At 65.0% G+C, this 461,373-nt stretch carries 395 protein-coding genes, 1 tRNA gene and 1 pseudogene (2 of these 397 only partly in view); 178 read left to right on the forward strand and 219 right to left on the reverse strand.

Features of this window, described 5'->3' with window-relative positions:
• The 3 genes from ACSYG9_RS04290 to ACSYG9_RS04300 all read right to left on the reverse strand — a co-directional run.
• A protein-coding gene (locus ACSYG9_RS04290; protein WP_454841295.1) for a non-ribosomal peptide synthase/polyketide synthase crosses the window boundary here: on the reverse strand, positions 1 to 27,377 show its 5' portion. Its footprint begins 2,890 nt before the window's first position; 27,377 of the gene's 30,267 nt are visible here — the first part of the coding sequence; it begins with the start codon at positions 27,375 to 27,377; the stop codon falls past the left edge of the window.
• A gap of 53 nt (positions 27,378 to 27,430) precedes the next feature.
• Complete coding sequence (locus ACSYG9_RS04295) at positions 27,431 to 28,642, reverse strand: alkane 1-monooxygenase (protein ID WP_454842876.1); 1,212 nt, start codon at positions 28,640 to 28,642, stop codon at positions 27,431 to 27,433.
• 246 nt (positions 28,643 to 28,888) lie between these two features.
• Positions 28,889 to 29,092: a cold-shock protein gene (locus tag ACSYG9_RS04300; protein ID WP_054807297.1), complete on the reverse strand. Its 204-nt coding sequence runs from the start codon at positions 29,090 to 29,092 to the stop codon at positions 28,889 to 28,891.
• A 162-nt stretch (positions 29,093 to 29,254) separates the two neighbouring features.
• Here ACSYG9_RS04300 and ACSYG9_RS04305 point away from each other — a divergent pair, with 162 nt between their 5' ends.
• The 3 genes from ACSYG9_RS04305 (at position 29,255) to ACSYG9_RS04315 (ending at position 33,126) form a co-directional block, all read left to right on the forward strand.
• Complete coding sequence (locus tag ACSYG9_RS04305) at positions 29,255 to 30,520, forward strand: pyridoxal phosphate-dependent aminotransferase (RefSeq protein ID WP_169687089.1); 1,266 nt, start codon at positions 29,255 to 29,257, stop codon at positions 30,518 to 30,520.
• 307 nt (positions 30,521 to 30,827) lie between these two features.
• Positions 30,828 to 32,093, forward strand: coding sequence for a YibE/F family protein (locus ACSYG9_RS04310; RefSeq protein ID WP_454841296.1), 1,266 nt, complete (start codon positions 30,828 to 30,830; stop codon positions 32,091 to 32,093).
• Between the two features lie 460 nt (positions 32,094 to 32,553).
• Entirely contained in the window at positions 32,554 to 33,126 is a 573-nt protein-coding gene (locus ACSYG9_RS04315; protein ID WP_454841297.1) for a hypothetical protein, read from the forward strand.
• A 77-nt stretch (positions 33,127 to 33,203) separates the two neighbouring features.
• On the opposite strand, the gene ACSYG9_RS04320 is transcribed toward ACSYG9_RS04315, so the two are convergent.
• The 4 genes from ACSYG9_RS04320 to ACSYG9_RS04335 form a co-directional block, all read right to left on the reverse strand.
• On the reverse strand, positions 33,204 to 34,613 hold the full coding sequence (locus ACSYG9_RS04320) for an Hsp70 family protein (RefSeq protein WP_454841298.1): 1,410 nt from the start codon (positions 34,611 to 34,613) through the stop codon (positions 33,204 to 33,206).
• Between the two features lie 159 nt (positions 34,614 to 34,772).
• On the reverse strand, positions 34,773 to 36,092 hold the full coding sequence (locus ACSYG9_RS04325; protein WP_440125974.1) for a nucleotide sugar dehydrogenase: 1,320 nt from the start codon (positions 36,090 to 36,092) through the stop codon (positions 34,773 to 34,775).
• 89 nt (positions 36,093 to 36,181) lie between these two features.
• Positions 36,182 to 36,388 (reverse strand): three-helix bundle dimerization domain-containing protein, encoded by a 207-nt coding sequence (locus tag ACSYG9_RS04330; RefSeq protein WP_440125975.1) that lies wholly within the window; start codon positions 36,386 to 36,388, stop codon positions 36,182 to 36,184.
• A gap of 26 nt (positions 36,389 to 36,414) precedes the next feature.
• Complete coding sequence (locus ACSYG9_RS04335) at positions 36,415 to 37,089, reverse strand: hypothetical protein (RefSeq protein ID WP_454841299.1); 675 nt, start codon at positions 37,087 to 37,089, stop codon at positions 36,415 to 36,417.
• A gap of 247 nt (positions 37,090 to 37,336) precedes the next feature.
• On the opposite strand from ACSYG9_RS04335, the gene ACSYG9_RS04340 reads away from it, so the two are divergent.
• From ACSYG9_RS04340 to ACSYG9_RS04355, 4 genes are all read left to right on the forward strand, one after another.
• Positions 37,337 to 38,761 (forward strand): MFS transporter, encoded by a 1,425-nt coding sequence (locus tag ACSYG9_RS04340; RefSeq protein ID WP_454842878.1) that lies wholly within the window; start codon positions 37,337 to 37,339, stop codon positions 38,759 to 38,761.
• Positions 38,762 to 38,828: 67 nt separating this feature from the next.
• Complete coding sequence (locus ACSYG9_RS04345) at positions 38,829 to 39,212, forward strand: metalloregulator ArsR/SmtB family transcription factor (protein ID WP_440125978.1); 384 nt, start codon at positions 38,829 to 38,831, stop codon at positions 39,210 to 39,212.
• Complete coding sequence (arsB, locus tag ACSYG9_RS04350; protein WP_454841301.1) at positions 39,209 to 40,294, forward strand: ACR3 family arsenite efflux transporter; 1,086 nt, start codon at positions 39,209 to 39,211, stop codon at positions 40,292 to 40,294. Before ACSYG9_RS04345 ends, arsB begins: the two co-directional genes overlap by 4 nt.
• Positions 40,291 to 40,707 (forward strand): arsenate reductase ArsC, encoded by a 417-nt coding sequence (locus ACSYG9_RS04355; protein WP_454841302.1) that lies wholly within the window; start codon positions 40,291 to 40,293, stop codon positions 40,705 to 40,707. The genes arsB and ACSYG9_RS04355 overlap by 4 nt, the downstream gene beginning before the upstream one ends.
• A 25-nt stretch (positions 40,708 to 40,732) precedes the next feature.
• On the opposite strand, the gene ACSYG9_RS04360 is transcribed toward ACSYG9_RS04355, so the two are convergent.
• Both ACSYG9_RS04360 and ACSYG9_RS04365 read right to left on the reverse strand, forming a co-directional pair.
• Positions 40,733 to 42,139 (reverse strand): DUF2252 domain-containing protein, encoded by a 1,407-nt coding sequence (locus tag ACSYG9_RS04360; RefSeq protein WP_454841304.1) that lies wholly within the window; start codon positions 42,137 to 42,139, stop codon positions 40,733 to 40,735.
• 15 nt (positions 42,140 to 42,154) lie between these two features.
• Entirely contained in the window at positions 42,155 to 42,583 is a 429-nt protein-coding gene (locus tag ACSYG9_RS04365) for a DUF7144 family membrane protein (RefSeq protein ID WP_440125982.1), read from the reverse strand.
• Between the two features lie 140 nt (positions 42,584 to 42,723).
• On the opposite strand from ACSYG9_RS04365, the gene ACSYG9_RS04370 reads away from it, so the two are divergent.
• Entirely contained in the window at positions 42,724 to 44,073 is a 1,350-nt protein-coding gene (locus ACSYG9_RS04370; protein ID WP_454841305.1) for a diacylglycerol/lipid kinase family protein, read from the forward strand.
• 30 nt (positions 44,074 to 44,103) lie between these two features.
• On the opposite strand, the gene ACSYG9_RS04375 is transcribed toward ACSYG9_RS04370, so the two are convergent.
• From ACSYG9_RS04375 to ACSYG9_RS04390, 4 genes are read right to left on the reverse strand one after another with little or no spacing between them, the layout of a single operon-like run.
• Complete coding sequence (locus ACSYG9_RS04375; RefSeq protein WP_440125984.1) at positions 44,104 to 44,709, reverse strand: response regulator; 606 nt, start codon at positions 44,707 to 44,709, stop codon at positions 44,104 to 44,106.
• Positions 44,706 to 45,791 (reverse strand): histidine kinase, encoded by a 1,086-nt coding sequence (locus ACSYG9_RS04380; protein ID WP_440125985.1) that lies wholly within the window; start codon positions 45,789 to 45,791, stop codon positions 44,706 to 44,708. Before ACSYG9_RS04380 ends, ACSYG9_RS04375 begins: the two co-directional genes overlap by 4 nt.
• Entirely contained in the window at positions 45,788 to 46,549 is a 762-nt protein-coding gene (locus tag ACSYG9_RS04385; RefSeq protein ID WP_454841307.1) for an ABC transporter permease, read from the reverse strand. Before ACSYG9_RS04385 ends, ACSYG9_RS04380 begins: the two co-directional genes overlap by 4 nt.
• Complete coding sequence (locus tag ACSYG9_RS04390) at positions 46,546 to 47,463, reverse strand: ABC transporter ATP-binding protein (RefSeq protein WP_454842880.1); 918 nt, start codon at positions 47,461 to 47,463, stop codon at positions 46,546 to 46,548. Before ACSYG9_RS04390 ends, ACSYG9_RS04385 begins: the two co-directional genes overlap by 4 nt.
• A gap of 75 nt (positions 47,464 to 47,538) precedes the next feature.
• Between ACSYG9_RS04390 and ACSYG9_RS04395 the strand changes: the two genes are divergently transcribed.
• The 3 genes from ACSYG9_RS04395 to ACSYG9_RS04405 all read left to right on the forward strand — a co-directional run bounded on the left by ACSYG9_RS04395 (position 47,539) and on the right by ACSYG9_RS04405 (position 49,330).
• Positions 47,539 to 47,979: a DegT/DnrJ/EryC1/StrS family aminotransferase gene (locus ACSYG9_RS04395; RefSeq protein ID WP_454841309.1), complete on the forward strand. Its 441-nt coding sequence runs from the start codon at positions 47,539 to 47,541 to the stop codon at positions 47,977 to 47,979.
• Between the two features lie 219 nt (positions 47,980 to 48,198).
• Positions 48,199 to 48,696, forward strand: a complete 498-nt coding sequence (locus tag ACSYG9_RS04400; RefSeq protein WP_454841310.1) for a hypothetical protein — start codon at positions 48,199 to 48,201, stop codon at positions 48,694 to 48,696.
• Complete coding sequence (locus ACSYG9_RS04405; RefSeq protein ID WP_454841312.1) at positions 48,689 to 49,330, forward strand: RES family NAD+ phosphorylase; 642 nt, start codon at positions 48,689 to 48,691, stop codon at positions 49,328 to 49,330. Before ACSYG9_RS04400 ends, ACSYG9_RS04405 begins: the two co-directional genes overlap by 8 nt.
• A 205-nt stretch (positions 49,331 to 49,535) precedes the next feature.
• On the opposite strand, the gene ACSYG9_RS04410 is transcribed toward ACSYG9_RS04405, so the two are convergent.
• The 3 genes from ACSYG9_RS04410 to ACSYG9_RS04420 are packed head-to-tail and all read right to left on the reverse strand — an operon-like array spanning position 49,536 to position 53,795.
• On the reverse strand, positions 49,536 to 50,708 hold the full coding sequence (locus ACSYG9_RS04410; protein WP_454841314.1) for a CaiB/BaiF CoA transferase family protein: 1,173 nt from the start codon (positions 50,706 to 50,708) through the stop codon (positions 49,536 to 49,538).
• Entirely contained in the window at positions 50,708 to 52,411 is a 1,704-nt protein-coding gene (locus ACSYG9_RS04415) for an acyl-CoA dehydrogenase family protein (RefSeq protein WP_440125991.1), read from the reverse strand. The genes ACSYG9_RS04410 and ACSYG9_RS04415 overlap by 1 nt, the downstream gene beginning before the upstream one ends.
• Before the next feature lie 34 nt (positions 52,412 to 52,445).
• Positions 52,446 to 53,795 carry an MFS transporter gene (locus ACSYG9_RS04420; RefSeq protein ID WP_454841316.1) on the reverse strand — a complete coding sequence of 450 codons (1,350 nt, stop codon included), beginning with the start codon at positions 53,793 to 53,795 and terminating at the stop codon, positions 52,446 to 52,448.
• 135 nt (positions 53,796 to 53,930) lie between these two features.
• Between ACSYG9_RS04420 and ACSYG9_RS04425 the strand changes: the two genes are divergently transcribed.
• Positions 53,931 to 54,815 carry a LysR substrate-binding domain-containing protein gene (locus ACSYG9_RS04425; RefSeq protein ID WP_454841317.1) on the forward strand — a complete coding sequence of 295 codons (885 nt, stop codon included), beginning with the start codon at positions 53,931 to 53,933 and terminating at the stop codon, positions 54,813 to 54,815.
• Between the two features lie 65 nt (positions 54,816 to 54,880).
• Complete coding sequence (locus ACSYG9_RS04430; RefSeq protein ID WP_440125994.1) at positions 54,881 to 55,666, forward strand: enoyl-CoA hydratase; 786 nt, start codon at positions 54,881 to 54,883, stop codon at positions 55,664 to 55,666.
• Between the two features lie 30 nt (positions 55,667 to 55,696).
• On the opposite strand, the gene ACSYG9_RS04435 is transcribed toward ACSYG9_RS04430, so the two are convergent.
• From ACSYG9_RS04435 to ACSYG9_RS04445, 3 genes are all read right to left on the reverse strand, one after another.
• On the reverse strand, positions 55,697 to 56,260 hold the full coding sequence (locus ACSYG9_RS04435) for a TetR family transcriptional regulator (protein ID WP_440125995.1): 564 nt from the start codon (positions 56,258 to 56,260) through the stop codon (positions 55,697 to 55,699).
• Positions 56,247 to 57,770, reverse strand: coding sequence for an MFS transporter (locus ACSYG9_RS04440; protein ID WP_454841320.1), 1,524 nt, complete (start codon positions 57,768 to 57,770; stop codon positions 56,247 to 56,249). The genes ACSYG9_RS04435 and ACSYG9_RS04440 overlap by 14 nt, the downstream gene beginning before the upstream one ends.
• Before the next feature lie 78 nt (positions 57,771 to 57,848).
• A complete protein-coding gene (locus ACSYG9_RS04445) occupies positions 57,849 to 59,075 on the reverse strand; it encodes an amidohydrolase (RefSeq protein ID WP_454842882.1) in 1,227 nt (408 codons plus the stop codon).
• Here ACSYG9_RS04445 and ACSYG9_RS04450 point away from each other — a divergent pair.
• The gene (locus tag ACSYG9_RS04450) at positions 59,074 to 59,364 is read left to right on the forward strand and encodes a hypothetical protein (RefSeq protein ID WP_454841322.1); all 291 of its coding nucleotides are present in this window, start codon (positions 59,074 to 59,076) and stop codon (positions 59,362 to 59,364) included. The genes ACSYG9_RS04445 and ACSYG9_RS04450 overlap by 2 nt on opposite strands.
• 94 nt (positions 59,365 to 59,458) lie before the next feature.
• Here ACSYG9_RS04450 and pcaDC read toward each other — a convergent pair whose 3' ends face one another.
• From pcaDC to ACSYG9_RS04465, 3 genes are read right to left on the reverse strand one after another with little or no spacing between them, the layout of a single operon-like run.
• Positions 59,459 to 60,613 carry a bifunctional 3-oxoadipate enol-lactonase/4-carboxymuconolactone decarboxylase PcaDC gene (pcaDC, locus tag ACSYG9_RS04455; RefSeq protein ID WP_454841324.1) on the reverse strand — a complete coding sequence of 385 codons (1,155 nt, stop codon included), beginning with the start codon at positions 60,611 to 60,613 and terminating at the stop codon, positions 59,459 to 59,461.
• A complete protein-coding gene (locus tag ACSYG9_RS04460) occupies positions 60,610 to 61,935 on the reverse strand; it encodes a lyase family protein (RefSeq protein WP_454841327.1) in 1,326 nt (441 codons plus the stop codon). The genes pcaDC and ACSYG9_RS04460 overlap by 4 nt, the downstream gene beginning before the upstream one ends.
• A 56-nt stretch (positions 61,936 to 61,991) precedes the next feature.
• Positions 61,992 to 62,912: a LysR substrate-binding domain-containing protein gene (locus ACSYG9_RS04465; RefSeq protein WP_454841329.1), complete on the reverse strand. Its 921-nt coding sequence runs from the start codon at positions 62,910 to 62,912 to the stop codon at positions 61,992 to 61,994.
• A 99-nt stretch (positions 62,913 to 63,011) separates the two neighbouring features.
• Between ACSYG9_RS04465 and pcaH the strand changes: the two genes are divergently transcribed.
• Both pcaH and pcaG read left to right on the forward strand, forming a co-directional pair.
• Positions 63,012 to 63,743, forward strand: a complete 732-nt coding sequence (pcaH, locus tag ACSYG9_RS04470; protein ID WP_054719276.1) for a protocatechuate 3,4-dioxygenase subunit beta — start codon at positions 63,012 to 63,014, stop codon at positions 63,741 to 63,743.
• 9 nt (positions 63,744 to 63,752) lie between these two features.
• Positions 63,753 to 64,409: a protocatechuate 3,4-dioxygenase subunit alpha gene (gene pcaG, locus ACSYG9_RS04475; protein WP_454841331.1), complete on the forward strand. Its 657-nt coding sequence runs from the start codon at positions 63,753 to 63,755 to the stop codon at positions 64,407 to 64,409.
• 10 nt (positions 64,410 to 64,419) lie between these two features.
• Here the strand turns inward: pcaG and ACSYG9_RS04480 are convergent, their stop codons facing one another.
• A complete protein-coding gene (locus tag ACSYG9_RS04480; RefSeq protein ID WP_454841333.1) occupies positions 64,420 to 65,880 on the reverse strand; it encodes a DHA2 family efflux MFS transporter permease subunit in 1,461 nt (486 codons plus the stop codon).
• 149 nt (positions 65,881 to 66,029) lie between these two features.
• Between ACSYG9_RS04480 and ACSYG9_RS04485 the strand changes: the two genes are divergently transcribed.
• The 4 genes from ACSYG9_RS04485 to ACSYG9_RS04500 all read left to right on the forward strand — a co-directional run bounded on the left by ACSYG9_RS04485 (position 66,030) and on the right by ACSYG9_RS04500 (position 69,070).
• Entirely contained in the window at positions 66,030 to 66,659 is a 630-nt protein-coding gene (locus tag ACSYG9_RS04485; protein WP_440126003.1) for a TetR family transcriptional regulator, read from the forward strand.
• Between the two features lie 40 nt (positions 66,660 to 66,699).
• A complete protein-coding gene (locus ACSYG9_RS04490) occupies positions 66,700 to 67,785 on the forward strand; it encodes an NAD-binding protein (protein WP_440126004.1) in 1,086 nt (361 codons plus the stop codon).
• Between the two features lie 45 nt (positions 67,786 to 67,830).
• Positions 67,831 to 68,730 (forward strand): hypothetical protein, encoded by a 900-nt coding sequence (locus ACSYG9_RS04495; protein ID WP_440126005.1) that lies wholly within the window; start codon positions 67,831 to 67,833, stop codon positions 68,728 to 68,730.
• A gap of 61 nt (positions 68,731 to 68,791) precedes the next feature.
• Positions 68,792 to 69,070: a PASTA domain-containing protein gene (locus ACSYG9_RS04500; RefSeq protein WP_454841336.1), complete on the forward strand. Its 279-nt coding sequence runs from the start codon at positions 68,792 to 68,794 to the stop codon at positions 69,068 to 69,070.
• Positions 69,071 to 69,157: 87 nt separating this feature from the next.
• On the opposite strand, the gene ACSYG9_RS04505 is transcribed toward ACSYG9_RS04500, so the two are convergent.
• Both ACSYG9_RS04505 and ACSYG9_RS04510 read right to left on the reverse strand, forming a co-directional pair.
• Positions 69,158 to 70,045 carry a type IV toxin-antitoxin system AbiEi family antitoxin domain-containing protein gene (locus tag ACSYG9_RS04505; protein ID WP_454841338.1) on the reverse strand — a complete coding sequence of 296 codons (888 nt, stop codon included), beginning with the start codon at positions 70,043 to 70,045 and terminating at the stop codon, positions 69,158 to 69,160.
• Positions 70,046 to 70,127: 82 nt separating this feature from the next.
• Positions 70,128 to 71,045, reverse strand: a complete 918-nt coding sequence (locus ACSYG9_RS04510; protein ID WP_440126009.1) for a TIGR03564 family F420-dependent LLM class oxidoreductase — start codon at positions 71,043 to 71,045, stop codon at positions 70,128 to 70,130.
• 94 nt (positions 71,046 to 71,139) lie between these two features.
• On the opposite strand from ACSYG9_RS04510, the gene ACSYG9_RS04515 reads away from it, so the two are divergent.
• The 4 genes from ACSYG9_RS04515 (at position 71,140) to ACSYG9_RS04530 (ending at position 73,740) form a co-directional block, all read left to right on the forward strand.
• Entirely contained in the window at positions 71,140 to 71,973 is an 834-nt protein-coding gene (locus ACSYG9_RS04515; RefSeq protein ID WP_440126010.1) for a TauD/TfdA family dioxygenase, read from the forward strand.
• Positions 71,970 to 72,527 carry a nuclear transport factor 2 family protein gene (locus ACSYG9_RS04520; protein WP_454841341.1) on the forward strand — a complete coding sequence of 186 codons (558 nt, stop codon included), beginning with the start codon at positions 71,970 to 71,972 and terminating at the stop codon, positions 72,525 to 72,527. The genes ACSYG9_RS04515 and ACSYG9_RS04520 overlap by 4 nt, the downstream gene beginning before the upstream one ends.
• Before the next feature lie 94 nt (positions 72,528 to 72,621).
• Positions 72,622 to 73,302: a PaaI family thioesterase gene (locus ACSYG9_RS04525; RefSeq protein WP_454841343.1), complete on the forward strand. Its 681-nt coding sequence runs from the start codon at positions 72,622 to 72,624 to the stop codon at positions 73,300 to 73,302.
• Positions 73,303 to 73,389: 87 nt separating this feature from the next.
• Positions 73,390 to 73,740: a hypothetical protein gene (locus ACSYG9_RS04530; RefSeq protein WP_454841345.1), complete on the forward strand. Its 351-nt coding sequence runs from the start codon at positions 73,390 to 73,392 to the stop codon at positions 73,738 to 73,740.
• 169 nt (positions 73,741 to 73,909) lie between these two features.
• Here ACSYG9_RS04530 and ACSYG9_RS04535 read toward each other — a convergent pair whose 3' ends face one another.
• From ACSYG9_RS04535 to ACSYG9_RS04550, 4 genes are all read right to left on the reverse strand, one after another.
• Positions 73,910 to 75,106, reverse strand: a complete 1,197-nt coding sequence (locus ACSYG9_RS04535) for a MalY/PatB family protein (protein WP_454841347.1) — start codon at positions 75,104 to 75,106, stop codon at positions 73,910 to 73,912.
• A 78-nt stretch (positions 75,107 to 75,184) separates the two neighbouring features.
• On the reverse strand, positions 75,185 to 75,319 hold the full coding sequence (locus ACSYG9_RS04540) for a hypothetical protein (protein ID WP_277351980.1): 135 nt from the start codon (positions 75,317 to 75,319) through the stop codon (positions 75,185 to 75,187).
• Between the two features lie 169 nt (positions 75,320 to 75,488).
• Positions 75,489 to 76,139 carry a hypothetical protein gene (locus tag ACSYG9_RS04545; protein ID WP_440126015.1) on the reverse strand — a complete coding sequence of 217 codons (651 nt, stop codon included), beginning with the start codon at positions 76,137 to 76,139 and terminating at the stop codon, positions 75,489 to 75,491.
• A 175-nt stretch (positions 76,140 to 76,314) separates the two neighbouring features.
• Positions 76,315 to 76,476, reverse strand: coding sequence for a hypothetical protein (locus ACSYG9_RS04550; protein ID WP_169687123.1), 162 nt, complete (start codon positions 76,474 to 76,476; stop codon positions 76,315 to 76,317).
• A 208-nt stretch (positions 76,477 to 76,684) separates the two neighbouring features.
• On the opposite strand from ACSYG9_RS04550, the gene ACSYG9_RS04555 reads away from it, so the two are divergent.
• Entirely contained in the window at positions 76,685 to 77,203 is a 519-nt protein-coding gene (locus tag ACSYG9_RS04555; protein WP_440126016.1) for an arsenate reductase/protein-tyrosine-phosphatase family protein, read from the forward strand.
• On the opposite strand, the gene ACSYG9_RS04560 is transcribed toward ACSYG9_RS04555, so the two are convergent.
• A complete protein-coding gene (locus ACSYG9_RS04560; RefSeq protein ID WP_454841350.1) occupies positions 77,174 to 78,958 on the reverse strand; it encodes a polysaccharide biosynthesis tyrosine autokinase in 1,785 nt (594 codons plus the stop codon). The genes ACSYG9_RS04555 and ACSYG9_RS04560 overlap by 30 nt on opposite strands.
• A complete protein-coding gene (locus ACSYG9_RS04565; RefSeq protein WP_454841352.1) occupies positions 78,958 to 97,746 on the reverse strand; it encodes an amino acid adenylation domain-containing protein in 18,789 nt (6,262 codons plus the stop codon). Before ACSYG9_RS04565 ends, ACSYG9_RS04560 begins: the two co-directional genes overlap by 1 nt.
• Before the next feature lie 237 nt (positions 97,747 to 97,983).
• Between ACSYG9_RS04565 and ACSYG9_RS04570 the strand changes: the two genes are divergently transcribed.
• Positions 97,984 to 99,765, forward strand: coding sequence for a DUF4012 domain-containing protein (locus ACSYG9_RS04570; RefSeq protein ID WP_454842884.1), 1,782 nt, complete (start codon positions 97,984 to 97,986; stop codon positions 99,763 to 99,765).
• A gap of 73 nt (positions 99,766 to 99,838) precedes the next feature.
• Positions 99,839 to 100,486 carry an antibiotic acetyltransferase gene (locus ACSYG9_RS04575; protein ID WP_454841354.1) on the forward strand — a complete coding sequence of 216 codons (648 nt, stop codon included), beginning with the start codon at positions 99,839 to 99,841 and terminating at the stop codon, positions 100,484 to 100,486.
• Between the two features lie 23 nt (positions 100,487 to 100,509).
• On the opposite strand, the gene ACSYG9_RS04580 is transcribed toward ACSYG9_RS04575, so the two are convergent.
• The 10 genes from ACSYG9_RS04580 to rfbA form a co-directional block, all read right to left on the reverse strand.
• Positions 100,510 to 101,442: a glycosyltransferase family 2 protein gene (locus ACSYG9_RS04580; protein WP_454841356.1), complete on the reverse strand. Its 933-nt coding sequence runs from the start codon at positions 101,440 to 101,442 to the stop codon at positions 100,510 to 100,512.
• A gap of 45 nt (positions 101,443 to 101,487) precedes the next feature.
• Entirely contained in the window at positions 101,488 to 102,768 is a 1,281-nt protein-coding gene (locus ACSYG9_RS04585) for an oligosaccharide flippase family protein (protein WP_454841358.1), read from the reverse strand.
• A complete protein-coding gene (locus ACSYG9_RS04590; protein ID WP_454841360.1) occupies positions 102,737 to 103,729 on the reverse strand; it encodes a hypothetical protein in 993 nt (330 codons plus the stop codon). The genes ACSYG9_RS04585 and ACSYG9_RS04590 overlap by 32 nt, the downstream gene beginning before the upstream one ends.
• 48 nt (positions 103,730 to 103,777) lie before the next feature.
• The gene (locus tag ACSYG9_RS04595) at positions 103,778 to 104,743 is read right to left on the reverse strand and encodes a glycosyltransferase (RefSeq protein ID WP_454841362.1); all 966 of its coding nucleotides are present in this window, start codon (positions 104,741 to 104,743) and stop codon (positions 103,778 to 103,780) included.
• A 42-nt stretch (positions 104,744 to 104,785) separates the two neighbouring features.
• The gene (locus ACSYG9_RS04600; protein WP_454841364.1) at positions 104,786 to 106,015 is read right to left on the reverse strand and encodes a Coenzyme F420 hydrogenase/dehydrogenase, beta subunit C-terminal domain; all 1,230 of its coding nucleotides are present in this window, start codon (positions 106,013 to 106,015) and stop codon (positions 104,786 to 104,788) included.
• Entirely contained in the window at positions 106,000 to 107,046 is a 1,047-nt protein-coding gene (locus ACSYG9_RS04605; RefSeq protein ID WP_454841366.1) for a polysaccharide pyruvyl transferase family protein, read from the reverse strand. The genes ACSYG9_RS04600 and ACSYG9_RS04605 overlap by 16 nt, the downstream gene beginning before the upstream one ends.
• Positions 107,047 to 107,275: 229 nt before the next feature.
• On the reverse strand, positions 107,276 to 107,803 hold the full coding sequence (locus tag ACSYG9_RS04610; protein ID WP_454841368.1) for a DapH/DapD/GlmU-related protein: 528 nt from the start codon (positions 107,801 to 107,803) through the stop codon (positions 107,276 to 107,278).
• Positions 107,804 to 108,012: 209 nt separating this feature from the next.
• Entirely contained in the window at positions 108,013 to 109,509 is a 1,497-nt protein-coding gene (locus ACSYG9_RS04615) for an O-antigen ligase family protein (protein WP_454841370.1), read from the reverse strand.
• A 67-nt stretch (positions 109,510 to 109,576) separates the two neighbouring features.
• Entirely contained in the window at positions 109,577 to 110,161 is a 585-nt protein-coding gene (rfbC, locus tag ACSYG9_RS04620) for a dTDP-4-dehydrorhamnose 3,5-epimerase (protein WP_454841372.1), read from the reverse strand.
• 4 nt (positions 110,162 to 110,165) lie between these two features.
• Positions 110,166 to 111,041 (reverse strand): glucose-1-phosphate thymidylyltransferase RfbA, encoded by an 876-nt coding sequence (gene rfbA / locus ACSYG9_RS04625; RefSeq protein WP_454841374.1) that lies wholly within the window; start codon positions 111,039 to 111,041, stop codon positions 110,166 to 110,168.
• A 64-nt stretch (positions 111,042 to 111,105) separates the two neighbouring features.
• On the opposite strand from rfbA, the gene rfbB reads away from it, so the two are divergent.
• The gene (gene rfbB / locus ACSYG9_RS04630) at positions 111,106 to 112,110 is read left to right on the forward strand and encodes a dTDP-glucose 4,6-dehydratase (RefSeq protein WP_454841376.1); all 1,005 of its coding nucleotides are present in this window, start codon (positions 111,106 to 111,108) and stop codon (positions 112,108 to 112,110) included.
• A gap of 277 nt (positions 112,111 to 112,387) precedes the next feature.
• On the opposite strand, the gene ACSYG9_RS04635 is transcribed toward rfbB, so the two are convergent.
• Positions 112,388 to 113,722 (reverse strand): UDP-glucose dehydrogenase family protein, encoded by a 1,335-nt coding sequence (locus tag ACSYG9_RS04635; protein WP_454841378.1) that lies wholly within the window; start codon positions 113,720 to 113,722, stop codon positions 112,388 to 112,390.
• Positions 113,723 to 113,762: 40 nt separating this feature from the next.
• Positions 113,763 to 115,331: a sugar transferase gene (locus ACSYG9_RS04640; RefSeq protein WP_454841380.1), complete on the reverse strand. Its 1,569-nt coding sequence runs from the start codon at positions 115,329 to 115,331 to the stop codon at positions 113,763 to 113,765.
• A gap of 487 nt (positions 115,332 to 115,818) precedes the next feature.
• Between ACSYG9_RS04640 and ACSYG9_RS04645 the strand changes: the two genes are divergently transcribed.
• On the forward strand, positions 115,819 to 116,739 hold the full coding sequence (locus tag ACSYG9_RS04645) for a UTP--glucose-1-phosphate uridylyltransferase (RefSeq protein ID WP_454841382.1): 921 nt from the start codon (positions 115,819 to 115,821) through the stop codon (positions 116,737 to 116,739).
• A gap of 104 nt (positions 116,740 to 116,843) precedes the next feature.
• On the opposite strand, the gene manA is transcribed toward ACSYG9_RS04645, so the two are convergent.
• Complete coding sequence (gene manA, locus ACSYG9_RS04650; protein ID WP_440127538.1) at positions 116,844 to 118,091, reverse strand: mannose-6-phosphate isomerase, class I; 1,248 nt, start codon at positions 118,089 to 118,091, stop codon at positions 116,844 to 116,846.
• A gap of 474 nt (positions 118,092 to 118,565) precedes the next feature.
• Here manA and ACSYG9_RS04655 point away from each other — a divergent pair, with 474 nt between their 5' ends.
• Positions 118,566 to 119,336 (forward strand): helix-turn-helix domain-containing protein, encoded by a 771-nt coding sequence (locus ACSYG9_RS04655; RefSeq protein ID WP_454841384.1) that lies wholly within the window; start codon positions 118,566 to 118,568, stop codon positions 119,334 to 119,336.
• Between the two features lie 346 nt (positions 119,337 to 119,682).
• Here the strand turns inward: ACSYG9_RS04655 and ACSYG9_RS04660 are convergent, their stop codons facing one another.
• Positions 119,683 to 120,159 (reverse strand): MarR family winged helix-turn-helix transcriptional regulator, encoded by a 477-nt coding sequence (locus ACSYG9_RS04660; RefSeq protein ID WP_454841386.1) that lies wholly within the window; start codon positions 120,157 to 120,159, stop codon positions 119,683 to 119,685.
• A gap of 57 nt (positions 120,160 to 120,216) precedes the next feature.
• Here ACSYG9_RS04660 and ACSYG9_RS04665 point away from each other — a divergent pair, with 57 nt between their 5' ends.
• On the forward strand, positions 120,217 to 121,035 hold the full coding sequence (locus ACSYG9_RS04665; protein ID WP_454841388.1) for an alpha/beta fold hydrolase: 819 nt from the start codon (positions 120,217 to 120,219) through the stop codon (positions 121,033 to 121,035).
• A 36-nt stretch (positions 121,036 to 121,071) separates the two neighbouring features.
• Here the strand turns inward: ACSYG9_RS04665 and ACSYG9_RS04670 are convergent, their stop codons facing one another.
• The 4 genes from ACSYG9_RS04670 to ACSYG9_RS04685 form a co-directional block, all read right to left on the reverse strand.
• On the reverse strand, positions 121,072 to 121,551 hold the full coding sequence (locus tag ACSYG9_RS04670) for an ATP-binding protein (protein ID WP_454841390.1): 480 nt from the start codon (positions 121,549 to 121,551) through the stop codon (positions 121,072 to 121,074).
• Positions 121,552 to 121,687: 136 nt separating this feature from the next.
• Positions 121,688 to 122,119, reverse strand: a complete 432-nt coding sequence (locus ACSYG9_RS04675) for a hypothetical protein (RefSeq protein ID WP_454841392.1) — start codon at positions 122,117 to 122,119, stop codon at positions 121,688 to 121,690.
• 451 nt (positions 122,120 to 122,570) lie between these two features.
• Positions 122,571 to 123,176 carry a YdeI/OmpD-associated family protein gene (locus tag ACSYG9_RS04680; RefSeq protein ID WP_454841394.1) on the reverse strand — a complete coding sequence of 202 codons (606 nt, stop codon included), beginning with the start codon at positions 123,174 to 123,176 and terminating at the stop codon, positions 122,571 to 122,573.
• Between the two features lie 50 nt (positions 123,177 to 123,226).
• A complete protein-coding gene (locus tag ACSYG9_RS04685; RefSeq protein ID WP_454841396.1) occupies positions 123,227 to 124,177 on the reverse strand; it encodes a helix-turn-helix transcriptional regulator in 951 nt (316 codons plus the stop codon).
• 103 nt (positions 124,178 to 124,280) lie between these two features.
• Here ACSYG9_RS04685 and ACSYG9_RS04690 point away from each other — a divergent pair, with 103 nt between their 5' ends.
• Positions 124,281 to 124,748 (forward strand): VOC family protein, encoded by a 468-nt coding sequence (locus ACSYG9_RS04690; protein ID WP_454841398.1) that lies wholly within the window; start codon positions 124,281 to 124,283, stop codon positions 124,746 to 124,748.
• 51 nt (positions 124,749 to 124,799) lie between these two features.
• Here the strand turns inward: ACSYG9_RS04690 and ACSYG9_RS04695 are convergent, their stop codons facing one another.
• A complete protein-coding gene (locus tag ACSYG9_RS04695; protein ID WP_440126036.1) occupies positions 124,800 to 124,970 on the reverse strand; it encodes a hypothetical protein in 171 nt (56 codons plus the stop codon).
• Positions 124,971 to 126,120: 1,150 nt separating this feature from the next.
• On the opposite strand from ACSYG9_RS04695, the gene ACSYG9_RS04700 reads away from it, so the two are divergent.
• The gene (locus ACSYG9_RS04700; protein ID WP_440126037.1) at positions 126,121 to 126,888 is read left to right on the forward strand and encodes a hypothetical protein; all 768 of its coding nucleotides are present in this window, start codon (positions 126,121 to 126,123) and stop codon (positions 126,886 to 126,888) included.
• A 168-nt stretch (positions 126,889 to 127,056) separates the two neighbouring features.
• Here the strand turns inward: ACSYG9_RS04700 and ACSYG9_RS04705 are convergent, their stop codons facing one another.
• From ACSYG9_RS04705 to ACSYG9_RS04805, 21 genes are all read right to left on the reverse strand, one after another.
• On the reverse strand, positions 127,057 to 128,691 hold the full coding sequence (locus tag ACSYG9_RS04705; protein WP_440126038.1) for an FAD-dependent oxidoreductase: 1,635 nt from the start codon (positions 128,689 to 128,691) through the stop codon (positions 127,057 to 127,059).
• Entirely contained in the window at positions 128,691 to 130,169 is a 1,479-nt protein-coding gene (locus ACSYG9_RS04710; protein ID WP_454841399.1) for an FAD-dependent oxidoreductase, read from the reverse strand. The genes ACSYG9_RS04705 and ACSYG9_RS04710 overlap by 1 nt, the downstream gene beginning before the upstream one ends.
• A gap of 19 nt (positions 130,170 to 130,188) precedes the next feature.
• A complete protein-coding gene (locus tag ACSYG9_RS04715; protein ID WP_440126040.1) occupies positions 130,189 to 130,497 on the reverse strand; it encodes a hypothetical protein in 309 nt (102 codons plus the stop codon).
• 86 nt (positions 130,498 to 130,583) lie between these two features.
• A complete protein-coding gene (locus ACSYG9_RS04720) occupies positions 130,584 to 132,245 on the reverse strand; it encodes an FAD-dependent oxidoreductase (protein ID WP_440126041.1) in 1,662 nt (553 codons plus the stop codon).
• Positions 132,246 to 132,311: 66 nt separating this feature from the next.
• The gene (locus tag ACSYG9_RS04725) at positions 132,312 to 132,749 is read right to left on the reverse strand and encodes a nuclear transport factor 2 family protein (RefSeq protein WP_440126042.1); all 438 of its coding nucleotides are present in this window, start codon (positions 132,747 to 132,749) and stop codon (positions 132,312 to 132,314) included.
• Positions 132,750 to 132,807: 58 nt separating this feature from the next.
• Entirely contained in the window at positions 132,808 to 133,641 is an 834-nt protein-coding gene (locus ACSYG9_RS04730) for an SDR family oxidoreductase (protein ID WP_440126043.1), read from the reverse strand.
• A 5-nt stretch (positions 133,642 to 133,646) separates the two neighbouring features.
• Positions 133,647 to 134,390 carry an EthD domain-containing protein gene (locus ACSYG9_RS04735; RefSeq protein WP_440126044.1) on the reverse strand — a complete coding sequence of 248 codons (744 nt, stop codon included), beginning with the start codon at positions 134,388 to 134,390 and terminating at the stop codon, positions 133,647 to 133,649.
• Positions 134,378 to 135,286: a TIGR03619 family F420-dependent LLM class oxidoreductase gene (locus ACSYG9_RS04740; RefSeq protein WP_440126045.1), complete on the reverse strand. Its 909-nt coding sequence runs from the start codon at positions 135,284 to 135,286 to the stop codon at positions 134,378 to 134,380. Before ACSYG9_RS04740 ends, ACSYG9_RS04735 begins: the two co-directional genes overlap by 13 nt.
• Positions 135,287 to 135,291: 5 nt before the next feature.
• On the reverse strand, positions 135,292 to 136,170 hold the full coding sequence (locus ACSYG9_RS04745) for an alpha/beta fold hydrolase (RefSeq protein WP_440126046.1): 879 nt from the start codon (positions 136,168 to 136,170) through the stop codon (positions 135,292 to 135,294).
• A 29-nt stretch (positions 136,171 to 136,199) separates the two neighbouring features.
• The gene (locus ACSYG9_RS04750; RefSeq protein ID WP_454841401.1) at positions 136,200 to 137,927 is read right to left on the reverse strand and encodes a CocE/NonD family hydrolase; all 1,728 of its coding nucleotides are present in this window, start codon (positions 137,925 to 137,927) and stop codon (positions 136,200 to 136,202) included.
• A 107-nt stretch (positions 137,928 to 138,034) separates the two neighbouring features.
• Positions 138,035 to 138,718: an SDR family oxidoreductase gene (locus tag ACSYG9_RS04755; protein ID WP_440127539.1), complete on the reverse strand. Its 684-nt coding sequence runs from the start codon at positions 138,716 to 138,718 to the stop codon at positions 138,035 to 138,037.
• Positions 138,719 to 138,816: 98 nt separating this feature from the next.
• Complete coding sequence (locus ACSYG9_RS04760; RefSeq protein ID WP_440127540.1) at positions 138,817 to 139,863, reverse strand: phosphotransferase; 1,047 nt, start codon at positions 139,861 to 139,863, stop codon at positions 138,817 to 138,819.
• 35 nt (positions 139,864 to 139,898) lie between these two features.
• On the reverse strand, positions 139,899 to 141,452 hold the full coding sequence (locus ACSYG9_RS04765) for an FAD-dependent oxidoreductase (RefSeq protein WP_440126048.1): 1,554 nt from the start codon (positions 141,450 to 141,452) through the stop codon (positions 139,899 to 139,901).
• Positions 141,449 to 142,324, reverse strand: coding sequence for a VOC family protein (locus ACSYG9_RS04770; protein WP_440126049.1), 876 nt, complete (start codon positions 142,322 to 142,324; stop codon positions 141,449 to 141,451). The genes ACSYG9_RS04765 and ACSYG9_RS04770 overlap by 4 nt, the downstream gene beginning before the upstream one ends.
• 13 nt (positions 142,325 to 142,337) lie before the next feature.
• Positions 142,338 to 143,561: an amidohydrolase family protein gene (locus ACSYG9_RS04775; protein ID WP_440126050.1), complete on the reverse strand. Its 1,224-nt coding sequence runs from the start codon at positions 143,559 to 143,561 to the stop codon at positions 142,338 to 142,340.
• Between the two features lie 18 nt (positions 143,562 to 143,579).
• On the reverse strand, positions 143,580 to 144,791 hold the full coding sequence (gene hsaA / locus ACSYG9_RS04780) for a 3-hydroxy-9,10-secoandrosta-1,3,5(10)-triene-9,17-dione monooxygenase oxygenase subunit (protein ID WP_440126051.1): 1,212 nt from the start codon (positions 144,789 to 144,791) through the stop codon (positions 143,580 to 143,582).
• Positions 144,792 to 144,952: 161 nt separating this feature from the next.
• Positions 144,953 to 145,744 (reverse strand): FCD domain-containing protein, encoded by a 792-nt coding sequence (locus ACSYG9_RS04785; protein WP_440126052.1) that lies wholly within the window; start codon positions 145,742 to 145,744, stop codon positions 144,953 to 144,955.
• Positions 145,745 to 145,781: 37 nt separating this feature from the next.
• Positions 145,782 to 148,052 (reverse strand): CoA transferase, encoded by a 2,271-nt coding sequence (locus tag ACSYG9_RS04790; RefSeq protein ID WP_440126053.1) that lies wholly within the window; start codon positions 148,050 to 148,052, stop codon positions 145,782 to 145,784.
• Between the two features lie 15 nt (positions 148,053 to 148,067).
• Positions 148,068 to 149,234, reverse strand: coding sequence for an amidohydrolase family protein (locus ACSYG9_RS04795; RefSeq protein WP_440126054.1), 1,167 nt, complete (start codon positions 149,232 to 149,234; stop codon positions 148,068 to 148,070).
• A 35-nt stretch (positions 149,235 to 149,269) separates the two neighbouring features.
• The gene (locus tag ACSYG9_RS04800; protein WP_454841404.1) at positions 149,270 to 150,445 is read right to left on the reverse strand and encodes a CoA transferase; all 1,176 of its coding nucleotides are present in this window, start codon (positions 150,443 to 150,445) and stop codon (positions 149,270 to 149,272) included.
• A 283-nt stretch (positions 150,446 to 150,728) separates the two neighbouring features.
• Positions 150,729 to 152,429 (reverse strand): ABC transporter substrate-binding protein, encoded by a 1,701-nt coding sequence (locus ACSYG9_RS04805; protein WP_440126056.1) that lies wholly within the window; start codon positions 152,427 to 152,429, stop codon positions 150,729 to 150,731.
• A gap of 825 nt (positions 152,430 to 153,254) precedes the next feature.
• Here ACSYG9_RS04805 and ACSYG9_RS04810 point away from each other — a divergent pair.
• The 4 genes from ACSYG9_RS04810 to ACSYG9_RS04825 are packed head-to-tail and all read left to right on the forward strand — an operon-like array spanning position 153,255 to position 157,369.
• On the forward strand, positions 153,255 to 154,208 hold the full coding sequence (locus ACSYG9_RS04810) for an ABC transporter permease subunit (RefSeq protein WP_440126057.1): 954 nt from the start codon (positions 153,255 to 153,257) through the stop codon (positions 154,206 to 154,208).
• Complete coding sequence (locus ACSYG9_RS04815; protein WP_440126058.1) at positions 154,201 to 155,298, forward strand: ABC transporter permease subunit; 1,098 nt, start codon at positions 154,201 to 154,203, stop codon at positions 155,296 to 155,298. The genes ACSYG9_RS04810 and ACSYG9_RS04815 overlap by 8 nt, the downstream gene beginning before the upstream one ends.
• The gene (locus ACSYG9_RS04820; RefSeq protein WP_440126059.1) at positions 155,295 to 156,380 is read left to right on the forward strand and encodes an oligopeptide/dipeptide ABC transporter ATP-binding protein; all 1,086 of its coding nucleotides are present in this window, start codon (positions 155,295 to 155,297) and stop codon (positions 156,378 to 156,380) included. Before ACSYG9_RS04815 ends, ACSYG9_RS04820 begins: the two co-directional genes overlap by 4 nt.
• Positions 156,380 to 157,369, forward strand: a complete 990-nt coding sequence (locus ACSYG9_RS04825) for an oligopeptide/dipeptide ABC transporter ATP-binding protein (RefSeq protein WP_440126060.1) — start codon at positions 156,380 to 156,382, stop codon at positions 157,367 to 157,369. The genes ACSYG9_RS04820 and ACSYG9_RS04825 overlap by 1 nt, the downstream gene beginning before the upstream one ends.
• A 66-nt stretch (positions 157,370 to 157,435) precedes the next feature.
• Here ACSYG9_RS04825 and ACSYG9_RS04830 read toward each other — a convergent pair whose 3' ends face one another.
• From ACSYG9_RS04830 to ACSYG9_RS04855, 6 genes are all read right to left on the reverse strand, one after another.
• Positions 157,436 to 157,798, reverse strand: coding sequence for a hypothetical protein (locus ACSYG9_RS04830; protein ID WP_440126061.1), 363 nt, complete (start codon positions 157,796 to 157,798; stop codon positions 157,436 to 157,438).
• A 90-nt stretch (positions 157,799 to 157,888) separates the two neighbouring features.
• A complete protein-coding gene (locus ACSYG9_RS04835; RefSeq protein WP_440126062.1) occupies positions 157,889 to 158,749 on the reverse strand; it encodes an IclR family transcriptional regulator domain-containing protein in 861 nt (286 codons plus the stop codon).
• 181 nt (positions 158,750 to 158,930) lie between these two features.
• Positions 158,931 to 159,338, reverse strand: coding sequence for a MarR family transcriptional regulator (locus ACSYG9_RS04840; protein WP_440126063.1), 408 nt, complete (start codon positions 159,336 to 159,338; stop codon positions 158,931 to 158,933).
• A gap of 190 nt (positions 159,339 to 159,528) precedes the next feature.
• Positions 159,529 to 160,020 (reverse strand): flavin reductase, encoded by a 492-nt coding sequence (locus ACSYG9_RS04845; protein WP_440126064.1) that lies wholly within the window; start codon positions 160,018 to 160,020, stop codon positions 159,529 to 159,531.
• A gap of 72 nt (positions 160,021 to 160,092) precedes the next feature.
• The gene (locus ACSYG9_RS04850) at positions 160,093 to 160,896 is read right to left on the reverse strand and encodes an FCD domain-containing protein (RefSeq protein ID WP_440126065.1); all 804 of its coding nucleotides are present in this window, start codon (positions 160,894 to 160,896) and stop codon (positions 160,093 to 160,095) included.
• A 45-nt stretch (positions 160,897 to 160,941) separates the two neighbouring features.
• On the reverse strand, positions 160,942 to 162,267 hold the full coding sequence (locus ACSYG9_RS04855) for an acyl-CoA dehydrogenase family protein (protein WP_440126066.1): 1,326 nt from the start codon (positions 162,265 to 162,267) through the stop codon (positions 160,942 to 160,944).
• A 172-nt stretch (positions 162,268 to 162,439) separates the two neighbouring features.
• On the opposite strand from ACSYG9_RS04855, the gene ACSYG9_RS04860 reads away from it, so the two are divergent.
• The 5 genes from ACSYG9_RS04860 (at position 162,440) to ACSYG9_RS04880 (ending at position 169,038) form a co-directional block, all read left to right on the forward strand.
• Positions 162,440 to 163,942 (forward strand): AMP-binding protein, encoded by a 1,503-nt coding sequence (locus ACSYG9_RS04860; RefSeq protein WP_440126067.1) that lies wholly within the window; start codon positions 162,440 to 162,442, stop codon positions 163,940 to 163,942.
• Positions 163,943 to 164,043: 101 nt separating this feature from the next.
• Positions 164,044 to 165,201 (forward strand): ATP-binding cassette domain-containing protein, encoded by a 1,158-nt coding sequence (locus ACSYG9_RS04865; protein WP_440126068.1) that lies wholly within the window; start codon positions 164,044 to 164,046, stop codon positions 165,199 to 165,201.
• Complete coding sequence (locus ACSYG9_RS04870; protein WP_454841406.1) at positions 165,198 to 166,988, forward strand: ABC transporter permease subunit; 1,791 nt, start codon at positions 165,198 to 165,200, stop codon at positions 166,986 to 166,988. Before ACSYG9_RS04865 ends, ACSYG9_RS04870 begins: the two co-directional genes overlap by 4 nt.
• A 32-nt stretch (positions 166,989 to 167,020) precedes the next feature.
• Positions 167,021 to 168,064 (forward strand): ABC transporter substrate-binding protein, encoded by a 1,044-nt coding sequence (locus tag ACSYG9_RS04875; protein ID WP_440126070.1) that lies wholly within the window; start codon positions 167,021 to 167,023, stop codon positions 168,062 to 168,064.
• Positions 168,061 to 169,038 (forward strand): TIGR03619 family F420-dependent LLM class oxidoreductase, encoded by a 978-nt coding sequence (locus ACSYG9_RS04880; protein WP_440126071.1) that lies wholly within the window; start codon positions 168,061 to 168,063, stop codon positions 169,036 to 169,038. Before ACSYG9_RS04875 ends, ACSYG9_RS04880 begins: the two co-directional genes overlap by 4 nt.
• An 892-nt stretch (positions 169,039 to 169,930) precedes the next feature.
• On the opposite strand, the gene ACSYG9_RS04885 is transcribed toward ACSYG9_RS04880, so the two are convergent.
• Positions 169,931 to 171,394, reverse strand: a complete 1,464-nt coding sequence (locus ACSYG9_RS04885; protein ID WP_440126072.1) for an exopolysaccharide biosynthesis polyprenyl glycosylphosphotransferase — start codon at positions 171,392 to 171,394, stop codon at positions 169,931 to 169,933.
• A gap of 545 nt (positions 171,395 to 171,939) precedes the next feature.
• On the opposite strand from ACSYG9_RS04885, the gene ACSYG9_RS04890 reads away from it, so the two are divergent.
• Positions 171,940 to 172,212, forward strand: a complete 273-nt coding sequence (locus ACSYG9_RS04890) for a hypothetical protein (protein WP_440126073.1) — start codon at positions 171,940 to 171,942, stop codon at positions 172,210 to 172,212.
• 205 nt (positions 172,213 to 172,417) lie between these two features.
• Here the strand turns inward: ACSYG9_RS04890 and ACSYG9_RS04895 are convergent, their stop codons facing one another.
• The gene (locus ACSYG9_RS04895; RefSeq protein WP_440126074.1) at positions 172,418 to 173,407 is read right to left on the reverse strand and encodes a bile acid:sodium symporter; all 990 of its coding nucleotides are present in this window, start codon (positions 173,405 to 173,407) and stop codon (positions 172,418 to 172,420) included.
• Positions 173,408 to 173,490: 83 nt separating this feature from the next.
• Between ACSYG9_RS04895 and ACSYG9_RS04900 the strand changes: the two genes are divergently transcribed.
• Positions 173,491 to 174,348, forward strand: coding sequence for a LysR substrate-binding domain-containing protein (locus ACSYG9_RS04900; RefSeq protein ID WP_440126075.1), 858 nt, complete (start codon positions 173,491 to 173,493; stop codon positions 174,346 to 174,348).
• Positions 174,349 to 174,379: 31 nt separating this feature from the next.
• On the opposite strand, the gene ACSYG9_RS04905 is transcribed toward ACSYG9_RS04900, so the two are convergent.
• Positions 174,380 to 175,969, reverse strand: a complete 1,590-nt coding sequence (locus ACSYG9_RS04905) for a hypothetical protein (protein ID WP_440126076.1) — start codon at positions 175,967 to 175,969, stop codon at positions 174,380 to 174,382.
• Positions 175,970 to 176,328: 359 nt separating this feature from the next.
• Here ACSYG9_RS04905 and ACSYG9_RS04910 point away from each other — a divergent pair, with 359 nt between their 5' ends.
• Positions 176,329 to 177,744, forward strand: a complete 1,416-nt coding sequence (locus ACSYG9_RS04910) for an MFS transporter (RefSeq protein ID WP_440126077.1) — start codon at positions 176,329 to 176,331, stop codon at positions 177,742 to 177,744.
• Here the strand turns inward: ACSYG9_RS04910 and ACSYG9_RS04915 are convergent.
• Entirely contained in the window at positions 177,735 to 179,390 is a 1,656-nt protein-coding gene (locus ACSYG9_RS04915) for a helix-turn-helix domain-containing protein (protein WP_440126078.1), read from the reverse strand. The two genes, ACSYG9_RS04910 and ACSYG9_RS04915, sit on opposite strands and share 10 nt — an antisense overlap.
• 246 nt (positions 179,391 to 179,636) lie before the next feature.
• Here ACSYG9_RS04915 and ACSYG9_RS04920 point away from each other — a divergent pair, with 246 nt between their 5' ends.
• From ACSYG9_RS04920 to ACSYG9_RS04960, 9 genes are all read left to right on the forward strand, one after another.
• Positions 179,637 to 180,086, forward strand: a complete 450-nt coding sequence (locus tag ACSYG9_RS04920; protein ID WP_440126079.1) for a heme-binding protein — start codon at positions 179,637 to 179,639, stop codon at positions 180,084 to 180,086.
• A gap of 185 nt (positions 180,087 to 180,271) precedes the next feature.
• On the forward strand, positions 180,272 to 180,991 hold the full coding sequence (locus ACSYG9_RS04925; RefSeq protein ID WP_440126080.1) for a TenA family transcriptional regulator: 720 nt from the start codon (positions 180,272 to 180,274) through the stop codon (positions 180,989 to 180,991).
• A gap of 68 nt (positions 180,992 to 181,059) precedes the next feature.
• Positions 181,060 to 181,407, forward strand: coding sequence for a Rieske 2Fe-2S domain-containing protein (locus ACSYG9_RS04930; protein ID WP_440126081.1), 348 nt, complete (start codon positions 181,060 to 181,062; stop codon positions 181,405 to 181,407).
• Positions 181,404 to 182,630 (forward strand): FAD-dependent oxidoreductase, encoded by a 1,227-nt coding sequence (locus tag ACSYG9_RS04935; RefSeq protein ID WP_440126082.1) that lies wholly within the window; start codon positions 181,404 to 181,406, stop codon positions 182,628 to 182,630. The genes ACSYG9_RS04930 and ACSYG9_RS04935 overlap by 4 nt, the downstream gene beginning before the upstream one ends.
• Positions 182,627 to 184,063: an aldehyde dehydrogenase family protein gene (locus ACSYG9_RS04940; RefSeq protein ID WP_440126083.1), complete on the forward strand. Its 1,437-nt coding sequence runs from the start codon at positions 182,627 to 182,629 to the stop codon at positions 184,061 to 184,063. The genes ACSYG9_RS04935 and ACSYG9_RS04940 overlap by 4 nt, the downstream gene beginning before the upstream one ends.
• Before the next feature lie 39 nt (positions 184,064 to 184,102).
• The gene (locus ACSYG9_RS04945; protein ID WP_440126084.1) at positions 184,103 to 184,459 is read left to right on the forward strand and encodes a Rieske 2Fe-2S domain-containing protein; all 357 of its coding nucleotides are present in this window, start codon (positions 184,103 to 184,105) and stop codon (positions 184,457 to 184,459) included.
• Positions 184,456 to 186,048 carry a gamma-glutamyltransferase gene (locus ACSYG9_RS04950; RefSeq protein ID WP_440126085.1) on the forward strand — a complete coding sequence of 531 codons (1,593 nt, stop codon included), beginning with the start codon at positions 184,456 to 184,458 and terminating at the stop codon, positions 186,046 to 186,048. Before ACSYG9_RS04945 ends, ACSYG9_RS04950 begins: the two co-directional genes overlap by 4 nt.
• Positions 186,038 to 186,472 (forward strand): RidA family protein, encoded by a 435-nt coding sequence (locus ACSYG9_RS04955; RefSeq protein WP_440126086.1) that lies wholly within the window; start codon positions 186,038 to 186,040, stop codon positions 186,470 to 186,472. The genes ACSYG9_RS04950 and ACSYG9_RS04955 overlap by 11 nt, the downstream gene beginning before the upstream one ends.
• Before the next feature lie 326 nt (positions 186,473 to 186,798).
• Positions 186,799 to 187,656, forward strand: coding sequence for a helix-turn-helix domain-containing protein (locus tag ACSYG9_RS04960; RefSeq protein ID WP_440127541.1), 858 nt, complete (start codon positions 186,799 to 186,801; stop codon positions 187,654 to 187,656).
• A 65-nt stretch (positions 187,657 to 187,721) separates the two neighbouring features.
• Here ACSYG9_RS04960 and ACSYG9_RS04965 read toward each other — a convergent pair whose 3' ends face one another.
• The gene (locus ACSYG9_RS04965; RefSeq protein ID WP_454841408.1) at positions 187,722 to 189,005 is read right to left on the reverse strand and encodes an amidohydrolase family protein; all 1,284 of its coding nucleotides are present in this window, start codon (positions 189,003 to 189,005) and stop codon (positions 187,722 to 187,724) included.
• A 132-nt stretch (positions 189,006 to 189,137) separates the two neighbouring features.
• On the reverse strand, positions 189,138 to 190,793 hold the full coding sequence (locus ACSYG9_RS04970) for a bifunctional fumarylacetoacetate hydrolase/alpha/beta hydrolase family protein (RefSeq protein WP_454841410.1): 1,656 nt from the start codon (positions 190,791 to 190,793) through the stop codon (positions 189,138 to 189,140).
• 150 nt (positions 190,794 to 190,943) lie between these two features.
• Here ACSYG9_RS04970 and ACSYG9_RS04975 point away from each other — a divergent pair, with 150 nt between their 5' ends.
• The 6 genes from ACSYG9_RS04975 (at position 190,944) to ACSYG9_RS05000 (ending at position 197,414) form a co-directional block, all read left to right on the forward strand.
• Positions 190,944 to 191,654: an FCD domain-containing protein gene (locus ACSYG9_RS04975; RefSeq protein WP_440126089.1), complete on the forward strand. Its 711-nt coding sequence runs from the start codon at positions 190,944 to 190,946 to the stop codon at positions 191,652 to 191,654.
• A 311-nt stretch (positions 191,655 to 191,965) separates the two neighbouring features.
• Complete coding sequence (locus tag ACSYG9_RS04980; protein WP_454841412.1) at positions 191,966 to 193,510, forward strand: ABC transporter substrate-binding protein; 1,545 nt, start codon at positions 191,966 to 191,968, stop codon at positions 193,508 to 193,510.
• A gap of 76 nt (positions 193,511 to 193,586) precedes the next feature.
• Positions 193,587 to 194,534, forward strand: coding sequence for an ABC transporter permease subunit (locus ACSYG9_RS04985; protein ID WP_440126091.1), 948 nt, complete (start codon positions 193,587 to 193,589; stop codon positions 194,532 to 194,534).
• Positions 194,531 to 195,436 carry an ABC transporter permease gene (locus tag ACSYG9_RS04990; RefSeq protein ID WP_454841414.1) on the forward strand — a complete coding sequence of 302 codons (906 nt, stop codon included), beginning with the start codon at positions 194,531 to 194,533 and terminating at the stop codon, positions 195,434 to 195,436. The genes ACSYG9_RS04985 and ACSYG9_RS04990 overlap by 4 nt, the downstream gene beginning before the upstream one ends.
• Positions 195,433 to 196,419, forward strand: a complete 987-nt coding sequence (locus tag ACSYG9_RS04995; RefSeq protein WP_454841416.1) for an ABC transporter ATP-binding protein — start codon at positions 195,433 to 195,435, stop codon at positions 196,417 to 196,419. The genes ACSYG9_RS04990 and ACSYG9_RS04995 overlap by 4 nt, the downstream gene beginning before the upstream one ends.
• Positions 196,416 to 197,414 carry an oligopeptide/dipeptide ABC transporter ATP-binding protein gene (locus ACSYG9_RS05000; RefSeq protein WP_440126094.1) on the forward strand — a complete coding sequence of 333 codons (999 nt, stop codon included), beginning with the start codon at positions 196,416 to 196,418 and terminating at the stop codon, positions 197,412 to 197,414. Before ACSYG9_RS04995 ends, ACSYG9_RS05000 begins: the two co-directional genes overlap by 4 nt.
• Before the next feature lie 143 nt (positions 197,415 to 197,557).
• On the opposite strand, the gene ACSYG9_RS05005 is transcribed toward ACSYG9_RS05000, so the two are convergent.
• Positions 197,558 to 198,238: a TetR family transcriptional regulator gene (locus ACSYG9_RS05005; RefSeq protein WP_440126095.1), complete on the reverse strand. Its 681-nt coding sequence runs from the start codon at positions 198,236 to 198,238 to the stop codon at positions 197,558 to 197,560.
• Between the two features lie 144 nt (positions 198,239 to 198,382).
• On the opposite strand from ACSYG9_RS05005, the gene ACSYG9_RS05010 reads away from it, so the two are divergent.
• The 4 genes from ACSYG9_RS05010 (at position 198,383) to ACSYG9_RS05025 (ending at position 203,608) form a co-directional block, all read left to right on the forward strand.
• Positions 198,383 to 199,417 (forward strand): zinc-dependent alcohol dehydrogenase, encoded by a 1,035-nt coding sequence (locus ACSYG9_RS05010; RefSeq protein ID WP_454841418.1) that lies wholly within the window; start codon positions 198,383 to 198,385, stop codon positions 199,415 to 199,417.
• Positions 199,418 to 199,454: 37 nt separating this feature from the next.
• Positions 199,455 to 200,234: a carboxymuconolactone decarboxylase family protein gene (locus tag ACSYG9_RS05015; protein WP_454841419.1), complete on the forward strand. Its 780-nt coding sequence runs from the start codon at positions 199,455 to 199,457 to the stop codon at positions 200,232 to 200,234.
• Positions 200,235 to 200,416: 182 nt separating this feature from the next.
• Complete coding sequence (locus ACSYG9_RS05020; RefSeq protein WP_454841421.1) at positions 200,417 to 201,841, forward strand: ABC transporter substrate-binding protein; 1,425 nt, start codon at positions 200,417 to 200,419, stop codon at positions 201,839 to 201,841.
• Between the two features lie 96 nt (positions 201,842 to 201,937).
• Positions 201,938 to 203,608, forward strand: coding sequence for a hypothetical protein (locus ACSYG9_RS05025; protein WP_454841423.1), 1,671 nt, complete (start codon positions 201,938 to 201,940; stop codon positions 203,606 to 203,608).
• Positions 203,609 to 203,942: 334 nt separating this feature from the next.
• Here ACSYG9_RS05025 and ACSYG9_RS05030 read toward each other — a convergent pair whose 3' ends face one another.
• The 7 genes from ACSYG9_RS05030 to ACSYG9_RS05060 form a co-directional block, all read right to left on the reverse strand.
• The gene (locus tag ACSYG9_RS05030; protein ID WP_440127542.1) at positions 203,943 to 204,893 is read right to left on the reverse strand and encodes an ERCC4 domain-containing protein; all 951 of its coding nucleotides are present in this window, start codon (positions 204,891 to 204,893) and stop codon (positions 203,943 to 203,945) included.
• 338 nt (positions 204,894 to 205,231) lie between these two features.
• Complete coding sequence (locus tag ACSYG9_RS05035; protein WP_440127543.1) at positions 205,232 to 205,525, reverse strand: hypothetical protein; 294 nt, start codon at positions 205,523 to 205,525, stop codon at positions 205,232 to 205,234.
• Positions 205,526 to 205,720: 195 nt separating this feature from the next.
• The gene (locus tag ACSYG9_RS05040) at positions 205,721 to 206,335 is read right to left on the reverse strand and encodes a hypothetical protein (RefSeq protein ID WP_454841424.1); all 615 of its coding nucleotides are present in this window, start codon (positions 206,333 to 206,335) and stop codon (positions 205,721 to 205,723) included.
• A gap of 69 nt (positions 206,336 to 206,404) precedes the next feature.
• Positions 206,405 to 207,055 (reverse strand): hypothetical protein, encoded by a 651-nt coding sequence (locus tag ACSYG9_RS05045; RefSeq protein ID WP_454841426.1) that lies wholly within the window; start codon positions 207,053 to 207,055, stop codon positions 206,405 to 206,407.
• A 113-nt stretch (positions 207,056 to 207,168) separates the two neighbouring features.
• Positions 207,169 to 208,269, reverse strand: coding sequence for a saccharopine dehydrogenase NADP-binding domain-containing protein (locus ACSYG9_RS05050; protein WP_454841427.1), 1,101 nt, complete (start codon positions 208,267 to 208,269; stop codon positions 207,169 to 207,171).
• Positions 208,266 to 209,390 (reverse strand): condensation domain-containing protein, encoded by a 1,125-nt coding sequence (locus ACSYG9_RS05055; RefSeq protein WP_454841428.1) that lies wholly within the window; start codon positions 209,388 to 209,390, stop codon positions 208,266 to 208,268. The genes ACSYG9_RS05050 and ACSYG9_RS05055 overlap by 4 nt, the downstream gene beginning before the upstream one ends.
• Complete coding sequence (locus ACSYG9_RS05060) at positions 209,378 to 209,635, reverse strand: hypothetical protein (RefSeq protein WP_440127832.1); 258 nt, start codon at positions 209,633 to 209,635, stop codon at positions 209,378 to 209,380. The genes ACSYG9_RS05055 and ACSYG9_RS05060 overlap by 13 nt, the downstream gene beginning before the upstream one ends.
• On the opposite strand from ACSYG9_RS05060, the gene ACSYG9_RS05065 reads away from it, so the two are divergent.
• Together ACSYG9_RS05065 and ACSYG9_RS05070 are read left to right on the forward strand one after the other, a co-directional pair.
• Positions 209,516 to 209,779, forward strand: a complete 264-nt coding sequence (locus ACSYG9_RS05065; protein WP_440127544.1) for a hypothetical protein — start codon at positions 209,516 to 209,518, stop codon at positions 209,777 to 209,779. The genes ACSYG9_RS05060 and ACSYG9_RS05065 overlap by 120 nt on opposite strands.
• Positions 209,776 to 212,304 (forward strand): methyltransferase, encoded by a 2,529-nt coding sequence (locus ACSYG9_RS05070; protein ID WP_454841430.1) that lies wholly within the window; start codon positions 209,776 to 209,778, stop codon positions 212,302 to 212,304. Before ACSYG9_RS05065 ends, ACSYG9_RS05070 begins: the two co-directional genes overlap by 4 nt.
• 14 nt (positions 212,305 to 212,318) lie before the next feature.
• Here ACSYG9_RS05070 and ACSYG9_RS05075 read toward each other — a convergent pair whose 3' ends face one another.
• The gene (locus tag ACSYG9_RS05075; RefSeq protein WP_454841431.1) at positions 212,319 to 213,230 is read right to left on the reverse strand and encodes an NAD(P)/FAD-dependent oxidoreductase; all 912 of its coding nucleotides are present in this window, start codon (positions 213,228 to 213,230) and stop codon (positions 212,319 to 212,321) included.
• A 102-nt stretch (positions 213,231 to 213,332) separates the two neighbouring features.
• On the opposite strand from ACSYG9_RS05075, the gene ACSYG9_RS05080 reads away from it, so the two are divergent.
• The gene (locus ACSYG9_RS05080) at positions 213,333 to 214,082 is read left to right on the forward strand and encodes a class I SAM-dependent methyltransferase (RefSeq protein ID WP_454841432.1); all 750 of its coding nucleotides are present in this window, start codon (positions 213,333 to 213,335) and stop codon (positions 214,080 to 214,082) included.
• A 45-nt stretch (positions 214,083 to 214,127) separates the two neighbouring features.
• Here the strand turns inward: ACSYG9_RS05080 and ACSYG9_RS05085 are convergent, their stop codons facing one another.
• A complete protein-coding gene (locus ACSYG9_RS05085) occupies positions 214,128 to 214,484 on the reverse strand; it encodes a DUF2510 domain-containing protein (RefSeq protein WP_454841433.1) in 357 nt (118 codons plus the stop codon).
• Positions 214,485 to 215,130: 646 nt separating this feature from the next.
• Here ACSYG9_RS05085 and ACSYG9_RS05090 point away from each other — a divergent pair.
• Together ACSYG9_RS05090 and ACSYG9_RS05095 are read left to right on the forward strand one after the other, a co-directional pair.
• Complete coding sequence (locus tag ACSYG9_RS05090) at positions 215,131 to 217,716, forward strand: LuxR C-terminal-related transcriptional regulator (RefSeq protein WP_454841434.1); 2,586 nt, start codon at positions 215,131 to 215,133, stop codon at positions 217,714 to 217,716.
• A gap of 864 nt (positions 217,717 to 218,580) precedes the next feature.
• Positions 218,581 to 218,904, forward strand: coding sequence for an amphi-Trp domain-containing protein (locus tag ACSYG9_RS05095; RefSeq protein ID WP_454841435.1), 324 nt, complete (start codon positions 218,581 to 218,583; stop codon positions 218,902 to 218,904).
• Between the two features lie 102 nt (positions 218,905 to 219,006).
• On the opposite strand, the gene ACSYG9_RS05100 is transcribed toward ACSYG9_RS05095, so the two are convergent.
• Together ACSYG9_RS05100 and ACSYG9_RS05105 are read right to left on the reverse strand one after the other, a co-directional pair.
• On the reverse strand, positions 219,007 to 219,723 hold the full coding sequence (locus tag ACSYG9_RS05100; RefSeq protein WP_454841436.1) for an SOS response-associated peptidase: 717 nt from the start codon (positions 219,721 to 219,723) through the stop codon (positions 219,007 to 219,009).
• A gap of 157 nt (positions 219,724 to 219,880) precedes the next feature.
• On the reverse strand, positions 219,881 to 220,369 hold the full coding sequence (locus ACSYG9_RS05105; RefSeq protein WP_454841437.1) for a hypothetical protein: 489 nt from the start codon (positions 220,367 to 220,369) through the stop codon (positions 219,881 to 219,883).
• Positions 220,370 to 220,468: 99 nt separating this feature from the next.
• On the opposite strand from ACSYG9_RS05105, the gene ACSYG9_RS05110 reads away from it, so the two are divergent.
• Complete coding sequence (locus tag ACSYG9_RS05110; protein ID WP_440126112.1) at positions 220,469 to 221,020, forward strand: dihydrofolate reductase family protein; 552 nt, start codon at positions 220,469 to 220,471, stop codon at positions 221,018 to 221,020.
• A gap of 103 nt (positions 221,021 to 221,123) precedes the next feature.
• On the opposite strand, the gene ACSYG9_RS05115 is transcribed toward ACSYG9_RS05110, so the two are convergent.
• A complete protein-coding gene (locus ACSYG9_RS05115) occupies positions 221,124 to 221,906 on the reverse strand; it encodes an MHYT domain-containing protein (RefSeq protein ID WP_454841438.1) in 783 nt (260 codons plus the stop codon).
• Positions 221,907 to 222,283: 377 nt separating this feature from the next.
• Here ACSYG9_RS05115 and ACSYG9_RS05120 point away from each other — a divergent pair, with 377 nt between their 5' ends.
• From ACSYG9_RS05120 to ACSYG9_RS05135, 4 genes are all read left to right on the forward strand, one after another.
• Positions 222,284 to 222,631 (forward strand): DMT family transporter, encoded by a 348-nt coding sequence (locus ACSYG9_RS05120; RefSeq protein ID WP_454841439.1) that lies wholly within the window; start codon positions 222,284 to 222,286, stop codon positions 222,629 to 222,631.
• Positions 222,628 to 222,951 carry a DMT family transporter gene (locus ACSYG9_RS05125; RefSeq protein WP_454841441.1) on the forward strand — a complete coding sequence of 108 codons (324 nt, stop codon included), beginning with the start codon at positions 222,628 to 222,630 and terminating at the stop codon, positions 222,949 to 222,951. Before ACSYG9_RS05120 ends, ACSYG9_RS05125 begins: the two co-directional genes overlap by 4 nt.
• A gap of 171 nt (positions 222,952 to 223,122) precedes the next feature.
• Complete coding sequence (locus ACSYG9_RS05130) at positions 223,123 to 224,556, forward strand: Hsp70 family protein (protein ID WP_454841442.1); 1,434 nt, start codon at positions 223,123 to 223,125, stop codon at positions 224,554 to 224,556.
• A 234-nt stretch (positions 224,557 to 224,790) separates the two neighbouring features.
• Positions 224,791 to 225,537, forward strand: a complete 747-nt coding sequence (locus tag ACSYG9_RS05135) for an excalibur calcium-binding domain-containing protein (RefSeq protein WP_440127545.1) — start codon at positions 224,791 to 224,793, stop codon at positions 225,535 to 225,537.
• A gap of 121 nt (positions 225,538 to 225,658) precedes the next feature.
• On the opposite strand, the gene ACSYG9_RS05140 is transcribed toward ACSYG9_RS05135, so the two are convergent.
• Positions 225,659 to 226,174, reverse strand: a complete 516-nt coding sequence (locus ACSYG9_RS05140; protein ID WP_454841443.1) for a hypothetical protein — start codon at positions 226,172 to 226,174, stop codon at positions 225,659 to 225,661.
• Between the two features lie 654 nt (positions 226,175 to 226,828).
• The gene (locus tag ACSYG9_RS05145) at positions 226,829 to 227,788 is read right to left on the reverse strand and encodes an NAD-dependent epimerase/dehydratase family protein (protein WP_454841444.1); all 960 of its coding nucleotides are present in this window, start codon (positions 227,786 to 227,788) and stop codon (positions 226,829 to 226,831) included.
• 41 nt (positions 227,789 to 227,829) lie between these two features.
• On the opposite strand from ACSYG9_RS05145, the gene ACSYG9_RS05150 reads away from it, so the two are divergent.
• Complete coding sequence (locus tag ACSYG9_RS05150) at positions 227,830 to 228,486, forward strand: ScbR family autoregulator-binding transcription factor (RefSeq protein WP_440126119.1); 657 nt, start codon at positions 227,830 to 227,832, stop codon at positions 228,484 to 228,486.
• 7 nt (positions 228,487 to 228,493) lie between these two features.
• Here ACSYG9_RS05150 and ACSYG9_RS05155 read toward each other — a convergent pair whose 3' ends face one another.
• The 8 genes from ACSYG9_RS05155 to ACSYG9_RS05190 all read right to left on the reverse strand — a co-directional run bounded on the left by ACSYG9_RS05155 (position 228,494) and on the right by ACSYG9_RS05190 (position 236,417).
• The gene (locus ACSYG9_RS05155) at positions 228,494 to 229,450 is read right to left on the reverse strand and encodes a ScbA/BarX family gamma-butyrolactone biosynthesis protein (RefSeq protein WP_454841446.1); all 957 of its coding nucleotides are present in this window, start codon (positions 229,448 to 229,450) and stop codon (positions 228,494 to 228,496) included.
• A gap of 106 nt (positions 229,451 to 229,556) precedes the next feature.
• Positions 229,557 to 230,210 carry a response regulator gene (locus ACSYG9_RS05160; RefSeq protein ID WP_454841448.1) on the reverse strand — a complete coding sequence of 218 codons (654 nt, stop codon included), beginning with the start codon at positions 230,208 to 230,210 and terminating at the stop codon, positions 229,557 to 229,559.
• The gene (locus ACSYG9_RS05165) at positions 230,207 to 232,129 is read right to left on the reverse strand and encodes a histidine kinase (RefSeq protein ID WP_454841449.1); all 1,923 of its coding nucleotides are present in this window, start codon (positions 232,127 to 232,129) and stop codon (positions 230,207 to 230,209) included. The genes ACSYG9_RS05160 and ACSYG9_RS05165 overlap by 4 nt, the downstream gene beginning before the upstream one ends.
• 40 nt (positions 232,130 to 232,169) lie before the next feature.
• Entirely contained in the window at positions 232,170 to 232,880 is a 711-nt protein-coding gene (locus tag ACSYG9_RS05170; protein ID WP_454841450.1) for a hypothetical protein, read from the reverse strand.
• A gap of 108 nt (positions 232,881 to 232,988) precedes the next feature.
• Positions 232,989 to 234,002: a hypothetical protein gene (locus ACSYG9_RS05175; protein ID WP_454841452.1), complete on the reverse strand. Its 1,014-nt coding sequence runs from the start codon at positions 234,000 to 234,002 to the stop codon at positions 232,989 to 232,991.
• A gap of 36 nt (positions 234,003 to 234,038) precedes the next feature.
• Entirely contained in the window at positions 234,039 to 235,139 is a 1,101-nt protein-coding gene (locus tag ACSYG9_RS05180; protein ID WP_454841453.1) for a Gfo/Idh/MocA family protein, read from the reverse strand.
• A 60-nt stretch (positions 235,140 to 235,199) separates the two neighbouring features.
• Positions 235,200 to 235,601 carry a TIGR03668 family PPOX class F420-dependent oxidoreductase gene (locus tag ACSYG9_RS05185; protein WP_454841454.1) on the reverse strand — a complete coding sequence of 134 codons (402 nt, stop codon included), beginning with the start codon at positions 235,599 to 235,601 and terminating at the stop codon, positions 235,200 to 235,202.
• Positions 235,602 to 235,616: 15 nt separating this feature from the next.
• Positions 235,617 to 236,417, reverse strand: a complete 801-nt coding sequence (locus tag ACSYG9_RS05190; protein WP_454841455.1) for a HugZ family pyridoxamine 5'-phosphate oxidase — start codon at positions 236,415 to 236,417, stop codon at positions 235,617 to 235,619.
• 173 nt (positions 236,418 to 236,590) lie between these two features.
• Here ACSYG9_RS05190 and ACSYG9_RS05195 point away from each other — a divergent pair, with 173 nt between their 5' ends.
• The 5 genes from ACSYG9_RS05195 to ACSYG9_RS05215 all read left to right on the forward strand — a co-directional run bounded on the left by ACSYG9_RS05195 (position 236,591) and on the right by ACSYG9_RS05215 (position 239,515).
• The gene (locus ACSYG9_RS05195) at positions 236,591 to 237,547 is read left to right on the forward strand and encodes an intradiol ring-cleavage dioxygenase (protein ID WP_454841457.1); all 957 of its coding nucleotides are present in this window, start codon (positions 236,591 to 236,593) and stop codon (positions 237,545 to 237,547) included.
• A gap of 31 nt (positions 237,548 to 237,578) precedes the next feature.
• Entirely contained in the window at positions 237,579 to 237,776 is a 198-nt protein-coding gene (locus ACSYG9_RS05200) for a twin-arginine translocase TatA/TatE family subunit (RefSeq protein WP_440126129.1), read from the forward strand.
• Entirely contained in the window at positions 237,773 to 238,543 is a 771-nt protein-coding gene (tatC, locus tag ACSYG9_RS05205) for a twin-arginine translocase subunit TatC (protein ID WP_440126130.1), read from the forward strand. The genes ACSYG9_RS05200 and tatC overlap by 4 nt, the downstream gene beginning before the upstream one ends.
• On the forward strand, positions 238,531 to 238,956 hold the full coding sequence (locus ACSYG9_RS05210) for a preprotein translocase (protein ID WP_440126131.1): 426 nt from the start codon (positions 238,531 to 238,533) through the stop codon (positions 238,954 to 238,956). The genes tatC and ACSYG9_RS05210 overlap by 13 nt, the downstream gene beginning before the upstream one ends.
• A gap of 172 nt (positions 238,957 to 239,128) precedes the next feature.
• Entirely contained in the window at positions 239,129 to 239,515 is a 387-nt protein-coding gene (locus tag ACSYG9_RS05215; RefSeq protein WP_440126132.1) for a hypothetical protein, read from the forward strand.
• An 87-nt stretch (positions 239,516 to 239,602) separates the two neighbouring features.
• Here the strand turns inward: ACSYG9_RS05215 and ACSYG9_RS05220 are convergent, their stop codons facing one another.
• On the reverse strand, positions 239,603 to 241,210 hold the full coding sequence (locus ACSYG9_RS05220; RefSeq protein WP_440126133.1) for an AMP-binding protein: 1,608 nt from the start codon (positions 241,208 to 241,210) through the stop codon (positions 239,603 to 239,605).
• A gap of 444 nt (positions 241,211 to 241,654) precedes the next feature.
• Here ACSYG9_RS05220 and ACSYG9_RS05225 point away from each other — a divergent pair, with 444 nt between their 5' ends.
• Positions 241,655 to 242,464, forward strand: a complete 810-nt coding sequence (locus ACSYG9_RS05225) for a glucose 1-dehydrogenase (protein ID WP_440126134.1) — start codon at positions 241,655 to 241,657, stop codon at positions 242,462 to 242,464.
• A 29-nt stretch (positions 242,465 to 242,493) separates the two neighbouring features.
• On the opposite strand, the gene ACSYG9_RS05230 is transcribed toward ACSYG9_RS05225, so the two are convergent.
• The 5 genes from ACSYG9_RS05230 to ACSYG9_RS05250 all read right to left on the reverse strand — a co-directional run bounded on the left by ACSYG9_RS05230 (position 242,494) and on the right by ACSYG9_RS05250 (position 248,922).
• On the reverse strand, positions 242,494 to 243,732 hold the full coding sequence (locus ACSYG9_RS05230) for a cytochrome P450 (RefSeq protein WP_440126135.1): 1,239 nt from the start codon (positions 243,730 to 243,732) through the stop codon (positions 242,494 to 242,496).
• Positions 243,733 to 243,739: 7 nt separating this feature from the next.
• On the reverse strand, positions 243,740 to 243,934 hold the full coding sequence (locus ACSYG9_RS05235; RefSeq protein ID WP_440126136.1) for a 4Fe-4S domain-containing protein: 195 nt from the start codon (positions 243,932 to 243,934) through the stop codon (positions 243,740 to 243,742).
• A 39-nt stretch (positions 243,935 to 243,973) separates the two neighbouring features.
• Positions 243,974 to 245,800 carry a flavin-containing monooxygenase gene (locus ACSYG9_RS05240; RefSeq protein WP_454841459.1) on the reverse strand — a complete coding sequence of 609 codons (1,827 nt, stop codon included), beginning with the start codon at positions 245,798 to 245,800 and terminating at the stop codon, positions 243,974 to 243,976.
• A gap of 34 nt (positions 245,801 to 245,834) precedes the next feature.
• Positions 245,835 to 247,145: an NtaA/DmoA family FMN-dependent monooxygenase gene (locus ACSYG9_RS05245; protein WP_454841460.1), complete on the reverse strand. Its 1,311-nt coding sequence runs from the start codon at positions 247,143 to 247,145 to the stop codon at positions 245,835 to 245,837.
• A gap of 133 nt (positions 247,146 to 247,278) precedes the next feature.
• On the reverse strand, positions 247,279 to 248,922 hold the full coding sequence (locus ACSYG9_RS05250) for an FAD-dependent oxidoreductase (protein ID WP_454841461.1): 1,644 nt from the start codon (positions 248,920 to 248,922) through the stop codon (positions 247,279 to 247,281).
• 129 nt (positions 248,923 to 249,051) lie between these two features.
• Between ACSYG9_RS05250 and ACSYG9_RS05255 the strand changes: the two genes are divergently transcribed.
• Both ACSYG9_RS05255 and ACSYG9_RS05260 read left to right on the forward strand, forming a co-directional pair.
• Positions 249,052 to 250,677, forward strand: a complete 1,626-nt coding sequence (locus tag ACSYG9_RS05255; RefSeq protein ID WP_454841462.1) for an FAD-dependent oxidoreductase — start codon at positions 249,052 to 249,054, stop codon at positions 250,675 to 250,677.
• Positions 250,674 to 252,257 (forward strand): AMP-binding protein, encoded by a 1,584-nt coding sequence (locus ACSYG9_RS05260; protein WP_440126141.1) that lies wholly within the window; start codon positions 250,674 to 250,676, stop codon positions 252,255 to 252,257. Before ACSYG9_RS05255 ends, ACSYG9_RS05260 begins: the two co-directional genes overlap by 4 nt.
• Positions 252,258 to 252,316: 59 nt before the next feature.
• Here ACSYG9_RS05260 and ACSYG9_RS05265 read toward each other — a convergent pair whose 3' ends face one another.
• Complete coding sequence (locus ACSYG9_RS05265; RefSeq protein ID WP_454841463.1) at positions 252,317 to 254,113, reverse strand: NAD(P)-binding domain-containing protein; 1,797 nt, start codon at positions 254,111 to 254,113, stop codon at positions 252,317 to 252,319.
• 206 nt (positions 254,114 to 254,319) lie between these two features.
• Between ACSYG9_RS05265 and ACSYG9_RS05270 the strand changes: the two genes are divergently transcribed.
• Positions 254,320 to 255,726, forward strand: a complete 1,407-nt coding sequence (locus ACSYG9_RS05270; protein WP_454841464.1) for an alpha/beta hydrolase fold domain-containing protein — start codon at positions 254,320 to 254,322, stop codon at positions 255,724 to 255,726.
• A gap of 2 nt (positions 255,727 to 255,728) precedes the next feature.
• Here the strand turns inward: ACSYG9_RS05270 and ACSYG9_RS05275 are convergent, their stop codons facing one another.
• The 4 genes from ACSYG9_RS05275 to ACSYG9_RS05290 form a co-directional block, all read right to left on the reverse strand.
• Positions 255,729 to 256,307, reverse strand: coding sequence for a TetR family transcriptional regulator (locus ACSYG9_RS05275; RefSeq protein ID WP_440126144.1), 579 nt, complete (start codon positions 256,305 to 256,307; stop codon positions 255,729 to 255,731).
• Positions 256,308 to 256,341: 34 nt separating this feature from the next.
• On the reverse strand, positions 256,342 to 257,301 hold the full coding sequence (locus ACSYG9_RS05280) for an enoyl-CoA hydratase/isomerase family protein (protein ID WP_454841465.1): 960 nt from the start codon (positions 257,299 to 257,301) through the stop codon (positions 256,342 to 256,344).
• Between the two features lie 27 nt (positions 257,302 to 257,328).
• Complete coding sequence (locus tag ACSYG9_RS05285) at positions 257,329 to 259,737, reverse strand: CaiB/BaiF CoA transferase family protein (protein ID WP_454841466.1); 2,409 nt, start codon at positions 259,735 to 259,737, stop codon at positions 257,329 to 257,331.
• A gap of 137 nt (positions 259,738 to 259,874) precedes the next feature.
• On the reverse strand, positions 259,875 to 261,524 hold the full coding sequence (locus ACSYG9_RS05290) for a bifunctional 3-(3-hydroxy-phenyl)propionate/3-hydroxycinnamic acid hydroxylase (protein WP_440126147.1): 1,650 nt from the start codon (positions 261,522 to 261,524) through the stop codon (positions 259,875 to 259,877).
• Positions 261,525 to 261,686: 162 nt separating this feature from the next.
• On the opposite strand from ACSYG9_RS05290, the gene ACSYG9_RS05295 reads away from it, so the two are divergent.
• On the forward strand, positions 261,687 to 262,388 hold the full coding sequence (locus ACSYG9_RS05295; RefSeq protein WP_440126148.1) for an IclR family transcriptional regulator domain-containing protein: 702 nt from the start codon (positions 261,687 to 261,689) through the stop codon (positions 262,386 to 262,388).
• 7 nt (positions 262,389 to 262,395) lie between these two features.
• On the opposite strand, the gene ACSYG9_RS05300 is transcribed toward ACSYG9_RS05295, so the two are convergent.
• The 3 genes from ACSYG9_RS05300 to ACSYG9_RS05310 form a co-directional block, all read right to left on the reverse strand.
• Complete coding sequence (locus ACSYG9_RS05300; protein ID WP_440126149.1) at positions 262,396 to 263,244, reverse strand: alpha/beta fold hydrolase; 849 nt, start codon at positions 263,242 to 263,244, stop codon at positions 262,396 to 262,398.
• Positions 263,241 to 264,215 (reverse strand): 3-carboxyethylcatechol 2,3-dioxygenase, encoded by a 975-nt coding sequence (locus ACSYG9_RS05305; protein WP_454841469.1) that lies wholly within the window; start codon positions 264,213 to 264,215, stop codon positions 263,241 to 263,243. Before ACSYG9_RS05305 ends, ACSYG9_RS05300 begins: the two co-directional genes overlap by 4 nt.
• A gap of 145 nt (positions 264,216 to 264,360) precedes the next feature.
• A complete protein-coding gene (locus ACSYG9_RS05310; RefSeq protein ID WP_454841471.1) occupies positions 264,361 to 264,861 on the reverse strand; it encodes a hemerythrin domain-containing protein in 501 nt (166 codons plus the stop codon).
• A 227-nt stretch (positions 264,862 to 265,088) separates the two neighbouring features.
• Between ACSYG9_RS05310 and ACSYG9_RS05315 the strand changes: the two genes are divergently transcribed.
• A complete protein-coding gene (locus ACSYG9_RS05315) occupies positions 265,089 to 265,448 on the forward strand; it encodes a hypothetical protein (RefSeq protein WP_454841473.1) in 360 nt (119 codons plus the stop codon).
• Positions 265,449 to 265,592: 144 nt separating this feature from the next.
• Here the strand turns inward: ACSYG9_RS05315 and ACSYG9_RS05320 are convergent, their stop codons facing one another.
• Positions 265,593 to 266,684 (reverse strand): zinc-binding dehydrogenase, encoded by a 1,092-nt coding sequence (locus tag ACSYG9_RS05320; RefSeq protein ID WP_454841474.1) that lies wholly within the window; start codon positions 266,682 to 266,684, stop codon positions 265,593 to 265,595.
• Positions 266,685 to 266,802: 118 nt separating this feature from the next.
• The gene (locus ACSYG9_RS05325) at positions 266,803 to 268,281 is read right to left on the reverse strand and encodes a PAS domain S-box protein (RefSeq protein ID WP_454841476.1); all 1,479 of its coding nucleotides are present in this window, start codon (positions 268,279 to 268,281) and stop codon (positions 266,803 to 266,805) included.
• A gap of 161 nt (positions 268,282 to 268,442) precedes the next feature.
• On the opposite strand from ACSYG9_RS05325, the gene ACSYG9_RS05330 reads away from it, so the two are divergent.
• From ACSYG9_RS05330 to ACSYG9_RS05360, 7 genes are read left to right on the forward strand one after another with little or no spacing between them, the layout of a single operon-like run.
• Positions 268,443 to 269,615, forward strand: a complete 1,173-nt coding sequence (locus ACSYG9_RS05330) for an acyl-CoA dehydrogenase family protein (RefSeq protein WP_454841477.1) — start codon at positions 268,443 to 268,445, stop codon at positions 269,613 to 269,615.
• 32 nt (positions 269,616 to 269,647) lie between these two features.
• The gene (locus ACSYG9_RS05335; RefSeq protein ID WP_440126156.1) at positions 269,648 to 270,007 is read left to right on the forward strand and encodes a hypothetical protein; all 360 of its coding nucleotides are present in this window, start codon (positions 269,648 to 269,650) and stop codon (positions 270,005 to 270,007) included.
• A 4-nt stretch (positions 270,008 to 270,011) separates the two neighbouring features.
• On the forward strand, positions 270,012 to 270,509 hold the full coding sequence (locus ACSYG9_RS05340; RefSeq protein ID WP_454841478.1) for a nuclear transport factor 2 family protein: 498 nt from the start codon (positions 270,012 to 270,014) through the stop codon (positions 270,507 to 270,509).
• A 40-nt stretch (positions 270,510 to 270,549) separates the two neighbouring features.
• The gene (locus ACSYG9_RS05345; RefSeq protein ID WP_454841480.1) at positions 270,550 to 271,830 is read left to right on the forward strand and encodes an aromatic ring-hydroxylating oxygenase subunit alpha; all 1,281 of its coding nucleotides are present in this window, start codon (positions 270,550 to 270,552) and stop codon (positions 271,828 to 271,830) included.
• Positions 271,823 to 272,317: an aromatic-ring-hydroxylating dioxygenase subunit beta gene (locus ACSYG9_RS05350; protein ID WP_454841481.1), complete on the forward strand. Its 495-nt coding sequence runs from the start codon at positions 271,823 to 271,825 to the stop codon at positions 272,315 to 272,317. Before ACSYG9_RS05345 ends, ACSYG9_RS05350 begins: the two co-directional genes overlap by 8 nt.
• A 9-nt stretch (positions 272,318 to 272,326) precedes the next feature.
• Positions 272,327 to 273,076, forward strand: coding sequence for an SDR family oxidoreductase (locus tag ACSYG9_RS05355; RefSeq protein ID WP_440126160.1), 750 nt, complete (start codon positions 272,327 to 272,329; stop codon positions 273,074 to 273,076).
• Between the two features lie 26 nt (positions 273,077 to 273,102).
• On the forward strand, positions 273,103 to 274,053 hold the full coding sequence (locus tag ACSYG9_RS05360; protein WP_454841482.1) for a PDR/VanB family oxidoreductase: 951 nt from the start codon (positions 273,103 to 273,105) through the stop codon (positions 274,051 to 274,053).
• Positions 274,054 to 274,059: 6 nt separating this feature from the next.
• Here the strand turns inward: ACSYG9_RS05360 and ACSYG9_RS05365 are convergent, their stop codons facing one another.
• From ACSYG9_RS05365 to ACSYG9_RS05375, 3 genes are all read right to left on the reverse strand, one after another.
• Positions 274,060 to 274,716, reverse strand: a complete 657-nt coding sequence (locus ACSYG9_RS05365; RefSeq protein ID WP_454841483.1) for a response regulator transcription factor — start codon at positions 274,714 to 274,716, stop codon at positions 274,060 to 274,062.
• The gene (locus tag ACSYG9_RS05370) at positions 274,713 to 275,003 is read right to left on the reverse strand and encodes a hypothetical protein (RefSeq protein WP_454841484.1); all 291 of its coding nucleotides are present in this window, start codon (positions 275,001 to 275,003) and stop codon (positions 274,713 to 274,715) included. The genes ACSYG9_RS05365 and ACSYG9_RS05370 overlap by 4 nt, the downstream gene beginning before the upstream one ends.
• Before the next feature lie 89 nt (positions 275,004 to 275,092).
• Positions 275,093 to 276,385, reverse strand: a complete 1,293-nt coding sequence (locus ACSYG9_RS05375; RefSeq protein ID WP_454841486.1) for an amidase — start codon at positions 276,383 to 276,385, stop codon at positions 275,093 to 275,095.
• 177 nt (positions 276,386 to 276,562) lie between these two features.
• On the opposite strand from ACSYG9_RS05375, the gene ACSYG9_RS05380 reads away from it, so the two are divergent.
• The gene (locus ACSYG9_RS05380) at positions 276,563 to 277,978 is read left to right on the forward strand and encodes an MFS transporter (protein ID WP_454841488.1); all 1,416 of its coding nucleotides are present in this window, start codon (positions 276,563 to 276,565) and stop codon (positions 277,976 to 277,978) included.
• Positions 277,979 to 278,003: 25 nt separating this feature from the next.
• The gene (locus ACSYG9_RS05385) at positions 278,004 to 279,203 is read left to right on the forward strand and encodes a flavin reductase family protein (protein ID WP_454841490.1); all 1,200 of its coding nucleotides are present in this window, start codon (positions 278,004 to 278,006) and stop codon (positions 279,201 to 279,203) included.
• A gap of 11 nt (positions 279,204 to 279,214) precedes the next feature.
• Here the strand turns inward: ACSYG9_RS05385 and ACSYG9_RS05390 are convergent, their stop codons facing one another.
• Positions 279,215 to 279,658 (reverse strand): hypothetical protein, encoded by a 444-nt coding sequence (locus ACSYG9_RS05390; RefSeq protein WP_440126167.1) that lies wholly within the window; start codon positions 279,656 to 279,658, stop codon positions 279,215 to 279,217.
• A gap of 36 nt (positions 279,659 to 279,694) precedes the next feature.
• Positions 279,695 to 280,258, reverse strand: a complete 564-nt coding sequence (locus ACSYG9_RS05395) for a WHG domain-containing protein (protein ID WP_440126168.1) — start codon at positions 280,256 to 280,258, stop codon at positions 279,695 to 279,697.
• Positions 280,259 to 280,276: 18 nt separating this feature from the next.
• Between ACSYG9_RS05395 and ACSYG9_RS05400 the strand changes: the two genes are divergently transcribed.
• Together ACSYG9_RS05400 and nhaA are read left to right on the forward strand one after the other, a co-directional pair.
• Entirely contained in the window at positions 280,277 to 280,963 is a 687-nt protein-coding gene (locus ACSYG9_RS05400) for a lysophospholipid acyltransferase family protein (RefSeq protein WP_454841493.1), read from the forward strand.
• A gap of 80 nt (positions 280,964 to 281,043) precedes the next feature.
• Complete coding sequence (gene nhaA, locus ACSYG9_RS05405; RefSeq protein WP_454841494.1) at positions 281,044 to 282,897, forward strand: Na+/H+ antiporter NhaA; 1,854 nt, start codon at positions 281,044 to 281,046, stop codon at positions 282,895 to 282,897.
• A 56-nt stretch (positions 282,898 to 282,953) separates the two neighbouring features.
• On the opposite strand, the gene ACSYG9_RS05410 is transcribed toward nhaA, so the two are convergent.
• Together ACSYG9_RS05410 and ACSYG9_RS05415 are read right to left on the reverse strand one after the other, a co-directional pair.
• Positions 282,954 to 284,957, reverse strand: coding sequence for a TerD family protein (locus ACSYG9_RS05410; RefSeq protein WP_454841495.1), 2,004 nt, complete (start codon positions 284,955 to 284,957; stop codon positions 282,954 to 282,956).
• A 219-nt stretch (positions 284,958 to 285,176) separates the two neighbouring features.
• Positions 285,177 to 285,386: an HVA1 family protein gene (locus tag ACSYG9_RS05415; RefSeq protein WP_440126171.1), complete on the reverse strand. Its 210-nt coding sequence runs from the start codon at positions 285,384 to 285,386 to the stop codon at positions 285,177 to 285,179.
• Positions 285,387 to 285,672: 286 nt separating this feature from the next.
• Between ACSYG9_RS05415 and ACSYG9_RS05420 the strand changes: the two genes are divergently transcribed.
• Genes ACSYG9_RS05420 through ACSYG9_RS05445 form a run of 6 tightly spaced genes read left to right on the forward strand, consistent with a single transcriptional unit; the run spans position 285,673 to position 290,174 of the window.
• Positions 285,673 to 286,947, forward strand: a complete 1,275-nt coding sequence (locus ACSYG9_RS05420; protein WP_440126172.1) for a Rieske 2Fe-2S domain-containing protein — start codon at positions 285,673 to 285,675, stop codon at positions 286,945 to 286,947.
• A gap of 11 nt (positions 286,948 to 286,958) precedes the next feature.
• The gene (locus ACSYG9_RS05425) at positions 286,959 to 287,435 is read left to right on the forward strand and encodes an aromatic-ring-hydroxylating dioxygenase subunit beta (protein ID WP_440126173.1); all 477 of its coding nucleotides are present in this window, start codon (positions 286,959 to 286,961) and stop codon (positions 287,433 to 287,435) included.
• A gap of 49 nt (positions 287,436 to 287,484) precedes the next feature.
• Positions 287,485 to 287,727 (forward strand): hypothetical protein, encoded by a 243-nt coding sequence (locus ACSYG9_RS05430; protein ID WP_440126174.1) that lies wholly within the window; start codon positions 287,485 to 287,487, stop codon positions 287,725 to 287,727.
• Positions 287,714 to 288,802, forward strand: coding sequence for an alcohol dehydrogenase catalytic domain-containing protein (locus tag ACSYG9_RS05435; protein WP_440126175.1), 1,089 nt, complete (start codon positions 287,714 to 287,716; stop codon positions 288,800 to 288,802). The genes ACSYG9_RS05430 and ACSYG9_RS05435 overlap by 14 nt, the downstream gene beginning before the upstream one ends.
• Positions 288,803 to 288,814: 12 nt before the next feature.
• Complete coding sequence (locus ACSYG9_RS05440) at positions 288,815 to 289,018, forward strand: ferredoxin (protein ID WP_440126176.1); 204 nt, start codon at positions 288,815 to 288,817, stop codon at positions 289,016 to 289,018.
• Positions 289,011 to 290,174 (forward strand): FAD-dependent oxidoreductase, encoded by a 1,164-nt coding sequence (locus ACSYG9_RS05445; RefSeq protein ID WP_440126177.1) that lies wholly within the window; start codon positions 289,011 to 289,013, stop codon positions 290,172 to 290,174. The genes ACSYG9_RS05440 and ACSYG9_RS05445 overlap by 8 nt, the downstream gene beginning before the upstream one ends.
• 13 nt (positions 290,175 to 290,187) lie before the next feature.
• Here the strand turns inward: ACSYG9_RS05445 and ACSYG9_RS05450 are convergent, their stop codons facing one another.
• On the reverse strand, positions 290,188 to 291,192 hold the full coding sequence (locus ACSYG9_RS05450) for a LysR family transcriptional regulator (RefSeq protein WP_440126178.1): 1,005 nt from the start codon (positions 291,190 to 291,192) through the stop codon (positions 290,188 to 290,190).
• A gap of 88 nt (positions 291,193 to 291,280) precedes the next feature.
• On the opposite strand from ACSYG9_RS05450, the gene ACSYG9_RS05455 reads away from it, so the two are divergent.
• From ACSYG9_RS05455 to ACSYG9_RS05465, 3 genes are read left to right on the forward strand one after another with little or no spacing between them, the layout of a single operon-like run.
• Entirely contained in the window at positions 291,281 to 292,645 is a 1,365-nt protein-coding gene (locus ACSYG9_RS05455) for an MFS transporter (RefSeq protein ID WP_454841496.1), read from the forward strand.
• A gap of 56 nt (positions 292,646 to 292,701) precedes the next feature.
• On the forward strand, positions 292,702 to 293,568 hold the full coding sequence (locus ACSYG9_RS05460) for an alpha/beta fold hydrolase (protein ID WP_440126180.1): 867 nt from the start codon (positions 292,702 to 292,704) through the stop codon (positions 293,566 to 293,568).
• 10 nt (positions 293,569 to 293,578) lie between these two features.
• Positions 293,579 to 294,523 (forward strand): 3-carboxyethylcatechol 2,3-dioxygenase, encoded by a 945-nt coding sequence (locus ACSYG9_RS05465; protein ID WP_454841497.1) that lies wholly within the window; start codon positions 293,579 to 293,581, stop codon positions 294,521 to 294,523.
• Positions 294,524 to 294,616: 93 nt separating this feature from the next.
• Here the strand turns inward: ACSYG9_RS05465 and ACSYG9_RS05470 are convergent, their stop codons facing one another.
• The 3 genes from ACSYG9_RS05470 to ACSYG9_RS05480 all read right to left on the reverse strand — a co-directional run bounded on the left by ACSYG9_RS05470 (position 294,617) and on the right by ACSYG9_RS05480 (position 296,253).
• Positions 294,617 to 294,763, reverse strand: coding sequence for a hypothetical protein (locus ACSYG9_RS05470; protein WP_440126182.1), 147 nt, complete (start codon positions 294,761 to 294,763; stop codon positions 294,617 to 294,619).
• A 94-nt stretch (positions 294,764 to 294,857) separates the two neighbouring features.
• Positions 294,858 to 295,715: an alpha/beta fold hydrolase gene (locus tag ACSYG9_RS05475; RefSeq protein ID WP_454841498.1), complete on the reverse strand. Its 858-nt coding sequence runs from the start codon at positions 295,713 to 295,715 to the stop codon at positions 294,858 to 294,860.
• A gap of 52 nt (positions 295,716 to 295,767) precedes the next feature.
• Entirely contained in the window at positions 295,768 to 296,253 is a 486-nt protein-coding gene (locus tag ACSYG9_RS05480; RefSeq protein WP_169687199.1) for a nuclear transport factor 2 family protein, read from the reverse strand.
• Between the two features lie 208 nt (positions 296,254 to 296,461).
• On the opposite strand from ACSYG9_RS05480, the gene ACSYG9_RS05485 reads away from it, so the two are divergent.
• From ACSYG9_RS05485 to ACSYG9_RS05500, 4 genes are all read left to right on the forward strand, one after another.
• Positions 296,462 to 297,634, forward strand: coding sequence for an acyl-CoA dehydrogenase family protein (locus ACSYG9_RS05485; protein ID WP_440126185.1), 1,173 nt, complete (start codon positions 296,462 to 296,464; stop codon positions 297,632 to 297,634).
• Positions 297,635 to 297,663: 29 nt separating this feature from the next.
• A complete protein-coding gene (gene bphC / locus ACSYG9_RS05490) occupies positions 297,664 to 298,572 on the forward strand; it encodes a biphenyl-2,3-diol 1,2-dioxygenase (protein ID WP_454841500.1) in 909 nt (302 codons plus the stop codon).
• A gap of 178 nt (positions 298,573 to 298,750) precedes the next feature.
• Positions 298,751 to 299,383, forward strand: a complete 633-nt coding sequence (locus ACSYG9_RS05495) for a helix-turn-helix domain-containing protein (RefSeq protein WP_440126187.1) — start codon at positions 298,751 to 298,753, stop codon at positions 299,381 to 299,383.
• A gap of 86 nt (positions 299,384 to 299,469) precedes the next feature.
• On the forward strand, positions 299,470 to 300,210 hold the full coding sequence (locus ACSYG9_RS05500; protein ID WP_454841502.1) for an IclR family transcriptional regulator: 741 nt from the start codon (positions 299,470 to 299,472) through the stop codon (positions 300,208 to 300,210).
• On the opposite strand, the gene ACSYG9_RS05505 is transcribed toward ACSYG9_RS05500, so the two are convergent.
• Positions 300,192 to 300,962 carry an SDR family NAD(P)-dependent oxidoreductase gene (locus ACSYG9_RS05505; protein ID WP_454842885.1) on the reverse strand — a complete coding sequence of 257 codons (771 nt, stop codon included), beginning with the start codon at positions 300,960 to 300,962 and terminating at the stop codon, positions 300,192 to 300,194. The two genes, ACSYG9_RS05500 and ACSYG9_RS05505, sit on opposite strands and share 19 nt — an antisense overlap.
• Positions 300,963 to 301,071: 109 nt before the next feature.
• Between ACSYG9_RS05505 and ACSYG9_RS05510 the strand changes: the two genes are divergently transcribed.
• Positions 301,072 to 301,659 carry a TetR/AcrR family transcriptional regulator gene (locus ACSYG9_RS05510; protein ID WP_454841504.1) on the forward strand — a complete coding sequence of 196 codons (588 nt, stop codon included), beginning with the start codon at positions 301,072 to 301,074 and terminating at the stop codon, positions 301,657 to 301,659.
• Between the two features lie 39 nt (positions 301,660 to 301,698).
• Here ACSYG9_RS05510 and ACSYG9_RS05515 read toward each other — a convergent pair whose 3' ends face one another.
• On the reverse strand, positions 301,699 to 302,829 hold the full coding sequence (locus ACSYG9_RS05515; RefSeq protein WP_440126190.1) for a Rieske 2Fe-2S domain-containing protein: 1,131 nt from the start codon (positions 302,827 to 302,829) through the stop codon (positions 301,699 to 301,701).
• 36 nt (positions 302,830 to 302,865) lie between these two features.
• A complete protein-coding gene (locus tag ACSYG9_RS05520) occupies positions 302,866 to 303,162 on the reverse strand; it encodes a hypothetical protein (protein WP_440126191.1) in 297 nt (98 codons plus the stop codon).
• An 85-nt stretch (positions 303,163 to 303,247) separates the two neighbouring features.
• On the opposite strand from ACSYG9_RS05520, the gene ACSYG9_RS05525 reads away from it, so the two are divergent.
• Complete coding sequence (locus tag ACSYG9_RS05525) at positions 303,248 to 303,463, forward strand: hypothetical protein (protein ID WP_454841506.1); 216 nt, start codon at positions 303,248 to 303,250, stop codon at positions 303,461 to 303,463.
• Between the two features lie 98 nt (positions 303,464 to 303,561).
• Positions 303,562 to 304,380: an MHYT domain-containing protein gene (locus ACSYG9_RS05530; RefSeq protein ID WP_440126193.1), complete on the forward strand. Its 819-nt coding sequence runs from the start codon at positions 303,562 to 303,564 to the stop codon at positions 304,378 to 304,380.
• Here ACSYG9_RS05530 and ACSYG9_RS05535 read toward each other — a convergent pair.
• Entirely contained in the window at positions 304,312 to 305,349 is a 1,038-nt protein-coding gene (locus ACSYG9_RS05535; protein ID WP_454841507.1) for a beta-ketoacyl-ACP synthase III, read from the reverse strand. The genes ACSYG9_RS05530 and ACSYG9_RS05535 overlap by 69 nt on opposite strands.
• A 290-nt stretch (positions 305,350 to 305,639) precedes the next feature.
• On the opposite strand from ACSYG9_RS05535, the gene ACSYG9_RS05540 reads away from it, so the two are divergent.
• Positions 305,640 to 305,996, forward strand: a complete 357-nt coding sequence (locus tag ACSYG9_RS05540; protein ID WP_440126195.1) for a PLDc N-terminal domain-containing protein — start codon at positions 305,640 to 305,642, stop codon at positions 305,994 to 305,996.
• Positions 305,997 to 306,006: 10 nt separating this feature from the next.
• Here the strand turns inward: ACSYG9_RS05540 and ACSYG9_RS05545 are convergent, their stop codons facing one another.
• From ACSYG9_RS05545 to ACSYG9_RS05605, 13 genes are all read right to left on the reverse strand, one after another.
• Complete coding sequence (locus ACSYG9_RS05545; protein WP_454841509.1) at positions 306,007 to 306,561, reverse strand: sugar O-acetyltransferase; 555 nt, start codon at positions 306,559 to 306,561, stop codon at positions 306,007 to 306,009.
• Positions 306,562 to 306,587: 26 nt separating this feature from the next.
• Complete coding sequence (locus ACSYG9_RS05550) at positions 306,588 to 307,391, reverse strand: inositol monophosphatase family protein (protein WP_454841510.1); 804 nt, start codon at positions 307,389 to 307,391, stop codon at positions 306,588 to 306,590.
• Between the two features lie 91 nt (positions 307,392 to 307,482).
• Positions 307,483 to 307,866 (reverse strand): PhnE/PtxC family ABC transporter permease, encoded by a 384-nt coding sequence (locus ACSYG9_RS05555; RefSeq protein ID WP_454841511.1) that lies wholly within the window; start codon positions 307,864 to 307,866, stop codon positions 307,483 to 307,485.
• Positions 307,799 to 309,199: a phosphonate ABC transporter, permease protein PhnE gene (gene phnE / locus ACSYG9_RS05560; RefSeq protein ID WP_454841512.1), complete on the reverse strand. Its 1,401-nt coding sequence runs from the start codon at positions 309,197 to 309,199 to the stop codon at positions 307,799 to 307,801. Before phnE ends, ACSYG9_RS05555 begins: the two co-directional genes overlap by 68 nt.
• Positions 309,196 to 310,026, reverse strand: coding sequence for a phosphonate ABC transporter ATP-binding protein (gene phnC / locus ACSYG9_RS05565; RefSeq protein ID WP_440126199.1), 831 nt, complete (start codon positions 310,024 to 310,026; stop codon positions 309,196 to 309,198). The genes phnE and phnC overlap by 4 nt, the downstream gene beginning before the upstream one ends.
• Before the next feature lie 35 nt (positions 310,027 to 310,061).
• Positions 310,062 to 311,024, reverse strand: a complete 963-nt coding sequence (locus ACSYG9_RS05570) for a phosphate/phosphite/phosphonate ABC transporter substrate-binding protein (RefSeq protein ID WP_454841514.1) — start codon at positions 311,022 to 311,024, stop codon at positions 310,062 to 310,064.
• A gap of 210 nt (positions 311,025 to 311,234) precedes the next feature.
• Positions 311,235 to 312,464, reverse strand: a complete 1,230-nt coding sequence (locus ACSYG9_RS05575) for an alpha-D-ribose 1-methylphosphonate 5-triphosphate diphosphatase (RefSeq protein WP_454841515.1) — start codon at positions 312,462 to 312,464, stop codon at positions 311,235 to 311,237.
• Positions 312,461 to 313,228, reverse strand: a complete 768-nt coding sequence (locus ACSYG9_RS05580; protein ID WP_454841517.1) for a phosphonate C-P lyase system protein PhnL — start codon at positions 313,226 to 313,228, stop codon at positions 312,461 to 312,463. Before ACSYG9_RS05580 ends, ACSYG9_RS05575 begins: the two co-directional genes overlap by 4 nt.
• Positions 313,229 to 313,230: 2 nt before the next feature.
• The gene (locus tag ACSYG9_RS05585; RefSeq protein ID WP_440126203.1) at positions 313,231 to 315,096 is read right to left on the reverse strand and encodes an alpha-D-ribose 1-methylphosphonate 5-phosphate C-P-lyase PhnJ; all 1,866 of its coding nucleotides are present in this window, start codon (positions 315,094 to 315,096) and stop codon (positions 313,231 to 313,233) included.
• Positions 315,096 to 316,205: a carbon-phosphorus lyase complex subunit PhnI gene (locus ACSYG9_RS05590; RefSeq protein ID WP_454841519.1), complete on the reverse strand. Its 1,110-nt coding sequence runs from the start codon at positions 316,203 to 316,205 to the stop codon at positions 315,096 to 315,098. The genes ACSYG9_RS05585 and ACSYG9_RS05590 overlap by 1 nt, the downstream gene beginning before the upstream one ends.
• Before the next feature lies 1 nt (position 316,206).
• Complete coding sequence (phnH, locus tag ACSYG9_RS05595; protein WP_454841520.1) at positions 316,207 to 316,809, reverse strand: phosphonate C-P lyase system protein PhnH; 603 nt, start codon at positions 316,807 to 316,809, stop codon at positions 316,207 to 316,209.
• Positions 316,806 to 317,243: a phosphonate C-P lyase system protein PhnG gene (locus ACSYG9_RS05600; RefSeq protein ID WP_440126206.1), complete on the reverse strand. Its 438-nt coding sequence runs from the start codon at positions 317,241 to 317,243 to the stop codon at positions 316,806 to 316,808. Before ACSYG9_RS05600 ends, phnH begins: the two co-directional genes overlap by 4 nt.
• Positions 317,243 to 317,986, reverse strand: coding sequence for a UTRA domain-containing protein (locus ACSYG9_RS05605; protein WP_440126207.1), 744 nt, complete (start codon positions 317,984 to 317,986; stop codon positions 317,243 to 317,245). The genes ACSYG9_RS05600 and ACSYG9_RS05605 overlap by 1 nt, the downstream gene beginning before the upstream one ends.
• Before the next feature lie 1,113 nt (positions 317,987 to 319,099).
• On the opposite strand from ACSYG9_RS05605, the gene ACSYG9_RS05610 reads away from it, so the two are divergent.
• From ACSYG9_RS05610 to ACSYG9_RS05625, 4 genes are read left to right on the forward strand one after another with little or no spacing between them, the layout of a single operon-like run.
• On the forward strand, positions 319,100 to 321,106 hold the full coding sequence (locus tag ACSYG9_RS05610) for a hypothetical protein (RefSeq protein ID WP_454841521.1): 2,007 nt from the start codon (positions 319,100 to 319,102) through the stop codon (positions 321,104 to 321,106).
• Positions 321,106 to 322,584, forward strand: a complete 1,479-nt coding sequence (locus ACSYG9_RS05615) for an archaeosortase/exosortase family protein (protein ID WP_454842886.1) — start codon at positions 321,106 to 321,108, stop codon at positions 322,582 to 322,584. The genes ACSYG9_RS05610 and ACSYG9_RS05615 overlap by 1 nt, the downstream gene beginning before the upstream one ends.
• The gene (locus ACSYG9_RS05620; protein ID WP_440126209.1) at positions 322,569 to 324,038 is read left to right on the forward strand and encodes a glycosyltransferase; all 1,470 of its coding nucleotides are present in this window, start codon (positions 322,569 to 322,571) and stop codon (positions 324,036 to 324,038) included. Before ACSYG9_RS05615 ends, ACSYG9_RS05620 begins: the two co-directional genes overlap by 16 nt.
• Positions 324,035 to 325,666: an ArnT family glycosyltransferase gene (locus tag ACSYG9_RS05625; RefSeq protein ID WP_454841522.1), complete on the forward strand. Its 1,632-nt coding sequence runs from the start codon at positions 324,035 to 324,037 to the stop codon at positions 325,664 to 325,666. Before ACSYG9_RS05620 ends, ACSYG9_RS05625 begins: the two co-directional genes overlap by 4 nt.
• A gap of 10 nt (positions 325,667 to 325,676) precedes the next feature.
• Here ACSYG9_RS05625 and ACSYG9_RS05630 read toward each other — a convergent pair whose 3' ends face one another.
• Genes ACSYG9_RS05630 through ACSYG9_RS05640 form a run of 3 tightly spaced genes read right to left on the reverse strand, consistent with a single transcriptional unit; the run spans position 325,677 to position 328,023 of the window.
• Entirely contained in the window at positions 325,677 to 326,735 is a 1,059-nt protein-coding gene (locus ACSYG9_RS05630) for a beta-mannosidase (protein ID WP_454841523.1), read from the reverse strand.
• A 41-nt stretch (positions 326,736 to 326,776) separates the two neighbouring features.
• On the reverse strand, positions 326,777 to 327,367 hold the full coding sequence (dcd, locus tag ACSYG9_RS05635) for a dCTP deaminase (RefSeq protein ID WP_440126212.1): 591 nt from the start codon (positions 327,365 to 327,367) through the stop codon (positions 326,777 to 326,779).
• Positions 327,368 to 327,399: 32 nt separating this feature from the next.
• Positions 327,400 to 328,023: a TetR/AcrR family transcriptional regulator gene (locus tag ACSYG9_RS05640; protein ID WP_440126213.1), complete on the reverse strand. Its 624-nt coding sequence runs from the start codon at positions 328,021 to 328,023 to the stop codon at positions 327,400 to 327,402.
• Positions 328,024 to 328,112: 89 nt separating this feature from the next.
• On the opposite strand from ACSYG9_RS05640, the gene ACSYG9_RS05645 reads away from it, so the two are divergent.
• The 3 genes from ACSYG9_RS05645 to ACSYG9_RS05655 all read left to right on the forward strand — a co-directional run bounded on the left by ACSYG9_RS05645 (position 328,113) and on the right by ACSYG9_RS05655 (position 330,725).
• On the forward strand, positions 328,113 to 328,934 hold the full coding sequence (locus ACSYG9_RS05645) for an oxygenase MpaB family protein (protein ID WP_454841526.1): 822 nt from the start codon (positions 328,113 to 328,115) through the stop codon (positions 328,932 to 328,934).
• An 85-nt stretch (positions 328,935 to 329,019) separates the two neighbouring features.
• Positions 329,020 to 329,093, forward strand: a tRNA-Gly gene (locus ACSYG9_RS05650).
• 366 nt (positions 329,094 to 329,459) lie between these two features.
• Positions 329,460 to 330,725 (forward strand): Fic family protein, encoded by a 1,266-nt coding sequence (locus ACSYG9_RS05655; protein ID WP_454841528.1) that lies wholly within the window; start codon positions 329,460 to 329,462, stop codon positions 330,723 to 330,725.
• Positions 330,726 to 331,003: 278 nt separating this feature from the next.
• Here ACSYG9_RS05655 and ACSYG9_RS05660 read toward each other — a convergent pair whose 3' ends face one another.
• Together ACSYG9_RS05660 and ACSYG9_RS05665 are read right to left on the reverse strand one after the other, a co-directional pair.
• Entirely contained in the window at positions 331,004 to 332,155 is a 1,152-nt protein-coding gene (locus tag ACSYG9_RS05660; protein WP_440126216.1) for an ATP-binding protein, read from the reverse strand.
• The gene (locus tag ACSYG9_RS05665) at positions 332,152 to 332,841 is read right to left on the reverse strand and encodes a response regulator (RefSeq protein WP_454842887.1); all 690 of its coding nucleotides are present in this window, start codon (positions 332,839 to 332,841) and stop codon (positions 332,152 to 332,154) included. Before ACSYG9_RS05665 ends, ACSYG9_RS05660 begins: the two co-directional genes overlap by 4 nt.
• Positions 332,842 to 333,091: 250 nt before the next feature.
• On the opposite strand from ACSYG9_RS05665, the gene ACSYG9_RS05670 reads away from it, so the two are divergent.
• The 4 genes from ACSYG9_RS05670 (at position 333,092) to ACSYG9_RS05685 (ending at position 337,665) form a co-directional block, all read left to right on the forward strand.
• Complete coding sequence (locus ACSYG9_RS05670) at positions 333,092 to 333,727, forward strand: DUF305 domain-containing protein (protein ID WP_454841531.1); 636 nt, start codon at positions 333,092 to 333,094, stop codon at positions 333,725 to 333,727.
• A gap of 49 nt (positions 333,728 to 333,776) precedes the next feature.
• Entirely contained in the window at positions 333,777 to 335,924 is a 2,148-nt protein-coding gene (locus tag ACSYG9_RS05675; protein ID WP_454841533.1) for a copper-translocating P-type ATPase, read from the forward strand.
• Positions 335,925 to 336,048: 124 nt separating this feature from the next.
• Positions 336,049 to 337,086: an alpha/beta hydrolase gene (locus ACSYG9_RS05680; protein ID WP_454841535.1), complete on the forward strand. Its 1,038-nt coding sequence runs from the start codon at positions 336,049 to 336,051 to the stop codon at positions 337,084 to 337,086.
• A 153-nt stretch (positions 337,087 to 337,239) separates the two neighbouring features.
• On the forward strand, positions 337,240 to 337,665 hold the full coding sequence (locus ACSYG9_RS05685; protein ID WP_440126220.1) for a low affinity iron permease family protein: 426 nt from the start codon (positions 337,240 to 337,242) through the stop codon (positions 337,663 to 337,665).
• A 60-nt stretch (positions 337,666 to 337,725) separates the two neighbouring features.
• Here ACSYG9_RS05685 and ACSYG9_RS05690 read toward each other — a convergent pair whose 3' ends face one another.
• The 3 genes from ACSYG9_RS05690 to ACSYG9_RS05700 form a co-directional block, all read right to left on the reverse strand.
• Positions 337,726 to 339,141, reverse strand: coding sequence for an alpha,alpha-trehalose-phosphate synthase (UDP-forming) (locus ACSYG9_RS05690; RefSeq protein WP_454841537.1), 1,416 nt, complete (start codon positions 339,139 to 339,141; stop codon positions 337,726 to 337,728).
• Between the two features lie 61 nt (positions 339,142 to 339,202).
• Positions 339,203 to 339,358 carry a hypothetical protein gene (locus tag ACSYG9_RS05695; protein ID WP_454841539.1) on the reverse strand — a complete coding sequence of 52 codons (156 nt, stop codon included), beginning with the start codon at positions 339,356 to 339,358 and terminating at the stop codon, positions 339,203 to 339,205.
• Positions 339,359 to 339,703: 345 nt separating this feature from the next.
• The gene (locus ACSYG9_RS05700) at positions 339,704 to 340,258 is read right to left on the reverse strand and encodes a signal peptidase II (RefSeq protein ID WP_454841540.1); all 555 of its coding nucleotides are present in this window, start codon (positions 340,256 to 340,258) and stop codon (positions 339,704 to 339,706) included.
• 92 nt (positions 340,259 to 340,350) lie between these two features.
• Here ACSYG9_RS05700 and ACSYG9_RS05705 point away from each other — a divergent pair, with 92 nt between their 5' ends.
• A complete protein-coding gene (locus ACSYG9_RS05705; protein ID WP_454841543.1) occupies positions 340,351 to 340,518 on the forward strand; it encodes a hypothetical protein in 168 nt (55 codons plus the stop codon).
• A gap of 72 nt (positions 340,519 to 340,590) precedes the next feature.
• On the opposite strand, the gene ACSYG9_RS05710 is transcribed toward ACSYG9_RS05705, so the two are convergent.
• The 3 genes from ACSYG9_RS05710 to ACSYG9_RS05720 form a co-directional block, all read right to left on the reverse strand.
• The gene (locus ACSYG9_RS05710; RefSeq protein WP_454841544.1) at positions 340,591 to 341,805 is read right to left on the reverse strand and encodes a winged helix-turn-helix domain-containing protein; all 1,215 of its coding nucleotides are present in this window, start codon (positions 341,803 to 341,805) and stop codon (positions 340,591 to 340,593) included.
• A gap of 144 nt (positions 341,806 to 341,949) precedes the next feature.
• Positions 341,950 to 342,438, reverse strand: coding sequence for an SRPBCC family protein (locus ACSYG9_RS05715; protein ID WP_454841546.1), 489 nt, complete (start codon positions 342,436 to 342,438; stop codon positions 341,950 to 341,952).
• 3 nt (positions 342,439 to 342,441) lie between these two features.
• A complete protein-coding gene (locus tag ACSYG9_RS05720; RefSeq protein WP_440126226.1) occupies positions 342,442 to 342,783 on the reverse strand; it encodes a metalloregulator ArsR/SmtB family transcription factor in 342 nt (113 codons plus the stop codon).
• 142 nt (positions 342,784 to 342,925) lie between these two features.
• Between ACSYG9_RS05720 and ACSYG9_RS05725 the strand changes: the two genes are divergently transcribed.
• From ACSYG9_RS05725 to ACSYG9_RS05745, 5 genes are all read left to right on the forward strand, one after another.
• On the forward strand, positions 342,926 to 343,198 hold the full coding sequence (locus ACSYG9_RS05725) for a DUF2510 domain-containing protein (protein WP_440126227.1): 273 nt from the start codon (positions 342,926 to 342,928) through the stop codon (positions 343,196 to 343,198).
• A 40-nt stretch (positions 343,199 to 343,238) separates the two neighbouring features.
• The gene (locus ACSYG9_RS05730; RefSeq protein WP_454841548.1) at positions 343,239 to 343,847 is read left to right on the forward strand and encodes a glyoxalase; all 609 of its coding nucleotides are present in this window, start codon (positions 343,239 to 343,241) and stop codon (positions 343,845 to 343,847) included.
• Positions 343,848 to 344,023: 176 nt separating this feature from the next.
• Positions 344,024 to 344,431, forward strand: a complete 408-nt coding sequence (locus tag ACSYG9_RS05735; protein ID WP_440126229.1) for a hypothetical protein — start codon at positions 344,024 to 344,026, stop codon at positions 344,429 to 344,431.
• Between the two features lie 37 nt (positions 344,432 to 344,468).
• Positions 344,469 to 344,873, forward strand: a complete 405-nt coding sequence (locus tag ACSYG9_RS05740; protein WP_440126230.1) for a hypothetical protein — start codon at positions 344,469 to 344,471, stop codon at positions 344,871 to 344,873.
• A gap of 122 nt (positions 344,874 to 344,995) precedes the next feature.
• Positions 344,996 to 345,376, forward strand: a complete 381-nt coding sequence (locus ACSYG9_RS05745; RefSeq protein WP_440126231.1) for a hypothetical protein — start codon at positions 344,996 to 344,998, stop codon at positions 345,374 to 345,376.
• Positions 345,377 to 345,384: 8 nt separating this feature from the next.
• On the opposite strand, the gene ACSYG9_RS05750 is transcribed toward ACSYG9_RS05745, so the two are convergent.
• The 3 genes from ACSYG9_RS05750 to ACSYG9_RS05760 form a co-directional block, all read right to left on the reverse strand.
• Positions 345,385 to 346,689, reverse strand: coding sequence for a sigma-70 family RNA polymerase sigma factor (locus tag ACSYG9_RS05750; RefSeq protein ID WP_440127549.1), 1,305 nt, complete (start codon positions 346,687 to 346,689; stop codon positions 345,385 to 345,387).
• Between the two features lie 18 nt (positions 346,690 to 346,707).
• A complete protein-coding gene (locus tag ACSYG9_RS05755) occupies positions 346,708 to 347,139 on the reverse strand; it encodes a YciI family protein (RefSeq protein WP_440126232.1) in 432 nt (143 codons plus the stop codon).
• Positions 347,140 to 347,263: 124 nt separating this feature from the next.
• Positions 347,264 to 348,835: a hypothetical protein gene (locus ACSYG9_RS05760; protein WP_440126233.1), complete on the reverse strand. Its 1,572-nt coding sequence runs from the start codon at positions 348,833 to 348,835 to the stop codon at positions 347,264 to 347,266.
• A 97-nt stretch (positions 348,836 to 348,932) separates the two neighbouring features.
• On the opposite strand from ACSYG9_RS05760, the gene ACSYG9_RS05765 reads away from it, so the two are divergent.
• From ACSYG9_RS05765 to aroD, 4 genes are all read left to right on the forward strand, one after another.
• Entirely contained in the window at positions 348,933 to 349,256 is a 324-nt protein-coding gene (locus tag ACSYG9_RS05765; protein WP_440126234.1) for a hypothetical protein, read from the forward strand.
• A gap of 92 nt (positions 349,257 to 349,348) precedes the next feature.
• Positions 349,349 to 349,963 carry a TetR family transcriptional regulator gene (locus ACSYG9_RS05770; RefSeq protein WP_440126235.1) on the forward strand — a complete coding sequence of 205 codons (615 nt, stop codon included), beginning with the start codon at positions 349,349 to 349,351 and terminating at the stop codon, positions 349,961 to 349,963.
• Complete coding sequence (locus ACSYG9_RS05775) at positions 349,960 to 351,612, forward strand: MDR family MFS transporter (protein WP_454841551.1); 1,653 nt, start codon at positions 349,960 to 349,962, stop codon at positions 351,610 to 351,612. Before ACSYG9_RS05770 ends, ACSYG9_RS05775 begins: the two co-directional genes overlap by 4 nt.
• Before the next feature lie 59 nt (positions 351,613 to 351,671).
• Positions 351,672 to 352,445: a type I 3-dehydroquinate dehydratase gene (aroD, locus tag ACSYG9_RS05780; RefSeq protein WP_454841553.1), complete on the forward strand. Its 774-nt coding sequence runs from the start codon at positions 351,672 to 351,674 to the stop codon at positions 352,443 to 352,445.
• 18 nt (positions 352,446 to 352,463) lie between these two features.
• Here the strand turns inward: aroD and ACSYG9_RS05785 are convergent, their stop codons facing one another.
• Positions 352,464 to 353,372 carry an alpha/beta fold hydrolase gene (locus ACSYG9_RS05785; protein ID WP_240958968.1) on the reverse strand — a complete coding sequence of 303 codons (909 nt, stop codon included), beginning with the start codon at positions 353,370 to 353,372 and terminating at the stop codon, positions 352,464 to 352,466.
• Between the two features lie 161 nt (positions 353,373 to 353,533).
• Here ACSYG9_RS05785 and ACSYG9_RS05790 point away from each other — a divergent pair, with 161 nt between their 5' ends.
• Together ACSYG9_RS05790 and ACSYG9_RS05795 are read left to right on the forward strand one after the other, a co-directional pair.
• Complete coding sequence (locus ACSYG9_RS05790) at positions 353,534 to 354,880, forward strand: cytochrome P450 (RefSeq protein WP_440126238.1); 1,347 nt, start codon at positions 353,534 to 353,536, stop codon at positions 354,878 to 354,880.
• 21 nt (positions 354,881 to 354,901) lie between these two features.
• A complete protein-coding gene (locus tag ACSYG9_RS05795; protein WP_454841554.1) occupies positions 354,902 to 357,010 on the forward strand; it encodes a thiamine pyrophosphate-dependent enzyme in 2,109 nt (702 codons plus the stop codon).
• A 66-nt stretch (positions 357,011 to 357,076) separates the two neighbouring features.
• Here ACSYG9_RS05795 and ACSYG9_RS05800 read toward each other — a convergent pair whose 3' ends face one another.
• The 3 genes from ACSYG9_RS05800 to ACSYG9_RS05810 all read right to left on the reverse strand — a co-directional run bounded on the left by ACSYG9_RS05800 (position 357,077) and on the right by ACSYG9_RS05810 (position 361,225).
• Positions 357,077 to 359,314, reverse strand: a complete 2,238-nt coding sequence (locus ACSYG9_RS05800; protein WP_440126240.1) for an NADP-dependent isocitrate dehydrogenase — start codon at positions 359,312 to 359,314, stop codon at positions 357,077 to 357,079.
• Between the two features lie 159 nt (positions 359,315 to 359,473).
• Positions 359,474 to 360,199, reverse strand: a complete 726-nt coding sequence (locus ACSYG9_RS05805) for an HNH endonuclease family protein (protein WP_440126241.1) — start codon at positions 360,197 to 360,199, stop codon at positions 359,474 to 359,476.
• A gap of 3 nt (positions 360,200 to 360,202) precedes the next feature.
• Positions 360,203 to 361,225 (reverse strand): beta-ketoacyl-ACP synthase III, encoded by a 1,023-nt coding sequence (locus ACSYG9_RS05810; RefSeq protein ID WP_440126242.1) that lies wholly within the window; start codon positions 361,223 to 361,225, stop codon positions 360,203 to 360,205.
• Positions 361,226 to 361,377: 152 nt separating this feature from the next.
• On the opposite strand from ACSYG9_RS05810, the gene ACSYG9_RS05815 reads away from it, so the two are divergent.
• Together ACSYG9_RS05815 and ACSYG9_RS05820 are read left to right on the forward strand one after the other, a co-directional pair.
• Positions 361,378 to 361,986: a class I SAM-dependent methyltransferase gene (locus ACSYG9_RS05815; protein WP_454841556.1), complete on the forward strand. Its 609-nt coding sequence runs from the start codon at positions 361,378 to 361,380 to the stop codon at positions 361,984 to 361,986.
• 96 nt (positions 361,987 to 362,082) lie between these two features.
• Complete coding sequence (locus ACSYG9_RS05820; protein ID WP_440126244.1) at positions 362,083 to 363,918, forward strand: acyl-CoA dehydrogenase C-terminal domain-containing protein; 1,836 nt, start codon at positions 362,083 to 362,085, stop codon at positions 363,916 to 363,918.
• An 84-nt stretch (positions 363,919 to 364,002) separates the two neighbouring features.
• Here ACSYG9_RS05820 and ACSYG9_RS05825 read toward each other — a convergent pair whose 3' ends face one another.
• From ACSYG9_RS05825 to ACSYG9_RS05840, 4 genes are all read right to left on the reverse strand, one after another.
• A complete protein-coding gene (locus tag ACSYG9_RS05825) occupies positions 364,003 to 365,118 on the reverse strand; it encodes an NDMA-dependent alcohol dehydrogenase (RefSeq protein WP_440126245.1) in 1,116 nt (371 codons plus the stop codon).
• The gene (locus ACSYG9_RS05830; RefSeq protein ID WP_440126246.1) at positions 365,115 to 366,548 is read right to left on the reverse strand and encodes an aldehyde dehydrogenase family protein; all 1,434 of its coding nucleotides are present in this window, start codon (positions 366,546 to 366,548) and stop codon (positions 365,115 to 365,117) included. Before ACSYG9_RS05830 ends, ACSYG9_RS05825 begins: the two co-directional genes overlap by 4 nt.
• Positions 366,549 to 366,625: 77 nt before the next feature.
• Positions 366,626 to 369,133, reverse strand: coding sequence for a VanW family protein (locus ACSYG9_RS05835; protein WP_454841558.1), 2,508 nt, complete (start codon positions 369,131 to 369,133; stop codon positions 366,626 to 366,628).
• 232 nt (positions 369,134 to 369,365) lie between these two features.
• On the reverse strand, positions 369,366 to 370,721 hold the full coding sequence (locus ACSYG9_RS05840) for an acetyl-CoA C-acetyltransferase (protein WP_440126248.1): 1,356 nt from the start codon (positions 370,719 to 370,721) through the stop codon (positions 369,366 to 369,368).
• A gap of 94 nt (positions 370,722 to 370,815) precedes the next feature.
• Here ACSYG9_RS05840 and ACSYG9_RS05845 point away from each other — a divergent pair, with 94 nt between their 5' ends.
• Entirely contained in the window at positions 370,816 to 372,162 is a 1,347-nt protein-coding gene (locus tag ACSYG9_RS05845; protein ID WP_454841559.1) for a 3-oxoacyl-ACP reductase, read from the forward strand.
• Positions 372,162 to 373,025 (forward strand): MaoC/PaaZ C-terminal domain-containing protein, encoded by an 864-nt coding sequence (locus tag ACSYG9_RS05850; protein ID WP_454841560.1) that lies wholly within the window; start codon positions 372,162 to 372,164, stop codon positions 373,023 to 373,025. Before ACSYG9_RS05845 ends, ACSYG9_RS05850 begins: the two co-directional genes overlap by 1 nt.
• A 78-nt stretch (positions 373,026 to 373,103) precedes the next feature.
• Here the strand turns inward: ACSYG9_RS05850 and ACSYG9_RS05855 are convergent, their stop codons facing one another.
• Positions 373,104 to 373,712, reverse strand: coding sequence for a TetR/AcrR family transcriptional regulator (locus tag ACSYG9_RS05855; protein WP_169687263.1), 609 nt, complete (start codon positions 373,710 to 373,712; stop codon positions 373,104 to 373,106).
• A 78-nt stretch (positions 373,713 to 373,790) separates the two neighbouring features.
• A complete protein-coding gene (locus tag ACSYG9_RS05860; RefSeq protein WP_454841561.1) occupies positions 373,791 to 374,978 on the reverse strand; it encodes a glycoside hydrolase family 3 N-terminal domain-containing protein in 1,188 nt (395 codons plus the stop codon).
• Between the two features lie 119 nt (positions 374,979 to 375,097).
• Here ACSYG9_RS05860 and ACSYG9_RS05865 point away from each other — a divergent pair, with 119 nt between their 5' ends.
• The 4 genes from ACSYG9_RS05865 to ACSYG9_RS05880 all read left to right on the forward strand — a co-directional run bounded on the left by ACSYG9_RS05865 (position 375,098) and on the right by ACSYG9_RS05880 (position 381,317).
• Positions 375,098 to 375,565, forward strand: a complete 468-nt coding sequence (locus tag ACSYG9_RS05865) for a universal stress protein (protein ID WP_054718659.1) — start codon at positions 375,098 to 375,100, stop codon at positions 375,563 to 375,565.
• Between the two features lie 67 nt (positions 375,566 to 375,632).
• Positions 375,633 to 376,715: an isochorismate synthase gene (locus ACSYG9_RS05870; protein ID WP_454841562.1), complete on the forward strand. Its 1,083-nt coding sequence runs from the start codon at positions 375,633 to 375,635 to the stop codon at positions 376,713 to 376,715.
• A gap of 98 nt (positions 376,716 to 376,813) precedes the next feature.
• Entirely contained in the window at positions 376,814 to 376,987 is a 174-nt protein-coding gene (locus tag ACSYG9_RS05875) for a DUF2613 domain-containing protein (RefSeq protein WP_169687267.1), read from the forward strand.
• Positions 376,968 to 381,317 carry an alpha-(1->3)-arabinofuranosyltransferase domain-containing protein gene (locus tag ACSYG9_RS05880; RefSeq protein WP_454841564.1) on the forward strand — a complete coding sequence of 1,450 codons (4,350 nt, stop codon included), beginning with the start codon at positions 376,968 to 376,970 and terminating at the stop codon, positions 381,315 to 381,317. Before ACSYG9_RS05875 ends, ACSYG9_RS05880 begins: the two co-directional genes overlap by 20 nt.
• 68 nt (positions 381,318 to 381,385) lie before the next feature.
• On the opposite strand, the pseudogene ACSYG9_RS05885 reads toward ACSYG9_RS05880, so the two are convergent.
• Positions 381,386 to 382,378, reverse strand: a pseudogene (locus tag ACSYG9_RS05885) (acyltransferase family protein); the annotation flags it as partial.
• A gap of 191 nt (positions 382,379 to 382,569) precedes the next feature.
• Here ACSYG9_RS05885 and ACSYG9_RS05890 point away from each other — a divergent pair.
• Entirely contained in the window at positions 382,570 to 383,817 is a 1,248-nt protein-coding gene (locus ACSYG9_RS05890; RefSeq protein WP_440126254.1) for a DUF3068 domain-containing protein, read from the forward strand.
• Between the two features lie 22 nt (positions 383,818 to 383,839).
• Here the strand turns inward: ACSYG9_RS05890 and ACSYG9_RS05895 are convergent, their stop codons facing one another.
• The gene (locus ACSYG9_RS05895) at positions 383,840 to 385,111 is read right to left on the reverse strand and encodes a polysaccharide biosynthesis protein (protein ID WP_440126255.1); all 1,272 of its coding nucleotides are present in this window, start codon (positions 385,109 to 385,111) and stop codon (positions 383,840 to 383,842) included.
• A gap of 40 nt (positions 385,112 to 385,151) precedes the next feature.
• Here ACSYG9_RS05895 and ACSYG9_RS05900 point away from each other — a divergent pair, with 40 nt between their 5' ends.
• On the forward strand, positions 385,152 to 386,969 hold the full coding sequence (locus ACSYG9_RS05900; protein ID WP_440126256.1) for a hypothetical protein: 1,818 nt from the start codon (positions 385,152 to 385,154) through the stop codon (positions 386,967 to 386,969).
• On the opposite strand, the gene ACSYG9_RS05905 is transcribed toward ACSYG9_RS05900, so the two are convergent.
• Positions 386,895 to 388,109, reverse strand: coding sequence for a glycosyltransferase (locus ACSYG9_RS05905; protein WP_440126257.1), 1,215 nt, complete (start codon positions 388,107 to 388,109; stop codon positions 386,895 to 386,897). The genes ACSYG9_RS05900 and ACSYG9_RS05905 overlap by 75 nt on opposite strands.
• A gap of 159 nt (positions 388,110 to 388,268) precedes the next feature.
• Between ACSYG9_RS05905 and ACSYG9_RS05910 the strand changes: the two genes are divergently transcribed.
• The 3 genes from ACSYG9_RS05910 (at position 388,269) to ACSYG9_RS05920 (ending at position 390,456) form a co-directional block, all read left to right on the forward strand.
• Positions 388,269 to 389,045 (forward strand): methyltransferase domain-containing protein, encoded by a 777-nt coding sequence (locus ACSYG9_RS05910; protein ID WP_440127550.1) that lies wholly within the window; start codon positions 388,269 to 388,271, stop codon positions 389,043 to 389,045.
• On the forward strand, positions 389,042 to 389,929 hold the full coding sequence (locus ACSYG9_RS05915; RefSeq protein ID WP_440126258.1) for an ROK family protein: 888 nt from the start codon (positions 389,042 to 389,044) through the stop codon (positions 389,927 to 389,929). The genes ACSYG9_RS05910 and ACSYG9_RS05915 overlap by 4 nt, the downstream gene beginning before the upstream one ends.
• A 98-nt stretch (positions 389,930 to 390,027) precedes the next feature.
• The gene (locus tag ACSYG9_RS05920) at positions 390,028 to 390,456 is read left to right on the forward strand and encodes a CBS domain-containing protein (protein WP_440126259.1); all 429 of its coding nucleotides are present in this window, start codon (positions 390,028 to 390,030) and stop codon (positions 390,454 to 390,456) included.
• Between the two features lie 32 nt (positions 390,457 to 390,488).
• Here the strand turns inward: ACSYG9_RS05920 and ACSYG9_RS05925 are convergent, their stop codons facing one another.
• Positions 390,489 to 390,848 carry a hypothetical protein gene (locus ACSYG9_RS05925; RefSeq protein WP_440126260.1) on the reverse strand — a complete coding sequence of 120 codons (360 nt, stop codon included), beginning with the start codon at positions 390,846 to 390,848 and terminating at the stop codon, positions 390,489 to 390,491.
• A gap of 141 nt (positions 390,849 to 390,989) precedes the next feature.
• Here ACSYG9_RS05925 and ACSYG9_RS05930 point away from each other — a divergent pair, with 141 nt between their 5' ends.
• Entirely contained in the window at positions 390,990 to 392,438 is a 1,449-nt protein-coding gene (locus ACSYG9_RS05930; protein ID WP_454842888.1) for an aldehyde dehydrogenase, read from the forward strand.
• A 118-nt stretch (positions 392,439 to 392,556) separates the two neighbouring features.
• On the opposite strand, the gene epsC is transcribed toward ACSYG9_RS05930, so the two are convergent.
• Both epsC and cysK read right to left on the reverse strand, forming a co-directional pair.
• On the reverse strand, positions 392,557 to 393,135 hold the full coding sequence (epsC, locus tag ACSYG9_RS05935) for a serine O-acetyltransferase EpsC (RefSeq protein ID WP_440126261.1): 579 nt from the start codon (positions 393,133 to 393,135) through the stop codon (positions 392,557 to 392,559).
• An 8-nt stretch (positions 393,136 to 393,143) separates the two neighbouring features.
• Positions 393,144 to 394,079: a cysteine synthase A gene (gene cysK / locus ACSYG9_RS05940; RefSeq protein WP_440126262.1), complete on the reverse strand. Its 936-nt coding sequence runs from the start codon at positions 394,077 to 394,079 to the stop codon at positions 393,144 to 393,146.
• Positions 394,080 to 394,209: 130 nt separating this feature from the next.
• Between cysK and ACSYG9_RS05945 the strand changes: the two genes are divergently transcribed.
• Positions 394,210 to 394,686 (forward strand): VOC family protein, encoded by a 477-nt coding sequence (locus ACSYG9_RS05945; RefSeq protein ID WP_440126263.1) that lies wholly within the window; start codon positions 394,210 to 394,212, stop codon positions 394,684 to 394,686.
• Positions 394,687 to 394,773: 87 nt separating this feature from the next.
• On the opposite strand, the gene ACSYG9_RS05950 is transcribed toward ACSYG9_RS05945, so the two are convergent.
• From ACSYG9_RS05950 to ACSYG9_RS05965, 4 genes are all read right to left on the reverse strand, one after another.
• The gene (locus ACSYG9_RS05950; RefSeq protein ID WP_454841567.1) at positions 394,774 to 396,606 is read right to left on the reverse strand and encodes a phosphoenolpyruvate carboxykinase (GTP); all 1,833 of its coding nucleotides are present in this window, start codon (positions 396,604 to 396,606) and stop codon (positions 394,774 to 394,776) included.
• Between the two features lie 273 nt (positions 396,607 to 396,879).
• Positions 396,880 to 397,230, reverse strand: coding sequence for a DUF6802 family protein (locus tag ACSYG9_RS05955; RefSeq protein ID WP_454841568.1), 351 nt, complete (start codon positions 397,228 to 397,230; stop codon positions 396,880 to 396,882).
• 54 nt (positions 397,231 to 397,284) lie between these two features.
• Positions 397,285 to 398,661 (reverse strand): hypothetical protein, encoded by a 1,377-nt coding sequence (locus ACSYG9_RS05960; RefSeq protein WP_454841570.1) that lies wholly within the window; start codon positions 398,659 to 398,661, stop codon positions 397,285 to 397,287.
• Entirely contained in the window at positions 398,658 to 399,290 is a 633-nt protein-coding gene (locus ACSYG9_RS05965; protein WP_440126267.1) for a hypothetical protein, read from the reverse strand. Before ACSYG9_RS05965 ends, ACSYG9_RS05960 begins: the two co-directional genes overlap by 4 nt.
• A 112-nt stretch (positions 399,291 to 399,402) precedes the next feature.
• Between ACSYG9_RS05965 and trmB the strand changes: the two genes are divergently transcribed.
• The 3 genes from trmB to ACSYG9_RS05980 are packed head-to-tail and all read left to right on the forward strand — an operon-like array spanning position 399,403 to position 404,066.
• Positions 399,403 to 400,185, forward strand: a complete 783-nt coding sequence (gene trmB / locus ACSYG9_RS05970; RefSeq protein ID WP_454842889.1) for a tRNA (guanosine(46)-N7)-methyltransferase TrmB — start codon at positions 399,403 to 399,405, stop codon at positions 400,183 to 400,185.
• Positions 400,182 to 400,874, forward strand: coding sequence for an NYN domain-containing protein (locus ACSYG9_RS05975; protein ID WP_440126268.1), 693 nt, complete (start codon positions 400,182 to 400,184; stop codon positions 400,872 to 400,874). Before trmB ends, ACSYG9_RS05975 begins: the two co-directional genes overlap by 4 nt.
• A 9-nt stretch (positions 400,875 to 400,883) precedes the next feature.
• Positions 400,884 to 404,066 (forward strand): MMPL family transporter, encoded by a 3,183-nt coding sequence (locus ACSYG9_RS05980; protein ID WP_454841571.1) that lies wholly within the window; start codon positions 400,884 to 400,886, stop codon positions 404,064 to 404,066.
• A gap of 99 nt (positions 404,067 to 404,165) precedes the next feature.
• Here ACSYG9_RS05980 and ACSYG9_RS05985 read toward each other — a convergent pair whose 3' ends face one another.
• The 4 genes from ACSYG9_RS05985 to macS form a co-directional block, all read right to left on the reverse strand.
• Positions 404,166 to 405,305 carry an RNA-guided endonuclease InsQ/TnpB family protein gene (locus tag ACSYG9_RS05985; RefSeq protein ID WP_454841573.1) on the reverse strand — a complete coding sequence of 380 codons (1,140 nt, stop codon included), beginning with the start codon at positions 405,303 to 405,305 and terminating at the stop codon, positions 404,166 to 404,168.
• Positions 405,306 to 405,388: 83 nt separating this feature from the next.
• Positions 405,389 to 406,039: a DUF1707 SHOCT-like domain-containing protein gene (locus ACSYG9_RS05990; protein WP_440126270.1), complete on the reverse strand. Its 651-nt coding sequence runs from the start codon at positions 406,037 to 406,039 to the stop codon at positions 405,389 to 405,391.
• Between the two features lie 65 nt (positions 406,040 to 406,104).
• Positions 406,105 to 406,728, reverse strand: coding sequence for a response regulator (locus ACSYG9_RS05995; RefSeq protein ID WP_440127553.1), 624 nt, complete (start codon positions 406,726 to 406,728; stop codon positions 406,105 to 406,107).
• Between the two features lie 10 nt (positions 406,729 to 406,738).
• Positions 406,739 to 407,908 carry a MacS family sensor histidine kinase gene (macS, locus tag ACSYG9_RS06000; RefSeq protein WP_454841575.1) on the reverse strand — a complete coding sequence of 390 codons (1,170 nt, stop codon included), beginning with the start codon at positions 407,906 to 407,908 and terminating at the stop codon, positions 406,739 to 406,741.
• Between the two features lie 170 nt (positions 407,909 to 408,078).
• Between macS and ACSYG9_RS06005 the strand changes: the two genes are divergently transcribed.
• The 5 genes from ACSYG9_RS06005 to ACSYG9_RS06025 all read left to right on the forward strand — a co-directional run bounded on the left by ACSYG9_RS06005 (position 408,079) and on the right by ACSYG9_RS06025 (position 413,357).
• The gene (locus ACSYG9_RS06005; RefSeq protein ID WP_440127554.1) at positions 408,079 to 409,554 is read left to right on the forward strand and encodes an adenylate/guanylate cyclase domain-containing protein; all 1,476 of its coding nucleotides are present in this window, start codon (positions 408,079 to 408,081) and stop codon (positions 409,552 to 409,554) included.
• 114 nt (positions 409,555 to 409,668) lie between these two features.
• Entirely contained in the window at positions 409,669 to 410,673 is a 1,005-nt protein-coding gene (locus ACSYG9_RS06010) for a lysylphosphatidylglycerol synthase transmembrane domain-containing protein (RefSeq protein WP_454841576.1), read from the forward strand.
• A 105-nt stretch (positions 410,674 to 410,778) separates the two neighbouring features.
• On the forward strand, positions 410,779 to 411,333 hold the full coding sequence (locus ACSYG9_RS06015) for a YceI family protein (RefSeq protein WP_440126273.1): 555 nt from the start codon (positions 410,779 to 410,781) through the stop codon (positions 411,331 to 411,333).
• 43 nt (positions 411,334 to 411,376) lie between these two features.
• The gene (locus ACSYG9_RS06020) at positions 411,377 to 411,757 is read left to right on the forward strand and encodes a DUF3054 domain-containing protein (RefSeq protein ID WP_454841577.1); all 381 of its coding nucleotides are present in this window, start codon (positions 411,377 to 411,379) and stop codon (positions 411,755 to 411,757) included.
• A 133-nt stretch (positions 411,758 to 411,890) separates the two neighbouring features.
• Positions 411,891 to 413,357, forward strand: a complete 1,467-nt coding sequence (locus ACSYG9_RS06025) for a peptide MFS transporter (RefSeq protein ID WP_454841578.1) — start codon at positions 411,891 to 411,893, stop codon at positions 413,355 to 413,357.
• Positions 413,358 to 413,374: 17 nt separating this feature from the next.
• Here ACSYG9_RS06025 and ACSYG9_RS06030 read toward each other — a convergent pair whose 3' ends face one another.
• The 3 genes from ACSYG9_RS06030 to ACSYG9_RS06040 form a co-directional block, all read right to left on the reverse strand.
• Positions 413,375 to 414,112 (reverse strand): sulfite exporter TauE/SafE family protein, encoded by a 738-nt coding sequence (locus tag ACSYG9_RS06030; protein ID WP_454841579.1) that lies wholly within the window; start codon positions 414,110 to 414,112, stop codon positions 413,375 to 413,377.
• A gap of 61 nt (positions 414,113 to 414,173) precedes the next feature.
• Complete coding sequence (locus ACSYG9_RS06035) at positions 414,174 to 415,847, reverse strand: NTF2-like N-terminal transpeptidase domain-containing protein (protein ID WP_454841580.1); 1,674 nt, start codon at positions 415,845 to 415,847, stop codon at positions 414,174 to 414,176.
• Between the two features lie 84 nt (positions 415,848 to 415,931).
• On the reverse strand, positions 415,932 to 417,743 hold the full coding sequence (locus tag ACSYG9_RS06040; protein WP_454841581.1) for a penicillin-binding transpeptidase domain-containing protein: 1,812 nt from the start codon (positions 417,741 to 417,743) through the stop codon (positions 415,932 to 415,934).
• Positions 417,744 to 417,974: 231 nt separating this feature from the next.
• Here ACSYG9_RS06040 and ACSYG9_RS06045 point away from each other — a divergent pair, with 231 nt between their 5' ends.
• Entirely contained in the window at positions 417,975 to 419,561 is a 1,587-nt protein-coding gene (locus ACSYG9_RS06045; protein WP_454841583.1) for an ABC-F family ATP-binding cassette domain-containing protein, read from the forward strand.
• The gene (locus tag ACSYG9_RS06050) at positions 419,558 to 420,187 is read left to right on the forward strand and encodes an alpha/beta fold hydrolase (protein WP_454841584.1); all 630 of its coding nucleotides are present in this window, start codon (positions 419,558 to 419,560) and stop codon (positions 420,185 to 420,187) included. Before ACSYG9_RS06045 ends, ACSYG9_RS06050 begins: the two co-directional genes overlap by 4 nt.
• 32 nt (positions 420,188 to 420,219) lie before the next feature.
• Here the strand turns inward: ACSYG9_RS06050 and ACSYG9_RS06055 are convergent, their stop codons facing one another.
• Both ACSYG9_RS06055 and ACSYG9_RS06060 read right to left on the reverse strand, forming a co-directional pair.
• Positions 420,220 to 420,903 carry a TetR/AcrR family transcriptional regulator gene (locus ACSYG9_RS06055; RefSeq protein ID WP_454841586.1) on the reverse strand — a complete coding sequence of 228 codons (684 nt, stop codon included), beginning with the start codon at positions 420,901 to 420,903 and terminating at the stop codon, positions 420,220 to 420,222.
• Positions 420,904 to 421,101: 198 nt separating this feature from the next.
• Positions 421,102 to 422,328 carry an acyl-CoA dehydrogenase family protein gene (locus ACSYG9_RS06060; RefSeq protein WP_454841588.1) on the reverse strand — a complete coding sequence of 409 codons (1,227 nt, stop codon included), beginning with the start codon at positions 422,326 to 422,328 and terminating at the stop codon, positions 421,102 to 421,104.
• 126 nt (positions 422,329 to 422,454) lie between these two features.
• Here ACSYG9_RS06060 and ACSYG9_RS06065 point away from each other — a divergent pair, with 126 nt between their 5' ends.
• Positions 422,455 to 423,516, forward strand: coding sequence for an energy-coupling factor ABC transporter permease (locus tag ACSYG9_RS06065; protein ID WP_454841589.1), 1,062 nt, complete (start codon positions 422,455 to 422,457; stop codon positions 423,514 to 423,516).
• On the opposite strand, the gene ACSYG9_RS06070 is transcribed toward ACSYG9_RS06065, so the two are convergent.
• On the reverse strand, positions 423,470 to 424,069 hold the full coding sequence (locus ACSYG9_RS06070) for a TetR/AcrR family transcriptional regulator (RefSeq protein ID WP_454841590.1): 600 nt from the start codon (positions 424,067 to 424,069) through the stop codon (positions 423,470 to 423,472). The genes ACSYG9_RS06065 and ACSYG9_RS06070 overlap by 47 nt on opposite strands.
• Positions 424,070 to 424,166: 97 nt before the next feature.
• Between ACSYG9_RS06070 and ACSYG9_RS06075 the strand changes: the two genes are divergently transcribed.
• The 6 genes from ACSYG9_RS06075 to ACSYG9_RS06100 all read left to right on the forward strand — a co-directional run bounded on the left by ACSYG9_RS06075 (position 424,167) and on the right by ACSYG9_RS06100 (position 428,566).
• Positions 424,167 to 424,217 (forward strand): hypothetical protein, encoded by a 51-nt coding sequence (locus ACSYG9_RS06075; RefSeq protein WP_454842890.1) that lies wholly within the window; start codon positions 424,167 to 424,169, stop codon positions 424,215 to 424,217.
• A 97-nt stretch (positions 424,218 to 424,314) separates the two neighbouring features.
• Complete coding sequence (locus tag ACSYG9_RS06080) at positions 424,315 to 424,830, forward strand: DUF4242 domain-containing protein (protein ID WP_454841591.1); 516 nt, start codon at positions 424,315 to 424,317, stop codon at positions 424,828 to 424,830.
• Positions 424,831 to 424,837: 7 nt separating this feature from the next.
• Positions 424,838 to 425,884 (forward strand): acyl-CoA dehydrogenase family protein, encoded by a 1,047-nt coding sequence (locus tag ACSYG9_RS06085; protein ID WP_454841593.1) that lies wholly within the window; start codon positions 424,838 to 424,840, stop codon positions 425,882 to 425,884.
• A complete protein-coding gene (locus ACSYG9_RS06090) occupies positions 425,860 to 426,600 on the forward strand; it encodes an ABC transporter ATP-binding protein (RefSeq protein ID WP_454841595.1) in 741 nt (246 codons plus the stop codon). Before ACSYG9_RS06085 ends, ACSYG9_RS06090 begins: the two co-directional genes overlap by 25 nt.
• Positions 426,597 to 427,763 (forward strand): ABC transporter substrate-binding protein, encoded by a 1,167-nt coding sequence (locus ACSYG9_RS06095; protein WP_454841597.1) that lies wholly within the window; start codon positions 426,597 to 426,599, stop codon positions 427,761 to 427,763. The genes ACSYG9_RS06090 and ACSYG9_RS06095 overlap by 4 nt, the downstream gene beginning before the upstream one ends.
• Entirely contained in the window at positions 427,760 to 428,566 is an 807-nt protein-coding gene (locus ACSYG9_RS06100) for an ABC transporter permease (protein ID WP_454841598.1), read from the forward strand. The genes ACSYG9_RS06095 and ACSYG9_RS06100 overlap by 4 nt, the downstream gene beginning before the upstream one ends.
• Positions 428,567 to 428,570: 4 nt before the next feature.
• Here ACSYG9_RS06100 and ACSYG9_RS06105 read toward each other — a convergent pair whose 3' ends face one another.
• The 5 genes from ACSYG9_RS06105 to ACSYG9_RS06125 all read right to left on the reverse strand — a co-directional run bounded on the left by ACSYG9_RS06105 (position 428,571) and on the right by ACSYG9_RS06125 (position 433,100).
• Complete coding sequence (locus ACSYG9_RS06105; protein ID WP_454841600.1) at positions 428,571 to 429,038, reverse strand: nitroreductase family deazaflavin-dependent oxidoreductase; 468 nt, start codon at positions 429,036 to 429,038, stop codon at positions 428,571 to 428,573.
• A gap of 4 nt (positions 429,039 to 429,042) precedes the next feature.
• On the reverse strand, positions 429,043 to 429,918 hold the full coding sequence (locus tag ACSYG9_RS06110; RefSeq protein WP_454841601.1) for an alpha/beta fold hydrolase: 876 nt from the start codon (positions 429,916 to 429,918) through the stop codon (positions 429,043 to 429,045).
• On the reverse strand, positions 429,908 to 430,549 hold the full coding sequence (locus ACSYG9_RS06115; protein ID WP_454841602.1) for a TetR/AcrR family transcriptional regulator: 642 nt from the start codon (positions 430,547 to 430,549) through the stop codon (positions 429,908 to 429,910). Before ACSYG9_RS06115 ends, ACSYG9_RS06110 begins: the two co-directional genes overlap by 11 nt.
• Entirely contained in the window at positions 430,546 to 432,381 is a 1,836-nt protein-coding gene (locus tag ACSYG9_RS06120) for an N-acyl-D-amino-acid deacylase family protein (protein WP_454841603.1), read from the reverse strand. The genes ACSYG9_RS06115 and ACSYG9_RS06120 overlap by 4 nt, the downstream gene beginning before the upstream one ends.
• A gap of 140 nt (positions 432,382 to 432,521) precedes the next feature.
• Positions 432,522 to 433,100 (reverse strand): TetR/AcrR family transcriptional regulator, encoded by a 579-nt coding sequence (locus ACSYG9_RS06125; RefSeq protein WP_454841604.1) that lies wholly within the window; start codon positions 433,098 to 433,100, stop codon positions 432,522 to 432,524.
• A gap of 70 nt (positions 433,101 to 433,170) precedes the next feature.
• Here ACSYG9_RS06125 and ACSYG9_RS06130 point away from each other — a divergent pair, with 70 nt between their 5' ends.
• The 3 genes from ACSYG9_RS06130 to ACSYG9_RS06140 all read left to right on the forward strand — a co-directional run bounded on the left by ACSYG9_RS06130 (position 433,171) and on the right by ACSYG9_RS06140 (position 436,147).
• Complete coding sequence (locus ACSYG9_RS06130) at positions 433,171 to 433,734, forward strand: dihydrofolate reductase family protein (protein ID WP_454841606.1); 564 nt, start codon at positions 433,171 to 433,173, stop codon at positions 433,732 to 433,734.
• Between the two features lie 230 nt (positions 433,735 to 433,964).
• Positions 433,965 to 435,047, forward strand: coding sequence for an alanine racemase (locus ACSYG9_RS06135; RefSeq protein ID WP_454842891.1), 1,083 nt, complete (start codon positions 433,965 to 433,967; stop codon positions 435,045 to 435,047).
• Complete coding sequence (locus ACSYG9_RS06140; protein WP_454841607.1) at positions 435,035 to 436,147, forward strand: PQQ-dependent sugar dehydrogenase; 1,113 nt, start codon at positions 435,035 to 435,037, stop codon at positions 436,145 to 436,147. The genes ACSYG9_RS06135 and ACSYG9_RS06140 overlap by 13 nt, the downstream gene beginning before the upstream one ends.
• 30 nt (positions 436,148 to 436,177) lie before the next feature.
• On the opposite strand, the gene ACSYG9_RS06145 is transcribed toward ACSYG9_RS06140, so the two are convergent.
• Genes ACSYG9_RS06145 through ACSYG9_RS06155 form a run of 3 tightly spaced genes read right to left on the reverse strand, consistent with a single transcriptional unit; the run spans position 436,178 to position 438,602 of the window.
• Positions 436,178 to 436,630 (reverse strand): MaoC family dehydratase, encoded by a 453-nt coding sequence (locus tag ACSYG9_RS06145; RefSeq protein ID WP_454841609.1) that lies wholly within the window; start codon positions 436,628 to 436,630, stop codon positions 436,178 to 436,180.
• Positions 436,631 to 436,658: 28 nt separating this feature from the next.
• The gene (locus ACSYG9_RS06150; RefSeq protein ID WP_454841610.1) at positions 436,659 to 437,408 is read right to left on the reverse strand and encodes a GntR family transcriptional regulator; all 750 of its coding nucleotides are present in this window, start codon (positions 437,406 to 437,408) and stop codon (positions 436,659 to 436,661) included.
• A 42-nt stretch (positions 437,409 to 437,450) separates the two neighbouring features.
• The gene (locus ACSYG9_RS06155; protein ID WP_454841611.1) at positions 437,451 to 438,602 is read right to left on the reverse strand and encodes an acyl-CoA dehydrogenase family protein; all 1,152 of its coding nucleotides are present in this window, start codon (positions 438,600 to 438,602) and stop codon (positions 437,451 to 437,453) included.
• A gap of 217 nt (positions 438,603 to 438,819) precedes the next feature.
• Between ACSYG9_RS06155 and ACSYG9_RS06160 the strand changes: the two genes are divergently transcribed.
• Complete coding sequence (locus ACSYG9_RS06160; RefSeq protein ID WP_454841612.1) at positions 438,820 to 439,683, forward strand: HpcH/HpaI aldolase/citrate lyase family protein; 864 nt, start codon at positions 438,820 to 438,822, stop codon at positions 439,681 to 439,683.
• A gap of 2 nt (positions 439,684 to 439,685) precedes the next feature.
• Positions 439,686 to 440,687: a MaoC family dehydratase gene (locus tag ACSYG9_RS06165; protein WP_454841613.1), complete on the forward strand. Its 1,002-nt coding sequence runs from the start codon at positions 439,686 to 439,688 to the stop codon at positions 440,685 to 440,687.
• Positions 440,688 to 440,751: 64 nt separating this feature from the next.
• Here the strand turns inward: ACSYG9_RS06165 and ACSYG9_RS06170 are convergent, their stop codons facing one another.
• From ACSYG9_RS06170 to ACSYG9_RS06230, 13 genes are all read right to left on the reverse strand, one after another.
• On the reverse strand, positions 440,752 to 441,543 hold the full coding sequence (locus ACSYG9_RS06170; RefSeq protein ID WP_454841615.1) for an SDR family NAD(P)-dependent oxidoreductase: 792 nt from the start codon (positions 441,541 to 441,543) through the stop codon (positions 440,752 to 440,754).
• Between the two features lie 79 nt (positions 441,544 to 441,622).
• On the reverse strand, positions 441,623 to 442,393 hold the full coding sequence (locus tag ACSYG9_RS06175) for an SDR family NAD(P)-dependent oxidoreductase (RefSeq protein ID WP_454841616.1): 771 nt from the start codon (positions 442,391 to 442,393) through the stop codon (positions 441,623 to 441,625).
• Between the two features lie 13 nt (positions 442,394 to 442,406).
• Positions 442,407 to 443,246, reverse strand: a complete 840-nt coding sequence (locus tag ACSYG9_RS06180; RefSeq protein WP_454841617.1) for a mycofactocin-coupled SDR family oxidoreductase — start codon at positions 443,244 to 443,246, stop codon at positions 442,407 to 442,409.
• Between the two features lie 49 nt (positions 443,247 to 443,295).
• The gene (locus tag ACSYG9_RS06185) at positions 443,296 to 444,183 is read right to left on the reverse strand and encodes a DUF6282 family protein (RefSeq protein ID WP_454841619.1); all 888 of its coding nucleotides are present in this window, start codon (positions 444,181 to 444,183) and stop codon (positions 443,296 to 443,298) included.
• Positions 444,184 to 444,258: 75 nt separating this feature from the next.
• On the reverse strand, positions 444,259 to 445,548 hold the full coding sequence (locus ACSYG9_RS06190) for a C4-dicarboxylate ABC transporter substrate-binding protein (protein WP_454841621.1): 1,290 nt from the start codon (positions 445,546 to 445,548) through the stop codon (positions 444,259 to 444,261).
• Between the two features lie 130 nt (positions 445,549 to 445,678).
• A complete protein-coding gene (locus ACSYG9_RS06195; protein WP_454841622.1) occupies positions 445,679 to 446,479 on the reverse strand; it encodes an SDR family NAD(P)-dependent oxidoreductase in 801 nt (266 codons plus the stop codon).
• A 12-nt stretch (positions 446,480 to 446,491) separates the two neighbouring features.
• Positions 446,492 to 447,595 (reverse strand): acyl-CoA dehydrogenase family protein, encoded by a 1,104-nt coding sequence (locus tag ACSYG9_RS06200; RefSeq protein ID WP_454841623.1) that lies wholly within the window; start codon positions 447,593 to 447,595, stop codon positions 446,492 to 446,494.
• A gap of 40 nt (positions 447,596 to 447,635) precedes the next feature.
• Complete coding sequence (locus ACSYG9_RS06205) at positions 447,636 to 448,895, reverse strand: acyl-CoA dehydrogenase family protein (RefSeq protein ID WP_454841625.1); 1,260 nt, start codon at positions 448,893 to 448,895, stop codon at positions 447,636 to 447,638.
• A 2-nt stretch (positions 448,896 to 448,897) separates the two neighbouring features.
• Positions 448,898 to 451,282, reverse strand: a complete 2,385-nt coding sequence (locus tag ACSYG9_RS06210; protein WP_454841626.1) for a CaiB/BaiF CoA transferase family protein — start codon at positions 451,280 to 451,282, stop codon at positions 448,898 to 448,900.
• An 87-nt stretch (positions 451,283 to 451,369) separates the two neighbouring features.
• Complete coding sequence (locus ACSYG9_RS06215) at positions 451,370 to 451,510, reverse strand: hypothetical protein (protein ID WP_454841628.1); 141 nt, start codon at positions 451,508 to 451,510, stop codon at positions 451,370 to 451,372.
• A gap of 57 nt (positions 451,511 to 451,567) precedes the next feature.
• Entirely contained in the window at positions 451,568 to 451,738 is a 171-nt protein-coding gene (locus ACSYG9_RS06220; RefSeq protein WP_454841630.1) for a hypothetical protein, read from the reverse strand.
• Positions 451,739 to 451,944: 206 nt separating this feature from the next.
• Positions 451,945 to 453,453, reverse strand: coding sequence for a TRAP transporter large permease (locus ACSYG9_RS06225; protein WP_454841632.1), 1,509 nt, complete (start codon positions 453,451 to 453,453; stop codon positions 451,945 to 451,947).
• Positions 453,450 to 454,055, reverse strand: coding sequence for a TRAP transporter small permease (locus ACSYG9_RS06230; RefSeq protein ID WP_454841633.1), 606 nt, complete (start codon positions 454,053 to 454,055; stop codon positions 453,450 to 453,452). The genes ACSYG9_RS06225 and ACSYG9_RS06230 overlap by 4 nt, the downstream gene beginning before the upstream one ends.
• A 29-nt stretch (positions 454,056 to 454,084) precedes the next feature.
• Here ACSYG9_RS06230 and ACSYG9_RS06235 point away from each other — a divergent pair, with 29 nt between their 5' ends.
• The 3 genes from ACSYG9_RS06235 (at position 454,085) to ACSYG9_RS06245 (ending at position 456,053) form a co-directional block, all read left to right on the forward strand.
• A complete protein-coding gene (locus ACSYG9_RS06235; protein ID WP_454841635.1) occupies positions 454,085 to 454,243 on the forward strand; it encodes a hypothetical protein in 159 nt (52 codons plus the stop codon).
• Positions 454,244 to 454,422: 179 nt separating this feature from the next.
• A complete protein-coding gene (locus ACSYG9_RS06240; protein WP_454841636.1) occupies positions 454,423 to 454,863 on the forward strand; it encodes a Zn-ribbon domain-containing OB-fold protein in 441 nt (146 codons plus the stop codon).
• Positions 454,864 to 454,865: 2 nt separating this feature from the next.
• Positions 454,866 to 456,053: a thiolase C-terminal domain-containing protein gene (locus tag ACSYG9_RS06245; RefSeq protein ID WP_454841637.1), complete on the forward strand. Its 1,188-nt coding sequence runs from the start codon at positions 454,866 to 454,868 to the stop codon at positions 456,051 to 456,053.
• A gap of 49 nt (positions 456,054 to 456,102) precedes the next feature.
• Here ACSYG9_RS06245 and ACSYG9_RS06250 read toward each other — a convergent pair whose 3' ends face one another.
• The 4 genes from ACSYG9_RS06250 to ACSYG9_RS06265 are packed head-to-tail and all read right to left on the reverse strand — an operon-like array spanning position 456,103 to position 460,791.
• Positions 456,103 to 457,395: an acyl-CoA dehydrogenase family protein gene (locus ACSYG9_RS06250; protein ID WP_454841638.1), complete on the reverse strand. Its 1,293-nt coding sequence runs from the start codon at positions 457,393 to 457,395 to the stop codon at positions 456,103 to 456,105.
• A 37-nt stretch (positions 457,396 to 457,432) separates the two neighbouring features.
• On the reverse strand, positions 457,433 to 458,197 hold the full coding sequence (locus tag ACSYG9_RS06255; RefSeq protein WP_454841639.1) for an SDR family NAD(P)-dependent oxidoreductase: 765 nt from the start codon (positions 458,195 to 458,197) through the stop codon (positions 457,433 to 457,435).
• A 50-nt stretch (positions 458,198 to 458,247) separates the two neighbouring features.
• Positions 458,248 to 459,288: an NADP-dependent oxidoreductase gene (locus ACSYG9_RS06260; protein WP_454841641.1), complete on the reverse strand. Its 1,041-nt coding sequence runs from the start codon at positions 459,286 to 459,288 to the stop codon at positions 458,248 to 458,250.
• A gap of 12 nt (positions 459,289 to 459,300) precedes the next feature.
• On the reverse strand, positions 459,301 to 460,791 hold the full coding sequence (locus ACSYG9_RS06265; RefSeq protein WP_454842892.1) for a class I adenylate-forming enzyme family protein: 1,491 nt from the start codon (positions 460,789 to 460,791) through the stop codon (positions 459,301 to 459,303).
• A gap of 249 nt (positions 460,792 to 461,040) precedes the next feature.
• On the opposite strand from ACSYG9_RS06265, the gene ACSYG9_RS06270 reads away from it, so the two are divergent.
• Positions 461,041 to 461,373, forward strand: the 5' end (the start) of a protein-coding gene (locus tag ACSYG9_RS06270; protein WP_454841642.1) for a phosphotransferase family protein. It continues 729 nt past the right edge of the window; only the first 333 of its 1,062 coding nucleotides appear in the window; its start codon is at positions 461,041 to 461,043; the stop codon falls past the right edge of the window.

The following is a 461,373-nucleotide window of genomic DNA, read 5'->3' on the forward strand; positions in this document are numbered from 1 at the left end:
ACCAGACGCTCGAACGGGATATCCGCGTGCCCGAATGCGCCGAGGTCCACATCTCGCACCCGAGACAACAACTCGTCGAACGACTCCCCGCCCTCGACCTGCGTCCGCAACGTCAACGTGTTGACGAACATCCCGATCAGATCGTCGAGCGCACGCTCACCGCGACCCGCCACCGGGGTACCGATCACGATGTCGTCGGTCCCCGACAACCGCGCAAGCAGCACCGCAAGAGCAGAATGCACGACCATGAAGGGCGTGACACCGTGGGCACGCGCGACGACCTCGAGGCTCGAACTCAGCGATGCAGCCAACATGAAGTCATGCGATGCACCGCGATACGACGCAACAGCCGGACGCGGACGATCCGCAGGCAACTCGAGCACATCCGGTGCCCCCGCCAACTGCTCGGACCAGTACGCCAACTGCCGCGACAAGACCGATCCCTCATCGGCTTCGGACCCCAGGACCTGCCGCTGCCATATCGCGTAATCCGCGTACTGCACCTCGAGCGGCTCCCACAGCGGCACTTCGCCCATCGACCGCGACGCGTACGCCGTCATCACGTCCCGCGACAACGGGCCCATCGAGAAACCATCGGCCGCAATGTGATGCACGACCACTACCAGCACATGCTCGGCGTCCGCGACTCGGAGCAACTTCACGCGAACTGGCGGCGCCAGCGTCACATCGAAACCGGCACTCACCTCGCGAGCGACCGCGCTCAGCAGATCGGTCTCCGCTACAGCTTCCACCGCCAGACCGAGCTGCCGGTCAACCGTGGGAAGTACGACCTGGCTGCCGATTCCGTGGATCTCGGGATAGTAGGTACGCAGAATCTCGTGCCGCTCGACCACGTCATCGATTGCATGCGACAGCGCGTCGACATCGAGTGTTCCCGACAATCGGATCGCGGCAGGAATGTTGTTCACGGCAGATTCGGGGTCGAACCGGTTGAGGAACCACATCCGCTGCTGGGCAACGGACAGCGGAATCCGCTCCGGACGGTTCTGGGGCACCAGTGGCAGAGCACCGCCCGCTCCCGTCAGCCCTTCGACTGCCGCCGCGAATGCCCCCACCGTCGACGACTCGAAGAGCACACGCACCGGAACCTTCGCGTCCACCTCGGCACCCACCCGCGACACCACCTGGGTGGCGATCAGCGAGTTGCCACCGAGCGCGAAGAAGTCGTCGTCCAGCCCCACGCGTTCGAGGTCGAGGATCTCGGCGAACACCGCTGCCACGGCCTGTTCCGTCGCGCTTTCCGGGGATCGGAACTCACGAGTTTCGAACACCGGCTCCGGCAATGCTTTGCGATCCAGCTTCCCGGACGCATTGAGTGGCAGTGCGTCGAGGACGACGACTGCCTCCGGCATCATGTACGACGGCAGACGGGACGACGCCGCGCGCAGCACGGGTTCGGTGGCGGTGTTGTCGTCTAGGAGTACTACGTAGGCGACGATCCGGTCCCGCATCACGGCAACGGTGGACGACGACACTGCGGGGTCGTCACGCAGCACCGCTTCGATCTCACCGAGTTCGATTCGCAGACCACGCACTTTCACCTGGAAGTCACTGCGCCCTATGTACTCCAGTGCGCCGGAGCGGTTCCGCCGGACCACATCACCCGTCCGGTACATTCGAGCACCGACGACGAACGGGTCAGCCACGAACCGATCTGCAGTCAGATCAGCGCGACCCGCATATCCGCGCGCCACCTGACGACCCGACAGGTACAACTCGCCCGGCACCCTCTCGGGAACCGGCCGCAACCGGTGATCGAGCACATATGCACCGGAATTCCACACCGGCGAGCCGATCGGCACCACAGCGTTGGCGCCGTCGACCACGGTCTCGGTCGCATGCACGGTGAATTCGGTCGGACCGTACAGGTTGTGCACCGAAGTAGTCGGCAACGCCGTCTGCAATCCGGCGACTGTCGCCGGCGCCAATGCCTCACCCGCAACGAGTACGGCCCTAAGGGAACCGCACGCATCACCGCTCAACTGTCCGACGAACACGTCGAGCATCGACGGAACGAACGACACCAAACTGACCGCATGCTCGTCGATCGTCTCCGCCAGGTACTGCGGGTCCCGATGTCCGTCCGCGGAGGCCACCACGAGCCGTGCACCGCTCGACAGCGGTGCGAACAGTTCCCAGACCGACACATCGAACGTGAAGGGGGTCTTCAGCAGAACTGTGTCGTCGGCGCCGATCCCGAATCGATCCGCGATCCAGGCAATCTGATTCACCACAGCCGAATGGCTGACCGCGACTCCCTTCGGACGCCCGGTCGAGCCTGACGTGAAGATCACGTAGGCGGTGTTCTCCGGCCGCAACGGCGAAGAGCGGTCGGCATCGGTGACCGCGGTTCCGGAACGCGTGGACAGGTCCATGTCGTCGACACATACCGTCGGGATGCTGCCGGACAACGCGGCGCGTCCACCTACGGTGGTCAGGACGAGCACGGGTGCTGCAGCCTGCAACACGTACTCCGTCCGATCGACAGGATGCTCGGGGTCGAGTGGCACGTATGCACCACCGGCCACGAGGACGGCATAGACCGATATCAGCATGTCCACCGAGCGCGACATGTACACCGCGACATTCGATTCGGGTCCGACACCGCGGGTAATCAGTTCGCGTGCCAGACGATTCACCCGATCGCCGAACTCCGCATACGACAGCGCGACCGCTCCCGTGAGTACGGCGGTCGCGTTCGGAGTCCGGGTGAGCTGCGCCTCGAACGCTTCGAGGACCGAATCCGCGGAAATCGCATGTGTGACACCGGCCTGGACGGCGCGTACGTGCGCACGTTCGGAGTCGGTGAGAAGGTCGAGGTCGCCGACAGCAACCTGCGATCCGGCAGCCACCTCGTCGAGCAACCGCACGAACCGGTCGGCGAACCCGGCTATCGTCGCGGGGTCGAACAGGTCGGTTGCGTAGTGGAATCGCACGCCCAATCCGTCCGATTCAGCGGATTCCACGACTGTGATCTGCAGATCGAACTTGACCGGCATCTCCCCGACGTCCAGCGCGGAGACCGATAGTCCGTCCAGTTCGAAGGACGTCGCGCTCTCGTGTTCGAATGCGAGCATCACCTGGAAGAGCGGATTGCGCGCCTGCGACCGGGGCGGGTCGAGTATCTCGACCAGACGCTCGAACGGCACATCCGCATGCGCGAACCCCGCGAGGTCCGTGTCGCGAACCTGCTCGAGAATCTCCGAGAAGGTACTTCCGCCGTCGACGTCGGTGCGAAGCACCAGGGTGTTGACGAACATGCCGATGAGATCATCGAGTTCGGCATGCCCGCGTCCCGCGACGGGGGTGCCGATCACGATGTCGCTGGTGCCGCTCAGGCGGGCCAGCAGCACCGCAAGCGCAGCGTGGACGGCCATGAACATCGTGGCATTGTGCTGCTGCGCCAGTCGGTTCAGTGCGTCACGCGTCGATGCCTCGACGTTGAAGTCATAAGAAGCTCCGCGATGGGTCGCCACCATCGGTCGCGGCCGGTCGGCAGGCAGATCGATCCGGTCCGGAACCCCGTCCAGAGCGTTCGTCCAGTAGGCCACCTGCTGCGACACCACACTCGACGGATCGTCTTCGGTGCCGAGCATCGCCCGCTGCCAGAGCGTGTAGTCGGCGTACTGGACGGGAAGCGGTGTCCACCGCGGCGACTCGCCCTGCGCGCGCGCCGCGTAGGCAGTCATGACGTCCCGTGCCATCGCGCCCGTGGAGAACCCGTCACCCGCGATGTGGTGAACGACGAGAACGATCACGTAGTCGGCCTCGCCCACTTCGAACAGCCGAGCACGCAACGGAACCTCGGTCGTCACATCGAATCCGGCACCCACCACACCGGTCACCGCATCGACGACTTCGTCCGATCCGACCAGCTTCGGAGCCAGGTCGAGGCGAACCGCTGACACGTCGAGAATCTGCTGGACTCCGGCACCGTCGTTCTCGGGGTAGACGGTACGCAGCACCTCGTGTCGGGCGATGATGTCCGATACGGCCGCCTGCAACGCGGCCACGTCGAGAGGACCGGAAAGGCGAATGGCCATCGGGATGTTGTAGGCCGCCGACTGCGGATCGAATCTGTTGAGGAACCACATCCGGGTTTGGGCCAGCGACAACGGAATCTGCCCCACCCGTGGCTGGGGCTCGAGCGGAATGGCGCCGCCGGAGCCGGCCAGCTTGTCGACTGCGGAAGCGAGCGCAACCACGGTCGGCGACTCGAACAGCATTCGCACCGGCACCCGCGCATCCACTGCCACACCCACTCGCGATGCGACTTGCGTCGCGCTGAGGGAGTTGCCGCCGAGTTCGAAGAATCCGTCGTCGAGGCCGACACGTTCGACGCCCAGCACGGCACCGAAGACCGACGCCACGATCTCTTCGGTCGGCGTCACCGGTGCCCGGAATTCCCGCGTCTCGAATTCCGGCTCCGGAAGTGCCCTGCGGTCGAGTTTGCCGGAGGTGTTGAGCGGCATGGCCTCGAGCACGACGAGGGCATCCGGAATCATATACGACGGCAACTGATCTGCCGCTGCATCACGAACTGATTCGACGTTGACGTCCGAACCGGATGCGGGAACGACATAGCCGACGAGCCGATCCGACACCACCGCGACTGCCGCCGCCGCGACCATGTCCATCGCCTGCAGCACTGTTTCGATCTCGCCGATTTCGATGCGCAGGCCACGTAGTTTGATCTGATGGTCGCTGCGGCCCAGGTAGTCGAGTTCTCCCGCCGTCGTCCAGCGCACGACGTCGCCTGTGCGATACATCCGTGCGCCGCGTGCGCTGTAGGGGTCGGCGACGAAGCGCGACGCGGTCTGGCCGGTGGCGTTCTCGTAGCCGCGCGCCACCTGCGGCCCCGCGACGTAGAGTTCGCCGCGCACACCGACGGGAACCGGCTGCAGACGCGCATCGAGCACCAGCAATGTCGTGCCCGCGACCGCCGTGCCGATCGGTACGCTCTGTCCCGCACGGGATGTCCCTGCCCGGTGGGCGACCTGGATCGTGGTTTCCGTCGGGCCGTACAGGTTGTGGATTTGCGCGCCGAGCGCATTGCGGACTCGTTCGGCGGTAGCCGAGCGTAGTGTCTCACCACCCGAGAACACATGCTGCAGAGACGGTCCGGGATCCTCGTCGACGACAAGGTCGAGTACCGACGGCACGAACTGCGCGACCGTCACCTTCTCCGCGGCAATCACCGATGCGAGATACGCGGGATCGGCGTGGCCTTCGGGGTGTGCCATCACAAGGCGCGCGCCGATACGTGTGGGCAGCAGCAATTCCCACACGGAGGCGTCGAAGGTGACGGGTGTCTTCCACAGGATCACGTCGTCGCAGGTCAGCCCGAGCGTGTGCTGCATCCAGTCGAGCTGGGTGTTCAGCGCGCGATGTGTGACGGCGACGCCCTTGGGCATGCCCGTCGACCCTGAGGTGAACAGCACATACGCGAGGTGGTCGGGGCGCAGCGGTGCGAGCCGGTCGTCGTCGGTGATCGATGATGTGTCGTTGGATGCACCGACGGAATCGACCGCGAGCATCGGAATCGGAAGTCCGGCCGCGGAGGAGCGGACAAGCGCGAGAGCAGGTTTCGCGGCATCGAGGATGTGCGCGATACGCTCGGCCGGGTGGTCGGGATCGAGCGGGACGTACGCGCCACCGGCCTGCAGGATCGCGTGGATGCCGACGAGCAGGTCGATACTGCGCTCCATGTGCACCGCGACACGTGTCTCCGGGCCGACGCCACGCGCGATCAGAGCGCGGGCCAGCGCCGCGACACGCTCGTCGAATTCGCCACGGGACAAGGACACGCCCGCCGAAGTGACTGCGGTCGCCTCCGAATCGACGACTGCAACCTCCTCGCCTGCAGCGACGTCCGGACCGACTCCGAGCGCCAGCACTCGGGTCCGTTCGGCATCGTCGAGTAGCGGCAACGCCGCTACCTGCAGGTCCGGATCGGCGACGATCGCGGACAGGAGCCGTGTGAAACTTTCTGCGAACGTGACGACGGTCGTGTCGTCGAACAGGTCTGTCGCGTACGTCCAGGCCGCGTCGATGCCGGCGGGTGCGCCGTCGTCGTCGAACTGTTCGATCGCGGTGACCTGCAGGTCGACCTTGGCTTCGCCGAGGTCTGCGTCGATCGGTTCGATCCGGACGTCGCCGAGTTCGAAGTGGCGGCGCTCCATGTTCTGGAGGGTGAGCATCACCTGGAACAGCGGGTTCCGTGCCTGCGACCGGGGCGGGTCGAGAACCTCGACGAGGCGCTCGAACGGCACGTCTGCGTGTGCGAAGGCGCCGAGGGCGATGTCGCGGGAACGCGACAGCAATGTCGAGAACGGCTCGTCGGGATCGATCCGGGTGCGGAGCACGAGGGTGTTGACGAACATGCCGATGAGGTCGTCGAGCGCCTGGTCGCCGCGACCGGCGACGGGCGTTCCGACGGCAATGTCGGCGGTGCCGCTCAGCCATGCGAGTTCTGCGCTCAGGGCGCTGTGCAGCACCATGAACAGCGTCGCGTTCCGTGACCGGGCAAGGTCGAGCAGGTGCTGATGCGTCGAGGCATCGAGATGCACACGATGGGTTGCACCGCGGTACGACGCCACTGCCGGACGCGCACGGTCGGCGGGCAGTTCGAGAACGTCGGGGATGTCGTCGAGAGCGCCGGCCCAGTAATCGATCTGCCGTGAGATCACGCTTGTCGGGTCGTCCTCGGACCCGAGGGCGCCCAGTTGCCACAGGCTGTAGTCGGCGTACTGCACGTCGAGCGGTGTCCAGGCCGGAGTTTCCCCTGTGGACCTGGCTGCGTACGCGACCATCACGTCGCGCAGCATCGGCCCGATGGAGAAGCCGTCGGCGGCGATGTGGTGCACGACGACGACGAGAACGAACTCGCGCTCACCGATGCGAAGAAGGCGTGCCCGGACCGGGACGTCCGCGGTCACGTCGAAACCGGCCCGGATCGCACAGGTGACGACCCCGAGGGCCCTGTCCGGTTCGACGTCCTCCTCGCGCAGGTCGAGGGTGACCTCGGAGACCGGCCTGATCACCTGCATTCCGGCGCCGTCGACCTCGGGGTAGACGGTCCGCAGGATCTCGTGGCGTGCGAGGAGGTCTCGGACGGCACCGCGCAGCGCATCGACGTCGAGATTGCCCGTGAGCTTGATCGCCGCGGGGATGTTGTAGGTCGCCGACCGGGGATCGAATCGGTTCAGGAACCACATCCGCTGTTGCGCAAGCGACAACGGGATCCGCTCGGGGCGCTCTTGCGGTACGAGGGCCGGGTGGCCGGCGGGTCCGAACCGGAATGCCTCGGCGGCCAGGCCTGCCACGGTGGGTGCTTCGAAGATCGCACGGACCGGCACGGTGGTGTGCAGGGCGGCACCGATACGGGCGGCGATGCGGGTAGCGACAAGGGAGTTGCCGCCGATCGCGAAGAAGTCGTCGTCCAGCCCGACTCGCTCGACACCGAGGACATCGGCGAAGACCGACGCGATGGTCTGCTCGACGTGTGTGACCGGTGCACGGAACTCGCGTTCCTCGAACTCGGGATCGGGCAGCGCCTTACGGTCGACCTTGCCCGACGGGTTGAGGGGCATCCGGTCGAGCACCATTACGGACGTGGGCACCATGTAGGACGGAACTCGCTGCGCCACCGAGCTCTTCATCTCGTCGATGTCGAGGTCGGCCTCGTCGTGTGCGACGAGGTAGGCGATGAGGCTGTCGCCGATGTGGGGGTCTTTCCTCAGGACCACGACGACCTGACGCACCGCGGGGTGCGCGCTGAACGCGGCTTCCACTTCGCCGAGTTCGATGCGCAGCCCGCGCAGCTTGACCTGGAAGTCGGTGCGGCCCACGTACTCGAGTTCGCCCGCACTGTTCCGTCGCACGAGGTCACCCGTGCGGTACATGCGAGTGCCATCGGGTCCGTACGGGTCTGCGATGAACCGCTCCGCGGTCAGCTCCGGCTGCGACACGTAGCCTCGACCGAGTTGCTGCCCCGCGAGATACAACTCGCCCGCGGTGCCGAGGGGAACGGGCCGCAGCCTGCTGTCGAGGACGTACGCGCCTGCGTTGCCTTGGGGCGTACCGATGGGCAGCGATGGCACGCCCGTATCGGACGCAACGTGACGGGTGATCGAGAGCGTGAACTCGGTCGGGCCGTATTCGTTGGACACCTCGGCTCCGCTCGCCGCGTGCACGGCCTGCGCAAGCTGCGGGGTCAGCACCTCGCCGGAGCAGTACACCTGTCGAAGCGAGTTCAGTTGACCTTCGCGCGCGACGGCGACCACTTCGGTCAGCACCGACGGAACGAAGTACGACGAGGTCACGCCGTGTTGCTCGATGGCTGCGGCGAGGTAGTAGGGGTCGCGGTGTCCGTCGGGTGAGGCGAGGACGAGGCGCGCACCGGCGGTGAGCGGCCACCAGAATTCGCGCCCCGACGCGTCGAACGTGAATGCGGTCTTCTGGAGCACGGTGTCGTCGGCCCCGAGCCCGTACCGTTGCTGCCGCCAGTCGATCGCGACCGCGATCTGCCCGTGCGGCACCGACACGCCCTTGGGGCGGCCGGTGGAGCCCGACGTGAAGATCACCCACGCGGTGTTCTCGGGACGCAGCGGCATCGCGCGTTCCGCATCGGTCACCGGAACGTCCGATATATTCGCCAGCTCGACGGTATCGACACGCAGCACCGGGATATCGCTACGCGCGGTGACGGTTTCACCCGAGGTCGTGATGATCAGGACGGGCGCAGCGGTCTCGAGGACGTACTCGTTGCGCTCGTCGGGTAGATCCGGATCGATCGGCACATAGGCACCTCCGGCTTTGACGGTCGCGTACATCGCGACCAATTGGTGCAGCGACCGCGCCATCGCCAACGCGACGTGGGTCTCGGGCCCGACGCCCAGGGAGATCAAGTGACGCGCCAGCCGGTTCACGCGCGCATCGAACTCGCGGTAGGTGAGGATGACATCGTCGGCCACCACTGCGACCGCGTCGGGAGACCGCTGCACCTGCGCATCGAACAGGCTCACGAGGGTCTCCCGCGGCGCGGTGCCGTTCCAGGTGGTGAGCAGCTGCGCGCGTTCGCCGGGGGTGAGCACGTCGATGGTGGAGACGGTGCGATCCGGTTCGTCCGTCACGCTGCGCAGAACACGCTCGAAGCGCTCCGCGATGGTCTCGATCGTGGAAGCCTCGAACAATGCTGTCGCGTAGGTGAATTCAGCGACCATACCGGTGACGTCCCCGGCGTCGTCGTAGGTTTCACCCATCGTCAGCTGCAGGTCGAAACGTGCCTCGGCGAACTCGACATCGAGAGCGCTCATCCGCACGTCGTCGAGCTCGAGCGCGGTGTGCTGCATGTTCTGCAGAACGAGCATCACCTCGAACAGCGGGGTCCGCGATTGCGACCGGGTGGGGGCGAGCGCGTCGACGAGGCTTTCGAACGGGACATCTGCGTGCGCGAACGCGGCGAGGTCGGTGGTGCGGACGGAGTCGAGGAACTCGCTGAACGACCGGTCCGGATCGACGTCGGTGCGCAATACGAGCGTGTTGACGAACATGCCGATGAGGTCGTCGAGTGCGGCCTCGCCGCGGCCTGCGACGGGAGTACCGACGGTGAGGTCGCGGCTGCCGGACAACGCGGAGAGCAACACCGCGAATGCCGCGTGGATCACCATGAAGAGCGTCGAATGATGCTCTCGGGCGAGGTGTTCGAGTCCGGCGTGCAGGCCGCGATCGATTGTGATCCGGTGCAGCGCACCCTGCTGGGAGCGGACGGCGGGTCGCGGACGGTCGGTGGGCAGGTCGAGTTCGGCGGGTGCTCCGGCCAGGGTCTCGGTCCAGTAGGCGATCTGCCGCGATGCGAGGCTCTCGGGATCGTCCCCGGAACCGAGAAGTTCACGCTGCCAGAGCGCATAGTCGGCGTACTGCACGGCAAGTGGAGCCCACGCCGGGCGTTCACCGGCGACGCGAGCGGTGTACGCGACCATCACGTCGCGGATCAGCGGCGCCATCGAGAAACCGTCGCCCGCGATGTGGTGTACGACGAAGACCAGGACGTGCTCGCTGTCGCCGAGATGGAACAGCCGTGCCCGTACCGGCACGTCGCGGGTCACGTCGAACGCGCGCGTGATGAATTCGGTGGCCAGCGACACCACATCGTTGTCGGAGGCCTGCACCGGGGTGAGATCGAGGATCGCCTCGTGCGGCGGCAGGACACGCTGGTGGGCGGCGCCGTCGGCCTCGGGGTAGACGGTCCGCAGGATTTCGTGGCGCTCGATCAGGTCGGCGACCGACGCGTCGAGCGCATCGACGTCGAGAGCGCCGGACAGACGCACCGCAATCGGGATGTTGTAGGCAGCCGAATCCGGAACGAACCGGTTGAGGAACCACATCCGCTGCTGCGCGAACGACAGCGGCACGAGTTCCGGCCGTTCCTGCGCGACGAGCGGGTTCCGGGCACCGCTCGTCGTGAGACCCGATATCGCCGCCGCGAGGGCTTCGACGGTGGGGTGTTCGAAAAGGGTGCGCAGCGGCACGTCGATTCCGAGCGCCGCACCGATCCGCGACACCACACGCGTCGCGACGAGTGAGTTTCCGCCGAGCGCGAAGAAGTCGTCGTCCAGTCCTGCACGCTCGACGCCGAGGACCTCGGCGACCGCGTCTGCCACCGCACATTCGACGTCGCTGCGGGGTGCGCGGAATTCGCGAGCGGCCACCTCGGGTTCCGGCAGGGCACGTCGGTCGAGTTTGCCGGATGCGTTGAGCGGCAGTGCGTCGAGCACCATGATGACATCGGGAACCATGTACCGCGGCAACGCCCGGCCGACGGTTCCGCGGACCACGTCGGTGTCCACTACGGCGCCCGCGGTGGGGACGACGTAGGCGACAAGTTGTGGCCCGCGGTCGCTGTCGTGCACGACGACGACGGCACGTGCCACCTCACCGACAGCGACGATCGCGGATTCGATTTCCCCGAGCTCGATGCGCAGACCGCGGATCTTGACCTGGAAGTCGTTGCGGCCGAGGTAATCCAGGGTGCCGTCGGACATCAGCCGCACACGGTCGCCGGTGCGGTACAGACGCTCACCACCCGGAGCGGCAACGAATCGTTCGGCCGTGAGATCGGGCCGGGCGTGATAGCCACGTGCCAATTGGATTCCGCCGAGGTACAGCTCACCGGGGATACCCACCGGCGCCGGGTGCAGCCGCGTGTCGAGGACGTGGGCGGTGGTGTTCCGGATGGGACGGCCGATCGGCACCGTGTCGCGGTAGTGGCCGTCGCTGCGCAGCACCGTCGAGGTCACGGTGGCTTCGGTGGGGCCGTAGGTGTTGTCGAGGGCAGCATCGGAGCGCGCCGCGACATCGGCGGCGAGGTCAGCGGGTAGCGCTTCGCCACCGACCGACAGGTACCGCACCGAGTCGGGGAGTTCGAGTTCCGGGTCGGCGAGGAACACCGCAAGCATCGACGGTACGAATTCGAGGATGTTCACGCCCTCGTCACGCGACAGTTGCGCGAGGTAGACGGGGTCGCGGTGGCCGCCCGGGATGGCGAGGACGAGTCGCGCGCCCACCTGCAAGGGGTAGAACAGTTCCCATACCGACGCGTCGAACGTCATCGGTGTCTTGTGCATCGCAGCGTCGCCGGGGCCGAGGTCGTAGCGTTCGCGCATCCATGCGATCTGGTTGGCCACCGCACGGTGTTCGACAGCGACACCTTTGGGCCGTCCGGTGGATCCGGACGTGAAGATGATGTAGGCGATGTTGCCGCCTCGCAGCGGTGCGAGCCTGTCTGCGTCGGTGAGCGGCGCATCGGACACCTCGGGCAGTGCGCCGTCGACCTCGACGATCCGGTGCTCGCCCGGAAGCGTGGACCGTTCGGCCGAGGTGGTGAGCACGACCACGGGCTGCGCGGTGGCGAGCACGTACTCGGTGCGGTCTGCGGGATGCTCGGGGTCGAGCGGCACGTAGGCGCCGCCGGCCTGCAGCGTCGCGTAGATCGCGACCATCATCTCGACCGAGCGTGCGGCATAGATCCCGACGAGCGTATCGGGCCCGACGCCGGCTTCCACGAGGTGCCTGGCGAGCCGGTTCACGCGGGAAGCGAAGTGCCCGTACGTGACCGTGTCACCCTCGAGCACGAGTGCGGCCGCGTCCGGTGTGCGCGCTGCCTGCGTGGTGAATCGGGTGAGCAGTGTGTCGGTTTCCTCGCCGTTGCCGGGGTCACGTCCGGTCGCGGTGTTGTTGACCGCCTGCGCGAGTGCGCGCTCGTCGGGTCCGCGCAGGTCGATGTCGCCGACCGTGGCACGAGGGTCGCGGATCGCGGCGTCGAGCAGCGCAACGAGGTGTTCGGACAACCGGCCGACTGTGTGGCCGGTGAACAGGTCGGTCGCGTAGGTGATGGACCCGTCGATGCCGGTGCGCTGCCCGTCGGCATCCACGCGTTCCCCGAGGTGGATTTCGAGATCGAGTTTCGCGCCGACCGCGCCGGTGTCCACCGGTGCGACGGTCAACCCGGGCAGCGTCACCTCGGAGCGGGTGAAGTTGTGCACGACGAGCAACGTCTGGAACAGCGCGGAATAGGCGGTGGACCGTGCCGGGTCGAGGAGTTCGACGAGACGTTCGAGGGGGACGTCGGGGTGTGAGAACGCGGCGAGGTCGACGTCGCGGGCCTGTGTGAGGATGTCGTCGAACGTCGCCGCGGGATCGACCTGCAGGCGCAACACGAGTGTGTTGCCGAACATGCCGACAAGGTCGTCGAGCGCGGGTTCGCCCCGACCCGCGATCTGGGTGCCGACCGGAATGTCTGTGCTGTCGGACCACCGGGCGAGCAGCACGGAGACGGCGGCGTGCGCGAGCATGAACAGCGTGACTCCGCGCTCGCGGGTGAACTGCTCGATGCGGTCGGCGAGTTCGGCGTCGAGTGAGAACTCGACGGTGGCTCCACGCGACGACTGCACGGCCGGACGCGGATGATCGGTGGGCATCTCGACGAGGTCGGGCAGATCGACGAGGGCGGCGGTCCAGTAGGCGAGCTGCCGCGCGAGGAGGGACGACGGATCGGTCTCGCTCCCGAGCAGGTCCTTCTGCCACAGTGCGTAATCGGCGTACTGCACGGGCAGCGGCGCCCAGCCGGGGGCTGCGCCGCCCGAGCGTGCGAGGTATGCGGTGACGAGGTCGCGCGACATCGGGGCCTGCGATCCACCGTCGCTGGCAATGTGATGGGCGACGACGGCGAGCACGTGCTCGTCGGCGGAGATCCTGAACAGCCGCGCGCGAACAGGGGTTTCGGCACTGAGATCGAATCCGCGGGAGACGAACTCGACGAGGTACGAACCGATGTCCTCCGCGGAGACATCGACCGTCGCGAACTCGGTGACCTGCCGATCTGCCGGCACGATCTTCTGCGTCGGTCCGGTCTCGGTGTCGGGGTACACGGTACGGAGGGATTCGTGGCGTTCGAGAACGTCGGACAACGCCGCCCGCAGCGCCGGTTCGTCGAGAGTGCCGGTCAGCCGCAGCACGATCGGGATGTTGAACGCCGCCGATCCGGGATCGAACCGGTTGAAGAACCACATCCGCTGCTGCGCGAGCGACAGCGGGATGGTTTCGGGTCGGTCGTATTTCACCAGCGCGGGCCTCGATCCCTCCCCCGCGGTGTGTGCGACGGCGGCAGCGAGCGCGCTCACCGTCGGGTTTTCGAACACGGCACGCACAGGCACCGTGGTGTCGAGGGCCGCCCCGAGTCGTGCGACGAGCTGGGTGGCGGTGAGCGAGTTGCCGCCGAGTTCGAAGAAGTCGTCGTCGAGCCCGACGCGCGCGGTGCCGAGCAGGTCGGCGTAGACGGCGGCGACAGTCTGCTCGACGGGGCTCTCGGGCGCACGGAATGCGCGGGCTTCGATACCGGGAACGGGAAGGGTTTTCCGGTCGAGCTTGCCGTGCGCGGTGATCGGCAGAGCGTCGAGCACGAGGATCTGCGCGGGCACCATGTAGGCGGGCAGTTCGTCTGCGAGTCGGTCGCGGATCTGCTGCGGATCGACGGTGGCGCCGGTGGCGGGCACGACGTATCCGATGATCCGGTCGCCGGTGTGCGGGTCGGAATGCACGACGACGACTGCCTGTGCGACGTCGTCATCGCGGGTGAGGGCGGCTTCGATTTCGCCGAGTTCGATGCGCAGGCCACGGACCTGGACCTGCGCGTCGCTGCGGCCGATGAAATCGAGTTCGCCTGCGGGGGTGCGCCGCACGAGGTCGCCCGTGCGGTACATGAGGTTGCCGGTGAACGGATTCGCGACGAATCGGGACGCGGTCTGGGAAGGGCGCCGGTGGTAGCCGCGCGCGAGGCCTGCCCCGGACAGGTACAGCTCACCGATGACGCCGTCGGCGACGGGCTTCAGCCGGTGGTCGAGCACCACGGCGCCGGAACCTTCGATGGGTGTGCCGATGGTGATCTCGTCGCCCGGTGTCAGAGGCGCGGTGGCGGTGATGATGATCGTGGTTTCGGTGGGGCCGTAGCTGTTGATGAACCGGCAGGCCGGGCCGAACCGTTCGACGAGTTCGGGAGGGCACACGTCGCCGCCGACGACGACGGCTTCGAGTTCGGGCAGTTCGCCGGTGGTGAGGGTGCCGAGGGCGGCGGGCGCGGTGAGGATATGTGTGACGCGCTCGCGTCCGAGCAGGTCGGTGAGCTCGCCGCCTCCGACGATGTCCGGAGGCGCGACCACCATGGTGGCACCGGCGGAGAACGCGGCGATCTGTTCGAATACCGATGCGTCGAAGCTCGACGACGAGAACCGCAGCAGCCGCGATGCCGTGTCGAGGCCGAGTTCCGGTCGGTGCCCGGCTGTGAAGGCAGCCAGACCGCGATGGGTGACCACGACGCCCTTGGGGGTGCCGGTGGAGCCCGAGGTGTAGATCATGTATGCCGCGGACAGTGCCGTGATTGCCGGTGCGAGTGGAGTATCGGGCTGGTCTTCGGCGTCGACCGACAGCCATGGGATGCCGGACGGTCCGGTGCCGACCCCGATGTTCGCGTCCGAGTCGGACAGCAGGTATTCGATGCGTGCCGTGGGCAGCGCCGGATCGATGGGTACGAACATCGCTCCGGTCTTCACGACCGCCCACAACGCCACGATCGCGTCGATCGAGCGTGGGAACGACAGTGCCACTGCGGTTTCCGGTCCGGCGCCGTGGGCGGTCAGTTTGTGCGCCAGGCGGGTGGAGGCGCGGTCGAGTTCGGTGTAGGTGAGACGCCGGATGCCATCGGTGGCGGCGATTCCGTCGGGATCGGCTGCCACGCCGGCAGCGAAGATCTGCGGCAACGTCTGCGGGGGCAATGCGGCGGGCACCGCGTGAGCGAGTGCGCGGGAGATCTCTGCGTCGTCGAGTACCGGCAGGTCGCCCACTGCGAGGGTCGGCTCGGACGCGATCGCACCGAGCAGTCGTGTCCACCGCTCGGCGAGAGTCACGGCGGTGTGTTCGTCGAACAGGTCTGTGGCGTAGGTGAGCGATGCGGCAAGCGACTCGTCATCGCCGTCACGGACGGTGAATTCGAGATCGACCTTGGCGACGTCGATGCCGGGGTCGAGGGGCTCCACGGCGAGGCCGGGCAGCTCGAGGGTTCCGGTGCCCTGGTTCTGCACCGACAGCGACACCTGGAACAGCGGTGCATGCGCCTGCGAACGGACGGGGTCGACGGCGTCGACGACCTCCTCGAACGGCACGTCGGCATGGCCGAATGCGGCGAGGTCGGTGTCGCGGACCTGTTCGAGGAACTCAGCGAATCCGGTGCCCGGGTCGATGCGGGTGCGCAGCACGAGGGTGCCCACGAACATGCCGACCAGGTCGTCGAGTGCGGCGTCTCCGCGCCCGGCGATGGGCGTGCCGATGCTGATGTCCTCGGTGGATCCGAGCCTGCAGAGCAGCACGGCGAGCGCCGCGTGCAGCACCATGAAGCGGGTTGCGCCGTGGCTTCGGGCCAGGTTGTCGAGCGCGCGCACGGTGTCGGGGCCGATGCGGAATTCGGTGCGGGCACCGCGCTGTGAGGCGACGGCAGGGCGCGGGCGGTCGGCGGGCAGATCGAGCACCGCAGGCTTGTCGGCGAGCGTGTCGGTCCAGTACGCGAGCTGACGCGCCGCGATCGATGTGGGGTCCGAGTGGTTGCCGAGCAAGGCGCGTTGCCACAGCGCGTAATCGGCGTACTGCACGGCGAGGGGGGCCCACGCGGGTTCCGTTCCGGACAGTCGCGCCTGGTAGGCGACGAGTATGTCGCGGGCGAGCGGCATCGTCGAGGCGCCGTCGGCGGCGATGTGGTGCACCACGACGACGAGGATGTGCTCGTCGTCGGCGAGCCGGAGCAGCGCTGCGCGAGCGGGGGTCTCGTCGGTGACGTCGAACCCGTGACCTGCCACGGCGACGATCTCGTCGCGCACCGTGTCTACGGTGGCTGCGCGCGGGGTGAGATCGAGCGGTGCGACGTCGAGCACCACCTGATGCGGGTCGGTTGCGGTCGCAGGAAACACCGTGCGGAGGGTCTCGTGCCGTTGCACGACATCGTCGACCGCCGCCTGGAGCGCATCGATGTCGAGGTGGCCGGTCAGGCGCACCGCGACGGGAATGTTGTAGACCGGTGATGCGGGATCGAACCGGTTGATCAGCCACATCCGCTGTTGCGCAGGCGAGAGCGGGATGTGCTCGGGCCGAGTACCTGCGGTCAGTGGCGGGCGCTGATCCGCGGCGCCTTCACGGACGGCGAGCGCGAGCGCCGCGACCGTGGGGTTCTCGAAGAGCGCACGCACACCCAACGACGAGTCGAGCCGCGCGATCACCCGCGTCGCAGACAGCGAGTTGCCGCCGAGTGCGAAGAAGTCGTCGTGCGCACCGACCCGGTCGACGCCGAGGATCTCGGCGTACACCTCGGCGACGCGCACTTCGTCCGCGCTGCGAGGTTCGACGAACTCGGATGCGGCGAAGACAGGTTCGGGGAGCGCGCGGGTGTCGATCTTGCCTGCACCCGTGCGGGGGAAAGTGTCTACGACGGTGATCGACGACGGCACCATGTACGCGGGCAGCACCTGCGCGGCGTACACCGACAGCTCGGCCGGATCCGGCGCGCCGGTCTCCTTCGATGCCGTCACATAGGACACGAGGGTGCCGGTCGCTTCGTGCGACACGGTGACCGCCGCGTCGATTCCGTGGTGGCCGGCGAGCACCGCGTCGATTTCCGGCAGTTCGATGCGGTGACCACGCACCTTCACCTGGAAGTCGGTGCGCCCCAGGTAGTCGAGGTCGTCATCGACCCAGCGGACGAGGTCGCCGGTGCGGTACATGAGTCCGCCGTGCAGCGGGTTCGCGACGAATCGGGATGCGGTGAGCGCAGCCTGATCGTGGTAGCCGCGGGCGAGGCCGGCGCCGTACACGTAGAGCTCCCCCGGGACTCCTGCCGGGACAGGACGCAGCCGCGTGTCGAGCACCACTGCGCCGGTACCGAGCACGGGCCGGCCGATTCGCACGGGCTCGCCCGTCGTCATCGGTCCGAAATGGGTGGCCATGATGGTCGCCTCGGTCGGGCCGTAGGCGTTGAACATCTCGCGTCCCGGTGCCCACCGCTCGACGAGCGATGGCTCGCATGCTTCGCCGCCGACAACGACGACTCGAACATGTTCGAGGCGTGCAGGGTTCAGCGTCGCGAGGGCAGCGGGGGTGAGGAAGAGGTGAGTCACACCCGTGAGGTGCTTTTCGAGTTCGGTGCCGCCGTAGACGTCGGCGGGGATCAACTGGAGTGTTGCTCCCCCACCGATGGCCATGAAGATCTCGAGTAGCGACGCATCGAAACTCGGCGATGCGAACGCCGCGACCCGGTCACCGGGTTGCACCCGATAGTGGCGTTGCTGCTCGGCGACGAATGCGGCGAGTCCGCGGTGAGTGACGACGACGCCCTTGGGTACGCCCGTCGACCCTGAGGTGTAGATCAGGTAGGCCGCCTCGTCCGGGCGCGGCAGGCGACCGGTGATCGGCCGATCGTCACCGCCGGTGTGCGGCGCCACCCAGGTGAGGCCACCGGGCAGTGCGGTGTGCGCGACACCGAGACGCGCACCGGAGTCGGTGATCATGTGCTCGATACGCGCGGCGGGATAGCCGGGGTCGACGGGCAGGAACGTGGCGCCGGTCTTCGCGACGGCCCACAATGCGATCACCGAGTCCACCGACCGCGGCAGCGCGACCGCGACGACCGACCCGGGCACTGCCCCGGCCTCGATGAGGTTGCGGGCGAGGATGTTCGAGCGCAGATCCAGTTCGCGGTAGGTCACGGTCGCGGAACCGGAGACGAGGGCGAGAGCCTCGGGGTCGGCTGCGGCGTCGGCGAACAGAACGGGCAGGGGTCGGTAGGGGGCGGATTCCGGGGCCTGCATCAGAGTGAGGTGTTCGTCATCCGACAGCAGCTCGACGTCGCCCACTGCCGACTGCGGGTCGGCTGCGACACCGGAGAGCACGCGTACATACCGCTCGAGCATCATGGCGGCGGTGCGGTCGTCGAACAGGTCGTGTGCGAACGTCAAAGCGACGGTGGCGTGGTCGTCGTGCTCGGTGACCGCGAATTCCAGATCGAACTTGGCGATACCGAAATCGACGGGAAGAACGTCGATTTCGAGACCGGGCAGCGACACGGAGGCCGGGCGCGGCACCTCGAGTGCCAGGACGGTCTGGAACACCGGATGGTGTGAGGTGGCGCGTGACGTACCGAGGGCGTCGACGAGCCGCTCGAACGGCAGATCCGCATGTGCATAGGCAGCGAGGTCGACATCGCGTACCCGCGCGAGCACATCGGTGAACGATTCACCGGAGGCCACCGACACGCGCAGCGGAAGCGTGTTGACGAACATGCCGATGACATCGTCGAGGTTCGACTGTCCGCGCCCCGCGACCGGTGTGCCGATGGTGATGTCCCCGGTGCCGCTCAGCCGGGCCAGCAGCACCGCGAGTGCGGCGTGCAGCACCATGAACAGTGACGCACCGCGCACGCGCGCGAGTTCGTCGAGCTGAGAGTACAGCTGCGAGTCGAGTTCGGCCGACACGGTGCCGCCGCGGAACGACGGGACCGCGGGACGGCGGCGGTCGGTCGGCACATCGGATACCTCGGGCGCACCGGCGAGGGTGTCGCGCCAGAAGCCGAGTTGACGGGCGCCGAGCGAGCCGGGGTCATCGACGTCGCCGAGCAGGTCGTGCTGCCAGATCGCGAAGTCTGCGTACTGGACGGGCAAGGGCTCCCAGGTGGGGGCGTTACCGAGGACGCGGGTGCCGTAGGCCGCGACGAGATCGCGGGCAAGTGACTGCATGGACCACCCGTCGATGGCGATGTGGTGCACCACCAGCACGAGCACGTGGCTGTCGACGAGTGCGCCGTCGGCACTGCTCTCCCGCAGCACCGTCAACGCGACGGGCGGCGCGGCGGTGACGTCGAAGCCGCGTCCCACCACCGCGCGCAGTCTCTCGTCGAGCGGCCCGTCGAGTGGCTGGGCCGCCGGCACCCGTCCGGGCTCGGAAACGGGCAGGATCTGCTGGTATGGGCCGTCGCCGGAGTCGGGGTAGCGGGTGCGCAGCGTCTCGTGGCGCCCGGCGATGTCGATCACGGCGGCGCGCAGCGCCTCCTCGTCGAGTACACCGGTGAGCCGCAATGCGACCGCGACGTTGTAGGCGCCTGAGGTGGGGTCGAAACGGTTGACGAACCACATGCGCGTTTGCGCGGGCGACAGCGGGATCCGCTCAGGGCGTGGTCGCGCGGCCGGTTGCGTCCGCTGATCGTCGCGGCGGCCGTCGATGATCCGGGCCAGTCCTGCGACCGTGGGGTTGTCGAACAGGTCGCGTACCTGCAGGCGGGTGCCGAAGTGGTCGTCGAGCCGGGCGAGGAGCCGGGTCGCGGTGAGCGAGTTGCCACCGAGGTCGAAGAAGCTCGTCGTCGCTCCGACACGGTCGTGGCCGACGAGTTCGGCGATCACCCCGGCGACGATGTGTTCGGTACCCGACGCCGGTGCTACATGCTCGGCCGATCCGAATTCGGGTTCCGGCAGGGCCTTTCGGTCGAGTTTTCCGTTCGCGGTGACGGGCATCGCGTCGAGGGACACGGCGAGGGTCGGGATCATGTGTCGTGGGAGCCGCGACTCGGCGTGTGCGAGAGCCGCGTCACGGTCGCCCACCACGTACGCGACGAGATGTTCACCGGCGGCATCGTCGCGATGCAGCACGACGACGGCCTGGGTCACGGTGTCGGGCTCGAGCAGTACGGCTTCGATCTCGCCGAGTTCGATGCGCTGGCCTCGGAGCTTGACCTGGAAGTCGCTGCGGCCGAGGTACTCGAGCGCGCCGTCGGCGCGCCACCGGACCAGGTCGCCCGTACGGTACAGGCGTCCGTTGCCTGCGGGGTCGGCGACGAACCGTTCCGCCGTCAGCCCTGCGGCACCGTAGTAGCCGGTCGTGAGCTGTACGCCACCGAGATAGAGTTCGCCTTCGATTCCGATGGGCACAGGACGCAGTCGCCGGTCGAGCACCCGCACCGACGTATTCCATACGGGCGTACCGATGGGGACCGGGGTTTCGCCGGGCACCGTCTCGTGGGCGGTGACGTCGACGGCCGCTTCGGTCGGTCCGTACAGGTTGTGCACGGGAACGGCGAGCGCCTCGGCCACCCGCGACACGCTCGCCGCGGTCAGCGCCTCACCACTGGTGAAGATCTGCCGCAGGGCGACGCACCGCGACAGATCACCTTCCGCGAGGAAGACATCGAGCATCGATGGAACGAAATGCACTGTGGTGACATGATTTTCGGCGATCACTCGCGACAGGTAGCGGGGGTCGCGGTGCCCGTCCGGGGTTGCGAGCACCACGGCGGCACCGGTGAGCAGTGGCCAGAACAACTCCCAGACCGACACGTCGAAGGTCGCAGGGGTTTTCTGCAGGACGACGTCGTCGCCGGTCAGCGGGTAGCGGCCCTGCATCCATTGCAGCCGGTTGACGATGCTGCGGTGCGAGATCGCAACGCCCTTGGGCCGCCCGGTGGAACCGGAGGTGAACAACACATATGCGAGGTCGTCGGAGTGCAGGGGGCGACGGCGATCGGCGTCGGTGACCACGCTGTCGGAGAACGACAGTGCGTCGGGCAGCACGTCGAGCACACGAGCGGGGCGTGCCGTGTCGAGGACGTGCGCGGTGCGCTGCTCGGGCTGGTCGGGATCGATGGGCACGTAGGCCGCGCCTGCGGTGACGACGGCGTGTATCGCGATGAGCTGCTCGAACGACCGCGGCATCGCGACCGCCACGAGGTCGCCGGGGCCGATCCCGTCGGCGATCAACGACCGCGCGACCCGATTCACGCGTCCTGTGAACGATGCGTAGCTCAACGCGCCGCCGCCGTCGACGACGACCGCGGTGCCGTCGGGGGTGCGTTCCGACTGCTCGCGGAGCAGGTCGGGAAGTGTCTTGGCCGGAAGCGCGACGTTCTCGCCGCGCTCGAAGTTCGCGATCACGCCGAGTTCGCCCGGCACGAACACTTCGACGTCGCGGATGTGCGTGTCGGGATGGGCGACGAAGGTTTCGAGTACGCCGAGCAACCGCTGCACGAGCCGCTCGACGGTGGCGCGATCGAACAGGTCGGTGCGGAAACGCACGCTCAACCGCAGGGTGGGTTCGAGGATCGCCATCACGGTGATCGGGTAGTGCGTGGCGTCGCGGGCATCGATGTCCGTCACGTGCATCCCGGCGAGATCGGTGGTCTCGTCGAAACCTGCCCGGTCGACGGGGTACGACTCGAAGACGGTCAGCGTGTCGAAGAGAGTTCCGGCGCCGACGCGCTCCTGGATCTCGCCGAGTCCGATGTGGTGATGCTCGAGCATCGCGACCTGGTCGTCCTGCACGCGCCGGAGCAGGCCGACGACGGTGTCGGACTCGTCGAGCCGGACCCGCACCGGCAGGGTGTTGATGAACAGGCCGAGCATGGACTCGACACCGGGCAGTTCGGCCGGACGCCCCGATACGGTGGCGCCGAACACGACGTCGTCGCGGCCCAGCACGCGCCCGAGAACGAGCGCCCACGCCGTCTGCACCAGGGTGTTGACGGTGACATCGGTGTCGCGGCGGGCGACAAGTCCCGTGCGGAGCCACGCGGGCAGTTCGACGTCGATCTGCTCGGGATTGACGTCGAGCACTTCCCCGGCATGCGGGGCGACCAGCGTGGGGTCGGCGAGCCCCGACAGCGCATCACCCCACGCCTGCAGCGACCGGCCGTGGTCCTGGGCGTTCCACCACCGCAGGTAGTCGCGGTAGGGCACCGGCTCGGCGAGCGCATCGGGTGAGACATAGCAGGAGAGCACTTCTCGCACGAGCAGCGGCATCGACCAACCGTCGAGGACGAGGTGGTGGTTGGTCAGCACCAGCACGGCGTCCGCGCCGGTACGCACGAGCACGGCCCGCAACAGTGGCGGACGCGCACTGTCGAACGGCGATGTGCGTTCCGAATCGAGGACTGCGGCAAGAGCGTCCGCGTCCACTTCGACCTCACGCCACGGAACGTCGACCCGGTCGAGCACGAGCTGGGCGGGCACTCCGGTCTCGTCGTGGACGAACGCGGTGCGCAGGTTGGCGTGCCGGGCGACCACGGTCTCGATCGAAGTGCGCAGTCGTGCCGCGTCGATGCTGCCGGTGAGGTTCAGGGTGAGCTGAGCGACGTAGACGTCGAGCGACCCGGCGGCGAGCTGCGAGTGGAACAGCAGTCCCGACTGCAGCGGCGGCAGCGGCCAGATATCCTGCACACCTGGGTATTCGGCTTCCCACCGTTCGATCTGATGCTGCCGCACCGACACCAGCGGCACGTCGGACGGGGTCAGACCGCCCGCCCCGTGACCCTCCACATGCGCGGCAAGGGCTTCGAGAGCGGTGTGCCAGCGGGTCGCGAGGTCGGTGACGAACTCCGCCTGCACCACCCGCGGCACGTACGCGAAGGTCGCGGTCAGGTGAGGCCCGTCGGGGCCGTCGATCACCATGGCGTTGATATCGACGGCCGCGGACACCGCGAGCTGCGAGGTGCGTGTCGGGTCGAGATCGACGTCTGCCGGGACCCAGCCGATATCGCGGATCTCCTCCGGAATGTGCCCGGAGGTCAGGCGTCCGAGATAGTTGAACCCGATCTGCGGAACGCGCGATGCGGCGAGGACGGGGCGCGATTCGTCGTCGAGATGACGAAGAATGCCGTATCCCGCACCGTGATTCGGGACGGCAGCGAGCTCCTCCTTGATTGCCTTGAGCACCGCTCCCGCGGCGGGACCGCCCACGAATGCATCGTCGAGGTCGATCGACTCGGGCACGGCGGGACGCACCGGATAGACACTGGTGAACCAGCCGACGGTGCGCGCGAGGTCGGCACCCTCGTAATCGCGGCCGTGGCCTTCGAGCAGGATCGGCACTGCGCGGCCGTACCTCGACAGCGCCAGCGCAAGCGCGGCGATGAGCCCGTCGGCAGTGCCCGAACGGAACACCTCGGGCAATCGTGTGAGCACTGCGGCGGTGGTCGCGGGGTCGAGGTCCACCCGTATGCGTTCGGTGGTCGCGAGTGTGTCGATCCGCGGGTCGAGTTCACCGATTCCCGGAAGAGGCGTCACTGCATCGAGAGTGCGCTGCCAGAATCCGAGTTCGTCGGCGTGCACGCCGTCGCGGGCATCGGAGTGCAACGCGTGCGCCCACCGGCGGTAGGAGGTTCCGCCCTGGGCCGGCACAGGTTCGGTGTTCGCGACGATCTGCATCCACGCCTGCGCGAGATCCGGCAGCAGCACGCGCCACGAGACACCGTCGATGACGAGGTGGTGCGCCACGAGCAGCAGCCGGCCGTGCCCTTGCGCGGCGTCGAACCACACGCACTGCAGCATCACCCCGCTGGAGGGGTCGAGACGCTGTGCAGCCGAGTCGCATCGGGCGTCGACGAGGTCGCCGATCGACTCGGCATCCGGAACGGTGATCCGTTCGATCGCCACCGCACCCGCGGGAATTCCCTCCGGGACCAGCCACGTACCGGCGGTGAACATCGAGCGCAAGATGTCGTGGCGACCGAGGAGTGCGGTGACCGCGGCGGTGAGCTGGTCGTGGGTCAGATCGACCGGGGTGGTTACCAGCACTGCCTGAGCGAACGTCGAATAGTCTCCGCGGCCGAGCATTTCGTGGACGATCGGGGTGAGCGGTACCGGCCCCACGCCCCCACCGTCGAGTTCACGCAGGACCGAGTCGTCCGACACCACCGACGCAACCCTGGCCAGTGCCGCAATCGTCTTGTGTTCGAAGATCTGCCGCGCCGTGATGTACAGGCCCACATCCTTCGCGCGGGCCGCGAACTGCATCGCGACGATACTGTCGGCGCCGAGCGCGAACAGCGAATCGTCGGCACCGACGCGTTCGACATCGAGCAGACCCTGCGCCACTTCGGTCAGCAGGCGCTCGGTGCCGGTGAGGGGAGCGCGGAACTCGGCCGACGCGAACCTCGGCGCAGGCAATGCGGCACGGTCGAGCTTGCCTGCCAGAGTGACGGGCACTTCGTCGAGTTCGACGACGGACGCGGGCACCATGTGCGACGGCAAAGTGCGTTCCACGCCGCGGATGAGCGACTCGGCGTCGAACAGAGCCCCGGGCTCCATCAGCACGTACGAGACGGGGACTACGGAATGCCCCGCATCGTGGACGACGGTGACCGCGTACTCCACTCCGTCGAGCGCACGCAACGCCGCGTCGATCTCGCCGAGTTCGATACGGAAACCGCGGATCTTGACCTGGAAGTCGGATCGTCCCACGAAGTCGAGTTCGTGATCGGCGGTCCAGCGCACCTCGTCGCCCGTACGGTACAGACGCGTGCCGGGGTCGAACGGGTTCGCCACGAACCGATCTGCGGTCTGCCCCGGACGATTCAGGTAACCCCGCGCGAGGCCGGCGCCGCCGATGTAGAGCTCGCCGACGAAGCCGACCGGGACCGGCCGGAGCCTGCGGTCGAGGACGACGGCCGTGACACCGTCGATCGGGCGGCCGATCGTGATCGGTGCGCCCACGGTCAATGGTTCACCGGCGGTGACGATGATGGTGGTCTCGGTGGGCCCGTAGCTGTTGACGAAACGGCACGTGTCGCCGAAACGGGCGACGAGATCGGGGGTGCACACGTCGCCACCCACCACAACGGCCTCGAGATCGTCGAGTCCAGCGGGGTCGACGGTGGTGAGCACCGTCGGTGCCGACACGATGTGCGTGACGCGGTGACAGCGCAGCACCTCGGCGAGGTCGTCTCCGCCGAGCACGTCGGCGGGGGCCACGACCATTGCGGCGCCCGCGCTGAACGCCTGCAGCATCTCGAAGATCGACGCGTCGAAACTCGCCGACGAGAACCGCAGCATCCGCGACTGCGACGTCAGGCCCAGCTCCGGCCGCGCCTCGGCCGCGAACGTCGCGAGCCCGGTGTGACCGACGACGACGCCCTTCGGTGTTCCCGTCGAACCGGACGTGTAGATCATGTAGGCCGCGTGGTCGGGGTGCAGCGACGGCGGAACGAACGAGGCCGCGGACTCCTCGGCCGTGATCGGATCGTCGACTGCGATCCAGCGCGGTCCTTCCGGGAGCCCGTCGATCCGTGCACGCACGGTAAGACCCAGTCGCACACCGGAATCGCGCACCATGTAGGCGACGCGCTCGGCGGGCAGCGCCGGATCGATCGGCACGAACGCCGCCCCGGTCCTCGCCACCGCCCACATCGCGATGATGGCCTCCGCGCTGCGGTCCATGCTCAGCGCGACGAATTCCTCGGGCCCGGCGCCCGCGGCACTCAGCACCCCGGCCAGCAGGTCGGCGCGCCGATCGAGCTCGCGATACGTCAGGGTCCTGGCACCGTCGATGATCGCGGGACCATCGGGATTGCACGCGACACCGTCGGCGAGCAGATCGCGCAGGTGCCGCACCGGGCGGGTGGACGGCCCGTGCGCGGGAACGAGTGCGGCGCGCTCGTCGTCGTGCAACACATCGAGGGCTCCCACCGGACCGGCCGTCGAGACGAAACCGTCGAGGAACTCCACGAAACGTGCGTGATGCGAACGCAGTTCCGCTCGCGAATACAGATTCGGGTTGGCCTCGAGGTCGATGTGCGCGGGATCGTCGGCGTCGCTCGGATAGATGTTGAGCGAAAGATCCTCGACAGGGCCGGTGCTGAGCACGTGCAGCTTGCCGATCGCATCGCCGAGGCGGACATGCCCCTGGAACATCATGATGTTCACAGCAGGCCCGAAGAATCCGCGGTCGGCACTGCCGTACCCGGTGTCGCGGCGCATGTCCTCGTGCCGGTACCGCTGATGACGCAATGCCCCGGTCAGCTCGAGCTGCACGCGACGCATGAGATCTGCGGCGGTGTCGTCGGGTCCCACCGTCATCCGGATCGGGACGACATTGGAGACCATGCCGCCGGACCGGCGCAGTTTCGCGGTGGTGCGTGCGGAGACGGGCAGGCTCAGCACCACTTCACGTTCGCCGGTCACCCGCGACAGGAACGCTCCGAATGCCGCGACGACCACCGTCGCGAACGTGGTGCGTTCGTGTTCGACGAGCAACCGGTCGACGGCCTCGGCCACGCGGTCGGGTAGCGGAGCACTCCACCGCACCGGGTGCGAACCCACGGGGGCCGCGCGACCGGCGAGGCTGATGGGGTGCGGGAGGTTGCGGATACGCTCGGCCCAGTGGTTGCGGTCGGAGTCGAACCGGGTCGACGAGCGATAGCGGGCTTCGTCCTCCACGATGTCGGGTAGCGCGCTCACGCCGAACGGCTCGGGGTCGCGGCCTTCGACCACCGCGGTGTAGCGCTCGGCTGTGCGATTACTGAAGGTCATCGCGCCGAAGCCGTCGAGAGCGATGTGATGAATACGGGTGTAGATGAAATGTCGCTGCTCGGCGACACGGAGGACAGCGCACACGATGAGCCGGTCGCGGAGCATGTCGAGCGGTGCGACCCACTCGGCGCGGATCCATTCGATCGCGGCCGCCTCGGGGTCGTCCTCGCCGCGGAGATCGAGGATCGTGGCCCGGTCGTGGAGGGTGTCGTCGATGGCTTGGAGCGGCTCGCCGTCGATCTCGTAGAGCCGCAGCATGCCCGTACCGATCTCGCGAGCGGCTTCTGCGCCTGCGTCGGCGAAGATCTCGGGGTCGAATTCGCCGTGGACGTCGAGGTACTGGGCGATCGTCAGCGGCACATCGCCGAGTAGGTGCTGCGCGAACCAGATACCCCGTTGGGCGGTCGAGAGAGGAAAACCGTCGAGCGAGGCGTTGCCCCCGTGATGTCCATCAGGTCCCGAATCCGCTGACACTAGCCTCCCACCCGCGCTCTCCCCCGAGTCGCGATCCGATCGTTATCGCAAACTCATCTTCCTGTTACAGGATTACCGGGCTGTCCGTACCGCGCAAGCAGTGCATCCACTTTGCCCGGATCCATGTTGATACGACTCAGATCGTAGTCGTAGTGCTCGAGAAGTTTCGGATCGATGACGCGACGCCACAGCGGCGGGAACAACGACAAGATGATCAGGACGGCGTATCCCGCGGGAAGCTGCGGCGCATCCTCCATGGACCGCAATGTCTGGTAGCGACGCATCGGGTTGGCGTGGTGGTCACTGTGTCGCTGAAGGTTGTACAAGAACAGGTTGGAACACATGTGGTTGCTGTTCCAGCTGTGTTCAGGTGCCACCCGCACATACTTGCCGTCGTCCCGCTTGCGACGCAGCAGCCCGTAATGCTCCAGATAGTTGGCGCCCTCGAGGAACATGATCGCCATCACGGCCTGCACGACGAGCCACGGCGCGATCTGCCAGCCGAACACGGCAATGAGGGCGGCGTAGAGCACCGCGCTCAGCAGCCACGCGTTCAGGACGTTGTTGTGTTTCGGATTCCACGTCGACACACCGCGCCGGGCCAGTCGCGCGCGCTCGTATTTCCACGCCGACGTCAAGCTTCCCATCACGGACCGCGGAAGAAACTTCCAGTAGCTCTCACCGAAGCGTGCGGTCGCGGGATCTTCCGGGGTCGCGACACGGATGTGATGACCGAAATTGTGCTCGACGTAGAAATGGCCGTAGAACGACTGGGCGAGGGCAATTTTCGCGAGTCGTCGTTCGATCTTCGTTCGCTTGTGGCCCATCTCGTGCGCCGCGTTGATTCCGACGCCACCGACGATGCCGAGTGTCGCGGCCAAGGCGAACTGTTCGGCCCAGCCCATCGGTTGTGACACCCACAACCAGCAGCCGAAGACCAGTCCCGCGTACTGCAGTGGCAGATACACATAGGTGCAACGCCGGTAGTACCTGTCGTTCTCGAGGTCCTTCATGACCTCGTCCGGCGGATTACTGGTGTCAAGTCTCGTGTAACGGTCCACCAGCGGGCAGATGACGGCGATCATGATGGCGCCGGTCGCCCAGAAAACTCCGAGATGCAGATAGTGGACCAAGAGCCACGCGAGAAAAGGACTCAGCGGGATGGCCAGGCCGTACAGCCACAGATATCGCTTGGGGTCACGCCATTGCCGCTGGTTGCTGCGCCGCTGCTGGCTGTGCGCAGCAGAGCTTCCTCCCCTTGTCACTGACACGATCAACCCGCTCCAAGCCACCCGGGAGAATCCCCCGAGCACGATCCCTGCTTGCCCACAGAAATAAGCTGATCTCTGTGACCCCCCGACGCGGGTAGATGTTACCGAAACTCACCCCATCTGCAGCAATCCCCTGCAGGTTTGTGCCCCAACGCACAGGGGCCACCACCGACCACGACCTACACGACGACGGCGCCGCATCTCACGATGCAACGCCGCCGACAGAAACTGTGGGTCGAGTCAGATGACGCGGACGCCCTGAGCCTGCGGCCCCTTCTGCCCCTGTCCGATCTCGAACTCGACGCGTGCACCCTCGTCGAGGCTCTTGAAGCCCGAACCCGAGATCTCGGAGTAGTGCACGAAGACGTCAGCTCCGCCACCGTCCTGCTCGATGAAGCCGAACCCCTTCTCTGCGTTGAACCACTTGACTGTTCCCTGCGCCATTCCGAGTACTCCTAAATCGTCCCGCTTCATCTCCCCGACGAAGCAGATCTTGCATGGAGCCCCAATCATTGCACTGATACGGACAAACGTCGCCCCCGAGTTTCGACAAATTTCGCGTGTCGTGGAAAACCGGGTGAAAATCGTTTGCTGGGCAGTGGCACGATGGTCCCCGTGAACAACGAGGATCAGGGCCAACTTCATCATCGGATGACACGCACACTCGAACAGTCGTCCAAGCTCCAGAACGTGCTGTACGAGATCCGTGGGCCGGTACACGCCCATGCCTCGCGGCTCGAAGCCGAAGGTCACCGCATCCTCAAGCTGAACATCGGCAACCCCGCTCCGTTCGGATTCGAAGCCCCCGACACGATCGTGCAGGACATGATCGCGTCGCTCCCCCACGCGCAGGGCTACTCCGAATCACGCGGTATCGCCTCCGCGCGCCGCGCGATCGTCACCCGCTACGAGCTGGTGCCGGGCTTCCCCAAGTTCGACATCAACGACGTCTACCTGGGCAACGGCGTGTCCGAGCTCATCACCATGACGATGCAGGCGCTGCTCGACGACGGCGACGAAGTCCTCATCCCCGCGCCGGACTACCCGCTGTGGACGGCGATGACGTCGCTCGCAGGCGGCACTCCCGTCCACTACCTGTGCGATGAGACGAACGACTGGAACCCGGACATCGACGACATCGAGTCGAAGATCACCGAGAAGACCAAGGCTCTGCTCGTCATCAATCCGAACAACCCCACCGGCGCGGTGTACTCGGCGGAGGTCCTCACCCGGTTGGTCGCACTCGCCCGCAAACATCAGCTGCTGCTGCTCGCCGACGAGATCTACGACAAGATCCTCTACGACGACGCCAAGCACATCTCGCTGGCGACGCTGGCTCCCGATCTGCTGTGCTTGACGTTCAACGGCCTGTCGAAGGCCTACCGGGTAGCCGGGTACCGGTCGGGATGGATGGTCATCACCGGTCCAAAGGAGCACGCGTCCGGGTTCCTCGAAGGCATCGATCTGCTCGCCTCCACTCGCCTGTGCCCCAACGTCCCGGCACAGCACGCGATCCAGGTGGCGCTCGGTGGCTACCAGAGCATCGACGATCTGGTGCTTCCCGGTGGGCGTCTCCTCGAGCAGCGCGACGTCGCGTGGGAACGTCTCAACGCCATCCCCGGCGTCAGCTGCGTCAAGCCGCGCGGCGCGCTGTACGCGTTCCCGAGGCTCGATCCCGAGGTGTACGAGATCCACGATGACGAGAAACTCGTCCAGGATCTGCTGTTGCAGGAAAAGATCCTCATGGTGCAGGGCACGGGCTTCAACTGGCCGAACCACGATCACCTGCGCGTCGTGACGTTGCCGTGGGCACGTGATCTTGCGGTGGCGATCGAGCGATTCGGCAACTTCCTGTCCAGCTACAAGCAGTAGGAATCGTTGCCAAACGGATATCTGGGCAGTCCTGGCCCAGAAAGTACCAGGTCGCAGGAGGTTCACCCGAATCGACGCAGGCGAATTGCCCTAGGGTGACCAGACCCACACGGTAAACCGCTTCCCCGATTGGTGAAACTACAAGTAACTTGGTGATCGGCACCTCGAGTGCCGGGCTCCCTGGCTCACGCCATCCCCCCTGTGCGAAGCCAGGTGAAGGTGGCGGGGACACCCCCTGCTCCCCGCCACCACCAGCCCTTTCTCCCCCAACGCGGATCTTCTTCCCAGCTATGGCTAGCCTGTTGCGGTGAGTCATGGACACGGGCACGGGCACGGACACGGCCACTTCGAGGGACCCGCTCCACTCGCTCCCCTTGCCGCCAGGATCGTCGTCGGCCTCCTGGTCGCGATCGGCGCTGTGGTGCTCGTCGGCACAGCGATGCTCTGGCCGAGCGAGCAATCCGTCGACATTCCCGCGCCGTTCCAGACCTCCGACGGCGGCGCCGTCGTCACCGAGGCCGGAACGGTCGTCGAGCAGACCAGCGGGTGGTGCGGAAGCGCGTCGATGGGCCGGGTGTTCACGGGTGAGCCCACGCCGCCGCCGACCGAGTCGTTCGAATGCGAGCGCAGCGTCATCGACATCGAGTCGGGCCCCAACGCCGGTACCCGCACTCTGCTCGAAGTCATTCCGGGCCCCGGCCAACCCGAACTGCACAGCGGCGATTCGATCCGTCTGGTACGTCAGACCGATCCGACCGGCGCGACGGTGTACTCGTTCTACGACTTCGCCCGCGGACTGCCGCTCACGCTGATCGTCGCGGCGTTCGCGATCGTCGTCGTCGCGGTCGCCCGGTGGCGCGGTCTGCGCGCCCTGATCGGGCTCGGTGTCGCATTCGGCGTGCTCGTGATGTTCATGCTCCCGGCGTTGCTCGACGGGCAGCCTGCCGTCCCGGTCGCGCTGGTGGGTGGTTCGCTGATCCTCTACGCGGTGCTGTATCTCGCACACGGCGTCAACCTGCGGACGAGCTCCGCCCTCCTCGGCACCCTCGCGTCGATGGCCCTGGCTGCGGTGTTGTCGTATGTCGCGATCGAGATGACGCACCTGACGGGCCTGTCGGAGGAACAGAACACCGACGTACAGCTCTATATCGAGCAGGTGTCGATCACAGGGCTGCTGCTCGCCGGATTCATCATCGGTTCGCTCGGTGTGCTCAACGACGTGACGATCACCCAGGCGTCGTCGGCGTTCGAGCTTGCAGGCCTCGACCCGCGGGCCTCTCGTCGAGAGATCTTCGTGTCGGCGATGCGCGTGGGCCGCGATCACATCGCCAGCACCGTCTACACCCTCGTCCTGGCCTACGCAGGTGGTGCGCTGCCGCTCCTGCTCCTGTTCTCCGTCGCGGGCCGGTCGGTGTCGGATGTGCTCACCGGCGACGCCGTCGCCATCGAGGTGGTTCGCGCGTGTGTCGGTGGTATCGCGCTGACGCTGTCGGTGCCGCTCACCACCGGTATCGCCGCGGTGCTCGCTCGCACCGGCACCCCGGCCGCACCCGCCGGCCGTCACTCACGGTGACGAACCTTCCTCCGCTTGCTCGGGTTTCCTCGGGTCGTGAGGGAAAGGGAAGACGGGGTGGTGGGGGAAGAATTATCCACAGGCGCCGGAGTTATCCACAATGTCGCCTTTGCTCGGTTTTTGGGGCGCGTATTGGTGCAGGCTCACTGCATACCGGATCCCATACCGCTCACCCGCGCCCTCCTTCGTTCACGTGGCGTCTCCGACGACCGCATCACCCACGCGATTCGGAGCGGAACTCTCGCATCGATAGCGCGGACTGTATCTCCGCCGGGTCGACTACGACGCGCTCGATGCCATCGGCCACCATCGCGTCCGCGCCAGGCATGAAGGGTCCCGACTCCAGCCCGGTCACGCGCTCAGCCATGTCTCGGCGGCCCTCGTCCACGGCTTCGACGTGTGGGATGTCGACCTGCGCCGGATACACGTTTCGGGGAGCAAGGGGCGGATCACCGAAAGCATGTATCGGCACCAGACCCAATTCTCCGACGGGGACCTCGTCGACGTCGGTGTTCCTGTCACCTCGACCGAGCGGACCATCGTCGACCTCGCCCGGTCACTGCCTTTCGAGCAGGCAGTGGTTGCGGGAGACTCCGCGCTGAGGCTCGATCCCTCCGCCCGCGATCGGCTTCCCGGCGCCGTGGTCTCCGCATCGTGGGGCCATGGTGCGGCGGCTGCCCGCGCGGTGGTCTCGTTTCTCGACGGGCGCAGCGAGAGTGTCGGTGAGTCCCGGTCGCGGGTACGCATCGCCGAGTGCGGCCTACCCACGCCGATCCTGCAGCAAACCGTCCGGGCTCGCGATGGGCGCACCTACCGTCTCGACTTCTTCTGGAAGGACAGCGGAGTAGTCGGTGAGTTCGATGGTCTCGGCAAGTACGACGACCGTCGCGACCTGGTGGCGGAGAAGCGGCGCGAAGACGCTTTACGCGAGCTCGGATTCCAGGTCGTCCGCTGGACATGGCGCGACCTGGACCGATTCGACGCCGTCGCCGCCTGTATCTCACGCGCGGGCAAGAGCCGAAAGCATGCGTGAGGCAATTCTTCCCCCGCTACCCCGGCTTCCCGTTCCCTCACGACCCGAGGGACCCCGGGCAAACGGGGGAAGCTCGCTCAGAGCCCCGGAAGCTGGATCTGCGGGAGCGGAGGCAGCTCAATCGTCGGTAGCTGAATGACGGGAAGCTGGACTCCTGGGAGCAGCTGTGGTGGCTGGGGCGGCGTGGACTCCGGGGAAGGGGGAACCGGGCGCGGTTCATTCTGCGTCACCGTCGTGGTGACGGGAGGTGTGGTGGTGACAGTCGCGGGTGCGACGGCGGGCTGCGGGCGCGGGACGCTGCGCGACGTCGTGGGCGTCACGAACGTCTCGGTGGGGCTGGTTCCATCGTCGTCGGATGATCCGGAAAACAGGCCGTTGCCTGCACCGAGGCTCACGCCGATCACCGCGACCACGGCCAGCGCGGTTCCGGCGAGACCGGCGCCGGAGATCTGCTTGCCGCTCACCTCGGGTCCTCGATGGCTCAGCGCGCCGATCCACGACTTCTTCACAGTGGCGGCAGGTTCCGGCTGAGCGGACGGTTGCACCGGCGCGGTGACCACCGGGATCTGCTCGGTGACCGCCGACATGTCCGCCGAGGGGGGAACGATGCGGGTCAGGGAGCTCACCGGCTGCGAGGATGACGGTTTGCCAGCGAGAATCGCGCCGCCCTTGGCGAGCACGAGTTCGGGCTCGTGGGGCACGACCAGCGGAAGTCCGATCCACGAGCGCAGCACTTCTTGCACGAGCGGGATGTGAGCGCCCCCGCCCAGCAGGACGACGGCTTCGGGATTGCGGCCCGAACGGGCGATGACGTGATGCACGAACTGCGCCGACGACTCGACGCACTGGGCGATGAGAGGGTCGAACGTGTCGCGCGACATCAGCACGACACCGGCGGCACCGGGCACGGCGACGCTGTCGGTCGCCGACAACTTCTCCTTTGCCTCCCGGCATTGCGCCGACAGTTCGTCGTCGGTCGCCGGGTCGTCGGGTCGCCACACACCGTTGGTGTCGAGCTGGTGCTCGCGGATCACCTGATCGAAGATGCGGCCCCCGATGGTGTCGGTGCGTTCGGCAAGGACCTCACGGAGACCGAGATCGACGACGGTGACGGTGAGACCGGAATCGCCGAGGTCGTAGAACACGGCGGTGTCGCTGCCCAGCTCACCGGTCGCCTGCAGGTACGCGAGCGCTGCTTCCGGCTCGGAGACGAGCGTGAAATTGCTCAGGTGCTCGACGGCCAGCGCCGCGCGGATGCGCTCGGCCTGAGCCTCGTCACGGTAGACGATGCCCAGCGCATCGATCGGCTCCCCGGCGATACCGGTCTGGCTCAGCACCCCGAGTGTGCGGGCAGCGAGCCGAGTGGGCTCGTCCTTACCCGTCTCCACCACTTGGAATTGGAATCCCGCCGACGGTGCAGTCCGGTCGATCGGACGCACAATCCGGACGGCGCTTTCCCCCACGGTTACCCCGAGAACCGAACTCATCAGCCGCCTTCGACAGTCGTTTGTCGCGCCGGCTGTCAGCCACCCCCGGCACCTCGCACCCGGACGATGGTACCCAATGGGATTTTCCATATCATTCGGGTTGGCATCGCGCCGGGTTCGCCACGCCGAACCTCGCGTGACAGTTACGTGAAGTAACTATCAAACTGCGACGCCCAGCCTCGAATAGGTCCATCCGGCGCTTTCCCACGTTTCTCGCTCGAGGCACGCCCGACCGTCGAGCACTGCCTTGGTGTTGACGACCGACGCGATCACCGTCGCGTCGAGGTCACGGAATTCGGGCCATTCGGTGAGCACGAGCACCGCGTCTGCCCGAGCGCATGCCTCGATGGCGCTCGTCGCGTAGCCGAGGGTCGGGAACACCTGCCGGGCGTTGTCCATTGCCTGCGGATCGAACACTGTCACCGCAGCACCCTCGAGTTGCAGTTGACCGGCGACGTTGAGTGCCGGGGAGTCACGGACGTCGTCGGAGCCCGGTTTGAACGCCGCTCCGAGAACCGCGATTCGTGCGCCGAGGACCGAGCCGCCACACGCCCGTCTCGTCAGTTCCACCATCCGTGTCCGTCGACGCATGTTGATGCTGTCGACCTCGCGCAGGAAATGCAGCGCCTGATTGGCGCCCAGTTCACCCGCGCGGGCCATCAGGGCACGGATGTCCTTCGGCAGGCATCCGCCACCGAATCCCAGCCCGCTGCCCAAGAAGCGCCGGCCGATCCGTTCGTCGTGTCCGAGGATGTCGGCGAGTTCGACGGCGTCGGCCCCGGCGACCTCGCAGACCTCGGCGATTGCGTTGATGAACGAGATCTTCGTGGCGAGAAAAGCATTCGCCGACGATTTCGCGAGCTCCGCAGTCGCGAGGTCGGTGACGAGGAAGGGCACGCCGCGGTCGATCAGCGTCGCGTACACGTCGCGCAGGATCGCTTCGCCGCGTCCTGCTCCCTTTCGCTCCACCCCGCACACGAGACGATCCGGCGACAGGGTGTCCTGCACCGCGAATCCTTCGCGGAGGAACTCGGGATTCCACACGAGTTCGACGTCGGCGTGCGCCGCAGCGCGCACCCGTTCCACGAGGTCGACTGCCGTCCCGACCGGTACCGTCGATTTACCGACGATCAATGCGGGCTCGGTCAGGAGCGGGCTCAGTGCGTCGACGACTGCGTCGACGTGTGACAGATCCGCCGCGTATTCCCCCTGCTTCTGCGGAGTCCCGACACAGATGAAGTGGACTTCGGCAAACGCTGCCGCGTCCTCGTACGAGGTGGTGAAGGCAAGGCGACCGGCGTCGAGATTGCGGCGGAGCAACTCGGCCAGGCCCGGTTCGTAGAACGGCACCTCGCCTGCTTCTAGCTTCGCGATCTTGCCGGCGTCGATGTCGACTCCGAGCACGTCGTGCCCGAGTTCGGCCATGCAGGCCGCGTGCGTGGCTCCCAAATACCCTGTTCCGAACACTGCGCAGCGCATACCAGACTTGTTACGCAACGGATGTGAGCGACGGGCAAACCGCGAGAAGCACCGCGCGAACGGCCGGTGTACATCCCGCCCGGGCGAACTCAGCCGGACGCCGGCATCCTCGACAGGAGGACACGTGCTCGACGTTCGACGAACAACGGCACGAACTCTCTGATCTTGCGACCATCGAATTCGGCCCTGAGGTCGGCGACCAGCGTCTCGATATCTGCGACGGGAACTTGAGGAAAACGGCTGCTCAACTGCTGGATCACTCGGGATATACCCTGCTCCTCCGCGGTGGCGCTCATGTGAATATCATCCCCCTCGACCCATCTCAGTCGAGCAGGTTCACTGCATTTGCCACCACGAGACTGAGGATGACGATCGACAGAAGCGACTGCACCGCCATCGTGAGCTTCGCCCATCGCGCCAGCGGCATGACGTCGGTCGGACTGAACGCGGTCGCATTGGTCAGGGCCAAATACAGATAATCGACGAAGATCGGCCGCCATCCCGGCCGCGCGAGGCGTGGGTCGAGCTGCTGCGGGAAAGCCAGATCCGGGTGGACCGGCGGCCGCAGATGCCGGGTCACGGGTCCACCACCGTCGAGTTCCCAGTACAGGAAGGCGAACGCAAGCACCGTCTGCAACCACACCAATGCTCCCGCCACGAGCAGCTCGATCGGCTCCGGCGTCTGCGGGGCGCCGTGGAGCAGATCCCAGACGAGTCGCCCCGCACCCCACGCCGCGCCTGCGGCGATCGCCACCACGAGCGCAATCGACAACGCCCGCACCCATCGTCCGGGCCGGTCGATTCGGCCCGGATCGACGACAATCAGCGCGAGGAGCACGAAACCTTCGATCGCTGGCAGGAACCAGTCGGTGCCCGGCGAATAGCGCGCAGGCAACAGGAGCGGCACGGCCATCGCAACCAGGACGAACGCCGATGCGGCCCAGCGGCGCTCCGCGCGAGACGAGCCGCCCTCAGGTGTGAGCGAATCGTCGCCCATGCCGAACCCTCGTTCCTGAATGCGGAGCTCGCGTGTGCGAGAGTCCGTACGTTGTCCGATGGTGGGTGTACGTTGATGCGTCTGAGCTTCCGTGGCCGGGTGCCGTTGATCGTTCCGGACGATTACCTTGCTCGCCGGTCGCCGATACGAAACGAACGGTGAGGAACAGCGCGTGACCGATACGAGCCAGCAGCACACCTACGCCAGGCCCTGGCCTGCGCTGTGGGCGCTGTGCCTGGGCTTCTTCATGATCCTCGTCGACACCACCATCGTTGCGGTGGCGAACCCGGCAATCCTCGAAGCCTTCTCCGCCGACATCAACAGCGTCGTCTGGGTCACCAGCGCCTACCTCCTGGCGTACGCGGTGCCCCTGTTGATCACCGGGCGCCTCGGCGACCGCTACGGCCCGAAGAAGTTGTATCTGACAGGCCTTGCACTGTTCACGGTGGCGTCCCTGTGGTGCGGCCTGTCCGGCAGCATCGAGATACTGATCATCGCGCGGGTGTTCCAAGGCTTCGGCGCCGCCATGATGACCCCGCAGACGATGGCCGTCATCACCCGCACCTTCCCCCCCGACAAGCGCGGCACCGCGATGGGCCTGTGGGGCGCGACCGCAGGCGTCGCAACACTGGTCGGTCCGCTGGCGGGCGGCATCCTCGTCGACGGTCTCGGCTGGGAATGGATCTTCATCGTCAACGTGCCGGTCGGCGTCATCGCCTTCCTCGCCGCGATGCGGTACGTCCCCGCCCTCGAAACACACCCGCACAAGTTCGACATCCCCGGTGTCGTACTGAGCGCTGCGGGCATGTTCCTTCTGGTGTTCGGTCTGCAGGAGGGCAACACCTACGACTGGTCGCTGCGGATCTGGCTGATGATCGGGTCCGGACTCGTCCTACTCGCGCTGTTCGTCTGGAACCAGTCGCGCAACAAGGACGAGCCCCTGCTCCCCTTGGTTCTCTTCCGCGACCGCAACTTCTCGATGGCCAACATCGCGATCACGTCGATGGGCTTCTCGATCACCTCGATGATGCTGCCCCTGATGTTCTATGCGCAGAGTGTGCGCGGACTGTCCCCGACGGGGTCCGCTCTGCTGATGGTGCCGATGGCTGTGCTGTCCGGTGTGCTCGCGCCGGTCGTCGGAAAGTTGGTGGACCGCACGCATCCGCGTTACATCGCGGCACCCGGGTTCCTGATGCTCGCAATTTCGCTGGCCTGGCTGGCACTGGTGATGACCCCGCACGTAGCGATCTGGGAATTGCTGCTGCCGATCTCGTTGATGGGCATCGCCAACGCCTTCATCTGGTCGCCGCTTGCCGCGACCGCAACACGCAACCTGCCGCCGCATCAGGCGGGCGCGGGCTCGGGTATCTACAACACCACCCGGCAGGTCGGTGCTGTCCTCGGTAGCGCTGCCATCGGCGCTCTCATCACCGCGCGCCTGTCTGCCAACGGGCTGTCCGGTGGGGGCGGTGGTATGGAGGGCATGGCCGGCGAGATTCCGGAATTCGTCCGCGACGGTTTCAGCTCGGCGATGGCCGAGTCGACACTGCTGCCCGCGGCGGTGCTGGCCGTCGGGTTCGTTGCTTCACTGTGCTTCGCCCGGCCGATTCGTGCGGACGAAGAGCCCCCGGCCGAGCAGCCTGCGGCCGAAAGCACCGAAGCGAAGCCGTAGACCGGCAGCTACATGCTCCGCCCGTGTGCGTTTGACGCAGAATATCGATAATCGTCAATATAGACACATGTCGAATCAGTCGAGCGTCAGCGAACCCTGCTGCGCTCCCCTCGTCCGCGAACCACTCGATTCCGGCTCGGCGACCGACCTCGCCCGCATGTTCAAAGCCCTCGGCGACCCCGTGCGATTGCGCATGCTGAGCCTCATCGCCAGCCACGAGAACGGGGAGAGTTGCGTCTGCGATATCGCGCCGTCGTTCGACCTGTCGCAGCCGACGCTCTCACATCACCTGAAGGTGCTACGCGAGGCAGGAATCCTCGACTGTGACCGTCGCGGCACATGGGTCTACTACCGGGTGATCCCGTCCGCGCTAGAGCAGCTGTCGGCCGTGCTGGCGATCGAAACCGGTGTGATCGCAGGATCGGCGTGTGCACCGGAGGTGACCGCGTGAGCACCTCGACCCACGACCCGGTCGTCGCCAAGCTCTCGACGCTGGATCGATTCCTGCCGGTGTGGATCGGTGTGGCGATCGTCGCCGGACTCCTGCTCGGCCGGATCATTCCGGGTCTGGGCGACGTACTGAGCATCATCGAGATCGACGGCATCTCACTACCGATCGCTCTCGGCCTGCTGATCATGATGTATCCGGTGCTCGCGAAGGTCCGCTACGACCGCCTCGACACCGTCACCGGCGACCGCAAGCTGCTGATCTCCTCGCTGGTGCTCAACTGGGTGCTCGGCCCCGCATTGATGTTCGCGCTGGCGTGGCTCATGCTCCCCGACCTGCCCGAGTATCGCACGGGCCTGATCATCGTCGGTCTCGCCCGCTGCATCGCCATGGTGATCATCTGGAACGACCTCGCCTGCGGAGACCGGGAAGCCGCCGCCGTGCTGGTCGCGATCAACTCACTGTTCCAGGTGATCATGTTCGCCGTGCTCGGCTGGTTCTATCTGTCGGTGCTGCCCGGCCTGCTAGGGCTCGAACAGACCACGCTCGACGTGTCGCCGTGGCAGATCGCGAAGTCGGTGCTGATCTTTCTCGGCATCCCTCTGGTCGCCGGATTCCTCACCCGCCGTTTCGGTGAGAAGGCGAAGGGACGCCAATGGTACGAGGACCGCTTCCTCCCGAAGATCGGGCCGTGGGCGCTGTACGGACTGCTCTTCACGATCGTGATCCTGTTCGCGCTGCAAGGTCGGCAGATCACGTCGCAGCCGTGGGACGTCGCACGCATCGCGCTCCCGCTCCTCGCGTACTTCGCCCTGATGTGGGGCGGTGGTTATGTGCTCGGCAAATCGATCGACCTGGGTTACGAACGCACCACGACCCTCGCGTTCACGGCCGCAGGCAACAACTTCGAACTCGCGATCGCTGTCGCGATCGCGACGTTCGGTGTCACGAGCGGGCAAGCGCTCGCCGGGGTCGTCGGCCCGCTCATCGAGGTGCCCGTTCTCGTGGGCCTCGTCTACGTCTCCCTCGCGCTGCGCTCCCGGTTCTCTCCGAAAACACCAGACCCGAAACGGATCACCTCATGAGCGAGACACCGTCCGTCCTGTTCGTCTGCGTCCACAACGCGGGCCGGTCGCAGATGGCCGCGGGCTTCCTCACCGCGCTTGCCGGGGACGCGATCGAGGTCCGTTCCGCCGGGAGCGCCCCGGCAGAGAGGGTGAACCCCGCCGCGATCGAGGCGATGGCGGAGGTGGGTATCGATATCTCTGCAGAGAACCCGAAGATCCTCACCGTCGACGCTGTGCAGACCTCCGATGTCGTCATCACCATGGGCTGCGGCGACACGTGCCCCGTGTTCCCGGGCACGAGCTACCGCGACTGGGTACTCGAGGATCCCGCAGACAAGGACGTCGAATCGGTACGTCCGATCCGGGACGAGATCAAGACCAAGGTGCAGTCCTTGATCGCGGAACTGCTTCCTCCCCATCGCGATCGATGAATCCGGCCCCGGGCGATGACTCGTCTCACAGGCCGGGTCGGGCGGTGACCCTTCCCTGACCGATCGCGTCGATCAGCAGCGCATGATCGTCGAGATTGCGCGCCGCGTACGTTTTCGCGAAGGCCACCATCGACTCGTCGAATTCGGTGCCGGATCCGAGGTATTCGGCGATGGCGATGCGGTCGCCGCTGCGGGCGTGCGCGTAGGCCAGGGTCCGTCCGCACAGCCGTCCGTACAGGGCCAGTCCTTCCGGCGACATCACCTCGACCGCGGCCGACCCCTTGCCGTCGCGCAACTGCCGTAGGTAGAAGTCGCGTCGCACACCGTCGACGCCGGGACCCTGTTCCCAGCCGAGGAAGATGTCGCTGGTCGCCTGCATCAGCCGCTGGCCGTTGACGACCCGTTCACCTTCGTTCTGGAACGTCGGGCCGTCGACGTATCCGGACAGCACCGACTTCTGCGCTTCTTTCGCCTGCAGGAACAGCGGGTCTCCGTCGTCGGCGCCGACCAGCAGGAAGATGAACGCCCGGGTACCGACGCTGCCGACACCGACCACCTTGCGCGCTGCCTGCACGAACTCGAACTGTTCGAGCAGGACGCGACGGTCCCACTGCAGCGTCGACCGGTACGCGCACATGCGTTGATGCAACTCTTCGTACAGCGCCGCGGTGTCACCAACGGCCAGGGCTTCCTCGAGCGGAACGATCAGCGGCGGATTGTGGATGATCTTCCGCTCTCCGTTCACGACCTCGGTGAGTTTGCTCAACGCCTGGACGCTGTCGCGGGTCTTGGACTTCTCGAGCATCTTGCGGGTGCGTTTCTTCATCGTCGTGTCGAGTACGTCTCGCAGCTCGACGAGATCGGTCGTCGGCTCGATGTGCGAGTACCACACCGCGAGATTGCCGCGCCCCGCCTGGACGAGCATCGTCTCCCGATACTCGGCGGCGCACGCCCGCGTGATCCGTTTGATGTGTTTTCGGCGGTACCCGTTCTCGAGACCCGCGACGGCCAGGCTCGCCACCAACCTCTTGACGTCCCATTCGAACGGGCCGGGGTAGGTTTCGTCGAAATCGTTGACGTCGAATGCCAGCTTGCGTTCCGGAGTCGCGAAGATCCCGAAATTGCTCAGATGCGCGTCTCCGCACAGCTGCGTGTGCAGACCTGAGTTCGGGGTGCGCGACAAGTCGTCGGCCATGACGAGGGCCGCACCCCGATAGAACGGGAAGGGCGAGGCCGACATCCGCCCGTACCGCACCGGCACGAGCTCCCGGACTCGTGACATCGCCTGCTGCTCGAGCAAACCGATCGGATCGCGTGCGGAATCCGTGTCGACTTCGGCGAGCGCCTCCAACGGAGTCACCTTCCGGGCAGCACGACCGCGCCGTGCTCGCTCTTCTCTGGACGGGTGCGCGACCACACCGGAAGCGGACATCGGCACTCGCCCCGATCAGACCCGGCCGGAATCGACCCGGTCGGAGCTGACCCGGTCAGGGCTCCATGTCGCGATTGCCCAGATGACGACGACATCGAGTGCGATGATCAGGATCGACCACCATGGGTAGTAGGGCAGCCACAGGAAATTGGCGACGATCGACAAGCAGAGGATGCAGATCGCCGCGAACCGCGCCCAGAGAGCGCCCGTGAACAGAACCAGGCCCGTCAGCGTGACGAGGATGCCGAGGATCAGGTGGATCCATCCCCACGTGGTGAAGTCGAACTTGTAGATGTACTCGATGCCGGTGACGAACACTTCGTCCTTGGCGATGGCCGCGATGCCCTGGAATATCTGCAGGACACCGACGGTGACAAGAAGAATTGCTGCGCCCATGGCGGTTCCCTTGGCGACAGCCTGCTTGGTATCCGGCTCTCCGGCCATGACTGTTCCCGTCTCGAATATGTATTGGACGGAATCAAGTGTGCGCCTTTGTGGACGGTTCGACGGCATAACGGCACAATTCCGACGTAACACGATACTCGGATAGCTACCGTGGGCCAGCGTGCGAGAGGTGGGCCGGCATGCCCGAAACTCTGATCATCGAGAACGGAACACCCGGTCGACGCTGGTGGGCGCGTGCCGCCTTCGCCCTCGCATTCCTCGCCGTCGTCGTCCCCGTGCTGTTCGCCGGTCTGCTGAGCACGATGGGAATTCTCCTCATCGGGGTCGGCGGTGCGGTGGTTTTCGCGGCCGCGCTGTACTGGTTCCTCGCCGGCCGTGGTTCGCTGCGCTGGGCGGCCTTGGCCGTAGCGGTGCTCGCACCGCTGACGGTATTCGTGTTCTTCATCCGGGCGAATCTGCTCGCGGTGGTGATCGCGTCGCTGGTCCTCGCAGCCCTCGCTACGGCCTGCGCTCGTGCAGCGTTGCGACGCAAGGCTTCTGACGAGGTGATGTTGGAGATCCCGGCAACACCACCGAGCCACCCGTTCCTCATCATGAACCCCCGATCCGGGGGTGGAAAGGTCACGCGGTTCGATCTTCAGCACAAAGCGGAGAAACTCGGCGCCGAAGTGGTTCTGCTCGACGAGACGAACTTTTCCGCCGTCGATGAACTCGCCCGCCGGGCAGTCATGAACGGCGCAGATCTGCTCGGCGTTGCCGGCGGCGACGGCACCCAGGCACGTGTCGCTGCGGTCGCCGCCGAGTTTCGGGTGCCGTTCATGGTGATCAGCGCCGGGACACGCAATCATTTCGCGATGGACCTCGGGCTCGATCGCGACGATCCCACGCGGTGCCTCGACGCGCTCTGCGACGGCGTCGACATTCGCATCGATCTCGGGCGGATCAACGGGCGGGCGTTCGTCAACAACGCGTCGTTCGGTGTGTACGCCGAGGTGGTACGTAGCCCCGCCTACCGAGACGACAAGACTCGGACCGTGCTGAAGATGCTTCCGGATCTGCTTGCCGGACAGTCCGGTCCGAATCTGGTCGCGCAGATCGGCGACGTCACCGTCCGCTCCCCGCAGGCCGTGCTGGTGAGCAACAACCGTTACGGCGGAAGCGACCTCGCGGGCATGAGTCGCCGGGACCGGCTCGACCGGGGGCTGCTCGGCGTCGTGACGGTGTCGGTCGCCGGTGCCGGCCAGGCAGTCTCCCTGCTACGACGGACTCATGCGCGCGGCCTGACCCAGCACGAGACGTCCGAGGTGATCATCGACGCCGACACAGCCGAGATCTCGGTGGGGGTGGACGGTGAGTCTCTCCTGTTGACCACGCCGGTGCGGTGCACGATCGAACCGGGGGCGCTGCGGGTGCGGGTGCCACGTGAGCGTCCAGGCACCAAACCGTCACCGCCTCCGGTCGATTGGGTGCGGTTGCGTGCGCTGGCAAGGTTCGGATCGGCGCCCCGGCCTGATGGCCGGCCCGAGTAGCCGCCAGGCGCCCGAGCGCGGGCATCACGCTCAGATCCACCCGTTCTGCTGGGCTCGCCGTGCCGCTTCGACCCTCGTCGTCGTCCCCGTCTTCCCGATCGCCGACGACAGGTAGTTGCGCACCGTCCCCTGCGACAGGTGCACAGCTGAGGCGATCGCGGCGACGGGCACACCGTCCAATGCCGCGCGCAGCACGTCGCGTTCGCGGTCGGTGAGGGGGTTGTTGCCACCGGCGATGGACTCGGCGGCCAGCGCCGGATCCACGACACGTTCGCCTCGCCGAACTCGCCTCACCGCTTCGGCGAGTTCGGCGGCGGGCGTGTCTTTGACGACGAACCCCGACGCACCCGCTTCGAGGGCAGAGCGAAGGTAACCGGGTCTGCCGAAGGTGGTGACGATCAGCGACCGCACGTCGGGTAGTTCGCGGGCGAGTTCCCCGGCCGCCGTGATCCCGTCGAGCCCCGGCATTTCGATGTCGAGCAGGCACACTTCGGCGTTGCTCGACCGTGCTGCGGCGATGACCTCGTCGCCTCTGCCTACTTCGGCGACGACCTCGATGTCCCCTTCGAGTCCGAGCAGGGCTGCCAACGCGCCGCGCACGAGTGCCTGGTCGTCGGCCAACAACACGCGAATCATCCGAACTCCACTTTCAGCTCTGTGCCTGCCCCCGCGGGTCCTGTACCGACGGTGAACTTCCCGCCTGCCGATCGGACTCGATCGCGTAGACCTCGCAGGCCGTTGCCCTCGCGAATGCCGTCGGTGCCCACACCGTCGTCGGTGACGCGCAACGAATGTCCGTCGAGGTCTATCTTGCAGTGATACGCGTTGCTGTGCCGCACCACATTGGTGACCGCTTCTCGCAGCACCCAGCCGAGCACAAGGCGATAGCGGGGGTCGACGACGGAGGCGTCGCCGCGTATTTCGACGTCGATCCCGGCGTCGCCGAGTGCGGTGCCTGCGCGGTCGAGTTCGTCGCCGAGCCGCGCGACACGCAGCCCTGTGACCGTGGCCCGCACTTCACCGAGGGCTTCGCGGGTGAGGGAACGGATCGCAGCGAGCTCCGCTTTCGCTCGTTGCGGGTCGACGTCGACGAGTCGTTCGGCCAGTTCGGCTTTCACGGTGACTGCGGTGAGGCTGTGGCCGAGGACGTCGTGCACGTCGCGGGCGACGCGGTCGCGTTCGTCGGCGATCACGAGTTCGTTGCGCAGTGCGTTGTATTCGTCGTCGCGGTCGCCGACTGCGCGGATCACCGCGGTGATCCCACCCACCAGCACGACGATCAACGTATAGAAGAAATCGTCACGAAGGGTGCCGTTCCACCACGGCACCAGCAGGCATACAGCGGCGACGACAGCGAGGACGATCATCCTCGGCACGAACGTCAGCGTGAACATCGCGAAGGACACGACGAAAGCACCCATACCCAGTGCGGCCGTACCGATGTGCAGGCTCACGGCGCAGATCAGCAGCACCAGTAGCGGTAGGTGGATGGCCGCGATACGGGCCGGGGGTGCCTTCTCGGTATAGAGCGAACGGAATCCGTGGATGTACACGATCGCGAATGCGGCGATGCCCGCACTGCCGAGCGTCCTGCCGAGGGCCGATCCTGTGGTCACCACCTCGGACAGGGGGTAGATCAGGAACAGGAGCCACACGGTGGCCATGAACCATCCGAACCGAGCCCACGGGTCCTCGTCCGTTCGTCCGCTTTCGGTCACTGCCGGCCCCGCCCTCGTTTCACCAGGTAGGTCGAGAGAACCACGAAGATCACCGCCCACACCGACAAGTTGAGCGCCGGTACCCACAGCGGTTCGGCAGGTAGGGGGTTGCCGTTGCTGTCGATCAGGACGCCCTCGGTCAGAGGGTACCGGGCGAGCGCCACGTAGCCGTAGAGCGGCGTGAACTTCGCGATGGCGAGCATGGCGCCGGAGAGCGGAATGAAGATGTTGCCGAGGAATGCGAGAACCACCAGGCTGCCGCTCGCGGCGCCGACAGCGGCCTCCGATCGGAATGCGAGGCCGAACATCAGGCCGTACACGGAGAACACGGCGGCACCGACTAGCACGGCGATCGAACTCAGGATCCAGGCGTTCCACTCCCCCGATGCTCCCGTGAACACACCCAGGATGAAGATCAGTGCGATGGGAATGGCGGCGAACATCAGCGCGACGGTCGCTTTCATCGCGACGAATCCCGCATCCGTCAGTGGCGTCAGACCGAGTTGACGTCCCCACCCCTGCATGCGTTCGACGGCGGCCATCCCGCCGATGCCGGTGGTCGCGGTGACCGCGCCGTATGCGGCCATCGAGATCATGATGTACATGGCGACGTTGCCGTGGCCGGCCGATTCGGACGAATACGACTGCGATGCACCGAAGATGATGTAGAAGAAGGCGGGCAGGATCGCGATGAAGAAGACGCTCACGTAATCACGGAACTTGCGGCGCAATTCGAGGCGGATGAACGTAGTTGTCATGCGGGCACCTTCTCGGTGAGTGTGAGGAACGCGGTTTCGAGCGAACCACCGGTGATTTCGAGGTTGGTGGCACCGAGGTCGACAAGGAGCGTGCGGGCCACGTCGTCGGAATCCGTTGCCCTGATTTCGATCCGGTTGCCCATCACGGAGATACCCGCGACACCGGAGTGCAACGCCAACACCGCGCGCACGTCGTCCTCGCGTCCGTCGGCGATGTCGGCGGAGACGATCCGTCCGGTGGCGAGCGCGCGGATCTCGGAGGTCGGGCCATCGGCGACGACGCGCCCTCCGGCGACCATCACGATGCGATCCGCGAACGAGTCGGCCTCTTCGAGGTAGTGAGTGGCGAAGACAACGGTGCGTCCTCGGTCGGCCTCGGCGTGCATCGTCGTCCAGAAGTCGCGGCGCGCTCCGACGTCCATCCCTGCGGTCGGTTCGTCGAGGACGATCAGGTCGGGGTCGGGTAGCAGGGCGAGGGCGAAGCGCAATCGTTGCTGTTCACCGCCCGAGCACTTCGACACCATGCGGCCCGAAAGTGTCGCGACCCCGGCCCGCTCGAGGACCTCGTCGACGTCGCGGTGCTCGGGGAAGGTGGAGGCGATCATCTGCACGGTCTCACGGACGGTGAGATCGCGCAGCAGCCCTCCGGTCTGGAGTACCGCAGAGACTTGGCCTGCGGCGATGGCGTGCCGTGGCGGTTTCCCGAAGACCGACACCACTCCGGCGGTGGGTTCGGTGAAGCCCAGCACCATGTCGAGGGTGGTGGTCTTGCCCGCGCCGTTCGGGCCGAGCAGCGCGACGACTTCGCCGCGCTGCACGGCCAGGTCGAGGTGGTCGACGGCGCGTACCTCGTCGCCGCCACGAGGCCGGAAACTCTTGACGACGCCGCGCAGCTCGATGGCTGCGCCATCCATGTTGTCCATGATCAGAAGTCTGCTGTGTCGCGGGGTGCGCCGCGATCCCCGCCTGTCACAAGATCACGATGACAAATGTCAGACGGGGACGCGCGGTACGAGCGCCCCTCATCCGGACACAACTCCCGCCTCCGCGAGGTGCAAGCGGACATCCTGGGGCACAAGCTGACCCGCCTCGACCACTACACGGCCGGCCGCAACGCCGTCGCCCGACGCCATGAAGGGCTGCTGTCCGACCTCGAACAGTCCGGAGGGTTCCGACTGCCGGGCACCAGCCCGAACAACACCCACCCAGCGACGCCGTCATCGAGGCCTTGCGCAAAGTCGACATCGAATCGAACATCAGCTACCCGTGGCCGGTGCACACCGAGCGGATTCCGGCATCTCGGCTACCACGAAGGCGACCTCCGCGCGCCCCCGCGCCCGCGGCGGCGATCACAGTGCTTCCCACCGGCGCCCGCACTGCGCCTGCCGGCAGCGGTCCAGGTACCCGGCAAGGTCAGGTGGGCTCAATGACAGTGGGAGCTCTTTCCGCGCCCTGCCACCTCCCGATCAATCTACAGTAGAATTCTATATAGAATCTTGTTGAGGGCACCCGTCCGGGCACCGAGGAGGGACATGGCACACAAGACCTCAGGCTCGAGCTACCAGCCAGATCCACAACCACAGCGCAGCAGCACAAGCGACCACGAATTCATCGCCCGGATGCGAGCCGAGCTGTACAGGAGACCAAGCATGCGCCTGATCGCCGACAGGGTCACCCGCATCATGCTCGCCGGACGGATCGATCGAGACGACCCGATCCTCGAACTCATCGAATCGGACGACATCCTCGACGAAAAGACAGTCCTGAGCGACGCCGTCGAACACATCCTGTCGTTCCCGCACCTGTCCGCCAAAGAGGTCGCAAACCAGTACAACAAGAACTGGACCAACCCCAGCGATGCGCTACGCAAACTCAGCGCCAAAGGCGAAGTCATCGGACTCAAACGGGCCGGGAAGTTCCGGTATCCGGAGTTTCAGTTCTCGCAGTCCGACGAGGCGAATCAGGTAGCGCGGAAAGGCAACGTGAATCTCGGCGCCCGAGATGACCCGTGGGGTGTCGCGTCATGGTGGCTCTCACCCAACCCGTCGGCCGAAGACCGCAAGTCTCCGGCCCAACTTCTGAACGAGGGATCGCTCGACGCCGTGCGCGCGTTGCTGGATGCCGAGATCGCGGACGACATTGCCTAACCGCCCACCACCGGCATCAGTCACCGCGCACATCGGGTCGCTCACCGCCGGAACCACGCTCTGGCGTATCCACTCCGGCGACCCGAACCGGGGGGCCCTGACCCTGAACCCGACCCCGGCGGGAGCGGGAGGCGGACGGTTCGACTCGTCCGACGGGTCGTACCACTACAGCTATTTCGGGGAGGACATCTCCACGTGCATCGCGGAGACCTACTGCCGGTCGCTGCCGTTGGATGATCACGTTCCCAGAATCCTGAGGAAGACCAAGTTGGCCGGTCGACTCCTGTCCCAGGTCACCGTCACCGACGATGTCCCGGTCGCACTGCTGCACGGCTCTCATCTGGCAGCGATCGGCCAAGACACCTGGCTGACGAAATGCGACCCCGTCGACTACCGGACCACCCGAGACTGGGCAGCATCCATCCTGCGCGGGACCGACGGCGCGCTCGGCATCAAGTACCGGGCACGCAACGACGAGGACAAGTTCTCTGTCATCATGACAATCACACCCCATGGAGGCGTGAGGCTGCATGACCTGATGACCGTGTCCCGGGGCCCGATCAAGCTCGATGACCGCGCCGGGACGGAGTTGATCAGATCCCACCTCGCGGCATACAACGCAACACTCATCTGAGCGTCCACATCTATCTCCCACTGTCCGCAATCGACGTTGGGCGGCGGAGATGACCCTGAAAAGCCAGCCGCCAGTACAGCATTGCCACTGCCTATCAACGAGACCACCACAGACCACCTAAATGCACGAGGCAGCGAGCTGATCAGGGCACATAGGGATCTTCCTGCACATGGCGACGCTACCGACACCCGAATCAGGACAAATGTCAGACGGGGACGGTCCGATACCTCTCCAGCACGTCGTCGGTGTGCTCGCCGTGCGCCGGCGGCGCCGAACGCAGCGGTGGACGCGCTCCCCCGAAGTTGACGGGGAAGGCAATCTGTTCGAGTGGGCCCGACGCGTGGTCGACGGTGCCGATCATGCCGATCGCGGCGGTGTGCGGGTCGTCGTAGATCTCGTCGAGGTGTCGTATCGGCGAGACCGGCACCGCGTGTTCCTCGAGTACCCGGCACCAGTACTCGACGGTATTCGCGGCGAATGCCTCGGTGAGCACCTGCTCGAGTTCGTCGCGGTGCTCGATGCGGTCTCGGTTGCGGTGGAACCGCGGGTCGATCGCAAGTTCTGCGCGACCCATCGCCCGGCACAGGGCATCCCACAATCCGTCGTTGCCGACGGCGACGACGAAATAGCCATCGCTGGCCGGATATGCCTGGTACGGAGCAAGATTGGGATGCGCGGAGCCGAGGGCATGCGGGCGCTGTTTCGTCGCGAAGTAGTTGGTCGCCCAGTTGACGTGCATCGCGAGCTGGCATTCGAACAGCGATGTGGTGACGTACTGGCCACGTCCCGTCCGGCTCCGTTCGACCAGGGCCGCGAGCACGCCGATCACACCGAACAGGGCTGCGCCGAGGTCACCCATCGCGTAACCGGACTTCATGGGTGCGCCACCCGGCTCGCCGGTCAACGACATCAGCCCGCCTGCGGCCTGCGCGACCATGTCGTAGCCCGGCTGGTCCGCCAAAGGTCCTTCGTCGCCGAACGCCGAGATGTGCAGGACGACGAGATGCGGGTGCCGTTCCGACAGTGCGCGATAGTCGAAGATCTTCTGCAGTCCGCTGCCCGGTTTGAAGTTCTCCACGACGACGTCGGCGTCCTCGAGCATCCGGTGGACGATCCGCTGCCCTTCCTCCGATTTCAGGTCGAGGGTCACCGACTTCTTGCCGCGGTTGACCGCGAGATAGTAGGTGGCGTCGTCCCCGACGAAAGGGGGGCCCCACGTGCGTGTGGGGTCGCCGCCGTCGGGATGCTCCACTTTGGTCACGTCGGCGCCGAGGTCGGCGAACGACATCGTTGCGTACGGTCCGGCCAGGATCTTGGACAGATCGACCACTTTGACTCCGGCGAGGGGCGCCGGTCCGGTGACGGGATTCTCGGTCATCAGCGTGCTCCTGCAAGTGAGTCCGTCGCCGCGGCGTGCGCAACGGACGGGTCGATGTCGGTGCCGTCGACGACGGCATCGAGGTGTGCCAGCGCGACGGCATTCGGTTCGCCGGCAAGGCCGCTGAGATAGGCGTTCGCCACCAGCAGCGACCGGTATCCGCGACCACGCGCGATGCGGTCGGACGCGAGGTCGACGAGCAGGGTGGCCATCACGGTGCGCGCGAGATCGTCCGTGTAGGTGGCGCAGAGGGTTTGAGCGCGCACGTCGTCGCTCGCGAGCAGTTCCTCCCCCTTGGCTTCGAGCGCATCCCACCGTTCCCACAGTTCCGCGACGGCGGGTGCGCAGTCGCCTCCCGCGGATTCTAGGATCGCGCGCATCGCTACCGCCAGGACTCGGTGTGCACCGTTCTTGCGCATGGAGCGCAGGACGTCGAGGGCGATGACGTTGCTCGAGCCCTCCCAGATGGACCCGAGGTGCGAGTCGCGGACGAGCCGCGCGAACACCCTGTCCTCGATGTACCCGTTGCCGCCGCGGATCTCCATCGCCTCGCCGGTGACAGTGCGCGCACGCTTGCATATGTAGTGCTTCGCGACGGGGGTGAGGATCCGGACGATGCTGCGTGCAGCGTCGTCACCGCGGTCGGCACGGTCGAGGGTGGCTCCGCTGTAGGCGACGAGTGCGAGTGCTGCCTCGGCGTCGAGTGCGAGCGGCAGCAGTGTCGCGCGCATGAGTGGCTGGTCGAACAGGGTCTTGCCGAACACTTCCCGAACCCGGGTGTGTTCGACCGCGTCCCGCAGCGCGCGGCGCATGAGCGCGCTGGAACGCATCGCGTTGGAGAGCCTGGAGGTGTTGAGCATCTCGGTCATCTGACGGAAACCGCGGTCGAGTTCGCCGACCTGCAGGGCGTATGCGCCGTGCAGCGTGACTTCACCGCTGGGCATCGAGCGGGTGCCGAGTTTGTCCTTGAGCCGGTCGATCGTGTAGGAGTTCCGCGTTCCGTCGGGAAGTCGCTTGGGCACCATGAACATTCCCACGCCGCGCGTGGAGTTCTCGGTGCCGCCGGGGAACCGAGCGAGCGTGACGATGACGTCGGCGTCCGGGTTGGAGGCGAACCATTTACGGCCCGTGAGGCGCCACGCCGTGCCGTCGCGCTCGGCGCGGGTCTCGGTCTGCGCGATATCGGTTCCGGCCTGCGTCTCGGTCATGAACATCGCGCCGGTCAGCGCCGCGTCCGGGTCGGTGGAGGTCAGTCCGTCGATGTAGGGCCCGAACACGTCGGGATCACCGAACATGCGCAGCGTGCGGGCAGCGGCATCGGTCATCGACACCGGGCATGCGAGCCCGAACTCGGCCTGCACGAACAGGTAGGACGCGAGGTACTTGACGAGATGCGGGGGCACGTCCGTCCAGCCGTGAACAGGGCGATGCGAGAGCGCAGAGAGTCCGTACTCCGAGTACGCGGCGCGGCACAGTTCCAGATAGGCGGGGTGGTAGTCGATGGTGTCGATGCGCTCGCCGTCGCAGTCGTATTGGCGAAGTGTCGGGGGGTGCGCATTGGCGGTGGCGGCGAGTGCATCGAGTCGCTGTGCGGCGTCGGCGCCGAGGCGGTCGAGGAGACGCTCGGTGAGTTCACGGTCGGGTTCGTCGATCCACCGGTCGAGCACTGCCCGGAGTGCGGGATCCTCGTGTGCGTAGTTCATCGTCGTCCTTTCGGCAGTGTGTTCTCGGCGGAAGTCAGTGGGTGGCAGCGGGTGCGCGGGCGGGCGCGGGGTCCGCAGGTTCGGCGTCGGCACCGGACGCGGTGGCCGATCGGCGCAGGAGCGCTGTCATGCAGACCAGCGAGAGCAGAACGTATCCGAGCCCGAGTCCGACGACCGGCCAGATCGTTCCGGTGCGATTGAGCAGGAACTGGCTGACCATCGGAGCTGTACCCGCGAAGATTGCCGTCGACAGCTGGTACGACAGCGAGATTCCCGTGTAACGGATGTGAGTGGGGAACACCTGCGCGAGGATGCCCGCCAGCGCCGCGTAGTACATCGCGTGCGGCGCCGTTGCGAGGACCATGCCGATGATCGCCCAGGTGAGCGAGCCGGTCTGGATGAGCACGAACATCAGCGGCAGGACGACGAGCTCGGGGATCAACATCCACAGCACTGCTCGACGCACATCGATCCGGGTGGCGAGGATGGCGCCGAACGGCTGCACGATGACCTGCGCGACCAGCGCGAGGGTGATGACGAGCAGAAAGTCGCCCCGGTCGAATCCGAGATCCGTCGTGGCCCAGGCCAGCGCGAAGGTCGTCTTGACGTAGGTGATCGCGACACCGGCGACCACCGCACCGACTCCGAGCAGCAAGACCGTCTTGTGCGTGCTGAGCACCTCGGCCAGCGGAAGACGCTTCTTCTCCTGGGACTCGACTGCCGCCTTCATCTCGGGGGTTTCCTGGATCCGCAGCCGGATGTAGAGGGCCACGACCACCAGTGCGGCGGAGGCAACGAACGGGATCCGCCAACCCCAGCCTTCGAATGCGGCATCGGACATCGCGGTCAGGCCGAGGAAGGCCACTGTCGCAAGGAGATTGCCCACAGGTGATCCTTGCTGAGCGAACGCGCCGTAGAGCACCTTCTTGCGTGGTGGGGCAAATTCCGTGGCGATGAGGACGGCACCTCCCCATTCCCCGCCCATCGCGATGCCCTGCAACACGCGCAACAGGACCAGGAGAATGGGCGCCCAGATACCGATCTGGGCGTAGGTCGGCAGCAGGCCCACGCCGACAGTGCCGATGCCCATGATCGCGAGGGTGGTGATGACGGCGTTCTTGCGTCCGAACTTGTCGCCGAAGTGACCGAAGACGACGCCGCCGAGTGGTCGTGCGATGAATCCGACCGCGAAGGTCGCGAATGCGGCCAGCGTGCCGATTGCCGGGGAGACATCGGGGAAGAACAGCTTGCCCAGCACCAGCGCGGACGCCGTGCCGTAGATGTAGAAGTCGAACCACTCGATCGTGGTGCCGACGAAGGCGGTCACGCCGGCTCGGCGCGCAGCTCTGGTGTCGTGCGCGGTGTGCTCTGGGGTTGGATTCACGATGCACTCCGAGGCGTGTCGTGCGGGCCATGTCCGCGAATGAATGAGGCGTGTATCACTATCGACGGGCGATCGTGTAAAGTCCAAGACTTAATTCAACATGATTATGTGGATATTCCACTGAGTTGAGGCGACATGGAATTCCGTCAGCTGCAGGCGTTCCTCGCCGTTGCCGAGGAACTGCATTTCGGACGCGCCGCGGAACGACTGCACATCGCACAGTCGCCGCTGAGCCAGATGATCCGCACCCTCGAACGAGAGCTCGGCGCCCGATTGTTCGAGCGCACCACCAGATCGGTGCAGCTCACCGCCGCAGGCACCGCACTACTGGCCCCCGCGCGGGTAATCGCAGCCCAGCTCCAGGTGGCACGCGCGGTAGTGCGATCGACCGCGGCCGGAGAGACCGGCGTGGTCAGCGCCGGATTCGGCGGCGCGAGCGGCTACACCGTGCTGTCCGAACTGACCCGGGCGCTCGCGGATCACCATCCCGGCATCGCACTCGATCTACGCCCCCAGACCTATTCGGGTGAGGTGCTCGATCTCGTCGCCCAGGGCCTGCTCGACATGGGCATCGTCGGTCTCCCCGTCCCCGACGACTTCGCCACCGAGACCGTGCGACACGAATCCCTGATGGTCGCGGTACCGGCCGGGCATCGACTCACCGACCGCGACACTCTCGAACCCGGCGATCTCGCAGGTGAGCGGCTGGTGGTCTATCCCGCAGCGCACGGCTCACTCGTGCGCGACGCCACCTTCACCGTGTGCGCCTCGGCGGGATTCGCACCGACCATCGCTCGTGAAGCCCCCGACCCGTACAGCCTCCTGGCCCTCGTCGGCGCGGGGGTGGGGATCGCCGTCGTCGTGTCGTCGACCGCGCACATCACCGTCGACGGCGTGCAGTACATCCCGCTCGACGGCGGCCCGGTACTTCCGATCGCGCTCGCGTGGCGACGCGACAACATCGCTCCCGCACTCCACCGGGTATTGGAGGTGCTGCGCGGACTGCCCCGGCCCCGATAGCGCCGAACGTCTCCGGTCGGGTAGACAGAGGTCAAGTCGCAGCACGAGAGCACTGAGGAGAAGTTGTGTCGGAATCGATCCTGCTCGTCGAACAACGCGGTCCCGTCCGCGTTCTCACGTTCAACCGACCGCAGCAACGCAATGCGCTCAGCTCGGCGCTCATCGACACCCTGCGCGCGGAACTCGCCGCAGCGGACGCCGACGACCGGACAAGCGTCGTCATCCTCACCGGCTCCGACCCCGCCTTCTGCGCGGGCCTCGACCTACAAGAACTCGGATCGGGCGGCAACACGCTCCTGAAGGTGGAGGACGACGACGTTCCCGTCGGGCATCCCTGGGCGCCCCTGACGAAGCCGGTGATCGGTGCGATCAACGGCGCCGCCATCACCGGCGGCCTCGAACTCGCGCTCGCCTGCGACATTCTCATCGCCTCGAAGCGGGCACGATTCGCCGACACCCATGCCCGCGTCGGTGTACTCCCGGGCTGGGGCCTGACGTCACGCCTGCCCGCCGCGGTGGGTCGCGGGTTCGCCCGGCGCATGAGCCTGTCCGGAAATTTCGTCGGCGCCGAAGAAGCTCTGCGCGTGGGGCTGGTCACCGAAGTAGTTGAGCACGACGCCCTCCTCGACACCGCCCTCGAACTCGCCACGACGATCGCTGGCAACGATCAGCCCGGTGTCCGCACCCTGCTCGCGTCGTACCGCCGGGCCGAAGAGCACCTCGTCGACCCCGCCCTGCGGGTCGAGAACGCAACATCGCGGGCGTGGTTGGAGAGCTTCACGCCCGACCGTGTCGCGGATCGGCGTGCAGACGTCATCGGGCGGGGACGCTCGCAGAACGTCGCTCGCTGAAGCTCGCAACCTGGCTCCGATTCCGCACGTTCAGGGCTCGTCTGTGAGCGCCAGCAGTTCCGCACGCGCGAGAGCGAGGTCGTCGCTGGACAGATACGGGCTCGCCGCGGCGATGGCCAGTCCTTCCGCAGCCGCTCGGATGACCAATACACGTGGCCACGGCAAGCCGTCGGCAGCGAATGCGGCGTCCCACTTCTCGGCATCACGCCCATACAGCGCTTCGACCTCGGCGGAACTCCCGAGCGTCGCGATCAACGTCCCAGGATTGAAGATGTCCATGAGGTAGTCGCTGCCGCCGGTGAGTGCACGCACATAACCTCGGGTGAATTTGCCGGACTTGTTCTCCGACAACTCGATGTGGGCGTGCACCTCCTCCCACATGCGCACGATGCCGTGTTCGATCACGCCGTAGACGAGGGCATCCCGATTCGGGAAGTGGTGCATCAACCCGCTCTTGGTCACCCCCGCGGCAGCAGCGATATCGGCGAGACTTACCTTCGACCCACGCTCGGAGAACATCTGCTCGGCAGCGTCGAGGATCGCTCGGCGGGTCCGTTCCTTGTCTCGGGTGACCACCTGATCAGTGCGCTTCATGGGTCCCTACTGTCGCACCCCGCGGAGAAGGGATCACACGCCAGGCCACCACGGCCGACACCGCAAGGATCACCGCGGCGACGAAAGACGTGGTCTGCACCGCTGTCGCGAACGCGGACCGGGCATGGTCGACCACGATCGGGTCGAGGACGGTCGCGACAGTCGAAACCAGCGAATCTTCGGCGGTCGCCGCGTCGGACGGGTCGGTGCCTGCGGGCAGATCCAGATGCGACCGGTACATCGCCAGATGAACGGATCCGAGCACCGCGATCCCCAAGGCTCCGCCGAGCTCGTAAGCGGTCTCCGCGATCGAGGATGCGGCTCCGGCACGTTCCGCGGGAACCGCGGAGACCACGGCGTCGGTCGACAGTGTCATCGCGATACCGACGCCGAGGCCGAGGAGGACCAGCGAGATACCGAGGCCCCAATAGCTGGACATCGAAACGGTCAGGCCGAGCCCGGCGAGGCTGATCGCCCCTGCCCCGAGCCCGAGCCCGATCGCGCGACCGGTTCCCATACGTGCCACGAGTGCACCGACAAACAGAATGACGATCATCGATGCGATCGTCGACGGCAATTCGGCAAGCCCGGCCTTCAGCGGACCGTATTCGCGGACGAGCTGCAGATACTGCGAGAAGAAGTACAGCAGCCCGAGGAACGCGAAGATCGCCATGCCGTTGGCGGCCACCGCGCCCGAGAATGCGGGCATCCGGAACAGCGAAAGATCGAGCAGCGGATTCGGCAGTCGCATCTGCCTGCGCACGAAGAAATATCCCATGATCAGCCCGAACACCGCGGTGACCGGAACACTCCAGTCAAGTCCACTACCGGCCCAGTGTTTGACGGCATACACCACCGGAACGATGGCGAGGATCGACAACAATGCGGAGAGCACGTCGATCGTCTGAGCAGAGCTACCACGCGACTCGGTCAGCAGGATCGGCCCGGCGACCAGCACGATCACCATCACCGGCACATTGATCAGGAACACCGAACCCCACCAGAAGTTCTCGAGCAGGACACCGCCGACGAGCGGACCGATCGCGGCGCCTCCGGTGGCGCCCATCGCCCAGATCGCGATCGCCGTCGTGCGTTGTTTCGCGTCGAGGAATGTGGCGCGAATGATCGCCAGCGTCGACGGCATCAGCGTCGCGCCTGCCACGCCCAGCAGAACGCGTGCAGCAATGAGGGTTTCGGGGTTGGGCGCGAACGCCGCGATCACGGATGCGACACCGAACCCTGCAGCACCGATGAGCAGCAACCGTTTACGGCCGATGCGATCAGCCAGGTTGCCCATCGTGATGAGCAGACCTGCCAGCACGAACGAGTAGATGTCGCCGATCCACAACAACTGCGTCGAAGTCGGGGCGATGTCGGCGGCCATCGACGGCACAGCCAGGTAGAGCACGGTGTTGTCGACCGCGATCAACACCACGACGAGGACGAGGACGGTCAGGGCCGACCATTCGCGACGTCCGGCGCGGGAAGGAAGAGTCTGTTCTTCGGTCACGCACACCACTGTAACAATCCATATGGACGGTTGTAGAATCCGGAAGGGTGGTAGTGGGGGGTTCGCGTCGGCACTCGGCTATGTCGTCGGCAACCAGGTTCGTGCTGCGGTGACCAAGGCCGTGACCCCGATCGTCATCGTCGGTTCGATGACCGGCGCATAGTGCGGCGAGTGGTTCGAGGGCACCTGGAGCAGCGCGGGATCCGTCATGTCGCCCGTAGTGAACAGTGACGGGTCGGCTCCGCCGAGTAGCCAATATGCCAGGGGCACACCCGCACTCGTGGCGAGCACTCCGACGTCCTCGCTGCCCGCGCCCGCTCCCGGGTCGAGGATCTTGTCTTCCCCCAACCACGTAGCGAAGGCATCCAACGTTTTGTTCAGGGCGGAAGGATCGTTCGTGACCACCGGGAACCGCTCGATCGAGGTAATCTCAGGTTCTTCCGGGGCTCCCGCTGTCGCAGATTCACCGCGAACAATACGGTCGACGCTGTCGAGGATCTTTTTCCGTACCCCCGCGTCGTAGCTGCGGATGTTCAGTTGGAGCTCCGCCTCACCGGGAATGACATTGGCCGCATTTCCGGCATGAACGGAGCCGACCGTGAGCACTGCAGTCGCCGTGCTCGGGATCTCACGCGAGATGATCGTCTGCAGACGCAGGACCACCTCGGCCGCTATGACAATGGGGTCGATGGATGCCTCCGGCATCGACCCGTGGGCCCCTCTACCCACGACCCGCACGCGCAGCGAATCCGACCCCGCATACGAAAGCCCCGGGTGTCCGGCAATCTTCCCTGCGGGAAGCGGCGCCACGTGTTGACCCAGGACCACATCCGGCTTGGGGAACCTGACGAACAGCCCGTCGTCGACCATTGCCTGGGCCCCCGCGCCCAGCTCTTCGGCCGGCTGGAAGACGAGCAGCAGAGTGCCTGACCAGCTCGCAGTGTCGGTGGAGAGAATCTGCGCTGCGCCGAGTAGGCACGTCGTGTGCATGTCGTGGCCACAGGCATGTGCAACCGGTGTCGACTCGCCGTGCTCGTCGACGGCGGTAGCGGTACTGGCGTAGTCGAGACCGGTTTCCTCCTTGACGGGGAGGGCGTCCATGTCGGCCCGAAGCAGCACGGTCGGGCCGGCGCCGTTCTTCAACACCCCGACCACTCCGGTCTTCCCGACACCGGTGGTGACGTCGAACCCGAGAGCACTCAATCGCTCGGCCACGATCGCAGCAGTGCGATGTTCTTGGAACCCGAGTTCCGGATGTCTGTGAAGGTCCTTGTACAGGTCGATCAGAACACGATCGGTCGTCATGTCGTCGGAGCTGGTCACGATTCGGTCCTTCGGTCGAGGTGAACTCGGACGCTCTCCAGTATTTCCGGGTCCGGGATTCGGCGTGTGGGTATCGGCGGTCGAGTTGTTCCGTCGCAGGCCGATGTTCTGTGGTCGAGTCGGGTCTCGCGCAGCAGCGGAGGTCGCGCGGCGGCTGGGCGTCGAGCTCACCATGTTTCCCGGCGGCCACGCCGGGTTCACGGCCGACGGATACGGCACCCCCGGTGACCCGGAAGGCTTTGCCGCGGTGTTGCGGGAGTTGCTCGGCTGAGGCTCGCACCCTTTATGTCAGGCTCGCAACGTTAATGGTCGACCATCGGCGTTGCGAGCCTCACCTTTGCGTTGCGTGCTTCACGGTCACGACGTCAGCCCTCGAGGTCGGCCAACGCTTGCTTCCCCATCGCAAAGGCACGGTTGCTGTTCGGCACACCCGCGTAGACGGCGGTGTGGAGGAAGACCTCGATGAGTTCACCGGGATCCACGCCCGCTCGCAGCGCGGCGCGGATGTGCATGTCGAGTTCGTGCTCGTTACCCACTGCGGTGAGGATCGCGAGGGTGAGCAGCCGTCGGGTGTGGTGATCGAGGCCGGGTCGTGCCCAGATATCGCCCCAGGCGGTGCGGGTGATGAAGTCCTGGAACGGCTGTGTGAACGCGGTGGCCTGCGACATCGCACGGTCCACATGCGCATCCCCGAGCACCGAACGTCGCATCCGCATACCCACCTCGACCGCTGCCGAACGATACGCACCCACCTGCTCCGAGCCGGTGATGTGCGCACGGATCAGCGCCGTCACGCGACCTGCCTGCTCGACGTTCACCAGATGCGCGCCGGGGTCGAGGATGTGGAAGTCGGCGTCGGCGATACCGTCGGCGAGTTCACGCATGACCGCGGGTGGGGTAGCCGGATCCTGGGCACCCGCGATCACGAGCGTGGGTGCGACGATTCGCGCGAGGTCGGCGCGTCCGTCGAACTCGGCGAGCGCCTCACAACACCCGGCGTATCCGTCGTTCGATGTCGCCGACACCATCGCGACGTGTCGCTGGACCAGATCCGGGTCGCGCTCCGCCAGCTCGGCCGTGAACCAACGCCCGACGATCTGCTCGGCGATCGACCCCACTCCGTCCGTGCGGACCGTCGCCGCGCGGTCACGCCACTGCTGCGATGGTTCGAACGCGGCGGCCGTGCACAGCAGGGTCAGCGACCGCACGCGCTCCGGGCGGTGGGCGGCGAGCCATTGGCCCACGGCACCACCCAATGACAGGCCGACGACGTGCACCGCGCCGGCACCCAGCTCGTCGAGCAACGCCAGCACATCCCCCGCGAGTTCCGCGACCGTGTAAGCGCCTGCGACAGGATCGGATTCACCGTGTCCGCGATGGTCGACCGCGATGACGTCGGCGATCGGCGACAGCGCCACGATCTGCGGCGACCACATCCGCCGGTCGGAACCGAGCGATCCCAGCAGCAGCACCGAAGGGGCCGCAGGATCACCGTGTCGTTCATAGGCGAGTGAAGTCATGACCGTCCTTCGTGTCGGGCCAGGGCACGGTCGACGACATCGGCGGCGTGCCCGAGATAGCGGGTGGGATCGAGGAGTTCGGCCAGTTCGCCGGCCGACAGGTGCGCGGTGATGCGCGGGTCTGCGTCGAGCGGGATTCCGGAGGAGGCGGCGGCGGTGACGACAGCTCGTGCATCGTCGACGTGTCGCGACAGTGCGCTCACCACTTTCTCGGCGAGCACCGCTCCCCCGGTGAGCCCGAGGTTGCGGTCGAGGGCGTCGACATGCACGCGCAGTCCACCGAGGCACACGGAAAGTCTTTGTGCAGCGCCGCCGGTCAGGCGCAGCAGGTCGGTCACTGCTTCCCACTCCGCATGCCACGCCCCTGCGGCGCGAGCGAATTCGTGATCGGCCGACGACAATACGGTCGCGACCAGCCCGGGCGCACGACGTGCAGCTGCCCGCGCCGCAACGGCCGCCACGGGATTTCGCTTGTGCGGCATGGCCGATGAACCACCGGGCGATCCTTCGGATACCTCACCGACCTCGGTCATGGCCATGAGCACCACATCGGTCGCGGGTTTCGACACCGCGCCTGCCGCAACACCGAGCGCCGCTGCCAGTCGCATCACCGGAGTGCGCACCGTATGCCAAGGAACAACGGCGCGCGCGAGTCCGAGCCGGTCGGCGAGGTCGTCGGCGAAGTACATGCCGTCGGGTGCGACAGCGGCGAGCGTGCCTGCGGCGCCACCGTACTGCACGGGCAGCGCCGACAGTGCGCGGTCGAGTTCGGTGTGGGCGTCGTCGAGTCCGGTGAGCCACCCGGCGGCGAGGGCGCCGAATGTGGTGGGCAGGGCTTGCTGGCCGAGGGTGCGCGCGATCATGGGTGTCGCGCGGTGCGCTCGTGCAAGATCAGCGGCCGCGTCGGCAGCGGCAGCGAGGTGGTCGAGGATGCGTCGTCCGGCACGACGCGCGAGGAGTACCAGCGCGGTGTCCATGACGTCCTGGCTGGTTGCACCGACGTGGACGGCAGTCGCGGGGGCATCGGCGCGATCGCGGAGCAGCTTCACGAGCGGGATGACGGGATTCCCTCCCGCCGCGGCGAGAGCACCGAGCTCGGCGGGGTCGAGGTCGCGGGCGAGTTCGGCGGCGGCGACGGCCACGGCGGCGGCGTCCGCTTCGGTCGCACGCCCGATCCCGACGGCGCCCGCGGTGATCGCGGCCTCGACTTCGAGCAGCGCTCCGATCCACGCGCGGTCCGACACCTCGGGTGCCATGTCGTCGGCCCCGAAGACGGGATCGAACAACGGCCCGCGGGTGGATTCCTGGTGGGGGTGTGACATCGGAGACCTCGGGATCGGTTCGGGTGCGCTCGGAAAAGCTGTGCCAGAACGTGGTTTCACGTACTGACTGTTCGATGGCCGGCTCGGCGCAACAGCGCAGCAACGTCGTCGACGATAGCGGACGTCGCCGCAGCCGAGCGGATGACACCGATCGTTTCGGCCGTGCCGACGGTGTCGACGGGCAGCCGAATGAGCCTTCCGTCGGCGATGTCCCGACCCGGGACGCGCTCGGGAGCCACCCATACGGCGTCGGATTCGCGCGTGTATGCGGCGGCGACCGCGACGTCGAGGGTCTCGACGGTGCCCGGAGGTAGTTCGAGGCCGTGCCGTCGCAGGAGCACGTCGGTGTGGTGTCGTGGAACAGTGCCGGCCGCCCCGACGACCAGCGGGTATTCGCACATCGCGGGGAACGTTGCCCGCGTGCCCTCCAGCGGATGACCGGGGCGGACCACGAATGCGAGCGCCTCGGCATAGAGCAGCTCGAACGACAGGCCGGCCATGGTCTCGGGGTCGCTCATCCGCCCGATCATCACGTCCACGTCACCCGCGCGCAGCGCCGCGAGCAGTTCGGTGTTGGTGGCGGTGCGCAGGCGGACGTCGAGTTCGGGGTGTTGCACGCGCAGCTCTCCGAGCACCCCGGGGAGCAGCACCGACGCCGCCGACGGCAACGCCCCGATACGCACGGCGGTGTGCTCGGATTCGCCGGCGCCCGCCAATCCCGCGACCGCGGTGTCGAAGGCCTGGACGACGCGTTCGGCGTGGTCGAGGAAGCGTTCACCCGCGGCGGTGGGGACGGCGCCGTGACGGCCTCTGTCCAGCAGTTTCATCCCCGCAAGCAGCTCGAGTTCGTTGATGGTCTTGGTGACGGCGGGCTGGCTCAGGTGCAGGCGTTCGGCGGCACGACCGACGTGGCGTTCGTGCGCTACCGCGACGAAGCAGGTCAGGTGCCGTAACCGGACACGGCCGTGAAGATCCATCACCTCAAGTTATGCAACTCGACCCGAATCGTCAATTTACATGAGCGTTCGGCGCACATAGCGTAGATGCAACCCACAGCCCACGACAGGAGCGGCTTCATGAGCATCGCTGGAAGAAGCGCCTACGGCGAGTTCGTCGAACGCGACCACACGCAGCATCCCCCGGCGCTCACGCCGGGTTACCGCACGTCGGTCCTGCGTTCGCCGCGCAATGCGCTCATCTCACCGCGGAACACGGTGTCGGAGAAGACCGCTCCGCTGATCACCGCACGCGAACTCGGCGAACTCGACAACGACCTGATCCTCAACTTCGCGCACGGCGGTCTGCCGATCGGCGAGCGGATCATCATGCACGGCTATGTCCGCGACGAGTTCGGAAATCCCGTGAAGGGCGCGTTTGTCGAAGCATGGCAGGCCAACGCCGGTGGCCGCTACCGGCACAAGAAGGATTCGTACCATCTCGCGCCGATCGACCCGAACTTCGGCGGTTGCGGCCGGATGCTCACCGACGACAACGGCTACTACTTCTTCCGCACCATCAAGCCGGGCCCGTACCCGTGGGGCAACAGCACCAACGCGTGGCGTCCCGCGCACATCCACTTCTCGATCATGGGCGACGGCTGGGCGCAGCGCCTGATCACGCAGTCGTATTTCGAAGGCGACCCGCTGATCGAGCAGTGCCCCATCGCCGCGACCATCCCCTCCCGCGACCAGGTGCGCAGCCTGATCGCCCAGGCCGACACTGCGAACGACGCCCCGTTCGACGCCCGCGCCTACCGGTTCGACATCACGCTGCGTGGCCGCCGCGCCACCTTCTTCGAGAACGCATAGGGAGCCACCATGAACCAGCCGCTCACACCGCTGCCCATGGTGCAGCGTCGCCCCGAGACCCCCTCGCAGACCGGCGGGCCGTACGTACACATCGGTCTTGCGCCGCAGCAGGCCGGATTCGACATCTTCGAGAACAACTTCGGCAACGTGCTCGTCACGGACGATACACGCGGCGAGCGAATCACGCTCGAGGGACGCGTATTCGACGGTTCCGGAACCCCGGTCCGCGACGTGCTCATCGAGATCTGGCAGGCAAATGCCACCGGCAAGTACGCCCACCCCGGCGACACCCAGGACAAGGACGTCGATCCGTCGTTCCGCGGGTGGGGCCGCACCGGGGGTGACTTCGACACGGGCGTCTACACGTTCGAGACCGTCAAGCCCGGCCCCGTGCCCGGCAACAACGGCCACACCCAGGCCCCGCACGTGCTGATGGTGTTGTTCGCGCGCGGCATCAACGTCGGCCTGCACACCCGTCTCTACTTCGACGACGAGCCCGACGCCAACGCCGCAGACCCACTGCTGAGTTCGATCGAGTGGGAGGTCCGCCGCGATACGCTGATCGCCACGCGCAGCGAACGCGACGGAAAGCCCGTCTACACCTTGGATATCCGGTTGCAGGACACCCCGGACGGCGGACGCGAGACCGTCTTCCTCGACATCTGAACAGGCCCGCTTACTTCGCTTCGGCGAGCGTCGTCGCGGGCTTCCGGATGAAGAACGCCGCGACCACCGCCAGCAGCGACACGATGCCACCACACAGGAACGCCGTGTGGATGCCGTCCTGGTTCGCAGCGAGCTCGCTGGCACCTTCGGATGCGGCGGACGTGGCGGTCACCGTCATCACGGTGATGAACAGCGCTGTACCGGCCGCACCCGCGAGCTGCTGGACGGTGTTGAAGATCGCGCTGCCGTACGAGTACAGCTCCGACGGCACCGATCCCAGCGACGACGTCATCAGCGGCGTCATCACCGATGCCAGACCGAGCATCAGCATCACGTGGACGCAGACGATCAGCGGCGTCGACGACTCCGCGTCGAGGAGCGTCATCAACCACAGCGACGCACTGACTACAGCGGCGCCCGGGATGACGAGGGGGCGCGCACCGATGCGGTCGTAGACGCGTCCGACGAACGGCGACAGCAGACCCATCGCCAGGCCGCCCGGGAGCAACAGCAGACCGGTCTCGAGGGTATCGAGACCGCGCACGTTCTGCAGGTACAGCGGCAGCAGGATCAAGGCGCCGAACATCGCCATCATGCTGACGACGACCATGCCCAGGCCGATGCTGAACACCGGGTAACCGAACGGACGCATGTCGAGCAGCGCGCGTCCGTCCTTCTGCCGCGACAGCTGGCGCAGCACGAAGACAGCCAACGCCACCACACCGACGACGAGCGGCACCCACACCGGGATGCTCGACTCCTCCGCCGAATGACCGATACTGCTCAGGCCGTAGACGATGCCGCCGAATGCGAAGACCGACAGGATGACCGACAGGACGTCGAGGGGGACCTTCCTGGTCTCGGTGAAGTTCTTGACCAGCACGACACCGATGGCGAACGCGATCAGTGCGATGGGCAGGACGATCCAGAACATCCAGCGCCAGTCGAGGGCGTCGAGGATGATCCCGGAGATGGTGGGGCCGATAGCGGGAGCCACGGAGATGACGATGGAGATGATGCCCATCATGCCGCCGCGCTTGTGGGCGGGCACCACGCGCAGCACCGTCGTCATCAGCAACGGAAGCATGATGGCGGTGCCTGCGGCCTGCGTCACGCGACCGGCGAGGAGCAGTTCGAATCCCGGTGCGGACGCTGCGAGCAGTGTGCCGAGGCTGAACACGCTCATCGACGCGATGAACACCTGGCGGAGCGTGAACCGCTCGAACAGATAGCCGGTGATCGGGATGACGACCGCCATGGTGAGCATGAAGCCGGTGGTGAGCCACTGGGCGGTGCTCGCGGTGATGTCGAGATCCACCATGAGCGGCGGCAGCGCGACGCTCATGATCGTCTCGTTGAGGATCATGACGAATGCCGCGACGACGAGGACACCGATCAGCACCTTGCTGCCCGGCTCCAGATCGCCCTCGCGACCGACGTCGGCCTGGTCTTCCAACTGAGGTGACTGCATATCCGATTGCTTCCTGAATGGGTATATCGATCGCGAATGCGACAACCGTGAAAGTCTCGCCCGGCTTGGAAGTGACTGTCAACTTGATTTTCACTGTTAGATTGACGCGGACATTCAACGCTGCGGTCCGAGGTGAAAGGAACCCACCGATGACCCCGAAAACCCAGGCACGTGTCCCGGACCTGCGAGAACGGCGCAGGCAGGAGACGCGTCTCGAGATTTCCGAAGCCGCCCTGACGCTGTTCGAACGCCAGGGATTCGCTGCTACGACCGTCGACGAGATTGCCCGAACAGCCGGTGTGTCTTCAAGCACATTTTTTCGATGCTTCGCAACCAAAGAGGAATCGGTGTGGGGTCCGGACCGCGAACTCGAATCCGACATCGTCGAATGGCTTCGGTCGGTTCCGCAGGAAGACATCAACCTGTCGGGCATCGAAGCCTTCTACGAGCGCTCACTGCAGCGGCTCCTGACCGGCTCCGAGACCACGCGGGATCGCATTCTGCGCACCCGCCGGCTCATCGCCTCCGACGACCACTTGCGAGCCGCCGCGTTCACCGCCGATGCCCTGGCCATGTGCCGCATCACCACGAGCGTCGCCGAACGCCTGCGCGGACTCCGCTCCGAATCGTTCGCGCGGCTACTCGTCGAATCGGCCGGTGTGGTCTCGCGTATCGCGTTCGACACCTGGGTCCGGCGCATCGAACGCGGCGAAGATGCCGACCTCGTGGAGATCTACCGCACCATCCGAACCGACCTCCGCGAAATCGTCGTCACCTGATACTTCGACGGAGCGGCCACTCGCGTGCAAGAGTGACGTAATGCCTGACAGGTTGCGAGCCCGGTTCAGCCGGTCCGATCAGCTCACGGAACGCCCCGACTTCGCTCTCGTCGGTGTGCTGAGGGTCCCCCAGATGTCGACCAGCCCGGCGCGCGCGATCGTGCGGCGCATCGGCTACGCCCTGGTCGCCCTGCTGGTGATGGTCGCACTCGTCTACATCGACCGCGACGGCTACCGCGACGCCCAGGACAACGAGCTGTCGTTGCTCGATTGCTTCTACTACGCGTCGGTGTCGCTCTCGACCACCGGCTACGGCGACATCACGCCGATCACCCCGTCCGCGCGACTGATGAACGTCCTCGTCATCACGCCGCTGCGCGTCTTCTTCCTCATCGTGCTGGTCGGTACGACGCTGGGTGCGCTCACCGAGACGTCGCGTCAGACGTTCCGCATCCAGAGCTGGCGACGCCGAGTCCGCGACCACACGGTCGTCCTCGGGTACGGCACCAAGGGCCGTTCCGCGGTCGACGCGATGCTCGGCGACGAGGTTCCGCCGTCGCGGATCGTAGTGGTGGACACCGATCCCGTGGTCCTCGAGAGTGCGGCGGGGCAAGGTCTGGTGACCGTGCACGGTTCGGCGACCAAACAGGACGTGCTGCGTGTCGCGGGGGTACAGCGTGCGGCATCGGTGATCGTCGCAGCAAACCGCGACGACACCGCCGTACTCATCACGCTCGCTGCCCGCGAGATCAATCCGAACGCGAAGATCGTCGTCGCGATCCGCGAGTCGGAGAATGCGCATCTGCTGCGCCGCTCCGGCGCGGATACGGTGGTGGTTTCGTCGGAGACCGCAGGCCGGCTCCTCGGTGCCGCGCGGAGCTCTCCCCGCGTGGTCGACATGATCGAGGACATCCTGACTCCGGAGGAGGGGTTCACCATCGCCGAGCGCGCTGTGGACCTCGAGGAGGTGGGTCAAGACCCTCGTCATCTGGGTCAGATCGTGCTCGGGATCGAGCGCAACGGAAGTCTGTTCCGTGTCGGATCACCCGAGGTCAGCGCCTTGGCTGCGCGCGACAAGCTCCTCTACATCCGGCTGGCGGCCGACGGGTCGGGGCACCGCGGCTGAACGTAGCCCTCCCGCTACGCACACTTTTATGGAAGAGTCATTTCCATGAATGAGAATGGCATTTCCGCACTGGGAGGGATGACCGTGTCCGCAGACCACACTTTCACCTCGGATTTCGGCATCAAATCGCTCCAGGTTTCGAGGGACCGCGCGATCATGGGCGCACTCGTCACCGAGAAGCTGTGCAACCCCAGCGGCACGGCATCGCTCGGTTTCCTCACGACACTGGTCGACATCGTCGCGTCGTCCCCGGCTCTCGTCGTGGGCTCCCCCGACTGGACCGCGACACAGGATCTGTCGATCCATGCCGCCGGCTTCCTGCGTCCCGGGCCGATCGCGGTCGACGCCAAGCTGATCCGCGTGGGTAAGAAGACGATCCTGGTGGAGACCGACGTGTACGACACGCACGGTGTCACCGATCTGCGTGAGATCGCAAACTCGATCGACACCCCCGGCACGGGCGGCCTCACCCTCGCCGCACGCGGTCTCGTCACGTTCGTGCGGCTCCCCCGCTCCGCCGCGACCCACGGTGATGTCGCGTCGTACACCCCCGAACAGTGGGTCGGGACGATTCGCGAATACCCGCCGGTCCCTATCGACGACGACGTCTTCTCCCGCCTGAATCTCCGCGAGGTGGACGCTGCCAACGGCGAGTTCGAGCTCGATCTCACCGGATTCGTCGCCAATTCCATCGGCACCATCCAAGGCGGCGCACAGGCCCTACTCGGCGAGGCCGCCGCGCATGCAATGCGGCCCGGTCTCGTCGCCACCGACATCCAGGTCCACTACCTGGCGCAGGTGAAGACGGGCCCGGCGCGGTCGCACGGCACGATCGTCCGCGACGCCGACGACCACTCGGTGGTCAAGGTCGCACTCGTCGATTCCGGTGCGGAAGACAAGCTGCTCACACTGCTGACGATCACGCTTCAGCGACCGAAGCGCTAGTCCGCCGAACACCGCACGCTGTCTGATCCCAATTTTCCCCAAGCCTCGTACACTGCGAGTTATGCGCAGTATGCGGGACAGACCGACGCGCGAGGTGCCGGACGTCGTGGGATTCGACGCCGACGATGCCAGCACGATGGTGCTCGGAGCCGGATTCACGCCGGTGGGCCCGGACGGCGAGCCGGCCCCGACCACCGGCGTGATCATCGCGCAACAACCGAACGGAGCCACCGACGCCGAGCCGGGCTCCGAAGTGATCTTATGGAATCAGAACAGCGGCAGCCGATCGCATTCCCCGGTACCCGGCCTCGACGAGTCCGCGGCCCTCGATCCGGCGTAGTCGCCCTTCCCGCGCGCCCGTCAGTTTCCGACAACGACAATCGGTGACGCGGGAAGCTGGTATCCGCACGGGAAGACCGCACGATCGCTAGTGACGCCTCGCGTCCTCCCGAAGCTTCTCCCGACGAAAAACGTCGGGGGCGTCGTCTCTGTACTTACCCATGCCGTCGAACTCGCCGATGATCCGATGCTCCTTCCAAGAGAAGTCGGTGCGAGCAACGAATTCTCCGTCCGGGGTGTGCACAACCTCCTGCAGTGAGGGGGCGGGCAACCCGATCTGTTCCATCCGCAACCGGCTCAGCGACTCACCGGGGCTTTCGCTACGTCCGTCGAGAAAAGCGATGATCCGTCGCGCTGCGGCGATGCCTTGCCGTCGGCCGAGGGCTTCGAGGGCCTCCGGTAGTGCCGCCTTCAAAGACGGGTTTCCCGCCAACGCCGAATCCCCGGCGATCACGACCTCGTCGATCGGTGCCGTACAGGCGAGGTCCGCGACTGTCCGCGCAATGGTCGTACACGGCACTCCGTCGACCCGGACCACGTCGTCGGCGCCGAGTTGTACGACATGCACATGACGTCCGGCGCCGCGACGGCCACCGGATCGCCCGTCGCGGGTCACGTGGATGCGGCTCAGGTCGGGACGCCACAATGCCAGTCCGTGCAGAACAGCGGCAGACACATGGCTGATCGCGGTCCCGTCGGGCAGTCCCGCTCCCGTGGTGTGCGCTCGGATTCGATGTCGTTCGATCGCGTCGAGGCCCTCGGCGGTAGGGCCGTCCAGATAGATTCCGGGAGCGAGGCGTTCGAGTTCGCCGGTCCGGAGGGCACGACGGACTTCGGAGTCGCTCAGACCTGAGCTGAGAGCGTCGCTGCGGCGGAAGGGTTTCGGTGAGGTCATGACACCGAAACTCTCATCGCGGTACGTCCACACCGTGCCGGATCCGGCGGAAGCCGCAAATCTGTGGATGGTTCCGGTCACTGTGGATAACTCCCGCGACGCAATTCGCTTCCCACAACGCCTATTACGGGTGTGGGAAGCGAATTTCCGCGCGGGAAGCGGACTATCGGGTGGTCAGTGAGCTCAAGAAGTCTCGGGTGCGCTGGACCGATCCGCGCACATCGTCGCCGACGGGGAAGATCGCGGCCCAGATGTCGGTGGCGCCTGCGTCGAGCAGGTTCTGCAGTTGGGCGCGCACGGCTTCCTCGGTGCCGACGATGGCGACGTCGGCCGGGGTGCTCGCTCCCCCGACCTCGAGGACCCGCTGATAGTTCGGCATTCCGGCGTACATGGTGGCCGTGGCAGCGACCGCGGCGCGCGCTTCGTCGGCGTCGTCGTGCACCGCGACCGGCAGCCCCGCAACAATGCGCGGCGACGGGCGGCCCGCGTTCTCCGCTGCGGCGCGGATCGCGGGTGAGATGACGGATTCGACGACCTTCGCCGACGCCATCCACAGCACCGTGCCGTCGGCGTATTGCCCTGCGACACGCAGCATCCGAGGCGACATCGCCGACAGCAACACGGGCACCTCATGCGCGACCCGCGCCATCCGGCCCTCGCTCCGGGTACTCCACTCGCCGCCCTGGAAGTCGATGTCCTCGCCCCGCAGAAGTGCGGTGACGATGCGGACGTATTCCTCGGTGTTGCGCCCGGGCCGGTCGTACGACATGCCGTACACGTCGCGCACGAGAGATTCGTGGGACGGACCGAGACCCAGGGTGAAGCCGGGGCGCCCCATAGCTTCCGCTACTGCCGCAACGCGGTTCGCCTGCAGCAGCGGGTGGACGGGGTAGGTCTGGAGCACAGCGGTACCGAGTTCGATTGTGGACGTCTCGCGACCGGCGATGGCGAGCGCCGTGAGGGGGTCGCCTGCGACCGTGCTGGCGTACCAGAGCGACGAGAAGCCGTCGGCCTCCGCTTTCTGTGCTTGTTTCACGATCTTGTCGGTGGTCGATGCGCCACCTGTCAACCCGATCCGCACCACGAGCCTCCTTGGAGAACCTTACTTATACACAGCGAGAATAGTACTCTCCTAATAAGACTATCTACTTCTTGCTCGACCTGGAGGCCGCACCTTGTTTGCCGACATCACCCCCATCTCCGAAGAAATCGGCGCAGAAATCACCGGCGTCGCAGGCCACACCCTCAGCGACCCGAAAGCCGCCGCGCGCTGCCAGGAACTGGTCGACGAGTACGGCGTCGTGGTGTTCCGCGAAGCGAGGATCACCGACGGCGACCTCGTCGAACTGAGCCGCATGCTCGGTGAGGTCGTCGTGCCGCCGATGGGCGGCCAGGAAGACCACCCCGAGGTGTCCGCGATCAGCCTCGACCCCGCGAAGACGGTCCTGGCGTCGTACAACACCGGCACCTTCTACTGGCACATCGACGGCGCCACCGACGAGGTCCCCCAGAAGGGCACGCTGCTGACCGCGCTGCAGGTGTCCGACGAGGGCGGCGACACCGAGTTCGCGAACACCTACGCGTCGTACGAGGCACTCTCCGACCAGGACAAGGCCGAGTTCGAGACGCTCCGCGTGGTGCACAGCTTCGCCGCCGCCCAGCGTCTGGCCAACCCCGAGCCGACGGAGAAGCAGGAGGCCGCGTGGGCTCGGGTACCCGAGCGTGAGCATCCGCTGGTGTGGACGCGGCGCAGCGGACGCAAGTCGTTGCTGATCGGCGCGACCGCCTCACACGTCGTCGGCATGCCGGAAGAAGAGAGCAGCGATCTGATCCGCAGACTGCTCGCGTGGTCGACGCAGCCGAGGTTCTCGCTGCGTCATCACTGGCAGCCCGGCGACCTCGTGCTGTGGGACAACACGGGCATGCTGCACCGCGCGGTGCCGTATTCAGCGACGTCACCGCGCCTTCTGCACCGCACCACCCTCGTGGGCGAGGAGGCCGTGGCATGACCGATCTCGCCGACCTCGAGCGCAACGTGCAGTACCTGATGGATCGGGCCGCGATTCTCGACTGCATCGCGAACCACGCGCGCGGGTGTGACCGACACGACACGGAACTTCTCGGCGGCACGTATCACGACGACGGTGTCGACGAGCACGGCGCGACCGTCAACAGCGGGCCGGACTATGCACAGTGGGCCAATTCCGTCCATGCCGCGACGGCGGACGCCCACACCCACAACATCACCACTCACACGTGCGAGATCGACGGCGATACCGCACACTGCGAGAGCTACGTCATCGTCGGCCTTCTCGGAAAAGGCTCGTCCACAGTGCAATTGATGAGCGGTCGATACATCGACCGGCTAGAGAAGCGCGACGGCACGTGGCGGATCGCGGTGCGCAGGTCGACGGTGGAGTGGAGCGCCTCGGCCGATGCGTCGCTTCTGCAGTCGCCGTACTTCACGAAACAGGCCTTCCTCAAAGGCACCCGCGACACGTCCGATCTGTCCTACCAGCGCCCCCTCGAGGCGGACTCCGATGCCCCCGCCCGCTGGCGATAATCGTCTCGATCAGCGGCAATGAGCTTTGACAAGGGCCCATGTTCCCTGTTCGGATAGCAGGCATCCCCTTGCGTGAATTTGGAGAACACCGACGATGATGGACTCGCTCCACACCTTCCGGCTCTACGTCAACGATGGGTTGTCGGACGAAGAAATCGCAGCTCAAGCCGCACGTTACCAGCCGCTGGCCCAGGATCTGCGCGACCTGATCGTGTTGTCCATCCAGTCTCGTGGGGGCGACGACGAGATCCTCGAGGCTCGCAAGCACCTCTCGGAGGCCAGGTCGATCCTGGAACGGGATCGGGAATCCGGTCCGTACGGCACCCGCTTCAACGACTCCGGCGGCTTCCGGACCTGGGGGAATGCCGCGATCGGGTTGCGCAACCCGATCGCGCCGCCGCTCGAGTTCCAGTTCGAGGACGACGGTCGTGTGTGGGCCGACTTCCATCTCAACGCCGCCTACGAGGGTCCCGCCGGTTTCGCGCACGGCGGAGTCTCGGCCATGGTGCTCGATCAGCTCCTCGGCGACACGGCCCGTCATGCGGGCGCTCCGGGGATGACGGGCACGCTGACGGTCAAGTATCGGCGCCCCACCCCGCTCGGCGATCTGCACTGCGAGGCGCGACTCGATCGGATCGAGGGTGCGAAGGCATTCGCGACGGGCTTCATCTCCGGCCCCGACGGGGTGTGCGTCGAAGCCGAGGGTGTCTTCATCGCCCCGAAGTGGATGCTCGAGCAGCGCGAGCGCACCGGGCTCCAGGGCTCCGCGCAGTAACCCAGAACACTCGCGCTGCTACGGCGGGCGTGGGGGCGCGCTGAGTAGAGTGGTGCGGGTACGCAGCGCGAAGGACGGTGACCGCCCGTGGAGAATGTCGAGTTCTATTCTCTCGTCGCGATGTGTTCGCTCTTCGCCGCGTCCACGTGGTGTCTTGCCCGTCCGCATCTGCTGTCAAGCCTCGCCGCTGCAGTCGCTTCCGGTTTGTGGGTGATCCTCAACGGCCCCCTCGAAGGCCGCGTCCTCTATGTGGTGACTCCCAATCACGGCCTGACCGAATCCGATCTGCTGTCGGCCGTGGGGCTGTGCATCGCCGCGTGGGGCTACTGGTACAGCATCCGGGCCCGGCGTCGGCGACAGCGTCGCCGACCCGCGAGCAGAACCGGCCAGCGACGCCCCGAGGACACTCGTGCGGTACCCGTCCGTGTCGGCGACTAGACCATAAGATCGCCTATGTCCCCGCGTTACATCACCATTCGGTCTCGATCCTGGACGAATCAATCAGGCTCGCTTAGACTTGCCCACGGCCACTTCGCGTGGCCGTATCTCCCTGAAGTCCTCCCCGACACAGGAGATGCAGCGCAGAGCCCCGCTGGCTCCTCCCCCCTCAATCCGCCGGCGGGGCTTTCCTGCGCTCGCCCGTCGTCAGACCCGCGACGACGCCGTCGAGGATCTTCCCGACAAGCGCATCCGACGTCGCGAAGTTGATCCGCACGTGGTTTCGGGATTCCCGCCCGAACCGCGCACCTCCGTCGACGAGAACCCCGCTCTCGCCGATGCGGGCCACAGGGTCGTCGATGCCGAGTGGACCGGCATCGATCCACGACAGGTAGGTCGCTTCGGGGACGTGATGCCGGGCGGCGGGAACCTCGGTGCGCAGCACGTCGTGCACGCGTCGGCGATTGCGTTCGAGCACGCGCAGCAGGTCGGACTGCCAGGCGTCGCCGTCCTGCCAGGCGGCCAGTGTTGCCACCACTCCCGGCACCGACACCGCCCCGTACAGATCGAACGGTTCGCCGTCGCGCCGGGACAGCAGCCCGGCCGATCCGTAGTGCACCACAGCGCATCGCAGTCCGGCGAGATTGAAGGCCTTGCTCGCCGACGTGATCGTCACCGTGCGCGCGGCGGCGTCACTACTGATCGACGCGAACGGGATGTGGCGGTGCGGTTCGTAGATCAGTTCGGCATGGATCTCGTCGCTGACGACGAGAATGTCGAATCGTTCGGCGAGGTCGGCGATGCGCTCGAGCTCGTCGCGGGTGTGCACGCGTCCGGTCGGATTGTGCGGGTTCACCAGGACAAGGACGCGCGGACGATAGCGCGAGACCGCCTGCTCGAAGGTCTCGAAGTCGAGTTCCCATCCGTCACCGGCATCGAAGAACGGAAAGTCGATCTGCTGCAAACCCATTCGCCTGATCGTGGAGAGGAACGGCGGGTAGTTCGGGGTCTGGATCGCGACGGCGTCGCCGCGGGTGGTGGCGAGATGCAGGATGATCTGCAACGCCTGGATGAGGTCGGTCTGCTCGCGTACCGCATCCGGATCGGGTTCCCACCCGTATCGCGCGGTCATGCGCCGAGCGAATTCTGCGCGGAGCGGTGTGCCGCGGAACCAGTCCGGGTATCCGAGATCGCTACTTTCGATCCGTTCGAGTAGCGCGCGCCGAATCTCCGGCGCTACAGGGAAATCCATATCTGCGACCCAGGAGGGAATCAATCCTTCCGCTGTCGCTTGCGCCCATTTCGCCCCCGCGCGGGACGACAGCGCATCGACCTCGAGATCGTCGAAACCGGGGACACCGGCCATCGATCCTCCGAACACTTCCGCTACGGACAACCGCGCGCTGCAGGCAACGCGCGGCTGCCTTCGCAGCACGCGGTGACGTCAGTTGCGTCGGTCTACTGCCATATCGTCGCTCTGGACGTCTTCATCCATCCGCGCGAGGTGGGCTTTGATCCACTCGGTGCTCCCCGGTGCGGCGGAGCTGTCGAACGTCGAATCGGTGGTGCAGGTGCTCAAGTCAATCCTCGTCGCACTCGACGCCGGTATGCCCGGCGGACGCAGGTCACAACCACCCCGTGTGAGTGACCGACGTCACTATAGCTCTGGAATCGGGCTCTGCCAAACCGCCTCGTAGCGACCCGGCGGTGCCAGCAGAAGACGGCACCGCCGGAACTACGAGCTCAGCTCACGGCTGCGAGGACTGCGGGGCCAGCAGGTCACGAATGAAGTCCAGGAACCACTGGATCGGATCGATGGGCAGTTCGTCGAGGGGCGGTTCCGGCGTCGTCACCGGCTCGTCGGAGACAGGCCCGGCCTGCGCCGGAGCCGCCTCGGGAGCAGGAGCAGGCGCGGCCTCGGCGGGTGCAGCTTCGCCACCGCCGACGGTCACCGTGATGGGCTCCTTCGCGAACGGGCGACCCGACGCGTCGAAGATGTTGTCGTAGGTGGCACCGGCGGCGTCCTGGCAACCCCAGTAGACCTCGTAGGTGCCCGGCGTCAGCGCGCGAGCACCGGTCTGCGCGGGTGCGCCGTCCTTGACATAGGTGGCCGAGGACGTCTGGGTGTTCTTCACCGAGAACTCGGTGCCCGCGGGCTGGTTGTCGATGCGGCCCGACGGGGTCGCGGTATCGACGGTGCCCGGCTCGAGGACGTAGGTGACGCAGGTGGCGCCGAGTTCCACCGAGCCTTCGGGCAGATCGAAGTCGACGGTGATCGAGGTGTCGTCCGCGGAAGCGGACACGTTGGGGCCGGCAGCGGATGCGACACCCGGGACGGCGAATGCCAGCGCAGCGGCGCCGGCGGCAGTGAGGGCAGCTTTCTTCGCGACAGAATTCATAAATTTCCTCCCCGAAATTTTCTGGTGCGCCCGCGTCGTGAGCGGCACGCGAAACCGACCTCTGTCAGGCACAGCTTCATCTGCACGTTATCGCAGGTAACGATCCGTGTCGCGACGAAGAGGCACACGCGTCGGGAAGAACCGAAATGTCCCCTTTTTCGAGGAATCGGGAAGGTCAGTTGAGCAGCGGCGGCCGCGCATGATCGCGTTGATCTCGCTGCAATTCGACGAGCTCTTCTTCTCGCTCGGCCACCCTCAGGAACACCCCCGCAGCGAACGCGACAGCGGCCGACACTGCCAGCCACGCCACCAGTCCCACCGCGATCCACCACCACATGAGCTCAGTGTGCGCGAAATCGAGGGGCCTGCCAAACACCCTTACCGGACGTAACGACAACACTCCCGTCACGAAACGGACACACCTCGTCGCTCACCTGGACTTTCTTTCGCGGCAATACAGCTCGCGCGAAATACAACATGTTTGCAACACCACACAGCGGTGTCCCACACCCGACACGCCCGGCAGCGTCCCCTACGATCGCCCAATGCGGATCTTCTTTGTGTGCACCGGAAACGTTTGCCGCTCTCCCACCGCTGAACGCCTGACCTCCGCATACGCGGCGGAGGCCGGCCGGGCCGATCTCACCGCGCACAGCGGTGGAACCCGCGCAATGGTCGGGTACGGGATGGAACCCACGGCAGCACTCGTGCTGCAGCAGCTCGGTGGAGACCCCGAGGGCTTCACCGCCCAGCGCATCACACCGGCGCTCGCGGAAGATTCCGACATGGTCATCACCATGAGCGAACGGCAGCGCAACAAGGTCGTCGAGGTGGCACCGCGCATGATGCGCGTGACGTTCACACTCAAGGAAGCGGCCCGCCTCATGGAGGCGAGCAGCGCCACCACCGTCGCAGAATTGGCAGCGGCCCGGGCTCAGCACAATGCTGAGCCCGGGCCGGAAGACATCACCGATCCGATGGGCCAGGACGAGGAGACGTTCGTCTCGGTCGGTTCGGAGATTGCCGATCTGTTGCTACCCCTGCTTGCCCGAATCCGGGTCTGATTCGTCGACCGGGCGTCGCGGTGCTTGGATCACCGGCCGCGACGCCTGGTGCTCGGCTGCATGACCGTTGTTGGGTCCGAATCCGTGCACGGCCGAGTACGCCTGCGGCGGATACTGCTCGTCGCTGTGACGTGCCGGCGCCTGCGGGAACTCGGATACCCGCCACGAGTCGTTGCCGTGGCCGTTGCTGCGCGGATGGTCACCGCTGCTGGTGCGGTACGGCATCGCCTGCGTCGCGTCGGGCGTCGCATGCTGACCCGAATCGGAACTTTCCTGGTGCTGGGGGGCCGCCCGGCGCGGGGACTGCTCGGTCTGACGCTGGGGAACGGGCGGATTCACGACCCGCTGCGCCGCGACCGGTGCCGCAGGCGTCGCCTTCGCGCCGCCGTCGGCCGGCTTGTCGGTCTCGTAGTAGTACCGGTACTCGTACGAGCCGCCGCGACCCTTCGCCGGGGTCATGTTGAGGATCGTGCCCAGCACGGTCGCGTTCACCGAACGCAGGTTCCCGACCGCCCGGGAGAGCTGTTCCTTGGTGGTCTTCCCGTGGCGCGCGATGAGCAGAGCGCCGTCGGTGATGGTGCTGAGCACAGCGGCATCGGTGACGGGCAGCAGCGGCGGCGCGTCGATGATGACGTAATCGAACCGCGACCGCAGGTCTTCGAGCACATCGCGGGCGTGGTCGGAGCCCAGCAGTTCGGACGGGTTCGGCGGCAACGCACCCGCGCCGAGCACCCACAGGCCGTCGTACTTGGTGGTCTGCATGACGTCGGCGATCGAGGCCTGGTTCGCGAGCACCGTCGACAGACCGGCGCCGCCCATCACTCCGAGATACTTCGACACGCGGGGACGACGCAGGTCGCCCTCGATCAGTGCGACGGTGTGCCCGGCCTCGCTGAGCACCAGCGCAAGGTTGATCGCGGTGGTCGTCTTGCCTTCGGTGGGCAGGGCGCTGGTGACCACGATCGAGCGCGGCGGGTGATCGACCTCGAGGAACTGCAGGTTGGTGCGCATTTCCCGGTATGCCTCGGCGTCGCCGCTGTTGGCGTCGACGAACGAGATGGGAGGCGTTTCCTGCCGTGCCTTGTCCATCGGGATCACACCGACCACACCGGCTCCGGCGATCTCCTCGATGGCTTCGCGGTTCTTGACGGTGTTGTCGAGGCGGTCGCGCAGCACCGCGAGGGCAATGCCGAGCAGCACACCGACGGCCAGGCCGAGCGCGACGTTGCGCATGGTCTTGGGTGTCACCGGCGCAGCCGGGGTCGCGGCGTGGGTTTCCACCACGACACGCGCCGTGGGAGGGCCACCGTTCTCGGGGGTTTCGAGTTCCCGGACCATGGTGACGAACTCGTCGGACATCGCGTTGGCGATGTCGCGCGCCCGCTCGGGCGACGGGTCGGTCACGGCCATGTCGATCAGAACGGTGTCGGGTGCCGACGCCGCCGTGACCTTCGAGGCCAGCTGGTTGGGTGTCATGTCGGTGAATCCGAGCGTGTCGATGGTGCGCTCGGCGAGGTTCGTGCCCGTCAGCAGCTTGGTGTACGACGCGACTCGCTGCTGTGAGAACAGGTTGCCCTGGTAGATCTCCTGCACGGATCCGCCCGACGACGTCGACACGAACATCCGCGTCTTCGCTTCGTACTGCGGAGTGGTGAGCAGTGACGCACCGAGCGCGGCGAGGACCGCGACGACCGTCGTCACGGCGACGATCTTCCACCTCGCCTGCAGAATTCGCAGGTAATCGTGTACTTCCATCAGGGCGTCTCCCTCGTTGCGGTTACTGCGCACCCAGCGGGCACGGTGGGACGGTCGTCACGGTCTGCCAGCGCACTGGCAAGGGCCGGGCCGATCGAACGGACTGCGTCCGAACCGGTCAACTCCGAGTGCGTGTACGGCACAGGGTGTTCGACGACGAGACCGCGCACATATCGCTGCCAGGTCGCAGCGAGCTCTGGGTGCCGGTCGAGATCGGGGGTGGCGACGAACAGATCGATGTCGCCTTCGTAGGTACGTGGTGTGTGGCGCAGCGCGGCGGTTTCGATGGCTTCGGCTGCCGCGTCGACCCGGCGGAGCACGTCGCCCGCGAGGTCGTCGGGCAGCGACGCGGTGTCGACGGCGGTGTCCGGCTCGGGGGTGTCGCCGAGCGGAAGGGTTTCCGGGGTCAGGGTGTCGAGCAGTGCAAGCACCCCCACCTGGTCGCCGCTTTCTCGTAGCTGCACAGCGATTTCGTGAGCGATGGTGCCGCCGACCGACCATCCGAGCAGGTGATAGGGGCCATCGGGCTGTACTTTACGGATGGCGTCGATATACCGCGCGGCGAATTCCGGAATGCTGTGCGCCATGTCCCCCGATCCGGTGGCCTGCACCCCGTAGAGGGCGCGGCCGTCCAGGTAGTCGCCGAGCCCGCGGTAGGTCCACGAGAGCCCACTGATGGGGTGAATGCAGAACAGCGGCGGCCGGGCGTCGCCCGGGGCGAGTTCGACGATCGTCGCGAACGGGTCGGGTACGTCGCCGCCGCGCTCGATGAGCCGGGCCAGCTCCTCGACTGTCGTTGCGGTGAAGAGCCATTCGAGTGGAATGTCCCGATCGAGTGCGGTGCGCAGATCACCGGCCAGCGCGACGGCGGTGATGGAACTTCCGCCGAGATCGAAGAATCCGCGGTCCGCCGAGACGCTGTCGACGGGCACGTCGAGATGTCGCGCGAAGAGGGCGGCGACGGTCTGCGCGACCGGCCCCACCGGTGCCACGAACTCGGTCGCTGCTGCGTCGGGCGTCGGCAGCGCTGCGCGGTCGATCTTGCCCGAGGACGTGAGCGGCATGGCGTCGACGAGGGTGATGCTCGCGGGCCGCAGGTGGCGTGGGAGGTGGGCGGCGACGCGTCGTCGCAGGCCTTCGATCGTCGCGGTGCCCTGCACGTAGGAGGCGAGGGCGGCAGCGCCCGCGATCGGGACGGTGACGGCGGCGTCGACCTGCGGGTCGGCGAGGAGCACGGCGTCGACCTCGGCGGGTTCGACGCGGATGCCGTGGATCTGCACCTGGTCGTCGGCCCGGCCCATATGTTCCAGTTCGCCGCGGACGACCCGCACGAGATCACCCGTGCGATACAACCGCCCGCCGGGCGCCCCGTACGGATCGGCCACGAAACGCATTGCAGTATCGGCACTTCGGTTGCGGTATCCGCGTGCGAGGCCGTTGCCGCTCACGTACAGCTCGCCGACCGCGCCTGCGGGCACCGGGTGCAGCCGCGCATCCAGGACGTGCACGGTCGCACCCGCGACCGGGACTCCGATGCCGGGCTTCTCGCCGCCGCGCAGCGGTCCGCTCACCGACACGCCGACCGTCAGTTCGGTGGGACCGTATCCGTTGAACAGCCGGTGCCCCGACCACTTCCCGGCGAGCGACGCGGGCAGCGACTCCCCCGCAGCAACGAGGGTCAGCTGTTCCACTTCCGGCGACAGGGTCGCGAGCACGGTGGGCGTGAGGTTGGCGTGGGTGATGCGCTGTTCGACGATCAACTGCTGCAACGGTTCCCCGGCGAAGGTGTGCTCGGGTGCTGTCACCAGCGTGCCTCCGTGCGCGTGCGCGGTGAGCAGTTCGAACACCGCGGCGTCGAAGGTGTGCGACGCCGCCTGCAGCACCCGCGCGCCGGGCGCGGCGCCGAGACGTTCGCGTTGCAGGTCGACGAGGGCGGTCAGTCCGCGGTGCGTCACTTCGACGCCCTTCGGGACGCCCGTCGTCCCGGAGGTGTAGATGACGTAGGCGACGTCGTCGACGTGCACGGTCGGTGACGCGGGCACCAGCAGGTCGTCGCGGTCGGCGGTGAGGTCGAGCCAGGTGAGGTTGCCTGGGCCGCGCTCGCCGACGGTGAGTCCGAAAGCGGCGCCGCAGTCGCGCAGGATCGCGTCGACGCGCGTGGCGGGCTGCGCCGGATCCACCGAGACCCACGCGGCACCGCTCTTGGCGACCGCCCACACCGCGAGCGGCCAATGCTGATCGCGCGGCGACGAAATCGCGACGACATCGCCGGGGCCCACGCCGCGCCGGGCGAGGTCAGCGGCGATCTCGTCGGCGCGGGCGGAGATGCCCGAGTACGTCCACACCACGTCTCCGCCCTGCACAGCGATCGCGCCGGGGTGCTCGGCGGCGGCGGCGTCGAGCAGGTCGACGAGGGTGCGCATCTCGACGGCGGGTGACGACAGCGGTGCGGGTGCGGGGACGTCGAGGTCGCCGACGGGTAGTTCCGGACGCTCGACGGCAGCACCGAGCAGCGACACGTAGTCCGCGAGCAGCGACTCTGCGGTGGCGGTGTCGAAGAGGTCGACGGCGTGCACGAGGCGCAGGTCGATGCCGTCGCGATGGCCGCGCTCGACGATCTCGAGCACCAGGTCGAACTGCGCGGGCGGTGCACCGGCCTCGGCCTCGGTGATCTGCAGTCCGGGCAGCTCCGGCAGCATCTCGCCGGCCACAGTGCGGTGGGTGAGCAGCACCTGGAACAGCGGGTGGTAGGCCCGCTCGCGGGTCGGCGCGACCTTCGCGACCACTTCTTCGAACGGCACGTCGGCGTGGGCGAAACCGCCGAGGTCCACGGAGCGCACATCGCGCAGCAGGGCGTCGAAGGGCTGGGCGGGATCGATGACGGTGCGCAGGGGCACGGTGCCGACGAACATGCCGACGAGACGCTCGAGCCTGCGGTCGCCGCGACCGGCCACGACGGTGCCGACGGTGATGTCGTCGCGTCCGCTGCGGCGCGCGAGCAGCGCGGCGAGCACGGCGTGGGCCAGCATGAACACCGTCACGTCGTGGCTGCGTGCCGTCTCGCGCAACTGGCGGTGGAGCTCGGCATCCAGGCGCACGACGGTCTGCTCGCCGCGGTGCGTCGGGCGCGGGGGCCGCGGCCGGTCGGCGGGTAGTGGCAGCGGGCTGTCGGGGACGCCGTCGAGAGTGGTTGTCCAGTAGTCGAGTTGCCGTGCGGCGAGCGCGCCCGGGTCGGTGGGGTCGCCGAGCAGCTCGCGTTGCCAGCGGGCGTAGTCGCCGTAGGTGACGGGCAGCTCCGCAAATCGGGGTGCGCCCCCCGCGAGGCGCGCGGTGTAGGCGCACGACAGATCGTCGAGGAGCGGGCCGACCGAGCCGCCGTCGAACGCGATGTGGTGTACCGCGGCGGCGAGGATCCACTTGCCGGGTTCGACGTCGAGCAGGCGGATACGCAGCGGCGCCTCGGTGACGAGATCGAAGGGCGTCGTGACGGTCTCGGCGATCGCAGCGGCGATATCCGTGGGTGAGAGGTGTTCGAGCACAGGGGGATCGACAAGTGTCTGGCCGGTGTCGAGGTGAGCGGTGTGCAGGGGCCGGTGGCGGTCGATCACGTCGCCCACTGCCGCAGCCAACGCGTCGATGTCGAGTTCACCGGTGAGCGAGAGGACGACCGGCACGACATACGCAGCGGTGTCGGGTTCGAGACGGTTCAGCAGCCACAGTCGTCGCTGCGCGGGAGCGAGCGGCGCGGGTTCGTCAGCGCTGGACCGTTGCAGCGGAGCCCGGGTGTCGTCATCGCCCCGGCACCCCCCGTCGCTCCGCTCGCCCCCGATTCCGTGGGCCAGCGCCGCGAGTGTCGGTGCGTGCAGCACCGCGCGCACGGGCACTTCCGTGCCGAACGCGTCGGTCAGGCGCGCGGCGAACCCGACGGCAGACAACGAGTCGCCGCCCGCCGCAAAGAAGCTGCGGTGCGCGGACGGCCGGGTGCCGAGAACGTGTTCGGCGACCGTGACGACGAGATCTTCGGCGTCGGTGAGCGGGCGATCGTCGATCACGACGTCGTCGAACGGTTGCGCGGCATCGAGTGCTTCGAGCGCCGCGAGGTCGAGTTTGCCGTTGCCGGTCAGCGGTAGCGCGTCCACGACACGCACCCGGCCGGGCATGCGCTGGGGCGGCACCACCAGCGACAGCGACGCGTGCACGTCATGCGCGGTCAGCTGGTGACCTGCGACGAATGCCACCAGCGTGCCGCCGAGCGCGAGGACCGCGGCGTGCCGCACGTCGGGCTGTGCGAGCAGCGAGGTTTCGAGTTCGCCGGGTTCGATGCGCACGCCGCGCACCTTGAGCTGCCGGTCGGTGCGGCCCCGGTAGGCGAGTGAGTTGCCGGTGCGGTGCACGAGGTCGCCCGTGCGGTACATGCGGGTGCCGTCCGGTGCTGCGACGAAACGCTCGGCTGTGAGCGCGGGCGCGTCGAGGTAGCCTGCGGCCAATCCTTCACCGGCGAGGTAGAGCTCGCCGACCGCCCCGTCGGGCACCGGCTGCAGGCGGGCGTCGAGGACGTGGGCGACGGTGCCGGGCACCGGGCTTCCGATGCCTGCCGGTGCGTCGCCGGTGATCTCGACGAGGGTCGAGACGATCGTCGCTTCGCTGGGTCCGTATGCGTCGAGCATCGTGCGGCCTGCGGCCCACCGCGCGGCCAGCGCGGGTGCGAGCGATTCGCCGCCCGACGCGACCACGCGCAGGTCGGGTAGCCCGTCGGGGTCGAGGGTGCCGAGCACCGTGGGCGTCGACAGGTAGTGGGTGATGTGTTCGTCGACGAGCAGGTGGTGCAGGTCGGGCCCCGCATACACGTCCGGCGGCGCGACCACCAGCGTCGCCCCGGTGGTGTGTGCGAGCAGTAGCTCGAGCAGCGCTGCGTCGAAGGCGGGTGAATAGCCGTGCAGCACACGGTCTCCGGGATTCACCCGGTAGCGTCGCCCGACTTCGGCGGCGAGCGGCCCGAGTCCGCGGTGCGTCACCGCGACACGTTTCGGAGTGCCGGTGGAACCGGACGTCGCAACCACATAGGCGACGTCGGGCGGGCACTGCTCCCCCACGCCGGCGGGTTCCATGCCGGTGGACGACGTGAACGCCGCACCGGTCTTGGTGACGGCCCACAGCATGCGGATGTAGTCGGCGCTGCGGGGCAGATCGATGTGCACCACCCGGCCCGGCCCGGCACCGGATGCGCGCAGGTCGGCTGCGAGGGCGTCCGATTGGTCGTCGAGTTCGCGGTAGGTGAGCGAGGTGCCGTCGCCGCGCAGCGCCTCGCGGTCGGGATGCGCCGCGGCGGTGGCGCGCAGCAGTTCCGGCAGGGTGCGCGCCTGCGCAGGAGCACCACCGGCGAGAGGCTCGGCCACCGGGGCGAACTCGGCTTCTCCCACGGCGGCATCAGGTGCGGCGGTGAGTGCGTCCAGGATCGTCACGAAACGCTCGGTGAGTCGCGCGGCGGTGGGCTCGGCGAAACGGGACGCGTCGAACAACAACGTCCCGGCGTAGCCGCTGGGCGACGCAGCCAGCGAGAACTGCAGATCGAATTTCGGTGTGTCGTCGACGCTTTCCTGCGCTTCGAGGGTCAGCTCACCCACCCGCAGAGGCTCCGTGCCGAAGTCCTGCAGCGCCAGCGCCACCTGCGGGGTGCCGTGGATGTCGGCGACGACCTGCTCGAACGGCATGGCGGTGTGATCGAAGGCGGCGACGTCGAAGTCGCGCACCTGGGCGAGCAGACCGGCGAACGGCATATCGGCTGCGACGCGTGCCCGCAGCACGAGGGTGTCGAGGAACGGGCCGACGAGGTCTTCGAGCTGCGCCCAGTGGCGTCCGCCCGTGACGGCGGCGACCGCGATGTCGTCGTGCGCGCCGAGGCGGGCGAGCAGCACCGACAGCGCGGCATGCAGCACCATGAATTCGGTGGCACCGTGTTCGCGCGCCAGCTCCGCGACACGGTCGCGCACGTCGGTGGGGATCTCGAAATCGATGCGTTGCGCGATGCTTTCGGCTCCGGTGTGGTCCGAGGGCAGTTCGGTGACGACGAGACCGTCGAGGGCGCGCCGCCAGTGCTCGACATCGGCTGCGGGCACACCGCGGTTCTGCTCCCACAGTGCGTAGTCGGCGTACTGCAGTGGCAGCGGCGGCCACTGCGGGGCCCTACCTGCGATCCGTGCGAGATAGGCGACGGTGAGGTCGCGCAGCAGCGGGCGCAGCGACGCGCCGTCGGCAATCGAGTGGTCGACGTCGAGGTGCAGCACGTGCAGGTTCTCCGCGACGGGTTCGAGCCGGCTCGACCACCGTCCCCGTCCGGTCACCACCTGCTGCACACCGTCGCCGTCGACGACGTAGTCGGTGCGCAGGATCTCGTGGCGTTGTGTCACGTCGTCGAGTGCTTCTTCGAGGGCCGACACGTCGAGCGGGCCGCGCAGCCGGATGGTGCTGTGCAGGCGGTATGCCTCGGGTGCGAGGGTGCCCAGGCTCCACAGGCGACGCTGGGCGCGGCTGAGCGGGATGCGGTCGGGTCGCGGCGACACGGCGACCGGCCCGTCCTCACGTGCGGGACCACCGGCGTCGATGATCGCGGCGAGCGCGGCGACGGTCGGGTGGGTGAACAGCGTCCGCAGCGACACGCTCACGCCGGTCTCGTCGCGCAGACGACCGACGAGGACGGTCGCGAGCAACGAGTTGCCGCCGATGCCGAAGAAGTCGTCGCCGCGACCCACCGCGTCACGCTCGAGCAGATCGCTCAGGATCCGCGCCACCGTGATCTCGGTGGGGGTCACGGGCTCGGACGACTCCGGCGACGACAACGCGGGCAGCGCCGCGACGTCGAGCTTGCCGTGCGCGGTGAGGGGAATCGCCTCGAGCGGCACGATCACCGTGGGCACGAGATGCGCGGGCAGCACGCTGCGAAGGGCGCCGCGGACCTCGTCGACGTCGACCTCGCCGGGTGTGACGTACGAGGTGAGGATTCCGTTGCGCGGCAACGTGACAGAACGGTCGACGGCACTCAGGGCCGACAATGCCGCGTCGATCTCGCCGGGTTCGATGCGCACCCCGCGCAGTTTGAACTGGCTGTCGCTGCGGCCGTGGAATTCGAGGCTGCCGTCGCGGCGCCACCGCACCAGATCGCCCGTGCGGTAGCGGCGGGTGCCGTCCGGTGCGGCGATGAACCGCTCGGCGGTGCGGGCCGAGGCTCCTCTGTAGCCGGTGGCGAGACGTCCACCGCCCACATACAGTTCCCCGATCACGCCGACGGGTACGGGCTGCAGCCGGTCGTCGAGCACGACCACCGACGTCGCGCGCACGGGCTTGCCGATCACGATGTCGTCGCCCGAATGCAGTGGCCGCGAGTTGGTGACGAACATGGTGGTTTCGGCGGGGCCGTAGCTGTTGATCAGGGTGCGTCCCGGCGACCAGCGGTCGACGAGCGCGGACGTGAGCCGGTCGCCGCCGAGCATGAGCACCCGCAGGTGCGGCAGGTCGCGGGGCGGCACGGTCGCGAGGGTGGACGGGGTCATCACCGCGTGGGTGATGGCGTCGCGCGCGAGGAGGTCGCCGAGGGCAGCGCCGCCGTAGCTGTCGGCGCCGGCCACGATCAGCGTCGCGCCGGCGATCCCGGCGGTAAGGATCTCGAGCATCGCCGCATCGAAGCTGGGCGCGGCCACGTGCAGTACCCGGTCGCCGGGCGCGGCAGCGAGATCCTGGGCGATGTCGTCGGCGAAGGCACTCACACCGCGCTGGGTGATGGTGACACCCTTGGGGTTTCCGGATGTTCCGGAGGTGAACACGTAGTACGCGGGCGAATCGGGCGCAGGCTCGAACACCGGGGTCGGATCGTAGTCGGTGACGTTGTCGACGGGTATCCACGTCACCGCGGTGGGCAGGGTGTCGCTCTCCCCCACTCCGACAGCGATACCGTCGAGCATCGCGGCGAGGCGCCCGGTGGGCTGGGCAGGATCGACGAGCATCGGGGCGGCCCCGGCCCGTACGACGCCCCACACGGCGAGCACCGATTCCAGCGACCGCGGGTATGCGCACGCCACCGCATCGCCGGGTCGCACACCCTCGTCCTGCAGGCGTGCGGCGAGATCGTCGGCGTAGAAGACGAGTTCGGGGTAGGTGAGTTCACGGTCGCCGTCGCGCACGGCCAGGTTGTCGCCGCCGAAGTCGGCGCCCGCGGCGAGGCGCTGCCGCAGCGATCGGGTCGAGGCGGCGAAGCGTCCCTCCACGATGGGGGTCTGCCCGTCGATGAGGTCGATGTCGCCGAGGCGGACATGCGGGTCTCCGGCGGCGGTCCGCAGGATCGCGGAGTACCGGTCTGCGGCAGCGGCGATGGTCGCCTCGTCGTACAGGTCTGTGCTGTAGAAGAATTCGAGATCGAGCCCGGTTTCGGTCGGGGTTGCGGTGACCTGCAGGTCGAGCTGCGTGTAGCGGGTGTCGATGGGCAGCACCGAGACCTCGACGCCGGGCAGTTCGGCGCGTCCGGCCGCGGGGCGGCTCAGCGACAGCGACACCTGGAACAGCGGGTGACGCGCCGCGCTGCGCACGGGGTTGAGGTGTTCGACGAGCATCTCGAACGGCGCGTCGGGATGCATGTAGGCGGCGACATCGCGGCCGCGCACCTGCTCGAGGAACTCCGCGAACGTCGCATCGGGATTCACGTCGGTGCGCAGCACGTGGGTGCCGGCGAACATGCCGACGAGGTCGTCGAGTTGCGGCTCACCGCGGCCCGAGACGACGGTGCCGATGGGGATGTCGCGTCCGGCGCCGTGTCGATGCAACAGGGTCGCGAGCGCGGCGTGCAGCACCATGAACAGCGTCGCGTGGCCGGTACGGGCGAGATCGTGCAGGCCGTCGACCAGATCGGCATCGAGCGACACGACGTGCGCAGCGCCGCGCCCGGTGGGTTCGGACGGGCGCGGCCGGTCGCCGGGCAGAGTCGTTTCGTCCGGCAGTCCGGCCAGTTCGGTGAGCCAGAACAGGAGCTGGTCGTCGGCGATCGCGCGTTGACGTCGCGCGTAGTCGCTGTACTGCACGGGCATCGGCGCCCACGCCGGCGGTGTTCCCGCGCGGCGGGCCTCGTAGGCGACGGCGATGTCGCGCAGCAGCGGGGTGAGCGACCATCCGTCGGCCGCGATGTGGTGCAGCACCACCACGAGCACGTGCCGCCCGGGGGCCGTCCGGTACAGGCGGGTGCGGATCGGCCGGTCGACGGTGAGATCGAATCCGGCAGAGGCGAATTCGGCTGCAGCGTCGTCGAGCGCGTCGGCGGGAATCGCGATGGGGTCGGCGGCGACGGGTTCGGCGGGCAGCAGCACCTGCTCGGTCGCTGTGGGGTACACGGTGCGCAGCGTGCGGTGCCGCTCGACGAGATCGCTCAGCGCGGCGGCGAGCGCGTCGACGTCGAGATCACCATCGAGCTGCACCGCGAACGGAAGGTTGTAGCCGGGCGAAGCCGGATCGAACCGGTTGACGAACCACAATCGCTGCTGCGCCGCCGACAGCGGAGCGGGGCCCTCGCCGGCCACCAGTGGCGGACGCGAGCGTCCGGCGCCGGTGCGCTCCGCGACGATCGCGGCGAGCCCCGCGACGGTGCGGGCGTCGAAGATGTCGCGGACGGTGACGTCGACGTCGGTGATGTCGGTGAGTCGACCGGCGAGGCGGGTGGCGAGCAGCGAGTTGCCGCCGAGGTGGAAGAAGTCGTCGGTCGCAGAGATTTTCGCGTTGCCGGCGTCGAGAAGATCGATGACGACCTCGGCAACGAGTTCTTCGACAGGACCGTGTGGGGCCGCTCCCCCACCACTGACGACCTCGGGCGAAGGAAGCGCGTCGCGGTCGAGTTTGCCGTTGGCGTTGCGCGGCAGCGCACCGAGCGACACGGCAGCCGCGGGCACGAGATAGTCGGGCAGAATGTGGCGCAGTTCGTCCAGCACAGCGGCGCTGTCGCCGCCGACGAGGTAGGCGACGAGCTTGTCGTCGCGCAGCAGCACCGCGGCCTCGGACACGCCATCGCATGCGAGCAGTGCCGCCTCGATCTCGCCGGGTTCGATGCGGTAGCCGCGCAGTTCGATCTGGTGGTCGGCGCGACCGAGGTAACGCAGCCCGCCTGCGCAGTCGCGGCGGGCAAGGTCACCGGTGCGGTAGCGGCGGGCGCCACCGGGGGCGGCGACGAACCGGGTGGCGGTGAGCCCGGGCCTGCCGCGGTAGCCGCGGGCCAGCTGGTCTCCGGCAACATACATTTCGCCGATCGCGCCGGGCAGCGCCCGCCGCAGCGACACGTCGAGGACGTCGACGCCCGTCCCCGCGAGGGGGGTGCCGATTCCCGTTGCCGTGGCTTCCCCCGCGGTGACGTGCACGGTGGTCTCGGTGATACCGAACATGTTGACCACGTGCGCGTGCGGGTGCCGCTGCGCCCACGGCGTCACCCGCGCCGGGTCGAGTGCTTCGCCACCGAAGAGCACCAGGCGCAGGCCGGGCAGGGTCGCGTCGAGGTCTGCGAGTTGGTAGAAGGCGCGCGGGGTCTGACTCAGGACCGTGACGCGCTCGCGGCCGAGGAGGTCGGCGAAGGCGGAGGGATCGCGGACGGTGTGGTGATCGATCACGACGAGGCGCGCGCCCGTGGTGAGCGCTCCCCACATCTCCCACACCGAGAAGTCGAAGGCAGGCGAGTGGAACATCGTCCACACATCGCCGGGGACACAACCGAGGTCGAATGTGGTGGCGGCGAGCAGCGTCGCGAGGTTGCGGTGGGTGACGAGCACTCCCTTCGGGGTGCCCGTGGAACCGGACGTGTAGATCAGGTAGGCGCCGCTGTCGGTGTGGATGGCCGAGTCGAAATCGGCGCCGTCGTCGATGCGGGCGGCGATCACAGGGTCGTCGATGTGCAATGCGGGCACAGGTGAGTCGAAACCGCTCTGCGCGAGCACAACCGAAGGCGACGCATCCTCGAAGAGAGCCTGCAGACGCGCCGCGGGGTGAGTGATGTCGACGGGCAGGTAGGTTGCCCCGGCCCGGGCGACGGCGAGGAGCGTGACGACGAGATCGAGCGAACGCGGCAACGCCACGGCCACCACATCGTCGGTGCCGATACCCCGCTCACGCAGGATCGCGGCGAGCCCACCCGAACGCGACCACAGTTGCCCGTAGCTCAAGGACTGCCCGTCGGCAGAGAGCGCGACGGCCTCGGCATCGTCGGCGACGCGGGCAGCGAGCAGATCGATGGGCGAAGGGGCCACCGAGGGAAGCGTGACGCCGACGGGGGTGTGGTCGGCGCCACGCAGTGGAATACCGCCGACGGGCAGAGCCGGGTCTGCGGTAACCGAGTCGAGGATACCCACAAACCATTTGCGCCACTCAACCACGGTGTCCATGTCGAACATTTCCGCAGGAAAACTGAAGGTTCCGGTGAGCCCCGCAGGCGTGCCCGCGTCGGTGCGGTGATCGCGAAGGTTCAGTTCGAGGTCCACCCGCGCAGTGCCCGACGGCAACTCGCGCACCGTCGCGCCGGGCACCGTGAAGGTGTCGATGCCGAAACTCTCGTAAGCGAGGATCACCTGGAACACCGGGTGATGCCCGCTCGCACTCGCGTCCACCCCGGCGACGATGCGGTCGAACGGCACGTCGGCGTGAGCGAACGCATCGAGATCCGCGCGGCGTGCGTCGGCGAGCAGGTCGGTGAAGCTCTCCCACGGCCGCACCGACAAGCGCAGCGGAACCGTGCCGACGAACATGCCCACCATGTCGTCGAGCGCGGCATCGGTACGTCCCGAGACCGGCGCGCCGATGACGATGTCGTCGGTGGCGGCGAGCGACGACAACAGCGTCGCGAATGCGGCGTGCACCACCATGAAGGGCGTGACGTCGTTGGCGCGGGCGAGTTTGTCGATCGCCGCGTGCAATTCGGCGGGCACGGTGAAACCGACCTGCCCTGCCGTGCCGGTAGTGACATTGCTACGCGGGCGGTCGGCGGGAAGTTCGAGCAGCGGCGGAGCGCCTGCGAGCGTCCGCCTCCAGTGCGCCAGCTGCGTCGCGGCGAGGCTCGCAGGGTCGTTCTCGTCGCCGAGCACGGCGGCATGCCAGCGCGCGTAGTTGCGGTAGGTGGCCGAGCGTCCGGTGGCATCGGTCCGGGCGAAGTCCGGTGTGCGGCCGTCGCGGCGGGCGAGGTAGGCGACGGCGGCATCACGACCGAGCGGGAGCAGCGACAGACCGTCGGCTGCGATGTGATGAAGCACCACAGCGAGCGTGAACCCGTCGCCGGTGCGGTAGAGCCTCGCGCGGATCGGCGCGTCGGAGGTGAGGTCGTAACGTGTCCGCGCGAACTCGGCCATCCGATCGTCGAGGTCGGGTGCATCCAGCGGCTCGAGGTCGAGTTCCACGGCGTCGAGCAGGTGCTGGCGCGGGCCGTCGCCACTGTCGGGATAGATGGTGCGCAGCGTCTCGTGCCGGGCGATGACATCCGACAGCGCGCCGCGCAGGGCGTCGAGGTCGGTGTCGGACGGGAGGTCCACGGCGAACGCGATGTGGTCGCCGCCGTCCGTCTCGGCAGCAACGTCGAACCGGTTGACGAGCCACATGCGTTGTTGCGCGGGTGCGAGTGGTGCGTCGGCTGCGTCATCGATATCGGGTTCGTCGCTGTGGAGGAGCGGGATGCCTGCAACCGAGCCGGAGGATCCCACCACGCGTGCAAGGTCGGCGACGGTCGGGTTCTCGAACACGTCGCGCACACCCATGCGCCGGCCGGCGATCTCACTCAGCCTGGCTGCGAGGGTGGTGGCGAGCAGCGAGTTGCCGCCGACCGCGAAGAAGTCATCGTCGCCCGACACGGCGGGAACACCTAGCACATCGGCGACGATCCCGGCGACGAGTTCTTCGGTGACGCTCCGGAACCCGTGGACGGTGGATTCACCGGCCGGTTCCGGCAGTGCAGCACGGTCTATTTTCCCGGTGCTGGTCAGCGGCACCGCGTCGAGCACGGTGACGGTGGCGGGCACCATGTGACGCGGCAGGCGCGCGGCGAGCCGATCCCGGATCTCGCGGCCGTCGAGTTCGGTGTCGGGGCTGTGGACGTAAGCGGCGAGTGCGCCATCGCGGACGAGAGTGACGGCGGTGCGCACACCCGGATCATCTTGCAGCACGGCATCGATCTCGCCGAGTTCGATGCGGAACCCGCGGATCTTGACCTGGTGGTCGGCGCGGCCCACGAATTCGAGGGCGTGGTCGCGGGTCCAGCGGACGAGGTCGCCCGTGCGGTACATGCGTCCACCACCGAAAGGGTCGGCGACGAAACGCTCGGCGGTGAGAGCGGGCGCGTCGAGGTAGCCGCGCGCCACGCCCTGCCCCATGAGGTAGAGCTCGCCGGTCACGCCGTCGGGCACCGGTTGCAGTCGGTGATCGAGCACCGCCGCGGTGACACCGACGAGGCCGGTGCCGATGGTGAGCTTGTCGCCGGGCCGCAGCGGGGTGCTGGACGTTGCGATCACCGTGGTCTCGGTGGGCCCGTACACATTCAGCATGGTTCGGCCGGGCGACCACCGCGCTGCCGTGTCCGCAGGCCACATTTCGCCGCCCACCGCGAGAACTTCCAGGTCGTCGAGGCCCGCCGCATCCAGCTGGGTGGGCACCGACGGCGTGGTGAACCAGTGCGTGATGCGTTCACGTCGAAGCAGTTCGAGCAATTCGTCGCCGCCGAACACATCGGGCGGCGCCACCACGAGCGTTCCGCCCGCGGTCAGGGCCATCACCTGTTCGAGGACGGCGCCGTCGAAAGCCGGGTTCGCGAAATGCAATACGCGGGCGCCGTCGTGCAGCGCGAAATGCTCGACGAAAGAGTGTGCGAGCGGCCCGAGCCCGCGCTGCGAAACCGCCACGCCCTTCGGCTTACCCGTCGAACCCGAGGTGTAAACGAGATAGGCGAGATTGTCGAGATGCACCGGGCGCACGCGGTCGGGGTCGGTGATCTCGCGGGTGTTGCCGTCGAAAGTGAACGGCACGATCTCCACACCGGCCGGGACGGGCACATCGGGGCCCGCCACGGCGAATTCGACGCCGGAGTCGGTGAGCAGCGCATTGATGCGCGCGGCGGGCTGACCGGGATCGACGGGCACGAACGCCGCGCCGGTCAGTGCCACCGCGGCGGCCGCGATCACCGACGACGCCCCGCGCGGCAACATCACCGCCACACGGTCTTCGGCTCCCACTCCCCTGCCGATCAGCGACCACGCCAGCGGACGGGCGGCAGTCGCAATATGGAGCGGCTCGCCACCCGGCTCGAGCACCCGCGCCGCAGACCGTTCGATGATCTCGGCGAAGGTCGCTTCGGGTCCGGGTTCGGCCACCGTCACCGGCACAGCACCGAGATCGACGTCGCTCACCGGCGCGGTAGGGTGCTGCGCCACATGTTCGAGCACCACCCCCAGACGCTGCGACCACGTGGCGATGGTGGCGTGGTCGAACAGTTCCGTGTCGTAGACGAGCCGGCCCGTCAAAGACCCATCGCGCATGGCGCGCATCGAGATCTCGAGGTCGAACCGTGCTTGCGCCGAGCCGATTTCCTGCGGCCGCACCGAAAGGCCCGGAAGTTCGAGATCGGGGACGTCGACGTTGTCGTAGGCGAGCATCACACTGAACGGGCTGAAACCGAGTGCGTCGACGACCTGCTCGAACGGCACGGTGGCGTGCGCGAACGCGTCGAGGTCGGCGCTCCTGGCTGCGGTGAGCAGCGACGTGAACGGCGCGGTGGGATCGACGTCGAGACGCAGGGCGACGGTGCCGACGAACATGCCGACAAGGGCGTCGAGGTCGGGGTGGTCGCGGCCGGCGGTGCCCGTGCCGATCGCGATGTCGCGGCCCGAAGTCCACACCGACAACCACACCGCGACCGCCGCGTGCACGGCCATGAAGACGGTGGCGTCGTGGGCAGCGGCGATCGCGCGCAGTGCGTCGACCTGTTCCGCGGGCACCGTGAACTCCACCGTGGAGGCCGGGCCGAACCCACCGCCCCTGGGCCGGTCGGTGGGCAGCGGCGTTGCGGAGTCGAGTCCGTCGAGAGCCGCGTTCCAGTAGGCGAGTTCGCGGCCCGCGAGGCTCGCAGAATCGGCGGGGTCGCCGAGGCGGTCGCGGTGCCAGCGCGCATAGTCGCGGTACTGCAACGGCAGCGGCTCCCACGCGGGTGCGTTCCCTCCTGCGCGCGCGGCGTACGCGGCGGCGACGTCGATGGTGAGCGGCACGAACGACGCGCCGTCGAGCGCGATGTGGTGCGCGACCACCGCGAGCACATGCCGGTTCTCGCCGACCCGCAGCAGCCGGACGCGGAACGGGATGTCCACAGCGAGGTCGAACGGCGCTGCCGCCCACGCCGCGATCAGCGACTCGACGGCATCCCCTTCGGCGTCTTCGAGCGAGAAGTCGAGCGCTGGCATCGCGCGGTCGAGGTGCAGTGCCTCCTGCACCGGCCCGTCGGAAGTGACTGTGAAGACAGTGCGGAGAATGTCGTGGCGGCCGAGCACATCCGAGATCGCGGCCCGCAGCGCCTGCACGTCGAGGCTGCCGTCCAGGTACAAGGCGAAAGGCAGATGGTAAGCCGCTGGGTCGCGGTGCGCGCGGGCGAGAAGCAGCAGTCGCTGCTGGGCCGGGGCGAGCGGCGCCGGCCCGGTATCGGCCAGCGCGACGGGCGCCGACGCCGAGAGCGGACGTGCTTCGGCTGCGACGGCGAGGCGAGCGACGGTGGGATGCTCGAATACATCGCGGAGCTGCACGTCGCGGCCGAGCGCAGCGCCGAGGCGCGCGGCGAGCTGCGCGGCCCCGAGCGAATGGCCGCCGAGTTCGAAGAAGTCGGCGTCGCCGCCCACGGTGTCGGCGCCGGTGAGATCGGAGAACAGGCCCGCGACGAGGGTTTCGGTGGGGCCGTTCAGCGGCTTCGAACCTGCGGAAACGGCCGCGGGTTCCGGCAATTCGCGATGGTCGATCTTGCCGCCCGGGGTGAGCGGCAACGCGTCGAGCACAGTGATCGACGTGGGCCGCAGGTAACCGGGGAGCTGTTCGGCGAGGTGGATGGTGAGGTCTGTGACGAAGGTGCCGTCTCCGACAGCGGGCGTATCGATGTCCCCCACCACATAGGCCGCAAGGTGCTCACCGCGCACCACCACGGTGGCGGCGCGCACGGCATCGAACGAGATGAGTGCCGTTTCGATTTCGCCGAGCTCGATGCGACGGCCGCGGATCTTCACCTGCTGATCGGCGCGACCGAGGAAGACGAGCTGACCATTGGAATGCCAGCGCACCACGTCGCCCGTGCGATACATCCGACCACCGAACGGGGATGCCACGAAACGTTCGGCGGTGAGTGCGGGTGCACCGAGGTAGCCGCGGGCCACGGCATCTCCCCCGAGATACAGCTCGCCGGACACACCGACGGGAACGGGGTGCAGGCGAGAGTCGAGGACCACGGCGGTCATGCCGTCGATCGGTCGCCCGATGGGGACGCCCGCGCCGGGCGCGAGCGGCGCGCTCAGCGTTGCGAGGACGGTGGTTTCGGTCGGCCCGTAGGCGTTGAGCATGGTGCGCCCGGTCGACCAACGGTCGGCCACGGCCTGCGGCACCGATTCGCCACCGGCGTCGAGCATCGTCAGATCGGGCAACCCGTGCTCCGGGGTGACGGACAGGACCGCGGGTGCGGTGATGGCGTGGGTGACGCGTTCGGTGCGTAGCAATGTCGAGAGGGCGGGACCGCCGACGGCATCGGGCGGGCAGATCATCACGGTCGCGCCTGCGTCGAAGGCCAGCAGTAGCTCCTGCAGCGATGCGTCGAAGCTGGGTGCGGCGAGGTGCAGCACACGCGATCCGGCGTCGGCGCGGTAGCGGTCGCGCAGTGTGGTCACGAGCGCGGCGATGCCGCGGTGTCCGACGGCCACGGCCTTGGGTGTGCCGGTGGAACCGGAGGTGTGGATGACCCACGCGGGGTTGTCGAGGTGCAGGGGGCGCAGCCGGTCGTCGTCGGTGAACGCCACAGTCGCATCGTGCTCGCGACCAGGCATGATGCGGGTGATGTGCGCGGGCAGATGTGGGTGCTCGCCCGCGACGGCCACCTGAATGTCGGTGAGGAGTTCCGCGAGACGAATCGCGGGAAGTTCCGGGTCGATCGGGGTGTACGCGGCGCCGGTCTTCGCGACGGCCCACAGCGCGATCACCGAGTCGATGGAGCGTGGGAGCAGCGCCGCGACCCGGTCTTCGGGGCCTGCGCCCGCGGCGACGAGGCGGTGGGCGAGTTCGTCGGACCGCGCGTCGAGCTCCCGGTAGGTGAGCAGTTCGCTGCCGTCGCGCACAGCCACGCGATAGGTCTGGGCGTGTGCGGTCAGCAGGTCGGGCAGCAGCGCCGGTGCGGGTGCTTTTCTGCCACGAGCCGGGGTGAGCCCATCGAGTTCGTCGGCGGTGGCGAACGGTAGGTCGCCCACGGGAGCCGACGGATCGCTGACGAAATGCGCCAGGAAATCGAGGAATCTGCGGTGCAGGAAATCGAGGTAATCCTGCGAGTACAGGTTGGGGTTCGCCTCGAAATCGACGCGAAGAGAGCGGCCCGGGATTCCCGCATACACGTTCACCGACAGGTCGTCGACCGGTCCGGTCGATTGCACGTGATAGTCGGCAGGCACGTCGCCGTAGACGATCGACTGGTGGAAATTCATGACGTTGACGACGGGCCCGAAAGCGTTGCGCGTCTCGGTGTGTTCGCGGCCGAGCGCGCGGAGGTCGGCGAGCATGTCGGCGTACGAATATCGCTGGTGGCGTAGAGCGCCGTTGAGCTCCACCTGGATGTCTCGGATCAGCGCTGTCACCGGGGCGGCCAGGTCGAGGCGCACCCGAAGGGGCACGACGTTCGACACCACGCCCGCCGAGCGGCGCAATGCAGCGGTGGTGCGCGCCGATACCGGAAGCGACAACACCACATCGGTGGTGCTCCGAGTGCGTGCCAAGAATGCGGCGAACGCGGCAAGCACAATCGGAACGTCGGTGGCGTTCACTTCCTGCGCCCGTGTGGTGATCGCCTCCGCAAGCTCCGAAGAAACTGCAGTCGCAGACCGGCGGGCAGGCACCGTGGGTGGCGCAACGTCGTCGATCAGAGAAAGCGGTTCGGGCAGGTCCGCGAGGCGGTCGGCCCAGTGCTCGCGGTCGCCGGCCTGCCGTTTCGATCCGATGTAGGCGGACTCGAATTCGATGATCTTCTCGATCTGCAACGAGGTGACCGGCGGGGTTTCCTCGCCGGCGAGCCACGCGGAATACAGATCCGCGGCTCGACTCAGCAGAATCATCGCACCGTGACCATCGAGCGCAATGTGGTGGACATAGCTCGACAGGAAATACCGTTCGTCTTCGACTTGCAGCAGCGAGCTGGCAATCAGACGGTCGCGAAGCGGATCGAGCGGCTTCGAGAAGCGCGTCGTCATCCAGCGGTGCGCGGCCGCTTCGGGATCATCGAAACTGCGGAAATCGACATATGGGACATCGTCGTCATAGTCGGCGTCCACGAATTGCTCAGGAATACCCGCACGCTCGGCGAGAAAAAGAAATCCCGATTCCACGTCGCGCGCGGCCTGGAGCATCGCCTTCGCCACAAGGCCGTGATCGAGACTGCCCCGAAACTCCAAGTACTGGGCAGTAATGAAGGGTACGTCCGGGTTCAACGCCTGCGCGTACCACAGACCCCGCTGACTTGGGGACAGCGGAAGTATTTGCACCACGCTCCCTCGCCTCACCCGACAAAACACGTACTCGAGGCTCGACAGCTTTGTTGCATCCGCCCCGACAGATCGCGAACAGTGCCTCCCAACACCATTGCCACGATCAACCGCACAAAGTGTATCTATGGTTACGGAAGCTCACCACTTGAACGGACGGCCAACTCGAAGTCGGTTATCGTCTCGGCGGGAGAACACGAAGGGGGCACAAGCCGCGTGAACAATGTTACCGGTGAGTCAGATTCGTCAGGCCAGCGTCGACGCAAGGTGCGCCGGCGTCTGCCCGACGAGGAGATTGCAGCACGCCGCAAGAAGCGGCGTCGCGTGCAGATCGGCTGCGGTGTCGGCGTTCTCGCGGTGGTCGGATTCGTAGGCTGGCTCGGATACGAAGGACTCCAGGCGAAGTCGAGCCTCGAGAAGGCGCAGGACTTCGCAATGCAGGCCAAAGATGCGTTGCTGTCGGGTGATACAGAAACAGCAACGCGCGCGGCCGGCGACGCCGACCGTTACGCTCAGGACGCGCAGGGGTCGGTCGATTCGTTCCCGTGGCGCGTCGCCGGTGCCGTCCCATGGTTGGGCAGCCCGTTCGACACGACCCGGCAAATGACCACAATTGTGAGCGGTCTCACACACGATGTGTTGCTTCCCGCGGTCGACGCGGGCAGTGCGGTGTCGCCAGATCAGTTGATTCTCGGCGGTGCGCGCATCAATCTCGCGGCTCTTCGTGATGCCGCTCCGGTGCTCGAGACCACTTCCGCCGCGGCCACCGACCTCGATGCGCAGGCCCAAGCAGTCGACAGCACTTACCTCGGCCTGATCGATGACGCGCGCCTGGACCTTCAGAGTCAGGTGTCCGAATTGTCTGGGCTGCTGAACAATACGTCGACGGCTGCGCAAATCGCGCCGGCGATGCTGGGCGCGGACGGTCCCCGCAGTTATTTCATCGGGTTCCAAACCAACGCGGAGGCGCGCGGGACTGGCGGGTTGCTTGGCGGCTTTGCCATCGCGCAAGCCAACGATGGTGCCGTGACCATTGATGACGTCGCCAGCAACCGGGAGTTGAAGTTCGACTACGAACCCCTCGATCTCGGACCCGACTTCAAACAGGCATACGGACACAGCCGCGCCACCCAGGATTTCCGCAACAGCAATGTCAGTTCACACTTTCCTTACGCGGGGCAGATCTGGCAGTCGATGTGGCAGCAGGAAACCGGCGAGCGCGTGGACGGCGCGATTGCGACAGACCCTGTTGCGTTGAGCTATGTACTCGAGGTCGTAGGCGACGTCACGCTGCCGACGGGCGAGAAGATCACAGCAGACAACGTGGTGGAATTGACCGAATCGACCGCATATTCCCGTTTTGGTGACGATCAGGCCGCCCGAAAGGCGTATCTCGAGTTGGTCGCCAAGACGGTGGTCGAGAAGCTGACCGGTAGCATTTCCCGTCCTCAGGCACTTCTCGAAGCCTTGGGGCGGGCTGCGAGCGAAGGTCGGCTTGCGGTGTGGAGTTCAGTCCCTCAAGAACAGGAAGTCCTTGCCGGCACTGTGCTGGGACACACCGTCCCTGATGACCCTGCCCCGTACGCGGGTGTGGTGATCAACAACCTGGGGGGCAATAAGCTCGACTACTACCTCGAGCGGGAAATCGAGTACACCGCAGGGTCTTGCGACGGAGACACCCGCGAATCTACAGTCACAGTCCGCCTTACGAATTCATTGCCGCAGGGCGACTACACCACGTACGTGGCCGGGATGTTTGACAATCCCGTGGGCGCCCCGTTCGGCACCAACCTGTCCGACGTTGGCCTCGTTGCAACCCAGGGGGCCAAGCTCAATCAAGTGACAGTCAATGGTGCACCTTCCTTCGCATTCAACAGCAAGGAGCGCGGGCACCCACTCTTTAACGTTCAGATTCCCATACCGCAGGGGGAAACAACGGAAATTGTATACAAGCTGACCGAACCCGCATCGGCGGGCGCGCCTACGATCCCTGTACAGCCGATCGTCGCTGATGCCACAGTCTTAGTCGATGCACCACGGTGCCGCTAACAAACCTTGACCTTTCAAGCAAGACGGATCTTGTATGCATGCTACATCCAAGCACTTCTACGTTCGGAGCGAAATGAAATTGACCGGTGCAAAAAAAAGCAGATTCGGCACAATCGTAGCGGCAATATACCCAAAGCTACCGCTACGAAATAGATTTCTGACGCTCGCCTGCAAACTCGAGGGTGGCGATCTATATTCCACCACCCTACGAACTGTCCTAAGACAGTACTACGGAGTAGAGGTTGGATACTATTCATATGGGTCGCTGTTGAAGCCAGGATACGCTGATCAGCAGACACGGATCGGCGCATATGTTTCAATCGGGCCGAATGTTCGTCGATTTGGGGCTGCTCACCCGATTGACTCTCCGAGTATGCACCCGTTCTGGTACAACCCTCGGCTTGGCTATGCAACAGAACAGGACGATGTCAAGCGCCTTTCGTGCAACATCGGCCATGACGTATGGATTGGCGCAAACGTGACCATTCTTCCAGGATGTCAAAGCATTGGAATTGGCGCCATTATAGGTGCTGGATCAGTAGTGACAAAGAACGTCGAGCCGTTCACAATCGTTGCCGGAAACCCTGCCAAGGAAATAGGGACTCGCCTGAACCAAGATGCACGAAATCAGCTCCTCGAGGAGAAGCCCTGGAATAAGGAACCCGTAGAAATGCAACGTATCATTCGAAGGATCCAGCGATCAAACTTCACGGATCACTAAGGTCCGATATGTGAACGCTAGGCTTATCCTCGGCCATCCCGCGAGCGCACAAGCCTTCCAACGCTCCCCTTCCGGCGCTTCTCCTCGATCAGCATTCGCATTCCTACGATGCACCCGCGCGTCGACGCCTCAATTTTCTCAATCCTGGACTCACCTTCTCGAACCGCGCGAAACGTAATCCGGCAAGCTTCCATAACGGCTCCCCATCCAAACAGGTCCCGCACTCCGTACGTTGAGGCAAGCACAATCAATCTATTGCGCTGCATATAAAAGTAGTAAAGAGCACTTTTGCCCGAATCTGCAGTCGTAGCGCCTACTGCATGCCAAATACGGACCTGTGGGTCTATAATCATCTTCATCCCCAGCTCACGCGCCCTGATGCAAAGGTCGGCGTCTTCCCAGTACATGAAAAGATCTTCACGGAACCCACCGAGACGATCCCATGCACTCGCCCGCACCATCATTGCGGCTCCTGTTATGAACCCACACTCAGTCACGCCAGTCGGCACCCCCGACCAATGAGCCGTACGGCCTCGCTTTAAATCGAGGTCACCTCCCCCGAACCACACTCGATCACTCGAGCCAGTGACGATCAAGGGGGAAGCAATATCTGCACCAAAACGATCGAGAGCGCCGGCAAGATCCATCGCAGTTTCCGACCGAACACGAGTATCCGGATTTAGGATCCACACGCAAGTGTCCGGATCGGGGGCCAATTCAGCGACGCCCCGGTTAACACCAACACCGAAGCCCAAATTTTCTTCCATTCGCAAACACTTCGCACCGACTCGTTTTGCCAAGTCAGCGAGAGCTATCCACTCATTCAAATCCGCAGAGTTGTCGACCAGTATCACACCCGCGTAGCTGGGAACATCGATGTCTTCGAGAAGACTGGAGATAAACTCGGTCGAGAAATAATTTACGATCACTATATTGATCGCGGCGTTACCATTCATAACGGAACCTCCGTAAATAATGCCGTTGACTGCATGCCAAGCGCTTTAGTTTCGCCGCGCAAATAATATCTGGAAGGCTGCCTTCCTAGATTTTTTACGGGGAACCCACTCCAGAGGACGGATGGAAAGAGCCCATGACGAGTAGGCCGCTGTCACAAGAAATCCAACAGAGGATGCAATCGCCGCGCCTGTAAGCTCGAAAGGTATACCAAGTGCGAACACTAATAGAACACCGCTCACGAACCCTGCAATTTGGGCAACGCTCGCAGCTCCCGAACGACCATTCGCTACAAGGCAGGAAGTTAACACGAAATTGCATATGACGAACACTAAACCAGCCGCGAGAATCATCGTTGCTGGCACTGCAGGACTAAAGTCATCGCCGAAAGCCAAAGGAATCACCATCGGACTCAGAGCAATTATAATCATCGCCATTATGACCGCTAAATAGAAACTTGCTTGCAGGGACACCAAAATCTTCTGCCTGCGATGATCTCCTTCCGCTTCTGCAATATCGGTGAACACAGCAGAACTAATCGCCTGCCCGACCGGCGCAGGCGCGAGGGCAACGTTGATGGCGACTGCGTAGTATCCAAGGCCTGCACTTCCGATAACTGGAAGGAGTATAAGTTGGTTGAGCCGATACGACGCGATCTCTGAAATCTGCGCGCCTGACGCCAATACCGACTCGCGCACAAGGGTATCCATCTGAAATCTAGCGCCCCTCCACGATACCGGCAACAAGAATGCAGTGGTCGCGAATCCCAATGCCAACGACGCTGATTGGGCACCGACTACGGTCGTAACCGTCAGGGGCCCAAATAACCAAAGAGCAACAATAATTATAAAGAATGCTACTGGCTGCGAAAGATTAACCAATGATATTCGACGAAAGTCCTGTATGACCACCAACGCGCTCACAGTCGAATTTCGTTGTACAACCAACGGTGTTAGTCCAAGTCCAATTACTAGCCACCATTTTGCGCCGCCCGGCATATCCGCAAGCAACGTCAGCACCAAGGCTCCGCCAAGCAACACAGCCGGCACAAGTGTAAAGAAGGAAACGATCCGTGCGGTTCGGAGCACCGAGTAGACATCATCCTCATACGCTGCCCGTTGGCGCACAGCCCATGGAAGCCCAAGACCTAGTGCGATGGGCACCATCATCAGGACAGTAATCGCAGCAGCGGTCAACCCACGGCCATCCGGACCGATCGCTCTTGCGATCAGCGGCGATGTAAGAAGGGCCAACCCCGCCCCAAGAATGCGAGTCAGGACCAGCCCCGCTGGACGGTCAAGCACCGGCGCCACCATGCTGTAAACCACCAGCATTCGGTATATCACCCGTGCCGATGAGTCCAACTACTGTGCGATGCTGTTCCTCTATGCGTCGAACCAATATCCGGGCAGCCGCCATCCTGAGCTCAGGTCCATCGTCAATCACCTGTCGAAGTGAAGATACGATTGAATCCGGATCTAAGCGAGTATAGATGGCGGCGTCTTCATAAAAGTCTCGTAAGATCGTGAAATCCGAAGTGATGTGCGGAGTCCTGCACATTAGCGCCTCATAGCCAGCGCGTTGCATCGTAAGGTCGCGATTAGTCAGCGCTACGACTCCATCGCACGCTCCTATCAGCCGCCAATAAACTTCGTCTGAGAGATAACCAGGAAAGGTAACGTTCGATGGCACGGCCCCTCGGATCCAGGCAGGGGCATTTCCGGTCAGGACAAATCGATATTCGGGGAGCAACCCAAATACCTCAATTAACTCTTCGATGGGCTCGTCGTTCGCATAGCCCAACGGACAAACAATCTGTGGTGGCACCGATTCGCGCGCGCTCTCGAAACCCACCCTGCCAGAACTGCGATCTTCAAGAACATCATGTAGGACGATAGCTTCAACCCCTTGCTCCTCGCACTTCCGAGCAAGGGGGGCATTGGTAACAATCGCGGATCGTCCTCTGAGCATCCGAAGGGTAAAGCCACTGGCCCAACGCCACTTCGGATTTAAAAAAAACCCAGTATGGAGGTCTGCCGCAACTGACTGGTTCTTAGAGGCAGCCAGGATAACTACCATCAGCGCCGGAAAGGGGGGAAGCATCACAATGACTCGACTGAACTGTGATTTGCGGATCAATCGCCAAGTAATATGCGCTTGACGAAGATACCTCCAGAGCAGAGTACCCTTTTCCTCATGGATGAATACGCACGAATAGCCCAGTGCATCAGCAAGTCCTTCGGATCTGCCGTGATGACGCACCCAACTTACGACAACACCAGTCGTCACGAAATGATCTCCTTCCCAAGGAACTGTCCGGTGAAGCCGAGCACCCACTTACTCATGCCCATACCTAGGAACATCCGCCGGACGCTCATCCTGGATCGAATATCCTGTGCTCTCCGACAGGAGTGTTGAAGATATTGAATCGGGAGAGGCTACAGAACCTATCCCCTGCTTGGATACAACAGAGGCGATCTGCAGCTGGTGATCATCTACGTGCTCCCGATAGGACTTTCTCCTGGGAACTACGACTGGATAAATTCCCATATCTAGCAATTTGAGAATCGTCCCAACACCCGCATGGGTGACTACCAGATCCGCCGTGCGTGCAGCAGTGTCAAACTCGGAACTCTCCATTTGAGAATGGACCTCGCCCGGAAGATCGGATCGTTCCGTGCTGCCGACTTGCCATATTGTTCTCTCGTCAGCTAGGCCCGTCCCAAGAACAGCGTCGATAAGCCTGTCGAAACGGTACGGATGTATAGTGCCCAACGTCACAAATATTCGTGGTGATTTCACCTCAGCCTTCTCCACTCGCAAGTATTGCTCAAGGACGGTACCTCGGTAATTCCATCTGGGCCCTGCCCAAGATTGATGCTGACATGACATCTGTATGCCGGGATGGGCTGAAAGGATCCTACCGCTTAACGACGGGCCGTCGACACGGGATACGCTTTCGATGTAGTAAGAGGGGACGCCATGCAACCGGGCAATCGCTAAGCCCGGCACAGCAAGGCCGGCACCCGTACTGATCGCCGCGCAAAATCTTTCAGTTCTCCAATCAATTCGATTCTGAATCTCGATGAGCGCTTTTCCAGCTTGCAGGATTCCGCGAGGCGGGATATACGGAACAAGGAGACAGTTTTTACCGTGCAAAAGAGAACGGCTCTGTGCGTTATCGAATGTTATCCAGAGGGATTCGTCGTCGCTTCCCAAGACCTTCGACCACTTGACTAACTGCGCGAGGTGCCCGCCTGTGGACGCAAAAAGCAAATGCCGCCCGCTCTCAATGTCGTTCATGTACGCCTCTCCAATGTATTCTCCGTGAGTCTTGTAGCGCTATCAGGTCGGCGGTTCCACAGTTCGACGTGCGCGGAGAAACGTCCCCACAACCGACCTCAGCGAAGCGATCGGAGCAATTCGAGCAATACGAAGCAGTTGAAATCCTTTGAAGCGAGGGGGGCGCTTGCCAGCCAAAAAAGCGCCGGTGGTCCTGCCTGCTAGTGTTGCGCGGCGCTTCACCTGAAGAGGTTGGACCGCAACTACTTCGTTGACGTTGGTCGGGCGTGCGCCCAATATTCCCTCAGCAATCGCCCGCCGAACTAGCCTATCTCCTCGCTCCGTTCTAGCGATAAGTACACTTACTCCATCGTTCTCTTCGAATGACGGATATCCGCGCTCGTCCGCATGCCAAAAGTCCCCCGCCGTAATATCGGCGCTTTCGCCAATTCCGTCGGGACAGATTTTACATCGCCACTGAGTCGTGGGGCCGAGGTGCTTACCCCACGACTCGTTGTACGCCGCCGACGCCGTTGCCCCCGATTCAGTACGAACAAAGAACTCCCCAGGCCATCCATTGCCGCGATATCGCAGAGTGGTAACCCTATCCTCAACCCCGATGCCAAGGTCAGATATCAATCCGTCGGTCGCATGTTGACTCGGTGTGCCGGCGCAGAAGAATGAAAGAATCAGTGGGGCCGACACTCCCCCTCTTAGTTCAGTTAGCTGCCGAACGGCCGACGCCTCACACGGCTTTCCCACAACAACCGAATCCTCACGACCTGAGAGGCTGCATACCGCTGCTGCTCCAACGGGAGCATACCGAGATCCAGCTGCGGCAAGAGCTTCGCTCTTTGTCGTCAGTTGGAGAGCGGTCGACTTACGTGGATCCATCTGAGATGCAGCCACAGAGGTACTAGACTCATACTGGCCCGATTCCAGCAGCCAGCTGACAAGGGCCGTGAGTGTGCCTCCGCTACTGCCGACATATCTGACTTCAGGATCGACCGCCCATGCCTCCCAGATAGAAACAAATGACCCAAGAATCGGGTGACGAGCAAGGCCGCCGACGGGACGTGCCTTCACTAGACTCCCAGGGCAGGAATTCACAAATTCTGCACTAGCAATTGAGCTTTCGCTCGGGCCTTCTCTCTCAGTCCAGACAGGCCTTAGATATCCATCGCTATTCAGCTCAAGGGATATATTTGGAGAGAGCTGAGCGCAAAGTCCGCACCCGGAGCAGTTCCCCCTAGAGACTACCTTTTCGACTTCGGTCCTCAGCGCTTTCGCCACTCTGCCGCACTCCTCTCAAGTTCGTTCGCTGCAATAGAAAGCAACCCTTGGACAGTATCGCTGATCTCGCCGACTTCTTGGCTTAGCAAAGCCAATTGGTCGAACAGTTCCAATGTTTTCGTATCAACAGCCTCGGAGCCTCGGAGATCAACCGTGCGATGCCATCCAATTCTACTGAGCAACGGCTCGAATTTTCTTGAATATGCCATAGCAATCGCAGGAGTACCAACAGACAGTGCGTTAAGGCACGCGTGCATACGCGCGCCGATCACAAGGTTAGATCCAGCCACGAAGCCCCGAAGTTCAGATAGGGACCCCGGAAAGAATGTGTCGACTTCAACACTGATGGAAGATTTTGCGCTCCTAATGGCCGGTACATCATTATCGGCTTTGTCACTGTCTAAGACGTGTGCAAATAGCGTAACTCGGCGGCCCTGCGCTACAAGACTTTCGCAAATCGACTTGACCGAGGACCGGTATAACATGTGATCAACATGAGGATTGGGCTCCCACAAGAGGCCCGACACGTTCATCGCAATATCGTTACTCTGCGTGGCGAGTGGCTTAGGAATGGCAAATACTACGTCAGTCCCAACTACTGCACCACCCACACCGAGTGCGGAACTGCACTGAGCGCTCAAATCGTCACGCGTGGCAATTCCCGCAGCATCCTGCAATGCTCTGCGCGCTATCCACTCGCCGGCCTTGGTCTTAAATGGACCGATCGTTTGAGGACCCATGACCAGAGGAACACCACAATTTGTGACGATCTGAGCTAGTGCACTCATTCCAGCCAACCGGCGTAAACCATATATGTCGCTGAAGCTGTCCCCCCAACGCATGTCCACGGCAAGGTCGTAACCTGACGCCCACTCACGTAATTCCGATTTGCGATTGAACTGCTCTTTCAGGAGCGTACGTTCGCGGATGGCGACCGGTGCCGCACCGCGACCAAAGTTCTGAAACTCGACAATAGCATTTGGCCAGACCTTGCGGACCAAGGCCTCCGCCCCTTCCGCCAGTGCACGCACGCCTAGATTCGGGGACTCCATGTCAGCCCAAAGAACCAAGACTCTAGTAGCATTCATTCTCAACTCGTCCCCTACATCGCTCGTGACAAATTAGACGAACACGCGCAACTCGTCTCAAGTTCAAGCCCCGCCGGTCCATCGCGATCCTTCTGGTTCCCGATGAACGCACGCGACCGACCCTTACCTGCCACGCTAATTCGGACCGCGCGTAACGGCATCCACTTGCAGGTCAGGTTGCATCGCCGAGTTCCTTAATCAACGTCGCCGGAACTCCTCCTACAATCACGTTTCTGGGTACATCGGTCGTCACCACGGCACCCGCCCCAATGATCGATCCATTTCCTACAGTGACGCCTGGCAGTAAGACCGCACGCGCTCCGATCCACACACCATCGCCAACGATAATTTTCTTGGCTGATGCGCTTCCTGCCCGTCGTTCTGGACCGCCCAACTCGTGCGTGCTGGTAACAAATAGAACGTCCATACCGATATCACATTTTCGTCCGATAGCGATATGCGCCGACGTATTGAAGCGGCAGCCGTAATTTATGAAGGTTCCCTGCCCCACACTCACCCGCCGGCTGCCAAACCACACATCCGGAGAGATCACCGAACACTCGATGTCAAATCCGACCATCCGCAGCAATCGCCAACGGACTGGTCGCGGGACGATTGTCGAAGCAATCACCGAATTTAGTACGATGTCGCGGCCGGCACCTGGCCACAGCCGACGCCCAAGTGACTTGATTCCGATCATTGTCGATACCCACCAATCTTAAGGACACACTTTCGTCGCGAGATCATCGCGGACCTTTTTCGAAGTATGGCGCGGTACCCTGCCATTCTCTGAGCGCTCTTTGTTTAACAGCAACACCGGCATTTTTCGAGTTGATCGCGGCGCAAAAATCTTTACTTTGCACCTGGCCGAGCAGCAGCCAAGCCAGAGTACGTGTGCTCGCTGGCCCACTAAACATTGCTATTCTCACCGACTCCGATAGCGTTCTCGTGGGATCTCATTCGGGCTCTATTCTCCGCCCATAGCCCGCATACAGCCCCGCTCATCGCCCCCAATATGGCCGCTGTCGGCGAACCTAAAGGCATTGGTGCAACAAAGCAAATCGCGAGGAATCCGAGTGCGCTTGCCGACATCGCAGTGGCCGTCGGATTGAACGGTCTGACGATCGCGCGAACTAGCTGTGTAACGATGCCCAACAGAAATATTGCTAGCCCGAGAATCCCTGTCTTGACAAGCGCCCAAAGGTAAAAGTTGTGCGCGTAAAACGGAGCCTTTTCGTATGTCCAGCTACCTCGTTCGCCCGTCGGCTGCTGGTACGCGTATCCGAACCCATGTCCAGCAATTGGATTCTGTCCGATCGAGCTCATCAATTCGTCATTTTCGCGTTCACGATATAGCGCAGACGGGTCAGACCGCAGAGCGTCAGATGACACGCCCTCGATAACGCGAGAGGAATAGCTGTCAACTTGTGCGTCCACCCATCGCATCCCGGGTATATCCTCGAAGAGGGGACTCGCTACCGCCATGACGAGAAGCGCCAAACCTATGAGTGTATAGGCTGTTCGGACGCCCGCCTGGATCACGACGTGAGCGCTTCTCAACGCGACCAAACTAACTAATATGGTGACTGCGATACCGAGGATATGGTTTCGCGAGAACGACATGAGCAGAATCAGGACCGCCGGCACTGTCCACGCGAGGGTCGAGCGTATAGACACAGACCCGATTAAAGCCATCGAAATGCAGATGCACAACGTCGCGAGGGCGGGAAATGTAGCCGCAGTTAGATACCTCGTGGCCTCCGCGTCAGCTCCTCCCAGCGAAGCGACTTCTGATCTTCCTGCGAGAACTGTTCCTGTCGCTGACGCGCTGAGCGTTATAATCGCAGACGCCCAGAGAACCCACTTGGTAACCGTTGCGCACTGGGCGGCGATCGGCGTATTGATAAACGTTGCAGCTATCGCGAATGCCATGATCATTTGTAGAGGGTTCCGCACATCGCCGATAATGTCTAGAATTGACGCCGCCATCATGAAGGCGGTCCCACACCCTAGTGCCACCCATACGATAAGCAACGCGACGTTTCGCTTCACATAGTTGTTGATACCGACGCCTAGTGCAACAACGAATGAAAGAACCAGCGTGACTTCATAAGCTGGAAATGTAAATCCCGAGAATCCGAAGCTCAATGGCAAGTTGGCTGGCAATGCTATACACGCCAACACCAGGGTTGTCGGAATAATTAGTCTAGGGCGGTAAGCGAGTGTCACGCCCACGACGGCAGCCAATACTGCCAGGATGAGGGCAAGGGGGGCGATCGTGGCCAAGGACCCGACAGCCAAAGCAACAAATAACACTGCCAACCAGAACAACTGCATGCTCCTCGTATTTGACAGGGAAGCTATCCTACCTGGAGTTAATTCTGGTTTCGTCATCAGTGCTTCCACCCCATTCCTTTGCGTTCATCGATCTGTTAACTCGAGACTTCACCCCTGCCGTGAAGTAGATTGATCCTTATTGGAATCTCGGTAGCCGTTCCGCTTTGAGTGCCTCGGCAACGGTGGGGGCGGCCATGTCTTTGACCGAAAGCTCGTATTCGAGTCGACTACCGTCCGGCGCGACGGTGGGCCAATCGATGCCTATGTCCGGATCCAGAGGGTGGATCTCGTGTTCACGTAGGGGGTTGTAAGCGGTCGAGCACAGGTACACCACCGTCGAATTGTCCTCCAATGCCAGGAATCCATGGCCCAACCCCTCGGGCAGGAAGATGGCACGACGATCTTCGGTGTCAAGGAGCACCGAGTCCCACTGCCCGAACGTCGGCGAACCGACACGGAGGTCGACGACGACGTCGAGCACCGACCCCGACACGCACGTCACGTACTTCGCTTGTCCGGGCGGATCATCCGCGTAATGGATCCCGCGCAGAACGCCCGCCGCCGATATCGAGCAATTGGCCTGTGCGAAATCGAGTCCCCGGCCGGTTGACTCGGTGAAGGTGACCTCTTTGAACCACTCAAGGAACACACCCCGATCGTCGCCGAATTGCTTCGGTGTGATTTCCCAGGCTCCAGCGACGGCCAATTCACGATAGTCCATCGCCTCAGAATTCCCTTCCACGCTCAAGCATGCCCAACAGGTAAGTACCGTAACCCGACTTCGCAAGTGGTTCAGCGAGTGCGCGCAACTCGTCGTCATCGATATAGCCCTGACGCCAGGCAACTTCTTCGGGCACTCCTATTTTCATACCTTGCCTCTGCTCAATCGTTCGAACGTAATTAGACGCATCAAGAAGTGATTCAAATGTTCCTGTGTCGAGCCACGCAGTTCCGCGTGGCAGAATCTCTACCTGCAAGGAACCCGATTCAAGGTATGTTTTATTGACGTCCGTAATTTCATATTCGCCGCGCGCGGACGGCTTCAACTGACGTGCGATCTCGACGACATCGTTGTCGTAGAAGTAGAGGCCTGGCACCGCATATTGCGATTTAGGATCGCCGGGCTTTTCTTCGAGAGATAGCGCTCTACCCTTTTCGTCAAATTCGACAACCCCGTACGCGCTGGGGTTCGACACATGGTATGCGAATACTGCGCCACCAACGATTCCGCTGAAGCGACTTAGTTGTGCTCCCATCCGTGGCCCGTAGAATATGTTGTCTCCAAGGATCAGAGCCGCTGGACCATTCTGAAGATGACGCGCTCCTAGAACAAATGCTTGCGCGAGTCCATTCGGCGTGCGCTGAACCGCATAGTCCAGATTGACCCCAAATCTACTTCCATCGCCCAGTAGCCGCTGGAAGGCACCTGCATCCTCTGGAGTGGTGATGATCAAGATATCCCGTATACCGGCGAGTATGAGCGTCGAGAGGGGGTAGTAGATCATCGGCTTGTCATACACTGGTGCGAGCTGTTTGCTAATACCCAATGTAATGGGATGCAGCCGTGATCCTGTACCACCAGCTAAGATGATTCCGCGCATGCTGTTACCCTTTATCTCGATCCGAAGTCAGCGACTTAAGCAGAAAGTCGGTAGTTTGAATTCCATGAAACTTGTAGTTACCGGCGGCGCCGGTTTCATCGGCGCGAATTTCGTGCACCAGACCATTTCCGAACGTCCCGACGTCGAGGTCACCGTCCTCGACAAGCTCACCTACGCCGGCAACCTCGACTCCCTCGCGCCGGTGAAAGACGCGATCACTTTCGTCGAAGGCGACGTGGCCGACACCGACCTCGTCGACAGGCTTGTTTCCGATGCCGATCTGGTGGTGCATTTCGCCGCCGAATCCCACAACGACAACTCCTTGGCCGACCCGTCCCCGTTCGTGCACACCAACCTCCTCGGCACATTCGCCCTGCTCGAGGCGGTCCGCAAGCACGACGTGCGGTATCACCACATCTCCACCGACGAGGTGTACGGCGACCTCGCACTCGACGATTCGGCGAAGTTCACCGAGGACACGCCCTACAACCCGTCGAGCCCGTACTCGTCGACCAAAGCAGGCTCCGACCTGCTCGTCCGCGCCTGGGTGCGTTCGTTCGGTATTCGCGCGACCCTCTCGAACTGCTCGAACAACTACGGGCCGTACCAGCACGTGGAAAAGTTCATTCCCCGCCAGATCACCAACGTCCTGACCGGGATTCGACCCAAGCTCTACGGCACCGGCACCAACGTGCGCGACTGGATCCACGTCGACGACCACAACCGCGCGGTGTGGACGATCATCGACCACGGTGTGATCGGCGAGACGTATCTCATAGGTGCCGACGGCGAGACGGACAACCGCACAGTTGTCGAAACCGTCCTGGAGCTGTGCGGCAAAGACAGGACCGCGTTCGATTTCGTTACCGACCGGCCAGGCCACGACCTGCGGTACGCGATCGACGCGGCCCGTTTGAAGACGGAACTCGGCTGGAGCCCGGTCTACCAGGACTTCCGTAGTGGGTTGGCCGCGACGATCGAGTGGTATCGCACGCATGAGCAGTGGTGGCAGACGCACAAAGACGCGACCGAAGCCGCTTACGCTCAAAGAGAAGCACGACAACGGTAATCCGGCACCCCGCGCGAACAGGTCGGCTCCGTTGCTCCTGTCCAGCCGACCTGTTCTCGTTCTGCCGCGCGACCTACTTCCTGGACGTCCCGCTGTCGGTCTCGTTCTGGGGTCAGGCGAATCAGCTATGCACGGCGATGCCTTCAAAGCCCTTGCCTTTCTCCTTAATTGTCGGGATCGACCCCGAGACGCCCGTCGACGCCGGCGTTGGCAAAGTGTTACTGCTCCAGTGGCCCACTCAACCGAATCCTTAGATGCTGAGCGGCCAACGATAGGCCTAACGGTTCGCCACGCCTACGGCTCGGCACTCCCACCCAGCGTCAGACCAGAGCGCGTGGTCTAGGCAGTTACGTCCATCGACAATCACATGCCGTCGGACCACCGAGTTGAGATCCGACGGCGCCAAGTCCCGAAACTGCTGCCATTCCGTCAACACAAGCACGGCATCCGCTCCCTCACATGCCTCCTCCACACTCGTTGCATAAGACAATGTGGGAAAGATCCGTCGTGAGTTCTCAATCGCCTTCGGGTCGAACACGCTGACAGACCCGCCCTGGAGCTGGATTTGACCCGCGATGTTCAGTGCCGGGGAATCTCGTACGTCGTCAGAGTCCGGTTTGAAAGCCGAGCCCAGAACAGCTACGCGTGCCCCAATCAGCGATCCTCCCAACACCTCACGGGTCAGCTCGACCATTCGCGTCCTACGACGCATATTGATATTGTCGACCTCTCGGAGAAACGTAAGTGCCTCGTCAGCACCAATCTCGCCGGCTCGCGCCATAAAAGCACGAATGTCTTTCGGTAAACATCCTCCTCCGAAGCCGATTCCGGCATTGAGGAATCGGCGACCGATCCTGGCATCGTAGCCAATCGCGTCCGCCAGACGAGTCACGTCACCACCAGCGGCCTCACAGACTTCAGCCATCGCATTGATAAATGAGATCTTCGTAGCGAGGAAGGCGTTAGCCGCGGTCTTCACCAGTTCCGCGGTAGCCAAATCCATTACCAGGAAAGGAATCTGTTCCGCGAGGAGATCTGCATACACTTCACGAGCGACATCCTCGGCTCGTCCTGGGCCGTCCTGGTCAATACCAAGGACCAGGCGATCTGGATGAAGCGTGTCCTGCACCGCAAACCCTTCCCGGAGGAATTCCGGGTTCCAGGCGACCTCCACCTGGACTCCCGCGTTCGCAAGTTTTCGAGCTCGTGCGCCCAACCGCTGGGCCGTTCCGACGGGTACGGTCGACTTCCCAAATATTACTGATGGTCGAGTAATAAGCGGAGCAAGAGTGTCGATCACTGCATTCACGTACGTTAGGTCGGCTGCAAGTTCACCTCTTCGCTGCGGTGTTCCAACGCCGATAAAATGAACATCCGCAAAATCAGCTGCTTCCTGGTACGAGGCGGTGAACCGCAACCGACCGTTCTCGACGTTGCGTTTGAGCACATCTTCCAGCCCCGGCTCGTAGAAGGGCACCTCACCCGATTCAAGCTTTGCGAGCTTAGAGGTATCAACATCAACGCCGAGTACCTCATGCCCTAATTCGGCCATACAAGCGGCGTGTGTGGCACCCAAGTATCCGGTACCGAACACAGCTATACGACAACTCATGGAGAACGCTCCGGATTTTAGGTTGGTTAACGATTCAGAACTAGTAGGCGCCGTCTTTGGCGGCGACCGCTTTGACCGTCTTCCCGATAATCAGTAGGTCAGAGATCATCGACCAGTTTTCGACGTATGACAGGTCAAGTCGGACCGACTCATCCCACGACAGATCTGAGCGTCCGCTGACCTGCCAGAGGCCGGTCACTCCCGGTCGAACAAGAAGACGCCGCTTGACTCGACCGTCGTAGTTCTCGACTTCGCGCCGCAGTGGCGGGCGCGGGCCGACGACACTCATCTCACCGCGCAATACGTTGATGAACTGCGGCAGCTCGTCGATGCTGAAGCGACGAAGCACCCGTCCTACCCTTGTAACGCGCGGATCCTCGCGCATTTTAAATAGCAGGCCAGCGCCTTCGTTTTGCGTCAGCAACGTCTCGACCAATCTGTCTGCGTCCGTCACCATGGACCGGAACTTGATCATTCCGAACGGATTGCTGTCCAGGCCGATTCGCTCAGACCGATAGAACACCGGCCCCTTGCTGTCCAACTTGATCGCTAACGCCACCACCGCGAAGATGGGTGCTAAGACCAAGAGTGCCGCCAAAGAGAATGCCAAATCGAAAATCCGCTTGCCGCTTCGCTTCGCACCGTGATAGCTCGGCTTCTCGACATGAATCAACGGAAGTCCAGCGACCGGGCGCATTTCGAGTCGCGGACTGGATACGTCCACCACTCCGGTAGCGACCACAAGATCGGTGTCGTGCGGCTCTAGCTTCCACACCAGATCCTTGATGCCGTCGTGACCCAAAGTCTCTGTCGCGGTCACTGCCACAGTGTCGGCTCCCGATGCTGCCAGCGCCTCGAGAACCGAGTGCTCGTCTCCAAGAATCGGCACTGCCCGGCCATCCACATCGATCTCATCCCCGACCACACCTGAATATGCAGGGACACACACACCGACAACCTGGTAACCGTCGGTGAACTGTCGATCGAACGTGCGGCTCAGGTGCCGCACTGCTCGCGCGCCGCCTACGACAAGGACAGACGTCGTGAACTCACCCCGGCGACGCTTCCGCGCCACAGCTTTCCGCCACATCCAGCGAGTAATCAGCAACCCCGCTAGACCAACAGGCAACGCAATTGCGAGATACCCTCGGGCAAGCTCCAAGCGGAAGACCAATGCCACGATCGCGATGAAGCCGAACAGCCGGAAAGTGCTGGACACAATGCGCTGGTACTCGTCGTAGCCAGCCCCTATCACTCGACGCGATCGCGTACGAAACACCCGTAGATTCACCAGCCACGCAACTGCCAACCCCACCGAAATCAGGGTGTAGTTGAGTGTGCTGACCGGCTCCATAGTCAGCAAGTTCTCTTGGCCGAATCGCACGACATGTGCCAGCAAGACAGACAGGACAACCACAAGGGCATCCGTCCAGAACAAGCTGCGCACGTATTTGGACTGCCACTCCCACCGCGTCGCGTTCGAGCTTGAACGGTTTGGGACGAGTGTCGGTTTCGTGCTGCTTGCGCCGATTTCCGAAGCGGATTGCCGCTTTTCACCGACCGCGGTCACGACGGGTTCACCCTCATTGTTGTCTCCTCCCCGAGACATGCACTGCGTTCACTTAGTACGGCGCAGTCGAGTTTGCGGCCCTCCCAAGCCACATAACCCCACACTTGCCGCTCGAGCACTCAGGCTCGTCGTTACCTGGACGACTCGGTCTTCTCGCCTCGACATCCCTGGATGAGACTGTAACGTTACTTACCCGGATCGGCAGCTTGGACGCTCGACCAGTTCCGGGGTTCAGGCTTCCCGCGACGTTGCAACTTTTTGGCGGTACTGAAGGGCACAGCATTAGGGCGAGCGTAAGGCCGGAGGCGGAATACGGCTGGCTATCCGACCTTTTCGACGCTGCATCGACTCGCGCACTGCGACAGTCAGGCATAGACTTCGTTCCAACGGAGCCCGTAGGTATGGCGTTCGTCGGCGTAAACATATTGTCGGTGAGATTCATATCACATTAGCCTGCGACGGAAATTGTTTCCGAAACGCGGGGTACCGGACAAAACACACTCGACTGGGGAGGCGAGGTTCCACAATGGAAGGAAACGCGGGGGTGCACAAGGCATTCCGCACGGCGGTAGTACCGGCAGCTGGAATGGGGACTCGATTCTTGCCTGCCACCAAGACCGTCCCGAAAGAGCTCTTGCCGGTGGTCGATACCCCCGGCATCGAGTTGGTCGCCTGTGAAGCTGCAGACTCGGGGGCATCACGACTATTGATTGTCACCGCGCCAGGGAAAGGTGGCGTCGTAGCCCATTTCGTCGATGATCTCGTGCTCGAGAACCACCTGGAGGCCAAGGGCAAGCACCGGCTGCTCGAGAAGGTTCGTCGCGCCCCTAACCTGCTTGAAGTCGAATCCGTCATTCAGGACCGCCCACTGGGCCTCGGCCACGCGGTCGGGTGTGCCGAGCAATCGTTGACGGACGACGAGGACGCGTTCGCCGTCCTGCTTCCCGACGACCTCGTCCACCCCTCAGGAATTCTGGAAACGATGGCGAGTGTCCGCGCCCAACACGGTGGCACCGTGCTGTGCGCGATCGACGTCCCGAAGGGCCAGGTGAGCTCTTACGGGATCTTCCACGTCGAAGAGGTCGCCGGTATCGCCGATCCGGATGTAATGAAGGTGCTCGGCATGGTTGAGAAGCCGCAGCTCGCCGACGCACCCTCCACGTTGGCGGCAGCCGGCCGTTATCTGCTCGATCGGCAGATCTTCGATGCACTTCGTCGTATCAAGCCGGGCGCCGGTGGAGAATTGCAGCTGACAGATGCCATCGCTCTGATGATCGAGGAAGGCCATCCGGTCCATGTCGTCGTGCATCGCGGGACAAGGCACGACCTCGGCAACCCCGGCGGTTATCTCCGTGCCGCCGTCGACACAGCACTCGACAGCGATGAGTACGGGCCCGATCTACGGAAGTGGCTTTCCGAGCGTCTGGAAATGAACAACAAGGGCTAATGCTCGCAGTCCCGAGGAGTCAAGCGTTCCCCGGGTCAATATGATCCGGGGAACGCTCTCGTTCATATTCCAGGCTGTGTCGGACTCGTTCACAATACGGTTCATCAGCTGCCGGCAGCGATGAACACCTGCGAATCTGCGCCGACCGAAGCAAAACCAACCGTCGCGCCGGCCGGTACCCAGATCGATTCGCCCTGCGCCACCACAAACTCGGGCTGAGAGCCGATGACCTCTGCGTTTTCGATCGTGATCCTGCACGTACCCTTCGTGCACAGGAGAATCTGAGGACCACGTGCATAGTTCCGCGCCCCGTCGGATCCCACAGCACGGCCCCCGTCGATTTCGACACGTCGCAATCGAAACTCCGGCGCGGGCGTGGGGTAATGCAAGATCTCCGCGTTCCACGACGAATCCGCAAGCGGGTCCGCTCGCACGATCGGGGGCGCTATGGGATCGAACCGGAGCACGCGCATCAACTCGTCGCGGTCGATTTTCTTTTCGGTCATCCCCCCGCGTAATACATTGTCGGAGTTCGCCATAATTTCTATGCCCGTGCCGCGCACGTATGCGTGCAAATGTCCAGCATCGAGGTAGATCCCCTCGCCTGGATTCAGTGTCAGGCGGTTCAGAAGCAGGGCCGCAAGCACACCCGAATCACCCGGATACTGTTCTGCCAGGTCGATCAACGTTTGGACTTCGTCCACAAAGTCGCCCGCCGGACGCTCATCAAGGTATCTCTCGCAGCCCTCTACCAGTGCCGATAGCAAGGCGGCAGCGTCTGACTCGCCCAGCTTCAGCCACTTTTCGAACACGTCGCGTAACCCACCGACCAACAGTTCCTCTGCGAAATCCACAAGCGCCGATACACGGAGGTCCCTGATCAAGGCAACGGTCGTATGTACGTCACGAAAACCCGCCAGGGCGTGAAATTCTGTGAGCGCAACGAGGAGCTCCGGCTTATGATTGTCGTCGCGATAATTCCGCACGGGCGAATCGACCGGGATGCCGGCCGCGTTTTCGCTTGCAAAACCTGCGCGTGCCTGCTCGAGCGTCGGGTGTGCTTGCAACGACAGCGCAGACTCGGCTGCCAATACTTTGAACAAGAACGGCAGCTGTTCACCGAATCGCGACAGGGATTCAGGTCCCAGGGCTGCCTTCGGTGACCGCGAAATCGCTTCGGCCAGCGAGACGCCACACTGCAGTACCGAAGGCCCGTTCGGATGCGCGCCCAGCCAAAGTTCGGCCTCGGGTTCTTCACTCGGAGACGTTCTTCCCGTCAAATCTGCGATGGCAGTTCGAGATCCCCAGGAATACGGCTGGACAATGCCGTGTAAGCGCTGTGCACAATGCAGCACGTCGCCGGAAACCTCGTCCGATTCTCCAACGGTGTTCGTTCTGACGCTACTGATTTCGATCGTCTCCCCTCGGCGTCGGATACATCCATCTTGCGTGGGTGCTGGCCGACCGACCTGATTTTCCGAATCTTTCGCGACACCATGCGGTTCGCGCGCCGGACGTGGTAGCTGCCTCTGCACGTCTAGGGGAGGATTCTGTGCAGACGCTGCTCGTTCGGCTCAGCGGCGACAGCCTCATGCTGCCCATGCTCGAGAAGATCCTATGTGCCCCGTTGCACCATCGCGAGCCGAACGGATATGAGCAAATCGTTGACGCCCGCCGCCGCCGGTGCCAAGATGATCAACTACGCGCACGAACACGTGTGCGAACAACTGAACAGAAGGCCCGCCGCGACTGGCATCGCGACGGGCCGGATGTCCGACTGTATAGGAGTCGAACATGCGTCAGCATACCTATGCGCAGGTGTCATCGTGAGTATCGAAGCGATCGCCTGGGCACTCAAATACGCTGCTATCCCCTCCCCCACTCCACCCGGCATGCCGTCTGCGCCGGCATTGACCTTGGTGCTCCTCGGATTGGCGAACCACGCCTCACGACAGGGCGAAGGCGCGTACCCGTCGGTGCGCACCCTCGCCGGGTACGCCCGAATGAGCGAACGCCAAGTGCAACGCTGCCTCGGCGCACTCGTCGAACTCAGGATCATCGGCCTCGGCGATCAGCGGCAGGTTGCGGCCACTATCTCCCGTGAGGATCGTCGTCCCATCTGCTACAACATCCGCATGTCGCGGCGTGGCGGGCGGTCCAACGGCGTCGCAAGCCCGGTTCACCGGCAGCCAGGCAGATCGCGTGTCGAGCTCGAGCACCATGCGGCCGCCGTCGAGGTTTTCGGTGAGGCCCAGTCCGGCATCACCATGACCGATGATGCGTTCACCTCGCGCAAGTCCTGGACGACGGACATCAGCATCGACCATCAGGGGGAGACGGTGGTGATCGAGTATGACGGCGCCTACTGGCATCGCGCGGACGCGAAGATCCTCGTCGACCAACGAAAAAGCCTGGATCTGCTTGCTGCAGGGTACGTGGTGGTCCGTCTGAGGGAATTCGATCTGCCCGCCCTCGAGATCGAGCACCCGCGGTACCGGGAGATTCGGGTGTATCCGGCGGCGCCGCGCCCCCGCGTGGTCATGGAAGACATTCGCAACTGGATCGACGATCTACCAGACGATCTACTAACTGGCTGACCTCACGCGGCTGTCAATCTCAACCGCGCTGGCGGTGCCACGACCGCCGTATGAACTGGGATATCGCATTCGGCATCGGCGCAGTGGAGTGGCTGATCGAACGTTACAGCGGAGTTCTGGCACCGCTGTAACGTTCGATCGTCGCGGCAGCGGGTGGCCTGGCACGTCGTGGATGCCGATCCACCTTCAAAGCGGCGTTTTCAGCACCCTCGCCCTCAGGTCCATTCCGTCGAGGTACACGGTCAGCAACTCTGAGATTATCGCCATGGAGCGGCTTTCCGATCAAAAGTGCACATCAGGCACCTGCGTCGCCGGTGCACTGATTCGATGCAGGAGTGATGCTGCGTTACCCGGAGCGACCGTCCAGATCGACATCGACGAATGGCTCACCCAGGTGCCGCAACACTCGCAGGCACGTGTCGATATCGGTGTCCGTGAGGTTCCCACCCACTCCTTCCAGCACAGCATGTTCGCGGTCGAGGGTCGACGCCATCGCCGCTCGCCCCTTCTCCGTCAGACCGATCAGCGGCGAGCGCTGATGACGTGGGTTTTCGAGGGTTTCGACGAACTCGTGCGTAAGAGCGTCGTTGACCATCCGCTGAATGAACTGCCGGCTCGTTGCCAAAGCCCGCCCCATCTGCGGCACGGTCATCGGCTCGTGCGCGGTGAGCAGATCACACACCGCGCGCACGCCGACCGACATCCCCGGCGGTAGCGCGTCCTGCTCGAGCCTGCGATAGACGCGTCGGTACAGAACCCCGACTTGAGCAAATACCTCCATCAATCGCGGTGCCAATTCGTCTGGTGCCAAGGACTCGTCCACGACCCCATCATGACACCTGGGTTGCCGAAACACGCCCACTATGACAACTTGGTTGTCATGTTTGCGGCGGACGATTCCTTCACCTTCGACACCGACGACGGCGCTCTGGCGTATCGCGACACCCACGGCGAAGGCCCACCCGTGGTACTCCTGCACGCCGGCTTCCTGGACTCCACCATGTTCGAACCACAACTGTCGGCGTTGAACCGATACCGGGTAATCGCTCCCGATGCCCGCGGACACGGCAACTCCGCCAACGCCACCCGCCCCTTCCGGCAAGCCGACGATGTCGCAGCACTCCTCCATCACCTCGGCCTGCCGTCCGCCGTACTCGTCGGCGTGTCAATGGGTGCCATGATCGCGATCGAAACCGCGGTAGAGCATCCGGCACTGGTCGCAGGGTTGGTGGTCGGCGGTCGCGGACTCGGTGAACCTCAGTACCGAGACCCGTGGTCGCAACGTGTCGCGCACGCCCAAGAAGCCGCACTGGCACGCGGAGATATGGCCGCGTGGATGGATGCGTTCACCTCGTGGGCTGCAGGCCCCACCCGTGCCCTCCAAGAGGTCGACCAAGGTATCGTCAACAAACTACGACAAGCGGCGACTCGAACGCTCTCCAAACACACTGCCCCCGAACCTGATTACCTTCTTCCGGTTTCCGATCTCGCATTTCGCGCACGAACGATCGACGTTCCGGTCTTCGCCATAGACGGCGCCCTCGACTCACCGGACCTGACAGCAACCGTGGACCGGTTCCTCGACGCGATACCTCATGCTCGCAGCGCCGCACTCGACCATGCGGCGCACTACCCGAACATGGAACAACCGGCCGCCTACAACGCGCTCGTCGAGAGCTTCATCGACCGGATTCACTGAACCGAAGGCAGCGGTAAATCTCCGGGCCCAACGTCGTCAGTACGCTTGCGGCTCGAGATGCCACAGCATCGACATCGTCGTTCCGGTGGCGCTCTTGTGCACAGCGTTGTCGGCGGTGAGCTTGTCGATCAGCGCGAGGCCGTGTCCGTGTGCGTCCAGGTGAGCGGGCGGGATGCGCCACCGCCCGTGATCTCGGACGAGCACAGTCAGCCGTTGATATGCACGTTGCATCGTTGCGTGCAGCTCGATGGGGCCTGCTTGGTCGAGGTAGGCGTGTTCGAAAGCGTTGACCACCGCCTCGCCGGTGGCAGACAGCACTGCGGCGCACATCGGATCCGACCCGATCACAGAGTCGAGCCATCGCCCGAACTCGTGGCGCACGATCGACATCTCGGAGTTCTGTGCGTGGTCGAGCCGTCGAACGAATTCGACTCCGGTGGCGATGCTGTGCATGTGGTGTGCGCTCTCCTGATCGTCATGCCCGGATCCCCAATGGATCCGGGCACGTACGCTCACATACCCGCTGTCTGGAATTTCATGCGCAACCTTCGATGATCAACTCGAGAAGCGGACCCTGACGACCGATCCCGGCAACCTGAACCCGGGCCGCGCGTGCAATACCGAAGACCGTGCTCAGCAAGCAAGGCCCCAGTCACGACGCGATCGCGTAGTTGAATCCGCCGTAGCTGTCGCGACTTTCTTCCCTGGCGATGAGGGTGTACTGCGGTGATACGCCGGAGCTTCCCGAGAACAAGGGATAGTGGACCTCGTAGATCGCGGCGTAGACGTAGCTCGAGTGATCGTTGTCGATCGAAGACCAGACGAAGGAGTCGGGCTCGATGCCGACCTCGAAAGCCGCACAATAGAGATTCGAGTCGGTCTTGTTGTTCAGGCTTACGACTTTGTCGACCATGCCGTACCGGTCGTAGTAGGTGATGTTGTTGGCGTGCTGGTTCGCACTGCAGAACACATACTTGGCCGTACTGCTGGAGATGGTCGCGGCCTGCACTGCCGGCGCGGTGAGCACAGCCGCTCCCGCAGCGAGTGTGGCAGCGCCAGCGAGAGCCGCAATCAACTTCTTCATGGGGTCATACTCCTTGTATCTACTGTTTCGAGAAACGTCACATCCACTCGCTTGCCGACTGCGGACCGCCATCGGACGAGACAGTGGCAGTGGCAGTGGGGTTCAGCAAAGCTCTTCGGCGGTGACGCGGATTGGAACCACAAGTCGGCGACGAGCAGTTCCGATCAAGAATCGTGATGGGTGGTGACGACAGCGGAAAGTCGGCTCAGTGGGAGTACCTTTGCCGCCCAGGCGAGTCCAGTGCGAGCACATGGCCCCGTCTCGGTAATGGTCGCGTCGTCACTTCCGCAGATTACTTCGTCGCATCGGCAGAATACGAATTGCCCCAGGCAATGTCATCCGAATGAATGACATAGCGAAGTCCTGATGTGCCGCAGTCGGGCACTGAGGTGTTTATCCCAGGAGTCCGGCCCCACTGCTGGCCACCACATCGATTGGCGCCCTCAGCGAACTAGCGAGACTCCACATCATCGACTCCGGTTGCATCTGCTCTCTCTTCAACGTCTGCAACGAATTTCGCGATCCGTCGAGCTCGGCTGGAAGCGCTGTTCGCAATGAGAACGTGGTGGATGATCGCAAAGCGACGACCACGATCCAGCTCAGCAAACCGCTTCGCCGCGGTGGGTGAGCACTCCAACGCCGATGCGAGGTCAGCAGGCACCTCGGCCGCGGCCGGGCCAGGGTACGCCCGCTCCCAGCGACCGTCGGCTTTCGCACGGTCCACCTCGGCATGTCCGCGAGCCCGCATCCTTCCTGACGCAATCAGAGCGCCGACGATCTTCACGTTCCGTTGCGACCAGATCGAGCGGGCACGCCGTGGGGTGAAGAGCTGCTGGAATGTGGAGTCGTCGATTGCATTGCGTCGCCCATCGATCCAGCCGCTGCAGAGGGCCTCCTCCAGCGCTTCGGCATAGGACAACGACGTCGGAACCGTCGTGCCTTTCTTCGCCAACACCAGCCGCACCCCGTCGACCGAATCCTCGTGCGCGTCCAGCCACGCTCGCCAAGCAGCCGCATCAGCAACGACCAGCCGTGGCGGCAATTCTCTGTCATCCATGACGGATACCGTCCCATCCATCGCGGTCAGTTCTTGACCTCATTCGGTAGTCACTTCGGCGCCGCCGTCGCCGCATCGAGTCGTCGCGCAAGCGGACCTACGGCCTCCCGCAGCTGTTCAGGACCGACGACGGTGAAGGGGGCATCGAAGCGCAGCACGAAGGCGAGCAGGCCGGTCCAGGACCAAGACCCGACCACGATCCGACACGACCGATCTGTCAATTCTTCTACCTCGCCATCGACGATCCAGGGTGCCACTTCGCTGACCGGTAGGTCTATGACGATCTCGCCGGTACACGGCCATTGATTCTCCGTCTCTGCCCCTTTCATCCTTGCTTCGAGGAACGAGCGCGCGTCCGGTGTAGGAAGAGGCCGGGGAGCGAATGGGCCGCCACCGGGTATTCGAGGAACGAGACGGTCCAGGCGGAGGATCCGCCAGTCGTCTCGATCGAGATCCCAGGCGAGGAGATACCAGCGCCCCCTCCTCGCGACGAGTGCGTGTGGTTCGGCCCGACGCGGTGGGCAGTCTATGTTGCCGTAGTCGAATCGCAGGATGCGCTGATCGCGAATCGACGTGCTCACCGCTTCCAGAACCTTGGGATCCACGCGAATGGCCTGCTCCGTAGCGGTGAATTGGATGCCGTCGGCCCTGTGGCGGAGCCGTGACGGCATTACCTGCCGCACGGTTGCCAGCGCTCGTGCTGAAGCATCGGCGATATCTATGCCACTGGAAGCGACTCCTTGCAATGCGACAGCGATCGCCACAGCCTGTTCATCGTCGAACAGCAAGGGCGGGAGTTCCGATCCCGCAACCAGCCGGTATCCGCCGTCCGGTCCCTTCGTCGACCCGATCTTGTAGCCGAGGTCGCGCAGCCTGCCCACGTCTCGCCGCACCGTACGAGGGGTGACGCTGAGCCGTGCTGCCAACACATGCCCAGGCCAGCTTCGCCGCGTCTGCAGCAAGGACAAGAGCGCGAGCATTCGCGATGAACTTCCAACCATGGAAAGAGTGTGCTCCGAATAAGGGACCTCCCCTGTCCTCTAGTGCCGCGATCGTGGATCCGCGGCACAAACGCCGCTGAGAATCAGCAGCAAAGGACGAAGCATGGGTATCAAGACCACGACTCACCTCAACTTCCGAGGCACCGCACGGGAAGCGCTCGGCTTCTACCAGAAGGTCTTCGGCGGGCAGATCGTCGCCACGACCTACGGTGACGTCGGCATGCCCAAGGAACTTCCCGGCGCCGACAAGATTGTTTTCGGGGAGGTCGAGAACGAGGACGGTTTCCGCATCATGGCCTACGACATCCCCGGCAAGGACGATGCGGACATCACCGAAATCGCCGGGCACACACGCCGCGAGAACGGCGCCACCATCACTGACCGGACCTTCTTCCAGTCCGTCCGCGGCGAGACGCTCGACGAGATCCGGTCGTACTGGGACGCGCTATCGGACGGCGCCGAGATCATCGAACCGCTGGCCGAGTCGGCGTGGAGTCCCGGATTCGGCATGCTCACCGACCGCTTCGGAGTTACCTGGGTGCTGGACGTGCAGGCTTCCTACACGAGCTGACCCGCGCAGCGAGTTGGGCTCGCAGACGGCATGTCTGCGAGCCCAACGTCCTCAGTACGCACCCTCGCGCGCGAGGACGGCCTTCACGGTCTTCACGATGATCAGCACATCGGTCACCATGGGGATAGCCCCTGCGTGGTGGACACGCTGAGACTGGCCCATACTGGGCCGGAGAATGCAGGACATCACCATGACGAAGAAGAAGTACTCGGATGAGTTCAAGTCGATGCTGTCCGACTTTACTAGACTCGTCCGGATGCGTCGTACTCGACGTTGGCCGCGGATCTGGGAGTCGCTCGGGGGTCGTTGAAGACATGGGTGCACCAGGCGCGGAAGAAGGCCGCGTCGGCGCAGTCCGAGGCCACGCCAGACTGCGGGGCCTCCGAGACGCCGCAGGAGCAACTCGGGCGCATACAAGCCGAGATCGAGCAGTCCGGGCGCGCAACCAGGCTCTGGCCGCAGCAAACGACAAGCTCAGCGAGGCGCGGGACATCCTGCGCAAGGCCACGAAGTATTTCGCGGCAGAGACGTGCGCCACGAGGCGCTGGGTTGGTCGAGAGGTGTTGAGAGACCGCTTCCCTCGGGTCGTCGCAGCAGCCTGAGGAAGCTGGGGCAGCCCTTGCCGGGGAACGCCGGTCAGGGGTGGCAAGCGGCCCCGACGAAGGTGAGTCGCGCCGGAACTGCCAGACGGTGCGGGCTCGCTCAGCAAAGTCAGAAGGTACAGCGCGAGTGAACCAGTGGTGGAAGCTCCGTAGCAGCGAAGCCGGCTCAAACCTGGTGGATATCGGGCCGGTATGCAGCGCACGAGAATCGGGCCATTCGACCCGGATCTCGACTCCGAAGCCGTGTGCCTCGAACGGTCAGGAGGCCGCGCCGAAGGTCTGCCGCGTAAGCGCGGCGATGCTGCCGGAGTACAGCTTGGGTGTGCTTCCCTGACCGATCGATCACCCGGTGAACGTGGGAACCACCTTGTATGTGTGTCTATCTCGCCCGGGCAGCCGGTCCGGGTGGGTGGAAGGTTCGTGTCCGTCCGAGCAATACAAGGTGGGGCGGAGGCCCCGTAGTAGTCGCGGGCGTGACGACCCGCTTGTAGAGGTCGCGAGAGGCGACCACAGGGCGAAGGGGCCAACCAGACATGCAGTGGAGGAACTGGAAGGTCAGGAGGGAAGGTCGCCGGTGAATACCGACGAACTCGAGCACGTCCTGTCTGGGGTCGAGCGACGGATACTGAAGATCCAGACGAAGCTGCACCGTGAGCTCGCGATGATCCTCATCGCAGGTTCGACGACCTGTTCAATCTCGTTGCAGATCCGCCGTTCTTGTTGATGGCGTCGGGTCGGGTGAGCGGGAACAAAGGTGCCGGCTGCAAGCGATGTCCATCAGCATTGCGAACACCGGCGTCGGTGTCGTCACTGTGGCCGCACCGTTGATCTCGGGCTTCATGTTGGACCGCACCGACGTGTCCGCGGTGTTCTGGTTCTCCTTCGCACCGTGCGCCGTCGGCGGCCTGCTCACCCTGTTCTTCGTCCCGGAAGCACCTCTGCGCGCGAAGGTTTCCGTCGACTGGATCGGCGCCTTCCTGCTGACCGTTGCACTGTTCACCATCATGCTTGCGCTGTCCCTCGGTGCGGGTTGGGGCTGGCTGAGCGCCAAGACACTCGGCACCCTGACCGTCACTGTCATACTCGCGCTCGCCTGGGTGATGTGGGAGCGTCGCTGCGCCGAACCGCTCATCAGCATCGACATCCTTGCGAGCCGCAAGGTCGGTATCACGCTGCTTGCGGGTGGTAACGACTACAGCGCAACAACACTCATCGCAACACTGATTCCGATCCCGCTTCAGACACCGAAGGATACCGCCGACTACGGCTTCGGCCTGTCTGCCACCGACATGGCGCTGTGGATGTCGCGGCGGCCTGCTGATCCTATTGGGTGGAGTGTTCGTAGGCTCCACCGCCAAGCGGATCGGATTCCGCCAACACCTCATCGGCGGGTCCATCCTGATTGCCCTCGGCGCCGCTCTGCTGGCCACCACCCCCGACCAGGCGTGGCAGATCGTGTTCGGCTACGGCCTCATCGGATTCGGCTCGATGATCTACGCCGCCATCCCCAACCTGGTGATGATGGCACTGCCGCTTGACCAGCGTGCCATCGGCGCCAACTTCACCGGTCGCAGTCGATGTTCGGCGGCATGTTGTCGTCGGTCGGCTTCGCCTTCCTGGCGCAGAACTGACTGCGCTGCAGTTTCAGCGGAGGATCGCGTGACGGCGGCGCGATCCGCCAGGGCTCATCACACGTCATGCCGCCGTCAGTCGCGCCATCGTTCCGGCGCTGCAGCGGCGTGCTGTCCCGCCAGGAACCCGAACGTCATCGCCATGGCAATCGGTGAGCCACCCGAAGGATAGAGATACCCGAACACACCAGCGGCCACGGTTCCAGCCGCGTACAACCCCGGTAGCGGCATCCCGTCGTAACGCAGGACCTCTCCGCGACCACTGATCCGCGGGCCACCGGTAGTGCTCAACATCCCCGGGTACAACCGGAGCGCATAGTAGGGCGCCGACCCGACCGGCCCCAGCGAACGTCGGCCGAACTCCGGATCTGCGCCGCGCTCGGCCAGCCCGTTGTACTCCGCAATCGTTGCCGCCAACGTCGCGGGATCCACGTTGAGTTTTCCGGCAAGCTCCTCGACAGTGGCCGAAGGGTGCAGCCACGCAGGGGTGGGATCGCCGGGAGCCACGGAGAGCACGGCCACCTGCGACCGCGCCGTGGCATCGAAGATCAGCCAGGCTGCACCGAGGTTGGGCAGGCCCGGACCTTGGGTACTGAAATTGCCGAACGCCTTTGGGAAGTCGTTGTACCGAGTGTGTTCGTTGAGAAACCTCTTTCCGCGCCCGTTGATGATCAACGTCGCAGGATGAGACCGGATCGGCAGCCCGGCCTGACCTGCCTGAACGGCCGGCGAGCCGCCGTCGTCCGACGTGGGGTCGTAAGCGACAGCAGTGCCGAAGTAGGAACGCATGTTCGCCACCGCGGCCCCGGCCTCCAGAGCCATCTGCAGTCCGTCGCCGGTGTTGGTAGCCGCGCTCACCGGCACGATGTCGTACCCGATGAAGCCGCGCACCATTTCGCTGTCCCACTCGAATCCGCCGCTGGCCAGCACCACAGCACGTCGAGCACCGATGCTCACACCACCACTGCGGACGCCGACCACCTCGTCGTCCGCGACGACCAAGCCGTCGACTGGGCTGGAACGCCGGATCACGACGCCGCGATCTACGAGGCCACGGAGCAACCGCGCAACCAGTGCGACACCTTTGACGCGCACGTCGTCGGCTTTCCGCTGCGCGACGAGTGCTACCAGCTGCTGAGGATCCTGCGCGGTCCGCTCCTGTCCGTGAGTAGTCCGCTCTCCCAGTATGTTCAACGTCGAACGCACCGGAAGTACGTCCGCGTAGTCCGGCAGTTCGGTCCGAACGGGGAACGGCAGCGCCTCCACCGCGCGTCCTCCTGCAGTCCGTCCCGGTAGATCTTCGAGGTGCAGGTAGTAGTCGGGGAAGCCCGGGATCGCGGCCACCTCCAGCGGAGTGTGTTCTTCCAGGTAGGCCAACATCTGTGGCGCCGTGGTGACGAAGAGTTCGATCAATGCAGGATCCGGTGCGTCGTCACCGCACAGAGCCCTGATGTAGGCGAGTGCGTCGGCTTCGGAGTCGGTACCGCCCAGCTCACCGACGTGGCTGTTCGCCGGGATCCATGCGGCGCCGCCCGAGAGCGCCGTCGTGCCGCCCAGTTGATCGCTCTTTTCCAGCAACAACACCGAAGCTCCACCGTCTGCGGCAAGAACCGCAGCAACCAATCCGGCCGCACCACTCCCGACGACAACGACGTCGAACACTTCTCGCCACGGATGGGTTGCCCCATCGTCGCTCACATGGTTGCGCATCAGTGGCTCTCCTCGGCCGATTGGATCTGTGGTCGCGCATGCGCCGCCGCAGCCCCCGCACGGCGACCGAAGAAGGTGCAGTCACCCAGAGACGCGCCGCTCACGTACCCGGTGGCGGGAATTCCGGAGGTGATTCGGCCTGCCGCATAGAGACCGGGCACAGGTACATCGTGGTGGTCCAGAACCTCCCCGTCGACGGTGGTCTTGAGACCGCCGAGCGTGAACGTACGGAATCGACGCCGCGCATCGATAGCCGCAAATGGCGGACGTAGCGGTCCGAGCCACCGCACGGCCTTGCCGTACAACTCGTCATGACCGGCCTCGGCGGCACGGTTGTACGCCGCGACCGTCTCGGCGAGGGCATCCGGTGGCAGCCCGGTTTCTGCCGCGAGTTCCTCCACGGTCTCTGCGACGTGATCGGGTTGTACCGGGCCTCGGAATTCCTCTGCGCTGTCGAAGATTCTCTCGTCGAAGATCAACCACACGCGGCCGTCCTGGCGGAAGAGACCGTGCTGTCCGACTCTGCCGAGATACGAATCTTCGTTGATGAATCGTTGGGCGGCGGAGTTCACCAACAGACCAGGCTTGACCAGTGCAGGAGGAAGCGAGAACGCTGCCTCACCTGCATTCATCCGTACCGTTGCAGCGCCGGCTACCATCGCCGCCCGGAGCACGGATCCGTCGTTCTCCTCCACACCCAGTTTGTCTGTGCCTACCAGCGCCGGCGCGTGGTCGGCAAGCATATGTTCGTTGTAGATGAAACCACCGGCCGCCAACACCACCCCGCGACGGGCCGCGAGGTAGCGGTCTTCTCCGAACCTGCGGGCGACGACTCCGACCACAGTCCCCCGATCGTCGATGACGAGGTGCCGGACTCTGGTGTTGTTGCTCTGCTCGACACCGAGTTCGGCTGCACGTCGCGAGAGCACGTCCATCAGCAGAAGTCCCCCGGCGCTACCGTGCCGCGACGCCGTCGGCGAGGCGGGGCAATGACCGCGAGGGACCGGAACCGCGACAGTGTCGTACGGTGCGGCGTCTTCCCCTCCGGAGAACATCAGACCGTCGTCGGTCCACGGCTCCGCGGTGGGAGCCTGCCAGAAGGCCGGCTTGAACGGCACACCACATTCGACGAGCCAGTCGTAATGCGCCACACTGCCCTCGCAGTACAGACGGACCTTCTCTTCGTCCACATGGGGCCCGCAGGCCGCGATCAGGAAGCGGGCCATCTCCTCGGGCGAATCCTCGAACCCGCACGCAGTCTGCAGATCGGTGCCGCCACCGAGATAGATGAGGCCACCCGACATCGCGGAGGTGCCGCCGGGGCCACCGGCGGCTTCCAACGCAAGCACCTCGGCGCCTGCGGTGCGTGCCTCGATCGCGGCAGAGACACCTGCGGCACCACACCCCACGACGATCACATCGACCTGACGGTCCCAGGACTTGACCTCGGAACTCTTCACGGCTGCACTGTTGTTCACCGGACTCCTGCCTTAGGGATCAGTCCGAAGAGGGCAAGGGCCGTGCCGCACGTTCGGGAAGCACACGTCCGTCCAGGCTCAGCGAGCCCGGCCCGGCCGAAGTACACACGACTTCCAAGCCGGTGTCCTCGTCCCAGTAGCGTTTGCCGATCACGGTGCCCAGGTCGTAGCCCTCGGCCGGGCCGGGCTTGGAATCTGCATTCGTGCCGGCCGGCAACATCGCGGTCCCGCCACACCGCAGATCGATGTCCGACGGCGGTCCCTTGACGACGACAATCGATGTCGCACACACCGCGCTGATGTAGCGCTGACCCGAACGAACCTGCATTTTCATACCTCCGAATTCACGCCACAGATGTCACTGGGCTGGTCAGGATCCATCACCACGCGCCAACCGCGCGAGTTTCTCCGTCGTCACCCGATGGCCGCAACCGGAGAATCGGCCTCGACCTGCAGGGCGGCGCCGTGCGTCAGATGCTTCCCTGCCAGGTAGCCGAAGGTCATTCCCACCGCGATCGGCGTACCCCCGCCCAGGTAGGCCCCGCTGAGAGCCGACGCGGCCGTGTTGCCGGCGGCATACAGCCCACGGATTGGCCTGCCCTCGTCGCCGAGGACCTGCGCATGCTCGTTGATTCGACACCCACCGCTGGTGCCGAGCGTCCCGGGCCACTGTTGAACGGCGTAGTAGGTCGGGCCGAGAATACGTCCTGCCTGTCCGTCGTCTCCGGTCTCGTCGGCTGCGGTGTTCTCGGCTGCGGAGTTCTCAGCTTCGATGCTCGCAGCAAGTCCTGCCGGGTCGACCCCGATGATCTCCGCGAGCTCTTCGATCGTGTCGGCGCGGGTGATCCAACCGGGCGCATCGTCGGTCGGTGCCACGGAGAGGATCGCCTTCTCCTGCTTCAGATTCTGTCCGAACACGACCCAGGCAGGTGGCAGGTTCGGATATCCGGGCAACGCCGGGTCGAAGTTGCCGAAGGTCTTGGGGAAGTCGTTGTAGGTGAGCGCGCCGTCGGCGAAGCGTTCACCGGCGCGATTCACGATGATCGAGCCAGGTCCGAGTCCACGCATCATCTGTGGGAACGGCTCTCCATCCGCACCGACGATCGCCGGGTCGAAACCGGCGCCTTGGCCCCAGTAGTGGTTCATCTGAGCCAGCTGTGCACCGGCCCTCATCGCCATCCGGTGCCCGTCCCCCACGTTCCCTCCGGGTGACAGCGGCTGTACGTCGTACCCGATGTGCGCACGCATCATGTCGCGATCCCACTCGAAGCCGCCGCAGGCGAGCACGACACCGCGGTGCACGCGAATGTTCAAAGGGCCTTCCGGCGACGATGCCTGGATGCCGATCACCGCATCGTTCTCGTCGACGACGAGGCGCTGGGCCGGAGTCTGCAGCCGGACTTCAACATCGTGATCGAGGAGCGTCTTGAGCAGAGCACCGACGAGCGCAGCGCCCTTCACCCGGATTCCGCGCCGTTCCCGTTCGGCGACAGCCTCGAGCGTTGCCAACGCGCCGCCGCGCCCCCGAGCGGCCTCGTCCTCCTTCAGTGTGGTGTCGGCGCCCAGAGAGAGCAGACTGCTGCGGGTCGCCAACCGATCCGACCACTCCCCGAGTTCATCGACGGCAGGGAATGGAAGCGGCTCGACGCTGCGCGAGAAGTCCTTGCAGCCCGGCACTCTCTCTCGGATCGCCTCGTAGTAGTCGTGAAGGTTGGCCACCGACTGGGTTTCCAGCGGTGTCACCGATTCGAGGAAGTCCAGCATCCGGGGAGCCGTGTCCACAAAAACGTCGATGAGGTGCGGGTCCACCACGCGACCGCCGGCGATGTGGCGAATATAGGAGATGGCATCCTCGCGACTGTCCTGCAGTCCGGCCGGCGCGAGATGACGATTGTTCGGGATCCAGATGGCTCCGCCGGAGACACCGGTGGTGCCACCGAGGACGGATTCCTTCTCCAGGACCTGAACCCTTGCTCCGTCAACGGCCGCGGTCACTGCGGCGCTCAGGGCAGCGGCACCTGAACCAACCACCAGCACATCGCATTCCGCATTCCACCGACTCATCTGATTGTTCATGTGACGCGTTCCTTCCGTTCGGACGGTCACAGACCGCACCGCGGTCCGTGTCTGGAGGCGTGAGCCCTAGTCGAGGGCGTCACGCAGTTCGTAGAGCCGGTCGTAGCCTGTCGAGAGAATTCGCCAGCCCTCGTCTGTTCTCACGTACTCGTCTCGGTAGTACGCGGCTCCGCGGAGGACGGTCTTCTTGCTGCGGTCGACCACGGTGTCGCTGAGGGCCCAGGTCGCGACCGCGCGATCGTCGGACTCGATCGTGATGACCGGGTGTGAGACCAGATGCAGCGATGAACTGTCCGGCTTGGCGAGGCTGGTGTTCTGCAGGAAATCCAGGACCGCGGCCTTACCCTCGTGTTTGTGCCGGCCCGAGTCGTACCAGCAGACCACGTCGTCGGCCAGGCACTCCGCCAGGTCGTCCCAACGGTTCAGATCCACAGTCCGCATGTAGGTGTACTTCAATTGCTTGATTTCTTCGATGTCGTTTAGACGCGAGACCATTTCGGTCATGCTCACTCCCTAGGCTTCCGAGTGGGTTGACAGGCGTTCGATCTGCTGGTGAACAGCATTACCCGACCAGAACCGCCCGGTCCTCCTGGCGCGGCGAGGCACCCAGATGCTGACCACAGTCCAGATCCAGGAAGCTCCCCGTAATACCACTGGCCCGCTCTGAACACAGGAAGATCGCTGTCTCCGCGATCTCCGCGGGAGTGACGATCCGGCCCAGCGGCGACCGCCCTGCCCGCACGGCGAGTTCGTGCTCGGTGGTGGTGCCCAACGTCTGAGCTCGTTCGGCGGCCCACTCCCGCAGGCCGTCTCCCTGGATCGACCCGGGGAGGATGCCGTTGACCCGGACGCCGGGTCCCCACTGCAGAGCCGCGGATGAGGTCAGCGAAGTGACGGCGGACTTCGCGGCGGCGTAGGCGGCCAGCGTAGCGGAAGGTTTTGTGCCGGCCTGGGAGCCGATCGCGACGATCGCTGCACCCGGCTGGTTCAAGTGCGGGTGCATGGCCGTCATCACCCGCCAAGTGCCCATTACGTTCACATCGAGGCAGCGGAGCCAGTCTTCCTCGGGTGTCTCCACCATGGGCGCTTCGGGTTCGGTCCAGAAAGCCGCGTTCACCACGGCGTCCACCCCACCTCCGACCTCGGCGGCAAAGTCACCGAACGCCATGCAGGATCCCAGATCGGTGACATCGACGCACTGCCACCGTGCCTTGCCCCCCAGTTGTTCGACTTCGTCGGCGAGCGCCGCGAGCCGCTCGGCGCTCCTGGCACCGAGCACCACCACCGCGCCCTCGCGGACGGCCGCCTTGGCCACAGCGGAACCGACACCGGGTCCGGCTCCAGTGATGACGACGGTCTTGTTCTCCAGCAGCATCGGGTCTCCTTGGTTGCTCATTGGTGTCACAGTGGTTGCCGCAGCGGGACGCGGCGCAGGTAGGAACTGGTCGGAAGCACGTCGAGTCCGGCCGCGTGGTCGATGAAGGTGCGGGTGCTGGCCGACATGCGACCGCGGTTCTCCTCCAGCTTCCGGGGATCTCCATCGGTGGCATAGAAAGCGTGCCGGTCCGTCAGGGCTTCGAGCGGGAAATCCTCTTCGACGATTGCTGCCCAGGCGGGGCCATCATCTTGCAGGGCATGGACCACAAGGTTCTGGCGGTAGCCGAACGTGCTCTGGGTCTCGACGGCGACGGCGGTGTGGTGGTCGAGCCACCTACTTCGCCAGGAGTCGGCGTCCTGGTTTTCACTGCGCTGGATGAAGGCAAGTTGCGTGAACCCCGCGCCGCGATCGTCCAACGGCGCCGCCTCGACCGGTGTGCGTAGCGGCTCCGACTCCAGGACGGCGTATCCCGCGATCCGCTCGCCGGCCTCGCCTATCGCCTCGGCCACCGCAGCGAAACGGTACGGCGTGGCCGAGTGCACCCAGAGGCTGACGACAGCCTCCATCTGCGGTTCGGTCGCGATCCGGCGCAGTCCGTCGGGCACCTGCGCCATGCCTGGGAGTACTGCGGCATCGATGACATTGATACGCAGTCCGAGCACCGGCAGCTCCAGGAGCCGGTCGGCGAAGGACGTGCGGAGCCGGCCGGCGAACACCGCAGGATCTTCGCCGGGACTTCGCCACACGGCGTACATCAGTTTCTGCACGTGGGCCCCTCCAGGTCGGCCGCCAACCGCTCCATGTGCTCGATCACGTCGCCCACGTCGTCGGAAGGCACGCCGTCGGGTGTCGGCCGAACCGAGACATGGGTGACTCCGAGGTCTGCAAGCTGCGCCAGTCCGGCGGCACTTCGATCCGTCTGCCCACTGGCGTGCACCTCATACCCCTGCCAGTCGAGGCCCGCTTCAGCGCGCGCCGACCGTACGGTCTTGATCAGACCGGCCAATGTTTCGTGGTCGGTCGCTGCCGCGATCCATCCATCACCCAGCGTTGCCGCCCGGCGCAGGTTTGCGGCCCCGTGCCCGCCGACGAGTAGCGTGATCGGCTGCACCGGGACCGGGTTGAGTTTGATCGAATCGAACGCGTAGTGGTAGCCACGGTGATCGTGGTAGCCCTCTGTGACCAGAGAGCGAAGAATGCTGAGCGCCTCCTCGAACCGGGTTCCGCGCCCCTGCTCAGGGACGCCGAGAACGGAGTAGTCCTCGGGCCACGGACTCATCCCGACGCCGAGTCGGACACGGCCTTCGGCGAGCACCGCCAGCGACGCTGCCTGCTTGGCGACCAGAACCGGGTGTCGCACGGTCACTTTGGTGACCGAGGTCTGCAACCGGATCCGTTCGGTGACCGCAGCAAGATGCCCGAGCAGCACGAACGGGTCGGGCATCGCAATGGTCTCGAGGAACGTGCGGTCGCCCGTGGAGTTGTAGGGATAGCGCGAATCCGATTCCTGCGGATAGAAAATGCTGTCGCCGACCGACAGCGCACCAAAGCCGAGCCGATCTGCGGCCTGCGCCAAGGGCACCAACCATTCGGTCCGCACCCCGGTGAGGTTGATCGTGACCTGTTCTGCACCGATGCCCGGCGCAGTCTCTGTGGCGGTCATCGATCTCACGCCACGGATGTGGTTGGGCGGGTCAGGAACTCCATGACCACGCGTTCGAACTGCACACGCTTCTCCGTCATCGCCCAGTGACCGCAACCGGAGAAGACGTGGAGCTCCACCTCGCGCATCTGACGCAGCGGAAGCCAGGCCATCTCGAGTGGGGTCACTCGGTCGTCTCGGCCCCAGGTGATCAGGGTCGGCGCGGCGATCTTGGGCACCTGCGCCCACAGCGGGATCTCCTCGGTGGGGCGCTTGCTCTTGCCGCCCACGTGGGAGAAGAAGAGTTGGAGCCACTCAACGGCCCCAGGCTCCATGGCATTACGCCACCGCTCCTCGATCAGCTCCTCGGTGATGAACGACTTGTCGCTGACCATCGTCTTCATCCACGCGACCAACCGCTCACGCGTGGGGTCGTGCGCGAACTCGACCAGACGGGAAAGTCCCTCCGGCGGGGACGGCGCCAGGATTCCGGCGCCGACACCTCCCGGTCCCATCAACACAAGCTTGTCGAGACGGTCGGGATTGTCGAGCGCGAAACGTGCAGCAACGCTGCCGCCCATCGAGTTGCCCAGCACGTGTGCCTTCTCCACACCGAGGTCGTCGAGGAGCGTGGCAATCGCGTCCGACGAAATCCGGTGGTACGGGCGATCCATTTCCGGGCGCGGGCTCAGACCGAACCCGGGCTGATCGGGGATCACCGTCTGGAAATGCTGGGAGAACAACGGCAGGTTGGCGCCGAAATTGCCCCAGCCGGAGACGCCGGGACCCGAGCCGTGCAACATCACCAAGGTCTCACCCTCGCCGGCAATGTGGTAGCTCAGCGGAGTAGCGGCGTTCAAGGTTCGCCGCGTCCCTTCACGGGTAACGTCTACCGTCTGCAGCATCTGGTCTCCTATCGAAGTGGCGGGGTGGATCAGGACGAGGTCGTCGACGCGGTAGTGGCCACAGCGACAACCGGAAGCAGTACCGCCGAAGCGGCGAGCCCTCCGGAACGAACGGTTTGGGTGCGTACGACGCCGTCGATCCCGCCGACGATCGGGTGGCGCGGTGACGAACTACCAGCGATGTGCACCCGGATCCGGTGCCCGGCCAGGAAACGTTGGGCGGTGGCCCCCAGTTGGACCCGCACGGGGGCCTTCGGAGTGGCGGCCCCCGCAGGCACGTGCACGTAACCGTCACACACGTTGTAGCTTCGGCCGTCCTGGTGGACGTCGCTGACGGTGATCGAGTAGTCCGCCTCGGCGCTTCCGTCCACCCACAACTCTGCTTCGACCCAGCCGATGACGTCCAGATCCTCGGCAAGTTCGGGACCGGTGTAAACCAGGACATCGTCGCGTTGCTGCACCTGCGTCTGTTCCACCGGTCCGGCCGGGCAGACTGCCTCGGGGGTCATGTGGGCACCGCCGGCCGTCGGCACGGGGTTCTCCGGATCGTGCTGCCAAACGTCGGAGACCTCTACCTCGGGCGCGTCCCAGGAAAGCGTGCCGTCCTCACGTGTCGCGGCACCGTTGCCGACCAGATGCAGACGAGACAGCTGTGCCTCGGCAGGAGGCCACTGCGGGTAGTCCCGCCACACGTTTTCGCCCATCATGAACAGTCGGACCCGCTCCGGGTAGGGCCAGGTGACCGGCTCACCGGCCAGAGCGCTGCGGAAGAACCGAATCTGCAGAGTGTCCATGTCGAACATTGCGCCGGTACCGAAGTAGAGGTCGCCGATCTTGAGCTGGCCGACCGTGCTTCCTCGCGGCACCCGGTGGGCCCACGGACCCATCAGCAGGAACTGCTGGTCTCGCACCGATTCGGGTGCGCGGACCGTCATCCCCTCGAAGTTGCGCAGCGTGCCCACGTGAGCCTGGTCGTACCAGGAACTCAGGTGGAGAACGGGCATCTCGATGTCGGGATAGCACGACTCCACCGACAGCGAAGTCCACGCGTCCGAGGTCGGATCGTCATCGGCCGCCCAATCGAAGAAAAATGGGGCGATGTCTCCGAGCACGGTCTCGCGCAGTTTCTCGATCGGTGCGGTCCGGGCCCACGGAGCAAGGTCGTTGACCGCTTCCCGTGCCTCGCGCGCAGCCGAGGGACGGAGCTCACCGCGCTTGATCATCCGATGCGCGATGCCCCCGCCCAGCGCGTTGAGGGAAACACCGAGGAGCGCACCGAGTTCGAAAGCGCCTCCGCGGTAGCTACGGCCTTCGAAGTAGTCGCTGCTGGCTTGGAACGGGGCGAGAGCCATCAGGCCTTCGGGCGCGCGCTTGGCTGCCTGCCAGGCGGACGCTGCCATGTACGAGCTGCCGTACATGCCGACTGCACCGTTACACCAGCTCTGCGCGCGTACCCAGGCGACGGTGTCCTCACCGTCCACGGCCTCGGCGGTGAACGGATAGAAGTCGCCGTCCGAGCGGCCGCGCCCTCGAACATCCTGGATCACCATGGCGAATCCCGCGGCGGCTGCCTTGATCGGATCGAGCACCACCCACAGGCCGGGGTTGAAATCCTTGCTGTACGGCGTGCGCTGCAGCAGCGTCGGGAAGGGTCCCCCTCCCGCCGGCCGATAGAGATCGGCCCTCAGGATCGTGCCATCTCGCATCGGCACCTCGACGTTGCGCTGGACGATCAATTCCGCACTGTGCGTTGTCATGTGAGGAAACCTAGAAGCCGGCGAGTGCTGACGGAAGAGCCTCGTGCCGGGGGATGGAACCGAATCCTGCCGATTCTCGACAGCCCACCCCGCACGACGTCGCGTGCTCAGACATAACCGCCGTCGAGACGCAGCACGGCACCGGTAGCGAAGCTCGACGCAGCGCTTGCGTAGTAGAGCGCAGCCCCGACGATCTCCTCGGGACGTCCACCGCGTTGCAAAGCCATGGTCCGACGCGCCCGCTCCTCGAATTCCTCCATGTCCCATGCCTCCGCGACCTCGGTCAGGAACGGGCCACACAGGATCGCATTGACCCTGACCGTGGGCCCGAATGCGTGAGCGAGACCTTCCGTCACGGCGTTCAGCCCGGCCTTCGCGGCCGCATACGGCAGGGCATGTGGACGCGGCTTGATCGATTGGGTCGAGGTGATGTTGATGATCGAACCGCCGCGGCCTTCGGCCATCTTCGTGCCGGCCAGCACCGAGAGCCGGAACGGGCCACGCAGATTGACCCCGATGACCTTGTCGAACAATGCCTCTTCGAGCTTGTCCAGACTCGGATACAGCGGCGACAGCCCCGCATTGTTCACCAGCACGTCGAGCTGACCGAACCGCTCGTGTACCACTGCCATCAGGTCATCGCACTGCGACCACTCACTCACATTGCAGGCAAACGCACTGGCACGGACCCCGTAGGTGTCTCGCAGTTCGGCCGCAACCTCCTCGCATGCCGCGAACTTTCGGCTGGCGATGATCACGTTCGCGCCCCGCGCGGCAAAACCGTGAGCCATCTGCAGCCCCAATCCGCGACTGCCCCCGGTGATCAACACCGTCTTGTCTCGAACATCGAAGATCGGATCGGTAGTGCTGTGCGGCGAGACTGCGATGGTCACGAGATGATTCTTTCTGCGCGGCGGAAGAGGGCTTGGCTCATCCCATGGAGGCGGACGCCGACGGCCGGGTCGGCCAACCCCGCGCGCGAACGTGCATGGGTGCCTTCGAGGATGACCCCGATCTTGAAGCAGGCGAGCACGACGTACCAGTCCACGGCACTCACGTCGAGTTCACTGGTGGTGCAATACCTGTCCACCAGCTCGCCTGCGAGGGGAAGACCCTCGGTTCGGTAGATGGGCCCGGCGATTCCGATCGGCTCGTCGGCCGATGGCCAGGTCGCCAGGAACCGGCCGAGATCGAGGAGCGGGTCACCGATGGTGGCCATCTCCCAGTCGACGACGGCCAGGACACGAGCGTCGTCCTCGGAAAAGATCAGATTGGCGAGATGGTAGTCGCCGTGCATGATGCCCGGCCGGAAAGTCGCGGGCCGATTGGTCCCGAGCCATGCCACGATCGACTCCAGCCCAGGCAGCTCGACGCCGTCGTAACCATCGAGCGCGAGGAACGAGTCGATTTCTCGCAACCATCGGGGGACCTGACGTTCCAGGAACCCCTCCGGCTTACCGAACTCTCCGAGGCCGATGCTTCGGTAGTCCACGTTCCCCATGGTTGCAAGTACGTCCATCGCGCGGAACGCAAGATCTCTTCGTAAGTCCCGGTTCTCGGCGAACCGCGGTGGGACGACAACGGCCGGGTTGAATCCGTCGACCATCTCCATGACATAGAAGACACATCCGGCGACGCTCTCGTCGGTGCAGGCAGCCACCAGCTCGGCATGTGGGACAGCGCTACCGGCCAGCGCACCGAGGATCTCGATCTCGCGCCGCAACACCACATTGCTGCTCTTGCGCAGGTGCAGCGGAGGGCGACGCAGCACGAGCTCGTCATCCGCGTGCGTGTAGCGGATCAGGATGTTCTGGGTGCCGCCGGCCAGCACGTCGACCGGGCTGCCGGGGTCGGGCCCGATCCCCTGGGAGTCGAGCCAGGACGAGATCCGATCCCAGTGGGCAAGTCGCTGATCAGGCTCTCCCGGTGTGCCCACACCGACTGGGGGCGACGGCGACAGTTCTTCCGTCCTCACGTCTGCGCCTTCTCGACCATGTGCCTGGCAGCGAGGTAACCGAAGACCATGGACGAACCGATCGGCGCCCCCGGCCCCGGATAACAGGAACCGGTCCAGGAGGCCATGATGTTGCCTGCTGCGTAGAGACCGACGATCGGTTCGCCCGATTCGTCGAGAACCCGTGCGTTCGGATCTGCGCGCAGACCTCCCTTGGTACCCAGATCACTGAGCACCATGGGCAGCGCGTAGAAAGGGCCCGTTCGTACCGGTGCGAGTGCCGAGTTGGGATACACCTCGGGATCGGCGAAGAACAGGTCGAAGGCATTGTCGCCGCGTCCGAATTCGTCGTCGACGCCGGTTGCAGCGAACCCGTTGAACCGCTCTACGGTCGCTTCGAGGTTCTTCGTAGGTACGCCCAGGGCAGCAGCGAGCTTGCCGATGGTTTCTCCACGATAGGCGAAGCCTCCGGCGAGCCACTCTTCCGGAACCGGAGCACCCGGCGGCTCACCGTTGAGCCCGTAACGGTCGACGTACGCCTGATCGACGATGAACCAGGCGGGTAATGTCAAGGCGCCGTTCAGGATACCGGTCCGGAACGCTCGACCGATTCGGTCGTACGGCAACGACTCGTTGCAGAAACGACGACCGTCCTGATCAACGACGATCGACCCCGGATGCCCGCGTTGATGGACCCGGAATGACGGGCCGAGCGGGGTATCGAATGCAGGAGTCCACCATGCCTCGTGGAGCAGATCGGCAGCAGCGCCGATGCGGCGTGCCTCGGCGAGTACTTCGCCGGTGCTGCCAGGGGCGCCCATCTGCCAGCCCGACTCCACTGGATGCCCCTCATGCTTGCGCATTTCGATGTCGTGGTCGAAGCCGCCGGCCGCCAGGAGCACCCCGGTTCGGACACGAACGTTGATCTCACCGTCGCGACTACCGAGGCGGGCACCGATGACCTCCCCGGAACGAGTGTCAAGCTCACGCAACGGTGCCTCGAGCTCGATCAGCACCCCGGCACGCACGCACGCCTGAATGAGGCGGCCCAGCAGCGCGCGCCCACCTTGGAGCCGGTTACCCGTGTCGTGGCCGCCTCGGATCAACGGCAGTTCCGGCCGGATCAGGCGAACCAGATCGTTGCCGACGGCCCAGTCCGGCAGGGGTTTCGGGAAGATCGCCCGGCCGTTCGGCATATACCCTGGGGCATCGGGGTAGTAGTCGGGGAAGGCACGCCAATTGAACTCGATGGACGGGTCCTGGAGCAGGAAATCGACCATCTCCGGCGCAGCGTCGAGATATGCCTCACGCAGGTCGGCGAATCCGGTGCCATCCGTCGTCGCAGCAATATATGCATCGACCTCCTCCCGCGTATCGTCGAACGCAGCCGCCGAGACGGAGTTCAACGGCAGCCACAGTCCGGCCCCGGCGTAGGCGGTGGTGCCCCCGAGGTACTCGGTCTTCTCCGCGAGGATCACGTCAAGACCGAGGGTGGCAGCGGTGAGAGCGCCCGTGAGCGCGCCCGCACCGCCACCCACCACGAGGACATCACACTCGAGCAAGGAGGTCATGCACTTACCTTTCTGTGACCCCAGTAGCTGGTAGCAGTGGTTTCGTACGTGGGTGTCCCGGGTTCGACGAGGCGTCCCTCGCAACCCACCTCGACGGTGAAGCCGTCAGGAGTCATCGAGTAGAACGAGACCATCCCGTCGTTGCTGTGCCGACCGAGCGTGAGACGCTGCTGGATACCCGAATTCAGGGCACGGTCGTAGGCTCGACCCACATCGTCGATCGAGCCGACTTCCACCATGAAGTGGATCAGCTGGGCCGGACCCGGCCGCTTCATCAACGCCACCGTGTGGTGGCGACGGTTGCAGCCCAGAAATGTGATTCGCTCATCTCCCCGCTTGCCATCGGGACCCATCGCACGCATGGTGTTGCGATCTACGAAGCCGAGAGCATCCCGGTAGAACTCGAGCGCCTCGTCCGCCTCCGGTCCCCCGACGACGACGTGCCCCATACCGAGGTCTCCTGTGACGAATTCCCGCACATGGAGGGTCTCGAGCGGGTCGTGCACCAGCGACGGTCCGCTGTACAACTCGAGCGGCATACCGAACGGATCGCTCATCATCCGCAGGTCCCGAACTCGCCGTGCGTCACACTCGGCGGAAGTCCCTGTGCGGATGCCGATTCCCCGTTCATTCAGCGATATCGTCAGGGAATCCAGTGCATCCCGGTTCTCCATCTCGAACCCGATTCCGGCGACCCGCCCGGATTCACCGGGCATTATCTCGAGCCGTGTGGCGTGCTCGTCCATGCGGAAGGCGACTCCGCCCTCGGGAAGCCGATCAGCGGTCATCCCCAGAACCTGGGTCCCGAACCGGGTCCATGCAGCGACGTCGACCGAAGTCAGCCGGAGGTATCCGAGAGAGTGGATTGTCATCGAGGGATTCCTGTCACCGTGCGAGAGTCTGCATGGCGTCCTGGAACCACTCGCAGTCCTTCGGGTAATCCTCAGGCGCGAGTGGCACCTGGATCTCATCGGGGCTGGGGCCGACACGCTCGGCGATCTTGTCGAGCTTCGCCAGATCGAAACCGTAGAGGTTAGCGCAGGTCTCACCGAGTAGACGACGGGCATCCGCCTCTTCGACGTCCGCCAACGCGACCCGCAGGTGCTCGCGAGTGTATGGCGCGGTTCCCTCACGGTGAGGGTAGTCGCTGCCCCACATGACGTTTCCGGGCCCGAGACCGAGGGCCGGTTGCACCTCACCTGGCCTGATCGTGCTCGCGCCGACGAAGCAGTTACGGGCGAAGTACTCGCTCGGACTCAGCGACAGCTTGTCGAATGCCTGCTTGACGAACATCTCCAGCCACGGACGATCGGACACGGCCGCGAACTGCACCTCGAGCCTGTGCAGCGTCTCGAGGACCCACTTGACACCCTGCTCAGTCATCGAGAACTTCAGATTCGGGAACTTCTCGAACACGCCACCGATGAGCATGTGCGACAGCGTGCGGTTGGTGAACAGACCGAATTCGTACAGCATGACCGCGGAGGTGGCCGGATCGTCCGGGTACTCGGGCTCACCCGAACCGGAGTGCGTACCGACGACCAGACCGGTCTCCTCGACGGCACGCCAGACAGGATCGTAGTAATCGGTGTAGTGAGGCAGGGCCGTCGGGTGGTTCGGCGGGCTGGCAGGGATGACCACGCCACCGATGACGCCGGTCTCGGCGGCCCAGTGGATCTCCTTGACTGCGTCCTCGATTTGGTGTGGGAACACCTGGATCATGCCGCGTCGCTGTACCGGAAGCTCGGAGCAGAAGTCGACGAGCCAGCGATTGTGCGCCTGGATACCGGCCCAGCGCTTGTCGTAGTCCTCCTTGTTGGTGGGAAGCGGGACGACATTGACAATGGAGGGGAAGAAAGGCGGGATCGTGTTGGGGAAGATCACCTCACCGACAACGCCGTCCTCTTCCATATGGGTGCGGCGCAGTTCGCTGTCCCAGTTCCGAGCGGCGGTGTCGTTGACCAGATCGTCCCACGGGCTCGCGTATGCCTTGGCCCACGCGTCGAACTCCTCGTGCCAACTCGACGGAAGGTATTTCTTGTATTCCCAGAGATCAGCGCCGGCGTGGGTGTCGGCAGAGACGATGGTGTAGTTTTTCTTCGCGCTCATTGTGCTTGTTCCTTCTGCTCAGACTACGGATTCGCTTGGGCCCAGCCCCATGGCGTTGTGGGCCCAGCTGTGCAGGGTTCGTTCGTTGGTGTTGACTGTGTGGTGCTTGGCGGCATGGGCGTCGCGCCAGATGCGCTGCATGGGGTGGGTGTCGCTGATGACGGCTGCGCCTGCGCGGTCGAAGACATCGTCGATGGCAGACACACATCGCACGGTGCCCAGGACCTGATCGCGGCGAGCGGTCGACCGCTGCTCCATCGTCGGAACTCCGCCTGCTGCGAGGGTGGTATGGATCTCGGAGATGTTGCCGAGCAGTTGGCGACGGCAGGCGTCTATCGTGCTTGCTGCGGCGCCGAGAGCTGCTACCGAGTACGGGTCGGCATCGAGCATTTTGCCGTGGGCGCGACTGACTCGCTTGCTCTGATAGTCGACGGCAATGTCCAGCAAGCCCTGAGCCATTCCGATCACGGGGGCGGTAATGACGCTGGGGAACATCGTCGCGAACGGCATACCGTAGAGCGGCGAAGTGTTGCTCACGCGTCCGGGGGCGTCATTCGAGTAGACCTGGGTCTTCGTCAGCGCACGGTGAGAGGGTACGAATGCGCCGTCGATCACGATGTCGTTGCTACCGGTACCGCGCAGTCCGACGGTGTGCCAGACATCCTCGACCACATAGTCGGTCCGGGGGATCACGACGTTGTAGGTGGTGGGAGGGCCGTCCTCGTTCACCTGTAGCGCGCCCAGAATGGCCCATTGGCAATGGTCACTGCCCGAGGAGAAGCTCCACCGTCCCGTGAGTTCGAACCCTCCGGGTACGGCTGTAAGTTTGCCTCCCGGCATATAGGACGAGCTGATCCAGGCATCGGGGTTCTCATCCCAGATTTCGTGCTGGAGCTTGGCATCGAAGAGCGCGAGCTGCCAGTTGTGGACGCCGACGACCCCGGTGACCCATGCCGTCGAACCACAGTGTTCGGCGATCGTGAGCACCGCTTCGTAGAACGCCGCGGGTTCTGTCTCGTAGCCACCGAACGCTTTGGGCTGCAGCATGCGCATCACCCCGGCGTCCGTGAGCTCCTTGACCGTGGAATCCGGGAGCCGGCGATCGGACTCCGCTTGCGCGGCACGTTCACCGATTCCGAGGAGCAGATCGTGCACTGCCCCGAGCACTGCGCCGACCGCAGCCTCGTGGCCGGTTCCTGGACCCGGATGTGGGCCGCCTTTGCTTGGCATCTTTCCTCCTGATGTTCCGGGCTGCGCGATAGTTGGACACTAGGCGCATAGAACATGTGTGGAGGAGGGTCAGGTGCCACTGGATGAGATCCGCTTCACAGGAAGTTCGTACTACCGGCCGAGAGCCGAAAACACTTGCATACCTAGGGTGAATCCGGTACTCAGACCCATTCGATGACGGAGTCCAGCGTCATCGAATAGTGCGCTTCGACGTACTCCGCAAGACCGGCCATGTGCTGGCTCATAAGCTGTTCGGCACGGGCACCGTCCTCGGCTGCGACGGCCTCGGCGATGGCGCGGTGCTCAGCGTGGACCTCGGGTCGGTCGGCCGGCTCGGTGCGGGGTCCTGCGGCGCGGATGAACTCTCGGTAGATCTGGCCGACGGCGCGGGCGAAGAGACTGAGTACCGGGTTGGAGGCCGAGTAGCTGGAGATCACATCGTGAAAGTTGCGGGCCTGCGCCCGGAAAGCGGTGCCCGGGCCCATCTCGTGACTGGTGACCTCTAACAGCGCTGTCTGCAGCTCGGAAGTACCACCAATTGCCAGTTCTCGTACCAAGACCGGTTCGAGCGCCTGCCGAGCCGCGATGATGTGCCGATATGTGACACCCATGATCTGGCAATACAGCCTGATCACGGAACTGAACTCTGCGCCGTCGCGATCGTTGACGACCGGGCCCCCGTTGGGACCCGGCCTCACGTGGATCAACCCGATCGACTCGAGCATGCGCAGAGCTTCCCGGACCGAGGCGTAGCCCACACCGTAGTTCTCGGCCATCGACGGCACCGAGGGCAGCCGGTCGCCGGCACCGAGACCCGCGTCGATGATGTCGGCCACCACCTTTCGCGCGGTGTGTTCCGACATCTTCTGTGGACGTCGCAGCGTGGTGGCGGGGCTCGACTCGCGGCGGACCGACTTTCGCGGGGCGGGGTCTTTCGCCTCGTCAGCAGGCATCTCTCTCCTCTGGTCGCACGAGCGACCAGGGTGAAGTTCAGGTCGACAGAGAGTTGAGAACCTCTGCAGTGTGCTCTCCCAGAGTCGGTCCGGGACCGGTCTTACGACCCGGCGTATCGGACAACCTGACAGTCGAGCCCACCTCCCTGATGTACCCCCAGTCCGCGTGCTCTAGGTGCTCGAACACGTGGCCCGATTCCACTGCCCATTCCTGCCAGAAGAATTCCGGCATGAACGGCGTCTCGCGAGCCACCTCGTTGGCGATCCTATGCGAGTCGAGCCATTCTGTTGCAGAAGGCGTGTCGAGAGTAGACAGATAGATCTCCAGTGAAATTCCCAGCGCCTCCTCTGAACGGAGGTTGTTGACACTGGCGCCGGCCGACTGCAGTCCCTCCCGCAGACGGCACTGGGCGCTCTCCCCCACTGCCGCGACACAGACCCATCCATCGGCGGTCTCGAACAGACGGTACGTCGGCGAGAGCCCGAGTTGTCTGGCATCGAGTCGAGCGGTATCCAGCGGCTTGTGCTCACCGTCGGTCATATGCTCGCTCACCGCGAACAGGCTGGCATGGAGTTGCGGTGCGAGAACGGACTGACCTTCACCGGTGCGGGCCCGGTGTTCGAGTGCCATCAGAATGCCGGTGGCCCCGAGGAATCCGCCGTAGTAGTCCTCGCTCGCGCGTGCTCGGCGCACCGGCTTGTTACCCGTGCCCGACGCGACGTACATGAGTCCCGTCAGCGCCGACAGTAGCGGCGCAAAACTCTTCTCCATGGCGCACGGGCCATCCGCGCCCCAGCCCGGCTGATAGCAGTAGATGAGATCGGGCTTGTACTGTCGCAGTGACTCGTAGTCGACGCCGAGCCTCTCCGCCTTGCCCGGCCGCAGATTGTGCACGACGATATCCGCAGTATCCAGCAGACGCAGGAAGCGACTCTTGCCCTCCTCCGTGGTCAGGTCGAGCACGATGGCCCGCTTACCGCGCTGACACGCTTCGAAGGGGTCGGGCAGGGACCGCATCGTGTCGCCGATCGGCGGCTCGATCTTGATCACGTCCGCACCCAGATCGGCGAGGTACTTGGCCCCGTACGCGGCGGCCATGAACTGGCTCAGATCGAGAACGCGCAGCCCCGACAACGGATGGTCGAGATGCTCACCCGCGACCTCGATTTTCGGTTCGAGCGCGAGCAAAGTGGGAAGCTCCGACTGGTGCAGGCCCACAGTGGGCGCCGGCTCGGGCAGCGCCGGATTCACGGTGGAGAACTTGATCACCGGAGCAACCTGCCGCACCGTTCCGTACTCGGCATCGGGCATGTCCATGACCAGACCTGCGTGCCGAACCTGCTCGTGCTCGAGAATCTCGCCGGGACGCAGCACCGGCACCACCGCGACGTCGCGGGCGCGGAGCAGATCGAGCCATTCGTCGCGAGGTCGTGTCTTCCAGATCGTCGGCACCTCGTGTCGTGCGATCCGAAACTCCTCCTCGCTCAATGGCACTGCCATCTCTACCTTGCCGGTGACAGCCCTGAAATATTCACCTACGCCGAGAACCTCCATGGCGGCTTTGAATGCCCCGTTGCCGCCGGTGTGGATCATCAGGTACTCGCCGTCTCCGCACTCGAACAAGTCGATCAGCACGCGCCGGTGACCGAAGTGGCCTTTCTCCTCGGTGTCGAGGTACGACTCGTCCTTGGTGGTGAACCACCAATTCATGGGCGCCTGCCCGAGTACACCGTCCAGAATCGAGACATCGACGCGTTGCCCGCGCCCCGTGATACGACGGGCACGCAATCCGGCGAGAACCCCGATGGCACCGAGGAAACCGGTGGTGTACCCGACGCTCGGATGCCCCAGGAATATAGGTGCCTTGCGATGGCCCGGTTGCTCGGCCATGAATCCCATACGGGCGGCGACCAGCGCGTCGTAGCCCGGACGGTCCTGCCACGGCCCGGAGCGACCGTACGCGGTGGTGGACAGGTGCAGCAGGCGTGGATTGAGGACGGAGGTGTCCTCGTAGTCCAGACCCAGCTCCTTACTGCGCGCGACACCGTACGACTCGATGAAGACATCCGCCCGTCGCAGGAGCTGACGCAACGTGTCGGCATCACCGGGATTGTCGGGATCGAGCACGATGCTCCACTTGCCTCGATCCCACATTTTGCGCTCCGGAGCGGTGGCATCGATCCCACCGCCCGGCCGCTCGACCTTCACGACATGCGCGCCATAGTCGGCCAACAGGAGCGAGGTGATGGAGGAAGGCATCCCCCACGAGGCGTCTATGACGAGTAGTCCGTCGAGCGGCCCGGGCATGTGAATACTCCGTTCTTACTTCGAGACCAAGGTCGGGATCTGGGCGTCGCGAACCCAATCCGGAATCTCGGGGACCGTCCAGTTGAACATCTTCTCTGCGTTCTTGTAGAGAATCATTTCCGCTTCGTCGTCAGGAACATCCTTGAAGAGTTCCTCGACCGTCGGCTGAGTTTCATCCCAGATGCAGTTCGCGTGCGGGTAGTCGCACTCCCAGAAGATGCGGTCCAGACCGATCTCATGACGATTGGCCAGACCGTACGGCTCGTCGATCATGCAGAACCACATATTGCGCTTGCAGATCTCCGACGGGGTCAGGCTCTGATCCAGGTCTCCCCAGTACTTGTGCAGGCCGTATTGACGGTCGGCGCGCTCCAGCGTCACCGGAACCCAGCCGATGCCGCCCTCGGAGTACACGAGCTTGATCTTCGGGTACTTGCGGGCTACCGGTCCGTACATCATGCCGACGGCGTGAGTGATGGTCTGCGTCATACTCAGGGCGATCTCGAGTGCCGGCGACGATTCCGCCGGACGGAACGCCTTCCATCCACTGGACGCGATGTGCATGCAAACCGGAATTCCCTCGGCCTCACAGATTTCCCAGATCGGGTTCCAGTAATCCGTGTAGTAAGACGGGAGACCGAGGTTGCTCGCTTCCTCCGGTATAGTGATCGCCCGGAAGCCACGCGCAAGGTTGCGCTTGATCTCCTTGACCGCAGCTTCGATGTCCCAGAGCTGGATGATCGCCATCGGCACGTACATCTCGGGGGCGACGAGGTGCCAGTCGTACATGAAGTCGTTCCAGGCCTTCACGCAGTAATCTGCGAGTTCCTTGTCCTGGAAGCCGATGAACAGAGCACCACCGAACCGCGGCAGCGTCGGGAAGCTCAAGCTCGACATGATTCCGGCCATCTCGAAGTCCTTTTTACGAGCAGCCGCGTCATAGCAACCCGGGATCATGTCCTCGAATCGCATGGGCTCCCTGCCCCACTCCTCCTGAGGCTTGCCAGCGACGGCGTTGAGGCCCAAGTAGGTGTGCCGAGTATCTTCGTACATCCAGAACTCGGCACCGTTCTCGTCCTCGAGAACACGTGGGGCACGGTCTTTGAACCGCGCGGGAACCCGCGAAGTCCAGGTGTCGCGCGGTTCGACGATGTGATCGTCGACGCTGAACAGTTTGCGCATTGACCTTCCTTCTTCCTTGGTTGGTTCAGACGGAGCTAATTGGCTCGATGGGCAGGCGCGGTCTCGAGCTCTGCGACCAGGTCCTGTAGTCCGAGTTCGTCGAGCACGTCTGCGGTATCGGCGCCGAGTTCCGGAGCTGCCGTGAGGCCGGCCCCCCGTTCCCGGCGGCGACGAGCCATCGTCTCGATACCCGGATATCCGCCGTCTACGGGAACGACGGCTACTGGAGTCAAAGGGGCTGTGTAGATTCCCTCAGCGAGGACCACAGGATTACTCACGCCGAGGTGCCGGGCGTGGTCGGTATCGACCGCCTCCCGAACAGTACGCACCATCGCTGCAGGAACTCCGGAGGCAGCGAAAAGTTCTTCCCACTCGTCGGCCGGGCGGGTAGCGAGAGCCGCTGCAACAACTATGGTTTCGTCGTCACGGTCGGCCCCGTAGTCGGCGCCACGCTCCCACGAGCCGATCTTTCGATAGGACTCATGGAGACCTACGATGTCCACGAATCGTTCCCAGTACTTACGTTCGATGGGGCAGACCAATAACACGCGCCCATCGCTGCAGGCATACATCCGATAGCGCGAACCCATCGCCTGGAACGCGGGGCGGGAAGGCAGATTGTTGAGTCCCGCCTGGGTTTCTCGCCACATCCACGACAGAGCTGCTTCCCAGAGGGAGACAGTGACAACCTGGCCGGGCTCTCCACGCAGCCGCCGCAGGAGTGCCGCCTGGATCCCCAGGGCCGCCCAGATTCCAGCAAGGGCCGCGCCGTGGGCATGGTACGAGGACGGCACCCGGGGCATCCCGTCGTGCCACTCGACCTCGACGAGACCCGCCATGACATCGGGCTGCAGGCCGTGGGCGGGCATCTGTGACCACGGGCCGTCGTCGCCGTACCCGGTTACGGAGCAGTACACCAGTCCCGGGTTGTTGCCCAGGAGCGTCTCGGCGTCCACGCCGCGCTTGCGGGCATCCTCCGGACGGGCGCCCACGATCACGACATCGGCCCATCGGGCGAGAGCGTCGACGACGAGCGGCCACGCCGCAGAGCGCCGGTCGAGTGCAATACTGCGGGTGCCCGCATTGAGTGCGTGGTGCACATCGGAGGCGTCTGCGAACGGATTGCCGACCTGCCGATTGCCGTCTCCCCTGACCGGGTTCTCGACCTTCACCACATCGGCACCGAGGTGTACCAGCGCACGACTCGCCATCGGGCCACTGAAATGGGTTGAGAAGTCGACGATCCGCGGCCAGCCACGACTCGACCCGTGTTGGCTGCTTGTCGGTGAATCATGATTGTTCATCGGCTATTTCGACCTCCTTCCGGGTTCGGCGAGATGTCTGTGGATCGGTTACACGTGAGTTGTAGCAGTCGAGGAGGGCCGGTTTCACCAGGTCTGTCCCACCCCGTGACATCGAGTTCCGAAACGGCTGTAGAACGAGGCAGTCCCGGCCACCGAAGTGACCGGGACTGTCTCGTCGAGGGGCTTAGTGTCAGTTCGCGATGAATGCCTCGTCGAGCAGCATGATTCCATCGGTGGAGGGGGTCACACCGTAAACGTCGGGCGCCCACGGAACGAAGGCCACCCCGGCGCCCCAGACGAGGAAGGGCTGGTCGGTATTGATTAGGCTCTGCACCTCACCGAGCGATTCACGCTTGGCATCATCGTCCGGAGCCGATAGCACGCCCGTCAACAATTGGTCCATCTCCGGATTGGTGTAACTCATGATGTTGTTCGTGGAATCGCTGTACAGCGCACTGTACAGGCGGATTTCGGGGTCGACATCCGTGAGGCTGTATGCGCCGAAGCTCATGTCGAAGTCGCGATCCACGTAGCGGCGTTTGACCAGGTCGGTGGTGCTGCTCGCGTACTCCACAGAGGTATCGAATCCGACGGCGTTCATCTGGGCCTGTACCGCCAGCGCCAGTTCCTGGGAGTCAGGATTATTGACACTGAGGAACGTGATCTTGCCGTCATACCCGTCGGCCTTGGCCTCGTCCAGCAGTCGCGTGGCCTCCTCCGGAGAAGGTTCGATTCCAGGAACGCTGTTCCATTCCGACCACGACTGGAACATCTCCGTGCCGGGCATTCCCTTACCCTCACGCACGCGCTGGTCGAGCACCTCGGGATCGACAGCGTAGGCGATTGCTTGACGGACGCGTGGATCCGCGGCCGGGCGCCCCTCTGCGGCGTTCAGCTGGCCGACCATTTTCAGACTCAATGCCTCCGCATAGCCTGGGAATTCCTCCAGGGCAGCATCCACCGTCTCGGCGTTGCTGACGTATGCCATGTCGATCCCGCCTGTGCGGAGTGCATCAATCTTGGGCTGGTCGCCGGCGATGGCGACGAACTTCAGACCGTCGAGGTTCGGAGCGCCACCCCAGTAGTCTGGGCGGGCCGCCAGCTGCAGCTCCTGCTGCGGTTGCAGGCTGACCACCGTGAACGGGCCGGCCCCGATCGGGGTGAACGTATCGCCCTGTTGTGCAGTCGGTGCCACGATCATTCCGTGCCCGTACGACAGCATGGCGGGGAAGGTTCGCCACGGCTGGTTCAAGGTGAACACGACGGTCGACGGGTCCACCGCCTCAGTGCTCGTCACGACCTTCTCATAGAGTTGCGAGTGCGCGCCCCCCTGAGTGTTGTACCGGTCGATACTGGCGACGACCGCATTGGCATCGAGTGGAGTGCCGTCGCTGAACGTGATGCCATCTCTCAGCGTCATCGTCCACGTCAGGTGATCGTCGCTCGCCTCCATCGTCTGCGCAAGCTGAGGTTCGAAGGTCTGCGATTCGATGTCATACCGCATCAGAATGTCGTACACAGCTGCCATTTCGGTGCCGCCTGTCGAGCCGGTGGCCTGCGTCAGCGTCGGATCGAGGTTGGTGACGGGCGCCAGACCGGCAAACGTGAGGGTGCCGCCCTGCACCGGCGTTCCGGGCTCCTCCTGGTCTCCGACGATGCCGTATGCCAGATCCTTCGGCTCGGATTCCGAGCCTCCACCTGAATCGTCGGAGCCGCCGGTCGTGGCACAACCGGCGAGGGCAACGGCACCGACCGCGACCATCGCCAGTATTCGGCCGGCTCTCTTCGAGTACCTGCTCATGAACAACCTCCTAGGTTGACGATCGGCCCGTGCCCTGACAGCGCTGCCGCCGATCCTGCGTCGATGAACTACGCCGCGCGCCCAGCTCATGACGCCGACGACTCTATCCATCAATGTTGTTGCGCCACAAGTATTTCTATATTTCACAGATATTCGATTCCACGGCCACGCGATCTTCGTTACCGAGCTGGGCCGCCGCTGAGGGAGCGAGGGACTGCCGATATCACGGGCTCCTGGCGATACGGTTCATTCCGACAATGCGTACAACGGTGTCGCCAATGCGTACCGCATCGTCACCCCTGCGTACAACACCCGAGCTACCCCCCGCAGCGGTGCGCTCGCACAGTCCGCACCGCGACCGTGTCCGACATCGCGTGGCCGGCACCGGCGCGACCGCAGGCCATTGGGTACGGTTCCGGACACGGAGGCACCGCGCACCGCCGTCACCATCGCAGGACGCGGTCCGCGGCGCATGCGACGGACACCCCGCCGGAACACCCGTACCGGGGAGGACCACCCGGCCTCCAAGATGGCGCTCACCAGGAGTTTCATCGAGCACCGCAGGTACGGTCGGCGCTCGGCAGGGCAGTGCCCGCCCGGTTGCCGCCCGGCGCAGCTACCGGAAACCTCATCGCCGCCCGGCGCATCCGCAGCACGCAGATCTCTCTTCGGCGCCCGCGCGACACACGGTCGTCGCCCCGCACCCGAGTCCACGGAGCATCCCATTCGGGGCCCGAGGAAATCGATGCCATTCAGTGGGACCTGAGCGCCCGATCCACCCGATCCCGAAAGCTACATTCGATCCACTCCCGGTCAGGTGGTGATCTGCGATTCATTACGAGCAACCGGATATCTCGTATCCCGCCGAAAGCAAGCTTCGGACACTCATGAACAGAGGAAGGAGGCGGTGACACGGTGGCGCGAACAGTGATCGAGAAGGTGATCGAACTGGTCGTCGTGCTCTTCATCGTCAGTCTCGGCACGTTCGCCCTCGTATCGCTCATCCCGGGCGATCCGTCGGTAGCCGTTCTCGGCGAGGGCCGCTCGGCCGAGGAGTACGCACAGGCCCGCGCAGCGATGGGCCTCGACGACCCGTTCCTCACCAGATACTGGGGATGGCTGTCGGGGGCTCTGCAGGGCGATCTCGGCACTTCCATGGTTCCACCGCAAGGCGCGGTCACCGACAGCATCGGTGCGGCACTTCCGGTCAGCGTGCAGCTGGCAATCATGGGTCTGCTGATCGCCATCGCAGTGTCGATCCCGCTGGCGATGTACTCCGCCCGGCACCAGGGCGGCTGGATCGATCGCGTGATCAGCGCCGGAACCTTCGGTGTCCTGTCGATCCCCAGCTTCCTGGCAGGCCTACTGCTGATCATGGTGATGGTCAACTACCTCGGCTGGTTCCCACGATCGCAGTGGGTACGTATCTCGGACTACCTGGGCCAGAACCTCTATCACGCCTTCCTTCCCGCCTTGACCATCAGCCTGCTCGAAATGGCGATGTTCACACGCATCCTGCGCAGTGACCTGGTGTCGACGTTGAAGGAAAATTTCATCCTCGTAGCGAAGGCGAAAGGCATGTCGAACGCCCGGTTGCTGTTCAGCGATGCGCTCCGGCCCTCGTCCTTCTCTCTCATCACCATGGTCGGCGTCGTCATCGGTTCGATGATCGGCAGCACCGTCATCGTCGAGACGCTGTTCTCGCTACCGGGGATGGGTTCACTCATCGTCCGGGCGGCACAACAGGGAGACATTCCGATGGTGCAGGGAGCCGTACTGGTGATCGCCGCGATCTACGTCGTGGTGAACGGAGTCATCGACATCTCCTACGGATACCTCGACCCAAGGAGCCGACGAGCCCATGTCTGAGACGACCATCGAAAAACCCGTAGGCACCCGGCTCCCCCCGGACGACACGCTCCCGAAGAACACGGTGGAGTCGTCGGACGCGGACGAACGCCGAAATCTGTACCGCGTGGGAGCGGCCCTCGCTGCCGCGGGTGTGATTGCTCTGGCCATCGGCCTGAGCCCCCTGCTCATCACGATGGCCCGCGTGCTCGTCATCCTGGCCGCCCTGGCAGCGCTCTACATGGGCCTCCGCAGACTCGGACTGGCCCGGTTCGGATCCGACTTCGACCTGACCTTCATCCTGTCCTGCACGTGGCTGGCCGTGCTGATCGCAGTGGCCGCACTCGCTCCGCTCCTGCCGTTCGCCGAGCACGAGGACACCGCCAAGACACTCACCGAGCCGAGTTACTCCCCGCCCGCCCTCTTCTCCGTGCATCCGCTCGGCACCAACAACTTCGGCCTCGACATGCTTGCCCGATCCATCTACGGGGCCCGATACTCGCTGGTGGTCGCGCTCTCCGCAGTTCTTCTCGGCATGATCATCGGTGGCGCGATCGGTATCGTCGCCGGCTATTTCGGTGGCAAGGTCGACCGCGTCGTCGGCGTGCTCACGAACTCGCTGCTCGCCGTCCCGTCGCTGATCCTCCTCATTGCGCTCGCATCGGTCCTCGAACCGAACCTCCGCAACATCTCGTTCGCGCTCTCCGTCCTCGCGATCCCCACCATGGCGCGGATTGCGAGGGCCAACACGCTGGTGTTCGCGCAACGCGAGTTCGTGTTGGCGGCCCGAGCAATGGGCGCCACCCGGCTGCGGGTGATGTTGCGGGAAATCGCACCCAATGTCGTCCTTCCCCTCGCCTCGATGGGCATGGTTCTCATCTCGGCAATGATCGTCGCGGAAGCGTCACTGAGCTTCCTTGGATTGGGAATCCAACCCCCTACCCCGACCTGGGGGAACATGATCTCGGAGGGCCAGGGCACCGTCTTCGAGCAACATCCGTACATCGTGTGGGTTCCCGGTCTGTTCCTGTTCCTGACGGTGTTCTCACTCAACATCGTCGGCGAGAAAGCGCAGAAGCGCACCGGCGGCACCCGGGAGGTGAAACTGTGACACGCGCAGAACCGCTACTGACGGTAAACGACGTATCCACACGGTTCCGCACCAAGCGAGGCCGGCTCAGAGCAGTCGAGGAGGTCAGCCTCCAACTCGGGGCAGGCGAGACACTGGGACTCGTGGGCGAATCCGGATCGGGGAAATCAGTTCTGGGACAGACCATCATGGGACTCGTCTCGCACGGCGGCAACACCTCCGTCACGGGACAGGTGCTCTTCGAGGGCCGTGATATGCAGACCCTCACCCGCAAGGAGCAACAGAAGCTCTGGGGCAACGACATCGCGATGGTGTTCCAGGATCCGATGTCGGCGCTCAATCCGTTCAAGAAGATCGGAACGCACCTCACCGAATCACTGCGCGCCCATCTCGGACTCGACAAGAAGCAGGCTCGTGAGCGGGCCATCGAATTGCTTCGCAAGGTCCGGATCCCCGAACCCACCCGGCGCATCGACCAGTACCCGCACGAACTGTCCGGTGGGATGCGTCAGCGCGTGGTGATCGCGATGGCCCTGGCATGCGACCCGATGCTGGTCATCGCCGACGAACCGACGACAGCCCTCGATGTGACGGTCCAGAAGCAGATCCTGGAACTGCTCGAGTCGCTGCGCTCCGACATGGACATGGCGGGCATTCTCATCAGCCACGATCTGGGAGTGGTTGCCGGGCAGACCGACCGGGTCGCAGTGATGTACGCGGGCCGCATCGTCGAGACCGCTCCGACCCAGCAGTTGTTCGCAGGCCCACGGCACCCCTACACCGAGGCGCTGCTCGCGGCGGTCCCCCGCCTCGAACAGGAACCTCACACCCGACTCGAATCCATCGACGGCGGCCTCCCCGACATGACGCGACCTCCGGAGGGATGTGCGTTCGCTTCCCGCTGCAAGTACGCGCAGCAGACGTGCCGGGAAGTCGTGCCCACCCTGACCGTACCCGCCTTGACACGATCCTCGGATGCCGCGGCGACCGCTCCACACGAAGTGGCCTGCCACTTCCCTCTGGACGGCTCCGGCACGGCGGATCTCGGAATGCCCCACGTCGCAGATGTCGACGATCGCGTGCTGGAAGTGGAGAGAATCTGATGGCCGGTAGCGGAGTTGCACACCTGCGCAGGGACGACGGTCCCGTGCTGTCCGTCGAGAACCTGGTGGTCGAGTTTCCCGTCGGCCGTCATCAGAAGGTACAGGCGGTATCCGAGATCAGTTTCGATCTGCTGGCCGGCGAAACCCTCGGAATCGTCGGAGAATCCGGCTGCGGGAAATCCACGGCCGGTCGGGCCATCATGCAGTTACCCACCCCGAAAACGGGTAGCGTCGCGATCGACGGGACGGAGCTGACGACGCTGAGTCCGGCTGCACTGCGCAGGATCCGGGCAAAGATGCAGATGATCATGCAGGACCCGATCTCATCGCTCAACCCGCGCCGGAAGGTCAAACACCTCGTCACCGAGGGGCCCCGGATGTGGGGGCGGCAGAACCGGGAAGCGCTCGAGAAGCGGGGGCGCGACATGCTGCACGCAGTCGGGCTGGATCCCGACATGGTATGGGACCGTCTGCCCGGCGAGTTGTCGGGTGGGCAGTGCCAGCGCGTATGCATCGCACGGGCGATGATGCTCGAGCCCAAGGTACTGATCTGCGACGAACCGGTGTCCAGTCTGGACGTCTCTGTGCAGGCACAGATCCTCAACCTGCTCGAACAGACCAAGACCGAGTTCGACCTGACCATGATCTTCATTGCCCACAACATGGCCGTGGTGAAGAACATCAGCGACCGGGTGATGGTGATGTATCTGGGCAAAGTGTGCGAGATCGCGCCCAGCCGCGAGATGGAACATCGGGCACGGCATCCGTACTCACGTCTGCTGCTGGCATCGATTCCCGACCCCGACGTTCGCCGGGCCGATACCGAGCCGACTCCACAGATCGAGGGTGATCTTCCGTCACCACTGAACCCACCGTCGGGATGCCGATTCCGGACCCGCTGCCCACTTGCCACGGAACGGTGCGCCGAGGAGGAACCGCTACTGCGTGAAGTAGAGGACGGCCACTACGTCGCCTGCCACCACGCCTGATTCGCTCTCGGTGGCCGAACATGCGGCCACCGAGACCGGCTCACATGACGCCGGTACACATAACGCCTATGCGTAGTACAGATTCGCTATCGTGGCGTCGTCACCGAAGCGCTCTTCGAGCATGCGCAGGATCATATTCCGGCCGGCCAGAACCTCACGCCTGGCCACCTCGACCTGGTCGCGGCGATCGACAGTCCTCGACCACTTGTCCCACCACGTCTCGAGGGACGGCTCCGGGGCACGGACGGCCACAGAGAAGAACAGGTGGACGACGTTGATCTGCGCTGCAGGCCGGCTCTGCACCACGAAATCGGACTCCGGGAACAGAAACCACAACCGGTCGTCTGCGATGTCGATTCCGCAATCCTCGGGCAATTCGACGCCCCTGCGGAACGATTCGGCCAGCTGGGCATCCAGGCTGACCGACACGGAACCAGAAGGACAAACCATGATGGCGAACCTCCGAACGAGAGTGAGTGAATCGAGATGTCGGGGGCGCGAAAAGCACCCGAGGATGTGTCAGCCGGCCAGATCGGTGCGTAGCGGCTCCGCCAGCTCGCCGACGCCTCGGACTCCGCCACCGCGGCTTGCCGGGACCGCGGGAATCAAGCAGCTCGCGATGGACTCGGCCGTCTGTTTGACGACACGGGCATGCGTCTGCAACGTCGCTCGGTTGGTGCTGATCGAGCCGGTAATGGAGACCGCGCCGACCACTCCCGACGAGGAGATAATCGGGGCAGCAACACATGCCAGCCCTCTGACGGTGTCGCCGAAGTCGCTTGCAATCCCGGTACGCCGCGCGGTCTCGAGAATCGACTTCAGGCTGTGCGCACCCGGGCGGGTGTACATGGACGCCGCTTGGGCGACGATGCGCTTCCATGTCTTCTCCGGCTGCGCGGACAGGAGTGCCCTACCGATCGCGGTGTGATGGGCGGGCAATCTGCCACCGACACGGGTCGGTACGTCGCTACGGGCCGGGCCGACCTTGTCGATGTAGACGACCTCATCACCGTCCAGGATGCCCAGGTGCACGATCTGGCCACACTGCTGCTGTGCCTGGAACAGCCATGTACAGGCTTGGGTGCGCAGTCGCGCGGCATCGGCGGCAAGACCGCCGACCTCGAAGAGACGCAACCCGATTCGGTAACCGGCCGCGACTCGTTCGATCCAGCCGACATCGCGTAGCTGTTCGGCGAGCCGGTACACCGTGGAGCGAGGAAGGCCGGTCCGTGCGGTCAGGTCGTCGAGCGAGAGCGCACGGCCGTCGTCGAATGCGTCGATCACCACCGCGGCGCGCCCGAGTACCGATCGGTGCCCGCCCGAGCGACGCGGAACGGTGTCCAGCTCGAAATCTTCAGGGGTGTTTTGCAAGACAGTCATGACCACTCCTAGGTAATCATTAACATTGCTTCGATATATGCATAGAATATGCGGATTGGACTGTGGGTCAAGCCATCGATATTCGAGATGGCTTGTGCACGTGGATAAATCGTTGGACGGACGCTATCTGAAAGCAGGGCACCGGAAGAGCGGATACATTGCCGCGCGGGCGCGGCTTCTGCTACCCGTCGATCGCCTCCCGTCCACCTCCGGGCGGCGCGTCGCAGGACCACAGGACGAGTTCGCCGGCGAAACGCTGAAACAGGGTTGCGAAGTCGATGATCTCCTGCTCATCGAAGCTCGACAGACGGTCGGTGATCAAGCCCCGAAACTGCTCCTCGATCTTGCATACGGCGTTGCTACCTTCCGGCGTCACCGCCAGGATCGTCACGCGACGGTCGCCTGTCGGGACAGTGCGCTCCACCAACCCTTCCCGGACGAGGTTCTCCACCTGGCGGCTGGCATGGGACACACCGAGATTGGTGGCCGACGCCAGATCTCCCAGCCGACGCGGCCCGCGTTGGTCGAGCTCGCGGAGCATCGAGAAGGCGGGACGATCGAGCCGGACACCGGGGATTCCGGTTGCCACGGGATACACCCCTGCGGAAGCGAATGCCCTAGCAGCGCGTACCCAGGCATCGAGGACACCGGCAACTGCAGTGTCGCGATTCTCAATCTGGGTGAATGTGACGGAGGCCATACATAGAGAAGACCACACCTTGTTCTCCATAGCAATTATTGCGGGTAGAAACTTTTACCGGTTACGAATGTTCCGTCTTCTACAGCGCGAGGTGCGTACCGAACACTCTCCGGTGATAGGTCAACGGAAAGCCCTCACATGCCTCCACAGACGCCACCGCACCCAGCGCAATGAGGTGGTCTCCACCCTCGACCACCTCGACCACGTCGCAGGCGAGCCAGCTCAGGGCCCCGTCGATCCGGGGAAGCCCCGCATCGGGTCGCCACTTGACCCCCTCGAACTTCCCCACTCCACGACCGGACGCGAACCGCGACGCCGTGGAGGCCTGGGAAGCCGCCAGGATGTTGAGCCCGAACCGGCCCGCAGACCGCATTGCGGTGAGAAGCGCGGAGCGCTTGTCGAGTGAGACCAGGACCATCGGCGGATCCATGGACAGCGAGGAGAACGCACTCACGGTCGCCCCGTAGTGTTCACCCTCCCAGGTCGTGGTCACCACGGATACAGGTGTCGCGACCGAGGCCATCGCCTCACGGAAGTCCTGCTGGATGTCCTTTTCTAGTGGTGCAGTCATAGCTGTGCCTTCCTTCTCGTCTTCTCGACGTGCTGCGGAAGCGCATGCCCTCCTACCGCGACACCGATGCGGCTAGCGCCATTCGATGACCCGGTCGAGGAGTTCGGGGACCCGCGCTTCGCAGTAGTCGTTGATGTCCTGTTGATGTTCGAGAGACAGCCGATGGGCGTCCTCGGGACGCCCCTCGACGATTGCGTCCGTGATCTGGCGATGCGCGTCGAAGAAGTCGTCGTGTTTGGGCGCGAGATCGATCGCTGCAAGCACCTGCTCACGGAAGATCGCCGACATCGCGCTCGCCGACGTGCTGAGCACGAGGTTCCCGCTCAGTGCGTAGACCGTCTCGTGGAACTGCGGAGTCGCACGCCAGATCCCGCGCGGTTGCACCGCGTCGTCGACCGGTTCGGCACCACCGAACGTGGCCGTCAGGGCACTGCGCGCCTGTTCGGGATCGGAACGCCGCGCCGCGAGATCGGCCAGCCACGGTTCGAGCGCAACCTTCGACTCGGCCAGCTCTCGATAGGTGGCGCCGGCGAGCCGGTAGTAGAGCGCCGACGTGCGCCCCAGATCGGAGGCATCCACCGCCGCCATGACCGGGCCACCACCTCGCCCCTGCTTGACCACGACGAGCCCCTGGGCTTCCAGTATTCGCAATGCCTCACGCAGCGTCGTTCGGGCCACCCCGTATTTCGCCATCATCGTGACCTCGGAGGGCAGCACATCCCCCGGCTCGACTCCGTCCTCGAGCATCTCCTCGACGATCTCCCGCGAGAGCACCTCGGCAAGCTTGAGCGGACGCATCCTCCGCGGCAGCGGATTCAGTAGCGTCCGGTTGCCGCGCCGTACGCGTTCGCCTTCGACTCCGGTGGGGTGTTTCATGTGCGCGACTCCTCGCATCGATTCCTCGTCCCACCCATCAACGTCTCATGCGTTGAGCGCAACCTGGTCCAGGAGGTCGGCAAACTTCTCCTCGGCGTCGACCCGCCGGGTGGGTACGTGCTCGGTAGGAACCTCACGCGGCTCGTACTCCCGCATGAGCAGGCGGGCGACGGTGACCTTGTGTACCTCGTCCGGGCCGTCGTAGAGACGCGCGGCACGAGCACGCCGGTACATGTACTCGAGCGGGAGATCCGACGAATAGCCCAGCGCACCGTGGATCTGGATCGCGCGATCGAGGACGTCGTACAGGACACGGCCGCCCCAGAACTTGATCAAGCCGATATCCAGTCGGGCGTCGCTGTACGGTCGCCCCTCGTCGTGGAGGCGATCCATCCGCCACGCCGCCCGCAACGTGAGCAGACGCGCGGCCTGCATCGCCGCGTACGACTCGGCGACCCAGTCCTGGATCATCTGTTTGTCGCGCAGGAGTGAGCCGTGCGCAGTTCTGCTCACTGCACGCTCGCAGAGCATGTCGAACGCGCGCTGACTCTGACCCACCCACCGCATCGCGTGGTGAATCCGGCCGGGGCCGAGGCGACCCTGCGCGAGCGCGAATCCGCCGCCGCGCTCGCCGATCAGATTCGATTCGGGCACACGAACATTGCGGTAGATTACCTCGGCGTGGCCGCCGTAATCGTCGTCGCGGACGTCCGGCTCCGCCATCGTCGGAATGTTGCGGACGACCTCGAGACCGGGTGTATCCGAGTCCACCAGGATCATCGAGAAAGCCTTGTGCGGGCGGACATCGTCGCCGAATTCGGTTCGGACCATGACGATGTGGAAATCGGCCAGCGCCGCATTGGTGATGAACCACTTGTGTCCGTCGACCACCCATTCATCGCCGTCGAGACGAGCCGTGGCGGACATCAGTTTCGGATCTGCACCAGCACCGGGTTCGGTCATCGAATAGCTCGAGGTGAGCTCACCCGCGAGAAGCGGTTCGAGGTAATCCTTACGCTGGCGTTCGGTTGCGCCCAACGCCAGTAGTTCCGTGTTGCCGGAGTCCGGGGCATTGTTGCCGAAGATGTAGGGCGCCAGGTGTGAGCGTCCGAGGATCTCGTGCATGAGACCGAGCTTGACCTGACCGTAGCCGGCCCCTCCCAGAGACGGGGGAAGATGAGCGGCCCACAGCCCCTGATCCTTGACCTGCTGTTTGAGAGGTTGCACGAGGCGCAGATAGCCGGCCCGCCCATCGCGGCCCCGGAAGCGCTCACCGAGCGTCTCGAGCGGGAGGATCTCCCGTTCGACGAACTCTCGCATCCAGACGAGTTTCTGTTCGAAATCAGGGTCGGTGGAGAAATCCCAGGCCATCGCACTGTCCTCATCGATACGGGTGGCTCACGCGCCACGAGGAAAAGTCATGCCGCCCCATCTACGGCTGAGCCAAACGTACACAAAACCTCTAAACATGTCTATGTTTAGATAGAACTGTTCGACAAACTTTCCTTTTCATGGCCCAACCCCGACATCTCCGGAGGCCCACATGAATCTGACGACAATCCTGGACATGGCACTCGCCGCCCACCCCGACCGTGCGGCCGTCGGCCCCCTGCGCTACAGCACCACCTACCTCGAACTGAACGACCACGCCGCTCGCGGCGGCCGGGTCCTCACCGACCTCGGCGCCCATACAGTCGTGTTCATCGGCACCAACGGGCCGGCCCTGCCGACACTGGCCTTCTCCTCCGCGTGGGCGGGAATCCCCCTCGCACCGTTGAACTACCGGCTACCCGACGACCAACTCCTCGCGCTCGTCCAGCGCCTCGACCGACCGGTCGTCGTAGTCGACGACAGCTACCTGCCCGTGTTCACAGGTACCGACATCACCACGTTGTCCACCGGCGAGTTCACTTCCCGCCTCACGACCGTCGAACCATTGAGCACCCCCGCGGAAGTCGAGGAGGATGCGGTCGCCGTCATTCTGTTCACCAGCGGCACCACCTCGGCCCCGAAAGGCGTGCTGCTTACCCACTCCAACCTGGCCTCCTACGTACTGCAGACCGTCGACCTGAGCAGCGCCGACGAAACAGATGCCGCACTGATCAGCACCCCGCCGTACCACATCGCCGGTATGGGCACGATTCTCACGAACGTCTACGCCGGACGTCGCATGGTCCACCTCGACGATTTCTCCCCCCGGGCATGGCTCGAACAGGTCCGCACCGAGCGGATCAGCAGCGCGATGGTGGTTCCCACCATGCTCACCAGGATCGTCGACCACCTCGACGGCAAACTCGCCCGCACCCCCGAACTACGTTCTCTCGCATATGGTGGCGCCCGCATGCCGTTGCCGGTCCTCGAACGCGCCCTGGTCGCCTTCCCCGACACCGGCTTCGTCAACGCATACGGATTGACCGAAACCAGTTCGACGATCTCACTCCTCGGCCCCGACGATCACCGTGCAGCACTGGCCTCGGACGACCCCGACCTCCACGCACGGCTCACCTCCGTGGGACGTCCCGTTCCCGGCATCCAAGTCGCGCTCCGCAACGAGGACGGCACTCCCGCCGCACCCGGACATACGGGCCTGCTCTGGGTCCGCGGGGCACAAGTGTCCGGGCAGTACCTGGAACAGGGATCGGTGCTCGACAGCGACGGATGGTTCCCCACCAACGACCGAGCCCGCCTCGACAGCGACGGCTACCTGTTCATCGAAGGACGCGCCGACGACACGATCATCCGCGGCGGAGAGAACATCGCGCCCGCAGAGGTCGAGGACGCCGTCCTCACCCATCCGCATGTCGCCGATGTCGCCGTGGTCGGTCTCCCCGACGACGAATGGGGCGAACGCATCGTCGCAGCGGTGATACCGGTAACCGGTAGTGCTCCGACCTCCGACGACATCCGGTCCTGGACACGAGCCCAAGTACGCGGGTCCCGCACCCCCGACGACGTCGTGTTCGTCGACGACCTCCCCCGCACCCCCACCGGCAAGGTCATCCGCAGGCATCTGATCGCGGACCTGACTGCGACCTCGCTCGGCTGATCGGATCCCACTGGTCGGCACAACACCATATCGACCCAGGTCAACCCTCAAATATGTTGCCTCTCATCACATCAGGCGACCCGAATCGAGGTGCCCCGACCATGGACACAGCAATGTCCGCCGGGCCGGCGGTGGTCGAGATCAGCAATCTCAGCAAAAGCTTCCAACGCCGGGACGGCGCCACGATCACTCCCGTCGACAACATCTCCCTCGAAGTCCACGCCGGCGAGTTCGTGGTGCTGCTCGGCCCCAGCGGCTGTGGCAAGACCACCCTCCTGCGGTGTGTCGCCGGACTGGAACAACCCGATCGCGGCCGGATCGACATCGGCGGCAGCACCGTCTTCTCCTCCGATCGTGGCGTACTGACCCCACCCGAACGACGCTCCGTCAGCGTCGTCTTCCAGAGCTACGCACTCTGGCCGCACATGACCGTGTTCAAGAACGTCGCGTATCCCCTGCGCCGCCGTCGCCTGAACGCCGCGACCGTCACCGCCCAGGTGTCGCACGTGCTCGACCTGGTCGGGGTGGGGCATCTGGCCCAGCAGTATCCGGGGCAACTCAGCGGAGGACAACAGCAGCGGGTCGCGCTCGCACGTGCCCTCGTCGCGGGCAACGATCTGGTTCTCTTCGACGAACCCCTCTCCAACGTCGATGCCAAGGTCCGAGACCAACTCCGCGGCGACCTCCTCGAGATGCAACAAGAACTTCGATTCGCGGCTCTCTACGTGACCCACGACCAAACCGAAGCCATGGAACTCGGGCACCGGATCGCCACCCTCCGCGACGGAGTCGTCGAGCAACTCGCCTCCCCTCGGGAGATCTACCTGCAACCGGCCAACCGCTACGTCGCGAACTTTGTCGGACGCACCAACGAGTTCGACGGACCCGTAACCCGCATCGACGGCGACACAATCGAATTCAAATCGGCACTCGGACCGATGCTCGGCGTGTCGACACGCACATTCGAGACCGGCAGCCATGTGCTCGGAGTTGTTCGACCCGAATCGATCCGAATCTCCGACGAACAACCCGCCGCGGGACAGAACCGGCATTCCGGCACCGTCAGCAGCGTCGTCTTCGGCGGCGCCCAAGTACGGATCCACATCGAATTGGACGGAGACACGGTCGAGGTGTGGCGTCCCAGCGACACCCCGACACCTGACCTCGGTGCCACCGTATGGGTCGGTTTCGATCCGGCCAACTGCTGGCTCATGGATGGCTCCGAATTCGCCCCCGTCACCGGACAGGACGGCCGATGAGCACCGCGCCGCCGCTCACCGACCGAACCCCGCCGACGCCCCCAGCCGACAGCTCTCCTACCCCCGGAAGACCACCGCGGCATGTGCGCTGGTCTCGGCAACTACGTCACCGACCACTGCACGCACTCACCGCCCTCGTCACCCTCGTCCTCTGCTCGCTCCTGCTCTATCCGCTGACCATCATGGTCTGGCGCACGTTCATGCTCGACGGCGACGTGATCGGACTCAGCGACCTCGAACGCGTCTTCACCGATCCCCGTACCCGCTCGGCGATCACCAACACGACCATCATCCTGGCCGTGGCAGGACCCCTGGCTCTCGCCATCGGAGGCATGCTCGCATGGCTGAACGAACGGACCGATGCCCGATTCGGACTCATCGGCGAATTGCTCCCCATCGCCTCATTACTCGTGCCCCCGATCGCCGGTTCGATCGCCTGGACCTTCCTGCTCTCACCCAACAGCGGCTTCGCCAACGTCCTCATCCGCGACGGACTCGGCGTCGTCGGAATCCACATGGACAGCGGCCCGTTCGACATCTTCAGTTGGTACGGAGTGATTCTCGCGTACACAGCCTACATGGTTCCGTACGCGTATCTGCCCCTGGCCGCGTCGCTGCGATCTCTCGACCCCGCACTCGAGGAAGCAGCACGAATATCGGGTTCCTCCCCGCTGCGCACCTTCGTCACCGTGACGCTGCCCGCCATCAAACCCGCTGCGTTGTCGGCAGTTTTCCTCGTCACGGTGGTCTGCCTCGGCATCTATTCGGTCCCGAGCATCCTCGGGACCCGATCCGGGATCGACGTGGTATCCACCCGCATCGTGCAGGCGATGAAATTCGCCTACCCGCCGGACACCCGCAGTGCCCTGCTGCTCGGGCTGGTCATGCTGATGGTGATCGGCGTGGTGTGGATACTCCAGGCCCGCAGTGTCCGCAGCGGACACTACGCCCGCATCTCCTCTCGAGGACACTCGAACGCAGTCGTCACATTGGGACGCTGGCGAACCGTCGCGCGCCTCGGCATGCTCGGCTACCTGTTGATCATGTCGCTGGTACCACTCACCGCGATCCTCTTCGTCTCGGTCCAGAAATACTGGACCCCGGATGTGAAATGGGACGAACTCGGGCTGCAAAACTACCGGGCGCTTCTCTCGAGCAGCGGTCCGGCCGGCAAAGCACTGGCCAACAGTCTGTGGCTCGGCACGGTCGGCAGCATCATCGGCGTCCTCGCCGCCGTGTTCGCCGCGCTCTACCTGCACAGCAGCCGATCATGGATCGCCCGGACCGCCGACGGCGTACTCAAGCTGCCCGGCAACATGTCGCACATCGTGCTGGCCGTCGCCTTCGTCCTCGCGTTCGCCGGTGATCCGTTCCGGCTCGGCAACACCCGCTGGCTGCTGCTGATCGCGTTCATCGCCGTCTACCTCTACCAGGCGGTACTGCAGTCGTCCGACGCGCTGTCCCGCGTAGGCAACGACCTCACTGATGCGTCGTTCACCTCCGGCCACAGCGAAGGCCGCACGCTGCGCTGGGTGACACTCCCGCTGATGGCACCCGGTCTGGTCTCCGCCGGAATTCTGTTCTTCGTCCATATCCTCGGAGATGTCAACGCTGCCGCGATCCTGGCCGGCTCACGGAACCCGGTTGTCGGATCCACCCTCGTCGACCTCTACGAAGGCGGCGACCACGCACAACTCGCCGCGCTCGCCGGCATCCTCAGCCTGATCTCGGTCGTATTCGTACTCGCCGCACTCTCGCTAGTCCGATTCGTGAGTCGACGCCGATAGGCATCGACCAGCCCACCCCCAGAGAGGTACACATGATGTCGTCACCGACCCGACTCCGACTCCGCTTCGCCGGCGCGCTCAGCACCATCACCCTTCTGCTCGCCGCGTGCGGCGACAGCGGCGTCGACAGCCCCACCGAAGCGATGGACACGTACGACGCGGTCGTCGACGCTGCACAAGAGGAAGGCAGCGTCGTCATCTACAGCGCGTACAACGCCGAACTCACCCAAAGCCTCGCCGACGCATTCGAAGACGAATACTCCATCACCGTCGAGGTGGTCCGGCAGGCCAGCGCCGACCTCAACGCCCGCTTCGCCGCCGAATCCGAAGCCGGATCATCAGGAGCCGACGTCCTCTGGCAACCCGACCCGGTCTTCGTCGAATCCGCGGCGGACAACCAGTGGCTCGCATCGTTGGACCCCGCACAGATCCCCAACCTCGACCGGGTCGACACTGCCGACCAGACCGAGAATTCCGTGCCGATTCTCGAACAACCCTGGGGCATCGCCTACAACACCGACCTCATCACCGGCACGCCCCCGGCGACGTGGGAAGACCTCGCCACCGGCAACCCCATCGAACGCGGACTGCTCGTCGCGGCACCACAGAACAGCGTCGCCACCGCCGGCGTCTACAACTTCTGGCTCAACACCTTCGGTGAGGACTACTTCACCGATCTCCAGACAATCCAGAACTACGCCGTGGGAGACTCCGTCAGCAACGCCATCCAGCAGGTCGCGGCCGGTGAAGTCGGCGCGTTCGTACCCGCCCCGCTCAGCACCGTATCCACGGTGAAACAAGCCGGCGCTCCCGTCGAAGTCGTCGTACCCGACAACACCACAGGTTTCGCGATGCTCGCATCGATCAGCAACACCGCCCCCAACCCGAACGCGGCGCGACTGTTCGTCGACTTCCTCCTCTCCGATGCGGGACAGGCGATCGCCGTCAGTGATCTCGCGGTCCCCGTCATCGACTCTGTGACCTCCGGTGTCTCACGCCCCACCGAGTACGTGCCCACCGACAACGTGGAGACCGTCGTCCGCTTGGACGAGATCAGCGGACTGGTCACGCCGTGACCGCAACCGCGATCACCTTCGGGGTCAAGCTCCCCAACCTCAGCCCCCTCGCCTCGAGGAAATCGATCCTGACCACAGGGATGCTGGCCGAATGGCTCGGATTCACCGCGGTGTGGACAAGCGATCACGTGGTTTTCACCCCGACCACCGAGCACGACCATCCCGACCGCCGCTTCCCCGTCGCATTCGACACCCCGGCCGTCGACCCACTCGTTGCGCTATCGGTCGTAGCGGGGGCCACCGAACGAATCGAACTCGGCACCTCCGTCCTGGTACTCGCCAACCGCAATCCGGTGATCGTCGCCAAAGCATGGGCCTCCCTCGACCTGCTCGCACCCGGCCGAGTACTCGCCGGCATCGGAACCGGCTGGCAGGAGAACGAATTCCGCGCGCTCGGCGCCGGCAACCGGTACCGTCGTCGCGGTTCGGCCACCGCCGAGTTCATCGACATCCTGCGAACCTGCTGGAGCGATCCGTCCCGCGGCTTCCCCGGCGAGTTCTATTCGTTCGGACCGCTCTACTTCGAGCCACGCCCCGCCACCGCAATTCCGATCCTGCTTGCAGGCAACAGCGCGCGAGGCCTGCACCGTGTCGCAACCCACGGGGACGGCTTCCACGGCACAAACCTGAACCCCGCTGCCGCGGGAGTAGCGATCGCACAGATCGAGAAGTACGCTGCGACCTGTGGACGCGCGACGGTACCGCGCCGCTACACCACCCTGTGCGAGCTCGACCTGCGAGACCGACCGATCCGACCGGAGCAGGACCATGACGGAATCCACCTCGTCGGCACACCAGAACAGGTCGCCGAACGGATCCGCGCATTCACCGGTTCGGGAATCACTCACATAGCACTGCGAGTGCGTGCACTTTCGGGAAGCACCCGCAAGGAAATCTCGCCCAAGGTATGTCTGAGCGCCGGATTGGATCAGCTCGAGCGGTTCAGCGCCGAGGTCATGCCGCTGGTCGAATGAGTACACAGCCTCGGTCTGCGTTGATTTTCGACCTTCCTGACGACCCCGGCTGGTTATTTCGCGATACGGTCAGCGCGACTGGCAGATGCTGGGCGCGGGTACGCCCGCTCCCAGAGCCCGTCGGCTTTCGCCCTGCCCGCCTCGGCACGCCCCCGTACATGCATCCTTCCTGACGCAATCAGAGCATCGACAATTCCGACGTTCCTTCGCGACCAGATGGAACGGGCGCGCCGTGAGTGAAGAGCTGCTGGAAAGGGAGGGCGTCGATTGAATTGCGTCGCCCATCCGATCCAGCCGTTACAGCGTGCCTCCTCCAACGCTTCGGCGTACGACAGCGACGTCGGGACCGTTGTACCCTTCTTCGCCAAGACGAGGCGCACCCCGTCGGACGAGTATTCATGGTCGTCCAGCCACGCGCGCCAAGCAGCCGCGTCAGCGACAACCAACTGTGGCGGCGGTTCCCTGTGATTCATGGCGCGCACCGTCCCACTCATTGTGGTCAGCTCTTGACCTCTTTCTCGGCAATCATGTCGGTATTTTCCATCGACACCCAATCGAATCGTTGTGCAAGCAAAAACCCAGCCGAGCCAACGAGCTCGGCGTTTACGTTCAGTATGGTTCCAGCATCGAGGTACTCGACCAGGGATCACTACTGCGGCGCTCAAGCAGGGTCGACCAGCGACCGATCTCCCGGTACATGCGCGCCTGGGCCTTGCTGTGTGCTCCATAAACGCAGGCCGCTGAGGGTGCCGTTCGATTTGGACACCTCGCTTGCGCTCTCATTCCCTGCTGAAGCTTGCCCATGCTGCGGAGGATACGTCAGACACGCCGTCCTGACCGTGGCACCGGCCATGGAACCCGCCCGTAGCGACAGGGGCTCGCGTCGTCTTCGTCAGTAAGCGCCCTCGCGCGCGAGCACGGCCTTCACGGTCTTCCCGATGATCAGCACATCGGTCGCCATCGACCAGTTCTCCACGTACGACAGATCCAGCCGCACCGACTCGTCCCACGACAGATCCGACCGACCCGACACCTGCCACAAGCCCGTCACACCGGGACGAACCAGCAGACGACGCTTGACCCGCCCGTAGTAGTTCTCCACTTCGCGCCGCAACGGCGGACGTGGACCCACCACGCTCATCTCACCGCGCAACACGTTGATGAACTGCGGCAGTTCATCGATGCTGAACCCTCGAAGCACCCGGCCCACGCGCGTGACCCGCGGATCCTGTCGCATCTTGAACAATGGTCCGGCGCCTTCGTTCTCGGCCAGCAACGCCTCGACCATCCTGTCGGCTTCGGTCACCATCGACCGGAACTTGATCATCCCGAACGGCTCGCCGTCGAGACCGATCCGCTCAGCCCGATAGAACACCGGCCCCTTGCTGTCCAACTTGATCAACAGCGCCACCACCGCGAACACCGGCGCTAAGAGCAACAGCGCCGCCAGCGAGAACGTCAGATCGAAGATCCGCTTCCCGGAACGCTTTGCACCGTGATAGCTGGGCTTCTCGACATGGATCAGCGGAAGGCCCGCGACCGGCCGCATTTCCAACCTCGGTCCGGCCACGTCGACCACGCCCGTCGCCACCACGAGATCAGCGTCGAGCGGCTCGAGCTGCCACACCAGATCCTTGATTCCCTCGGGGCCGAGTGTCTCCGTCGCCGTCACTGCCACGGTGTCGGCATTCGACAACTCCAACGCTTCGGCCACCGAATGCTCATCGCCGAAAATCGGCACCTCCCGGCCATCGACATCGATCGTCTCGCCGAACGATCCCGAGTACGCGGGCACACACACTCCGACCACGCGGTAGCCGTCCGTGAGCTTGCCCTCGAATGTCCGGCCCAAGTGCCGCACCGCCCGTGCACCACCGACCACCAGTACAGATGTGGCATACTCCCCGCGGCTACGCTTACGCGCCACTACTTTTCGCCACATCCAGCGACTGACGAGCAGCGCCGCAAGACCGGCAGGCAATGCGATCGCGAGATACCCCCGCGCCAGCTCGAGACCGAACACCAGCGCGACGATCGCGATGAAACCGAAGAACCACAGCGTCGCCGACACGACGCGCTGATACTCGTCGTATCCCGCACCGATCACCCGCCGAGAACGAGTACGAAACGCTTTCAGAGCGGCCAACCATGCAACAGCGAACCCGACCGAAATCACGGAGTAGTTCAGCGTGCTGATCGGCTCCACCCTCAGCACGTTCTCGTGGCCGAACCGCACCGCATGTGCCAGCAATACCGCCAGCACGACGACGACACTGTCGGTCCAGAACAAGCCCCGCGCGTACGCCGACTGCCACTGCCAACGGTTCGCCGCGGCGTGCCGGCGATTCGGCAACATGCGCACCGCCGATGCTCCGCAACCATCGGCTCCCCGTTCTTGGATCACGACCACTTTCTCACCATTCTCGCGCCGGCCTCCTCGGAGACCAGCTCAGTCCTCCCCAGACATGCCCGCAGCCTTGGAGCGCAACAAACCAGTACCCACATGCCCCTCGCATGTGCGCAGTGGTGAAGCAGTGCGGTCTCCAAGGCTCACGGTTGTTCTGCGACGATTCCCGCCATTCGGATATCGCCACCCACCACATCTCACAAATGTCCTCCATCGTTACCGACGGAACGTAACCAGCGCGGATTTGCTCGCATTGGTCACTCCGAGGATGGGGCCATCGGTCCCGAACCGAATTTATCGCCCGCCCTCGTCACGCTTCACGTGGACCGAAACATAGAGTCATCGCGCATGTTTCGCGGCCCCTCCGGCTCTCGCGAGCGCGGCACCCATCTCTGCCCAGCTCGTCACCCGTATAAACCTGTTACTAAAAGATTCATCTAATAGAAGGACAAGGAATCGGTAACAACGCCCAAATCAGGCTCGATCATGTGGGCATGGTCCTCCGTTCTCGAGCTCCCAGTCAGCGGCGACGCCGACGCAACATCGCATTCTGGTCGTTCCTTGTAGCGGCCGCCGTCGCCGCGGCACTGATGTATTCGGCGATCGAGGGTCGCGAGCCACCTGTCGCGGGCACGGCGCCGGCATACGAACCGATCAAGCCGACGATTCCAGCGCTACTGCCCCCGCTGCACCCGCTTCCACTCGACGAGAGTCCCGGGCCTGCTGTGGTGCCCGCGAAACGCTCTTCCACCATTTCTACTGAGTAGCGCCCGACAGTCGGCGCGGTCCTCAGCACAGCGCGGTGCCGTCGATCCCGACTGCGCCCAAACAGGGGGCGATCGTTACGGGGCACTCCTTCCCGCGCGCTTCCAGCTTTCCGCCCAACGCGTCTATGACTTCTCGTCAACTTCACTGCGGACTCGAGCCTCGGACACACCGAGGCAACCATCCGCACTGCCCAAATGTGCGTCACTACACCTCGACCGGAATTCTGTTCTGGCGCTTCGCCAACCGCGCAGCAATCGAAGCGCATACGAGAAGCTGGAGTTGATGGAACAGCATGAGCGGAAGAACGATCAGCCCGATCGACTGGCCGGCGAACAAGACCGTTGCCATCGGCAGGCCGGTCGCCAGCGACTTGGTCGAACCGCAGAACAGAATCGTCACCCGATCCTCGAAGTCGAATCCGAGGCGTGGCGCCGTGTACCAGGTGAGAGCCAGAACGATGGCGAGGAGCACGACACACACTGCGACGAGCGCGAGCAATCGCGGTATCGAAATGCTCGACCAGATCCCCTCGTTCATGCCGCGACTGAAAGCGACGTACACCACGAGCATGATCGAACCTCGGTCCACCATCTTGAGAGGCCCGCCGTGCTCCTTGACCCACCCGCCGATCCAGCGGCGCAGCAGCTGCCCGGCAATGAACGGAACAAGCAGCATGACCACGATGTCGATCACGGCCGCCGCGCTCATATGCACACCCTGCGAGGTCATCAATACCGCGACGAGGAGCGGCGTGAGAAAGATTCCGAGCAGACTCGACGCCGAAGAGCTCACGATTGCGCCGGGGATGTTTCCGCGAGCCACGGACACCAGAGCGATCGACGACTGCACCGTTGACGGCAGGACACAGAGATACAGAAGTCCGAGGTAGAGCGGGTCGTTGAGGAACCAGGGCACGAGCACCTTCGCGGCGATACCCAGCAACGGGAAGACGATGAACGTGGTGACGAGGATGGTCGCGTGCAGACGCCAATGCTTGAGACCGTCCAACGCCTCGCTTGTCGACAGTTTCGCGCCGTAGAGAAAGAACAACAGTCCGATCGCGATCTTCGACGCCCATCCGAACCCGGTCAGGACGGCGCCGTCTGCGGGCAGGAGCGCGGCAATGCCGACAGTCACGAGAATGCCGATCAGAAAGGGGTCCAGTCGATTCAGCAGGGGGATCTTGGTGAGCATGGTTCGACATTAAGCGAGCCATGCTCATTCAAGAAGACGATCGCCGTGGTTACTGCTATCACGAAACGTGATTGAATACGGGGGTGTTCGATCCCATCCATTTGCGCAGCTTCCTCGCGGTCGAGCGCGATCGCAGTTTCAGCTTCGCCGCCCGGCGACTCGGTCTGCGGCAATCGACGGTCAGCCAGCACATCGCCAAGCTCGAGCAGGCGATCGGTCGCCGGCTCTTCATACGCGACACGCACTCGGTGGAGCTGACCGCAGACGGCAGCGTGATGGTCGGATTCGCCCAGGAGATCCTGGACCGGCACGAGACCGCACGACGATACTTCGCGGAATCGGAAGTCAGTGGCAGGCTCCGGTTCGGGGCCTCGGAGGACCTCGTCCTGCACGAGTTGCCTCTGATCCTCGCCGAATTCCGGCGTAGTCACCCGCGGATCGATTTCGAGCTCACCGTCGCCCTGAGCGAGGAACTCCATCGGAAATTGGACGACGGCGAGCTCGATCTGATGTTCGGCAAACGCCGTCCGGGCGATCGCCACGGCGAGCTGGTTTTCCGCGATCAGCTGGAATTTCTCGCCGCCCCAGGGTTCGCGTGGGAACCGAACGGTCCCGTTCCGCTGGTCACCTATCCCCCGCCGTCCCTCACACGGGAGATCGCACTCGACACATTGCACCAAGCCGGTCTGAGCACTCGCATCACCTGCGTCGCAGACAGCCTGAACGGTCTGCGAGCAGCCGCCCTCGCCGGCCTCGGGATCGTTCTCCACGCCGGCCGGCTACCGCCGAGCGGGCTCGAGCAGGTTCGCACGGCCGGCCGTCATCTGCCGAATGCAGGCGAGCTGGAGTTCGTTCTCGCCTCCCGGAGGAGTGTGCTGAACGAACCGGAGCGGGAACTTCGGGCTGTGATCATGGCGAATGTCGACCGGCTCGGGCACTGAGCACGTGTTACCGCTGCTGGTCGTGCGGACGCTAGAACATCAACACCGCGAACACCGTCGACAGGACGAGCCCGGAGATGACGGGGATGAAACACTTCCGGGCGAGATCGAGGACGGGCACGCGAGCGAAACCGGCGACCGCAACGAGCGACGACCACGCGATGATCACTCCGCCACCTGCCCAGATGTTGCCCATCTGCCCGATGGCCGCGAGCGTCGACGGATCGACGTCGACCGCAGGACCGAGCGCACCCGACAACGCACCCGTGAGCGGAAGTCCACTGAATCCTGAACCGTCAAGCCCCGCGACCAAGCCGATGAGCAGGATCCCGAACGACGTGACGAACGCGTTCTGCGGTAGGTGTGCCTGGATCGCGGTGACGAGATCGAACAAGATCGCAGGGGCAGTCTCACCCTTGGGAGTACCGAGGATCGCGCCCGCGAAGTCGGGGTTGCCGATGAAGAAGAACCCGGCGATAGGCAGCACAACGCCCATGGCCTTGAACGCGAACACCAAGCCGTCGACGAGGTGGTCCGAAGTCGTCTCGAGGAAGCCGCCACGATCGGTAGATGCTGCGGCGGCGAACAGGACCAGTGCCGCGATACCGCCGACGATCGCAGCGGCGTCGCCGCCCTGCAGGGGTGGTACGACCTCGGTGAACTTACCCAACATCAGGTAGACAATGAACGCCAGGTAGGCCAATGGCACGAGCATCGCGAACGCTTTTGCGGTGCCGCGGCGTTCTTTCTCCGCGTCGGCGACTTCGGCGGGGAACGGGTTCGTGGCGGGGACGAGCACGGCAGTCGTCGTGACCGTCTGCGAACCTCCACCCGTCGGCCTGCCGGTCGGGTTCGTCGGCACCGGCTTCGACGTTCCGGCGCCACCGGAAAGATCATCGGACGCATCACCACGCGAGCGTGAATCGCCGATTCCCCGATCTGCTTCGGCTTCCCACTCGACGAGCAGGTCAGGCGACGGCGTGCGCCAGGTCTTCTTCTGCATGAAGTAGGTGATCAGGAGAGCGGTACCCCCGACGATGAGCGAAAGCACGAGCGCCTTGTCGGCCACCGAATCAGTGTCGACACCCGCGGCGGATGCGGAGATGCCCGGTGCGACCTTGATGATGTAGTCCGACGACAACGCCATCCCCTGGCCGCAGATCGCGATGACCATGCCCACCGACAGCGGAGACATGCCTGCCCGAATGGCGACGGGAATCAGCACCGCGCCGACCAGGGGGACGGCGGGAGTCGGCCAGAAGAACAACGAGATCACATACGTGACGGCGGCGAGAACCAGGAAGCTGCTCGTCCCGGCACGCATCACACGCCGGAACGGCGCGACCATCATCCGGTCTGCGCCGAGCTGACGCAGCGCGCCGAGCATCGCAGTGACCATCGCGATGATGAGGAAGATGTTGAAGAGTTCCTTCGCTGCCACCAGGCTCGCGTTGAAGATGGAAGACAGGCCGGTGACGATGCTGCCGGAGAACACCAATGCGGTCAGGAACGTTGCGACGATTGCGGGCACGACGATGTTCTTTCGCATCGCCATGATGACCAGAATGACCAGAATGCCGCCCAGATAGACCCAGTGGGCGGCGGTGAGTTGTACGTCCAAGGCATGTCCTCCAACAGGAGAGCGGAGCGGATCGAGGGCTGTATTCGAGGAACTTTCCGCGTTCCGTGATGCTTGGTCAACGAGAACCATGCACAGTGCCCGGAACGCTACATGTGCAATGTGTTCCACTTTTGCGATTTCGTGTCATCGGGTCGCACGAATGTGGAAGATTGCTACGAACATGTGTCGCGCGTGAGGCGTCCTGGTCATTCGACAGCCTGCTGTGCACAGTGTCCATACCAGCAGCCCAAGCATGTGCTCATTGCCCCCACGACGCTGATGCACACGCTCGGTCGACGGTGGGAAAGTGGAGCGACGGCTCGCACAGGGCCGTGCAGTTCGACTGGTTCAGGAGCTCGATGACAACATCCACCACGGTGCCTGCGGCGTCGCCGGACGCATCCGACACCGGTACCCCCCTCGCACTGTCCGCGCTCCTCGCCGGCACTCTCGTCGGAACTTTGAGTAACAACATCATCAACGTTCCTCTTGTCCAGATACTTTCGGATTTCGATGCATCGTTGGAGGACGGCGCTCTGCTTGCCGTCGCTTTTCTCCTCACCTTCGCAGCGGCAATGCCACTCGCGGGATACATCGGTGACCGCTTCGGACGCCGGCGTGTGTACTGCGCCGCCCTGCTCGGAACCGCAGTGTGCTCCGCTGGAGCGGCAACGGCACCGAGCCTCGAAGTCCTCATCGCGTGGCGAGCGCTCGGCGGTGTCGCGGCAGCAGCCTTCGCTCCGGCGGTGATGGGTCTGATCGCGTGGCTGTTCGATCCGCAGCGTCGCGCGCGTGCCGTGGGGGCCTGGGCAACCGTCAACGGGATCGGTCAGGCGATCGGCCCGTCGCTCGGCGGGTTCGTCGCGGGCGGCTGGGGCTGGCGGTGGGTGTTCGTCCCCCTCATTCCGATCGCCTTGGTCGGCTTCGCTGGAACACTGCGGTGGATCCCCGCGTTCCCTGGGCGACCCATGCGTCTCGACGTGGTCGGCGCGGCGACACTCACAGCCGGAGCTACAGGGATCATTCTGGGTCTGAGCATGTTCGGCCAAGGCGGGGTGGCGCCCGCTGCGCCTCCGGTGGTGCTCGCCGCGTCCGTGTTGCTACTCGGGTGGTTCGTCGCGCATTGCCTGCGCGTATCTGTCCCCTTCGTCGATGTGCGTCTGCTGGTCGAAACTCGCTTCGCCCGGAGCTCGGTTGCTGCGTTCACGCAGATGTTCTGTCTCGGAACGGCTTTATTGGCGGTACCGATCCGATTGACGGCGACGGGAGAGTCCACTGCGACGTCGGGCATGGTCCTCTTCGCGCTCCCGGCGGTGATGGCCGTACTCGCACCGCTGGTGGGGCGTACGACAGATCGGATCGGCGCACGACGCGTCCTGCGGTTCGGCTTGGCCGTACTGGTGGTGATGCAGGGCGCGCTCGGGGCCGTCTTGTCGAACGACGAGCCGTACCTATGGCTCGTTGCCGTCGTACTCGCTGTCAGCGGAGCGGGAATCGCCGCCGTTCAGACACCGGCTGCGGCCGGATCGACCCGCTCCCCCGCCGGCGCACACGGCACCGGACTCGGGGTCTTCAACCTCATCCGCTTCGGCGGCTCCGCCGTCGGCGCGGCATGGGTGACGATCGCGCTCTCGGCGTGGTCGATCGGGGTCGTATTCGTCGTGTGCGCTGTCGTCGCCTGCCTCGGACTCGCCGTCTCGTACCTCGGACGCGATCCCGAAGATGCCGCCGAGCTTCGCCCCACCGGAGATACCGATGCGCACTCTCAACGGTAGTTGATCTCACGATCGACAGAGGTGTGCAGGCGGTCGAGCAGCTCGAGCCTGACCGCGAGCCAGGCTGTGAACTGGTTCTCCGGTACCCGCACGTCCATCGACATTGCACGCGAGATCCGGTCGAGTTTCGAGAGCATGGTGTTGCGGTGCACGCTGAGTTCGCGTGCGGCAGCATTGACGTTCCCGCCGGCACCTAGATACGCGACGAGCGTGTCGTATAGATCGCTACCGGGCCGGAGGGAGCCGAGCACGTCGTCGACGAATCGTCGACTACGGTCCGATTCGGCGACGAGTTCGAGGACACCGTACCCACGCAGATCGTGGTACGACACCGAACCCGACATACCCATCCGCTGCCCGATCCCGAGCGCCACCCGGGCCTGCCGGTAGCTTTCCCGGATCTGGTCGGCACCCAGCGCAGGGACCCCATGCGCGACCGGGACCGGACTACCCCTACGGCGCGAAAGGTCTTGTGCCACAGCATCTGCAAACTCATCGATCTCTGCCTCGATGTCGGGAGCATCGCGATACCGGAGTGAACGCACCACAACGAGAGCGTCGCCGATCACGGTCACATACGACCGCACCGAAGGGTGCGGCAGGACACTGGCCGCGTACCGGGCCAACCGCAGCAGCCCGCTTGCTTCCTCACCACCCGGCGCCGCGGGGTTCCCGCTGTAACCGGGGGCGACGAACACCGCGAACGTCGAGGTGAGATCGATGTCGTGATGTTCGGCGCGAGCCTCCATGTCGTGCCGACTGGAGAAGCTGCCGTGCACGAGCGCTTGAACGAAATCACCGCGCGCACGTTCCTCGGCCTCGTCGACGCTGCTTTGGCGCAACATCTCGGAGCCGATGATGGCGGAAGCCTGCTCGGTGACCACCGCGTGTTGAGCGAGGTCGTGTGGTCCCGGAGCCGGGTCGGGAGCGAGGATCACCACCCATCCCTCGAATCGCCTACCGAGCCGGATGGCGCCGGCGGTGCAGGTCCAGCGCACGCCGCCCGCAGTCTCCTCCACTACGCGTGTGTCGTGGTGCTGTTGTCTGCTTGCTCCCGACGTGCCGGCAAGAGGACCCCGGAGTTTCTGTGCGATCTCGTCGACCATCTCCCGATCGATACCGTGATGGGCGACTGCCTGACCACGGGCGTCGAGGACCAGCGCAGGATGCTGCGCGAGTGACGACACTTCCTTGATCAACAGGGCCAAGCCTGCACCCCGGTGGAGCAGCCCGGCGAGCGTGGAGTGCACGAGCGCGGAGTAGCGCATGACGTGCACTTCCTGTGTCAGCGACCGTTCAGCGAGCAACCTGTTGAGCGCAGCGAATCCGACGGGAATGTCCAGTTCGATGACGGGGAGGCCCGATGGCAACGGAGCGTCCAGGGTGGGGAGCGCACCGTCGACGATGAGCGCTGCCGCGCCGCGCGCCGCCATCGCTGACACCGCATGCGTATTGGCCGCGAGCGACTCCGGCCGCGCATACACCGCGACGCCGGAGAGGTCGTCGTACCGGCCCATGACCTCGCCGATCGGCAACACCCAGGTGAGAGCACGATCGAGATGCACTCCGCCCGGTGCGACGTGCGCACCGGCCATGAGCGATTCGTCGAGCAGACCGCGGACGGTCAGGCGCGGACTCGGTTCCACAGCAACCTGCTTCCCTCGTGGACGGCGACGCTGCGCGGGAACGGAACGTCATGCACTTCCCTACATCAGATACCAGAGCTAGAAAGCCCCCGAACATGTGCACACTGCCCACGATATTCCGATAAGCGGGGTTACATTGTCCATCCCGATTGTGTCGTCGCGCTGTTAGAAATAAGCCAGGCCCGACACCACGGAGACACCGGCCGAACAAGCCGAACCATTCCCCGACTTCGAAAGCGGAGACCAATGCATCGAATTCATCGGATCGACCTCGACGACGCACTTCCACTGCTCGCCGCCGGCCGCGCCAAGGCCGAGGAACTCGGCGTCAAGCAGACCCTGTGCGTGTGCGACGAAAGCGCGAATGTCATCGCACTGCAACGACTTCCCGGGGCGCGGCTGACCGGAGTCGACATCGCGATCGCCAAGGCTTTCACAGCTGCCGGCCACGAGCGGGCCACCCACCTGTTCAACGAACCGCCCAACGGCCCCGCACTGCCCGGCAACGAAGCCTTCGGCATCAGCCACATGCTGCCCGGCAAATTCGCCGTCTTCGTCGGTGGCTTCCCGCTCGTCCACGACGGCCAGATCGTCGGCGCAGTGGGAATCAGTGGCGGAAACGGTGAACAGGACAAGGCCGTCGGCGCCGCGATGCTCGCCGAGTTCGAAGCGCTCGTCTCTGCACCCACCCACTGAACCCGTGCACATCGACCCTGACGAGCCGCTCCCTCCGTTCATTGTGACCGTGGCAGCACACCCCACCCGCACTTAAGGTCGATGACACCGAAACGAGCTGCATACAAGCCACTTTCGGACCGCACTGTCGCGGACATACCGCAAGCCCGACATCGCCCGCACGATCAACGTGAAAGGCATATCTCATGACCGAACTGCTCGGACGCGACGAGTTCCGCGCCGCACTCGAAAGCGCCATCAAGGGCCGCGAGGCCAAGAACGCATCGTTCAGCAAGGCGTGGGCCGAAGGCAAGCTCGAGAAGCACCACTTCGCCCGCTGGGCCGAGAACCACTATCACTACGTCGGCCCGTTCGCCGACTACCTCGCCAACATCTACTCCAACACCCCCGACCACTACACCGACGCCAAGGACTTCACCCTCCAGAACATGTACGAGGAGGAACTCGCCGACATCCGGCACACCGACCTCCTCATCAAGTTCGCCGAGGCATGCGGTACCACCAAGGAACGCATCGAAGACCCGAACAACATGAACGCTGTCACCCGCGGCCTTCAGGCCTGGTGCTACGCGGTCTCGCAGCGCGAGCACTTCGTGGTCGCCACCGCTGCACTCGTGGTCGGCCTCGAATCCCAGGTACCGAGTATCTACAAGAAGCAGATCATCCCGCTGCGAGAAGTGTACGGATTCACCGAGGACGAGATCGAGTTCTTCGATCTGCACATCACCTCCGATGTCGTCCACGGGGAGCGCGGCTACCAGATCGTGCTCGACTGCGCCGATACCCCTGCGCTGCAGCAGCGTTGCCTGCAGCTGGTGCGGTGGGGTGCGGAGATGCGCTTCTCGTACACGAAGGGCCTGTACGACAGCTACGTCGCGCCCGACTTGGAGCTGGCGTCGGCCTGACCCCGACGAGCGTGGGCGGGAGCCCCGAATAGGCTCCCGCCCCGCAGCACACGAGCGAAGGAGTAACAATGTCCGCCCCACAGACTTGGGTTGCTGTCGCCACCGTCAAAGAGGTGACTCGGCGCCGCAAGCTCCGCGTGGACGTAGAGGGCGTGGCGATCGCGCTTTTCCACGCGAACGACCGCATCTACGCCTTCGCCGACCTCTGCGTCCACCAGGACCGCTCCCTCGCCAAGGGCACGTTGCTGCACGGCCGCGTCATCTGCCCCGGTCACCAATGGCGGTTCGACCTCGACACCGGGTACGAAGAAGACCAGGACCTCTGCCAGCCGACGTACGCCGTGCACGTCGACGGCGACACCGTCCACATCGATCCCACACCGCGTTCCGTGTCCGGAAGGGAGTGCACATCATGACCGTCCGCACCGTGGTCACCATCGGCGCCGGCCAGGTTGCAGCCGTCGCCGCCCGCACCCTGCGCCGCCGCGGCTTCGACGGCAGGATAATCCTGCTCGGCGACGAACCTCACGCCCCCTACCAGCGCCCCCCACTGTCGAAAGAATTCCTCGCGGGACGCGAAGGGGCGGAGCCACTGTCGCTTCTGACTCCGAAGTGGCTGGACGCCAACGACATCGACATCCGCACGGGCATTACCGTCCGACGGGTCGACACCGCCTCCAGCACGATCGAATTCGACGGCGGAACACTCACCGCCGATGCCGTACTCCTCGCCACCGGAGGCCGACCGCGTCGCATTGCGGCGACGGGACCCCGCCCCGATCTCGTCCACTACCTCCGCACCCTCGACGACGCAGTGGCCCTCGCCCCGCGCCTCACACCGGGCCGAACGCTCGCCGTCGTCGGTGGCGGATTCATCGGACTCGAGATCGCTGCGACCGCCAGTTCTCTCGGTGTGAATGTCACGGTCATCGAGCAGGCAGAGAACCTACTCGGCAGCATCCTCGGAGTGCGGGCCGGGAACCACTGCGCGGATCTTCACCGCCGCAACGGCGTCGACCTACGCACCGGCACGGGCGTCGCCGCTCTCGACACCTCCGACCGAGGCGTCCGAATTACGACGACCACCGGCGATACCATCGAAGCCGACGCGGTGGTGGTCGGTATCGGAATCGTCGCCAACGTCGAAGTCGCCGCTGCGAGTGGCTTGGCCGTCGACGGTGGGATCGTAGTCGACGCCGTCGGTCGCACATCGGTGCCGAACATCTATGCCGCGGGCGACGTTGCCAGTCGACACTCACCCCGCGCGGGCCGACACATCCGCGTCGAACATTTCGACAACGCCAACCGGCAGGCGGGTGTGGTCGCCGATACGATCGTCGGACGCAACTCGCTCTCCGACGATCCTCACTGGTTCTGGTCCGATCAATACGACACAAACATTCAGTTCGTAGGAAACGCCTCCGGTGCAACACGCTTGGTTGTCCGCGGCGACATCGATACCGGCGAGTTCACCCTCTTCTATCTCTCGGACGAGGTTCTCACTGCTGCATTCGCGATGGACCGAGGCGAAGACATCATGGCCGCCCGCGAACTGGTCGGAGAGCGCGTCGACGCTGCCCTGCTCGCCGACGAGGACACCGACCTGTGGGAAATGCACGAAGAATTGGAGCAGGCATGACGATCATCGGATCGAACTTCATCGACGGCAAGTGGGTACCATCCGATTCCGGAAAAGTGTTCGAACGACGCAACCCCGCAGACAATTCCGATCTGATCGGCACCTTCCCCGCGTCGGAACACATCGATGTGCAGAACGCCGTCGATGCGCTCGACAAGGCTGCGCCCGAGTGGGCCGCGACCCCACCGGAGCGACGAGCCGCCATCCTCGACGCTGCCGCCGATCAGCTCACCGCGAATGCAGAAGCACTCGTCGAGGAGTTGATCCGGGAAGAAGGAAAGACCCGTGCCGAGGCAGCAATGGAAGTAAGCCGCACGCCGATGAACCTGCGGTTCTACGCCGGCGAGGCCCACCGGGCAACCGGCACGGTCTACCCCGGTGGTGGCTCGACCACGGTGTACACCGTGCGCGAACCCATCGGGATTGTGGGCGCGATCACGCCGTGGAACTTCCCGCTCAACATTCCGTCCCGCAAACTCGGGCCTGCTCTCGCCGCTGGAAACACGGTGCTGTTCAAACCGTCCGAGATCACGCCGCTCATGGGCCAACGCCTCGTCGAAGCCCTACTCGCCGGCGGACTACCGGCCGGCGCGATCGCCCTTGTCCAGGGTGACGGCAGCGCCGGTGCCGCGGTGGTTGGCGACGAACGTGTGGCGGCGGTGACATTCACCGGTTCCACCGAGGTCGGCAAGGCAATCCACCGGGGAATCGGTCCCGAACGCCGCGTTCAACTGGAGATGGGTGGAAAGAACCCCGTCGTCGTGCTCGCCGATGCCGATCTCGACGCCGCTGCGGCACTTATCGTCAAGGGCGCGTTCGGATTGTCGGGACAGGCATGCACCGGTACCAGCCGCGTGATCGCGGTCGACGAGATTCACGATGCGCTGCTGGGAAAGGTGATCGCACTGACCGAAGCTCTGACGGTGGGGCGCGGCTCGGACCAGGGCGTGTCCATGGGACCGCTCGCCTCCGCAGCTCAGCTCGACAAATTCCTCGAATACGTCGACATCGGTGTCGGCGCAGGGGCACGACTAGTCTGCGGTGGACCGCACAGTGACGGATTGTTCGTGCGTCCCACCATCTTCGCCGACACCGCTCCCGGCATGAGGCTGCTGACCGACGAGATTTTCGGCCCCATCCTCGCCTTCCAGCGCGCGTCCTCGTTCGATGATGCCCTCACTCTGGCGAACGACACCGCGTTCGGCCTCAGCGCATCGATAGTGACGAAGAACCTGCCGGATGCACATCGATTCATCGCGGGATCGAGGACCGGGCTGGTGAAGGTCAATCAACCCACCACCGGAATGGCCATGAATGCGCCGTTCGGCGGCTACAAGCAGTCGAGCACCCAGACGTTCAAGGAACAAGCAGGGCCGACCCTCATGCAGTTCTACCAATCCGAGAAAACCGTCTACCTGTCATCCGAAGCCTGACTGTTCGGCCGATACGGCACACCTACCTGGAGGAAGACCATGGAATTCAAGCGAGTGGCCCGTTCCGGGCAGGTAACCGAAGGGATCGTACGCCGTTTCTACGCTGAAGAGTACGAATTCGCGATCTCGCGACTCGACGGCAAGGCATACGCGACATCCAACTACTGTTCTCACCTCGACTGCTTGTTGTCATCCGGCAAGCTCGTGCAGGACGGAATCGGATGTTCTTGCCATGGGAGCGCTTTCGACCTCGAGACCGGCGAACCGATCTGCCCGCCCGCGACCGAGCCGATCAAGACCTACCCGTGCGAAGAACGCGACGGCGAGATTTTCGTCGGCATTGATCCCAGCGAACCTCCGGAAGGCCCGCGCCGACGCAGAATGAGGTCGGCATGAGCGCACGGCGCCCCGCCACGCTGGCGACCGGAGGCATGGTTGCGTCGAGTCACCCACTCGCGAGCCAAGCGGGAGCGCGAGTACTCGCCGACGGCGGCAACGCGGTCGATGCAGCACTCGCGATGGCGGCAATGACGTGGCTGACCCTGCCCGGACAATGCGGCATCGGAGGCGACGCCTTCGCGGTGGTGCGAGATCCGGATGGATCCGTATGGACCGTCAACGGCAGTGGATACGGACCGGATGGAGGCACTGCCGGCTTCTATCGGGATCGGGGACTCGACGCGATTCCACTGGACGGCGCACTCGCCGTCGCCGTACCCGGCGCCCCCGCCGCCCTCGCTGCCCTGCACTCGTGCGGGGCGAGCATGCCGTTGCCCGACCTGTGGGAGCCTGCCGCGCGCATCGCAGAACACGGACTGCCGTGCTCCGCGAAGACCCGCGCTGACATACAAACAGCACTCCACGCCATCCGGGCCGACGCCGGGCTCGCATCGGTGTACACGGCGTCCGGTGACGCTCCCCATATGGGCGACCGGCTCCCGCAAGTCGATCTGGCGCACACGATCCGCACCATCGCATCGGATCCTTCGTCGTTCTACACGGGAGTGCTTGCCGAGCGATGTGTAGCGGGGCTGCAGGAATTCGGTGCGCCGTTCAGCGGTGACGAATGGGAGGAGTGCGGGACGGTTCTCGTCGAACCTGCACTGACCGGTGTGTACGCGAAGGAGACCATACACCAGACTCCGCTGCCGACCCCTGGATGGATGGTGCTGCAACAGGCCGCGCTGTGCGATGGAGAGCTGAACGCGGGGCCGTGGCTGAGTGCTTCGGCGATCGACCGGATGTCGCGCGCCGCAGCGCTCACGTTCGAGGACCGATTGCGCTGGTGCAGTTCGGACAACGAGGGCGTCGATCGCGCACTGTCCGCCACGAACATCGCTGCGGGCCGGTCTCGCCTCGCATCTCGCGCACCTGTGGGTGCCTTCGCGGTATCGGGCGGCGACACGACGTCGCTCGTCACGGTCGACTCCGAGGGGAGAGCCGTCTCGTTCATCCACTCCCTCGCCTTCACATTCGGGGCGAAGTTCACGGTGCCGGGAACCGGCGTCGTCCTCAACAACCGTCTCGGTCGCGGGGCATACCTGATCGACGGCCACCCAAACGAGGTAGCGCCGCGACGCAAACCGTTACACACACTCAACGCGTGGATCGTCACCGGTAACGACGGCAAGCTCCGGCACGTCGGCAATACCCCGGGTGGCGATGGACAGGTCCAGTGGAACATGCAACTGCTCTCGCACCTCCTCGACCACGGACTCGACCCCCAAGAGGCTGTGGAGGCCCCACGATTCACGGCATACCCCGGATCCGACGCGAACACCCTCGGCGATGCTCCCGAGCTTCGCGTCGAGGGACGCGTGGGTGATGATGTCCTGCGAGCACTCTCGGACATGGGCCATCAGGTGCAGGCGCTCGATGCTTTCGGTGCCGAGGGCAGCGCACAGATCGTGTCGGTCGACGAGCGCGGGGTCATGAGTGGTGGGAGCGATCCACGGCAGGAAGGGGTGGTGCTCGGTGTCGAGTAGTCGTCGAGTTCCTGTACCGCAGGGCCGTTATGTCGCTGCGGTACTCGCAGGCGACACGATCCGCACCGCTGGCATGACGCCACGCCTCGATGGTGCACTCACCGTCACCGGCCGAGTGGGCGCAGAGGTCAGCGTCGAGGAAGCATTTACGGCAGCGGCACTGGCCGCGCGCAACGCACTGGTGGCGGTGCGGTCGGTGTTGCCTGCCGGTTCACGTCTTCGGCCCGCGGAGATGGTGGTGTATGTCGCGGCCGCGCCCGGGTTCACCTCGCTGTCCACGGTGGCCGACGGGGCCTCCGACGTGATCGCGGACGAACTCGGTGTCGACAACCTGCCCGCGCGCAGCGCTATCGGCGTGTACACGCTGCCGGGCGGGGCGTCGGTGGAGGTTGCGCTGACTGCTGTGGTGGTGGCCGAACAGTGAAATCACGCAGCACTCGGAACAGCATGCCCACGACGCGCTCCGAATGCACCGGCCGGTTGCGTCGTCTGGCATGCGTCGGTTCGCCTGGCGCCCTCGAGCGCACTGGCGGAATCGAACGCAACAGCGGAACATCGACAGTCGCAACGATGCCCTCCGACCGCACAGCATGGTCGACGTCAACGGTGTGAGTAAAGCGCTCCGGGCGACGGCGCCCAGGAAACTGAAGTGGCTCGAGGTCGGGTGCTGGAGGAACGCGATACCGTGGAGACGATTCGGGCGGGTCGTGCAGCCACCGAGAGTGAGGGATGATGGACTCCCGAGTGTTGATGTTCGAGGCCAGAGGCCGTAGTTCGCGGTCGGCGGCGATCGATGTGCAGTCGGTCGAGGCCGACAACCCGCGAGTCCAGACAGGCCCACACGGGCACAATGATCTTGAATTGCTTTACTTCCGCACCGGTTCGGGACCACACATGGTGATGAACCGGATGGTGCCGGTCGCGCCGGGCGATGTGGTGCTGCTTCCTCCCGGCGTGGTGCACGATTTGTCGATGGTGCAGGACGCCACCGGATGGGCAGTGGAGTTTTCTCCGACGGTGTTGGAGGGCATGACCGGACTCGGCCAGTCGTTGCAATTGTGGCGATCGAATCCACTGCTCAGCCCGTTTCTGGCAGCGGAGTCCCAGACCGACGCCGGTCTCTTCCATGTAGAGGAGGCCGACCGACCCCGTTGGGAGCGCCTCCTACAGGAGCTCGACGCTGAGTTTCGTGGCATTCGCCCCCAAAGCGATCTGGCGGTGCGGGCGTACCTGCTGTTGATACTGCTCGAGGTGGCCAGGCTGGGCGGCGATGTGGAAGACGAGTTGCGGCATCGTCAGGAGCCGCTCCTGGCCGACACATTCGGAGTGATCGAGAAACATTTCGCCCAGGAACTGTCGGCTCGGGACGTGGCCGAAGTGGTGGGGATGTCACCGGGACATCTGACCACGGTGGTCCGCGAGCGGACCGGCCGGACGATCGGCGAGTGGATCACCGAACGACGGATGGCCGAAGCCCGACTGTTGTTGTCCGGCACGGACCTGCCGGTGGAGATGATCGCTCGCCGAGTCGGGTTTCGAGATCCGGCGTACTTCAATCGTCGATTCCGGCAGGTGCACGGCGAGTCGCCGGGGGCCTGGCGCAAGTGATCTCACGACGAGATCATCACTGTTTCCGGCACACCGGGCGGTGCGCCGGAAACATGTGAGCAGTGTCAGGCAAGCACGGGAGTACTGCGATGGATCTCGTCGACCTCGGCGAGTCCCCGCTCACTTCCGCTGACGGGATCCTTGTGGAACGCGCCTTCCTTCATGATGCCGACGATGCGGTCCTTGTCCTGCAGGACAGTGATGTCTGCCAGCGGGTCGCCGTCGATCAGGACCAGATCAGCGTAGTATCCGGGCTTGATCTGGCCGAGTTCGTCAGGCATCCCCATGATTTCGCCACCGAGCTTGGTTGCCGACAACAGGGCGTCCTTGGGGCTGAAATCGAGGAGGTTCACGAAGTGGGCGAGATCGCGGGCGTAGGTTCCGTGAGGCGTCCACGCAAATCCGTAGTCGCCGCCGGGGAGCACACGAATGCCGCGAGCCTTCATCTTCTTGAGTCCTTCGATGGCGCACTCGAGTTCGTAGCGATAGCCCGCGGCTTCGGCCGCTTCGGACGGGTAGCCGAACGCTCCGGCATCCTCGAGGGTCGCCACGAGCCAATTGATACCGGGTGCGACGAAGATGCGGTCCTTCTGTGCCTCCATCATGTCCAGGCCTTCCTCATCGGTGAAGGAAGCGTGGTAGATGATGTCGACGCCGTTACGCAGCGACATTTTCACACTTTCACCGGAGCGGGCGTGGCTGCACACCCGAAGTCCCCGGCGGTGTGCTTCGGTGACGGCCGCGGCGGTTTCCTCGTCGGAGAAGTAATTGTCCTTGGCATGCTGGTTTCCGGTGATGTCTTCGCCGGACATCGACAGCTTGACGAGGTCTGCGCCGAGTTCGACGTTGCGGCGCACAGCTTTACGCATTTCCTCCGGCCCGTCGGCAAAGGCGGTGATGCCATCGACCAATGCGCCGCCGGTCACGGCGATCTCCTGGCAGTTCGCCAGGTAGCGTGGGCCGGGAATCTGGCCGCTGTTGATGGCGTCTCGGATGACCACATCCAGTCGTGGCTTGGCGGCAGCGGCACCGACGCACATGGTGTAGCCGTGGTCGATGTAGGTCAACGCGGAGCGGGCCGAGAGCAGGGTGTGTTCCTCGACGCCCATCGTTCCGAGGCCGGGCAGATCGGCGGAGTTCGTCCAGGAGAAGTGGGTGTGGGCATCGCACAGGGCGGGCATCAGGAACTTCCCTCCGCCATCGATGATCCGCGCGCCCGTGCGGTCGACGGCGCCGGTGCGGGCGGTGACCTCGGTGATGCGGCCGTCGGCGACGCGGACCTCGCCGATGTAGGGATCGGCATCGGTGGCATCGAAGATACGGACGTTGGTGAACACAGTGGTGGACATCGGTCCACCTCCTTTCGGGAAGCGCAATGGGGTGAGCGAGAAGGTGGCGCCCGGGGCGAGGCTGTCCCACAGGGGGCAGGGTCGGCTCCCGCCCCGGCGTGCGCCGGTCGGTTGGCTGCAGGAGTGTGCTGGTCAGCGGCTCAGGAAGTCGACGAGCATCGCCGTGACGCGGGCGGGGTCCTCGACGGTGTGCCAATGGCCGACGCGGTCGAGAATCTCGAGGCGGGAGTCGGTGATCGACTCGGCCAACTGCTCGTTGACGGCAGTGGGACTGACCTTGTCCTCGTCTCCGGTGATCAGCAGGGTCGGTGCGACGATGTCGGTGAACTTCGGTTCGGTGGCGGCGGCGAGGGCTTCGCAGGCGTTCGCGTAGCCGGCCGGATCCTGCCCGAGCAGCAGCTCTCGCACTGCGGCGACGGCAACCGGGCGGGCGGCCTTGGTTTCGGTCGAGAGTGCAGCGGCGACGATGGTGTCGGCCACTGCCTGCATGCCGCCTTCTCGGACGGTGCGGGCGCGGGCTCGTGTGGCGGACTGTGCCTGCTCGTTTTGGGCCCGCACCGCGCCCAGCAGCGCCAGATGCCCGACCCGGTCGGGATGGGTGGCCGCGAATGTGGTGGCGACCAGGGTGCCCATCGAGTGAGCTACGAGGTCGACTCGGTCGAGTCCTTCGGTGTCGAGCAGCGCGACGAGTTCGTCGACCCAGTTCTCGATGCTGTTCGGCCCGAGCGCCGGGGAACGTCCGTGGCCGGACAGGTCGTAGCGCAGCACGGTGTGTTGCTCGGCCAGAGCCTCGACCTGCGGTTCGTATACCGTACTGGCGCCGCCGAGTCCGTGGATCAGCACCACGGCCGGGCCGCTTCCTGTCTTCTCCACGAACAGCCGGCCAGAGCCGATTCGGGTGAGAGCCTCGGGTGCGTCGACACCCGCGATCACATTGCGTAGTTCACCGAGCCCGGGGGCAGAGACGATCATCTCGTCGCCGGGGGCCAGATACTTCGGCGGGTCGAATCCGATTCCGACTCCGACGGGTGTGCCGGTTGCGATCACATCTCCGGGTTCCAGGGTAATTCCTGCCGAGAGGGTCTCGATGATGGTGGGCACATCGAAGATCAGCTGGGCAGTGTTGGCGTCCTGACGCAACTCACCGTTGATGCGGGTCTGCAGCTGCAGGTCGTCGATGTCGATCTCGTCGGCAGACACGGCCCACGGCCCCATCGGACAGAACGTGTCGAGCGACTTGCCGATGAACCACTGCTTGTGAGAATGCTGCAGGTCACGGGCGGTGACATCGTTGATCAGCGTGTAACCCCACACGTAGTTCATCGCCTCGTCCTTGGAGACCTTCGAGGCGCGCTTGCCGATGATCACGCCGATCTCACCCTCGTAGTCGAGGGTGGAAGTGATGTCGACGTGCGGGTCCACCAGCTCACCGGAGGCGATCACCGACGCTGCCGGCTTGGTGAACACCACGGGATGCTCCGGGACGGGGTCGGTGTTGTTGTCGGTCGCGTCGAAACCGCTGCGCGCGAACTCTGCGGCGTGTTCGGAGTAGTTGCGTCCGACGCAGAGAATGTTGCGGTGCGGGGTGATCGGGGCGAGCAGCGAGCCTGTCGCGGCGGTGTCGTCCGCCTTGAGGCGAGAAAGTGCCGCTCTGCCGCCGGAGATGATCTGCTGCAACGTTTCCACCGGGGCACCGGTGTCGGTGAATGCGACCGGGCGTGCGGCGCCATTGTCATCGACCACGCAGATGCGCGCGCCCTCGGGAGTCTGGATTCGGGAAAAACGCACGGAAGTCCTCCTGTAGAACCAATGCCAACCAATCAGTGCAATCGGTGGCAATTCCCACGCTAGTGACAGCAAATGTGACCCACAACACACGACCTTGCAGGGAATTCGGCAGAGATTGGAGTATTTTTGGTTCTAATTGGTTGAAAGGCAATGATGTCTCCCGTCGGATCTGCAGCGCACGCGTTGCGTCACATCGAACAGCTCCTCGGTGAGGGTGCCTATCTTCCCGGCGACCGACTCCCCACCGAACGAGAACTCGCCGCAACAACCGGGCTCGGTCGAAACGCCGTCCGGGAAGCGCTGCATCATCTCGCCGATGCCGGAATCGTGACCCGGCATGTCGGCCGAGGCACTTTCCTGTCCACCACTCACACACCCGAAGTAGAGGCGAACGCCCCCAGCCCCTCCGACATCATGGCCGCACGACTGACGATCGAACCGTCGCTCATGCCAGCGGTGGTACTTGCCGCATCCGGTGCAGACCTCGCCGAACTGGAAAAATTTCTGCGCGAAGGTGAAAACGCGGCGTCTGCTTCGGAGTTCGAGCAGTGGGATGTTCGCTTCCATCACGGACTGGCCGCGGCGACCCACAACGAGGTGCTCATCGGCGTGAGTCGCTACCTCGTCCGATGCAGGCAAAAGCCGATCTGGGGCAGCTTGAAAAGCCGCACCTTCAGCACAGACACCCGCGATGCGTACTGTGCCGAACACGCCGCGATCTTGAACGCTGTCAAAGATCGTGACCCCGACGCGGCGGCCGAACATATGCGATCCCACCTCGTCCACGTTCAGCGCACGTTGACCGACCTTCGGCATCAGCCACACGCCGGCCGCCGAGTTCGCCCTCTCACCGATCGCTGATTTCAGGATCGACGACCGCAGACGTCAGGCTCGGACTCGGTTCCACGGCCACCCGCTTCCACCGAGGAAGGCGACGCCGGCGGACGGGTCGCCGGTAGAGGTTGCCCTGACCGATGCAGTGGCGACCGACCGACAGAACCTACGCAGCACTCGCTCGGCACGGGACCCACATGCGACTCCCGTTCAGCGAGACCCGCGGTGTGTTCCGGATCACCACACCATATGTTCGGCAGCGCCAGGAGGAACGGCACTTCGGTATCCGGTTGTCCTCCTGGTTTTTCTGTGGACGTACATGCTTCAGGAGGATCACCATGTCGATTGCGTCGAGAAGAAGTTCGACGGCCCGGTGGGTGGTTGCGCTCACGGCCTGCGCCGCACTACTGAGCGCCTGCGGCACCGCGACGACCACAAACTCGGGTGTCGCAGATCCCTTGATCCCCCTGCACTACGCCACCGTGTACGGGACGTCGTCGTTCGATCCGCACAAGACGACCATGACCAGCGACGCAACGATGCTCGCGCTCGTGTACGACCGCCTCGTCCACCGCGACCACCAGGCCCAGCCCGTACCGGGCCTCGCCGAATCCTGGGAACTGACCGACACGGCACTGACCCTCCACCTGCGCGAAGGTGTGACGTTCGCCGACGGCGCCCCACTCGACTCCGCCGCGGTCGTCGCAAACCTCGAGCGCGCGCTCGAACCCGATTCGATCACTGCACCGATGCTGCAGTCCGTCGCCGGGGTGTCCGCACCGGATGCACAGACCGTCGTACTGGCGCTGGATGGTCCCGGCGCGCAACTCGTCCTCACCCTCTCCGACTTGCCCGGGATGATCGTGAATCCCGATGCTTTCAGCTCGCCGGAGAAGGCCGGGGCACTCGCGCTGAGCCCGGCCGGAGCAGGCCGGTACACCGTCACCCGGTCGCAGCCCGGCGCCGAATACGAGTTCACCGCCAGGCCCGACTACTGGGATCCCGAAGCCATCGGCACCGACACCTTCGTGTGGACGGTGATGACCGATCCGCAGGCACGGCTCAGTGCCGTCTCCACCGGCGACCTCGACGTAGCCATCACTACGCCGCTGACCATCGACGCGGCGGAGCAGCAGGGGCTGCAGGTACAGACAGCGCTGCGACTCGACCATATGGCGATCAACTTCAACCGTAGCCGCGGCGAGTTCGGCAAACTCGAAGTGCGCCAGGCCATCGCACACGCCATCGATCGCCAGTCGATTGCCGACAGCGCGATGGAAGGCCACGCTGCGCCCGCCAGCCAGGACTTCCCGGAAGGCTACTTCGCCTACAACCCGGATCTCGCCGACGCCTACGCATACAACCCTGACGAGGCGCGTCGTCTGCTCGCTGCAGCGGGGCTACCCAACGGCTTCTCCTTCACCGCGGTACTCCTGAACCTCCCCGAGAACGTGCAGGTAGCGCAGATCGTGCAGCAGCAGCTCGCGCAGGTCGGCATCGACATGCAACTCCAGCCGCTGCCACCGTCGGACGCTTCCCCCACCTTCAACCGCGGCGACGCCGACGCGTACGTCACCACTTTCACCGGACGCTCCGATCCGTCCCTGCTCCTGTCGTCCCTGTACGGCGAGAACTCGCCTCAGAACCCCTCTCGCGCAACTGTTCCCGGATTCAACGAGGCACTCGACGCGGCCAACCGCGAGTCCGACCTGCAGGTACGCGGCGAGTTGCTGGGAGACGTCTCGACCCTCGTCAGCGACAACGCCCTTTCCGTACCGCTCGTGTTCTTCGAGCTCGGCTCCACGCTCACCGACCAGGTGGTGGGCTACGAACCGAACATCCTCGTCGACGAATGGCGCGGAGTCGGTATTGCCGGCGAATGATCCCCGCAGGTGCGTCGTCGTCGATGACGGCGACGCACCTGCGTCGGACACCCACCGACAGAACAGGACGTAAACGATGCTCCGCCTGATCGGGCAACGACTGCTCGCGGTGATCCCTCTGCTGTTGATCGCCACCGCCATCACCTTCGGACTCATCCTCCTCATCCCCGGCGACCCGGCCCAGCGCATCGCAGGCGAGAACGCCACAGCGGAGCAGATCGACGCCATCCGCCTCGAGCTCGGCCTCGACAAGCCCCTGGTCGTGCAGTATTTCGACTTCGTGACCAGCCTGCTGCGCGGTGACCTGGGGACGAGCTTCACCTACCAGGCACCCGTCCTCGACATGATCGTCGACCGGTTGCCCGTCACGCTCTCCCTCACTGTCGTCGCCGTCTTCATCGCGCTGCTCATCGGCATTCCCGCGGGTATCGCAGGCGGCAGTCGGCCCGGCAGCCGACTGGACCGCACCACCGGTGTCGGCACCACGCTCGGAGTCGCCACCCCCAACTTCGTGCTGGGTTTGATCCTCGTGATGATTTTCTCGCTCACCCTCCGCGCATTGCCGTCGACCGGGTACACACCGCTGGCAAAAGGATTGTGGCCGTGGCTCAGTCATCTGCTGCTCCCCGCTGTCGCGTTGGGTCTCGCCGCAGCGGCCGAGATAGCGCGGCAACTCCGTAGTTCCATGATCGACGTCTTGCAGCAGGACTACGTCCGCACGGCCACCGCGAAAGGACTGGGACGACGACGGGTGCTGTGGAAACACGCCCTGAAGAACGCGTTCATCCCCACCGCTACCGTCCTCGGCATGCAGGTCGCGTTCCTGCTCGGCGGCACCGCTGTCATCGAATCCGTTTTCGGCCTCAAAGGGCTGGGAGACTTCGCCGTGCAGGCAGTGCTATCCGGCGATCTCCCTGCGATCCAGGGCATCGTGATCTTCGGCGTCCTCGCGACGGTCGTCATGAGCCTGCTCGTCGACATCTCGTACGGCTATCTCAACCCGAGGATGAGGAGCGCCGCATGAGCGACACCGTCCAGATCGCAGCCCTGGCCGACGAGCAGTCCGTGGTCGCTGCCGAAAGCCCGCGACGCCGGTTTCTGCGGCGGTTCCGTGGGCGTCCCGCCGCGATCGTCGCGGCCGTATTCCTGTTGCTGCTGGTGCTCTTCGGTCTGTTCGCGTCCGTGATCGCCCCGCATGATCCGCTCGTCCAGGACCTCACCGCACGCCGGCTTCCGCCGCTGTCCGACGGCTATCTGCTCGGCACCGACAATCTCGGCCGCGACACCCTCTCGCGACTGCTCTACGGTGCCCGCGTCGCGGTCTTCTCGGCAGCGATCTCCGTCACGGTCGGACTCGTCATCGGTGTGGTGCCCGCACTCGTCGCCGGATTTCTCGACGGCTGGTGGGATGCCGTGCTGTCGCGGATCGCTGACGCCTTCCTGAGTTTCCCCCCGTTGCTGCTGGCCATGGCCATCGTCGGAGTCATGGGGACGAACCTGACCAACGCGATGATTGCTATCGGAATCGTGTTCGGACCAAGATTCTTCCGCGTGGTCCGAGGATCTGTCATCGGCGTTCGCGAGAACACCTTCATCGAAGCATCTCGCAGCATCGGCACCCCCACCGCGCGCATCGTCAGGGAACACATTCTGCCGCACACGCTCTCACCGCTGATCGTGCAGATCAGTCTCGCGTGCGGATTCGCGATGCTGGCCGAATCCTCCCTCAGCTTCCTCGGGTTGGGTGTTCAACCACCCGACGCCAGCTGGGGACGGATGCTGGCCGAAGGCCGCGAAGCATGGAACTACACGATGTGGCCGGTCGCGATACCTGCGCTCGCGATCATCGCGGCCGTGCTCGCCTGCAACACCCTCGGCGACGGCATCCGCGACTCCGTTGGCCGCGAGAACAGGAGCAACCGTTGAACGAGCCGCTACTGAGCGTCGAAGGCCTCTCCGTCGAGTTCGCGACCGCCACAGGCTGGTCCCCGGTATTGCAGGACGTGTCCTTCCGCATCGGCGCGGGCGAACTCCTCGGACTCGTCGGCGAATCCGGATCCGGCAAGTCCGTCACCTGTTCGTCGGTACTCCGTTTGCTCCCCGAACGGCAGTCCCGCATCGGGTCGGGCACCGTCCGGTTCCGCGGTCGCGACATGCTCACGATGCCCGAGCGCGAACTCGACGGCGTGCGCGGCAACGACATCGCGATGATCTTCCAGGAACCGATGACGAGCCTGAACCCTGTGTTCACGGTCGGCGACCAGATCTCCGAAGTCGTGCGCAGGCACCGCCGTGTCGGGAAGAAGGCCGCGACAGCGCGCGCCGTCGAAGTCCTCGATCTCGTCGGGATCCCCGACGCCGCACGGCGCGTAGCGCAGTATCCACACGAGTTCTCCGGCGGCATGCGTCAACGCGCGATGATCGCGATGGCCCTCGCGTGCGAGCCGTCCCTGCTCATCGCCGACGAACCGACCACCGCACTCGACGTCACCATCCAAGCGCAGGTCCTCGACCTCATCCGCGAGATGGCCGAACGTTTCGACATGGGTGTGCTGTTCGTGACCCACGATCTCGGCGTGGTCGCAGACCTGTGCACCGACGTCGTCGTGATGTATGCGGGTCAGGTCGTCGAGCATGCGCGCGCCGAAGACCTCTTCTCTTCACCCCGCCACCCGTACACCGAGGGTCTCTTGCGGTCGGTACCCAGCATCGACGGCCGCAGCACCCTCCACACGATCCCCGGATCACCACCTGCGCCGAGCGCCATGCCTCGCGGTTGCCGGTTCGGGCCGCGCTGCGAGCATCGCATCGACAGCTGCCTGACCGAGGTGGCGCTCGCCGATGTCGATGACGGACGCAGCGCGCGGTGTGTTCGTACCACCGAGCTGACTCTGGAGAGAAGTCGATGACCGTGACCGTCGGAACTGTGTCGCCCACTCCGATCCTGAGCGTGCGCAACCTGCGCGTCGAATTCTCCGCCCCGCGAACACGCGGACGGAAACGGCGTGTGGTGCGCGCCGTCGACGACGTCAGCTTCGATCTCCGGCCAGGCGAAACCTTCGCGCTGGTCGGCGAATCCGGATCGGGAAAATCGACGACTGCGCGCGGCATCCTGCGGCTCGTGGACATCGCCGACGGAACGGTGCTGCTCGATGGTGTGGACATCACCGCGCTGAAGGGTCGCGAGCTGCGATCGGCCCGCCGCAACATGCAGATGGTGTTCCAGGATCCGTACTCGTCGCTGGATCCGGCGCGCACGGTCGGCGAGGCGATCGCCGAGCCCCTCGAAGTCCACACCGACCTCGATGCGGACGCGCTGCGACGCAGAATCAGCGACCTGCTCGAGCAGGTCGGGTTGCGGCCCGAGCATGCGCAGCGGTATCCGTACGAGTTCTCGGGTGGTCAGCGTCAACGGATCGCGATCGCCAGGGCCATCGCCGTGGAACCGAAGGTGGTGATCGCCGACGAAGCCGTCAGCGCGCTGGACGTATCCACGCAGAATCAGGTGATCGCCCTGCTCGAACGGCTCTCGACGGAGCTGGGTATCGCGTTCCTGTTCATCGCACACGACCTCGCAGTAGTGCGGCACATCGCCCACACCACCGCGGTGATGTATCTGGGTCGCATCGTCGAGTGGGGACCGACCGATCGTCTCTTCACGGAGCCTGCTCACCCGTATACGAAGGCGTTGCTGTCGGCGGTCCCGGTTCCGGATCCCATGCGTCAGCGCACACGCGACCGTATACGGCTCACCGGTGAGCTACCTGATCCGGCGAACCCACCGGCGGGTTGCGCCTTCAGTACCCGTTGCCCGGTGGCGCTCCCGGTGTGCCGCAGCGAACGACCCGAGGCGACGGGTGTCTCCAGTGGCGGCCAGGCTGCGTGTCACCTGCTGACCACCTGAGCGCCGGACCGCCATGGACGAGTGGCAACCCTGCCACAGACACGACGGTCGACCGACTTTCCATCGCTACCACGGGTTTCCACAGGTTTCGAACCATAGGAAACCCGTGCAAGTGGGGGAAACTTCGGCGCAGACACTGCACTTCAGGGAAGCTTCCGGAACACCGGAGCACCCTGGGGTGAGTTCTCGAGAGCCGCGAGCGTTTCCTCGGACGGAGGCGTCGTCAGGATGCTGACGAGCAAGTCCAGCAGTTGACTCACATGCAGCGCGTACGGCGCCACGGCGATCCCCTGCATGCGCATCCGGTGCCGGTCGGCGGAGATGGACACACATACTGCGGATGCCTGATGAATGCGCATGTCGCGGACAGGCTGCGGGATGTAGTCGAGCAGACGATCCAACCGGTCGTAGTAGTTGCGCTTGGACTCACGGTGACTTGCGGTCAGGTCATCCATCGGGTGGCTTTCCCGCAGCAGGAGCTCCAGAAACGGCAGGTAGTAGCAATCCTTGTCCTCCGCGAGTTCGATCAGCGGGAGTTGGTGAGCTTCGAGAATTCGTCGCACGTCGCCGTCGGGCAGTCTTGCTTCGAGTAGCTCACGACGATGCGTCAGTCCGTCGATCCGGTTGATCAGGATGGCCTGGATGAGATTCTCTTTGGTGCCGAAGTGATATTGCACCGCGGATTTGTTGGCCATGCCTGCGGCAACACTGATGTGGCGGAGTGGGACACCGTCGAGCCCGTGCAAGGCGTAGAGACGTTCAGCGGTGAGCACCAGCTGCTGCTTCGACGACGGCGCGACGGCGTGGTTCCGCTGTTCTGACATGCACCAAATGTAACCACCTCTCGACAAGTTAAGTCCTAGGACTTACTGTTCAGTTCACCGAGCGAGATTGAGCACTTCGTGGAGCACCGAACAACGCTCCAGCACGTCGACGAACGTACGAGTGCACCACCCGAGAGGTGCAGCATGAGCCGAGCCATTGTGTTCTCCGGTGACGAAACGTGGGAAGAGCGCGAATTCCCGGAACCCGACCCGCCTTCCGGGGGTGCCGTGCTACGGGTCGAATCGACAGGCCTGTGCCACAGCGATGTCGATCATTTCCGCGGAAACATCCACACCTCGTGGGGAGGCGCATTTCCATCCGTGCCCGGTCACGAGATTGTTGGCCGCATCGACAAGATCCGGCCTGCCACCGCCGCACAATGGGGCGTCGAGGAGGGCGACCGCGTTGCGGTGCGCGAACTCGTGATCACCCCCGACGGAAATCGAATCTACGGACACGACTTCTCCATCCATGAAGGTTCCGGCCTGTACGGCGGGTTCGGCGAGCATCTCGAGCTGCTCCCGGGTTCGAAGGTCTATCGGCTGCGCGATGACCGCCCCGCCGACGAACTGACCTTCTTCGAGCCCCTGAGCTGCGCGGTGACCTGGGTGAAACCGGTCCGCAAGGACGACACTGTCGTCATCGAAGGGCCGGGCCACATGGGCATGGCCACCATAGTGGCCGCACGCGCTGCGGGTGCCTCGACGATCATCGTGACCGGGACCGCACGCGACCGATTCCGCCTCGACCATGCGCTGCGAGTCGGCGCCGACCACACCATCGACGCCGAGAACGAAGACGCCGTCGACCGGGTCCGTGACATCACGAACGGACAGATGGCCGATGTCGTCATCGATGCCGCATCGGGAAGTCCCGTGACGGTCAACCTGGCCATGGACCTCGTACACAAAGGCGGCCACGTAGTTCTGGCGGGGATGAAGGACGGGCCGCTGGAGGGCTTCCATCCGGACTGGATCCCCACCAGGCGCATCACCCTGCACCCGGGGGCGGGTATCGACACCGAGCACGCGGTCGAACTCATCAACGCGGGAAAGATCCCCACCGCCGACCTGCTGGGCGACAGCTACCCACTCGACCGGTTCGCGGACGCGTTCTCGCACATGACCGAGCGCACGCCCGCACACGACTCCATCCGAATCGCCTTGACCCTCTGCTGATCACCGCGCTGCCACTTCCCAACGAAGGAACTCGAATATGAGCAACAACCTGGCCGACGAGACGTTCCGCACCGTCCTGCGCCGCGAGCCCACCGAGATCACCACGCCCTTCCAGCAGGTTTCACGCGACTTCGTTTTCGGCGACGTGTGGTTGCGCCCCGGGCTGAGCCGCAAAGATCGTCGGTGGATCGCTCTGGCCTGCGTCGCCGGCGCAGATGCGCCAGGACCCATCGAGGCGTATGTGCGCGCCGCCCTCGACAGCGGTGACATCGAACTGGAAGAGATGCTCGAATTCGTCCTCCACTTCGCCGTGTACAGCGGGTGGCCCAAGGCCGCGCATCTCGAAGGTGCCGTCATCAGGCAATGGACACAGATTCACCACGACCGCGGTCAAGAACCCGGGCCGTGGCCGGAACTGTCGCACGACACTCTCGGACCTTCGGACTGGGACACACGATTCGAGGGCGGCGCACAGGAGTTCCTCGACGTCAATCTCATTCCCGCACCTCCCCACACCACGCCCTACCGGCACGCAGGCATCCTCAACTTCGTCTTCGGCCATGTATGGCAGCGACCCGGTCTCACCCGACGTGAGCGACGTATCATCACCGTCGCCTGCGTCGCCTTCGCCGACGCTCCCACTCCGATGAAGAGCCATGTCACCGCCGCGCTGCACTCGGGTGACATCACCAAGCCCGAGATGGACGAGATCGTCCTCCAGTTCTCTGCGTACTACGGGTTCGCGAAGGGTGAAGCGCTCAGCGAAGTCGCCGAAACAGCATGGGCACAAAGGCCTGCGACCCTCGCCAAGGCATAGCCGACAAGCCTCCCGCATCACCGACACCCGAAAGTTCAACGATGATCCGACACTGGCGTGCCCTCTCCCGATTCGCAGCAGTCTGCTCCGCGGTGCTCCTCCTCGGCGCTTGCGGTGGGACATCCGATCCCGGGGGCTCCGACGGCGAGCCGATCGCCGGCGGGAATCTGAATGCGATACAGATGACTGAGCCGCGCACACTCGATCCCGCGAACATGTCCAACAGCTGGGCGTTCCAATCACTGCTGGGTAACGCTCTTTACGGCACGCTGATCACCAATGACGTCGAGTCGCTGGAGATCAACGACTCCATGGCCACCGACGCCTCCACGAGCGACGAGGGCCGGACATTCACGTTGACCCTCCGCCCTGGACTGTCCTTCACCGACGGCACTCCCCTCGACGCCGCCGCGGTGAAGTTCAACTGGGATCGCCTACGTGATCCGGCACTGGGTTCGACCTCCCGCCGCCAGGCCATGCAGATCACCGCAACAGACGTGGTGGACGAGACCACCTTGACAGCAACTCTGGATCCACCGAATCCGCACTTCGCGGACAGCCTCGTCCAGTCCTCGATGAACTGGATTGCGTCTCCCACCGCACTACAGCAAGGGCAAGCCGCCTTCGACGCGAACCCCGTTGGAGCAGGACCGTTCACACTTGTCGACTGGGCACGGCAGGACAGAATCGATCTCGCGAAGAACGACGGCTACTGGGATGCGCCGAAGCCCTACCTCGACAGCATCACGCTACGTACGTCACCCGACACCAATCAACGACTCAACGCCGTTGTGTCGGGCGCCGCAGACCTGACCGCCGACTCGAACTGGTCCACCATCGCACGCGCAGAAGACGGCGGACTTCACGTCGAGACAGTCCCCATGGGCGGCGGCCAGTTCCTCGGAATGAACATGCGACGCGCTCCCTTCGACGACGAACGCGCGCGGCGCGCAATCGCTCTCGCTGTCGATCCGGCCACCATCAACGCCGCCGTGTACCCAGGAGCTGGTGACGAGCAATTTCCGCGCACCGTTTTCCAGGAGTCGTCACCGTTCTACAGCGATCTCCCGTTCACCCGACCCGACAAGGACGCCGCTCAGCAGTTGTTCGACGAGTTGGCAGCCGAGGGCAAGCCGGTGTCGTTCACGTTCGTCGGCTACTCGTCGGCCGAGAACAAGGTGGCAGCCGAGGCATTGCAGGCCAATCTCACGGAGTTCGACAACGTCGAGGTCGACATCGAGATCGTGGACAATACAGAAGGCGTAACGAGGTTGACCGGCCACGACTTCGACATGATGATCACCTCGGCCCTGGTCCAGGATCCCGATGCTGCGTTGTGGTCGGCATTCCACCCCGACTCCTCGGGCAACTTCATGGGTGTCGACGACGCTGCTCTCACCCAGGCCCTCGACGCCGGCCGCAACGCCGACACCGTTGAGGTGCGACGCGAAGCGTACGACGTTGCGCAGCGCCGGCTCGTCGACCTGAATGTCGGACTGTGGTACGTCCGAGGTGCGCCGTCGGTGATAGCCGCGAACGACCTCGAGGGAATTCTGATGTACGGGTCGGGGTCACTCTTGCCCGAGGAGCTTCAGTTCACAAAGTAGCGTCGGCACCCAATAGCGAACAGCACTCCCGTGGCGGCCGATGTCGAATGGGATTCCGACATACCGCATCGGCCGAGAGTGCCGTTAGAATCCGGCATGCCTTACGCCGTCCCGCCCGCCGATCCCAACATCCGACTCGAAATCAACGCCTACGCTCCCACTGCACTTCAGGACGTAGGAATCGCGTATTGGCGGCTGGACGGACTCGACCCGGAGACCGGCGAGCCGGTATGGGAGCACAACGTCGGGGCACTCCCCTACAAGATGTGGTCGGGTGGAGCACACTATGCAGCCGCCGCTGCCGTCGCCGCAACGCTCCTCGGCTACTGGTGCGCTTCTTGTAAAGGTGAGCTGGTCTTGACGTCGAGGCAAGCGCTGTCCGATGCCCTCGTCGGGAAAGCCGTCGAGTGCCGCCGATGCAATACCCGTGTCGACGATCAGGCAGCCGGGATTCTCAATCCACGCGCGCTCACGGCCAGCGCCCGACGCGCGATCGAGGCACAAGGGCACGTAGCCGTCGAACAGGCGCGCCGCGAAGTGATCGCTGAGCAGTATCCGGTGGAGTCCGTCGACCCGGAGCAGCTGCTCGCCGACGCTTCGCTCCCGGCGAAGCTCGGAGCGCTGTCGGTGATCCACGCGGTGGGCGACACGGACGGGTTGATCTATCCCATCGAGATCAACGATCGGACGATCGCCCCGAACGCATCACTCAGCAAGGACCTTTTCATCGCAGCCTGGGACGGAGGGCTGCTCCAGGTCCATCCGACCTCACCGACGAGTTCGTTCACGTGGGACGGCGGCACCGGTCTCGGCGAAGGTTTCTACACCAACCGCGCCAGGTTCTTCGTTCCCGGCGAAGAGCCCGTCGAGAGCCGACTCGCGGGCTTCGTCGATCTCCTTCTTGCACAACTGGATCCAGATCGCATGTCGTCGTCCGACCGCACCGAACTGGCTGAGCTCGCGCAGCATCTCGTCGCCGAGGAATCGGGTCGATACTTCATTCGCATGCTCAGCGAGCACAATCTGCCGGAGCTCACCGAGACCCAAGAAGAGGAACTACGTGCTGTCACACTGCGCGGCGCGGGGCTGTTCCCGATCGGGCATCTGGACCGCATGGCCTGGGGAGCCACCCGCGATGCAGCCGGCGCCTTTCATCGCAACGCCGGTATGCCGGGAGCCAATGCGAACACCTACGGGTTGAAACAGTTCGAACGCTGGATTCAGGGCGCTACCGACAATCCGAGTGTGCTCTCCGAACCGTTCAGCGAAGAGGAACGAAACCTCCCCCTTTCGTCGGCCACCGGCATCGTGTTCCGCACCGTTCTCGGTCTCGACCCGATGAGCGCGAGCCCCAGCGATATCGCCGGAGCACTCACCGAAGCCCCCACCGACATCCCGGCCGCCGAGCCGCTCGACGACTGCGACGCGCGCATCCCCGATCACCATCAGCTGATGGAATGGCTCAGGACCTCGCCCTACTACTGGGAGGACGGTAAGTTCCGGAAGGCGCTCGGCCTGATCGAAGGCTCGCCTCCTCAGGTCTGCGCGCCGGGCTGCGCGCACGAACGCATCGCGCATGTCGCCCGTGAATGCGGTGGCGTCTACGATCGCATCGTCTCGATGCTCGGGGATGCCGACGCGGCCATCCTCACCGCTGAGGCGACTGCCGTGGCCAACGCGCTCGATGACGAAGTGCGCGCCGGCGACGCACTGCTCACTGCGGTCGTCCACGCGCTGCAGGCGCAACCCTCTCCTGGATCGAACTGACCCCGACCTACAAACACGTCGGCGAGTGTCAGTGTGGCCGATCGCCGCTTTGTGCTCGCCTCCAACCTCCGACATGAGAAATGTTCCGGAGACCGCGTCGGCTTCGTATCGTGTGCACCACGGGAGGATGTGCACCGGCGTCACGCCCGGCCGAGACTCCGGAACCTCGCGTGCCCAACAGATTCCGTACTACGAGGATCTGTCCCGGCTCCAGCTCCAGCTATCGAGATCGAGGAGATGCACCGTTGACGAGCAACACCCGGCGGTGGAACGTCCACCCGTCAAGGGCCGACACGGTCCGGAACGACCTGGTCGCGGCACTTCACCACAACACCTACCCGTGAGCGGAACGCCAGGCAGCCCACACCTCGGGGCGGAGCCGACCACGATCAGGCACATCGAAGCCTTCCCCGCGAGCCCACGCGCGCACCTGCGCGGTGGACGGTTCTGCGGCGGCAGCGTCGTTCTGCTGCGGTGTGATGCGTTCGCGGGCGGTGTCTTCGATGCCCGCCCACTCGTGCGCGGCAGCAAGGTACCGGTAGGTCCACTCCTCGGCGAGCTGCCGGGTCTCACAGAACACGATCGGCACACTCGGGTAGCGGACCTGCAGTTCGGCAAGGCCGTCCGCGATCACCGCGGGCCTGACCCGTTCGAACTTGAACACGGACGAGTAGCGGTCTTCCACCACCACCGAAGCGCGCGGAATAGCTGCCAGTTCGGCCATCGCGAAACGCAGCTTCCCGCTGGTCAGACTGCCCACCAGATCGGCCAACGACTTGCGTTCGACCGACGCCACCAGCTTGTCGTCGACGACAAGCCCGTAGTCGCCACACGGCAGCGCCCGCGTCAACGTGGCGACCTGCTGCCCGGGGAATTTGTATGCGTAGCGCTCGTGGGAATCGACGACGATCGTCAGATCGGGGATACCTGCGGCCCGAGCGACCGGGGTGCGCACGTTCGGACGCGCCTGTTTCCTGGTGCGCGGCGACTGCCAGAACACAGCGTCACGGCCGCGGGCTTTGGTGAATACGATCTGGGACCGGTTTTCTCGTCCCCGATCCAGCACCACGTCGATCGCGGCGCCGCGGCGCACACAGGAACGCAGCGCCACCTGCTCGACGATCTCGGGGTTGCCAGGCCACTCGTCGGTCGAAACTGGATAGCAGAACAACGCTTTGGTGCGCGGCCAGGTATCGGAAGTGCGGAACACCAGTCCGCCCGCAAGCGGGAGTCGCAGCAGGAACGGCAACCGCGAGGCCTGGTCCGGATTGCGGGCAATCACCATGTCCACAGTGCTCAGCAGCCTCCCACTCGGCGGTTCATATCGAGCAGTATCCGATACAGCGTGTGCACCGACAACCTTTCCGCTGTTGCAGCGCGACGCTCGCGACTCGATGGCACATCAGATCGGTTGAAGGCGCCCAGCGGCACGTTCGCTCGGACTCATTCCTCGGGGCCGCCACCTTTCCGTATCAGGGTGTGGTGAAATCGGTGGTCTGTGAGGCACTCTTCCAGCGAGTGTTCCAGCTTCCCACAGCTGCACTTGCGGCAGCGGGAAGCTGGAATGTGCGCGAGTAGCATTCGCGCACATCATGTCTCGTCGGCCGACTCCGAGTCGCGCGTTCAGTGGTCGTCGTAGTGGCCGTCGTGGGCAGCGTGCCGATGCCCGTCGTGGATGTAGTCGACGTGATCGCCGTGCGGGACGGCGACGTGCCCACATTCCGGGCCGTGGGCGTGATCGTGCCCGTCGTGAACCCGATGCTCGGTCGGCTCGCATTCGTCGAAATGCCCGTCGTGAGCGCGGTGCAGGTGCCCGTCGTGGACGTAGTCGACGTGATCGCCGTGAGGTACGGCAACGTGCCCGCAGCCATCGGCGTGAACATGGTCGTGGTCGGAATGTTCCTGGTGAACGCTCATCATCGAACTCCTCGGTGGAGATGCAGTCGAAGTTCCGTGTCTTCCAGTCTCCCACTTCATGAGCATCGTGCGTCCAGGTTCCGCCGCAAGCCTTGAAACGTGCACTTACTCCCGTTGGTCGTAGGGTGCGCACATGACGCGTCGGTGTGCTCGCGCAGAACACGACGATGCCAATGGTGGTGCACGCGCTCCCGGTTATCCCAACGTCAAGTTGAAGTCGTCGAGGAGCGAAGCGGTAACTGCATCCCGTGCCCATCCGCCGGTGTCGAGTGGTGCCGAGCGCACAATCGTCAGAGCGGGTGCCGTTCGACCGTCGATCAGCATGAGCGCAAGTTCGTTTCGTCCGTGTCGACACTCGTATCGAAGACCTTGCACCGCAGTGGTATTGGTCAGAATTTCGATCGCGGTCCGGCGGGTCTGACCATAGTCCCGCCAAGTACAGGCCGTCAGGGAGGCATCCTGGCCGAGCCGGATCAGATTTCGCTGACCGTCCAGAACCGCAATGTCGACGTCGTCGTCCAGTACGAGTTGGGCCAAGGACTCACCCGCCAGCAGGCGCTTGCGGATGATCAAATCCGGTGGAATGTCCTGACCACGGAGGATACCCTCGGCGACCACCGATACTCCGAGATACAGGTAACCGCCCAGTGCTGCCCCACCCGGGCACACGGCAGGGTCGTGAACTGGCTCGAAACGCCCCTGCGTCGGAATTGCCGCCGTGCGTACGTCGAGGGTACGCGCATCAACCCAGGGAGCGATGTTGCTGCGGTTGAACGCATTCGGAGGATACGTGGACGACGTCCAGTGCACTCGCCACACCGCGTACCCGCCGCGATGGTGTCGATGTTCGCTGGATTGCCGTTGTAGGCGCCCACCCTCCTACATTCCCCGCTCGGCAGCGCTGATCATGTTGTCGACGGCGACCTCGGTCAGATCACCGTCCTCGAGCTCCTGCAATGGCGTCTGGTCGTCAAGGATGTCGGAAGGAGTGCGCCACCAGGACATGACCCCCCATGGGTCCTCGGCGGCCCCCAGTCTGCTGTTGGCGTACGCCACAATCGGCCATACCCGATGATGCACGGTGTCGAATTGAAACGCCGGATAGTGGTAGTCGGGACGGCGTCCCAACGGCAAACCGAGCAACACACCCTCGTCACGCAGCTTCTTCACCAGGGTCCGCGATTCCCCCGCCCGCGGCGCCAGCACCCGGCCGGCCTCCCCGGCTTTGAGAGTGTCCACTTTCCCGAGCAACGACCGCCGCCGCCTGGCCACTGCCTCCGCCGCGCCTCCGGCACCAGTCTCCACCGGGCCGGTGAACGCCTCATCGAGAAGCAGCTTCGCGATCAACGCCCATTCCTGTCGCGGAGCATTACGGGTCACGTATTCCACAAACCCGCCGGCCACCTCACCGCGACGACGTCCGGGGTGAGCCGCGCTCAATCGATGGCTACGGCCTGCGACCACGCGCGGCCCACCGCCTTGCGAGGTATGCGGCTTGATCACCTTCCGCCGGATTCGATTCTCCGCCATCCTGCACCTCCGAGTACGTTAAGTACGTTTTTCAATCGTACTCAACGTACCTAGCATTAGACAAGGCGACCGCAGATCGGGGCGATGAACCGCCTCCGTGTAAAGACGATCCACTACTCCACCATCAACTCGTGCACCAATGGATCGACTCGGAGCCGCTCCACCGTGTAGGACGGGTCGAGTGCCTCTGCTGCCAGGTGGACGCCAGGTGAGACTCGCCCGTTTAGGATGTGCTCGGCAGCGAGAGCGACCACCGAACCGCTGAGACCGTACGAATCCTCGGCGCGCAGGACCACCCGCGTGGTGCCTCGAGGATGGCCCTGGGCTGGCCGGCCCGTGAACAACATGATGTAGAACGATCCGAATTCGTCCTCGTCGGCGATGGTGGCCTCGACAATCGACGGAATGAACGGCGCGAGTTCGGCGTGATCCGGGGACGCCGGCAGCTGTGCCCACGCGTGCGCCATCGCGCGAGAAAGACGGTCGGAGGCGAAGACGTTGTACGAGCGCACCTCGGCGACTCCCGGTAACGCTCCCAGGGACTGTGCTTCGGTCGTCAGATACGGCCACGCATGCACCGGACGCGGGAAGCCCGGAAGCGTGACATCGTGGAGCGGCGGCACCGAATTGGATGCGATCTGCCCATCGCGCATCGACGCCATCGACTCGCCGAATCGCTCACCGCGGGTCAGGAGCCCATCGGCGGCCGACAACTCGGTGAACCGGGCCACCCCACCGACGTACGTGTCCAGCCGGCGCAATGGCCGGTCTCCGGCAATCAAGCGCGGCAGCAGACCGGACAGGCCCGGCATCGCACCTGCCGAGAAGATCGCAGTCCGGTCACGCGCGGTGTCCGCAGCCCGGAGCGCATCGGCGGCGGGAAGTTCCCCACCGATATCGACATAATCGGCACCGACGGAGAAGGCGGTCCGCGCAACCGAATCCAGTACGAGATAGGAGGGTCCGGCACAGTTCACCACAATGCTGCAGCCACAGCAGAACTGTTCGAGATTCGTCTCGTCCGCCAGGTCCAACCGGACCGCCTCGGCTTCTCCTGCGCATTCCTCTGCGACAGCTGCTGCTGTGTCGAGGTTGCGGCCACCGATGCGGAGAGATCCGAGTCCGGCTGCGGACATGCGCAACGCCGCAGTGCGGCCCACCGTCCCCGACCCGCCGATCAATCCGATGACCGGTGCGGCAATACTGTCACTCACTGAATGACTCCCAACCGCAGTCGAACCGCCGACGCGGCACCGGCCACCGTGGGATCGTCGAGAAAATCTCGAATGGCAATGGCCGCACCGGTTTCCTTGGCGAGCAGTGCCACCACACGCACGGCCAGCATCGAGTCTCCGCCGAGGGCGAAGAAGTTGCCGCCGCGATCGAGCACAGGAACGTCGAGGAACTCTTCGAACACTTCGCACACGGTGTATTCGAGATCGTCGACGGGCGGGCCGCTGTGCTCACTAACCGGAGGGTCGGGGAGCAGACCCAATCGCATCCGGTCGTCGGCGACCGGGTCGCCATCGCGCGGAAGATTCGGGGCGGCGTCCCACCCTCTGCCTGCAGCAAGTTCATGAACGGTGGATACGAACTCCTCGAAGGCCACCACCACTTCCGCTTCGTCGAAGATCTCGTCGACCAGTGAGAACACGGTCACCACCTCGTCGCCGAGTTCGAAGCAGCGAACCTCCAGAGCGACCTGCGGAGTGCGGAGCTGATGGAAATAGTCCGCGATGTCGACCGTTCCCAGCGGGCCTGCGTCCGTCGAGGCCGTCCCGCCCATCGCAGCGTCGACTCCCAGAACGCTTTGGAAGACGATCGGTGCCGGTGGGCGTCTGGTACCGCGCCTGCGGGCGAGCTCGCGGCCCGCTTCGACACCGGAGACGAGATTGTGGGAGGTGTATTCGCTCGACACCGGCTGCACCGACGCCGCCAGCTCGGCGAAACTGGTATCGGGGTCCAGTTCGAGGGGAATGAGCATGGTGGCTGCGAATGCCCCGACCACCCGGTGCACGTCGGGATGCAGCGGCAAACGGTTGAGCTGCAGCGCATTGAGGAGCAGGTGCGAGTGCCCGGCCCACCGCGCCAGCACCGTGCCGAAGGCCGTGAGCATGACCGTCGACGCTGTGACGTCATGTGCGGTGCACTGTGCTCGCAGCGCCGCCCACTCGTCGGCCGAGAACCGTGCCTCACGGTTGCCCATGGTGACCGGCCGGACGGACTTCGGGTCGGCGACCAGCGGGAGCGCGGGCGGCGCGGGCAGCTGATCGAGACGAGCCCACCACCACTCGCGGTCTGCCAGCCATGCGTCGGTGCGGCTCAGCCCGGACACGTGACGACACCTCCGGCGCGAGAGCGCGCAGACGATCGGGCAGCAGCCGCCGGGTCGATCGTGCCGGCCGGTTCCGGCCGCTGCCCCGGCGTCCTGACCAGCTGTCCGGCGGTCAAAGACAACGTATCGCGATTGCTCGGGCACTCGCGGGCCGTCCACGCCTTCTCATCGCCGACGAAATGACGGCGTCGCTCGATCACAACACGGCGGCGCTGATCATCGACCTGCTCGACGAACTCAGACACTCCCACACCGAAACCGACTACGGCCTATCGATTCTGGCCACAACACACGACGAACATCTGGCCGGCCGAGCCGATCGTGTCGTCGAAATACGCAGAGCCTCCATCACCGAAATCCCATCGCACACGAGGAGCGCGCACTCATGACCGACACCGAACTGCCCCGGCACAGCGATCTCGACGCAGCCGTCGGCGCTCTGTCCTCGCACCCGTGGATCGCGCGCGTCGATTCCGATGGAGACGCAGGAGTACGCATCGTGGTATCCGACGGCGCTGTGGCGACGACGAGAGCAGAGGGTGCAGCGGTGGTCGGTGGCCTCACCCACGAACATCTGACGCACTGGGCCGAGGTGTACGACTGGACCTACAGCTCCGCGCCGAAGCACGACACGCAGACTCAGGATCGGGACGACGATCTGGCCGGCTGGCGTGCCACCGACACCGGCAAGCCACTCCCGGCCGAGCATATGCTCGAATGGGTCGAGCGGACAGTCGAACTCGTTCTCGCGCACCATCCTCGCAATGTGCTCGAGCTCGGTTGCGGGACGGGATTGTTGATGCGCAGACTCGCCCCGCACGTCGACAGCTACCTCGGTACCGACGTCGCAGGCGAGGTCGTGGACAGACTTGCCGCGCAGCACATCGCCGGGAACAGCTTCGTCAAGGCTGCCGCGCACGAACTGCGAGGACAGCTCGTGCAGGACGCCGTCGCGGCCACCGGAGCAACACCGGACTGCATTCTTCTGAACTCCGTCACCCAGTGCTTTCCTGACACCCACTATCTCGCTGCAGTCGTACTCGACGCCATCGACTCGGTCGCTCCCGGCGGCACCGTGATCGTCGGCGACATCCGCCACTCGGGACAATTGCGCGATTTCGCGCGCTGGGCGGAGATGGCCAAGAATCCGGGCGGAGACCCGGACACTCTGGAAGTCCGGGTGGATCGGCGTGCGGCTGCGGACAGCGAATTGTCGGTGGACCCGTCGACGCTCGCGTCGATCGCGGCCGCGTCCGATCGAGAGGTGTCGGTACTCACATACGCGAAGACCTTGCGCGACGATTCCGAACTCACCCGGTATCGGTTCGATGCGGTTTTCACCGTCGACGCCGAAATCTCGGAGAGCGGTCCGCCCTCCACGGCCTCGTGGCACGATCTCGATTGCGACGGCAACGCGCTGACCGATCTGCGGGTTCGCGTCGAGTCCGAACCCACCCTGATCACCGACATCCCTCGATCCGTCCCGGCAGCGGCACTGCGTTCGGCGCTGACCGGTACGAATGCGGTGGTGCTGATCGATCCGTCCGATACCGCCGTGTTCCGGGTGGCCTCGCCCGCGGCAGTCGGCGCGATCACTGCGACCGACCTGCCGAAGGCCGGCACGCCTCACGAGCCGTTGGGCGCGTTCGCTCGCAGCCGGATGCTCGATATCGCCCGTACACTGCTGCGCCGAGCCGATATCACCCGCCCGGAACGCATGACCGTCGAACTCCCCTCCGGCCGAGGTCTCGACATCGTGGCAGCGGAACGTCGCCGACGCGAAATCGATCGTGCGGGACGGTGTGCTGTATCGGGAACATCGGAACCGATCTCCGACTCAGCACTTGCCCGCGTGCCGGGCGCTGTCGAACAGTTGGATGGCATAGCTCTCGGTGCGCTGGCGGGCTTCCTGTGCTCGGAAGCCGGGGCTCGCCCCGGCACGGCATCGTCGATCGGTCGAGTGGCGGCGACACTGCGAGTCGCAGAACGACACCGGTGGATCCTGCGTCGGTGGATCGAGGTGCTGTGTGCCGAGGGACGCGCACACATGCAAGGAGTCGACGATTTCGTGCTTGCGGAGCCCGTTCAACCGTCGACGACCGGTATCGACGACCGCGCACTCGCGCGCGCGTGCCGTGCCCTGGGGTATCCGTCCGCGATGGCCGAGTTCTACGCGACAGCGCTGTCCTCGCTCGGTCCACTGCTGCGCGACGAGATGTCGGCACAGGCATTGATGTTCCCCGACGGGGACATGACCACGTCGCTGAGCAAGGACGAGAGGAACATCAGCAACCGGTACCTGCACGGCGCGGCGGCCCAGGTCATCGCCGAGGCCGCACGCACCCGGCCTGGCCCGCTCCGCATTCTGGAACTGGGTGGCGGCGCCGGCGGCGGCACACAAGCCGCGCTCGCCGCACTCGGCGACCGCGAGGTCGACTATCTTTTCACCGACATCTCTCGTTTCTTCACCACGTCTGCAGTGGAGCGATTCGGTGGCCGTCCCGGATTTCGCACCGCAACAGCAGATATCGATGTGCGGCTGACCGATCAGAACCTACCGGCACATGCATTCGACGTGGTGCTTGCCGCAAACGTCCTTCATTGTGCGACCCACGCGGGATTGTCGGTTGCAGCTCTGAGTGAAGTACTGGCACCGTCGGGGATGGCTGTCGTGATCGAGGCCGTCCGTGAACACTACCTCGTGCTGGCCACAATGCAGTTTCTACTGTCGCCGCGATCCGGCGCGGTGGCTCCGGTCGGGGTCGACCGACGGAACGGGAGCGTCTTTCTCTCCGATGCCGATATCCGGCACTATCTGTCCGTCAACGGTATTCGTCCTACCATCGAGCTTCCCGAGGAGGGAACTGCGCTCGCCTCACCGTCACAGCGCCTGTTCGTCGGCCAAGCGCTGTGACACCGAAACGGCTATCAGGCGAATGTGTCGCTGAAGAGATCCTGCTCCAACCACACTGCGGCACGGACACCGTCTGCGGCAGCAGGAGCCACCAGTGTCACCGGGTCGGGGACGGCTGCGAGATGTGCGGCGTCGCCACCGGCGGACACCCCAGGAACGGTCGTCTTGCCGAACTCGTCGATCCGCACACACCCGTCGTCGAAATGCTCACATCCCAGCGCGCGAGTGAGCGTCGTATTGGGCGTCGTCGGCGCCCGGTGATAGAGGGCTTGACGCTCGAGAAGGGTGCCGTCGGCGAAATGCACTTCCAGCGAACGGTGTTCGCCCGTGATGCGGTCGATCGGCGTCTCCACCACTCGTGCGCCCGTCTTGTCCAGCATGGCGCGCAACGGCTCCGGGATGGTCGATGGGCCGTTGGTACACACCGTCACGTCGTCGGAATAACGGTCGGCGACATAGGCCCCGAGACCCGCGTCCGCCCCGTTGGCCAGGACGGCGAGCGCCAGACCGTCGGTCTCGAATCCGTGGCAGAACGGGCAGTGAAAAACCTCCGATCCCCAGCGTTCGGCCAGGCCCGCGATCTCCCACGGGACGTCGATGACACCAACTGCGAAGAAGAGTTTGCGGGCCTGCACTGAAACCTCGTCGTCCACCGCCACCGTGAATGCGCCGTCGGTTCCGTCGACGGCGCTGACCTGCCCGGAAATCCGCTCGACCGTCGGATATGCCTCGATTTCGGCACGTCCGTCGACGAGGAGTTGGGCCGGCGCGCCGCCGTCGCGTCCGAGGTACATGTGCATTTCGGCAGCAGGTGCATTGCGTGGCCGTCCCCCGTCGACCACAAGAACGGATCTCTTCTGGCGCCCGAGTACCAGTGCGGCGCTGAGACCCGCAGCACCTGCGCCCACGATGACGACGTCGTACATGAAGCATCTCCGATCAGCGGTCCGACGACCGCTACTGTTGAATGTGATTGTCGTTAGCGATAGTAGCCGACCCCCTCGGCTCGAATGGCCGGAAGGAATCACGTGCCCCTGCATCCCGACCCGTACACCCGCTCCGCGGATCACCTCGACCTCCTCAGCACGGGGCCGTGGCAACACATGGCTCCCAGCGTCAGCGCGGCCTTGACCGGCCTCGACGACGCCGAGGCCACCATCGTCGAACTCGGATCCGGCACCGGACTCGGAACCTGCGTCATCGCACGCTCGGTGCCGAACGCACGAATCGTCGCGGTCGAGCCGTCCAGCCACCTTCGTGCGGTGTTGCTGCATCGAGTCGCGTCCGACCACGACCTACGCTCCCGGGTGACCATCGAGAACCGGCCGTTCCCGTCCTCCCGTCTGCCGGAGAAGTTCGACGCGCTCGTCATGATCAATTCGCTGGGCCACCTCGGCGCCGAGGAGAGAACGGAATTGTGGCGGGTGATCGCAACCGGACTGCTACCGGGAGGGTTCGCCGTGATCAATCTTCAAACGCCCACCACATCCTCGGACGTTCCGGAATTCGAAATGGCACGCGAACGCGTCGGCAATCGCGAGTACCACGGCACTGCACGGGCCGAGCGCGTGGATGAGCAGACTCTGGCCTGGTACATGACCTACCGAACGAGCGAAGACGGGCGCGAAATCGACGCGACCGAAGTCGAGTACCGGTGGAACGTCCTCGCTACCGACGCACTCGAAGCCGAACTTGCGCAACACAATTTGCTCGCCAACGCAGTGGGCGACGAAGCGTTCGGGGTGTTCCGTATCGAACCGAGCGCTCGAGGTCGATGACGGCCGCACCCGAGAAAGGGGACGGCGTGTGTCCGGCCGAGTTCGCTAGCGAGGTGCGCCGGACGCCGAGATCGAAGATTGCGGCACCGAGGGCGCGGCTTCTGCTGTCGCGACCCCCCAGGCCGCGAACGATAGGGCTGCGATTGCGGTGATGACGAGTGCGCGTTTGGCGTCGGCGGAAAGCGACCGAGGTGCGTTGGCCGAGGCGCCGTCGGCGTCGGACTGCACATCCGAGCGACGGAGCCGTTCGGCACGGGTCCAGTCGTGGCCGTTCCACCATCGTTCGACCCGGCTGTAGGACGGGTCGGGATACCACCCCGGGATCCGAGGTCCGGATGCGGCACCATTGCCGCTCGACGGGCCTGCTACCGCAGAGTGCCGATCACCATATCGGACAGTCACAACGCTGTCCTCCTTCATTTCGTGCGGACGCCAGCACGTATGCCGTCGCCTGAGTACCTTGCTGCGGCACAGCGGTGCGCCCGCCCCGGATCGGACGGGGCGCACCCTCAGCCTGCGATCAGAGCAGGATGCCGAGACCCGCGAGCAGCGTGAAAAGGGTAGCGCCGAGCGATCCGAGAATCATTGAGAACTCCTCTTGGTGTGTGGCCCTGCCCGGGCGGGCAGGGGATCGAGGCACATGGCAATGCATGCCCCTCAACCGTCCAAGACATCGGTCCAGGTCTTTCGATTGTTACACGTGGGAATTAAGCCCCTTGTGATCATGTGACACTCTATGATTCATCTGCGTTCCCACAGCGTCACCAGAGGGGACCGCGACGCATGTGCGGCCCAGCCTCGGCATGGGCCGCATTTGCTGTACGAGGTGGAGTTGTTTCTACACAGCGTCACGACGACGCCGCGTCACCTCGAGGGTGAAACTAAGGGTGAATGACGAATCGCCTGGGTGGGGTGGTGTGCAATGACAGTTGTCCCGGTTTTCCTAGGTGCTCGCTGACAACTGCACCGCGGCGGCCGGACGAACAAGCGCAACGGGAGGGCGCTCTGAATGGACAGTACGAATCGAAGTCGGTCGGCGGTGCCCACCGTGGTTCGCCCTCGGCTCTTCGAAATATTGTCCCGCCCTTCGGCGCTGACGATGGTGTGCGCCCCCGCCGGCTTCGGTGTGCGCACGTTGCTGACGACCTGGCTGCAACATGGCCACAGTGGAACGCCACCGACGACCTGGGTCCCGCCTCCGGCAACACCCTATGATCACGATCGATACTGGAGTGCGGCGCTCGACGCGGTTCATACCGCCGGAATTGCACCGCGCTCCTTTCCTCGCCACTCCGGCCCCCGAAGCTCGGATGCGGCAGACACCTTCGTCGAACTGTTCGGCGCCCTCGGCGCGGAGTGCGTGCTCGTGCTCGAGCGCCCCGACACGCTTTCAGGTCCGGTATCGGCATTCGCCGAATGCCTCTCCCGCTTGGCTCGCGTCTCGCCGCGTCCGACCGTCCTGGTGACGGTGGCGCCCCGGTCCCCGTGGTCCGAAGTGCTCGGCGAGATCGTCGACACCCAGGTGTCGGCGGAGGAGATGCTGTTCACCGAGGCCGAGGTGGTGGATCTGTGCCGGACGGTCCACCTGACACAACCGAAGATCATGGGACGAAGGATCCATGCAGTATGCGACGGCATTCCCCGATGGGTGGGCAAGGCCGTCGACATGGCGGGCCGGTGTTCCGGACCGATAGTGGATGCGCACGGACGTCCTGCTGCCGAACTGGTCGGCACGGTCGCGACAGACCTCGACGACATGCTGGGGACCCTCGGCGCCGACCTCGAGCGTGAACTTGCCCGGACGCTGGCTCCGGCGCACACCTTGAGTGTGCCTCTCGCACAGGAGCTGCTTCCCGCGCTATCGGTGAGCGAAATCCTCACCGACACGTACCGTGCCGGACTGCTCGTTCCGGCTGAATCATCTTCTGAACTGCAGCAATACTGGCGCTTTCCGGGGTTGGTGCGACATGCCCTGCTCGAGCTGGCCCGAAAGGCCGATCCGGAACATCTCGAATCTGTATTGACGCTTCTGGCCAGGCGCGCGCTGAGCAACAAGGATCCGGCAACCGCGGCCCGCTACGCCGCAGATGCCGGCGATTGGCCGTTGGCATTGGATATCTGCGAACAGCACTGGGTGACGATGGTCATCGGAAATATGAACCAGTTGCGCGAACTCCTCGATAGCGTGCCCGAGCAGTACCTGGAGGATCGGCCGAGTGTGAAAGCCGGCAAGTCGGTGTTCGTCGGACTACTGGCGCATGCCCCGATACTCGGGCCCTCGCTCCCGGACAGCGATACCGAATTGTTCGACCTCGCCGATTCGCCGACAGTGACCGCGAGCATTCATGTCGCCACGGTGCAGTCCATCGGGCTACGTGTCGCAGGGCGTTACCGCGACGCGGTGAGTTTGACACGGAGAATCGTGACCCTGGCCACCGCCGCACTCGACCGGCAACCAGAGCTCGTCCATGCGCAACTTCCCGTTCTGCGTCTGCAGTGGGCACTCACCTTCCAGCTGGCAGGCGCCGACTTCGATGCCATCTCCGAATTCATGATCGCCTACCGCGGCGCCGTGGCGGAGGGCATCGACTTCGCTGCTCGTAATTCCGCAGGCAACCTGGCATTGCTATGGGCGATGACCGGGCATGCTCCCCGCGCCCACGCATGGCTCGCCCGTGAAGTCGACTTCGGCGACGGTGGGGAAGCGCTGGCTCCGATGGTGCGGATGGGTGGTTCGCTCGCTACCGCGTTGACCTCGTTGGATCGGCTCGACTTGGCCACAGCCACCACGGCGCTCGAGACGCTCGGCGAACCGAGCCACCGCGAGGAACTCTGGGCATACATCGCTTACGTGCAGGCCCAGTGCGCGTTGTTGCACGACAGCGCGTACGCCGGACTGATGCAGCTGCAACGCCTCGCCGCCGAGCGACGCGTCCAGTGTTCACCGAGCTCGTTCGCTACCGTGCTGATCACCGCGGCGCGGGTCGATCTGCACTTGGCACTCGGACAGGGCAACCTCGCTGCCACCACCGTCGCCGATGCGGTCCTGAATCACCCGCTTCTGGTACTTGCTTCCGCTCGCGTTGCCCTCTACACCGGGTGTCCCGACGAGGCACTCGAGATCGTGACGCGCTCGCTGTCGTCGGAAGCCGGCGCGCCGCGTGAACACATCGAAGGCCTTCTCATCCGAGCAGCAGCCCATCACAAGCTGGGAGACGTGGAGGTCGCGGCCAATTGCTGGCGCACCGCGTGTGCGCTGGCGGAACAGTCGGACTGCTACCGCCCGTTCACCACCGTCTCGCTGCGCTTGCGGCGTGCGTTGGCCGACGCCACCGGCATCGCGCCCACCCTCGATATCGACAGGTCGGTGTTCCCCGAGACAGTTCATCACGTCCAATTGACTGCCCGCGAGCACTCGGTGCTGTCCTGTATGGCGCGCGGCTTGTCGCAGCAGCAGATCGCCGACGAGCAGTTCGTGTCGGCCAATACTGTCAAATCACAGATGCGCAGCCTCTACCGGAAACTCGGCGCGCATTCGAAGGCAGAAGCATTGGCTACCGCACGCAAGCTACGACTACTCGAGACCGACACGAGCACACCGCCGCCCGAGTCCGACCATTCCCCGCGGTCATGAATGCGTGCAGTGACACACCTGATCCAATCTGTGTCGTATAGTGAGTCCATCGTCACAGCAGGGGATCCGATTTCACCCGTTCCTTCACCCCGAATCGGCCGACCCCGCAGCCGGGACAGCGATAGCCTTCAACAGCGACCCGATTTCCCCCCGACATCGGGTCGCTCGTGCGGCCCGAATCCTCCCCGACAGCGGGCCGCAGCGCGGCCCGGATCCCCCGACTTCGGGCCGCCCGACGAACGCCCCCACTGTCGCACCAGCACGAGGGTGGGGGCGTTTTTCTCGGCACGCCGTGAAGCCCGGAGACTGCAGCGGCTTGCACACACATGCCCCTCGCATATGTGCACAGGTGATCGCGCCATCTCCAGGCTTCACGGTCGCTCTTACCACGATTCCTGTGGTTCGGAATCGCCAACTGGTACATCCCATCGAAAGCCAAGATCGTTACCAATGGAAGGTAAATCTCTTCCAAAGCTCGCTCCGCGGGGCAGCCAGGCCGACGCCGTCGCGGTGCCACGTACGGCCGACTTCGTCGAAAAGGGTCGCGGACATGCACGATTCGGACAAACGTCCAACTTCACCGGCAGGCGGTGCCGCACCTCGGATCACGAGCACGCGACATCCGCTATCACCCTCGCTCGCCCCGCCGACCCACTGAAGATCCGTACCGCGAGCACGATTCGGAATACCTTGGAACAGAACAACTTCAGTGCGTCCGGCCCTCAATCAACGAGCGCTTCACGGGCATGAGCGCCGGAGCTGGAGAACCGGAAAGGTCGTCGCTGCCCATATTTCGGTTCGGCCCGGAAAGCCGCACTTCGAGGGCTACCGTTGATACACACTGCGCCGAGGTCAGGAGTTGTCGTGCCGAAACTGGAATTCAAGAGGAAATCCGACCTCTCGCGAGAGGAAGTGTCGGAAAAGCTCATAGCACTCGGACACGCGCTCGCGCGCGGCCGCGAGGTCGCACTCGAGTCGGGGGACGACTCGATCGAGATCGTCGTCTCCGACCGGGTGCGGTGGGAACTCGAAATCGAGGTCGACGGCAACGAAACAGAGATCGAGATCGAGATCAGCTGGCGCGACGACCCCTCCGAAGAATCCGAAACCGAGGCGGAAGCCGAACCCACGACTCCCCCGGCCAAACCGGCTCGTCGCGGACGTCCCCGCAAGAACACCGTCAGCTGATCAGCTCACGCGGTCGGTCTATCGCGGCGACCGGATATTTTCGTCACCGACCCTTACGGCATGAATCTCGCATAGCGCCTCATCATCGGGGGCAAGCATCGCTCAACGGTGCACGGGATGCAGCAACTCCGGTGTGTTGTTGCGAGGAGAGTTGACAGCGGAGCTCACCTCGTACAGATCGAGATGTGGTTCGGGAATCGAGTTCAGTAACGCATCGACGTCGTCGCGATCGGTGAGTGCCGGATCGAGCCACGGACCGACGAATGTGTCCGGCAGGAGCACCGGCGAGCGATCGTGGACCTGGCCTGCCGCATCGGTGGCCGCCCTGGTCAGTACCGTGCACGTCCACAACCAGCGCTCCGGATCGTCTTCGGGTAGATCCGGGTTCGGCCACAGCTCGTAGAGGCCGGCCATCGAAACCGGTCCGTCGGCGTGCAGGAAGAACGGGATCTTCTTTCCGTTCTCGTCCTTCATCCACTCGAAGTAGCCGTCGGCAGGCAACACGCAGCGACGCCGGGCCGCGGCCGCCTTGAAGGCGGGCTTGCTCGTGATCGTCTCCGAACGCGCATTGATCATCCGTGATCCGATCTTCGGGTCTTTTGCCCACGAGGGCACCAAACCCCATTTGACCTCCGACGAGACCATTCTCGTCGGTTCGGCATCCGGCTTGCCGCGCGGCGCGCGTTCGAGCACGACGTTCACATGCTGTGTCGGGGCGATGTTGTAGGACGGCGGTAATTCTTCCCCGACCGTCTCGACCGCGTCGTAGACCGAGACCAGATCATCGCGGGTGCTGGTGCTTGCATACCGTCCACACACGCTCGAATCCCCTCGTCGCAGTTGTACCGGGACGATAGCGTCACCCACCGACACGCGAGCGGAAAGGCTCGGGAGGGATTTGCCGGGTGTCGTTCAGAGGGTTTCGCAGCCGCGCGCATTTCACTCGGCGCGGGCTCTTTCAGCAAGGCCGCAGAACCTATTCGGTGAGCGCGTCCGGTTCGTCCCGCGCAGGCATATCAAGGAGATAGTCGAGCAGGTCCACCGCCTCGGTCAGCGCGTGAACTCGTTTCTCCGGATCGGATACATACACAACGGGCCGAAGTCGCCGGTGGCCGCGTAAGGCGTCTCCGCCGAGGTAGTCGGCGATCGCTCCCCACACGTGACATGCCGGGGACGGGAGCTCCGCGATAGTCAAGTGCTCTCCCTCAGGGGTTCGCAGCATCAACACCTTGTCGGCAACTGCCCCTGAGGCGATCGGGCCCATCTTGTCGGCAATCACGCCGGCTATGGCTGTGACCGTCCATTCGAGGACTGCGCCGTAGCTGTCTCGTTCGGTGAGACTGTCTCCGCGGACCAACGAGGACACCGTGTCGGAGAGAGCGGCGCGGTCACGGTCGCCGGCCAATACAAGCAGATGGCCGCCCAGTCTCGACGCGGGGTCGGCATCTCGTCGATTCGATTTCATGAAGGAGGTATTCCCCTTCATTTCGGTGTTACACCTGGCATGTTCGAGTGGCAGGCCAGGCACCGATGAATTTCGAACACATGGGAGGTCTATCCCGCCATGAGGAAACTGATCTACGACTTCGGCGTCTCCCTGGACGGCTACATCAACGACCGCGACGGCAACATCGACTGGACCGAACCCGACGAGGAGCTGCACCAGTTCCACAACGACAGGTTTCGCAGCCTTGAGATTTCGCTGCACGGCCGTCGGATGTACGAGCTGATGGCGGAGTACTGGCCATACGTCCCCGACGACGCATCGCCCATCGAGCGGGAGTTCGGCGAACTCTGGACCCGGACACCCAAGGTGGTCTTCTCGCGGACACTCACCGAGGTCCACTGGAACAGCACCCTTGTCAGCGAGAACGCAGTCGACGAGGTCCGCAGGCTCAAGTCCGAAGGCGACGGCGTCATGGAAGTCGGCGGCGCGAACCTCGCAGCTTCATTGATTCCGCACGGACTCATCGACGAGTATCAGCTGTTCGTCTCACCCATGGTGCTCGGTGGCGGCACGCCGATGTTTCCAGAGCTGGACAAGCGCCTCCCGCTCCGACTGGAAGAAACGAGACATTTCGAGACCGTGGTGATGCTGCGTTATCTCGCGGAGTGACGAGCATCGGCGGCACATTTCTGTTGCACAACGGACGGCCGAGGGTGTGGACGGGGCACGCCGCTCGGTCGCTGCAGTGCCCCATCCGTCACACACTCGAAGGTCAGCGGCCCACCACGTCGGCCGGACGATTCCAATGCGCGATTGCGTCCTCGCGCGCACGCTCCTCGCGGCTGGAAGTCACCAGCAGCAGCGTGATCGGCAGAGCCAGCGCGATCATGCCGAGCACGAAACCGGGGAACAGCAGCGACAACACGCTCAAGCCCTCAGGTTTCGCAGCCGCCGGATCGACGGTGGCATGTACCCCGGCCATGCCGGTGTAGTGCAACGCCACCACCGCGCAGGCCATGATCAGCGCTGCCGATATACGTACGACTATCCGTTCAGCGTGTGCCGAGAGCCACAGCGCTGCGATGGACGCGACGATTCCGATGATCACGGATGCAACGACGAAGCCCGAATTGTGTCCGAGTACGCCTTGGATCCGGATAGCAGCCATCCCACTGTAGTGCATCGCGCTCACTGCCAGGCCCATGACCAGTCCACCGACCGCCAGCGGTGCGATACGCAGCATTCGCCACTTCGAAGTGAACGGCAAGTACATGAGCCAGAGACCGAAGAACGTCGCCCCGACGGCGAGTACGACCGAAAACGCCGTCAGTCCTAGGTCGTAGCGGATGACCGTACCGGGTACGGCAAAACCCATCATGCCGATGAAGTGCGTCAGCCAGACTCCGATCCCGCCGATCGACAATGCTGCCATCGCCAGCCATCGCGCCTTACCCGAACGGGTGGGGTCCTTCGCTGCCTGCCGAACACAGGACAACCCGACATAGGAACCCACAGCAGAAGTGGCATAGACCTGGAAGAAAACCCAGATTCCCATGCTGAAGTGGTGTAACTCGTGCGACATTCGAATCCTCGCGTACGGCGCGCCCCGACTTATCGCATCCGGACAGCAGCGCGCCACACCAGTACCGAAGCGAGCTGCAACCCCGGCCCCCAAGCAGCATAACGGACCTTATCGTATCCCGAATCACATCACCAACACGAACGGATCGGCAGGCGCACTGTCAGATCCTGACCCCAAGAGAATCCCTGCTTCTCATGAAATGATCTTGACATCAGTCGCTTTCAGGTTTTTCTCGCAGTTGCCGAAGGGGCGGTTGTGTGCGATGTCGCCGAGCAATTCGCACATAACCGCCCCCTCACCGAGAATCGGGAAGCATCGGCCCTGCCTACAACCTTTGTGAAAGATCGAGCATGCGAACGTGGATGTTGTTACTGTGCGCCATCATCGGTGAAGTTGCCGCTACGCTCTCACTGAAGGCAGCCCTGGATCGGCCCCCGTTCTACGCCGTCGTCGTAATCGGCTACATCGGCGCATTCGGCTTCCTGTCGCTCGTCCTGCGCCGCGGGATGGCGCTCGGGGTCGCCTACGGAATCTGGGGTGCAACCGGTGTAGCTGCGACGGCAGTGTTGTCCGCCCACCTCTACGACGAACCGATGAGCGGCGCCATGGCGTGCGGGCTGGCGCTCATTGCCATAGGGGTGCTGGTCGTCGAACTCGGTTCGCACACGGCGAACGACCCGGCGAAGGAATCCCAGTGACGACGTGGATCTTCTTGATCGGCGCGATCCTCACCGAGGTCTGCGCCACCCTCTGCCTGCGCGTTGCCGCCCTAGGAAATCCACGCTGGTACGGCGCTGTCGGCGTCGGCTACGTGGCGGCCTTCACCCTGCTCTCCGCGGCACTCGCCGAAGGACTCGCGCTGGGTATCGCGTATGGTATCTGGACCGCCATCGGCATCGCGCTGACCACGCTGGCGGGACGAATTCTGTTCCAGGACAAGCTCAGTCCCATCATGGGTGTCGGAATCGGCTTGATCATCGCCGGCGTGCTACTCGTCGAGTTGGGTGCGGCGCACTGAACCACGGTGCCTCACTGCAACGTCCACATGGACCGCATAGTCTGTAATGACCTTTTTGTCCGGGTCCGATGCTGGCACACCGACATTCCCGAATCGCCGCCGCCGCCGAGCCCCTGCCGTCCTGTTCCGCTTCGTGCGCGCTCCCGTAATCAGACCGTTATAGTCGGCTTCATGACTTCAGTTCTCGGTGTCTCGATGGGGGCCAGCGCTGTGCGCTTCGCAAGCTGTGATGCCGAGACGCCCGACGGTTCGATCTTCCGATCACGCCCCATCACCGCGACTCTCGAACGCCCCGGGGAACTGGCAGGCGATTCCATCGAGTGGATGCTTGCCGAAACCAGGGAGATCGAGCAGGTAGAGGCCATCGGAGTCGCGTACCAGAACGACGCGCAGGCCGGTGCCGTCCAGGCCGCGATGACCCGGCTGGAGATCGGCCACTTCCAGCTGGTCCCCGAGGTGACGGCCGCGCTCCAGATGCTGGAGATGTCCGGGGAGCTCGGTGAGAACGAGACGCTGGTGTTCTACGACCTCGGCAGCTCCGGCCTCACCGTCACCGTCGTCGACCGAAGCACCGGAAAGGTACTGAGCACCACACGTTCGGACCAGATCAGCGGCGACCTCGTCGACCAGCTCGTCCTCGACGACCAGCTCCACCAGCAACGCTTCACGCGGCCTGCCGATACGGCAGCCCAACTCGCCCTCACCGCACGGTGTCGTGACGCGAAGGAGCAACTGTCCACCAAGGGCGCAGTGTGCTTGACGGGCGAGGGCGGCCTGTTACTGCTCTCTCAGGACAGCTTCGATTCGCTCATCGACGGCGCCGTGAAGACGTCGGCCCGCCTCACCCGCGAGGTCATCCAGCGCTCGGGACGCACCCCGGATGCTGCAGTGCTGATCGGCGGTGGTGCGAATATCCCGCTGATCGCCTCGGTGATGGAGTCGTGGCTGGACCTGCCGGTGATCGTGCCCGAACAACCCGAGTTGGTAGCGGCAGAGGGCGCGGCGCTGCTGGCGCGCCCCGCAGCGGTCGAGTTCGCCGACCACACACTGTCGCAGACGGAGGTGCTGCCGACCGCACTGCCCGCACTGCCCGCACCGAGCAACGAACCCGGCAACGTCGCCGCTGTCGTCACCCATGAGACGCCACCGCCTGCGCCGAAACGTCGCGCCTTCGCGCTTGCCGGCGGTGTCGTCGCTCTCGCAGCTGCGATCGGACTCGGCACCGTCGTACTGCAAGGCTCTGAGGACGACGTACAACCCGCAGTCACTCAGCAGAGCACACAGCCACCGGCCGCGCGGCAAACAGCACCGCCACAACCCGCGCCGACCTCGGAGATGATCCGGACCCCTGAAGCAGCCCCGTCGGCAAGCGCCGTACCGCCTGTAGCGCCGGCACAGGCCGAGGAGCCCATCACCTACCAGCCGCAGACCCAGGTACCGGCTCAGGCGCCCACCGCCGAGACAGAGAGCGCCGCGCCGCCCGCCACACCGGACGCACCCGAACCCGCGCCGCTCATTCCCGGCCTGCCCGAGATCCAGCTGCCGACGCTCCCTCCGCCGCCGGCGCTTCCCTTGCCCGAGCTGCCCTCGATACCCGGATTCTGAGTCTCGGGCCGTCGCCTGCCACTCACCGCTGCACCGAACTCCCGGCGTCGGCGGTGACTGTTTCCGGCACTGGTTGAGTGCCCCGCTGCGCTGCTCAATCTGCCTGCCCCCGCAATTCCGGAGCAGGATTCACTCCTCTCGAGCATGTCGCTGATGCTTGTTCGAAGCGTTGTAACAAACCACTCCGCCCATACGACGTGCTTGCGGAAGTTTCTCTTCAGAAATGGATCAAGCATGAATCCTCCCGCCGCGTGGCATCCCGACCCCTACGATCCGTCCCTCGATCGTTACTGGGACGGGCAGCAGTGGACGAACCAGACACGGCCGAAGGACAGCGATGTTCCTACCCGCGCATTCGCTCCCGTTGAACCGACCAGTACCCCATCCCCGACAGGAGGAAAGAAGCGTCGAAAGTGGCCGTGGATGCTAGGAGCCGGTCTCGTCGGGTTCGTCGCGCTCGGGGCAACTCTCGGCGATGGCGGGGCGTCGGCCTCCAACCCAGGTGTGTCAACCACAACCAGTTCGGCGGACTCTACAACAACCACGACTACGCCCCCGCCCACCACATCGAGTCGCGCCCCGAGCATTTCGCCTTCCACTCAGACACAAACAACCACCCCATACGCCCGTACGACGCAAGCCGCTCCGGCCCCAACTACTACTTCGTCGCTCGAGTACTCGTGCAGTGATGCCGCGTGGCGAGAATCGATGGGTACCGAAGGCGACGAGTTGTGTGGTGCGCCTTGGACACCTCGGAATCGGCCGCAGCCTCCCGTGGACACCGCGCCTTCGACGCCGGAAAACACGGTTCCACCTCCGGCAACTCAGTACACGCCTCCACCCGCTCCCCAGTCGCCGTCCGTGTCATACGAGAACTGCAAAGAGGCAAGAGCAGCCGGCGCTGCTCCCATCCTCAGAGGCGAACCGGGCTATGGAACCCATCTCGACAGGGACAAGGATGGGATTGCCTGCGATGAATAGCCGCGCGTCGGAATGGCCTCCGTTCCAGGAGACGGCTCATCCTTCCCGTCGCTGATCACGCCTGCAATGATGTGGCCTGCGCCTTACGGCGCAGGCCACATCATTGCTCGGAGTGCTTCGGTCAGCTACTCCCGAAAGGTGCGAGCCCGGCGTCCGGAGCCGGCAGACCGGGAGTCGGGGCAGGCACAGTGACGACCATCGACGCCTGCTGCACCGCGAAGGTGTCCATCGGGAACAGATCGAGAATCTCCCCGATTCCGGGATAATCCGATGCCCACATCGCGGTGTTGTCGGCGTTGCCACACGTCGCCAAGGCAACGTACGAGCCGTCGGGAATGTCCGTCACCGTCTGCGTGGTGGTGCCCGGCTGCACTTCGCTCGACGCATAGAGAGTCTGGCCCGGTCCCGTCACTTCCCAGATGGGTGGCAGAATTCCTCCCGGCGCAGAAGCTAGCGAGGTCGTGCAGATCAACACGCCACCGGTGTTGTTGGTGATCGTGTTGGTCACGTTGGCTCCGTCGACCCCGAAGGCATAGGTGACGTCGTCGGCGTCGGCCGCTGCGGCCAGTGCCGGTGCCGCTACGGACAGCGGGACAATTGCCATGGTGATCAAGGTGGCGCGGACTATCGATCGCATGAAAGTTCCTGACGGTCAAGGGACATGGGTCCTCATGATCTTGCAGGAGACCCGGGTGCAACGTAGGACTATCGGCACAACAATCCGGACACTCGAAGTCCCGCTCCGACGCACGAGTGCCATTGCGGAGCCGCGCCCGGACACCGCAACTACTCACCGTGATCTGCACCGCTGGAGAACCACAGGGATCGCCTCCCAGAAGGCCTGGATTCTCACCAAGATGACGGGGCCGGGTGAGCGCGGCAATGCACGCAACCGCAAACTCACATAGTCTGTTCTATGCCCCCGCCCCTCCCCGAACGGGGGCACAGTTCGCGCACACCTCCCCCCGAGTGCGCGGACGACCAGGGTTCCGTCGGCGCCATACGCCGACGGAACCCCTCGGGTCAGAACGATGAGGACCCCCCGGTGCAGACCTCACCGTCTTTCGTCCCGTCACAGCCGCCGATCTACCACCCGTCGATACGTCGAAGTGCTTTCGCAATCACTCGTATCGATGCCCTCCCCGGCAAACAATACCAATCGACCGGTATTGCTCGGTGGGTGAAGTCTACCGCATTTCCGGCGACACATGCATCCCGTCGGACGAAACCACCCGGAAACGGTCACTGCCAGTGAGAACATGGGTGAACCGCACCTGAAATGATCCATCGATCAGGGATCGGTGGTCAGCTCGGTATGTGCCCAGATTCGAGTGCTGGCGTAGTGGTGATCGTGTCCGATCAGGTCGATGTGACGCGCTGACAATCCGCGCTCCAGCCCCACGTGCAGCGCCTGTTCGTAGCTCACGGAAGCGGTCGGTGGAGTGAGCAACCCTTGGGCGGCAGCGACGTGGACGAGATCATGCACGCTCGCGGGAGTCCGATCGGCGACGTGGAGCATGCCCCCGCGCATCGCGTCGGGAAGCGGGCGAACCGCAAGAGCGGTGGCGAGTCGACCCACGTCGCGGCGCGAGATCACCGACTGCCTGGCGACACCGTTGTCGATCCAGACCCCGAGAGTCGACACGATACGAGCAAGCCCGGGCAGGAACCACCGGTCCCCCGGTCCGTGGACGAACCCGGGACGCAACACGAGCCCGCCGTGGTCGCGCACAAGATTCTCGGCGGCAAGACGGCTGGCACTCAGCGCCGTGACCGGGTTGGGCTCGAGTTCCCCCTCACCGACGTTCCGGTGCGGCCCCGGACCGTAGACGCCGATCGTGCTGAGGTAGAAGATTCGATCGATGCCTTGCGCCGCAGCTGCAGCCAGCAGGTTCCGGGTGCCGAGAACGTTGATCTGCTCGTACTGGGCCTCGTCGGAGCCGGTGTAGGACGCGGCGTGCACGATCACGTCGACTCCGGCAAGCGCGGCGGTGAGCGATGCCGGATCACCCAGATCTGCGGCCACCCCCTTCATCGATGGTCTTGTGGGCGCCGGTGGACGGCGCGCAATCGCGGTGCACGTGACACCCCGGGCCAGCATCACGTCGAGCACTGCCCCACCGAGGAAACCGCTGGCACCCACCACCGCGACATGCAGTGCCGGTTCCGGGGCCGATGCACGGTCTGCGGTTTCCTCAGGGTCGGCTGGTACCGTGCGCTTCGGGGGAGGCCGATTGTCGGGGTTCGTCACGACTCGCCTTTCGGGACATCATCGAGAAAAGGACACGGGGTGTGGTCAGACAAGCCCGCGCGGTAGCTACGCGGCAGCAGATCGTCGTCGCAGCCGCGGCGACATTCGATCGACTGGGGTTCGAGGGTGCGAGCCTCGGGGAGATCGTGGAAGCGAGCAGTGGGCTCACCAAAGGCGCCCTGTACTTCCACTTCAAGTCGAAGGACGACCTGGCGCAAGCGGTCATGGATCGGCAGCACACCATCTCCATCGCCGCGGTGGAAGCCATCTCCACCACCAACGCCTCGGCGCTCGAACAGATCGTCATGCTTTGCCACGAAATGGGCCGACAGATCGTCGAGGATCCGATCGTGCGGGCGGGAATCCGGCTGACCCTCGAGTTCAGTGCGAGCGCTGTACCCGGCAAACCCGGGCCGTACCAGGACTGGATCGAAGCCTGCCGAGGTCTCGTCGAGGAAGCGATCGTCCAGGAAGATATCCTTCCCACGATCGAACCACCGGTGCTGGCTCGCTTTGTGATCTCCGCCTTCACGGGCGTCCAGATGGTCTCGAACGTGCTGGATCGGCGCACCGATCTCGAACAGCGTATCGACCAAATGTGGCAATTCCTGTTGCCGGGCATCGTGGCACCCGAGCGCCGACTCGACAGCGACAAGATTCGAGGCGCTCGTTGGGTCCGCGACCCAGCGATGGCCTGACGCGCGTCTACACACCGGACCGGGTTCCGCGCCCCGAACGTACATCGACCGCAGAAGCCAACGTCAGCGTCGCCGAGGCCATCGACGTTCCGTGCTGTTCGAATACGACATGCGCGCGCCCGGGCTCATCATCGACGCACGAGACGACCACCTCGGCTCGACGGTCGAGTTCCACGAACCGCTGGAACTGCACGCTCATCGACACCAGATCCGCATCCGGAAGCCCGAGCTCCGCTCGCGACGCCTGGCGCGCAGCTTCGAACATGAGCATCCCGGGAAGATGATCGGACGGATGGTCGAACAGCACCGGGTGGGACAGGTCGGGTAGCACCTGCCATCGCCCGCGTCGTGCCGTTGCCCCGATGACGACATCGCCGTCGGCCACCATGCCCACCGCGGCCGCATCGAGGGGTACACCGTCGGGCACGGAACCTATTGCCCGCGGCCCGCTCTCACCCCATCGAGCGGTGTCGTACTCGACCGGGGTGAGCACCGAAGCACGGCCGTGGCCCGATCCGACTCGGCGGCCCGCGACCTCGAACGTCAGGGCAGCGCTGAGACCGGTGACATGCGAGCCTCGTCGCCGGACATTCGACACCACAACAGTGACCGCGACCTCGGCCGCCCCCGCACCGATCTCGAGCCGATCGGGTTCAGCGGTGATCTCGATCGTCTGCATCACGAATCGCTGACCGAGCGAGACGCGATAGCGAGTGTGTGCCAGGTAGATCACGCTTTGCCGCAGGGTCTCCGCGAGGAGCATCGGGTCGTACCGGCCATCCCGGCCGCGGTAGAAACCGTGGAGCCGCGGCCATTGCGCGCCAAGAACGAACCGGTCGGGTTCCGGGCCGGTGACGCAATCGGTGAGGAAAACCTCCGATACGGACTGTCGATGCACATACCGTCGTGGCACCGTCGACTCGAACGACAACACCGAAAGATCAGCCTCCACGCTGGTAGACATACCGGACGAACTGTTTGTTACTCCCATACCGTTCTTATCGCACTCACAGTACGGCTTGACGTCCTCCCGGCCGTGAACGACCGGGCTTGCGTCGAAGATAATTCCCTCACCCGAGACCGAGCCCCTCTTCACGTGCTCGCACGATGGCGGTCGCCCGGTCCGCCGCACCGATCTTCCCGAAGATGTTCGAAACGTGGTTCCGCACCGTCTTCTGGCTGAGTACGAGACGACGCGAAATCGTCCCGTTGTCGAGGCCCCTGGCCACGAGATCGAGGATCTCGCGTTCCCTGCCGGTCAGCTGCGGGAACACCGTCGGCGCCAGGGCACGTGACGAAGCCATCGCACCGAGCGCCTTGGCCGCAACCGCCGCTCCGACGATCATCTCGCCGTCGGCGACCGCCCGGATCGCCCGCTCGACACCCGACGGATCTGCGCCCTTGACCAGATATCCGTGTGCCCCCGCCCGTACCGATGCGACAAGTGTGTCCTCGTCCTCGTGCATGGTCACCACCAGAACACGAAGGCCGGGGAACTTCGAGAGCAGGCTACGGGTGGCGTCGATGCCCGACCCGTCACCCAGTTCGATGTCCATGAGCACGACGTCGACGTCGCCCGTCACGACGTCGAGAGCGTTGCGAACAGAGCTGGCCTCGCACACGACATCGATGCCGTCCAGCGTGCCGAGCAAGGCGACCATGCCCAGTCTGAAGACGGGATGGTCGTCGATCACCGCAACCCGGATCTGTTCATCGTTGTTCATGGCCCGCACCACGGTAACCGGGCACGCACGACGGTGCCGCGCGGCTCGGCGTTTTCGACCCGGACAGTGCCTCCCACTCCGCACGCCCGCTCGCGCATACTCTGCGTACCGACTCCGACACGCGCGTCCGGCGCGGGTCCTGTTCCGTCGTCACAGATGTCGATGACGAGGAAGTCGTCGTCATGGCCGACGCGCACCCGGCAGCCATCGGCGCCCGAGTGTCGGCGGGCGTTGAGGATCGCTTCCGACGCGATGCCGTACGCGGCCACCGCGACCGGTCCCGACGCGTCCGCAGTGGTCTCGAGTTCGACGCGGAAACCGGCGCGCGCATGATTCGCGGCGAGCTCGTCGAGGGCGGCGGTGAGCCCGAGTTCGTCGAGCACCGGCGGAAGCAGGCCACGCGACAGTTCGCGTACGCCGTCGACCTGCCTGTCGAGTTCCCTCGACAGTTCGTCGACAAGATCACGGGCCGCGTCGACGTCGGTGCCGATGAGATTCCGGGCACCCTGCAAACCCAGCCGGACGCCCGCGAGGGAAGGCCCGAGTCCGTCGTGCAATTCGCGGCGGATGGTGCGGCGCTCCTCGAGTCGTGCCTCGGTGAGACGACGCCGCGTGGTTTCGAGATCCTCGGCCGCTCGCAACACCACGAGACCGGCTTCCACCACAGACGCCAATTCGGTGAGGGCATCACGAGTGCGAGCCCCGAGCGTTTCCCCGGGCGGGGCGGTGACCGCGAGCGAACCGTCACGCAGCGGCACTTCCTCTGCCGGCCTCGACGGTTCGCCCCAGCGCGCGATCGTCTCACTCGCCCGCCGCACCTCCACCGATTCGAGACGCAGCGCGGTACCGATACCGGCGGCGAGCTCACCGAGCAATACCTCCGGAGATTCGGCCCCTGCGAAGTGCCTCCCCAGGGTCCGTACGGCACGAGCAGGATCAGCACCGTCGCCGTAGACCAGGCGATGCACTCGGCGGGTCAGCCATGCCCGGACCGGCTGGACGGCGAGCGCTACAGCTGTCGCCGCAACGGCCTGAGCGAACACGGAACCGTCCGTCGGAAGCACCAGCGACACCACGACGGCCACCGCCACATATCCCGCGGCGAGAACAGCGACGAGACTACCGGCCAGGGCCGCACGGCTGACCGCCAGATCGAGCCCCCACAGGCGTTGCCGCAACACCACCGCGAGGATTGCCACCGGATAGAACGCCTGTGTCGCGAGATGTAATAGCGGCGTGAGCATCCAGGGAACACCGGGCACCGCGAGCGGGATGTAGGAAGCGGTCATCAGCGCGCTGCCGAAGACGAGCCATCCCATCCCGGCACGTTCGTCTTCCGGCCCCCGCCGCCACCGCCACGCGACATACCCGGCCGTCGCGAAACCCGTCACGACGACCGGGCCGACGAACCAGACCGCCGGTATCTCGGTGTAGGTGCGAGCCCAGAAGAACCATGCGGTCGCGGCAGCCCCGACGCCGAGACCGATGCGGGTGGCGGTGTCGGCAGCCTGGTCGCGGATGAGCCACGGCACCACCAGGAACAACGAGAGTGTGCCCGGTATCCACGCGGTGTTCTGGAGTGGCTCGAGGATTCCGAGTGGGAGTTCGGGACGCACCAGGGCCAATTCGGTCCAGCTGTACGACAACGCGGCGATACCCACGCCGATGGAGGCAACCGCCAGCAGGATCGGCACGGGGTGCGCGCGGCGCGCGAGCACCACCCCCGCCACCGTGCCGTACACGGCCGCCCCGACGACGTCCACGAGAAAGAACAACTGGTCGGCGTCGAGCACGGGACGTGCAGCCATGAAGACGACGACGGCTGCGCAGGCCAACAGCCATGAGGCGACAGCAACAATAGCGGCGGACACCGGTGCTCCGGTGCCCGCCGCTATCCCAGTGGCCGAGGCGTCGTTCATAGTGCAGTGAGTATGCACCCGCGGACCGCCGGGCGTCGCGCTATCGTTTCACTCGCCCGGAGAGCGCGAATCCGATGCCTGCCAACAGGACCCACACCGGTCCGACGAATCCTGCCATGTACTGCAGTGGGGACACCCCGAGCAGGGTGGTCAATCCGCCCAGCACGAGACTCGTCCACCCCAGCCAGCGCGGTACGGCGCGGTGCCGAAGTGCGGCCACCGCGACGGCGAGGCCGCTGAGGCCGGCACCGACCCACAGCCACGGAATCGTGCCCATCCAATGTGACGCGAACACCGCCACCTCGGGCACCATCTTGTCGGTGTCGGACAGGCCGAACAGCAACTCGGTGTCGAGGCCGGTCCCGAGCAGGGTCCCCGTCGAGGTGAGCACCAGGCCGAATGCCGCGACGGTGGGCAGAAGACTGAACTCCGGCAGCCCCGCCTGCAAGCGCCGGTACAGGCCTGCAGCGAAGATCAGCAGTAGCAGCGTCGAGATGGTGAGACTGAGGTGCATCACGAGCATCGCGGTACGTTGCTCGGCGAACGCGGCGGTGATCGCGACGGCGTTGCCCGCGTTGTTCTCGTCGTAAGCTGCGCCCATCGCCATGCTGGCCTGGATACCGACCACACCGGCCAGACCGGCGACAGCGCCGGTCCATGCCCACACCGCGCTCGGCGCCGAGGGCACCGACGGGGTGTCCGCAAGGACCGCTGGTGTCGATTCATCTTCTCTGATATTCGGAGTGCGCATTGTTGCCCCTTCCACTCTCGATCCCGCAACGTCAACCGCCATGCGGAAAGATTGCGACGCACGGAGTCCCGACGGAAAGGGACAGCCGTCCCGATTCACCGGGAACACTCAACCGAGCCCGGGCGAAGGATCGATCGCCAGCGACAATGTGTCTTTGACCATGGACAGGGCTGCCCCGAGCGGACTCGATCGACCACCGGAGACGGTGATGTCCCCCGCATCGCCACATCCGAACGTGACCGCCTTGTCCGGGCCGGCCAGAACCCCGAAGGGCGGCTCGGATCGTGCGACCTCGTGAAGTGCAACGACGACGCGGCCTGGATTATCGATGCTCACCGATGCGACGTGCCGCAGAACCGCGCCGCGTTCACTCACACGCGCGGCGCGGTCGGCGGTGGCAGCGGTGATCGGCTCCGTTTCGACTTCGCAGGCGCTGACATCCCATCCCCATTGCAGCCCTGCCAGCAGACGTAGCTTCGTCGCGGCATCGGCTCCGGAGAGATCCGCCGAGGGATCTGCCTCCGCGATACCTCGGTCCTGCGCGATCGCGATGGCCTCGGTGAGGGCCGCACCATCACCGAGCTGATCGAGTACGAAACTTGCGGTGCCGTTGACACACCCACGGATGGTGCGCACGTCGAAGCCACGCAAACCGGCACGTGCGATGTCTCCGGCAGGCAACGCAGCGCCGGTTGCACCTGAAATACGCACCCCGCGACCATGTTCGAGTGCAGCATCCCGTAGCCGCGACCATCCGGTCAGCAGGGGCGACTTCGTTGCCGTCACCAGGTGGGCGCCGTGGGCAAGTGCGGCGAGGCCGTCGTTCAATGCCTCTCCAGCACCCTCTGGGTGGGAAGGGACCGCCTGCGCAACGACGACAGGTGAGGTACGCGTCAACAGGTCTGCCACTGACGTGCGTGGAGTCCACAATTCCCGTGCGGGTGGAGCTTCACCGTCCGGCAGGAGAACCTGCCGGGTTCGTCCCCGAATCGCGACGACGCGGGGTTCCACCCCGTATCGAATCCGGAATTCGTCACGGCGGGCACGGACAGTGGCAGCGTACTGCTGCGCAACCGGCCCGAAGCCGATCAACATGATCGGCAACGCGATCGGCTCGTTCATTTCGGATACCTCGAATAATCTCAGCAGTAACGTCTTTCACTGGAGGCGCTTGGGTGAAGCCCTCACCTCCTGCCTCAGATGTTCTGGGCGGACATCCGGAACCGGCACTGGCCGCGAACCCGTGACGAGCGATTCCGCACCTGCCACACCGACCAATGATGCCGCGACGGCGCGATGCACCGGAATGAGCGGTGCAGTGCCGTGTTCCACTGTCGCACGGAATCCTTCGAGCACCACGACGGTGCCCTCTGCCATGCGATCGATGGGTTCGTCGTCCGCAACGTAGGGGTCGGGTACGCGGATCTGCTCACGCACCAGCCCGTCCGCCTGCGCCCAGCCCTCCAGACGCACTCGCACGGACCACGCCTCTTCTCCTGTGACGCGCTCCGACCCGGCGATGCCATGGGAACCACGCACCGATACCCAACTCCAGTGACTACCGGTCTCGCCGGCGAGAAAACCGTGGCGGGCCACGGCCAGGGTGCCGTCGGAGAGCCTTATGGCGAGAACAACGGCGGCGGGGCGAGCATCATCCGGCCCGATGGAGAAGGCGTTGACTTCCACGGGCCACGCTCCGGTGAGGTCGAGTAGCGGTGAGACGGTGTGCGTGCAGTAAGCGGTCGGCGATATACGGCCACGCCAATGTGCAGGGTCGCCGATCAGAGCGGCTGTGTCCTGGGGCGACAGACTGTGCAGATAGTCGGCTTCCACCAACGTGAGTGCGCCCAGCTCGCCGGAATCCACTGACTTCCGAAGCAGCCGAGTATGCGGATGGAAGACATAGTTCTCCGCAAACGAATAGGTTGCCGTGGAACGCTCGGCCGCAGCGATGAGCCGGCGTCCTTCGTCTTCGGACGCGCAGGCCGCGGTCTCCGACAACACATGAATCCCGTGATCCAGGAACGCGATGGCCAATTCCGCGTGCGCGTCGAAGTCGTTGGCCAGCACAACACCGTCGAGACCGGCACCGAGCAATTCGGTCCAATCCCCGGTTGCCCGCGCCTCCGGAAACTCTGCGCGTGCGTCGGCCATACGTTCGGAGTCAGCATCGCAGACCGCGATCACCTCGATGCCGATCCGGCGTGCCAATCCGGCCATGTACAGGCCCCGAGACAGGCCGACGATTCCGATACGCATGTGACAGATATACCCGCCATCGATCCGACGCCGCACTCGACCGGGACGCGTCGTCGTGGCTCACGGCGACCACGACCGCCATCTCAGCTGGTCGATGGTGATCACCGGCCCCGACGGCCGCTGCACCCGATACTGCGTGTACTTCCGGACCAGCGCGTCGAGTCCGGCCGCTCCGGCGTCCGTATCGGCATCGTGCACGGTGGCGATGCCCTCGACACGGACCCACCACAGCTGGGACCAGTCATCCTCATAGTGGTCTACAAGCACACTCACCCGAGGATTCTCTGCAATGTCGGCCAAGCGTCGCAGTTGCCGCGTCGCCTTCGGCTTGTCGTCGACACAGGTGTGGATCGTGTCGCCGTCGAAAGCGAACACGATCGGCACCACGTGCGGCACGCCCGATCCATCCGCTGTGGCGAGCCGGGCCACGCGAGCGTCGGCGACGCGGCGGCGGATATCCATGATCGTGCGTCCGGGTTACGAGGCCTGTGCTGCGCGTGTCAAAGCTACTGTGGCCGCACGTAACTCAGCTGCGGAATCGAGCGGTGACAGATATCCGGCGCGGGTCGGTGCCCGACCGCGCGGCGTGGTGACATCCAGATCCAGACCGTAACGGTCGGCTCCGACGCACGTGGCCTCGGTGGCGTCAGGGAATCCGCCGAGCTTTCGGGCCATCGCCAGCAGCGCATCAGCATGGTCGTCGTTGAGATGCGCGATCGCGCGACCGGCCGCCGGGGTCACCGGATCCGGCAACGCTTCGGCATAGGACTCGGCGGTGGCCGAATCCATCCGTCCGTACCCGCCCACCCAGCGCACGCGCTGAACCCGAAGAACCCAGAGCGAGAAGTCGCTGAAATCGATGTAGACGCGCGCCGCAGGCACGGCGGCCAGATGCGCCTCGCGCGCGGCGGTCAGTTCCTCACCCTCCGGACGTTCGACATACCCGGCGAGGGTGATTCGAGTGCTGGCCAATGGGTCGGACTGCGGGCCCGGTGCCACGATCGCGATGCTCGCGCGTGGATCGCGCGCCAGATTGCGTCCGTGCTCGGCCATGTGCGACACGCACAACACCGGTGAGCCTCCGACGAGCCCGTACGTCACGAACGACGCCCAGGGGTCGCCTTCCTTGGTGAGGGTTGCGAGAGTACCCGTGTTCGTCGACGCGGCGACCGTCCGCGCTTCCTCGGCGGCAGAGGGCCGGGCCGCGTTCACGATCTCCGTCAACGGCGGCGGCACAGTGGGAGCGTCGCCAGGGTCTCCGTGGTCCAAGTTCGTCATCCACGAGACGGTACCCGCACGCATCCTGGGTTGCCGTGAGATGACCGGCCGACTGTGCAAACCGCTCACAGCAAACACCCAGCGACGACACAGGGCTCCCCCGGCGTCGGCTGGGACTGTGGTTATCACTGAACCAGTTGAGTACCCCTGAGCGACGCACGGAGGAGACAAACATGAGCCGCGTTCCCGACCCCACCGATACGCCGGACGGACCCGCATACCAAGGCCGCCTGCTCGACCGCCCCACAGAGGACGTCGTCGATCAGGGTGCGGGCTTCGATATCGCAACTCTGATCACCCGCCGCCGAGTGCTGAGCGTCGTCGGTGCCGGTGCCGGTGCATTGGCGCTGGCCGCGTGTTCCTCGAGGATCGGCAGCACTGCCGTCACCGTGAGCACACCCGCCGGCGAAATCCCCGACGAGACCAACGGCCCCTATCCGGCCGACGGCACGAACGGGGTCAACGTGCTCGAGGAGTCCGGGATCGTCCGCCGCGAGATCACGTCGAGCCTCGATGGAGGCACCGCCGACGGTGTTCCACTTTCCCTCACCTTCACGGTCACCGACATGGCGAATGACAACACCCCGTTCGATGGGGTCGCCGTGTACGCCTGGCAGTGCGACGCGCAGGGCCGGTACTCGATGTACACCGAAGGTGTAGAGGACGAGACCTACCTGCGCGGGATTCAGGTGGCCGATGCCGACGGCAAGGCAACCTTCGAGACGATCGTGCCCGGCTGCTACACCGGCCGCTGGACCCACATTCACTTCGAGGTCTACCTCGACGTCGATTCCGCGACCAACGTCGAGAACGCGATCGCGACCTCTCAGATCGCGTTTCCCCAGGACATGCTCAACGAGGTCTACGAGCTCGATACCTATGCGGGGTCGGCCGAGAATCTGGCCCGGATCGGAAGTCTCGACAACGACAACGTCTTCGGCGACGGATACGACCTGCAGATGGGCACATTCTCCGGCAGTACCGACTCGGGATACGTGGGGTCGCTGGCAGTCGCGGTCGACACGACGACCGAACCCACCGGCGGTGGTGCTCCGCCGGAAGGTGCGCCGATGGGCGGCGAACCTCCCCGTGGAGCAATGCCGGGCATGGGCCCGGGCACACCCAACTGATCACTCATCCAACCCATTCAAGGACAACACCATGCTGAACAACCTCACCGGCTGGCACGCTCTCATCATCCTCGCGATCGTCCTCCTCGTTTTCGGCTCGACCAAGCTTCCGGCGCTCGCCAAGAGCGTGGGCCAGTCGATGCGCATCCTCAAGGACGAGGTGAGTGATCCGACCATCGACGCGGAGACCGCGGACCTCACCCAGGTTCCGTACCGACGCGCATCATGACCGCGACCACCGCCGCGCGAGGCACGATGCCGATCGCCGGACACCTGCGCGAAGCGCGACGTCGCGGGGTTCGCGCGGCGGTGTCGCTGCTCATCGGCGTGATCGTCGGCTTCGCTCTCTCTGATCAGATCCTCGACGTCCTGCGCGAACCTGTCGAGCAGCTGGCGCTCTCTCGGGAGGCCAGCCTCAACTACGACACCGTGACCGGTGCGTTCGACCTCCAGCTGAAGATCGCACTGTTCTCAGGCGTGATCCTGTCCAGTCCGATCTGGCTGCGAGAGTTCTTCGCCTACGTCACCCCCGGTCTGACGCGCCGGGAGAAGAAGTATGTCGTCGGGTTCTCTGCGGCGGCCGCCCCGCTCTTCGCAGCCGGGTGCGCCTTCGGATTTTTGATCTTTCCCCGGATGGTGAGCGTGCTCACCGCATTCTCGTCCGATCAGGACAGCACGATCCTCAATGCGTCGTATTACGTGGACTTCGTGATGAAAGTTGTTCTGGCGACCGGGATTGCCTTCGTTCTTCCGGTGTTCCTGGCGATGTCGAACTACGTCGGGATCGTCTCCGCAGCCAAGCTCCGTAGCAGCTGGCGCGTCATCGTCGTCGTCATCACGCTGTTCAGTGCCCTGGTAACGCCGGCCGCCGACGTCCTGTCCATGTTCGTGGTCGCGTTGCCGATGTCGATATTGTTCGGCGCCGCACTCGTCATCACGACGCTGCACGACAGGAGATCGTCCCGAAATGAGGAATCCACACCATGTTCGGCCTGACCTTCGAGAAACTGTTCCTCGTCGCCATCATCGCGGGGGTCGTGCTCGGCCCCCAACGGCTTCCCGTCTACGCCCATCGGCTCGCCCGCACTGTGCGGGCACTGCGCGACTTCGTCGAATCGACGCGCGGAAGCGCCGAACGTGAAATGGGGCTTACGACTTCATTGGACCTGAAACAATACGACCCACGACGGATCGTGCGCGACGCACTCAACGAACCCGCCATTCCTGCAGTCACGGACGAGATAGCCGATCAGGCCCGACGCGTGCGTCCCGGTCAGAAGTATCTGGCGGCGGGCTCTGCGGCGCACCCGCGACGCATCCTGATCGAATCGCTTCCCGACGACGATCCTCGTCGCATTGCGGCTACGCCCGCCCGACCCGATGCCGAGCTCGATCGAGCGGCAGACTGAGGCGCGTCAGCTCGCAGATCCGACGGGCTCGTCGTCATCCTCGTTCGAGCGTGTCGGCCTGTGGCGAAGAGTACTCGGACGGGTGGGCGCGCGGCAGTCGGTACCTCGCCAAATCGCCTACAAGATCACGATATTGCAGCTACAATCATCTCGATTAGAGGGGAAATCGCGAATGAAGCTGTCACTGTTCGGATCAGGCAAGCGTCGTAGCGAGCGATCGAAGCTCAACGCGATGCAGAGGTGGATCGAGGTCACCGACCGCTCCGTCGAGGTGAACGAGGCACTTCGAATCTCCCTTGCATCCCGTGGAGTTCGACTGAGAGAGCGCGGCGACTATCGGATTATCGACGCGAGTTGGCCTTTGACAGAACTGAAGTCGCTGAATGATCAGTGCGCTCTTGCTACCGAACTTTGCAGTGAGAGCGAATCCATCGCAGCCGAACTGGACGACATCAAACCTTCGGGGTCCAGCCAGCTGGAATCGTTCGTCGCACTGTCGGCCGTTGTCCGACGCGCGCTCACAGAGGCGGAGCGTCGCGCCCGGCACACTCGGCCCTGAACACGACCGTGGCGATCGAGGGCCGCATACGCAGATGCACCTCTTCTTCCGAAGAGGTGCATCTGTCGGTATTGCTGTGTTCGTCGCCTACTGCGCAGCCTGAGCGGTGGCCCACCGGTAGTCCGCCTTGCCGGCGGGGGTGCGCTTGACCTCGTCTACCACTACGATAGAGCGCGGAATCTTGTATCCTGCCAACGATTTACGGCAATGTTCCTGCACCTCTTCGAGCGTCAGTTCCCCAGCTTCCGGGTAGGTGGCGATGACGGCCGCGACAGCCTGGCCCATGCGTTCGTGCGGCACGGGCACGACAAGAGCGTCGGAGACCGACGGATGCGCATGAAGTGCCGACTCGACCTCTTCGGCGAAGACCTTCTCGCCTCCGGTGTTGATGCACTGCGAGCCGCGACCGAGAAACACGATGGTGCCGTCGGCCTCCACACGACCCATGTCTCCGAGGATCGACAAGCGCGTGCCGTCGGCGCGAGTCGGGAAGGTCCGGGCTGTCTTCTCTTCGTCCTTGTAATAGCCCAGCGGCACGTTGCCGATACGGGCGATGTAGCCGACATCGTCGGAGCCCGGGGCGATGGGCTCGAGCTTTTCGTCGACGAGGATCATGTTGGGACTCGGCGGCATCCGCAGGTTTCCGTCTTCGTCGACGTCGAATGCGCCGTCGTTGCCGGTTTCCGAAGCGCCGAAGTTGTCGCGCAGCAACAGGTCGGGTTTCACGGCGAGCATGCGGTCGCGGACGCTCGTCGACCAGATGGCACCGCCGGAGGTGATGGAGAACAGCGAGCTGAGGTCGGCGTCGTCCTTCCGACGTTCCATCTCGTCGACGAGGGGCAATCCCATGCCGTCGCCGACGATGAGAATCACCTGCACCTTGTCCTTCTCGACAGCCTCGACCACCGTCTTCGGATCGAAGTCGCGCCTCAAGACCACCCGGGCCCCGAGCGTGAAGAACGTGAACAGTGAGTAGAGGGCTGCACCGTGCATGAGGGGCGCCGCGATGAGGAACGCCAGGCCCGGGAACTCCGTCGCTCCCGCTGCGACTTCGGCGAGATCCTTCCGCGGCTCAGCACCATAGGGATTGCCGCCGGAGAGCGGCTTGCGGAAGAAGTCGTTGTGCCGCCACATGACACCCTTCGGGTATCCGGTGGTTCCGCCCGTGTACAGCAGATACAGGTCGTCGCCCGAACGCGCGGGGAACTCTGCTGTCGCGGGCAGAGCATGCGCATCGGCGAAGGAGACCACGGCGACAGAGCGCTGCTCGGCGGCCTGCTTCAGCTCCTCCGTTGCCTCGCCGACGACGAACACCGTGCGGATCAGCGGACAGGCATCGAGCAAGGACGCGAGGACCTGCTGATGCTCGGGAAGCTCGACGACGACCGCCACCGAATCCGAGTTGGTGAAGATGTACTCGAGTTCGCTGGGTGTGTAGCGGTAGTTGACGTTGATGGGCACGGCGCGGATCTTGATGAGACCGAGAATGCTGGTGACGTGCTCGACGCAGTTCTTGAGGAATACCGCGACGTGATCGTCCTTGGAGATGCCCGCCTGGGAGAAGAGCTGCCCGGCGCGGTTGGCTTCCGCGTCCAGCTCCGCGTACGTGAGATTCAGATCTTCGTACGTGAGCGCGATGCGATCCGGTACCGCAGACGCGGTTGTCTCGAAAACATCAGCAAGGTTGAACTCCACTGTGCATCCCTCCACTCCGACGAACCCTGCCCCAGAATCTAGAACACGTTCCAGCTTAGGGGAAGGGTTCGCGCAGAATCGGGCAAACCTTCCCCAGGTTCTCCGGCTTTCCGCGGGTCATGAGGCAATGGCAACCCGAGGCGGCAGGGGAAAGATTCCGCTCTCCAAGTTGCCGCACGCGGGCCGATGCTTCCCAGGCATGACACCTCACCGACCCGCGCGCTCCACACCCTACCTCGAGTCGAACACATGTTCCCATCGATCGCGATGACTCCCACTCGCCTACGGTCATCGATCCCCTCGCGTCGCGGCGCCGGTAGGCCACCAGCGTGGCCCCGCCGTCGGTGATCGCAACCCTCTTGGCAGGCAACGCTTATTGATAGACAATGCGTCCAGTAGATGGATGCCATGACGTCGAACCCTTCGAGATGCGAGAGTGCTTACATGTCTTCAGAACTCACCGGCAAGATCGCCGTTGTCACGGGCGGTGCCACAGGGATCGGCCGCGCGACGGTCGAACATTTCGTCCGCGAAGGCGCCCGGGTGGTGGTAGCCGATGTGAACCGCGACGAAGGTAAGGCCCTCGCCGACTCCCTCGCCCCCGCCACGGTGTTTCGGGAAACCGACGTCTCGGACATCGACGAGGTGCGGGCGCTGGTGGACTTCGCGGTGCAGACGTTCGGGGGACTCGACGTGCTGGTCAACAACGCAGGCATCTCCGGGCCCATCCACGCCAGTTTCCTCGACGACGACCTAGAGGCCTTCGACAAGATCTTCGCCGTCAACCTGCGTGCCGTGATGGTGGGGACGCAAGCAGCAGCGAAGTACATGGCCGAGCACGGTGGCGGTTCGATCATCAACACCTCCTCGATCGGCGGCATCATGGCAGGCAGAGGAGTGATCACGTACCGGGCGTCGAAGGCCGCGGTCATCCACTTCACGAAATCTGCGGCCATCGACCTGGGCGTCCATGGAATCCGCGTGAACTGCCTTGCACCGGGGAGCATCCCGACGACATTGCTCGCGTCGTCGACCACCGAACTCGAGGGCGAGGAGCGTGAAGCGATGATTTCGAGCGTGCGCACCACGCAGTCGAAGAAGCGGCCCCTCAACCGCGAGGGGACCGTCGACGACGCGGCCGAAGCCGCCGTCTATCTGGCCAGCGACCGCGCCCGCTACGTCACCGGCGCCGTCCTTCGCGTCGACGGCGGCACTGCCGCGGGAAGCACGATGACGACGCCGGGTCAGAGCTGACACAGGGCCGCAGGTCTACTCCCTGCCGGTCACCAACTCACCGGCAGGGAGTAGACACCGTAGGCGAGCCGGTCGTGTTTGAACTCGATCTGTTCGATGGGCACGGCAAGCTTCAGGGTCGGGATGCGGCGGATGAGCGTGGCAAAAGCAACCTGGAGTTCGACGCGGGCGAGCTGCTGGCCGATGCACCCGTGCGGTCCGAATCCGAACGCGAGATGCTTGTTCGACACCCGTGCCACATCGAAGTGCCGCGGATCGTCGAAGGTCCGGGCATCCCAGCTACCGGCGGAATAGTCGAGAACGACCCCCTCGCCGGCGCGGATCACGACATCACCGATCTCGATGTCTTCCAAAGCAATGCGGCGTTGCCCGTTGTGGACGATACTCAGATACCGCAGTAGCTCCTCGACCGCTGTGGCGATGGCCTTGGGATCGTCGTTGTGGCGCAGGTACTCGAGCTGTTCCGGATTCTGGAGGAGCGCGAGCGTTCCGAGCGAGATGATGCCTGCGCTCGTCTCGTGACCCGCCGACAGCAGCCCGTTGGCAAGCGCAACGCCTTCGTCGATCGTCATCTCGCCCGCCCGGATGTTGTCGGCGAACTCCGAGATCACACCTGTCGACTCTTCCGTCGACGCAAGCCGCTCTTCGATGACCTCGCGCATGTAGCCGCGCATCGCCGTGAACAGCCGCTCCTGCAACTCCGGTGTGGCGTACCGATCCATCGCGGCCGAGGCATGCTCCTGGAAGAAGTCATGATTGTCGTAGGGAACCCCGAGCAGCTCACAGATCATGAACGACGGAAGCGGTAGACCGAATGCGGGCACGAGGTCGACCGGATTCGGCCCGGCGAGCATGTCGTCGATGAGCTTGTCGGTCACCTGCTGGATCTTCTCGCGCTGCGCTTCTACGCGCTTGTACGAGAAAGTGCGTGTCATCATGCGGCGGAGCCGCAGATGACCGGGGCCGTCGGTGTTGAAGATGCTGTCGGGTCGCATCGGGGCGATGGCGGCCCGGCCCGCGTTCCAGTGCGGGAAGCCTGTCAGGCGATCGTCGGTGCTGATACGCGGATCCAATGCCAGTACACGCAGTTCGGCGTTGCCCGTGATCAGCCACGGCGTGCTGCCGTCCCAGATACGGACTCGCCGCACAGGTTGATCGGCCGCCGAATCGATAAGTGCAGCAGGGACGTCGAACGGGCAGCGTGCGTCGCGTTCGACGGGAAAGCTGAGAACGGCCTCGTCGACGTCGGTCGTGGAATTTTCTGACATGTCTGTTTCACTCCTCGAATGCGATGGCGACCGCGGGGCACGATGCTGCTGCCTGACGAACCGAATCCCAGTGTTCTTCGGACGGATGCGCATCCATCAGGACCACGACGCCGTCTTCGTCACGCTGATCGAACACCCCGGGCGCTATTGCGGCGCACTGGCCTGCAGAGACGCATCGCTCTTCGATGATCTCGACTCTCATTGACAATCGACTCCGTAACCGTGACTGGAACCAAGGACGCTAGGTGAGCGTGACGCCTTCCATCTGCCCGCTGTCCCGCCATCGGGCCAGTAGGTCGAAGAACTGGATCGGGCCGCCGCCGTAGTTGGCTGCGACGAGGCCGTCGGGATTGCCGCTGTCGCCCTCGTTGTCGAGATAGCTGGGGGTGCAGTCCGCGTAGAAGGCCTGGCCCGCCTTGCCGAGTTCCTTCATGGTGGCGACCCAGCCGTCCTCCGCCTCGAGGTCTGCCTCGATGGTGGTGGCTCCTCGCTCGATGCGCTGCGTAAGCAGGTAGACGAGGTGGCGGGCGCGTTCCTCGGCGGTGTGCGTGTAGTTGTTCGCGATGCCGGTCTGCGTGTACCCGAGGAAGAAACAGTTGGGGAATCCGTGGGACTGCAAGCCGTGGAAGGTACGCGGTCCACTCTTCCACTTGTCGCTCAGGTGGATTCCGTCGCGACCGATGATATCGAATCCGGCGCGGCGGGTGTAGCTGCTGCTGACGTCGTATCCCGTTGCGAAGATCAGCGCGTCGACCTTGTATTCGGTGCCTCCGACGACGACCCCGTCGCGTGTCAGCCGCTCGATTCCGCGGCCGTCGGTATCGACGAGCTCGACGTTGTCGCGGTTGAACGTGGGCAGGAATTCGTCGTGGAACCCGACTCGCTTGCAGAGCCGCTTGTACCAGGGCTTGAGTGCTTGGGCGGTGGCCTTGTCGGTGACGACGGAGTCGATCCTGGCACGCACCCGTTCCATGGACCTGTAGTCGGCCTCGAACAGGAACTCGCCGATCTCCTCCGGCGTCATCGGTGTGCCACGGCGTTCGTTTTCCTGCTGAATCGCAGTCTTGGTGACCTCGGAGGCGACCCGGGTCCAGCCGTCGTCGACGAGGTCGACGTGGCTTTCCATGCCCGCGGTGTAACGGGTGAAGTTCTCCATCCGCTCGCGCTGCCAACCGGGCTCGAGATTCGCAGCCCAGTCGGGATCGGTGGGTTTGTTGCCGCGTTCGTCGACGGCGTTCGGTGTCCGCTGGAACACGTAGAGTTGCTGGGCCCACCTCCCGAGGTGAGGCACCACCTGCAGTCCGGTGGCACCGGTGCCGACGACGCCCACCGACTTGTCCTGCAACCCTGACAGGCCACCGAATTCGTCTCCGCCGGTGTAGCTGTAATCCCATCGGCTCGTGTGGAAGGTGTGCCCTTCGAATTCGTTGATACCGGGAATGCCGGGCAGTTTCGGACGTACGAGCGAGCCGGGCGAGACCACCACCGCCCGGGCGCGGATACGATCGCCGCGATCGGTGTGGACGTTCCAGCGTTGTTCCGCCTTGTCCCAGACCATCTCGGTGACGGTGGTGTGGAAGAGCGCGTCGCGCACCAGGTCGTAGTGGTGGGCGATCGCTACGAGGTGTTCGCGGATCTCGGCGCCGTAGGCGTATTTCTGAGTGGGGATGTAGCCCAGCTCTTCCAGGAGCGGCATGTAGATGTACGACTCGATGTCGCATTGGATGCCCGGGTAGCGATTCCAGTACCAGGTTCCGCCGACGCCGCCCGCCCGGTCGAGCAGTCTGATGCCGTCGAGGCCCGCCTCGCGCATGCGCGCCGCGGCGATCAGGCTGCCGAGACCGGCACCGATCATCAGGATCTCGACCTCGTCGTTCACGGGATCGCGCGGGGTCCGCTCGACGTAGGGATCGTCCTCCCAGTGCGAGAATTCGGCCGTGACTTCGACGAACTGCTCGACTCCGTCGCGCCGGAGTCGCTTGGCACGCTCGTAGGCGTGTTTGGCCCGCACCCAATCCGGGTCGAAGCCTTCGGGTTTCGGGCCCGGCGGCGTCAACGTCTCCGGCATGCTCGGTTCCTTTCACCTCGCGGCAGTGCACGGCTCACGCGAAGCGCTCCCGCAGCGGCCGGTCGTCGGGGGTGGATCGGTAGATGCCACGATCGATCATGCGCGGAATCACCTCGTCGATGAAGTCGCGGATCGACGCCGGGCCGACGGGGAACATGAGGTTGAAACCTCCGACGTTGCCGTCGCTCCACCAGGCCTCGAAATCGTCGACGATGTCGTCGTACGAGCCGACGAACTTGCGGTGCTGCGCACCGCCTCGGCCGAGGGACTGCGCCGTGACCTCGCGGACGGTGGCGCCGGGGTGCGCCTCGATCCAGTCGTAGAGACCGACGTAGTTCCCGAAGGTGCTCTTGATGGTCTTCTCGACGTCGGCGGGCTTCGGCATCTTCTCGAACGGGAACCGGTCTTCGACGCTGTCGAACGAGATCGGCTCCAACCCGAATTGCACCAGCACCTTCGGCGCGAGGAGTTCCCACGGAACGAACTCGTCCAGGGCGAGCATCTGCTCTTCGGCCTCCTTCGCGGTGCGTGCGACGTAGGGGATGAGGCCGGGAACGGCCGGGACACTCCCGACGGGGCGTCCCGCGTCGGCGAGCGCCTTGTCGAGGTCCTCCCGGTATGCGGCTGCGCGCTCCCGGTTGGATGCCGCGGTGAACACCATGTCGGCGTGCCGTGCGGCGACCTTGATACCGGGTCCGGACCCGCCCGCCTGCGCGACCAGCGGTCGGCCCTGTCTGCTCGGTGCAACGTTGAGCGGGCCGATCACGCTGAAGGATTCGCCCTTGTGATTGATCGGGGAAGCGTAGTACCGCGTGACGCCATCGGGATCGCGGCGCACCTCACGATTGGCCCAGAGGGCTTCGGTCACGTCGAGGAATTCCGTGGCGCGGCGGTATCGGGTCTCGCGGTCGGGGTGGCTGGTCTTGCTGTAGTTCAGCGCGAGTGCGTCGCCGACGGTGGTGACCGCGTTGAGTCCGGCCCGGCCGTCGGACGCTTGGTCGAGCGAGGCGATGAGACGCGCGAGTGTGTACGGGTCGTAGAACGTCGTCGACGCGGTGGCGATGAGCCCGACGTGCTTGGTCTCGCGGGCCATCGCGGTCAGCGCGGTGATCGGCTCGGCCGGTCCGCCGTCGAAGGCAGGCGAGTTCGGCATGCCGGGTACGTCGCCGAGGAAGATCGCGGTGAAGAACCCTTCGTCGCCGAGGTGCCCGTAGGTCATGAGCCGTTCGAATGGATCGACGAGGGCTGTGTCGGCGTGGTGCTGCTGTTCGTAGGCGGGAGCCCCCATGTGGAGGTTGACGTCGTTGCCGACGAGGTTCAGGTGGAGGTAGCGCCGAGTCGCCATGGCTGTCCTTCAGATCAGAGGTGGCATCGAGAGTCGTCCTGTAATCCCAGTCACACGCTATAGATGGATGGTCCGGCAAGTCAATAGACGATGCGTCCATCTTTTGACCGAATCGGCTTGTCCGTGCGTTCACTCAGGTCTGCGCCACTTCGGAGCGCGCCGGAACCTTGTCTGCGACAGCCGCCCGACCTGCGGCGATCCCCCACACCCCCGCGACCGCGAGGGTGGCTCCGGCACCGCCGTACACCATCCCGCTGGGATTGGCCATGACATTGCCCGCGGCATACAACCCCTCGATCACGTCGCCGTCGACATCGAGAACCCGCCCCTCGACGTCGGTGCGGGGTCCGCCTTTCGTGCCGAGCGCCGAACTGATCACCTCGACGGCATAGAACGGTGCCGTTCGGACCGGACCCAATGTGGCGCCAGGGGAATCCGGATCGCCCATCCTTCCACCGGGGAAACGATCGAACGCACTACTGCCCCGCGAGAAATCGGGGTCCGCACCTTGCGCCGCGTGGTCATTGAAGCGAGCGACGGTGTCCGTCACCGCGTCGATCGGAAGAGCCAGTGCTGCAGCCAGTTCCGAGATGGACGATGCCCGGGTGACCCACTCGGGAACCGGGGCCCCCGGGCGAGCGCCGAACACGCCGAACCGGTCGACGGTGGACTGGTCGAAGATCATGTACGCCGGAAGATTCGGGTAGTCGAGCCGTGACTCGTCGAGATGATGGAAGGCACCACCGAAGGCGTTGTAGTTCGCGGCTTCGTTCGCGAAACGGCGACCGTAACGGTTGACCATGATCGAGCCGGGGAGCGCGCGCTCGCGTGACGACAGCATCGCGACCGGCGACCCGTCGCGCCGGATGCCGGGGCACGGCACCGAAGGAGACCACCACGCCTCACGCATATTGCCCAGGCGGGCACCGACTCTCATAGCCATTCGCAGGCCGTCACCGGTATTGGTCGGTGCACCGATGGGACGCGTCAGCGGGCCGCGCAGAAAGTCGCGCACGAGGTCCGGGTCGTATTCGAATCCTCCCGTCGCAAGGACGACAGCGGAGGCCCCGACTGCGCGCACTCCGTCGGCGGTCTCGACCTCGACACCGTCGACGACATCGTCGTCGGTACACAGCCGCAGTGCCCGGGTTCCGGTCCGGACGTCGACCCCGCGCTGGAGGCACGCCTTCAGGAGGCCGCCGACAAGTGCGCGGCCCAACCCTTCTTCCTCTGCTTCTGCGCGGGCAGCGAGAATCTCGGGTGCGATGACGCCCGTCCCGCCGCCGAGCGGCATTTCGACGAGCATGATGCGTTGGATGTCGCCGGCGATACGGTCGATCCACTCTTCGATCCCTGCGAATGAGAACAGTCCGGGCTCGAGGGTCCGGCCACCGCCGGGTTTCCCGCCGGGGTGTTCGGGGTGGTAGTCGGGATAGCCCTCGACGAGCTGAAGCCGTAGATCGGTGTACTCGTGCAGAAATTCGACGAAGCCGGGGCCACCGGAGATCAGTGCTTCGGCCAGCTCGGGCAGGATCATGCCGTTGGACAGGCTGGACAGATACGTCATGCCTTCCTCGAGCGAGTCCTGGACGCCCTTGCCTGCCGCGACGGGGTTTCCGGGAACCCAAATTCCTGCTCCGGAGAGGGCAGTGGTGCCGCCGACCAGGTCGGACTTCTCGAACACCGCGACGTCGGCACCCTCGAGTGCGGAGGCGAGCGCCGCTGTGAGGCCGGCGGCTCCGGACCCGAGAACGATTACGTCGTACGTCTCCCGCATAGGTAACTCGCCCATCATCTCATCGCGTCGTGTTGTAATTATTGAACACCTGGTCTCTATTGATGCACGTTCGCTATGGTAAGCGGGATCACACCACCCCACAAGAGCCCACTCGAACCGGAGGCCGGAGTGTCCGAACCCGAAACATACGATGTCATCGTCCTCGGCAGCGGCGCTGCAGGACTCACCGCCGCATTCACTGCAGCACACGAAGGTGCGCGAGTCGCAGTCCTCGAGAAGAACAACCGGATCGGCGGCACCACCGCGTGGTCCGGAGGCCACCTGTGGATCCCGAACAACCCGTACATGCCCGGCATCGGCGCGACGGACAGCACCGACGACGCGATGACCTACCTGATGTCGCTCGGACGCGGCATCCTCGACGAACGCCTGGCACGCGCCTTCGTGGACGCCGGACCGAAAATGGTGCGCGCACTCGCCGACGAGGGCGGCGTCGAGTTCTTCGCCGTGCCAGGACTTCCCGACTACCACCCGTCCAATCCCGGCGGCAGGCCGGAGGGTGGCCGGACACTCGGGCAGGAACTGTTCCCCTTCTCCACTCTGGGCGAGTGGCAGGACAAGGTCGAGGTGACCCCCTACTACTCCCCCTACCTTCGGATGGACGAGACCGCGATCGGGTGTGCAGTCCCCAAGGCGCCCACCGACGAGGAGAAGGCACGTCGTGAGGCCGAAGACCTACGGGGCATGGGCGGGGGGCTCGTCGGCCATCTCCTGAACGCGTGCCTGCGCGTCGGCGTCACGATCGAGGTGTCGACAGCGGCACACGACCTGTTCGTCGAGAACGGTCGGGTGACGGGTGTGGTCGTCGAGACCGCCGAAGGACGGCAAACCCTCCGCGCCACCCAGGCTGTCATCCTCGCCACCGGCGGATTCGAGTGGAACGAGGAATACCGCGCCGCATTCCTCCGCGGCCACGTCACGAAGCCCGCCTCGATCCCCACCAACACCGGCGACGGCCTGCGCATGGCGATGCGTGCCGGAGCTGCACTTCAGAACATGCGCGAAGCCTGGTGGATCCCCATCACCGAACTCCCCGCGGGCATCAATTCGATGAACCTCGAAATGATCAACGGTGACCGCACACGACCACGCAGCATCATGGTGAATCGCACCGGGCGGCGCTTCACCAACGAAGCCGTCAGCTACAACTCGGTCGTGGGTGCCTTCCACCAGGAGGACGTCACCGCATTCCAGTACGCCAACCTGCCCGCGTGGCTGATCTTCGACCACACCTATCTCACCACCTACGGATCCACCGGTCGGCCCTACACCGGCGCCACACCCCCGTGGCTGACAGAGGCTCCCACCCTTCACGACCTCGCTCTGACACTCGGCATCCCCGGCGACGAACTCGAACGCACCGTCGAACAGTGGAACGCGAACGTCGCGGCGGGCAAGGACCCGCACTTCGGCAGGGGCGAGAGCGCTCACGACCGGTGGTGGGGCGACCCGTACAAGAAGGGCAGCATCGAAGGCACCCTCGGCCCGATCACGGACGGACCGTTCTACGCCATGGAACTGACCGCAGGCGTCATCGGCACCAAAGGCGGACCCAAGGTCGACGAGTATGCCCGCGTCATCGATCTCGACGGTGACGTGATCACGGGTCTGTATGCGGCGGGCAACGTTTCGTCACCGACCGGCGCCTCGTACGGTGGCCCCGGCGGAACGCTCGGCCCCGGAATGACATTCGCCTGGATCGCTGGCCGGCACGCAGTCGGCGCGGACCGGTGACCGTGTCCGGCTCGATCGTCGAGGCGTGGCGCGAGCGGGTCGCCGCCGGACCGGGCCGCGCGGCGATCCGGTACTTCGACGGCGCGATCGATACCGCCGCCCTGGATTCGCTGACCGATGCGCTGGCCGCCGAGCTGCAAGCGCGGGGTGTGCGCTCAGGCGACCGGATCGGTATCTATCTGCAGAACATCCCGTACTACCCGCTGAGTCTGCTGGCCGTGTGGAAGGCCGGGGCCATCGCCGTGCCCCTCAACCCGATGTACCGGGGCGAGGAGTTACGGCGGCTGGTGGAGGACTCCGGCACCACGGGGATCATCGTCGCCCGTGGTACCGACGAGGCGACGCGCAACGCGCTGGTGGGAACCCCGGTACGGTGGCTGCTCTCGGCGTCGTCGCGCGATTTCCAGACGCGGAACGACCCTCGGGTGTTCACCGAACCGGATCCCGCGCCCTCCCCCGACGGCGACCTCACCACAGTTCTCGCTGCACGACGCGGTCAGCGTCCGACGCGAATCATGCACGACGGCGACGACATCGCGTTCATCACTTACACCTCCGGTACGACCGGGCCACCGAAAGGCGCGCTCAACACCCACCGCAATTTTCTGTGCGCGGTGGCGGGTTACGCCGAGTGGATCCGGTTCGCCGCCGGCGACGTCTCCTACGCGATCGCTCCGATGTTCCACATCACCGGGCTCTCACTCAACGCCGGGATCGCACTGATGAGCGATGCGACCCTGAGCATGAGTGGACGGTTCGAGGCGTCGGTCGCGCTCGACACAATCCGCGAGCACGAGGTCACGACGACGGTCGGTTCGATCACCGCGTTCAACGCCTTCTTCGGCGTCCCCGACGCTGGTACCGACCATTTCGCGAGCGCGAAGCGCATCTACTCCGGTGGGGCTCCGATCCCGCCCGCGACGATCGACGCCTTCCGCGACCGGTTCGGCGTGTACCTCCACAACATCTGGGGCATGACCGAGACGACCGGCGGGGGTATCGCTGTGCCGCCCGGTGTTGCGGCTCCTGTGCACAGTCCGAGCGGGACGCTCTCCGTCGGCGTCGCGACACGCGGCGTCGAGGTGGTCACGGTCGACGCTCAGGGACGCGCGCAACCACCGGGGCAGGAGGGCGAACTCGTCGTCACCGCGCCGCAGGTGATTCCCGGCTACTGGCAGAACGAAGAAGCAACCGAGCGCACGCTTCCGGGTGGGCATCTGCACACCGGCGATGTCGCCATCATCGACGACGAAGGCTGGGTCTATCTCGTCGATCGCATCAAGGATCAGATCAACACCTCGGGCTACAAGGTATGGCCGCGCGAGGTGGAAGACGTTCTCTACGAGCACCCTTCGGTCCTCGAGGTCGCGGTGGTGGGCGTGCCCGACGAGTATCGGGGTGAAGCAGTGGTCGCGTATGTGTCGCTGCGAGAGGGAGAGACGACCGATCCGGCCGAACTGGTCGCATTCGCGGGTGAACGTCTCGCCGCATACAAGCGGCCCCGCGAGGTCCACGTGCTCGAGGCACTCCCGAAGACTGCGACCGGCAAGATCCAGCGAGGCGCGTTGCGCGGACGATGAACTTCGGTGTTCTCGACAGCGATATACGCCGTTGAGAACACCGAAGTTCGGGTCGAGCCCTACGGCTTGCGGGTCTCCGGATCCATCGGCTCGATGCCCTCCTCTATCGCTTTGATCAGCAGCGCCGTGAATCGGCTGTAGAAGCGCGCCATCCGGATGAATCCTGTGCCGAACCAGAGTCCGGGTTGCGCCGATCGGCGCCAGGTGTTCGCGTACTCGCCGTCGGCGGCACGGCCGTACGCCTTGTCGATCTTCGCCGCCGCGGATCCGAGGACCGGCTTCAAGTGGCCCCAGAACTGGTGGTAGCCGGTCGCGAAGACGATCAGCTCGACGTCGTGCAGCTCCGACCCGTCGGTGAATACCACCGTCGTTCCGTCCTTGATTTCTGCTACCTCGACGCCCTGCTTCAGGCGGACGCGACCGTCGGCGATCAGCTGGGATGCGCCGATGTCGATCTGGTAGCTGTCCTTGCCGGACATGTGTGCACCGATGATCCCGGTGCCGTCAGGCCCCCAGTTGAGCTTGAATCCCTGGGATTCGAGTGCATCGAGCAGCTCCTTGTCGGCCGCCTTCGCGAGCTGCACGAGTTCCTTGTTGAACTCGTCGACCCGTTCGTTGGGCAGGGCGTAGGTCATCTGGTCGGCGAAGTCCGGCGTCAGCGTCATGTCTTCGGTGAACAGCGTCGACCAGTACTTGTGGTAGCTCGGGTAGGTGACGACGTAGGTCGACGTGCGCTGCACCATGGTGACGTCGGCGTCGTGTTCCCAGAGGTCGTGCGCGAGTTCGTGTCCGCTGACCCCCGACCCGATGACAAGCGTCTTCTTGCCCGCGTAACGTGCGCCGTCCTGGAACTCGTCGGAATGCACTGCGACACCGCGGTATTCCGAGAGTCCGTTGATCTCCGGGATGCGCGGTGAACCGAACATGCCACCCGCGACGATGAAGTGGCGCGGGTGCAATGCGCGGATCGATCCGTCGCCCAGTTGCACACGTACGGTCCACCGCTCGGCTTCCTCGTCGTAGTGACCGCTCAGAAAGGTCGTGCTCGTCCACACGTTGAGGTCGAGTGTGGTGGCGTATGTTTCGAGCCAGTTCGCGAACTTGTCCTTCGGGGTATGCGCAGGCCAGGTCGCGGGAAGTGGAAGATACGGCAGGTGGTCGCCGTAGACGGTGCTGTGCAATGCGAGCGATGCATAGCGTTTGCGCCATGTGTCGCCGATACGCGCTTCCTTGTCGATCACCAGTGTGTCGACGTCGAGGGCGCCCAGCCTCGCCGCGAGGGCAAGGCCGTTGTGGCCTGCGCCGAGCACGAGCACGGTGGGGTCGCGATCCTCGAACGACGTCTCGCCTCGGCGATCGTCGGCCCAGCGCGTGCGGCCCGGGACGACGCCGTAGACCTTGCCCTCGGGGCGGCGGTGACGGGTGGCCTCCGGAAATGCACTGAGCGCTTCGACCTGGGTTTGCAGCGTGAACGCGACGAACCGCGACCCATCACGTACGAGCCGGACGAATCCCCGGTCGATCCGGTCGTTGGTGGTGAAGTCGAAGAATCCCATGACGTCGTCGCCGGAGAGGAAAGGCTGCTGCTCGCTGTTTGCCGAGAAGCCGGACGCGCTCCACTCCTTGGCGAGCTCGATCAGCCGACCGGCAGTCTGCTCGCCGCCTACGGCGTGGTGGAAGTCCCACGGGAAGGCCATGAAGTCGCGCCACGTGGCATCGGGATGCAGGCATGCCCCCAACTCGACCTCCGAGCCGTTCTCGATCGCCGCGGCGAACTCCGCGAGCCAGGCCGCGAAGACCTCCGTCGCATTCGGAGCGTCGATCTGAGGGGCTGAGTTCTGCCGAGCTTCCGTCATGACGTGCGGCTCCTTCTCGGTCTGATGAGTGATCCGAAGGCTTGTGTATTTAACGAACACTTTGGTTCTATATACACACATACTGGTCGAGTGGTCCGCTCTCCGTCAAGAGTCACGGGCGGAACCTTGTGGCGCCCAATGTCATCAGATACCGTCGAGTTGCATTTACTACACACTGTTGTGCACTATTCGAGACAGGGGATGGGATGGCGGGCAACGACTCCCATGAGGTGGGGGCCGGGCTGATCGTCCGAACCTTCGCGTCGCAGCATGCCCCCGCGGGTCGATTTCTGCTGCTGATCCTGACCCGCGACAATTCGCACACCTACCGCGAATTCGCCGACGACGGCCTCGTGGTGGTCGAAGTCCCCGTTCGCCCCGACAGCGCACTCGACGACAGCGACCGCGCCCTGCAATGGGCCCGCTCGGTGGCCGCCGATCACTTCGGTGCCGATCCGAGCCGCATCGCCGTCCTCGACGCGCCGGAAACGCATCCTCTTGCCGCCGAACTCGCAGAGCGCGTACGGGCCCGACATGAACCCGCACTGGTCGTCGACACACTCCGCAATACCGACCTCGCCGGATTCGCGACGGGCCTGCACGCCCGCATCTCCTCGCTTCCGGTGTTCGAGGGCCCCACCGAGCCTGCCGTCGCGGTGCATCGCAGGGTCGAACCGGCAACACTCGCACAGCTCGACCACCTGACCCGGTGGGACACCACGAGCATCGACACCATCCGCGCTTCCTATGCCAAGGTCACTCCCCCTAGCGTCCCTGCGAACGACCGAGTCGAGCGGGTCGACGACGTCGTCCCCGGCACCGCCGAGCGACCAGGAATCCCCGTCCGCTGGTACCGGCCTCGGGACACTCCGGGCCCTCTCCCCGCGGTCGTGTACTTCCACGGCGGTGCGTTCATCATGGGTGGCCTCGACGAGAACGATGATCGGCTCGACCTCCTCGCCACCGACATCGGTTGCGCGGTCGTGTCGGTCGACTACCGTCTGGCACCCGAGAATCCCTACCCCGCAGGGCTCGACGACGCCGAGACGGTCTGGTGTCACCTCCTCGCGAACGCCGACGCACTCGGCGTGGACCCGAGCCGCCTCGTCATCGGCGGCGCAAGCGCAGGCGCCGGACTCGCCACCGCGCTGTGCATCCGCCTCGCCGAGATGGGCCTGCCCCAGCCCGCATTGCAACTGCTGGTCTACCCGATGCTCGACGACCGAGAGCACGGTTCCCTCCTTGCCCTCGAGGGCGGCGCCGGGCATTGGGGTCTGTGGCGACTCGAGGCCGAACGTCACTCGTGGCGGGCGTATCTCGGCGAACTCTCCGGCACGACACCACCGGCAACAGCCGCGCCCGGCCGAGCCGAAGCAAACGAATTGCGCGGCACAGCACCGGCATTCATCGGTATCGGCGACGTGGACGCGCTGCTCGACTCCAACCTGCACTATGCCGCGCAGCTGTCCCGCGCCGGCACTCCCGTCGAACTCCATGTCTACCCCGGGGTGATCCACGGCGGGTTCGTCGCCCGCCCTCGCACACGCCAGACCCGGCGTTTCCTCGACGACGTCTACGCCGCCTTGCGCACGGTCTTCGAGACCGATACCTGACCTCAGCGCATCGCGGCCAGCAGTGCATCCGACATCGCGTCGATCGCGCGCTCACGCTCGATCTCCCACCCCTGGATCAGCCAGAGATGCATGAAGTAGTCGAGCATCGAGTAGAGCATCGCGGCACTGAGACGCAGCTGCTCCGTGGTTGCCGACGTCTTGGTGCGCGACCATTCGACGACCAACTCCTCCATCGTGCGCATGTGTTCCGCGGCGAACTCCGGATCGGCTGCGCGCGCCTCGTGCAGCGTCTTGTAGAGGATCGGCGCCTCGAGATAGAAGTCGACCATCCGCTCGAAGAATTTCCGCACCGATGCAGCCTGCTTGTGTCCCCAGTTGAAGCCGTCCTTGGTCTGCCACTCGACCATCCGCGCGTCGCGAAGATTGCGCAACACGGTGGCCTTGCCGTCGAAATGCAGGTAGAAGGTTGCTCGCCCGATGCCGGCCCGCTGCACGATGTCGTCGACCGTGGTGGCGAAGTAGCCGCGGTCGGCGAACGCCTCCAGGGCGGCATCCAGGATGCTCTGCCGGGTCAGGTTGCGTTGACGCTCGCGCATGGACAGTCGTGGAGTTGTGCTCATGAGTCGGTGATCCTAACCGGGACCGCAACAGTGACTAGGGGCGCAGCCGTGCGGCCTTGCTGAGCCTGAACTCGGGGGGAAAATTCTCGTCGTTCGCCTTCACCGAATTCGTCAGCCCCGCCTCCATCATCTCGGCATCGAGATGGAACTCGTGCTCGTCCGGACGGACGAGCCGCCCCATGGACTCGACCATACCGGTGAGGAGACTCCCCATGTACTCACCTTGATGCTGCTTCATCATCCGGAAGAACATCTTCTGGATCACGACGGTGTCGGTCGGACGGTTGCGCGCGCACGCCTTCGCGTACGTCTGTATCTCGTCCTCGAGGTCTTCGCGGGCCACGACCTTGTTGAGGAAGCCGCACTCGTACATCTCGTCGGCGGTGAACGGTCGGCCGGTGAACACCATCTCCTGAAAGCGCCGTATTCCCATTGTCATCGCCCATGTCCACATGCGCGGGCCCCAACCGACGTAGCGGAACGCTGCGTGTCCGAACAGTGCGTCGTCGGACGCGATGACGAGGTCGGCGTCGGCTGCCTGGTAGAAGTGCCACCCGTAGCAGTAGCCCTTGACCTCGACGATGCTGATCTTGTTGAACTCCTGCAGGCTCCGGCAGCCGGATTGCGCGTCGGCGAACCACGGCCCGTAGTTGCCCATGTTGCGGTACGAATCCTTCGGCGGATAGACGACGTCGGGGTCGTCGATCCGGAACTCCTTGAGGCGCTCCGCCGAGTCTCCGTCCTCGATACCGGCCATGAAGTCCGGCAGGTCGACCCCACTGCCGAAATCGTCTCCTTCGGCCCGCACCACCAGGACTTTCACGTCGTCGTCGATGCTCGCCCGGTGAAGAAGGTCGGCGTAGCGCAGTCGCGCTTCGACGGTCGGAGCGTTCAGGCGGTCGGGCCGGTTGAACGTGATGGTCGCGATCTTCGAGGCCGGATCCTTCTCATAGAGGATGATCTCTTCGGCCGACGGCGGTTCACTGTTCGACATGTGCGCTCCTCGAGTTCAGTACCTGGTTCACCGAGCGGGAGCCCGGCCGATCACTCCGTCTTGTTCCAATGCGCGCAGGTCGTCGTCGGTGACACCCAGCGCTTTCAGTTCGTCTTCGTTGTGTTGCCCGAGCAGCGGTGCCGGTCGCTGCGTAAGACGGTCGGGCAGTCCGGTCATGGTGAACGGCAGGGTGCTCTGCCGGTAGCGACCGACGACAGGATGTTCCATGTCCTCGAAGAACCTCCGCGCGCTCAGCTGCTCGATCTCCGTCTGGCGGTGCGGTTGCATCATCCGCGCAACAGGGACACCTGCACTCCACAGGAGGTCGACGATGAACTCGGAGTCCCGTTCCTCGCACCACGCCTGTATGAGTTTGTCGATCTCGTCGTGGTGCTCGAAACGCCCTGCACGGTAGGAGAACCGAGAATCCTCGAGCTCCGGGATCTCGCTCAGCGCTTCGACAAGCGCACCCCACTGGGTGTCGTCCTCGACGGCGAGCGCAATCCAACTGTCGAGCCGGCCGAACTCGTCGACGTCCTTGGTCCGGTACAACCCTTGCGGAGCGGCGTCCGGCCCTCGGTTGCCCTGTCGCGTCAGGATCGACCCGGTCGCGGTGTACTCGATGATCTGTTCGGCGGTGATACTCAGTGCCGCATCGATCATCGACGCTTCGACGAGCGCGCCCTCGCCGGTGGCCGCTCGGTGTTCGAGCGCCAGCAACAGGCCGTACACCGCGTGCATACCGGCATTCGGGTCTCCGATGCAGGAGGGTTCGAGAGGGTTGCTGTCGGGGTATCCCGTCATCCAGGTCAGGCCCGCGGCGTCCTCGATCGAGTAGGCGAATGCGGCGATGTCGCGCCAGGGGCCGTCGAGCCCGAAACCCGGCATACGCACCATCACGATGTCGGGCCTGATTTCCCGTACCCGCTCGTAATTCAATCCGGCCTGATCGAGGACTCGCGGTGTGAAGTTCTCCACGAGGACATCGCAGGATTCGATGAGACGCTCGAGCAGTGTGCGCCCTTCATCGGTGGTGAAGTCGATCGTGACGCTCTTCTTGCCTGCGTTTCCGCCGAGATGGATAGGTGAATGCTCCCACCACATTTCGGTGTCACCCGACACACCGCCGACGAGTCGGCCACCGTCCGGCCGCACTACGGACTCGAGGTGTATGACATCGGCGCCGAGCAAGGCCAGCAGATGCGTCGAGGTGGGGCCTGCCCAGAAGGCCGTCATATCGAGCACCCGCAGTCCGGCGAACGGCAAGTCGATACCGTCGCCGTCGTGGTGTGTGCGCATGTGTCCGGTCAGGTCGCCGTGTGCACCGAGAGGCGGAGACGGCTGTGGCGCAGACCAAGTGAACGACGAGATCCGGAAGGGTTGGCGAGGCTGCAGGAACTTCCCGTACGGGTTCTCGACGAATACCTTGCGCACTTCGAAGTGGTCGAGTGCGGCAACGTTGCCGGGATCTGCGACGGGAGCGTTCGGGATTCGAAAGGCGACCGCCAATTCTCGGATCTCGTCGACGGTGCGCGCGGCGACCCATTCGGCAATCAGGGGCGCCACCTCGGCCGGACGGGACATGATGGCGTCGTCCTCGATCCATTCCGCATGATCCATCATCACGTAGAGGTCTTGACGCTGTTGCAGCGTGCCACAAGCCATTCCGACCAGGCCATCGGCAGCCTGCTGCACGCCGGGGAGCACCAGTGCCCGCTCGGTGCGCCACGGCCGCTCCATCACGTCGTGGTAGGTGACTGGGTAGTACGTCAGGCTCAGCACGATCGCCTCGAGCATCGACAGGTCGATGAGGCACCCACGACCCGTGAAACGCGAATTCACACGTCCGGTCAGTGCCCCGATGGCGGTGTAGGTGCCGGTCACGAACTGCCCCACCCGGCCACCCACCTGAACCGGCGCGCGATCAGGCGCGCCACGGCCAAGGCCGACGATCGCACCGGACCACGCTTGGAGCGTGAATTCGGTTGCAGCCCTATCGCTCCACGGGCCTTCCAGCCCGAAGGGGCTGATCGACACGACGACGAGATGCGGATGGTCGGAGTTCAGCCGCCTCGGATGCAGTTCTGCGATGCTCGCGAAGGGCGAGTCGGACGACCAGATGACAGCATCGGCGCTCGCGAGCAGACGCGCGACCCGCTCTGCGGCATCCGCTCCCCCGGGGTCGATGACGAGGCTTTCCTTGCCGCCCGCCAAGAACTGGAACAGCGGACCGCTCTCGCCGTCCCCGATCTCGGCACCCGAACCGGACCAGCGCCGCAGCGGGTCGCCGTCCGCGGCTTCCACTTTCAGAACCCGTGCACCGCCGTCTGCCAGGAGCCGGGTCCCGTATCCGCCTGCGACACCAACGGACAGGTCGACGACGACGAAGTCCTCGAGCGGAAGCTGTTCGGTGCGGCTGTCCTGACCCTTGTTCATTCCCGATTCCTCACGCCCGTCGGATCAGCGGCCACTCAGTTCGATAGACGATGTGTCTTGTCATTGGACACTGTTCCCCAACAGAGGCACCACCGTCAAGCAAATAGTCGAACCCTCTACCGAAATGTCGGCGCTTGTCAGCCCGCGGCGGCGCCCGACGGGCTGTCGGCCACGAATTTCTCCATGTGCAGTGCGCTCAACAGTCGCGTCGACAGCAGACTCGCGTCCTGCGCGATGCCTGCGGCAGCGACGAAGCGGTCGGGCCGCAGGAACAGGACCGACTCGCGGTGCACGTCGAACCACGCCTTGAGCTGCCCCGGATCGCCGACCACCGTCACGCTCTCGTCGTACGAGGTCTGCCCGATCTGGGCCGCAGGAACGACGGCGACGAGTCGCGCGCCGATCTTGCACCACGCCTCCACGCTGGGCTTGTCGAGCACAGCGGTGGGATCGTTGTTCCAGCAGAGCACCGCGAACCAGTTTCCGAGCGCCTCGTCGAGCAGGCACCGGCCGTTCTCGGTGACGACCTCGGGTTGGATGAACATCCGGCCGACCGGCGAATCCTTACCGGGAAGCGGCACCACCGCTCCCGTCTCGTATCGCGGCATAGGCTTGAATCGCATCTCGAGGATGTAGCGCTTGAGCGTGGGGAGCGCCGCCGCCGCGCGAAGCACCCGGTCGCGCAACCAGGCAAGACGCGTGTCGCGCACCGAGATCACCCGTCCGACCATGGTCGACAGGTCGATCATGGCTCGGGCATGCCCGCGTCGCTCCGCGTCGTAAGTGGTGAGCAAGTCGGGGTCGGCCTGCCCGGCGCACACCGCAGCCAGCTTCCAGCCGAGGTTGACCGCGTCGCGCACACCGCTGTTGTATCCCTGCCCTTGCCAGACGGGCATCAGGTGGGCTGCGTCGCCCGCGATGAAGATGCGGCCGCGGCCGAACTCGCCCGCGATCCGCGAGTGGTGGGTGTAGATGCGGTACGCGATTATCTCGGCATCCTCCGGGCGGGGGATATGCAGACCCAGAAGTGTGCGCACGAATCCGATGTCGTCGACCTCGCTGTCGTGTTCGTCGTCCATGAGCATGAACTCGAAGCGCCGGATGCCGTGGGCAATCGAGATGGAGGCATACGGCCGCTCGGGGTCGGCGCCCACATAGCTGTTCGGCGAGCCGAGGGGATCATGGGCAAGGTCGACGACGAGCCAGCGCGTGGACGAGGTGACACCGTCGAATGCGGTTCCGATGATGTGGCGGGTCCGGCTCTTCCCTCCGTCGCAGCCGACCACGTATCGCGCACGCACCTCGCGAAGTGCGCCGCCGTCGAGGAGTTCGACGACGACTCCGTCGCCGTCTTCGCGCAGGGACTGCATCGGAGTGGACCAGCACACCTCGACGGTGTCGAAACGTCCGAGACCTTCGAGGAGTTCTGCGTCCACGAGCGGCTGGACGAAGCCGTTGCGTCGCGGCCAGCCGAACTGCGCCTGGCTCGGTGCCATCTCCGCGAGAAGATCACCGTCGCCGTTGACGAATCGCAGAATCTGATTCGGAATCAGGTGTTGTTCGACTTTTCCTGCCAGCCCGATGCCCTGGAAGGCGCGCATGGACTCATCGTCCAGGCCCACTCCGCGCGGGTAGTCGATGAGGACATCGCGCTCCTCGGCGATGAGAACCTGCAGGCCCCGGGCACCGAGGATGTTCGCCAAGGTGAGCCCGACGGGCCCTGCTCCCACGATGAGCACATCGACGGCAGCCAACTCCGACGCGGATCGTTCTCGACCGTCGATCACGGGCATTCCCCTTGCATCAGTGTGTTGTAATTATCGAACACCGAGCTTCTATATACACACGTACTATGGCGAACGCGGCGCTGTAGTGTCAACACCGCCGGCGCAGCTGAAGTGCATATACTGAGTTCCATGTTGTATTTGTTGCTCACAGGTCTGCGCTGAATGACTACCTCGAACGGGCGCGAGCAGCCTGCACCCCAGGTCGGAAGCCGGACGCTGGCTCGCGGACTCACCGCACTGCTCGCCGTGGTGGACTCCCCCGACGGCATGACCGTTGCGCGCCTCGCCGCTGAGCTCGACGTCCACCGCTCCATCGCCTACCGAATCCTGCAGACATTGCGCGACTTCGGATTCGTGACACACGGATCCGACGGCAGCTACCGTCCCGGAGCGCTCCTCGCCGCCCTCTCGACGTCCTACCTTCCGGCGTTGCGCGAGATCGCCACCCCGGTGATGCGGCGCCTCGCCGACCAGGCCGGCTGCACCGTGCACCTGTTCGTCGTCGAGGGTGAGGAGGCCGTCTCGATCGAAGTGGTGGAGCCTGTGACCGTGCTTCAGCACATCGCTTTCCGCGCCGGAATGCGGACGCCGCTCGATCGCGGAGCCGCCGGTTACGCACTGCTGGCAGCGGGCCCCGCACTGGCGGGCGAGCCCGAAGCTGTCGCCGAAGCACGGCGGCGCGGATACGCAACGAGCTCCGGCGAGGTCGAGTCCGGTGCCTACGCCGTCGCCGCCCCGATCGCGAACTCACACCCCGCGGCGTGCCTGACACTCATGAGCCATCGCGAGAATCAGCTGGCCACGGCAGCGCCTGATGTCGTGCGTGCCGCAGGCGAGATCGCCGCGGCCGTACTCGAGGGCTGAACGACTTCTACGCGTCGCCGGCGAGGAAACCGATCACGGCCTTGTCGCAGATCTCCTGCTGCTCCCACTGCGGCCAGTGCCCGGCACCGTCGATGAAGAGGAACCGGCCGTTCGGCATCTTGTCGGCCATGTCCATGCCTGCACCCGCAGGACCGGACGGATCGTCGCTGGTCCAGATCACCAGCGCAGGTGCAGTCACCGCTGCCAGGTCGGCGTCGGTGACCATGTTGCGCCGGCGCACCTGGGGATCCTGCAGGCACAGGACGTGTCGCATCGACTCGGCGAACCCCGGCTGCGAATAGATCGCGCGACGGCACCCGACGAGTTCGTCGGTCACACTCGCCGGATCGGCCATGAGCCACTCGAGACGCGCTCGAATGCGTTCCTCCGAAGGATCGTCGGCGGCAGCCTGACTCAAGTCCCTGATCCGCGCCATCACCTCCGGCGACGCCATGGTTCCCCCGGGCGTGTTGAGCACGATGCGGTCCAGTCGCTCGGGGTGCCTCACCGCGAATTTTATTGCCACCCAACCACCGAGCGATTCGCCGGACACGTGCACACGATCCAGACCCAAGTCGTCCAACAGCGCGGCGAGGTGCCCGACATAGGCATCGATTTCGAGATCGCGATCGGTCGGGGTCGTGTAGCCCTGACCGGGAAAGTCGTATGCGATGACGGTGAAATGCTCGGAAAGCGCAGGTATGTTGCGCGAGAACGCCTCCAGATGCCCGCCCGTTCCGTGCATGAGCACAAGGGCGGGCCCGGCACCTGCGCGCAGTACACGGGTCCGCCACCCGTCGATCTCGCGGTACTCGATCGTGTGTGCCACCGTGCCGAGGTCGTCCCAGATCGTCATTGCGCAGATAACTCCTTCGGTATTGCAGTGGTGACCGGTATTGCAGTGGTGACAGCGAATCCCGCGAACCACTCCTTGACGGGGCGGTAGTAGCGACGCGTCATCTCGTATTCGCCCTGAGTGGACAACGCGGCGTACGCGGCAATCCAGGTGCGGATCTCATGGGCAGAGTGGCCGCCCTCCTCCGCGAACCAGTCGGTCGACTTCCCGTCGAACGCGGTGGTGTCGCCGGACTCGAAGGCGTCGAGAACGAAGGCATCGAACTCGGGATTGAGGTCGTGGAAATCGGTTGATCCCGAGGAGAATGCGCCTGCTGCCGCCACCGTGCGGGATTCCCGGATCCGGCGTTGCTCGGCAGTAGGATTGCGCCCGTGCGTGATTCGTTCGGCAACTTCCGGAGACGCATTTTCCATACGGGGTACGGGCGGGTCGTGCGAGAGGCCACCCGACCCGACGATCAGCACACGTCTGCCGGACTCCGCCATGGCTCGCCCTGAAGCCTCTCCCAGCAGGCGTGCGCGACTCGCCGGGCCGAGCGGCTCGGCCACACAGTTGATGAACACCGGAACCAGGGGTGGGAGCTTGTCCATGGAACCGAACAGGAACAGCAGCGGCTGAACGAAGCCGTGGTCGACATGCATCGACTCCGACAAGGCAACGTCGACCCCAGACTCGAGTGCGTGTCGCGCGAGGGCGTAGGCGGCGTCGCGGTCGACGGGCAAGGACCCCTCGGGTAGCCCGTAGTCACCCACGGATGTCGCTGCCGCACCCACACAGAACGGCGGCATCAGCTCGTACAGGAATCCATTGTAGTGGTCGGGGGCGAAGACCAACACGAGCTCAGGATCGAATTCCTCCACGAAGGCGCGCGCGCCCGCGAGCTGCGCGTGCACTTCGCCGACGATCTCCGCCGCTGGATCGTGCAGGCCGATCAGCGGCGAGTGCGACGAAGCGCAGAGAGCAAGCGGCATGGCCACTCCGTTCATCGTCCAGGTGAACCGCGGTGTGTGCGATATATACACATCGACTCTCGGTATCTACACGCGAGACAGTAACACTCGCCCCCTTGGACGTTCAACGAAAAGGATCCGGGCGACCTACGGACGATCCCCGCTTCTAACTCAGGACCGCATCGACCGCCTTCTTCAACGCCGACGGCTGCACAGGAGAGGTGGGCGCGTTCTTCCTCAATTCGATCATTCGCTCACCGATATCCTGAAGTTTTTTGCGGCCAAGGGCTTCCCGCACCTTCGGGAACCACTCCTGCTCCTCTTCGTCGATATGGTGCTCGACGTTCTCGATCAACACTGTCGTCTTCGCGGTGAATCTCTCGTCCCCGGGCTCCATCGTCGCCAATTCCATCACCAGCACATCCGCGACGTGATGCTCCTCGTAGGATTCGAGAATGTCGTCTTCGACGTCGGGGACCAGCTCCCGCACTTGCGGATACATCCCTTCGTTCTCGATGTAGGTGTGCACGGTCAAGACTTCGATGATCTTGTCGACGATCCGCCCCTTCTGCGCTAGCGCGTTCGGTCCCGCAGCACGAAAATCGCGAAACAACTTCCGGATCTCCTTGTGCTCCTCTTTCAGGAGCACGATGGCATCGGTCGTCATGAGCACCTCCACACGAATCGCTCGGCCACGCCGGGCTGCGACGGGCATTTTCATATTCCCCGGAGCCCCGCCGCCGAAACACATTCGCATCCTCCGCCTCCCGACGAGGAACGCCGGCCCGAGTCACCCGAAGCTGAACGATTGTCCGAGTAGCGAAGTGTGAACAGGTGATATACAAAAGCCTACATACTTGTGAATCGCATCACATCTTGACTCGAGAAGGTCCCATGACGAAATGCGCCCCTGACAGGCCCCTGCGCGTACTGTTCCTCGGCATTCCGACCGACCCTGACGAGCTCACACGGTGGACACAGCTCCGCACATCCATTGCCGTCGCCGGCATCGAAACCACATGCAGTCTCGAACTCCACGACGCGGATTGCGTCATCGTCACCGAAGATGTGCTCGACGGTTTCTGTACCGCAGCCGAAGCAGCCGCGCTACAGAGACTACGAGGTCAAGGCGTCACATTCTTGTGCGCAGCGAAGGATCAGGCCGGCATCTTCTCCGCACTCCACGCACTTTCCACAGAGCTCGACGAACCCGGAGGCTCGCTACCGCAGAGTCCGGAAACCCGGGTGTCGTGAGGGCCCCTCAACAGAACGGGTGAGGCCGGCTGCGCTGCTGAACCGACTCACCCTGACCGGCGCACCTTCGGCCGAAAGCGTCCCGGCTACAGAAACTGATACCCGAACTACGTCCGAATACCTACGTCCTGGCACATTTATTTGTCACCGCGCACGCCCCTCTGAGCGGACTCGACCCCGGTCGGCCGGGGGATACATCACGAGTTTGCCGACATGCCTGCGGCGGCCGAGCTCTTCCTGGGCCCGGGCCGCCTGGGCCAGCGAATAGGTTTCCGCGATCACGGGGCGGACTCCACCCTTCCGAGCGAGGTCCATCAACATCGTGAAGTGAGTGGGAGTGTGCATGCTGGAGCCGATGATCCGAGCATTGTGAAGATAGAGACGGCGCACATCGAAAGCGACGTCGTGTCCACCGAGCGCTCCGGCGACGACCCATCTGCCGCCCTCACGAAGCAACGGGAGCCCCGCACCGAGAAGATCCCCCGCCACCACGTCGAGCACTACGTCGATCCCCTCACGAGAAGCGGCACGGACCTGCGTGACGACGTCCTTCGCGCGGTCGATGACCTCGTGAGCTCCCGCTCGCCGTACGGACTCGACCTTGGATCCGCTACTGACCGCGAGCACCCGCGCACCGCGGGCATGTGCGAGTTGCACGAGCGCCAGGCCCACACCTCCGGAGGCGCCGGTTACGAGGACGGTGTCGTCACCGGTAACCCCACCTCGTTCGATCATGCCCAGCGCGGTGCCGTAGGCAGTGGGGAGTGCGCAGAGCTGGGCATCCGAGAGCGGCGAATCGGTGACCTCGTGCACCTGACCACTCAGTGCAGTGACGTACTCGGCATATCCACCGTCGCGTTCGCTTCCCATCAGTCCGATCGGGTGCGCGTCGGGGCCCTCGCCGTCGTAGATCGCCGGGTCCACCACTACCCTGCGACCGATCTTGCCCGAATCCCCGCCGGGCCCGACCGAGACGACCACACCGGCTACGTCTGCGCCCTGGATTCGCGGGAAGTCGATGGGACCCCGCCAACCCGAGAGTGCGTCCGGGTTTCCCGGTGCCCCGTAGGAACCTTCGCGAGTCCACAGATCGGTATTGTTGAGCGCCACCGCACGAACCTCGACCAGCACTTCCCCCGTGTCCGGCACCGGTACCGGGACCCGGGCGACCTCCAGCACCTCGGGTCCACCGTGCTCCCTGATCCGCACCGCCGTCATTTCATCGGGAACACCCATATGCCACACTCCGTTCCAGTACCGACTCGTTCATCTTCGGGGAGGGATCACCTCGGCCGCGTCGGCTTCCCGATATGCACCGACTCGGACTCCGGCATTCCGGTCACAAGCATCATGTCTACCGGCTCGTCCTCGTGATCGGCAGCCGCAACCGGACCTCGGTGCCGCAGGGTTCGTTGGTGAGGAACCGGATATCGCCGCCGTGCCGTTCGACAATGTGTTCCGACAGGATCAAGCCGAGCCCCGATCCGTCCTGCTTCGCCGAGAAGGCACCCGAGGCCAGCCGATTCCCCGGGGCCCTCTCCATCCCTCTGCCTTCGTCCGACACCGACACGCACGCCCACTCCTCGTCGCGCCAGGTGTTGATCTTCAACTCCTTGACCGCAGTAGTGGGCAGCACTATCTCGTCGATCGCGTTGAAACACAGATTGATGATGACCTGTCCGATCAACACACTTTCACCCCGAACGGGCATGGGCTCGTCCGTCGGATCTACGCTGACGTCCACGCCTCGCTCTGCGGCCCGCAGCCGGACGAAGTACAGACTCTCGTCCACCACTGCGTTGAGGTCCAGTGCAGACATCGTCGACTCGATGCGCCGGACGTAACGTTTGGCAGACGCCACGATCTCCGCGGCACGGCTCAATTGCTTCTCTGCCATGTCCAATCCGTACGAAAGCTGCTCACGATCGAGTGTGCCTCCCGCGACACGTGCCTTCAGTCCGCTCAAGTAGTTCGACGAAGCCGCGAGGGGCTGCCCGAGTTCGTGAGCAAGGATCATCGCCATGTCGCCCATCGCGTTGTAGCGGCTCAAATATTGGAGGTTGGCCACCTGGTACTCGTGCCGCAGTTCCAGTTCGACGCGTTCGGTGACGTCGCGGACGGCCAGGACACGCGAGACGATGCCGTCGTGCACGACGTCCTCGAGCTCACCGGCTAGCCATGTCACGCTCCCGTCCGCTTTCGTGATCTTCTGCGTGATCTTGACCGATCCGTTTCTGGACGCAAGTTTCGCTACCACCGGCTCGGAGTTCAGCGCAGGATCGCACCGACCCAGGTCTTCGAGATGAACCCCCGTCAGCCGATCCGGTGTGGAATGGAACAGCCGCGCGGCGAGCGGTGAGATGTCTTCGATGCAGTTGTCGTCGTCGAGCACCAGAATTCCGGCCGACGTGTGCGTCATGATCCGCTGCAGGGACTGCGACACCCAGCTGAGTTCCTGCTGGATTTCGACCTCCTCGGAGATGTTGCGGAACTCGACCATGATCACCGGACCATCCTGGAACTGCATGAGCGACGCGGTCGCATCGGTGAGGAAGTCGACACCGGCCTTGGTGCGGTACTTCCACTGTCGGCGACTCGACCCGTGCACGACGGCGGACTGCAGCCATGCGACACCGAGCGCTCGACGGTACTGCCGTTCCTGGCTGCTCATGTGGTGCGCCTTGAGCGGACGCAACTCCTCGAGCGTGAATCCGAACATCCGGCATGCGGCGGGATTCACCCACAGAATGTTCTTCGACGCGGCCTCGTGAATGAGAATGCCCGTCTGCGTCCGTTCCGCCATTGCCTGGAAGTCGCGCCGAGTGGGGAACATCGATCGACACCTCCTGGACCATGACGGCCCATCATCGAACGCGATGCGTCCCATCCGCCATAAGGAATTACCTTATGCCCTCGGGAGAAAACCCCGATACCGCCGTAGCCGCCGCGTCCATAGCGTGTTCATCAGCGCGAACACGAGCGAACGGAGACGACATGACGATCCCCAGCACCACCGAACGGATCGCGGCCGAGCCTGTGGGCGCGGCACGGGACCGTGCATTCGACGATGCGCTCGAAGTCCTGCGCGACCGACGCGACGAGTTCAACAAGCAGCACTTCGTCCCACCCGATTACATTGCCCTGCTCAAGCGTGCCGGGATGTATCGGGCGTCGACACCGGCGCAGTTCGGTGGTGAACCGATGGATCCGTCGTCGTTCATGGAGCTCGTCGAACGGATCTCCGCGGTGGACCCCGCCACGGGCTGGGTCGCGAGCTTCGGGTCGTCTCTGGTGTATTTCTCTGCGCTGCCGATCGCGACGCAGGCGAAGATCTACGCCGACGGACCGGACCTCGCCTACGCCGGTGGCCTGTTCCCGATGCAGGAAGCCGAGAAGGTGGAGGGCGGCTACCTGTGCAGTGGGCTCTGGCAGTTCGCGAGCGGATGCCGCGGCGCCGACATTCTCGGCATCGGCCTCGCCGGCGGCCCGGATTCCAACGGTATGCCACTCACCGCGCTCGTGGACCCGGGCGACGTGGAGATCGTGGAGAACTGGGATGTTGCCGGAATGAAGGCAACCGGCTCCCACGCCGTCCGCGCAGACAGGCTCTTCGTGCCCGAAGAGATGACCTTCGTGCGCGGCGGACTCCCGCAGGTGGACGAGCCGATCACCCGCTACCCGATGCTCCCGTACGCGGCACAGGTCCTTGCGGTGGTGACACTCGGGGCGGCACGCGGCGCCCTCGACTACGTGCGTGAGGTGGGTTCGGCCCGTTCCAGCATCACCGGCGGAACAGCCAAGGGGAACCGCCCCGCATACAAGACGGGCCTCGCGAAGGCCGAGGCCGATCTGCGCTCGGCGCGGGCGTTCTTCTACGAGGTCACCGACGAGGTCTGGGAGCTCGCCGTATCGGGCGCCACCATCACCGACGAACACAAGGCGTTGCTCCGATTGGGTGCGACCCAGGCTGCGCATGTAGGCCGTGATGTGGTGCTCACCGCATTCGATCTCGCGGGCACCGGCGCGATCTACGAGAGCCATCCGCTCCAGAGATATCTGCAGGACGCGCTCGTTCCGGCCCAGCACGCGATGCTCCAGACCAACACCTTCGAGGCCGCCGGTTCGATCCTGCTCGGACTCGACGCCGGTATCCCCAGTTTCCCCTGACCGGGCTCGACCCCAACCGAAAGGACGCCGTCATGGCCGAACCGTTGCGCACACTGTTCTGCATCGGCAACAACCAGAATTTCTTCGATCTGCCCAAGGCGGAGATCGGCCCGGTCTGGGTCGGCATTTCCACCATGCTCTCGAACCTGAAGAACATGGACGGCATCGACATCATCGGCACGTTCGATGACGACGCCCACATGGTCGGTCCGTCCGATGGGTGGCCGTGGACCTGCTACGTCCTCGCCGATGCTCGGGATCAGGAGACGGTGAAGAACGCATGCAACCTGTTGCGCACCACCATGATCGGCGAATACGCACTGTGGAAGTACTTCAAGATCGAAGCGCGGATGGGTCGTGAGCTGACCATTCGGGACGACGTGGAGTTGTAACCCGATGACCGCCCTCGAACGCCGTCTGGCAGTCCTCGAAGCGAAGGACGCCGTCCGCGACTGCCTGACACGCTACATGGACCTGTGCGACATACCCGGGCCCTTGGAGCGCACCGACCAGATCGGACTGCTGTTCACCGCGGACGCGACCTGGGAAGGCGTGGGCCCTGAGTACGCCGGCAAGTTCGGGATCGCCCGAGGTCGCGCCGAGGTCGTTGCGCTCGTCTCTCGCTATCTTCCGCCTGCGGAGCACTTCGTCCGCAACGTTCATCTGCTCGGCAGCGAACAGATCCGGGTGGACGGTGACGGTGTTCGGGGCCGCTGGATCATGCAGCAACTCTCGCTCTACACCGATGGCACCGCCGAGTTGTTGTGCGCCCGACTCGAAATCGACTTCGATATCGAACAACTCCCCCATCCCACCGCCCGGATGAGCCGGTTCCGTACGCAGCGGATGTTCGCGACACCGCTACCCACCGAAGCAATGGCCCACCTGCACTGAGCGGACGCCCGCACGACACGAATTTCGAAAGAAGAGCACCATGACAACGGTCGAGCATTCGATCCAAGAGAATTACGGCGACCTCGTCGGCACCGATCGTGTCGCCGGCCGGCTCTACACCGATCCGGAAATCTTCCGCGTGGAGATGGAAAAGATCTTCTACCGCACGTGGGTGTGGGTCGCGCACGAGAGCGAAATCCCCGAAGCCGGATCGTTCAAGACCACGCAGGTCGGCGATCAGCCGGTGATCGTCACCCGCGACCGCAAGGGCAATTTCAACACCCTGCTCAACCGGTGCCGGCATCGCGGCGCAACCGTGTGCGACCAGCGCAGCGGCAAGGCGAACGGTTTCACCTGCCCCTACCACAACTGGTCGTACGCACTCGATGGTCGCCTGCGCGGCATCCCGTACCCGGACGGGTACGAGGGTGTCATCGACAAGAAGGACTACCCGCTCCAGACCCTCCGCACCGAGAGCTACATGGGAATGATCTGGGCGACGTTCAATCAGGACGCGGAGCCGCTCGAGGATTTCCTGGGCGACTCCAAGATCTGGATGGAGCGGTTCTTCAAGCAGAGCAACGGTCTGCCGACCAAGGTCATCGGCGTGCACAAGTTCCGATTCAAGGGGAACTGGAAGATCCAGCTCGAGAACACCACCGACGGTTACCACTTCCCGATGGTCCACAAGTCCTGGATGGCCTCGGTCGATGCGGAAACCGCGAACATGATGTCGTTCATGGACGATCCGAGCGCTGAAACGCACTCGCTCGGCAACGGGCACAGTGTCGCGATCATGGCAGCTGCCCACATGGACCTCGACATCGACGACGGCACCGAAGAGATCCAGCCCCGATTCCGGCATCTCGTCGACGAACTCGCCGAAGCCGGCGAAAGTCCCGAGCGGATCCGCCGATACATGCGCTCGATGCACGGATGCGGATTCAACCTCAACACGTTCCCGAACGTGGCGATGTCGTCGTCGTTCTTCCGCGTGCTCATCCCCATTTCCGTCGACGAAACCGAGATCTGGCACATGGCCATCGGCATGGACGGCGGACCCGAGAGCGTCAACCGGGAGCGGCTGCGCATCCACGAACATTTCCAGGGACCGTTCGGTTTCGGTAGCCCCGACGATGCCGAAGGCTGGACCCGGGTGCAGATCGGCGCCGGCGGCAATCCCAACATGCCGATCCTCGTCAACCGCGGCGAGGGACGCGAATATCTCACCGAAGAAGGCTGGCCCACTTCACATGTCACCGACGAAACGGGAATGCGTGAGGCCTACGCAATGTGGAAGAAGTTGATGAGCGATGACTGACCTCACCCTGGCGGACCCCCGCGTCCTGCGCGCGATCGAGCTCATCTGGAAGGAAGCCGAAGCGCTCGACGACAAGGATTACAAGTCGTGGGAGCAGATGTACACCGACGATGCCCATTACGTCGTCCCGATCGACCCGGATACCGACGATTTCGGGTCGTCGCTCAACCTGGTGTACGACGACAAGCGAATGCGGCGTCTTCGTGTCGAGCGCATGCTGCAGGGCTATTCACCGTCTGCGGTAGCGGCGGCACGCACCGTCCGGGTCATCTCCCGCTTCACCGTGCGGGAGCTCACCGACACCTCCGTCACCATTCGCTCGGCCCAGATTCTCAACGCGTTCAAGCGGAACGAGTTCCTGACACTCGGCGCGAACCTGACCCACACCGTCGTCTTCGGCGACGAGGGTGACGACAAGATCTCTCTCAAGGTGATCCGTCTCGTCGACAGCGAGGACGCGGTCAGCGCCTCCGGTTACCTGCTGTAAGGAGCTGGTATGACCACCACCAACGGCATCGCGGTCGTCACCGGCGCCGCCGGCGGAATGGGCGCCGTCATCGCCCGGAAACTGCACACCGACGGCCGGCGCGTCCTCCTCGCCGACCTCGACGGTGGCGCCGCCGACGCACTCGCATCGGAACTGTCTGCGGACGGATCCACCGCGCGCGGCGTCAAGCTCGACGTCGGTCACAAGAGCGGGTTCGAGGAGGGACTCGCGGTGTGCGAAGAGCTCTGGGGCACACCCACGATCCTCGTCAACAATGCCGCGGTCACCCAGGCCGCCGACCTGATGACGCTCGCCGAGGATGATTTCACGAGTGTCCTGAACACGAACATCAACAGCATCTTCTTCGGATGCCAGGTGTTCGGGGCCGCCATGGCCGACGAAGGTTTCGGACGGATAGTCAACATGGCGTCACTCGCGGGCCAGAACGGCGGCACGGCCACCGGCGGCCACTACGCCGCGTCCAAGGGCGCCATCCTCACCACCACCAAGGTGTTCGCGCGTGAGCTGGCGAGCCGGGGCGTGACGGTGAACGCCATCTCCCCTGGCCCGCACGACCTGCCCGTGGTGCGCAGGACGGTGCCCGCAGACAAACTCGAAGGCATCATCGCGGGGATCCCTGTGGGGCGCCTCGGAAGCCCGTCGTTCATCGCCGACACGGTCGCGTTGCTGACCTCCGACGACGCCTACTTCGTCACCGGCGCTTGCTGGGACGTCAACGGCGGACTGTACGTCCGCTGACTGTTGCTACACAAGGAGAAACGGACATGGCACTCATCGACGTCATCGTCTCCGATATCACCCAGGAAACTCCGACCATCAAGTCGATCAGGTTGGAGAAGCCCGACGGGTCGCCGCTGGGTACCTATCTTCCGGGTGCGCACATCGACGTGGAAGGGCCGACGGCCATCACCCGGCAGTACTCGCTCTGCAGCACCCCCGACTCCGCGGACTCGTTCGCCTTCGCCGTCAAACGTGAGGCGAACTCCCGCGGCGGGTCTGCCGCCCTGCACGAACTCGCGGTCGGCGACAGACTCCGCATCAGCGAGCCCCGGAACCTCCTCGGCATCGCAACCAGCGCTCGACACCACGTACTCGTCGCCGCAGGCATCGGCATCACCCCGATGCTGAGCATGGCCCGCTACATGGATGTCCACGACATCAGCTTCGAACTTCACTACTTCGCCCGCACCGAAGCCGAAGCGGCGTTCCTGCCGTTGTTGAACGACCGCTGCCCCGAGAAGCTCCACGCACACATCGGAGTTTCCCGCGACAGCCAGGAGCAGATACTCGACGCGGCCTTCACGACATTGCCGGCAGGTGCGCACGTCTACACGTGCGGACCGGACGGATTCATGGACAAGGTCGTCGCGGTCGCGGGCAGGCACGTCGCCGCCGACGCCGTCCACCTGGAGAACTTCCACGCCGCCGAACAGCCCGACGCGTCCGAGAACGCGGCCTTCGAAGTGGAACTGGAAGGCGAGACCTACGAGATCCCCGCCGACAAGAGCATCGTCGAGGTGCTCCAGGAGAACGGTTGCGACGTCGACACCTCCTGCCAGGAAGGAATCTGCGGCACCTGCATCATGCAGGTACTGGAAGGGTCGCCCGAGCACCGCGACAACGTGCTCACCAAGGACGAGAAGGAATCGGGTGAGGTCATGGCGGTATGCGTGTCGCGCACGAAGAGCCCCCGGCTCGTGCTGGACTACTACTGATCGGAACTAGTACCGATCGGCGTCCGGGACCTCCACTCCGTACCGGAGAAGGTCCCGGACGAAGGTTCCGATGCTGTCGGAATCGGTCTTGCTCTTGATTCGGGCGCGATGAACATCAACCGTCTTCACGCTCATACCCAGCCGTCGAGCGATGTTCTGGCTGGGCAGTCCTTCGACGACCAGAGCGAGGATCTGCCGTTCCCTCGGAGTCAGGCACTCGAGCTTCTCCTGCACGATCGTGCGTGAAACATGTTCGGCAAAACGGGTTCTGGCTCTCTCCGCGCCGGACTGCACGGCGTCGAGCAGTCGCTGTGGATCGTAGGGCTTCTCGAGGAAATCCATCGCCCCCTTCTGCAATGTCGAGACGGACATCCGGATATCGCCATGCGCTGAAACGAAGATGATCACGACGTGCGGGGCGAATTCGTTGATTCTCTCCTGCAAGCGTGTACCGCTCATTCCGGGCATCCGCACATCGAGCACGATGCACGCGGGCGTCGAACCGTCGTACACGTCGAGGAAAGCGTCAGCACTGTGGCAGATCACCGGCTTGATGCCGATGCTCTCGAGAATCCAGTCGACGGAATCGCACAGCGCGGGATCGTCGTCGACGACGTACACCGTCGCCTCGGGAATGTCCCCGGTCGCGCGCGCGGCGGTCATTCGGTGTCTCCTCCCACCTCGATATCGTCTCCGGGCTCGGCGCCCTCTCCCCACCTGGCTTCAGCAGTCCAGTACCGCGCTCCCACCGCGCTGAGCTTGGGCTCCCACGGCGTCGTGCGCCTCAGCAATGGTTCCTCACCGCGCACCGATCGGTCGGCCGCTTCCGGACCGTCCGCCTCGACCGTCCAGTGCACCCAGTTGACCTCGCGACCGTACTCATCGTGCACGAAAAGGTCGACGTGATGCCACCCGTAGTTGAAGGTGTCCTCGTAACATGTGAGGAACATCCGGTGATGGTCGACCGGTCGCGGTGTCAGTATCCCGGCATTCCCAGAAATCACGCTGTCTCCTGAATCCTTCGGCGTTGCAGTCACTGTCAGCCATCTACCGGGGAAAGCTCACGCAGTGCGGCCTCGAGCTTCTCGCCCACGTCGAACAGATACTCCTCGCCTCCTGCAGATCCGATCACCTGCAACCCCAGTGGAAGACCCGACACGGTGCGGGCACCCGGCACGACCACCACAGGCGCTCCCAGCAGTTGCCACGGACGACTGAGGATCGGCGAGCCGGTCACGGACAGGCCCTTCGGCGCAGGCCCCGTGGCGGCAGGACCCACGATCACCGAAGGCCCCTCGAGAATCTCGCGCAGGAGGTCGCGCGACCGATCGCGCCGAATCAAGGCCGCGGAGTACGCCGACTCGGGCATCTCGCGACCCTGCAGCAGCAGATCCCGAATCTGGGGACTCAGGTCGTCGCGATGCGTGTCGAATTCATGGGCACGCTTGCGTGCGGCTTCGTACCCCATCACCGTGAGGTGGTCGTCGGCGAGGGTCTTGACGTGGTCGTCCCAGTCGAGCGGTTCCGATCGGAACCCCAAATCACCGAGGAGAGCGGGAAGTCGACCCAGCAGTGCGATCATCGCGGGATCAAGATAGTCGAGGTAGCTACCGCCCCAGACGAACACACTGGTTTCCTCACTGGACGGATCACTCGGTCGCCCGCTGACGAACGCGTCGTACACGTAACGCAGGTCGGCGACAGTTCGGGTGAGAAACCCCAGGGAATCCAGCGATTCGCTCAGGCCGAGGATTCCCGACATGTCGGTGGTGCCGTGTGCAAGGACCATTCCCGCTGCACCGCAGTACGACGCGGGACGAGTCAGTGATCCTGCGGTCTGAGTGCCGAGGGCCAGCGGTACAGTGCCTGCGCCCACTGCCGCGGCGGAACCGCTCGACGACCCGCCGGGCGTGTGATCGAGCGCGCGCGGGTTACGTGTGGGGCCGGGACGGAAGTAGCCGAACTCCGTCGTCACGGTTTTCCCCTGAATGACGGCGCCGAGCGAGCGCAGTCTGGCGACGCAGGGCGCATCGGTGGTGACCGGCGAGGAGGGCGTGACGGACGAGCCGGCCCGTGTGGGCATACCCGCGACGTCGATGAGGTCCTTCACGCCGACAGAGACACCCCGCAGGGGGAGGTCGCGTCGGTCGCGGTCGACGTCCGCTGCCTCTGCCATTGCCGACCGGGACAGCTGCACCCAGGCCTCTAGTTCCGGCTCATGAGCCTCGATCGCCGCCCTGGCGTGCGAGACGAGTTCCACAGCGGTGGTCGAACCCGCTCCGATCGACCGCACCTGATCCTCAACCGAGAAACCGACCGCGGGTGCGTTCACATCTTCCTCCTACGTTCGCTGGCCTCCCATTCTGCCCAGTGAGCGCGGCCGACGACAGTAAAGGTTTCTCTCCTACCCGAGCCCGGACAGGCCAAATATGTTTTCCACACCGTCGGCCCGATGTTGTCTTCGAGTGTTTCCCGCACCATTCCCAGCCCACAAGAAAGGCGGCTGCACATGGCTTCGTCCGTGGCGCCGGACAAGATCATCGATTCTCCCCGACCGGGGACATCGAAGAAGATCGATTTCGGCAGAATGAACCGCAAGGCCTGGCTCGTCACAGCACTGCTCGTCCTGTTCCAGATCGTCGCGTTCGCCGACAAGGCAGTGCTGGGACTGGTTGCGTCCGAGGCGATTCCCGATCTGGGTATCTCCGCAGTCGAATTCGGCTTCATCGGCAGCGCCTTCTTCTTCCTGTACGCCGTGGTGTCTGTCGTGACCGGCTTTCTCGCAGCGAGGTTCTCGGTGCGGTGGATCATCCTCACGATGGGCGTCGTGTGGGCGGTCATGCAGTTCCCCATGCTGCTAGGTGGCGGTGCCGCGATCCTGCTCGTGACCCGCATCGTGCTCGGCGGTGCCGAAGGGCCGGCCACGGCGATGTCGCTGACCTCGGTCCACTCGTGGTTCGAGCCGCGCCGCCGTGCTCTGCCGTCGAATCTCGTGGCTGCCGGCTCCACCCTCGGTCCTGTTCTCGCCGCGCCCGCACTGGCGTGGGTCATCGGCGAGTGGGGTTGGCGCTGGGCCTTCGGTGTCCTCGGTATCGTCGGCTTCGTCTGGGTGGTCGCATGGGTGTTGCTCGCCGGCGACGGCCCGTACTCGGGTCATGGCAAACACGGCGAGGACGGCGTGCACGCTGAACCTCCGGCCGAGATGGACACCGAGGACGTCGACAAGCAGAAGCCCGTTGCTCTTTGGCGCGCATTCGCCAGCCTGACCTTCCTCGCTGCGGTCATCGGCGGCGGCTCCAACTTCTGGGTCCAGGGTTTCGTGACGACATGGCTTCCGCAGTACCTCGGCACGGTCGTCGGGCTCTCCCTCCCTCAGGTCGGCACGGTCACTACCATTCCGTGGATCCTGGGCGCGATCGTCCTGCTGTTCCTCGGTTTCCTCGGCCACCGGCTGATGCAGAAGGGCTTCGATTCGCACCGCTCGATCGCGATCCCCTTCGGGATCGCGGCACTCGTTGCCGGTGTCTGCTTCATCCTCGTCCAAACAGCATCAGGCGTCTTCGCTGTGGCACTGCTCTGTATCGCAGCCGGTTGCAGCCTCGCCTACCCCATGACCGCATCAGCATTAGCGTTCTCCGTGGGCAAGAAACAGCGGCCCATCATGATGGCCACGCTCGGTGGTGTCGCCTCCGTAGGAGCGATCATCTCCCCCACACTCGTCGGATGGCTGATGACCCGAGCCGGGTATGTCTCGCCGCCATCCGGATCGGAACTCACTCCCGAGATGGCGAACAACATGGCCCACGGTGTACACCAGGCATTCACGATCACCGGTGTCGTCCTCCTTGTCGGCGGCGCACTGTGCATCCTGTTCCTCCGCCCCGAGGCCCTCGGACGCAAGCTCCAGGCCGGCTACAGCAAGTAATCTCCCCCGAGCAAGGAGGGCACTCATGTCCACCGATACCACCATCGACATCGACAGTGACATCGACAAGGGCCTGTTCCGCGAGGTGATGGGTCACTACCCCACCGGCGTCGCGGTAGTCACGGGTCGCGCTGACGACGGCGAACTGCTCGCTCTCGTCGTCGGCACATTCAGCTCGGTATCGCTCGAGCCTCCACTCGTCTCATTCATGCCGATGAAGACATCCAAGTCGTTCGACAAGCTCCGCCGATGCGGCTCGGTATGCATCAACATTCTCGGCGGGGAACAGGAAGACCTGGTCTCCACGATCGCACGACGATGGGAGAACAAGTTCGACGGTATCGACTGGTTCAGCTCACCGTCCGGCGACCCGGTGCTCGAACAGTCCGTTGCGTGGATCGATGCGCGCATCACGAATTCACTGGACGCCGGTGACCATTGGATCATCCTCTGCAGCGTCAACGACATGGCTGTCACCAATCCTGTTGCGCCGCTGCTCTATTTCCAAGGTGGCTACGGCAGTTTCGTCAGTACCTCGCTGATGGCCCGGATGGATCACGAGATTCTCGACGAGATTCAGGATGCCGAGATCGCGCGTGCCGACGTCGAGGCCCTCGCCCGAACCATCGGATGCGAGGTCATCCTCTACACGGCAATCAGCAGAGATGAGATGGCGACGGTCCTGTCCGCAATAGGGGCCGGGGTCGATCGGGAGAACGGCCTTGCACGGCGCATACCGATCGTGCCGCCCATCGGCGACAGTGTGGTCTTCGACCGTGCCGACGACGAACAGGAACACTGGCTGGCCAAAGCCCGCGGCGTCGACGAATCCGTGAAGGAGCACTACCGGCAGCGAATCGTGTTCCTCCGCACCCACGGGTATGTACTGTCGCTGCTTCCGCAGGAGGGCATCGCCGCCTACGACACGATGTGTGAGGCGACGCGTCGATACCAGTGCGGACGCTTGACACCTGTACAGGAACGTGACATCCGGGCCTCGATCGTCGAATCGACCGTCGACTATCGCCCACGGGAACTCGATCCCGAGCTTCACTACAACGTGGGCTCTGTGGTACTCCCCGTCCGCGATCGGGACGGTCACCACACCCGGACGCTACGTCTGGCCCAGCTTCCGACACATGCGTCCGGAGCGACGGTCGAGGAATGGATTTCCGGGGCCAAGGCAGTCGTCGCGGTGTTGGAAGGACGATCCGGTCGTCGGTAGATGCAGCTGCACTACGCCTTCAGCACCAGCAGGAACCCACCACCACCTGCATCGATCTGGGTGTCGAACTGCATGTCGGGTTCCAGACGCGACAGTCGGTCGAGCAGCCACGCGGAAGCGTCTTCGGCATCGGATTTCGCGGGGCACCGCGCGACGGCGACGCGCCCACCCTTCCGTCTCAGCTGCTCGACCACGCCGATTATGGGCGCGGGGTCGACGACGAACAGATGATCGGGCCACGGTACGACAGGCTTGACAGCACCTTTCTTGGTGTTGCAGGCACGGTGCGCGAGCCGCTCGGCCCCGCCCTTCCCCTTGGCGCCCTTCTTGGCAGCATTGATGTTGTCGATGCTGGGGCCACGCGGGTCGTTGACCGACATCTCGGAGTCCACCGGTTCGTCGCACAACCAGCATCTCCACGACTCGCGGTCGCCGACTTCCTGAAGGGTGCTCATGGCGTCGAACGCTACCCGTGGAGTCGACGGGGGAAGTCACCGGAGACTGTTCCGCACCACACGGTCGATCAGGTCGCCTTCGTCGACTCCCGACGCGGCGAGCCCCAGCGACCCCGTCGACGAGAGCACCGCAATCCCGTGGACACCGGTCCACAAGGCCGCAGCCCGCTGATGCGCGTGATCCGTGCCTGCAGACTGCTCGATCATCGTGACCAGCCACGCGAACAGCGGTTGCGACACGCTTCTCAGCTCGGCACCGGAGCCTTCGAGCAGGTCGTGCCGGAAGATCAGGGTGAACATGGCCCGCCTGCGCTTGGCAAAGTCGACGTAGGCAACTGCCAGCCCGGCAAGATCGCTGTCCGATCCTGCCGCCGCGACGAGTACAGCCGAGAGGTCTTTCAAGCCGACCTCGGCGATCGCAGCGAGCAGGCTCCTGTGCGTAGGGAACCACCGACGCGGCGCACCGTGCGAAACCCCAGCGCGCCGCGCGATCTCTCGGAGACCGATCTCAGCCGACCCGGTTTCTTCCAACAACTCGACGCCAGCTTTCACCAGCGCCGATCTCGTAGTCTCCGTCTTCACGTAGACAGTGTCTCCCATTGCGTGTAGACACTGTCTATGCGTTTGTGGAGTGCATGCTTCTACCGGCTGTGTCGGCACGTCCTGATCGGACCGGTCCTGCACCTACCCAGGCGTCCGAAGATCGTCGGTCGCGAGAACCTCCCCCGGCACGGGCCGGTCATCGTGGCAGCCAACCATCTTGCAGTACTCGACTCGTTCTACCTGACGCTTGCCGCCCGGCGGCAGATCACCTTCCTGGCAAAGCGCGAATACTTCGACAGAAGCGGCCTCGTCGGCAACCTCCAGAAGTGGTTCTTCTCGACCATGGGCCAGATTCCGGTCGATCGCCGAGGAGGATCCACGGCAGCGTCCGCCCTCGAAGCCGCAACCGGGATCATCGAGCAGGGCAGAGCGTGGGGGATCCACCCGGAAGGCACGCGCTCACCCGACGGACGTCTCTACCGGGGACGAACCGGCGCGGTCCGGGTCGCACTCGATACCGGGGCTCTGCTTGTGCCGGTGGCGATTACGGGTACACGGTCGGCCGGATCCGTCCCGTGGTGGCGACGCAGAGTCACGGTCGAGATCCTCGAGCCATTGGACCTGACGCCGTTCCGGGGTACCGGAGCTGCGGGTGCGCGAGCAGCCACAGACGCGTTGATGCTCGAACTCGCCGCTCACACCGGCCAGGAGTACGTCGACGCGTACGCGAAAGAATGGGCGACGCTGCGAGCGAGCTCGTGACCGGTCGAGTCGCGGCCCGGGTGCCCTCCAGCGGCGATAAGCTGGCCGACGACTGAGAGCGGACTTCGAATCGGGGACACATGGCGGTCGACGAACAGCCTGGGAAACTTCGACGGATATCGCTGACCCTTGCTGGAATTCGTGACGGCACCGATGACGACAAACTGTCGGCCGGATTTCTGCTCGCGGCCACCGTGGTGGCGTTGATCTGGGCCAACGTGGGTGACTCCTACCAGGCGTTCTGGCACACACCACTGACCATTGCGATCGGCGACTACGGCATCACTCTCGACTTGAAGCACTGGGTCAACGACGCAGTCATGACCCTGTTCTTCTTCGTCGTCGGTCTGGAAGTGAAACGCGAACTCACCATCGGAGAGCTCACCGACCGCACCCGGGCCGCAGTCCCTCTGCTGGCTGCGATCGCCGGCCTGGCGGTGCCCGCTGCGCTCTTCCTGCTGCTCAACCCCAGCGGGGAGGCTGCCGGTGCGTGGGGCGTGGTGGTCTCCACCGATACAGCCTTCGTGCTGGGCGCACTTGCATTGGTCGGGCCGCGGTGCCCGGCTCGACTACGCGTATTCATCCTCACCCTCGCAGTAGCCGACGACATCGGCGCTCTCGCGATCATCGCCTTCTTCTACACCGACGAGCTGCGACTGGGTTATCTGCTGCTGGGCGGCGTGGGACTGCTTCTCATCCTGCAGTTTCGCCGGCTCGAGGTGTGGCGTGGCATCGCCTACTTCATCGTTGCGGCAGGAACGTGGGTGGCGTTCTACGAGTCGGGTGTGCATCCCACCCTCGCCGGGGTGCTGATCGCGCTGATCCTTCCCGTTTACCCACCGAGACGAAACGAGGTGGAACGTGCGGGTGAGCTCACACGAGCCTTCCGTCAATCCCCCAACTCCGACTATGCGCGCGCCGCACAGCTCAGCGTGCTTCGGGCGGTATCCGTCAACGAGCGGCTGCTGCGGTTCTATCAGCCGTACACCGCGTTTCTCGTGGTGCCGATCTTCGCGCTCGCCAACGCCGGAGTCGTGATCACCGGGCAGACGGTGAGCGACGCGCTCAGGTCGCCGATCACGTGGGGCGTCATTCTCGGTTTGGTGCTGGGAAAACTGGTCGGTATCACCGCCGCCACCGCGGTGTTCTCGCGGCTGCGCCCCGGTGCCCTCCAACCGGGCCTCACGTTGTCGCAGATCAGTGGAGGCGCTGCCCTCGCAGGCATCGGATTCACCATCTCCCTTTTCATTGTGGATCTGGCATTCGAATCTCCCGACGCTGCCAACGACGCCCGCATCGGCGTGCTCGTCGCGGCCGTTCTCGCGACCGGACTGGGGTGGGTGTTGTTCAGGCGCTCGGATCACCGCCGCCCGCCCGAAGGCGTCACCGGACTCGTGCTGTTGAGGCCGGTCGACCCGGACAGAGACCACCTGCGTGGATCGGTGGACGCGCCGCTCACCCTCGTCGAGTACGGCGATTTCGAATGCCCGTTCTGCAGCGAAGCCACCGGAAGTATCCGAGAGGTGCACGGGCACTTCGGCAATGAGCTTCGCTATGTCTTCCGGCACCTACCGCTCGACGAAGTGCATCCGCACGCGCGTTTCGCAGCCGAGGCCGCCGAGGCCGCGGGCGTGCAAGACCGATTCTGGGAGATGCACGATCACCTGTTCGCCCACAGCGACGCTCTGACCGAAGACGAAATCTACGAGCATGCCGAGCAATTGGGGCTCGACATGGAGCGATTCGCCGAAGACTTGCGGCTGGGACGGTACCGGCATCGGGTGGAGGACGACGACCTCGACGCGGCCTCCAGCGATGTGCACGGGACACCGACGTTCTACGTCGGCGCCACCGGCTCGGATCTCACCCTGCACACCGGGCCGTTCGATGCGGCGACCTTGATCCGGAAACTGGAAGAAGTCCGTGATCGGTAGGGACCGCACACTCACCGAGTGATGTGCCGAATGCAGCGCCGAAGTTGCCCGCTCCGCTATTCGGTCACGACGTCGGACGGATCAGCCCTCGGCTGTTCGGTCTGCTTGGGTGCGGCCGGAACGAATTCACGCAGTTTCTGGACGACCGTACCGTAGAAGGCATCGGTCGACGATGTCACGCTGCTGATGAAGCTCGCCGATGTTCCCGAACGCCGACTCCCCATCGGGAAAGACTGCTCGAGACAGAACGACACGATGTCGCCCGAACGGCCGGCGGTCAACACCTTCGGGTCGGCCCGCACCGCATCCAGATGGTCACACGCCTCATTTCCACGCTCGGAGAACACCGCCTCGAGTCGGACATCGCCAGGCGCATCAACGAGTTGCTTGAGCAACCACGTCAGGCGTCGGCCCGCGGTCCCCTCGTTCGGCGCGTCGATAGTGGTGCGGCAACGAATCTTGTTCGTCCGCACATCCGCAGTCACCGTCAGATCCCCTGCCGTATCCGGAATGCGGAGGACTGCCTCGAATACCCCGTCGGTTGCCAGTCTCGCTGCGACCGCGGCATTGCGAGTAGCCGGGTCGGCACTGAACTTTCGGGGCAACACGTGTTTGACGTTGACACCGAGTTCGGCGGTCAATCTCAGAGCGAGGTGCCGCGCGAGCGACACCCAGGTATCGGCGACGGCAGCAGCCTTGTGATCGCCACCGCGCAAGGTGCCTGCGATCACGGAGTCGCGCACCGTCACCCAGTGCCTGCCCATATCGACGAACTCGACCACACCCGAGCGCGGATGCTCGAGATAGCGGAGAAACTCGGCGAGAATCCAGGACTGGAGGTCATCGTCGATTCCACCGTGCGAGAGCAACATTCGTGCCTCGTGCGCGACCTCGGCCCACGACAGGTGCCGAAGCGCCACTTTGGCAAGCTTACGGCGGTCCACCTCGACGGGCAGTTCTCCCGCGCTCGCGGGAACATCGTTCGAGAGGCTGACCACTACGTCGTATTTCTTCTTGCGCGCCACGTCGAGGTAGTTCTCGAGCTGTTCTTTCTTGAGTTTGCCGTTGCCTGTCTTGACCTCGAGCAGGCCCGTCCACAGCCGGCTCCCGCGTGACACCTTCAGCACACCGTCGGGGATGACCTTCGTCTCTCCTCGCTCGTACTGCACCTCGACATAGCCCTCGAAAACACCGGCTGGTGCGCCCATCCGAGCACATACCGCGCGCGCAAAGGGCCTTACGGCCTGCATGGTTGCGACGAGAGCCGATGTCGCGCGCCGCTCTTGCTCTTCTCCCGCTCCGATACCGGCTACCGAGAACAACCGCGCGGGTTGCCACATTTCATTCTCGGCGAGAGTGAATTCGATCGGTTTCGACTTCTTGACCGCACGTTTGGCGGTGCGCACACCCCGAGTCCTTGCCTTCTCCGACGTTGCACTCGGCTGAGCAGATGCCGCGACGGGTACTTCGACCGGAACGGGAGTGACGATTGCGGGGTCGTCCGATGCTGCACCATCGAGGGCAGGTTCGTCGTCGATATCGACACCGAAATCGGCCGCCAATCCGGACAGGCCGGAATCCCAGCCTTGTCCTATTGCTCGGACCTTCCATTGATCGCTTCTTCGGTACACCTCGCCGAACACGAATGCCGACTCAGTGGTCGCATCTGCGGTCACGTATTCCGCCATCGTGTGCCCTGCCCCGTCGACGACCCGCAACGCGAGCTTCCCCAGATCACCGAAGCTCCCGGATCCGACGCTGCCCGCGAGAGCGATCGTATGTACATCCTCGGGAATCGAGGACAGTTCTATCGCGATCCGCGCCTGCGCACCGTCTTCGGTTGCACTCGTACCCAGGAAGCGGACGGAGCCTTCCAGCGACTCGGGCTGGTTGTAGAAGACGAAGTCGGCGTCGGAGCGGACTCGTCCATCCGCACCCAAAAGTAGCGCTGATACGTCGACTTCGATCTCCGATTCGGTCCACCCGAGCACCACATCGAACTGCTCCGCTTCTGCAGGCAGTGTCATGTTCTGGCCCTTGGACAGCAACGGGAAATCCATCGAAACCACCTTTGTCGACCGAATCAGCAAAGCCCGCACGGGCACCGCGAGAGCCGGGCTGCGCGACGATCGGCTTCGATCTGCCCAGAGATCTTCGCCGAGCTACCGACCGTACGCGCCAGTATCTCCGATGCTGCCTCAGCCCGGTGTCGTCTGCACGAACGACACCGCGACGATCGTCTCGGTTTCGGCTGCGAACTTCGAGCAGCTCACGACGACCTACGTCTTCTTCAGCGCGTCCCCCTTGTGCATGGCGATATGACCGGTCTTGTCGCTCTCGATTTCGTACTGCGGGTCGTCCTTACTGCATCGGCGCATGTGGCCCTTGTACTCGACGTCTTCGGTGTGCTTCTCGGTGATCACACCCTCGACGTAACCGGCTTCGGAATTCCATCGGACGTGGTCGCCGACACGGAAGTCGTTCGTCATTGCCGCACCCTCCATACGTTGATGTCTACGGGGTCGCCACGAGACATATCCGCGAAACCAGCGGATAAACAAAAACAGACATTCTCCCCACAAACGCCGAGTCGGTGCGCGCACCACCTGGTCATACAACGAATCGTTGTCGGGTACGTCGCTGACGTGTTGGCGGCACATCGGAGGCCGTTGTTAGCTTTCTCACACGCAGCGAGGAAGCGCTTGCGGATGCAGATCTTCCATGTTCCCACGCACTTCCTGTCGAAATCAGAAACGGAAACCAGTGAGCGAGTACATGAGTAATACAGGGTTCTCCGCCAAGGAATTTGTCGACCTGGATCGAGGTCGCGTCCGCAAGACGGCCTACTACGATCCCGAGGTCTATACCGCCGAGACGAAGCGCATCTTCGAACGCACGTGGCTCTACATCGCCCATGCGTCCGAGATCCCCGAGCCCGGCGATTACAAGACGACGGAACTGGCGGGCAGGCCCGTCATCGTCGTGAGAGGCGCCGACGGCAGCATCCGGGTGCTGCAGAACCGGTGCCGACATCGCGCGGCCAGCGTCTGCCAGGCACCGAAGGGCAACGCACGGTTCTTCCGCTGCGAGTACCACGGGTGGACGTACAAGAACAGCGGTGAGCTGGTGGGCGTCACGTATGCAGACGCCTACAAGGATCTCGACAAGTCCCAGCTCGGCCTCCAGGAAGTCCCCCGTGTGGATACCTATCAAGACTTCGTGTTCGCGTCGTTGAACGCAGAGGTGGAACCTCTCGTCGAACACCTCGGCGAGGCAACGAAATACATCGATCTCTTCGTCGCGCAAGGAGCGGGGCGTCCGCTCGAAGCCGCGTACGGAACACAGAAGATCAGGTATGAGGGCAACTGGAAATACCAACTGGAGAACGGTTGCGACGGTTACCATCCGAACTTCGCGCACCGATCCTTCTTCCGCGTGATGGGCGAACGTACCGGTGAAGACGGTCTCGGTTCCTATATGGACGGCTCCGCTGCTGCGGAGGCGCTGAGCCTCGGACGCGGGCACACACTTCTGGATCAGCGGAAGACGGCGACTTCGCACTACGCGGAGCGCTACAAGGCCTCGCCCGATGTCGACACAATCCTCGAAGAGCTCCGTAAAGACCTGTCCGAGGCGCAGATCGGCGAACTGCTGGCGACGTCGACGAGCCCGGGGTTCAACCTCACGGTCTTTCCGAACCTGCAGTTGATCGGCCTGCACATCCGCGAGATCCGCCCTGTCTCCGCGAACGAAACCGTGGTGCATTACACGCCTCTCGCGGTGAGCGGTGTACCCGACGGCATCAACCAGCTCCGGATGCGAAACCACGAATTGTTCTATTCGGCTGCCGGTTTCGGTGTTCCCGACGACGGGGAGATGTTCCGCCGCGTATCGGTCGGCGTCGGCGCGGATGCCGATTGGGTGCTACTCACACGCGGCCTGCATCGCGAGGAGACCAACGGCGAGGTTGTGACGTCGCAGATCACCGATGAAGTACCTCAGCGAGCCGAATGGGCGCGCTGGGCGGAACTGATGGATGTCGAGGCGTGAGGGATACCGATATGTCGACCATCGAATTGATTCACCGCGAAAACCTCCTGCTCGACGAACGCAGATACGACGAGTGGCTCGAACTCTTCGCTCCCGAAGCTCGGTACTGGGCTCCCTACCGCTGGGACGCACCCGAACCGATGAACGAGATGAACCTGCTGTACGACGACTTCGCACGACTGAAGGAGCGGGTCTCCCGTCTGACCGGCGGAGACCTGCACTCACAGGATCCGGCGTCCCAGACCGTGCGGCTGCTGGGTCAGCTCTCGGCGCCCACATCGGATGGGTGGGCTCCCCCGATGCCATTCGACGAGGTCGTCACAGCGCCCTTCAAGCTGGCGGAATACCGGACGGAGCGGACCACCGAATACACCGGCCGCTACACCTACTGGGTCACCGGCACCGGTGACGACTCGCGCATCGCTGCGAAGAAGATCCAGCTCCTCGGCGCCGAGGGCCCCCTGGGCAACGTCACCTTCCTGCTGTGAACCGACACGGCGCGAACCGACACTGTGTAAGACCGGCACGGAGGCTCGGATGAACCAGCCACAGATCAACTTCGGAAACGAATTCGCCAGTATCCGAATCTCACTCGAGAACACGAGGTGCGGGGTCCGTCTCCTCGTCGAGGATCGGGAAACCGGTGGGCACGCCTACCTCGACCCCATCGAGCTCGCGAGCCTGTGTGTCTGGCCCGAGGAACGGCGGGCCGAACTGCTGCAGGTCGGAATCTACGAGTACAGCGACACGAAAGGACACGACGTCGATGTCCGCTCCTGACATCTCGGCACAGGTACTGACCGCACCGCGCCGTTTCGAACGCCGCACCTTCACCCGACCGGCCCTCGGTGAGGACGATGGCCTGTTGGAGGTCCTCGCGTGCGGATTGTGTGGAAGCGACGTCGCGAGCTATCTCGGGGAGAAGCACCATGACGGCCCGGTGATCCTCGGACACGAGGTCATCGGCCGGATCTCCGATATCGGTTCTGCCGCTGCCGGCCGGTGGGGCGTGAAGGCCGGGGACCGCGTCGCGATCGAGGAAGCGGTGCCGTGTATGTCGTGCACCGAGTGCCGAGGCGGCTACCAGCGTCTCTGCGTCCGGTCGGGTGTGCGGTACGGCTACACATCGATCGACACCGAACCGAGTGTGTGGGGAGGCTTCGGACAGTTCATGTATCTGCACCCGGGCACGCAACTGCACAAAGTGCCTGACGGAGTATCCGACGAACTGGCCACGTTGTACATCCCGCTGTCGAACGGCCTGGCCTGGATGCGCGAGAGCGGCGAACTCCGGGCAGGCGAGCGAGTAGCGATTTTCGGTGCCGGCCAGCACGGCATCGCCTCCGGCGCCGCTGCGCTGCACCTCGGTGCCGCAGACGTCGTCGTCGTCGGCACCGAACACGATCAGCACCGGCTGGATGTCGCTCGCGAGTTCGGTTGCCACGTGGTTGCCTCGACAGAGCCGGACGAGGTCGAACAGGCTGTGGGTGCCGCCCTCGGTGGTCGACCCGACGTCGTCCTGGACATGACCCCTCGCGCCGCGCTGCCTGTCGAGGCCAGTATCCGCCTCGCCGCTCCACGCGGTCGTGTGTTGTGGGGCGGTATGAAGCGTGGCGCGTCGCAACCCCTGATCGATACCGATCTCGTCGCGCAGAAAGAACTCATGATCCGCGGAGTCTGGGCACGCCCCAGCTGGGCGATCGCCGCAGCCTTCGACTGGCTCGCAGCCGACTCCGACCTCGGCAAGCTGTGCGAGCGCACCTACAGCATCGCGGACCTCGAGACCGCCTTTCGAGACGCAACCGGTGAGGGGCAGGACCCGGCGCCGCTTCACGCTGCCATCACAGTCAACTGAGATTGGACAATCATGGAAATCCATATCGACCGTGCCAAGTGCGCTGGTCATGCGATCTGCACAATCCTTGCCCCCGATGTTTTCGAGATGGACGATCACGGTAAAGCCATCGTCCTCCCGACGGTCTCGCAAGCATCCGACGCCGAGATCCGTGACGCCTCGGACGCTTGTCCTGCCCTCGCAATCAAGTTGAAAGCGACCGTCGACAATGGCTGAGAGCACCGTCATCGTTGGCGCGTCTCTGGCGGGTGTCCGGACCGCGTCCGATCTACGCAAGGAGGGCTACAACGGCTCGATCACGCTCATCGGTGACGAGTCCGAGAAGCCCTACGATCGTCCCCCGCTGTCCAAAGGTTTCCTCTCCGGGAAGGACTCGGCCGAGTCGATATCGCTGTGCTCGGACTCCGATCTCAGAGATCAAGAAATCGATCTCGTACTGGGCACGAGTGCCCTGAGTGTCGACACAGACCGCCGGATCGTCACGTTGGACTCCGGAGACTCACTGCACTACGACTCTCTTGTCGCGGCCACCGGCGCAGGATGCATCCGGCCGCCGTGGTACCGGCAGCTCGCCGGCGTCCACGAGCTCCGCACCCTCGCCGATGCCGAGGCTCTACGGAAAACATTGCTCGGCACAGGTTCTCTCGTAGTGATCGGTGGAGGATTCGTCGGGACCGAGGTGGCCGCGACCGCCCGCGCACTGGGCGTGTCCGTCACCATGGTGTTGCGCGAATCACATCTTCTTGCAACGGCACTGAGCAGTGAAGTCGGGTCTGCAGTGACGGCGCTGCACGAGCGCAACGGCGTCGACGTGCGGCCCTGCAGCGACGTCGAGGCCTTGGTCGGCGAGCACGCGGTCGCGGGGGTCCGACTCGCCGACGGCACAACCGTTTCCGCGGACGCGGTTCTTGTCGCCGTGGGTGTGCGGCCACACGTCGAATGGCTCAGGTCTACCGACATGTACGACCGGCGCGGTGTAGCAGTATCGCCACAGGGTCGGGCGGGCGCCCACCTATGGGCTGCAGGCGATGTCGTCCAGAATTCGAATGGCCACTGGGCCGCCGCGCTCGCACACGCCAAGGCTGTGGCCCGAGACATTGTCGGCAAGCCCGCCCTTCCGGTGGCGCTACCCGACTACTTCTGGTCCGACCAGTACACCCACAAACTGCAGGTCCTGGGACACACCGGCCCGGAGTCGACCCTGACGCCCGTTCACGGATCGCTGGCCGCTATGAACTTCGTCGGAGCATTCGGATCGGCAGACAAGATCTCCGGCGCACTGCTGATCGACCAGCCCAAGCATCTCGGGCGGATGCGTCAGTTGGTGTCGGCGGAAGCGTCCGTCGCCACTTGCCGCGACAAGACGATGTAACAGCCGTCCGCACTTATTCGCGGATCAGCGTGAACTCGGGTAGGCCGTCGAAATGCGATGCCACGTCGCCGGTGATATCCGGGGGGAGCCACTGCGGCACACCGGGTCGTATCGGCCGGTCCCACCGTTTCGCGGAGCGGACTTCCAGAGCCGTGGCATAGAACGCGAGTACTTCCGAGCGTGCCTCGTCGCGTCTGATGGAGATCGCCCATGGGTAGTACGGCTGGACGTCGACGAAGTATTGGAAGAAGAAGTGGTCGGCCTCGGCGTACTGCTCCATTCCTTCGAGCACCAGAACGGGGGGTACATCACCTTGAATCATCTGCTGTCCGATTGCCTCCAGCATCGTGATGTCGTGCGGGAGGAGTTCGAGTTCGGCTCCGAACGCCGGAGCAAGATGCATGCAGAACCTCTGCCAGCTCGAAAAGTGCCGTCCCACTGCCGTATACCCGATTCGATGTTCGCGCAATGTGGGAACCTCCATTTCACGGAGATGGAAGCACTTGACCGGGTCGAGTCGCAGCAGGCTCGTCCGGATCTTCGGTTCCACACGCGCAACCGAGTGCATCGCCACGTCGACCTCACCACGGATCAATGCGGCGATCTGCTCATCTCCGGTCAGATCGGTGAAGCTGACCTTGTCGTTCGGACGACGCTGACGATGCTCGCGCCAGATCTCCTGCATCATCTTGCGATTGCGGATTTCGGCCAGCCGGATAGGTCTGTCCATTCCGGTGGCCCGCTCGAACAGGGCGTCCGTTGCCGCGATCACCTGCTCGGCGTAGGACACGATGCTGTTGCCGGCCGGAGTCAGGCCGACGCCGGAACTCTGTCGCGAGAACAGCCGGGTCCCCAGTATGCGTTCGAGTGTCTTGATGTGACCGCTGACCGCCTGTTGTGTCAGCCCGAGCCGGGCGGCAGCGCGGGTGAAGCTGGATTCCTGCACTACCGCGACGAACGTACGCAGGAGCCGGGAGTCGATGTCTCTGCGGTCGTGTCCCGGTTCCACTGTGCTCATCCTCCACCTATATCGAACCGACCTCGACAAGTCCAAGACTCCCGATGCCTCCCGTTTGTTCCTCGTCCCGCCCCCAAGGATTGAAGAAATGACCATAGACGCACTTCACGCTACGTCCGTCGATCGAGATCGAGAACATCGGCGAGTCCTCGCCTCGAGTTTCCTCGGTTCTGCAATCGAATACTACGACTTCCTGCTGTACGGCACTGCCGCCAGCCTGGTCTTCGGGCCACTGTTCTTCAGCAATCAAGGTCCTGCGGTCGCTCTCGCAGCTTCCTTCGCCACCTTCGCCGTCGGGTACCTCGCCCGCCCCATCGGCGGAATCGTCTTCGGCCAACTCGGTGATCGCATCGGACGTAAAGCCACACTGGTCACCACGATGGTGATGATGGGTCTGGCATCGTGCCTGATCGGGCTACTACCGACGAGCGCACAGATCGGCGCTCTTGCGCCGATCCTGCTGGTGCTGTTGCGCATCGTCCAAGGACTGGCAGTGGGCGGCGAGTGGGGTGGTGCCGCGCTCATGGCGCTCGAACATTCACCGAAAAAGAAACGCGGGTTCTCCGCGTCCTTCGCCAACATGGGCGGCCCTGCAGGTGCGCTCCTGGCCACGCTGGTGTTCGCGGCCTTCAGCGCGCTTCCGCGTGACGAGTTCCTGAGCTGGGGCTGGCGCATTCCCTTCCTGCTCTCCGCAGCGCTGGTGATCGTGGGCCTGTTCATCCGCATGAGGGTTTCCGAATCGCCACTGTTCCTGGAGGCGCAGAAGCGCATGGACAAGCAGAAGGACACCAAACCGGAACTCGCCATCGTCACAGTTTTCCGAAAGTTCCGGAAGCCACTGATCCTTGCCTCGACTGCTGCTGTCGCCGCCTTGGCCTTCCAGACCTTCATGGCCACGTTCGCGATCTCGATGGCAACAGAGACGGGGCTGAGCGCCACTGCTGTGCTGCTCTGCAAGGCTGCGGCAGCTCTCGTCCACATCTTCACCATCGGATACTTTGCACATCTGTCCGACAAGCTCGGACGCAAGCGAGTGCTGATCGCCGGAAGCGTCCTGTCGATCGCCTTGTCCTACCCGCTGCTGATGCTGCTCGGCAGTGGCAGCGTTCCGTTGGTTCTCGCCGGTTTCCTCTTGGGTAATTCGCTTCTTCAGGCATCGATGTACGGACCGCTCGCGGCGTACATCTCCGAGATGTTCGGCACGTCTGCCCGCTACACAGGTGCCGGGCTCGCGTACCAGCTCGGTGCCACCGTCGGTGGATTCACGCCCTTCATCGCGGCCGCCTTGTGGGAACTGGGCCGGAACCACGTCGCCACATCCGGCTGGCAGCAGTACTCCATGGTCGGTGTCTATCTCATCGGCGCGTGCGTCGTCACCATTATTTCCGTGGCACTCGGAAGGGAGACGAAAGACACCGAGCTCGACGGTGATTCATCTGCGCGCTCCGTTTGAGCATCGTGCCCCCACTCGCTCGAACATGATCACTCCACACATTACGAGGTAAACCCTTGACCACCATCGAAATTCCCGCCTACACCACCGACGCGTTCTTCGGACTCGAGGACAAGTGGCTGCGCACCGCAGACGGCGAGCTCACCCATTACCACGAACTCGGTGAAGGTACACCCATCCTGTTCCTGCACGGGTCCGGAACAGGTGTCACCGCCGCCTCCAACTGGTGGTTGAACCTGCCGGCCCTCGCCGAGCACGGCCGTTGCATCGCGATCGACTCGATCGGCTACGGGCAGACCGTTGTCGCCGAGAACACCGACTACGGCATCAAGGAATGGGTGCGGCACACGGTTCGTGTGCTGGATGCTCTCGGCATCGAGAAGACCTGGATCGTGGGCAACTCGCTGGGCGGTTGGCTGGCGTTCCAGTTCGCACTCGACTTCCCCGACCGACTCCTGGGTATCGTCTCGATGGGAACCGGCGGCGCCGCACTCACCGGAGCCCTGGCAGGACACTCGAATCCGACGCTGACCGAAGCCGGGATCCGCCGGACCCTCGAACTCTTCGTGGTCGACAAGTCCCTCGTGACCGACGAACTCGTCGCTCTGCGCTACAAGTCCGCGCTCAACGACACCGCGTCCGACAGGCTCGCTGCAGTCGTTGCTGCCCGCGACCGCGATCGCCATGAGTTGCCTCTCGACTTCGACCGGCTCGCAGAACTGGACATCCCCGTACTGCTCGTCCACGGCGTCCAAGACGTCGTCATCCCACTGTCCCGCACATGGGATCTACTGAACGCGATCCCGACCTCGGATGCCCACGTCTTCAACCGGTGCGGCCACTGGTCGCAGGTGGAGAAGGCCGACGAGTTCAACACTGTGATCGGCGACTACCTGCGCCACCACACCCGAATCGGGGAGTGAGGCATCAACGATGACCCAGGCTCTCCTGTGCATGTCCCATAGCCCGCTGCTCGACCATGCCGATCCTCCTGCGGAGGTGAAAACGGTTGTGGACGAGGCCTTTGCACGAGCACGCGAGTTCGTCGAAGCATTCGATCCGGATCTCGTGGTGAATTTCGGTCCCGACCACTTCAACGGTTTCTTCTACGACCTGATGCCGCCGTTCTGTATCGGTTATCGAGCTCACGGGACCGGCGATTACGGCTCGTTCGCCGGAGACCTCGACGTACCCGAGGGCATCGCCGCAGACCTCGCGCAATTCGTTCTCGACCACGGAAGCGATGTTGCAATCTCTAGGCAGATGGAGGTCGATCACGGTGCCGTACAGCCGATGGAGATCCTCTACGGTGGCAATGCCGCTGCCCGTCCGGTCCTTCCGATCTTCGTGAATTCGATTGCCCGTCCGTTCGTCCCGATGTCGCGGGTACGCGCATTCGGACAGACGGTAGGTGAGTTCTTCAAAGCCACCGACAAGCGGGTTCTCTTCCTCGGCTCCGGCGGCCTCTCGCACGACCCCCCGGTCCCGCAGTTCGCCACTGCCACCGCGCCCCAGCGCGAGTTTCTCACCTCGGGGAGAAACCCTTCTTCCGAGGCCCGTGCGGCGCGCCAGGCACGGACGATCGAAGTCGCTCGCCGCTTCGCGGCGGGTGATGCCGACATCATGGACCTCAATCCCGAGTGGGACCGAGCGTTTCTCGATGTGTGCAGGTCCGGACGCGTCGAGGACTTCGACGGGTACACAGCCGACGAGATGGACGCGGTGGCCGGACACTCCTCTCACGAAGTCCGGACCTGGGTTGCCGCATACTCCGCGCTCAGCGCCTGCGGCGACTACGACGTGACCTATGAGTTCTACAGGCCCATCAAGGAATACATTGCCGGGTTCGCCGTGACCACGGCGCTCCAGGCAGGTTGATGCCTGATCGATTCATGACGGTCGAGATCGGGGCGAGCGCTCCGGCCACGGATCGGGTTCATCATCGGAACCCTCCGTGGCCGGACCAACCGCTCAGCGCGACCCGCGACGCTTCTGGCTCAACTTGGTGAGCAGTTCCTGAGCTTTGCGCTGATTCTCGGGCTTGGACGCCTCCCGCTTGATGACCTGGACGGCCTTGATTGCGACGCCACTCTTGATGACCTTGCTGAGCATTCCCATCGTGCACCTGTCCATCGTTGTTCGCGAAAGTTCGATACTTCCACGATACGAGGCTTCAGGCACCGCACCGCCTACGATGCGGGACACCGTCGACCTATCGGAGAGCGGGCTCTTCGACAGCCGAACGGAGCAAGGCCCTGAATCGGGAGGGGGCTTCCAGCCACGGAAAATGACCGGCGTCGGACAGAATCGAGACGTTGCATTCGAGGTGCTCGCCCCACCGGGTCAACGCGTCTGCAGGCCGGGGGTCGCCCGCACCGCCGATGATCACCGACCCCGCAGGCACCAGCTCTCGCAGTACGTCGACGTGTGAGTCGAGCGGGTCGGCCCTCTTCTCGACTCCCAGCTCGCGGTTCATCCGATAGTTGATCGGACGCCGGACGCGCGCGGCCTCCAGCGCCCACCGCCACGCGCGACGCCGGTCGGCGTGGTCGGTGAACCACGACAGCGCGAGGAACTCGATCTCCTCGGTCTCGGACCTGACCTCCATGGCGTCGAGGATTTCGAATCTGGATTGCTGATGGTACGTCCGTCGCGACGTTTCCGTCGCCCTGCACGGCTCACGCCAGTCACCTGTGAACGGTCCGGCCAGGTGCACGATCCGCGCGACGCGCTCGGGATGCGCGAGCGTGAAATAGCTGGCCAGGTCGGAACCGTACGAATGCCCCACCAGCACGACCTGCTCGTGACCCCATCCGTCGAGGAGACGCAACAGGTCGGCGATGTGTCGGGTGAGGGTGTGCGGGCCGTCCCAGCGCGATTTGCCCGTGCCACGCTGGTCGTAGCGGTGGACGACGGTGACGTCGTCGAGCATCTGCGCGACCGCCTGCAGATAATCGGGGATCCCCGGGCCACCGTGAAGCAGGACTACCGGCGGCGCGGATCTACGCAATCCGGTCGTCCAGGTGCAGAGCGTGGCATCGTCGTCCATCCCGACCATGCACATCGCCATGCCCTCAATCTAGAAGGTTCGTCGACGCTCCGCTGCCGGACCGAAGAAGAAGTCAGCGCGACGCGCGGGCCAGCAGCTCGCGAGCTTCCTCGCTGCCGTTGAGGACACGTGCGGTACGACGCTTGATCTTCCATTTTCCGTCGATGCGCGCGAGGTCGAAGCGGTTCGCGGTCACGCGCCACACCCGGTAGGAGTCGGAATCGAGGTTGCGGCGAAGCAGCAACGAGTGGCACGTTGCGGCGGCGGTGTCGCCGTCGACGCGGATGTGGACGGGGTCGAGGAGGTGGCCGCACCCTTCGTTGATGTAGTCCTGGTGGGGGCGCGTGCGCACCATCTCGGTGATCGCGTCGCGGCCTTCCATCACCCGGATGTCGATGTCGTAGACCGCGTCCTCTGCCCAGAGCTCGCCGACAGCGTCCGCGTCGCCGGCATCCACGGCGGGGCCGTATGCCGTCAGCACTTCCTGAATCGCTGCTTTGTCCTCGAGAAGCTGTACGCGCTCGAGCAACGAGGCCACCAGTTCTGCAGTGTCGGTCATGTCGCTCCGTCCTGGATGTGCGGGGTACATCGCGTGTCGCGATGCCAAGGGGCGGACCTTGTTCTACTCGTCGCCGATGAGCGGTGTGGTGTACATCCCGTTGAACGGAAATTCGGGGGCGGAGGCACACACTCCCTGGGACTGTTCGAGCAAGCACATCCGGCCAGATGCGTAAGCCATATTGTCGAGTTCCCCGGAAGGTTTCCTCATGGGCATCACGTTGGACAGAATCATGCAGCACGCGGACGAGATCCGCGCCGACGGCGCAGTGGGCGACACTCTGATGCGCCTGCCCGACACCTCCGCGAAGCGCCTGCGCGAATCCGGCGTCATCCGCATGTTCCAGCCGAAGGAGTTCGGCGGACAGGAAGCGCACCCGCGCGAATTCGCCGAGACGGTGATGGCCATCGGCGGCCTCGACGGCGCAACCGGCTGGGTCGCGGGCATCGTCGGCGTCCACCCGTGGGAACTGACGTTCTTCGACAAGCGAGCCCAGGAGGAGATCTGGGGCGAGGACCCCGACATGTGGATGGCTTCGCCGTACGCACCGATGGGTGTCGCGGTCCCGGTTGACGGCGGTTACGTGCTCAACGGCCGCTGGGCATTCTCGTCGGGGACGGATCACTGCGGCTGGATCATGATCGGCGCCGCTGTCGGCGACAAGGACGGCAACCGCACCGACAAGGTCCTGCACGTGCTGCTACCGCGCTCCGATTACGACATCGACCCCGACAGCTGGGATGTCATCGGCCTGCGGGGCACCGGTTCCAAGGATTTGATCGTCAAGGATGCGTTCATTCCCGAGTACCGCACGATCGATGCCGATATCGTCCTGAGCGGAAACGGCTGGCGTCACGCAGGCCGGGACGAAACCCTGTACAAGTTCCCTTTCTCGTACATCTTCCCGCTGGGTATCACGTCGTCGTTGATCGGCATGACCGAAGGCGCGCTGGCCTGCTACATCGCCGCACAGAAGGAACGTGTGCAGGTCACGGGCGTCCCGATCAAGGAAGACCCGTACGTGCTCTACGCGATCAGCGAGGCCGCGTCGGAGATCGAGGCCGCACGCATCACGCTGCTCGAGACGGTCGACCGGTTCTGGGACAAGACCGACCGCGGCGAAGAGATCAGCTTCGAAGAGCGTGCCATCGGCCGGCGCACCCAGATCTCTTCTGCCTGGCGTGCAGTGCGAGCGATGGACGAGATCTTTGCCCGCGCCGGGGGTGCGGCGGTGCATCGCAAGACACCGATGCAGCGCTTCTGGCGTGACGCGCACGTCGGTCTCACCCACGCGATCCACGTGCCCGGCACGATCTACCACTCTGCGGCGCTCACTCAGCTCGGTGGCGACCCGCAGGGCGCCTACCGTGCAATGATCTGATCCCCCTTTCACTTTCGAGGAAGAAGACTATGACCGAATTGAGAGGCCTCGGGTACCTCCGCATCCAGACTCAGGACGTCCCGCGCTGGCGCGAACTCCTCATCGACGGCCTCGGCATGGCGGTGGGCTCGGGCCCTGAGACCGATGCCCTCTACGCGCGGGTCGACGAGCGTCGCGCCCGCATCGCGGTGCTGCCCGGCGACTCGGACAAAGCCCTCGCCGTCGGCTGGGAGGTGCGCGACGAGTTCGCGCTGCAGCGGGTCCGTGAGGCCGTCGAGAAGTCGGGACGCGCGGTCGAGGTGTTGTCGCGGAAGGAGGCGACCTACCTCGATGCAGAAGGCGCCATCGCTTTCGACGACCCCGCGGGGACCCGCCTGGAGGTGTTCTACGGTCCGGTGCTCGACCACAGCCCGGTCGTCACGCCGTTCGCCGGACGCTGGGTGACGGGCGGTCTCGGTCTCGGCCACGTGGTGTTGCCTGCGACGAATTTCGATGAGACGTACGAGTTCTACACGCAGGTGCTGGGTTTCCTTCCTCGCGGCTCGATCCGGCTCGACGAGGAGGGCCTGAACCGAGTGCGGTTCCTCGGTATCAACGAGCGCCATCACGCTCTCGCACTCTGTCCGGCGCCGCCGACCGAAGAGCCGGGCCTGGTGCATCTGATGACCGAGGTCGACAGCCTCGATTCGGTGGGGCAAGCGCTCGATCGCGTCAATCGGATGGATTTCTCGATTTCGTCGACGCTGGGTCGTCACACCAACGACAAGATGATCTCGTTCTACGTTCGCGCACCGGGCGGGTGGGATCTCGAGTTCGGCACCGAGGGCATGCTTGTCGACGAACGGCACTACACGTCGGAGGAGATCACTGCCGATGCCTACTGGGGCCATGACCAGACGGGGTCGGAGCCGCTGAAGGCATTCATCCCGGCCGGCTGATGCCGGAATGCCTCACCTGGTAAACGGGTAGATGCACCCCGCCGAGGGTGCATCTACCCGTTTCGTTTGCTGCTCGTTGGTCCCCTCTTCCAATTCGCGTTCCTCGGCGCTAGATTCGTCACAGCCTCTCCATTGATCATCTGATCAATCCCCCCCGACAGCCCCGGAGGAGATCTTCGTGACCATCGCGTCCGAGAACCCCAACACCGTCATGGGACGGGTCACCGCCCTGCTCGAACCCTTTCGCGACACCGCAGGCCTCACTCTGACCGAGCTCGCCCGCCGCACAGGGTTCCCCCGGTCGTCGACGCATCGGATGCTGCTCCAATTGGTCCAGGTGGGCTTGGTCCACCGCAACGGAACGACGTACTCGCTCGGCCCCAAGCTGCTCGAGCTCGGAGCATCGGCGCGCGACCACGACCGCGTCCACCAGGCCGCGCTCCCGACCCTGTACTCCCTCCGACGCGACACGGGCCTCGTCGTCCATCTCGCCGTCCTCGAGGGCGAGAGCCTGCTCTATCTCGAGAAGATCGGCGGCCGCTGGTCCACCGACCTGCGCACCCGCGCGGGTGAGCGGCGGCTCGCGCGCGAGACGATCGAAGGTGCCGCCATGCTCGCGTTCCGCGAGAGCGCGGACCGAACTGTCACCTGCGGTGGCGATCGCATATGTTGCGCCGCAGCCGCATTCGATTCCGGCCGAGGCGAGATTGCCGCCCTATCGGTGGCAGGCCCACGCGAACACGCCCCGGCGGATCTGGTTCAGCGCGTCCGCGATGCCGCCGACACCGTGTCCGCCCGCGCAACACACTGAACTCTCGTATAGCGCCCTTCCTTCATCGAGAACGGACTGCTACAGTTCTGCCGTATTGATTGATCGGTTGATCAATGGAGGCTTGAATGAGACATGAGTTCGACTCCCCCGCCGCAGTCATCGACCGCGTCGCAGGCCTGCTCGACGAATTCCACGCCGGCGGACACCTCACCCTGTCAGAATTGTCGGAACGCACCGGCGTGCCCCGGTCGTCCGTCCACCGACTCCTGAATCAGATGATCGAAGCGGGTTGGGTTCGACGAGAAGGACGCACGTACGCGCTGGGGCGCAGCATGTTCGAGTGGGGTGCCCTTGCGCAACACCACGACGAACTACACCGCGCCGCACACAACGTTCTGCACGAACTCCACTCCGCCACCGGGTTGGTCGCACACCTGGCAGTCCTCGAGGGACACGAGGTGCGCTATCTCGACAAGGTCGGATGCGAAACGGTTCCGCTACCCTCACGCGTCGGCGGCCGCCAGCCCGCATACCGTACAGCCCTGGGAAAAGCCCTGATCGCGCACACGCAGCTCACCCCCACGACCGCCGCGCTGCCCGGCACCGACTCCACACGGCTACGCGGCGAGATCGCCCAGATTCGCGAACGACACGTCGCACAGGAGCGCGAGGAAACCGTGCGAGGAGTCGCGTGCGTTGCAGCCCCGATCGGAGATGGGCGTACGTGCGTCGGCGCGCTGTCCGTCACGGGATCCGTCGACACCGTGGACGTCGTGTCCCTCGCCACCCCGGTCCGGGTTGCAGCGCGTGCGGTGTGGCGCTCGCTCTCTCACAATCACAAGGGATTTCAGCGCACGAGCGCCTGACCTCCATCAACTGCCAAGGTATGCCCGGTGATGTATTGCGATGCAGCGCTGCACAGGAAGACCACCGCTGGTCCGATATCGGTCTCGGGATCCCCGAGCCTGCCCAGCGGCACGGTCGCGAGGTAGCCCGCAGCCGCATCCGGTTCGAGACAGAACCATTCCTTCATGGTGTCCGAATCCGCCAGCGGCAGAATCGCGTTGACCCGGATCCCGTCGTCGGCCCATTCACACGCAGCGGTGCGCGTCAGCACCCGCACCGCCTCTTTCGCTGCGGCGTACGCCCCGGCGCCCGACGGGTCCCACCGAATTCCTGCCGCCGAACCCAGGTTGACGATGCGACCACCTCCGCGGAGGTGGGGGTGAGCGGCGCGCATCATCCGCCACGTTGCTGTCGGTCCTGATTCCATCGCTCCGCGGTAGGCCTGTTCGTCCACTTCGAGGAGAAGCCCGTGCGCCGCAGTCATGGCATTGTTCACCAGCACGGTGAGCGCGCCGAACCTCTCGACCACCGCGGGGACGACACCCTCGACCGCCACGGCGTCCGTCACGTCACAGACGAAGGGCTCGGCACTACCGCCCCGACCGGTGATCTCGTCGGCGACCGCCGCGATGGTCGACGAAGTACGCCCGACCACCGCGACCTGCGCGCCTGCGGCGGCAAGGGCCAGCGCAATACCCCTACCGATACCCTGACCGGCGCCGGTCACGATCGCGGTGTCACCCGCGAGTACCGCCTGCGCGTCTCGGACCATGATCACGCATACTCCTTGTCGAATGTCGAATCCCATTGATCGACTGATCAATGGATGTGGCAGACTGGCCCCGGCCATACCGGCGCCGACGCTCAGCAGAAAGGCTGCAATGGATCCGCAGCAACGCCGCAGGCAGATCCTCGATCGGTCTGCCGAGATCTTCGCCCGCAAAGGAATCAACGCCACGACGATCCGCGACATCGCGAAAGCGGTAGGCGTCCATTCCGGGGCGCTGTATCACTATTTTCCGTCGAAGGAAGCCATCGTCACGGAACTCATCCGCGAGTACATCGACGACATCTCCGAACGCTGCCGTGAGGTGATGGCACTGGCACTCTCACCCCTCGAGCGAATGGAAGCCCTGGCCGAGATAGCGCTGGATTCCAACGTGCAGTATCACGGCGCCACATCGATCTGGCGACGCGAAGGCGAGTACATGCGCGAACGCGTTGTGGAAGCCGACATGGTCACAACCGCCGACGAAATGGAAACCGCGTGGCGCAGCACCATCGCCGACGGCGTGGCCGATGGCACCTTGCGCACCGACATCGACTCCGAGTTCCTCCGCGAAATGCTCTACGACGTCTTGTGGCACGCGACGCGCTGGCACCGCCCCGAACCGGGTGAATCGATGGCCGAGCTCGCGCACACGATCATCACCGTGTTCGTCGACGGGATGCGTAGCCGACCCGAATGACCTGTTCCGCCCGATCCGGACGGAACAGGCCCGACCTCACTACCGTGCAGCCAGGTTCTCCTCGACCTCCTTGTGCCACGACTCACGGGCACGGGTGGTGTCGACCTCGAACTCGAAACGCTGAGTCATGTCCGGTGTAACGTCTTCGACATCGACGTAGAACTGGCTGTACCAGCGGCGCAACTGGTAGACCGGCCCGTCCTCCTCGGTGAGAAGCGGGTTCTCGATGCGCGACTTGTGTTCCCAGATCGCGATGTCCTGCTGGAACTGCTCTTCGAGACCGTCGGTGAACAGCGTCGCCATCTCCGAAGCCTGCTCGTCGGACATGCCTTCGATCTTCTTCACGATCGTGCCGAACTGCAGAACGAACGAGTTCGACGTCACGGGATAGTGGCAGTTGATGAGCTTGGACTCGATCGTCGCACCCTCCGCCACCGTGTAGATCGTGTCGAGCATGAAGGACGGCCCGTAGTAGAACGCATCCGAAATCGTCTGGGCTTCAGGAAGGTCCATTTGAACGCCGGTCTTGATATCGTCGCGCCCGTACGAGCGCATGTGCTGGCCCGCCACGTGCCCGTCGAAGACGTTCTTGAAGAACTCGGGCATCTGGAAGTGCACGTAGAAGAAGTGCGCCATGTCGACGACGTTGTCGACGATCTCACGGCAGTGCGAGCCCTCGACGTGGATGGTCGTCCATGTCCACTCGCTCCACTCGCCGTCCTCGTAACCCTCGATCTCAGGGATCGTCACGTTCTCGGGCGGGGTTGTGCCCTGAGGACAGTGCCACACGAAGAGAACTCCGTTGCGCTCCATGGTGGTCCATGACTTCGTGCGCGCGAGCTTCGGGGTGCGGCGAGCGTAGGGAATCTCTTCGCAGCGACCCTGACCGTTCCAACGCCAGTCGTGGAACGGGCATGCGATGGTGTCGCCCTTGATCTCGCCGCGGGCGAGGTTGCCACCCATGTGCCTGCAGTAGGCGTCGAGCACGTGGAGTTCACCCTTCGTGTCGGCGAAGACCACGAGGTCGGTCCCGAAGGCCTTGACCTGATGCGGCTTTCCGTCACGGAACGATTGTGCAAGGCCGATGCAGTGCCACCCGCGGGCGAATCGAGTGGGATTGCTACCGGCTTCGATAGTGCGGATCTCGATGCGATCCTGTTCGACGGTCATGGAGTCCTCCAGGGCTGAGTTGGCTGAAAACGGCGGTCACCGCGAGGCGGTGACGGCTTCCTCGGAAGTCGGAGATTCCTGGGATGAGAGGGGCCGCACGGGTGGCTCGACCCGCGCGGTCTGGAGAATCTCACCCTCGGCGACAGCCGCATCGACCGTGCGGTCCAGCGCCGCACAGCGCAGGAGATACGTGTGGGGGTCGATCTCGCGAGCAGCGGCGAATTCTCGACACGCATCGGAAGCCGATTCGCACCACTGGATACTCGTGTGGGCTGGGCTGTACTTTGCGACGAGTACGCGGGTGCCACAGGTGTGGCAATCGAGCGACTGCATTCTGGCCGTTCCCTTCCTCGGATGACCCGAGGCTACGAAGGGGATGTGGCGGCAACCACAATGTTTCAGCCCAGCGGGACACTCGATGTTCCCGCGCGAATGCCGTCAGCCGTTCGCAAGCACACCCTCGAGCACCCGGCGCAGCTCGCCGAACCCAAGGCCGCCGACGCCCATTGCGTCGAGAATCCCCGGTGCCCGCACGCTCCTGCTACCCGAGGCCGGCCACGACCTGCGCGAGCAGGCCTGGGTTCCCTTGGCCGAGGCGACACGCGAACTCGCCGACACGCCCACGCGGCTCTGACGTCGTACTCCTTCGAGAGGTCGAGCGGGCTCGGGTGTGTGGGATATGGTCGGGCCGCTGGACCACAGAAGGTGCAGTAGCTGGACACGGGGGATCGGATGCCGCACGAACAGCACTTCACGATGGGATTGTGGGTGCCGTACCTGGCATTCGTCACCGCCGCGGTCGGCTGCTACGTCGGATTGTGCTGCGTGCAGCAGTCCCGCAAGCACCTGACGTCCCCTGCCGGTGTGCGCTGGCTCGTGATGGCTGCCCTGTCGATCGGCGGTGTCGGCATCTGGCTCATGCATTTCATCGGCATGTCCGGTTTCTCGGTGCCGACCTCCCCCGTCCGTTACGACCTCAGCGCCACCCTGTTCTCGGTGGTGCTTGCGGTAGGGGCGACATTGTTCGGGCTGTTGATCTCGAACGCTCGTCTCTCCGCCGCCCAGCGACTGTCTCGCTCCGCGTCGATCACGCTCGGCGGCGCAGTGATGGGCACGGCCATCGTCCTCATGCACTACAGCGGCATGGCCGCGGTCAGGATCCGGGGCACCATCGAGCACGATCCGAAGATGGTGGCGGTCTCTTCTGCCATCGGCATCCTCGGGTCTGCGGCCGCGATGTGGATGTTCGAAAGGCCCGGGAAGCTTCACGTGCGTGTCGCGTCGACCGTGCTGCTTGCCTGCGGCGTGGTAGCGCTGCACTACACCGGCATGGTCGGCATGAGCGCACAGGTCGACCTCGAGGCGCAGGCACCCGAGGGCATGACGGTGCTATCGCTGCTGTTCCCGGCGTTCGTCATCGGCACCGTCCTCCTCGCGGTGCCGATCGTGGCGCTGCTGCTCAGCGCCGAGAGCGACCATGGCCTAGACGATGGGGGGCAGCTGAACAACCTGTCCCGCGTAGGCAAGCCCGGCACCGAAACCGACGAGTAGCGCGGTATCCCCCGGTTTGGATACGCCGGACCGGAGAAGCTCCTCCATTGCCATCGGGATCGACGCAGCGCTCGTGTTGCCGGTCTCTCCGATGTCGCGCGCAACCGCAACGTTCTCGGGCAGATACAGCCCTTTGATGAGTGCGTCGGTGATACGGCTGTTTGCCTGGTGCGGGACGAAGGCATCGAGGTCGGCAGCCTTGACTCCGGACTTCTCCAACGCGTCGGTGCACGCCTTCCCCAGGAAACTCACCACCCAGCGGAACACCGCCGATCCGTTCATCCGGATGTACGGGCGCACTGCCGGAGCTCCGCCCGCGGCCGCTGCTTCGACTTCGTCGAAGTAGGACATGAAATCCTTGTCCTGTTTGATGGCGTCGGTCTGGCTTCCGTCCGAACCCCACGCGACCGGACCGATCCCCTCCGACTCGGACGGGCCGACCACGGCCGCACCTGCACCGTCCGCGAAGATGAACGCGCAGGTCCGGTCGGTTGGCTCGAGCAGATCGGACAACCGTTCGACCCCGATGACCAGTACGTTCCTGGCCTGCCCGGCACGAACGAGTGCCGCAGCATTGCCGAGCGCGTAACAGAAGCCCGCGCAGCCGGCCGAGATGTCGTAGGCGGCGGTGTCCTTCATACCCAGTTCCGTGGCCACCACAGCTCCCGCAGACGGCCCCAGCACCATCAGCGACGACGTGGCGAGGACGACCGCGTCGATCTGATCGGCCTCGAGACCGGCCGCAGCAAGCGCGTCCCTGGAGGCGGCGACACTCATCGAGATGATCGTTTCATCGTCCTCGGCCCATCGTCGCGAGGAGATACCCGACCTCGTCTTGATCCATTCGTCGGAGGAATCGATCCGGTCGACGATCTCTGCATTGGGCACGACGCGTCGCGGTCGGTACGCACCCAGGCCCAGCAGGGCAGCATGAGCGGCGGGTGCGGCGGTGGCGATCTGAGCGGGCATGACTTCCTCTCCACATGAACCTGGTGGTTCACCCTCGTATTCAATTGTGTGCAGTGAACGGCGTCCCGCACCCCGACAATGCCGGCAGCCTGCGTGCGGCGCCCATTTTCTTCGGGAAGGTTCACGTTGTCACCTTTGAGTCCAGGTTGCTCAGGTGACACGCGGAGCGTCGTGGACGTAGGTCGCCGACACGGGGGTCGATGCCCGATATATCGGTACATCGATCGTCATTTCGGACACCTGCTGCGGGCCTCCTGCGCTTTCTCGATCTGATCAACTCGAGTTAGCTTGTGGAAGTGCCATACCTCGGATTGATCATCACCCTGCTGTGGCTGGGTTGCCTCGTCGACGTGATCTGCTCCGATGAGGAGCGCGTCCGGCACCTGCCCAAATTGTTGTGGCTGATGATCGTACTTCTGCTGCCGCTGGCGGGGTCGGTGCTCTGGCTGATCCTCGGCCGACCTCAGGGCATCGTGGAGATTCTGGCGTCGAAGTCCGCTCCCGAATACCCCCGACCCACCCGGCCTGTGCTCGATCCCGAGCACGACGAGGACTTCCAGCGCCGCTTCCGTGCGCGCGTCGAAGAGCAGCGGCGGCTCGCGAAGGAACAGCGCCAGCTCGAAGACGGCAACGAGAACGCCGGCTGACTCCCCCGGGTCAGAGACGTTTGACGACCGCGGCGGGCACTCCCGCGGCAACGACGTTCGGCGGAAGATCCTTCACGACGACCGCGCCCGCACCGACGACGGTGTTCTCCCCGATCGTGACATCCGGCCCGACGATGACGCCACCGCCGAGCCACACGTTGTCTTCGATGGTGATCGGTTCAGCCGATTCCCACTTGGCGCGGCGCAGCTCGGGGTCGATCGGATGGGTGGGTGTCAGCAACTGCACGTTGGGACCGATCTGCATGTCGGCGCCGATGGTGATGCGCCCTACGTCGAGCATCACGGCCCCGAAGTTGACGAAGGTACCTGCCCCGATGGTGATCTGGTACCCGTAATCGACGTACAGGGGCGGGCGGATCTCGACCCGCTCGCCCAGGTCGCCGACCAGTTCGGTGAGGAGCGTACGCCGCGCATCCGGTTCTGCGGCGCTCGTGGCGTTGAACTTCTCGCTCAGCGTGGCCGCGCGCAGTGCATCGGCCGCAAGTTCGGGGTCGTCGGCGAGGTACAGCTCGCCGGCCAGCATGCGGGCTTTCTGTCCGGACATCAGCACTCCCGTCGGTTTCGATGTCCTTACGAAACTACCCCCTGAACGGCTTCGCGCAGTTCGGCTGCGAGGTCGTCGGTAGCGGCGACGATGCCGCTCCACCGTTTCGTCAGGTCGGTGTCGAACACGATGGGACGGTCGTACGCGTCGATCACCGCACCGCCGGATGCCTCGACCTGCACGACTGCGGCCGCGATGTCCATCAGGCGGTGTGTGTCGCTGCCTGCGTCGACGAACGCGTCGGTCGACCCGGTCGCGACGAACACCGACTCGAGGGTGCTGCAGCTGAGTATGCGGATGCGAGTGGCCTTCTCCGCGACACGCCACCAGGCGTCGCGGTTACGTTCGTGCGGGCGGAGCATCGAGACCGCGGCGGACGACAGGGACGTGCATCCGCTGGTCCGGAACGCGGACTTACTGCGCGAGGCCCACCAGGTCTGTCCGGTGTGCAGCCAGGTGGTCGACGCCTCGGTGAACTCGCCGTCGATCACCACCGCAGCACTGAAGCATGCCAGCGGAATACCCGCGGCCGCGTTGGCGGAGCCGTCGACGGGGTCGACGACGAGGGTGACGGCGGATCCGGCGTCGATCCAGCCCCGCTCCTCCGAGAGCACGTTCGCACCGGCGGCCGTGGCGGCCGAGATGATGGCGTCCTCGACGAGGACGTCGATGAGCATCGTCGGCGTACCGTCGGCACCTTCCATGGAAATGGACTTCAGCTTCTCCCGTGAGAACGTCGCGACAGCATCGCGATAGGCGGTGAGCGCGGCGTCGGACGCGGCGGTGAGCATGCGGCCGGCCGCGGCGGTCGAGGATTCGGTGAGGTTCATATGGTTTCTCCAGTGGGTAGGAATGGCCGAACGTCACCTTCGGCCACCTCGAGTAGACGAAGGTGACGTTCGGCCATGCTCGCGGCGGGGATCAGGACACGACTCGGCGAACCCAGATGGCCAGACCCTCCACGACCATGACCACCGCGAAGATCATCAGCACGATCATGGTGACCACGTCGAACTGCATGACGCGGGCCGCGTTCATCAGGTAGAAGCCGAGTCCGCCTGCGCCGACGACACCGAGCAGTGTCGCGGCACGGATGTTGGTGTCGAGCTGATAGAAGATGTGCGCGATGATCGCGGGCCCGGACTGGCGGATCGTCGCGGCGATGAGGACCTGCATGCGTGTCGCGCCGCCGGCAACCACCGCCTGTTGCACGCGAATGTCCGTTTCCTCCACGGAGTCAGCGATCAGCTTGCTGAACAGGCCGATTGCGCCGACCGACAGCGCGATCGCCCCCCGCGGTGGCACCGAGGCCGGTCACGACGATCACGATGATCGCCAGGATCAGATCCGGGATACCGCGGACGACCACGATGAAGACGCGGAATCCCTTCGCGACACCCCGAGTGGGTGCGACATTGCGGGCCGCGAGGAGACCGACGGGGACCGCCACGATCAGGCCGATCAGGGTGGCCGCGAGAGCGATCTGCAACGTGACGACCAGTTGCGCCCACAGTTCGTCGCCGATACCGCCGGTGCCGGGTGGGAAGAACAGCGAGAGCGTATTCCACATCGAGCCGAACCCCTCGGCCATACGGGACAAGTCGATGTTCGCTGACCAGACCGATGCCAGCAGCGCCAGCACGAAGAGTGCGACGTAGGCGGTGCGCGTGAGACGCTCGCCCGTCCACGGCGGACTGATCCGATACCGGCCGTCTGCGGCGCGCGCAGCGGTCGGCACCCGCGTGCCGCCGGGTTCACGATCGACCCAGCCGTCCTGAGCGCTCGAGATACGGTCACGAAGACGTGAGAGCAGGTTTCTGCGGGCAGGCGCCTTGTCGCCGAGAACCATTCGCCGCAGTGCCCCGGAGATCAGTTCGACGATGACGCACAACGCGACGATGAACAATGCCAGCGCCATACCCCGCTGATAGTTCATCGTGCGCAGCGCCGCCGACAACTCGAGCCCGATACCACTGACGCCGACGTATCCGAGGATGACGGAGGCACGGAGGTTGATGTCGAACCGGTGCAGGGCCGTGGCGACGATCGCGGGCATGACCTGCGGCAGCACCCCGCCGGTGATCTGCTGCCACCACGTGGCGCCTGCGGCGCGCAGTGCGTCCCGAGGGCCGGGGTCGGTGTCTTCGATCGCGTCGGCGTACAGCTTTCCGATCATGCCGATCGAATGGATGCCGAGCGCGAGGATGCCACCGATCGCGCCGAGGCCGAACAGACGCAGGAACAGAATCGCCAGCACCAGTTCGGGAATGGCACGGGTGACGACGATGATGGTGCGCGCAGGCATCCGAAGTGCCCTGCGGGGTGCGGTGTTACGGGCGGCGCCGAGCGCGACGGGGATGCTCAGCACCACGGCCAGTACGGTCGCGAGAAGCACGATCCCCAGGGTCTGCCCGGTCATCGCGGCGAGCTCACCGAGGGACGGGAAATCGAGTGGGAAGATCCGCGACAGGAACTCGGCTGCGTTACCGATACTGTCGACGATCGTCGCGACATTGATCTTCAGCGACGCGATCGACCACAGGGCGGCCGCGAACAGGCCGAACAGGATGACCTGCGCGCTGATGGTGTGCCACGTGGGGCGTGGCAGCGTCTTCACCGGTGGCGCGGTGATCGTCATCGGTTTGCGGTGGCCTGAGCGGACGCGACCGGCTCGACCGCCGAGTAGATGCTCATCGTCTCGCTCCTGTCGATCGCCGACACCGGCTTGTCGAGCACCAGCTGGCCGCCGCGCAGACCGACGAGTCGGTGCCCCCACGACAGTGCGAGATCGACCTGGTGCAGGCTGCACACCACCGTCAGGTCGTCTTCGGATGCAATCTGCGAGATCAGCGCCATGACCTGCGCCGACGACTCGGGATCGAGCGAGGCGACAGGCTCGTCGGCGAGGAGGATCCTCGGCTTCTGGATCAGTGCGCGCGCCACCGCGACACGCTGCTGCTGCCCGCCCGAGAGCGTGTCGGCGCGCTGGAACGGACGGTCGGCGAGACCGACGCGGTCGAGTTGTTCCATGGCGGACAGACGCACCGACTTCGGGTACATCGGGAGACCGAACCTGGGGCCACGCAAGGAGCCGAGAGCACCGGAACACACGTTCTCGAGCACCGACATGTTGCCGACGAGGTGGAATTGCTGGAACACGAATCCCACCTTGCGTCGGAGTTCCCGTAGTTCACGGCCGCGGGCGGTGCCCACCTCGTGCCCGAGGACCCGCACGGCACCCGATGTGGACGGGTGCAGACCGTTGAGCAGACGCAGCAGAGTCGATTTGCCGGATCCCGACAGGCCCAGCAGCGCAACCACTTCGCCGGGATACACCGTCAGCGACACATCGTCGAGTGCCCGCAGCCCCGGGCCGAACACCTTGCTGACGTGATCGAGTTCGATGGTGGGCCGAAGGATCTTGTCGATGGATGCGCCGAGGCGCACATGGTCGGGGTCGGTCATGGCGGACTCCAGATGTCGAGGGGTTCGGATTCGGGTCAGGCTGCGCAGGAAGGGGATTGCGTGATCTCACAGACCTTGCGGACACCGTCGTAGAAGTCGTCGGTGACGGGAATGAATCCGTACTCGGTGCCCTCGGGAAGCTCACACTCCTGCTCGCTGGCGCAGTAACCGGCCTCGACGAGTGCGGGGCGGTTGAGCTTCGTCGCGTAGATGTCGGTGAGCTGGTCGATGAGGTCCTGCGGCAGCGTGGTCAGCACAGCCGAGGGGCTGGCCGCGATCATCTCGGACTCCCAGATGACGTCGAGGTCGCCCTCGGCGAGATCGCCTTTCTGGACGAGAGTTTCGGTCACCATCGTGTCGAATGCGAAACCGGCGTCGCATTGGCCGCTCTCGACCGCGAGTGCGGAGGCGTCGTGGCCGCCCGCGAAGACCGGGGTGACGTCCTTCTCGGGGTCGACGCCGGCCTCGAGCAGACCCGCTGACGGGTACAGGTAGCCGGAAGCGGACGTGGGATCGACGAAGCACACCGTCTTGCCGCGGAAGTCTTCGAGCGACCGGATCTCGGATCCCGCGGGGACGATCGCGTACGACTGGTAGCCGGGTTCCTCGTCGGGGCTGTCGGCGAACACACCCAGTGGCTGCACAGGCACGCCACCGTCCTTTGCGGTGGCGTAGGAGAAGGGGCCGTAGTGGCCGATATGAACCTTGCCTGCGCGCTGAGCCTCGATGACGGCCGCGTAGTCGGTGGCGTTCTGGAACTCGACCGGGATACCTGTCTCGTCTTCGATGACCTGCTGAATCAGCGAGAATTCCTGCGCCAGGCTGGTGCTGTCCTCACTCGGGATGGATGCAAGCACCAGCGTCTCCGGGGCGCCCTCGCTTCCGGTCGCGCCCGCGGAGCTGTCTTCGTCGGCACTGGAACCACACGCGGACAGCGTCAGCGCGGCCGCCGCGGCCACAGCCACCGCAGACCAAGTACGGGAAGAGGAAATACGCATGAGGGGAAACTCCTTGTCGAACACGCGGAAGCGAGTCGGGGCACGAGGGGACGACACCTTATCGGCATCGTTGGAGTCCAGACTGTCTGTACGGTGCATCGAATCTCCCAACCCGAGGTGAACTCCTCCCCTCGACCGGACGACGTTCGCGGTGTGTTGTGCGATCAATGCACCTCGGCCCCGCAACCGAATGGGTGCGGGGCCGAGGATTCACGATGCGCGCAGTACCGCGCGGGTCACCGGGTGACCGTGTTCGAGCGAGACCAGGACGAGGTCGGCGCGCTGGCCGGTGGTCAGCGCGCCCCGGTCGGCAAGCCCGACCGCGGTCGCGGGACCGCTCGTGACGAGTCCGACCGCCGCGGGCAACGCCATGCCGCGCTCCGCGAGGGCGAACGCCGCACCGAGCAGCGACGACGGCAGGTAGTCCGACGCCAGCGCCGTCACCAGCCCCAGATCGGCCAGTTCCCCAGCGGAGACATTGCCCGAGTGGGAGCGTCCCCGCAGCACATTCGGACCCCCCATCACCACGGACATGCCGCGGTCCCGTGCTTCCCGCGCCGCCTCGACGGTGGTGGGGAACTCGGCGACGTTTCCTCCGCGTGCGGCCAGGTCGGCGATCTCGACGGCCGATTCGGGGTCGTGCCCGAAGACACGGGCAAGACCCATGCGGGACTGTTCGGCCAACCACCCCATCGTCTCGTCGCGGATCCCCGCGTTGGCCTCTCGTTCGGCCGCCAGCCCGTCCACCACTCGGCGCGCATCTTCCGCCGAGATGCCGCGGACTCCTGCGATGTGGTTCTCGTAGTAGGTGCGGTCGGCATACTGGCCGATCCCCGGTGTGTGGTCCTCGTGCGAGATGACCGCGGGGGTTGTGGTGGTGACGACACCTGCCGCAACCAGCCGGTCGAATTCCTCACGCATGGCGGCGAACCCGGGCGCAGACCGTACGTCGAGGCGATGCAGAACACGGTGGTCGACGAGTCGCGCGTCCGTCTCCCGGGTGTTCCAGTCCTCGATCGACTCGCACATCTGCTGCGCAACATGGACGCTGCGGCCCGTCGTCGCGGTGGCGCGGTCGGAGAACGACGCACCGTGGAACACGGTCGTCACACCCGCTGCCCGCACCTTGCCTTCGAACGACATGAGGGAGAACGCCCACGGCAGTTCGACACCCGGTCGCGGGAGACGCTCCTTCTCCAGTCCGTCGGAATGCACGTCGACCAGGCCCGACACACACAGGAGACCGCCGCCGTCGACGTCGGACCGCACTCCGGGGGTGGACGGGCCGATCTCCTCGATCATGCCGTCGCGCACCACGATGCGTGCATCGTCGAGAATGCGGTCCGGCAGCACCGCCCGGACGTGGCCGACCACGTAACTCTGCGGTGCGCACTGCAGCGTCCATGCTGCGGTAGCGGGTGCGGTTTCGATTCCGGTCATGCTGCGTCTCCCAACACGTCTGCGGCGGATCCGATTCGGGCAATGTGACCGTCGGCGAACCGCACGACACGTGTCGCGAGACGGTGCATGGCTTCGAGATCGTGGAACACTGCGAGCACCGCGACACCGGACGCCGACAGCGACGCGATCAGCTCGAGTGCACGTTCACGGTTGACCGGGTCGAGCGCCGAGACGGGCTCGTCGAGCAGCAGCAACCGCGGCGGGTGGACGGTACCTGCGGCGAGATTCACACGCTGGCGCTCGCCACCGGAGAGGACGCTGCAGTCGACGTCCCACAGTGCCTCGTCGAGCGAAAGCCGCTGCAGGGCTTCCGCTGCAGTTTCGCGGGCGTCGGCACGACTCATCCCACGTCGCCGTGCGGAGGCAGCGACCACTTCGAGAGGCGCGGTGCGCGGAGGGGCCGACAGGAACTGTGAGACGTACCCGAGTTCGCGTCCGCGCAGCCGGGCCATCTCCCGGTCGGGCAACTCCGTGAGCTCGACGGGGCCGTCATCGGTGTGCAGCACGATCGAGCCCGCATCGGGCAGGTAGCTGCGGTGCACACAACGCAGGAAGCTCGACTTTCCGGCACCGGACGGTCCTGCGAGCGCGACGTGCTCACCGCGACCGACCTCGAGTTCGACGCCGTGCAGTGACGTGACGGTGCGGCCGTCGATGGTGTGAAGAGTGAAGGATTTGCGCAGGTCGCGGACGGTGAGAACCGGATCGGCAGTGGTGGATACGGGCACGGTGGACACAGACATGGTCACCTCCGTGCGGCTGCAACGAGCCGCTGGGTGTAGGGGTGGTGGGGGTCCTGGAACAGCTGGTCGGTGAGCCCGCTCTCGACGACGCGGCCGACGTTCATCACGAGGGTGCGGTCGGTGAGTGCCTCGATGACCGCGAAGTCGTGACTGACGACCACGGCGGCGGTGTCGCGTTCGGCGAGCAGATTCCGCAGCAGATCAAGCACACCGGCCGCAACCGACGCGTCGAGACCTGTCGTGGGTTCGTCCAGCAGCAGTACACGCGGATCGGTCGCAAGCGCCTTAGCGATCTGCACGCGCTGACGCATACCGCCGGAGAACGTGTGGACGGGATCGTCCATACGCTCGAGCGGCACCTCGACCTTCTCCAGCAGATACGCGGCACGGTCGCGGATCTCGTAGTAGTTGCGCCAGCCCGCGGCGGTGAGACGCTCGGCGATGTTGCCACCCGCGGAGACCGTCATCGTCAGTCCGTCGGCGGGATTCTGGTGCACGAGTCCGAGGGTGTCGATGCGCAGCGCGCGGCGTTCGGTGTCGTCGAGGGTGAACACGTCGGTGGTCCCGCCCCCGACGGTGGTCAGGAACATCGAGCCGCTGGTGGCCTTGTCGTCGCCGATCAGGCAGCGCAGCACCGTCGACTTGCCCGACCCGGACTCGCCGATCAGGCCGAGCGCCTCACCGGGCGCGACGTCGAAGCTGACATCCCACGCCGCGACGACGGCACCGGTGGCCGGGCTGATCGCGGTGCCGGTCTCGGGACCGGTTCCCGGGACGGCGTCGGCACCACCGGGGCCGTGCACCTTGCCGACGTCCCGCACGGCGAGGGTCCAGCCGTCGGGGTGGGCGGGCACGGGCCGGTCGGTGAGTTCGGCCGGATCACGTCGCGTCACGGCGTTTGCGACGCGGACCCGCCGCTGTGGGTCGGGCAGGAAGCGCGTCGGGGCGTGCGCGCTGTGGAGCGCCGCGTCGATGTCGGCGTCGACGACGCGGGTACACCACTCGACATCACTGCACATCATCCGGCCGGGCGACGCCTCGACGAGGAACGTATCGGACGAACCGCAACGTACGCAGGCCTGGTCGTCGCTGCCTTCGACCTCGAACGGGACGTCGTCGAATGTGAGCGGTTGTACCGGGGTGTAGGGCGGGACTGCGAAGATGCGCTTCTCACGTCCGGCCCCGAGCAGCGTCAGATGCGGTGAATTGTGCAGGCGCGGGACGTCCCACCGCGGGATCGGCGACGTGATCATCACGTACCGGCCGTCGACGAGTACCGGGTAGCCGGTGGTCTTGGTGATGACACCGTTGCGGACGAGGTCCTCGTAGAGGCTGACCCACATCATCGAATAGTCGGCCTCGGCGTGCATGCGGGCACATTCGGTCACCGATTTCTGCACGGCGCGAAGGGGTTCCGAGTTGGGCACCTGCAGCACGAGGATCTGATCCTCGCTCATCGGTTCCTCGGGGATGCGGTGACGCGACTGGATGATCGTCGACTCGCGGGTGTCCTTGGTGGAGGCGCACCGCTCACTCGACTCGATCAGGCGCCGCAGGTTGGTGGCATTGACGCCGTCGTCGTCGCCCTGATCGATGACCTTGACGACGTCGGTACCGCCGACGAGCCCCAGGGTGACCTGCAACCCGCCGGAGCCCCATCCGCGGGCGACAGGCATCTCGCGCGAACCGAACGGAGTCAGATAGCCGGGCACGCACACCGCTGTCAAGGTCGCGCGGCGGATCTCGCGTTTGGATCCTTCGTCGAGGATGCCGCGTTCACGGGTGGCGGCGTCGATCGCGTCGAGGGTGTGGGTCACGCGCGAGCCGGTGTCCGGCCGAGCATTACGGGTGGTGAGCAGGTCGGTCATCAGCAGGTCCTTCCGAGAGGTTCGGTGTTGCGGTCCGCGGCGTCGCCGGCGCCGGCCTGCACGGCGAGCTTCCGATCGATCATCGAGCGGAAGGTGACGTAGTGCGGAAGCTTGAGATGTTCGAGGAAACCGCAGGAGTCGAGGCCGTCGGTGGTGAGAAGCAGGGTCTGCTCGAGACCGGCGGTGTCGCCGAAGCGGCGGCATGCGATATCGAGGTTCGCCATCGCGATGGCTTTGCGTTCGTTGTGCCCGAAGCACAGTCCGTAACCGACGTCGAAGCGGCCGCGATCCTCGTCGGGGCCGTTGAGATCTTCGATCGCCTCACATTCGGTGACCCGAACGTCGCCGACCGCGAACGCATTTCCGGTATGAGGATGGCGCACGCGCACCGGTACGCGGCCGTGTCGCACCTCGCCGAGGGTGACCTCGTGCAGGTTGCCTTCGGTACCGCGGATCGAGCGGTACCACGTGCCGATCAGCGAACCCGTTTCGGCGCGTGCCATCGACGCGAGCACCGCCGAGCGCGGCGCAGGAGGCGCAGCGGGGTGTCGGGAGATGTCGAACGGTTCGGGGTCGGAGCCGTCGGTCGGGCGGCTGTCCGCGAGCAGGTCCATTTCGCGCAGCAGTTCCGAGAAGCGCTTGGGGTGGCGTTCCGCTTCGGTCCGGTCGGGGGTGGGGGCCCCGTCGATGACGGTCGGCGGCACGGGCGCATCGTCGCGGACGAGCATACGTCCGGTGTAATCGCTTGTGCGGCCGAGTAATTGGGGTCCGTCCGGTGTACGCCACGCAGGCACGATGCGGCGCAGCACTGTCATCTCGTCGGGGTCGACGGGTTCGCTGACCGCCAGTCGCGGAAGGGTCGATTGGTGGGCGCGGACGAGGTGGGTGGCCTCGATGACGTCGCCTTCCGCCTGGCGGAGCGCGTCGGCTGCGGTTGCGGGGTCGTAGAGCGACCCTTCACCCATCACGCGGTCGACGGCGAGGCGCATGCGGCCGGTGATCTGTTCGGTGGTCAGGCGCGGTGAATTGTCGGCTTCACGTGCGCTGCGGACGAGGCTTTCGGCGGCGAGGATCGCGTCGAGTCCGCCGCGGGCTCCGGAATATCCCATGTCAGTTCTCCTGTGCGGTGCGCGAAGACGAGGTGTCGATGCGGGTGGTGCGCGACAACCCGAGAACGGTGCCGTCGTCGGCGACGAGCAGAATGTCGATGCCTGCGGGGAAGTCGGCGACGGTGACAGCGCGGGCGTTGCGCAGCGTGTCGTCGAAGCCCAGCGGCGCGATGGTTTCGGTGCCGTTCACACCCGGCCCGGTGAGTTCGGCGGGTACTCCCCCCTCGAGGGAAGGCACCGAGCAGATCACCGTCGAAGCGGATTCCGGTGACAACGCGGTGCCGCGCGCAGCGCAGAGCAGTTCATCGGCGGTGAGGGGACGAAGCGCGGTGATGTACTTCGCCTCGTCGAGGACCGCGACGGGGGCGCCGGTCGCGACGGTGAGTACCTCGATCCAGTCGGAACCGTCTTCGAGTACGGCGACACCGGTTTCGAGGTCGGCGAGGGCGAGCGCGGGAAGCAGGGCTGGCGGGAAGTCCGTCGGCGGAAACGTCTGCGGCAGGCCGGGGCGGCTGAACGCCTGAAGCATCGCACGGTAGACCTGCTGTGCGACAACGGGATCGAGGCCGATGCCCAGGATTTTTTCGGTGGCGGAGAGGGTCACGTCAGCTCCTCGAATTGAACGATGGTGGGGGCGATGTGTACCCATTCCTCGGCGTCGGCGCGAGCGAGCTCGGCTTCCATGCGGGCGCACAGCTCGAGCACCTGACCGGCGTTCGGCCGGTTTCCAGCGACCTCGGCGTCGCACACGGCTGCGGCGAGCACCGCAGCGCGGTCGTCACCCATGCGCATGGCCCAGCCGCGGGTGCCGTCGAGCCGTACTTCTGCGTGGCATGCCAGGACATTGCCGAGGAAGAAGCGGGCGTGACCGATGGGTTCACGAACCTGGGTGGCGATGCACCCGATTTCCGGGGTGGTCAGGACGGTCAGGGCCGCACCATCGGACAGGCACGCGTCGGCTGCACCCACCAGATCCTGTTCGGGGGCCGCGGCGAGCAGCTCAGCGAGCCGCTCCCGGGTGTAGGTGTGGGTCGTCATCAGTTTCCTTCACAGGTCGAAACGGGAGGATGGTCGCCGATCTCCATGACCACGCGGATCATGTCGGCGCGCGTCCAGGAGGAGCTGTAGGTGACGGCGACGCCGGTTTCGGCGTCACGGTTGATGCTTTCGATGATCCAGGTGGGAGCGACATAGGTCATCTCGAGTGCTGTGCAGATCTCGGGTGGCGGCAGTTCCATCGAGGTGCGGCACCACGACCGCACGACGTCGAATCTGCCCATCTGGCGTAGGAGTTCGTCGAGCGACTCCTCCACGCGCATGGCGGAGCCGAGCTCGGTGACAGCCTCACACCGCACCCACTCCTCCCCGAGCGCGGCCACCTGGTCGTCGACGTAACGCAGCCGGCGCATGTAGTGGGCGGGAGTTCCGGGTTCGATTCCGAGGTAGTGCGCACTGGATTCCGGAATCGGGCGGACCTCGGACAGCAGTACGGTCGAACGCGGCACCGCTCCTGCCGCTTCGACGGTCCGATGCCACGACGGTCGTTTCTCTTTGGAGACGACGTAGTCGATGCGGCGGTTGACGTAGGTGCCCGAGCCGCGGAGCCTGCGGACGAGTCCGCGACGCTCGAGCTCCTGGACCGCCGAGCGGGCAGATGCCCGTCCCACGCCGAACCGTGCCATCAGCTCGTGCTCGCTCTCGAGTTTGGTGCCCGGTTCCAGCTGGGCGATCTCGTCTGCGAGCTCACCGGCGATCTTGTGGTAACCGTTGCGCTCCGTCACGCCATCGACCATGGTCGAGCAAGTTGTACGGGCAACTTCACGTCAGGTAACCGGAATGGAAACGCAGCTGAACGACTGGGTCAGTTGTTCGCGCCGATGACGCAGGCACGAATAGTTGTGGCGCTAAATATCATTTCGGCATCGGAAGTGGACGGGACCGGTTGCGCTCCAATACAGTGGCGCCCGTCGCGTTGACGCGACGCTTCTTCCTGGAAGTCCTCCCCGACACAGGAGATGCAGTTCAGGGCCCCGCCGGCTCCTCCCCCTCAATTCGCCGGCGGGGCTCCCCTACCAGTCGCCCGGCCTCCCCGACGGCCTGCGCAGCGGCTCAGAACCTCCCCGACTCCGAACCGGCCGCTGGCGGCGACTGCCGTTCGACCATAAAACAATCTGCTCACTCGTGTGCACTGAACGGCAGTCACCGTTCGTCGAATGCACGAAGACGGCACTTCGATCCCATCGGCGGAGAGTAGACGGTTGCGTTGCACGCTCGGCAGGTATGTGTGCGATGCCTGCTGCCGCAATTACACACTTGCGATCCCACCAGCACCCGATCGGCGCCGAGTTCATGCCCGTTCGGACAGTGCGAAGGCGCAGGCTCCGCCCATCCGCCGGCAGTTCGATACAGCTTCACCTATCGATCATACGTTCGATAGCCGTTGCGTCACCTGCACGTGGCGTTTCCGGGGCCGCATGCGGGATCCACCAGGGTCCGGACACGGCGCTCCAGCGCGCCGACATCGGGAAACCCCTTGTCCACTGCGCGATCCCACGCCGTCACGTCGTCGATCCGAACTCCGACAACGACCTGGAGACGAGGTTTCGCGGATGAAGGAAGCCCCGCCGATCGTGGTGGGGATCGGCGGGGCTTCGACGCAGGCCGGAGATGGGGGGTACCGGCCCGCGCGGTCGTCCTCGCAGGGGGGACAGGAGGACGACTCGTTTCGGAGTCTATCGACCAAGATTGCTACTCGCGAGTATTACCGAAAAACTACCCGACTGGGCAGGTAAGTCGTCCGATCTGCGTGGAGTGCCCGAAACCGGGTCACCAACCGGAAACAAGATCTTTCACTCGGCCAGCGAACCGAGCCCGGGTCTGCTTATGTGGCACTTGTGACGGCTGACAACACCCGCAGGTTCGGCATGCGGCCCGTGCTCGCGACCGCATCGGCGGCGATGATTCTCCTCGCGAGCCCGGCTCTCGCATTCGCGCAGGACCCGTCCGCGCCTGAATCCGACGCCGCCACAACGGACACCGCCGCGCCCGGCATCCAGACATTCGGTACAGAAAGACTCGGCTTCGGCGAGACGATCGACTTCCGCGGTAGCTCGGACGTCGTCACACTCACTGTGCCCGTCCCGGACGGGCTTCGCCCCGAAGCGCTCGACACCACAATCGAGTTGCCCGCGAACGTCGCGCGCGGCTCGATCGATATCGAATCCGGCGGGCGTCTGCTCGGACGTGTGGACATTCGACCGGAGGACGCTACCGCACCCGTCTCCCTACCTCTCGGTGCAGCGACCGTCGAGAACCGGGAAGCAGTGGTATCGCTGCGGATGAACCTCTTTGCCGTGGACAACATCTGCCCCGAAGACTGGGACACCCGCTCGATCACCCTCCGCGATGGTGCGGTCCGCTACGTGGGGACACCCACCGAACCCACCGTGCTCGCCGACTTCCTTCCTCCGGTCCTCGAACGCCTCGACGTGTACCTGCCTGCTGAGCCCAGCGCGGTCGAATCCGACACCGCAATCGGTCTCGCCTCCTCCATCACTGCCCGCTACACCGGACGTGCGCCTGCCGTCGAAGTGCGCCCGACCCCACCGAACGGAATCCCCCCGGCCGCCGAGAACCCATTCGTCCGGCAGATCGTGGTCTCCGAGACCGGCCCGCCCGACGGAACAGCCGAATTGGGCGATATTCCCGGTGGTCCTCCCGCCCTGTATCTGCGGGGTGACAGGGATGGCCTCGCGACCCAGACCCGCATCATCACCTCGCTGCTGTCCGATCTGGCAGTGTCCAGCGATGTCTCCGTCGGAGCCATCACGGCACCACCCCAGCTCAGCCGTGACATCACCACCCTCGACGACCTCGGCATCGGTGGACAGACGACGACGTCGGTGGGTGTCGCCCAGGTTCGGCTGTACCTCGATCAGGCCCGGTTCGGACGACCGGTCGGAAACCTGGGACTCGACCTGAAGGGGTCGTACACCCCGCTTCCCGATACCGAAGGCGGGCTCCTCACGGTCGAAGCGGGTGAGACCGTCCTCGCTTCGTGGGCAGCCGAGTCCAGCGGCATCATCGACCGTGCCATCGCCGTTCCCGCAACAGCAATGCAACGATCCACCGAACTGACCGTCTCACTCCGTACCACCGGGGGACAACGCCAGTGCGGAATCGAGCACCCCGTCGCTCTGAGTGTCGACGGCGATACTCACGTCACCAGCACGATCGCCGACCCGCCCGCACCCGACGGATTCGCATCGCTACCCCAGACGCTCATGCCGCAGGTCGACGTCGCCGCGACCGGCACCGGGATCGTCGACACGGCACGCGCCGTCGACATCATCGCCGGCCTGCAATCGTTGACCCCGGCGCGGCTCGACCCCGAATGGGTGTCGTTGGACGAAGCGCTGGGGTCGTCGAAACCTGCGGTGATCGTCGCGGCGGAAGGAAATCTTCCCGAGGACCTCCCACTGCGGCTCACCCGGACCGAGGACCGTCGATTCGAGTTGGCCGGTGCCGAGGGCGCATCCACGAGCCTGACGTTCGGCACGGATGTCTCGTACGCGTCGATGCAGGTACTTCGCGACAACGACCGCACCGTCCTCGTCGCCACCTCCACCGATGTACCCGCAGAACTCGACCGCACCCTGCGCTGGCTCGCAGCCGATCCCGAGCGGTGGCCCGGACTGAGCGGACATGTGCTGTTCACGACCGAGGGACGCGATCCCGTGACGCTCTCGGACCCTCGGGGCGATGTCCTCGCAGCTTCCGAGGAAGGGATTTCCGCGCCGGTCCGCTGGGCGCTCGTGGGCGCCGCAGCACTTGTCGTGATCGGTGTGGCCGGGGGCGCAGTCCTGATGGTGCTGCGCCGCAACCGGCGGAAGCCCCGGTGATGCTCGCGGCGACGACACGAGCGCCGTCCCGTCGAGGCGCGTCGTATCCGTTCGTCCACACCTCCGTCCGGTGGGTGATGATCGTCGCGGCGACACTCGTTGCGTTCCACTCCACTTGGCTTCAGCTGTTCTACGAGCTCCGAGCAGGCACGACGGGCGGTTTCGTCCTGATCGTTCCTCCTCTCGCCGCGCTCGTGGCCGTCGGCATCACTCACCGGCGCAGAAACGAACTTCCCATCCACGACAGGCAGACGGACACCATCGTCGCCGTCCTGCTGCTGGCGGTATCGCTCGCGATCAAGGCATTGCTGATGCCCCGCTACGCCACGACCTATCAGCTCATGCACCTCGATGTCCTGGCCGCATGGGTTTTCGTATCCGGGGCATGCGTCGCGATGTTCGGGCTGCGCACCACCTCGAGGTACTGGCTCGCATGGCTGATGCTGTTCGTCACCTCCCCGATCCTCTACCGGCTGTTCCTGGTCCAGCTGGGCGGCACGAAGTTCTCGGCGGGGATGTTGACGCTGCTTCTCGCAGCTGCGGCTGCCGGTCTCGCGACACGCACTTCCCATACCCGCGGTTTCATCGTCGGCGTCGTCACCTTCGCAGTCGGAGTTGCTGCGCTGACGGTGATCACGATATTTCGGCCTGGCGCACCGATCGGCCTCTACCAGTACGCGCCCACGATTGCCGCGCTGCTCGTCGGTGCCGGTGCATATCTGCTCCGATTCCGCGGACCGGCGCCGCGCGCGCTACCACCGAATCCCGTGAAACCAGCGCAGGCGGCCGTCGCTGCGCTCTACATCGTGCCGGTCTCGCTCGCGCTCGCATTCGTACCGTTGCCGGACCAACATCTCACCCCGGTCTCACCCGGACCACCACCGTCCGGCACTATCACGCAGACGGTTCCACGCGGCTGGGGGCAGATCAATTCGGTCGATTACGACTGGCCCCGTTCCTATTTCGGGAACACCGCCGTACTCCGTCGTCAGACGATCCGGGCCGACGAACCCCGGGCCGACTGGGACCGGTTACTCCGCCCCCGCACCGTCGCAGTGCAAACCCTGCAGGTCCGGCGTGCAGGTGTGCTCGAGGTCTATCCCACGCAGACGATGTACAGCATCGGCCGAGGACGTGTGAGCGCGAAAAGCTACATCGAACTCGGCTACGGAGTCACCGCCGAGTACTTCACCGTCGTCGACGACGACCTGTTGGTCACCTGGAACCTCCTGAGCTTCGTGTGGACCCGCGGCAACGACACAGCGCAACGCGTCAGCCTGCTGACCGTCGACAACCACGAATTCGATGCTCGATTCCCACAACCCGAACCGAATTCGGTCGCCAATATCCGGACGCTCATGAGAGTCCTGCTCCGAGGCAATTCAGCCGTCTCCGACACCTCACCCGAAGACAAGGATCGGGACATGCTCACCGAGCTCGGGCGCGATTTCGTGGAGACACAATGGCAGCAAACGTGAGCAGTCGGCCGCTCGTACCTGAGAAGGGAACCGAAGCGCACGACGAATACACGCGCGCGGCGTTGCACGACGCGGTGTTCGGCTTGCGCGAGCGCAGTCCCGTGTCGTCGGCGTCCGTTGCGTTCACTCCTGTGCAGAAGTGGATCGGCCTGTCGCTGCTCGCGATCCTCGTGGTGGCACTCGTCGTGGTGACGAAACCCGCGCTGATCGTCGTGACCACCGTGTGCACCCTCGGCTACATCGCGACCCTCGCCGACAGGCTCCTGTTGTTCTCGCGGGGGCTGGCCCGCGACGCGTTGCTCATCGTCAGCGACGAGGAAGCCCTCGCGCTCACAGACGAACAACTTCCCCCGTACACCGTGCTCGTACCCGCCTACAACGAGCCGGAGGTGGTCGGCGATCTGGTCGCGGCGATGAGTGCGCTCGACTATCCCACCGAAAAACTTCAGGTCCTGCTGTTGCTCGAGGAAGATGACACCGTCACCATCGAGGCTGCCGAAGCCGCCGGGCTGGGTGCGAGTGTGGAGATCCTGACGGTGCCACCGGCCGATCCACGCACGAAACCCAAGGCCTGCAACTACGGTCTGCACTTCACAACCGGTGAGATCGTCACCATCTTCGACGCCGAGGACCTTCCGGATCCGCTGCAACTGCGGCGGGTGATCGTCGCCTTCGACCACGTCGGTGACGACGTCGCCTGTGTTCAAGCGAAATTGGCCTTCCACAACGGTTCGCAGAACATGCTCACCGGCTGGTTCACCGCCGACTACGCACTGTGGTTCAACTTCATCCTGCCCGGACTGATGTCCTCGCATTCCCCTATTCCCCTCGGCGGCACCTCCAATCACATCCGGCGCAGCGTGTTCGACGACATCGGGGCATGGGATCCGTACAACGTCACGGAGGACGCGGACCTCGGTGTGCGTATCGCGGAGTCCGGCTACCGCACCGCGGTTCTCGATTCCACAACGCTCGAGGAGGCGAACAGCGACCCCATCAACTGGGTTCGCCAACGCTCTCGCTGGTACAAGGGCTACCTCCAGACATGGCTCGTACACATGCGCAGACCGGTCCGGCTGTGGCGGGCCATCGGCACCGTCGGTATGTTGCGGTTCACCACGTTGCTCGCGGGGACCCCGATCATCGCGTGCTTGAACATGGTGTTCTGGCTGACCACCATCTCGTGGCTCCTCGGGCAGCCCGAAGTCATCGAGGAGATCTTCCCGGTGTACGTGTACTTTCCTGCACTGGTCTCGCTGGTGTTCGGCAATTCCGCTGTGCTCTATATGAATCTGATCGCATGCCGGGAAACCTCGAATTCGGCGTTGTGGTGGCCGTGCCTGACGGTGCCGATCTACTGGCTGCTCATGTCGATCGCCGCCCTCAAGGGCACCTATCAGCTCATCCGCAATCCCTCCTACTGGGAGAAGACCTTCCACGGGTTGTCCTCATGACACCCCGGACGGCCAGGGTGTTCTGGGCGACGTGTGCGCTCTACGTCGCGGTAGGCCTGTGGTTGGCTCTCGAAGTCAGGTATTACCAGGGTGATTCACTGAGTCGGGTCTCTGCTGCGCGCACCGTGCTGTTCTCCCGTGACCCGCACCTTGCGGCCATCGGATTCGTGTTCACTCCGCTGACCGCGATCGGGCAGCTGCCACTGGCAGCATTGTCGGGCTGGTTCCCGGACCTCACCCGCTTCGGGATCACCGCTGTCGCCATGTCTGCGCCGTTCATGGCGGGCGCTGTGGTGCAGATCCACAAGATCGCGTGCGACCGAGGGTGCGCGACGTGGCTGGTGTGGACGGTGACCGCGTTGTTCGCCCTCAATCCGATGATCGTCTACTACGGCGCGAACGGCATGAGCGAGGCACCCTTTCTGATGCTGCTGTGCTGGGCCGTCCGCCGACTGATCCGCTGGTCCAGCACGGACGACGTGCACGACCTCACCTTTGCCGGTGTCGCGATCGGCATCGCGTATCTCGCCCGGTACGACGCACTCGCGGCCGGGGGCGCCGCGACGGTGTTCGTCATGCTCCTCGCTCGGTGGCGCACTCGCGCTTCGGACCCGCGCAGTGTGCACCCGCCGATTCTGGACGGCATTCTGTTCGCATCACCGGTCGTGTTGTCCTTCGTCGTGTTCGCCGCGACGAGCTGGCTCATCACGGGCGACGCACTGGCACAATTCTCGTCGTCGTACGGCAACGCAGCGATTCTCGAGCAGAGCGGCGGAGGGTCGACAGGAGGACTGGCCGCGATAGCGTTCTCCGTTGCCGAAGTTGCGGTGCTGGGGCCTGCGCTGCCACTGCTGATGCCTCTCGTCGCGGCACTCGCGTGGCGTCGCCGGGATCTCGAACCCGTCATCCCCTTCGTCGTGTTCGGGGCGGTCCTCGGCTTCGCAGCGCTGTCGTACCTGCGCGGAATGACCTTCCCGTTTCTGCGCTTCTACCTGTGCGCGGTGCCGCTGCTTGCCGTGTGGGTGATCCAACTGGCGCCGCGTCGCGGACAGTTCGTGTCGCGCAGACCGGGTGCCCACGCCGTCCCGCGCCGCACCGATCAGCGCGGTCTCGCTCCGCTCGGCGCCGCACTGCTCGTGCTCGGTCTGCCGGTCACGTTCGTGGCAATGCTCGATCCGAGCCTGTCACAGGAACAGCATGCCTTGCGTACCGTGTTGTTTCCCGACTCCCAGGACACCTCTGATCTGAGAGAGCAGCAGGAGCGGGTGGTCGCGTCGTTCTCCACCGAACGTCGTCTCGCGCAGTATCTCGACGAGCAGAACCTGCCACCCGGCTCCGTACTGATGGACACCGTGTACGGATTCGCGGTGATCACCGCGACAGACAGACCCGGCACCTACGTCGTCCCGTCGGACGCCGACTTCACCGAAATCCTGAACCGTCCCGCCCAATACGGAGTCAAGTACATCCTCACCGTTCCCAACGAAGGGCGTGGAGCATCCGACGCCATCAACAGGCGCTACCCGACGATCTTCGAAACCGGCGGCGAGATCTCCACCCTCGAACTCGAGATCCCCAACGACGGAGACAACCAGCCGATGTGGCGGCTGTGGCGGATCGACGACTGACCGCCGCGACTCACCCGACACTCAACTGTCGCCCGAGGACCGCACGCACCGGATCTTTCGGACCGATGTCGAAAGTGCACTCCGTGAGGCGAGGATCCGGCACGTACGCCCACATCACGGCCCCCGCCGTCCCGAGTTCGCGGTAATGGCTGAGCCTTTCGTCGACGATCTCGGCGCGTTCGTCCAGCGCGAGGCAGCTTCCCGCCTCGATCCCGAATTCACCCACGAGGAGCGGCTTGTCGGTCTCGGCCAGACGTAGCGCGAGGAATCTGCCGTCGTCGTAATCGTGGTATTGCGCGACATCGACGGACGGAGATCCCATCACGATCACGAATCCCTCCCCCGCCGTGCCGCATTGGTTTCCGCCGATTGCTCCCAGTGTGATCGGGTGATCGCGGTCGCGATCGCGCACGATCCGGCCGGCTTCGTCGGCCCATTTCCTCAGAACGATGGCCGCATCGGGAGGACATTGCCGATGTTCGAGTGAGCAGTCGCCGCCCGGACACGTCGCGGCCTCGGGCTCACCGAGCAGCTCCCACATTGCGAGTGCCGGTGACTCACGCCAGCGTTCGACGGACTTCGCCACCCACTGTTCATAGCTCAACGCATGGCCGTCCTGGACTTCCCTCCAGCCATCGACGTACCAGTCGCGTTGTTTGTAACCACCCGCGTCGCAACCGCTGTCCTGCGGTGCCAGTACCGGAACGACCAACTGGTTATGGCGCGCAGCGGCATCGAACACCGCGTCGATCGCCGTGAAGTCGACCGTCCCCGTGTCGCGATGGATGGCGTGTGATTGGAACGCGTCGAAGCGAGTGAGCGAATTCGGCGGAAGTGAACCGAAGAAGGCATCCAAGTCGACCTGAGCACCGCAGCCCTCGTTGCGCGACCAGTCCGTAGCCAGTTGGTAGGCGTTGACTCCGGTCGGCCACCAGGAGCGTCCATCGAGCGTGAGGCTGTCGCCCATGACCGCGACCCTCGATCCTTCCGGAGGGGACTGGCGCGGTGAGAGATCCTGCCCACACGACGTCATGAACAACACGATCGCGACGAGCACTGCCAGGCGCATCCATCGACGGTAGCCCGAGACGAACGTCGGCGCCGCCGTATTCAGCTGGGACGCGCGTCGGGATGCTCGTGCACGAAGTTCAGGTATGCCTTCGACGGCGTCGGGCCCCGCTGACCCTGATATTTCGAGCCCACCTTCGCGCTGCCATACGGGTGCTCGGCCGGACTCGTCAGCCGGAACAGGCACAGCTGCCCGATCTTCATTCCCGGCCACAACGTGATCGGCAGGTTCGCGACATTCGACAGCTCGAGGGTGATGTGGCCGTCGAAGCCCGGGTCGATGAATCCGGCCGTCGAGTGCGTGAGCAGGCCGAGACGTCCGAGCGACGACTTACCTTCGAGCCGGCCCGCGAGATCGGACGGCAGCGAGCAGCGTTCCATCGTCGAACCGAGGACGAACTCCCCCGGGTGCAGCACAAATGACTCGTTCTGGGGAACCTCCACCAGCGAGGTGAGCTCGTCCTGCTGTCTTGCGGGGTCGATGTGGGTGTAGCGGGTGTTGTTGAAAACGCGGAACAGACTGTCCAGGCGCACATCGACGCTCGACGGCTGCACGAGGTCCGGGTCGTAGGGGTCGATCCCCAGATGTCCGGAGGCGATCTGGGCGCGGATGTCGCGATCGGAGAGCAGCACGGATAGAGGTTAACAACCTCGCTCGTGTGAGCTCAGCTCCTGTTCAGGTGTGAGGCCATCGCGAGGAGCAGCTCGGTGCACTCCTCGATCACGTCGTCCCGGCTGAGTGGCACGGTTTCGTCGAGCCACGCGGTAAGCGCTTGGGCGAGACCACCGACGACGTAGTGGGCGGCCAGATCCAGGCGCGGACTCGGTTTGACCTCGTAGAAGTCCTCGGCTTGCAGCATCACCAGGCCCGCGAACATCCGGGTCGAGTCGAGTCGCCGCTTCGCGAGCTGGGGGTTGGCCTGACTGACGGAGAACAGCATGCGGCCGAGTCTGGGATCCTCGCCGATCTCGTGGACGATGTTCTCGACACACGCCCGGACGAGCGCCCGGTCCTCACGGGGCGCCGCGGCTATTGCCGCCAGCGTGCTCTCTGCGATGCGCTGGACAACGTAGTCGTACACCGCTCCGGTCAGCTCGTCGCGGTCGGCGAAGCTCTCGTAGAAGTATCGCGATGCGAGGCCTGCGAGCTTGCAGACGCCGCGGACGGACAGAGTTGCGTCGCCGTCGGCAGCTCCGAGCAGGTCGAGGCCGGCGTCGATCAGCTTGGCCCTTCGGTCTGCCAATCGTTCGTCGCCCGCGCGTCCACCGTAGATCCGTCCTGTCGCCATGCAGACATCATCCCAGCAAAGGTCCTTTACGCCCGACTTTCATCTGAGTACAGTCGTAAGCAATTTGCGATCTCAGAGGAGAGCCCAGCATGACCACGATCGAAAAACCCACAGGTCTCGACGACGCGATGGACGGCATCGGCCTTGCCGCAGGCGCCGCGAACATCATCATGCAATTGTCGTGGCCGGGTGTCGGCTACGGCGTCTTCGAAAGCCGCGTCGAGTCGGGTCGCCTGTTCGACCACCCGTACAAGCGGAGCCGCACCACCCTCGGCTACCTCGCCGTCGCAGCCAAGGGCACCGACGAAGAGAAACGGCTGTTCCGCAACGGCGTGAACAAAGCGCACGCCCAAGTTCGCTCGACCGGAGCGAGCCCCGTCAAATACAACGCGTTCGATCCCGAACTCCAATTGTGGGTGGCCGCGTGCATCTACCGCGGATTCGAGGACGTGCATCGCGCGCTGTACGGGCCGATCCCCGAACATGCCATCGACCACTTCTATCAGCGCGGCGCGACCTTCGGCACAACACTGCAGGTCAAACCAGACATGTGGCCCGCCGACCGCGAAATGTTCGAGGAGTACTGGAATGAAGGTCTCGCCAAAGTCCGCATCGACGACGTCATCCGCGAACACCTGATCTCCATCGCACGGATGGAGTTCCTCCCCAAGCCCGTGTCGCTGGTGGCGGGACCGATCAACATGTTCCTGACCGCAGGATTCCTGCCCCAGCGATTCCGCGACGAGATGATGCTTGCGTGGACACCTCGCGACCAGCGTCGGTTCGACCGCATGATGCGCGCCATCGGCAAGGTCAACAAGCGACTTCCGCTCGCAGTGCGCGAAGCGCCCTACCGGCTGCTTCTGGCCGACATGCGGTGGCGAATCAAGACCGGACGCGCATTGGTATAGCGGTGTGCGGTAGTCGCCGGAGAGTCTGCTACAGTTTGCTCCGAGCGTGGGCCGGAGCCGGTGAGAATCGGCAAAAGCCCAGCGTGCCGATGTAGTTCAATGGTAGAACATCAGCTTCCCAAGCTGAATACGCGGGTTCGATTCCCGTCATCGGCTCCATCTCTCCTCTCTTATCTCTCTCCGCATCCTTCAACGCCTCGTATCGTGCGTGTACACCTACTTCTGACCTGCCCTCGCCATGGCGCCAATCCCCGCACGGTGCCGAGAAGGTTCCGGTGCAGTGGGAATCAACCACCTGCGCCTGATGGGGGCGTACTTGCCCCTGTCAAGATCGGGATCGGATGACGCGGCCAGCAGACACCTGATCCCGGTCCCGGGAAGCTCAGGCCGCCTCCGCTCATGCGGCCAGCGTGAGTCCTGAAACGACACCCGCGCCGCAGTTCTATTTTATCCAGATCCACTTCTGGATAAAATGGCCCATTAGGACAATGCCACTAAGTGATGTGCAGACGGGGGGCAGACCTGATGGCATACAGAACCTTGAAGTCGGTCTTTCACCAGCGAGATCGCGCTGGTGCCGATGCGGAGGAGTGGGCACGGCGAGAGTCGCCCGCCGCCGTCCACTGGGACCTGCTGATCGGCGAGCACTCGATGTTCGCGCTGATGACACCCGAACTCGCAGCGCTGATCGAACGGATCATGAGCTTCGAGCCCAAGATTCAGGCCGAGTGGAACGGGCTGCCAGTCCGCGCGCGCAGCCACTACCTGCATCGCATGGTGATCGACGAGATCCAGGCAACGAACGAGATCGAACAGGTCCGCTCGACCCGGAAGGAGATCAGCGAGGCAATCGAAATGGTGCGGTCGGAACAGAGTCTCGCGAACAAGCGGTTCGCGGAGATGGTGCGGCTCTACCTCGACATCGGCAACGACCAGGCCGAGAGTCCGCAGACGCTCGACGGCATCCGAGCCGTCTACGACGCGGTAACTCGGGGCGAGATTCGCGAGGAGGACGCCCCCGACGGGAAGCGGTTCCGGCAAGGACCAGTGTCGATCACATCAGGAATCAAGGTCGTGCACAGCGGCGTGTTGCCCGAATCTGCGATCGACCACGCCCTGACGCTCATGTTGGGCCAGGGGCGCGACGACTCGATCCCTCGGCTGATCAGAGCAGTGGTCGCACACTTCATCTTCGAGTACACGCACCCGTTCTACGACGGCAACGGCCGAACCGGGCGCTACCTTCTCGCACTGGATCTCAGACAGGTGCTGGCTCCGTATGCGAGCCTGGCATTGTCGGCGACCGTCGCCGACAACAAGGATCGCTACTACCGAGCGTTCTCCGGCGCAGAGAATCCTTTGAATCGCGGAGATCTGACGCCCTACCTGATCGACATGCTGGAGATTATCGCCGAGGCGCAACATCGCCTGCTGCTCGACCTCTCCGAGCGCAGGCAGAAGATCGACACACTCACGGCGCGTATCCGCGTTCTGCTGGTGGATGAGCAATTTCCGCTGAACTTGGGACTCGACCGCGAGTCGACGCCGCCGATTGATGGCGACGCCATCGGTGATGTCCTGTTCACCCTGGGCCAGGCCCGCTACTTCGATGCGAACAGCGCCGTCAAATTGCACACCCTGGCCGAGGTGGTGGGTCGATCCAGCCAGTTCATACGCCCGCGACTACGTCACCTGGACGATGCCGGGATTATTGAGACGGTCACGAAGAAACCGCTGCGCTTCCGGCTTACGGCGCGGGGCGTATCACTCCTCGAACTGGATGGGAAGTGATTCGAGCCAGGTCGCGGATCGCCCGGCAGGCCTGTAATTCTGTGCACGCATCTGATCGACGAACTGGCAGATGCCCCCAAGCACCTGCGGTGCAGGGAGGTGCCCCCGCGGCGGCGAGATGGGGGTACCTTCCGCGCGGGGAACGAGCTCCCTCGCGAAGAAATCGAGGCGACCTTCAGGATCTCTTTGACTTCCTTGATATCTCGATTCCAGCGCCCGAGTTTCATGACCTCAACTACTCCACGGACGTTGCACCGGGACGCCTCGGCCTGCCGGGATCAGAGTGTGACGACGGGAAGTTCGATGGTGAAGCGGGCACCGCGACCGAGTCCGTCGCTGTGCGCCCGGATTCGGCCACCGTGGGCGTCGACGAGCGCGCGGGTGATGGTCAACCCGATGCCGCTGCCGCTGCGTCCGTTGCGGCGGTCGCGGGCGGTGTCGACCCGGTAGAACCGGTCGAACACATGGTTCAAGTGCTCGGGTGCAATGCCGTCCCCGGTGTCGGCGACGCCGATCTCCACCCGGCTGGGGCCTGCGAGCGCACTGGTGACGGTGACCGTCCCGCCCCGGGGGGTGTGCCGCAACGCATTGTCGAGCAGATTGCCCAGCACCTGCCCGAGCCGGTCGGGATCGACCACCACCGGCACCGAATCATCGACGTGGACGCGCAGTTCCACACCCTTGTCGTCGAACTGCTCGCGCGCGCCGCGGACAGCCTCTGCGACCAGCGCTCCCGTGGCCAACGGCACGGGCCGCAGACGGGTGAGGTGTTCTTCTGCGCGCGACACGGCCGCGATGTCCGCCGCGAGTCGGTCGAGCCGGTGGGTGGCGGCGCGCAGGACCTGCACAGTGGGGTCGTCGAGACTGCGGACACCGTCTTCGAGTGCTTCGAGATAGGAGTCGAGAGTAGCGAGGGGGGTACGCATCTCGTGGCCGAGATCGGCGAGCATGCGTCTGCGAGTGGTCTCGGTGTCCTCGAGACGCCGGGCGAGTTCGTTGACCCCGGCAGCGAGTTCGTCGAACTCGCGACCCAGGCCCGGGCCGGCCAGACGGGTATCGTACCGGCCGCCGGTGATCCTGGCGGTGGAGGCGGTCACGGCGGAGACCGAACGTTGGACCCGGCGAGCGATGTACCAGCTCATCACAAGCGCCAGCAGGACCGCGATGGCGACTGCCAGGCCCCAGGCCAAGATGATCGCCCAGGTGAAGGCCTCCTCGACATGAGCGGCTTGGCTGGAATTGTGGTCGATGCCTGCCTGACCCAGATGATCGTGGAAGATGCCGGGCGCAAGCGCGGAAGCGACGAGCCAGGCACTGACCGCACAGCCGATCACCACCGCGGTCAGCGCGAGAAACATACGGGTGCCGAAACTCGAACCGGTCAGAACCTGCCGCGGCGACGGCCGGGACTCGCGGATTCGGCCGGTCATCGTCCGGCACCCATCCGGTAACCGACACCACGCACGGTGCGCACATAACGGCCGCGAGCGGCGTCGTCGCCCAGCTTGCGGCGCAGATGACCGACATGGACATCGACCAGGTGTTCGTCCCCCATCCAGTTCGGCCCCCACACCGTCTCGATCAATTGCGCTCGGGTGAGCACCACGCCGGGGTCACGTGCCAACGCGGCGAGGACATCGAATTCGGTGCGGGTCAGCGCTATCGGTACTCCGTCGACGGTGACTTCGCGGCCGTCGATGTCGAGAACCAGGCCCCCGAAGCTGCGAGGCGGCGCGGGTGGGGCCGGATCGGCCGGCGCGACGGTGGTACGGGGGCGGCGCAGCATCGCCTGGATGCGGGCTATCAACTCGCGGGGACTGAACGGCTTTGTCAGGTAGTCATCGGCGCCGACGGACAGCCCTATGAGGGTGTCGACTTCCTCGGTGCGGGCGGTGAGCATCACTACGTACGCGTCGGAGAAAGTGCGCAGCTGCCGGCATACCTCCACACCGTCCAAGCCCGGCAGGCCCAGATCGAGAACCACGACGTCGGGGTCGACCTGCCGCGCAAGAGCGACGGCCTCGGATCCGTCGCCGGTGATCGCGACCTCGAAGCCGTCCCGTTCGAGATAGGTGCCCACCAGAGCGGCCAGCGGCGCCTCGTCCTCGACGACCATCGCTCGCAATCCGGTCGGTGGTCGTCGCGACACCACCGGATCACCGGCCGTGGCTGCAGTGTGAGTAGAAGGCGCCATGGCATCCATCATCACCAGTTCCCCTTGCCTTCGCGCCGCGGTGTGGCTTCTTGAGCAAATCTTCATACGACCTCGACCGAAACCCGGTGGTGCGCGCGCGAGGCTGGAGGTGCCGTGGCCCGAACCATGGGGTGACGGCGGTATGTGACCGTTCGAGAAAGGAACACATTTCATGGACCCCAAGAAGTTTCTTGCCGTCAGCGCAACCGCACTCGCGGTGGTATTCGCTGCAGCCGCGTGCAGCGACTCCGGCACCGACGCCACAGCCACATCGTCTCCCGCCACGTCCTCGGCTACCACTTCCGCCGCCGAAGAGGCAGCAGCGCACAACGACGCTGACGTGATGTTCGCGCAGATGATGCTCCCGCACCACGCTCAGGCCATCGAGATGAGCGACATGATGCTGGTGAAAGAGGACATTCCGACGGAGGTGACTGTGCTCGCCGAGCAGATCAAGGCTGCTCAGGGTCCGGAGATCGAGCAGCTCGAGTCCTGGCTCGAACAGTGGGGTGAACCTACCCTGATGCCACAGGAAGACCATGACATGCCCGGTATGGACGACAACATGAGCGGGATGGAGGGGATGATGAGTGAGCAGGACATGCAAGCTCTGGCGGATGCACAGGGCACGGACGCTGCACAGTTGTTCCTGACTCAGATGATCGCCCACCACGAAGGCGCAGTCGCCATGGCCCAGACCGAGATCGACGACGGACAGTTCCCCGACGCCGTGAGCATGGCCCGTGCCATCGTCGAAACCCAGCAGCAGGAAATCGACACCATGCGCCAGTTGCAGACCACCCTGTAAACGCCCACCCCTCGCCCCTCTCGGTCTGCCATGGACAGGAGCTTTCTCGATGTCACACCCGGAGCACGAACACTCGCATCCGTCACCGGCCGGGCACGACCACGCCACGTTCACCCGGAGTCGGCGCTACGACGAGCGCGATCCGCGCATCAGGCCAGGTGGGCACAACGGCCACGACAAGCACGCCGGACACGGCGCGCACGGGGAGATGTTCCGCCGCCGATTCTGGATCAGTCTGATCCTGTCCATCCCGGTCGTCGCGTTCAGCCACATGGTCGCGGATCTGCTCGGCTACCACATCCCGGATTTCCCTGGCGCCATGTGGATTCCGCCCGTGCTGGGTACGGTGATCTTCGCCTACGGGGGCAGTCCCTTCCTCACCGGCGGCTGGACCGAGCTCAGATCCCGGCGGCCCGGGATGATGCTGCTCATAGGGATGGCGATCACGGTCGCCTTCGTCGCCTCGTGGATCACCACTCTCGAACTCGGCGGCTTCGACCTGGACTTCTGGTGGGAGCTGGCGCTGCTGATCGTGATCATGCTGCTCGGCCACTGGCTCGAGATGCGGGCGCTCGGCTCGGCTTCAGGCGCCCTCGACGCACTCGCCGCGATGCTGCCGGACACCGCCGAGAAGATCACCGACGAAGGCAACCGTGAGGTGCCGTTGACCGAATTGTCCCGAGGAGACCTGGTACTGGTCCGCGCCGGGGCCCGGATGCCCGCAGACGGTACCGTCGTCGACGGCCGCGCCGAGGTCGACGAATCGATGATCACCGGAGAATCGAAGACCGTCACCCGCGAGAGCGGCGACACCGTGGTGGCGGGCACCGTCGCTACCGACAGCACGCTGCGGGTGCAGGTCACCGCGGTCGGGCAGGACACCGCTCTGGCCGGAATCCAGCGCATGGTTGCCGACGCTCAGGCCTCGTCCTCGCGCGCGCAGGCGCTGGCCGACAAGGCCGCAGCGTTCTTGTTCTACTTCGCGGCGACTGCAGGCATTCTCACCTTCGCGGTGTGGTCGGTACTCGGCAATGTCGACGAGGCTGTGGTGCGCACCGTCACCGTGCTGGTCATCGCCTGCCCCCACGCGCTGGGGTTGGCGATCCCGCTGGTGATCGCGATCTCCACCGAACGCGCCGCCAAAGCCGGTGTGCTGGTGAAGGACCGACTCGCCCTCGAACGCATGCGCACCGTCGATGTGGTGCTCTTCGACAAGACCGGTACCCTGACCCGAGGTCGCCACCAGGTCACCGGCGTCGCCGCCACCGCCGAGGTCAGCGAAACGCATCTGCTGGCCGTCGCGGCGGCCGTCGAGAGCGACAGCGAACACCCGGTCGCCCGCGCCCTCGTGACTGCGGCCGAGACACGTGTGCCCAGCGATCAGCAGCTCATCGCCACCGACTTCCGATCACTGCCCGGGCGCGGGGTTCGCGCATCCATCGACGGCACCGACGCCACGGTCGGTGGTCCCACCATGCTGAGCGAGCTGGGACTGTCTGCACCCGAGGACGTCACCGCTGTTACCGACGGGTGGGTGCAGCGCGGCGCATCCGTGCTGCACGTTGCCCATGGCGGTCGGGTGCTCGGCGCGGTCGCGCTGGAGGACGCCGTCCGCGAGGAGTCCCGCCAGGCCGTCGATGCTCTGCACGCCCGAGGCGTGAAGGTCGCGATGATCACCGGTGACGCCCAGCAGGTGGCAGACGCTGTAGCCGCCGATCTGGGTATCGACGAAGTCTTCGCGCAGGTGCTGCCCGAACACAAGGACGCTGAAGTCGCCTCGCTTCAGGACCGCGGCCACAAAGTCGCGATGGTCGGCGACGGTGTCAACGACGCTCCCGCGCTCGCCCGCGCAGACGTGGGGGTGGCGATCGGCGCGGGCACCGATGTGGCCATCGAATCCGCCGGTGTGGTGCTGGCGGCGAACGACCCGCGGGCGGTGCTGTCGATCATCGAGTTGTCGCACGCCAGTTACCGGAAGATGTGGCAGAACCTGCTCTGGGCCACCGGTTACAACATCATCGCCGTGCCGCTTGCTGCCGGGGTGCTGGCATTCGCCGGTGTCGCGATCTCCCCGGCTGTCGCGGCGGTGCTCATGTCGGTGTCCACCATCGTCGTCGCGCTCAATGCACAGTTGCTGCGTCGCCTCGACCTCGATCCTGCCCAGGAGAAGCAGCCCGCGGGGGTCTCTCCTGCGTAGGCAAGTCGGATGAGCCGGTCGGTCGACACGTCTGCAACACCGCCACAGGGGTTTCCGTGGCTACCGCGTGGGTATTCCGAGGTATCGGATGAGGCACAGCATCCGCGGGCCACAGGAGGTTGTCGTGAAGGACTCGGAGTTGGCAGGCGGAGCGGCCGATAGAACCCACACTGGTACGAGCATCCGCTCGCTGCTCGTGCGCAATGCTGCGCGAGTGCTGGCGAAACCCGCTGTAGGTGTATGGATGGCACGTCCGGACCTCGCGTGGCCTCTCACACTCGTCGACGACACTGCAAGCCTGCTCCCCAAGCCGAGCGGTGCCGAGTACGCCGATGTCGACCTCGGTTCATGCAGCGCGGAATGGGTCCACGCCGAGTCGAAGAACGATGAGCAGGCGGTATTGTACCTGCACGGCGGCGCTTTCCTCATGGGCGGGCTCAACACGCACCGACCTCTGGCAGTGACGCTGTCCGAGCGTGCGGACTGCCCGGTGCTCAACGTCGACTATCGGATGTTGCCGTCGGCTCCCGTCGCACATGCCGTCGAGGACGCAGTTCGAGGGTACGAATGGCTGTGCGACAAGGGATATGACGGAGAGGATATCGTGATTGCCGGCGATTCTGCCGGCGGCTACCTGGCCTTCATGACGGCGCTTGCCCTCGCGGAAGCAAAGCTACCGAAACCGGCTGGAATACTGGCTCTTTCACCACTCGTGGACACCGATGTCGACCGACGAGCCGGACGCGGACGACACACGGAGTGTCCGTTGTTTCCCGAAGCGGCAGTGGATTCACTGGTGGACTACATAGAAGCAACTCAGACGCGCCTGGTGGTGGACGGTGATGCCGCACTTCCGATCTGCCCTCTCGACAACGATCTCAGTGTTCTGCCTCCTGTCATGATCCACGCTGGCGAGGACGAACTGCTCAGGACCGATGCAGAGGCAATGGCCGAAGAGGTGCGTGCCTCAGGAGGGCAGTGCGAGCTGCATCTGTGGCGGAACCAAGTCCACGCTTTCCCTGTCCTCGCGGACGCACTGCCGGAGAGCCGTCGCGCTCTCCGGATAGCCGGGCGGTTCGTGAAGACGGTCACGCGCGGTGAGGATCCGGCAGTGATCGAGCCGCGACATCGTCGTTCTCCTGAGCAGGGCGCGGTGGCATGAGAACAGAAGCGCCTCGCCAGCAGTTGATCTCGCATGATATCGGCTCGGGCGGACTCCCGCGGCGGACGTGGGATTGAAGTCCTGCGAAACGGGAACCCTCGATACGTCGTTCCGATTGAACATCGGGTTTTTCAGTGCGCCAGGAGGCCCGCCATGATCCCCTCACCGAACTCCGACAGCTGCGATGCACTGTCGACGATGCCATCGCATGTGAAGGGACGCTTGTCACTGTTCGACCGGTTTGCCACGTGGGCCGACGGGGTCGTTTCTCGCGCCTGGTTCTTCGCTGCCTGCGTGCTCATCGTCGCGGTGTGGGCTCCCTCCATTGCGGTGATCGGCAACATCGATACCTGGCAACTGATCATCAATACCATCACCACGATCGTGACATTCCTGCTCGTGGCGCTGCTGCAGAACACCCAGAAGCGTGCTGATGATGCCGTCCAGCACAAACTGAATGCCATCGCCGACGGGTTGGCGGACCTGATGGGAAAGCTTGCCGAGAACTATCCGGATCTCGAAGTCGATTGCAAGGAATTGCGCTCCGCTGTCGGCCTCGAGGACCGGGAAGGCAGCTGACGGATGTCGTGTACCCCGCGCCGGGCACGGGTTACACGAACGATGCCGGAACGTTGTGTCTCAATGCGTATCGGTGAGATTCCCCAGAAACGAATGGGCCCATCGGTCGACGTCGTGGATCATCACATGATTGTGCATCGACCGCATACGACGGGAGGCGCCCGCGTCACCACGTACTGCTTCGACCATCCCGCGCTTCACGTCATCGAGGTCATGGGGATTGACCACGAAGGCGCGCCGCAGTTCGGCAGCGGCCCCGGCGAATTCACTGAGCACAAGCGCTCCGCTGCCGTCTCCGTGGCAGGCAACATATTCCTTGGCCACGAGATTCATGCCGTCGCGCAAAGGGGTGACCACCATGACATCGGCGGCGGTGTACATCGCCACGAGTTCATCGCGATCCACCGGACGGTGCAGGTAGTGCACGACCGGGCGTCCCAACTGCCCGAATTCACCGTTGATCCGGCCGACCTGCCGCTCCACGTCGTCGCGTAGCCGGGCATAGGCCGAGAGACGCTCCCTGCTGGGTGTGGCGAGTTGCACCATGACGACGCTTTCCGGATCGAGGATGCCGTCGCTGAGTAACTCGTGCAGCGCCTCGAGCCGCACGTTGATCCCCTTGGTGTAATCGAGCCGGTCGACGCCGAGCAGAACCGTTGCGGGATCTCCCATATCCATACGGATCTGCTTGGCGCGCAACTGGATATCGGTGGATTCGGACCGCTCCCAGAAGTGTGCAGAATCGATCGAGATGGGAAATGCGCCTACGCGCACCCGCCGTTCACCGACGTCGATGAAACCACCGCCGGTGGTACCTCTCGGAGCGTTCGGAAGATCGAACAACCGCCGGGCGAGATAGAGGAAGTTCTCGGCGCCGCCGGGAAGGTGGAATCCGACGAGGTCTGCTCCCAGAAGTCCGTCGATGATCTCCTTGCGCCACGGCAGCTGGAGGAACAGTTCCGTGGGCGGGAAGGGAACGTGCAGGAAGAAACCGATCCGGAGGTCGGGGCGGAGATCACGAAGCATCCGAGGGACGAGCTGCAATTGATAATCGTGTACCCACACGGTCGCGCCGGGAGCCGCAGCGCGTGCCGCGGTTTCGGCGAACCGTCGATTGATCTTCTCGTAGGTACGCCACCAATCACGGTCGAAGGTGGGCTCGACCACCGCGTCGTGGTAGAGGGGCCACAGCGTTTCGTTCGAGAATCCTTCGTAGAAACCTGCGACCTCGTCGCTGCTCAAAGGCACGGGGTGCAGGGCCAATCCGCCCTCGACGAACGGTGCGATGTCGGCATCGGGTGCGCCGGGCCAGCCCACCCAGGCGCCGTCGGCGGATCGGAGCACCGGTTCGAGCGCGGTGACCAGACCTCCTGGGCTGCGTCGCCAGACGTCGGGCCCTCCGTCCTGCGAAGGCTCCAGGTCGACCGGCAACCGGTTGGCCACCACGACGAATTCGTTCACTATTGCCTTGCTCATCACTGTTCCACCTTCGAAGGAGTACACCGGCAGACAGCCGGGCGGCACAACATCGCAGGAGTCAGTGCTCCCCTGCCTGTACCTCATCCGACGGCGCGCCGTCGAACATCGCGTCGATGCGACGCTTGATCTCGGCTGTACTGAAGTGAACTCCGGACAAGACCGGGGACGGGTGTGACCTCTCGGTGGTTCCGGAAACCGCACCAGCATCGAACATCGTCAGGGATCCTTATCTGTTGGCAATGAAGACATCGACGGCTTCGGGGCAGGACCCCCGAGCCGTGGCGTTGGGAGCGGCGGAGCGTATCCACCTGATGTGTTGCGTCCTTGCGCTCTTCACGTTCCGTACCGGGTTCCGCCTCGCGGACGGGTTGCCCCTCGGCGTCGTGCGTCGCATATACGGGGTGGCAATGGTGGACGCGCCCATCGGACGGTCGCCGCTGCAGTCATCTTTGTGTGGCCTTTCGCTTACAACTACCTCGGACTACCCCAAGACTCGGCTTCCGAAACGTCACACGGCAGTAAAATCGCGACAGCTGCCCCCTCGGCGAAGCCCGGGCGGTCAGGCTGGGGGTTCGTCCTCCCCAGGGGCTCCGGTATCGGCTGGGGGCCGGGCGTCGATCCCCAACAGGGTCAGCACGATCAGTAGTCCCGCGCCTCCGACGAGGGCTATGTCGGCCACGTTGCCCACGAAGTATCCGTTGTAATCGATGAAATCCACGACGTGCCCCCTCGCGAACCCTGGTGTGCGGAACACGCGGTCGCCGAGATGACTGAGTGCTCCCCCTAGGAGTGCTCCGACACCGAGCGCCCAGAACGGATTGAGCACCCGGGTGGCAAATATGCAGAGTGCGACGACTGCTACAGCCGCGATCGCGGTCAGAATCCACGTGAACTGCCCGCCGATACCGAAGGCCGCCCCCGGGTTGTAGACGAGTCCGAACTGGAGGAGCTCACCGACAACCGAAATTGTCCGCCCGTCGTTCAAGGTCGACTCGGCCCACCACTTGGTGAGCTGATCCAGCACCACCACCGTGGCAGCCACCGCAAGAATCCACGGCAGATACCGGCGTCGAGGTATCGGTACCGGATTACCGGACGGGGATGCGGAGGTCATGAAGCCATGGTCCCCGAACTCCGACCGTCATAGCGATCGGGCCGCTTTCTCCCGGTCGAGATTGCTTCGCAGGCACGTGCCATCATCTTCGGATGGCAATGAGGAAGTGGAGTACCGTCGCGAAGATCGTCGCAGGCGCGGCGTTCGGCTTTCTGCTGGTGGTAGGGGCGCGGGCACTGCAACGGCTCGATACCGGTCCGGCAGTCGGTGCCGTCGAATGGGAAACCGATCCGATCGGTCCGGACGAACTGGCCGGATGAAGGCGGATCAGTCCCGCCGCAGCAGGTGATGAACCATGAGCCGGCCGCCGAAACGGCAAGACGGTATCGGCCTCACAACTGAGCCGCGAGCTTCGGAGCCAGGTCGCCGCGCTCCCCGACCAGGACGTCGGAGAGTCCGAGCCAGTTCGCCATCGCGCGCAACTCGACCGCGAGTGCCTCTACCACGGCGCCGGACTCCACATCTTCCTCGGCGAACGCACTCGGAACACACAGCGCATCCCTTGCCCTGTCGGCTTTGAGATCCACGCGCGCAACGAGTTCGCCGTCCATGAGAAACGGGAAGACGTAGTAGCCGTGCACGCGTTTGTGCGCCGGGGTATAGATCTCGAGGCGGTACCGGAAGCCGAAGATCCGCTCGGTTCGGGGCCGGTAGAACACCAATGGGTCGAACGGGCACAGAAGCGCGGTGCCGCGTGCGCGGCGCGGGATGGCCGTACCCGAGTGCAGGTAGGCGGGGTCCTTCCATCCGCGGACCGTGACGGGAACGAGACTCCCTTCCTCGACGAGGTCCGCGACAGCGGGCTTCGTCTGCTCGGCGGTGAGTCGGTAGTAGTCGCGCAGGTCGGCGACTGTCGCAATGCCGAGCGCCCGCGCAGATCTGCGGAGCAGCTCCCGGACCGCGTCCGGCTCGTCGATGCGAGCGGCGAGCACGTCGGCGGGCAGCACCCGCTCGGCGAGGTCGTAGTGCCGAGTGAATGCGACGCGCCGGCCCACCGACAACTCCCCGGCGGCGAAAAGAAGTTCGCAGATCACCTTGACGTCGCTGCGGTCCCACCAGGGACCGCGGGCACCCGACGGTTCGAGCTGAAGTTGTTTTTCGATCTCCCCCGCAGACACAGCACCAACCGCCGTGATCACGTCGAGGATGTCGCGTCCCAGGGTGGGGGTGCGTTCGAGAACGCGACGTTCACCTGCCCACCGCCCCCCGGCGTAACGCTGCATCCGCCACCGCATCAGCGGCCAGTCTTCGACCGGGATCAGCGCTGCTTCGTGCGCCCAGTACTCGACGAGCGCTCGCGGTGCTCGCGCACTGTGGCGCCATACCGCGGCGTCGAGGACCTCGCGGTCGTAGGCGCCGATCCGGCTGAACACCGGCATGTAGTGCGCGCGAACAGCGACGGACACAGAGTCGATCTGCAGGAGCGCTGTTCGATCGACGGCGCGGAGCACGTGCCGCCGAGTGGCCGGCCCGACCGGGCGCCGGTCTGCGAAGCCCTGGGCGGCAACGGCGGTGCGCCGCGCCGCGGCGGCGGTCATCTCGAGCATGACCGAACCTTGCCACGTACCTCCGACAGCCACCCGCCCCGCAGACCGGCGCGAGTTCGGGGGCGAACTGTCTCAGCGAAGAGTCCGGAGGCTCTCCGCTCTGTTGGCAATCGGCGATGGTCCGCTGTCGCCGGAGGTGTGCGGCTAGGACGAAGCGAGCAGGTCGTCGATCTGGCCGATCGCGGACGTGGCACCCTCGACCACACCCATATCCAGCACCTTCTGCAATGCGTCGGCCGATTCGAATGTGCTCACGTACGTCGCCCGGGTGCCGCCTTCGTGTTCGACGAAGGTGTACTGGTTCTCGGATACCGGCAGATCCGGAGTCGGATTGAAGTCCTCGTCGGCAAATCCGTCGGCGAACGAGAAACTCCGCGGCCGGTCGACTGTCATGACCTGCCAGTACCCGGCGTATTTCTCGCCCTCAGGTCCGGTCATGTAGTAGGTCGTCCGGCCACCGGGCCTCAGATCGTGGTCGACCACGGTCGCGGGGTAGCCGGGCGGGCCCCAGATCTTCTCCAGCTGACGTGGGTCTGCGTAGATCTGCCACACCCGCTCCACGGGCGCCGCGAAATCCGCAGTGATGGTCAGGGTCAGATTGTCGAGATCTTGATCGACGTCGATAACAGGCATGGTTCAGCCCTCCTCGGGCGAGTCGGATGCGATGAGTTCGTCGATGCGCGCGATGCGACCACGCCACACTTGTTCGAGCTCGGTGAGCATGGACGCCACCGACCGCACCGCCTCCACGTCGCCGCTCGCCAACTGTTCGCGACCATTGCGTCGCTTCGTCAGCAGTCCTGCCTTCTCCAACACGGCAACGTGTTTCTGAACCGCGGCGAAACTCATCTCGTACTTCGCCGCGAGTGCGGAAACCGAGCTCTCCCCTGCCAGTACCCGACGCATGATGTCGCGGCGGGTTCGGTCGGCGAGAGCGTGGAACAGGGCATCGGCCCGGTCCTCGTCATCTCCGTTCACGACCCCAATATACAACCGAGTGGTTGTACGTTGTCAAGGGTGTGGACACCACGTTTCGGCGAGTGACGCACACCTCAATTCTTCGGTGTAACACCGTCGGATCCAGTCCGGATAATTACCGGACGAAAGGATCCAGGAGCTCATGACCACCCCGCCGCCCGGCTGGTATTCCGACCCCGAGACCGCCCGCCTCATTCGCTGGTGGGACGGCGAACGGTGGACCGCGCATACGCACCTCGCCACCAGTTCCGCACCGCCGGCAGCCGTGGTCCGAACGGAAGCTCCGCCGACCGCAGGCGACACTCCACGCGGCTGGCTGATCACGGCCGTGAAGATCGCGGGCGGACTCCTCGTCATGCACCTGACTCTCGCCGCGTGCGACCACCTCACCTTCGGCCCTCTCACGATTCCCTGACAGCCGGTCGCGCGCCAGGCACGGGACTACGGTGGTACCCATGGCTTCCATCGAGTCTGTTGTCCTCGAGGTATCCGACCCCTCCGCTGCGGAGGCGTTCTACACCGGAGTGTTCGGTTTGGGCGATCGTGTCCGAGTCCGCGAGTCCCAAGCACCGACGTCCGGCTTCCGCGGCTTCACTCTGTCGCTGGTGGTGGCGCAGCCAAGTGCCGTCGACCACCTGGTCGCAGGCGCGCTCGACGCCGGCGCGACGGAAGTGAAACCCGTCAAGAAGAGCCTCTGGGGCTACGGCGGAGTCGTGCGGGCCCCGGACGGGACGATCTGCACGCTGGCGGCGTCTTCGAAGAAAGACACGGGCTCGGCCGAACGAAAAGTCGAGGACGTTGTGCTGCAACTCGGAGTCGAAGACGTCAAGGCGAGCAAACAGTTCTATGTCGACCGAGGCCTCACCGTCGCGAAGAGTTTCGGTGGCAAGTACGTCGAATTCGATATGCCCGGTGCACCAGCGACGTTGACGTTGCTGGGACGCACGGCACTGGCCAAGAATGCAGGGGTCGCGCCCGAGGGGACCGGGTCGCACCGTGTCGCCATCCGCAGTACAGCCGCGCCCTTCGCCGACCCCGACGGGTTCTCCTGGGAATCCCCGTAGTTCGGAAATCCCGGTGACCGTCGTTGCACTTCCGTAACCAGTGGCATCACAGCAGAGACACCGCGCAAGCCCTCCGGTTACAGGTCCCTTGCGAACCCCGGAGTTCGCAACACCGGCCTCCGGCCGCACCGCACATGATGGAAACGGGTCGGAGCAAACCGGACCGGAGGGACACCATGGATGCACGACGGATTCTGCGCGGACTGATCACGCTCATTGCACCCTGTGCACTGTTGGCGAGCATGGCACCGATCGCATCCGCAGATGACGATACGACTCTGAGTTGGTCGGTCTTCACCAGAAACGACTCGGTACTGGTCCGGTTCAACTATCACGATGTCCCTGACAGGGACGCGCCCTACACATGCACAGCCGACATCGTGGGAACGAAACGATCCGTCGACATGAATACGGTCACGTACGGCACGGTCGAGTTCACGGGAGTCGCCGAGGGGACGCACACCGTGAGCGCAACGTGCGAGAACAAGGGCGGAACCCAGAGTAGTGTCGGACGCATCCTCTTCCAGTTGCCGGGCCCGGACAAGTGGCATCTGGTCCGTACCCAGCACGCCATCATCGATTGACCGTCACGGAACCAGCCAGGGTCGAAAGAGGTACAACGTGCGACTGCACCACATTCCGCTCCGCGTTGCGACGGGAGCATTCATCCTCAACTCGGGTCTGGGTAAACGGAATCTCCCTGCCGAGAACGCGACCGCCCTGCAGAACATGGCAGGGAACGCATTTCCGTTCTTGAAACAGATGGATTCCAAGACGTTCGGTACGTTTCTGAGTACATCCGAAATCGGAATCGGTGCCGCACTCCTCGCTCCGATCGTGCCGCCGTTCGTTGCCGGCGCCGCACTGACGGCATTCGGCGGTGGGATGATGACGATGTACTGGCGAACGCCGGGTATGCACGAAGACGGCTCTCCGAAGCCCACTCAGGACGGTACGGCACTCGCGAAGGATTCTTGGCTGCTCGGTGCCGGGCTGACCCTGCTCCTCGACGGGCTCAGGAAGTAATACCGATCGAAAGTGTCACCGCTACAGCACTTTCAGAGGATCGTCGGTTACGTCCGGATATCGATCAAGATCGGTTCTGCGGAACGGTGGTTAAATGCCTCCATCTACGGTGAAATGGAGCGATGAACATCGCTGAAACGCCTCCCACCGAACGACGCCGAAAGGCTCTCCAGGCCATCAAGGAACTCGGGCGACAACGCAGCGATCACGCTGTCCTGAAAGTTCGATGCCCCAAGAGCCACACGGTCGCCGCCGTCTACAAAACGGAGGAAGGGCCAGTGGTGGTGTGCGGAGTCGGACCGGGCGGCCACGGCTCCCGCGACCGCGAAGCCAACAACCGCGGCAACGACTCACTCGACGACAAGTTCATCGACACCGTCGAAGCCACCCAATTCGAGGACGACGAACTTCCCGCAGGCTGCGGATGCGGGCCGCGCACACTCTCACGCAAGAAGCTCCAGGCAGCAGTTGCGGGGCACGAACACATCGTCACCCTGACCTGACCACCCCGTCACTTCACTACTCCGTCACTTCGATCCGACCTGAGCGGCCTTCGGTCCAGGTCGTCCACCTTCGCCAGGAGGAGCGCACATTCGCGATCATTTCTCGTCAGCTCGACCGCGGCGAGCAGTTCGGTCCGTGCCTCCTCGATCCTCCCCAGCTGCGCGAGCAGATCTCCCCGCACGCTCGGAAGCAGGTGATATCCCGCGAGTTTCCCTGACGCGACAATGTTGTCGACGTATTCGAGGGCAGGACCCGGCCCATATGCCATCGAGACCGCTGCTGCATGGTTGAGATCCACCACCGGCGACGGCGCCAGCCGCTGCAGGGCCTCATACAGCAGGACGATCCGTTTCCAGTCGGTGTCCGAGAATTCTGCCGCCCGGGCGTGGCACTCGGCGATGGCTGCCTGCAGTCCGTAGGGTCCGCGACCGCGACCGATCGCGTCGGCTCGTTCCAATGCCGCGAGACCGCGGGTGATCTGCCCACGGTCCCACTTGGTGCGGTCCTGATCTGCCAGCAGAATCGGCTCCCCCGAAGCGGTGGTTCGCGCCGGGAAGCGCGCTGCGGTGAGCTCCATCAGCGCGACCAGCCCGTGCGCCTCCGGCTCGTTCGGAACGAGCTCGGCGAGAATCCGTGCGATCCGCAACGCCTCCGCGCTGGTGTCCGGGCGCAGCCACTCGTCTCCCGAACTGGCTGCGTATCCCTCGTTGAATACGAGGTACAGCACGCCGAGCACGCCCGAGAGACGAGCAGCGAATTCGTTGCGTCCCGGCACCTCGAACACCGCCTTCGCGGCTGTGAGTGTTTTCTTCGCCCGGACGATGCGCTGCTGCACCGTCGACGTCGGTGTGAGGAACGCACTGCCGATCTGTTCGGTCGTCAGACCCCCGACCAGACGAAGCGTCAATGCCACTTGCGCTTTCCGTCCCAGTACCGGATGGCACGTCATGAACATCAGGCGCAGGACGTCGTCGTCGATCCGATCGGGATCCGACGAGGGATCGTCGAAGTGCGACGCATCGTTCTCGAGTTCCCGCGCCATGTGCGCGTGGCGTTCGTCGAGACGTTCCTGTCGCCTCCACGTGTCGATGGCGCGGCGAGTGGCGACGGAGGTCAACCACGCGGCCGGGTTACGCGGTACTCCGACGGCGGGCCACTGCTCGATCGCTTCGAGCAGGGCCTGCCCCGCGAGGTCCTCGGCGAAATCGAGATCCCCGACCTTGCGGGTGAGGGTCGCGATGATCTTCGCCGATTCGATCCGCCACACCGCATCCACCGCACGTCGTGCGCGCAGCGTCACCTCGTCCGTCATCATTCAGCCGGTCATCACTCAGCCGGCGACCGGGCGATCGGTGCCGAGTTCCTCGCGCCAGACCTGTTCCTTCTGGACGTACTCGTTGTCCTGGTCGAAGTCCTCGTTCTCGTGCACTCGACGTACCTCGAGCTTGCTGCCCGGCCCGAGGGGACACCGCTTCGCCCACTCGGCAGCTTCTTCCTTGGTGGAGGTCTGGATGAGCCAGAATCCGTTGAAGAGTTCTTTCGTCTCACCGTAGGGGCCATCGGTGACGAGCGGTGTCTCGGAGTCGAAATCGACGACGAAGCCCTCCTCCGCCTCGGTGAGGCCTTCACCGCCGAGCAGGACGCCTGCCTTGATGAGCGACTCGTTGTACCGGCCCATCGCGTTGATGATCTCGGTGAAATCCATGTCCTTCGACGCTTCGATGGCGGCGTCGGTGTCGCGCATGATCAGCATGTACTTCATGAGAATCTCCCTCGTTCGGTGAATCCTGCGGACCATGTTTCGGTCCCTGATGTCTACACGTCGAACAACGCAGACCCCGATCGACACGACAGACGAAAAATTTCGAGAAAGTTTTTCGGAGCGCTCACACGCCACGGCGGAGGAGGCGACGGAACACGTCGAGCACCTCGTCGGCCCACCCCAGGATCGAAAGCGCACTGTCGATGTTCTGCGGCGGACTCTGCACGAGGCTGTCCTGACGGATGAGGCGGTCGAAGTCGACCGTCGTGTCGGTGCGCACCGTGCCGTTCGGGTGGCGGAACTCGACGCCTGCGCTCGCCATGATGGAGATGATCTCCTGCGCGAGTATTCCGTACCCGACGGTGGTGGGGTGGACGCCGTCGAGTGAGAACAAGCCACCGGTCGCCCGTCCGCCTTTCCCGTCGGCGGTGAGGAAATGGGTGTCGGGCACGGGGTCGAGCGCCGCGAGGACCGGGGGTAGCGGGTACGGCGTCCACCAGGCGGGCCGGGCCTGCAGGTCGTCGTGATAGCGGCGGGCGGCGAGACGTTCGAGGATGCCCGCGACATCCAGCAGATACCAATCGCGTCCATCGAGTCGCGCATCGGCAATTGCCCGCTGGATGGTGTTGTTGTAGTGGTCGATCGCGGTGTCGACCGCCCGTGCTTGTTCGCCGGTGATGTGTTCGTCGCGTGCCGCGTCGAAGTGTTTCTCGTCGATCCACGGACGTGTGTAGTAGGTGAAGTAGCGTGAGCCGCTCTTGCCGCCGAGGCCCCGGGCGATCGGCGCGATCGTCACGTGCGGAATCGTGCAGAGGAGGACGTGTCGCGCGGAGATGCGGCGCACCTGTTCGACTACCTCTGCGAACTCGGCGTCGAAATGTTCGGGACGCCAGATCGTGTAGGAGTTCTTGCGGTCGAGGTCCTTGTAGTCGGCGCCGCTCCATGCGACACGCAGCTGAGTGACGGTGCCCAGAGCGTTGTTGGAACCGAGGAAGACGACGAGTGTTTCGATACCGCTGTCGGTGTCGTTGCCGTGGTCGTCTCCGAGGGCTGCGGCAGCGTCGAACAACGTCATCGATTCTTGCTCGGGCGCCCAGTGCGGGTAGACCCGCATCGCGGCGCGGTCACCGTTGTTCTCCACGATCTGGTCGAGGAGACTGTCGCTGGGTGTCGCGATGCGGGCCGCACAATAGGCGGCGGTTTTCTCGAGGGCATCACGCAGATCCCACCCGTAGCACGACAGATTGTCGTTGTAGGTGCCGATGACCGGAGCGATCGCGCCCGGACCGCGTTCCCAGTAGTCCTCGACCTCGTCCATGAAACTACGCAGTGTGAACAGTGCTGCCGGAATCTCCCACGGTTTCAGTTCCGGGCCGTAACGTTCTTCGAGGCGGCGCAACATGAGTTCGACGTTCAGCGGCAGCCCACCCGGCCCGCCGTAGCGTGGGTATCGGAAGGTGTCGAGGACTCCGAGTTCGTATGCCACGATCGCGGGCACCGACACTTCGGTCCGGTAAATGGCCGCGCTCTGGAATCCCTGTAGGAGCGAGTCGCCGATCGCCACGAACTTGTGCGGCGGTGTGCCACGGAATGCGCCGCTCACCGTCACTCCGACGGTGGGATCGAATTCGGGCACACGCGGCGGTTCGGTTGCCTGCGCGACAACCTCTTTCGGTGTTCCCTCGGGAAACCCCACACCACGAGCGTGAGCGGTCCAGCGGGCTGTGTCAACGGGCGATGGGCGGGCCGAGGCGTCAACGACGGATCATGGTGGGGACACAGGAGGTGCAGACATGAGCGACGCCGACTTCGCCCACACCGATCGGGCGGAGAAGAATCGTCGGGACAAGGCACTGGGGCTCGCGCGGTTCGCGTGGCATCGGGGTATCACCGGCGCCGACCTGCTCGCGATGACCGACGACAACCGCCGCAGGTTGGCGCGCGCGGCGGACGCGCACCCGCCACGGTCGATGGAGACGTGGACGCTGGTGGCGTCGCTGCTCGACGAGAAGACGTCGTGGGCTCGGACGCATGCGAATCATCCGTCTGCGGCGCGTGATCATCTGGACGAACGGATCATGTGGGTCAAGCCGCCGACCCGGTCGTGGTTCACCTGACACACATTTTTTGCACTCCAAAGCAAACGAGTGCAAGATTGCACCTTGTGAGCGAAGGTGCAATATCTGCGTGTGGCCGGCGGAGCCGGCGTATGCAACGCACGTACGATGCCCTCGTTTCACAGGCGCGCGCACTCACGGCCGAACGAGGCCTGTCGGGGTTCACCGTCGAGGAACTCTGCGACCACGTCGGTATTTCGCGGCGCACCTTCTTCAACTATTTCCCCACCAAGGAAGACGCCGTCTTCGGCGAACACGAAGTCGGATTCCCCGAAGAGGAGCAGGACCGCTTCGTCGCGCGCGGGACAGGCGCTCACACCGGATTGTCCCCGACCCTGCTCAGTGACATCACCCGGCTCGTGCTCACCCGCGCCCGCCACAACGACTTCACCCGGCAAAGACACCAGCTGTTCCGGGACATCGTCCGCACCGAGCCGCAGTTGCTGGCCAAGCTCCTGGCCGTCGGCGAAACGCAGCAGCGCGAGTTCGCACTTCTCGTGGCCCGGAGAGAAGGCCTCCCGCCCGACGATCCGCTCCCCCGCGCGATCGTGGGCGTCACCCTCTCACTCACCTTCAATACCGTCGACGAATTCTTCAGCGACGACAACACCAGCTCTTTCGAAGAACTGCTGATACGCAACATCTCCATTGCCGCACAGCTCTTCGGACAACCGCTCGACCTCGCCGATTCGACAGGAACCCCGTGACCACCACCACCGACGAACCCTTGGTTCTGACCCAGAGACGCATCTGGATCATCTTCAGTGCGCTGATCGCCGGGATGCTCCTGGCCAGCCTCGACCAGACCATCGTCTCCACCGCGATGCCGACGATCGTCGGTCAGCTCGGCGGAGTCGAACACCAGGCGTGGATCACCACCGCATATCTGCTCGCCACCACGATCGTCATGCCCGTATACGGCAAGCTCGGCGACGTCTTCGGTCGCCGCCACCTGTTCCTCATTGCGATCGCGGTATTCACACTCGCGTCGGTGGGCTGCGCGTTCACCGACGACTTCTGGACCTTCGTGGTGTTCCGCGCGATGCAGGGGCTCGGTGGCGGCGGTCTGATGATCCTGTCGCAGGCGATCATCGCCGACATCGTTCCCGCGAGCGAACGCGGCAAGTACATGGGCCCTCTAGGCGCGATCTTCGGTCTCGCCGCTGTCGGAGGACCACTGCTCGGCGGGTTCTTCGTCGACCACCTGTCGTGGGAGTGGTGCTTCTACATCAACATCCCGATCGGCATCATCGCGTTCCTCATCTCGTGGTTCATGCTCACTCTGCCTGTCAAGAAGCCCACCAAGAAAATCGACATTCCCGGTATCGTGGCGCTCTCCGTCGCGACGACCTGCTTGATCTTCTTCACCGACTTCGGCGGCAGCGCGGATCGCGGCTGGACCGATCCGATGACGTGGATGTTCGGTGCCGGGCTCGTTATCGCCGTGTGCCTGTTCGTGCTCATCGAGTCGCGCGCAGAAGACCCGATCATCCCGCTGTCGCTGTTCCGCAACTCGATCTTCGTCAACGCCACCGCGATCGGATTCGTCATCGGCCTCGGCATGTTCGCGGCGCTCGCATTCATGCCGACGTTCCTGCAGATGTCGTCCGGTACTTCTGCGGCGGTGTCGGGCCTGCTGTTGCTTCCGATGATGGGAGGCATGATGCTGACGACCATCGCGTCGGGTCTCGCGATCACGAAGACTCAGCGATACAAGATCTATCCGATCGTCGGCACCGCGGTCATGGTGGGCGGGATGCTGTGGCTGACGACCCTGCAGGGCAACACCCCGCTGTGGGTCGTGTGCGCGATGCTCTTCGTCTTCGGCGTCGGTCTGGGCCTGGTCATGCAGGTCGTCGTGCTCGTCGTGCAGAACGCCGTGCCCGTCGACGAGATCGGCACCGCCACCAGCACCAACAACTACTTCCGCGAGGTGGGCGGCGCGCTGGGCGTCGCGATCTTCGGCACGATCTTCACCAACAAGCTCGCGGAGAACCTGACCACAGTGTTCACCGAGGCCGGCGCCGACCCCGAGCAGGCAGGTCAGGCCACCGCAACGCTCGACCCCGCGATCATGAAACAGCTTCCCGAGCCGATCAGGGACGGCATCGTCAGCGCCTACGCCGACTCGCTGGCACCCGTGTTCTGGTACCTCGTGCCGTTCCTGGTCATCGCGTTCCTGCTCGCGTGGCTCATCAAGGAGATCCCGCTGTCCGACGAAGCGGGCATGATCGCGCGCGGTGAGGCCGTGGCCGACCCGAACAAGGTCCATGCCTCCGATGCTGCGGCGGAAACCGTGCACACCGAGGTTGCGCGGACCGCCCACGACACGGATGTGCAGGAGCGCAGACCCTGACGTCCCGGTTGCCTGCGGCCGAACTAGGCTTCCGTCACAGGCAACCAGCGCAGGAGTCGATGATGGGTGAAGCGATCACACCGGTCCGTGTCAAAGGTGTGACGATCGGCGAAGGCACCCCCAAGGTGTTCGTGCCGATCACCGGATCCGCCCCCGATGCGCTCCGCGGCCAGGTCGAGGCCCTCACCGGCCGCACCGACCTCGTCGAGTGGCGTGTCGACTTCTTCACCGCTTTCGAAGACCCGGATGCCGTCGTCACGCAGGCACGTGCCCTCGCCGAACAACTCGACGGCGTGCCGCTTCTGGCGACGTTCCGCACCGCACACGAAGGTGGTGAGGCCGCGATCAGCGACGACGATTACTCGGCACTGAACGTCGCGCTCGCGGCGTCGGGGGCGGTCGATCTCGTCGACGTCGAGTATCGCCGCGACCCTGCCGCCGTGCGACGGGTCATCGAGGCCTCCCACGCGCACGGTGTCGCGGTGGTCGCGTCGAACCACGACTTCGACGGCACCCCCGGGCGCGACGACATCGTCGCGCGGCTGTGTGCCATGCAGGATCTGGGCGCCGACATCTGCAAGATGGCGGTGATGCCGAAATCCACCGCGGACGTTCTGACGCTGCTCGATGCCACCCGCCTCATGCACGAGGAGCATGCGACCCGCCCGATCATCACCATGTCGATGGGTGGGCTCGGCGTGATCTCACGGCTGGCGGGCCAGGTGTTCGGGTCTGCCGCGACGTTCGGGATGGTGGGCACCCCATCGGCGCCCGGACAGGTCGATGCCACCGAACTGAGGACGGTGCTCGCTCTGCTCGACCGATCGCGGTAGGCCGGGCGACGCAGCGGATCAGTGCTCGGCGGCATCCCACAGTTTCAGCACGGTCGTGAGGATCTCCTCCGACGCACCGAGCCCACCGAGATGACTCTCGCCGGGCAGATGATGGAACTCGGCATCGGGCAGCAGATCCACCATGTGCAGACCGTGCTCGAAGGGGATTATGTGGTCGGTGTCGCCGTGCCACCACCGCACCGGAGCCTTCACGTCGGGCACCCGGAAGCCCCAGTCACGGGTGAACGCGACGATGTCGGCGAAGGGTGCCGCCATCTGCTTCCGACTGCCGTTGAGCAGGTCGTCGAGGAACATCGCCTTGAACTCGGGGCGTGCCAGTAACCGTCGATCGGCTTCCGGCGACAGCCGCCCGTACAGGTCGATGATCGGCGACGCGAACGGCCTGACGACGCGGATCGCGGCGCTCGTCGCCGCGCCGATGGGCACCCCGCCCCTCGCAAGCAGCGGCGCGAGGAGGGAGCCGAGTTGCATCAGACCACCCGACATCGCGTCTGGACCGACGACCGGCGCGACCCCGCCGAGCACCGCGACCCCGACGACACGTTCGGGCATCGCGTAGGCCGACGCGAGTGTGTAGGGGCCGCCGCCGGAGAGACCGACAATGCCCATGCGGTCGACACCGAGGGTGTCGGCGACGATCCGGAGGTCGTCGGCGAACGAGAGCACGCGGTCGTAGGTGTGGGGTGTCGACGAGCCGATTCCGGGACGATCCAACCCGATCAGCCGCACGTTCTCCCGTTCGGCGTATGCCCTGGCCTCGATCGGGATCTGCCTGCGTGCACCCGGGGTGCCGTGTAGCCAGAACACCGCGCGGCCCTGCGGGGACCCGAATTCGGCGAATCCGAGCCTGCGCCCTCCCCCAACCGCGACTGTGCCTTCCAGCTTCGGACGTGCGACGTCGACCATGCCGGTCAGCATGTCATGTGCCCTGCATCACGGATGCGACCGGGGCGCGCCTGTCGATCGTGCTGCATCTCCGATGGCAAGCAAATGCCCTCAGATAGATGTGATTCGAGTTACAGTTATCTGACAACACGCTATGTCAGATGCGAACCGTGGAGTCGACCGTGACGAAGACGCTTGCCCCCGCACCTCCCGGGCTCACGCCCGTCCCCGGCGACAAAGGACTGCCCTACATCGGGTACGCCCTCGACTACATGCGCAACCCGCTCGAGGCGTACGACAAGCGCTACCGCGAGCATGGGCCCGTGTCGTGGTTCCACTTCGCAGGCAACCCGTGGGTCGTACTCCTCGGACCCGACGCGTGCGGCGCCGCTCTCCAGAACCGCGACCGCGCGCTCGTCAACGGTGCCGGATGGCGCGTGCTCATCGGCCCGTTCTTCGACCGGGGGCTGATGCTGCTCGACGGCGACGAACACACCGCGCACCGGCGAATCATGTCGCAGGCCTTCACTCGCGACCGCATCGCCAGGTACACCGAGGCGATGCACCCGGCGATCGAGAAGACCCTCGACAACTGGACGCCCCGAGAAGACTTCCGCGCCTACCCCGCCATCAAGGAACTCACCCTCGGCCTCGCCACGTCGATCTTCATGGGCGGCGCCGAAGGCTCGTCGGCCCGCGAGATGGACGAGGTCAACAAGGCATTCATCGGGTGCGTCCAGGCATCGACGGCCATCGTGCGTTATCCGCTGCCCGGCAGCAGGTGGCGGCGCGGGGTCCAGGGCCGCGCGCGACTCGAAGAATTCTTCCGACGCTACCTGCCCGCGCGGCGCACATATGAGGGCGACGATCTGTTCTCGGTGCTGTGCCATGTCGAATCCGAAGACGGAGAACGGTTCTCGGACGACGATGTCGTGAACCACATGATCTTCCTGATGATGGCGGCGCACGACACCTCGACGATCACATTGTCGACCGCGCTGCAATATCTCGGGCAGTTCCCGCACTGGCAGCAGGCGTGCCGCAACGAGTCGGAAGCCCTCGGCACGTCGGCACCGACGTTCGAGCAACTCGACCAGCTCACCACGCTCGATCTCGTCATCAAGGAATGTCAGCGTCTCGTCACCCCCGTGCCCGGCATCGTGCGCCGCGCGGTCGCCGACACCGAGATCCTCGGGCATTTCATTCCGAAGGGCACCCTGATGAACGTCGGCCTGCACTACAGCCACCACATGCCCGACCTGTGGCCCGATCCCGAACACTTCGACCCGGGACGGTTCTCCCCGGAGCGCCGCGAGGATCGCGTACACAAGTACGCGTGGTCGCCGTTCGGTGGGGGCGCCCACCGCTGTCTCGGCATGCACTTCTCCGGAGCCGAAATCAAAACGGTGCTGCATCACCTGTTGTTGCGCTACCGATGGCATGTTCCCGCCGATTACGTCGCGCCGATGAACTTCACGTCGTTGCCCTTTCCGAACGACGGTCAGCCGATCGACCTCCGGGTGCGCTGAGGCCGGCGTACAAATTGAGGCATGACGGCAGAGCCGCTCGACGACCATTTCCTCACGGCGCTCCAGGCCCTCCCGACGAGGACTCCCGACCGCAGGGTCGACGACGCGCTGGTGCTCGACTGTTTCGACGCGCAACTGCAGTCGCGGCACCTCGACTTCGCGGCTCGCGAGATGCAGCGGCGCGGTGCGGGCTTCTACACGATAGGTTCCGCGGGGCACGAATCGAATGCCGCGCTCGGCCTGCTCACCCGACTCACCGATCCCGCTCTGCTGCACTACCGTTCGGGTGGCTTCTATGCTGCGCGCGCGTCGCGTAAAGACGGCACGACGCCGATCCGCGACGTGCTCGCGGGGTGCGCCGCATCCACTCTCGATCCGATCTCCGCGGGACGGCACAAAGTGTTCGGCAATCCCTCGCTGAGCATCCTGCCGCAGACCTCGACGATCGCATCGCATCTGCCGCGTTCCCTCGGCCTCGCACTGGCACTGGGACGCATGCAGAAACTCGGCCTCGACTGCCCCTGGCCGACGGACTCGGTGGTGGTGTGCAGTTTCGGCGACGCCTCGGCAAACCATTCGACGGCGACGGGGGCAGTCAACGCCGCCGCGTACTGCACATATCGCGGCCTGCCGGTGCCGCTGTTGCTGGTGTGTGAGGACAACGGCCTCGGAATCAGCGTGCGCAGCCCCGACGGATGGATCGAGCAGACGCTCTCGCGGTATCCGGGCGTCGAGTACCGCGCGGTCGACGGCGCCGACACGGTCTCCACACTCGTCACCGCCGGCGAACTCGTCGAGCAGGTCCGCGCGACACGCTCCCCCGCAATCCTCCACCTGAAGACAGTGCGGTTTCTCGGCCATGCCGGATCGGATGTCGAGAGCGCCTACCGTAGTCGCGACGAGATCACCGCCGACTACGCACTCGACCCGCTGCTCGCCACGGCCGCCGAACTCGTCGCACGGGATCTCCGCACCCCCGCCGAACTCGTCGCACGCTACGAATCGGTGCGCGCTGAAGTGGCCGAGGTTGCCGACACGCTGCATCATCCCCCGCGGCTCGAATCCGCAGCCCAGGTGATGCGTCCGCTGCATACTCACGCCAGGGGGCATGCCGTCGACGACCCGCATCCGCGCCCACCGGAGCCGCTTACGCTCGCGCAGGCAATCAACCGCACCCTCGGGCATATCCTCGAGGAGTTTCCGGAGGCATGCGTGTTCGGGGAGGACGTGGGCGCCAAGGGCGGCGTGTACGGGGTGACACGCGGTATGCAGGAGCACTTCGGTGCGCTCCGGGTGTTCGATACGTTGCTCGACGAACAGACCATCCTCGGCACCGCCCTCGGGTTCGCGGTGGGCGGGATGCTGCCCATCCCCGAGATCCAATATCTCGCCTATCTGCACAATGCAGAGGATCAGTTGCGCGGCGAGGGAGCGACCCTGAAGTTCTTCTCCGACAGCTGTTTCGAAAACCCGATGGTGGTGCGCATCGCCGGTCTGCCGTATCAGCGCGGATTCGGCGGCCACTTCCACAACGACAATTCCGTTGCGGCACTACGCGACATTCCGGGCGTGGTTCTCGCCGTGCCCTCCGATCCGGCAACGGCCGGTGGCCTGCTACGCGCGTGTTCGACCCTGGCCCGCACCGAAGGTCGCGTATGCGTGTTCGTCGAACCGATCGCGCTATACCATCAGCGCGATTTGTACGACGACGGCGACGGACAGTGGCAGCAGTTCCCCGACCCCGCGCCGATCGCGCCGGGCACGGTGCGCACCTACGGTGACGGCCAGGACGTCCTGGTGGTGACGTTCGGCAACGGTGTGCGGATGAGCCTGCGTGCCGCACGCCGCGCGCCGCGTATCTGTGTGAGGGTACTCGACCTGCAGTGGCTCGCGCCGCTGCCGCTGACCGCGCTCACCGAGCACGCGATGCGGTTCCCGCGAGTCCTGGTCGTCGACGAGACGCGTCGCAGTGGGTCGGTCTCGGAATCGGTGATCGCCGCGCTCGTCGACGCGTCCTACCCCGGACGGATCGCCCGCGTCACGAGCCGCGACAGTTTCGTGCCGCTGGGTCCGGCGGCGACACATGTGCTGCTGTCGGAGGACGAGATCGTCGACGCGCTTCTCGACTGAACGAAAGACACCCATCGCGGCCTGCGAAAGGTCCGCAATGGGTGTCACAGATCGTTCTGTAGGAAATCAGACCTGCAGGGACCCCAGCGCGTCGTTGAGGGTCTTGCTCGGCCGCATCACCGCGTCGGCCTTCTCACGGTCGAGCTGGTAGTAACCACCGATGTCGACAGGGGAGCCCTGTACCTCGATGAGCTCGCGGACGATGGTCTCCTCGTTCTCGGCCAAGGTCCGGGCGAGCGGGGCGAAGCGCTCCGCGAGCTCCTTGTCCTCGGTCTGCGCAGCGAGTTCCTGGGCCCAGTACAGCGCGAGGTAGTACTGGCTACCCCGGTTGTCGAGCTCGCCGGTCTTGCGGGACGGGTTCTTGTTCTCGTCCAGCAGCTTGCCGGTCGCGGCGTCCAGAGCGTCCGCCAGGATCTTGGCGTGCTCGTTGTTGTTCTTGATGCCGAGGTCTTCGAGGCTGACAGCCAACGCCAGGAACTCACCGAGCGAATCCCAACGCAGGTGATTCTCCTCGACGAGCTGCTTGACGTGCTTGGGAGCCGAACCGCCCGCGCCCGTCTCGTACATGCCGCCGCCTGCCATCAGCGGGACGACGGACAGCATCTTCGCGCTGGTGCCGAGTTCCAGGATCGGGAACAGATCGGTCAGGTAGTCGCGCAGGATATTGCCGGTCGCGGCGATGGTGTCCAGTCCGCGGATCACCCGTTCCAGCGTGTACCGCATCGAGCGCACCTGCGACATGATCTGGATGTCGAGACCCTCGGTGTCGTGATCCTTCAGGTACAGCTCGACCTTCTTGATCAGCTCGTTCTCGTGCGGACGGTACGGGTCGAGCCAGAACAGCACCGGCATGCCGGAGTTGCGTGCACGAGTGACCGCGAGCTTGACCCAGTCGCGGATCGGCGCGTCCTTGACGGTGCACATGCGCCAGATGTCGCCTGCCTCGACGTGCTGGGTGAGCAGCACCTCGCCGGTGTCGGCGTCCACGAAGTTGGCCTCGCCGTCCTCCGGGATCTCGAAGGTCTTGTCGTGCGAGCCGTACTCCTCGGCCTTCTGCGCCATGAGCCCGACGTTGGGGACGGTGCCCATGGTGGTGGGGTCGAACGCACCGTTGGTCTTGCAGAAGTTGATGATCTCCTGGTAGATGCGTGCGAAGGTGGACTCCGGCATCACTGCCTTGGCGTCCTTGGGCCGACCGTCGGCGCCGTACATCTTGCCGCCCATGCGGATCATCGCGGGCATCGAAGCATCGACGATGACGTCGCTGGGCGAATGGAAGTTCGAGATGCCGTTGGCCGAGTCGACCATCGCCAGCTCGGGACGGTGCTCGTGGCACTCGTGCAGGTCCTTGATGATCTCTTCACGCTGTGTGCTCGGCAGCGTCTCGATCTTGTCGTAGAGGTCGACGAGGCCGTTGTTGACGTTGACGCCCAGTTCGTCGAACAGCGCCTGATGCTTGGCGAAGGCGTCCTTGTAGAAGACCTTCACTGCGTGACCGAAAACGATGGGGTGCGAGACCTTCATCATCGTCGCCTTGACGTGCAGGGAGAACATCACGCCGGTCTTGCGTGCATCCTCCATCTGCGCCTCGTAGAACTCGAGCAGAGCCTTCTTGCTCATGAACATGCTGTCCATGATGTCGCCCTCGCCGAGGCTCACCTCGGGCTTGAGAACGATGGTCTCGCCGCCCTTGGTCACCAGCTCCATGCGGACCTTGCGTGCCTTGTCGAGCGTCATCGACTTCTCACCGTGGTAGAAGTCGCCGTGCTGCATGTGCGCGACGTGGCTGCGCGACGCCATCGACCACTCACCCATGCTGTGCGGGTGCTTGCGGGCGTATTCCTTCACTGCGCGGGGTGCACGCCGGTCGGAGTTACCTTCACGCAGGACCGGGTTGACGGCGCTGCCGAGGATCTTGCCGTAGCGCTCCCGGATGTCGCGCTCTTCGTCGGTCTTGGGGTCGTCCGGGAAATCCGGGATCGCGTAGCCCTTGCCCTGCAATTCCTTGATCGCTGCGAGGAGCTGCGGCACGGAGGCGCTGATGTTGGGCAGTTTGATGATGTTGGTTTCCGGCAGCTGCGTCAGACGTCCCAGCTCTGCAAGGGTGTCCGGAACGCGCTGCTCCTCGGTGAGGCGGTCGGGGAACGCGGCCAGGATCCGCGCCGACACCGAAATGTCGCTCGACTCGACCTCGATGCCCGCGGCACCGGCGAAGGTGCGCACGATGGGCAGGAAGGCGTGCGTCGCGAGTAGCGGCGCCTCGTCTGTCAACGTGTAGATGATCTTCGGTTTATCGGCGCTCATGGCGGTTCTCCCACGTCGTATCGGTCCGATTCCGAACAGCACCGGGTGTGGCCACCGGAATCGCGTCGCGTCTCAGGTTACGTGCGACACAACGATGATATTCAAGTGCTGTGCGGGTGGGTGAAGGCCGTCTGTGCTCCCGTGCACCCGGGCGCCGGATCAGCAGGAAGCGAGGACCCGGGACATCGCCTCGCGCTCGGCGGGCGTCACCCACAACTGGTAGACGGTTTTGACCTCGACCTGCTGCGCCACGTAGTCGCAGTGGTACGCGGCGTTGGGCGGAAGCCACTGCGCGGCGTCGGAGTCGCCCTTCGACTGGTTGGTGGGCCCGTCGACGGCGATCAGGTTGCGAGGATCGTTCGCCAGATTCCTGCGCTGCTGCTCGTCGAGTTGCTGCGCGCCGGTCTTCCACGCGTTGGACAGGGCGACGACGTGGTCGATCTGGACCTGCGACGACGTGGCCGTGCCACGCCGGAAGAAGATCTCGTTACCGGTGTACGGGTCGTGAAGCGTGCCCGTGCGCACGGTGCAGTCCTTGGTGGCAGGCTCGAGGGAGATGTGCACGAGGTCGCGTTTGAGGATGTCGTTGCGCGTGTCGCAGCCGTTCTTGCCGAACTCGACGGTGACGCTGTCGGTCCACGCGGAGCCGAACTCTTCCCGTTCGTAGCCGGACTGCGAGGCGGCATCACGCACCGGAAGCGCGGCGAGTGCCTGCAGCGCGGCGGAACCACTGTAGGTCGAGGATGGCCCGGGGCCACCCGGGGAGGTGACAGCTCCCGACGAGTCGGAGTCGTACGGTTCGAGAAGAACCACGGCCACGGAGACCGCGACGAAACACAGCAACCAGAGCCATCGAGGGATCGATGGCTTCTTCTCACCGGCCATGAACTACTGGGCCAGCGGCGGCATCTTGACTACCTGGCCCGCGAAGGACAGGCCGGCGCCGAAGGCGAGCAGCAGCGCAGTGGCACCCGGCTCCACCTGCCCGGTACGCAGCATCTTCTCCATGGCGAGCGGGATGGACGCCGCCGAAGTGTTGCCGGTCTCGATGATGTCGTCGGCGACCGCCACACTGTCGGGCAGTTCGAGCTGACGGACGATGACGTCGTTGATCCGCAGGTTCGCCTGGTGCGGCACGAAGGCGTCGAGATCTTCGAGTGCGATACCGGCCTTGTCGGCGACCTGACGCACGTACTTGCTCATCTCGAAGGCTGCCCAGCGGAACACCGCGGTGCCCTCCATGATGATCCACGGACGCGGTTGGGTGGGGTTCTGCGCGAAGTCGACCCAGTCGGGTTCCTGCCGGATCGCGTTGCCCTGGGAGCCGTCGGACCCCCACACTGTGGGGCCGATGCCCACTTCGTCGGATGCGCCGACGACCACGGCGCCCGCACCGTCACCGAAGATGAATCGCACGGAGCGGTCGGTGGGGTTGGTGGCGTCGCTCATCCGCTCGACGCCGACGACGAGCACGTTCGTCGCCGATCCGGCGCGGACGAGGTCGGATGCGACACCCAGCGCGTAGCAGAAGCCTGCACAGCCTGCCTGGATATCGAGCGCGGCGGCGCCGTTCGTGCCGATCTTGTCGGCGACGAGCGCAGCGGCCTGCGGAGTCTGGAAACCGTAGGTGGAGCACGCGACGATCACGGTGTCGATCTGCGCGCCGGTCAGCTTCGCGGCCTCGAGAGCTTTCCCAGCGGCGGAGACCGACATCTCGACGATCGTTTCCTCGGGGTGCGCCTTCGCGAATCGACGCTCCTTGATGCCGGAGCGCGACTGGATCCATTCGTCGCTCGAATCGATCAGCCGGCAGATCTCTTCGTTCGTGACGACACGCTCCGGGCGGTGGACACCCAGCCCGAGCAGCACACTGTTCCGCAACGGCGCTGGAGCGGCGATCTGTGCACCCATCCGGAAAACTCCTCTACATCGTCATGGCGCTGCTGTCCTAGCATCGCCGTCGGAACACGGTATCGCGGGTCGAGAAAACCGTCCGCGACACCCCTATTGGAACTCGTTCCAGTGCAGGCGGGCCGAGGTCGCGGACGACTACCTTTCCCCTCATGGATGCACATGAGTGGGATGAGAAGTATCAGGCTGCCGAACTGGTGTGGGGGGCACCGCCGAACCCCGTCGTGGTCGAGTTCGCCACCGCCCTTCCGCATGGTCGCGCACTCGACCTGGGGTGCGGCGAGGGCAGGCACTCCCTCTGGCTCGCGACGCGCGGCTGGGAAGTACTGGGTACGGATTTCTCCGAGGTGGCCCTCAACAAGGCCCGGCAGGTCGCGGCGCAGGCGCCGAAACGGTCACGTGATCGCTTGCAGTACACGCATTCGGATGTGACGCAGGGCTCATTCGAGGGCCACTATGACCTGATCCTCGCCGTATTCCTGCACTTCCCTCCGGCGGAGCGCGCAGCACTGCTCGACAATGCGATCAATTCGCTCGAACCTGACGGAATCCTCATATTTCTGGGACACGACAGGACGAATATCGACGAGGGAGTCGGCGGACCTCAGGACAGTGAAATCCTTTACACCCCAGCCGATATCGTCGACGAAATCGACGGAAGGCTGGAAATCCAGGTAGCGGAACGGAGATTCCGAGAAACAGTTTCCGGAACCGCCATCGACGCACTCGTGGTTGCCCGTAAAATCGGCCTTGGCAGTTAGTTGCCTGGCGAGTAACATAGAGATGTTACCGACGAGTAATAAACTTGGGCGGTACTAGGCAGACACCGGACCGCACTGGGGAGACAGAGCACAGACATGGGCCATTACAAGAGCAACCTCCGCGACCTCGAGTTCAACCTCTTCGAGTTCCTGAAGATTCAGAAGGTCCTCGAAGCCGGCAAGTTCGGCGACCTCGACGAAGAGACCGCACGCGGCATCCTCTCCGAGGTCAAAGCCCTCGCCGAGGGTCCGGCCGCCGAAGGCTTCGCCGACGCCGACCGCAACCCCCCGACCTTCGATCCCGACACCCACTCGGTAACCCTCCCCGAGCCGTTCAAGAAGGCCTTCCGCGCCTGGTGGGACGCCGGATACTGGTCCATGGGCATCCCCGAGGAAATCGGCGGCACCGAGTCGCCGCGCAGCCTCCTGTGGGCGGTCAACGAAATGATGCTCGGAGCGCAGCCCGCCGCCTTCATGTACGCGGCAGGCCCGGCATTCGCCGGCGTACTCTTCGACAACGGCACGGACGAGCAGAAGAAGTGGGCCACCACCTGCGTCGAGCGCGGCTGGGGCGCCACCATGGTCCTCACCGAACCCGACGCCGGCTCCGACGTCGGCGCTGGCCGCACCAAGGCCATCAAGCAGGACGACGGCTCCTGGCACATCGAGGGCGTCAAGCGGTTCATCACCTCCGCCGACTCCGACGATCTGTTCGAGAACATCTTCCATCTCGTGCTCGCACGCCCCGAAGGCGCAGGGCCGGGCACCAAGGGCCTGTCGCTGTTCTTCGTCCCGAAGACCCACTTCGACTTCGAGAAGAACGAGATGGGCGAGCGCAACGGTGTGTTCGTCACCAACGTCGAACACAAAATGGGCATCAAGGCCTCCGCGACCTGCGAGGTCACCTTCGGTGGTCACGGCGTTCCGGCCCAGGGCTGGCTCGTGGGCGAGGTCCACAACGGCATCGCGCAGATGTTCGACGTCATCGAGCACGCCCGCATGATGGTGGGCACCAAGGCCATCGCGACGCTGTCGACCGGCTACCTCAACGCACTCGACTACGCCAAAGAACGCATCCAGGGCGCCGACCTGACCCAGATGTCCGACAAGGCCGCGCCGCGCGTGTCGATCATGCACCACCCGGACGTCCGCCGGTCGCTCGCCATGCAGAAGGCCTACTCCGAAGGCCTGCGCGCCGTGTACCTCTACACCGCCGCTCATCAGGACGACGTCGTCGCCGAGCAGGTCTCGGGCGCCGACGCCGCGCTCGCACACCGCATCAACGACCTGCTCCTGCCGGTCGTCAAGGGCTGCGGCTCCGAGCGGGCCTACCAGTACCTCACCGATTCGCTCCAGACCTTCGGCGGCTCGGGCTTCCTGCAGGACTACCCGATCGAGCAGTACATCCGCGACGCGAAGATCGACTCCCTGTACGAGGGCACCACCGCAATCCAGGCGCAGGACTTCTTCTTCCGCAAGATCGCCCGCGACCGCGGCGTCGCCCTCGCTCACGTCGCAGGGCAGGTCAAGAAGTTCCTCGATTCCGACACCGCCGACCAGCGCCTCAAGCCGGAGCGCGCGCTCCTGGCCACGGCACTCGAAGATGCGCAGTCGATGGTCGCGACCCTCACCCAGTTCCTCATGGGCGCGCAGGAACAGCCCACCGAGCTGTACAAGGTCGGTCTCGGCTCCGTCCGCTTCCTCGAGTCGTTCGGCGACCTGCTCATCGGCTGGCTGCTCCTCGAGCACGCCGAGGTCGCGCTCACCGCTCTCGACGCGGGACCGGACGCGAAGGACAAGGCGTTCTACGAAGGCAAGGTCGCAGCAGCATCCTTCTTCGCAAAGAACGTGCTGCCCACCCTGACCACGTCGCGAGGCATCATCACCGACGTCGACCTCGACATCATGGAGCTCGACGAAGCCGCGTTCTGATGATCGCGTAGAACAACACGACAGGGCAGAACACGACAGTGGCTCCCGCCGAAATCGGCGGGAGCCACTGTCGTCGTAGCGCGGTCAGAACAGGACGACCCCGCGCAGGTTCCGTCCCTCGTGCATATCGGTGAAGCCCTGAGCGATGTCGTCGAACTTGTATGTGGACGTGATCAGCTCGTCGAGCTTCAATACGCCCGAGGTGTACAGGTCGATCAACCACGGGATATCGGCCGTCGGCGCAGATGCGCCGAACAACGAACCTTGCAGCCGCTTCTGATACAGCACCAATTCCATGGGGCTGATGGGGATTCCGACGTCGGCCATCGAACCCAGCCCGGTGACCACACAGGTGCCTGCCTTGCGAATCGACGAGAACGCCTCCGCGATGTGGTCCCCTGTCGTGACGCCCACCGTGACAATCGCCGCGTCGGCGCCCTGCCCGTTCGTGAACGACCGTGCGATCTCGGTTGCCTCCGCCATGTCCGAGACAGCGTGCGTGGCACCGAACTTCAGGGCACTCTCGCGCTTGAACGGCACGGGGTCCACAGCGATGATCCTGGCAGCGCCTGCGTGTGCTGCGCCCTGGACCGCGTTTATACCGATGCCGCCGATGCCCTGCACGATGATCGTCTGTCCGGGATACACCTCAGCGGAATTGACGGCAGCTCCCCAGCCCGTGCCCACGCCGCACCCGAGCAGACACAGTTTGTCGAGCGGTAGATCCTTCTCGACCTTGATCACCGAATCGACACTGACAGTGGTGTATTCACTGAAGGTGGACAGCCCGCACGTCTGCGCGACGGGCGCGCCGTCGAGACTCATGCGGAAGCTTGCCGGATCGTCCGGCCGGGTTCCGGTCATGATCGCGGCACCGCGATCGCACAGATTCTGCAAGCCCTTCGCACACCACCGGCACCGCCCGCACGCGGCAAGGAAGGAGAACACCACATGGTCGCCCTCACTCCAGCCGTACGTCTCGGGCCCGACCTGCACGACGATGCCCGCACCCTCGTGCCCACCACAGATGGGGTAGCTACCCACAGCATGATCGCCGGAGGAGATGTGGTCGTCGGAATGACATAACCCGGCCGCGACCATCTGGACCATCAGTTCACCGCGCCGCGGCTCGTCCAGATCGAGTTCGGCGATCTCGTAGGTACCGGGCGCTTGCCGGATGATCGCTCCGCGAGTTCTCATTCCGCCGTCACCTGCGCAGACATTGCCGCACGGTACCCGTCGGCGTGCGGGGGAAGCATTCCCCACTCACGACGAGGATCCTGCTCCGATGCCACGAACACGGCTCGGGCATGGCTGAACTCGAGGAAACCTTCGCGGCCGTTGTAATGACCCATACCGGATGCCCCGACACCACCGAACGGCGCATCGAGCAGCCCCGGATGCATCATCAACTCGTTGATCGTGACCCCGCCGGACGTGGTGGATTCGACGACGGCGCACTGTTCCCGCTCGTCCTGCCCGAAGTAGTACAAGGCCAAAGGTTTCGGCCCGGCATTGATCTGCCCGAGCACCTGCTCGACGTCGCTGTAGGTCCGGAGCACCATAGCGGGACCGAAGATCTCCTCCTGCGAGATCGCTGCCGACAGCGGTGGATCGATTACCACTCGCAGTGGACGGCGACGATCGGCGGTACCGATCGGTTCATCGGGAACCGTCTCGATACGCGCACCCAGCTCCGTTGCCTCGCGGACATACTCGTCGATGCGCGCGACATGCCGATCGTCGACGACAGCCGTCACGTCCGGATTACCCGTAGCCGTGGGCAGCAGCTCGCCGTACGACGCACGAATCGCGTCGACGAATGCTTCGAGAGACTCGACCGGTACGTACACAGTGTCAGCGCTGACACAGATCTGGCCGCCGTTGGTGGCCTTACCGACCGCGATGCGAAACGCCGCTGTCGCGAGATCGGCGGAGCGACCGACGATCACCGGTGACTTACCGCCGAGTTCCAGGGTGACCGGTACCAGGTTGCGTGCGGCGTTCTCGAGCACCGAACGGCCTGCGGCCTGGCCACCCGTGAACACGATGTGGTCGAACGGCAGAGCCGTGAGCGCCTGCGCGGTCTCCACACCACCGGTGATGACGGCGATGTCGGCGGGATCGAGGAACTCCTCGGCTGCGTCGGCCAGTACCTGCGCGGTGCGCGGTGCGATTTCGGAGGGCTTCAGCACCGCCCGGTTCCCCGCCGCGAGCACTCCGGCGAGGGGGCTCATGAGCGTGTACACCGGGGCGTTCCAGGTCCCGATGATCAACACGGAGCCCTTGGGCTGGTACTGCACCGACGCGGTTGCACCGAGCTGATCGTAGGGGGCGAACATTTCGCGCGGCTCGGGCTGCATCCACTGTTCGAGGTGGTCGCGCGCGTACTTCAGGGCCGTCAGCGATCCGAGTACGTCGTTGACGGTCGAGTAACCCGGGTGACGGCCGCCGAAGTCTTCATCGATCGCGTCGACGATCTCGTCGCGTCGAGCTACGAGCATGTCGATCACTCGCTGGATCCGCGCGCGACGCTCGTCGGCAGAGCTCAACCGTTGCGCCCGGTTCTTCTGTTGCTGATTCCCGAGCAACTCGCTCATGTCGGAATCTGCTCTGATCACATTGGTCATTGCGGGGATGCTATGAGCGCCGTCACAGCGCCCACAGCGAGTTCCCGCTCAGCGAGATCCCCTCTCGACGAGCCCTTCTACTGGTCGTCGACGCCCGGGAAACCCGAGAAGTCCGGCACGAAATCACCCGCAGACGGACGCGCCGCTGCGGGCTCACCTGCCTGTGGTGTGTCGGTCTGTGGTGTGTCGGTCTGTGGTGTGTCGGTCTGTGGTGTGTCGGACTCGGGTTCGGCCGGCGCAGGAGCCGGTGCGTCGCCGTCCCCCGGCGGGGATGCAGGCGTCGACGGACCGTCGCCACCGGACGGCTCGTCGCCAGGTTCCGGCTCTGGGCTCACACACTTGACGATGGGCACCGGGTCGTAGCGAACGGTGCGCGTCTTGTTCGAGATCTGGGCGCCGGTGTTCACGTCGGTGACGATGCGCGTGTCCGTCACGGTGAATCCCTGCGCACCACTGGAGGGGATGCAGGACGCACCCGCGGGCAGCGTGATCGTATTCGGCGACGTGTAATTGGTGCGATCGCCGGTGATGGACTGCACGTCGACCGTCTTCGTGCCCCATAGGCGCACCGTGATGTCGGAGTCGGTCCAGATCGTCTGGATCAGCACTCCGGTCGTCTCCGACGGGTTGCGGAACGCCAGATCGATTGCGCCCTCGTAGACCGTTGCTTCACGCGCAGCCGGATACCGAGAGATGTAGTAGCTGTGCTCGGTGTGGTCGACGTCCTCCATACCCGCGAAGTACGACGCGTTGTACAGGGTCGTCGCGAGCTGGCTGATACCGCCGCCGACGGCTTTACCCGGCCGGCCCGCCTCGATGATGCCGGATTCGACATAGCCTTCCGCTGCACCGCGCGGGCCCGTGTACCCGTTGAGCGAGAAGGTCTCTCCCGGCTTCACGAGCGCACCGTTGATCTCCGAGGCCGCGATCCGGATGTTCACACCGGACGCGTATTCGAACCCACCGGAGCTGAACTCACCGATCACCTCGTTGATCCCGAGCTTCTCGGCGGCTTCCGTGGTGAGCTCCGGATCGGCCGACTTGTACAGGGCTTCGACGGATCGTCCGTTTTCCGTTGCGAGCAGCTGCGGCAGCGATTCGAGGGTCTTCTCCCAATCGACGAGATTGCCTTTCGTTCCCGGAACGACTGCGGGACGACCTCCGTCGAGCACGATCTGGGCGTCCTTCGGTTCCGTCTCCGTGTCGGCGAGCTGCGGCGCGAGGATCCCGATGGCAGCCTCGGGGTGGTACTGCGGATCGAGTCCGCCTTCGCCGTCGGGTGCGAACGAGAGCACTGCGCCGATGTCCTGACGTGGCAACGTCGCGACCGCGCCGTCGAGACCGGTGACCACGAGGTCCGATGCGACCGCGGGCACCGCGATCTCGGCGAGTGCACGATCGAGGCCCTCACGGGTGACGGTGACTTCCACACTCTCGACCGGCAACGACACATCACCGAAGGGCCACCGCTCGGCGAACACGTCCGACGCTGCTTCCGCGTCGAGACGTTGGCCGGGCTGCGGGGTCACGGGGACGGGGGTGCCGTCCTCGAACACGATGTTGCCTTCACGCGGCTCGTGCGCTGCGGCGGCGGTCACCAGATCGATCGACGCGGCGAGAGCAGCGTCGTCGCGAGTGGAGGCCACACCGACTTCGTCGTTACCGAAGAACGACGCCAGACGTACGAACGGATTGAGCGGCTGCTCGCCCACCCGGGCGAGCGTCGCATCCCAATCGATGCCCAGGCCCGCTTCCGACGGCACGATCTCACCGCTGGTGTCACCGGCGGTCACCGCAACAGGAGCGTCGAGCCGCGGACCCAGTTCGTCGCGAAGAGTTGCTTCGGCATCGTCGAGCGATTCGCCGCCGATCTCGACACCGGCCACAGTCACGCCACGGGGCACCTCTCCCGAACTCATAGCGACATCCACGGCGTAGAGGAGGACGAGGACCGCTGCCACACCGCCGAGGGCGAGCGCGATCGTGCGCTTCGGGAGGTTCGACCACGGCTTGTCAGGACCCGACGGGCCACTCGGGCCGTCCCCGGGAGGCGGCGCGACCGGCGGGGGTCCCGCCGGGGGCGGGGCAGCGCCGGTGGGCGATGTGGGCGGCATCGCGGCGGTCTGGGCGGGCGGCACCTTGATCTGCGACATCTGTTCGGTGGGAGCGTCCGACGGAGGCGGATTCTGCTCGGACGGCATCTTCGTCACCGGAATGACCGCAGTGGGAGCTTCAGCTGCCTCAGAAGTCTCAGCAGTCTCGAACGCTTCAGATTTCTCGGACGGTTCAGCAGCCGGTGCGGTAGGCGCAGCACGGAAAACAGGCGTCGTTGCCGCCTCGGATCCGTCGATATCGGCTTCGCCACCGGGGGCACTCGTCTCCGGGATCCGATCTTCCGGTCCGGGCTCGCTGTCCCCTGTCGAAGCCGTTCCGCTCAGGTCCTGTGTCGCAGCGCCTCCGTGCTCTGCGACAGCATCGACCGGCGCCGCAGCATCGGCCGAGGACGCCGCCTGCGATTGCGGTTCGGTCGGGCGAACGTCGTCGTGTGTAGCCTCGGGCTCGTTCGTCCCGTTGTTGCCGCTCACCGATGTCCCTTCAGACGGGGCACGCTTGTCGTAAACCGCGCGCCGGATACCGGTTCTCCAGGGTAACGCCCGGACTTGAACGGTTTACGGGCGGAATGCGCAAAAGACCCTGCTGGGCTACCAGGTCGGGGGTCAGGTAGCCCAGCAGGGTCGTATGTTCTATCGCCGTGCCGGCAGGGGTGTTACACGCATCGGAAGAAAAAAATCCGAATGTGTTCGGCGCCCCGCAACGTCACGCTTCGAGGATGGCCGTCACGCCCTGGCCACCGGCAGCGCAGATCGAGATGAGGCCGCGAACGGGCTTGCCCGTCTCCTGCTTCTTCTCGTGCAGCATCTTTGCGAGAGCAGCAACGATACGGCCGCCGGTCGCGGCGAACGGGTGGCCCGCCGCGAGTGAGGATCCGTTGACATTGAGCTTGCTGCGGTCGATCGAGCCGAGCGGAGCGTCGAGGCCGAGTCGCTGGGTGCAGTACTCCTTCGATTCGAACGCCTGCAGTGTGGCGAGGACCACCGACGCGAAGGCCTCATGGATTTCGTAGAAATCGAAGTCCTGCAAGGTGAGGCCGTTGCGCTCCAGCAGCCGCGGGATGGCGTAGGTAGGTGCCATGAGCAGTCCGTCGCCGCCGTGCACGTAGTCGACGGCGGCGGTCTCGGAGTCGACGAGGTACGCGAGGACCGGCAGATTGCGCTCGGCCGCCCATTCCTCGGTCGACAGCAGGGCCGCCGACGCACCATCGGTGAGCGGGGTCGAGTTACCCGCCGTCATCGTGGCGTCGCCGAGTTTGTTGCCGAAGACCGGCTTCAACGTCGACAGCTTCTCGACCGACGAATCAGGGCGCAGGTTGTCGTCGCGGGTGAGCCCGAGGAACGGGGTGACGAGGTCGTCGAAGAATCCGCGATCGTAGGCGGCGGCCATATTGCGGTGGCTCGCGACGGCGAGTTCGTCCTGGTCTTCGCGACGGACACCGAATTCCTTGGCGGTGATGGCAGCGTGCTCCCCCATCGACAGACCGGTGCGCGGCTCGCCGTTGCGCGGAATCTCGATGCCGAGCATCGACGGACGCACGTTGCCGAGCAGCTTGACCCGATCGGCGGTCGTGCGTGCGCGGTTGAGCGAGAGCAGGAATTCGCGCAGCGGGTTGCTCACCGCGATCGGGGCGTCCGAGGTGGTGTCGACGCCGCCACCGATGCCGGCTTCGATGCGGCCGGCCGCGATCGCGTCGCCGACCGAGACGATCGACTGCAGGCCGGTGCCGCATGCCTGCTGCAGGTCCCACGCGGGGGTGTAGGGGCTCAGGGCACTGCCGAGCACGCTTTCACGGACGAGGTTGAAGTCGCGGCTGTGCTTGAGCACCGCCCCGCCCACGACGGCGCCGAGGCGCTCGCCCTGCAGGTTGAAGCGGCTGACGAGACCGTCGAGGGTCGCGGTGAACATGTCCTGGTTGGACGCGCGTGCGTACTTGCGGTCGGAACGCGCGAACGGGATCCGGTTGCCACCGAGGACGGCGACACGACGCGGCTGCGTGGAACGCGCGATATGACGCTGCTGCGTGGATCGGGCATTGGTGGTCACTGGTATCTCCCGCATTCAGATGGACTCGAACTGTGGCTACTATTCTTACTCAGGAGTAAGTTAGTTGTCGACTACAGCATCGACGACCGAATTCGAAGAAGGTGGAAACGTGGCTGACGCCAAGGGCGCCCCCAAGCTCTATTCCCAGCTCATCTCGTCCGCACCCGGCTCTTTCCTCGCGAAGCAGTTCGGTCTGCCACAGCCCGAGAAGCTTCGCCGCTACCAGCCCGGTGAGCCCGCATTGCCGGGGCCCGTCCTCGTCGGCGGCAATGGCCGCCTGGTGGAACCGATCCGCACGCTGCTGCACGACTACCCGCTCGCCGACCCTGCCGACACCGAGTTCGGTGCTCTCGTGTTCGACGCTACCGGCATCAGCGACGCCGCGGGTCTCGAACAACTCTTCACGTTCTTCCAGCCGGCCATCCGTGGCCTCGCCCCCAGTGGGCGTGTCGTCGTTCTCGGTACCACACCCGAGGAAGCGGCGTCCGTCGACGAGCAGATCGCGCAGCGCGCCCTCGAAGGCTTCACCCGCAGCCTCGGCAAGGAACTCCGTCGCGGCGCCACCATCCAACTCGTCTACGTCTCACCGAAGGCCTCGACCGGCCTGTCCGGTGTCGAGTCGACGCTCCGTTTCCTGCTTTCCGCCAAGTCCGCGTTCGTCGACGGCCAGGTCGTCCGGGTCGGTGACGGCGACGCCACTGCTCCCGCGTCGTGGGACAAGCCGCTCGCAGGCAAGGTCGCAGTCGTCACCGGCGCCGCGCGTGGCATCGGCGCGACGATCGCCGAAGTCCTCGCCCGCGACGGCGCAACAGTCATCGCCGCGGATGTGCCGGCTGCCGGTGAGGCGCTGTCGCAGACCGCGAACCGCGTGGGTGGCACGTCCTTCCCGCTCGACGTCACCGCGCCCGACGCGGGTGACAAGCTCGCCGCGCACCTGCTCGAACGACACGGCGGCGCCGACATCATCGTGCACAACGCAGGCATCACCCGCGACAAGCTGCTCGCCAACATGGACGACAGCAGGTGGAGCTCCGTAATGGCCGTGAACCTCATTGCCCCGCAGAAGATCACCGAGGTCCTCGTCGAGAAGGGCGCACTCGCGGAGGGCGGCCGGGTGATCGACGTGTCGTCGATCGCAGGCATCGCGGGCAACCGCGGCCAGACCAACTACGGCGCATCGAAGGCAGGCGTCATCGGCCTCGTACAGGCCACCGCGCCCGTGCTCGCGAAGAAGAACATCACCATCAACGCTGTTGCGCCGGGATTCATCGAGACCGCGATGACCGCCGCAATTCCGCTCGCGACCCGCGAAGGAGGCCGCTTGATGAGTTCGCTGAGCCAGGGCGGCGAGACCGTCGACGTCGCGGAGACCGTGGCATGGTTCGCGAATCCCGCGTCGAGCGCCGTCACCGGGCAGGTCGTGCGCGTCTGCGGCCAGTCCATGCTGGGGGCTTGATGAGCGAGATCGAACTGACGGGGAGCCCGTCGATCCTCGACGTCTACGGACGCGCCGTGCTTTCGGCGCTGCCGGTCGTGGGAGCCTCCGGCGATAGGTTGCCCGACGACACGCTCGTCCTCCGCGGGCTGCGGGTCGATCCCGACAACCTCGCCGAGTACGCGAAAGTGTGCGGACTGCGCTTCGGCGACACTCTGCCGCTGACCTACCCGTTCATTCTCACGTTCCCGCTCGTGATGAAACTGATGGTGTCGAAGGGATTTCCGTTCGCCGCGATCGGCTCGGTCCACGCCGAGAACGTGATCGAGCAGATGAGGCCGATCTCGGCAACCGAGCCTCTCGATCTGCGTGTGCGCGCCGAGAACATGCGTGAACATCGCAAGGGCCTGCTCGTCGATCTCGTCACTGACGTCAATGTGGGACGCGAGACGGTGTGGCGTCAGACCTCGACGTTCTTGCACCAGCAGCGCACGTCACTCTCGGGTGAGCCGAAGCCGGAACCGAAGACCGAGGAGATCCCCGCAGTTCCCACCTCCACGCTGCGCGTCGACCAGAAGACGATCGACAAGTACGCGTCGGTATCGGGTGATCGCAATCCGATCCACGTATCGTCGCTGGGCGCCAAGGCCTTCGGGTTCCCGAAGTCCATTGCGCACGGCATGTGGACGGCTGCAGCCACACTGTCGGCGGTGGAGGGCCGGATCCCCGGGAAGGTCACCTACTCGGTGCGGTTCGGTAAGCCGGTGCTCTTGCCGTCGTCGCTGAGTGTCTATGCGCAGCATGACGGAGATAGCGGCGGTTGGGATCTGGCGGTACGGCACCCGAAGAAGCAGTACCCGCACCTCACCGCGACCCTGCGCTGAGTTTCGGTGTGCTCCAGACCCTGTGTGCCGGGGCGCGATGGGGGCGTCCCGGCACACATTCCGAAAGATGAGGTCCGATCAGCCCTGCTGGTCGGACCTCTTCTTTCCTGCAAGACCGCGCCACGCGAGGTTCTCGAGCAGGTCGGCGGCCTTCTCGACCTCGATCTCACCGCCCGCGACACGATCGGCGACGGCTTCACCCGCACCGACGAGCGCGACCGCCATGATCTGGAAGTCGGTTCCGGGCTCCGGGTCGCGTGTGCTGGATTCGAGGAGATGCGCGGTGAGCTCGATCAGCTGGTCGCGGCTGTTCTGCACCTGCCCCGCGAACGCCTGCTGTCCGAATGCCTGACGGTAGAGCACCATCCACGAGTTGCGGTGGGCGTCGACGAATCCGAGGAACGACTCGAGTGCCACGCGCAATTGTTCGCGCGGCGACAGCGACAGGTCGCCCGCGGGCTTGAGAGCCTCGACGAACGCCTGCCCCTCCCGGCTGATGCACGCGGCGAACAGTTCGTCCTTCGACCCGTAGTAGAGGTAGAGCATCGGCTTCGAGATCGCTGCGCGCGCTGCGATCGCATCCATCGACGTGTCGTGAAAACCGTTTTCGGAGAACACATCCACCGCGGCGTCGAGCATCTGCTGCTCCCGCACCGCACGGGGCAGTCGCTTGGTACCGCCGGCCATGACTCCTCCAACACCTACGTGACGAACAGTTTCTTACTCTACGGTAGGGAATCGGAATCCACCGCTCGATCGAAGCGTTCAGCAGTCGAGCGCGCCCTTGGCACGCGCGACCGTGCGCACCGACTCGTCGACCTGCGCCGCAGGCAGATCACCCGAGACCACCGATTGTTCGAGGTGGTCGAGAACCGCCGGAACCTGATCGGTGGTCAGCCACAACGCCTGGTCGACACCTGCGACCAATGCGGCTTCGACCGCCTCGGTGATCGGGTAGGAGTCGGTGATCGCCTGCATCCCCGAGAGATCGTCGGTGAAGATCATGCCGTCGAACGGAGAGCCGCCGTAACCGGTGCCCGTGCGCAACAACTCCACCGCCGCGGGGCTGATACTCGCGGGCAGACCGTCGGTCAGGCCGGGAACATCGAGATGGCCGAGCATCACCGCGACATCGGGCGAGACGAGTTCCCGATAAGGAACGAGATCCTTCGCGACGAGTTCATCGAGCGGTGGGGTGGTCACGGCACCGGTGTGCGAATCACCCGACGCCGAGCCGTGTCCGGGGAAATGCTTGAGCACCGGCATGATGCCCGCGTCCTGCAGCCCTCGCGCATACGCCCCGGCGTAGTCGGTCACCACGGCCGGATCGTCGGAAAAGGAGCGGTCGCCGATCACGGAGTTGTCGGGCTGACTGCTCACGTCGACGTCGGGGGCGTAGTCCACGGTGATGCCGAGCTCACGCAGTTCCTGTCCCCGTTCGAGCGCCATCCGGTAGGTCTCGTCGACAGTCATGGTCTGCGCGGCGACACGCGCCGACGGATCGGGGCCGAGCAGTTCCCCGACCCGCGACACGCGGCCGCCTTCTTCGTCGATCGTCACCATCAGCGGCAGCGGGCTCTGCGCCACCACCCCCGGGATCTGGCGTTCGGAGAGCATTGCCGGGTCCGTCCAGCTGCCGACGAAAATTCCGCCGATCTGTTCTGCCTGGATCATCGCGAGCGCATCGTCAGCACCGGTGACACCGACGTTGAGCAGCTGTGCGAGCTTCTGGCGCAGGGACAGCGACGCGAGCAGTTCGTCGCCGCACACCGCGGCCGGGGTGGCCGACGCAGCCGTCGCAGAGGACTGCAGTGCCGCCGACGACTGATCAGCCGTCGATTGCGCCGTCACGGACGGCTTCGCTGACGGAGCGTCGGCGGTGTCGCCTGCGCCGCAGGCCGTGACCGCGAGTGCCGAGGTGAGCGCGACGGCGAGGCTGTGTCGGATCTGCATGATCCTCGACGGTAGTCGACTCACGTGAGGGACCTCCCCACCACCCGCTGAGCGGGGTATCGTGCAGCCAACCACCGCCATACGAGAGCTTTCACGTACACGACCTGGAGGAGTGCACGTTGGCCGCAGACCTGATCCTCATCGCCTACGACGGATCCGAGAATTCCAAGCGCGCCGTGCAATACGCGGGTCGCTTCCTCGAATCGTGCCGTGCCATCGTCGTCACCGCGTGGGAGCCGATGGTCCGCCAGGCCGCGCGGATGTCCGGGCTGTCGGGTGTGATGCAGCCGGAGTGGGTGCCCGACGAAGAGAATGAAGACGTTGCCCTCTCCGACGCGAAAGTGACCAACCGGGAGGGTCTCGAGCTCGCCAACTCGCTCGGCCTGCATGCCGAGGGCCGCACCGTCGAGGTCGTCAACGCGGTGTGGGCGGCGATCATCGAGGCCGCCGACGAGTTGGACGTCGACATCATCGTCACCGGCACTCGCGGCACGACAGGGCTCCGTTCGCTGCTGCAGTCCTCGGTCGCCGACCACGTACTCCGCCACAGCCACCGGCCGGTCCTGATCGTCCCGCCCGGCCGCTGACGCTCACATCACAGAATCGCCCCGCACTACATGGACAACGCTGTGCGGGCGATATCGTCGTCTGACCATGGACGGATTCCTGCTCTCGCGCGCCGATCGCTCTGTACACGCCGTCGGAACGCGGCGTCTGTTCTCCGATGTCACCGCGGCGTCGACGGCTCTGCGTCGAGGCAAGGCCGATCTGATCGCCGGAGCCCTGCCGTTCAACCCGGACCGGGCGGTCGCGCTGACCGAACCCGAGACCGTCGATATCACCGACGGGCCGTGGCAGCCCCCCGCAGGCCTCCCCGATCTGCCTGCGGTGCGGATGACCGCGCAGATCCCCCTGCCCCGCGTTCATGTCGCGCGGGTGCGGTCACTCATCGAGCGGCTCGAACTCGGCGAGTTCGACAAAGTGGTCGCTGCCCGCCGCGTGGCACTGGAGGCCGACGAACCGATCGACCCGTTGGCGTTGGCCGCGCGGATGATCGACCGTCACCCGGACGCGACGACCTACGCACTCGATCTCAGTGCCGCAGAAGAACGTTACTGGGGCCACACTCTCGTCGGCGCGACCCCGGAACTGCTGGTCAGCGTGCGCGGCGAGACCGTGACGTGTCGTCCGCTCGCCGGCACCGCCGCTCGGCACACCGATCCGGATACCGACCGCAAGGCCGGTGACGAGCTACTGACGTCATCGAAGAACAGAGCCGAGCACGCGTTCGTCATCGACTGGATCCGGGCGCGGCTCGGCCCATTGTGCCGCGACCTCGACATCCCCGCCGGACCCGAACTGACTTCGACTCCGGATGTGTGGCACCTCGCTACCCCGATCATCGGAACACTGCGCGATCCGGGCACCGACGCGATCTCCGTTGCCGCAGCCCTCCACCCGACACCTGCGGTCGCGGGGACACCCACCGAGGTGGCTCTCGCGACGATCAGGGCAACGGAAGGCGACCGCCGCTTCTACGGTGGCGCGGTCGGCTGGTGCGACTCGAACGGCGACGGCGACTGGCTCGTCGCGATCCGCTGCGCCGAGCTCAGCGCCGATGGGCTGCGAGCCGTCGCATGGGCCGGTGGCGGCATCGTCGCGGAGTCGGACCCCGACGACGAACTGGCCGAGACCACCGCGAAGCTGCGCACACTGCTGGGCACCATCGGACTCTGAGCGGTTCGGACGGTGCGCTGGCACCGTCTCCGCTATCCGGGGTGATACCTTGACGCGGAACCAAACGACGTGAGTCGATCGATGATGGGGAGTTGGGCATGGGGAAGTTCCTGGGACCAGGCTTGATCAGCGCGGTGGCCGGTGTCGTCGTCGGCGCGGTCGCCGTCTTCGGAGTCACGGCTGCGGTATCCGAGAACTCTCGTCCCGAGATCGATCGCAGCGGCAACGCTGATTCGTCCCTCTTGAACCAGGTTGAGTACGGCAGCCGCTGACGGCGCCGGCAACGCTTCGAGTTCACGTACGCGCGGCGCTGCGGAACCTTCCGCCGCCGAGTCTTCACCGAACGCGGAACCACTGTCGCGGCGGTGGCTGTATGTCGTCACCGCCGTCGCGTTCGTCCTTTCGTTCGCGCAAGTCCCCGGCCTGATCGTTGCCGACACCAAATACGACCTGACGCAGAACCCGGTCGGTTTCCTCACGCGCGCCGCCCACCAGTGGAGCAGCGTGGCACCGCTCGGACAGGTACAGAACCAGGCGTACGGGTACTTCTTCCCGCACGGTTCGTTCTTCGCTCTCGGGCAGGTTCTGCACATTCCTCCGTGGATCACGCAGCGTCTGTGGTGGGCGCTGCTGCTCGTGGCGGGTTTCTGGGGTCTTGTCCGGCTCGCCGAAGCACTCGGAATCGGCAGCCGTGGCTCGCGGGTGATCGCGGCGACCGTGTTCGTGTTGTCGCCGCGCGTCCTGACGACCCTCGGATCCATCTCGTCGGAAGCACACCCGCTGATGCTCGCGCCGTGGGTGCTGCTGCCCGTGGTGCGCTATCTCAACGGTCGGGATGCGCGCTCGCACCGTGTTCTCGCTGCGCAGTCCGCCGTCGCCGTCGCGCTGGTGGGCGCGATCAATGCCGTCGCCACCGCTGCGGCATGCCTCGTCGCGGCCCTGTGGTGGATCGCGCACCGGCCGAATCGACGCTGGTGGCGTTTCACCGTGTGGTGGCTGCCGCTGTGTGTGGTGGCGGTGACGTGGTGGATGGTGCCGCTGCTGCTCCTGGGCAAGGTCAGTCCTCCTTTCCTGGATTTCATCGAGTCATCCGGGGTGACGACCGAATGGACGTCGCTGGCCGAGGTGCTGCGCGGCACCAGCAGCTGGACGCCGTTCGTGTCGCCGGAACGCATCGCCGGTGCCGTGCTGGTCACCCAGCCCGCCGCGGTGCTCGTCACCGGACTGCTCGCCGCCGCCGGTCTCGCGGGTCTGGCAATGCGCACGATGCCCGGGCGCGGCCGGTGGACGCTGATCCTGTTCGTCGGTGTCGCGGGTCTCGGCGCGGGATACGTCGGCGAGTTGAGTTCCCCGTTTGCCGAACAGGTCCGGCTGTTCCTCGATTCCACGGGCGCGCCGCTACGCAACGTGCACAAACTCGAGCCGCTCGTGCGGCTTCCACTCGTCCTGGGACTGGCGCATCTGCTGCGTTGGGTGCCGTTGCCCGGTTCGGTGCCGTGGCGCCGCGCCCGCACCGCATTTGCACATCCCGAACGCAACCCGATGCTCGCCTTCTCCACCCTGGTGCTCATCGCTGCCACACTCGCGACGTCGCTCGCGTGGACCGGGAAACTCGCACCGCGCGGGGCATACGACGAAGTGCCCGAATACTGGCACGAGACCGCACAGTGGCTCGACGAGCACACCGACGAACGCGGCGAGCGCGCCCTGGTCCTGCCCGGAGCACCGTTCGGAAGCCAGATCTGGGGTCTGACCCGCGACGAACCGATCCAGGCTCTCGCGTCCACACCGTGGGCTTCACGCGACGCGGTGCCGTTGGTGCCGCCGGGTGCGATCCGTGCCCTCGACTCCGTGCAGCGACTCATCGCCGACGGCCGTCCCTCGCCCGGGCTCGCGGCGACGCTGCGCAGCATGGGTATCGGCTACCTGGTGGTGCGCAACGACCTCGATCCCGACACCTCGCCCGCGGCACGTCCGGCGCTGGTGCATCGGGCCGTCGAAGGGTCCCCGGGCATCGAACGGGTCGCCGAGTTCGGCTCGGAGATCGAACGCGTCCTGCCCGACGACATCGTCGCCGACGCCGATCTGCGTCCGGTGTATCGGGCTGTCGAGATCTACCGGGTCGGGGAGCCTGCAGACGCCCCTGTCGGACCGTACGTGGTCGACGCCGCGTCGGTGCCCGTCGTGCAGGGCGGACCCGAGTCGCTGCTGAGCCTGAACACCACCGACCCCAGCCATGTGGGTCCGCGAGTGTTCGCAGCCGACAGCGCACGCGCGGGACGAGAGCCTGACGCCCTCACCGTGACGGACACCCCCACCGACCGGGAAACCGATTACGGACAGGTCGACCACCATTCGTCGACGATCCGCGCCGACGGCGACGAGCGACGCACTCACAACCTGGTACCCGACTATCCCGTGCCCGGCACCGAACTCGTGCAGGCCCAATGGGACGGAGCACGCATCAGCGTGTCGAGCGCGGCGTCGGACGCCACGCAGCTCGGCGGAACATCGGTCGGCAGTGGTCCTGCGGCAGCGATCGATGGTGACCCCACCACCGGCTGGCACAGCAACGGACTCGAATCCGCGATCGGGCAATGGCTGCAGCTCGACCTCGACGCCCCGATCGACGCGGGCATCCTGCACCTGACGACAAGTTCGGGTGCATTGGGTGCGCCCGTGAAATGGCTCGAAGTGACCACCGACCGGGGAAGCACCGCCGTCCGCGTCGAGAAGCCCGGCACCCCCCAGACCGTGGCGTTGCCGCTGGGCACGACGACGTGGATCCGGATCACCGCGACGTACGCCGAGGGAGGTAGCCGCGGCAACCAGTTCGGACTGTCCGAGGTCGCGCTCGAAGACCACACCGACCGCTCCGACCCGCAGTTCCTCGACATACGGCGGCGCATCGTCGTGCCCAGCCCCGCCGACGGGACCTCTGTGCGCGGATGGGATCTCCGGCAGGAGTTCCCGGGTCGCGGTAGTTGCATCGACACGCCCGACCGGGTGCGGTGCGCGTTCGGCCTGGCGACCGCGCCGGAGGAACCGAACCTGTTCACCCGCACCCTGAACGTTCCGACGGAGTCGTGGGTGACGCCGCAGTTGTGGGTGCGCGCCCGCCCTGGGCCGGCACTCGACGACCTGATCGACCGATCCGATCGGGTCGTCGCCCGCGGCGCTGCAGACGTGGTGGACCTTCAAGGCTCCGCGTTCGCCGCCACCGACGGTGACCCGCGAACGTCGTGGACCGCGGAGGAGAGTTCGCTCGAGCCCGGGGCGCAGCATCCCACCCTGACCCTCGAATTGCCGTCGCCGCAGGTGGTGACGGGTCTCGATCTCGCAACCTCGCTGGGGGCGCTCCCCGCCGCGCCCACCCGGGTCGCGGTGAACCTCGGAAACGGTCCGCAGGTCCGGGAACTCGACGAGGATTCCACCGCGACATTCGGTGCCGGCGGCACGGCGATCGAGGTGACCCCGCACCTCACCGACGAAGTGCAGATCACCATCGTCGATCACGTCGACACGATCGATCGCACGATCCTCGGGTTCTCGAAAGAGACACCCCCGGGCCTCGCCGAGATCACCGTTGTCGGTGAGAACGGTCCGATCGGGGCGCAGGATCCGGTCTACGACCGCGTGGTCACGATCGGGTGCGACACCGGACCGGTGATCACGATCGACGGCCGCGACTACCGCACCTCGGTGACCGGGACCGTCCGCGACCTCGCGGAAGGCGCGGAAGTGCCTGCGACCCTGTGCGACACGGACGCGGCCGGGATGCGTGCGGGCCGGGTCGATGTGGACGTCGAGCCGGGCACCGCCTTCGTGGCGTCGAGTCTGCAGTTGCCTCTGGTGGGGACGGAACCCCCGCGTACCGACCCTGTGGAACTCGAGATGGGGACGTGGACGGAGAACCTGCGTGAACTGCACGTGCCTGCGTCCGACTCCGATCAGCTGATCGTGGTGCCGGAGAGCACGAACGTCGGATGGGTCGCGTCCGCGCCGGACGGCACCGAGCTGACGCCGCTCGTCGCGGACGGATGGCAGCAGGGCTGGATCGTGCCCGCGGGAACGGAAGGCACCGTCACCCTCGAATTCGCGACCGACCGCTGGTATCGCCTGGGGATCTTCGGGGGTCTTCTGCTGCTGATTCCGTTGTTCGCACTCGCGTTCCTGCCCCGCCGCCGCCCTGTACCCGACCCCGGTCCCGCACCGCGGACGTGGCATTCGACGACCGCTGCGCTCATCGGGGTCGCACTCGCCTCCTTCGTCGTAGCCGGCGCTGCGGGGATCGCAGTGACGGCCGTCGGCACAGCAGGTGCCATCGCCGTGGCCGCGCGTCGGGGTCCGACGACCGCGTCGCGGATGCTCGTCGGCATCGCAGGTGGGTCGACGATGCTCGCGATGGCCTTGCTGTCGACGGGGCCGTGGCGCTCACCCGACGGCTACGTCGGACATTCGTACCTGATTCAGTTCGCGGCGCTGGTCGGATTGGTCGCAGTCGGTGTCGCGGCGGCCCGCGCTGTGGAGGTACCCGAGTTCTGGTGGCGGCGTTCCCAGCGACGGAACGTCCGTCGCGCAGGTTCTTCGACGAACGCGTAGCTCACGGACGCCACCGCGACACTCAGCACGACCGTCACGGTCAGCACGAACCAGAAGCGTCCCTGGAACGCGGGAATGCCGAACACCGGCAGGACGACCGCAAGCACGGCGAGATGCCAGATGAAGATTCCGTAGGACCAGCGACCGATCGTCAGCGCGAGGGGACTCGCGAGGATGCGGTGTTCGGTGCGCGGCGCGAGCACGAGCGGAGCCAGCAACGCGAAACTGACGAGAGCGCCCAGCACGATCTTGCCGTTGTACTCCCACGGTTCGAGAGTGGTGAGGGTTGTCGGGCCTGCGAGCGGTGTCGTCGCGAGACCGAACGCAACGAGTGCCGCGATCGCCATGATGTGCCGCTTCGCGGCGAGGCGATGCATCCACGTCGGGGGGTGCGCGGCAAGTTCGGCAAGGATCATGCCTGCTGCGAACCACGGCAGGTAACCGGGCAGCCAGTTGTCGTGGTTGATGTGGTCCTGCGTGGACACGGGTACCCACACCCACGCCAGCGACAACACGGCCGCGCCGAGCAGGACCGGAATCCGGAAGCGGGCAGCGTGACCGCGCAGACCGCTGACCGACCACGCGAGCAGCGGCAACACGAGATAGAAGGCCACCTCCACCGACAGACTCCACATCTGGGTCAGTCCTTCGGTGAGGGTCAGCGGAACGAACACCTGCACCAGCGCGAGATTGGCCCACCACACCGTCGGCCCACCCCCCGCGCCGGGCAGCAGCCACAGGATGAGGATCACCGCCACCCAGTAGGCCGGCAGGATCCGGGCCGCGCGCGAGAAGAAGTAGCGGCGAGTCGACGGAGGATCGGTTTCCTCGCGTGCCGCAGCCGCATGCGGGCGCCACAACAGGAAACCCGACAGTGCGAAGAACAAGGCCACCGCGAGATCCAATCGGCCCCACACCCTGCCGAGCCAGGGGTCGTGAACCGCTCCGGTCTGGAATGCGACATGAGTGATGAGCACGCCTACGGCGGCAATACCTCGCATACCTTCCAGCGCGGGGAGAAAACCCGACGCGGAGCGGGACGGAATGTTGAGAGCGGTCATCGGCGACCAGTGTGCCGTGTAGTGCCCGATACGAGAAGTGTGGGCACCCCGGCGTGCGGGCGCGCATCACCGAACCCCGGACTGTTAGTGTCTGGGCTCACGTGGTGTTCGCGGGTCGGATGCCAGGCGATCCGTGCAGCCCTGCTGCCGGTGGGGGTACTCGATGAAACCGTTGAGTGAGGAGAAACAGCATGGCTGAGCGTTCCAGCTCGGGCCGGATACTGGCGATGATTCTGGTGGGCCTGGGAGCATTCCTCCTGGCCATCGCAATTCTGATCCCGACGTACACAGTCGGGAAGCTGAAGAAGACGCCGCTCGACCTCGAGGTGACGACGGTCGCCGAAGGCACCGGCGACATTCTGAATTCGCGTGCGCTGCTCGCCGGTAACGCTCAGGTCGATACCGACGTCCCGATTGTGGCCCAGCGCTTCGTGACCGTCGAGGATCCGGCCGACAGCGAGATCATGACGCTCCAGGCCGGTCAGACGGTGCGCCGCCTCGATATGCAGGGCGATACCGGACTCGTGTCCGCGACCGTCGACCGCCTCACGATCGACCGGGTGTCGTCGATGCCGGTGTCGAAGGAGGAGTACCCCGATCGGGTGAGCACGATCCAGACATCTGCGGATTCACCGGGCGAGGAGATCGACAACCGCGAAGGCCTTCAGTACAAGTTCCCCTTCGACGTCAAGCAGGAGTCGTACCCGTACTACGACATCAATGCACGTGAGACCTTCCCCATCGACTTCATCGGTGAGGAAGAGATCAACGGCATGCCTGTCTACCACTTCAAGCACGAGATCGGCCCGGTCGACATGTCGGAGGCCGACCCGAGCTCTCCGACCTACAAGCTGGAGCTTCCCGCCTCGACATGGGGCGTCGGTGAAGGCGACGAGCCTGTCGAGATGACCCGCTGGTACAACAACGTCCGAGACCTGTGGGTCGACCCGATCACCGGTGTCGTCGTCAAGGGTCAGGAACAGCAGGACCAGTACTACGCACGCGAGGCGAACACCCCCGAGGTGACCGTCCTCGACGTGACGCTGCCGTTCGACGAACCGACCATCGAGTTCCAGCTCGAGCAGGCACGCGACGGTCAGGACCAGCTGTCGCTCTTCGGTAAGACCCTGCCGATCATCGCCGGAATCCTCGGCGTCATCCTGTTGATCGTCGGCTTCGTCCTCGGTCTCCGCGGTGGTAGCGGTGGTCGCCGTGCCGCAGCGACTGGGCGCCCGGCTCCCGCAGGTCCGGCCTCGGCCGCAGCTGCCGGTGCAGGTGGTGCGCATGCCGCCGACACTCAGCGCGACTTCACGGACGACCGCACCGAGGTCATTCCGCGCTCCGATCTCCCTCAGGAGCCGGAGCAGCGCGACTGGACCACCGACCAGACGCAGGAAATTCCCCGCACAGACCTGAACAAGCCCCCCACTCAGGACTGATCAAGGCCGAACGAACGCCGCCTCACACCTCACGGTGCGGGGCGGCGTTCGCATGTTCGAGCCGAGATGACTTCGTCGCCGCGGATGCCCCGCGGACAGCGAGCACCGACACCACCGCTGCCGTAACGCCTGCGACGCCGACGGCCACCGCGACGAACTGCTCCACGGTCGACGCGATCGTCGCCATCAGCACGGCTTCGACAGCAAGGCCCACCCACGCAACAGCGGCCGGCGCGGTGCGATCCCCGGCAATCGCGGACAGCAACGCGCCCTGCAGCACCGCGAGGCACGCACCCTGCAGCGCGAACAACCACAGTAGGGACTGGACGGGCTCGTAGGCGTCGCCGACGAGAATGGGCACGAGGGGCGCGCAGATCGCTGCTGCCGCGACGAGCGCCGCGCCGAGACCGACGAGGACCGCGAGCGCCGAACGCACCGCAGAGGCCGACTCCGCCGGGTTCGCCATCCGCGGGTACAACACCACGCCTACGGCCTGCGGCAACCAGAACGCGACCTTCGTCGCGACCGCCCCGAGCGCGTAGAGGCCGGCCGAGTCGGCATCGAGCAGTATCCGCGCGAGCATCAGATCGAGCGACGTCAGCGCGATCAACGCGAGCTGGACCTGCGATGCGCGCAACACCGCGGCCGCTCCGGGTATGCGGGTCGGCGCCTCCGCGACCTCACTGACAGGTCCGGGTTCGCTGCGACCGACGAACACCGCCGTGGCCATCGCCACGATGCCCGTACCCGCCGCGCCTGCGAGCAGCGCAGGTCCCGGACCGCCGCCACCGGCAAGCACCGCGACGGCAGGGACGACCTTTGCAATTCCGGCAGCAGCGAGAACGACGCTCAGCGCCGCGAACCGGGCACGCCCCTGCAACAGTCCCTGTTCGGTCGCGAGGAGCACCAGCAGAGGCGCCGTCACCAGCGACCCGAATGCGCCCGCAATGCTCGTTTCCAGTGCCCACGACACCACCGGTACGAGAACCACAGCGACAGCGGCGGCGATCAGTGCGCATCGGTAGCCGAGTCGACGCAAAACCGCGGTGCCCATTCCGTGCACGGCTTCACGCGCAATGACGGTCTGCAATGCCAGCGCAGGCACCGCGAGCACCAGCTGGGCTGCCAGCAGGCTCGCGAACTCCCCGTAGCCTGCGGGACCCAGCCACCGCCCGGCGGGCAGATGCAGCAGGTAGGACGCGATGTTGGCGATCATGGCACCCACGGTCACCATCGTCATCCCGGCCACCGCGGTGCCGGTCCCGGAACGGCGCAGCGTGTTCTGTGGCGGCATCCGCCCATCCTTGCACCCGTGCGCACCGTAGTCTGCGGCCATGTCCATACGGGGTTTGCACCGCGAGCGCACGACGACATCCCCGTCGGCTCCTGCGCCGACGTTCGTGCCTGCGCTGTGGTCGCTGGCACTCACCGTCGTCGTGCTCGGTCCGATGTTCACCTCACGCGGCTATCTCCTGCTGCGCGACGCGGTGAGCACGCCCCGTTCGTATCTCACCGATTCGGCGCTGGGGCTGTCCGACGCCGCGGCGCGGGCGGTCCCCCAGGATGCGTTGCTCGCGTGGGTGACGACTGTCGTCGACGGTGGTGTCGCCGTGACGGCCCTACTCGCTGCATCACTGTGGGCGGCGGGATTCGGCGCGGCGCGGCTCGTTTCGGTTCTCCTACCCGGCGCCGGGGTCCCCCCGCAGGTGGCGGCCGCGACCGTCGCGATCTGGAACCCGTACGTCGGTGAACGGTTGTTGCAGGGACATTGGAGTCTCCTCGCGGGCTACGCGGCGTTGCCGTGGGTCGTGTGCGCGGCCGTCGCGGTACGTCGACGTACGGGTGGTGGCTGGTGGGCCCTCGCGTTCTGGCTCTCGGTGGCAGGACTGACGCCCACCGGTGTGCTCCTCGCCGCGACGACCACGGTCGTGGTCCTCGCGATGCCCGGGGGCCGCGCATCTCGGGTGGGGCGGCTCGCGGGTGCCGTCGCTCTGACGGTGGCGGTATCGGCGCCATGGCTCGTCGCAACGGCCCTGTCCGGTGGCGGCACCGAGGCCGATCCGGCAGGGGTGAGCGCATTTGCGGCCAGAGCGGAGCCGCTGCTGGGCACGATCGGGTCGGTCGCCGGCCTCGGCGGGATCTGGAATGCCGATGCGGTACCGGGCTCACGCACGACGCCGTGGGCACTCATCGGGACCCTGCTGCTGCTCCTCGTCGTTGCATCCGGACTGCCCTCGCTGTGGCGCAGGCGCCGCAACCCGGTGATCTTCGCTCTCGCTGTCGTCGCGGTCGTCGCCGTGCTCGGCACGGCTCTCGGCGCCACCGCGGCGGGTCTGCAACTCGGGGAGTGGGCGATGGTGCACGTCCCCGGAGCCGGATTGCTGCGCGATACCCAGAAGTGGGTGGCACTCGCGATGCCGCTCTACGCGGTGGCCGCGGCCGCCGGAGTCGGGGCATTGCGACGGCACTTCACTCCCGGCCGAGCCCGCAGCGATATCGCGTGGGCGGCGCTGGCGGTCGTCGTCGTGGTCGGGGCGCTCCCCGACCTCGCATGGGGTGTCGGCGGCCACGTGCGACCGATCCGGTATCCGGACGGATGGCAACAGGTGGCGGGCATCGTCACCGCGAACGAGGGTGACGTCGCGGTGCTGCCCATGGGCATGTTCCGCCGATTCGACCATTCCGGCCCCGTGGCGGTACTCGACCCGACACCCCGCATGCTGCGTGCCGACGTGCTGCAGACCGGAACCCTCATCGTCGAAGGTGGCGCCGTGGAGGGAGAGGGCGCACGTGCCGTCGACGTCGAACGACTCCTGCAAGGCGGTGCGGATCCGTCCGAGCTGGCGGCTCGGGGCGTCGGCTGGGTCCTGGTCCAGCACGACACTCCCGGAGACCACGGCCGTTCCGAGGAGACCCTCGACCGGCTCACACAGGTCTACAGCGACGACGATCTGTCCCTCTATCAGGTCGACGGAGCCTGGGTTCGGGAGACGTCCGGTCGGAGCGTGGCGATCCTCGCGCACCTGCTGCTGATACTGGTGATGGCTGCCGGGGCTTCCGGCATGCTGGGAATTCGTCTACGCGCCCGCGTATCGAAGCTGCTGGGCGCCCTCGCCGATCTCCTCCGGCGTGATCCGGGGAAACAGGCCTGACGCCCGCTGCCCCGACGCGACGGCGGTCAGCACTGCGAGCACACCGGATCCGGTGGCCTCCCACGAGAACTCACCCGCCCGGATCCGGGCCTTGTCGCCCAGCTCGGTTCGACGCTCGGAATTCCCGAGCAGTTCCGCGACGGCCGCGGTGAGGTCGTCGGCGCAATCGACGAGGACACCCGTGACACCGTCGACGATCGAATCCGTCAGGCCCTTCGAACTGCGGTATCCGATCGTCGGGACACCGTGCTGCGCAGCCTCGATCACCGCAAGTCCCCATCCCTCCTTGCGGGACGGCATCACGTGTAGCCAGGACCGTGCGAGCACCTCGTGCTTGCGGTCTTCCGAGACGTGGCCGTGGAAGGTGACGGCATCGTCTATTCCCAGCTCCCCGGCGACGTCGCGCAGGTTCTGCTCCCACCAGCCACCGCCGACGACGTCGAGGTGCAGGCCGGGAATGCGGTCGCGCAAGGATGCGATCGCACCGAGTGCGTCCTCGATCTGTTTGTGCGGCACGAGCCGAGACAGCACGCACACGCTCGGGTGCGCAGTGCGGGTGTGATCGCCGCCCGGGGTCACACCCGCCGGGATGGCGTCGGCACCGTTGCGGACCACCGCGATGCGATCGTGGTCGACACCGAGCATCCGGAGTTCGTCGGACGACGGCAGCGACACCGTCAGGTACTGGTTGCTGCGGTGCACTCGCGGCGACAACGTGGATTCGATCCACCATCCCAGCTTCGCCATCGCACGGCCCGCGACGGGCCACTGCTCGCGATGGCAATGGTGCACGAGCACGGTGACGGGCGCGCCTGCAACGAACCGAGAGAAGAAGGGGATGCCGTTCTGGGTGTCGATGACTGCATCGGGGCGGATGCCCCTGAGGGGGCCGAAGCCGAGGCGCCCGGCGGCGATGGCAGCGAGAGCCCGGGGGTACACACCGAGACGGCCGCCTCCGCGGCTGACGTCGATACCGTCGATGGTGTCGCGCTTGCTCGCGCCCGGATACGACGCGGTGCGCAGGGTGACTTTGATACCGCGTGCGGCGAGTTGTGCGCCGACCTGCTCGAGGTAGCGCTCACTGCCGCCTCCCTGCGGGTGCCCGCTGTCACGCCAGCAGAGCAACAGAACCTCCCGCACGCGGATTACCCCCCGGTGATAGCTGGCGCACGCCCGTATGGACGCTGTGGATGTCACGGACACACTAGCGGGTGCGCACTCGATGCAGGTGCACGACGGCGTTCCCTACGGGCACTACTGTGGTTCGACGTGCCCCCGAAGACCACGACCGCCCCCCATGTGACGCGGCTGTTCGAACGCCGTGCCACCCTGCGGCGCTCCATCGGTCTGCTCGGTAGTTTCCGGTTCGAGCAGACCGCACCCGACAAGTTCTACGGCGGTCTGGCCCGCGACACCGTCGACCTCGTCGACGACCTCTACACCGGTCTGACCGGGAACAATCTCGCGGACACCACCGTCGTCGATGTCGGAGGCGGGCCCGGCTACTTCGCCGACGCCTTCGCCGAAGTGGGATCGCGCTACGTGCCGATCGAGCCCGATCCGTCCGAGATGCACGCGGCCGGCCTGCAGGTCGGTGGCGCCGTCCGCGGGTCGGGTCTCGCGTTGCCGCTGCGCACCGGGTCGGTGGACGTGTGCTTGTCGTCGAATGTCGCAGAACATGTTTCGCAGCCGTGGGTGATGGCCGACGAGATGTTGCGGGTCACACGACCCGGAGGGCTGATGGTGCTCTCGTACACGCTGTGGTGGGGCCCGTTCGGTGGGCACGAGACCGGCCCGTGGCACGCGTTCGGCGGCGAGTACGCGGCGCGTCGCTACGCCAGGAAGTACGGGAAGGAACCGAAGAACCGATACGGTGTGTCGCTGTTCGAAGTGGGCTGCACCGACGGTCTCGGGTGGGCCCACTCCACCCCCGACGGTGAGTTGCTCGCCGCGTTCCCCCGGTACCATCCGCGGTGGGCGTGGCCGCTCGTTCGAGTGCCAGGGGTACGCGAGTTCCTGGTAAGCAACCTGGTGCTCGTGCTGCGGCGCCGCGGATCGGCCGAAGTCGCGTCATGACAGGCTTGGCTCTCGATGTCGGCGGCACGAAGTTCGCCGCCGCATTCGTGGCGGACGACGGAACACCCGTCGAGCCGAAGACCGTGCCCGTACCCGAGACCGGCGTGTGGGATGCCTGCGGCGCGCTGTTGCGCGAGGTGGCCGGAGCCGAGCCGATCACCTCGGTGGGGATCGCGGCGGCAGGGCCCGTCGACGCACGCCGCGGCACCGTCTCCCCCATCAATATTCCCGAATGGTCTTCGAAGTTTCCGCTGGTCGAGGCTGTGCGCAGCGTGTTTCCCGGCGCGCGTGTCACGTTGGCGATCGACGGCGCTGCCGCCACATTGGCCGAGCATCGATTCGGCGCGGGGCGCGGAACGGACGATCTGCTCGGGGTGGTACTCGGCACCGGGATCGGCGGCGGCATCGTCCTCGACGGTCGCCTCGTATCCGGCCGCACGGGGAACGCCGGTCACATCGGCCACATCGTGTCGGCGTACGGCTTCGAGAAGTGCACGTGCGGCGGCTCGGGATGCATCGAGACGGTGGCCAGCGGGACCGCTGCAGTGGGGTGGGCGAGGGCACGCGGCTGGCAGGGTCGGGACGGCACTGCACTGGCGGCAGCAGCGCAGGACGGCAACGGAATCGCGGCAGCTGCGCTCGAACGCGCAGGAACGGCGCTGGGCCAGGTCATCGCGTCGGCGGCGGCGCTGACAGACGTGTCACTCGTCGTCGTCGGCGGTGGCTTCGCGGAGTCGGGAAGACCGCTGTGGCGTCCGATGCTTGCGTCTGCTGCGCGACAGGCCCGGCTGGAGTTCATCGAGGAACTGCGAATCGTGCCTGCATCGTTGGGAGCACTGGGAACGCTCGTCGGGGCCGCTGCGCTCGCCCATGGTCACGAGTAGGTAACCAAACGGCTGCGCACGGGTTCCGAGGACCTACCCTGACTGGACCAGCGCTACCTCGACAAGCCCAGCACGGTGGGACGGATCGGTGGTATCCGATGAGGATTGCCGAAATTTTGCGGAACAAGGGTTCGGCGGTGCAGACGGTTCCCCCTGGAACCACCGTCTGTGAGCTGATCGGAGATTTCGCGCGCCACAACATCGGCGCGATGGTCGTCGTCGACGGCACCGACGTCGTCGGAATCGTCACCGAGCGCGACATCGTCCGGCAGCTCCACGAACGAGGTCCGTCGATACTTGTCGCCGCGGCGTCCGAGGTCATGACGGTCGATGTGGCAATATGCCGGCCCGCCGACAGCGTGGACAGCCTGGCCGCGACCATGACCGAGCGACGCATCCGGCACCTGCCGGTCGTCGTCGACGGCAAGCTGCTGGGGATCGTCAGTATCGGCGACGTGGTCAAGAGCCATATCGACGAACTACAGGCCGAACGCGACCAGCTCCGGTCGTACATCCGCCACGGCTGACCTCGGACCTTGCCCGGCTCACACGGTCCGGGTCACTCGGTCGTCGAGTCCGTCCGGCGGTCGAGCACGCTCACGCTCATCCCGAATGGCAGGAATCGCGTGGATCGCGCCGGGTCGGTGTTGCCCTTGAGGCTGCGCAGCGCTTCGAGCTCCGACGGGAACACCTGGTCGATGCGGGCCACACCGTCTGCGTCTGCGGTGTAGACGACCCATACGCCGTCTCCGGCCTCGCCGGTGGTCTCCGGCCGCGGCTGCTGCCGTGACGTCGGCGCGGCAGGCTGGTCGAGAAATGCGAAGACCCGGTCCTTGAGTTCGCGCAGTTCTTCCCCTGCCTCACGGACTACCCGGTCGATGTCGTCGGGATCGAATCCGAACGGATTGTTCTCTGCCATGTCTGCTCCTGACGGTCGGCATCTTCCAGTGTGGGCATCGCTGCGCCGCCGCGCCACCGTGAGCGTGAATCGACCCTTTCGAAAATGTGGAACGTGTTCTAGTGTCGGGGTGATCCGGCGTGAACCGAAGAGGGGCGAATGATGACCGACTACGACAAGGTGTTCATCGGTGGCACGTGGGTGGCGCCGTCGACCGACGAGAGGCTCGAGGTGTTCTCCCCGGCCACGGAGGAACGGGTCGGCTCGGTACCCGTCGCCGGACCGAAGGACGTCGACGCCGCAGTCGCCGCGGCACGCACCGCGTTCGACGACGGACCGTGGCCGCGGATGAGCCCGGCAGAGCGCGCAGCAGTGATCGGCAAGGCCGCGAAGATCATCGAAGAGCGCGGCGCGCAGATCGCCGAGGTCGTTTCGTCCGAGATGGGGCAGCCCGCCGCATCCGTGCAGATGATGCAGCTGACCCCGTCACTCGCGACACTGAATTTCTATGCAGGACTGGCCGATTCGTTTCCCTGGGTCGACGAACGCAACGGCTCGTTCGGGCGCACCCGAGTCACCCGCGAACCCGTCGGCGTGGTCGGCGCGGTCATCGCGTGGAATGTACCGCTGTTCCTGTGCGCCAACAAACTCGGTCCGGCACTGCTCGCCGGTTGCACCGTGGTCCTCAAGCCCGCACCCGAATCCCCCCTGGCCGTCAACGTGATCGCCGAGATCTTCGCCGAGGCAGGCCTCCCCGAAGGGGTGCTGTCGGTGGTGCCCGGAGGCGCGGAGACCGGCGAACACCTCGTCTCACATCCGGACCTCGACAAGATCACTTTCACCGGGTCCACTGCCGTGGGCAAGCACATCGGCGAGATCGCCGCACGCAACCTCAAGCGCTGCTCGCTCGAACTCGGCGGCAAGTCTGCCGCAATCATCCTCGAGGACGCCGATCTCGACTCCACCATCGCAATGCTCGTCATGTCCGGTCTGATGAACACCGGGCAGGCCTGCGTCGGCCAGACCCGCATTCTCGCACCGCGGTCCCGGTACGACGAGGTGGTCGAGAAGATCGTCGCCACCGCCGCGTTCTTCCCCGTCGGCCCGCCGTCCGACGAGAACGCCCAGCTCGGCCCCCTGATCTCCGCGAAGCAACGCGACCGCGTCGAGGACTACATCAAGAAGGGCGTGGAAGAGGGGGCACGCCTCGTACTCGGTGGCGGCCGCCCTTCCGGCCTCGACAAGGGTTACTTCGTCGAACCCACGGTTTTCGCCGACGTCGACAACTCGATGACCATCGCCCGGGAAGAGATCTTCGGACCGGTCCTGTCGGTGCTCCCGTACGACAGCGTCGACGACGCCATCAAGATCGCGAACGATTCCGACTACGGACTCGCAGGATCGGTGTACACCACTGACGTGGAGAAGGGCCTCGCGGTCGCTTCGCGTGTCCGCACGGGCACGTACGGAATCAACTGGTACGCCTTCGATCCCGGATCACCGTTCGGTGGATACAAGAACTCCGGCATCGGCAGGGAGAACGGCCCGGAAGGACTCGAAGCGTTCTGCGAGACCAAGTCGGTGCTGTACCCGCCCGGCTACCAGGACTGACCGCCGGCCCCGCCGAGGGGGCGGTTGTGTGCGCTTTCCTTCGATGAAGCACACACAACCGCCCCCTCGATGCCGTTCGGCGACACAGTCTTTGCGGCCGAACAGGGGTGCTGCATCTTCAGATGTACATCGCCGGATCGATGTAGGTGGTCGGATCCACCAAGGGCTCATGCTTCTTCCGCGATCGGACGGTGGCGGGAATACCCGTGGCGATGGAATCGGCCGGGACGTCGTGCGTGACGACCGCATTCGCGCCGATCGCGCTGTCGGCGCCGATCACCACAGGTCCGAGAACCTTCGCTCCTGCGCCAACCGTGACGCGATCACCGAGCGTCGGATGCCGTTTCTCCTTCGCGAGCGACCGGCCGCCGAGCGTCACACCGTGATACAGCATGACGTCGTCACCGATCTCCGCTGTTTCACCGATGACCACGCCCATGCCGTGGTCGATGAAGAAACGCCGGCCGATCGTCGCCCCGGGATGAATCTCGATTCCGGTGAGGAACCGAGTGAACTGCGACAGGATCCGTGCCGGGCCCTTCAAGGCGGGCACCGCCCACATCCGGTGCGCGACACGGTGCGACCAGATCGCGTGCAGACCGGAGTACACGACCGCGTTCTCCACATCGCTGCGCGCGGCGGGATCGTTGCCGCGCGCAGCCTGCAGGTCCTCACGGAGAGTACGAAGAATGCTCACAGCGACGGTCAGTCCCGGATGTGCTCGAAGAGCGGCGTCGAGATGTAGCGCTCGCCGAAGTCGGGAACGACCACGACGATGAGCTTGCCTGCGTTCTCGGGGCGCTTCGCGACCTCGAGGGCTGCCCACACGTTCGCTCCGGCCGACACACCGCCGAGGATTCCCTCGTCGGTGCCGAGCGCACGACCCGTCTTCACGGCGTCGTCGAACTGGACGTCGATGATCTCGTCGTAGATCTCCCGGTCGAGGACCTCGGGAACGAAGTTGGCGCCGAGACCCTGGATCTTGTGCGGGCCGGGATTGCCGCCCGTGAGGATCGGCGAATCTGCGGGCTCGACACCGATGATCTTCACACCTGGCTTACGTGCCTTGAGGTTGCGGCCGACACCGGTGAGCGTGCCGCCCGTGCCGATACCCGCGACGAAGATGTCGATCTCGCCTGCGGTGTCGTTCCAGACCTCTTCGCCGGTGGTGTCGTGGTGGATCTGCGGGTTGGCGGGGTTCGCGAACTGGCTCGCCGACACCGCGTTCTCGGTCGACTCGACGATTTCCTTGGCCTTCGCAACCGCACCGGACATGCCGTCGGCACCCGGGGTCAGGACGATCTCGGCGCCGTAGGCGCGGAGCATGACGCGACGTTCGGTCGACATCGTCTCCGGCATCGTGAGGATCACCTTGTAGCCGCGGGCTGCGCCGACCATCGCGAGCGCGATACCGGTGTTGCCGGAGGTGCCCTCGACGATCGTGCCACCGGGCTTCAGTGCGCCGGACTTCTCGGCGGCGTCGATGATCGCCACGCCGATGCGGTCCTTGACGCTGTTGGCCGGATTGTAGAACTCGAGCTTGGCAGCGACGGTCGCGTCGAGGCCTTCGGTCAGCCGGTTGAGCTTGACGATCGGGGTACGACCGACGAGCTCGGTGACATTGTTGTAGATCCCGCTCATAGCTGATCCTCTCCCGGCCACCAGGGACCGGCTGTGGTGTGCGATATACCTATTGCATCATGTTGCCGACGACGCACCATGTCGGGTTCCTTCAATACAGGTGCGGCCCTCAGGTCCAACACTGGGGAGCATGACGAATTCCGTGAATCCCATTCCCGACGGTTACACCGCATTGACGCCGTTCCTCGTCGTGGACGGAGGGACGAAAGCGATCGAGTTCTACACCGACGCGTTCGGCGCGAAACTCGTCGACCGCCAGGACGGCCCCGACGGAGCTGTCATGCATGCCGAACTCGATTTCGGCCACGGCCGCATGCAGCTGAGCGACCCGCATCCGTCGATGGGGCTGCACGCCCCCGACGGCACGAACAACGTCAACCATTCGTACGTGCTGTACTGCGCGGATGTCGACGCGACGTTCGCTCGCGCGGTGTCGCTGGGTGCACAGGTCTTCGAGGAACCGTCGACGTTCGTCACCGGCGATCGCTTCGCTTCCCTCCTGGATCCGTTCGGGCATCGCTGGGCCGTCATGACGCGCGTCGAGGATGTTCCGCCAGAGGAGGCGAAACGTCGGCTCGATGAGTGGGTGGCTACACAGAACGCCTGAGCACGCCGATCTCCGCAGACACCGAATGCCCCGTGCACATCAGTTGAACTGACTGCACGGGGCATTCGGCTACAGGCGGGTGCGGACTCAGCCGAGGCGCTGCTTCAGTGCCTCGAACTCGTCGCGGATGCCCGAGGGCACCTTCTCACCGAGGAACTCGAACCACTCGGCGATGCCATCGATCTCGGCCTTCCACTCGTCGACGTCGACCTTCAGAGCCTCGTCGACGTCCGCGGTGTCGACGTCCAGGCCGTCGAGGGTCAGGTCGGCTGCGGTCGGTACGTAGCCGATGGCCGTGGACTGCGCGTCGGCCTTGTGCTCGATGCGATCGACGATCCACTTCAGCACGCGGGAGTTCTCGCCGAAGCCGGGCCACAGGAAGCGGCCGTCGTCGCCACGACGGAACCAGTTGACGTAGAAGATCTTCGGGAGCTTGGACTCATCGGCGTTCTTGCCGAGATTGATCCAGTGGTTGAGGTAGTCGCCGGCGTTGTAACCGAGGAACGGCAGCATCGCCATCGGGTCGCGGCGAACGTTGCCGACCTTGCCTTCGGCTGCTGCGGTCTGCTCGGACGACAGCGTCGAACCGAGGAAGGTGCCGTGCTGCCAGTCGAACGACTCGCTGACCAGCGGGACCGTCGTCTTACGACGTCCACCGAACAGAATCGCGGAGATCGGCACCCCCTGCGGGTCGTCCCACTCGGGGGCGAGGATCGGGCACTGCGACATCGGCGTGCAGTAACGCGAGTTCGGGTGAGCAGCCTTCGTGTCGGACTCGGGAGTCCAGTCGTTGCCGAGCCAGTCGGTCAGGTGAGCGGGCTTGTCGCCACCGATGCCCTCCCACCACACGTCGCCGTCGTCGGTCTTGGCGACGTTGGTGTAGATGGTGTTGCCCGCCTCGATGGTGTGCATCGCATTCGGGTTCGAATCGGCACTGGTGCCGGGGGCGACACCGAAGAAACCGAACTCCGGGTTGACGGCGTAGAGACGGCCGTCCTCACCGAACCGCATCCACGCGATGTCGTCACCGAGGGTCTCGGCGCGCCAGCCCGGGATGGTCGGCTGGATCATCGCGAGGTTGGTCTTGCCGCACGCCGACGGGAAGGCCGCGGCGATGTAGTACGGCTTGTTCTCGGGCGAGATCAGCTTGAGGATGAGCATGTGCTCGGCGAGCCAGCCCTCGTCGTGGGCCATTGCCGAGGCGATACGCAGCGAGTAGCACTTCTTGCCGAGCAGTGCATTGCCGCCGTAACCGGAACCGTAGCTCCAGATCTCCCGGGTCTCGGGGAAGTGAGTGATGTACTTCGTGTCGTTGCACGGCCACGCGACGTCCTGCTGACCGGCTTCGAGAGGCGCGCCCACCGAATGCAGGGCCTTGACGAAGGGACGGTCGGTGCCCATCTTCTCGAGGGCAGCGGCACCCATGCGGGTCATGATGCGCATGGAGACGACGACGTACTCGGAGTCGGTGAGCTCGACACCGAGCTTCGGATCGTCGGCACCGAGGGGGCCCATGCAGAACGGCACCACGAAGAGGGTGCGTCCGCGCATGCTGCCGCGGTACAGGTCGGTCATGATGGCCCGCATCTCGTCGGGCGCCATCCAGTTGTTGGTCGGGCCCGCGTCGATCTCGTTCTCGCTGCAGATGTAGGTGCGGGATTCGACACGCGCGACGTCCGACGGGTCGGAGTTCGCGAGGAACGAGTTCGGCTTCTTCTCGTCGTTCAGACGAGTGAAGGTGCCGGATTCGACGAGCTGGGCAGTCAGCCGATCCCATTCCTCGTCGGATCCGTCGGCCCACACGACGCGATCGGGCTGAGTGAGCTCGGCAACCTCCTGGACCCACGCAAGCAGCTCGGCATGCTGGGTCGGGAGCTTGTCGTCGGTCCCGTTCAAACCGGGAATGGTTGCTGAGGTCATCAAACTCTCCTGGGGTGTGCCCGGAACCGGGATCTGCCCCGACCTGCATGGTTATGCCTGATCAGAGGCGAACCCGGGCCTTCCCCTCTCGGCAGGGGTACCACCCGCTTCGTCCGTGGCCGTACGGAGGACGCGGGCGCCGGATGTCCTATTCATAGAGGTTAACGCCGGACATCGGACCGGGAACAATCGGGTCCGGTCGGAAATGTCACAGAAACGATTCAGAGACGTGGAGACTACCTCCGTCCTTCCTGTTCGTACAGGCGATACACCTCACTTGCCTTCGGAAATGTGGCATTCGTCTCTGCCGAGAGTACCCGCATCGATCCGGACCCAATCCGGTGCACCACCCGCAGTTCGCCGGAACTCCCACACACCGAATTCTCCCTCGTCGCCGACGGCCGTGAGCCGGTCGGTGGAACCGTCCAGATCGCTGTCGGTGGCAACGACCAGGGCACCGTGGCCGTTGTCGAAAGCGACGGTGTCGAGGAGCCCGTCCCCGTCGAGATCGGTCGTGGCGCCGACGGAGTCCGCCCACGCCGCGGTACTCGCCGGGTCGAACACGTCGAAACCGCCGAGGCCCTGGTCGTCGAACCCGCCTGCGCCGAGAAATGTGTCAGCCATGTCTGCCCCCTGAGATCTTGTTCCTGCGTTGTCGGGCCTCTCCTACGCCGTCCCTCAGCTGATTGGACGCACCGGAGCCGACCACGGTTCCACCTGCCTCAACATCGCCAGGTCCCGCTCACAGGCCGCGATGCGGGCGCGCTGTTCCCCGAGGCGTCGACGAATACGGTCGTCGATTGCTGCCACCTGCTCGCGCAATTCGGTGGTGCGTGCGAGCTCCTGCGCAGCCGTGTCGCGCGCGAGCTTCGATTGGGCGTCGAGGGCCATCGCGCGGATCCACGCCTCGAGGTCCGCGCGAAGCGAGGTCAGTTCGTCGACGACCCACCGTCGCATCAGCTCGCGGTGCGCCACCTGTCTGCGCAGACGAACGAGCCACCACGCGGCTGCTGCCCCGCACACAACCGTCACCAGCACCGAGACCGCCACCGGAATTGCTCCGAGCAAGGTGGCCACCATGCGGCCGAGGCCCGCGCCCGCAGAGGCCCCCAACACGAGCGCGAGGCGATCATCGAGACGACGACCGGGGATCCGCGGCGCAGGAGCCGGTTCTGCACTCGGCAGCTGCGACACGATTCCCAGGCCGCGTTCGACCGCTACCGCGACCGCTTCTCGGATTCGCTGCGAATGCGCGGTCAGCAGGATCTCGACACCACGCGGATCGACCGAGCCCTCGTCGAGGACACCGTGCAATTCCGCCGATGCCTCCCGCACGCGCACCGCGAGGTCCCGCCTCAACTCCACCCGGACTCGGTGGGAGTCCGGGCGAGGTTCGGGGCCGATCCGTCGCGTCGCGAGACGTTCGCGCTCGGCACGAAGATCAGCGGTGTCGTCGGCGGCCGAGAGCGCAGCGATCTCCTCGACGATCATGCTGCTCGTCTGTGCGACCACCGCGGTGCGTGTCGACCGGGCCTGCGCGGATGTCCTCGCCGCGGCGAGAAGCGCGTCGTGCACACCGACCAGCCCCGATTCGACCGCCAGCACCCGGCCGGCATCGCCACCGAGCTCCCTGGCCCGGGCCGCTGCGACGACGGACACCGGAATCAGCACGACCCGCGCGAGCCTCGGCATGTGCCGATGCAACAGTTCTATGTCACGCTCGCTGATCGACCGCCATCGCGGATATCGGTCGATTCCGGTGAACGCGAACACCACGTCGGCTGCGTCACGCGCCGCTGCGTCGAGCACGGCCAGTTCTGTGCGCCCGAGAACCGAGGATGCATCGAGCACCATGAGCACCACGGGAGCATCCCCGTCCTCGACGAATTCGACACCGCCGAGCTCTGCGAGTTCGGCGGTGAGGGTAGTGCGGCCCGAACCCGCAACCCCCGCGACCCGCACCACCGCAACACCGCGATCCGGGGCCGGCGATCGGTGCAGCCGTGCCCAACCGCGCGGGTTCCAGCGCCGTAGGACATCATCGGCGCCGCTCACCGGACCGGAACACTCGACGCGGGAAGTTCGGACCCCGAAAACCCGGTTACCGACACTCCGGGCGCGGCAGGATTCTCGAGTGCCGCCTCGATGACGTCCCTTGCCTGCGGCGACGCCGCGATCCCCGCCACCGTAGTGACGAAATCCTCGAACCGACCGGAGTCAGCACGGTCGAGTCGCTCGAGGAGCACCGCCTCCAGATTCGGGTCGTCCCGCGTGAACACCGATGCCACGAGACCCTGGACTGCCGTGTCGCCGGCGACCACCACGATGACGCGCCGGGAATCGAGCGCTGCGAGGGCGCGGCGGTCGGCCGGATGCACCGAGACCGGATCGAGCCTGGAGGGGAGCACATAGATCACCACATCGGCGTCGAGAACCGGATCGGGTGTTCCGGGGACGTCGATGACGGCGGCTTCCGAGGAGGCGGGCAACCCTGCCAATGTGCGCTGCACATCTGCGCGTCCGACACCTGCGCGTCCTGCGACCTGGATCCGCAGCGGTGCGGTGCACCGGGCGAGCGCAGAATGCAGTGTGCGTCCGGCATCCGGATCCAGCCGATCCACTTCGTCCGCGATCCGGTGCCACGGATCGGCCCCCGGATACCGCGTGCTCGATTCCCCCGTCATGATCCCCCGATCGTCGCGAAGGAATTGTGTCAGAGACCACGTTCCGACACTGCCCGAGCACGCTGTCCGGGGTCCTCATCCTGAGAAAACCCTGTGGTCACACCGGTCACTCCTGCCACGCACTCTGGCGATACGTGACAATGGTCGAGTGAACCACTCCGATCAGGACACGACCGACACGCTCGACGAGCAGCAGTCCAGGGGGAATCGCCTGTACCCGCGAGTGACGAGTTTCCGCTCTCGCCGCGGATCTCTCACCGATCCGCAGCAGGACGCATGGGACCGCCGCTGGCCCGAACTCGGTCGCGATGTGGGCGATGATCTGCTCGACACCGAGGCGTGGTTCGGCCGTCCGGCCCCCCTGGTGCTCGAGATCGGTTCCGGCACCGGCACCGCTGCCGTCGCGATGGCGCAGGCCGAACCCCACATCAACCTGATCGCCATCGAGGTCTACCGCCCGGGTATCGCGCAGACATTGCAGCGGATCGAGCGCACCGCAGACACCGACGCGCCTGTGACCAATCTGCGGATCTTGCGTGGCGACGCCGTCGAGGTCCTCGAACACATGGTCGCGCCCGAATCTCTGACCGCCGTCCGGGTCTTCTTCCCGGACCCGTGGCCGAAGGCACGGCACCACAAGCGCCGGCTGCTGCAACCCAGGACCTTCGCGCTCATCGCGACCCGGCTGAAGCCGGGCGGCGTGTTACATGTCGCAACCGACCACGCCGAATATGCGGAGTGGATCCTGGAAGCCGGTAACGCCGAACCCCAGCTCACAGATGTGACGTGGGAGTCCCCCGTCAGCCACGATCGTCCGGTCACGAAGTTCGAGGACAAGGCTCACCAGGTGGGCAGCCACATCGCCGAGATGATCTGGGGGAAGATCGGAGCATGAGCGTCCATGAAGAAGTGCCCGGTGCGACCGACACCGCCGTGATCGAGAGCACCGAGCGGCCCGGGCGCGTGCTGCTCGTGTGGGACGCACCGAACCTCGATATGGGCCTCGGGGCGATCCTCGGCGGCCGCCCGACTGCCGCATACCGGCCGAGGTTCGACGCACTGGGCCGTTGGCTCCTCGGCCGCACGGCCGACCTGTCGCGTCACCGCACCTCGCCGCTGGAGGCCGAGGCGACGGTCTTCACGAATATCGCACCCGGCAGCGCCGACGTCGTGCGTCCGTGGGTGGAAGCTCTGCGTAACGTGGGTTTCGCGGTGTTCGCCAAGCCCAAGATCGACGAGGACAGCGACGTCGACTCCGATATGCTCGAGCACATCGAGCTGCGGCGCGGCGAAGGCCTCGCCGGTGTGATGGTTGCATCCGCCGACGGGCAGGCATTCCGGGAACCCCTCGAGGAACTTGCCGCAGCAGGCGTCGCGGTGCAGGTACTCGGCTTCCGTGAGCATGCAAGCTGGGCGGTGACCTCGGAGATCCTCGACTTCGTCGATCTCGAGGACATCCCCGGCGTGTTCCGTGAGCCGCTGCCGCGAGTCAGCCTCGAAACGCTGCCGGACGAGGGTGCGTGGTTGCAGCCGTTCCGACCGCTCTCAGCCCTTCTTGCGGGGCGCAAGAGCGTCGCCGAATAGGAGATTTACGTGTTCGACCGTTGGGGAGAGCTCGTCGTCCGCGCGCGTTTCACCGTCATTGCGGTGATGGTCGCGGCGCTGCTCGGGCTCGCCGGGTACGGCCTGAGCCTGAACGACCATCTCAGTCAGAGCGGCTGGGACGACCCCGGCTCGGAGTCCGTCACGGCCGCGAAGCTGGCCGACGGCACATTCGGGCGAGACACCAACGGCGATGTCCTGGCACTCATCACCGCACCCGAGGGCAAGACCGTCGACGACCCCGAGTTCACGGCAACCGTCACCGCGGGCCTGAACTCGTGGTTCGCCGACAACCCCGACCAGATTCTCAAGATCAACGGTTCGTATTGGCGTACGGACAGCGCTCCGGCGCTGCCCGCCCTCGCCGACGAATCCAAACAGCACGGTGTGGCCTCCATCGCGATCGCCGGTGACAACGACACCGAAATCGCGAACAACTTCCGCGACGTCAAGGATTCGCTCCGAATCGAGGGCGTCGACGTCAAGCTCGCCGGACTCCAGCCGGTCACCAACGCGCTCAACGACACGATGGCCAACGACATCAAACGCATGGAGATCCTCGCGATCCCCGCGGTCGGTGTGCTGCTGTTCTTCGTGTTCGGTGGTGTGATCGCCGCGGCACTGCCGCTGATCACCGGTGGCCTGACGGTTGTCGCTGCCAACGGCATCGTCCGTCTGATCACCAACTTCACCGAGGTCAACTCGTTCGTCGCACCCGTGGTGTCGTTGATCGGGCTCGGTCTGGCCATCGACTACGGCCTGTTCATGGTGTCGCGGTTCCGAGAAGAACTTGCCGAAGGCTACGAGACGGCCGCCGCGGTGCGCCGCACGGTGATCACCTCCGGTCGCACCGTCGTGTTCTCGGCGACGATGGTGATCACCAGCCTCGGCGGGCTCCTGCTGTTCCCGCAAGGCTTCCTCAAGTCCGTCGCCTACGGTGCGATCGCGACCGTGTCGCTGGCTGCGCTCACATCGGTGACGGTGCTTCCCGCCATCCTGGCGATCCTGGGCAGACGGATCGACAAGTTCGGCATGAAGCGGTTCGGCCAGATCCAGTCGAACGAGCAGATCGAGAACAGCTTCCTCGGTCGCCTGACCCGTTGGGTGATGCTCAACCCGATGAAGGTGACCATCCCCACGGTCATCGGTCTGCTGCTGCTCATCACTCCGCTGACCGGTATCAAATTCGGCGGCATCAACGAGACGTATCTTCCACCGGATCACCCGACCCGGGCCGCGCAGGCGCAGTTCGACGAATTGTTCCCCGGCCAGCGAACCGAGCCGGTCAAGCTCGTGATCCGAGGCGCCGAGGGCGGCGACCTCAACAAGATCATCGAGACCGGGAGTGCTGCACCGGGGCTGGTCGAGAAATTCTCCATCGAAGGTCCCGCGAAGGACGGGGTCCGCGTCCTCAAGGCCGGGCTCGTCGACCGCAACATGACCTCCGACACGATCGACTACCTGCATTCCGCGTCGTGGCCCGACGGCGTCGAGGTCTACGTCGGTGGCACGCCTGCGATCGAGCAGGACTCGATCGCGGCACTGCTGGACACGTTGCCGCTGATGGTCGTCTTCGTCGTCGTACTGACGACCCTGCTGATGTTCCTGGCATTCGGGTCGCTGGTACTGCCGATCAAGGCCGCATTGATGAGTGCGCTCGGGCTCGGCTCGACCCTGGGCATCCTCACCTGGATATTCATCGACGGTCACGGCGCGAGCCTGCTGAATTTCACCCCCGGTCCCATCATGTCGCCGGTGCTGGTGCTCATCATCGCGATCATCTACGGCCTCTCGACCGACTACGAGGTGTTTCTGCTCTCGCGCATGGTCGAAGCCAGATCGCAGGGAGCGAGCACCACCGAATCGATCCGTATCGGCACTTCCCACACCGGTCGCATCATCACGGCCGCAGCGCTGATCCTCATCGTCGTCACCGGAGCGTTCGCGTTCTCCGAGCTCGTGATGATGAAGTACATCTCGTACGGCATGATCGCGGCGCTGATCATCGACGCGACCGTGATCCGCATGTTCCTCGTCCCGGCGGTGATGAAACTGCTCGGCGACGACTGCTGGTGGGCGCCTGCATGGATGAAGCGAATCCAGGAAAAGGTCGGCCTCGCCGAGCCGATCCTGCCCGACGAGCTGATGCCCGAGGACGTTCCCGAGCTCATCACCGTCGGCATGTTCGGACCTTCCACGATCACGGCAACGGGATCGCACCGGTTCCCGAAGGGCATGTTCGGCGATGCCGGGAGCGAGAACGACCTGATGACGCAGCCGATGCCCACGATCGCCGCACCACGGCCGGCATCCGAGCAGCGACGGTCACGCGACCTTCCGCCCCCGCGCCGATCGCAGGGACGTCCGACGGCCTCGCGCCAGCCGGGACAGCCCGGGCAGCCGGGGGGCCCGGCACCGCGCGGCGGCGCTGGACTTCCGCCTCGCCGAGGCCACCAGGTTTCCGCGCCGATCCGTCGTGGACGGCCAGGCCATCCGCCCGTGCCGCCGCAACAGGGTCCGGCGCAACAGGGTCCGGCGCAACAGGGTCCGGCGCAACAGGGTCCGGCGCAGCAGGGTCCCCCGCCGACCCGCGGAATGCCCGCGCCCGGTAACGCGAGCGGCCCGCTCCCCCGCCGGGGGACTGCAGGCCCGCAGCAGCCGGTTGCGCCACGTCAGCAGGGTCCTGCACAACATGCCCAGTCCCCGCAGCAACAACCGCCTACCTCAGCGATGCCGCCGCTGCCACGGCGACAGCGTGGATCGGTACCTCCGCCACTGCCCCGGACCGACGTGCGCCCTCAGGCTCCGACAGGCAACACCGGCGAGAACACCCAGGCTGCCGGGGGCCGCCCCGCCCCCGTGCAAGGGCAGGCCCCCGCAGCCCAGGCTCGTGATCCGCAGGCCATCGAAAGCTGGCTTTCGCAGATGCGGAGGGCTCCCTCGACCGCCGAGCGGGCTCCCGGGTCCCAGCAGCAGCGCGAAGGGCAGGGCCCGAACGACCCCGCCGCGAACGCGCCTGAGGACAGGCCGGAGTTGCCCCAGCGCGACAACCATCGCCGGCCGCCCGTAGACCGAGCTTCGCGCGGTCCCGACACGCAGGGCCGGCGGCACCGCGAGGACGATGCCCAGACGATCAGTGTCAGTGAGCTGATCGCCCGGCAACGCCGCCAGTGAGAACTGTTGACGTCCTCCCGGCCGTGAACGACCGGGATTCCTCCTGCAGCGCTACGCGCCACTCCGGTGGGTTCCTGTTTCACAGGGACTTACCTCCCGCTAGGCGGCAGGATTTACGGTCCCTCCGCAGGCGTTTCGCCTCTCCGCCCGTCCGGCGGCGAGGATGTTCTTGGCGGCGTTGAGGTCGCGGTCGTGGACCGCACCGCACGCCGCGCACTGCCACTCCCGCACTGAGAGCGGTTTCGGGCCGTCCTGCACTCCACACGTCGAGCACAGTTGGCTCGACGGGTAGAAACGGTCCACCTTCACGAAGGTCCGCCCATACCGGGCGGCCTTCTCCTCCACCATCCGAGTGAACATGCCCCACCCGGCATCGTGCACCGACTTCGCCAACCTCGTCCGCGCCAGCCCGGTGACACACAAGTCCTCGACGAACACCGCTTGGTTCTCGCGGATGATCGCCGTGGAGTTCTTGTGCGCCCAATCCTTGCGGGCGTCGGCCACCTTGGCGTGAGCCTTCGCGACACGAACGCGTGCCTTGGCCCGGTTGTTGCTGCCCTTCTGCTTGCGAGAGAGTGCCTGTTGCGCCTTGCAGAGTGTGCGTTCGGCGCGGCGCAAGAACTTCGGTGAGGTGATGGTCTTGCCGTCCGACAGGACCGCGAACGTCGTCAGGCCCAGGTCGATCCCCACCTCCGCATCGGACTCCGGTAACGGCACGTCGGTCGTCTCGACCACGAACGACGCGAAGTACCGACCCGCCGAGTCCTTGATGATCGACACACTCGAGGGTTCCGAGGGTAGGTCGCGTGACCAGGCGACTTTCACCTCGCCGACCTTCGCGATATACAACTTCCGGTTGCCTCGGATACTGAAGCCGTTGCGGGTGAGCCGGATCGCCTGCCGGGTGTCCTTGCGGGACCGGAACCGCGGCGGACCGACCTTGCGGCCTTTCCGCTTCCCGGCCAGTGAATCGAACCAGTTCCTGTATGCCGTTGCCGAGTCGCGCACCGACTGCACCAACACCACCTCGGCCAGCCACGCCCGCTCCGGTGTGCGTTTCGCGGCGGTAATCACCTGCTTCTGCACGTCGGTGTCCGACAGTTTCACCCCGGCCGCGTGCGCGTCCTGCCGTGCACGCAACGCATCGTTGAACACCACCCGCGCGCATCCGAACGACCGGGCCAGCATGTTCTGTTGACTCGGTGTCGGGTAGACGCGGTACTGGTAGCGGAGCTGCACAGCGAGACCATAGCCACGACCACCGACATGATTGATGCGCTAACCCGCCCTGAAGGACCGGGCTTGCGCGCCACGTTCTCCGGTCAGGTACCCCTGAGAAACTTGCGCAGTCGCGCACCCATCGGGTGCGCGACCGTCAGGCTTCCGGCACGCATTTTGCCCGTCACCACCAGATGCAGCGGGCCGTACGGGGCGCCCGCGCCCACCTTCGAGGTCGCCGACGAGGCCATCGCCTCCAGTCCGTTGATGTCGGCTGTCGCCTCCATCGGAATGACGATGCTGATCGAGCTGAGGTAGTCGCTGACCTCGATCCGCACGACCTGCGTCTGCATCACCGCCTCGGTGAAGTCCAGCGACACCGACGACGCCACGGTGTCGATCTGCAACACCGGCGGCACCTCCCAGCGACCCTTACGCGCGATCGTCGACATCCGGCCCTTGAGTACCGTCCCGGTGCCCCCGGAGTACATCGACGGAGACACCGCGGCGGCCTGCGGCTCGTACGCCCGAGCGGGCGGAAACTGCGGCTGTTGCTGGAACTCCGGTCGCATCTGGATACCAGGCAGATCGACGAGCACCTGGTTCAGATCTCCGCGGGTCTTCGCGACGAGCACGGTGTCCATTCGTTCGGTGAATTCACCGAGCGACAGCATGCCCTGACCGACTGCGCGCTGCAGCAGTTCACCCACGTGTTCACGTTCTGCGTCCGAGACTCTCAGATCCTTCGGGTCCATGCCGACCACTTTAGAGTCGTCCGTGCACGATGCAGAGTTCCGAGCACGATGCAGGGTTCAGAACATCAGTCCAGACCCTGTTCGATTGCATACCTGGTCAGTTCCACCCGATTGGCCAGTTGCAGCTTGCGCAGCGTCGCCTGCACATGATTCTCGACGGTGCGGTGGCTCAGTACCAGGCGCGACGCGATCTGTTTCGCCGACATTCCCTTCGCGACGAGTCGCAGGACCTCGGTTTCGCGGTCGGTGAGGGTCGGCGCAGACGATTCACGCAGCTTCGACACCGACAGCTTCCGATACTCACCGAGCACGAGCCCCGCCAGACCGGGGGTGAACACGGCCTGACCCGCAGCGGTCTTCACTACGGCTTCGACGAGTTCGACGGCCGACGCGCTCTTCACCAGATAACCGGACGCCCCTGCTTTCACCGCACCGAGCACATCGGCGCGTTCGGACGACGCCGACAACACAAGTACCCGCGACCGCGGCGACACCTCCAGCACGGCCCTGGTCGCATCCGTTCCGCTGCCGTCGGTCAACGACATGTCCATGAGCACGACGTCCGGCTCGACCACGGCCCGCGTTCGGGCCGTTCGCATGCTGTCGGCCTCCGCCACCACGCGGAAACCGGCGTCCGTGAGATCGCGGGCCACGGCGGTGCGCCAGATGGGATGGTCGTCGACCACCATCACGGTGATCTCAGCCATGTGGTTCCTCCTTGGGCACGCGTATCTCCCACTCGGTGCCTTCGCCGGGTGCTGTCTCGAGCTGTGCTGTCCCGCCGAGCCACTGTGCCCGGCCGATGATCGATTTCGATACGCCGAGACGTCCCTGCACACAGGCTTCGGCCAGTCGTCCGGGGGCGATACCGACGCCGTCGTCACGGATGGAGAGGATTATCTCGTCGCCGAGGTCTTCGAGCAGCACGAACGCTCGTGCGTCGCGACCGGCATGATGCTCGACGTTGTCGAGTGCGGTGGTCGCGAGCGCCACGAGTTCCCCGGCGCGTGGCCGCTCCATCACGATGGGGTCCGCGGGCGCAGCCACGGTGACGTCGCCGTCGACCCGCATTCGCAGCATCGCGGTCAGGTCGACGTGTTGCCCACCTCGATCGACCTCGGTGTCCTGGTCGGAGATCAGGCGGCGCAATGCCTCCTCTTGTTCACCGGCCAGCCGGGCGAGTTCGGCCCGGCCGATACCGACTCCGGAGCTCTCGTCGGTTCCTCGCTGTACGAGCGCGAGTACCTGCAGCACGCCGTCGTGGACCTGCCGGGCGAGCCTGTCACGTTCCTCTGTTGCCGCGGCGATCCGCACCGCTTCCTCGAGCCGGCGGTGCGCGGTCCGGGCCGTCCTCATCGCGAATCCCATCGCGACACCGCAGGCGACGAGAACGGGCGCGGTCGCGTCGGACCACAGGTCGAGGTTGACCTGGTCGCGCACCACCGCGCTGACCGCGGCCATCACGATCGCCGAAGCGATTCCTGCGAGCGGGCCGGCGAAGAGCGCAGCCGAGATGACAGCGTTGGCGACCCACAGCGTGGTCGGCATCGTCTGATGGTGGCTGTACCAGTCGTGATCGGAGATCAATCGGGTCGACGCCATCAGTGCGATGGCTGTGAACTGGTCGACGGCAACGACCACCCGACGCCCCCGAGGTCCGCGTGAGAGCAGTAGCGCCGAGGTCAGCGACCACGCCACGAGAACGCCGATGAGGAACCAGCTCAATGTCTCGTCGGTGTAATTCGGGACGGTCGAGACGTGGGAGCTGACCGCGTAGACGACCGTGACCAGCCGGAACACCTGCGCGGCACGCCACAGCGGGGCGTCCGGGTCTGCCGTGCGCGAGAGATCGGATATGGATCCCCCCATCTCCGCGCTCCTCGCCTTCGTCGTCGCTTTTGCGGTGAATCCAACCATTCGGTGACCCCCAAGTGCGACCACAAGGTCATGTGACCGTCCGCACAGTGGTTTGATTTGAAGTCGTGTTGAGGTCATATCGAGCAGTCGCGGCGACTTTGCGAAGTCGCTGGCCGCTCTACATGGTCTCGATGGGCGCTTCGAATCTGTTCGGGGCCATGCTGGTGTTCGCCTTCGTTCGTTACGGGCTGCCGATCGAGGAGTCGGAGAACATCATCGCGGACAGGGTCCGCAATTTTGCCGTCTTCGCCGTCTACCTGGCGTTCGCGGGGGTCGTGAGCCTGAGCGCGGCAGCGCTGATGCTGCGGTCCGTGGTGCGGTGGCAGCTGCGCGGGGGCCCGCCGACACGGTCGGAGCAGATGGCTGCCCTGCACGCACCGTTGCGGCAGGCGATCGTGCATCTCGGGCTGTGGCTGCTCGGTGGGGTGTTGTTCGTCTTCCTCACCGCTGAAGAGATGCCGTCGCTCGCGGTGACCGTCGCCGTCACCGTCGCGATGGCCGCGACAAGCACGTTCGGTTTCACCTACATGCTCGGCGAGCGCATCCTGCGCCCGGTGGCCGCGCGGGCGCTGAGTGAAGGTCGTTTCGATCGGACCATGGCGCCCGGTGTCGGTACCCGTCTCGCAATGACGTGGGGCCTGGGCACCTTGATGCCGGTCGCCGGGATCGTGTTGTTGTGCGTCACCCAGTTGACCACAGACAACGAATTCGGCTCCGATGCGCTCGCGTGGTCGGTACTGGCGTTGGCGGTGATGTCGATCGGGCTCGCACTCGTCCTGTCGCTGCTGACCTCGTCGCAGATCTCCGATCCCATCAAGCAGCTTCGGTGGGCCATCGAGCGCGTCCAGCGCGGCGCCTCCGGGGTCCAGGTCGAGGTGTTCGACGGCAGTGAGATCGGTCGGCTGCAGGTGGGCTTCAACCGGATGATGTCCGAATCGGACGAGCGGCGACGGTTGCGGGAACTGTTCGGTCAGCACGTCGGCGAGGACGTCGCTCGCCGAGCTCTGCAGTACGGCACCGAGCTCGGTGGTGAGACGCGCTATGTCGCCGTGCTGTTCGTCGACATGGTGGGGTCGACGGCCACTGCCGCGGAGCGGCCCCCGAACGAGGTGGTGGAGTTGCTCAACGAGTTCTTCCGCGTGGTCGTCGACGTCGTCGACAAGCACAACGGATTCGTGAACAAGTTCATGGGTGACGCCGCACTGGTGATCTTCGGTGCACCGTTGGACCGTCCCGACGCCCCTACCGCTGCGTTGGCGGCGGCACGCGAGCTGCGGTTCGCGCTCGACGAGATCACCGGGCTCGACATCGGTATCGGGGTCTCTGCCGGCCTGGCGGTGGCCGGGAACATCGGTGCGGCGGAGCGCTTCGAGTACACAGTGATCGGCGACCCGGTCAATGAGGCATCCCGGCTGACCGAACTCGCAAAACTGCGCCCGAGCCGGGTACTCGCCTCGTCCAGTGCGCTGTACTTCGCGGACGACGAGGAGCGCGGCCACTGGGAGTTGGGCGATGAGGTCCAGCTGCGCGGACGGGGGCGCATGACACAGCTGGCGTGGCCCGTTCGATCACCCGAACCGGTCTCTACCAACGGGTAACCATACGAGTGTTTCGACGGCGTTCGATACGCTGGCCGAGTGGCGCAGCCGCATGAAGGCCGATCTGGCCCCGACGCTACACCGCGACGGGGCCGTTTCAGGTGGATCAAGTGGGTGTCCGCGATCGCCCTGATCGCCCTCCTCGTCGTCGAGGGGATCTACCTGTGGCCATCGATGAGCGAATCCTGGCGAGCTCTGACGGAGATGCACTGGGGGTGGGCCGCGGCGGCGGTGGTCGCGCAACTCCTGTCACTGAGCGCGTTCGCCGGGCTCCTCCGCAAGGTGCTGCGTGCGGGCGGAGTTCAGGTGAGTCTGTCCCGGTCGACCTCGGTGGTCTACGGGAGTACCGCGATGGCAGTGACACTCCCCGCAGGTCTCGTCTTCTCCACCGCGTTCACCTACCGGCAGACGCGCCGCTGGGGCGCAACGCCGATGGTCGCCTCCTGGCAGCTCGCGGTGTCGGGGGTCGTCTCCACCGCCACGCTTGCCGCCATGGGCGCCGTCGGCGCTTTCGCTGTCGGCTCGTCGATCAGTCCCGTCACCTTGCTGCTGTCGATCACTGCGGCCGGTGCGCTACTGCTCGGGCTCCGGTACGTCGCGCAGAATCCGTCGTCGATCAAGACTTTCGTCACGTGGAATCTGGAACGATTCAACCGCCTGATCAGGAGGTCGGCCGACGCCGGGATCGAGGCGTTCGAACGTGCCCTGTCCCAGCTCGAAGCGGTGCACCTCCGTCGACGGGACATGATGGCCGCGGCGGCATGGTCTGGTCTGAATCGCGTGCTCGACATGATCTGCCTCGGATTCGCGTGCTGGGCGGTCGGCGGCACACCGTCGTTGGCCGGTCTGATCATCGCGTTCACCGCCGCGAAGGCGGTCGGCAGTGTCCCGCTTGCCCCCGCGGGTCTCGGATTCGTCGACGGCACGCTGATCGCCACCCTCACCGCAGCAGGATTGAGCGCATCTCAGTCTCTCGCCGCAGTGTTCGTCTATCGAGCGGTGAGCGTCGCGTTCGTTGCGGTGATCGGGTGGATCACCGTGGCGGTCCTGTACCGCGGTGTGAGCGCCGGGGCCGACATCGATCCCGTCGCCGAACGGACCGTTCTTCAGCCGGACTGAATCTTCTTCCGACAAAGTAGTTGCGAACTCAACTAGATTGTGTCATCCTCGATCTGTCAGCAGTTGAAGTTTCAACAACATATCCGAACATCCAAGGAGCGCCTCATGACCGCAAGCACCACCGTCTTCCCCGGCCTGACCGCAGGCACCTGGACCATCGACCCCGTCCACTCCAGCGTCGGTTTCTCGGTCCGCCACCTCATGGTCAGCAAGGTCCGCGGCACCTTCGAGAGCTTCACCGGCACGATCGTGGTCGCCGAGGACGGAACTGCCAGCGCGAACGCAGAGATCCAGGTCGACTCGATCAACACCAAGAACGCCGACCGTGACGCGCACATCAAATCCGCCGACTTCTTCGACACCGCGAACCACCCCGTCGCGACGTTTGCCACCACGGGCGTGCGTGCCGAGAACGGCGACCTGCTCCTCGCAGGCGACTTCACGCTGCACGGTGTCACCCGCCCGATCGAACTGAAGCTCGAGTTCAACGGCGTCAACCCCGGCATGGGCCAGGGCGCTGTTGCCGGCTTCGAAGCCACCACCGTGATCAACCGCAAGGACTTCGGCATCAGCATCGAGATGCCCCTCGAAGGCGGCGGAGCAGTCGTCGGTGACAAGATCACCCTGAACATCGAGATCGAGGCCCTCGCTCAGGCCTGACACCGTCGGCCGGTCCGACGAGCATCGGGGATACCCTGGACGGGTGAGAAAGTACGCACCCGCGCTGGTTCTCGACGTCATTCTGGTCATCGTCTTCGCCACAATCGGACGATCCAGCCATGACGAAGCACTCGACCTCGTGGGGCTGGCCGGAACGGCCTGGCCGTTCCTCGGTGGACTGACCATCGGGTGGTTCCTCACCGCATGGCTCTACCGCGACAAGTTCGACGCCTACGCCGCAGTCCCCACAGGATTGATTCTGTGGGTGAGCGCCCTCGTCGGCGGAATGCTGCTGCGGGCACTGACCGGCCAAGGCACCGCGACCGCATTCATCATCGTCGCGACACTGTCCCTCGGACTCGTCCTCGTCGGATGGCGTGTGGTCGCTCAGGTGATTCTCCGCCGGCGGATCACCACGCAGTGAACGTCACGCCGGTGGGATCGACACGACGATGATCGACATAACGGGTGATCGACATAACGGGTGATCGATACGACACGCTTTCGATGAATTGAATCACCCACACCGTCCGCTCCTCGGTGCAACAGTGACACTCATGAGCGACACTGTGCCTCCAGCCGAATCGAGAACCGATCACCGGTTCTTCGGACAACCGCTCCCCCTCGCCAACCTCTTCGGTGTCGAGATGTGGGAGCGGTTCTCGTTCTACGGCATGCAGGGCATCCTGATCTACTACCTGTACTACTCGGCGGCAGACGGCGGGCTGGGTCTGAGCCAGGTCGCCGCCACCTCGATCGTCGGCGCCTACGGCGGCACCGTCTACCTGTCGACGATCGTCGGGGCATGGATCGCCGACCGCCTGCTCGGCGCTGAACGCACACTGTTCTACAGTGCCGTGCTCATCATGATCGGCCACATCGCGTTGGCACTGCTGCCCGGACTCTTCGGGGTCGGCGTCGGCCTGATCTGCGTCGCGTTCGGCAGTGGCGGGCTCAAAGCGACTGCGACGTCCATGGTCGGCGACCTGTACGACGAGAACGACGACCGCCGCGACGCCGGATTCTCGATCTTCTACATGGGCATCAACCTCGGTGCACTCGTCGGCCCACTGCTCACCGGCTTCATGCAGACGCGCTACGGCTTCCACTGGGGCTTCGGCCTCGCAGCAGTCGGCATGTTCCTCGGTCTCGCGCAGTACACGCTCTATCGCAAGCAGTTCGGCGACATCGGCAGTACACCACCGCATCCACTCCCGGCCGACCTGCGACCGCGAGTCGCAGGTGGCGCGGCAGCAGCCATCGTCGTTGTCGGCCTCCTCGCGGCCACCGGCGTCATCACCTCGGGCAACATGTCCGACATCGTGGTCGCGCTGACGATCGTTGCGGCGGTCGTCTACTTCTTCGTCATTCTGACCAGCAAGCAGATCACGACGACCGAGCGCAGCCGGGTCTGGTCGTTCATCCCGATGTTCCTTGCGAGCGCCGTGTTCTGGTCGCTGTTCCAGCAGCAGTTCACGATGGTCGCGGTGTACGCCGATTCACGCCTCGACCGCAACCTGTTCGGCTGGGAGTTCCCGCCGTCGTGGGTCCAGTCCATCAACCCCGTCTTCATCATTCTGTTCGCCGGCGTGTTCGCCGCCGCCTGGACGAAACTCGGGCCTCGGCAACCGTCGTCACCCATCAAGTTCGCGTGCGGCACCATCATCATGGGCATTGCGTTCCTGTGCTTCATCCCGATGTCCGGGGGCGGCGCCAACAGTGCACCGCTGCTCGGGCTCATCGGCATCCTGCTGCTGTTCACGCTGGCGGAGTTGTTCTTGTCACCGGTGGGCCTGTCGCTGTCGACGAAACTCGCACCCAAGAACTTCCACACCCAGATGGTCGCCCTGTTCTACCTGTCGGTCGCGCTGGGAAGTGCAATGGCGGGCACCCTCGCCGGTTACTACGACCAGAACAACGAGGTGCCGTACTACCTGTGGATCGGCGGCGCCTCGATCGCCGTCGGCCTGATCCTGATCGCGTTCACCCCGCGGATCCGGAAGCTCATGCACGGAGTGCACTAGCGACGCGCCGCACCGAGTCAGCCGAAGCCGAGCCACGCGGCGAGACCGAACCCTGCGGCTGCGACCGCCACCCGGAGCAGGTTCGGAGGGATCCGCTCGACCAGCGGAGGGCCGCACCAGCCACCGGCGAACGCCCCTACCGCCATGGACGCCGCGGCTATCCAGTGGACCGGGCCGAAGAACGCGAAACCGATCGCCGCGACCAGGTTGGCGACGCCGAGCAGATAGCTTTTGAGGATGCTCGCGCGCCAGATCGACTCGGACGTACAGATCAGCGTGAGGGCGAGAAAGATGACGCCCGCGCCCGCCCCGAAGTAGCCGCCGTACACCGCGACGACGAACAGTGCAGCGGCGAACACGCGGGGAAGGTCACGGCCACCGGCCAGTTCACGGATCTTCGGCTGCAGCAACAGGGCGAACGACGCGAACGCAACGAGAAAAGGCACCGTGGCCTCGAACGATCCGGGTGGCGCGACAAGGAGCACGACAGCTCCGGTCAGACCGCCGAGTGCCGCATAGACCGTCCACCGCCACACTCGCGGTCCCGTATCGATCACTTCACGAGCAGAGTTGCTGAGCGCACCGACGCCGACACCGACCATCGCGACGGTGTTGGTGACATTCGCGGCGACCGGCGACAACCCTACCGCGAGCAAGGCCGGGTAGGACACGAGCGAGGCAAGACCGGTGACGAACCCGACCACGCCGGCGAAGAACCCGGCGACGACGAGCAGCAGGACATCGACAACCGTCACGATGCTCGAACGTACCGGCCCCCGGGGCCAGGGACCCGGTGGGCGCCGTGCGCGCGAAGGGTCAGGCGGGCGGCTTCGCCAATTCGGTGAGGAAGCGGTCGGCCATCTTCACCGCACGGTCGCCGCCGTCGGCGTCGGCAACGAACACCGCGAATGCGACGTCGCCGGTGTAACCGAAGAACCAGCGGTCGTCGCCGGCGCTGGCGGCGATCCCGGCGAGACCCGGGTGCCCCTTCAAGAAGGACGCGGGACCGTTCTGCACGTTGTCGATCATCAGTCCGCGCAGAGCGTCCGTCACATGCGGCGGCAACGGCTCGACCGCCTCGGTGAGCGACGCGGGCTGCCCTTGCACGAGCATCGGCGGGGGTGCTTCGCCGCGCGCAATCGAGGCGGCGAGCAACGCGGCGCCGAGCGGACTCACGAGCGTTTCGTCGCCGTCGTCTCCGGTGAACTGCACCACTCCCGACCGCCCGTGCCCGATCTGTGCCGTCTCGAATTCGAATCCGGGCACCGAGTACCCCACGCCGAGCCCGAGGCGACGCGCGGTATCGGCCAGATCATCGGTGTTCACCGAATCGGGAGCGACACCACGGTCGAGACCTGCCGCCAACCGCACCGGATCGAATACCGAGCCGGCCGAATAGAGTCCTCGGGTGGCTACGGGGCCGAGTTCCATGGCCTGGTTGTTGACATCCACGGCAAGGATCCCGCCGGTCGAGGGCTGGATCGCGACGAGCGCCGCGGGGGTACCGACGGTGACGACCGCTTCCTTGGCCGCGAGCTGCACGTGCGAATCCACAGTGGCCGTGAGATCCGGTGGCGGGGGACCCTGGAACCCCGCCACCTGAATGGGTCCCTGCTCGGGATCTTCGAGTGTCACGGCCCATCCGGCGGTGCGGTCGCGTTCGAGCTGCCACGCCGAGCGGAGCGAATCGAGTAGCGGGGTCGAGACCCGGCGATCGGAGCTGATCAGCGTCGGCGTCTTGATGACTTCGACGCCAGGCACGGCGACGATGTCCTCTTCGAGGAACTGATAGTCCTGGTCGCGGAGTTTGACCGCAGTGATGCGAGCTCCGGGATCTGCGGCGAGCCGCCCCTGCATGAGCTCGGAGGTGATGACGGGCGCGACAGGCGCGAGGACCTCGGCAAGCCGTGTCGTGCTGGCGACGGGATCGGACATGAACGCGGGGTTGAGCACGACCGCATTGATGGTCTGCTCCTCCATCAGCGGCGTGCCCGTGCGGTCGAAGATCTTCGGTGGTGCGGCGTCCGTACGCACGTGGTGGACGGTTCGGCCCGCGAGGTCGGGAACGACCACGTTGGGGCTCCACGACACGCGCCAGCCGACGGCCAGCTTCCGGACGGATCCGTCGACTTGGTAGTGCCAGTCCTTGTTCTCTCCGAAGTTCCAGTCGGCGGTGAGGGTGAAGTATCCGGAGTCTTCGTTGAGTTCGACGAGCTGGGCGACATCGTAGTCGACGCTGCCGTCGGAGAGTCCGTCGAACATCTGTGCCAGCACGGGCTCGGCGGCGTTGGGATAGGAGGTGAGTTCGGAGGCGACGCCGGGTTCACGATCGTTGAGTGCTTCGACGAAATCGTCGACCAGGATTTGCGCATCGCTGCGCGGGTCGTCGAACACGAATGTGTTCAGACCCACCGCGGCGACCACGGCCACGGCAGCACCGAGGGCGACAGCGCGAACGCCGCGCCGACGCTGCCACTCCCGAAATCCCATACTCCCCAACCTTCACTCCAGCAACATCGGTCACAAGCACGAGTCGTCTACGATGCGATCACGATTGCGCTACATCCGAGAAGGTCACCTCCCCAGCCACTGCCCGGCCGCCCCCACGGCGGGAGCCGAACTGTCGGCACCCGCAACGAACACTGCGAACGCCAGGTTATCCTGCGCGCCGATGAACCAGCCGTGTGCCCCGCTCACATTTCCGGCTGCTCCGTTGTTGCCACCGTACTCCGCAGTTCCGGTCTTGCCGATGAGTTCGGGAAAGTCGCTCAGCACGTTCGCCGTACCCTCGGTTACCGTCTCTCGCATCATCGTTCGGAGTGCAGCGATCGTGCCTTCGGGGGCCGGTGCGACTTCCTGGTCGGCGGTTGCCTGCTGCCCCTCGACGATCATCGGCAATGGTGTCTTCCCACCCGCGATCGACGCGGCGACGAGTGCCATACCGAACGGCGAGGCCGTCACCTCTCCCTGCCCGATCGCGCCCTCGACACGTGCCGCGCCCGACTCCATCGGTGGGACGTTTCCGGTGACGGTCACGAGGCCGGGAGTGACGTAGTCGACGCCGAGCCCGAACTGCAATGCGGCATCGGTCAGGGCAGTGGGAGGCATGTCCACGGCGAATCCGGCCATCGTGGTGTTGCACGAGTGTGCGAAGGCAGTGTGCAGCGGTACCTCGCCGAGGTCGAAACTTTCGTCGTTCGGAATGGTCCGGTCGCCGATCGTCGCGACCCCGGGGCACGCAAGCACCGTGTCGGGCTCGGCGAGCCCCGCCTGCAACGCAGCCGACGTGGTTACGGTCTTGAACGTCGAACCCGGAGGGTACAGACCGGTGAGCGCGACCGGACCTTCCTGATCCGCTGCGGCGTTCTGCGCGACGGTGCGCACCGCACCGGTATCGGCGTCGATCCCGACGATCACAGCCGGCCGGTCGAACGACGCGAGCGTACTTTCTGCTCGAGCCTGCAGACCTGGATCGATCGTGGTGTACAGGTCGGGAGCCTCGGTGGGGGCCACTCCTGCGATCGATCGAACGGCGCCGTCGGCAGCCACCGTCTGCACTGCCCAGCCCGCGGTCGCAGCCTGATTCTCGTGCCACATCTCGTCCAGACCCGACCACACCGGTGATGACAGATCACGGTCGGCGGTGAGCAGCCGTGGTTGCGGTGCGAGCGTGACGCCGGGCATCGCGGAGAGTTGTTCTTCGATGGGTGCAAGGTCGGCGTCTCTCAGAACCACCGCGGTCACCGGTGCGCCGTCCGCCTTCTCGAGGTCGGCAGCGAGGGACGCCGCGGTGATCGTGGGTGCAGCTGTGGCGAGCAATGGCGCCACCACCGCGGGGTCGGCGGACGAATCGAGATTCACGAGGGTCACGATCTGCTCACTCATCAGTGGCTGCCCCGCACTGTCGAAGATCGTCGGTGGAGTGCCCGTCGTCGGGGTGTAGCGCAGTGACGTGCCCTGGTTCAGCTCCGGCGCCAGCACCGCCGGATCCCACCGGATCCTCCACCCGTCGTCGTCGTCCGACCCGTCGGCGCCGTCCGGGGTCGCGGAGCCGGTAGTGCGATACGACCAGTCGCGCCCCTCCCCGAAGTTCCACGACACGTCCAGCTCGAAGGTGTCGCCTTCGCCGGTACCCGCGACCGTCACGGTGGGATCGTCGTTGCCCAACCCCTCGAACAGACCCGAGATCATCTCTTCCGCGACAGCCGGGTCCGTGGTCAGCGCAGCAGCCGACGCCGAGTCGCCGGTATCCAGGGCAGTGGCGAACTCCTGCGCGACCGTGTCGGGCTGATCCGGCCCCGTCGCGCAGCCCACCGCGCCGAGAGTGAGGGACGCCGCTGTCACGAGCGTGACTGTTCGTCGACCTGTATGCATGGTCACGATCATGCCGGAGATCGGGGAACAGTGCCGTTGCCCGACGCCACGATCCGGTGAACTGTGCGACAACCGAACCGCGTGGCGAACCGATCGAGTCACAATTGTCTTGCCTCGCCGCTCCACTGCCTTTATCGTGGAGACCGACTTTGTTCCCGGCGTTCGGAGAAGGCATTGCTCCTGTAGAGGTTCTCGACCACCGCGCAATACGCGCGGGCTGTCTTTTCACCTCCAGGAGTTCGTATGTCTACACCCATTTCTTCCTCCAGCAGTGTCACACTGTCCGCACTCGCCTTCGAGCACCCCGACGGCACAGCCGTCTTCGAGGGTCTCGACGCGACCTTCACCGCCGGGCGCACCGGACTCGTCGGACGTAACGGAAGCGGCAAAAGCACACTGTTGCAGCTCATTTCAGGAGATTTGAGACCGTTGCGCGGATCGGTGACGACATCCGGCCGTGTTGCGTATCTGCCGCAGGACATCACTCTCGATCCCACCGTGTCGGTTTCGACCGTCCTCGGGATCGAGGCGGTGCGAACAGCGTTGCGACGAATAGAATCCGGAGACGGCACCGGCGAAGACTTCGACACCGTCGGCGACCGCTGGGACGTCGAGGAACGTGCGCTCGCGACCGTGCACCGACTCGGGCTCGATCGAATCCTGCACGACGAGAATGATTTCGACCGCACCGTAGGGACGCTCTCGGGCGGCGAGACCGTCCTGCTCGGACTCACCGCGCGGCTGCTCTCCGAACCCGGAGTGCTGCTGCTCGACGAGCCGACCAACAATCTCGACGCGGCTGCTCGCGAACGCCTGCAGGACGCCCTCGACCGATTCCCGGGGACTGTGATCGTCGCAGGTCACGATCGCGATCTTCTCGATCGGATGGACACGATCGCCGAACTGCGCGACGGCAGTCTCCGCATGTTCGGCGGCGGCTTCGGCGACTACGAGCTGATCATCGAAGCCGAACAGGAGGCCGCTCGGGCCGCGGTACGGGACGCGCGCAGCGACGTTCGCAGGCAGGCCCGTGAGCTCGCAGCCGCGCACGTCGCGCTCGACCGACGAGCACGCTACGGCAAGAAGATGTTCGAGAACAAGCGCGAGCCGAAGATCATCATGAACATGCGCAAGCGGCAGGCACAGGAGGCCGCGGGGAAATATCGGCGCGAACACGAGGGAAACCTCGAATCTGCTCGGACTCAACTCGATCGGGCACAGGATGCGGTGCGCAACGACCGTGAGATCCGAGTGGATCTGCCCGGCACTTCGGTGCACCCCGGACAACGGATCACTGCAGGCCCGCTCGAAATCGTCGGACCGGAGCGCATTGCGGTGCGCGGACCCAACGGTTCGGGAAAGACCACGCTCCTGGGCCGGATCGTCGACGCCGGGCCTCTCGTGCCGTATGCGCTACTCCCCCAACGCCTCGACATATTCGACGACACGGCATCAGTAGTGGCCAATGCCGAACTGCGCGCACCGCACCTTCCTCCGCAGGAGGTGCGGGCACGCCTGGCGCGCTTCTTGTTCCGTGGGACCGATGCCGACGTGCCCGTCGGGGTCCTCTCGGGCGGTGAGCGACTCCGCGCAGCGTTGGCCATCCTCCTTGCGGCCGATCCGGCCCCGCAGTTGCTGATTCTGGACGAACCGACCAACAACCTGGATCTGCCGAGCCTCGCGCATCTGACCCAGGCGTTGCAGGCGTTCGAAGGCGCACTCGTGGTGGTGTCCCACGACGAGCGGTTCCTCGACGAGATCGGTGTGACGCGGTCGGTTGCTCCGGAAGACGCAGAGATACCGGAGGAGTGTGTGAAGGTGGAGGAGTGAGCTATTCGACCAATCCTGCGGATGGCACGCGCATCGCGTTCTCGTCTCTACCCGCCCGGTCGGGTGACAAGAACGCACCGGCGTTGATGCTCGTGCACGGCAGCGCACTGTCGTCGGCAGTATGGCGAGGCTTCGGGTACGTGGCCGCGTTGCGGGAGCATTACCGCGTGCTCCTGCCCGACCTGCGCGGGCACGGGCGCAGCGACACACCGCACGACGAGGACGCCTACGCGATGGAGTCGATCGTCGGTGATCTGGTGGCCGTTCTCGACGCCGTCGGCGTGCGACAGGTGCACTACCTCGGGTATTCGTTCGGGGCCGCGTGCAGGTCTGGCGCTCGCGGTGACCGCGCCAACGACACCGAGGCACTCGTCGCGTATTTCCGCCGGTCCGACCGCGAACCGGGAATCGACGACGCAACACTCGGCGAAGTCGAAGTGCCGACGATGGCGGTCGCCGGTTCCGAGGATCACCTACGGGTGGACGACACCCGCTCCTTGTCGCGCACGATTCCCGGTGCGCGACTGGCGATCCTGCGCGGTGTCGACCACGCGGGCACGGTCGCGGCCGCGCCCGAGGTGTTATCGGTCATCGGACCGTTCCTCGCGGCGCATGCCGGGCCGTGAACTTCACGTGGTCGGGACAGTCCGGGTTGCGGTCAGACGGCCAGCGGTTGCGCCGTCGGCGACATGACAGATTCCACGAGGGCCCCGATCATTCGCTTCATCACTTCGGTCGAGTCCGGAACAGACAGACCCACGACGTCGCGCAACGAGACCCAGGTGGGCCACGTCGACGCGATGGCGATCGCCTGGACGATCTGAACACGCGCCGAGTCGTCGGCTCGGGTGAACTCCCGAGCGAACAGCATCCGCACTTCGATTTCCGCTCGCTCGAGGTAGCGGTGACGGTTGCGCTGCAGTTCTTCCGAGAACGGCGCCCGAACCTCCGCCGATCGCGAGAAGGGCGCGATGTACTCGAGCGCCTCGGCGCGCTGACGGCAGTATCGGTCGATACGTTCCGCGAGCGGCAGGCTCGGATCCACCGGCTCGTGTGCGTCGTCCTGTCGACGCATCAATTCGGCCCCTGTCGCCGAGAACAGCGTCTCCAGGTCGCCGAAGTGACCCCACAGAGATCGCAGCGATACTCGTGCTCGTTCAGCGATCTGTGCGCCCGTCGGCTTGAGCTCGCCGTCGCGGATCAACGCGATATGCGCATCGATGACCGCCTGGCGCGTGCGTTCGGCGCGTGCCGACCGGCCATCGATATTGATCGGCGTGGTCGGCCGGTCGTCGAACCGGATTATCGGCCGGTCTCGCGGCCCATTCTCTCCCCCGTGCATCGTGATCCTCCCCGATACTTGTGCACATCAATTTATGGTTATCGCCAGTTGCAGATAACTACCCCTGGCCTGTAGGCCCACGTGCCAAGATATGCGAAGACACCGGGCAATTACCACTACCCGGTGTCTCTCGGCACGGTTTTGTATTACCGATCGAGCCTCCGACCGGGAAATTTCACCGCAAAACAGTCATTTCGGTCAGTCCGCCAGGAGCCCCTTCGCAATGTGAGTCACCTGGATCTCGTTGCTCCCCGCATATATCATCAGCGACTTCGCATCACGGGCCAGCTGTTCGACGCGGTACTCGGCCATGTACCCGTTGCCGCCGAACAGCTGCACCGCTTCCATCGCGACCTCGGTGGCAGCGCGCGACGAGTACAGCTTCATCGCCGACGCCTCCGCCAGGTTCACCGGCTTCCCCGCCTGCGCACGCTCGATCGCGCTGAACACCATGTTCCGCACGTTGACCCGGGCGATTTCCATTTCGGCAAGCTTGAGCTGGATGAGCTGGAACTGGGAGATCGCAGTACCCCACAATTTGCGCGACTTCGCGTACTCGGTACACAACGTCAGGCACTGCTCGATGATGCCGAGCGACAGGTACGCGATCCCGATACGTTCGGCCGCGAACGATTCCTTCGCGCTGCTCTTCCCGTCACTACTCCCACCGTCCTCGGTTTCCCCGAGAAGGCGATCGCGGGTGATGCGCACATTGTCGAAGAACAATTCACCGGTGGGCGAGGAGTTCATACCCATCTTCTTGAACGGCGGACTCTGGGTGAGACCCTCCATCCCCTTGTCCAGCACGAACGCGAGAACCTTGCGGTCGCGTCGGTCGACCGTCGCATCGCCGTCGTCGAGCTTGGCGTAGACGATGATTACGTCGGCGTACGGTCCGTTGGTGATGAAAGTCTTCTGTCCGTTGAGGATGTAATCGTCACCGTCGCGACGGACGGTGGTCTTCATGCCGCCGAAAGCGTCGGATCCCGAGTCCGGTTCGGTGATGGCCCAGGCGCCGACCTTCTCGAAGGTCACCAGTTCGGGCAGCCAGCGCTTCTTCTGCGCGAGGGTCCCGCGGCTGCGAATCGTGCCTGCAGTGAGCCCGAGGCTCACACCCATCGATGCGACGAGCCCCAGGCTCACGCCGGCGATCTCGATGTTGAGCAGTGCCGCCATACCCGGCGACCCGCTCATCCCCCCTGCGCTTCCGGACGAGCTCTCACCCTTCTCCTCTTTGGCGAGAGCCCGGTCGAGAGACTCGCGGGCCATCTCGTCGATCCCGAATGCGGCATACATCTTGCGGATGATGTCGAACGGCGGGAGCTCACCGGACTCGAGCTCATCGACGTGGGGGCGGATTTCCTTCTCGATGAATCCGCGCAGCGCGTCGCGGAACATGAGGTCTGTGTCGGACCACTCGTACATGAACGAAATATAGAACATGTTCCTATTTGTGTATACGGTCGACACGGAAACCGGCCTGACGAATGTCGCTCGGGAACTGCGTACCCGGCACTAGCGTTGCGCCCACGAACGTGAGATGGGGGCATCGTGATCGTGGAGAACCTGACCGTGGAGACCGTGGCCATGCACATGAGCGATGGACTGATCACCCCGCGTGCATCAGCGTTGTTCTATGTTGTCGCTGTGCTCGGCCTGGTGCTCGCCGCATGGAGGGCCCGGGCAGAGCTGACCGAAAAGTCCGCCGCGACCGCGGCACTCGTGACCGCACTCGTGTTCGCCATGCAGATGATCGACGTCCCGGTCCTGCCCGGGGTGAGCGGCCATGTCCTCGGCGGCGCTGTGGCGGCGCTACTCATCGGCCCGTTCGGCGCCGCGCTGTGCCTGGCATTCGTGCTCGCCATCCAGGCATTCGTCTTCGCCGACGGAGGCCTCACCGCACTCGGAGCGAACACCACCGTCATGGCCCTCGCAGGGGTTGCCGGCGGGTACGGAACCGCCGTCGCCCTTCGCGCATTCCTCACTCGCCGCGACACGCTGTCCCCGACCGCACGAACGTTCACCGTCGCATTCGCTGCAGGCGGCGCGTCGGTGTTCGCCGCGGTCACCGGATTCGTGGTCGTCTACGCGATCTCCGGCGCTTCGCACATGCCGTTGTCGACACTTGCGTATCTGTACGGCGCCCACGCGCCCGTCGCTCTTCTCGAAGGTCTTGTCACCGGGGTGGTCCTCGTTGCCGCGGCGGGCGCGACGCACATCCGTCTGGTGACTGCGCTCGGCGCGGCCGCATTCGGTATCGCCTGCATCCTCTCCACCTTCGCCCTGTCGGCCTTCGCCGCGAACACACCCGACGCGCTCGAAGCCGCAACTCTGCGAGGTTGCGACACGACACCGAGTAACACGACACCGAGCGCCACCGCGCCCGACGATCCCCTTCATTCGTCCCGGACCGGCGACTGCATGGCCCGCCTCGTTCACGAGCACCGGTTCGCGGGCAGCGCCCTTGCCGACTACACGGTCGGCGGTCAGCAGGGCTCGACCGGAGCGGCCGGCGCGATCGGTGTACTCGTGACCCTCGCGGTCGCAGGCACCGGGTTCCGTGGGCTCACCCGTCGGCGCGAGTCCGCCGCGCGTCTCGAGCAGCCTCGATGAGTTCCGCAGCGAGGTCGCGGCCACCACGGATCGGCCCGGTCGAGTGCTCGAACTTCGAACCCGCGAGCGCCCCGTCGTAGATCAACCGCACGCGTTCGGCCGTGCGTTCCGGATCTGCGACACCTGCCCGGTCGAGCAATCGCACGAGAGTGTCGAGTAGCCACTCGCGATGCGCAAGCACCGGTTCGATCCGCTCCTCCGGGAATTCCGTGGCCGCATTCGCGTACTGGCATCCTCGAAAGTTCCTGCCGGGCGCCGAGGCCAGTGCAAGGTCGAAGAAGGTCAGGATTCGGCGCACGGGATCGTCGATGCCCGCAACAGCATCGTTCCATCGGGTGCGATCGCGATGGTCGAGTCGGTCCAGGTAGGCATGGACGAGGCCGTCCTTCGAGCCGTAGGACGAGTACAGGCTCGCACGTGCAACACCCGCGTCGGCGAGGATCCGATCGACACCCACCGCACGGATCCCGAACTCGGCGAACAGTGCGCTTGCGGTGTCGAGGAGTCGTTCCGCGGGCGGTCGCTTGGCGGGGGTTTCGACTGTGGTGCGCACGCAGCAAAGACTATCGGATCAGCCCGATAGACAGATCGTTCTATCCAAAGGTATCGTGGCTCCCGTGACACGCTGTCTTCTGACCCGTCGCCTGCACGTGGATCTCGTGCGGGTGACCGGTGCTGCGTGTTGTCGCTCCATGCGCTGACCGGCCCCCGTCTCGCCTCGCCCGTCGATTCCTGACGTACGCCTGCGCTCACACCTGCCGTCAGCATGTCCACCCAGCTCTACTCGGAAGGTGACCCATGTCGCTGTATCTCTACGAACTCGTACCCACCGAAGGCCAGGCCGAAGCTGCCATCAAGGCATTCGACACCGCGGTCGTTGCAGGCGGGGGCGAATTGATCGAGTCGCAGGTGACCGCGGGCGGCACCCGCATCTTCGCTGTCGCCGAGTTCGATGCATGCCGCGCAGCCCAGCTCGAGGCAACCACATTGGACGTCGCAGAAATAGTGGGCCCCAACGAGGTTCGACTCGTCGGTGCCGACCTCGACCAGATCAAGGCCGCACGCCCCGAAGCCGGTTACCTCGTCGAGTGGGACATCCCCGACACCATCGACATGGAGACCTACCTCGCGCGCAAGAAGGCCAACTCACCGAAGTACGCCAACGTGCCCGAGGTGAGCTTCCTGCGAACCTACGTCCGCGAGGACATGGACAAGTGCCTGTGCTTCTACAACGCCCCCGACGAGGACGCCGTCGTCCGCGCTCGCGAGGCCGTCAGCACCCCGATCGACCGCATCCACTCTCTCGAAGGATAGGCACCCGATGACCGCGGCCATTCAGAACCCGAACGAGCAGCTCGGCACGATCGCCGAATTCGTGCGCGACCGTGCCGCCGCCCTCGATCGTGGTGAGACCGATATCCGCACCGACCTCGCGCGCATCGGCGAGCTCGGCCTGCTCGAGAACGGGCTCGGCGGGAAGTGTCTCGATCACATGGTCGCGGTCATCGACGGGATCGCTGCGGAGTCCCTCACCGTCGGGTTCTCGCTGTGGGCTCAGCGCATGACACTCGAATACCTCGACCGCGCACCGGAACACCTCCGCGCACGGTACTGCGACGAGCTCGCGTCGGGTCGGCGGGTCGGCGTCACCGCCATGGCGGCCGCGCTCAAGTACCTCGCCGGACTCGGCGAACTTCCGCTGCTCGCAGAACGCACCGACAGCGGGCTCACCGTTTCCGGCCCGATCCACTGGGCTTCCAACGTCTTTCCGGAATCGCTCATCGTATTCCCCGCGCGCACCACCGACGGCGGACACGTGATCGCCGCAGTGCATGCCGATGCACCCGGCATCCGCATCAACGCGTCACCCGAACTCCTCGCACTCGGCGCCACCTCGTCGACCTCACTCACCTTCGAGGACGTCCGAATCCCGGCTTCGGACATCATTTCCGAATACCTCACCGAGTTCTGCGGCGCCATTCGCCCGACCTTCCTGCTGCTGCAAACCTCGTTCTGCGCGGGTATTGCCCGAGCGTCCCTCGAGGAGGCGTCGTCGCGCCTGTACGGTCTCGGCGAGCAGTTCAGCGGCGAGTATCAGGTCCTTGCAGAGCAATACGACTCGCTCCGGGAGCGCCTGTACCGATTCTCCACAGCGCCGTCCGCCGTGTCGGGGGCCGATCTGGTCCGCCTTCGTCTCGACGGCTCGGTCGTCGCAGTCGCCGCGACGCGTCTCGAAGCGACACTCCGCGGCGGCGCCGGATACGCCTCCGCGAGCGCGACGAACAGGCGTTTCCGCGAAGCCGCGTTCCTCCCCATCCAATCTCCCTCGGAAGGACAGTTGCGATGGGAACTCTCGAAGTTCGAGTAGCGGGCGCGTACAAGAGTTTCGCGGGTAGACGCGAGCCGGTTCTCCAGGGACTCGATCTCGACGTCCCCACCGGTGAGTTCCTCGTCCTGCTCGGCAGCAGTGGCAGCGGGAAGTCGACGCTCCTGCGGATCATCGCCGGTCTCGACCATCTCGATCGCGGAGAGATCGATTGGCCGAGCGCCGACGGTGACACCCGCCCCCACACGGGTGTCGTGTTCCAGCAGCCCTACCTCATGCCATGGCTCACCGTCCGCGACAACATTGCTTTCGGCGGACGTTTCAAGAATCACCGAGAGCGATTCGACATCACGTACGCCGATGAACTACTCGCCCGATTCGGACTGTCCGGCCTCGCCGGTTACTACCCCGATCAGCTGTCGGGCGGGCAGGCCCAGCGCATCGCGGTGATCCGTGCGGTCGCGGTGCGTCCACGTCTGCTGCTGCTCGACGAACCTTTCAGTGCGCTCGACCCCGCGACACGCTCGGATCTGCAATCGTGGCTCGGCGAACTCGCCCGCGAACTCGCCTTCACGACGGTGCTGGTCACGCACGACATCGACGAAGCGCTTCGCCTCGCCGACCGGATCGCCCTGTTCGGCCGAGGTGGAACAGTGCGGCAGCAGTGGCGCATCGCCGACGTCAACCAGGACGAACGGGCACCACTGCGCACGGAGATCCTCGAGCACTACCGCGATTCGTCGCTGACTCCGTCGTGAATGGGAAGCTGACACGGCGGACCCTCATGCAGGGAGCGCTCGGACTCGCTGCTGCCGGTGGTGTGCTCGGTGCAGCCGATCTGGTGCGCACCGCCGCAACAGATCGCACCAACACGACGGGACAACTCCGCATCGGCTATCTTCCGATCACCGACGCGGCGCCGCTGCTCGTCGCACACGGCGCCGGACTGTATCCGCGCGGCGTCGTCGATGGCGCACAACCCGTGCTGTTCCGCAGCTGGGCGTCGCTCGCGGAGGCATTCGTCAGCAGGCAGGTCGACGTCGTGCACCTGCTGATGCCGCTTGCCGTCCAATTGCGCTACGGACTGGGAAGTTCCGCTCGCATTCTCGGCTGGAACCACACCAACGGTTCCGCACTCACCGTCGCCCCGCACATCACCGACCTCGGGCAGCTTGCGGGCGAGACCATCGCAATCCCGTTCTGGTGGTCTATTCACAACATCGTCGTTCAGCAGATGTTGCGCGAACGCGGGCTGACACCCGTCGTGCGGCAGGCGCCGTCGAGAGCCGCAGGTACCGTCGGGCTTGTCGTGATGGGCCCGTCCGACATGATTCCCGCCCTGGCCAACGGCTCGATCGCGGGATTCACCGTCGCAGATCCATTCAACGCTGCCGCCGAACTCCGCGGCGTGGGGCGGATCCACCGCTTCCTCGGCGACCTGTGGCGCGATCACGCATGCTGCGCGTTGCTCGTCCACGAGGACCTCATCGAAGAGAACCCCGCGGCAGTGCAGTCCCTGACCGATTCGGTGGTATCCGCACAGCTGCAGATCGGCGCCGATCGTCCGGCTGCCGCAGCGATGCTCTCCGACCGCTATCTGCCGCAACCGCTGCCCGCGATCACGACGGCACTGACCTATCCGGGCCGCGACGCAGGCACCCGGCACCCCCGGTGGATGCCTCAGCAGATCGGCTACCAGCCCTTCCCCTTCCCCAGTTTCACCACCGCACTGGTCGAGGCGATGCACGGCACGGTCGTCGACGGCAATACCGACTTCCTGTCGCGGATCGACCCGGCGACCGTGCACCACGAACTCGTCGACGACCGATTCGTCCGCACGTCACTGACCCGGACACCCGGCACCGATGCCTTCGGGTTACCCGCAGATCTCACCCGCACCGAGGAGGTCGACCCCACGTGAGCACCACGGCCCGGTCCGCCCGGAGTCTTCCGCTTCTGCCCCAGACAATCGCGATCGTCATCGCCGTGGCGCTGTGGTGGCTGGTCACCACCGTCGTCGCCGGACCGGATTCACTCGTGCGCGAATTCGCGCCGCAGTATGTGGGTCCGGCCATCGTGGATCTGTTCGCCCGCGGAGTGCTGCTGCCCGACATGCTCGCGAGCCTGTGGCGGCTCCTGGTCGGATTGCTGATCGCCGCAACACTCGGCATTCCGCTCGGGCTGCTGATCGGACTCAACCCGATCGTCGAGCAGGCGACCATGCCGGTCATGCAGTTCCTGCGGATGATCTCGCCGCTGTCGTGGGCTCCGATCGCAGTGGCATTGTTCGGAATCGGGCACCAGCCGGTGTTCTTCCTCATTGCCGCAGCGGCGATATGGCCGATCGTCATCAACACCGCGGCCGGTGTGCACGCCATCGACCCCGGGCACCTCATGGTGGCCCGGTCCTTCGGCGCGACACGTGTCGAACTGCTCACGACGGTCGTGCTTCCCTCGATCCGCTCCCAGGTACAGACGGGTCTGCGCGTGGGGCTCGGGATCGCATGGGTCGTGCTGGTCCCGGCCGAGATGCTCGGTGTGCGTTCGGGGCTCGGCTACCAGATCCTCAACGCGCGCGACCAGCTCGCCTACGACCAGGTGATGGCGGTGATCGTCGTGATCGGCTTCCTCGGATTCTGGCTCGACTGGGCGGCGCGTCACGTGCTCCGTGAGCGCCGCACGCCGATTCGTATGGAGGACGCCGACGCGCACCAGCCGGCATGAGCATCTATTTCGGCGTCAGAATGAACACCGGTATCTCACGTTCGATCCGTTCGGCGTACAAGTCGTAGTTCGGCCATGTCGCCACCAGCACGGCCCACGATGCCTCCCGCTCGGCGCCTTCGGCGATCCGTACCGAGACCGCGGTGACGGAGCCACGAAACCGTACGGCAGCGTCATCCACTGCATTCAGGTTGCGCACCCACGCGGGCGGCTCGGGATTGCCCCAGTTGGATCCCGCGACCAGCCAACCGCCGTCGTACGGCACACAGAGCAGGGGCGTCGTACGGAGCACACCGGTCTTCCGTCCGACGACCGTGAGCATCAGTTCGGGTAGCCCGGAAGCCGTCAGCAGCGTGAGCCGGCCCCGCGTCAGCCACTGGATGGCACGGTCCATCCCGACGATGACGCGGGCGTAGCGCGGCAGCCACGGCTGAGCGCCCAGGCGGATCGCCAGCCGGCGCAGCAGGTTCACAGGTTCAGCGACCCCAACCGGCGAGCACTGTCCGGATCGCCGTGACCAGGGCAAGAGGTTGATCGAACATCGGGTGGTGTCCGGCGACGGGTAGTTCCACCATCGTCGCGTCGGGCCCCAGCTGCTCCCGGATCTGCGACAGCAACGGTTCGCGGATGATGCCGTTCTCGCATCGGTAATACGTGAGGGGGCAGCCTTGATGCAATGCTTCGAGAATGCGGCGCGCCTCCCGGCCCATGCGCAGGTTGTCGAACTTCCACGACCAGCCCCCATCGACCTCCTTCAGCGATGTGCGGGCGATGTGGTCGAACACGAACGGCTCTGCTTCGTCCTGCGGAGGTACGAGCCGGAACCGCGCAACAGCGGCATCGACAGAGGGGTACACCCTCGGCGGCCCGGCGTTCGCGACCGTCTTGGCACGCATCTCGACCTCCTCGGGAGTCATGTCCCGAATCGGAGAGTCGAGAATGACGACACCGGTGAGCCGGTCACCGTGCAATGCCGACGCCACGAACGAGACGATTCCGCCCATGCTGTGGCCGACCAGAACGGGGGGACCGGCGATCCCGCCGTGCTCGGCCGCACCGAGGACCTCATCGGCCCAGTGGTCGAGGCTGTAGATCTCACGGTGGTCGCTATCGCCGTGTCCGCTCATATCGAGTGCGACGACGCGACGGCCGACCGCCAGCTGCGGTCCGATGTGGTCCCACCAGCGTGAATGCGCCATACCGCCGTGGACGAGAACTACACCGGGTGAGCCCGCTTCACCCCACGCACGGTAGGAGATCGTCGCACCCGACACCGTATAGGTCCCGGTCTCGACGGGCGCGGCAAGGGCGTCCACGAACCACTGCGGAGCAGGACCGTTCTCATTGCTCATTACCCGAACCTATGCGAAGTGTGACGCTCACCAACAATTGGGCCAGGAATTCGATCCTGGGCTCTTCCTGCTCGGGCTGCGGATGCACGGTTGCGACGAGCGCTTCACCGTCGAACAGGTGGACGAGGGAGAACAGAATCATGTCGAACTCAGCGGCCCCGAAACGCTCGGCGATGGGCAGCGCACGCGCGAACTCGGCGATCGCAGCGTGGTAGCGCGTCCCCATCGGGACGAGATGCTCGCGCAACCTCGCATCGGTGCGGGCGGCGCCGAGCAGTTCGTACCAGGCTGCGTTGATGGGGGCTCGTGTCGCGTCGCGAAGCAACTGCAGGCACGCGCGCACCGATTCGATGCCGGCATCGGGCCCGCCGAGCTGTTCGAGCCCCGTCCGGAAGTTCGCGAACTGCCGAATACCGACCTCGTCAGCAGCCGCGACCATCAGGTCCAGGCGCGTCGGAAAGTGCCGGAATACGCCGCCCGAGGACAGCCCGGACCTCGAACAGATCTCACCGATCGTGGTAGCGGCGTAGCCGAGTTCGGCAAGGGACTCGATGGTCGAGTCGAGAATGCGTCCGATCGTTTCCTGCCGCCGCTGTTGCTGAGTGCGGCGAGCACGCGCCGGGATACTCACAGCGGATGTGCCACAGGCGTTCCCCGCACCGGTGCCGGTCCGCGCTCCTCGACACCCGCACGCAGGAACCGCCCGGTCCCGATGCTGGTCCCGTACCCCGGCACGAAACTGCCCCCGCGGAACACCACCTTCCCGGACACCGCGGTCGCGGTGACGGCGTCGTCGTTGCGGTTGACCATCCGGCTGAGCCCACCGAACTCGTCCATTGCCGCTTCGTGGTACGCGTCCACATCGTCGTTCAGACCCGTCGGGTCGATCACCACGAAGTCGGCGCGGTCGCCGACTCGCAGATGTCCCGCGTCGATCCCGTAGAAGTCGCCGAGTTCACCGGTGAGCTTGTGGATCACTTCCCCGAGCGGCATCACAGGGGTGCCCCGCTTCTCGTTGTCGTGGATTCGGCGCAGCAAGCAGATCCCGAAGTTGTAGAAGGCCATATTGCGCAGGTGCGCGCCCGCGTCCGAGAATCCGACCGTGACACCCGGGGTCCGGATCAACCGGTTCGCAACCTTCTCCCGATCGTTCGCGATCACGGTATGCCACCGGAACTTCCGTCCGTGTTCGACGACGAGGTCGAGGAAGGTGTCGACGGGGTGGAGGTTATTGTCGCGGGCGACCTCGCCGATGGATCGGCCCACAAGTGACTCATTGGGGCATTCCGTGATCCGGGTGTCGTCGAAGTCGCGGTGCCACACGCGCGGAGAGAACTTCTTCTCGAAGTCCTGACGGAACCACCGCCGGTACCCCTCGTCCTTCAGTAGGTCGTTGCGCCCCAGCTCTTCCTTCAGATGAAGCGCGGCACGGCCCGATCCGAATTCCTCGAACACCACGAGATCGATGCCGTCGGAGTGCACTTCGAAGGTGGTGGGAAGATGTTGCCAGCGGAACATGCCTTTGCCGATACGGTTGGCGACGTAGGCGATCGGGCCGAAGATCCGGTTGACCCACCGTTCCGCCTTGGTGTCCGCCGCAGCCAGCACCGACGCTTTCATCGGGCGGCGGCCGATGCCGGTGCTCGCCAGGGCGAAGAATGCGACATCGTACTTCGTGTTGAGATTCGGCACCGCCTGGAGCACGCGGCCGCGGCGCCGCAGAATACGATGCAGCCGACGGAATTCCGACCACGACGCGTGCGTCGACGGGAGCGTACGAGATCGGTAGCGGTCGCCGTCCATCTTGTCCCACGGGTTGGTCATCGTGGAGACCCCGAGGAATCCGGCGTCGAGCGCCTCGTTCACCTTGTCGTCGATGGCTGCGAGTTCGGAACGGGACGGTGCAACAGCGGGCTCGGTGGATCGGCCGAGCCCCATGACCGAGGCACGAACATCCGAATGACCGATGAATGCAGTCACATTGGGGCCCAAGGGCATGCCGTTGAGGGCATCGATGTACTCACACGGTGAGGCCCATGTCGCCGTTGACTCCAGTGCACGCAGCACGTGGTCGCGGGGCAACGCCTCGACGCGACTGAACAGATCCGCGCCGTCGAGCGCGTTGACGTAGACGGTCGAGAGCGAGCAGTTACCCATGAGCACAGTGGTGACACCGTGCCGTACCGACTCCGGCAACCCGGGCCCGACAAGCACTTCCGCATCGTAGTGAGTGTGGGTGTCGATGAAGCCGGGTAGCACCCACTTACCGTGTGCGTCGACGACGTCGGTGTCGGGCCCGGCGAGCAGTTCGTCGGCGCTTGCGGTCGCGACGACTCCGTCGCGGATACCGAGATTGCGCACGGCACCGGGAGCGCCTGTTCCATCGAACCAGAGTCCGCCGCGCACGACGACGTCGTATCCGACGCCATCGACTCCACTGTTGTGATCCACGCCACCTGCCATGCGGCGAGGGTAGACCCAGAAAGAGGACGCCCACTCTCCAAGTTCACACCGTTATCACATCGTTATTCGTGGCGCATCCTGCGCCTAGGATGCGACAATCGCTCGCCGCCCGGCGGTCGGCACCACATCCCGGCGGATCGTCAGTCCTGGCCCGGGATCGCGCGGTCGACGGCCGTCCGCACCAGATCTGCGGCGCGCTTCTCGTCGAAGAGCCCCGGGAGCGTGAGACGGTCGAGGATGAGCCAGTTCAATGTGAGGTACAGGAGCACGACAGCATCTTCACCGCCGGGCAATCCGGATAGTCGATAGTTGCTGATATTGAAGTCCAGATCAGCACGCACCCTGTCGGTGAGCAGGGTCTGCAGTTCAGGTCGACGGGTCGCCTCGAGCCGGAGTTCGAGGATCGCGAGATAGCCCGTGCGGAATCCGGAAACCCGCTCGACCACCTCCGTCATCAATTCGGTCATGGACTCGCGCGTCTGCAGCTGGTGGGACTGCTCCATTCTCTCGCCACTGGGCACGAGTCGCTCGTAGTAGCGGTGCCCCACTTGAACGAGCAGGTCGTCGCGGTTGGAGAAATAGTTCGATGCGGTACCAGCAGGCACCGCAGCCTCCTTGTCCACCGCCCGAAATGTCAGCCCTCGGGCTCCTTCTCGGGCCAGGACCTCGATCGATGCATCCAGCAGGGCCTGTCGCCGCTCAGGATTCGTACGAACCACTTGACACCACTCCATCCGTAGTACTACGTTCAAACCACTTCATACATAGTACTACGGAGGTGCGGTAAGTATGCGAAAGCTTGTCTACTACGCGGCGGTCTCTCTCGATGGCTACATCGCAGGCCCTGAAGGAGAATTCGACTTCTATCCGATGAGCGACGACATGTCGTGGATCCGCGAGCGCTATCCAGAATCGATCCCGACCGAGTTGCGCCCCCAGATCGATATGCCGGCCGACACTCCCAACCAGGCGTGGGACACCGTGCTGATGGGCCGTAGCACTTACCAGGCCGGCGGCATGACCAGCCCGTACGCCCACATGAAACAGTACGTCTTCTCCCGCACACTCGAACCGGTCGACAACCCGCAGGTGGAGGTCGTCGACACCGATCCGGTCGAACTGGTCCGCACACTCAAGAAGCAGGAGGGGCTCGACATCTGGCTTTGCGGAGGGGGAAACCTCGCAGGTCAGCTCATTGACGAGATCGACCGACTGATGTTCAAGAGCTACCCGGTGATCGCGGGTGGCGGGATCTCGGCGCTGGCCGGGAACTTCAACCCGACTCGGTTCAGTGTGGTTCGACGTCGAGAGTTCGACAGCGGCATGCAGCTCACCTGGTTCGATCGCACCTGAATCGACGCGCACTCACCGAAAAGTCCGGCGCCCCGGCCTCCCCACACCCGAAAGGCGGTACCCAATGCGAAAGCAACACAGCACCTACCCGACTCGGACCGAACAGCAGCGCTCGATGACACGAACGGTGCCTCCGCGCGTGATCACACCCAAAGGCGGAACGCAGCGGACCGGCCGACGCGGAGCCAGGTAGCACACCTACGCTTCCGCATGCGACTACGGTCGAGATGATGATCGCCTTTCCTTCCATCGACGCCACCCCCGCACTCCTCGTCGACCGCGCCGTCCTCGACGGCAACATCGCACGCATGGCAGCATCGGCGCGCGAGAGAGGTCTCGATGTACGACCGCACGCCAAGACCCACAAGTGCATCGAGATCGCTCATCTCCAACTCGCCGCAGGCGCGCGGGGACTTACCGTCGCGACGGTGGCCGAAGCGGAAGTCTTCGCGCAAGCCGGGTTCGATGACATCTTCATCGCCTATCCGCTCTGGGTCGACGCCGCGCGCGGCGCACGATTGCAAGCCCTGTCCGAGACCGTGCAACTGACTGTCGGAATCGACTCCGCGGCCGGAGCTCGCGCACTTGCCGAGCACTGCGACACGTCGATCGGGGTACTGGTCGAGATCGACAGCGGACACCATCGGACGGGTGTCGCACCCGAACAGGCGGGCGAGGTTGCGGGTCGGGCGCGCAAACTGGATCTGAATGTGCTGGGCGTGTTCACTTTTCCCGGGCATTCGTACGGTCCGGGCCTGCCTCACGTCGCCGGTGCCGAGGAGACCGAGTCACTCGCCGTCGCGGCCGCTGCATTGCGTGACGCCGGTATCGACCCCGTGGTGATCAGCGGCGGCTCGTCGCCTACCGCCCTCATCGAGACATCGACCGTCTCGACAGAGCTACGCCCGGGCGTGTACGTGTTCGGGGACGCTCAGCAACTCGAACTCGATGCGGTGACCGAGGCCGATATCGCACTCACCGCGTTGGCGACGGTGGTGTCGGCCCGGGGCGAGGTGGTGGTGCTCGACTCCGGTAGCAAGACACTCGGTGCCGACCGCGCACCGTGGGCCACCGGATACGGCCGTATTCTCGGCGAACCCGATGCGCGGATCACCGCACTTTCGGAGCATCACGCCACCGTGCAGTGGCCGAATGCCGGCACCCGCCCCAACCTCGGGCAAAGGGTGCGGGTGATTCCGAATCACGTGTGCAACGCGGTCAATCTAGCGGACGAGCTGATAGTGATGGGCGGACGCCACGCCGATGCGGTGATGGACCGATGGCGGGTCGCTGCACGAGGATGTACCACGTGACACCCGTATGGTTGCGCCGCGTCGCCCTCTTCGCCCTGACGGTTCCGCTCATCGCGTGTTCGTCTTCGGAGGATGTGCCCGCGACACCCGCTCCCGCGATCACAGGTCCCACACCGCAGGTCACGGACACCGTCGCATCCGGTCTCGACACACCGTGGGGTGTCGCGTTTCTTCCCGACGGAGCAGCTCTCGTCACAGAACGCGACTCGGGTCGTGTCCTCGAGATCGGTGCAGACAAGCAGGTTCGAGAAATTGCGAGGATCGCCGGCACGGTCGCGCAGGGGGAATCCGGCCTGCTCGGCATTGCGGTGTCACCCACGTTCGACACCGATCGATTCGTATTCCTCTACATCACAACGTCATCCGAAAACCAGGTTCTGCGCGTCACGTACGACGGAACGACTCTCACCGACCATCAGGTGATACTCGACGGCATCCCTGCCGCACGAGTCCATGATGGCGGCCGACTGCAGTTCGGGCCCGACGGCATGCTGTACGCCGCGACCGGCGAAGCGGGCAATCCCCCTCTTGCACAGGATCCGGCATCGCTCGGCGGGAAGATCCTGCGGATGACCATGGACGGTGAGCCTGCGCCGGGTAATCCCGACCCGGAGTCGCCGGTGTATTCGCTCGGTCACCGCAACGTGCAGGGACTCGCGTTCGATGACGAGGGCAGATTGTGGGCGTCCGAATTCGGGCAGAACGATGTGGACGAACTCAACGAGATCGTGGCGGGTGGAAACTACGGATGGCCCGAAATCGAAGGCAGCAGTAGTGGAGACGACAGGGGCGGGAACGAGTACCTCGACCCGGTCAGGACATGGTCGGTCTCGCAGGCATCCCCGTCCGGAATCGCCTATGACGACGGCAACCTGTGGATGGCGTCGCTGCGAGGAGAAAGGCTGTGGCGCATCGGCATCGCGGATTCAGGCAGCGACGATTTCAGCACAGCCGAGTTCTTCACAGGCGAATACGGAAGGCTGCGGACCGTCGTCGCCGCACCGGACGGCTCACTGTGGCTGACCACGTCGAACCGTGACGGTCGCGGAGAACCTGCGGGCGACGACGACCGCATCCTGCGCATCGAGAGTCCCCGGTAGCGAAATCCCGCTACCGGGAGCCCTGACAGCTCAGGGAACGAGCACGACGATCGTCTCGGCTACGAGTGCCGGCTTGCTACCGCCCTCGATCTCGATGGTGTAACCCACGACGAGATTGGCGCCCTTCGCGGTGCGCTCGAGCGACTTGAACTCGGCCGAGGCGCGAACCTTGGAACCCACCGGGACCGGCGCGGGAAACCGCACTTTGTTGGCGCCGTAGTTGACCTTCATCTTCAGGCCGTCGAGCGAGAAGATCTGTGTGCCGAGCACCGGAAGCAGTGACAGCGTTAGGTATCCGTGGGCGATCGTCGCGCCGAACGGACCGCTCGTAGCCCGCTCGGGATCGACGTGGATCCACTGGTGGTCGCCGGTCGCATCAGCAAAGAGGTTCACCCGTTCCTGAGTGATCTCGAGCCAGTCGCTCTGGCCGATGGTCTCACCGACCGCCTTCTCGATCTCGTCGATCCCGTTGAAGACCCGCATGTTCGCCTCCTGTAGTTGGTGTGTGGCATCAGTGTCCGGAACGCCGGAGAGTGACGCGATAGGTGTAGTGCTCGGGCAGGAAGTAACTCACCGACAACTCGGTGGGTATTCCTGCCTCGTTCGAGTACAGACGGTCGACCCGCAACAGCGGGTGCCCGACAGCGCAGTTCAGAACCTCGGCGACCTGCTCGGATGCAGCCGCGACGGTGATCGATTGCGCGGCTTCGACGATCGGGCTGGCGAGATACGGTTCGAGCAACCCGATCACGGTGTTGCGGCTGGATGCACCGAGCTGCAGCGCAGGCTCGTCCAGTACATCTGCTGCAATCTCATCTGGTAGATGGATTGTGGTGTGCACGAACGGTATCCCATCGTGCACCCGTCGCAGAACGACGGAGTACAGCAGATCGGTGTCGAGGCGCAAACGACTCGCCGCATCGATGTCGACGCCGCGCCGCAACGGCGAGACGATCTCCATGACCGTGTCCGCCGACAGCGCGAGCAAATCCTCGATCGAGCCGAGCTGCCGACGGTAACGCCGCCCCGTCTCGTTCGCGAACGTACCCCGACCGGGCACGCGATAGACGATTCCGTCGGCAACCAGGTCCTGGAATGCCCTACGCACGGTCTGCCTGCTCACTCCGTGCTGCTCCGCAAGCTCTGCCTCCGTCGGCAGACGCACGCCGTCGTTGTACCGGCCGGCTTCGACAGCGTCGCGCAACTGACGCGCGAGCTGCGCGTATGCCGGTTCCGTCGTCTCACGTGTTCTGCTGTCCATGACGGAGAAGATCCTAGTGGGCTCGGGTTCCGATGCTGTGTATCAGAGTCCGCCGCGCGCCACGAGCTGCGACGCGATCACATTACGCTGGATCTCGTTGGTTCCCTCACCGACGATCATCAACGGCGCATCACGGAAGTACCGCTCCACGTCGTACTCCGTCGAATACCCGTACCCGCCGTGAATCCGCACCGCGTTGAGCGCAATCTCCATCGCGACCTCCGAGCAGTACAGCTTCGCCATACCCGCCTCCATATCGCACCGCTCACCACTGTCGAACTTCTCCGCCGCATACCGCGTCAACTGCCGCGCCGCCGTCAGCTTCGTCGCCATCTCCGCAAGATAATTACCGATCGACTGATGCTTCCAGATCGGCTGCCCGAAACTCTCCCGCTGCTGCGCATACGCCAACGAATCCTCCAGCGCCGCCGCAGCCACACCCAGCGCCCGCGACGCGACCTGCAACCGGCCCGTCTCGAGACCCTTCATCATGTGCCCGAACCCCCTACCGGGCTCACCACCGAGAATCGCGTCCGCCGAAATCCGGTAATTGTCGAAACTGAGCTCACACGACTCGACACCCTTGTACCCGAGCTTGGGCAGATCCCGCGACACCGTCAAGCCCGGACCGTGCTCGACGAGCACCACAGAGATGCCCTTGTGACGCGGAGTGGCCTGCGGATCGGTCTTGCACAACAGTGCGATCAGACCCGCCCGGCGCGCATTGGTGATCCACGTCTTCGCCCCGTTGATCACCAGGTCGTCGCCGTCACGCTTCGCGGTCGTGGTCATCGCCTGCAGATCCGAACCACCACCGGGCTCCGTGAGCGCCATCGTCGCGCGGATCTCCCCGGTCGCGAGCTTGGGCAGGTACGTGCGCTTCTGCTCCTCGGTGCCGAACAACGCGAGCAGCTTCGCGACCACGGTGTGTCCGCCCATCGCGCCCGAGAGCGACATCCACCCGCGCGCGAGTTCCTCGGTGACCTGCACGTAGCACGGCATCGACACCGGCGATCCGCCGTACTCCTCGGGCACCGCCAACCCGTAGATGCCGATCTGCTTCATCTGCTCGATCCACTTCTCGGGGTACTCGTTCGCGTGCTCGACCTCCTGCACCGACGGCTTGACCTCGCGGTCGATGAAGTCGCGGACGGTCTTGACCAGGAATGTTTCTTCGTCGTTCAGATGGCTCACGGAAGTCCTTAGGCTCGTCGTGGTCCCGGCCGCGGGGACGCACACTTTGTACGGCCATTTTGAGGACCACTGCCGCGGCTTGTCAATTGCGTACCCTGGCGCATCAGCACTTCGAACCAGTGATATCAGTGATCCGTGCCGCTACAGATACCTATAGAAGTGGCGCGCCACCGCACAATGGCCGTACATTTGACCACGTTCCCCACCGTCGAGTTCCATGAGGTTCCCCGTGACTTCCGAGCAACATCTTCGCCGACGAGCGGTGCTCGTCGCCCCCGGCTCCGATGAACGTAAGGCCGGAAAGGCCCTTGCATCCGTCGCCGACGAGGTCGTTCTCGATCTCGAGGACGCTGTCACCCCCGACCGGAAGTCCGCTGCGCGCGACCTCATCACTCCCCTGGTCCGCGAGTACGGCACCGGACGCACAGTGTCTGTGCGCATCAACGGACGCGGCACCGAGTGGTTCGAGGACGACCTGCGCGCGTGCGCCGAACTCGGCGGCGTGCTCGCGTCGATCGTGTTCCCGAAAGTCGAGAGCGCCGACGATCTCGTCGAGGCCGACCGCATCCTGGGCAAGGACTCCCCCGTCGGGATCCAAGCGCTCATCGAAACGCCCGCCGGTGTCCAGAACATCGACGAGATCGTCGTGGGCCCACGCGTCGCAGGCGTGATCATCGGCTATGCCGACCTGGGTGCTGCTCTCGGACGCGCACGCACCGCCGCGCCCGAGCACTGGCTGTACGTGCAGGACCGTGTCCTGCATGCGGCGCGATCCGCAGGCGTGCAGGCCATCGACGGCCCATTCCTCGGTATCGCCGACGACGAGGCGTTCCGGCACTCCGCCCGGTGGGTATCCGACCTCGGGTTCGACGGCAAGTGGGTCATTCACCCCGCGCAGATCGATTCCGCCGCAGCAGCCTTCACTCCCACCGACGAGCAGGTCGAGGCCGCCCGCGAGGTTCTCGCAGCACTGGAGGAAGCCGAAGCACGCGGCGCCGGAGCAGCGCAGTTGGACGGCCAGATGCTCGACGAAGCCGTCGCCGTCGCTGCCCGCCGCACCCTTACCAAGATCGGAGCCTGAGCATGGCCACCACCCCCTCGTACGTCGGCGGGCCCTACTTCGACGAACTGACCGTCGGCCAGGTCTTCGACACCGCCCCCGCCGTGACCCTCACCGACGGTCTCGCTGCCGCGCATCAGAGCATCCTCGGTGACCGGTTCCGCCTGCCCCTCGACAAGCACCTCGCCACCCGGGTCGCGAAAGGCCCTGTCGCGCACGCGGGTTTCGTCACCGACATCGCGATCGGCCAGTCGACTCTGGTCACGCACCACGTCAAGGCCAACCTGTTCTACCGGGGCCTGCGTTTCCGCCGGTTCCCGTACATCGGCGACACCCTGTACACCACAACCGAGGTCGTGGGACTGAAGGAGAACTCGGCCAAGCCGGGTCGCAAGCCCACCGGTCTCGCCGCTCTGCGGATGAACACCGTCGACCAGGACGGCAATACCGTCCTCGACTTCTACCGATGTGCAATGCTGCCGCTGAGCGAGAACCCCGACGAGAACAGGGTCGTGCATGCCGACGACCTGTCGGCGATCGGACCGCAGGACGAGCCGCGGTGGACCGCACCCGAGGGATGGAACCTCGACGAGTACCGATCCTCGGTACCGGGATCGCATTTCGATGCCGCGCTCGCCGGAGCGGTGCTGCAGTCGAGCGGCGACGTCGTCTCGAGCGCACCTGAACTCGCTCGCCTGAGTCTCAACATCGCCGCGACCCATCACGACGAGCGCGTCGGTGCGGCGGGGCGGCTGGTGTACGGCGGGCACACCATCGGTCTGGCGTTGTCGCAGGCGTCGCGGGCGCTACCGAATCTCGTGACGGTTCTCGGCTGGAAGTCGTGCGATCACGCCGGCCCCGTGCATGAAGGAGACACCCTCACCAGCGATCTGCATGTCGAGTCCGCAGAACCCCTCGCGGGAGGCGGCGGCGTGCTGAACCTGCGCTCGCTCGTCTATGCGCACCGCGCGGACGCGGAGCCTGCGCCGGTGCTCGATTGGCGATTCACGGCACTCATGGCCTGACAGCGCATGGAATGACGAAAGGGCGGGCCGGAATTCCGGTCCGCCCTTTCGCCGTCGATACGGCTCAGAACGCGCTGCGACCACCGTCGACTGTGTAGATACCGCCTGTCACCCAATCGGCTTCGTCGCTTGCCAGGAACAACGCGACCGAAGCGAGATCATCCGGGGTACCGAGGCGGCGAAGGGGGAATCGATTCGCGACCTCGGCGTCGATCGCGGTCTGGTCGGCGTCGGCGTCGGCCGCACCACGGTCGACACGAGACTGGTACACCAACGGTGTGGGGATGGTGCCCGGACAGATTGCGTTCACACGCACGTTGTCCGGTCCGTAGGTGACCGCCATCTGCTTGGTCATGGCAATGACACCGCCCTTGGCCGCGGTATAGGGGAAGATTCCGGGCAGGCCGATCAGGCCACCCATGCTCGCCTGGTTGATGATCGACCCGGTGCGTCGCTCGATCATGTGCGGCAGCGCGTACTTCGACGTCAGCCACACCCCCTTGAGGTTCACACCGATCACCTTGTCCCACTCGGCTTCCGTCGTGTCCGCGGCATTGCCTGCGCCGTTGACACCGGCGTTCGCGAAGACGATATCGAGGGTCTCGTATTCCGCGAGGGTCTCGGCGATCATGCGCTGGGAATCTGTGTCGGAGGTGACATCTGCGGTCACTGCCAGTGCACGTCCACCCGACGCACGTATTTCGTCGGCGACCTGCTCGGCCGCGGCGAGGTTGCGATCGACCACGGAGACGGCAGCGCCTTCTGCCCCGAATCGGAGCGCGGTGGCCCGTCCGAGGCCGGATCCTGCACCGGTGATGAGTGCTGTCTTACCGGCGAGGCGTCCGGTCGAAGCCATGAGTGTGCCTTTCGGTTCTCGGGTGATACGTCGTCGAACATGTCCGACGGGGTGATTCTTTTCGACGAAGCAATTCTGCCTATTGTGCGGTGAGTCCACCGTCCGCGGTGACGGTCGAGCCCGTCATGTAGGACGACTCGTCGGAGATGAGGAAAGCGATGATCGCCGCCATTTCGTCGACCTCTGCGCGGCGTCCCAAAGGTGTCTGGGCCAGCGCCGTGCTGGTGACACCGCCCGCTTCCCGCGCCCGCTGTGCGAGCGGGGTGTCCACGACACCGGGGCACAGCGTGTTGGCGCGCACACCCCGATCGGCGTATCCGACCGCGATGGACCGGGTCAGGCCCAGCACACCGGATTTCGACGCGTCGTAGCTGCATGTATTGGTGTTCGCGGAGATGAGCGACGCCACCGATCCGATGGTCACGACGGACGAGCGAGGTTCCTTCAGCATGTGGTGCAGCGCCGCCCGAACCGACAGGAACGAGCCGGTGAGGTTGATACCGACCACGTCATGCCAGTCCTCGACCGACATTTCATGTACCAGAGCCGATTTCGCGATTCCTGCACACGTGACGATCCCATCCAGACCGCCGAGTCGAGTCGCAGCGTCGTCGATGGCCGGTCCCACGGAATCGGGATCGGACACGTCTGCGCTCACCGCGACGACCGTCGCGCCCGTACCGCCCACACCACGCAGTTCGGTGGCGAGCGCTTCGGCCGCTGCAGCATCGAGATCGAGCACGGCAACCGCAGCGCCCTCCTGCACGAGTCGCCGGGCGGCGGCGGCACCGATACCGCCTGCGCCGCCGGTGATGAGGACCTTGCGTCCTGCGTTGCGTCCTTCAGACATTCCGGTTCACCTCTCAGCTGATGCGAAGACCGCAGTCGACGGGGATCGAGACACCGGTGACGTACCGGGCCTCCTCGGATGCCAGCCACAGCACGGCGTTGGTGATGTCCTCGGGCTCCACCCACGCCAGGTCCATGATGTTGCGCCCGCGTGCACGTTCGCGCAGATCCTCGATGGTCGGGTTCTCGAGGTCCGGGCAGAACACCCGCAATGTCGATTCGCTGAAGAGCATGTCGGTGCCGACGTTGCCCGGATGGACCGCGTTCACGCGGATTCCCTGGCCGCCGTACTCGGCTGCGAGAGTCTGCATCAGACCGACCACGCCGTGCTTCGATGCGTTGTAGTGAGCGACGTTGCGCGAGCCGTTGTAGGTGACGACCGAGCTGGTCAGCACGATCGAACCGCCACCGGTCCGGAGCATCTGCGGAATCACGGCCTTCGACGTCTTCCAGACACCGGTGAGGTTGATGTCGATCATGTCCTGCCACTCGTCCTCCGTCAGTTCGACGGTGGGGCGGCAGCCGCAGACACCCGCGTTGGCACTGACGATGTCGATCCGGCCGAACTGCTCGACGCAGTCGGCCGCTGCGGCGTCGAGTCCGGCCTGATCCCGGACGTCGACCTTGCGCGTGATGATCCGGCGTCCGGTCTTCTCCACGAGCCGCGCGGTTTCGGCGAGGTCTTCCTCCGACGCCATACCGTAGGTCAGCGAGGCGATGTCCTCGCATGCGTCGGTGGCATAGATGTCGGCACCCTCCTGCGCGAGCCGCAACGCGTGCGACCGCCCCTGCCCACGGGCAGCGCCGGTGATGAAGGCGACCTTCCCGGCCACCCGTCCCTGAGTGTCGGTCATTTCTCTGTCCTTCGGAATCGTAGTTGCCACTTGCTTTCACGTCCTCCCGTCAGTCCATGCCCAGCAGGCGTGCCGGGTTGTCGCAGGTCATGACCTTCAGGTCCGCTTCGTCGATGCCCTCGTCCCACAACGCATTGACATACGAATGCAAACCGGCCGCGGGGTGCGGGATCTTCGTCGTCCATCCGTAGTCGGTCGCGAGCACCACCCGAGCGGGGTCGAGTCGCTTCAGCGCCGACACGACGCTCGCGAACGTCGACGGCTCGCCCATACAGGTGTGGGCTGCGAATTCGATGCTGGCGCCGAGGTCGGCCAGCTCGATCACCTCCTGCTCGGTCAGACGCGGGCCCGTCGTCGCGTGCATCGCGTGGGTGACGAGAACGCGGCCCTTCGATGCGTATTCTCTTGCGACGGCGAAATGTTCGGCGGTCGATACGTGTCCGGTTGCGAGGACCGCGTCGTACTGGGTGATCAGGTCGAGGATCGTGCGCACCTCGGGAACGATCGTCCCGTCGGCATCGATCACCCGGATCCCCTCTTCCTTCTCACCGAAGAATGCCTTCACCTTCGCCGGCGCATCCTGTTCCGACGACAATGTGGGCAGCCAGACGACCTGTGCGCCCGCCCGCAATGCGCATTCGACGGCGTGCGGGTTCAGGCCTCCGACAGGATGGTCGAGGCAGATTCCTCCGATCGACCGGACTTCGGGGACGGCCACATTGGCGAGATGCGCAGCGACCGTCGACGGAAATTCATGCGCTTTCAACACGAGCGCTCGCATACCGTGGTCGGCGGCCTCTCGCGCTGCCTCGACCGGGTCGACGCTGTGCGGCGTCTTGGCTGCCATCTCCACGAGCGGCTCCGGACCGAAATGGCAGTGCATGTCGATCGCGCCGTCGAGTGCGATTGCGGCCGTGCCGGAGTGACGTTCGGTCATGGTGTACCCCTTGATGCAGAAACGTTCCGGAGGAGGCGCAGGGGGGCAACTCCTCCGGAACGTGGTCGGCGAATGTCAGGACGGGCGATGAGGCAGGTAGATCTCCTCGTAGACCCGCTCGATGTACGGGGCGATGTCGATCTTGCCTGGCGTGTACCAGGTAGCGAAGCCGTTGTAGTCGGTTTCGTTGGTGTAGCCGAGTTCAGTGATGGTCTGGCTCCACTTGTCGGCGCTCTCACGCACCGACGTGACGAATCCGGCGCCGTCACTCAGACCGCTGTTACCCGCGATCGCGTCGACGATCTTGTTGTTCGCATCTTGCACCGCGGTACGCGCGTCGTCGGCGAACGGCTCGATGGATCCGCCGTACTGCTGGATGTCCTTGACGGAATCGACGGTCACGGGCCAGATCTTGCCCTCGATGCTGCCGGTCATGAACGCATCGAGGCGATCCCACATGAGCTGCTGCGCCACGAGCGGAAGCGATTCCCACACATCGAGGTTCATCGCCATGTTGCCGCTCGGCACTGCGAGGCCGGCTTCCGGGTCGATCACCGTCTGCGGTGCAACTTCGAGGATGCCGCCGATCTGGGCAGCCGCGGGGCTGAGCATCGAGCAGTCGATGACACCGCGCTGCAATGCCTCGTACGCCTCGGTGTAGGCAACGGACGTCGGGGTCGCACCGAGAGCGGAGACCTGCTGGTTACCCGCGGTGCTGCCGACCGAGATGCTGCTGCCCTGGAAATCGGGAAGCGCGACGCGCTTGTCGGAGCAGAACAGCGCGTTCATACCGGCGTTGTAGGCGGGAAGCATCAGCTTCATGCCCTTGTCTTCGAACTCGGCGACGATCTCGGGGGTGTTCAGGGCGACGTCCGCCGGCCACGCATTCGACTGGAGAACGCCTGTGACAACGCTCTGGTCGGACAGCACGCTGGCATCGAGCAGAGCAGATGTCGCCGGGAACTCCTGCGGTTCGTACACAGCGAGGACCTGTCCGATATCGAGTCGGCCGTCGACGATGGCGTTGTCGATCTCGGTGGACTTGGCGATCGCGTCGGAGTAGGCGATGTCGAAGGTGATCTTGCCGTCCGACCATTCCTCGACGGCCGAGGTGTAGGCGTCGATGAACGCGCCGCCGGTGGATCCCTGCGTGCTGGGCGACTGTGTGTACAACACAATGGGGTCCACGTCGGCGAATGCCGCCTGGTATTCCTCCATCGTCGCACCGAACGCGACACCCTCACCGCCTCCGTTGGCGTCACCGCCACCGGATGAGGTTTCAGCGCACCCGGCGAGCAGCAACGCTCCTGCCGTCACGAGGACGCCGGCGCGAGGCAGCAGGCGTGCCCGGGAGAATGTGACCACTTCGGAACTCCTTCGTCAGGATCGACCGCAAGATCCGGTGATGCCGACCTTCTCGGATACTCCACTCGGAGTGATCACCCTCACGGTTATGGTGTTAATCATGCGACTGAATTAAGGCGATGTCAAGGCCTCATTCTGCTGTGACCCCGCCGTCGACAAGAATGGCCTGACCCGTCACGTACGATGCATCCGATGACGCGAGAAACGCTACTACCGAAGCGATTTCCTCAGCCTCGCCGTACCGTCCGAGCGGAACACTCAGCGGCTTCGAAGGATTCTTCACCGTGCCGGTCGTCGGCACGATGGCCGCGGTATTGGCACTGAGGTTGGTACGGACAGCCCCGGGACAGACGCTGTTCACCCGGATACCCTGCGGCGCGTACTCGACAGCGAGCGTCTGCGTCAGCATCTTCACCCCGCCCTTCGACGCGCGATACGGCGCGAGGCCGCCTTGCGTCGCGATGAATGACGACGTCGACCCGCAGGTCACAACGGACCCACCGCCCCGGCGCAGCAGCGAGGGCAGCGCACTGCGAACGGTGAAGAACGTGCCGGACAAATTGATGTCGAGAACCCCGTACCAATCGTCACGTGTGACTTCATGACTGTCCAGACGCGCACCGCTGACGCCTGCCGCGGTGAAGACCACGCTGATCTCCCCGAGCTGCGACACGACGGCCTCGACGATCTCGTCCATCGCCTTGTCGTCACGGACGTCCGCGGCAAACGCGACGGCCGTACCGCCCGCCTCACGAATCTGCGAGGCAGTGACCTCCGCATTGTCGACATTGACGTCGACGACCGCGATCTCGGCCCCTTCCTGCGCGAGCCGGATCGCCGAGGCCGCCCCGATTCCGGAACCGCCCCCCGTCACCAGCGCAACGTCGCCTTCGAGGCGGCGCATCGTTGTGGTCGGCATCGTTGTGGTCATCTCCCGCTCCCCTCAGATTCCGACCAGATCGGCCAGCATGTCGTTGTGGTGCACCTTGCTTCCGAACAGCGGCTCGATCGATTTCGCTCGACGGAAGTACAGATGCGGATCGGCTTCCCACGTGAACCCGATGCCACCGTGGACCTGAATGTTCTGGGATGCACACAGTGTGAGGCACTCCGAACCCTGCGCCTTCGCCATCAGCGCGGCGAGCCTGAAGTCTTTCGACTCGCCCGCCGCGGACATCGACGCGAACATGACCGTGGCCTCCGCCGAGTCGATCGCGATCGCCATGTCGGCGCACTTGTGTTTGATCGCCTGGAACGATCCGATGGGCCGATTGAACTGCACGCGCTGCTTCGCGTAGTCGACCGCCATGTCGAGGATGGCCTTCGAAGACCCGATGGCCTCGTTGGCCAGCAGGATCCGAACGAGGTCGACGATGCGGACGATAGCGGCGTGATCGGAGCCCAGCAATCGAGCGGGGGCGCCGGAGAGTTCCACGGACGCGAGGGGGCGCGTCAGATCGAGAGTCTCGCGCGACTCGATCACCACACCGGACGCGGCAGCATCCACCACATACAACCCGATCTCGTTGCCGGACGGGGTCACTGCAGGCACGACCAGCAGATCGGCGATATGGCCGAACGGCACGTAGTCGACCCGGCCGGTGAGCGTGTGCGTGTCACCTTCGGACGACGCGCGAACTGTCACGCCGTCCACGTCGAGGTCCCGGTTGCTCGACAGCGCCAACGTGCCGATGGTCTCGCCGGAGGCCAGCCCCGGAACCAGCTCCTCCCGCTGCGCCGCGGAACCCAGCCCCCGGATGGCCTCCATCGCACCGATCGTCGTGATCACCGGCACCGGTGTCAGTGCGCGGCCGAGTTCTTGCACCACCACGCATGTTTCAAGGAAAGTGAAGCCGCTTCCGCCCAACTCTTCGGGGACATGGATACCCGGCACCCCCATGTCGGAGGTGAGCAGCCGCCAGGTCGACGAATCGTATCCGCGAGTTTCGGCCACCTCGCGCACGCGCGTGAGCGGTGCACGTTCCGAAAGGAGCTTGCGCAAAGACGCGCGGAATTCTTCTTGATCCTCGTTGAATTCGAAATACACGATTGTTCCGTTCTGCCGTAGATCGGCGGAAAGCTCGAGATCAGGCCGTCTTGCGTCGCCCGATGTCCTGGAACGGGCCGCTGTCGAGCCTCGGCTCTTTGGGGAGACCCAGCAGCTGCTCGCCGATGATGTTGCGCTGAATCTGCGAACTGCCGCCGTAGATCGTCGCCGCGCGCGCGTAGAGAGCGATGTCGTTCCAGCAACGCGAGGAATTCTCGGTTCCGGGCGCAGGAGTGACCAGAATCCCGTTGTTCCCCTGTCCTTCCGGTGTCAACGCCTCCAGCCCCAGGATCTCGAGTCCGATCTCGGTGTAGCGCTGGAAGAACTCGGCCCAGTAGATCTTGGAGAACGAGCCGTCGGTACCGGGGCGCCCGCCTTCGAGCAGCTTCGTAAGCGCACGGTAACCGCGGAATCGCATCGTCTGTACCCGCTGCCAGCACCAGGTGAGTTCCTGACGGATGTGCGGATCGGTTGTGAGTCCTCGCTCGCGGGCAAGATCGATGAGCCGGTCGACCTCGCGTCCGAAACGCACCGCGTCGGTGGTGGCGCGCACTCCACGCTCGAACCCGAGAAGCGTGTTGGCCGTGTGCCAGCCTCCGTTGACCTCACCGAGCACGTTCGCCGCGTCTGTGCGCGCATCGGTGAAGAACACCTCGTTGAACGCGACATAACCCGCGGCGTTGAGGATCGGTCGGACCTCGACGCCGGGTTGGTCCATCGGCACCAGCAAGAACGACAGGCCCTTATGCTTGACGGCCGTCGGATCGGTGCGGCAGATCGCAAAGATCCAGTTCGCGCTGCTGCCCGCGGAGGTCCACGTTTTCTGGCCGTTGATGACCCATTCGTCGCCGTCGAGCACGGCACGCGTTCGCATGCCCGCTAGATCGGATCCGGCCTCCGGTTCCGAATATCCTTGGCACCAGCTGATTTCGCCGGAGAGGGTCTTCGGAATGAAGTATTCCTTCTGCTCCTCGGTACCGAGCACGGCCAGTGTGTTGCACAGGAGCTTGATGCCGAGCGTGTCGTTCTCGGTGCCCTCGGGAACTCCGAGACGCATCAATTCCTCGTTGAGCACGACCTGCTCGATGTCGGACAGTCCGCCGCCGCCGTATTCACGGGGCAGTGACACCGCGAGCAGGCCGTTGTCGGACAGGACTTTGCGCCACGACTTCAGGAACTCTTCCTGCTCGACTCCGGGTAGGGCACCGATCCCCTTCCAGTCGTCCGGCAGATTCGATTCGAGAAGTGCACGGAGCGATGCGCGGTAGTGCTCCGCCTCAGGCGGGTAGGTGATGTCCATGGTCAGTCTTCCTTCGCTGCTGCCGTGGGCAGTGCTTGATCGGACGGCAGTGCACACACGGACGCCATGAGTGAGGTCACCTCGTCGGACGTGTAGCCGAGCTCGGTGAGGATCTCCTGCGAGTGCTCACCGAGCACCGGCGCGCCGCCCTTGAACGCGCCGGGGGTGTCGGACAGGTGCATGACCATGCCGACCTCGCGGCACCAGCCGTACTCGGGGTGATGATGCTCGACGACCCGATTCGAGTCGAGAGCCCATTCCTCCCAGAGCAGTTCGGGCATGATCGGGTAGTCGAGGGGAATCTCGACGGGCACCGAGTTGTTGTCGAGGAGTTTGAAGGCGCTCTCGCTGTCCAGGGCGGCGAACGCCTCCGTCAGGGTCTCCCCGAGCGCATCGGCATTGGCCGAGCGGTCGGCATGCGTCGTGAAACGCGCATCCGTGGCCAGTTCCTGACGGCCGAGCGCCTCGACGAGGCGCACGAACGCCGCGTCGCCGAACACTGCGATCGCGATCCACCCGTCGTTCGTGCGGTACAACCGGTAGAGCGGCGACCACCCGGTCTGGTCTGCATCGAGTTCGTGTGCGGGAATCGCTTTCCCGTCGAGTGTCGCGGAGTGCTCACTGACGACGAACAAGCTCGAGTGCAACTGCGGGCTCTCGACGGATTGCGTCTCCCCGGTGTTGAGGCGGTGATTGAGGGCGAGCAGCACCGTGACCGCGCCGAGGAATCCGTTGTACAGATCTTCGTTGCCGATGACACGGCGGATGGGCAGGTTGCCTTTGCCCGATCCCTCGAAGTTGAGGCCGACCATGCCGGACACCATCGGCGCGAACGACTTCAGGCTCGACTTCGGTCCGGCCGAACCGAATCCAGGAAGGTAGGCGTAGATGACGTCGGGGTTGATCGCCTTCAGCGTCTCGTAGCCGAGGCCGATCTTCTCTGCTTTACCGGGTCGGTAGTTGTGCATCACCACGTCGGCTTCCGCGACAAGACGGTGCGCGATCTCCTGCCCCTCGGGCTTCCGCAGATCCAAGGCGATATTGCGCTTGCCGCGGTTGGCGCCCTCGAACAGGTCGCCGAGCGGGCGCATCTGATCGCCGATGAGCGGCTCGATCTTGATGACCTCGGCACCGAGGTCGGACAGCAGACGTGCGCCGAATCCGGTGGCGAAATAGGAGCTGAAGTCGAGGATCTTCACGCCCTGCAGCGGCCGCGCCACCTTCTCGGAGTTGTCCGGCAGGGGTGCCCAGACATCGGAGCGAGCGATCTCGCCTGTGCGGGAGTTGTGCTCACCGACCTTCGGTGCGGGCACCGGGGTTGCGGGCTTCGATTTCTCGAAGCGGATCACCGGGCCGACCTGCTGGATCGTGCCGTAGTCCTCGTCGGACAGTTCGATCGGCACGGCCGCGAACCGAACCTGGTCGTCGGCAAAGATGTCTTCGGGGTGGTTGAGCGGCAGCGCAGCGATGTCGTCCGCGTGCAGCAGTTCGAGCCATTCGTCCCTGTTGCGCTGCTTGAACGCCTGGGGAACCTGGTTGCGCGCGATGTCGAGTTCGACGTCGTCGAGCGGCACGGCCATTTCGGGACCGTCGATCGTCTGGGTGCGGTCACCGAATCCGAGGATGTCCATCGTCCGCTTGTATGCACCGGGACCCCCGGTGTGGACGATGAGCCACTTGCCGTCGGCGCACTTGAAGGGGTCGGTGATCAGACGCTTGTTGCCGAAGCCCTTCTGCGTGCCGCTGCGGGCGAGGTAGGAGATGTCCTTCTCGTTCCACCACCAGTTCATCGACGCGATGGCGAGCATGCCGTCGAGCAGGGAGGTGTCGAGTTTCTGGCCGGCGCCGTTGATCTTCCGCGCGCGCAGCGCCGTGAGGATGCCGATCGTGGTGATGAACGCGGTGCCGTAGGAGACGGTGGGGTGACCCATGAAGATTGGCCCGTCGCGGTGGCCCTCCTGCTCGGCCATCTGCCCGAGACGGGCATTGAGCAGAGCCTCGTAGCCTGGCCGCTCGGCGTGGGGACCGACGTTGCCGTATCCGGTCACCGATACGTAGACGAGTTCGGGGAACTGTGCGTGCAGCTCGTCGTAGCCGAGCCCCAGTGCGTCTGCTTTACCCACACCGAACGACTCGACGAACACATCGGCGTTCGCCACGAGACCGCGAATGATCGCGCGTCCCTCGTCGGTGTGCGGATCCGCCTCGACACTCCACTTGCCGCGGTCGGTCGACTTGCGGATGTTCGCTCCGGCGTCGGGACCCCCGCCCGGACGCTCGACCTTGATGACGCGGGCTCCGTAGTCGGCCAGCATCATCGTCGAAACGGCAGCCGGCATGCCCCAGCTCGCATCGATCACTACGAGTCCGTCGAGTGGACCAGCCATTGCGCGCTCCTTCTTCTCGCACGATGCCGCGTCGGACGCAGCCAGGTTTCTTTTGTTCTGTCCGCCGAAACGGACGGTTACGCCGTCCTAGTCGGACGAGGGCAGGGGCTTCGCCGTGACGAGCTCCATGGGCGCTCCGTGGCAGGTGAACTGCCCCTCGCCCTTCTTGACGCAGATGATCTGGGTTTCACAGGTGGCGCACGTGTAGCGCTTACCGACCTCGTTCATGGGAACTCCTTCAGATGTGATGAGCCGACCGAAGTGCAGAACGACCGAAGCGGCCGGCTAGCGGCCGAAGGTGACCTCGAGGGGTGCGCCGCAACAGATCAGCGACGAGCCGCCGGCTTTCGTCACGATCGCTTCCGATCCGCAGGTGTTGCAGCGCAGACGGTTGCCGTTCGCAGCTTCGGTTCCCTCGGTGCCTGAATTTTCGGTGCCCGGCTCTACAGAACTCATGTCCACTCCTTCGCCGTGTGATGGGTTCGGGCGTCGAGTCTGCGCCCAGCCCTCGTGAACGTTACCTAGTTCACTATAATGATATTCATAGATTGGGGCAAGCGTTGTCGGCTCGCACTTTCTTCGAGACGACGACGTCCCCGCAATCACGCCGCAGAGGGCCGCGAAAAGGCGGGGACGTCGACACGCTCGTCCTGGAACGACGCTCAGCCGCCGCTGGAACGGTCGGGCAGGAACGTCGAAATCTCCGGGAAGAAGATCAGGATCAGGACGACCACGATGGCCATCGGCAGGAACCATGCCGCGGCAACGAACACGTCCTTGAGCGGGATGTCCTTGCCCAGGTTGACCTGAGGGTCCTTGACGATCGAATGGATGATCATCGCCAGGATTCCGACAGGCGGGGACAAGATGGCGAGCTCACCCATGAACACGACGAAGGCACCGAACCACAGCATCGAGATGTCGAGACTCTCGAGCGTCGGTATCAGGATAGGTACGGTCAGCACCATCATCGGCAGCGGATCCATGAACGCGCCGAGGATCAAGTAGACGACCATCATCAACAGCAGGAACTCCACGCGTCCGAGGTCCATCGACGTGATGAGATCGGCGAACCCGTTGCTGATGCCGGTCAGGGTCATCATGCGCGAGAGCGCCTCGACGCCGACGAGCAAAAGGAACACCGCGCCGACCGTCGACACCGTACCGATGGAGCCATCCAGGATTGCACGGCTCGCACCACCGGTCTTGCGCTTCCAGATGAAGACGACTCCGACCGAGCAGAGAGCTGCGACCGCGCCGGCCTCAGTAGCCGTGAAGATGCCCGAGAACATCCCTCCGATGATCACCAGCACCAGGACCGGGATGGGCCAGATCGACACGAGACTCTTGAATCGAGTACTCCACGAAACATTCGACGCCTCGACACGGCTGGTCTTGGTGCCCGCCACGTCCTTGGCGAAGACTGCAATCAGGATGATCGCGATCGAGAACATGATCGACACGAGGACGCCGGGGCCGATGCCCGCGAGCAGCGCCTTTCCAACGGGGACTTCAGCGATGCCCGCGTAAAGAACGAGCAGGATACTCGGCGGGATCAGCTGACCGGGCAGACCTGCAACCAACACTGCGCCGACTGCGAGACGTCGGTCGTATCCGGCCTTGAGCATCTCGGGGATACCGATGCGGCCGAGAGCATACGCCGTACCGGTCGTCGAGCCACTGACCGCCGCAAGGCCGGACCCGGCGATATTGGTACCGACGGCGAGACCGCCCGGAAGCCAACCCAACCATTGACGCGCAGCGGTGTAGAGCGAGTCCGTCATACCCGAGCGCCACAGCAGCAGACCCATGAGAACGAACATCGGCACGACGCTCAGCGTCCAGCTTGCTACCTCGTCGTAGGGCAAGGAGGTGAGCGCACTCGTCACCGTTCGCTCGCCGCGCATCGCATACAAGCCTGCGAACGACGGAATGAGCATGGTCAACGCCACCGGAACCCGCAGACACAGCAGCGTAATCATCATCACGAGCGCTGCACAGCCGATCGCGATGGGAGTCAGCGGCATGAAGATCGCGGTCGCCGCTCCTATGAGGAGCAGCATCAAAGTGCCGAACAGCACCCATGATCGGGTCGAGAATTTGTTACTGGGGCCGACAACCGGCGGAGTGGGCGCGCCGCCCCGCACCTCGGCAGATGTAGTGGTAGTCATTTGCTCTCCGAATTCGGCGCGGTAGGAGTGCCGGCAAGATCGCCGGCTTCTTCATCGATCTCGTCGGTAATACGAGCGACCTCGGCGTCGGTCGCGTCGATCGAGTCCTCTCCCCCGCGCAGGGCACGCACACCTGCGAGGAGGAACTGCACGCACAGAACGCCGAAGGCGATGGGAACGAGGAAATAGACAGGCCACGCCACGACGGTCGAGACTCCTGCGGTCTTGCCGATATCACGGGAATGGATGGCTTCTTCGAGACCGAACCATGCGAATCCGAAGAACACCACTACACCGAGCATGTATCCGAAGAACAACACTGCCCGTCTGATGCGCGTAGGAAAGTAGTGCGCCACGAGGTCTGCGACGATGTGCTCACCTCTGGCCTGGGCCGCCATGAAACCGAGCAGGGCGATGATCGGGACGTAGATGTATTGGGTGATCTCGAGTGTGTTCGGGATGGGCGACGATGCGAGCGCTCGCATGAGCGCGTTCGCCGTCACGTGGATCATCATCACGAACAGCACGATGACTGCAGGTATCTCGATGAGCAGCAGTAGCCGACTGCTCGGCTTGCTGGAAGCGCTCGGGGATGCGCTCATGTCAACTCCGCTGATGTGAGGGGGCAGGCGTGTGGGACGCCCGAAGGTCATGTCGTGAGCAGCTGGACAAGCGCGGTGAGTACTTCGTCGACTCGACCGAGATCGATGTCTTCGATCCGGTTCTCGGAGTCGACGCTGCGATGCACCATGATTTCGCCCTGCCTGTCGTGATCTACATCACTCGCTAGTCATATCATTCGCCTAGATTTGTCTAGAGTCAAGCTTTCATGCGAATGATTTACCTGAACTCCGGCTCGCCGCCCCTCCCGCGAAAGACTAGGGCTTGACGGGTCGAGACCGGCATCACAGAATCACAATAGATGATCACCATTATCTGCAATAGATGTCAATGCCGAACCGAGGACTCATGACACCGACCGCGGCCCCACCCAAGCCCCTGCCACTGGCAGACGAGACCACCGCGCCCTACTGGAACGCCGCGCGTGAGCGGCGTCTGGTGGTGCAGCACTGCGATTCCTGCACCCGCTACCAGCATCTTCCCGTAGATGCGTGCCCGTCGTGCGGCACCTCGGAGCTGTCCTGGAAAGACATGTCGGGTCGCGCGACGCTCTACTCCTACACCGTGATGCACGATGCGCCGGCACCGGGATTTGCCGATCATCTGCCGTACATCGTCGTGGTCGCGGAACTCGACGAGCAGGAAAATCTGCTGATCACCACCAACCTCGTGGATGCGGATCCGGCCGAGCTGCGGATCGGGCTCCCGCTCGAGGCGACCTTCGAAGAGTTGGCGCCCGGGGACGTCGTGCCCCAATTCCGCCCCGCATCCCAGCAGAGGAGCTCCTGACCATGTGGGAATACCGCAACCAGGTCGCGATCGCCGGCATCGGCTACACCGAACTCATTCGACGCAACCCGCGCAGCCTGTTGTCGCTGACGGTCGAGGCCACGGACGCAGCACTCACCGATGCCGGCCTGACCCGAGCCGACGTCGACGGCCTCGCGACCACCCCGACAATGCCGGTGTACGGCGGCGAGAAGGGTAACCGGGACGGCATCGATGTCGTCACCCCGGGACATCTCGCCGGAGCGCTGAGAATCCGCGACAGCATCACATGGCTCGGCAACACCATGCCGATGGTCACCCACGCCGCCATCGACGCGATCAACGCACTCGTCGCAGGCACCTGCACGCACGTCGTCCTCTATCGCGCACTGCACATGCCGCAGGGACGCTACTCGAACTTCACCTCCGCACGGGCCGGGGGCAAGGATCAGTTCTTCGCGCCGTACGGCTTCTCGATGCCTGCGGGCTGGGCGGCAACCGTCGCGCGCCGCTATCTCGACCTCGCAGGCGCAACACGAGACTCGTTCGCGCGCTTCGTCGTCGACAACCGCGAACGCGCTCACCTGAACCCGAACGCGTTCTTCCGTGGCAAAACTCTGACGACGGACGAGTATCTGTCGTCGCGCATGATCGCCGATCCCATCACCATGCTGGACTGCGACCTGCCTGTCGACGGTGCCGTCGCGATCGTCCTCACCCACGCCGACCGCGCCCGCGACCTGCGCAATCCTCCCGCGTTGATCTCGGGCTACGCCGCGAGCAACCACATCGGCGTCACCGGTGTACCCATGACTCTCGAAGACATCATCGCCGGGTCGGAAACGACGGGTGAGCGGCTCTGGAACGCTGCCGGGATCGGCCGCGACGAAATCGACATCGCCCAGTTGTACGACGGATTCTCGATTTTCACGTACACATGGCTCGAAGGTCTGGGATTCTGCGGACGAGGAGAAGCCGCGTCCTTCATCGACGAGGGGAATGCTCGGCCGACAGGCACGTTGCCACTCAACACCGGTGGCGGATGCCTCGCCGAAGGCAGGCTGCACGGCATGACCCAGTTGACCGAAGCGGCCTACCAGGTCACCGGTCGCGCCGGAGAGCGTCAAATCCCCGGTGCGCAGCGGTCCGCCGTCACGGTCTCGAACGGATTGGCAGGTTCGACCGCGTTCGTCATCTCGGCAGACAGCTGACGGAAGGGGTCGGAGCGTATCGCTCCGACCCCTTTGCCGTTCTTCTACTTCAGTTTTCGAGCCCTGCCAGCTGCGCGGCAAACTTGCGGCGTGCGAGCTCTTCGAGCTCCGGAAGGTGATAGCTCGGGAACAAACCGTCGTGCGGCGTCACGTCGCGCAGCAACTGCCGAGCCAGGCCCACCTTGTGGATCTCGGTGGCCCCATCGGCCAATCCCATGTGGTAGCTCTCGAACAGCCACTTACCCAACGGGAGTTCCTTCGACACGCCGAGCGAACCGTGCAACTGTACTGCGCGAGAGGTCACGTCGAGAAGCACCTTCGGCATCGCGGCCTTGACCGCGGCGATGTCCTTGATGACCTTCTTGTAGTCCTTGTAGTGATCGATCCGCCATGCGGTGCGCAGCACCAGCAGACGGAACTGCTCGATCTGCAGCCACGAATCGGCGATCATCTCCTGGACCATCTGCTGGTCGCCGAGACGCTTGCCCCGCGTCGTGCGCGACACGGCGCGTTCGAGCATCATGTCGAGCGACGCCTGCACCAGGCCGACGGTGCGCATCGCGTGGTGGATGCGACCGCCACCGAGTCGGGTCTGCGCAACCTCGAATCCCTGCCCGACACCGCCGAGGATGTGGTCCTTGGGGATACGCACGTCGGTCCACCGCGTGTAAGCGTGAGTGCCGACCTCGTAGTCGTGACCCCACACGCCGGTGTTCCGGACGATCTCGAGGCCGGGAGTGTCGGCAGGCACGATGAACTGCGACAGACGCTTGTGCGGCTCCGCCTCGGGATCGGTGACCGCCATGATGATGTAGAACGACGCGAAGCGTGCGTTGCTGCCGAACCACTTCTCTCCGTTGATGACCCATTCGTCACCATCGAGAACTGCGGTGGTCTCGAACTCGACGGGGTTCGATCCGCCCTGGGGCTCGGTCATCGCGTAGCACGAGACGATCTCGTTGTTGATGAGCGGCTTCAGATACCGCTCCTTGAGCTCGGGAGTGCCGTAGTGGGCAAGAATCTCGGTGTTGCCGGAATCCGGTGCCTGCGCACCGAACACGATCGGTCCGGAATGGGTACGGCCGACGATCTCGTTGAGGAGGGCAAGCTTCAGCTGCCCGAATCCTTGCCCGCCGAGCTCCGGCCCCAGGTGCGTCGCCCACAGGCCCTTCTCCCGCACCTTCTCCTGAAGCGGCGGGATCAGCTTCTGACGCAACGGATCCGACAGATCCCACGCGTGGGTGATCACCTTGTCGACGGGTTCGACCTCGTTGGTCACGAAGTTCTCTGCCCAGTCGAGGACCTTCTGGTACTCAGGATCGGTCTCGAATCCCCAGCTCATGCGCGTTCCTTTCTCGAAAAGTTTCGGTGGGTGCGCGTCAGCGCATCGCGGTGCGGCCGCCGTCGACCGGGATGATCGCGCCGCTGGTGTAGGTCGAGCCGGGACCCGCGAGGTAGAGCGCGGCACCGATGATCTCGTCGGGATTGCCCGCCCGCTGGAGCGGAAGTGTCTTGAACTTCTCGGCTACGACATCCATGTCCCACGACTTGCTGATGTCGGTCAGGAACGGGCCGGCCATGATCGCGTTGACGCGCACCGCAGGCCCGTACTCCTGCGCGAAACCCTTGGTGATGATGTTCAATCCTGCTTTTGCCGCCGCATAGGGCAGGTCGTCCGGTGTCGGACGCTCCGATGCAATGGAACTGATGTTGATCACCGAGCCGCCGCCCGCCTCCGCCATGCGCGGGGCGATCAAGGTCGTCAAACGGAATGCACCTTTGAGGTTGACATCGAAAACCTTGTCGAAGAGCGCTTCCGTGACGCTACCGAGGGAGTCGTAGAGGGGCGACATGCCGGCGTTGTTGACGAGGATGTCGACGCGGCCGAATTCCGCGTACACCTGCTCGACGAGAGTTTCCTGCGCGTCCCAGTCACCGACATGGCATGCGACCGGAAGCGCCCTGCGCCCGGTTGCCTCGACGACCTCGGCGGCAAGTTTCTCGCAGCTGTCGATCTTGCGACTGACGATGACGGTGTCGGCGCCGGCCTTCGCGAACGCCAGCACCATCTCACGGCCCAGACCACGGCTTCCGCCGGTGACGAGTGCGACCTTGCCTTCCAAGGGCAGTGACTGGTCGGTCATCGTTTTGCCTCCTTCTCGGGCGAGATCATCCCGCCGGATTCGCGTGTCGTTCAGTGCTGGTCGGCAGGTTCGCGCGTGAGCGGCACGACGGCCTTGCCGGTCGAGGTGCCGTCGAGCATGCCGAGAAAGGCATCCCAGGCGCCCTCGACACCACCGGGAAACTCTGTGCTGACCGAACGGACCGCGCCGATGCGGAGCCACTCGGCCATCCGGTTCTCGAACTCTTCGCGCGCGTCGAGATGATCTCGGAGGAGGAAGCCTTCCATCCGTGCCCGGCGCCAGACGAGTTTGATGAGGTTGTTGGGCCCCGGCTGTGGGCTTGCCGAATTGTAGATGCTGATCATCCCGCACAGCGCGATCCGTGCATGGTCGTTGATCACCCTGATCGCGGCCTCGAGATGCTCGCCCCCGACGTTGTCGAAGTACACGTCGAGCCCCGTCGCTCCCACCTCCGCCATTGCCGCGCGGAGCAGATCCTTGACCGAGCCGTCGTGATAGTCGAACGCGGCATCGGCACCGAGTTCACGGACCAGAGCGACCTTCTCCGAGCTCCCCGCGCTCCCGATCACGGTGGCGCCCCGCAGTTTCGCGATCTGCACGACGGTGGACCCGACAGCTCCCGCTGCGGACGACACGAACACCACATCGCCCGACTCGATGCGCGCGATGCGCTCGCAGCCCACCCACGCCGTCATACCGGGGATACCCATCGGTCCGAGATGGTCAGCGGGCGCGAGGTCGTCGTGTGTCAGTACTGTGCAGTCACTCGCGGGCACCAGGGCGTACTCCCGCCAGCCGTACTCGTGTTTCACGAGCGAGCCGACGGGGACCGACTCGTCGGCCGAGACGGTGACACGGCCGATGGTGGGGGCCAGCATCGGCTCGTCCAGTGGATACGGCTCGGCATAATTTGCCTCACCACCGATTCTGCCGCGCATGTACGGCTCGACGGACATCGCGAGGTTCTCCACCTGCACGAATCCCGCTTCTGGGGATCCGACCACGACGTCGACGAGTTCTACGTCGGAGGCGCACGGTCGACCCGACGGACGAGTACGGAGCACCCACTGGCGGCACGTTACAGAAGACACGGGTCCTCGATCTCAGGCGGAGTCTGCGGTGACCTGCGCGACCAGGTCACGACGCACGAGTTTGCCGGTGGCGGTCTTGGGCAGTTCGTCGACGAATACGACGTCGTCGGGGGTGCGCGATCCGCGCAGTCGCTCGCGACACCAGGCCCGTACCGCCTCCGGCTCGGCATGATCGTCACAGACCGGAACGATGACGGCGCAGATGCGTTCGCCCCATTCGTCATCGGGAACACCGATGACGGCAACCTCACGGACGTCGTCGTGGCGGACGAGGACGTCCTCGATCTCAGCGGGGGCGATGTTCTCGCCGCCGCGGATGATCGTGTCGTCGGCACGGCCCCCGATGAACAGGAATTCGTCCTCGATGCGTGCGCGGTCGCGGGTGGGGAACCACCCGTCGGCATCGAGCACCGAGCCCTTGCCCATGTATTCCCCGCTGACCTGGGCACCGCGCACCCACAGGAGTCCGGTGTCGTTGTCCGGAAGTACCGTGACATCGTCCTCGGCGCGGATCTGCGCCTCCATGCCGGGCACGATCCGTCCGACAGAAGACAACCGGTGCCGCAAGGCGGGATCGGCGAGAGCTTCCCGGTGATCCTCGGGCCCGAGCACCGCGATCGTCGAACTCGTCTCGGTGAGGCCGTAGGCGTTGACGAAACCGGTGTCGGGGAAGGAAACGAGTGCGCGTTCGAGCACCGGTTGCGCCATCCGGGCCCCGCCGTATGCGAGCGACGCGAGCTTCGGTGCACCCGCAGGTGCGCCGCCGAGATGTTCGACGACGCGCGCAAGCATCGTGGGCACCACCATGGCGCTGGTGATCTCCTCCTCGCGGACGAGATCGAGCCAGCCCTGCGGGCTGAAGTCCGGGAGGTACACCATCCGACGACCGGCATAGATGTTGCTCAGGACCGCACCCATCCCTGCGATGTGGTACGGCGGCGTACTGATGAGGGTCGCTTGTTCCTCACCGGCAGAACCGAATTCGACGGTATTGAACAGGTACGACGTCAAGTGGTGATGCCGGAGGAGCACACCCTTCGGTGCGGAGGTGGTGCCGGAAGTGAACAGTACGACGGCGGTGCTGTCATCGTCGGCAGGCAGGTGAGCCGACGGCCCGGCCGCATGTGCGGCGTCGAGGAAATCGTCGCTGGTGAGGAGATGCTCGGCGGCGCCATCGAGCTTGTCCTTGTAGGCCGGATCTGCGACGATCAACGGCCTGTCGAGCTGGGCGACGAGGTCGCGCAACTGCTCGGTCGCGAGCCGGTAGTTCAGGGGCGCGATCGGGATTCCCGCCTTCGCCGATGCGAACGTGAGGACGGGCAGGATCGGTCCGTTGACACCGACGAAAACAAGATGTGCCGCGCCGCGTTCCTTCAGGACGGTCGCGCCACCGGAGGTCACCTCGTCGAGTTGGGCGTAGGTCAGCCCTTCGTCGCGGCGGCCGATAGCCACGCGGTCGGGGACGACCGAGGTCGCCATGTCGAGAACCATTTCGATACCCATTGCACCACCTGAATTGAACGATCGCGGGTTGTCCGAGCCCTCACCGATCCACTGTCGCAGCAACCGGGCGCCGTAGTCGGACTCTAACAATCATGCGCCTGAATGTGAAGCTAATCATGACAATGGTTTGCACGAATGTGTAGAGTGCAAGCGAGTGGCCCCGGTCACGCACAAGTACATCCGCTCCGCAGCCGGCCGTAGTAGATCGGCACCCTTCCGGAGCACGATCGAAGACACGAGGTGAACCCGATGAGTGATCGGGACATGCCGGACAACGGCATGCTGGACACTGCTGCGCTCACATCCTGGCTCGACGACGAGGGCGTCGGCACCGGGCCGCTCACCGGAGTCGTCGCGCTGACCGGCGGAACCCAGAACATCCTGGTCCGCTTCGTACGCGACGGCCACGAGTACGTCTTCCGCAGGCCCCCGCTGCACAAACGCAGCAACAGCGACGAAACCATGCGTCGCGAGGCACGGATCCTCACGGCACTCGGAGACACCGACGTCCCCCACCCGCGCCTCGTCGCGGCATGCGACGACCCGAACGTCATGGGTTTCACCTTCTTCGTGATGGACGCG

It is taken from the genome of Rhodococcus sp. SJ-2, from assembly GCF_053750035.1.

Coding starts and splice junctions, on each gene's coding strand:
- ACSYG9_RS04300 (WP_054807297.1), bottom strand. CDS start 29,092: ATGGCGCAGGGAACAGTCAAGTGGTTCAACGCAGAGAAGGGGTTCGGC.
- ACSYG9_RS04305 (WP_169687089.1), top strand. CDS start 29,255: ATGGTCCCCGTGAACAACGAGGATCAGGGCCAACTTCATCATCGGATG.
- ACSYG9_RS04315 (WP_454841297.1), top strand. CDS start 32,554: ATGTATCGGCACCAGACCCAATTCTCCGACGGGGACCTCGTCGACGTC.
- ACSYG9_RS04320 (WP_454841298.1), bottom strand. CDS start 34,613: ATGAGTTCGGTTCTCGGGGTAACCGTGGGGGAAAGCGCCGTCCGGATT.
- ACSYG9_RS04325 (WP_440125974.1), bottom strand. CDS start 36,092: ATGCGCTGCGCAGTGTTCGGAACAGGGTATTTGGGAGCCACGCACGCG.
- ACSYG9_RS04330 (WP_440125975.1), bottom strand. CDS start 36,388: ATGAGCGCCACCGCGGAGGAGCAGGGTATATCCCGAGTGATCCAGCAG.
- ACSYG9_RS04335 (WP_454841299.1), bottom strand. CDS start 37,089: ATGGGCGACGATTCGCTCACACCTGAGGGCGGCTCGTCTCGCGCGGAG.
- ACSYG9_RS04340 (WP_454842878.1), top strand. CDS start 37,337: ATGATCCTCGTCGACACCACCATCGTTGCGGTGGCGAACCCGGCAATC.
- ACSYG9_RS04345 (WP_440125978.1), top strand. CDS start 38,829: ATGTCGAATCAGTCGAGCGTCAGCGAACCCTGCTGCGCTCCCCTCGTC.
- ACSYG9_RS04355 (WP_454841302.1), top strand. CDS start 40,291: ATGAGCGAGACACCGTCCGTCCTGTTCGTCTGCGTCCACAACGCGGGC.
- ACSYG9_RS04360 (WP_454841304.1), bottom strand. CDS start 42,139: ATGTCCGCTTCCGGTGTGGTCGCGCACCCGTCCAGAGAAGAGCGAGCA.
- ACSYG9_RS04365 (WP_440125982.1), bottom strand. CDS start 42,583: ATGGCCGGAGAGCCGGATACCAAGCAGGCTGTCGCCAAGGGAACCGCC.
- ACSYG9_RS04370 (WP_454841305.1), top strand. CDS start 42,724: ATGCCCGAAACTCTGATCATCGAGAACGGAACACCCGGTCGACGCTGG.
- ACSYG9_RS04375 (WP_440125984.1), bottom strand. CDS start 44,709: ATGATTCGCGTGTTGTTGGCCGACGACCAGGCACTCGTGCGCGGCGCG.
- ACSYG9_RS04385 (WP_454841307.1), bottom strand. CDS start 46,549: ATGACAACTACGTTCATCCGCCTCGAATTGCGCCGCAAGTTCCGTGAT.
- ACSYG9_RS04390 (WP_454842880.1), bottom strand. CDS start 47,463: ATGGATGGCGCAGCCATCGAGCTGCGCGGCGTCGTCAAGAGTTTCCGG.
- ACSYG9_RS04395 (WP_454841309.1), top strand. CDS start 47,539: ATGTCAGACGGGGACGCGCGGTACGAGCGCCCCTCATCCGGACACAAC.
- ACSYG9_RS04400 (WP_454841310.1), top strand. CDS start 48,199: ATGCGCCTGATCGCCGACAGGGTCACCCGCATCATGCTCGCCGGACGG.
- ACSYG9_RS04410 (WP_454841314.1), bottom strand. CDS start 50,708: ATGACCGAGAATCCCGTCACCGGACCGGCGCCCCTCGCCGGAGTCAAA.
- ACSYG9_RS04415 (WP_440125991.1), bottom strand. CDS start 52,411: ATGAACTACGCACACGAGGATCCCGCACTCCGGGCAGTGCTCGACCGG.
- ACSYG9_RS04425 (WP_454841317.1), top strand. CDS start 53,931: ATGGAATTCCGTCAGCTGCAGGCGTTCCTCGCCGTTGCCGAGGAACTG.
- ACSYG9_RS04435 (WP_440125995.1), bottom strand. CDS start 56,260: ATGAAGCGCACTGATCAGGTGGTCACCCGAGACAAGGAACGGACCCGC.
- ACSYG9_RS04450 (WP_454841322.1), top strand. CDS start 59,074: ATGTCGTCGGAGCTGGTCACGATTCGGTCCTTCGGTCGAGGTGAACTC.
- ACSYG9_RS04445 (WP_454842882.1), bottom strand. CDS start 59,075: ATGACGACCGATCGTGTTCTGATCGACCTGTACAAGGACCTTCACAGA.
- pcaDC (WP_454841324.1), bottom strand. CDS start 60,613: ATGACTTCACTCGCCTATGAACGACACGGTGATCCTGCGGCCCCTTCG.
- ACSYG9_RS04460 (WP_454841327.1), bottom strand. CDS start 61,935: ATGTCACACCCCCACCAGGAATCCACCCGCGGGCCGTTGTTCGATCCC.
- ACSYG9_RS04465 (WP_454841329.1), bottom strand. CDS start 62,912: ATGGATCTTCACGGCCGTGTCCGGTTACGGCACCTGACCTGCTTCGTC.
- pcaH (WP_054719276.1), top strand. CDS start 63,012: ATGAGCATCGCTGGAAGAAGCGCCTACGGCGAGTTCGTCGAACGCGAC.
- pcaG (WP_454841331.1), top strand. CDS start 63,753: ATGAACCAGCCGCTCACACCGCTGCCCATGGTGCAGCGTCGCCCCGAG.
- ACSYG9_RS04480 (WP_454841333.1), bottom strand. CDS start 65,880: ATGCAGTCACCTCAGTTGGAAGACCAGGCCGACGTCGGTCGCGAGGGC.
- ACSYG9_RS04485 (WP_440126003.1), top strand. CDS start 66,030: ATGACCCCGAAAACCCAGGCACGTGTCCCGGACCTGCGAGAACGGCGC.
- ACSYG9_RS04490 (WP_440126004.1), top strand. CDS start 66,700: ATGCCTGACAGGTTGCGAGCCCGGTTCAGCCGGTCCGATCAGCTCACG.
- ACSYG9_RS04495 (WP_440126005.1), top strand. CDS start 67,831: ATGAATGAGAATGGCATTTCCGCACTGGGAGGGATGACCGTGTCCGCA.
- ACSYG9_RS04500 (WP_454841336.1), top strand. CDS start 68,792: ATGCGCAGTATGCGGGACAGACCGACGCGCGAGGTGCCGGACGTCGTG.
- ACSYG9_RS04520 (WP_454841341.1), top strand. CDS start 71,970: ATGACCGATCTCGCCGACCTCGAGCGCAACGTGCAGTACCTGATGGAT.
- ACSYG9_RS04525 (WP_454841343.1), top strand. CDS start 72,622: ATGATGGACTCGCTCCACACCTTCCGGCTCTACGTCAACGATGGGTTG.
- ACSYG9_RS04535 (WP_454841347.1), bottom strand. CDS start 75,106: ATGGCCGGTGTCCCCGGTTTCGACGATCTCGAGGTCGATGCGCTGTCG.
- ACSYG9_RS04545 (WP_440126015.1), bottom strand. CDS start 76,139: ATGAATTCTGTCGCGAAGAAAGCTGCCCTCACTGCCGCCGGCGCCGCT.
- ACSYG9_RS04550 (WP_169687123.1), bottom strand. CDS start 76,476: ATGTGGTGGTGGATCGCGGTGGGACTGGTGGCGTGGCTGGCAGTGTCG.
- ACSYG9_RS04555 (WP_440126016.1), top strand. CDS start 76,685: ATGCGGATCTTCTTTGTGTGCACCGGAAACGTTTGCCGCTCTCCCACC.
- ACSYG9_RS04560 (WP_454841350.1), bottom strand. CDS start 78,958: ATGGAAGTACACGATTACCTGCGAATTCTGCAGGCGAGGTGGAAGATC.
- ACSYG9_RS04575 (WP_454841354.1), top strand. CDS start 99,839: ATGAAATTGACCGGTGCAAAAAAAAGCAGATTCGGCACAATCGTAGCG.
- ACSYG9_RS04580 (WP_454841356.1), bottom strand. CDS start 101,442: ATGAATGGTAACGCCGCGATCAATATAGTGATCGTAAATTATTTCTCG.
- ACSYG9_RS04595 (WP_454841362.1), bottom strand. CDS start 104,743: ATGAACGACATTGAGAGCGGGCGGCATTTGCTTTTTGCGTCCACAGGC.
- ACSYG9_RS04610 (WP_454841368.1), bottom strand. CDS start 107,803: ATGATCGGAATCAAGTCACTTGGGCGTCGGCTGTGGCCAGGTGCCGGC.
- rfbC (WP_454841372.1), bottom strand. CDS start 110,161: ATGGACTATCGTGAATTGGCCGTCGCTGGAGCCTGGGAAATCACACCG.
- rfbA (WP_454841374.1), bottom strand. CDS start 111,041: ATGCGCGGAATCATCTTAGCTGGTGGTACAGGATCACGGCTGCATCCC.
- rfbB (WP_454841376.1), top strand. CDS start 111,106: ATGAAACTTGTAGTTACCGGCGGCGCCGGTTTCATCGGCGCGAATTTC.
- ACSYG9_RS04635 (WP_454841378.1), bottom strand. CDS start 113,722: ATGAGTTGTCGTATAGCTGTGTTCGGTACCGGATACTTGGGTGCCACA.
- ACSYG9_RS04640 (WP_454841380.1), bottom strand. CDS start 115,331: ATGTCTCGGGGAGGAGACAACAATGAGGGTGAACCCGTCGTGACCGCG.
- ACSYG9_RS04645 (WP_454841382.1), top strand. CDS start 115,819: ATGGAAGGAAACGCGGGGGTGCACAAGGCATTCCGCACGGCGGTAGTA.
- ACSYG9_RS04665 (WP_454841388.1), top strand. CDS start 120,217: ATGTTTGCGGCGGACGATTCCTTCACCTTCGACACCGACGACGGCGCT.
- ACSYG9_RS04675 (WP_454841392.1), bottom strand. CDS start 122,119: ATGAAGAAGTTGATTGCGGCTCTCGCTGGCGCTGCCACACTCGCTGCG.
- ACSYG9_RS04680 (WP_454841394.1), bottom strand. CDS start 123,176: ATGGATGACAGAGAATTGCCGCCACGGCTGGTCGTTGCTGATGCGGCT.
- ACSYG9_RS04685 (WP_454841396.1), bottom strand. CDS start 124,177: ATGGTTGGAAGTTCATCGCGAATGCTCGCGCTCTTGTCCTTGCTGCAG.
- ACSYG9_RS04690 (WP_454841398.1), top strand. CDS start 124,281: ATGGGTATCAAGACCACGACTCACCTCAACTTCCGAGGCACCGCACGG.
- ACSYG9_RS04700 (WP_440126037.1), top strand. CDS start 126,121: ATGTCCATCAGCATTGCGAACACCGGCGTCGGTGTCGTCACTGTGGCC.
- ACSYG9_RS04705 (WP_440126038.1), bottom strand. CDS start 128,691: ATGCGCAACCATGTGAGCGACGATGGGGCAACCCATCCGTGGCGAGAA.
- ACSYG9_RS04715 (WP_440126040.1), bottom strand. CDS start 130,497: ATGCAGGTTCGTTCGGGTCAGCGCTACATCAGCGCGGTGTGTGCGACA.
- ACSYG9_RS04720 (WP_440126041.1), bottom strand. CDS start 132,245: ATGAACAATCAGATGAGTCGGTGGAATGCGGAATGCGATGTGCTGGTG.
- ACSYG9_RS04725 (WP_440126042.1), bottom strand. CDS start 132,749: ATGACCGAAATGGTCTCGCGTCTAAACGACATCGAAGAAATCAAGCAA.
- ACSYG9_RS04730 (WP_440126043.1), bottom strand. CDS start 133,641: ATGAGCAACCAAGGAGACCCGATGCTGCTGGAGAACAAGACCGTCGTC.
- ACSYG9_RS04740 (WP_440126045.1), bottom strand. CDS start 135,286: ATGACCGCCACAGAGACTGCGCCGGGCATCGGTGCAGAACAGGTCACG.
- ACSYG9_RS04745 (WP_440126046.1), bottom strand. CDS start 136,170: ATGCTGCAGACGGTAGACGTTACCCGTGAAGGGACGCGGCGAACCTTG.
- ACSYG9_RS04750 (WP_454841401.1), bottom strand. CDS start 137,927: ATGACAACGCACAGTGCGGAATTGATCGTCCAGCGCAACGTCGAGGTG.
- ACSYG9_RS04755 (WP_440127539.1), bottom strand. CDS start 138,718: ATGGCTCACGGTTTTGCCGCGCGGGGCGCGAACGTGATCATCGCCAGC.
- ACSYG9_RS04765 (WP_440126048.1), bottom strand. CDS start 141,452: ATGACCTCCTTGCTCGAGTGTGATGTCCTCGTGGTGGGTGGCGGTGCG.
- ACSYG9_RS04770 (WP_440126049.1), bottom strand. CDS start 142,324: ATGACAATCCACTCTCTCGGATACCTCCGGCTGACTTCGGTCGACGTC.
- ACSYG9_RS04775 (WP_440126050.1), bottom strand. CDS start 143,561: ATGAGCGCGAAGAAAAACTACACCATCGTCTCTGCCGACACCCACGCC.
- hsaA (WP_440126051.1), bottom strand. CDS start 144,791: ATGCCAAGCAAAGGCGGCCCACATCCGGGTCCAGGAACCGGCCACGAG.
- ACSYG9_RS04785 (WP_440126052.1), bottom strand. CDS start 145,744: ATGCCTGCTGACGAGGCGAAAGACCCCGCCCCGCGAAAGTCGGTCCGC.
- ACSYG9_RS04790 (WP_440126053.1), bottom strand. CDS start 148,052: ATGCCCGGGCCGCTCGACGGACTACTCGTCATAGACGCCTCGTGGGGG.
- ACSYG9_RS04795 (WP_440126054.1), bottom strand. CDS start 149,234: ATGCGCAAACTGTTCAGCGTCGACGATCACATCGTCGAACCGCGCGAC.
- ACSYG9_RS04800 (WP_454841404.1), bottom strand. CDS start 150,445: ATGGCGAGTCGTGCGCTGGTACACCTCGGTGCCGATGTGGTGAAGGTC.
- ACSYG9_RS04805 (WP_440126056.1), bottom strand. CDS start 152,429: ATGAGCTGGGCGCGCGGCGTAGTTCATCGACGCAGGATCGGCGGCAGC.
- ACSYG9_RS04815 (WP_440126058.1), top strand. CDS start 154,201: ATGTCTGAGACGACCATCGAAAAACCCGTAGGCACCCGGCTCCCCCCG.
- ACSYG9_RS04825 (WP_440126060.1), top strand. CDS start 156,380: ATGGCCGGTAGCGGAGTTGCACACCTGCGCAGGGACGACGGTCCCGTG.
- ACSYG9_RS04835 (WP_440126062.1), bottom strand. CDS start 158,749: ATGACTGTCTTGCAAAACACCCCTGAAGATTTCGAGCTGGACACCGTT.
- ACSYG9_RS04845 (WP_440126064.1), bottom strand. CDS start 160,020: ATGACTGCACCACTAGAAAAGGACATCCAGCAGGACTTCCGTGAGGCG.
- ACSYG9_RS04850 (WP_440126065.1), bottom strand. CDS start 160,896: ATGAAACACCCCACCGGAGTCGAAGGCGAACGCGTACGGCGCGGCAAC.
- ACSYG9_RS04855 (WP_440126066.1), bottom strand. CDS start 162,267: ATGGCCTGGGATTTCTCCACCGACCCTGATTTCGAACAGAAACTCGTC.
- ACSYG9_RS04860 (WP_440126067.1), top strand. CDS start 162,440: ATGAATCTGACGACAATCCTGGACATGGCACTCGCCGCCCACCCCGAC.
- ACSYG9_RS04865 (WP_440126068.1), top strand. CDS start 164,044: ATGGACACAGCAATGTCCGCCGGGCCGGCGGTGGTCGAGATCAGCAAT.
- ACSYG9_RS04870 (WP_454841406.1), top strand. CDS start 165,198: ATGAGCACCGCGCCGCCGCTCACCGACCGAACCCCGCCGACGCCCCCA.
- ACSYG9_RS04875 (WP_440126070.1), top strand. CDS start 167,021: ATGATGTCGTCACCGACCCGACTCCGACTCCGCTTCGCCGGCGCGCTC.
- ACSYG9_RS04885 (WP_440126072.1), bottom strand. CDS start 171,394: ATGTTGCCGAATCGCCGGCACGCCGCGGCGAACCGTTGGCAGTGGCAG.
- ACSYG9_RS04890 (WP_440126073.1), top strand. CDS start 171,940: ATGGTCCTCCGTTCTCGAGCTCCCAGTCAGCGGCGACGCCGACGCAAC.
- ACSYG9_RS04895 (WP_440126074.1), bottom strand. CDS start 173,407: ATGCTCACCAAGATCCCCCTGCTGAATCGACTGGACCCCTTTCTGATC.
- ACSYG9_RS04910 (WP_440126077.1), top strand. CDS start 176,329: ATGACAACATCCACCACGGTGCCTGCGGCGTCGCCGGACGCATCCGAC.
- ACSYG9_RS04920 (WP_440126079.1), top strand. CDS start 179,637: ATGCATCGAATTCATCGGATCGACCTCGACGACGCACTTCCACTGCTC.
- ACSYG9_RS04925 (WP_440126080.1), top strand. CDS start 180,272: ATGACCGAACTGCTCGGACGCGACGAGTTCCGCGCCGCACTCGAAAGC.
- ACSYG9_RS04930 (WP_440126081.1), top strand. CDS start 181,060: ATGTCCGCCCCACAGACTTGGGTTGCTGTCGCCACCGTCAAAGAGGTG.
- ACSYG9_RS04935 (WP_440126082.1), top strand. CDS start 181,404: ATGACCGTCCGCACCGTGGTCACCATCGGCGCCGGCCAGGTTGCAGCC.
- ACSYG9_RS04940 (WP_440126083.1), top strand. CDS start 182,627: ATGACGATCATCGGATCGAACTTCATCGACGGCAAGTGGGTACCATCC.
- ACSYG9_RS04945 (WP_440126084.1), top strand. CDS start 184,103: ATGGAATTCAAGCGAGTGGCCCGTTCCGGGCAGGTAACCGAAGGGATC.
- ACSYG9_RS04950 (WP_440126085.1), top strand. CDS start 184,456: ATGAGCGCACGGCGCCCCGCCACGCTGGCGACCGGAGGCATGGTTGCG.
- ACSYG9_RS04960 (WP_440127541.1), top strand. CDS start 186,799: ATGTTCGAGGCCAGAGGCCGTAGTTCGCGGTCGGCGGCGATCGATGTG.
- ACSYG9_RS04965 (WP_454841408.1), bottom strand. CDS start 189,005: ATGTCCACCACTGTGTTCACCAACGTCCGTATCTTCGATGCCACCGAT.
- ACSYG9_RS04975 (WP_440126089.1), top strand. CDS start 190,944: ATGATGTCTCCCGTCGGATCTGCAGCGCACGCGTTGCGTCACATCGAA.
- ACSYG9_RS04980 (WP_454841412.1), top strand. CDS start 191,966: ATGTCGATTGCGTCGAGAAGAAGTTCGACGGCCCGGTGGGTGGTTGCG.
- ACSYG9_RS04985 (WP_440126091.1), top strand. CDS start 193,587: ATGCTCCGCCTGATCGGGCAACGACTGCTCGCGGTGATCCCTCTGCTG.
- ACSYG9_RS04990 (WP_454841414.1), top strand. CDS start 194,531: ATGAGCGACACCGTCCAGATCGCAGCCCTGGCCGACGAGCAGTCCGTG.
- ACSYG9_RS05000 (WP_440126094.1), top strand. CDS start 196,416: ATGACCGTGACCGTCGGAACTGTGTCGCCCACTCCGATCCTGAGCGTG.
- ACSYG9_RS05005 (WP_440126095.1), bottom strand. CDS start 198,238: ATGTCAGAACAGCGGAACCACGCCGTCGCGCCGTCGTCGAAGCAGCAG.
- ACSYG9_RS05010 (WP_454841418.1), top strand. CDS start 198,383: ATGAGCCGAGCCATTGTGTTCTCCGGTGACGAAACGTGGGAAGAGCGC.
- ACSYG9_RS05015 (WP_454841419.1), top strand. CDS start 199,455: ATGAGCAACAACCTGGCCGACGAGACGTTCCGCACCGTCCTGCGCCGC.
- ACSYG9_RS05020 (WP_454841421.1), top strand. CDS start 200,417: ATGACTGAGCCGCGCACACTCGATCCCGCGAACATGTCCAACAGCTGG.
- ACSYG9_RS05025 (WP_454841423.1), top strand. CDS start 201,938: ATGCCTTACGCCGTCCCGCCCGCCGATCCCAACATCCGACTCGAAATC.
- ACSYG9_RS05030 (WP_440127542.1), bottom strand. CDS start 204,893: ATGGTGATTGCCCGCAATCCGGACCAGGCCTCGCGGTTGCCGTTCCTG.
- ACSYG9_RS05035 (WP_440127543.1), bottom strand. CDS start 205,525: ATGAGCGTTCACCAGGAACATTCCGACCACGACCATGTTCACGCCGAT.
- ACSYG9_RS05045 (WP_454841426.1), bottom strand. CDS start 207,055: ATGGCGGAGAATCGAATCCGGCGGAAGGTGATCAAGCCGCATACCTCG.
- ACSYG9_RS05070 (WP_454841430.1), top strand. CDS start 209,776: ATGACCGACACCGAACTGCCCCGGCACAGCGATCTCGACGCAGCCGTC.
- ACSYG9_RS05075 (WP_454841431.1), bottom strand. CDS start 213,230: ATGTACGACGTCGTCATCGTGGGCGCAGGTGCTGCGGGTCTCAGCGCC.
- ACSYG9_RS05105 (WP_454841437.1), bottom strand. CDS start 220,369: ATGAAATCGAATCGACGAGATGCCGACCCCGCGTCGAGACTGGGCGGC.
- ACSYG9_RS05110 (WP_440126112.1), top strand. CDS start 220,469: ATGAGGAAACTGATCTACGACTTCGGCGTCTCCCTGGACGGCTACATC.
- ACSYG9_RS05115 (WP_454841438.1), bottom strand. CDS start 221,906: ATGGGAATCTGGGTTTTCTTCCAGGTCTATGCCACTTCTGCTGTGGGT.
- ACSYG9_RS05120 (WP_454841439.1), top strand. CDS start 222,284: ATGCGAACGTGGATGTTGTTACTGTGCGCCATCATCGGTGAAGTTGCC.
- ACSYG9_RS05130 (WP_454841442.1), top strand. CDS start 223,123: ATGACTTCAGTTCTCGGTGTCTCGATGGGGGCCAGCGCTGTGCGCTTC.
- ACSYG9_RS05135 (WP_440127545.1), top strand. CDS start 224,791: ATGAATCCTCCCGCCGCGTGGCATCCCGACCCCTACGATCCGTCCCTC.
- ACSYG9_RS05140 (WP_454841443.1), bottom strand. CDS start 226,174: ATGCGATCGATAGTCCGCGCCACCTTGATCACCATGGCAATTGTCCCG.
- ACSYG9_RS05155 (WP_454841446.1), bottom strand. CDS start 229,450: ATGTCTACCAGCGTGGAGGCTGATCTTTCGGTGTTGTCGTTCGAGTCG.
- ACSYG9_RS05160 (WP_454841448.1), bottom strand. CDS start 230,210: ATGAACAACGATGAACAGATCCGGGTTGCGGTGATCGACGACCATCCC.
- ACSYG9_RS05165 (WP_454841449.1), bottom strand. CDS start 232,129: ATGAACGACGCCTCGGCCACTGGGATAGCGGCGGGCACCGGAGCACCG.
- ACSYG9_RS05170 (WP_454841450.1), bottom strand. CDS start 232,880: ATGCGCACTCCGAATATCAGAGAAGATGAATCGACACCAGCGGTCCTT.
- ACSYG9_RS05175 (WP_454841452.1), bottom strand. CDS start 234,002: ATGAACGAGCCGATCGCGTTGCCGATCATGTTGATCGGCTTCGGGCCG.
- ACSYG9_RS05180 (WP_454841453.1), bottom strand. CDS start 235,139: ATGCGTATCGGAATCGTCGGCCTGTCTCGGGGCCTGTACATGGCCGGA.
- ACSYG9_RS05185 (WP_454841454.1), bottom strand. CDS start 235,601: ATGGATATCCGCCGCCGCGTCGCCGACGCTCGCGTGGCCCGGCTCGCC.
- ACSYG9_RS05190 (WP_454841455.1), bottom strand. CDS start 236,417: ATGACGAACTTGGACCACGGAGACCCTGGCGACGCTCCCACTGTGCCG.
- ACSYG9_RS05195 (WP_454841457.1), top strand. CDS start 236,591: ATGAGCCGCGTTCCCGACCCCACCGATACGCCGGACGGACCCGCATAC.
- ACSYG9_RS05200 (WP_440126129.1), top strand. CDS start 237,579: ATGCTGAACAACCTCACCGGCTGGCACGCTCTCATCATCCTCGCGATC.
- tatC (WP_440126130.1), top strand. CDS start 237,773: ATGACCGCGACCACCGCCGCGCGAGGCACGATGCCGATCGCCGGACAC.
- ACSYG9_RS05210 (WP_440126131.1), top strand. CDS start 238,531: ATGTTCGGCCTGACCTTCGAGAAACTGTTCCTCGTCGCCATCATCGCG.
- ACSYG9_RS05215 (WP_440126132.1), top strand. CDS start 239,129: ATGAAGCTGTCACTGTTCGGATCAGGCAAGCGTCGTAGCGAGCGATCG.
- ACSYG9_RS05225 (WP_440126134.1), top strand. CDS start 241,655: ATGTCTTCAGAACTCACCGGCAAGATCGCCGTTGTCACGGGCGGTGCC.
- ACSYG9_RS05230 (WP_440126135.1), bottom strand. CDS start 243,732: ATGTCAGAAAATTCCACGACCGACGTCGACGAGGCCGTTCTCAGCTTT.
- ACSYG9_RS05235 (WP_440126136.1), bottom strand. CDS start 243,934: ATGAGAGTCGAGATCATCGAAGAGCGATGCGTCTCTGCAGGCCAGTGC.
- ACSYG9_RS05240 (WP_454841459.1), bottom strand. CDS start 245,800: ATGCCGGAGACGTTGACGCCGCCGGGCCCGAAACCCGAAGGCTTCGAC.
- ACSYG9_RS05245 (WP_454841460.1), bottom strand. CDS start 247,145: ATGGCGACTCGGCGCTACCTCCACCTGAACCTCGTCGGCAACGACGTC.
- ACSYG9_RS05250 (WP_454841461.1), bottom strand. CDS start 248,922: ATGCGGGAGACGTACGACGTAATCGTTCTCGGGTCCGGAGCCGCCGGC.
- ACSYG9_RS05265 (WP_454841463.1), bottom strand. CDS start 254,113: ATGACGGAAGCTCGGCAGAACTCAGCCCCTCAGATCGACGCTCCGAAT.
- ACSYG9_RS05270 (WP_454841464.1), top strand. CDS start 254,320: ATGGCGGGCAACGACTCCCATGAGGTGGGGGCCGGGCTGATCGTCCGA.
- ACSYG9_RS05275 (WP_440126144.1), bottom strand. CDS start 256,307: ATGAGCACAACTCCACGACTGTCCATGCGCGAGCGTCAACGCAACCTG.
- ACSYG9_RS05280 (WP_454841465.1), bottom strand. CDS start 257,301: ATGTCGAACAGTGAACCGCCGTCGGCCGAAGAGATCATCCTCTATGAG.
- ACSYG9_RS05285 (WP_454841466.1), bottom strand. CDS start 259,737: ATGAACAAGGGTCAGGACAGCCGCACCGAACAGCTTCCGCTCGAGGAC.
- ACSYG9_RS05295 (WP_440126148.1), top strand. CDS start 261,687: ATGACTACCTCGAACGGGCGCGAGCAGCCTGCACCCCAGGTCGGAAGC.
- ACSYG9_RS05300 (WP_440126149.1), bottom strand. CDS start 263,244: ATGACGATCTGGGACGACCTCGGCACGGTGGCACACACGATCGAGTAC.
- ACSYG9_RS05305 (WP_454841469.1), bottom strand. CDS start 264,215: ATGCCGCTTGCTCTCTGCGCTTCGTCGCACTCGCCGCTGATCGGCCTG.
- ACSYG9_RS05310 (WP_454841471.1), bottom strand. CDS start 264,861: ATGACGACCGATGCCATCGTGCTCCTGAAAGAGGAGCACAAGGAGATC.
- ACSYG9_RS05315 (WP_454841473.1), top strand. CDS start 265,089: ATGACGAAATGCGCCCCTGACAGGCCCCTGCGCGTACTGTTCCTCGGC.
- ACSYG9_RS05320 (WP_454841474.1), bottom strand. CDS start 266,684: ATGGGTGTTCCCGATGAAATGACGGCGGTGCGGATCAGGGAGCACGGT.
- ACSYG9_RS05325 (WP_454841476.1), bottom strand. CDS start 268,281: ATGTTCCCCACTCGGCGCGACTTCCAGGCAATGGCGGAACGGACGCAG.
- ACSYG9_RS05330 (WP_454841477.1), top strand. CDS start 268,443: ATGACGATCCCCAGCACCACCGAACGGATCGCGGCCGAGCCTGTGGGC.
- ACSYG9_RS05335 (WP_440126156.1), top strand. CDS start 269,648: ATGGCCGAACCGTTGCGCACACTGTTCTGCATCGGCAACAACCAGAAT.
- ACSYG9_RS05340 (WP_454841478.1), top strand. CDS start 270,012: ATGACCGCCCTCGAACGCCGTCTGGCAGTCCTCGAAGCGAAGGACGCC.
- ACSYG9_RS05345 (WP_454841480.1), top strand. CDS start 270,550: ATGACAACGGTCGAGCATTCGATCCAAGAGAATTACGGCGACCTCGTC.
- ACSYG9_RS05350 (WP_454841481.1), top strand. CDS start 271,823: ATGACTGACCTCACCCTGGCGGACCCCCGCGTCCTGCGCGCGATCGAG.
- ACSYG9_RS05355 (WP_440126160.1), top strand. CDS start 272,327: ATGACCACCACCAACGGCATCGCGGTCGTCACCGGCGCCGCCGGCGGA.
- ACSYG9_RS05360 (WP_454841482.1), top strand. CDS start 273,103: ATGGCACTCATCGACGTCATCGTCTCCGATATCACCCAGGAAACTCCG.
- ACSYG9_RS05365 (WP_454841483.1), bottom strand. CDS start 274,716: ATGACCGCCGCGCGCGCGACCGGGGACATTCCCGAGGCGACGGTGTAC.
- ACSYG9_RS05370 (WP_454841484.1), bottom strand. CDS start 275,003: ATGTTCCTCACATGTTACGAGGACACCTTCAACTACGGGTGGCATCAC.
- ACSYG9_RS05380 (WP_454841488.1), top strand. CDS start 276,563: ATGGCTTCGTCCGTGGCGCCGGACAAGATCATCGATTCTCCCCGACCG.
- ACSYG9_RS05385 (WP_454841490.1), top strand. CDS start 278,004: ATGTCCACCGATACCACCATCGACATCGACAGTGACATCGACAAGGGC.
- ACSYG9_RS05390 (WP_440126167.1), bottom strand. CDS start 279,658: ATGAGCACCCTTCAGGAAGTCGGCGACCGCGAGTCGTGGAGATGCTGG.
- ACSYG9_RS05395 (WP_440126168.1), bottom strand. CDS start 280,258: ATGGGAGACACTGTCTACGTGAAGACGGAGACTACGAGATCGGCGCTG.
- ACSYG9_RS05400 (WP_454841493.1), top strand. CDS start 280,277: ATGCGTTTGTGGAGTGCATGCTTCTACCGGCTGTGTCGGCACGTCCTG.
- nhaA (WP_454841494.1), top strand. CDS start 281,044: ATGGCGGTCGACGAACAGCCTGGGAAACTTCGACGGATATCGCTGACC.
- ACSYG9_RS05410 (WP_454841495.1), bottom strand. CDS start 284,957: ATGGATTTCCCGTTGCTGTCCAAGGGCCAGAACATGACACTGCCTGCA.
- ACSYG9_RS05415 (WP_440126171.1), bottom strand. CDS start 285,386: ATGACGAACGACTTCCGTGTCGGCGACCACGTCCGATGGAATTCCGAA.
- ACSYG9_RS05420 (WP_440126172.1), top strand. CDS start 285,673: ATGAGTAATACAGGGTTCTCCGCCAAGGAATTTGTCGACCTGGATCGA.
- ACSYG9_RS05425 (WP_440126173.1), top strand. CDS start 286,959: ATGTCGACCATCGAATTGATTCACCGCGAAAACCTCCTGCTCGACGAA.
- ACSYG9_RS05430 (WP_440126174.1), top strand. CDS start 287,485: ATGAACCAGCCACAGATCAACTTCGGAAACGAATTCGCCAGTATCCGA.
- ACSYG9_RS05435 (WP_440126175.1), top strand. CDS start 287,714: ATGTCCGCTCCTGACATCTCGGCACAGGTACTGACCGCACCGCGCCGT.
- ACSYG9_RS05440 (WP_440126176.1), top strand. CDS start 288,815: ATGGAAATCCATATCGACCGTGCCAAGTGCGCTGGTCATGCGATCTGC.
- ACSYG9_RS05445 (WP_440126177.1), top strand. CDS start 289,011: ATGGCTGAGAGCACCGTCATCGTTGGCGCGTCTCTGGCGGGTGTCCGG.
- ACSYG9_RS05450 (WP_440126178.1), bottom strand. CDS start 291,192: ATGAGCACAGTGGAACCGGGACACGACCGCAGAGACATCGACTCCCGG.
- ACSYG9_RS05455 (WP_454841496.1), top strand. CDS start 291,281: ATGACCATAGACGCACTTCACGCTACGTCCGTCGATCGAGATCGAGAA.
- ACSYG9_RS05465 (WP_454841497.1), top strand. CDS start 293,579: ATGACCCAGGCTCTCCTGTGCATGTCCCATAGCCCGCTGCTCGACCAT.
- ACSYG9_RS05470 (WP_440126182.1), bottom strand. CDS start 294,763: ATGGGAATGCTCAGCAAGGTCATCAAGAGTGGCGTCGCAATCAAGGCC.
- ACSYG9_RS05475 (WP_454841498.1), bottom strand. CDS start 295,715: ATGGCGATGTGCATGGTCGGGATGGACGACGATGCCACGCTCTGCACC.
- ACSYG9_RS05480 (WP_169687199.1), bottom strand. CDS start 296,253: ATGACCGACACTGCAGAACTGGTGGCCTCGTTGCTCGAGCGCGTACAG.
- ACSYG9_RS05485 (WP_440126185.1), top strand. CDS start 296,462: ATGGGCATCACGTTGGACAGAATCATGCAGCACGCGGACGAGATCCGC.
- bphC (WP_454841500.1), top strand. CDS start 297,664: ATGACCGAATTGAGAGGCCTCGGGTACCTCCGCATCCAGACTCAGGAC.
- ACSYG9_RS05500 (WP_454841502.1), top strand. CDS start 299,470: ATGAGACATGAGTTCGACTCCCCCGCCGCAGTCATCGACCGCGTCGCA.
- ACSYG9_RS05505 (WP_454842885.1), bottom strand. CDS start 300,962: ATGGTCCGAGACGCGCAGGCGGTACTCGCGGGTGACACCGCGATCGTG.
- ACSYG9_RS05510 (WP_454841504.1), top strand. CDS start 301,072: ATGGATCCGCAGCAACGCCGCAGGCAGATCCTCGATCGGTCTGCCGAG.
- ACSYG9_RS05515 (WP_440126190.1), bottom strand. CDS start 302,829: ATGACCGTCGAACAGGATCGCATCGAGATCCGCACTATCGAAGCCGGT.
- ACSYG9_RS05520 (WP_440126191.1), bottom strand. CDS start 303,162: ATGCAGTCGCTCGATTGCCACACCTGTGGCACCCGCGTACTCGTCGCA.
- ACSYG9_RS05525 (WP_454841506.1), top strand. CDS start 303,248: ATGTTCCCGCGCGAATGCCGTCAGCCGTTCGCAAGCACACCCTCGAGC.
- ACSYG9_RS05530 (WP_440126193.1), top strand. CDS start 303,562: ATGCCGCACGAACAGCACTTCACGATGGGATTGTGGGTGCCGTACCTG.
- ACSYG9_RS05535 (WP_454841507.1), bottom strand. CDS start 305,349: ATGCCCGCTCAGATCGCCACCGCCGCACCCGCCGCTCATGCTGCCCTG.
- ACSYG9_RS05545 (WP_454841509.1), bottom strand. CDS start 306,561: ATGTCCGGACAGAAAGCCCGCATGCTGGCCGGCGAGCTGTACCTCGCC.
- ACSYG9_RS05550 (WP_454841510.1), bottom strand. CDS start 307,391: ATGAACCTCACCGAATCCTCGACCGCCGCGGCCGGCCGCATGCTCACC.
- phnE (WP_454841512.1), bottom strand. CDS start 309,199: ATGACGATCACCGCGCCACCGGTGAAGACGCTGCCACGCCCCACGTGG.
- phnC (WP_440126199.1), bottom strand. CDS start 310,026: ATGACCGACCCCGACCATGTGCGCCTCGGCGCATCCATCGACAAGATC.
- ACSYG9_RS05570 (WP_454841514.1), bottom strand. CDS start 311,024: ATGCGTATTTCCTCTTCCCGTACTTGGTCTGCGGTGGCTGTGGCCGCG.
- ACSYG9_RS05575 (WP_454841515.1), bottom strand. CDS start 312,464: ATGACCGGAATCGAAACCGCACCCGCTACCGCAGCATGGACGCTGCAG.
- ACSYG9_RS05580 (WP_454841517.1), bottom strand. CDS start 313,228: ATGTCTGTGTCCACCGTGCCCGTATCCACCACTGCCGATCCGGTTCTC.
- ACSYG9_RS05585 (WP_440126203.1), bottom strand. CDS start 315,096: ATGACCGACCTGCTCACCACCCGTAATGCTCGGCCGGACACCGGCTCG.
- ACSYG9_RS05590 (WP_454841519.1), bottom strand. CDS start 316,205: ATGGGATATTCCGGAGCCCGCGGCGGACTCGACGCGATCCTCGCCGCC.
- ACSYG9_RS05600 (WP_440126206.1), bottom strand. CDS start 317,243: ATGACGACCCACACCTACACCCGGGAGCGGCTCGCTGAGCTGCTCGCC.
- ACSYG9_RS05615 (WP_454842886.1), top strand. CDS start 321,106: ATGCTCGCGGCGACGACACGAGCGCCGTCCCGTCGAGGCGCGTCGTAT.
- ACSYG9_RS05620 (WP_440126209.1), top strand. CDS start 322,569: ATGGCAGCAAACGTGAGCAGTCGGCCGCTCGTACCTGAGAAGGGAACC.
- ACSYG9_RS05625 (WP_454841522.1), top strand. CDS start 324,035: ATGACACCCCGGACGGCCAGGGTGTTCTGGGCGACGTGTGCGCTCTAC.
- ACSYG9_RS05630 (WP_454841523.1), bottom strand. CDS start 326,735: ATGCGCCTGGCAGTGCTCGTCGCGATCGTGTTGTTCATGACGTCGTGT.
- ACSYG9_RS05640 (WP_440126213.1), bottom strand. CDS start 328,023: ATGGCGACAGGACGGATCTACGGTGGACGCGCGGGCGACGAACGATTG.
- ACSYG9_RS05645 (WP_454841526.1), top strand. CDS start 328,113: ATGACCACGATCGAAAAACCCACAGGTCTCGACGACGCGATGGACGGC.
- ACSYG9_RS05655 (WP_454841528.1), top strand. CDS start 329,460: ATGGCATACAGAACCTTGAAGTCGGTCTTTCACCAGCGAGATCGCGCT.
- ACSYG9_RS05660 (WP_440126216.1), bottom strand. CDS start 332,155: ATGACCGGCCGAATCCGCGAGTCCCGGCCGTCGCCGCGGCAGGTTCTG.
- ACSYG9_RS05665 (WP_454842887.1), bottom strand. CDS start 332,841: ATGGTCGTCGAGGACGAGGCGCCGCTGGCCGCTCTGGTGGGCACCTAT.
- ACSYG9_RS05670 (WP_454841531.1), top strand. CDS start 333,092: ATGGACCCCAAGAAGTTTCTTGCCGTCAGCGCAACCGCACTCGCGGTG.
- ACSYG9_RS05675 (WP_454841533.1), top strand. CDS start 333,777: ATGTCACACCCGGAGCACGAACACTCGCATCCGTCACCGGCCGGGCAC.
- ACSYG9_RS05685 (WP_440126220.1), top strand. CDS start 337,240: ATGATCCCCTCACCGAACTCCGACAGCTGCGATGCACTGTCGACGATG.
- ACSYG9_RS05690 (WP_454841537.1), bottom strand. CDS start 339,141: ATGAGCAAGGCAATAGTGAACGAATTCGTCGTGGTGGCCAACCGGTTG.
- ACSYG9_RS05695 (WP_454841539.1), bottom strand. CDS start 339,358: ATGTTCGATGCTGGTGCGGTTTCCGGAACCACCGAGAGGTCACACCCG.
- ACSYG9_RS05700 (WP_454841540.1), bottom strand. CDS start 340,258: ATGACCTCCGCATCCCCGTCCGGTAATCCGGTACCGATACCTCGACGC.
- ACSYG9_RS05705 (WP_454841543.1), top strand. CDS start 340,351: ATGGCAATGAGGAAGTGGAGTACCGTCGCGAAGATCGTCGCAGGCGCG.
- ACSYG9_RS05710 (WP_454841544.1), bottom strand. CDS start 341,805: ATGCTCGAGATGACCGCCGCCGCGGCGCGGCGCACCGCCGTTGCCGCC.
- ACSYG9_RS05715 (WP_454841546.1), bottom strand. CDS start 342,438: ATGCCTGTTATCGACGTCGATCAAGATCTCGACAATCTGACCCTGACC.
- ACSYG9_RS05725 (WP_440126227.1), top strand. CDS start 342,926: ATGACCACCCCGCCGCCCGGCTGGTATTCCGACCCCGAGACCGCCCGC.
- ACSYG9_RS05730 (WP_454841548.1), top strand. CDS start 343,239: ATGGCTTCCATCGAGTCTGTTGTCCTCGAGGTATCCGACCCCTCCGCT.
- ACSYG9_RS05735 (WP_440126229.1), top strand. CDS start 344,024: ATGGATGCACGACGGATTCTGCGCGGACTGATCACGCTCATTGCACCC.
- ACSYG9_RS05745 (WP_440126231.1), top strand. CDS start 344,996: ATGAACATCGCTGAAACGCCTCCCACCGAACGACGCCGAAAGGCTCTC.
- ACSYG9_RS05750 (WP_440127549.1), bottom strand. CDS start 346,689: ATGACGGACGAGGTGACGCTGCGCGCACGACGTGCGGTGGATGCGGTG.
- ACSYG9_RS05755 (WP_440126232.1), bottom strand. CDS start 347,139: ATGAAGTACATGCTGATCATGCGCGACACCGACGCCGCCATCGAAGCG.
- ACSYG9_RS05765 (WP_440126234.1), top strand. CDS start 348,933: ATGAGCGACGCCGACTTCGCCCACACCGATCGGGCGGAGAAGAATCGT.
- ACSYG9_RS05770 (WP_440126235.1), top strand. CDS start 349,349: ATGCAACGCACGTACGATGCCCTCGTTTCACAGGCGCGCGCACTCACG.
- aroD (WP_454841553.1), top strand. CDS start 351,672: ATGATGGGTGAAGCGATCACACCGGTCCGTGTCAAAGGTGTGACGATC.
- ACSYG9_RS05785 (WP_240958968.1), bottom strand. CDS start 353,372: ATGGTCGACGTCGCACGTCCGAAGCTGGAAGGCACAGTCGCGGTTGGG.
- ACSYG9_RS05795 (WP_454841554.1), top strand. CDS start 354,902: ATGACGGCAGAGCCGCTCGACGACCATTTCCTCACGGCGCTCCAGGCC.
- ACSYG9_RS05800 (WP_440126240.1), bottom strand. CDS start 359,314: ATGAGCGCCGATAAACCGAAGATCATCTACACGTTGACAGACGAGGCG.
- ACSYG9_RS05805 (WP_440126241.1), bottom strand. CDS start 360,199: ATGGCCGGTGAGAAGAAGCCATCGATCCCTCGATGGCTCTGGTTGCTG.
- ACSYG9_RS05810 (WP_440126242.1), bottom strand. CDS start 361,225: ATGGGTGCACAGATCGCCGCTCCAGCGCCGTTGCGGAACAGTGTGCTG.
- ACSYG9_RS05815 (WP_454841556.1), top strand. CDS start 361,378: ATGGATGCACATGAGTGGGATGAGAAGTATCAGGCTGCCGAACTGGTG.
- ACSYG9_RS05820 (WP_440126244.1), top strand. CDS start 362,083: ATGGGCCATTACAAGAGCAACCTCCGCGACCTCGAGTTCAACCTCTTC.
- ACSYG9_RS05825 (WP_440126245.1), bottom strand. CDS start 365,118: ATGAGAACTCGCGGAGCGATCATCCGGCAAGCGCCCGGTACCTACGAG.
- ACSYG9_RS05830 (WP_440126246.1), bottom strand. CDS start 366,548: ATGACCAATGTGATCAGAGCAGATTCCGACATGAGCGAGTTGCTCGGG.
- ACSYG9_RS05840 (WP_440126248.1), bottom strand. CDS start 370,721: ATGCGGGAGATACCAGTGACCACCAATGCCCGATCCACGCAGCAGCGT.
- ACSYG9_RS05850 (WP_454841560.1), top strand. CDS start 372,162: ATGAGCGAGATCGAACTGACGGGGAGCCCGTCGATCCTCGACGTCTAC.
- ACSYG9_RS05855 (WP_169687263.1), bottom strand. CDS start 373,712: ATGGCCGGCGGTACCAAGCGACTGCCCCGTGCGGTGCGGGAGCAGCAG.
- ACSYG9_RS05860 (WP_454841561.1), bottom strand. CDS start 374,978: ATGCAGATCCGACACAGCCTCGCCGTCGCGCTCACCTCGGCACTCGCG.
- ACSYG9_RS05870 (WP_454841562.1), top strand. CDS start 375,633: ATGGACGGATTCCTGCTCTCGCGCGCCGATCGCTCTGTACACGCCGTC.
- ACSYG9_RS05875 (WP_169687267.1), top strand. CDS start 376,814: ATGGGGAAGTTCCTGGGACCAGGCTTGATCAGCGCGGTGGCCGGTGTC.
- ACSYG9_RS05890 (WP_440126254.1), top strand. CDS start 382,570: ATGGCTGAGCGTTCCAGCTCGGGCCGGATACTGGCGATGATTCTGGTG.
- ACSYG9_RS05895 (WP_440126255.1), bottom strand. CDS start 385,111: ATGCCGCCACAGAACACGCTGCGCCGTTCCGGGACCGGCACCGCGGTG.
- ACSYG9_RS05900 (WP_440126256.1), top strand. CDS start 385,152: ATGTCCATACGGGGTTTGCACCGCGAGCGCACGACGACATCCCCGTCG.
- ACSYG9_RS05915 (WP_440126258.1), top strand. CDS start 389,042: ATGACAGGCTTGGCTCTCGATGTCGGCGGCACGAAGTTCGCCGCCGCA.
- ACSYG9_RS05920 (WP_440126259.1), top strand. CDS start 390,028: ATGAGGATTGCCGAAATTTTGCGGAACAAGGGTTCGGCGGTGCAGACG.
- ACSYG9_RS05925 (WP_440126260.1), bottom strand. CDS start 390,848: ATGGCAGAGAACAATCCGTTCGGATTCGATCCCGACGACATCGACCGG.
- ACSYG9_RS05930 (WP_454842888.1), top strand. CDS start 390,990: ATGACCGACTACGACAAGGTGTTCATCGGTGGCACGTGGGTGGCGCCG.
- cysK (WP_440126262.1), bottom strand. CDS start 394,079: ATGAGCGGGATCTACAACAATGTCACCGAGCTCGTCGGTCGTACCCCG.
- ACSYG9_RS05945 (WP_440126263.1), top strand. CDS start 394,210: ATGACGAATTCCGTGAATCCCATTCCCGACGGTTACACCGCATTGACG.
- ACSYG9_RS05950 (WP_454841567.1), bottom strand. CDS start 396,606: ATGACCTCAGCAACCATTCCCGGTTTGAACGGGACCGACGACAAGCTC.
- ACSYG9_RS05955 (WP_454841568.1), bottom strand. CDS start 397,230: ATGGCTGACACATTTCTCGGCGCAGGCGGGTTCGACGACCAGGGCCTC.
- ACSYG9_RS05965 (WP_440126267.1), bottom strand. CDS start 399,290: ATGACGGGGGAATCGAGCACGCGGTATCCGGGGGCCGATCCGTGGCAC.
- ACSYG9_RS05975 (WP_440126268.1), top strand. CDS start 400,182: ATGAGCGTCCATGAAGAAGTGCCCGGTGCGACCGACACCGCCGTGATC.
- ACSYG9_RS05990 (WP_440126270.1), bottom strand. CDS start 406,039: ATGGACCCGAAGGATCTGAGAGTCTCGGACGCAGAACGTGAACACGTG.
- ACSYG9_RS05995 (WP_440127553.1), bottom strand. CDS start 406,728: ATGGTGGTCGACGACCATCCCATCTGGCGCACCGCCGTGGCCCGCGAT.
- macS (WP_454841575.1), bottom strand. CDS start 407,908: ATGGGGGGATCCATATCCGATCTCTCGCGCACGGCAGACCCGGACGCC.
- ACSYG9_RS06005 (WP_440127554.1), top strand. CDS start 408,079: ATGGTCTCGATGGGCGCTTCGAATCTGTTCGGGGCCATGCTGGTGTTC.
- ACSYG9_RS06015 (WP_440126273.1), top strand. CDS start 410,779: ATGACCGCAAGCACCACCGTCTTCCCCGGCCTGACCGCAGGCACCTGG.
- ACSYG9_RS06025 (WP_454841578.1), top strand. CDS start 411,891: ATGAGCGACACTGTGCCTCCAGCCGAATCGAGAACCGATCACCGGTTC.
- ACSYG9_RS06035 (WP_454841580.1), bottom strand. CDS start 415,847: ATGGGATTTCGGGAGTGGCAGCGTCGGCGCGGCGTTCGCGCTGTCGCC.
- ACSYG9_RS06040 (WP_454841581.1), bottom strand. CDS start 417,743: ATGATCGTGACCATGCATACAGGTCGACGAACAGTCACGCTCGTGACA.
- ACSYG9_RS06045 (WP_454841583.1), top strand. CDS start 417,975: ATGTCTACACCCATTTCTTCCTCCAGCAGTGTCACACTGTCCGCACTC.
- ACSYG9_RS06055 (WP_454841586.1), bottom strand. CDS start 420,903: ATGCACGGGGGAGAGAATGGGCCGCGAGACCGGCCGATAATCCGGTTC.
- ACSYG9_RS06060 (WP_454841588.1), bottom strand. CDS start 422,328: ATGTACGAGTGGTCCGACACAGACCTCATGTTCCGCGACGCGCTGCGC.
- ACSYG9_RS06080 (WP_454841591.1), top strand. CDS start 424,315: ATGTCGCTGTATCTCTACGAACTCGTACCCACCGAAGGCCAGGCCGAA.
- ACSYG9_RS06085 (WP_454841593.1), top strand. CDS start 424,838: ATGACCGCGGCCATTCAGAACCCGAACGAGCAGCTCGGCACGATCGCC.
- ACSYG9_RS06090 (WP_454841595.1), top strand. CDS start 425,860: ATGGGAACTCTCGAAGTTCGAGTAGCGGGCGCGTACAAGAGTTTCGCG.
- ACSYG9_RS06110 (WP_454841601.1), bottom strand. CDS start 429,918: ATGAGCAATGAGAACGGTCCTGCTCCGCAGTGGTTCGTGGACGCCCTT.
- ACSYG9_RS06120 (WP_454841603.1), bottom strand. CDS start 432,381: ATGGCAGGTGGCGTGGATCACAACAGTGGAGTCGATGGCGTCGGATAC.
- ACSYG9_RS06130 (WP_454841606.1), top strand. CDS start 433,171: ATGCGAAAGCTTGTCTACTACGCGGCGGTCTCTCTCGATGGCTACATC.
- ACSYG9_RS06135 (WP_454842891.1), top strand. CDS start 433,965: ATGATCGCCTTTCCTTCCATCGACGCCACCCCCGCACTCCTCGTCGAC.
- ACSYG9_RS06140 (WP_454841607.1), top strand. CDS start 435,035: ATGTACCACGTGACACCCGTATGGTTGCGCCGCGTCGCCCTCTTCGCC.
- ACSYG9_RS06145 (WP_454841609.1), bottom strand. CDS start 436,630: ATGCGGGTCTTCAACGGGATCGACGAGATCGAGAAGGCGGTCGGTGAG.
- ACSYG9_RS06150 (WP_454841610.1), bottom strand. CDS start 437,408: ATGGACAGCAGAACACGTGAGACGACGGAACCGGCATACGCGCAGCTC.
- ACSYG9_RS06160 (WP_454841612.1), top strand. CDS start 438,820: ATGAGGTTCCCCGTGACTTCCGAGCAACATCTTCGCCGACGAGCGGTG.
- ACSYG9_RS06165 (WP_454841613.1), top strand. CDS start 439,686: ATGGCCACCACCCCCTCGTACGTCGGCGGGCCCTACTTCGACGAACTG.
- ACSYG9_RS06170 (WP_454841615.1), bottom strand. CDS start 441,543: ATGGCTTCGACCGGACGCCTCGCCGGTAAGACAGCACTCATCACCGGT.
- ACSYG9_RS06175 (WP_454841616.1), bottom strand. CDS start 442,393: ATGTCTGAAGGACGCAACGCAGGACGCAAGGTCCTCATCACCGGCGGC.
- ACSYG9_RS06180 (WP_454841617.1), bottom strand. CDS start 443,246: ATGACCGACACTCAGGGACGGGTGGCCGGGAAGGTCGCCTTCATCACC.
- ACSYG9_RS06185 (WP_454841619.1), bottom strand. CDS start 444,183: ATGACCGAACGTCACTCCGGCACGGCCGCAATCGCACTCGACGGCGCG.
- ACSYG9_RS06195 (WP_454841622.1), bottom strand. CDS start 446,479: ATGACCACAACGATGCCGACCACAACGATGCGCCGCCTCGAAGGCGAC.
- ACSYG9_RS06205 (WP_454841625.1), bottom strand. CDS start 448,895: ATGGACATCACCTACCCGCCTGAGGCGGAGCACTACCGCGCATCGCTC.
- ACSYG9_RS06210 (WP_454841626.1), bottom strand. CDS start 451,282: ATGGCTGGTCCACTCGACGGACTCGTAGTGATCGATGCGAGCTGGGGC.
- ACSYG9_RS06215 (WP_454841628.1), bottom strand. CDS start 451,510: ATGAACGAGGTCGGTAAGCGCTACACGTGCGCCACCTGTGAAACCCAG.
- ACSYG9_RS06220 (WP_454841630.1), bottom strand. CDS start 451,738: ATGAGTTCTGTAGAGCCGGGCACCGAAAATTCAGGCACCGAGGGAACC.
- ACSYG9_RS06225 (WP_454841632.1), bottom strand. CDS start 453,453: ATGACTACCACTACATCTGCCGAGGTGCGGGGCGGCGCGCCCACTCCG.
- ACSYG9_RS06230 (WP_454841633.1), bottom strand. CDS start 454,055: ATGAGCGCATCCCCGAGCGCTTCCAGCAAGCCGAGCAGTCGGCTACTG.
- ACSYG9_RS06240 (WP_454841636.1), top strand. CDS start 454,423: ATGACACCGACCGCGGCCCCACCCAAGCCCCTGCCACTGGCAGACGAG.
- ACSYG9_RS06245 (WP_454841637.1), top strand. CDS start 454,866: ATGTGGGAATACCGCAACCAGGTCGCGATCGCCGGCATCGGCTACACC.
- ACSYG9_RS06250 (WP_454841638.1), bottom strand. CDS start 457,395: ATGAGCTGGGGATTCGAGACCGATCCTGAGTACCAGAAGGTCCTCGAC.
- ACSYG9_RS06255 (WP_454841639.1), bottom strand. CDS start 458,197: ATGACCGACCAGTCACTGCCCTTGGAAGGCAAGGTCGCACTCGTCACC.
- ACSYG9_RS06265 (WP_454842892.1), bottom strand. CDS start 460,791: ATGGGTATCGAAATGGTTCTCGACATGGCGACCTCGGTCGTCCCCGAC.